We start from the raw sequence: 348,598 nt of genomic DNA on the forward strand, positions 1-348,598 counted from the left end.
GGAAATCGGCGGTGCGCACGGCGTGCTCGTCACGGCCGTGTCGCGCAGTGCGTTCGCGCAGGCGCTCGGGATGGTACGGCGCGGCGGTACGGTGGCACTCAACGGCTTGCCCCCGGGCGATTTCCCGCTGCCAATCTTCTCGACCGTGCTGAATGGCATCACGGTGCGCGGCTCGATCGTCGGCACGCGCCGGGATCTGCAGGAGTCGCTCGATTTCGCCGCGGACGGCCTGGTGCGCGCGCATATTCATCGCGACCGGCTCGCCAACATCAACGACATATTCGCGCGCCTGCGCGCAGGGCAGATCGACGGGCGCGTCGTGCTGACCGACATGCATTGACGCGCAAGCGGTCGCGCTGCCGCGACGCAATGCAGGTCGCGGCAGCGCATGCGTCATGCGCGCATCACGGCGCGAAGAACACGTCGGTGCGATTCGTCAGGTTGCCCGCGTTGGTCTGGACGAACAGCGGGTGGAACGACGACGACGGCAACACGTCGAGCCCCTGGTAATCGCCGATGAAGTATCCCTCTGCGTTCGGCGCGAGCTTCATGTCGAACGGGCCGCCGACGCGCCGTTCGTCGGCGAACGTGGCGCCGCCGTCGTGCGAGATCTTGCGCCAGAATCCGGTCGGCAGCGTCGTCGTATTGCCGGCCTGCAGGTCGCGGAAGTCGTAGTGCGTGACCATCACCGCGCCCGTATTGTCGACGCGCACCGACGGATTGAACGCCGGGCGCCCGGTCGGCGTGTTGATCTGCATCGGCGCGCTCCATGTTGCGCCGCCGTCCTTCGACGTCGACAACGCGATCTCGTCGTAGTGGCCGCCGTTGAAGCGGCTGTCTTGCCAGACGACGTAAAGTTGCCCCGACGCGGGATCGATCGCCGGCTCCGGAATGATGTCGCCGGTGCGGACCGGTTCGCCGGTGTTCGGGTCCGTCACGCCGACCGTCTGCAATCCGGCGATTACCTGCGGCTTCGTCCACGTCGCGCCGTCGTCGGTCGACTTGACGAACGCGACCTTGCCGGCCGCCTTGTTGAACGGCGGCTGGATCAGGTCGAAGAAGTTGTAGAGCGTGCCGGTTCTCGGATCGACGACGATCTGGTTGCCGATCGTCTGCTGCCGCGACGGCACGTTGACGATGATCTTCGCGGCACTCCACGTCTTGCCGCCGTCGACCGTTTTCGAGAAGAACGTCGGCCCGCGATAGGCCTGAGTATGCAGGTTCGCGTACGGGTTGCCGTTCGGCAGTTCGAGACGGTCCCACACCGCATACGCGGTGCCGGCTTTCACCGGGTTCGCCGTCACCGATTCCTTGTCGTTGAAGAACTGCGTCGTCGGCTCGTCGTTCGCGATCAGCACGGACGGGCTGCTCCACGTCTGTCCGCCGTCGGTCGACACCGACGCCGCGACCGCGTTGCCGTTGTTCGACTGGTTGAACGAGATCGATACCGAATAGGCGGTGCCGTCTGGCCCGAACGACACCCATGGATCGGATACGCGCTCGTACTTGAGTCCGCCCGGCGCGCATGCGCTGAACGGCTGCGGCGTGCGCGCCCAGGTCGCGCCGCCGTCGAACGTGTAGCCGGCGACGAGCCCGTGCGCGCCGCCGTTCGACCAGCGGTCCTGCTGCCACACGCCGATCATGTTGGTCGGGTTCGCTGGATTGACCGACAGCCACGGTTCGACCTCGGCATTCACGTAGTTCGTGCCCGGGCCGCCGATGGTGCACGCGGCGAACGGGCTTGGGCCGGATACGGCGACGGGATCGGCGTGCGCCGCGGCAGCGGCGATCATCGCCATTGCGGCGGACAGGCGGGTGACGCGGATGACAAGCGAAGGGGACACGATCGTGCGTCGCATGGACTGCTCCTCGGTGACGTGCGGTGACGATGGCGCGGCACGGCCGCGCAACGCGACCCCCCGCACGGCAACGGGTGCCGTGCGATGCGTCGGGTCGGGTTCGTTCAGGAGGCCGCTTGGGCCATCGCAATCCGCGTGCGCTGGATACCGCCAGCACTTCGGTCAAGACTCCTATTCGTTTTCACTGCTGGCCGGGCGAGCATCGCGCTGGAGACCCGACGGAAGACCTGTCCGTGCATACGACGAATGCGTCGAAGTGGATTGCAATGTAGGCGATCCGTCTGCGGCGCGGGAGGCACTTTTTTGTAACAGAGCGTAGCCGGAAAGCGTTGCCGAAACCGCGCGTCGGCAACGCGGGGCGACAACGCAAAATTTGCCGCGCATACGCGGCCGGAAACGAAGCGGAAACGCGAATCGGAATCGCTATCGCTCACATGCGATCGCGTGCGATGACGTGCGCGATCGCGCGTGGACGTGCGGAAGATGCAGTTCAGCGTTCGGCGGGAAACCGGTCCTGCAATGCGTGCAACCAGCGCGCGACGATGTCGAGTTCCGCGTCGGAAAAACCGTCGCACAGCTTGCCGTTCAGTTCGCGCAACACGACGCGCGCACGCTTGAGCGCCGCATGACCTTCGTCGGTCAGGAACAGGCGCGTCGCACGCCCGTCGTCGGAATCGGCGTGGCGCGCGAGCAGGCCCGCTTTCGCCATCCGGTCGGCGAGCCCCGTCATCGCGGACGGCGCCAGTTGCAGTGCCGCGCCGACCTCGCCGATCAGCGCGCCGTCCTGCTTCGCGAGGAAGAACAATGCGCCGGCCTGTGCTGCGCTTGCGCGCGCATCGGTCTCGGCCTTGCGGTCGACCCAGCGCTGCACGCGCCGCTGGCCGACGTTCAACAGGAAAAACAGTCGTCGGTCTTCGTTCAAGCTCGGTTCCCTGTTGCAATCGAAAATGACGGGCGGCCCGCTTCGCGCGGCGAGTCGAGCGCGCGAGCGAGCCAGTCGGCGACGCCGGGCCACAGCACGCCGCCGGGCCGGCTGCGGAAGAAGCCCATGTGCCCGATCGGCCCGCTGTCCGCCGCGTGCGGATCGATCTGGCGGCGTTCGACGGCCGCGCGCGTGAAGTAGCTTACCAGCAGGTCGATCGCTTGCGGGTTCGCCCACGGATCGTCGTCGAAGCCGATCGCGAGAATCGGCAACCGTTGTTTCCCGAAGCGTTCGGCCGCGCCGAGCGTCGGGTCGTCGAAGAAGTAGCGCGGCAGCGTCGTCCAGCGGCTCCATTCGCGAAACACGCCGGCTGGCAGATCCTCGCCGAGGCCGAGCCGCTTGCCGGGCACGTAGCCGAGCAGCGCTGCGGCGAGCGGGCCGATCACGCGCAGGATCAGCCGCACCTTCAGCCGCTCCGCGGCACGTGAAATCAGCCGCGTACTGCCCGCGTGTGCGGCGACCATCACGGCCGCACGCAGGTGCGCGGTGCCGGCCGACAGTCCGATCGCGTGGCCGCCGACGCTGTGGCCGACGGCCAGCAGCGGCAGCCCTTCATGAGCCTGCCGAGCCCATGCGGTCGCGGCGCCGACGTCGAGTTCGATCCAGTCGCGCATGCGCGCATGCAGTTCGTTCAGCCTTGGCGGCCGCGACGCGCCGATTCCGCGGTAGTTGTAGGTCAGTGCCGCGAAGCCGCGCCCGGTCAGAAACCGCGCAAAGCCTGCATACAGCCGCTCGGGCACCGCGGTGGCCGGATGGATCAGCACCAGCGCGCGCGGCGGCACGTCCGGCGACCACAGCGTGCCGCGCAGCATATAGCCGTCGGCGGCGGAAAACTCGATCGGTTCTGACGTCATGGCCGTCCTCGCTCCGAGTGGTTATTTCGTATGCGAAATATAGCCGCCGTTTTACTTCGCGTGCGAAATATCAATCGAGGAAATCTTCGAATGGCCATCCGCGACGGCGCGCGGGCGGAGTCCTCGCGGAGATATCCTTCCATAAAACATTTGCATCTTTGAATAGCAGAATAATGCGTTTGTCTCATGGTCAGGATGAACGTATCGTCACGGATTCCATCCTGTCCGCCGGCTGTCGCACCGCGCGGGCCGTCATTCAACTTCCGGGGAAATCATGTCGTTGAGTCGAATCGTCGCCGCGCTGCTGCTTGCGCTTGCCGCGCAGCCGGGCATCGCGAAAGACACCGTCACGCTGCGTGTCGGTGAACAGAACTACTTCAACATCCAGGCGTCGATGGAGGCGTCCGGCGTGTTGAAGGACCTGCCTTACACGATCGAGTGGAAGCACTTCCAGGCCGCCGCACCCGTTGCGGAGAGCCTGAACGGCAATGCGATCGACATCGGCTTTCTTGGCGATTCCGCGCTGCTCACGCTGGCCGCGCGCGGCGCGCCGGTGAAGGTCGTCGCGGTATCGCGCCAAAGCCTCGACGGCGTCGCGATTCTCGTGCCGAAGAACTCGCCGGTGCGCAGCGTCGCCGACCTGCAGGGCAAGACCATCGCGGTGTGGCGCGGCGCCTGGAGCCAGCAACTCGTGCTGCGCGCGCTCGAGCACGCGGGCCTGCGCGCGGATTCCGTCAAGTACGCATACCTGATGCCGATCGATGCGACGAACGCGCTTGCGAACGGCTCGGTCGACGCCGTGTCGTTGTGGGAACCGTTCGTCAGCACGCTTGCGCTGCGGCAGGGCGCGCGAGCGGTGACGACCGCGCAGGGGCTGATGCCCGCGTTGAGTTTCGTCGCCGCGAACGAGCAGGCAGCCACCGCCAGACGCGCGGAGATCGCCGACTTCCTGAAGCGCGTCGTGGCCGCACGCCAGTGGGTCGACGGCCATCCGCGCGAGTACGCGGACCTGTGGGCCAAACGCGCGAAGCTCGAGCCGGACGTCGCATACCGATGGCTGAACAACGCGCACCAGCGCGTCGGCCCGATCGACGACACCGCCGCGAAAGACGCGCAGAACACAGCCGATTTCCTGCACAAGGCCGGCGTGATCCCGGTTGCTTACGACACGGCGAAGCTGCTCGACCGCTCGTACGCGGGCGCGTTCGCGGCGCCCGCGCAGAAGACGGCCGCCGTGCAGTGATTGCGCGGCGCCGCCCACGCATTTCCATCGACAACGAGAAGGACATTCCGACATGCCTGTCGACATCATCGGCATGATCACCGCGACGCCCGGCGCGGAGGTCGACGTACCGGGCGGCGCGGCCGTCCAGCCCGACTACGTGCGGCGCTTCGCGCAAGCGCACGAAGCCGCCGGCTTCGACCAGATCCTGGTCGGCCATTTCAGCAACGCGGCGGATGGCTTCATCGTCGCGTCGTTCGCGGCCGCCGCGACCGAACGCGTCCGCATCCTGCTCGCGCACCGGCCCGGCGTGATCGTGCCGTCGGCCGCCGCGCGGCAGATTTCGACGCTCGACGTGTTCAGCGGCGGCCGGCTCGCACTGAATATCGTGTCCGGCGGCGACGACACCGACCTCCAGCGCGACGGCGACTTCGTGCCGCACGATGCACGCTATCGCCGCACCGGCGAATATCTCGACGTGCTGAAACGCATCTGGCGCGCCGACGCGCCGGTCGATCACGACGGCGAGTTCTACCGGCTGCGCGGTGCGTCGCCGGTCGTCAAAGGCGCGCAGCGCCCGCACGTGCCCATCTATTTCGGCGGTTCGTCACCGGCTGCGCTGGCCGTCGCAGGCGAGCATGCGGACGTCTACATGACGTGGGGCGAGCCGCTCGCGTCGGTGCGCGAGCAGATCGCGCGCGTGCGGGCGGCCGCGTTGCCGTTTGGACGCGCGCCGCGCATCAGCGTGTCGTTCCGGCCGATCGTCGCGCAGACCGAAGCCGCCGCGTGGGAGCAGGCCGACGCGATTCGCGAGCGCGTGCGCGCGGCGCGGCTCGCGAACGGCCAGCCGATCGACGGTCACGCCCCTCAGAACGCAGGCTCGCAGCGGCTGATGGCCGCGGCCGCGCAGGGCGACGTGCTCGACGAGCGGCTGTGGATGGGCGTCGCGAACCTGACGGGCGCGCGCTGGAATTCGACCGCGCTCGTCGGCACGCCCGAACAGGTCGCGAAGGCGCTCGGCGAGTACTACCGCCTCGGCGTGTCGACGTTCCTGATTCGCGGATTCGATCCGCTGCACGATGTGTCGGCGTATGGACGCGAGCTGATTCCGGCGATTCACGCGCATGTCGCGGAACTCGACCGGGAGCGTGCGGCTGTGAAGGCGTAGGCCACGATCGGCTTCCGATATGGGTCGTGCGCGATCCGTCGCATGTGTCGTGCTGCATCTTCTCCGTCGCAACGATAAACCTACGCACGTTACAATCCGCGATCGGTCATGGGCCATGACCGGCGAGTGCGATTGCGACGAGCCGCAGCGGATGTGCGTCGTTCGATCAGCATCAGAATCGACGATTGAAGCGACGAAATTCATGAGAAAGATTGCAGGGGCTTTACTGGTATGCGGGGTGCTGGCGGGCTGCGCCGGTAGCGGGGCAAAGCGCGGTGGCGTGTACGACCCTGCGACGCAAGCCCGGATCCGCGTATACCTGGGCGCCTATTCCCATTTCTACTTCAACACGACATGCGAGCCGGCCGACAACTGGTTCGCGAACGGGGCGCCCGGGATCGACGTCGCCGTGCCGGGGTTCACGCGTGCGTTTGCAGGTAACGAGACGATCGGCATGCCGGTGCCGGCCGACGCCTATAAATACTACGACGAGTACGTGATCAAGGCCGGCCAGCCGCTGACGATCACGTTTCGTGTCGGTGGCGATCGAGTCGTGGATCTCGGCATGGCGGGCAAGACCACGATCAGCCAGCGTGTCCAGCATATCGCGCGCTCGTTCGTCCCTCTGCCGGGCAACGATTACGAAGTGTTCCCGTACGATGCGGCATGGGGGCTCGAGGCGAAGCTGCGCCAATTGCATGTGGAAGGCAGTCGGGTATCGACGACCGACGTACGGCTCGCCGCGGCGCAACGTTGCCGGTGACACGTCCGGCGTCGCATGGCGTATCCGCCATGGCGCGCCACGCGATCAAAACGACGGCAACCCCGGCGGATTCGTCTCAGCCCGCGCGACCGCCTCGCTCTGCAATCCCCAGCGCGCGAGCGCCTGCCCGTAACGGCCGTTGCCGATCAGCGTATTGGTGGCGAGCGTCAGCGCCGGCGCAAGCCCGCTGCCGCGACGCGTCGCGATCGCGACATCGGCATTCGCCGGCCAGCCCGCATTCACGACACCGACCCGGCGGATCTTGCCGTCGCGCGCGGCCTCGTACGCAAGCGACGCGTTCGGATTGAGCTCCGCATCCGCACGGCCTGACAGCAGCGCGACGCGGGCGGCTGCATCGTCGTCGAAATACAGCAGCTCGGCGGCCTTCAGCCGCTGCGCGACATTGCGCCGGCTCCATTCGAGCAGGATGCGCTCCTGGCTCGTGCCGGCGCCGGTGATGATCCGCAGCCCTGCAATGTCCTTCGGTTCGGCGATCTTCGCGATCGGGCTCGCGGTGCGCACGTAGAAGCCGTGCAGCCCGAGCCGGTAGGTCGTGAAGTCGTATTTCTCCTTGCGCTTTTCGGTCACGCCGACGTTCGAGATCACCGCGTCGTACTTGCCGGACGTCAGCCCGAGCGGCCAGTCGGCCCATGCAACCGGCACCAGCACAAGCGTGCGGCCCAATGCATCGGCGACGAGCTGCGCATAGTCGGGATCGGCGCCGACCACGGTGCGCGCATCGGTGGCGTAGGTCGACACGGGCGGCGCGTGCGGTGAGATCGCGACCGTGAACGCGCCGTCGCGCACCCAGCGGTAGTTGCTTGCCGCGCGAATCGCGGCGTCGTCGCGCGCGGCGCGGATGCGGCCGGCCTGGCGCGGATCGAGATCCGCCGCCGCGAACGCGGCATCGGCTGCGTGCCATCGCATCGCGGCCGCTGCCGCCAGCGCGGCGGTCATGAACTGGCGTCGATCGATCGTCATCGGTTACCTCGCAGACACGAAGCGGCGTGCATCACAGCACCCGCGACAAGAACGCGCGCGTGCGCGGATGGGCCGGCGCGTCGAGCACGCGGGCAGGCGGCCCCGATTCGACGATGCGGCCGCGTTCCATGAACAGCACGTTGTCGGCGACCTCGCGCGCGAAGCCGATCTCGTGCGTGACGATCACGAGCGTGGTGCCCGAGCGTGCGAGCTCCTTGATCACGTCGAGCACTTCGTTCACCAGTTCGGGGTCGAGCGCGGACGTCGGCTCGTCGAACAGCAGAACCTTAGGGCGCAGCGCGAGTGCGCGCGCGATCGCGACGCGCTGCTGCTGTCCGCCGGACAACTGGCGCGGATATGCATCGGCCTTGTCGGCGAGGCCGACGCGTGCGAGCAGCGTACGGGCAGTGCGCTCGGCTGCGTCGCGCGTGACGCCCGCGACGGCAATCGGCGCTTCGATCAGGTTGTCGAGCACCGTCAGGTGCGGAAACAGGTTGAAGTTCTGGAACACCATGCCGACTGCGGTGCGCCGCTTCAGCACGTCGCGCTCCTTCAGCTCGTGCAGTACGTCGCCGTCACGCCGATAGCCGATCAGTTCGCCGTCGATGTCGATGAAGCCGTCGTCGACGCGCTCCAGGTGGTTGATCGTGCGCAGCAGCGTCGATTTGCCGGAGCCGGACGGCCCGACGATTACCGTCACGCTGCCGCGCGGCGCGACGAACGACACGTTGTCGAGCACGCGCTGCATGCCGAACTGCTTCGACACGTTGTGTACGGCGACTTCGCCGCCGGTGCGCGGCGCGTGGGCGGCCGCGGTTTCGTCCTGCGTCGTCGCGGCGGCCGTCGCTGCATTGCGAATCGATGCGCGCCGCCACAGCGCACTCGCGCGCGCCAGCACGAATGTCAGCGCCGACGGCGGCGGATTGCGCAGCGCGCCTCGCGCGTAGTGGCGCTCGACCTGCACCTGGATCGCGGACAACACGGTGAGGATGATCAGATACCACACGGTTGCGACCATCAGCAGCGGAATCACTTCGAGATTGCGCCGATAGATCACCTGCACCGTATAGAACAGCTCGGGCATCGCGAGCACGTACACCATCGACGTGCCTTTCGCGAGCGTGATCAGATCGTTGAACGCGGTCGGCAGGATCGAGCGCATCGCCTGCGGCAGCACGATCCGCGTCGTCTGACGGCCACGCGGCAGCCCGAGCGCGGCGGCGGCTTCGAGCTGCCCCTGGTCGACCGCGAGAATGCCGCCGCGAATCACTTCCGCGGAAAACGCCGCGTGGTTGAGCGTCAGGCCGAGCACGGCGGCGAGGAACGGGCTGATCAGGTCGGTGGTGGGCGTGTCGAACCATACGACGTCGGTAAACGGCACGCCGAGCCGAACGTGTTCGTACAGATAGCCGAGATTGTTGAGGATCAGCAGCAGCACGATCAGCGGAATCGAGCGGAACAGCCACACGAAGGCCCACGCACTTGCCGACAGCAGCCGCGAGCGCGACAGCCGGGCCAGCGCGACGAACGCGCCGAGCGCGAAGCCGAACACGGCGCCGAGCAGCGTCAGCAGCAGCGTGCGTGCGAGCCCGGACAACACCGGCGGCGACAGGAACCATTCGGCGAATACGGGCCAGCCCCATTGCGGGTTGCCGAGAATCGAGTGCAGCGCGAGCGCAATCAGCCCGAGCGCCAGCACCGTGCCGGCCGTGCGCGACCGATGGCGGGCCGGCACGATCCGCACGTGCGCGCCGGCGTCGCGGACGCCGGAGGAAGAGAGCGGCGGCAGTGCGCCGCCGAGATGGGTCGTGTCGCTCATGTCGGTGAAGTCCTCGGTCGGGGTCGGTCGGACGCGCCGCGCGGTGTAGCAACGCGGCGGGCGTCGGCGTCACGCGTGCGCTTCGGCGGCGTCGTCCTGTCGTTGTGACGTGTCCGGCGCCGCATAGCGGCTCGCCTTGCGCGGCAGGCCGAGGTGATCGCGCAGCGTGCTGCCCGGCAGCTCGCGGCTGTAACGGCTCCGCGCTTCGAGCGCCGGAATCACGAGTTCGATGAAGTCGTCCACGCCTTGCGCCTGGACCGGGAAGCCGAGGATGAAGCCATCGCCGGCGCCGGCGTCGTGCCAGCGCATCAACTCGTCGGCAACGTGTTCGGCCGTGCCGATGAAGTTCGGGCGCGGCGTCGCGACGGCCAGGGCCGTCTCGCGCAGTGTGAGGTTGTTGCGCTTTGCGTCGGCCTTGATCCGGTCGGTGGTCGAGCGGAAGCTGTTGCGGCCGATGTCGCCGAGTTCGGGAAACGGCGCATCGAGCGCGTACCGGGTGAAATCGTGGTGATCGAAATAGCGGCCGAGATAGGCGAGCGCTTCGTCGATCGTCAGCAGGTCGCGAATCGCCTGGTACTTGTCCTCCGCTTCGGCGGGCGTGCGGCCGACGATCGGCCCGATACCCGGAAAGATCTTCACGTCGCCGGGTTGCCGCCCGTGCTCGATAGCGCTTTGCTTCACGCGCCGCGTGAACGCGGCCGTTTCTTCGAGCGACGGCGAATGCGTGAAGACGGCGTCCGCATACTTGCCCGCGAGCCCGATGCCGGTGTCCGACGAACCGGCCTGGAAGATCACCGGCTGCCCCTGCGGCGAGCGCTGGATGTTCAGCGGACCGGCCACGTTGAAGAAGCGGCCGTGATGGTCGAGCGTGTGCAGCTTGTCGCGGTCGAAAAAGCGGCCGGTCGCGCGATCGCGCACGAATGCATCGTCGTCCCAGCTGTCCCACAGCCCCTGCACGACGGCGAGGTATTCGTCGGCGATCTCGTAGCGCAATTCGTGATCCGGATGCGTCTTGCCGAAGTTCTTCGCGGTTCCTTCGAGCGGCGTCGTCACGACGTTCCAGCCCGCGCGGCCGCCGCTGATCGTGTCGAGCGACGCGAGCTGCCGCGCGACCGTGAACGGCTCGCTGTACGACGTCGAGATCGTGCCCGCGAGGCCGATCTTCTTCGTCGCGACCGCGAGCGCCGACAGCACGGTCAGCGGCTCGAAGCGATTCAGGAAGTGCGGAATCGACTTCTCGTTGATGTAGAGGCCGTCCGCGACGAACGCGAACGCGATGCCGGCCGCTTCCGCCTTGCGCGCGATGCCGATCGCGAAGTCGAGGTTGATGCTCGCGTCCGGCGGGTTGCTCGGATGCCGCCATGCGTTCATGTGGCTGCCTGCGCCTTGCAGCATCAGGCCGAAGGGTATCGATCGTCGGGTCGTCATCGGCGCGTTACGTGTTTTGGTCGAAAGAAAGGGAGCGGCCCGCATGGCCGGCCGCGAGGGCTGCCTGCAGCGGCGTGATCGACTGCGCGCCGCCGAGCCATTCGGCCGATGCGAGCCGAGCCGTGTAATCGGTCACCGGCGAATCGATCACGAACGCATCGACGTCGAGCCGCCGGCTCAGTGCGTCGAGCGCGCTGTGAATCCGCTCGGGCGTATCCGCGAGCACGGCCGGGCGCAGCTCGTCGATCCGGTAGCCGGACGCGCCGCTTTGGCGCGCGAACTCGGCCGCGGCCTGCGCGCTTGCGAGGTTGAAGCTCGGGCCGCCGGCGAACTGCAGCTTGAAGATCTTCAGCGGGCCGCTCAGTTGCTCGGCGGCTTCGCGCGTCGGCGCGGCGATCGCATACAGCGCGACGAGCGGCCGTGTGCCGCCTGCGTCGCGGTAGGCGGACAGCGAGCGCTCGAGGTTCGCGTCGTCGCCGTTGAAGTGGCCGGCGTAGCAGAAGCGCCAGCCGTGGCGCGCGGCGAGCTCGCCGCTGCCTGGCGAGCCGCCGAGCAGGATGCGTTCGGGCGCATCCGGCGGCACCGGCATCGCGACCGCGCCGGCGAGCGGGTGATCTTCGGCGACACCCCAGCCGAGGAACGCATCGAGCTCCGCGAGCTGTCCGGCGAAATCCGGCTTCCTCGCGTTGTCGTGAAACCACTGCAGCGCGCGCGTGGTCAGAGGCAATCCGCCGGGCGCCTTGCCGATGCCGAGATCGACGCGACCCGGCGCGAGCGCGGCGAGCAGCTTGAACGTCTCGGCCACCTTGAACGGGCTGTAGTGCTGCAGCATCACGCCGCCCGAGCCGACGCGAATGCGCGACGTATGCGCGAGCAGATGCGCGACGACGATCTCCGGCGCGGAGCTTGCGAAGCCCGGCGCACCGTGATGCTCGGCGACCCAGAAGCGCTCGTAGCCGAGCTGTTCGGCACGCCGCGCGAGCGTCGTCGTGAAGCGCAGCGCGTCGGCGGCAGTCGCGCCGTCGGCGATCGGGCTCTTGTCCAGCAACGAAAGCGAATAAGACATCGTGTTCGGCGCTCCTCTGCGCAACGTGAACGGGCGGCGCTCAGATCTTCGGCAAGCCGGGCGGATTCGTGCGCGACTGATCGATCGCCTCGGACGCGAGATTCCAGCGATCGAGAATCTGCTGATAGCGGCCGCTCCTGATCAGCCCGTTCAGCGCGAGGGTCAGCGGATCGGCGAGCCCGCTGCCTCGGCGCGTCGCGATCGCGATGTCGGCCGTGCGCGGCCAGCCGCCGCTGATCGCGCCGACCAGCCGCGTCTTGCCTTGCTGCGCGCTTTGGTACGCGAGCACCGAGTTCACGCTGAACACCGCATCGGCTCGGCCGGACTGCACGGCGACGATCCGCATCGCCTGGTCGTCGTAGTACTGAACCTGCACGGGCTTGAGCCCGTGTGCGACGTTCTCGCGGTCCCACGCGAGCAGGATCTTTTCCTGGTTGGTGCCGGCGTCGGTCACGATGCGCAGGCCCGCGACGTCCTTCGGCTCGCGGATCGACTGGATCTTGCTGTCATTGCGCACGTAGAAGCCGACCTGGTCTTTGCGATACGTCGAGAAATCGAACTTCTGCTTGCGCTCCTCGGTGACGGTGACGTTCGAGATCACCGCGTCGACTTTTCCCGATTCGAGCGCTAGCGGCCAGTCGGCCCATGCGAGCGGCACGATCTTCAGCTTGCGGCCGAGGCTGTCGGACACGAGCTGGCCGACGTCCGCGTCGAAGCCGATCACCGTGCGCGCGTCGGTCGCATACGAGCTGATCGGCGGCAGGCTCGGCGCGACGCCGATCGTCAACGTGCCGGGTTCGGCGAACTTGAACGACGCGGGCACCGCGCGTTCGACGGCCGCATCGGCCGCGCCGCGCGGGCGGCCGCGCTGTTCGGGGCTCAGGTCGAAGGTCGCGGCGGCCGCGGCGAGCGCGGTGACGCCGATCACGGCGGCGGCCAGCGTGCGCAGCGCACGCGGCGTGAAGAGAACGGCTCGTTGCATGGTTGCGTCCTGTTGTCGTGGTGTTGTTGTGATGTTGTCGCGGTGTCGCCGGAAGCCGGGAAGCCGAACCGGATGGCGCCACGCGTTCAGCGCGGCAGCACCGCTTCGGGCAGCGGTGCCCATAGGTCGGCGAGCGTCGACGTGCGCGACGGATCGGCGAGATCCTTGCCGAAGCGCAGGTGGAAATACGCTTCGGGATCGATCGACGCATCGAACAGCCGCGTGTAACCGGTGCGGTCGTACAGCGCCCACGCTTCGGGCTGGCGAAAGCCGGTGGTCAGGTACACGCGCCGGTACCCCTGCTGCGCGGCGCGCAGTTCGAGTGCGTTGACGATCACGCGTGCGAGACCCTGGCGGCGCAGGTCCGCGCGGGTCCAGATGCGTTTGAGTTCGGCGGTCTGCGCGTCGTAGCGCTTGAACGCGCCACCGCCGATCGTTTCGCCGTCGCGCAGCAGCAGCACGAACGCGCCTTCGGGCGGCGCGAACAGTTCGGCCGGGTAGCGCGCGAGTTCGTCGCGCGCGGATGCGCGACTGTCGGGGCGATACGCGTCGTAACGCGTCGCGTATTCGTCGATCAGCGCGTCGATCAGCGGTTGCGCGCGGACGTCGAGCGGTGTCGTGTCGATGAGGCGGTCGTTCGTGGCCATGGGCATCGCGAGGGGCGGGCGATGCGGACACCTCCGGCGGGCTCGCGGCACACGGGCTGGCCGGTCTGTTCCGTTATCGCGACGCGGTTGTCGTGATGACGGCGTGCGCGATGCCTGCTGCGATGCACCCGGCGCGCCGCCGCCGTTTCGAACACGTTAGCGGCGCGGCGGGCAAAGACGAACGAAGCAATTTCGATAAGGATTTCGTGCGGGGTGTTGGAAGGCTTGCAGAAGCGGCGCGATGGACAACGCGGCCGGTTTGGCAGCACCGCACGCCGTGCCTCTGATGTGGGTGATGGCCGGACGACCCGACCGAACGCGTTACCCGATGACTCGCGGCGGCGTCGACGGCTCCGCCAGCTGGAACAAGCAATCACCGCGTCGCACCTGCGCGGGCACACGCTTGCACACGACCTCGCCGTCGCCGTTGAACCGGTGCAGCACCGGCTCGCGCAACGGCGTATCGGGAAAATGCACCCACGCGGCCGGTTGCCCGGCCTTCACCTGATCGCCGAGTTCGACGAGCGGTTCAAACAGCCCGCGTTCGTACGCGTAGACGAAGTGCCGATCGCCATCGACACGCAGAAAGCGCGTGACGGTCGGCGGTGCGTCGGGCACGAGCGGGCCGCGCAGCAGACCGATATAGCCGAGATAATGCAGCAACCCGTGACGGCCGAGCCGGATCAGCGACGGATCGGCCATCCCCGCACCGCCGAGTTCGGTCACGATCGAGATTGCGCGTTGCCGGCGCGCCGCCGACGCCGAATGCACGGGATTTGGCGCGTGCAGCAGCGCATTCGGCAGCCCGAACGCAACGAGGAGCCCGTTGAGTTTTGCCGCTTCGTCATCGTCGAGCGGATCGATCGCGAGCATGTTGCCGCCCTGGTACAGCAGCGAGCTGCCGCCCGAATGCAGGTCGACCAGATACTGCGCGCGCGACAGCAGCGCGTGCTCGATGTAATGCGCGATCATCTGCGTCGGCGTGCCGGCCGGGTCGCCGGGAAAGCTGCGGTTCAGGTTGCCTTCGTCGAGCGGCGACACGCGCAGGCCCGCGTCGGCCGCGGGGAAATTCGCCATCGGCAACAGGATCAGTTGGCCGCTGACCATCTCCGGATCGATCTCGCGCATCAGCTGCGACACGATGATCTGGCCTTCGTACTCGTCGCCGTGGTTGCCGGCCATCACGAGCGCGACCGGGCCGTCGCCGTTGCGGATCGACGCGATCGGGATCGGCAGCCAGCCGTACGCGGAGCGGTGCACGGAATGCGGCAGGCGCAGGTAGCCCGCATGCTTGCCTGGCGCGTCCAGATCGATTTCGCAGTGGATGGGATTTCGGTGTGCGGAAGAGGCGGTCATGGCAACGTCGTTCGATGAACGGAATCTGCCATCTTATCGGGAAACGGCCGCCGCGCGGCGCGCGCGGTGAAGGGTTGGCCGAAGGCCGCCGACGGGCCGGCACGCGAACGCGCGACACGTGCAATCACAGCCGCCGCGCGCGATGTTGCAGCGCTGAAACGCATGCCGGTGTGCGGGCCGGCTGCCCGCACCCGCCGGACGGCGCGTCAGCCCGTTGCCGCGGCAGCGGCGGCGCGCGCGAGCGTCAGCGGCCCGAAGTTTCAGCCTCGATACGGCCTTCCTCCCACAGAGCCCAGTACCGGCTGCCGGCGCGATACGGATTCGCGCGGCGCGCCGCGTAATCGGTCACGCCCTGGCGATACGCGCCGTACAGCGTGAGCGGCGGATTGTCGACGCACGCGGCTTCACGCGCGGCGGTCGTGCGGTGCTCGGAGACGAGCCGCCGGATCAGCGCGGCGCCGTCGATCACGTCGAGTCGATCGCTCGTTTCCGCGTGGCTGAGAACTTCGACGGTATTCATGTTGTGGCTCCCTGACGTGCTGTTTCATAGTCAAAGAGCAATAAGGGTGCCAGCCGTGAAATACCGCTCGCCGCGCCGATCGTGCCGGCTTCTGCGGCGAACGTGACGCGCGCGGCGGCCCGATGTTACGGAACACGTCACGTGACACGGGGGCGCGCGGCGAAACACGGGCCACGGATGCGCGCGTACGCACGCGCGCAGAATCGCGCAAAGCGTTGCGGGATCGAATCGCGGAAAGGGGGCGGCGGAATGCGTGCAACGCCGGGAGCCGGACCGACGTGCGACAGCCAACGGCGGACCATGCGCGCGCGTTGGCGCCGCTACGCGCCGCAGCGCGCTCAGCTTGCGGCCACGGGCGCGACGCGGCTGCTGCCCGCCGAGTAGAACCGATAGATTCCCTTGCCGGCCGACTTCGCGTCGTACAGCGCGCTGTCGGCTTGCCGGATCAGTTCGTCGGGCGATCCATGCCCGTCGTCGAGTGCGATCCCGATGCTGATTCCGAAAATGACGGTCTCGCCGATCGACAGCGTGTACGGCGCCGAAATCTGCTGGATGATCCGCTCGGCGACGAGCGAGCACGCATGCATCGTGGTCGCGTCGAGCGCGACGATGAACTCGTCGCCGCCAACCCGCGCCGCGAGTTCGCCGTCCGGCAGCGTCTTGCGCAGCCGCTGCGCGACCTGCATCAGCACTTCGTCGCCGGCCTGGTGGCCGAAGCGGTCGTTGATCGCCTTGAAGCCGTCGAGGTCGAGATACATGACGGCGAGCGACGGGTTCGGCATGCGCGGCCGATGCGCGAGCATCCGCTTCAGCTGCGCATGGAGTTCATGGCGGTTCGGCAATCCCGTCAGCGCATCGTGCCGAGCAAGATGGCGGATATGCTGTTCGGTGCGCCGGCGCGCGGTGACGTCCTCGACGATGATTACAGCGTTGCCGTCCGGCACGCGATGGCGCGTCAGTTCGAGCTGGCGACCGTCGGCGAGCACGATGTCGAAGGGCACGGGCTCGGCGCGCGTCAACCACACGGCGCACTGCGCGGCGAGCCCGCCATCACCGGGATCGGCCACCGTGCTCGCACCGAGCGTCGCAACGACGTCGGGCAGCGGCGTGTCGAGCATGATCTCGCGCGGCGAGCCGAACAGCTGTGCGGTGCGCCGGTTCGCGACGATCACGCGGCTTTCGCCGTCGATCATGCACAGCCCGTGCGGCATGTAAGTGAGCGCGGCGTCGAAGTGCGCGACGAGTTCGGCATTGCGCTGCCGCGCCGCGATCAGCGCGACCAGCACACGGTAATGACGCTGGACGACGGTGCGCATTGCGGCGAGATAGATCAGCAGCGGCGGCAGCAGCAGCCATGCGCCGGGCCGCTCGACCAGCAGCGCACCGATACCGATCGGCACGACGCCGAGTGTGACCTGCGTCATCGCGAGCCGCGGCAGCGCCGAATTGCGCGACGCGATTCCGCCGAACACGCCGCCTGCGACCATCACCGCCAGCGTGCCGACTTCGACGTCGGGCGCATCCACGCAGCCCATCACACCGACGCCGAGCACGAAGCACGCGGCGAGCGACACGGGCGCGTAGCGCCGCGCCCAGTATTCGGCGCGATCGTCCCCGGCGGCGCGGCGAATCGCATAGGTGCGAGCGATCGCGAGCCGCGCCGCGAGCAGGCCGACGTCGACGACGAGCCACGCGAAGCACCACAGTTGTTGTAGCCGGATCAGCGCGATCGTCGCGACGAATGCGCTGGCGAGACCGGACAGCGCCATCGGACGCACGTCCTCGAACAGCGTGACGAGCATCGACGGACGCAGTTCGGCCGTCACCTGGTGATTGCCGGAAGGAGGCGTGGCGAGAACGGCGTTCAGGAGGCGTGCCTTGACTGCCATGGCTATTTTGACCTCGACACGATGCGACTCGTCGCCGGCACCCCGCGCCGGCACACGGCGGGATGACGGGTGAGCCCGATGCGCACGACATTACCATGAAACGCCGGCTGCGCGGGCCGTCCGGGGACGTCGACGCGTACTGGTCAATCATGCATGATCGCGCGTGACGAATCCGTCGGCACGTGCGCCGGATCGTTGCTGACGGGACGATCCGGGGCAACCGCTTGCATGCGGCCTTGGCCGCGCGCCGTGCGCCGTTCGTCGCCGTGCGGACGATGGAAGCGGCCGCCGACCGAACGGCAGACGCGGCATCCCGCCCGCGCACGCGTGCGGCTCGCGATCCGCCTCCGCCACGGTATGAATCTCGTTATAAGAAATTCAATAAGTATTTCATGCGAGAAATACTATAGGCGATATATCGAAAATAATGCCAGAATGCGCGCCGCTCCGAACGCCGCGACACCCGATCGCCGTCCGAGCCGTATCAGGAGATTCCCCCAATGAAAAACCACGGCCTGTCACGGCGGGGTTTTCTGAAAGCCAGCATGCTGGCGGGCGTCGCGGTCTACGTCGCGCCCATCGGCAGCCGCGCGTTCGCGGCGCTCTTCGAAGAAAAGCTCCTCACCCCGGTCAAATGGGATAGCGTCACCGGCATCCCCAAATTCCGCATCGACGGCATCGCGAAGGTCACCGGCTCGAAAGTGTTCGCCCGCGACGTGCGTGCCGCCGACATGCCGCACTGGCCTCAGCAGCAGTCGCATGCGCTGATTCTGCGCGCCACGCAGGCCGACCGCATCTACGAAGGCTTCGACCTGTCGCTGCTCGGCGATGAACTGAAACCGGACCGCGTGGTCACGGCGGACGATCTCGCGCGCGACGGCGTCGCGTTTCCCGCGTTTTACGGCGACGACATGCTGTTGCCTGCCGGCAAGATGCCCGCGTATCTCGGCCATGCGGTCGCGATCCTCGTCTATCACGACTTCGCGCGCTTTCGCTTCGCGAAGAACGCGCTCAAGTTCCGCGACGACGTGATCCGCTACGGCGCGGTCACGGGCCCGCTCGAGCGCGATCCGTGGGGCACGTTTCGCTACGTGCGGGTGGGCGGCAAGACCGCGTATGACGACGACGTCTATTCGAGCCTGAAGGACGCGCCGATCTTCCCGAGCATGATGCGCAAGCACCTGCCGGTGTGGCCCGACGGCAAGGAGCACGGCAAGCTCGACGAGCAGGGCATGTTCCTCGCCGCGCAGATCGCCGGCGAACTCGATCATCCGCCGGCCGACTGGCTCGTGTTCGACCGCGAGTACAGCACGCAGTCGGTCGATACCGCTGCGCTGGAACCCGACAACGCGAACTGCTGGTACGACGCGGCGACGCAGTCGCTGCACCTCGTCGTCCCCACGCAGTCGCCGCTCGAAGTGGCAGAGAACGCGGCCGCGATGGTCGCGAAATGCCGCTTCCCGGTGAAGAAGCTGTTCGTGCATCCGTGCTACACGGTCGGCTACGGCTCGAAGGATCACTGCAACGTGCCGTTCTACGGGCTTGTGTGCGCGCTGTACGCGGACGGCCGGCCGGTGCGCTTCGCGAACGATCGCTACGAGCAGTTCCAGACGTCGCTGAAGCGCCACGCGTTCAACATGCGTTACCGGATCGCGGTCGATCGCAATACGGGTTTGCTGCAGTCGTTCAAGGGCGACTTCGAGGCGAATGGCGGCGGCCGCTCGAACTTCTCGCCGTCGGTCGCGATGGTCGGTGCAACCGCCGCGCAGTCGATCTATTACTTCCCGAAGAGCGATCTTGCGGCGGTCGCGATTGCCTCTCGCGCAATCGACGCCGGCTCGGCGCGCGGCTATGGCACGCTGCAAAGCATGGCCGCGACCGAGATGGCGATCGACGAAATCGCCGCGCAACTGCACATCGACCCGATCGAGTTTCGCCTGCGCAACGCGCTGCGTTCGGGGATGAAGAACACGCAGGGCGCGATTCCGGCCGGCGCGCTGCGCGTCGACGAAGTGCTCGAGCGCGCGAAGCAGCATCCGTTGTGGACGCGCCGTGCGGCGCGCAAGACCGAATTCGAGGCGGCAAACCCGGGCAAGCGCTACGGCGTCGGCTTCGCGTGCGTGCAGAAGGATTTCGGCACGGGCGCGGAGGCATCGTTCGCGAAGGTCGAGTTCGACGCGAACGGCAACGTGTCGCTGCATCACACGGCTGCCGAGATCGGCACCGGAATGTCGACGTCGCAGGCGGTCGCGGTCGTGAAGTGGCTGGGCCGCCCGGCGACCGACGTGCGCGTCGCGGTGACCGAATGGCCGGACCTGCCGATCGAGACGAGCGGCGACCCGTATCTGATGTCGCAGGCCGAACAGGACCGGCTGAGCGCGAATCCGCGCTGGTCGCCGGGCTATGCGTCGCCGTCGAGCGCGACGAATTCCGCGTATTACTTCACGCACAGCACGCGCGAAGCCGCGCGCGCGGTATTCCGCTATGGTCTGTGGCCGGCGGCGATGTCGATCTGGACGCGCGGCCTCGGCGGCGGCCAGGCAGCGCCGTACGCGATACGCATCGAGGATGCGCGCTGGGTCGACGGCAAGCTGACCGCCGACGGGCTCGAGCCGCTGACGTTCGAGCAGCTCGCGAAGCAGGCGCATGCGCTCGGCCTGCCGACCGGCGCCGTCGTGCACGTGTTCAATCGCTGGCAATGGACCGACGCGGAATTCGACGTCGGCGGCGCGATCGAGCGTCTGCCGATCGACGGGCTGTCGCTGCGCGTCGGCGCGCCGAAGACGGGCGACGACGGTCCGGTGCCGGGCACCGCCGCACCGGCCGGCGCGGCCGCGCTGCGCGGCACGCTGCCGCCGACCGCGAACGGTTATCGCGTGCTGGACCGCAAGCGCGTGTTCATCCCGCCGACGAGCCGCAATAACGCGGCGGTCACGTACTACACGGCGGTCGGCACGCTCGTCGAGCTCGCCGTGCATGAAGCGACCGGCAAGGTCGAACTGCTCGCGCATCACTCGATCATGGAGTGCGGCAACCAGATTTCGCCGCAGCTCGTGTCGGGCCAGTTGCAGGGTGGCCTTGCGATGGGTATCGGCCATGCGTTGCACGAGTATCTGCCGCTTTACGAAGACGGCCCCGGCAACGGCACGTGGAACTTCAACCGTTACCAGCTGCCGCGTGCGACCGACGTCGCCGTGTGGTCGCAGACGGGCGACATTCTGCCGCCGCTGTCCGAGACCGATCCGCCGAAGGGCGTTGCCGAAGTGGTGATGATCCCGGTCGTCGGCGCGATCGTGAACGGCATCGCGCACGCGATCGGCCATCGTTTCACCGATTTGCCGGTGACCCCGCAAAAGATTCAGGAGGTGCTCGCATGACGACTGCCCAAACCGCCGCGTCGGCCGCGAGCGCCAGTGCGGCCGCGACCGGCGCATCCGCGCCGAATGCGGCTTCGGCCGCACCCGGTGCATCCGCCGCGCCCGCTTCGTCCGCAGCCGCACCGGCGGCCGGCGAGCGTCCGCTCGTCCGGTTCCAGCAAAAGGCGCTGTCGGTCAGGATCAACGGCAAGACCGTGGGCCCGATGCCGGTGCCCGAAGGGCTGATGATGATCGAGTTCCTGCACGAGTATGCGGGCCTCACCGGCTCGCGGCTCGGCTGCGGGCAGGGCGTCTGTCACGCGTGCGTCGTGATCGTCGACAAGCCGGACGGCACCAGCGAGGAGATGCGCACCTGCATCACCGGTGCGCATTTCTTCCATGGCCGTTCGATTCGCACGATCGAAGGCCACGCGAAGCGCAACGAAGCGGGCGAGGTGGTCGAACTGTCGCCGGTCCAGCAGAAGTTCCTCGAGCACTTCAGCTTCCAGTGCGGCTACTGCACGCCGGGATTCGTGAACGCGGCGACGGTGCTGATCGAGCGCCTGCATCGCGAGCCGGTCGCGAAGGCCGACGTCGAACGCACGATCACCGACGCGCTGAACGCGCACCTGTGCCGTTGCACCGGTTACGTCCGCTACTACGAAGCCGTGAAGGACCTGATCTTGACGACGCCTGGACTGGTGAAGGACGCCGCATGACACGCACATTCGCCCATCGTGCCGCGCGGGCCGCGCGCGTGCCCGCGCTCGCGGCCGCGTGCGCGCTGCTGCTCGCCGCGTGCGGCGGCCATGACGCGCCGGTATCGAGCGCGGCATCCGGCGCACCCGGCGCCGACCGGGTCGCACGCGGCCGCTATCTCGTGAAGGCTGCCGACTGCGCGGCGTGCCATACCGCGAAGGACGGTGCGCCGTTCGCGGGCGGTGCGCCGCTCGAATCGCCGTTCGGCACGTTCTACGGCTCGAACATCACGCCGGACAAGGATCACGGGATCGGCAACTGGAGTGCGGACGATTTCTACGCGGCGCTGCACGACGGCCAGGCGCCGGGCAAGCGGCTGTATCCGTCGATGCCGTACACGTCGTACCGGCAGCTCACGCGTGCCGATGCGGACGCGATGTTCGCGTACCTGAAGACGGTGAAGCCGGTCGCGCAGGGCAACCGCGCGCATGAACTGAGGTTCCCGTACAACCTGCGCTTCGGCATGGTGTTCTGGGACATGGCGTTCCTCAAGGACACGCTGCCCGACGCATCGGGCGGCCAGTCGGCAGACTGGCAGCGCGGCCGCTATCTGGCAGGCGCGCTCGGCCACTGCGCGGAATGCCATACGCCGCGCGCGTTCACGGGCCAGCTCGACGGCGCGAAGCCGTTCGCGGGCGCCGCGCTCGGCCGCGTGGCCGCACCGGACATCACGCCGGCGGGGCTTGCCGCGCGCGGCTGGACGGGCACCGACCTGCAGACGTTCTTCCGCGTCGGCATCGCGCCGCAAGGCTCGGCGTTCGGCGAGATGTATCCGGTCGTGCACCTGAGCACGCAGCATCTGACGAACGACGACCTGCGCGCGCTGTCGGTGTACCTGCTCGGCGACACGCCGCCCGCGCCGCAGCCGGTGAAGCCGGTATCGGCCGACGCCGCGCAGCTGGCAGCCGGCCGCTCCGTGTATCTCGCGGTGTGTGCAGGCTGTCACGGCATGAACGGGGAGGGCAAGCCGCACGTGGCCGTGCCGATGAATGGCAATTCGACGCTGCGCCAGCGCGATCCGCGCAATCTGCTGGTCGCGATGCTCGACGGCATCGACGAACAAAAGTTCGCCGGTGTCGAAAACATGCAGGCGATGCCGGGCTTCGCGCGCACGCTGGGCGACGACGAACTTGCGCAACTGGCGAACTACCTGCGCGCGATCTGGGGTGGCCAGCCCGCGAGCGTGACGCCGGCCGACGTGAAGGCCATGCGTCGATAAGCGGGGCGGCGACGCACGGAGTCGCACGGAATCGCACGCGAGCGCGGCCGAGTTACGGCCCCGCTCGCGCGCGGCTATCCGTTCGCCCCGATCCGGCGGCGCGTCAGTAGCCGCCCCCGCCGCCTCCACTCCCGCTGCCGCCTGCGCCGCCGTAGCGGCTCATACCCGGTCCTTGCGATGCGCCGCCGCCCGACGACGTGCATCCGGCCGACAGCACGAGCATCACCGCCGCGACCAGCGCCGCAGCCCATCTTGCCGATCTCATTTCGCTCTCCTTTTGCCGCGATGGCCTTGCGGTGGCGCGATTCGCGCGAACCGCAGGCCGCGCGATGACGAAACGTCCGGGGCGGGCGGTTTATTCCATGCTGTTTGCGGGTCCGGATAGCGGCACGGCACGCGATACGGGTACGGACGATGCCGGGCCGCCATGCCGCCATCGCGGCGGCATGCGGCCCGCGATCAACGGTAGACGAGATCGGCGCGACGGTTCTGCGACCACGATTCCTCGTCGTGGCCCAGCGCGACCGGCTTTTCCTTGCCGAGGCTCACCGCCTCGAGTTGCGACGCCTGCACGCCGAGCGTTTCGAGCGCGCTCATCACGGCCTGCGACCGGCGCTGGCCCAGCGCAAGGTTGTATTCGGACGTGCCGCGTTCGTCGGTGTTGCCCTGGATCAGCACGTGGCGCGACGGGTGGCTGCGCAGATAGTCGGCGTGTGCCTGCAGCAGCGACTGGTATTCGGGCTTCACCGAGTACTGGTCGAAATCGAAATAGACGCTGCGCTTCGCGAGCGGGCTGTTCGGGTTGTTGAGATCGTCGGCCGCGACCGTGGCGACGGCTTCGCTCGACGGCTCCGGCGCCATGCCTGCATTTTCCGGGGTTTTCGCCGCGTGGTGGCAACCCGCCAGCAGCGCGAAAACTGCGAGGACCAGTCGGTTCGTTTTGCTCATCGTGCGTCTCCTGCGGTTGACTGCGTGGACATCATCGAAAGCGTGATGCGCGAGAACTGTCACGGCACGGGGCCGACGACGCGGCGCGAAGGCGCCGGCCCGCGTGCGAGATGCACTTTCGTAAGCCGGCGATATGCGAGACGAAAGATTGTGTCGGCCGGAGCGCCAAATCACGGCGCCGCTGCAAGTAGAGTAGGAAAAATGTCACAACGTGAACAGTTTCTCCGCCTTTTTGTGAAAAAAACCACGCAGCACGCGATCTCCGTTGCGCGAACGCCCGATCGTCAGAACTTGTGTCGCAAGCCCAGCGCGACGACGACCTGGTTGCCGTTCGCGGACGGCGTCATCGTCCACACGGTCGCGTTGAACGCCGGATTGCCGTTGCCGCCGCTCACGCTTTGATAGACGGCTTCGAGATACGCGTCCGTGCGCTTCGAGAACGCGTAGTCGGCCTGGGCGACGACGTGGTTCCATTTCGGGCGGGTCTGGCCGGTGCGCGCGTCGAAACGGCCCATCGTGTACGTGTAGGCGGCGGCGACGCTGAACGCCGGCGTGGCGAAGAAGCGGCCGTCGACCGTGAAGTTGTCGAACACCAGCGATTCGCCCTTCAGCGGCGTGATGCCGCTGCCCTGAAGCACGCCGCTCACGCCGTCGGTGGCCGAGTGCGACCACGCGGCGCCGACCGAGTGCGGGCCGAATGCGTAGCGCGCGGCCATCGCCCAGATCTGCTGGTTGCCGCCCGTGATCGTCGCCGAGCCGTCTACCGTGCTCAGCGCGCCGTCCGGATTCGGCGCATTACGGTCGCGGTTGATCTTCAGGTAGCCGGCGCCGAGCTTCAGCGGGCCGTTCGCATACGCGAGCCCCGCGCTCCACACGGCGTTGTTGGAAAACGCACCGGCCGTGTTCGAGAATCCGTAGAGCGCGCCGAACGTCAGCCCGCGATAGGCCGGACTCGTGTACTTCACCGCATGGTTGATGCGCAGATTGCGGTTCGAGTCGTCGTTGTCGTACGGGTGCACCGCGAGGTTGCCGCCCCAGCCGGGCCCCGATGCGCCGAGCGGCGTGACGAAGTCGAGAATCAGATCGTACTGCCGGCCGAACGTCAGCGTGCCGGCCGTGCGCGAACTGATGCCGATCCATGCCTGGCGGCCGAACATGTCGACGCCTTTCTGCGACAGCTTGCCGGTCGTGCCCGAGAAGCCGTTCTCGAGCGTGAAGACCGCGGCCATCCCGCCCCCAAGATCCTCGCGGCCGCGCAACCCCCAGCGCGACGCGTTCAATGCGCCGCTCGTGAGCGCGACGCTGCCGCTGCCGGGCGAACCGGCGCCTTGCGTGCGCTGATTGGTCGCGTAGGTAATCGATGTGTCGATCAGCCCGTACAGCGTCACGCTGCTTTGCGCGTGCGCGACGCCGGGCGCCACGCCGGCGACGCACGCTGCGATGAAAGTGCCCGCGGCCGCGCGCGTGCGGGCGCGCGCGGCGATCGGCGTCGCGCGTGGCGTCGCGGGGGCGTGTCGGTCTGTTTGGTAGGAATGCACAGGATTTTCTTGTCGTTGGTCTCCGGCCCGATTGCCGGTGGTCGCGTCGGCGCGCGGGGGCTCGACGCAGCGAGCGGCCATTATTGGAGATCGAGCGAAAGCCGATTAAGCCGCTGCACAGGAAAGGTCCTCTGCGAAATCGGGCGGAATCGCGGCAGCGCGCCGCACCCGGACGGCATTGGCAGCCGCCGGCATACGGACCGCAGCGCGCGCATCGGCCCAATCAGCAAATTTTGCCGATTGCGTTTGCAGGGCCGCTGGCGACGGCAGGTTCGTAGCATGCGTCTGCCCGCACCGCCGCCAGCCGCGTGCCGACTACGTAATACGCGCATTTCCTCCGCGATCCCGTTCGGCACAATGGATCATTGCGTGCGGCCCGCCTGCCGCCGTGCCGGCACGTCGCGCGAACCGCGGGAGAACGGACATGGTGTTGATGGCTGTGGGCGGAGGCGGGCCGGTCAGTGTGCCGCAGCCGCAGACTGACAACGATCCGGCGCCCGGCAACGGGGCCGGCAGCAATCCGCCGGCCCAGACGCCGGAGCAACAGGCGCTCGCGGCCGCGCAGGCCGAGACGCAGCGTCTGCTGCAAATTGCGCAGGCCGAAATGGCGACGCTCAAGCGTTTGCACGACCAGGGCGCGTCGCAGGCCGATCTCGACAATCAGGTAAAGAAGGCCGAATACGCGTGGGGCGCGGTGCAGGCGGCCGTCGAGAACCAGATGCGTTTCGCCGCCGACGGCGGCGGCGACGCGAACAAGGCGATCGCGGGCGTGGCGGCCGATCTGCGCAACGCATCGCCGAAGGATCCCGTGCTCGGCTCGGTCCTCGACGATGCGCAGAAGGCTGTGTCGGCCGAATCGGCGCCCGAGCGGGCAACCAACGAGAAGGCATTCGAATTCGCGCTGGCGATGCAGAAAGACCAGGGCGCGCATGCCGACGTGCAGAAGTACAACGCGTTGCCGGGCGGCGTCCGGCGCGCGGATCCCGACGCCGGCGCGCAAGTGCGCCAGGCGGCCGCCACGGCGGATACGAACGCGAACAACGCATACACCGCGCTAACCACCGCGTTGCGCCACGAATACGGCACGGCGGCCGCAACGCTGCGCCTGAAGGACGCAAAGGCCGACTACGCGGCATGGCAAAAGGAGCCCGGCGGTGCGCGCCGCGCCGACGAAGCCGACATCACACGCGAGCTGTCGCAGGCGCAAAGCCAGTACGACAAGGTCGTGACGGGCGGCGACGACACGGCGCTCACGTACGTCACGGCCGACGAGCAGAAGCAGGTCGTCGCGGCCGTGAAGCAGAATCACGACGGCATGTGGTACACCGGCCTCGTCGACGCGCTCGGCGAGGAAAGCCAGCTCAAGCGCACGATCGCGACGATCAACCCCGACGACCCGTCGCTGTCGCCGCAGATGAAGCAGCTCGCGAAGTCCGACCCCGTCACGTTCGCGCTGCTGCAGGATACGGGCGTGAGCGTCGATCCGAACGATCCGAAGCTGTCGCCGCAGGAGAGGGCGCTCGCGCAACAGAATCCGCTCGCAGAAGCGTTCGTGAAGATGACGGGCATCAAGGTCGACACGGCCGGCCTGAGCGATGCGGACGCGAAGGCGCTGAACGCGAAGATCGACCAGGCGGGCGGCGTGTTCGCGTATGCGATGGCCCAGGCCCAGGCGCAGACGCAGGCGGCGAAGGACCCGGCCGAGGCGCAGAAGATCAATCCCGGTTATCAGCAGATCCAGACGCTGCTCGCGGCGGCCCCCGACGTGCGCCTGCAATACACGAAGCAGCAGGTCGCGCAGTTGATGCAGGACCCCGGCAGCAATCCGGGCGCGGCGCTGCAGGTGCTGAAGACGAACATGGACGCGTCGTTCTCGCTGGACGAGCGTCAGGCGCTGTGGACGCAGGCGGGCCAGCCGCACTTCGACGCGAAGTTCATCCATTCGCAGATCGACCCGCTGATGCAGAAGCCCGATTCGCGCGCGACGGATCAGGCAAGCATGCAGGCGCGCGCCGACGGCCGGATGAATGCGGACAAGGTCGGCAAGTGGATGCAGGACATCCTCGCGAACGCGCCGCCCGAATTCGCGGGCGCCGTGCTCGACACCGTCGAGAAGGATTTCGGCAACAAGTGGACGCAGTCGAACACGGGCACGCCGCAGCCGTACGGCGACGGCATCGAGTTCTACAAGGGCCTCAGTACGGCGGTCGGGCTCGCCGACCAGCAACCGACCGCGAGCGGCGTGCCCGTGCAGCGCGAGGACGACGTCGCGAACTGGCTGCTCGACGCCAACGGCAATGCGAAGACGCTGATCTACACGCTGCGCGGCAGCGACGCCGGTTACGGGTTCGACAGCGTGCGCCAGGCGCTGTCGTCGGGTGTCGATCCGGCGTTGTCGAAGGCGTTGCTGTCGAAGATGCAGAACGACGACCGGTTCAGTTCGGGTTTCGCGAACGACTTCCAGCTGCGTTACGACCAGGGCGTGAAGAGCGCGCAGAACACGCAGCAAAAGGCCGCCGCGAGCGCGAGCTACAAGTTCTTCCAGACCGATCCGGACAAGCAGCTGAAGGCGTATTTCGACGACTTCCAGAAGAACCTCGGCGACAAGTCGTACACGTTCGCGACCGATTCCGATCAGCTCAAGAACTTCGTCGGCGCGGGGCTCGGCATTCAGCCCGACGATTCGGCTGCGGTGCCGACCGACCGGAACGACGTGCCGTCGATGGCGCTGCTCGAGCAGTTGATCGTGAGCAACGGGCAATTGCAGAACGGCACGGGCGTCAACAGCCACTCGCTGTACGCGCAGAATTCGGCCGCGACGCAGATGATCCAGGCCGTGGTCGATCAGATCCGCAAGGTCGGCGGCGATCATGCGGTGGTGTCGCTGGTGCCGATCTACTACGTGTCGAAGCAATCGGGCACCGCGCCGAGCGCGCTGTTCAAGGTGCAGGTCGACGGCCATCCGGGCCAGTACAAGCTGATCGACGATCGCGGCTGGCAGTACGACAGCGTCGACAACTACCAGCACAACAACGCGCTGTCCGACGACGGCAAGCTGTACGTGCCGAAGAGCCTGATGAACGACGCAGCGGCCGGCGACCTGTCGCAATACCAGTCGATCGACGCGCACAAGACGGAGTGGTACCAGCACCTCGAACACGCGCTCGAGATCGGCACCGGCATTCTCGCGGCGGCCGGCGGTGTCGTGCTGGTCGCGAGCGGCATCGGCGCGCCGGTGGGCGGCGCGCTGCTCGGCGCCGCATGGACGACGATCGGCGTGGGCATGGCGGTCGGCGCGACGGCCGCGGTGGGCGACCTGAAGAATCTGAGCGACCACGGGCAGTCGATCGGCTTCGGCAACGAACAGGCGCGCGGCGACTGGATCAGCCTGATCGGCAGCGGCGCCGGTTTCGCGGGCGGCGGGCTCGGCATGGCCGCGAAGTCGCTCGCGGAAGCGTCGTCGCTGCTGCGCACGACCGGACAGGTGTCGGACCTGCTCACGCTCGCGTCGCGCGGCGAGGGCGTGACGGCCGACGTAGCGGGGCTCGGCCGGTTCGCGCAGGAGGCCGACGCGTTCGAGTCGATGGCGCAGACGACGGGCCGCACGGCCGGCGTGTTCAACGTCACCGGCGGCGTGATCGGCGGCTACCAGATGGCCGACCAGGGCGTGTCGCTGGTGAAGAACTGGGACGCGATGTCCGACTCCGATCGCGCGCAGCAATTGCTGAACCTCGGGATCGGCGTCGCGCAAATGGGCCTCGGCTCCCACACGCTGATGGAGCGGCCGATCCGCGCGATCACGAAGACGCCCGCACCGTCCGCGATGCCGCGCCCGCTCGCGGTCAACGTCGTCGAGACGCTGTACGGCAACGGGCTCGCGAACCAGCGGCTCGCGGTGGGCGAGATCGGCAACCCGTGGCAGCACGCGGAGGAACAGGCGGCCAGCTTCGGCGAACCGGCCGACGAAGGCAGCGCGGTCGCCGCCGCCGACAAGGGGCTGCGGGCGCGCGTCGCCGCGTGGCTGCGGGCACGCCGCATGCAGGGCACGCCGGACGGCGATGCGCTCGCGCTGCGGCTCGCGCCCGATGGCGAACCGGTCGAAGGCGCCGCGACGCCGGCCGTCGCCGACGCGCTCGCAGCCGACGCAGCGTCGCCTGCCGAAGCCGGTGTGCCGGCCAGCGGCGCACGTCCCGCGTCGTGGGAGATCCCCGCGCGCATCGCGGCCGACCGGGCAATATTGAGCGACGTGGTCGCGCGGATCATCTCGAGCGGCAATCATCTCGAGGACGTCGAATACTACGTGTATGCGCTCGAGGACGCCGAAGGCAACGTGAGCAATCCGGAGGAAGACGGCCTGCCCGCGACCGACAAGGGCGATCTGCTCAAGGACATGAGCGCGGCGAAGGCCGACGAGCGACGCGCGAAAGCCGTCGACGATGAACAGGCACGCGCGGCCGTCGCGCCGGATGAGGACGGCACGATCGGCGTGACGCGCTACGCGACGTATCACGATGCGCTGATGGTCGGCGCCGATGGCGTCGCGGGCGGCCGCTACCGGATCGCACTGGTCGATCAGCGCGCGCTCGCCGCGGACGGCACGGTGCCGCCGGAAGCGGTCGTCGGTCATATCGGGCTGACCGACGCCGGCGGTGCGTTCGTGCTGTCGATGAACGATGCGTACGACCGCACGCTGCGCGTGGTGTACCCGCACGGCTTCGATCCGCAGAAGCCGCTGATCCGCAGCGAGGACGGCCGGCGCGTCGACGTGATCAACGCGTCGTTCGGCATGAGCGAAACGCAGTGGGCCGCGTATCCGCGCCGCGAGGCCGACCTCGCGATCTATGCGGACAATCCGATCCAGCCGGAGAACCGGCTGCCGCCGGGCGAGCGGCCGCTGTTGCCGGTGCCGCCCGGATACTTCGCGGTCTATGCGCACGCGTGGGCCGACGCGTTCGCGAGCGCGACCGGCAAGGCGATGACCGCCGACGACATGGCCGAGATGATTCGCCAGAGCGGCTGGGACGGCAAATCGCCGGTGATTCTGTATGCGTGCGGCGCCGGCACGCGCGTGAGCCCGCTCGCGCAGCTGCTCGCGAACGTGCTCGGCGTCGACGTGTATGGCGCAAGCGGGTTCGTCGCGTGGCGTTCGCCTCGCTATCGCGCCGACGGTTCTCCCGATTCCGGCTATACGAGCGGCATCCTGATCGAGCCAGGCGCGCCGGACCAGGCCGGTGTGCCGGACCATTCGGTCACCAGCGGCCCGCGCACTTACCGGTTCTCGCCGGCAGTGGCGGTGATCGATCAGGGCGCGCATCCGGTCGACTGGAGCAGCGTCGCGCCGCGTCCGGTGTCGAACCAGTGGGGCGGCCGCACGGCGACGGGCGATGCGCGCGTGCCGATCGGCGTGTACGTGTGGCGGATGCTGACGAGACGGGGATCGATCATCAATCCGCGCAGCAACCGTCCTGCCAGCGCGCTCGAGATGACGCATGCGCTGGAAGCGCTGGCATGGAAAGGCTATACGCCCGGTACGCCGATCGCGCTCGACGGGCCGCGCAGCGGCGCCGACCCCGCATTGCTGCAGGAATTCGCAGACTTGATCCAGGCGCCGGTGTTCGGCCGGCTCGGCGACGACGACGCAACCGGATGGCACCGCGCCGTGCCCAATCCGAACCGCCGGCTCGCGCGCTTCGAGATCGAGCCCGACGTGAACGGCAAGTTCTCGCCGGGCGGCGCGCAGCCGATCCGGATCAATCCGCTGGAACTGCGGCCGGTGCCGGGCACGAGCGTCGTGAACCTGCTCGGTCACGCGACTGCGCGCCAGTTCCTGAAGGTGTCGGGTTTCGATATCGCGGAATCGCACGGCACGCAGCCGCGCGACGTGAGCCTGGACAGCTCCGCTGCGATCACGCAGGGCGGCAAGACGATGTCGCCGCGGCAATTCGCGTGTGCGCTGCTCGACGATCCGGCTTATACGGAAGGCAACGGCGTGCTGCTGACGGGCTGCTATCTCGGTGCCGGCGGCTATTCGTTCGCGCAGGAACTCGCATACGAGCTGCAGGTGCCCGTGATCGCGTCGATCGCATCGAACTCGGTGCGCGGCACCGGCGCACTGGAGCTGTATCCGCTCGACGAGTCGATCAAGGTGCCGGCCAACGATCCCGATGTCGGAACGCGGCTCTATCTGCACGTACCCGAGGCGCCCGATGCGAGCGACCCGCCGATGGTGTTCGCGCAGCGCGGCGAGCCGACGACCCACGCGCCCGCCCATGGCGACGCACCGGTCGAGCCGGTGCAGCCGGTCGAAGCGGAGATCGATCCGCACGGAGACAGCGGCCGGCGCGGCGCGGACGGCACGCCGGGCGGTGTCCCGCGCAGCGCGCCGGGCAATGCCGGGCGGCCGGACACGGTGCCGGGAGGCTCCACGCATCCGCGGCTCGCGCCCGAGCCGGACGCGGGCGAACCGCCCGTCCACGAACCGATTCCGCTCGTCGAAGTCGCGCCGGACCGGATCTACACGGCGGACGAATGGGCCGCGCGCGTCGAGCAGGCCGCCGAAGCGGAGGCCGACGACGGCTTGTCGGGCAAGACGGAAAAGATCTATCCGAAGACGAGCCGTGTCTATACCGACCGCAAGGTCGCAGACGGTGGAATCGTCACGACGACGATTCACGGCCGGTCCGTGTTGCAGCCCGGGTTCGACGACGTGACCGGCATCGACGCGACCCAGCATCCCGAATTCCTGCGCCCGGCCGATACGCTGCTGATGCCGGCCGACGATCCGCTGCACGCGGTCGGCGCGCGCGGGCTGATGTCGCCGCCCGGACATCATGTGGTATTCGGTCACGGGATCTCGGCCGACGCGATGCTGGGCCCGGACGGACGGCCGCTGACGCCGGACGAGGTCGCCGAGCGCGTCGCGCCGCACCTCGAACCGGAGCAGGACGTCACGCTGTATTCGTGCTACGGCGGATCGAACAAGCACGATCCGTTGCGGATCGCGCCGGGCCAGGTGCGCGCGGCCAGCACCACCTTCGCCGCGGCGCTCGCGCAGCGGCTGTCCGAGCTGACCGGCCGGCCGACGTCGGTCTGGGCGCCGCCGGACATCCTGCTCGTCGAACGCGACGGTTCGGCGACCGTGCGCGGCACGCGACTGACGGGCCAGATCGACAAGGATCGCCTGCCGATGCAGCGCTTCCGCGGCGATCCGGCGCGCGCGGGCCGCGCGGCGTTCCCCGCCGGCGGCGACGCGCAAGCGGCGCCAACCACCGCCAGCACCGCCGGCACGCGTGGCGCCGGATCGCGCCCGAGCGGCGAGCGGCCGCCGCGGCCGACGGTGCCGCGCGTGGCCGATCCGACGTTCGCCGATCCCGACTACGACTTCACCGCGATTCCCGACGATACGTTCGAATCGGTCACGCTCGATCATCCGTTCCGTACCGCGCTTGCCGACCGGCCGGGCGTAATCGGTGACGCGGCGCGCGTGACGCAGCCCGGCGGCACGGTGAGCCAGCGGTGGCCGAGCGAGTTCCTGGACAAAGCCGAGCCGACCCGCGTCATCGACGACGTGATGCAGGCGTTCCACGAGGCCGGGCTGACGAACCTGCGCGTCGAATTCGTCACGCACGACGGCAGTGACGTGCTCGGCAGCGGCACCAATTTTGGCGCACTCGATCCGGAGGCGGGCTGGTTCCGGTTCAGCGGCACGGTCCCCGACGCACCGGCGGCCGTCACGCATGCACCGGGCCGCACGGCGGCCGATGCGCGGCTCGCGCTGCCGGAAGGCGCGCGCACGGTCGCGCCGGACGAACTCGGGCACGCGCTCGACAGCGCACACACCGGGCCGCGCAATCACGCGTACGTGCCGACCGACGCGTTGCCGGATGCCACGACGTTTGCACAACCCGATTTGACGCCGCAGGAGCGTGTCGCGGCGAGTGCGGCCGCGAATCTCGACGCCGTCGAAAGTGCCGCACCGACCGACGTCGCGCTGCTGTCGGCGCTCGGTCACGATCCGGCCCGCGCGCTGCGCATCGCGACGCCCGACGGCGGCGAGTTGTACAAGCCGGCCGGCGTCGACATGTATGTGGTGCGCACCCGCGACCCCGCGACAGGCGCCGTGTCGTACCGGCTTGCCGGCATCGACGGGTCGGGCTTGCCGGAAGGCTATACGGCGGTGCATGCCGGCGGCACGCGCGCGGTCGGCGCGAACGACGGCCGGCCGACGTGGCCGACGCTCGGGCCGGCGGGGCCGGCGGGCGGGCGCCTGGCCGGTACGGCCGGCGACCCGTCCGGCGCGGCGACACCCGCGACCGTCTCCGGACACGCGAATCCGCCTGCGCCGCCGCAACGCACGACGCCCGCCGAAGCGACCGATCCGCAGGCGGTTGCCGCGACGTGGCTCGACAGCCTCGGCCGGCGCACGCTCACGCGCGTCGACGGCCGGCATGCGCCGACGCTTGACGGACTGGGGCGCAAGCTCGGCACCAACGCGCACGTGCTGATCACCGCGCATGCCGATGCGCCGAAGACGGGCGCCGAACACGCGGCGCCGACGTTCGTCGCGGTACTCGAAACCGATCAGTATGGCGTGCCCGGCCCTGTGCGGATGCTGGACGGCTCGCGCGTGCCGAAGGATCTGAACAAGGCGCTCGTCAAGACCGGCGCCAGCGGCCGCAAGGCACGCCGGCAATTCGATTTCTACGTGTCGCCGGTTGCGCACGACGAGCTGATGCGGTTCGGCGGCGCGTCGAAGATCGAGACGAAGGACGGCACGTCGTCGTGGCCGGTGGCAGCATCCGGTCATCCGGTCGACAACGCGCTCGCCGCGGACGTCGTGAAACTGCACGATGCGCCGGGGTTCAAGCGGCCGCGTCAGGCCGTGCGCGCGGTCGAGGGCGATCGCCGCTGGATTCACGTGGTCGAGGAGGAAACGGGCAAGGTGCTCGGCTATGCGGAGCGCAACACGAACCACGAATGGAAGTATTACGAGAAGGCGTCGGTCGGCGACACGGAGATTCCCGAGCAGGATCTGCGCACGGTGTTCCGGCGGCGGCGGCGCGGCGGCATTCCGGTACTGCAGTCGCCGCGGCGCGGCATCCGCTTCGTCGTCAGCGACGTGAAGCCGGAGATCGTCGATCGCATCGGCGGCTTAAAGCCGACGAAAGACACCGCAGCAGCGGAGAAGCCGCCGCGCCGTACGCTCGGCGACGTGTTCCAGGCGAAGGTGCCGCTGCGCCAGCCGCTGACGCGCGCGGACCAGGGCCGAGCCAATGAGGCGGCGCCGCGCGTGCCGGTCGATCCGCACCTGCTGCCGTCGGAGAAGTCCGTGCTCAACGCGGTCGACTTCAGCGGCAACAGCGTGCCGCACTTGCTGACCGCGATCCGCAACGGCGCGGTCGACGGCAATCGCCACGTGATCTACGTGTTCAAGACGGACGGAGCGGTGGCCGAGTCGCTCGGCAATCCGCTCGGCGTGATCGCGGTGCGCAATGGCGAGATGCGCTGGTTCGACAACATCAGGCACGTGAACAATCTGGGTCGCCAGGGCGTGTCCCTCGATGAAATGCCGATCGGCAACGACCGCTTCGGCACGGACGTGCATTTCCTGCTCACCCAGTTGCGGCCGCGCGAGTTTCTGCGCAGCACGCGGCCGACCCGGATCGCGGCGCTGCAGGCGCGCGAAAAGGCGCTGCGCGAGCAACTGTCCGATGCGGAAGCGCGCGGCCAATCGTCGGCGCCGTTCCGCGCGCTCGCGGCGCGCACGCGCAGCCGTTACAACGAGGTGCTTGCCGACCTGCATCGTTTGCGGCACGCGAGCACCGCCGCGCCCGCGGCGCTGTCGATCGAGCCGTACCAGCCAGGGCTGTCGTCGTCGACTGTCGTCGCGTTCAACCTGCGCAACGGCGCGGCGAAGACCGAGCAGTATTTCCCGACGCACGATCAGATCGAGGCCTACAACAAGCAGGCGCAGCGCGCCGGGAAGGTCAAGCTCGTGCTGAAGGGCGAGCCGCAGGCCGTGATGATCGACCCGGGCATGTGGCGCACGCTGCTGAACAATCTGTATGTCGCGCGCGACGTGTCCACGTCGGCGTCGCGCTTCCTGCCGGTGCCCGGCAAGCTGCGCGCGCACACGCGCAAGTTTGGCGCGGCGACCGTCGCGGATCACCGGATCCAGCAGATCTTCACGCGCTCGGACCCGGCACTGCAGGACCGCATGGTGCCGATGGCGCGTTCGCTGTCGCTCAGCGACGATCCGGCGCTGATGCGCAAGATGGTCGAGCAATACGGCGGCGTGACGCCCGTCGTCACGCTCGTGGTCGATCCGAATCTGCTCGCGGCCGTGCTCGGCAAGGCGCACGATCCGGATTTCCTGCGTGCGGTGAAGGCGCTCGGCGACCAGAAGAACGCCGTGTTCGACGGCAAGAACGGCGTCATCCATCCGGCGCCCGGCACGGACGGGGAGGCGCTCGCGCTCGATCATCTCGCGCACCTGCATGCGTGGCTCGACGAAGCGGCGCGCACCGGCTTCGCGATCCGGCTCGAAACCGCACCGGCGCGCGCGCTCGTGTCCGGCACCGACTACCGGTACCAGTCGGGCACCAACCACGCGTACCACGATTACGTGAGGGTCATGACAGCGCTCGAGAAGTGGTCGAACGCGAACCCCGACAAGACCGCGCCGAACGTGATGATCACGTTCCACGGCTGGGATGCGGTGCCGGAGTCGGTGCCGGGCGCGGGGCACGAGAAGCTGCTGCGTGCGGTGCTCGAGCGCGAAGGGCTCGAATGGGTGCACGTCGGGCTGTCGTTCGGCACGCACGGCGCCGACTTCATCGGCAACCAGGACTTGACCGGCGCGCTCGCGAAATTGATCGTCGAGAATCGCAAGAATCCGTCGATCATCGATCGCCTGCACGGCGCCGACGCGCTCACGCGCGTGTTCGAGCGGGTCGACCGGCAGACGCTCGCGAATCAGCATCAACTGCTGTTCGCCGAAGTCGAGCGGATCGGCGCCGAGCGCGGGATGACGCCTGCCGAGATCGCCGAACTGCGCCACAAGCTGTACGAAGGCAACACGACCGTGTGGCTGAACCAGGCGCGCAAGGCGACCATCGAGCATGCGACGGAATACTGGAAGGGCGACGGTCGCAAACCGCGCGGCACCACGCAGAAGGGCGCGCGCTCGTTCGCCAGGCGCTGGCTCGACGCATATGGCGCCGGCATACCCGATCGCGTGACCACGCGCGCTCAGCCGTTGACCGCGAATCCGCTCGAGCACTGGAGTGCGGTCGTGCACGATCCCGCGCTGATCAACGACGGCACCAAGCCGATCGGCACGAGCCGCCGCGAGACCGCGCAGCTCGCCAACGTCGATATTCCCGATGCGAAGCGCGCGCAGGCCGAACTGCATGCGCTGCGCGTGCACGACGAGCCGATCGGCCCGCACCGGCCGCCGCCGTCGGGACGGCGGATTGCCGCCGACATGACCGGGGCCACGGCGGTTGGCGCGAGCGGCGCTGTCGTGCTCGAAGCGACGGGCAACGCGTTCGTCGGCCCGGCGACGAATTCGCTGTATGCCGGGCTGCGGGTCGGCCGCGTGTTCCAGGCGCTGCATCATGGCGCGGTCGCGAGCCTGAAGAACGCCGATCCGCGCGTGTTCGATCACGTCGTCGACCGGCTCGTGCGCGGGCTGCAGAAACAACTCAAGGCGAACGGGTTCGACGTCGACGCGCGCGGCACGCAGCTCGAGCAGATCGCCCATGAAGGCAAGGCCGCGGCCGCGCAACTGCGCGCGCTGAACAAGGATGGCGTGCTGACGTTCGACGAGACCGTCACGCACCTGAAGGCGATTGCGGACGACATGCTCGGGCAGATGCAGGGTGTGGTCGGCGGGACGTCGCTGAAACTGCTGCACCGGGGCAGCCCGCGGCACTCGGTCGGCCGCGTCGGGCGGTTGCTTGCGCTCGGCGGTTACGGCGGCACGATCACGATCAACGGCTTCAAGTTCCTGCAAGGCAACTGGCTGGCCGGCGGGCAGGCGTTGGGCGGGATCATCAGCGCCGCCTCCACGGGTATCGTCTACAAGGGCGGCGCGCGCGGCGTGAACGCGGAGAATCGCAGCCAGATCGCGCGGCTCGCGAGCGCGACCGGCGACTACGTGACCTCCGCGGTGGGCCTCGCGACCGGCATTCACGGCGCGATGGCCGCGCATACGTTCGGCGACGGGATGACGGGCGTGCTCGGTGCGATGTCCGGTGCGCTGCTGGGCGCCGGGCGGCTGCATTCGCAATTCCCGAATGCGACGCCGTGGATGGCGCGGCTGCCGACCGGAGTCGCGCTGTTGCCGGTCGGGATCTTTGCGATCACGCAGGCGTACGGTGTCATCAAGGCGCTCGACGGGTCGGACGACAAGAACAAGAAGCCCGGCCTTGGCCCGTCGCCATCACCATCGTCATCGCCATCGTCGACACCGACGCCGACGCTGACACCGTCGCCGTCGGGTTCCGCCGGCGCGACGCCGACAGCGGGTGCATCGGTCGCACCCGCCCCGACGGCGGCGACCCGGCAGCCGGGCGCGACTGCGTCGCCGACGGTTACTCCATCGCAACCGGCCCAGCCGTCGGCGGGTTCACGGAGCACGACGCCTACACCGACGCCGCTGACCGTCGACGTGGTGGCCGGCGATTCGCTGTGGACGATCGCCGAAAATCACGAGGGAACGCTGCTCGACGCGGCGCACGTGCCGGCGGACGAACGGCAGCGGATGTCGGACGGACAGCGGATCGACGCGGCGTTCAACGAGATCCTGCAGTTGAACCGGAATCTGGCGAGCCACCCCGGCGACATCAATCCGGGGCAGCAGGTAATCGTCGGTTGAAACGCGGCGTCCGGCGACGACGAATGGCCGCGCGGCCGGCCGCCGCCGCGCGTTCACATGCGCAGCGCGGCGAGCAATGGCGTCCAGAACGCGGCGCTTTCATACGCGGCGGGATCGCAATCGGTGTCGAACCGGATCGCGATCGCCGCTTCGGCTTCGGTCAGCGGGGCGGCATGCTCGAGCTGCCGCGCCAGCACGGCGGTGTCCGCATCGGACGCATCGCGTCCGTGTGCCGCGCGGGCGGCGACACGCGCGGCGAGCGTTGCGCGGCTCGCGGTAAAGTCGAGAATCGCGACCGGCACGCCGCGCCGCGCGGCGAGCGACATGAACGCAGCCCGATTGTGCTCGCTGAGGAACGTCGCATCGACGATCGCGGCGTAGCCGCAATCGAGGACTACGGCGGCGTCCGCCAGCAGTCGCGCGTAGATCGCGTCCATCGCCTGGTCCGAATAGGCGCGTTCGGGCAGACGGGTCGCATCCGCGGCGCCGGCCGCACGCTTGCGGGCGATGTCGCTGGATAACCGGATTGCGCCGAGCCGCGCGGCCAGCGCCCGGCTGGCCTGCGATTTGCCCGACCCGGACACCCCGTGACACAGCAGCAACACCGGCCGCGCATTGCGTCGCGTGTCGGCCATCGCCGACGCAGCGCGCAGATAGCGGTTGCGCGCGGCGTCGTCGCCGCGCAACCGCGCGACCAGCGCGCGCACCAGCGCACGGTAGACGAAGTAGCACGGCAGCACGCCCAGCGCCGCGTGGTCTCCGGTGCGGGCCAGCCAGCCGGAAAGGAGGCGCTGCGCGCAATCCACCCGGCCGCGCGCCGAAAAATCCATCATCGCGAACGCGAGATCGCTCGCGACATCGATCCAGCGCAGCGCATCGTCGAATTCGATGCAGTCGAACATCAGGATCCGGTTGCGCCACCGGACGATGTTGTCGAGATGCAGGTCGCCGTGACACGCGCGCACAAAGCCATGCGCGTGCCGTTCGGCGAGCAGCGGCGCGATCCGGGTCAATTCGGCTTCGTACCACGCCCGCAACGCGGCTTCGTCGGGCACCGCGACGTCGAGTGCGTCGCGCAACGGCAGGCATTGCGCAACGACGCGCGCGCAGCTGCCGTGACGAGCGCTCGGCGCCCGGCGCGATGCGTGCAGGTGATGGCGGGCCAGCGTGTCGGCGAGCGCGTCCGCATCCGCGAGGCCGTCGTCGCGCGACGCACTGCGCGCCGACAGCATCGCATGCGCATCGAACCGCCGCATGCGGACCACGTACTCGCCCGGCGCCGCGTGCCGCCGACGCTGCGCGTCGATGCGCAGCGGTGCGTCGAACCCGCACCGGCGCCCGCGTGCGACGAGCGGCCAGACGCCGAGGTACAGCGGGCCGGCGAACGGCCGGTTGAACGTGCACTCGGCGAGCGCGCACCGGCGCCGCTGCGCGGGCCGCACGAGATCGGCGAACGGGAAGCGCACGGGCTTGATGCGCTTGTACGCATAGCGGCCGGCCAGGTAAACGACGGAGAGATGGGTTTCGATCCGCCGGATGCGTCCGGCGGGATGACGGTAGGTCGCGGGCCGGCGCAACGCACGATCGAATTGAATGGCCTGTCGGCGTGCGTTGGCGCGGCCGAGCGCGAATGGCAGATGTCGGGCGGTTGGCATGCTGGTCGATGGATGCGCGCGGCGTCACGCGTCGATGCCGCGTGCCGGCGCTGCACGTGACGCAGCGGGCGCCGGGCGCGCGGCTAGCGCGGTAGTCGTTGTTCGATCTCGAGGCTATCGCATGCCGATGCATCGGCGTTGACGCCGGTCAACGACGACGCGTCGCCAGCACCGATGATGGAAGCATATTCGAACGCCGCCGGCGCGTCCGGTCATCGAGTGAGGTCGGTATGTACACGAACATCATGGTTGCAGTAGACGGCAGCCCTTCGTCGCTGAAGGCGCTCGACGAAGGGCTGAAAATGGCCCGAGCGTGTCGCGCGCGGCTATTCGCGGTGTTCGTCGTCGACAAATCCATCCTCTTTGCTTACGGCGGACGCATGGAGCCGGACGCGCTGCTCGAACAGATCCGGCACCACGGCAAGACGATCCTGCGCGGCGCTGACCGGGCGATCTCGCAAGCCGGCGTGAACGGCGAGACCGAGCTCGTCGAAACCCGGATCGGCGAGGACGTGGTGGAGCGGCTGCGGCGCTATGTCGACGATCGTTCGATCGATCTCGCCGTGACCGGTACACACGGCCGGCGCGGCGTTCGGCGCATGCTCCTCGGCAGCGTGGCCGAACGCTATTTGCGCGAATCCGCGTGCCCGGTACTGCTCGTGCGAGACGAAGGCTCCGCACCCGCGACCGTGGCGGCCTGATCGCGCCGTCCACGCGAGGATCGCGCGGGATACCGGGCAACACGCGCCGTGCGCCGAGCGGGTTGTCGCGCGCGGCCGATCGACTTCGAGTCCAGGTCACCATCATGCAAATATCGTTTCCGTTCGAGCCGCCCACCTATCGCGGCTTCGATCCCGCACTGAGTTTTCCGGCGCTCGTCGACGGGCGTCGCGTGCGATGCGCGATCACCGCCGAAGCGCTGGAAGATCACTTCCGCGCGATGTCGTCGCGCGAGCAGGATCTGGTCGATGCGTTTGCGCATCATCGTGCCGCCATCGAACAGGCCGCACGCTGCCTGCTCGAGAAAGTCGGCGGGCGGCCGATCGTGCTGCACAGCGGCTATTTCCGGTTCTGCGCGTGAGCGCCGTCGTCATTTGACACGCGTCAAGCAGGTGCAGGACCAGGCGCGTACGCTGATGCCTGAACGATCAATCGTCCGGCGCGCGGCCGGTCGTGCCGCGCGACGCGTTCTTCATCGCGGCGATGCTGCCGGGACGACGGTGCAGGCCGCACGTCAATTGTCGAAGGAGTGCGAACCATGAGCAACTTGTCGCGTTACGATCCGTTTTCGATCGAGCCCGTGTCTGACCTGTTTCAGGGGCTGTTCAGGCCGCTGCGCGGCATGACGCTCGCCGACGAGCCGGATCTTGCGTCGATGAAGATCGACGTCACCGAGAACGACAACGCGTATACGGTCAAAGCTGAACTGCCCGGCGTCGCGAAGGACGACATCGACGTACAGGTGGCCGGGAATACGGTTTCGATCAACGCGAAGGTCGAACGCAGCAACGAACGGAAGGACGGCGAGCGCGTGATCCGGCGCGAGCGCTACAGCGGCGCGATCAGCCGTTCGTTCTCGCTGTCCGGCGAAATCGACGATACGAATGCGACGGCCGCGTATGTGGACGGCGTGCTGTCGCTGACGTTGCCGAAGAAGGCGCCGGTCGGGCAGAAGAAGCTCCCGATCAGCTGACCGCACGGCGGGCATTGCGCGACGCGCGCACGCGTGCCCGTCGGCCGGATTCCGGCGCGCGGCACGATTCGCGCGCCGTTCCATTGATGGTGTCGCAGCGGTCGCGGCGCATCGTCAGGGCCGCCGTCAGGCAAGCGCTGCAGCGTCGTGCCGCACGGTGCGGTGCAATGGCATCCGTTGACCTGCGTCAGCGGTCGCGGGACGCGGCCGTGCAAAGCTGGCCGTATGCGGCGGACACGCGTACCGAGGCTCACAGGAGAGCAGACGATGAAAACCGACAAGCAGTTGAAGCAGGACGTCCAGGATGAACTCGAGTCCGACCCGGCGATCGATGCAACCCGCATCGGCGTCGAAGTCGCCGACCGGATCGTGACGCTCTCGGGGCACCCGCCGAGCTATGCGGAAAAGCTCGCGATCGAGCGCGCGGCGAACCGTGTCGGGGGCGTCAGGGCGGTCGTCGTCGACATGACCGTGCATCTGCCGGACGACGACGTCCGCACCGACGAGGACATCGCGACGGCGGTGCGTTCCGTGCTGCACTGGACGTCCGGCCTGGACGACGACGCGGTCAAGGTGCAGGTGGAGCGCGGCTGGATCACGTTGTCGGGCAAGGTCGACTGGGCATACCAGAGCCATCTCGCCGTGCGCGCGATCTCGCAGATGCGTAGCGTGACAGGCGTGACCGACCACATCGCGGTGCAGGGGACGCTCGGTTCCGACGACATCGGCGCCAGCATCAAGCGTGCGATCATGCGCCACGCGGAGCGCGAGGCCAGGCACATCGCGATCGACGTGCACGACGGCACCGTGCGGCTATCCGGCAAGGTCGGCTCGTTTTCCGAACGCAAGGCCGTGCGCGGCGCTGCGTGGTCGGCGCGCGGCGTGCGCGCCGTCGTCGACGATCTGGTGGTCGAGTAAGGCGGATGGATGGCGGATGTGCGGCCCGCCGCGATCCGGGAGGACAGTCGGATGACAGTGTCAGGAGAGCTTCACGATACGGACTGGTCGGTCGCGATCGAAACGGCCGCGGCCGAAACGGGCGGCTTCCGCAGCCGCATTCACGTCGTGCTTGAATCGCCGGGCGCCGTCTGCGATCGAACGTTCTGTCGAAGCACCGTGCATGCGACCGAGCGCGACGCCGCCCTCGACGCGCTCCGCATCGGGATGACGTGGGTCGAGATGAAGAAGTCGAACACGTTTACCGTGTGAATTGCGATCCGCAACGGCGGCGTGCGTCGCGCCCGCCTTACGATCTCGCCAGCGCCGTTGCGAGTTGCAGCGCCTGCGCGAAGCGTGCGAGCGTGGCGATCGATCCGGTCACGCTTTCGTACCGCTCGCGTCCGATCTGCGCGTCCAGCGTCACCAGCATGCCGGCATCCCGCGCGAGTGCGACGAGGGCCACGGTGTCGAGCAGGGTGGTGTCCGACGTGGCCGCAGGCATCCCCGGGTCGGAACGATAGTCGACGTATGACATGGCGTGTGTCCTCGTTGTATTGCGATCGGGGCCGGGCGGCCGGAATCCGTGATTTCAGTATCGTCGGCGCGGGCCGGCGTTTCAATCAGCCGGCCCCGAAGTCGAGGTAGGAATCGCGAGCGTGCCGTCGGCGGATTCCTACACCGTGCGCGGCTTTGCGGATGCACGGCAGCGCGCCGGCCCGCGTTCCCGGCGCCGCGCATACCAGCTTCCGATCGCTTGCCAGATTTGGACGGCGGATTCGCAATACGTGAACAGTTCCAGGTCGCGGCGATCGATCATTCCTTCGTCCGCGAGAAACGCGAGATCGAGCGCACGGCGCCAGTATGCCTCGCCGACGAGGATCACCGGCAGCGGCGCGATCTTTCGCGTCTGCAGCAGCGTCAGCACCTCGAACAGCTCGTCGCACGTGCCGTATCCGCCCGGAAAGAACACCGCCGCCTTCGCGCGCTCCAGCAAGTGCAGCTTGCGGATCGCGAAATAGTGGAACCGGAAGCACAGCGCCGGCGTGATGTACGGATTCGGCGCCTGCTCCCGCGGCAGTTCGATATTGAATCCGATGCTGGGTGCGCCGCGCTCGTACGCGCCGCGATTGGCCGCCTCCATGATGCCGGGGCCGCCGCCGGTCACGATCGCGAGCCGCGCGTTGCGCGTGCACCGGTCCGCATGCGCGACGATGCGTCCGAATTCGCGCGCTACCCGGTAGTACACGCTGTGCTCGACGAGCCGGCTGGCGATCGTGACGGCGCGACGCCGGCTCGCGTCGTGCGGGCGTTCGGCGAGCAGACGGTTCGCTTCATCCAGGCGCGCGTTCGCGACCGCGGGCGCAACGACGCGCGTGCTGCCGTAGATCACGACCGCATGGCCGATGCGTTCGGTCTGCAGCCGCTCCTCGGCTTTCCAGTAGTCAAGCTGCAGCCGGATGCCGCGCATGCTCGCGCGCTGCAGCGTCGCCGCGTCGTCGTCGACTGCGCGGCGATTCACACGCGTGGCGACGCGTCGCGTGCGCCTTCCGATGCGCCGGATGCCGCTCGTGCGCTTCGCGTTGCCGGCAGGCGCCGGTTTGATCGTGGTCGACATGTGCGGAAGCAACGCGTGCCGGTTACTGGCTCAACACCCACCGGACGAGCCGATGCGCTTCTTGCGCTGACAACGGGCCACCACGCTCGAGCGCGGGCGGCATCGGCGTGTCGCCCCAATGCGCGGGGCCGCCGATGCGCAGCTTGCGCTCCAGTGCCGCAGGCGCGTCCGGATCGCCGCGATAGCGCGCGGCGATGTCGTGGAACGACGGTCCGAGGAACGTCATGTCCTGGGTATGGCAGAACATGCAGTGCTGCGCGTCGACGAGTTCGGTCGGCTCGGGCGCGGGCGCCTGCGCGGCGGCGATGCGTGCTGTCGCGGCAATCGCGCAAAGGGCGGCGCGGCGCATGATTGTCATGGCGATATCCTCGTGCGGATCGGAATCAGGAGAAGGAGACCACTTCATCGAGCGGGCGCCGACGCGAATGCGGCGTATGCGGGCCGCGTCCGACGCGCAGCAGCAACTGCGGTTCGCCGCGCAGCCCGAGCATGTGGCACAGGTGCGCACGCAACCCGGCCGTCTCGATCGGCTGGTTCAGATACGACGCGGTATAGCCCGCGCGCGCGGCGACGAGCAGGATCCGCTCGAGCGCCTGGCCGGCGGCGAGCCATGCTTCGCGATCGTCGCGCACCGTCGCGATGCAAACGATCAACGGCGACGCGCCGACGAGCTGATGATGCAGCGCGGCCAGCCCGTTGCCGAGATCGAAGGTTCGCACCGCCGTCGTGACGATCGGCGCCGAGAAGTCCAGCAACGCGGGCACGCCGGCCGCAAATGCCGGCATGCCGTCGTCGCGCCGGCGCGGATCGATCCAGCTCGCGAGCTCGCGCCGGAAACGCGGATCCGCGAACTGCTGACGATCGGCCTGCGCGACCAGCTCGGCGACGCGCGCGCGGTGCGCGATCGAGTCGACACACCCGATGTCGGCGCCTTCCGCGACGCCGGCGGCAATCAGATCCCGCTGGACGTCGTCGGGTACGGCCGTCGCTTCGAATGGCGCGCGCGTCGTGACCCGTTCCGCGATCGCATCGAACAACGCGCCGAGGGCGGCATCGGAATAGCCGTCGTCGCAGACCCGGACCAGCGCAAGCAGGTCGGGGTCGACCTCCGAAGGAAACGTGCTGATCGTGTACGCGAGCCCGGCGTGATCGAGCGCCACGCGCAGATTGAGCAACGCCGCGCCGCAACTGATGATCAGCTCGCGGTCGTACGGGTCGACCACGGGCAACGCGCGAACGCGGTCGGCGAAGACCGAGATCGTGGCGCCGTCGACGACGAATCGCCACGGCTGCGAATTGTGGCTCGATGGAGCCAGCACCGCATAGCTCAGCAGCGACCTCAGGAGCCGGTCGCGATCGGCGCTGGCGGCAAGCGGGGGAACGGCTATCATTTGATCGTCTCCAGGGGCGCCGCACTGGCGGCATCAAGCCCCTTCATCGTGTCAGCAACCGTGCGGCGGCCGTTGACCCACATCAAGCGCCTGTTTGGCGGGCGGTGCACGCGCCGGCGTGCTGCGACTAACCTTGACGAAGCTTGCGAAGACGATCGCACGGGGAGGCAAGCATGCTTGCGATGATGTTCGACGGCACGACACCGACGTTGCGCGCAACGCAAGTGCCGGACCCGTCCCCTGCGGCGGGTCAGCTACTGATCGACGTGCATGCGTGCGGCGTATGCCGGACCGATCTCCACGTCGTCGACGGCGAACTCGCGCATCCGAAGCGGCCGCTGATTCCCGGGCACGAGATCGTCGGAACGGTGCGCCGGGTCGGTGAAGGCGTGACGGGCTTCGCGGCCGGCGATCGCGTGGGCGTTCCATGGCTTGGCTCGACGTGCGGACATTGCGCGTATTGCCGGTCCGGCCGCGAGAATCTGTGCGACAGCCCCGGCTTCACCGGCTACACGATCGACGGAGGCTATGCCGAGTGCACCGTCGCCGACCATCGGTATTGCGTGCACCTGCCGCAGCGCTATTCCGATCTGGAGGCCGCGCCGCTGCTGTGCGCCGGGCTGATCGGCTATCGAACCCTGCGCATGGCGGGCGATGCGCGCCGCATCGGCATCTACGGCTTCGGGGCGGCTGCGCATCTGGTCGCGCAGGTCGCGCATCGCGAAGGGCGCGACGTGTTTGCGCTGACGAAGCCCGGCGACGTCGCAGCGCAGCAACTCGCGCTGTCGCTGGGCGCGGCATGGGCGGGCGGCAGCGATGAAACGCCGCCGACGCCTGTCGATGCCGCGCTGATCTTCGCGCCGGCGGGTGCGCTGGTGCCGGCCGCGCTGCGCGCGCTGGACAAGGGCGGAATCGTCGTGTGCGGCGGGATTCACATGACCGACATCCCGGGGTTTCCGTACGCGTGGCTGTGGGGCGAACGCCGCATCGCGTCGGTCGCGAACCTGACGCGTGCGGATGCGGCCGAGTTCATGCGGATCGCCGCGGCGATGCCGCTGCGTGTCGAGGCTGTGCGCTATGCGCTGACCGATGCGAACCGGGCGCTCGACGACTTGCGCGGCGGGCGCGTGTCGGGCGCCGCCGTGCTGAGCATGCGCGGCTGACCCCCGCGGCGGCCGCGCGCCATCGTCAGATGCTGCGCAGGCCTGCCGAATCGACGATCCGGATCTGCTTGCCCTGCGCGGCGACGAGCCCCTTGTGCTGGAACTTCGACAGCATGCGGCTGACCGTTTCCAGCTTCATCCCGAGATATTCGCCGATCTCGTCGCGCGTCATCCGCAGCACGAACTCGGCGGCCGAGTAACCGCGCGCCTTGAAACGCGCCGACAGGTTCAACAGGAACGCGGCGACGCGCTGCTCGGCGGTCATCGTGCCCAGCAGCAGCATCTGCGACGATTCGCGGACGATCTCGGCGCCCATCATCTGATACACGTGATGCTGCATCGTTCGCACTTCGCGGCACAGCTGCTCGAGCTGGCCGAACGGGATGATGCAGACCGTGCTGTCCTCGAGCGCGATCGCGTCGCCATTGTGGTGGCCGGTATGCACGCCATCGAGGCCCAGCGATTCGCCGACGATCTGGAACCCCGTGATCTGCTCGTCGCCGTCGCGGTGCATCACGATGGTCTTGAACGATCCGGTCCTGACGGCGTAGATGCTGTTGAACGTATCGCCCGCGCGAAACAGCGTTTCGCCGCGCCGCACGTGACGCGTCGTGCAGATCATCGCATCGACGCGCGCGAAATCGTCGGCGGAAAGCTCGGTCGGCATGCAGACGGTACGCAACGCGCAGGTCGAACAGCGCGACGCGGCGCGCTTCGGCTGGTCCGTGGAGGCAACCGGATGCAGCGGGATGAACGGGCGTGACGGCATGGCCGTCGAGACATCGGCATTGCACTGCATGATCGGCTCCAGTGTTGCGGCAGCTGCGGTTCGCCGTCGGGCGGGGAGCGCGCTGACCGTTGTACCGGCGGCCTTGGTCTCTGCCGCCTTCGTGTAAGGGAACGCCCCGCCGGACGCGCCGGTAGACCGTTATGCCGGTCTCGACGAAGCCGTCGCCGTTGCGCCGGGAAGCATGCTGAATTGTTTTTCGTGATCTGCAGTATGGATGGCACGCAGCCTCGAGAAAATCAGCCGGAATTGAAGTTGCGGTAGGGAAGAGGGAAGTCTTGTAGGGCGATTCCTACAGAGGTGCGGCGACTTGTCGCGAGCGCCGGCACCGCCGCCGTCACAGCTCGTCCGGGTCGTCGAACAGCTTGTGACGCATTGCATAACGCACGAGCGCCGTGTCGTTCGGCATCTGCATCTTTTCGAGGATCCGTGTCTTGTACGTGCTGACGGTCTTGACGCTGACGCACAGCGCCTGCGCGATTTCGGAAATCGACTCGCCGCTGGTCACGCGCCGAAATACGTCGAACTCGCGGTCCGACAGCCGCTGGTGCGGCAGCAGATCGGTCGGTTCGTTCAGGCTCTGCGCGAACTGCTCGGCCATGGTCAGGCTCACGTAGACGCCGCCGCCCGCGATTTTCGTGAGGGCCGCAACCAGTTCCGCGCTCGCGCTTTCCTTGGTCATGTAGCCGGAGGCCCCGGCGCGGAACGCACGCACCGCATATTGCTGCTCGGCGTGCATCGTCAGCACGAGGATGTGCAATCCCGGTTTCTCGTCCTTGATCTGCTTGATCAGTTCGACGCCGTTGCGTCCGGGCATCGACAGGTCGAGCACGAGCACGTGAGCTTCGTTGGCGCGAACGAGCGCGATCGTCGACGCGCTGTCCTGCGCTTCTCCGACGACTTCGAAACCGCTCGCGTTTTGCAGGATGTGCCGCAGACCGTCCCTGACGAGTGCGTGGTCGTCGGCGATGAGTACCCTGATCATGACAGCGCGTCTCCTTGCTGGATGGCGTGCAGCGGCAGCACCACGGTGATCGTGAACCCCACGCCCGGGCGGTTGTCGATCGTCACCGTCCCGTCGAGCATGTGCGCGCGCTCGCGTATGCCGATCAGCCCGAACGATGGACGATCCTGTGCGTCGCGGGCCTGCGCGGGCGCGCCGTGACCGTTGTCCGCGATGCGCAGCATGCAATAACCGTCCGCCGCTTTCAAGGCCAGCGTCACGTTCGTCGCGTCCGAGTGGCGCGCGACGTTGGTCAGCGCCTCCTGCACGATGCGGAACAGCGCGGTTGCGCCCGCACTGGTCAACGCCGCATCCATGGGCCCGATGTCCCGGTCGACGGTGATCCTGTAGCGGCGCGTGAAATCGTTTGCAAGCCATTCGATCGCCGGCACGAGCCCGAGGTCGTCGAGCATCACCGGCCGCAGATCCGCGGCGATGCGCCTGACCGACGCAACCGTGGAATCGATCAGCCGGTGCATGCCGCGCAGCTGTTCGCGGATCTCGGTGCCCGGCGGCATGACGCCGGCGAGCCCCAGTTCGACGGCGGCCAGGTCCATCTTCAGCGCGGTGAGCTGCTGGCCGAGATCGTCGTGCAATTCACGCGCGATCCGCGTTTTCTCCTCCTCGCGCACGTTCTGAAGGTTGGCCGAGAGCTCGCGCAGTTCCTCGCGCGACTGCTTCAGCGCATTCTCCGCGCGCACCCGCTCGGTGACGTCGCGCAGCATCACCGTATACAGCTTGCCCGTGCCGTCGCGAATCTGCGAGATCGATGCCTCGATCGGAAACTCGGTGCCGTCGCCGCGCAGTCCGAACAGCACGCGTTGCCGCCCCATCTGGCGCTCCGATACGCCGGTGACGCCGAATTGCTCGACGTGGCGCGCATGTGCGGCACGGAAGCGCTCGGGGATGAAGCGGGACAGCGGCGCACCGACTGCGTCCATCGCGGATACGCCAAACACCTGTTCGGCCGCCGGATTAAAGATCACGATCGTCTGGTTTTCGTCGACGGTGATGATGGCCTCCATCGACGACCGGATGATGCCCATCATCCGGGCTTCGCCGGGTTGGGCGTCGCCGGCGGGTGTGGCGGGGCGCGGCCGGTTCGCGACGACCTGCCGCACGAGTGCGGCCAGCGCGAGCGACAGCACGGCGCCGCCCAGCAGGGCCGCCATCGCAACGCGCGACGTGTCGGCGCGCGGCGCGCTGTAGCGGAGCGAGAGCGCGGTGCCGCCGAACGTCAGTCCGTCGGTTCGTTCGAACGTGTCGCGCACGTCTGCGGTATCGTCGCCGCGCGGGCCGCCGGAATACACGGGCGCCGCCGGATTGCCGGCCGTGACGTCCATGTGCAGCCGTTCGAGCACCGACGGATCGACGAGTCGATCAGGAATCAGCGATGCATATACGTATCCGGTCGCCGTCGCGTGCGCCGGTTCGGACGACGTGCCTTCCGCGGCGTTCGCATAAACCGGCAAATACAGCGTCAGCTCGGTGCGGGCGAGCGTCGCACCGGTGCCGTCCTGGATCGCAGTCGCGGCAAGGGCAACCCTGCCGGTTTGCGCCGCCCGAGCGAGCGCCTGGCGCGTCGGCTGGTTGTCCTCTGCGGCGCTCGGCTCGATTCTCCCGACGCTGCGGACCGGTGACTGCAATCGGTCCAGATCGAGACTCGCGAGATAGCGGCGCCATCCGGTACCGGACGGTTGCGCCGATAGCGCCGACGCGAACCCGCGTGCACCGCCCACTAACGCCGCGGCGCCGAGAAGGCTGCGCCGCACGTCGGCGGTCGCGAGCGTCGCGGTTTGCTCGAACCTTGCGCGGGCCGCCCGTTGCATGTCGTTCTGCAGCGCCCGCGATGCAGCGAACGTCGCGGTCAGGCCGAGCGCGAGCGTGAGGAGCGCGGCCAGCGCGGCATATCGGGCAGGCAGCCTCCGGTGCGGCGTCGGTCCGGCCCTGGAAGGGGGCGCATTCACGGTCATTGCAGTTCATCCCGACGAATTTCGACGGCGAGGGCGCGGCCGGCACCACGCGGTACACGAAACGCGGGCCGGGCCGGCGCTGCGATAACGCGCTGATTGTGCGCGCTCTGCCGGCGTTCGCCAATCGGAACCGATACGTACGGAAAGCACCGCACGGGCTTGACGCGCGTCAACGGGAAGCTGCCTGCCGGGATCAGACTGGTTTCACGCATCGATCGAACCCGAACCACAGCAGGGAGGCGTCATGTACGAAAGGATCTTCGTGGCACTCGACGGCAGCCGCGGAGCGCGGCTCGCGCTCGACGAGGCGATTTCGCTCGCCTGCGGTTCGGGCGGTCTCGTCATCGCGTTGTGCGTCGTGTCGGACGCGCCCCGCCTGGCCGACTTCGACAGCGGCTATATCGACCAGCGCGACCGGTCCGGGTTGGACGCGGACAAGGCGGCGATTGCGGTTGGCGATGCCGAAACCGCGTTCCGGCTGTCGGGCGTGCGCGGCAGCGCGCAGACGATCGATGCGTGTGGGGAGGACATATCGGACGTGCTGGCGCGAGCGGCCGCCGAATGCGATGCGGATCTGATCGTGATGGGCACGCATGGCCGTCGAGGTGTGCGCCGTGCGCTGCTCGGCAGTGTCGCCGAGTCGCTGGTGCGTATCGCGGAGCGGCCGGTGCTGGTCGTGCGCGAGGGGCCGGGCGCCGGCATGCTGTGACCGTCGCGATGAGCGCGGGGCGGCCGCGGGCGGCGGCCCCCGTTCGCTCGCTCAGTGGGACAGCAGGACCGGCACCGTCATCGTTTCGAGGACGGTGCGCGTCGCGCCGCCCAGCACGCGTTCGTGCATGCGCGCATGACTGTACAGCCCCATCACGAGCAAATCCGCATGCAGGTCGGTCACGCGGTTCAGCAGCGTCGCGCCGACGCCGACCGAATGGTCGCGCGGCGTCGTCGAAAACGATGCGCGAACCCCGTGCCGTTCGAGATATGCGGCGACGTCGACGCCCGCCGGCGTCTTGTCCGGATCGGGTGGGCGGCGCGCGACCGTCTCGACGTTGACGAAGCGCGCGCGGGCAAGCAACGGCAGCGCGTCGGCCATCGCGCGGGCCGCCTCGCGTCCGCCGTCCCAGCCGATCAACACGTTCTCGCCAAGCGTGCGCACTTCGCCCGCATACGGCACGACGAGTGCCGGCCGGCCGCTGCCCATCACGACATCCTCGACGAAATGGCGGGCCACGTACGTCATGCGGTCGTCCGGGTCCTCCTGGCCAAGCACCAGCAGATCGGCATGGCGCGCGTGCACGACCGCGGCGTCGGTCGCGTTGCCTGCCGGCGCCTGCCACTCGACGCTGCGTCCGGCGCGTTCGGCTGCGGCCAGGAACCGCTGTTCCGCGTCCTTGCGCCGCTGCTCGGACAAGCGCTCGTAGACGGCCAGCTTCAGCGGTTCGTCCGGTCGCCGCAACGGCTCGAGCAGGTCCTGGCAGACGACATAGAGACCGATCAGGTGGGCGTTCCAGCGGGCCGCGAGTTCGAGCGCGAGGTTGACGCGCGTCGCGCAGCGCGCGCTGTCGTCGAGATGGACGAGCAGGGTCTTGTAGCTCATGACGGCTCCTTTTCGGTCGATGCGGCGGTGGTCGTAACGGGCGCGTTCGCGGCGCAGCTCGCCGGAATCATCAGGACCGGACGCGTCGCATGGCGCAGCACGCGCTCGGCCACGCTGCCCAGGAACAGGCGGCGAAAACCGCGCCGGCCGTGGGTGCCCATCACGATCAGGTCGGCGTCGAGCTCGCCGGCGAGCGCGACGATGCGCTGCGCGACGTCTTCGCCCACCGGCGCGACGTCGACGATCCGCGGCGTGCCGGCCACGTCGCGCGCTTTCAGGCGTCGTGCCGCATCCTCGGTGACGCGCAGTCCTTCTTCACGGAATGCATCGACCAGGATCGACGGGTCGTATGCAAAGGTGTCGTACGCCGGCACCATGAAGTCGACGACGTAGACCGGCGTCAGCCGCGCACCCGTCTGCGCCGCGAGATTCAGCGCGGCGTCGAGTGCGCGGGACGACGTCTCGCTGCCGTCGAGCGCGACCAGAATGTTCGAGTACATGGCATTTCCCTTCAACGGATGTCGATGGAATCATCATCGGCGCACGCACGGCGATCGCGCTGATCTGGATCAATCTGCGCCGTTGCCGCGCAGCACTCGCACCGCGGCGCGCGCCGCGATCCACGCTTCGTTGGTCGGCTCGACGACCACCGCGACCGCGCTCGACGCGGACGACACCACGTGTGCGTGCGCGGCATTCGCGCGCGCGTCGAGTTCGATGCCGAGCCAGCCGAGCGCCGCGCAGATCCGCTCGCGCAACGGCGCCGAGTGTTCGCCGATGCCGGCCGTGAAGACCAGCATGTCGAGACCGCCGAGCAGTGCGGTCAGCGCGCCGGTCTCGCGCACGACGCGATGAACGAACAGCGCCAGTGCGTCGCGGGCCGGCACGTCACCTGCCGCTTCGCGCGCAAGCAGCACGCGCGGATCGCCGGATGCTCCCGATACGCCCTTGAGCCCCGCCTCGTGATACAGCAGGTGGCCCAGCGCGGCGCTCGACAGTTTGCCCGTGTCGAGCAGGTGCAGGACGACGCCAGGATCGAGCGTTCCGCAGCGCGTGCTCATCATCAGTCCGTCGAGGGCCGAGAAGCCCATGGTCGTCGCGACGCTGCGGCAGTCGCGCATCGCGCACAGGCTCGCGCCGCTGCCGAGGTGAGCGGCGATCACGCGGCCGTGCGCACGCGCGCCGAACGATTCGTCGAGCGCGACGGCGAGGTATTCGTACGACAAGCCGTGGAAGCCATAGCGGCGCACGCCGTCGTCGAACCATGCACGCGGCAACGGCAGCAACTGCTCGACACGCGGCAGCGTGCGGTGAAACGCGGTGTCGAACACGGCGATTTGCGGGACGTCCGGGAATGCGTCGCGCAGCGTGTCGATCGCATCGAGGCTGTGCGGCTGATGCAGCGGCGCGAGCGGCGTCAGCGTGCGCAGCGCGTCCAGCACGTTGGCGTCGACGAGCACCGGGTCCTCGTACCGCGCGCCGCCGTGCACCACGCGATGCGCGATCGCGCCGAGCGTGAGATGCGGCAAGCGCACGCGTATCCACATCGCGACCTGCGTGAGCACGGCGTGGTAGGGATCGCCCGCCGTCAGCGGCAGCGCCGCGTCCGGCTCCGCATCGAAGCGGATCGACACGCCGTTGCCGACGGCGACCGCTTCGCCCTCGTGCAACGGCCGCCGCGCGGGGTCGCCGTGCGGCGGATACGCGAAGACGGCGAACTTCACGCTCGACGAACCGGCATTGACGACGAGCAGCGCGAGCGTACGCACGGGCCGGCTCAGTGCGACATCAGCACTGGCAGCGTCATCGACGCCAGCACCGTGCGGGTCGCGCCGCCCAGCATCAGTTCGCGCCAGCGCGGGTGACCGTAGGCGCCCATCACGAGCAGGTCGGAGCCCGTTTCATATGCGTGTGACAACAACGTGTCGCCGATCGCCGAGCCGTCGCCTGCATCGATGTCGAGCACGGTCACGTCGTGTGCATGACGGGCCAGCATCAACGCGGCGTCGGCGGCAGGAATACGCGTGGCCGCCGCTTCCGACCTGCCGTCGACGACGGCCGCAACCGTCGTGCGTTTCGCATGTTCGAGAAACGGAATCGCATCGTGCGCGGCGCGGGTCGCTTCGCGGCTTCCGTCCCACGCGACGAACACGCGCTCGCCGAGCGACGGGAATTCGCCGGCGTACGGCACGAACAGTACCGGGCGTCCGGCGGACAACGCCAGGTTCTCCGGAAACTGGTCGTCGATATAGGTCTCCGGATCGTTCGGATCGCTCTGGCCGGCGATCACGAGATCGGCAACGCGTGCAGCGCGCGGCACCGCGAGGTTCGCGCGCTCGTCGACCCGCACCCACGTTGCCGACACTTTCGCGCGCGCCGTCTCGGCGTGAAACAGCCGTTCCAGCGCGGCAAGCCGGTCGTCGCGCTGGTCGCGGCGCTCGCGAAAGTAGTCGGCGGATCCGGCCATCACGTAGAACGAATGCGGTTCCGGCGTGTAGATCGCGGCAACGCCTGTCAGGTGGGCGCCGAAGCGGCGCGCGACGCGCAACGCGAACTCGAGGCGAGAATGCGCACGCAGGCTCGTATCGAGGTGCACGACTATGCTCTTGTAGCTCATCGGAATCGCTCCATCGACGGGTGATCCGCCAGTGCAATCCAGTCTACGGAGCAGGGTTTCCTCGCACTTGACTCAGATCAACGGCAGCCGCGCGCGATACCCGCACAGTGAAGCGGCCGCGATGCCGAACCGGGGCGGACGGCACGACGCGTGACGCCAATCCATTGATCCGATCGAAGGGGGAAGCCGATGAGCACGTACGCTTTGACGACACCGAATGACGCCTGGCGCGCGGGCTGCGATCTCGCATTGCGCACGGCCGCGCTGAACCGCGACTGGCAGCACGAATGGCACGCAATCGCCGGGCGGCGCATCGAGCGCGACCGCGACGCGCTGCGCCGCCTGCGGCAGACGCTGGCCGAAACGCCCGAGTGGACCGCGTTCGGCGAGGCGGCCACGCAGGTGATGCGCGACTATGCGATCACGAGCGTCGGGATCTGGCAGGACGCCACCGAACTCTGCATGCGCGCGCAATTCGAGAGCGCCGGCGCGTGGCGCACGTGGCTGCGCGACTACGGCGCGGGTGCGCTGTCGCGTTATCAGACCGACTGGTTGCCCGACCTCGGCCGGCTCGCAGCGGTCAATGAAGCCAGCATGCCGTGGGCCGACTGGATGGCGGCGCTCGAGCGCGGGATCGAAGGCGCGGCCGGCCCGCGCAGCGAATCGGCGAGCTCGACGCGGCGGCTGAACGGCATCGTCGGCGCACGGGAGAGCGATCATGTGCGCTGAGCGTGTCGCGTTCGTCACGGGGGGCATGGGCGGCCTGGGCGCCGCGATCGCCCGGCGCCTGCATGAGGCCGGGATGACGGTGGCGGTGTCGTACACGGAACACAATGACCATGTCGCGACGTGGCTCGCGCGCGAACGCGACGCGGGCCGCACGTTCCATGCGTTCGAGGTCGACGTCGCCGACTACGATTCGTGCCAGCATTGCGCGGCACGCGTGCTCGCCGAGCTCGGGCGCGTCGATGTGCTCGTGAACAACGCTGGAGTGACGCACGACGCCACGTTCGTGAAGATGACCAAGAGCATGTGGGATGCAGTGTTGCGCACCAATCTCGACGGCATGTTCAACATGACGAAGCCGTTCGTGCCGGGAATGATCGAAGCCGGCTTCGGGCGGATCGTGAACATCGGCTCGGTGAACGGCTCGCGCGGCGCATACGGGCAGGCGAACTACGCGGCCGCGAAGGCGGGCATCCATGGTTTCACGAAGGCGCTGGCGCTCGAGCTCGCGCGCCACGGCGTGACGGTGAACACGGTGGCGCCTGGCTACCTCGCGACCGCGATGCTCGAGTCGGTGCCGAAGGAAGTGCTCGACACGAAGATCCTCCCGCAGATTCCGCTCGGCCGCCTCGGCGACCCCGATGAGATCGCCGCGCTTGTGGCGTTCCTGTGTTCCGACGCTGGCGCCTTCGCGACCGGAGCGGAGTTCGACGTGAACGGCGGGATGTACATGAGATGAACGCATCCGTCACGCACGCACCGTTCAGGCCGGAGCGGGCACAGCCGGCGGGCGCAAGCGAGCCCCCGTCGTGCGAGCCCGGATGCGCACCCGTCCCGACGACGCCCGCCGACCGGTGGAACCGCGCCGCGCATGCGAACGTCGCCGCGATGACCTTCGGTCTGTCGCCTGTGTCGCTCGCGCTCGCGATGCTCGACTGGAGCGCGCATCTGGCCGTCGCGCCGGGAAAATGCTTCGAACTCGCGGCGCAGGGGTGGCTTGCGGCCGTGGCGCCGACGGCGCCCCCGAACGAAGGCGGCGCCGACGATGCGGCCGCCGACGGTCTCGCCGTGCACGCCGGCCACGCCGATCCACGCTTCGCCGCGCGCGAATGGACGGCATGGCCGTTTAGCGCGTATCGCGACGGATTCCTGTCGATTCAGCGCTGGTGGCGCGACGCGACGCGCGGCGTGCCGGGCGTCGAACGGCATCATCAGGAACTGGTCGGCTTCGTCGCGCGACAGTGGCTCGACGCGTGCTCGCCGGGCAATTTCCTGGCGACCAATCCGGTCGTGCTCGACGCGACGATACGCAGCGGCGGCGCAAACCTCGCGGCAGGGTTCCGGCACTGGCTCGACGACGCGAGCGCATTGCTCGATCGCGCCGGCGGCACGCCGGCCCGCGACGCGCGCGACTACCTGCCGGGCCGCGACGTGGCGATCACGCCGGGCCGCGTCGTGTGGCGCAACGCGCTGTGCGAGCTGCTGCAATACGATCCGGCGACGGCCGACGTGGCGCGCGAGCCGATCCTGATCGTGCCGTCGTGGATCATGAAGTACTACATCCTCGACCTGCAGCCGCACGATTCGATGATCCGCTTCCTGGTCGACTCCGGCTTTACGGTGTTCGTCGTGTCGTGGCGCAATCCGGGCGCGGACGCGCGCGAGCTCGGGCTCGACGATTATCTGCGCGACGGCTGCATGGCTGCGCTCGACGCGGCCCGCTCGATCTGCGGCGAGGCAGTCCACGCGGTCGGCTATTGCCTCGGCGGCACGCTGCTCGCGATCGGCGCGGCGGCGCTCGCGCGCGACGGCCGGCAACACGGCGCATTGCGTTCGGTCACGTTGCTCGCGGCCCAGACCGATTTCAGCGAGCCCGGCGAACTGGGGCTCTTCATCGATGCGAGCGAATTGTCGGCGCTCGATGCGCTGATGTGGCGGCAGGGCTACCTCGACGGTGCGCAAATGTCCGCCGCGTTTCAGCTGTTGAACGCGCGCGACCTGATCTGGTCGCGGATGATGAGCGAATACCTGCTCGGCACGCGTACGAAACCGAACGACCTGATGTCGTGGAACGCGGACACCACGCGCATGCCGTACCGGATGCATACGGAATACCTGACGCGGCTCTTTCTCGACAACGATCTCGCGGCCGGGCGCTACTGCGTCGACGGTCGGCCGGTCGCGCTGTCCGACATCGACGTGCCGACGTTCGTGGTGGGAACCGAGCGCGATCACGTGTCGCCGTGGCGTTCCGTCTACACGTTCCACCTGCTCACGCACCACGCGCTGACGTTCGTGCTGACGTCGGGCGGCCACAATGCCGGCATCGTGTCCGAGCCGGGCCATCCCGGGCGCCACTATCGCTGCGCGACCCGCGAGCCCGGCGCGCCATACCGCAGCCGGCACGATTTCGTCAACGCAACGCCCGTCGTCGACGGCTCGTGGTGGACGTGCTGGCGCGACTGGCTGCACGCGCATTCGTCCGGCGACGTGCGGGCGCGCGTGCCGGCCGCCGGCTTCGGCGCGGCGCCCGGCACCTACGTACTGGAAACATGAACGATTCCCTGCATCCCGATGCGTCCGGCGGCGAGCGGCTGCCCGGCGTGCTGCCGCCGGCGGACGGCGCGCTGCCCGGACTGCTCGCGCGGGCGCGCCACGCGCCGCCGCTCACGGTGGCCGTCGTCCATCCGTGCGACACGGCGAGCGTCACCGCGCTTGCCGCGATCAACGCGTCGCCGATCGGCGCGTCGATCGAGCCGCTGATCGTCGCGCCGCGCGCAAAGGTGTTGCGCATCGCGGACGACGCGGGCATCGATCTGGCGGGCTGGACGATCGAGGACGTCCCGCACAGCCATGCGGCGGCGGCCCGCGCGGTCGAACTGGCGGCGAGCGGTCGCGCCGGTGCGCTGATGAAGGGCAGCCTGCATACGGACGAACTGATGGGCGCGGTCGTCGCCGTGGAATCCGGTGTACGCACCGACAAGCGGATGTCGCACTGTTTCCTGATCGAATCGCCGGCGTATCCGCGGCCGTTCATCCTGACCGATGCGGCCGTCAACATCGCACCGGACCTCGCGCAGAAGGCGGCCATCACGCAGAACGCCGTCGACGTCGCACATGCGCTCGGCGTCGCATGCCCGCGCGTGGCCGTGCTGTGCGCGGTCGAGACCGTCAATCCGGCGATGCGTTCGACGCTCGACGCCGCGGCGCTCGCGAAGATGGCCGAGCGCGGGCAAATCACCGGGGCGGTGGTCGACGGGCCGCTCGCGTTCGACAACGCGATCTCGCAGCAGGCGGCGCACGAGAAGGGGATCGACTCGCCGGTTGCCGGTCGCGCCGACATCCTCGTCGTGCCCGATATCGAAGCGGGCAACATGCTCGCGAAACAGCTCGAATACCTGGGCGGCGCCGCGAACGCAGGTGTCGTCGTGGGCGCGCGCGTGCCGATCGTGCTGACGAGTCGGGCCGACGGCGTCGCGGTGCGGGTCGCGTCCTGCGCGCTGGCACTGTGCGTCGCGTGGGCGCGGCAAGCCGGTGCGCCGACGAACGATGCCGCCACTCTTTCAATGGAGGAACACCGATGAAAGCACTCGTATACCGCGGGCCGGGGCGCAAGTCGCTCGAACAGCGGCCCGCACCGGCGCTGCAGTCGCCCACCGACGCGATCGTCCGCGTGACGCGCACGACGATCTGCGGCACCGATCTGCACATCCTCAAGGGCGACGTGCCGACGTGCGAGCCGGGGCGCATTCTCGGCCACGAAGGCGTGGGGATCGTCGAGCAGGCGGGCGCCGCGGTCGACTCGCTGAAGCCGGGCGATCGCGTGCTGATTTCATGTATCTCGTCGTGCGGGCGCTGCGAGTACTGCCGCCGCGGACTGTATTCGCATTGCACGACGGGCGGCTGGATTCTCGGCCACCGGATCGACGGCACGCAGGCCGAATACGTGCGGATTCCGCATGCGCAGACGAGCCTGTACCGGATTCCGGCCGGCGCGGACGAGGACGCGCTCGTGATGCTGTCCGACATTCTGCCGACCGGCTTCGAGTGCGGCGTCCTCAACGGCAAGGTGCAGCCTGGCTGCACGGTCGCGATCGTCGGCGCCGGGCCGATCGGGCTGGCCGCGCTGCTGACCGCGCAGTTCTACTCGCCGGCGCGAATCATCATGATCGATCCGGACAGCAACCGGCTCGACGTCGCGCGGCACTTCGGCGCGACTGACTGCCTCGACGGCCGGGCGGCCGACCCGCTCGCGGAAGTGATGAAGCTGACGGACGGCGTCGGCGTGGATTGCGCGATCGAAGCGGTCGGCATTCCGGCCACGTTCGAAATGTGCACGTCGCTCGTGGCGCCGGGCGGGGTCGTTGCAAACGTGGGCGTGCATGGCGTCAAGGCCGACCTGCACCTCGAGAAGCTGTGGGACCGCAACATCTCGATCACGACGCGGCTCGTCGACACGGTCAGCACGCCGATGCTGCTGAAGACCGTGCACGCCGGGCGTCTCGATCCGAAGCGTCTGGTCACGCACCGGTTCTCGCTCGACGAGGTGGAGCGCGCATACGACACGTTCGCGCGCGCGGCGGAAACGCACGCGTTGAAGGTGATCATCGAAGTCGATTGACGTCGGGGCCGGATGCGGGCGGCGCATGACGCGAACCGGTGGCGCGGCGATTCTCCGTCACGCCGCCGGTTTGCCGGCCGCGTGAGCGGGCAGGGTAGGGCGGCCGGGAAGACCGACCCGGTCACGAGGAAAGCGCAGCAGGCTCCTGCGCACCGGCGGCTTCGACCTCGTCCAGATCGACGCACTGACCGTAAGTCGGCACCTCGCACGGCCAATGCAGGCTCTCCGAAATGCGCCGGCGCAACGCATCGGCGGCAGCGGGTTCTCCATGGGTGACGAACGTCCGCACCGGCGCGCCCTGCATCGTGCCGAGCCATTTGAGAATCTCTTCGTAGTCGCCATGGGCGGACAGCGTCGCGATCGACTCGACCTGCGCGCGGACGCGGACGTATTCGCCGTGGATCTTCAGCGTCGGTTCGTGCGCGGCCAACGCCGCACCGCGCGTGCCGGCGGCCTGGTAGCCGACCAGCGCGATCGTGTTGCGCGGGTCCGGCGCATAGCGGCTCAGGTGATGCAGCACGCGTCCGCCCGTCGCCATGCCGCTGCCGGCGATGATGACCATCGGGCCATGGTGCTCGGCAATCGCCTTCGACTGCTCGACGGACCGGATCATCGTCGCCGCGTGGCCGAGCGCGTTCGCTTCGGACACGGTCAGCCGATGCTCGACGATATGGTGGCGGTAGATTTCGGTGACGTCCGTCGCCATCGGGCTGTCGAGGAAGACGGGCACGCGCGCCATGCGGCCCGATGCCTTCAGCCGTGCGATGTAATGCAGGATTTCCTGTGCGCGGCCGACGGTGAAGCACGGCATCACGACGACCCCGCCGCGTGCGAACGTACTGTCGAACATCGCGGCGAGCTCGTTTTCGGGATCGGACGCCGGATGCAGCCGGTCGCCGTACGTCGATTCGACCACCAGATAATCCGCATGCGCGGGCGGCCGAGGCGGTTGCATGATCGGATCGCGATAGCGGCCGAGGTCGCCGGAGAAAGCCAGCACCTTGTGATCCCAGTGCATCACGACGCTCGCCGCACCGAGGATGTGTCCCGCCGGCAGCAGGCGGAACGCGATGCCGCCGCCCAGCGCCGTGCATTCGTCGAACGCGACGGGCTTCAGCAGGCGCAGCGCACGCTGCGCGTCGTCCAGCGTGTAGAGCGGTTGGGCGGGGTGGTGCTTCGAATAGCCGTGCCGGTTCGCGAAGTCGGCTTCCTCTTCCTGCAGCCGCGCGCTGTCGCGCAGCATGATCTCGCTGAGTTCGGCCGTCGCGGCCGTGCAGTACACGGGCCCGCGGTACCCGTCGCGCACGAGCACCGGAAGATAGCCGGTGTGATCGATATGCGCGTGCGTGAGCACGACCGCATCCACCGTGTCGGGCGCGACGGGCAGCGGCTGCCAGTTGCGCAGCCGCAGGTTCTTCGTGCCCTGGAACAGGCCGCAATCGACGAGGATGCGGCTGCTGCCGTGCTCGACCAGATACTTCGAGCCGGTCACGGTTTCGGTCGCACCGAGAAAAGTCAGTTTCATGGATCGCCTCACCGGGGGCAATGGAGCAGTGAGTCGATTACACCCCGACCGGCACTGTCGCGCTTGACGGAAATCAGCAACCGCGGGATTCGCGTGCGGCTCGCCTGCACGCGCATCACGAACGCTCGACGTCGGCCGCATTCAGCTGCGCGACGAAGGCGGCGGATCCGGCAATCAGCGTCACGATTGCGTACGGCAGCACGCGCGCGCCGACCAGCATCGCATGCACGACGCCCAGTAGCGACGCGAGTGCGATGAACACGCCCAGCGTCGCAAGCGTGGTCCGGTACGAATGACGAATCATGACGTTCTCCCGTGGAGCGGCCGGTGTTCGTCCGCGTTGCCGCAACCGCGGAAGCTTGCGTTTTCGCAAGACATGGCGTGATGATCGCGCGCCGGCTGCCGGCGCGGTTGATCTGTATCAACAGACGGATTGCGGCTACGCGCGCAATTGGCCGCTCAGGCCATCTGGCCGATCGTCTTGCGGAATCGCATCAGCGACAACGCAAACAGCGCGCCGCCGATCGCGAACAGCGCCGCGAATTGCGGCCACACCGCATCGACGCCGGCCCCGCGATACAAAATGCGTTGCGCGAGCTCGACGAAATGCGTGGTCGGCGCGGCGAGCATGATGTCCTGCACGGCCAGCGGCATGCTCTCGCGCGGCGTGAGCCCGCCGGACAGCAGTTGCAGCGGCAGCAGCACGAGCACGAGCAACATCCCGAACTGCGGCATGCTGCGCACCAGCGTCGCGAGAAAGATGCCCATCGACGTCGTGGCGAACAGGTGCAGCGCCATTCCGGCCACGAACAGCGGGATGGAGCCGGGAATCGGCACGTGCAGCGCGCCGCCCACGACGCACGTCAGCGATGCGACGGCCGCCATCGTGACGACGAGCCCCATCGACCAGACCTTCGCGAGCATGATTTCGGCGGCGGTGACCGGCGTCACGAGCAGATGCTCGATCGTGCCGTGTTCGCGCTCGCGAATCAGTGCGGCGCCGGTGAGGATCATCGACAGCATCGTCACGTTGTTGATCAGCTCCATCAGCGCACCGAACCACACTTCGTCGAGATTCGGGTTGAAACGCATGCGCATCGCGAGATCGACCGGCGGCAACGGCGCGCCGCGGTAGCGCCGCGCGAATGCGTCGATCTCGCCCGCCGCGATCTGCTGCACATACGCGCTGCCCGTGAACGCCTGCGTCATGCGTGTCGCATCGACGTTGAGCTGGATCGTCGCATGGCGGCCCGCGAGCACGTCGCGCTGCAGGTCGGGCGGGATGTCGAGCGAGAACGTGTAATCGCCGTTGTCGAGACCGCGATCGGCTGCGCTTGCGTCGACGATCGGCGGCGGTGTGAATTGCGGCGGGAAGAAGGCCGCGGCGATGCGCGCCGACAGCGGCGACGCGTCTTCGTCGACGACGGCGATCGGCACCTTGTGCAGCGTTTCGGGGCGCGCTGTGGCGGCCACGTAGATCGACGCGCTGAACGTGTAGACGATCAGCGCGAGCAGGATCGGGTCGCGCGCGAGGCTCCAGAGTTCCTTGATGCCGAGCCGGTAAATGGCGAGCAGGCGCGACACGCTCATCGCTCCTGTTTGCGCAGCAGCAGGCCGGTCGCGACCATGATCACCGGCACGGCGGCGAGCAGCGGCCAGAACCGGGACGACAGATCGGCCAGACCGAGCGCCTTGTTGTAGACGCCGCGGCTGATCGCGAGCATGTAAGTTGCCGGATAGACCGTACCGATCCACTTGCCGCTGCCTTCGAGCGACGACAGCGGCGTGAGCAGGCCGGAGAACTGCACGACCGGAATCAGCGTGCCGACGATCGTCATGAAAATCGCTGCGATCTGGCTGCGCGTGAACGTCGACGCAAACAGCCCGATGCCGGTGGCGACGACGTTGAAGATCAGCACCGCGGCAGCCAGGGTCGCGAAGCTTCCCTTGATGCGCACGCCGAACACGACGTCGGCGAGCACGACCATCAGCAGAAAATTCAGCATGGCGAGCATCACGTACGGCGCCTGCTTGCCGAGCAGGAATTCCGCACGCGTGACGGGCGTCACGTACAGGTTCACGATCGATCCGAGCTCGCGTTCCCGCACGACGGCGAGCGCGGTCAGCATCGCGGGCAGCATCAGCAGCAGCATCGGCATGATCGCGGGGATCATCGCGGGCAGACTCTTGACGTCCGGGTTGTACCGATAGCGGATCGCGATATCGACGGCCGGTGCGAGCGACATGCCGAGGCGGCGCCGGGCCTGATCGCGCAGCCAGTTTTCGTGCATGCCGGCCACGTAGCCGCGGATCGTTTCCGCACGCATCGGCATCGCGCCGTCGACCCACGCGCCGATCTCCACGTGCCGGCCGCGCGCGACGTTGCGGGCGAAACCGGGCGGGATCTCGATCGCCAGCGACAGCTGGCCGTTGCGCATGCGGCGATCGACGTCGCGATCGTCGGCCAGCTGTGCGCGCGGCACGAAATAGCGGGAGCCCGCGAGATTCTGCGCGTAGTCCTGGCTGAGCATCGACTGATCCTGATCGAGCACGGCGAACGTCAAGTTGTCCACGTCGAGACTGATGCCGATGCTGATCACGCACATCAGCACGAGCGAGCCAAACAGCGCGAGCGTCGCGCGCAGCGGGTCGCGACGCAGTTCCAGCAGTTCGCGCCACAGGTAGCTGCCGGCGCGCGCGGGACTGAACCATACGGTGCCGCGAGCGGAACCGCGCGCATCCGGCGGCGCGAGCCAGTCCGTGCTCGACGACGCGTCCGCCGGAGCGCCATCCGCGCGCTGCGCGTCGGTCAGGTAGCCGATGAATGCGGCCTCGAGCGTGTCGGCGCCCCGCACGCGGACCAGCTCGTCGGGCGCCGCGCTCGCCAGCACGCGGCCCGCGTGCATCAGCGAGATCCGGTCGCAACGCGCGGCTTCGTTCATGAAGTGCGTCGAAATGAAAATCGTGACGCGATCGTTGCGCGCGAGTTCGATCATCAGCCGCCAGAAATCGTCGCGCGCGACGGGATCGACGCCCGAAGTCGGTTCGTCGAGGATCAGCAGGTCGGGCTTGTGAACCATTGCCACCGCAAGCGAAAGCCGCTGCCGCATGCCGAGCGGCAGGCGTTCCGGCAGTGCGTCCAGCACGCCGGCGAGCCCGAAGCGCCCGACCATTTCGTCGATGCGCGCGGGCAGGTCCCGTTCCGGCACGCCGAACAGGCGTGCATGCAGCACGAGGTTCTGCCTGACGGTCAGCTCGCCGTACAGCGAAAACCCCTGCGACATATAGCCGACCCGCCGGCGCGTGTCGATGTCGTTTGCGGCGATGGGGCGGCCGAATAGCGTCGCCGTGCCTTCCGATGCGGGCAGCAGGCCCGTGAGCATCTTCATGGTCGTCGACTTGCCGCAGCCGTTGGAGCCGAGAAACCCGAAGATTTCGCCGCGACGGATCTTCAGGCTCACATGGTCCACGGCGACGAAATCGCCGAAGCGCATCGTCAGCCCGTCGGCTTCGATCGCATAATCGTCGGCTGCGCCGGGCTCGAACGGCGTCAGCCCGATCGGCTGATGCCCGTGCCGTCGCGCGTCCGGCAGCAACGCGATGAACGCGGCTTCGAGCGTGTCGCAACCGGTGCGCGCGAGCAGTTCGCGGGGGCTGCCGGTCGCCAGCACGTGGCCGGCGTCCATCGCGATCAGCCGGTCGAAGCGCCGTGCCTCGTCCATGTAGGCGGTCGCCACCAGCACGCTCATCGCCGGACGTGCGGCGCGGATGCGTTCGATCAGATCCCAGAACTGCGCGCGCGATAGCGGATCCACACCGGTTGTCGGTTCGTCGAGGATCAGCAGGTCGGGATCGTGAATCAACGCGCAGCACAGGCCGAGTTTCTGCTTCATGCCGCCGGACAGTTTGCCGGCAGGGCGGTCGAGGAACGGATGAAGGCCGGTGCTGTGCGTGAGCGCGTCGATGCGGCGGCGTCGCTCGGCCGCATCATGGCCGAACAGTCTCGCGAAGAACTGCAGGTTTTCGTCGACCGACAGCGTCGCGTACAGGTTCCGGCCGAGCCCTTGCGGCATATACGCAATGCGCGTGCACACGCGTGCGCGATGGCGGCGCGATGACAGATCGCCGTCGAGCGTCCAGACGCGACCCTGCTGGATCGCACGCGCGCCCGACACGAGCGCGAGCAGGCTCGACTTGCCGACACCGTCCGGCCCGATCAGCCCGATCATGAGGCCGGCGGGGATATCGAGCGTTACGTCGTCGAGCGCGTACGTATCGCCGTAGCGCAACGATACGCGCGCCAGCCGCGCGACCAGGCCCGATTGCACGGATGCCGGCGGATCGTCGGCCGCGCCGGCATCCGTCTCGACGGGCGCCGTTGCCTTCATTGCGGCACCTTGATCGCGAGGCGAGCAGGCCATGCAGCGTGCGAATCGGTCTTCAGCCACGCGACACCCGGCAGGCCGGTCTTGACGAGCTTCAGGTGGCGCTGCAGCAGATCGCGGTCGATGCGCGCCTTGACCCGAAACATCAGCTTCTGCCGTTCGGTCGCCGTCTCGACCGTCTTCGGCGTGAATTGCGCGGTGCTCGACACATACGACACGCGGGCTGGGATCACGTATTCCGGCGCCGCGTCGAGCACGATGCGCACGTCGGCGCCGAGCGGAACTCTGCCGACGACCGTTTCCGGCAGGAAAAACGTCATGTAGACGTCGGACAGGTCGACGACATTGACCACCTTGCCGCCTGCCGGCAGGACTTCACCCGGTTCGGCAACGCGATACTGCACGCGCCCGTCGCGCGGCGACGTGAGCTCGCTGTCCGAGATATCGGCCTGCACGCGTGCAACCGTCGCCTGCGCGGCCGTTACTGCGGAGCGCGCTGCGACGAGCTGAGCCCGGGTTGCGTCGATCCCGGCCTGGGCGGCTTCCACCTGGGCGCGCGCCGCATTCACCGTCGCCCGCAGGCTGCCCGCGCGTGCCCGATCGTCGTCGAGTTCCTGCAGCGACGACGCGCCGTCCCGCGACAGCGTTTCGGAACGCGCAAGCCGTCGCATCGCGGCGTCCAGCTCGCTTTCCCGCTGCACGACGAGCGCGGCCGCCGCGGCCTTGTCGCTGCGGCGCTGGGCCACCTGCGCGTCGATGCTCGCGGCCGTGTTCACCGCCTGCTGTTCGCGTGCCTGCGCTTCGTCGAGCTGCGCGCGCAGCACGACGACGTCCATGCGTGCAAGCGGCTGACCGGCCGTCACGAAGTCTCCCTCGTCGACGAGCATCGCAGTGACCCGCCCCGGCAACTTGGTCGCGACATCGATCTCGGTCGCTTCGATGCGGCCGTTGCCGCTGACGAGCCCGGCATCCGCCCGTGCGTCCCGCCAGCGCGTCCAGCCGTACCAGGCGACGCCGAGCGCGAGCACGGCCACGCCGGTACCGATCAGAAGAGGGTGCTTGATGGTTTTCATTATCTGGAGCCCGAATCGCCGGGAGAGTGGCCGCGCTCGGCGCTGGCGCCGCCGGCGTCGGTCGTGCCGCCGCCGAGTGCGCCGTACAGCGCAACGCGGCTCGACAACAATGCGCGACGCGTCATCACCCACTGCTGCTGCGCGTTCATCAGGTCGCGTTGCGCATCGAGCACTTCGAGAAAGCGCGTTGCACCGCTGTCGTAGCGCAGCTGCGCGAGACGCGCCCGCTCGGCCTGGGACGCGAGCGTCGCGCGTTCGATGGCAACCTGGTCGGCGAGCCAATAGCGCGCGGCGAGCGCATCGGATACGTCGCGGAATGCGCGCTGCGCGGTCTTCTCGTAGTTGGCCAGGGCTTCGTCGCGCTGCGCGCGCGCGAGGGCGAGATTCGACCGGTTGCGGCCGCCGTCGACAAGCGGCAGCGTCAGGTTCGGAATCACCGACCACACGCCCGCGCCGGACGACAGCAGGTCGTGCAGTGCGCTGCTTCCCGAACCGATCGCGCTCGTCAACGCGATGCGCGGGAAGAACGCGGCGCGGGCCGCGCCAATATTCGCGCGCGTTGCCTGCAATTCGTGCTCCGCCGCGATCACGTCCGGACGCCGGAACAGCAGCGAAGCGGGCAGGCCGGGGGCGAGAGCCGGCAGCACGGCGCCATCGTCGAGCGCGAGCGGCGTGTCGGCCAGATCCGGCGTCGCGCCGACGAGCAATGCCAGAGCATCGGCGGCCGACGCACGCGCCTGCTGCAACTGCGTCCCAAGCGACTCCGCCTGCTGCAGCAGGATTTCCGACTGCGTGAGGTCCAGGCGCGAAATCGCACCGGCCGCGTGACGCAACCGGAAAATACGCAGCGATTCGCGCCGCGTATCGATCGTCGCCTGCGTCAGCGCGATCCGCTCGTCGATCTCGCACAGGGACAGATACGCGTTCGCGACCCCGGTGATCACGCTCAACGCCACCGCTTGCCGGGCCGCGTCGCTCGCGAGAAAGCGCTGTCGCGCGGCTTCCTTCATGTTGCGCACGCGGCCCCAGAAATCGATCTCCCATTGCGTCTCGGCGAGCTGAATCTCGTAGAGCTGGCCGATGGCGGGCGCAGGGGTCAGGAAGCCGCCCGGAGTTCGAAACCGCGCATAGGCCGCACCGGCGCCGATCATCGGCCACTGATCGGCAGCGCGGATGCCGTAGACGGCGCGCGCCTGTTCGACGCGCGCAACGGCGGCCTGCAGATCGCGGTTGTTCGCGAGCGCCTGGTCGATCAACGCGCGCAAACGCACGTCGACGAAGTAGTCTTGCCAGGCAGTCGGCGCGTTCGAAACGGGCGCTGCGTGCGCCGCGGGATCGGGAAACGCGGCGGGAATCGGCGCGGCGGGACGATCGTCGGAGGGCGCGAACGACAGGCATCCCGACAGCAGGCACGCGCTCGCCGCCAGCGCGACGAGACGGGAGCGCAGTGCAGACGCAGACGCAGGCTGACACAGCGGGGCAAGCGCGACAACGCGCATCGGATGCCTCATCGGATACGGGAATACGGGAAGGCGCTGCCGTCGTGGCGACGCCGCTCAGGGTTCACTTATATCCGACGATTGCCGCGCGCTCCCTTGATCTGGGTCACTGCGGCGGGAATGCGTTTCGAATGAACCCTCGCTTGACACGCGCGGCGCGGATTGCGCAGTCGATGTTTCGTCTACGGGCCCTCGCCCGGCGCGAGATTGAGCAGCACGACGAACGACACGATGCTCAGGATCAACGTGCCGATCGAATACCTGAACACCCGCTCGTCGAACAGCATGCCGTGCACGATGCCGGCGAGCGACGCCAGCGCAACGAACACGCTCAGCGTCGCCAATGCGTAACGAAACTGCTTTCGGTTCATGACGATCTCCCGGGAGGGCGCGCTGCCGGCTCGGTGCCCGATGTTTACGTTGCCACGGCATTCGCAGCGTCTGCCGTCATGATGGAGTCGCGCTGCGAAGCACCGTTGATCTGCATCAACAGACGAATTACGCATGTGCATGCCTGCGTGCAATTGGAGTAACGCAGCAGACGATTGATCCGCGTCAAGCCACCGCTGGCGCCATGCGCGATGCTCAATCCGGCACGGCGCGCCGGCGGTCGCATCCTTCGCGATCGGCGCGCGTAGCGACGGGAGACCGACATGAAGTCCGATGCAGCACTCAAGCAGGATGTCGAGCAGGCGTTGTTCTGGAATCCGGCGATCGACGCGCGCCGGATCGACGTCGAGGTCCACGACCGGATCGTGACGCTGCGCGGCACCGTCGACAGCTGGGCCCAAAAGCTCGAGGCGCAGAAAACGGCGCTGCACGTCGCCGACGCACGCGCGCTCGTGCTCGAAATGAACGTCGCACCACCCGAAAACGCGTGCGCGGACCAGGCGCTGGCGATCGCGATCACGTTCGCGCTCAACTGGCAGGACGCATTGCGCGGTCACAAGATCAGCGTCGAAGTCGATCACGGTTGTGTGACCCTCGACGGCGAAGTGGATCACGCGTTCCAGAGCCGCGCGGCGGAAAAGGTGGTCAGCCGGATGATCGGCGGCGTCGGCGTGGCGAACCGCATTCGCGTGCGTGCCGACCACACCGTGCCGGACGTCGGCACCCGGATCGCCGAAGCGCTTGCGCGGCGCGCGCAGCGCGAATCCGCCGGAATTTCGATCGAAGCGGCCGACGGCATCGTCACGTTGACCGGTACGGTCGCGTCGCTCGCCGAACGGCGCGCCGCGTGCGGTGCGGCGGGATCGGTGCGCGGCGTTCGGGAAGTCGTCGACCGGCTGACCGTCGCCTGACCGTTGCGACCGGCTTCTGGTCGAGCGCGCGTCGCGCACGCCGCGCGCTCGACCTGCACGCGCAGCTCGACCGGTTCGGCGAGCGACGGCGGGCGGGCGACGTAAGGGAATACGGCCGCGCATGATGTTTCGCGCGGCTGCGCATGGCGTTCGGCGAACACGGTCGTGCAGAGCGGCTGCCCGTCCATGGCGAGGCTCGGCGACGACGAATGCTTCATTGCATGAGTTTGGCCGGACGCGTCGGTGGTCGAGCGCCACGGCGCGCCTTCGCGGCCCGGCTTGACCGCGGTCAACGCGGCGGCCGGCATCGAATGTAACGTGGAACCACGTCCGGCATCCGTCGGCTGTCGGGATTCGCCGCGCCGCCGGGCGTCGCACGAGCCGGCAGGGCGCGCATGCCGTCGACCGCAAGCCATCCATCATGACCGACATCGTTACCGTCACCTTGAATCCGGCCGTCGATGTCGCGACGTCCGTCGAGCACATCGTCGACACGCACAAGCTGCGCTGCGCGCGGCCGCGGCGCGACCCGGGCGGCGGCGGGATCAACGTTGCCCGCACCATTTGCCGGCTCGGCGGAGACTGCGTCGCGCTGTACCTGGCCGGCGGGCCGACCGGCGACGTATTGGCCCGCCTGCTCGAAGCCGAGCGCCTGCCCGCGCTGCGTATCGGGATCGCCGGCGAGACCCGTGAAAACGTCTGCGTGACGGAAACCTCGACAGCGCGCGAATACCGCTTCCTGATGCCGGGGCCGCTCGTCACGCAGGCCGAGTGGCGCGACTGCGCGGCGCGCATCGACGCGTTGCAGCCGCCGCCGCGCTATCTGGTGTTGAGTGGCAGCCTGCCGCCCGGCGCGCCCGACGATCTCTACGCGACGCTCGCGCGGACGGCGAAGTCGCGCGGCAGCCGGGTGGTCGTCGATGCTGCGGGCCGGGCGCTGCACGCGGCGCTCGAAGCGGGGGTTTATCTCGTGAAGCCGAGTCTCGGCGAGCTGAGCGCGCTGGCCGGCGAACCGCTCGACGAGACGTCGGCATGCCGGAAGGCCGGCGAGCTCGTCGCGCGCGGCCAGGCCGACATCGTCGCGTTGACGCTCGGCGCGCGCGGCGCATGGGTCGTCACGCGCGATCGGGCGCTGCGCCTGCCCGGCAGGCCTGCAACGGTGTGCAGCACGGTCGGCGCCGGCGACAGTTTCGTCGGCGGCATGGTCTGGGCGCTCGCGCGCGGCGTGCCGTTCGACGATGCATGCCGCTATGCGCTGGCGGCGTCGGCGGCATCGGTCGAACGTCCCGGGACGGCGCTGTGCACGCGCGACGACGTCGAGCGAATTCACGCCGAACTGGTTGCGCAGGCAAACCCGCGGACAGCCTGAGCCGTGCGCGATCTCGCCCGCGTGCGAGCGATCGCTGATCTGGCTCGGCGGCATGCACGCCGCGATGGCAAAAATGCGGCAAACGTTCCACCAGGTTGCCATGGCCTTTGCGCGTGATCGCCCGCCTGCTTCTGCTGTCGTTGTCGTGCGCTTGGCCGGTCCGGCGGATTCGACATCCAGTCCCATACGCGTATCGATTCAAACGCCGGATGTCGAGGTCTTGACTTGCGTGAATGTGGAATGACCGGCTGGCGGAATGCTCGCAGCAACAGCGGTCGAACCCGGTGCAACTCCCGGACCGGCCGCCGGCATCGCACTCGCGATGCGGTCCGGCATCAGTGCGTTAAGAATCCGATAAGGAATTCGCACGAAGATGAACGCATCGCTCAGGAGAACCACGATGCGCATATCCGACCCGGTTCGCATGCTTTGCCGGGCCTGCCTGGGGGCCGCCGTGTGCGTTGCCGCCAGCACAGGCGCCGGAGCCGAAACGCCGGCGCAGTTGCTGGCCGGCTACACGGCACAGTCAGGCGTGGATGCCGTGCCGTCGCGCGGTCAGCAGTTCTTCACGTCCCGGCATGGGCGCGACTGGAGCTGTGCGACCTGCCATGGCGGCACGCCGACCGGCGCAGGCAGACATGTCGTTACCGGCAAGGGCATCGAGCCGCTCGCGCCCGGTTTCAACCCGGCCCGGTTCACGGACGGCGCCAAGACGGAAAAGTGGTTCCACAGGAACTGCAAGGACGTCGTCGGACGCGAATGCTCGGCGGCCGAGAAGGCCGACGTGCTGAGCTGGCTCATGAGTCTGAAACCCTGACGGCGAACGATCATGAACGACATCGAACCGGCAACATCTTCCCTCGGGCTCGCCGCGCGGCAGCATGTACGAGCAAGCATGCTCGCGATGCTGCTGATGTCGCTGGTGCCGTGCATGGCGCGGGCGGAAGACGAAATGCGCGGCGTCGCGACTCCGTTGCTGCCGAAGTACCGGCAGGAGTGCGCGACCTGCCATGTCGCCTATCCGCCCGGGGCGCTGCCGGCCGAGTCGTGGCGGCGCATCCTGAACGGTCTCGACCGTCATTTCGGCGCCGATGCGACGCTGGACTCGACGACGCTCGGGCAACTGGAAACGTGGCTGACGTCACACGCGGCGACGGGCGCCGCGGCGCGCCGGCCGCCGGAAGACAGGATCACGCGGTCGGCATGGTTCGTCGCCACGCATGACGAGGTTCCTGCGTCCGTGTGGCGCAGCCCCGCGGTGAAGCGGCCGTCGAATTGCGCCGCATGTCATGCGCAAGCCGACAAAGGAAATTTCGATGAACGATTCGTCCGCATCCCGAGCACACGGTGAACCGGCGCGCCCGCAGTCCGCGCGCATATTGGTCTGGGACGCGCCGGTGCGCGCATTCCACTGGCTGACCGCCATTGCGTTCGCCGGTGCGTGGCTGACCGCCGACAGCGAGCGATGGCGACTGATGCACGTCGCATTCGGCTACACGATGCTGGCGCTCGTCGCGTTTCGCCTCGTATGGGGCGTGGCCGGCACGCGTCATGCACGGTTCTCGTCGTTCGTGCGTTCGCCGGCTGCCGTGTTCCGCTACGTTCTGAGCGTGGCGAATGCCCGGCCCGAACGTCACGTCGGCCACAACCCGGCCGGCGCGGTGGCGATCGTCGCCATGCTGGCGATGACGGTCGTCACCGGAATGACCGGCTGGATGGCCTACACCGGAAACGGCGATTCCTTCGGCGATCTTCATGAGGGCGCGGCGAGCGCCATGCTCGCGCTCGTCGTCGTCCATGTCGCTGCCGTTGTCGTCAGCAGCTTCTTGCATCGCGAGAATCTGGCCGGCGCGATGGTGACCGGCTACAAGCGCGGTGCGCCGGTCGACGGCATCCGGCGAGCGTGGTGGGGGATCGCCATCGTGATGGCGGCAGCGGTGATCGGCTGGTGGTGGACGCAATGGCAGGCAGCACCGCAGCCTGCTCAACCGGACCCGGCTGTCGCGACGGACACGGGCCGTCGTGCCGCCGGCGTTGCCCCAGACGACGACTGACAGCCGCCGGCAGCGCGCTCGATCGTGCGCATCGTGCTCGTGGCACCGGCGACCCGATCCTCGTCGACGCGCATCTCGACATCGACGCCGATCCAACCGTCGCACAAGGGCACGATATCGCCGTCGATGCGCGCGCGCGTGTGATGCGGCATCGCCGCGTGCCGAACGTGACGACCCACGTCGATCTGCGCAGGCGGGAGCGCATCGCCGAAGTCACGCCCGGGATGCATGGCCGGCAGGCGCCGCGGCGCGCATGCGGGCGTCATTCGGCGCCGCGCGGAGGATGGCCGCGCCTGAACGTCAGCCGGCGCTCGTCGAGGAGCGCGCGCCAGTCGAGCTTCATCAACGCGAATACGACGCCGAGCAGCACCAGTTGCGTGACGATGAAGTATCCGCCGAGGTAGGAGCCTTCCAGCCCGGATTCCACGTCCAGCCGGGTCGACGCGAAGCGGCCGACATGTGCCCAAATCGCATAGGTCGTGACGCGACCGACGAAGAACGCCGCGGCGATGATCCTGAGCGGCAATCCGGACAATCCGTATGCGATGAACAGATAGTTCGACGGCAGCGGGCTCAACGCATAGAAGAAAAACGCGCCGGCGGTGAGCGTACGGTGCTTGCGCAGCCACCGCGTGGCGACGTCGATGTTCTCGCGGTCCGAGTCCCGTATCCAGCGGGAGCGCACGAGCGATCTCGCGAAGGTCGCCAGAATGACGCGGCCGGTCGTCGCCGCGCCGGCCGCCACGACGGCAAAGACCAGCGGATTGCCGTCGGGCAGGTTGAACCCGACCCACGACATCGCCATCCACGTGGGCGGCGCAAACGCCGGGATGAGATTCAGGAGGAGAATCAGCAAAAAGAGCAGGGCCAGCGTCAGCACGATATCGGCTCCACGTCATCGGGCGTCACGCTTCGATTGTGCTGACGAAAGGCGCCGGCCGCTTGATACACGTCAAGCAACGCGCCGTGCCGGTCGTTCGCGCGACGCGCTTCGCCGTGACGCAGGTCAAGGGCCGAACCGCGGCGTTTCCTAGACTGATGCCACACCGTCCCCAACCGGAACCGCACGCGGCGCCCGCCGTGCGCGGCGATCGGAACGATGATCATGTCCCGAATCCGCTGGTCGATCGATCTTGGGTTGCTGATCCTGGCTGCTTCCACGCTCGCTGCCGGGGGCATGTGCTTGGCGGTCGGCCGGCCTTCATTCGCGCGGCTCGCCTGGCTGCTGGGAACCGTGCCGGTCTTGCTGGCATTGACGTTGTCGCTTGCAAAGGCGGTGGCAAAACGGCAGGCCGGCATCGACGTGCTTGCATGGCTCGCGATCGGCCTGGCGATCGTGCTCGACGAAACGCTGACTGCTGCGGTCATCGCATTGATGCTTGCAAGCGGCCGGACCCTGGAGCGCTATGCACAAGACCGCGCGCAACGCGACATGACCGCGCTGCTCGCACGAGCCCCGCGGCAGGCCACCCTGTTCGAGAATGGCGAATGGCGAGCCGTCGCGCCGGAAGCCATCGTCCCGGGCGACCGGCTGCTCGTGCGCAGCGGCGAATGCGCGCCCGTGGACGGCACGTTGACCGGCGACGCGGAACTGGACGAATCCATGTTGACGGGCGAGTCGGCTACCCAGCGGCGGCGCGCCGGGGAAAACGCATGCAGCGGCGTGGTCAATGCCGGCGCGCCATTCGAAATGGTCGCCCGCACCACGGCAGGCGACAGCACGTTCGCGGGCATCGTCCGCATGGTCGAACGCGCACGACACGAGCGCGGTCCGTCCGCACGTCTCGCGGATCGCTATGCCGCCTTCTTCGTGCTCGCGTCGCTGCTCGTCGCCGGCGTCGCTTGGCTGCTGACCGGCGATGTCACGCGCGCGCTCGCCGTGCTCGTCGTCGCGACGCCTTGTCCGTTGATCCTCGCCGTGCCGGTCGCCATCGTGTCGGGCCTGTCGCGTTGTTCGAAGCGCGGGATCCTCGTCAAAGGCGGGGGCGCGCTCGAGCGGCTCGCACAAGCGACGATCCTGTTCTTCGACAAGACCGGGACGCTGACGGGCGGGCGCGCGCGCATCGTTGCGATCGAAGGCGGCGTGGGTGCCGGCACCGACGACGTGCTGCGCGTCGCGGCGTCGCTGGCCCAGGCGTCGGGCCATGTCATTTCGGATGCGCTGACGGTCGCGGCGCGAGAGCGCCGGATCGACTTGTCGCCGCCAACGGACGTCGTGGAGACGGCGGGCGAGGGCGTGACCGGCCGGGTCGGTAACCTGAGCGTCGCGATCGGGCAGTTCGAGTACGTCCGTGCGCGCTCGACGGTTGCCCCCTGGAGCGAAGCATTCCTGAAGCGGGTCGGCGGCGAGGGTGGCGCGGCCGTATTCGTCGGCGTCGACGGCGCCATGGTCGGTGCGATTCAACTGGCCGACCAGGTGCGGCTCGACACGCCGCGGGCGTTGCGGCTGCTCAAGCGCGAAGGCATCGAGCGCCTCGTCATGCTGACGGGCGACCGGCGCGACATTGCCCAGGCCGTCGGCGAACTGCTTGGTGTCACCGACGTGCGCGCCGAACAGGCGCCGGCGGACAAGCTTGTGGCGATCCAGGCGGCGCGCAAGGACGGCGTGACGATGATGGTCGGCGACGGCGTGAACGACGCACCGGCGCTGGCAGCGGCCGACGTGGGCATTGCGATGGGTGCGCGGGGCGCGGCCGCGTCATCCGAGGCAGCCGACGTCGTCTTGCTGGTGGATCGGCTGGATCGACTCGTGGATGCGATGCGCATCGCGCGTCGGTCGCGCCGGATCGCGCTCGAGAGCGTGCTGATCGGCATGTCGCTGTCGGTCGTCGCGATGGCGATCGCAGCGGCGGGATGGCTGCAGCCGATTGCCGGTGCGGTGATTCAGGAAGTCATCGACGTCGTCGTCATCGTCAACGCGTTACGCGTTCTGCTCGCGCGTTCGGGGCCGACGCAGGCACGGCTGACCGATGCCGACGTCGAGCAGCTCAAGCGCGAGCATTCGGCATTGTCGCCGTTGCTGGATCGAATCACGGACCTCGCGGATCGCCTGCCGCAACTATCGGCGGCCGTCATCGTCCGCGAGCTTGTCGACGTCGTCGACGCGCTGGACCACCGGTTGCTGCCGCACGAGCGCGCCGACGACCGCGACGTCTACGCGCGCCTTGCGCCGCTGCTCGGCGGCGAGGATCCGCTAGCGGCGATGAGCGGTGCGCACCGGGAGATCTTCAAGATGGTCCGATCGCTCAGGCAGATGGTCGCCGACCTGCCGCGCGACGGAACGAACGCCATGCAGGTGCAGGCGATACAACGCCTGCTGTACGGGCTGGAGGCGATCGTCCGCCTGCATTGCGCGCAGGAGGAGGAACTGTTTCACGCAGTCGGCGCGGATGCGTGACGAGACGACGCGTCACGCATGCGGCGGGTTCACGAGCAGGACCGGCGTCTTGGCGATGCGCGCGACGCGTCCGGCCACGCTGCCGACGAGCCACCCCGTGACGCCGCGGCGCCCGTGAGTGCCCATGACGATGATGTCGGCATTCCACTCGACGGCGTCGCGGACGATCAGGCCGGGAACGTCAGCGCCCGTCGGGTCCGTCTGAATCAGTTGCGATCCCGCGCGCCCGGCCCTGTCGCCGAGCAGAGCGGCGGCCTTTTGCAGCGCGCGATTGCCTTCGCCGATCAATGCGGTTTCCAGCGTCTCGACCGGGACGAAATCACCCAGCGATACGGGGCGCTCAAGCACGTGTATCGTCCGGAATTCGGTGTCCGGTCGCGCGAACTTCAACGCCGTTTGCAATGCGTTGAACGCGATCGGGCTTCCGTCGACGGCGAACAGCATGCGCCGCGGCAGCTGTTCGGCAACCGACGCGAAGCCGTCCGGAACGATGAGCAGCGGGCAACCGACGAGCTTGCCGAGCGGGCCGGATACCGTTCCTTCGACCCAGCCGGGCAGTCCGTGATGCTGGCGTGCGCCGACCATCACGAGATCGGCCTGCCAGACGCGCGCACAGTCGGCCAGCGCATGAACCACATCTCCGCCGCGAGTGGCCAGGTCGACGGTTTCCGTGTCGATGGCGAGGTCGTCTCGCGCGATGGCGGATTGCGCACGCACCAGCGCATCGGATGCGTCTCTGAGCAGCTCGTCACGCGCCGATTCGAGGAAGGCCAGCGCCTTCGAGCCGAGCGGGACGAGCGCTCTCGGGTTTTCCGCCACGCTGACGATGTGCACCGCGGCGTTCGCCGGGAGAAACGCTTTCGCGTACGCGAGTGCACATGCGGATGCAGTCGATCCGTCGACGGCGATCAGCACCCGCCACGGGCCGGGAATTGCCTCGACGGTCGAAGCGCTGGTATTCATGAATGTCTCCCGGTCGCCACCGATGTTCGTGTACACGGCAATTGTTCGCGCGGGCGGCTTCCGCGGGGTTGACTTCCGTCAAGCCCCTTCGTCGTGGCCGTGCCGGGCGACGCTGCATTGTCGAAGACTCGATGGTCGCGGACCCGGGCGTTATTCGTCAGACCTGACCGCATCAACCGGTAACGCGGTGCGTGGTCCCGTGGCCGCCCTCAATTCCGGTCGCCGGACGGCATCCTCGGCCGGGCGGCGCGCGCCGGCAGCGGCAGAATGCGCGGCAACACGTTCTCCGACTTGAGCAGCTTGTGCGCTAACGCGCCAAGCACGTGCAATCCCACCAGCGCGGCCAGTCCGTAAGCCGTCAGCGCGTGCAGTTCTCCGAGCCAGTGCGACAGCTCGCGGCTCCTGGGCACCAGCGTCGGCAGCGAGAAGAGCCCGAAGCAGCTGGCGGGGTGTCCGGCCGCGTTCGTCTTCATCCAGCCGAGCAGGGGAATGGCGAGCATCAGCACGTACAGCGCCCCGTGGACGCAGCGTTCCGCGAGCCGGTTCAGCGAGCCAGCCGGATTGACGGACGGCGGCAGCCGGCGCCGCATGCGCAGCCGATTCGCGATGCGAATGGCCACGAGCACGAGAACGGCGATGCCGATCGACTTGTGCAGGTCGACCAGCGTTTCGTTGTCGTCGAGCAGCAAGCCGACGGTCAGGTTGCCGATCAGGGCAATGGCCAGCAGCCAGTGCAGCAGGCTGATCGACAGAGGATAGCGGGTAACGGTTTTCATGACGGGGATGCCTGTTCAGTGTCGAATGCGTACGTGGCCGGGGTCAGCCGAGCAGGTCGTGATAGCGCTTTTTCGAATCGTCGATTCGCCGCAACGCCTGCTTCGCGGCCGACAGATCGTCGGCTTCGATCGCGCGATCGACGGCGACGAGTTCGTCGCGCAACGTGCGCATGCCTTCGTCGTAAGTGGGCTGATCGTCGCGATAGCGCTGACGGCTCGCGAGTTGTGCGTCGCTTTCGAGCCGCGTCACGTAGCCTTTCATTTCCGGAATCGTCCGGCTTTCCATCGCGCCGCGCATCGCGTGCTTCATGTCCGTCATCAGCGTTTTGATTTCGCCTGCGCACGCGGACGCCGCAGCCAGTGAAAGCAGCAGGCCCAGCGTTGTGCAAAAACGGAGTCGGAACGGTAGGGTGTGCATGGTCGTCGATCGGTTGCTGGTATCGGTGAGCGCGACCATAGGGCGCGCACGTTAACGGATTCTTAAGGGCCGGATTTTTCGATGCGCCGCTTGATGCGTTCCCGCACGTGCGGTTATCGTGCGCGCATGGACGCCATGTCCGGACGAACAGGAACGCGACACCATGCGGGTGTTACTCGTGGAAGACGACAAGCTGATCGGCAGCGGAGTGGAAGACGGTCTGATCGAAGCTGGCATGACGGTCGACTGGGCGCACGACGGCAGGCATGCGCAGCTCGCGCTCGAAACGACGCCGTATGACCTCGTCGTGCTCGATCTCGGCCTGCCGCGCATGTCGGGAACCGAGTTGCTCGACTGGATTCGCAAGCGGCGCGACCACACGCCGGTGCTGGTGATGACCGCCCGCGACACGGTCGCCGACCGCGTCAGCGGCTTGAGCGCGGGCGCCGACGACTACCTCGGCAAGCCGTTCGACCTGATCGAGCTGATTGCCCGCTGTCGTGCGCTCGTGCGACGCTCGCAGGGCCGCGGTACCGATACGATCGAATACGGCGACCTGATCGTCGATCCCGGATTGATGACGGTGACGCGCGGCACCGAACGGATCTCGCTGACGACGCGAGAATGCGCGTTGCTCGTCGAACTGCTGGCGAATCAGGGGCGTCCGCTGTCGCGCGCGCAGTTGCAGGACAGTCTCTATGGCTGGAACGAGGAGATCGAAAGCAATGCGATCGAAGTGCATGTGTCGAATCTGCGCAAGAAACTCGGCGCGGAATTGATCCGCACGATCCGCGGCGTCGGTTACGTCGTGGAGAAGGCGCCGTGACGGGCTCGATCCGGCAACGGCTGACCTTGCTGGTGCTCGCGGGTGTCGTCGCGATCTGGGCGTACTCGCTGGTGTCGAGCTATCGCCAGGCGGTTCACGAAGCAGAGGAGTGGGACGAGACGCGCATCGAGCAGATCGCAAGGGCGTTCGTCGTGCTCGACGCGGCCGATCTGTCAGGCTATGCGGATACCGTGCTCCGTTCGGCTCAGGACAACGACGGCGACAACGATGCATCGCCACGGATGCTCTATCAGGTCAGTGACGCAGGCGGGCGTATCCTGGCCGCGAGCCCGGGGCTGGCCGCCGAGCATCTCCCGGCGTTGCCGGTCGCGGCGTCGAGCCCGGTCCGGTTCGGCAATTCGAAGTGGCACGCGTACGTACTGACGGATCGCGTGCGCGGGCGTACCGTGCGCATCTTCGAGCAGCGCACGCACCGTTCCGATCTGTCTGCGGAGGTGGCGCGCCGCATCGCGCGACCCCTCGCATTCGCGCTGCCGGTGCTGGCCGCATTGATCTGGTTTGCGATCGGCCGCAGTCTTGCACCGCTGCGCGCGCTGTCCGAAGAGATCGATGCTCGTTCCCCCGGCAGCCTCGAAGCGATTGGCACGAAGGGAATTCCGGAAGAAGTGCGGCCGCTGGTTGCCGCCCTCAATACGTTACTGGGGCGCCTGCGCGGTGCGCTCGATCGCGAACGCGCGTTCACCAGCGACGCGGCACACGAGCTCAAGACCCCGCTTGCCGCGCTGAAGGTTCAGGCGCAGGTGGCGCTCACCGCACGCGATCCGGAGCGTCAGCGGCGCGCGATGCAGCGGGTCGTCGAAGGCGTCGACCGGAGCACGCATCTGGCCGATCAGTTGCTCGCGCTCACGCGACTCGACGAGGCGATGCCGGTGCCGGGCGAGGACGTCGATCTCGCGCGCGTCGTGCAAACGTGCCTGGACGACCATCAAACGCACGCGGACCGCAAGCAGATGTCGCTGGTGACGCGTGTCGACGGGCCGGTTGTCGCACATGTGCCGCCGGCGTGGGTGCGCGTGCTGCTCGACAACCTTGTCGATAACGCAATCAAGTACGGTCGCAGGCAGGGTCGCGTCGAAATCGCGGCGTGGCGAGATCGCGACACGATTTGCGTCGAGGTGCGCGACGACGGCCCCGGCGTCGCTAATGAGAACCTTCCGCGACTACAGGATCGATTCTTCCGCGGCTCGGATCATGACGAAAGCGGCAGCGGCCTCGGGCTGTCCATCGTCGCGCGTATCGTGGCAACGCTAGACGGTCGGTTGGCTTACATCGACGGGCTGGATGGAGCAGGCTTCGGCGTGCGCATCACGTTTCCTGTGGCGGCGCAACGTGTCGTGCAGGATGCCTGGCAGTCGCAAACACGACATCTGTAAATAGCCAGAACACGACATTACAGCTTTGCTCTTACATCGTGTGTCCCCGCTAAGTTCAATTGTCGTGTTTCCAGCTAAATTGAAATGTCGCGGTGTTTGGGCTTTTTCTTGTCCTTATTCAAGGTATTGGGGTGGGGCGGCGAAGCCGCCCCCCCGTTCCCTGATTCCTTCAACGCTGACTTCAAGAATGGCTTGATTCAGGTCGGCAAGCTCAATGGCACGCTGCTTCTTCAGCCCGATGAGCGCCTTCTTTGCCTGAACCTCGGCACCGCAGTGGGTGCGCGCCGGTGAGCCCGAAGCGCGACGATCGTCACGCATATCCTGAATGCGCCGCGCGACTTCCAGTGCGCTGGACAGCCGCTTGTTCTCTACCTCGGCGCCTTGATCGATGCGTGTGATGCGATCGTATTGCTGACATGACAGCACTGCGCCGTTGGCCTGTACTTCGATCATCCCGTCCGGATATTCGACGACCTCGACGTATTCATGCACGAGGCTCCGATTGGCCACCGAATCGGCCAGCAGATACATCACGCGGTCGTACTGCACTGTCAACGCGTTGGATACTTTGCGCGGCACGCGATACGACAGGATCTGTCTCAGATCCTCATCAGCACGCAGTGGTCGGTGTGCATCGTGATCGCTTTTCGGCGGTTTGCCGAAGCGACGATTGAAATCAGCGATGAAGGAGGGTGTGTACGCGTTGGCGGCCTCCCATGTGCTGATTCCGCGCAATCTAAGCTCTTTGACGAGCCGGTCCTGCAGTGTCAGGTTGGCCCGTTCCACACGCCCCTTGGCCTGGCTCGTGTTTGCACAGAACGCGTCGATATTGAGTTCGTACAGCGCTCGGCCAAACTGCGTGACGCCTTTGCCCGCGGTCTCCGAGCGCTTCTTCACGTAGAAAATGCTGGCCTTGTCGCTATAGAACGCCACCGGCTTGCCATGCGAATCCAGGTACTTCGACAGCGCCTCAAAATAGCTGAAGGTCGATTCGTTCGCCGTGAAGTGCAGCGCCATAAGCCGTCCGGTTGCATCATCGATGAATACCAGCAGCGTGCAGGCTGGCGCACGGTCCTCGAACCAACGGTGATCGCTGCCGTCGATCTGAATCAGTTCGCCGAAGCAAGCACGGCGGTTGCGCGGTTGGTAGACCTTCGGCGGGCGTTGCTTGCGTGGAATCCATAGGCCGGAAGCCCTCATCAGCGTACGAACCGTTTCGACAGCCAGGTCAATGCCATGACATTCGCGCAGTTTCTCGCAGGCCAGCGTCGGCCCGAAATCGGCGTAGCGCTCGCGGATCAATGCCAGCGCCCGCTGCGCCTTTCCAGCCGGCAACTGATGATTGCTCGGGCGCCCACGCTTGCCTGACACCAATCCGGCCACGCCGGCCGCGCGATAGCGCAATACCAGACGCTCAATCTGCCGCACGCTCAACTTCAGCCGTTCGGCCGCCTGCCCAGGCTTGAGCCGACACTCGGCTACAGCCTCGATGACCTTCAGCCGATCCACTTCACGCATCGTCATGGTGATCGTCCCAGTCGCGTTCATCGCCGGCGCTCCCAAGGGTGCAGGCGATCAACCTACAGGCCAAAACACGACATTTTTATTTAGCGGAAACGCGACATCTGAACTTGGGACCTACATCGTGACCGCCGATAATTCACGTTATGTCAAATAAATGGGAAGACCGAAAGCCCGGCGACCGGCGTTCTTGAGTTGGTCACGGCTTCATTCTCGTTTGCGGGTCTTCGGCGAGTTCATCGGGCGAAAAATGAGGCGGCGCGGCGAAGGAAGCGCGCGATGGACATCGTGCGACGCCTCCATTCGCCTTGCATCGCTCGCGAAGACGCGCCGCATCGCCGGACGCGCCCCCACTCACGCCGCGCCCGTCACACGGCCATCACCGTCACCGACTTCGTGACGAGATACGGCTCCAGTGCTTCCGGCCCGCCTTCCGAACCATAGCCGGAATCCTTCACGCCGCCGAACGGCATTTCCGGCCACGGTGTTGCCGGCTGGTTGATCCACAGCATCCCGACTTCGAGTCGCTGCGTCAGCAGGTGCACGTTCGCGAACGAGCGCGTGAACGCGTAGCCCGCCAGCCCGAACGGCAGACGGTTCGCTTCCGCGATCGCGTCCTCGAGCTTGTCGAATCCGCGGATCGCCGCGACCGGCCCGAACGGCTCGTTGTTGAACACATCCGCTTCCAGCGGCACGTTCGCGATTACGGTCGGCGCGAAGAAGTTGCCTTCCGAACCGATCCGTTCGCCGCCGGTCTCGATGCTTGCGCCGACCTTGCGCGCGTTGTCGACGACCGATGCCATCGCGGTCAACCGGCGCGGATTCGCGAGCGCGCCGAGCGTCGTGCCTTCCTCGAGCCCGTTGCCAACCTTCAGCCCCTGCGCGTGCAGGACCAGCGCGCGCGTGAACTCGTCGCGGATGCTGTTGTGCACGAGGAAACGCGTGGGCGAAATGCACACCTGGCCCGCGTTGCGAAACTTTGCGCCACCGGCGGCCTTCACGGCCAGCGCGACGTCCGCATCCTCCGCGACGATCACCGGCGCGTGGCCGCCGAGTTCCATTGTCGCGCGCTTCATGTGCTGGCCCGCGAGCGCGGCCAATTGCTTGCCGACCGGCGTCGAACCCGTGAACGTCACCTTGCGGATCACCGGATGCGGAATCAGGTACGACGAAATTTCAGCCGGATCGCCGTACACGAGGCCGATCACACCGGCCGGCACGCCCGCATCGACGAACGCGCGCAGCAGCGCGGCCGGTGACGCCGGCGTTTCCTCGGGCGCTTTCACGAGGAACGAGCAACCGGTCGCGAGCGCGGCGCTCAACTTGCGCACCACCTGGTTGACCGGAAAATTCCACGGCGTGAATGCCGCGACCGGGCCGACCGGCTCCTTTACGACCGTTTGCTGCGCGCCGAGATTGCGCGGCGGCACGATCCGGCCGTACACGCGACGGCCCTCGTCCGCGAACCATTCGATGATGTCGGCGGCCGACAGCACTTCGACACGCGCTTCCGTCAGCGGCTTGCCCTGCTCCTGCGTCATCAACTGCGCGATGGTGTCGGCGCGTTCGCGCACCAGCGCGGCGGCCTTGCGCATCGTCGCCGCGCGCTCGTGCGCCGGCACCTTGCGCCATGCTTCGAAACCGCGCTGCGCCGCGGCCAGCGCGCGATCGAGATCGGCGATACCCGCGTGGGCGACCTTGCCGATCACCTTGCCCGTTGCCGGATTCACGACGTCGATCGTCTTGCCGCTCGCGGCGTCGACCCACTCGCCGTCGATCAGCAATTGCGTATCCGTATAAGTCACGTTAGCCATCCAGACACCCCTACTTGCGTCGATAAAACGCGCGCGGCCACCAAGGCCGCACACAGGTTGACAGAAAAAGCTGCATTGTCGCGCGCGTTGCACCCGGCAGCGTGCGCGCACGGGCACGCACGCTGCGTGCCCGTCGTCAAGCGCAGCGGCGGGCCGCGCTCAACGCGCGGCTGCCGTCGCCTTGCGCAGTTTCGCGACGTCCGCCGCCTGCACGGCCGGCGCGCCGTTGTTCCAGCCGGCACGCATGAACGTCAGCACGTCGGCGATTTGCCGATTGTTCAGCTCGTTCGCGAACGCCGGCATCGGATATGCGGACGGCACGCCGCCGATCACGAGTGTGTCGCTGCCGTTCAGCGTCACGTTGATCAGCGACGACGCATCGGCCTCGAGCACGTTCGGATTGCCGGCGAGCGGCGCGAGCAGCGGCGCGTAGCCGCGCCCGTCGACGCCATGGCAATGCAGGCAGTAAGCGTTATACACCTTTGCGCCCGGATCGTTCGCCGGCCGGCCCAACGCCACCTGCGTCGCCTTCGGGTCGTAACGATACGGCGGCGCACCGGTGCCGCCCGCCGCCGGCAGCGATTTCAGGTAGCGCGAGATCGCCGCCAGATCGTCGTCGGTCAGCTCCTGCGTGCTGTGATTGATCACGCTCACCATCGAGCCGAACGCGGTCGCGTGCCGGTTCGCGCCGGTCTTCAGGAACTGCGCGACGTCGGCCTCGTTCCAGCGGCCGAGCCCGGTGTTGTGCTCGCCGGTCAGGTTCGACGCGAACCAGTTGTCGATCGCAGCCCCCGACAGGAACGCCGCACCGCCTTCATCCAGCGCCTTTTCCTGGAAGCCGACGCCACGCGGCGTATGGCACGACCCGCAATGCCCGAGCCCTTGCACGAGGTACGCGCCGCGGTTCCACGCCGCGTCCTTCCCCGGCTTGTCGGCATACGGCGTCGTGTCGAGGAACACCGCGTTCCACAGCGCCAGCGGCCAGCGCATGTTGAGCGGCCACGGGATGTCGGACGGACGGTTAGCCTGCTTCACCGGCTCGACGCCGTGCATGAAGTACGCATACAACGCCTTCACGTCGTCGTCCTTCAGCTTCGCGTACGACGGATACGGCATCGCCGGATAGAGGTTGTGCCCGTCCTTCGCGACGCCCTTGCGCAGCGCGCCGGCAAACTCCGCTTCGGTATAGCCGCCGATGCCCGTTTCGGGGTCGGGCGTGATGTTCGTCGTGTAGATCGCGCCCATAGGCGTGACCATCTTCAGGCCGCCGGCGAACGGCGTGCCGCGCGGCGCGGTGTGGCACGCGACGCAGTCGCCGGCCTTCGCGAGATACGCGCCGCGTGCAACCAGCGCGCTGTCGGGCGGCGCCGTTTGCGCGGCTTGGCTTCCCGTCGCGGTCATCAGTGCGAACAGCGCGAGCAGCGATCGGCCGAGCGTGCGAGCTGCGCGATTCACGCGGAGCGGACGATTCTGGGTGACGTTTCGCATGGTTCGTCCCTCCCCTCAAGCCGTCTTCAACTGGCTGCCGACCGGCAGCTTGCGCAGCCGCTTGCCGGTCGCCGCGAAGATCGCGTTCGACAATGCCGCGGCGGTCGCGGCGGTGCCCGGTTCGCCGATTCCGCCCGGCGCTTCGGCGCTTTTGACGAGATGAACCTCGATCGGCGGCGTCTCGTTGATGCGCATCACACGGTAATCCGTGAAGTTGCTCTGAACGACGCGGCCGTCCTCGATCGTGATCTCGCCGTACAACGCACCGGTAATCCCGAAGATGATGCCGCCCTGCACCTGCGCCTCGATCGTGCTCGGGTTCACGACCATCCCGCAGTCGACCGCGCACACGGCGCGCTTGACCTGCACTTCGCCGTCTTCCACGGCGACGTCGATGACGATCGAGAAAAAGCTGCCGAACGCGTGCATCACCGATACGCCGCGCCCTTGCCCCTTCGGCAACGCCGCGCCCCAGCCGGCCGCCCGGGTCGCGACGTCGAGCACATTGCGGGCGCGCGGCGTCTTGTCGAGCAGTGCTCGGCGATATTGCACCGGGTCGGTCTTGGCTTGCGCGGCAAGCTCGTCGATGAAGCTCTCGACGACGAACGTGCTGCGCGTCGGCCCGACGCCGCGCCAAAATGCGGTCGGCACGTGGCGCGGCTCCTGGCGCACGTAGTCGACGAGCTGGTTCGGCAGGTCGTACGGCAGTTCGGCCGCGACTTCCACCGCGTCGGGATCGACACCGTCCTTGACCGCGGGCGGCGCGAAGCGCGCGAGGATCGACGAGCCGACGATCCGGTGCTGCCACGCGATGGGCTTGCCGTTCGCGTCGAGACCGGCCGAGATCTTGTCGTAGTAGCACGGCCGGTACATGTCGTGCTGGACGTCTTCCTCGCGCGTCCAGATCACTTTCACCGGTGCGTTGACCTGTTTGGCGACCTTCACCGCCTGGCCGATCATGTCGGTTTCGAGCCGCCGGCCGAAGCCGCCGCCGAGCAGGTGATTGTGTATGACGATCTTGTCGGGCGACAGCCCGGTCAGCTGCTGTGCGGTGTCGCGTGCGCGCGTCGGCACCTGCGTGCCGACCCAGATCTCGCACGCGTCGCCGCGTACGTGTACCGTGCAGTTCACCGGCTCCATCGTCGCGTGCGCGAGCAACGGCTGTTCATAGACCGCGTCGACACGCGTCTTCGCTTTCGCGAACGCGTTGCCGACGTCGCCCTCCTTGCGGGCGACCGCACCGTTGCCGTTTGCCGCTGCATGGGCGAGATCCGCGAAAAGATCCTTCGTCGACACCTTCGCGCCCGCGCCTTCGTTCCACTTGACGACGAGCGCCGACGCGCCGCGCTTCGCGGCCCACGTGTGATCGCCGACCACCGCGACCGCGTTGTCGACGCGCACTACCTGGCGCACGCCCGGAATCTTCTTCGTGGCCGTGTCGTCGACGCTCGCGACCGTGCCGCCGAACACCGGGCTATTGACGATCACCGCATACACCATGCCGGGCACACGCACGTCGAGCCCGAACTGCGCGGTGCCGTCGACCTTCTCCGGCGAATCGAGCCGCTTCACCGGCTTGCCGATCAGCTTGAAATCTTCCGGTTTCTTCAACGCGACGTCCTTCGGCACCGGCAGTTTCGCCGCGGCGTCCGCGAGCTGCCCGTACGCTGCGCGCCGGCCGCTCGGCGGATGCTGCACTTCGCCGTTTTCGGCGCGGCACGTGGCCGGATCGACGTTCCATTGCTTCGCGGCGGCCGAAACGAGCAGCGTGCGTGCGGTGGCGCCCGCGCGGCGCAGCGGTTCCCATGCGTAGCGCACCGACGTCGAGCCGCCCGTAAGCTGGCCGCCGAGCAGCGGATCGAGGAACAGCTTCTCGTTCGGCGGCGCATGGTCGAGCGTCACGTTCGACAGCGGCACCTCGAGTTCCTCGGCGATCAGCATCGGCAGCGCGGTGTAGACGCCCTGCCCCATCTCGACCTTCGGCATCACCAGCGTGACCTTGCCGCTGCGGTCGATCTGCACGAACGCGTTCGGTGCGAAAACGCCCGGCGGTGCCGGTTCGGCTGCGTCGCCTCCAATCACCGAGCGCCGCGCATCGTCACCCGCGGCCGGCATGCTGAAACCGAGCAGCAGGCCGCCGCCGACGGCCGCGCCGAGCGACATGCCCAGCTTGATAAACGAACGGCGCGACACGCCCGCGCCGGCCCGACCGGCTTCGATCAGTCCTCGCGACATATCAGCTCCCCTTCGCGGCGTGCTTGATCGCCGCACGAATTCGGTTGTACGTCCCGCAACGGCAGATGTTGCCGGCCATTGCCGCGTCGATGTCGGCGTCGCTCGGGTTCGGGTTCGATGCGATCAGCGCGGTAGCCGCCATCACCTGGCCGGACTGGCAGTAACCGCACTGGACGACGTCGAGCTCGCGCCACGCGTCCTGGACTTTCTGCCCGGCCGGCGTCGCGCCGACGGCTTCGATCGTCGTGATCTTGCGGCCGGCGACCGCCGCGACCGGCAGCACGCACGAGCGCGCGGCAACGCCGTCGAGATGGACGGTGCACGCGCCGCATTGCGCGATACCGCAGCCGAATTTCGTGCCGGTCAGGCCGACGACGTCGCGCAGCGCCCACAACAGGGGCATGTCGTCGGGGGCGTCGACCGTGTGGTTCTCGCCGTTGATATTGAGGGTGACCATTCAGCCTCCGGGGGCCGGTGTATTGGGGAATCGGCGCGACCGGGGCGCCGGATCGTTCATCGCCGTTGCGCAACGCAGCGGCTGAAGCGCGGCCCGCGTGGACGCGGGCCGCGACGGGAATGCGTCACTGCGGCTTATTCGGCCGCATCGATGCCCGACAGCACCTTGATCACGGGCGGCGCCGAGAACCAGTCGGCCGACTTGCTGCGAAACGCGGTGAAGTGCGGGCTCGCGAGATGTGCGTCGAATGCGGCCTGGTCGTCGTATACCTCGAACAGGTGCAGCGCAGGCGAACCGTCCTGCTCGCGGAACAGGTCGTAGCGGCGGTTGCCGGGTTCTGCGCGGGTGGCCGCGACCATGCTGCGCAACTCAGCCTCGACGGCCTGCGCGTGTTCGGGCTTCGGGAACACCGAGGCCATTACGTAAAGCGCCATGTTTTCGCTCCTTGAGGAAACGGAACCGAGCATGCCACAAGCCGGCGTCGCGCGACGCCAACGTGCAAATGACCGGAAAACGAACGGAAAAGAATGGAATGGAACGGATCGCGTCAGGCCAGTTCATCCGGTCCGACACGCACGACGACCTTGCCGAAATTCCTGCCGGCGAGCAAGCCGATCAGCGCATTCGGCGCGTCGGCGAGATCGGGGATCACATCCTCGCGCGTCTTTACCTTCCCCTGCGCGACCCACTCGCTCATTTCCTTCAGGAACGACGCATAGTCCGTCGCATAGTGATCGAGGATGATGAAACCCTGCATCCGGATGCGTTTGCGCAAAATCGTGCCCATCAGCGCGGGCACGCGGTCGCGGCCGGTCGACACCGCTTTGTCGTCGTAAGCCGCGTCGTTGTAATGCGCGATGATTCCGCATACGGGCACGCGCGCATGGTCGTTGAGCAGCGGCCACACGGCATCGAACACGGCGCCGCCGACGTTCTCGAAATAGACGTCGATGCCGTTCGGACAGGCCTCCTTCAGCTTGGCCGCGAACTGCGGATCGCGGTGATCGATGCACGCGTCGAAGCCGAGCGTGTCCTTCACGTACGCGACCTTGTCGGCGCCGCCCGCGACGCCGACGACGCGGCAACCCTTCAGTTTCGCGATCTGCCCGACCACCGCGCCGACCGCCCCGCTCGCGGCGGCCACGACCACGGTTTCGCCCGGCTTCGGCTCGCCGATTTTCAACAGCCCGGTGTATGCGGTGAATCCGGGCATGCCCAGCACGCCGAGCGCATACGACGGATGCGCGAAGTCGCCGCCGAGCGGAATCAGATCGCTGCCGTCGGACAGCGAATAGTCCTGCCAGCCGCCGCCCGCGACGACCAGGTCGCCTTCGCGATACGCGGGCAGATTAGACGCGACGACGCGGCTGACGGTGCCGCCGACCATCACGTCGCCGAGTTCGACCGGCGGCGCATACGACGGCGCGTCGCTCATCCGGCCGCGCATGTACGGATCGAGCGACAGCCACACCGTGCGCAGCAGCACCTGGCCGGGGCCGGGCACCGGCACGTCGCCGGTCTCGGTGCGGAAATCGTTCGGGGTGGGCGCGCCTGCGGGGCGCGAATTCAGGACGATTCTGCGGTTTGTTGTCTTGCTTTGCGGCATGGGACCTCCGTCAACAGGAATGGACGTGCACCGGGCACGAACGGATCAACGTTGGACAATCGTGTGCGCATCGAGGCGGTTGTGCCGGCAGGCTATGCGGACAGCAGGTCAGCCGGTTGGATCGCGACGATACGGTCAGGCAATTTTGTTTTCCCGTAAGTAGACCAGTCGTCTAGTGTTCGCAGAAAAACAAGGCGCGCAAAGCGCGCCCGGATTACGCGTGCTCGCCGTCATCCGCGACGGGCGGCAGATTCAGCATCTGCCGCGTTTCGCGCATGGCCCGTTCGAGCGGTTTGCGGTTACGGTGAATCTTCTCCAGGAGCGTCGCACCGAGCCACAGCTCGTACAGGATCGCGGCCGTATGCGCTGGATCGTCGACGCCGCTCAGCGAACCGTCGGCCAGCCCGGCCTGGATGCCGTCCGCGAGCCGCTCGACGATCTGGCTGGTGCCGCGCCGCAAGACCGCACGCATCGCCTCGGACAGGTCGGACACTTCCGCGCCGAGCTTGACCACGAGACACTTGCCTTCGGGGTCGTCCGCGCATTGCGTGTACAGCCAGTTGCTCCAGTACGTCATCAGGCGCTGCGCGCCCGTGCCGGCGTGGTGCTTCAGCAGGTTGTCGAGATGCTCGAGATAGCCGTCGAAATACGATTGGAGCAGCGCCTCGCCGAACGCCTCTTTCGAGCCGAAGTAATGGTAGAACGAGCCCTTCGGGATGCCCGCCGCTGCGAGAATCTCGTTCAGCCCGACCGCCGAAAACCCCTTGTGGAGCATGATCGGCTTCGCGATATTCAGAATGTGCTGGCGGACTTCCGCGCCTGAAGATGCATTCATGATGGCGTATGTTAGCAACGATTAGACCGGTCGTCTAGCAAGGTCGAGCCGGGGAATTGAGCGGCACTTTACCCGAATCGCGGCGCGTCAAGACGGCGTTGTTGCGGTTCCGCGAAGCCCGCGTCATGCGAGTTTGGCGGCGCGTTTGCGTGCGGCCGGCTTCGGTGGGCGCGGAGCGCTGCCAACCGCGCGGCCCACGGTCCTGCGCACCTGCCCTCGCGTGGCTCGTTCGACCCGTTCGGCTCGCTCCGCACGCAATGCGCCGAGCTCGGCGACGTATGCGGCATTGGTCGCGCGGGCGCCGTCGAGTTGACCTTCGAGCATCCCGCATCGATGTTGCGTATCAACCAGTTGCGCCTGCAACGTCGCGAGATCCCTCCTGTGCTGGATGTCGCGCTGTTCGGCGCGCGCGGCGGCCGCGTCGAGCTCCTTTTGCAGCCGGGCGGCGGCGACCCGCTCGCGATCGATCTCCTGAAGTGCGCGTTTCTCCGACGCGCGCAGGCGGTCCTCGGCGCGGCTTGCGTCGCCGCGCAAGCGGTCGAGCTGCGACGTGAAATCGGCGCGCGCCTGCGCCAGTGCGCGATCGGCGGCGTCGTTGTCGGACTTCAGCCGGTCGATTTCGGCTTGCAGGGCGCGGCGCGAGGCTTCGTCGGCGGCCCTCGCCTGTTCGAGCTCATGGATGCGCACCTGCGCCGACAGCAATGCCGCCGTGCGTTGCTCCAGCGCGGTTTCGGTGCGGGACAGATCCTTTTGCACCGCGGCGACCTCGGCTTTCGCCGCCGCACGCTCGGCCTCCACTTCGGCGCGCAATGCATCGAGCGCGGCGGCCGCTTCCGCGCTCGAGCGATTCCACAACGCCGCGACCAGTTCGCCCGCCGTCGCCTGCAGATCTGCGGGCAAGTCCGGATGCTCGATGCGAACGCGGCTCTTTTCCCGCAATTCGGCCCAAAACTCGCCGAGCACTGCCGTCGGCGTGCTCATGCTGCCTTTGCGCACGAGTTGATAGAGGCGGTTCGCGGTCGGCGTGATGCCGAAACGGAAAAACATCAGTGCGCATACCTCGCGGTACAGCTCGCGCGTTTTCGGGAACTCGGCCTTCAGGCGTTCGATTTCGGCAGTCAGGCGGTGTTCGTCTGCGGACGTGTCGGGCATGGCGGATTGCAGGAGGAAAATTTCGTTAATAATATAACGTAAACCGTTAAGTTTCCAACTAATGCACCCGTATGTTTTGACATTATTCCTATAATGTCGAGTTTGAATTGGTGCGTGCAGTGTCAGGTGTCCTTGCGACTTAACCACCGGCGCTCATCGGCGTTCGCATTGCTTTCCGCGTCGAGGTGGTCGGCGCGGGCGAGTCGTTCGCCGCGGGTTGTGACGACCGATGAAGTGCGCAGAATCGATCCGCGTGCTCGTTGGAAACGGCCCGCTTCGTTCATCTGCTGCGCATCAGACGAGCGAGGCGCGCTGCTGCTTGCTGCTCCTTTTTGCTTCCGCAACAGATGCATGGTCGTGCTGCCGCACCGAGGTCCCGACGGACGGACCAGCAGGCTTTTGATCGATATCGCGTGATGCGACGCGTAGCCATCCATTGATCGCTCGCCCCGCCCTGACAGGCTCTTTTGTTTTTGTGCCGTACAGCCTTTGGTTTGTATTTTCACAATACATGCCATAGACTGTATTTTTAAAATACAAGCGATCGCCTGTCATCTCGCGGAGAGAGCCCATGGGATTCCCTGTCCAGACCTTGAGCCAGCTGCGTCCGATCCTCGTCGGCTTTCGGAAGTCGGCGGGACTTACGCAGGCGCAGCTCGCCGCCCGCCTCGGCGTGACGCAGCAGTCGTATGCGCAGCTCGAAGCGAATCCGTCCGCGGTCAGCATCGACCGGTTCTTCAGGGTGCTGAACGTACTCGGTGTTCGCCTGACACTCGAGCCCGGTACGCCGGACGTCGTGTTGCCGCCCGATCTGGCGCCCGCGCCCCCGCGCAAACGCGTTGCGGCCGCGCGCCGGCGTTCGTCCGATACGCCCGATACACCGGCTCGCGCGCCAGCCGCCGTGAACGGCCCATCCAGCGTAGCGCGCAAGCGCGCCGCCGCCGCGCCACGAAAGCATCGCGACATTAAGCGGGAGGACTGGTGACGATGGCCCGCCGCCCTCGTCACGACCGGCTCGACCTGTGGATGAACGGCATCGCGGTCGGTTATTGGGAAGTCCGGCGCGGCGTGGAGCGCCTCGTCTACCTGCCGGCTTGGGTCGACGATCCGCAGGGACGTCCGCTGTCGTTGTCGTTGCCGTTTACGCCCGGCAACCAGCCGCATCAAGGCGCGATCGTCGCCGACTATTTCGACAACCTGCTGCCGGATAGTCAGCCGATTCGTCGTCGGATCGCGCAGCGCTACCGGCTCGGGTCGATCGCACCGTTCGAGTTGCTCGCGTCGATCGGCCGCGATTGCGTCGGCGCGCTGCAACTGTTGCCGCCCGATGACGCACCGGTCGACCTGCAGTCGATCGACGGCACCGTGCTCGACGACGCAGCCGTCGCCGACGTGCTACGCCAAGCGACCGCCGCGCCGCTGCCCGGCCACCCGGAGCACGAAGGCGAGCTCCGCCTGTCGATCGCCGGCGCGCAGGAAAAGACCGCGCTGCTGCGTGACGGCAACCGCTGGCTGCTGCCGTCCGGCAGCACGCCGACCACGCATATCTTCAAGCTGCCGCTGGGACGCGTCGGTAACATGCAGGCGGACATGCGTACGTCGGTCGAGAACGAATGGCTGTGTTCGAAGATCGTCGCCGGCTATGGCCTGCCCGTCGCCGCTTGCGACATCGGCCGCTTCGACGACCAGAAGGCGCTGATCGTCGAGCGCTTCGATCGCCGGCCGTCGCGGGACGGCACGTGGATCCTCCGGCTTCCGCAGGAGGACATGTGCCAGGCGACCGGCACGCCGTCCGCCGCGAAATACGAATCCGACGGCGGCCCGGGCATCGCGGCGATCATGGGCATCCTCGCGAATTCCGCCGAGGCCGCGCAAGACCGCATGAACTTCTTCGTCACGCAGCTCGTGTTCTGGGTGCTCGCGGCAATCGACGGCCACGCGAAGAATTTCAGCATCGCGCATCTGCCGGGCAACACGTATCGCAGCACGCCGCTGTACGACGTGCTGTCCGCGCATCCGATCATCGGCACGCGGCGCAATCAGCTGTCGCCGCGGCGTGCGAGGCTCGCGATGGCCGTGTGCGGCAAGAATCGCCATTACGTGATCGCCGACATCCAGCCGCGCCACTGGATCGCGCAGGGCGCGCGTGTCGGCCTGACCGAGGATGACGTCCGCGCGGCGATGGCCGGCGTGGCAGCACGCACGGAACCGGTAATTCAGGATGTGGGGGCGCGCATTCCGCCGGACTTCCCGATGGACGTAGCCGATGCGATCTTCGACGGGATGCGCCGCCACGCGCGCAAGCTGGCAGCGGCCGATTAGGCGGCACCCTCGCGGCCGCGGCCCGGGCGGCACGTCCTCCATGCAGCGCAGACGCCGTGTCCGATTCCGCCGCTGCGGCACGGGGCGCGGACGCCGGCGCTGCCGTGGCCGTTGTACGTCAACCGGCGTCGCGCGCGCGAGCAAGCGCCGCGAGGTTGCCTTCCCCGAATCCGTGATGCCCCTGCCGCTGCACGATCTCGAAGAAAATTTCGCCGGGCCTCCGTTTGACGAACGTCTGGAAAAACAGCCGCGCCACGCCGTCGCTGCCCACCTCGCCGTCGACCAGCACCGCACGGCGGCGCAGCGCATCGAGATCGACGCCATGCCCCGGCAATCGCGCATCGACTTCGTCGTAATAGCGCGCCGGCGGCTCGATGAACTCGACGCCGTTCGCACGCAGCGCGTCGACGCTCGCAAGAATGTCGTCGGTCGCCAGCGCGACGTGCTGGACACCTTCGCCCGGATGGTCCGGCAAATACGCGTGCATCAGCTCGGTGCGGCGCGTACCCTCCTCATACACCGGGATCCGCACCGCGCCGCATGGCGACACCATCACGCGCGATTCTTCCGACACATGCCAGTGCGCGTCGATCTCATGGATTTCGCGGAAGTGCAACAGATCGTGGTAGAAGTCGAGCCACTCGCGCATGCGCCCCGCGCCGACCGTCTGCGTGAAGTGGTCGACCTGCTGCAGGCCCGTGCCCGCGCAGTGGAGATCGGCATGCGCGGTCGTGATGTCGATCGGCCGGAAATCGATGTCGAAAATCGAGATGTCACCGACACCGCCGCGCTGGCCGTCCCGCCCGCGCCAGCGGTCGACGAAATAGAGGTGCGAATCGCCGATTCCCTGAATCGCGGGGATCTTCAGCTCGCCGACCCCGATGCGCTCGCCCTCGAACGCCCATGCGCCGAGGTCGATCGCGCGCTCGAAAGCCCGCCGCGCGCTGGCCACCCGCAGCCCGATCGCGCAGACCCCCATTCCATACTCCTCCGCGTAGCGCGCAGCGAACGAATCGGGCTCGGCATTGATCAGGAACTGCATCTGCCCTTGCCGGTACAGCGTGACGTTCTTGCTGACGTGGCGCGCGACAGCCTTGAACCCGAGTTGCTCGAAGCGTTGCGCGAGCGCGTCCGGCACCGGTGCTGCGAATTCGACGAATTCGAGCCCCGCCATCCCGAGCGGATTGGCGGCCGGATCGGCAACGGGCGGCGTATCGCTGGACAAAAGGTGGGAAGTGCCGGGCATTCCAGTCTCCGGGGACATGCTGTCGGTGGGGATGACGCCCGGCGCGTGCGGCACGCCCGGCCGATGTGACGGCCGGACAACCACCCGATCCGGGCGAGGTTTCGATGGTCCAGATTTTAACCAGATCGTTCACGGCGGCACACCCTGGCCGAACGGGAGATGGGTGCCTGGCCTAGTGCAAACCCGGAAACCGTTCGATAATCGCACACAATCGAACGATAATCGCGCACTTTGGCGGATCGGCCAATTGCCGGGATGCAGCGCGCGCCCTATTCTCCGTTCACCCTTCGACTTCAATGCAGCATCGGACGCGGCGCCGCCGCGATTCCACGATGCGCGGTGCCAGGAGACGCCTTCATGACCCCCACTTTCGATACCCTTGATGCGGCCGCGAGTACCCGCGCGCGCAGCCAGGCCCGCAAGGCCGCAATCGGCAGTTTCGTCGGCGCAGTCGTCGACTGGTACGACTTCCTGTTGTACGGGATCGTCGCCGCGCTCGTGTTCAATTCCGAGTTTTTCCCGAAGGTCAGCCCGACGATGGGCACGCTCGCGGCGTTCGCGACCTTCGGCGTCGGATTCCTGTTCCGTCCGCTCGGCGGCATCGTGTTCGGCCATTACGGCGACCGGCTCGGCCGCAAGCGGATGCTCGTGTTGACGGTGATGCTGATGGGGCTGTCGACCGTCGCGATCGGCCTGTTGCCGAGCTTCGCGACGATCGGCTGGTGGGCGCCCGTGTTGCTGGTGCTGATGCGCGCGATCCAGGGCTTTGCGGTCGGCGGCGAATGGGGCGGCGCGGCGCTGATGGCCGTCGAGAGCGCCCCGAAGCAGAAGAAGGCGTTCTACAGCAGCGGCGTGCAGGTCGGTTACGGTGTCGGGCTCGTGCTGGCCACGGGGATCGTGTCGATCCTGAGCCATACGCTCGGCGACGCCGCGTTCAAGTCGTGGGGCTGGCGCCTGCCGTTCGTGTTCAGCATCGTGCTGGTGCTGATCGGGTTGTGGGTGCGCAACAGCATGGACGAATCGCAGGAGTTCGTCGAGAAGGTCGAGCACGGCAACCGCAAGCTGCGCCTGCCGGTGCTCGAGGCGTTGACGCGCCATCCGAAGGCGTTCCTGCTGATCGTCGCGCTGCGGCTTGCCGAGCTGTTCACGATGTATATCGTTACCGCGTTCGCGCTCAGCTATTCGACGTCGAACCTCGGCCTGTCGCGCGACCTGTTCCTGAACATCGGCCTGCTGGTCGGCGCGATCAGCTGCGTGACGATCCCGTGCTTTGCATGGCTCGCCGACCGTTTCGGTCTGCGCCGCATCTACCTGATCGGCGCGCTGATCGGTCTCGCTTCGGCGGTGCCGTTCTTCGTCGCGCTGGAGTCGCGCTCGATCGCGTGGATCGTGCTGTTCTCGATCCTGCTGGCCAATGCAGCACACGACATGGTCGTGAGCGTTCAGCAGCCGCTTTTCACCGAGCTGTTCGGAGCCGAATACCGCTACAGCGGTGCGGGCGTCGGCTATCAGTTCGCGAGCGTGGTCGGCGGCGGATTCACGCCGTTCATCGCAGTGGCGCTCGTCAGCGTGGGCGGCGGTTCATGGCACCTCGTCGCCGGTTATCTCGCGGTGGGCTGCCTGATCTCGCTGGTCGTTGCCGCGCGGATGCGCGCCGCGCGGTGATCGCGTGACTGCATGGCCGGCCCGATGCGCGGCCGGCCGTTTCGGCAACGGGCGGGGTCGCGGCGAGTCGCGTCGCCCAACGTCAAACACCGTCAATCGTGCGTGCAGAAGCCCTTTTTCCGTTCTGAACATTCCACGCCGCCCGCCGACCAATGGCATCATATGGGCCTACGTCAGTCACCGATACGCCCCCATATCATGTCGAATCTCATCGTCCACGGCGGCACCCCGCTGCGCGGGGACATCAAGCCGTCCGCGAACAAGAACGCCGTCCTGCCGATCCTCTGCGCGACCCTGTTGACCGATCAGCCGCTGCGCCTCGTCGGCGTGCCGGACATCACCGACGTGCGCAAGATCCTCGACATCTTCCGCACGCTCGGCAGCGACGTGTCGGTCGATTTCACGACCGGCATCCTCGATCTCCACCATCGCAACACGACGTTCGATCCGGCCGTTCATCGCCTGCCCGAAGCGATGCGCTCGTCGATCATGCTGATTCCGCCGCTGCTCGCGCGCTTCGGTGTCGCGCGCCTCGAGAACGACGTGAAAGGCTGCACGCTCGGCGTGCGCGAAATCGATCCGCACGTCGAGGTGTTCGAGCGCTTCGGCGCGCATATCCAGCGCACGCCCGATTCGCTGATCGTCCGCGCCGACGGCCCGTTGACGGCCAACGATCACTGGCTCGACTACGCGTCGGTCACGACCACCGAGAACTTCGCGTTGTGCGCGACCGCGGCGAGCGGTACGTCGACGTTGATGAATGCGGCGTCGGAGCCGCACGTGCAGGAGTTCTGCAAGTTCCTCGCGATGATCGGCGTCGCGATCGAAGGCATCGGCACGTCGCGCCTGTGCGTGACGGGCGGCGGCAAGCTCGGCGGCGGCGAATTCCGGTTCGCCGAGGATTTCCACGAGATCGCAACGTTCCTCGCGCTCGGCGCGATCACGGGCGGCGACATCACGGTTCGCAATTCGTCGCCGGAGCATTTCCCGCTGATCGACCGCACGTTCGCGAAGTTCGGCGTGAACGTCACGCATCGCGACGGCTGGTCCCGCGCGGAACGCGACGGCCCGCTGCGCGTGCGCCGGCCGTTCACGCAGAACATCCTGACCAAGGTCGAAGCCGCGCCGTGGCCGTACCTGCCGGTCGACCTGCTGCCGATCTTCATCGCGCTCGGCGTGCGCGCGGAAGGCAGCGCGATGTTCTGGAACAAGGTGTACGACGGCGCGCTCGGCTGGTCGGGCGAACTGTCGAAGTTCGGCGCGCACGTGCTGCTGTCCGATCCGCACCGGCTGATCACGTTCGGCGGGCTGCAACTGACGCCGGCGCGTGTCGAGAGCCCGTACATTATCCGCGTCGCGATCGCGCTGCTGATGGTGGCCGCGAGCATCGAGGGCCGCTCGGAAATCATGAATGCGCTGCCCATTCGACGCGCACACCCGCATTTCGTCGAAAACCTGCGTTCGGTCGGTGCGAACGTCGAGTGGACGAGCAGCGAGTAAGGCTCGCACGGGTGCGGCGCGCGTGACGGTCGCGCCGCATCCCGTTCCGGGGCTTTGCGTGCGGTGTCCGCGATGTCAATCAATCAGGAGGCGTTTACACCCTTCGGGCAAAGCAGTCGCCACAACGCATGCATCGTAGAAGGACAACCGATGCCGCCGTGCGCAGTCATGCTCATCGATGAGCGGCACGACATGGCACGAACTTCCGACCAGCCCCGGAAACTTCCCCGCCTCGCGCCAAGACATCTGCAGTTTGCGGTTGCAGACAATCGCCCATTCCCGCGCGAACACCGCGCATCCACCGCCCGCCCGCGATGACGAAAAAGCCCGACCTGGACCGACGCGACTGGATCGCCGGCCTCGAAAAAGGCCTGATGATCCTTGAAGCATTCGACAGCCAGCACGCGCGCATGACGCCCACCCAGGCCGCCGCCCGTACCGGTCTCACGCGCACGGCCGCGCGGCGCTACCTGCTGACGCTGGAATCGCTCGGCTACGTCCATTCCGACGGCAAACTGTACGGCCTCACGCCGCGCGTATTGCGGGTCGGCTGGTCGTATTTCGATTCGGCGCGCCTGCCGCGCACGGTCCAGCCGTATCTGCAGCAGCTGAGCGCATCGCTGAACGAATCGGCGTACGTGAGCGTGCTCGACGGCTGGGAACTCGTGTTCATTGCCCGCAACGGCGTGTCGCGCGTGATGACGACCGGCTTCGTGCTCGGCGCGCGCGTGCCGGCCCCGCTGACGTCGCCCGGCGTCGTGCTGCTCGCGCATCATCCGGATCGCGAGGCCGTGCGCGCGTGGCTCGACGAGGCCGAACTCGCGCCGTTCACGCCGCACACGATCACGAACAAGCCGCGCCTGCTCGAACAGGTGGACCGCGCGCGCGACGCCGGCTTCGCGGTGATCGAACAGCAATTGCAGGTCGGCGTGCGCGGAATCGCGGTACCGCTGAAGAATCGCCACGGCGAAGTCGTCGCCGCGCTGAGCACGAACATGCCCATCGGTGCGGAATCGACCGACGCGGCCGTGCGCCGCGTGCTGCCGCATCTGCAGGAAACCGCGCTGGCGATGCTCAACGTGCTGTAGCCACGCCCGCAACGTCCGGCCCGTGCGACGGCGTCACCCGATCCGCCACCATCGCGGCAACAGATCGCGCACCTCCCGTCGTCGATAGCGATCGTCGATCAGGTGCACGACGCCCTCGTCGTGTTCGGTGCGGATCACGCGTCCGGCCGCCTGCACGACCTTCTGCAGCCCCGGATAAAGGTACATGTAGTCGTACCCGTTGCCGAAACGCGCATCCATCGCGCGCCGCATCTGTTCGTTGACGTCGTTGACCTGCGGCAGCCCGAGCGTCGCGATGAATGCGCCGATCAGCCGCTCGCCGACGAGATCCACCCCTTCAGAAAACGCGCCGCCCAGCACCGCGAAGCCTACGCCGCGCCCGCGCGCGTCGAAACGCGCAAGAAACGCGTCGCGCTCGCTTTCGCCCATGCCAGGCGCCTGCGCCCATACCGGCACGTGAGGATGACGCACCTGCATCAGCGCGACGACACGCGCCAGATAGTCGAAGCTGCTGAGAAAACCGAGGTAGTTGCCGGGTCGCGTCGCATACTGCGCGGCGATCAGGTCCGCGATCGGTTCGAGCGAACGGTCGCGATCGCGCCAGCGGGTCGACACATGGCTCGCGACGCGCACGGTCAGCTGCTCCGCGCGGAACGGCCCGTCGACGTCGAGCCAGCCCGTATCGGCCGGCAGCCCGAGCGTGTCGCGATAGAAATGAAACGGGCTCAGCGTGCCGGAAAACAGCACCGTCGCGCGCGCTGCTTCGTAGCGCGGTGCAAGAAACCCGGCCGGGATCACGTTGCGCACGCACAGCGTCGACTGGATGCGTCGCCGGCGGCCGGCCGGCACGACGCCGTCGAGCGCCGGCTGGCGCGGCAGCGGTTCGCCGTGCAGCGTCGCGTCGAAGATGGACGCGCTGTCGAACGCGTCGGCAAGCATGCCGAACTGGATCGCATCGAAATGGAAGCGCAGCAGCGCATCGTCGTTCGCGCGCGGGGCGTCGGCGAGATGTTCGCCAATCGTCGCGACGAGGTGCTGAACCGCCGAGACGATCGGGCCGGGGATGTCAGGATACGCGGCGTAACGCTCGGCCTGCGCGCGATTGAGCGCCCCCCACGCCCGTGCGAGCCGGTCGAACGCCTTGCGCAGCGGCGCGGGCGCCGCGTCCCGCGCGGCCGCGAACGCGAACGGGTCGAGCGACGCGCTGTACATCTTGCGCGCGCGATCGAGCAGGTTGTGCGCTTCGTCGACGAGCACGCCGACGCGCCACTGGTTCTGCTGCGCGAGCGTGTGCAGCATCGCGCTGCCGTCGTAGTAATAGTTGTAGTCGCCGATCACCATGTCCGACCACCGGGCGAGTTCCTGCGCGAGGTAATACGGGCAGACGTCGTGCGCGAGCGCCGCCGCGCGCACGGTGCCGCGATCGAGCAGCTCTGCACCGATCGCCGCATCGCGCGCGGCCGGCAGCCGGTCGTAGAAGCCTTGCGCGAGCGGGCAAGACTCGCCGTGACACGCGCGGTCCGGATGCTCGCACGCCTTGTCGCGCGCGACGAGTTCGAGCACGCGCAGCGGCAGCGCCGGCGTGCCCGCGCCGAGCGTCGCCGCCGCGTCGAGTGCGAGCGCGCGGCCGGGCGTCTTCGCGGTCAAAAAGAACACGCGATCGAGCTCGCCCTCGCCGCACGCCTTCAGCAACGGGAACACCGTGCCGAGGGTCTTGCCGATGCCGGTCGGCGCCTGCGCCATCAGGCAGCGTTCGTCGCGCGCGGCCCGATAGACGGACACGGCCAGTTCGCGCTGCCCGCTGCGGAACTGTCCGTGCGGAAACGTCAGCGCACGCAGCGCCGCATCGCGCGCCGCTCGGTGCGCGGTCTCGCGCTCGGCCCAGCCGACGAAGCACGCGCACTGCTCGGCGAAAAACTCGGCAAGCGCGCTTGCGCTCAGCGTTTCCGTCAGCACGGTCTCGCGTTCGGACACGATGTCGAAATACACGAGCGCGACGTCGATTTCCGCGAGACCGCGGGCGGCGCACATCAGGTGCGCATAGACCTTCGCCTGCGCCCAGTGCAGCGCGCGATGGTTGGCCGGCATCGCATCGAGGCTGCCGCGGTAGGTCTTGATTTCCTCGACACGGTTCGCGACCGGGTCGTAGCCGTCCGCGCGCCCGCGCACCGTGAGCGTACCCCAGGTGCCGGTCAGCGCGATTTCGGTTTCGTAGCGCGCGCCGCGTTTCGACGTGACTGCGCCATGTCCGGCGATGCCTTCGAGCGCGGTCGGCGCGGGCGTGAAGCGCAGGTCGAGATCGCCGCGCCGCGCGGTGAACTCGCACATCGCCCGCACCGCGACGACATAGCTCATGCCGACAGCCCCGCCGCTTCGGCCGGCTCCACGCCGGCACCCGCCGCCCATTCGACATCGACGACACGCACAGGCATCCCGTGCGCGATGCAGTACGCGAGCCAGCGTGTCTGGTTGTCCTGCAGCCGGTCGCCGGGCCCTTTTACCTCGATCAGCTCGTAGCGCCGCTCGCCAGGCCAGAACCGGACCAGGTCGGGCAGCCCCGAACGGTTGCTGCGAATGTCCGCAAGCAGGCGCGTGAACCACAGCCGCAGATGCTCGGGCGGCAGGCACGCGAGCGCCTGGTCGAGCAACTCGTCAGTCAGCACGCCCCAGAATACGAACGGCGACTGCAGCCCCGCCTTCGTCGCGTAGTGGCGGCGGATCGTGTCGCGGTACGCGCCCGAATCGAGTTGCGCAAAGCATGCGGCAAACGCATCGCCGCGGCGCAGCGCGAAATCGGGTGCGTGCAGATCGGCCGGCCCGCGCTGGAACGGGTGGAAGAACGCACCGGGCACGGCCGCGAACACGGGCTCCCAGCACAGCAGTCCGAACAGCGAATTGATCAGCGTGTTCTCGACGTAATGCACCGGCGCATCGGGCAGCGCGAGATGGTCGCGCACCGCGAATTCGACGCTCACGAACGCTTCGGGGCGCGCCAGCACGAGCGTTTCGCGAGGCGCGCCCGGCACGGCGGCCGTCCGCTCGACCGGCTGCCCGACGCGGCGCTGCAGGCGCGGCAGCATCCGCTCGATGCGCTGGCGCTCTTCGTCGCTCTCGAACGCGCCGCGCGCGTCGAGCGCCAGCGCCAGCGCGTCGTCGTCGCGCCCGCAGCGCTCGAGCACGCGAATGCGCCGATGCCGGCTGCCCGGCCACGCGCTGCGCGCATAGGCGTCGAGCGCGGTGCTCCAGTCGGCGCGCCGTTCGCAGGCCTGCCCGAGCGTAAACAGCAGCTTCGCGCGGCGCGTCGCCAGCCACGGCTGCGCGCAGCCGACCGCGTCGATCGCGTGCAGCAGGCCGTCGAACGGCAGCTCGTCGGGCCACGCGTCGAGTGCTTCGCGGCACGCGTGCAGCGCGAGATACGCATCGACGTCGTCGCGATGCTGGAACGCGCGCGACGACGGCGCGATCGGCACGCTTTCATACTGGAACACGCCGAGATCGGCGAGCACGAACTCGCTCCAGTCCTGGTGCAGATTGCCGAAGAACATCAGCCGCAGGCGCTCGCACAGCGGGCCAACGGTCACGCGCAGCACGCGATCGCCCGCGTGCTCGCACCATGCGTCGAGCGGCTGCGCGTCGGTGTGCCCGGGCCGCAATCGCTCGAGCCAGTCGGGCTTGCGCTCGCCTGCATGCGCGGCGAGCGACGGGAACACCTTCAGCAGATCGGCCTTGGTCGACAGCGCAAACAGTTCGTCGAGCGTAAGCGCGGGCGCCGGATCGACCCAGCCCAGTGCGACGAGCGGCGCGGCCGCGTCGAGCGTGCAGCCGATTTCGTCGTACACGAGCTTGCTCGCGCGGAAGTCGGAGCCGGTGCGCATCAGCATCCGCACGAGCAGCGCGCGCGACGCTTTCGGCAACTGCGCGAACTGCGCGAGAAACGCGTGTTCGTGCGCGTCGAGCAGGTCGTCGTAGCGCTCGCCGAGCCAGGCCAGCGCGCGTTCGAAATTGGTCAGGTAGTAAAACGCCGGGGGCGTCGGCGATGCAGGCGTCACGGGAATCGATCACTGTACGTTTGTACAGGTTCGAATCATAGCAAATGTGAAGAACAACGCCGCACGCGCCAGCACCGCGGGCAAGCCCCCGGCTTCGTCCCGGGCAGGATCAGCCCGGCTCAGAGGCTCAGAACTGGTAATTGACCGACATGTCGAACACGCCGTTCGTCGACTGCTGCGTGATCGGGCTGCGCCGTGCACGGCCGACGAGTTGCTCCACAGCTCCGTCCACCGTCAGGAACCAGTGCTTGTTGACGAACCAGACCATCGTCACGCCCGCGCCAAACGACTTCATCCCCGCGCTCGCCGAATAGGCCGGCAGCCCGGAACGCGCGGACGCGCCCGGATTCACGCCGAACCAGCCGTTCATGTAGCGCGAGTCGGCGAACGACACCGTCGGCCCCGCAAACCAGAAGAAGTGCTCGTTGCTGCCCGGCATCGGCATGTATGCGGAAAAATCGCCGACCCAGCCGTTCGAGCCGCCGATGCTGCGCCGCACGTCCGCGCGCAGCACCAACGGGAAATCCTTCGAGATCACGTAATCGGCCGCAAGCTTCATCACCGGGGCCGCGTTGATGTTGTCGAGGCCGTTCAGGTGGTCGAGATCGTCGGCCGAGCGGCGTCCCAGGTCGTAGCCGACGGACAGGCTCACGCGCCAGTTCGGCCCGCGCAGCACGTTCGCGCCGAGTCCGTCGCCCGTCGACAGGAAGAACAGGTCGCGATAGCGGACGTCGAGGTTCGGGCCGCCCATCACGCGGTAGCGATCGGAACCCGCGTAACGCGGCTGCAGCGTCATCGCGGCGCCGACGCTGACCTGCCATGTCGGCACCGTCGGGTTGAACAGCTTCTGCAGCGGAACGCCCGCCGAATACTGCCATTCGCCGAGCGGCGAAGGCGTCTGGGCCGACGCATCGCGTGCGCCGGCAGCCGCGAGTGCGGCGAAGGCCGACAGGCCCGTAACGAAGCGGCGAGCACCGGCTGACAGCAACGGGCGAGCAACGGTCATCAAGATGGTCTCCGTCGGTTGCGCAAAGGCGCCTGAAGAAAAACGCGCCGCGTCTGTCCGGCTCCGCCGGCAGGCAGTCGACGGCGCGAACGTAGCGTACGCTGAATAAGTGAATATCCTACGCGACGCGCGTGAAGCCGCAAAGCGCCCGTCTGGAACGGGCACTTTGCCGGTGTCCGGCTGGCGCCGGGGGGAAGATTGGCGGATCAGAAACGCTCGACGTGATAGTCGCCGGCGAGCGCGGCGGGGCTGCGGCTCGCCATCATCCGCGAAAAGCCGTCGGCGAGCCGCCCGAGCGCGAGCTGCTTCTGGCTCGCGTCCCAGTGCGTGTAGGTGTCGTACGCGGAGTCGTCGAACGACACGGTGACCGCAACCGGCCGCCCGCTTGCGCGAAAGCCGATATGGAGCACCCCGCCGGGCAGTTCCTCGATGTGGTAGCGCAACGAGCGCGATTCGAAATAGCGGCCCAGCACCTGGGCGATCGCGCGCTTGTCCGGCGATTGCACGTGAATGTCCATGATGGTCCTCCTTTCAGTGATCGCGCGGCCGGCCGCGGTTCGCTGCGTCCTCCCGGCATCCGCATCGGTTGCGGCTGTGACGGCGGATCGCCGTACGGCGGACCCGATGGCACGGGCGGGTCGACCGGATCGTCGTGCTCGGGCAGCGCCGGGTCGGGATCGACGTCGGGTATCGGTTCGGGACGGTGCAGCATCGATTGGGTGTTCATGTCGCTCCTGCGCGGCGGCTCGCGCGTGTCGATTGGCGCGGCGACCGTACGCAATCGGCGTGCCCGCTCGCGCCGTTTGGCGGACCGTCGCGCCCGGCAGGCCGCCGTTGCGAGCGACATCGTCCGGCCTTCGGCGCTCGGCGGACAGCAAGCCCGAATGGGATCGGGCCGCACGCCGCTGCGCGGTCACCCGCGGGCCCGGTCTGCTCATGTGTCGATAAATGCCGGCTATCCTGGGGCGTCCGGCCGGTCGGACGCTATGCCCGTGATGCCGGCAGGATCATGGGTACGGGGCTTGCGCCCTCTCAACGTGTAAGGAGGTTCGATCATGACCGCTCACGCACCCGGCCGCCGCGATGCCGTGTTACCGGCCGCCGGACCCGGCCTCTTCGCCGCGTCGCACAAACCGTCCGACGACAAGACGGAAGAGCGCATCGACGAAGGGCTCGAGGAAACGTTCCCGGCCAGCGATCCGCCCGCCGTCGGCGGCGCGACGCGAATCGACCCCGCCAAGCCGTCCGGCGAACGCGCCCCGCGCAAGCCCGACGCCCCACCACCGCCCCGCGATCACGGCTGACGGCGGCACCCGGCTCTGCACGCGCGGCAGCGCCGCGCCGGGCCGGCACAACCGGAGTGAACTGATGAAACGCATGGAACGCGCGTGGCACGAAGTGAGTGGCGCCGCCGGCGTCGCGGCGCTTGCCGCGATCGAGAGCGCGCTGGTATTCGCGATCGTCGTGATGACGGGGGTCGGCCACTGACCGACGCGTGCGGCCCCGCCACGGCTGCCGCCGTGGAAGATGTACAACCCGGCTGGCAAATTTCTCCGTGGCGGCGCAGCGCACGCGCGACGCATGCCGATCGGGCGCGGCACGCGTCCTGCTACCGGATCGTCTCGCTCACGAAGGAGGCGTTCATGTATCGCGTCAACGAGATCATGTCGCGCGACGTGGTGTGCGTCGCGCCCACCGACACGATTCGCCATGCGGCCGCATTGATGCAGCGTTTCGACATCGGCGTGCTGCCGGTCTGCGACGGCAACGAACTCGTCGCGATCGTCACGGACCGCGACCTCGCGGTGCGCGCGCTGTCGCACGGGCACTCGCCCGACACGCCTGTGAAGGCCGTCGCGTCCGCCCCCGTCCAGTGGTGCGTCGAGGACGACGGCGTCGGCGACGTCCAGAAACGCATGGCCGAGGTGCAATTGCACCGGATGCCCGTACTCGATGCGCAGCACCGGATCGTCGGCATGCTGTCGCTCGGCGACATCGCAACCCGCGCGGGCGGCCCCGCCCGCGACGAGCTCGCGAACACGCTCGAAGACGTGTCGCTGCCGCGGCGCCGATGATCGCCCGTTCTCTCACCCGCGCCGTGCACGGCTCGTGCGCCGCGCCGCTTCGACCAGGAGGCAATCGATGACAACGGACACCCCGTCGCGCATCGTCGGCGACACCGGCCGCTCGTCCGGCGGCCCCGGCCCGGACGTGATGGCCGCCGGCACGCTCGAAGACGATCGCGTGCTGACGATCGACGGCGACGACATCGGCAAGGTCACGAACATCATGCTCGACGTGCGCGCCGGCCGGATCGCATACGCGGTCGTGTCGTCGGGCGGCTTTCTCGGGATCGGCGACAAGCTGCTCGCGGTGCCGTGGAGCCTGCTGACGCTCGACGTCGAGCGCCGCTGCTTCGTGCTGCCCGTGCCGACGGAGCGCGTGCGCGCGGCGCCGGGCTTCGACAAGGACCACTGGCCGGCAATGGCCGATCCGGGCTGGGCCGAAGCGGTGCACGCGTACTACGGCGCTTCGCGCTACTGGCTGATCGAGGAAGGCGAAACGGCGCTCGACGCGCCACCGCACGAGGCCTCGCCTGGCGGCCCCGAAAGCGACGCCCCGCGGCGCTGATACGCGCATTGTGCGCGGGGCGCTGATCAGTGCGCGGCGTCGACCGATTTCGCGAGCGCGCGCGCGGCGCTCAGGTGCGCGTTCAAGGTAGGCAGCGCGGCGGCCGCGAACGCGCGAAGTTGCGGGTCGCGGCCGTCGCGCGCTTCGGCTTCGTACAGCTTGATCGCCGCTTCGTGCGCTGCCGGCCCCGCGATCGCGACATATCCGATGTCGAATGCGTGCCCGGTTTTGGCGCGCAACGCCGTCACCGCCGGATCGACGAGCATCTTCGCCTGCACCGGCAAGCCCTTGCGCGCGCCGAGCTTGCGCAACTCCGCGGTCATGCGATCGTGATCGTCGAGCATCTTGCGCGCGAACGCTTTCACGTCCGGATTCGACGAGCGGTCGAGGGCCAGCTGGCTCGCCCGCAATTGCGTCTGGCCGACGATGCCGGCCTTGTCGACGAATTCCGCATCGATGCCGGTCGGCCGCCGCGCCATGTCCGCTTCGTCTGCCGTCTCGCCGGGACGAATCACGCCCGGTGCGACTTGCACCGACGATGCGAGCGGCGCCGGCGCATCGATCGCTGCGCCGAGCACTGGCGAGACCATGCGCGATACCAGCATGCATGCGGCGGCGGCGAGCACGACGGGACGGTACGCGTCCCAATCGCCCCGTGCCTTGCGCACGTCATCCGCTGCGCGCCGATTCGGTCCGGCTGCGCGCCCCATGAACATGCGTGTCATGCCGGACGATGCGCGGACGTGAAGAAATCCGTCCACGCGCCCTTGCTCCACGCGCCTTCGACGCGCTCGATCGATAATGCACCGGCCGCGAGCAGCGTGCGCTCCGCAAACGTCGCGGTGCGGCGCGTCACGTGCGCGGCGAGTACGACGCCGTTTTCGCACGCTTTCAGCGCACCATGCCCTTCCGGCGCGTCGCCGCGCATCTTGCCGAGCGCGCCGCACAACGCGCCGACGTAGCCGCCGACCAGCGGCACGCCGAACCATGCGAGCGGAGAATGGAGCCCGCCCAGATACAGCAGCGCGGCGCCGATCAGTCCGACGATCGCGCCGACGGCCACGCCTTCGAGCGCGCCAAGGCCGCCGGGACGCGCCGCGGAATCCGCATAAACGTCGCCGCCGAGCCAGAACAACGCATGCTGGCCGGGCGGGTTCAGAAAGAAGACTTTCACGTCGTCCCGATGAATGACGTGGCCGCGCAGCTGCGCCGCGCAACGCTCCGCCTGCTCGAGTGTCGAGAAGCGGCCCGCGATAATGGTGTCCATGTCGAACCCTCCTGCACGGTGCCGCGCAGGGCTGCAAGGCGCGCGACGCCCAACCGGCCCGACGCTTGCCCGCGCATCACGTTACTTCCGGCGGATCTGCAGCCTGTCGCGCACGCCGCTGACGCCGTCGACGTCGTGAACGACGCGCACCGCGGCCGCATGCTGCCGCTCGTCGGGCACGCTGCCCGTCAGCTCGGCCACGCGGCCGTGCACCTGCACGTCGATGTCGTCGGAGGCGAGCCCGCGCTCGGCGACGAGCGCCGCGCGGATACGGGACGCGAGGGTCGCATCGCGCAACTGGCCGCCCACGGCGGACGCCTGGCTCGCGAGCTTCGTGCGCACGCTTTCGTCAGCCGATGCGATGCGCGGCGTCGCAATCCACGCAAACGACAGCAACAGTATGCTCGCGATCGGCACGACCGGCCGCATGCGGATGATGCGCGCCGCACGTGCGCCGATGCCGCCGCACCGCGTATTGTCCGATCGTTTCATCGCGCCTCCCATGGTTGAACAGTTGCCGCCGTACGTCAGTGTCGGCGGTCGTCTCGCGGCGTGTCGACCGGCGATATGTCCGCGATCACGCTTGCGAGCGTCGGCACGTCCACCGGTTTGCACAGATACGCATCGAAGCCGGCGGCCATCACCCGGTTTCGGTCCGCCAAGCCCGCATGGGCAGTCACCGCGACGACGGGCACGCGCCCGCCGCTGTCCGGCAATTGGCGGATGTGGTCGAGCAGCCAGAAGCCGTCGCCGTCGGGCATCGCGAGATCGGACAACACGACGCTCGGATGCTGCCGCGCGATCGCGTCGAGCGCGTCGTGACCCGAGCGCGCGGTAGACACCCGCGCACCGAGCGTTTCAAGCGCGGCCGCGAGACTTGCGAGCGAAGTCGCGTCGTCGTCGACCACGAGCACGCGCTGCCCGTCGAGCGCGACCGCGGTCGATGCGCCGCCGGGCCGACGCGGCTGGACTGTCGGATCGTCCGTGCTCAACTCCGCCGGCAGCGTGACCGTCACGGTCGTGCCGCGTCCGGCGCCGTCGCTGGTCGCCGCGACCTCGCCGCCATGCAGCCGGGCGATGTTGCGCACGATCGACAGGCCGAGGCCGAGCCCGCGTTTCGGCGATGCGGACGCGCCTTCCGGCCGGTTGAACGTATCGAACAAATGCGGCAGGCGTTCCGGGGAAATGCCCTGCCCGGTATCGGCGACCGCCAGCCGCACGCGCGCACCGGCGCGGGTCAGCGACACCGTGATGCGACCGCCTGCCGGCGTAAACTTGATCGCGTTCGACAGCAGGTTCGACAGCACCTGGCGCATGCGCTCGCCGTCCGCCGAGATCACGCAAGTGGGCATTGCGCAGTCGGCCGACAACTCGAGGCCGTTCGCCTCGGCCGTGCCCGCGAGTTCGCGCACTGCGTCGAATACGATGCGCACCAGATCGACCGGCGCCCGTTCGAGCCGCATCCGGCCTGTCGCGAGCGACGACGCGTCGAGCAGATCGCCGACCATCCGCGACAGCGAGCGCGCGCTGCGGTCGATTGCGTCGATCGCCTGGTGCGCGAAACTCTGGCCCTCGACGCTGCGCAGCACTTCGACCCAGCCGTAGATCACGTTCAGCGGCGTGCGCAGTTCGTGCGACACGGTGGCCAGCAGCTCGTCCTTCATCCGGTTCGATTCGTCGGTCTGCACGCGCGCGTCGCGCGCGCCGTGCAACGAACGCAGGTCGCGCCGTTCGTCGCTGCGGCGTTCGTGCGCGTCGCGCAGCGTGATCGACATGCCGGTGCAGTTGCCTTGCGCATCGACGATCGGCGATGCCGCGAAGGTCGCGCGAAAGCATGTGCCGTCGTGACGCACGCACAGAATGTCGAGCGGGCCGGTCGTCGCCGGGGCGCGTGCGAACGAGGCCGGAACCGGATGCAGCCGCAGCCAGCGCGGTGCAATCAGCGTCGTGACGTCGCGTCCGGCCACCGACGCGGCGTCGATGCCGAAGATGCGCCGCGCGGCCGGATTCCAGCTGGTGATCCGTCGCGCCGCATCGACGCCGACGATCGCGTCCGGCGACGCGTCGACCACGCGCCGCAGCAGCACGTCGTCGAGCGAGCGCGCGGCGGGCGCCGGCTCGCGGCGCTCGGGAGCGGCGGCGCCCTGCTCGGCGTCGTCAGCCCCATGCAGCCGGTCGTTCGCGAGCAGCGGTTTGACGACCGTCACCAGCACGCACTCGATGAAACCGATCGCGACGAACGCGCCCGCCTGCGCGATCCAGCCCGGCAGCGGCGCGGCCCGCCACCACAACGCGGTGAGCACGGCGATGCTCGCGGCCGTCGCGGCCAGCCCGCCGACGAAAGACGTCAGCCAGGCCGCGGCCGCGACGGCGGCGTAGAGAGGCAGCGGCGCAAATGGCGCATGCACGCCGACCACGCGAATTGCCCACACCTGCAGCGCGGAGGCCACCGCGACGGCCAGCACGACCCATGCGCCCTGCCGATATAGCTCACGGGTAAAGGTCCTCATCGTTTTCCCTGCATCGCGCCGGCGGCCGTTGCTCGACGGCCTGCCGCCCCTGCGGTCGGCATACCGCGAAGCGTGCCGGGCGTGCGAGCGTGCGCGCGCAACGGGCGTGCCCGCAGCGGGTGTGCGCCGGACGGGCAGAAAATCGCGCCCGTCGGCCTGTTAACAGCGCGTGCCGCGCTTCACCGGGTAAATATTGCCGGCGTGTTTCGCGTTTTTATAGGATGAATGTAAAAAGGCAGCGGCACGGACGCGCGAATGCCGAAACGGCATGGCTGCGCGGTAATCGCGGTTTTCTAGGCGCTCCGCGGCCGGCATTGGAAATTTCTATATCGCGGCACCTTCCGCGGCGGTCCGCTGTCGATGATAAATATTGCAACGAAGGGAGTATGCGGTGCCGATTTTCAAAACCGGGCCGCCAACGCCTATGGGAGAAACCGCAAACCGTCCGAAGCAACGCGGCGACGTGCGCGCGCTGACCGGCCGCTCAGCGGCGATGCGCACGCTGCTCACCCGTATCGAGAAAATCGCGCCGACCCGCGCGAGCGTGATGATCGCCGGAGAAAGCGGCGTCGGCAAGGACATCGTCGCGCGCCGGCTGCACGATCTGAGCGCCCGCTGCAACGGTCCGTTCGTTCCCGTGAATTGCGGCGCGATCCCGGCAGACATTGCCGAAGCGCAGTTGTTCGGCCACGAAAAAGGCAGCTTCACCGGTGCGTTCGCGCAGCGCGAAGGCTTCTTCGAAGCCGCGTGCGGCGGCACGCTGCTGCTCGACGAAATCGCCGAAATGCCCGCGTCGCTGCAGGTGAAGCTGCTGCGCGCGCTCGAGTCGAACACGATCGTGCGGGTCGGGGGCACCGAGTCGATTCCGCTCGACGTGCGCATCCTGTCCGCGACCCGCCATAATCCGGCCGAGGCCGTCCGCGACGGACGCTTGCGCGAAGATCTGTTCTACCGGCTCGCCGCATTCGCGCTATACGTGCCGCCGCTGCGCGAGCGAAGCGGCGACGTCGAAGCGATCGCCCACGAGTTCGTCGACGCGCTCAATGCGCGGCATCGCTCGCACAAACGGCTGACCGACGCGGCGATTGCCGCGCTGCGCGCGTATTCGTGGCCCGGCAACGTGCGCGAGCTGCACAACACGATCGAGCGCGCCTACATCCTCGCGGACGACGGCATCGACGTCGTGCTGCCGACGCCGAGGATGCTGCCCGACCGCACGTCCGACGGTGCAATGGCGCTGCCGCTCGGCGCAACGCTGCACCACGTGCAGCAACGCTTCATTGCGGCAACGCTCGAGCACTTCGGCGGCAACAAGCCGCGAGCCGCCAAAGCGCTCGGCATCAGCCTGAAGACGCTGTACAACCGGCTCGCGCTAATGCGCGACAACGACGGTCACGGTTGAGCATCGCCGCACGCGCGGCGGTGCGGGTAGCGGTCGATCAGCCGATGGAAATCATGCGACCTTGAATTGCCCGACCGTCGTCGCGAGCGCGTTCGCCTGCGTCTGCAACGCGGAGGCCGCCGCGGTCGACTGTTCGACGAGCGCCGCGTTCTGCTGCACCATCTCGTCGAGCTGCGTGACCGCGCGGTTCACTTCCTGAATGCCGCGCGTTTGCTCGTTCGCTGCATGCGTGATCTCGGAGATGATCGTCGTCACGTTCGCGACGTTCGCGACGATCTCGCGCATCGTTTCGCCGGCCTGACGCACCTGCCCCGATCCGGCCGACACACTCGCGACCGTCGATTCGACCAGCACCTTCACTTCTCGCGCGGCCTGCGCGCTGCGCTGCGCGAGACTGCGCACTTCCTGCGCGACGACCGCGAAACCGCGGCCCTGCTCGCCCGCTCGCGCGGCTTCCACCGCAGCGTTCAACGCGAGGATGTTGGTCTGGAATGCAATCCCGTCGATCACGCCGATGATGTCGCCGATCCGGCCCGACGCTTCCTCGATCTTCTCCATCGTCGCTACCACGTCCGACACGACCACGCCGCCGTGCGACGCGATCCGCGACGCGGCGGCCGCGCGCTCGTCGGCCTGCCCCGCGGCGGCGGCCGACTGGCCGACCGTCGCGGTGATCTCTTCCATCGATGCGGCCGTTTCCTCCAGGCTCGCCGCGGCCGATTCGGTGCGCGACGACAGGTCCTGGTTGCCCGCGGCGATTTCGTTCGCGGCCGTGCGCACCGATTCGCTGGCGTCCCGGATCTGGCGCATCACGTCGTTCAGCTTGTCGACGAAGGTATTGAACGAACGCGCGATGTCGGCGACCTCGTCGCGGCCTTCGGCCGGCAGGCGTTGCGTCAGGTCGCCCGTGCCCGAGCCGATCGACGCCATCGCCTGGCGCACCTGCGACAGACGGCGGAAGGCGGTCGTGGTGATTGCGCCGACGATCAGCGACGCAACGCCGACGATCACCACCAGCGTGATCAGCGAAGCCGTCAGCAACGAGCGCATGCCGGCCGTCGCTTCGGATTTGTCGAGCAGCACCAGCGCATACCAGTCGGTGCCCGGCACGGCCTGCGCACGCACGAGCTTCGCGTCGCCGCCCACGTGCACTTCGACCGGCGCGGTGGCCGCGGCCAGCGACGCGACGCTCATCCCGCCGAGATCCGCCGACACGTCGGCGACCGGCTTCAGCGTGAGCTTCGCGTCGGGATGAGCGACGACGTGGCCATTGCTGTCGATCAACATCCCGAAGCTCGCGGGCGTCGGGTGGATCGACTTCACGTTTGCGATCACGCTGTCCATCGCGACGTCGGCGGCGACGACGCCTTTCAGCCCGCCGTCGCGCAAGATCGGCGCCGCGAACGTGACGACGAGGTTGCCGGTGCCCGCGTCGACGTAAGGCGGCGTGACGACCGGCTTGCCGGCCTGCGCGGCCTGCTTGTACCAGGGCCGGCCGGTCGGATCGTAATCGGGCGGGATCCCGGTCGGATCGGAGAAATGGAACGCCTTGTCCGCGTAGCCTGCGTACACGTTCGTGAAGCCGCCTGCTGCGGCCATCTGCTTGAACACCGGCAACGGATCGGGCGACAGCGCGGCATCCTGGAGCGAGGCGATCATCCGGCTTTTGGTCGCGACCCAGTCGCCGATGCCGACCACGTGACCGCTCGCGACCGACGTCAGGTTGCGGTCGATCGCGTCGTCGTTGTACGAGCGTGCGATGAAGTAATTGATCAGCGTGGTGGCGGCGAGCGCGAATACGACGATGGCGACGCACGCGGCAAGAATGCGGGTGCGGATGGACGAGAACATGGTGACGACTCGGTAAGGAAGCGCGAATGCGCGGTGGACGAATTCACCGGGTAAACGGCATTTGCGCGCCCGACTTGAGATCGTCGTGACGATTCGATGAAAAGTATGAGGAAACGCGGCCGTGGCCGTACACGTCCTGTCGGCACGCTTTCGCGCCTCGGCCGCGACTCCGGCGCATCATGGACGCGGGCGCGTGCCGGCATCCTGGGCGTCGTCGCGCTGCGTTCCGGGCGACGTGTCGCGCTCGATTTCGTCCTGCCTGCGCATCCGTTCGCGCAGGTGCCGGATCGCGAACACGTGGATGTAATCGTGCACGCGGGCATCGGACGACAGCGCGCGGACTTCGTCGTCGAGCATCGTACGCAACTGGTCGGCGCCGATCGCGCGCTGTTCGGCGACGGCCTTCAGCGATTCAAGCAGATTGTCCTGGGACATCAACGGGCTCCTGACGGTCGAGGAACGAAAGGAAACTGACGTTATGGAAGAGTATGGTATGGATCGCCGCCCGGCGTGCGATGCGCCGGCACGTGTTTGCGCACGGTCAACGGCACGTTGCGTGCCGCCGCGCCGATCCGTCGCCGGATCGGCACGCGCGCAGGATTCGCGGCGCACATGGCCGCGAACGACTGGAAGGATTTACCACGCCACCCCGAGGCGCGGCACCGCCGGTCGCGCTGATGATTCAACGTCGCGCGACGTCGATGCACGACGGAACTTAGACCGGCCGAAATCCCGCGTCAAGCGCCGTGCGCGGGCCGGCTTTCGTCAGTTCGAATGTGTCGGATCGCGATGCGCGGCATCGCGCGCCGGCGCTGCCGCGGATGCAGCGGCCGCGGATCCGCACTGCGGCGTGTCAGCCGATTCCGATAGCCGGCACGCAACGGCTGACAGCGGCTTCAGCGCACGCCGATTGGCAGCGCGATCTTCGCGGCGGATACTGGCGACATGAACGATGCGTTCATACCGGTCATCGCTCAGCCGGCCATCGAGCCGGCGCGCGGGGTCCGGCGCAGGAGACCAATCATGTCACATCGCTACTTCCCGGCCCCGGACGGACAGCGGCGCGCACGCGCGGCGTCCGCTTCCGCGACGCCTGCCGCTGTCCGCCCGCCAGCGGACCTCGACGCATTGCTCGCGCTCGCGTGCGAAGCCGGCTTGCTGGTCACGCTCGACGGACAGATCGGCAGCGAGAAATACCAGAGCGTCGCGGGGTCGGTATTCGCGCTGCAGCGGTTCGCCGCCGCACTCTGCGCGCGTGCCGGCGCGGACGCGTCCGCGTCCGTCAAGCCGACGCCGCGCCGCAAGACGCGCCCCGGCTGGCCGCGACTGCGCAATCGCACGCCGCTCGGCCGAGGACGCCTGCGCGGCGTAAGCCGGCACGCTCGCGCAACTCGCGGCGCCCACTGCCGACGCGAGCTTCGCGCGCTTCGCGCCGCGTAACGGCGTGACATCCGGCAGGCGCGGCACGGGCGGCATGCCGTGCCGTCCGGCCATTTCCGCGCCGCTGGACGCGCGCCGAATGCGACGGTATCGCCGAGTCGTCCATACCGGTTGACGATCGCGGCTCACGTGCCGCGACGCGCCGCTACACGCGACGACATCGCTACAAAAATATCCTGCGAGGAAAGTGGTTTGCACGGGGCCAGGAAAGCGGACGGGGTGCGATGCACCCCGTCCGTTGTCCAAGGCAGCCGCCGGCTGCCTACCCTCGTGCCAGAGAGTTCATTGACCGGCTCACGTACGGTGCGCGGCCCGGCGCCAGAAGACAACCGAATCGCCGCGGCACTGAATGATTGCGATGCGTTCCGATGCGAGCGGTGCTCCGCGCGCACCAGCGCGTTGTGCCACTGTGTCACGTGATGCGCGCAGCGTTTCTGATGCAGGTCAAGCAACGTTCGCTTTGCTTGATCCGCCGCAACACTTCAATCGGCGCCGCGCACGAGCAGCACCGGCACCTGAGCGAGATGCGCGAGCCGGCGCGCGACGCTGCCGATCAGCCAGGCTGCGATGCCGCGGCGGCCGTGCGTGCCGACCACCAGCAGTTCCGCGTGCCAGTGCACCGCTTCGCGCATCAGCGCATGAGCGACGTCGTCGCTGGTCGGACGGGTTTCGACGATTCCGCGCTTGGTGGGGTTCCCGGCCGCATGGAATAGCGGCGCCACTCGCGCGAGCGCATCCTCGCCCTCCGCGCGATACGCATCCTCGAGGGCGCGCACCGGCACGATATCCGTCAAGCGAACCGCACGATCGACGACGTAGGCTGCGTACAGCAGTGTCGTCGGCGCAGCGAAGCCGAGGCCGACGCGCACGGCGTGCAGCGATGGCTCGCTGCCGTCGACCGCGAACATCAGGCGTTGCAGCGGGCCCTCCGTCGGGCGCGCATAGCCGGCAGGCACGATCAGCAGCGCGCAGCGTGCGCGTGCGGCCAGCGTGTCCGACATCGCGCCTTCGACGAGCCGCAGCAGGCCATGGTGCGGATTGGCGCCGACCACCAGCACGTCGGCATGCCATTCCGACGTATCGTTCGCGAGTGCGTTGGCCACCGTACCGCCGGTGATCGACGTATCGATAACGACCTGCTCGATCTCCGCGCCGCTGTCGGCGAAGAACCCGGCGGCACGCGTGAGCGTCGCCTGCGCTTCGCGCGTCATGTCGTCCCGCGCTGCGCTCAGCAGCGCGTCGATGCGCGGAATGTCGGGCAACACGAGGCGCGGGTTGTCGATCGCGCAGACGATGCGTACGCGCATGCCGGGACGCAATAGCGTGCGCGTGTAGCGGATCGCGGACAGCGACTCCGGCGTCGGGTCGACGGCCAGCGCGATTCGTGCGAGCGCGGGAATGGTCGAAGTGGATTGCATGGCGAAGGCCTCGTTGTGGACGCGTCGTCGCGGAGACGACCGGAACTTCGCGAGGATGCGGCCGCGCCGGCCAGACAGCCGGCGCGGGCGCGCGAATCGGCGGATGACCGCGCGAAGCGCGGACCAGCGATTCAAACAGCATATGACGTCGGGCCAACACGTGCATGATCGGGATCAAACACCGGTAGGCCGCGCTGCAAGGCACGCGCATGTTCCATGCGTCCGGCGCAGCGCGGCGGGCGTCGACTCGATGGTTTATTACGGCCAGACCGGGCGAGGCGGTGCGCGCGACTACGAGCGACTACCACGCACACGACGCCGCGCTGCACGATTCACACCTGGCCGATCGCGAGCGCGACGCGCATGTCGAGCGAGACCGTACTACCACGGCAGTCAGCGCGAGAAAGCCGCGCCCGACGTCCGACGCTCGCGGCGACCGATTGATTGCGCCGCGAACGCGATCACGTGCACGAAAGCACCACGACGCCCCCAATGGTGTCACTGTTCGGCAGCGTGGCCGTGTAGCCGACTGCGATCAACGGCCGCGTTGCGTCGTGCCCGACCACTACCGACTGGAGCAGCAACTGCCCCGTAGTCGATGCCCCGTTCAACGGCGCCTGCGTGCTCGTCAACGTATATGGCCTGTCCATCAGGTTGATCGACAGGGTCAGGTTGTTGAGCGTGCGCGTCGCGAGATCGACCGTAGCGGAACTCGTTCCGAGCGTGCCTGCCGCGCCGCCGTCCGCGTTCGCGACCGTATCGGCGAGCAGTTGGGTGCATGCCAGCGTGCCGCTCGTCGCCTGCAACGACAACGGCGTGCCGACCGCGTAGTGGACGCCTTGCTGACTGGTATAGGTGTTGCCGTCCGTATCCATCGCCTGATTCCAGCGGCCGATCGCGACATCGGTCCCCACGCTTTCAATCTCCGTTACGGCGCCGTGGTCGAGCCCCAGGCAGTCGGTCTCCGCGGCCGACGACGCAAGCGTCGTAAATGCGCCCCCTGGCTGCTGAAGCTGACTGGACGCGGGCGCGTTCGGCGCGGTGAAGTTGCGGTTCTTCGCATAGGCGGCAGGCAGGCTGGGCACGACCACGATAGCCAGTTGGCCGTTGTTGGCGGCGATCTGGGATGCCGAGCCCGAATAGGTGAACTTCCCGCTCGGCCGACATGCCGTCTGAGTAGACGGTTGGGAAGGCTGCGGCGATGAAGGCGAACCGGTGCGCCGGCCTCCATTACGTGCCAACTTGAGACGCGATGCTCTTTGCCTATCCGCCAAGGTCGAATTGCGAGATATTAGGCCGACATCGCCGAGAAATCTGCGACACGTTACTTCACGGCAACATGTCGAAACGGCCCGCCGCCGCAGCCGCGCGACGGCTTGACGCCGCCGCGTATGCACGATAGCAACGTACGCGTGCCGATAATCGGCAACTACGCCGCGGCATCACTTCGACAACGTCGCCCTCACCGTATATTCGCCGCCGAGCGCCGCATGCTCGGGCCGTACGAAATACCGCGACGAATCCAGATCGGCCGGCAGGGGCTCGACCGGATAACCGTGTTTCTCCCACGCATCGAGCCCGCCTTTCAGCGCCTTGATGTTGTGAAGCATTTTCTTGCGCTGCATCTTCGCGATGAGCCGCTTCGCGGTAGCCTCGTTCGGGCACACGCAATACACGACGATCGGCCGCTTCAGCAGCTCGGGATCGAGCAGGTCCGGCGAATCGAGATCGACCGGCACCGCGCCGGCGATCCGGTACGGTTCGCGTTCGCGGATCGCACGCGGCCGCGCATCGAAGATCAGCGGCGGCTCGTTCGACGTCATCATTTCGACGAGCTGCGGCGGCGAAATGCGCACCTGCGCGAGGTAGCGGCGGAACTGCACGCGGCGCACCCAGCGGTACAGCAGGAACGTAATGAAGATCGCGAGGAATGCGTCGAGGATCGTGCCGCCGCTCGCGCGCACCCACAGCACGAACTGGACGATCTGGTCGTGCACGGCCGCGCCGCCGATGAGCCAGAACGCGGCCCACAACGAAGCCCCGGCCAGATCCCAGAACAGGAACACGCCGACGCCGATCGCGGTCGTGCCGAGCAACGGTGCCGACACCAGCCCGAGTCCCGGAAGGAACTTGGAGAGGACGAGCAGCGGCGCGCCGTATCTTTCGAAAACATTACGCGCGAAACGCAGCGTGGTGTCGAGCGACAACGAAAAACGTACGAGCCCGTTCAGTAGACGCCGGCCGCGGGTGCGGCCCATGAAGAACCACAGCGAATCGGCGAGCATCGTCGCGCCGATCGCCGCCGCAAACATGCTCGCCCAGGATGCCTGCCCCATCGCCGCCATCGTACCGCCGAGAATGAGCATCGGCACGGCCGGCACCGGCACGCCGAGCTGCGTGATCAGTACGCTCGCGAACACGGCCCACGGGCCGAGCGACGAGGGAATCGCGATGGGAAAGTGCCACACGGCGGCGCTCCTGGAAGACATGCGGACCGTGCGACGGGGGCGCCGCCGATACGGCTGGCAGCGATCGCCGCGGCACGTCCGCGCCGACCCTGCACCATCCCGCATTCTAAACGGGTTTGGCCGGGACCGCGCGGAACGGTCGGCTTGCTGCGCCTACGCGTCGCCGCGCTGCGCGAGGCCTGCGACGTATTCCGCGTACGCGGGGAAGGCGGCGGCCAGCGCCGTCGCGTCGGCCAGCTCGAATTCGGCAAACTCGAACCCCGGCGCGACGGTGCAACCGACGAGCGCGACGTGTTCCGGCGACGCGCATCGTGCGCCGAACCAGCGTCCGGCCGGCACGACCGCCTGGAACACAGTGCCGGGATGCGTGAGCGGGTTGCCGAGCCGGTGAATGGTCAGACCGTCGTGTTCGTCGAGCACCCACACCTCGAGCGGATCGCCCGCGTAGAAATGCCAGACTTCGTCGGAACGGATCCGGTGCCACGACGAATACGCGCCGTCGCACAACAGGTAGTAGATCGCGGTCGACGCCGCGCGCGGCGCACCGTCGGCAGGACGTACGACCGAATCGGTCGCGCGATAGGTTTCCCGGAAATAGCCGCCTTCGGGATGCGGCTGCAGGTCGAACTGGCGAATCAGGTCGGCGGCGGAAATCGGCATGGCGGATGATATCGGTAAAGGGAAAGCCCGGGCACGCGGCGGATAGCCAGGCCGATCGACAAAGCGATCGGCCGCCGTCGCTTGCCGCTGTATCGATCGCCGCGGCCATGCGCGCGGCGACGTGGATCGCACGCAACGCGGCGCGCGACGATGATGCGGATACCCGGCCGATGCTGCCAGAACTGTGGGCCGCGATGCAACCGCCGCGCCCGATCGTGCGTTGCGCATGCGCCGCATGTGCGGCGTGCATATCCTTTTCGCAGGCGCTGCGCGCCACCGCACGCGTCATCTGCGCGCAGCCGACGGGCCGCGCACCGCAAGCGCAGCCCGCGGCACCGACTACCGCGCGTCAGCGCGCCCGTGCCGCCGCAACCGGCTCATCGTGCCGCACCAGCAACACGGGCCGGTCGGCCGCGCGCAGCAGCGATTCCGCCACACTGCCGAGCAGCAACCGACGCAAGCCGTGCCGCCCGCTCGTCCCCATCACGATCAGGTCGGCGTCAGCCTCGGCCGCGGTGCGCATCAACACCGCCGCGACGTCCTCGCCATACGCGTCGAGCGCGCGCACGATGCCCGGCACGTGTTGCTGCGCGAGCACCGCTTTCGCGTCATCGAGCACGGGCGTCGCCGCGTCGACGGCCGACACGTCGCCGTCGTGTTCGGCCGCAAACCCCGCATCCACATCGACGAGTTGCGGCCTGCGTTCGACGACATACGCACACGTGACTTCGCCGCCGGACGCCACCGCGATCCGAATCGCCTCGTTCAGCGCGAGACGCGCACTCGGGCTGCCGTCCAGCCCGACGAAAATCCGCTTGTACATTGTTCGCCCTCCGACCGGTCACCGATCGCGCACCGGCGCGACGGTGAACCTCCACCGCGAGCCAACCCGATGCCGGCTCGCCTGCCGAACAGTCTGCCCCACGCCCCGGCGCGTGCGTTGACGCGCGTCAATCGCTGCCGGAACGCCCTCTGCTCCGCCCGGCAAGCGCATTTTTTGCTGACCCTATTACAAAAAACGTGTAAAGCGCGCACAATTTCGTCTTCAAAACAGACTTCGCATGCGGCCTGTGCGAGTTTTCCCGCTTTGCCGCGCTGCCCAGTGCCACGGGCGGTCCCGACATCAGAATGGCCATCGAATGAACGCTAGTGGAACCCCGTCGCGTGACGCCCGAGGGCCCACGCGCTTCCAGCCCATCTTACGCCAGCCGCTCGCGGCCGCTGTCGTCACGCTGTTCGCCGGCGCGGCGCTGTCGCTCTGCGTCGCGCTGCTCGTGCGCGAACAGTGGCAAGGCGCCGTCCATACGCGCTTCGAACGCCGCACGACTCACGTGACGGCGATGTTGCGCCACGAACTGCAGGCGGGCGTCGCTGTCCTCAAGGGCGCGCGCGCCACATTCGCGCTCGCGCCGCAGATGACGCCGGATCAATGGCGCCGCTACGCGGATACGCTCGATTTCGACAGCGGACGCTCGCCGGTCCGGCAAATCGGCTACGCGCCGTTGTCGCCGGCGGCCCGCGCCGCGCTCGGCGGCAATGGGCCGCTGCCAGCCGGCCCGCTCGCGGTCGCGGCGCTCGCCGCGCCCGCGGCCAACTCGCCCGGCGTGCGCTTCGGCGCGCAGGACCAGGCCGCGCTCGCGCAGGTGCTGCGGACCGGCGATGTGGCGCTCGGCATTCATTCGACGGACAACGACACGTCGCGCGACACGCGCACGCTCATGCTGTTCCTGCCGGCGGCCGCGGCCTCTCGCACCGCCGTCACGCCTGTCCGCGCCGCTGAATCCGCCGCCGACGGCGTGCTGTTCGCGGAAATCAGCCCGAGTCGCATCGTGGAGCGCGCACTCGATGCGGAACGCGGGCTCGACCTGCGGCTGAGCGCGGGCGACGATCCGCACCCGATCGCGAGCGCAGAGGCGACGACCGACGAGGCGTCCGCGTCGCCCGACCTGCTGCGGCGCACCGACCAGCTGAATTTCGGCGGCACGATACTGACGCTTGCCTATTCCGCGGACGGCCGGCCGAGCGCGACCGGCGCGCAGCGCGCGGCGGGCACGGTGCTCGCGGCGGGCCTGATCGCTTCGTTCGCGTTCGCGGCGCTCGTCCATGCGCTGCTGCGCGGGCGCGCGGGCGGCGCCGACACGGGCGCGAGCAGCCGCGGCATCCTCAACGAGGCGCGGATGATGGGCATCATCCGTTCGTCGATGGAAGCGATCATCACGATCGACGAGAAGCAGACGATCGTGATCTTCAATCCGATGGCCGAGCAGGTGTTCGGCGTGTCGGCGATGGAGGCGATCGGCGCGCCGCTGTCGCGCTTCATCCCCGAACGATTTCGCGCCGCGCATGCGAAGCACGTCGACCAGTTCGGCGTGACGGGCGTGTCCGAACGGCAGATGGGCCGCCAGCGTGTGCTGTTCGGCCTGCGCGGCAACGGCGAAGAATTCCCGATCGAGGCGTCGATCTCGCAGATCCGCGACGCATCCGGCAAGCTCTATACGGTGATGCTGCGCGACATCACCGAGCGGCAGCGCGCGGAAAATGCGCTGAAGCAGTCGCGCGAGGAACTGCGCGAGCTCTCGGCGAACCTGCAGAACGTGCGCGAGGAAGAAAAGACGCGCATCGCGCGCGAACTGCACGACGACCTCGGCCAGCAGCTCACCGCCCTGAAGATGGACCTGTCGGTCGTCGAGCAGCAACTGCGCGCGCCGGCCGACGCACGGCCGGGCGACGGCGTGCTGTCGCATCTGCAAGGCATGCGCCGGCTGATCGACGCGACGGTCGCGTCGGTGCGCCGGATCGCCGCCGATCTGCGGCCGGTGATGCTCGACGACCTCGGCCTCGTGCCCGCAATCGAGTGGCTCGCGAACGACTTCACGAACCGCTACGGCATCGACGTCGAGCGGCACATCGAAACAGGCGGCCTCACGTTCACCAGCGCGGGGGCGACCACGCTGTTCCGGATCGTCCAGGAGGCGCTGACGAACGTCGCACGCCACGCGGACGCCACGCGCGTTGCATTGCGGCTCGACATCGAAGACGGCGTCTGCGTGCTGCGCGTCGCGGACAACGGCCGCGGCGCGGCGCCGGGCGGCGCTGCGCACGAGGACAAATCGTTCGGCCTGATCGGCATTCGCGAACGCGCGCACATGCTGGGCGGCAGCGTGACGATCGACACGGCGCTCGCGCGCGGCTTCTCGATTACCGTCGCATTCCCGCTCGCCACCGTTCAACAGGAAACCACCCTCACATGATCAAGGTGCTTATCGCCGATGACCATACGCTCGTGCGTGACGGTCTGCGCCACATTCTCCAGAACGCCACCGGATTCGAGGTCGCCGGCGAAGCATGCGACGGCGCGTCGACGATCGCACTGGTTCGGTCGGTGCCCGCTCAGGTGCTGGTGCTCGACCTGTCGATGCCCGGCCGCAACGGCGTCGAACTGATCAAGCAGATCAAGGACGAGAAACCGGCATTGCGCGTGCTCGTGCTGACGATGCATGCGGAACAGCAGTACGCGGTGCGCGCGTTCCGCGCCGGTGCGTCGGGCTATCTGACGAAGGAAAGCGCGAGTGCCGAACTGGTCGGTGCGGTGACGAAGGTTGCGACGGGCGGCGTCTACGTCAGCCTTGCGATGGCCGAGCAGTTCGCGCAGAGCCTGAACGAGCCGGCGGAGACGCTGCCGCATCAGCGGCTGTCCGATCGCGAATTCGACGTGTTCCGCCGGATTGCCGCCGGACAAACGCTGACCGAGATCGCGCAGGCACTATGCGTGAGCGCGAAGACGGTCAGCACCTACAAGACCCGCATCCTGGAAAAGATGCAGATGCCGCACGAAGCGGCGCTGGTTCGCTATGCGATGCGGCACAAACTGCTCGACGAAACGGACGACGTATAAGCGGTCGGGCCGGCAAACCGTTTCGCTCGCGCCAGCCGCGCAACATGCGATCGGCCGGATTCGCTCCGGTCTTTACTTCGCCGGAACCGGGCACGCGAGATCGCCTTCCTCGCACGACAAATAACCCCTCAGCGTTTCGTTGCGCGTCTTCGTCAGATCGTCGAGGCAGGTCGACACGACCATCGGATACACGGTGCCGCCTTCGGCATTCGCGCTGGAGAAGTTGCATTCGGCATCGCGGTACGCGATCCATGCGCGCTGCGCATTCACGAGCTTGTCGGCGAGCGGCTGTGCGCCGCGCAGGCGCGCGATGACGGCCTCGTAGGTGCGGTTCAGTTCCGCGTCGGATTTCTTGTACGCACGATCGGCACACGCCGTCAGCGTCGTCTGGTCTGTCGCGTTCGCGCAATTCGCCTGCGCATGGGCAAGGTTGGCCGTCAGCGCGAACGCGCACAGCAGGCCGGTCGAGACACGCATGGATGCTCCTGTTTGTTTTCGTTGAAGTCGTGGAACGTGGTGCCGGGCTTGCGCCGCGCCTCGGCGCGCGGCGTTGCGAGCGTGCCGGCGCTATTCCAGCCGGCGCGGCCGCCGTCGCTCGGCGATGCCGACCGCGATGCTAGCGCACGCGCGGGCAATTGTCAGCCGGCGCGCCGCCGGCCGCAGATGCAAGAAAGCCCGCACTCGACACGCGACTGCGGGCTTTCCGGTTTGGCGTCACGGGCGGCCGTCGGGCCGCGCGGCAAACAGCTTGGCGGCCGACTTAATGGCCGAAGTAGACCGACGAGCGATCGGCGGCGGCGGGCACCGCTACACGCTGCCCCGACTGCGACGCCGCGACCGGGTTCGAGCCGTAGCCCGTTGCATCGGCTTGCGCGCCGGTGTTCTGTGCGGCGGCGATCTTCGCCTGGGCGGCCTGGATATTTTCCGGATAGTTGATCCAGTCGTTCGGGTTGTAGCCGGCCTTTTCGAGCTGGACCAGTTCGGCGCGCACTTGGGCGCGCGTGAGCGGCTGCTGGTTCGATTGGGCAAACGAAACGACCGGTGCGGCCGCCAGAGCGGCCAGTGCAACTGCCTTGATCAGCGATTTCATGATGCGTTACCTCCAGATTGTTTTGTCAGGCGCTTCCGACTCGGTCGTCGTTGCGCATGAGTAAAAGTCTAGGCGGCACCGCTATCAGGGTAAATACTTAAATCGCAAATTCACTGTTGACCGAATCCGTACAATTGCCGCGCATTCGGCTAAATCATCAGACGATTATCTCGGCATCCGCATCCAATAGGCGGCGGCGCGTCTGCGCGGGCCTGCCGGCGTCCGCAGAGCAAAAAATTGAGCCGCAAACCGTACCGCAGAAAGCCGGCGCGTGCCGCCGCTTCCGCGGTGTTTGAACGAGGCTTCAGCCGATCCGCTCGGTATCCGCCGCCCCGGTGGACAGGTCGAACAGCAAGGCCTTGAGGCGAGTCCGTTCGGCCGCAGCGGTGTCGCCGAAGGCCACGTGATGGAGGGTCCAGCCCGGTGCAGCCGGGTCGGCATGCGCCGCGCGGACCGTAGCGTCGAGCGTCAGCAACGCGACACGATCGCCGTCCGCATACGGCAGCTGTATGCTCAACGGCTCGCCGGCCGCCGCGAGCGGGCTATCGACCGCGACCGACAGACCGTTCAGGCTCAGGTCGCGCACGATTCCGATACCGTCGGCGGACGTTCGAGCGCCGCTGCACCAGGCAGCGATCCGGACCGGCACGCGCGGCTCGGCGCGCGTGCGCAACCGGTCGACAAAACCGGGCCGCGACAGCACCAGGAAAGGCGCCCCGCCGGCTGCGTGCACGGCTTCGACCGTCGCACCGAAGCGCGACACCGCCGAGCGGCCGATTGCGACCGCCTCGACGTCGTCGCCGCACGCAAATTCCAGCACCACCGCAGGCTGCGGCTCGACGAACAGGACGCCGGATGCGCCCACTCCGATCAACCGGCACCGTTGCAGCGCGCGCGTGGCGCCGACGCGCCGGCGGATCCCGATCGCCGCACCGGCCGACAGCCCCAGGTGTCGGGCCGCCGGCACCGGATCGTGCGCGGTTGGGCCGGGTTCGGCGTCGTCGCGTCTGCGAACGGGCCTGAAGTGGTCGAACAGGAGCGCATGCTGGGCCGGATCGCGCAGCACCGTGCCCGCAGGCAACAGCGCGGCGCCGCCCGCGTCGTAGAGATCGAAGCGGAGCGGGACGCCTGCACAGACGTCATCGCGCGCAAGCGCGACATGTTCGTGGATGAGCCGCATCGGAATGGCGCGGAGCGACCGCGCGGGCTGTCGTGACAACGGTATTACGGCAGCATCGCGCGAAAGCTGAACGGTTCGCTACCGCGAAGTGCCAGCGGCCTCCGGCGAAGCCGGTTCAGGTGCGGAGGAATCCGAAGGCGCCGGCACCGGCGAAGGCACGGCGGCCGGTGCGGAGACGACGCTACCGGCGCTCGCGCTGGACGGGCTTGTCGAGCCGCCGGTCGCCGCCGGCGGCTGAGCAGGCTGTGGCTGCGACGCGCCCGCCGACAACGCGGCCGCGGATGCCGCGACTTCCGACGCCGGCACCCATTCCTCGACGACGCCGCCGGACGCAGCTTCCGCCGCCGATGCAGCAGAAGCGGCCGACGCCGCACCTTCGTCCGCCTCCGGTTCCGGCTCGATCCGTTGGGTCCTGACGGGCGCCGACGCTTTCTTCGAGTCGGGTCCGAACCATCCGTCGAACAGGTCCGTCACGCGTTCGCGCACCGACGCGAACCAGCCGGGCGATGGTTCGGTATCGAATTTCAGCTTGGTGTCGACGATCCGGGCACGCTGCGCGCGCTGGAAGAAGTCGCCGACGATCGGCAGCGCGCTGTGCGCGCCCTGGCCCCAGTAGTCGCTACGCAGCGTCACGCGGCCGTCGTCGAAGCCGACCCACGCGCCGGCGACGAGCCCGGGCTGCATCAGGATGAACCAGCCGTCCGCGTTGTCCTGTGTGGTGCCGGTCTTGCCCGCCACGTCGCCGCGAACGCCGAAGCGCGTGCGGATACTGCCGCCGGTGCCGCGCGTCACGACGTCGCGCATCACGTCGAGCAGTGTCTTGTCGGTTTCGGCATCGAGCGCGCGCTCGGGCGGGGCCGGCGCGTATTCGGCGAGCACGTCGCCATGACGATTCTCGATCCGCGTCACCATTTGCGGCGCGATGTACAGCCCGCCGTTCGCGATCGTCGCATACGACGCGACCATTTCCTTCAGCGTGACGGGGCTCGTGCCGAGCGCGAGCGACGGCACGCGCTCGAGCGGGCTTTCGCGCACGCCCATGTCGCGGGCAAGCCGCGCGACGGCCGACGGACCGACCTTCTCCATCACCTGCGCGGTGATCCGGTTGCGCGACAGCGCGACCGCGTCGCGCAGCGTCATCGGCTTGCCGGTGGGCGGCACGTCGTCGTTCGGGCGCCAGATCTCGCCGCCCTTCAGCGGAATCTCGACCGCCTGGTCGATGAACGTGTCGTCGGGCTTCATCCCGCTCGCGAACGCGGCGCCGTAGACGAACGGCTTGAACGTCGAGCCCGGCTGGCGCCGCGCCTGCGCGACATGATCGAACGGCTCGGTCGTGAAGTCGCGGCTGCCGACCCACGCGCGGATCTGCCCGTCGCGCGGATCGATCGCGACGAAGCCGGCCTGCACGTCGGTCTTTGCCTTGCACAGTGCGCGCATGAAGCCGCGATCGGCGGCGAGCTGCTTCATCGCTGCAGCGTCGTCCTTGCCGACCTGCTGCGCGGCCTTGTACTCCGGCGACTCGCGCATGAACGTGCGGAACAGCTCGTTGTCGGTACCGCAGCCGTCGCGGCCGCTCCATGCGTTGTTCGCAATCCCCTGCAGCTGGTTCGCGTGCTGCGTCAGCGCCTGGGTCGCCATCTGCTGCAGCCGCGCGTCGATCGTGGTGCGCACGATCAGGCCGTCCGAATAGATGTTGTAGTCGTTGCGGTCGGCCCAGCCGATCAGCCATTTGCGCAGTTGCTGTGCGAAATGCGGGGCGGGCCCCGGCGGTTCTTTCTGGCGCTCGAAATCGATGCGCAGCGGCCGGCGCTGCAATTGCGCGAACTGTGCCGGCGACAGCTTGCCGTACTTCACCATCTGGCCGAGCACGGTGTTGCGCCGCTGCAGCGCGCGCTCGGGGTTCAGCACCGGGTTGTAGTAGCTGTTGCCCTTCAGCATCCCGACGAGCGTCGCACTGTCGAGCACGTCGAGCTCGTCGGCCGACTTGTCGAAATAGGTGCGCGCGGCCATCTCGACGCCGTATGCGTTGTACAGGAACGGCACCGTGTTCAGATAGGTCTCGAGAATCTGGTCCTTGCTGTACACGGCCTCGATCTTCAATGCGGTGATCGCTTCCTTCAGCTTGCGCGTGAGCGTGGGCGCGCGGCCGATCTCGTCCGGATACAGATTGCGCGCGAGCTGCTGCGTGATCGTCGAGCCGCCCTGGCGGTCGCCCGAGAACGTATGAAGCGCGGCCGACGCCGTGCGCTTCCAGTCAAGGCCGTGATGTTCGTAAAAACGATGGTCCTCGGTCGCGATCAGCGCGTCGACCATGTGCGGCGAGATGTGCGTGAGCGACACCCATTCGCGATTCGACGGCTTGAATTCCGCCAGCAGCTTGCCGTCGGCGGACAGCACCTGCGCAGGCTGGTCGACGCGCGCCTTGCGGATGTCGCCGATGCCCGGCGTAAACGGGATCAGCACGAGCACGTACAGAAGGAACAGCGCCGGCACCGCAGCGGCGGCAAGCAGCACGCCGCGGCGCGTCGGATGACGGACATGGTGCGAGGCAACGGCCAGCACACGCTTGATGGATACGGCGGCAGCGGCCGCGACCGGCTGGGCGCGCGCGACCCATTTGGTACAAAGGTCACGCACTGACGACACGTTTCGGCGATTCACGCGGGTGGGGGATCTGCTGGAAAGGCTGCATCGTACCAAAAGTCGCGCGGCCGACCGGCCGGCGGGCGTCCCCGCTCATACGAATCGCGTCGATCGCGCGCCGCACCAACGAAAAAAGGCGCGCGCCCCGCTACGGGACGACGCGCCAGGCCTGGTACGACCGCGTATCGTGCGCCAACGCTCAGCGCACGAGGAAACCGTAGGTCAGCGGATCGCGCTCGTCGACGATCCAGTTCGCGAACCCGCAGATGTGTGCGCTGCCCTCCACTTCCGGGATCACGGCCGGGATGTCGCCGACGGTCGTTTCGCGCAGCACGCGCGCGTTGAACACCGTACCGACGATCGACTCGTTGACGAGCGTCTCGCCGGCCGCGAGCAGGCCGCGCTGGTACAACTGCGCGACGCGCCCGCCGGTGCCGGACCCGGTCGGCGAGCGGTCGACCTCGCGATCCGCGAACACGCAGCAGTTCGCCTGCGTCGAGCCGGGATGGCGCGGCGCGTTCGCGATGATCGTGCCGTAGATATGGTTGATTTCCGGAATCTCCGGATGGACGACCGGGTACTTCGCGTTCGCCGCGGCCTTCACTTCCGCGCCGAAGCGGATCAGCCGCTCCACCGCTGCCTCGCGCACCGGCAGGTCGAACGGCGCGCCGTCGACGTAGAAATAGAACGCACCGCCATACGCGATGTCGCCGGTCACGCTGCCGAACGACGGCGTGTCGACCGACACGTCGCGCCGCCAGATGAACGACGGCACGTTCACGAAACGCACGGAGCCGGCGTGCTCGCCGTCCCATTTGACGAACGCCTCGATGAAGCCGCACGGCGCGTCGATGCCTACGCGCGTCTCCGGCGCCGTGCGCTGCACCCAGCCGAGCTCGACCGCGGCGGTCGACAGCGCGATCACGCCGTGCCCGCAATGGTCGCTGTAGCCTTCGTTGTGCACGAAGATCACGCCGAAATCCGCGTTCGGCGACACGGGCTCGGTCAGGTAGCCGCCATACATGTCGGCGTGGCCGCGCGGCTCGAACATCAGCGCGCGGCGGATCTCGTCGGCGTTCTCCTTGAGCCACGCGCGGCGCTGGACGATCGTGTCGCCCGGCAGGCGCGGCAGCCCGCTCGTGACGATGCGAAACGCTTCACCGCCGGTGTGGACTTCGACGGTGGAAAGGGATCGGGAAATTTTCATCGAGAATCGAAAGCGTGAAGACGAAGGACGGCGCGTTTGCGCCGTCCCGGTGACGATTACTTCGCGTACGGCACGGGCAAGCCGTTGCGGATCACGTAGACGGTGGTCGGCGCGCCCTTCAGGTCGCCGTGTTCGTCGAACGAATAGGTGCCCGCGACACCCGCATGGTTCGACTTCGCGAGCTGCGCGATCAGCTTCGCCTTGTCGGTAGTCGTGCCGGCCTTGACCATCGCATCGGCGATCAGCTTCATCCCGTCGTAGTAGTTGACGCCGTAGACCTGCGTATCGGTGTGATAGGTGTCGTGGTATTTCTTCAGGAACTCGCGGCCGGCCGGCGTCTTCTCGAGCGCGACGCCGCCCTGCGCGCAATAGACGATCGACGCTGCGTCGCCCGCGACCTTCCCCATGTCGGCCGAACAGATGCCGTCGCCGCCGAGCAGCTTCGCGCGCAAGCCTCGCTGCTTCATCTGCTTCGCCATCGGCGCGCCCTGCGCCGCATAACCGCCGAGGAAGATCACATCGGGGTTGCTGGCCTTGATCTTGGTGAGAATGCCGAGGAAGTCGGTGGCCGACGAGTTCGTGTATTCCTGGTCGACGATCCTGATCCCGTTCGCCTTCGCGACGTTCATGAACTGCTCGGCGACGCCCTGCCCGTATGCGGTGCGATCGTCGATCACGGCCGCGGTTTTCGCGTTCAGCGTCTTCGCGGCGAACGTTGCCATCGTGCCGCCGAGCTGTTCGTCGCTCGCCCCGATCCGGAAGATGTTCTTGAAGCCCTGCCGCGTGAGCGCCGGATTCGACGCGACCGGCAGCATCGGCACGCCGGCATTTGCGTACACGCGCGACGCGGGAATCGCGACGCCCGAGTTGTATGGGCCGAGCACCGCGACGACTCCCTTGTCCACCAGATTCTGCGCGACCTGTACACCCGCCTTCGGGTCGGCCTGATCGTCCTCGGAGACGAGCCTGAACGTGACCGTCTTGCCGGCCACCTTTACGCCCGCCTTGTTCAACTCGTCGACGGCGAGGCGCGCACCGTTTTCATTGTCCTTGCCGTTCGCGGCCTGCGGCCCCGTGAGCGGCGCCGAATGGCCGATCGTCACAACTTCCTGCGCTCGGGCGCACGTCAGCCCGCCGGCAGCGGCGGCCACCGAAAGCGCGATTACGAGGTGTCGCATGCTGTCTCCTGATTGGTTTTATGAAAAACCAATGTAGGACACAGGTGGTTTCGTTGCAAGCAATTTCAAAATGCGCGCCGCCTTTTTGGTCTTTTTAAAACCAGAAGAATGGCGCCAAGCCGGCGCAGCATCACTTCGGCGCGATATCGCGCCGCACGCGCCGAATGTGCTGCTCGACGTAGAACGCGGCCGCGTCTGCGTCGCCGGAAACGATCGCCTCGTAGATCAGCCTGTGTTCGGACACGTAAAGCCGGATCCGGCCCGCGTCATAGATACCGTCATCCTTCAGCCGCTTCCACAGCGGCTGATCCATCGTCTTCGCGACTTCGTCCGCGATCTTCACGATCAGCGCGTCGCCGGTCATCAGCGCGAGCTGCCGGTGGAACAGCCGGTCGCTTTCGTTCCACAGCGCGCGCTGCTGCGGATCGTCGATGTCGGTGATCGTCTCCATCTGCGCAAGGTAGCGCTCGGCGACGGGATCGGCGCAGCCGCGCGACGCGGCGAGCCGCGCGATTGCCGGCTCGAGGATCAGCCGAACGTCGAGCGTGGACGTCGGGCTGAAGTCGGCATCCGGCGCGCTGCGTGCGTCTCCGCGCTGCGCGAGCACGTCGAGCGGCGCCGCCACGACGTAGGTGCCCGAATTGCGCTTGGTGAACACGAGCCCTTCGTTCTGCAGCGCGCCGAGCGCCTCGCGCACGGCCGGGCGGCCGACCTGGAACAGCGCCGCGAGCTCGCGCTCCGACGGCAATCGCGAGTCGGCCGGATAGCGGCCCGCGCGGATCTCGTCGCGGATCTTCTCGGCGACCTGTTCGTAGATCTGCAGTGGCCGGAAACCGGCTTCGAGCGATTCGGGACGCGCGGACATCATCTGGAGCTCCTGCCCGGTCGGGACGGTAGATCGGGAATGGGTTCGCACTATACCGAAGCCACCGCCGCACCGGTATGTGCGCGCCCCATCTGGACGGATATTAGAACCAAAACCGGCGATCCACGTAAATTTCCGGATTGCCGTGCGTCCATAAACTGGTATAAATTCGATCCACAATGGCTGCCGCTGGACCGAGCGGCAGCTTTCCGTGGCGAGCGCGATGCGCCCGTCGCTCACGCTGACACGACACCACCGACCGAGACGATGACCGCCCCCTCCCGGATTCCCGCGTTCGACGCCGCCGAAACGGCCGCGCTGCTCGATTACCCGGCGCTGCTCGCCACGCTGACGCACACCGTCGCCGAATATGCGGCCGGCGAAATCGTCAGCCCCGAACGACTGGTCGTGCCGCTGCAGGCAGGCGGCGTGATGCTGTCGATGCCGTCGAGCGCGCGCGACCTTGCCAGCCACAAGCTCGTGAACGTATGCCCCGGCAACGGCGCACGCGGACTGCCGACGATACTGGGCCAGGTCACCGCCTACGACGCGACGACCGGCGAGCTGCGCTTCGTGCTCGATGGCCCGACGGTCACCGGACGCCGCACGGCAGCCGTCACCGCGCTCGGCATCCACGCGCTGCACGGCGCCGCCCCGCGCGACATCCTGCTGATCGGCACCGGCAAGCAGGCGGCCAATCACGCGGAAGCGCTCGCGGCGATCTTTCCTGACGCGCGTCTGCATGTTCGCGGCTCGCGCGCCGGCAATGCGGCGGCGTTCTGTGCCGCGCACCGCGCGATCGCGCCGCAGCTCGCACCGCTCGACGGCGACGCCATCCCCGATGCGATCGACGTCGTCGTCACGCTGACCACGAGCCGTACGCCCGTCTATCGCGAAGCGGCGCGCGACGGCCGGCTCGTCGTGGGCGTCGGCGCGTTCACCGCGGATGCCGCGGAGATCGACGCCGACACCGTACGCCACAGCCGGCTCGTCGTCGACGATCCGGCCGGCGCGCGCCACGAGGCCGGCGACCTGATCGTCGCGCAGGTCGACTGGCGGCAGGTCGCATCGCTGGCCGACGTGCTGGCCGGCCGGTTCGAGCGCCGCGGGCCGCTGCTGTTCAAGACCGTCGGCTGTGCCGCATGGGATCTCGCCGCGTGCCGCACGGCGCGCGATGCGCTGGCCGCGCGCCAGCGCGGCTGATTCACCGGCAACGGCAGCGAACACAACAACGACGCTGGCGGCCGGCCGGCGGCGCCGCGTGCGCACCTCCCCGTGCGCCGGTGCGGGATGCGCACGGCCCGCCGGTTTTCCGTACGCGTTGTAGGAAACGCCCTACAACGCGGCGAAGCGGCCTACACAAACTTCCAGTTCGGCCGATTTTATTTTTGGCGGCGCAACACGATACTGGCCGCATGAATGCCAGCCTGCCACCCGATGCCGCGCTGAGGGTGTTTCTCGTCGATCACGCTGTCGCCGTCCGTCAACGGATCGCGCTGCTCGTCGGCGCGATCCGCGGTGTCGTGATCGTCGGCGAAGCGGAAGACGGCGAGGACGCATGGACGCAAATCGTCAGCAGCCGCGCCGACGTAGTGATCGTCGATCTGCGGCTCGCGGACGGCAGCGGTTTCGACCTGATCGGGATGCTGTCGAAGGCTGCGCCGCCGGTCGTCACGATCGTGCTGACCAATCACTCGGCGCGGGCATTCAGAGAGGCATGTGCGGCAGCCGGCGCCGATCATTTCTTCGACAAAACCGCCGAATTCGACGCTGCATGCCGCGTCATCGAATCGCTGGTGCACGCTCGCGCGCACCATCCCTGACCGAGCCGGAGTGACTCATGTCTACAGCCACCGCCTGCGCCCCGTCCGTCGCGCGTCAGCCCGCGATGCCGCTTCATGCGGTTGCGCGCAGCGACGTCACCAAACATCCGGCTGCGCGGTGCTCGGTCTGCGCGATGCGCTCGATGTGCCTGCCGCCGGATCTCACCGCGGACGACTACGGCCGGCTCGACGCGATCATCTGCTCGACGCGGCACGTGCGCCAGGGCGACGCGCTGTTCCGCACCGACGATCCGTTCCACAGCATCTATGCGGTACGCGCGGGGTCGTTCAAGACGGTGATGATGCACCGGGACGGCCGCGAACACGTGACCGGTTTCCAGATTGCGGGTGAAACGCTCGGGATGGACGGGATTGGCGGCGGCCACCACTGCTGCGACGCGATCGCGCTCGAGGACAGCGTCGTGTGCATCATTCCGTTCGGCGCGCTCGAGGCCGCATGCCGCGAGATGAAGTCGATGCAGCACTTTCTTTATCAGATGCTGAGCAGCGAGATCGTCCGCGAGTCGAGCCACATGCTGCTGCTCGGCACGATGTCAGCCGAGCAGCGCGTCGCGCATTTCCTGCTGAACCTGTCGTCGCGCTTCGAGGCGCGCGGCTATTCGGCATCGGAATTCAATCTGAGGATGACGCGCGAGGAAATCGGCTGCTATCTCGGCATGAAGCTCGAGACGGTCAGCCGGATGTTCTCGCGTTTTCATCGGGATGCGCTCGTCGAAACACGCGGCAAGCGCGTGCGGATCATCGACGCGCACGCGCTCGCACAAGTCTGACGCTCGCTGCGGCGCGCGTCATCGCGCGAGCGTCTGCAGCCCGGCCGCGCCGGGCGCTCCCGCCTGCCATGCGGACAGCACCGCCTCGGCCTGCGCGAACGCGCGGCGCATCGTCTCGGCCACGTCGTCGCCGGTCGCGGCCAGCGGCAATGCCGGCGCACGATCTCTCATCAGCAACTCGAGCCGCACGTCGTACATCCGGCCGCCGTCGGCGGTCGGATGCGATTCGATCGCCAAACGGCAGTCGCCGAGCCGCGCGCGAAATCGTTCGAGCCGCACCAGTTGCACGCCCGCTTCCGCTTCGAGTGCGGCGGAACCCGCGAATCCGACGCAGACGATCTGCATGCCCACGCCCATGTCGTTCCTCCTGACGGGGCCGCACGCTCGTCGACCGCGTTACCTGTTCAAGTGTCCGTCCGTTCCGTGCGCAGCGGAACCGTGCCTCGCGCGTTTCGTGCAGTCCGGCGCCGCACGCGGCGGTCGCCGCGCGGGCATCCGCGCCGTCGCGCATTCGCCGACGTGAAGCCGTTCAGACGCTGAATGTCTGCGATGCCTTCATTTCGATCCACGTCATCCCGGCCCGGAGCCCTTCGATCGCCGCTTCGTGCTCGGTCGGGTACGCGTGACTGTGCTCGAACGTATGATGAAAGCGCCCGGGCCCCGAACCATGCTCGACCGACACCCGGCAGCGGAATTCGCCGGATTCGCACGGCCGCGTCTCGATTTCGACCGACCAGTCGCGTTCATGAAGCGTGCCTTGCAGTGTCATGCGCCCTCCTGCGGTGTCAGTCGCCGATCCGGAAGTGGCCGCTGTGCAGCAGCACCGGCCGGCCGCCGATTTCTTCGAGCATTCGTCGTGCCATCGCCTCGATCGCCGGCCGGTGCGCGCCGAACGCATCCAGCAGGTCGCGCTCGAGCAGCGACGGCGCACCGAAATGGTCTTCCAGCGCTTCGGCCGTGATCGCACACTGCACGCAGCGGCCGTCGACCAGCGCCGAAAATGCGACAACCAGATCGCGTGCGCAATATTCGGGCGGTTCCGGTGGAAAGGCAATCTGCATCTGTCCGCCTGTCATCGTCGGGAGATCCCGCGGCATCCATGTCATGAGCATAGCGGCCCGCGCCGCCTGGCGCTTGACTCACGTCAACCGGCTCGCTGCGGCGCGCAACACGGCGCTGCTTCGGGCGGGGCGACGGGCGTTCAGCCGGCGTCGGCGTCGAGCGTTGCGCCGCGCTCGGCCAGCAGTTCGCGCAGCACGCTGCGATGGCACCGGTGCTCGTCGTCGCAATAGCAGCCGATCGAGAACGCACTCGTCGCCGACAGCGCGGCGAGGAGGTCGAGCACCTTCGGTGCGTCGCCATGCGCCATCTCGGCGCGGAAACGGCGCGTGAACGCACGCCATTCGGCGTCGGTGTCGGCCGCCTGCGCCTGTGCGACGAGCTCGGCGCTCGGCGACAGCGTCGGCAACCATACATCGTAATAGTCGCGCGTCGCAAATTCCGACTTGGGTACGCCCCGCGGCGGCCGCCGCACCGTGCCGATCCTCACGCCCTCACCGGCCGCGCGCGGCGAGCCGAGCCGTACGATTCGAATTGCCATCCCGTTCCTTCATCGTTGCGCATGCGATGCGTTCGATCCGTCACATCGTAACGCCGCGCCGCAGACGCGCAACAAAAAAAACCGGCTGCCTCCGCGCGGGAAGCAGCCGGTTTCGGCGCTGTTGGGAGCACGCGCGAACGCGCGTGCTCAGACGCCGCTCTTCAGCACCTTGCCGATCGCATCCGCGACGATGCCGACGTTCGAATCGTTCAGGCCCGCGACACACATGCGGCCCGAACGCAGGATATACACGCCGTGCACGTCGCGCAGCGCGTCGACCTGCGACTCGGTCAGGCCCGTGTACGTGAACATCCCGCGCTGCTTCACGTAGCGCGTGAGCGCTTCGCCGCTGACGTGATCGCGCAGGCCGTCGTGGATCGACTGGCGCATGCGCGCGATGCGGCGGCACATCGCGGCGAGCTCTTCTTCCCACTGCTTGCGCAGCGCGGGCGTGTTGAGCACGGTCGCGACAACTTTTGCGCCGTAGGTTTGCGGGTTGCTGTAGTTCGAGCGCACCGCGCCGGCAAGCTGGCCCAGCACGCGTTCGGCAGCCGCCGCATCCTCGCAGACGACGCTCAGCCCGCCGACGCGCTCGCCGTACAGCGAGAAGTTCTTCGAGAACGAGTTCGCGACGAGCGTCGGCACGCCGCGGCGCGCCAGCTCGCGCACCGCAAACGCGTCCGCGTCGAGACCCGCACCGAAGCCCTGGTACGCCATGTCGACGAACGGCAGCAGCCCGCGCGCCTCGATCACGTCGATCAGCTTCTCCCACTGCCCTTCGTCGAGATCGACGCCGGTCGGGTTATGGCAGCACGCGTGCAGCAGCACGATGCTGCGCGCCGGCAGCGCGTCGATCGCGGCGAGCATCGCGTCGAACTTCAGGCCGCCCGTCGCTTCGTCGTAGTACGGGTACGTGTTCACCGTGAAGCCCGCGCGCTCGAAGATGAAGCGGTGGTTTTCCCAGCTCGGGTCGCTGAGCCATACCTGCGCGTCCGGGAAGTAGCGCTTCAGGAAATCCGCACCGACCTTCAGTGCGCCCGAGCCGCCCAGCGTCTGCACGGTCGCGATGCGGCCGGCCGCGCGCGCCGGATGATCGGCGCCGAACACGAGCGCCTGCACCGCGTCGCGATACGCGGCGAGGCCGACCATCGGCAGATACGGCTTCGGGCCGAGGTCGCGCTGCAGCGCCGTTTCGGCTTCGCGCACGGCATTCATCACCGGAATCCGGCCTTCGGCATCGAAATAGATGCCGATGCTCAGGTTCACCTTCTGATCTCGCGGATCTTTCTGGAAGTTCTCGTTGAGCGTCAGGATCGGATCGCCGGGGTACGCGTCGATGTGTTCGAACATGGCTATGTCGGTCTCGTTTGGAAGAATGGTCGTGGGGCCCGTGTCGGCGACGTCAGCGTGCGGACGCGCGGCCGCTTACCGCGTAGCCGGCATTCTTCTGACGGAAGCGATACCCGATCGCGAGCACCGCGAGCCATACGGGGATCAGATACACCGACAGGCGGAGGTCCGGCGTCAGGTACATCACGACGAGAATGCCGGCCATGAAGGCCAGGCACAGGTAATTCGTGAAAGGATAGCCCAGACTGCGGAAGGACGTCTGCTCCCCGGCGACGCGCTTGGCCTGGCGGAATTTCAGGTGGATCAGCGTGATCATCGCCCAGTTGATGATCAGCGCCGACACGACGAGGCCCATCAACACCTCGAACGCCTTGCCCGGCATGAAGTAATTCACGAGCACGCACACGCCGGTTGCGAGCGCGGACGCGCCGAGCGCGGCGAGCGGAATGCCGCGCTTGTTCACCGAGCACAGCACCTTCGGCGCGTTGCCCTGCTTCGCGAGGCCGAACAGCATCCGGCTGTTGCTGTACACGCCGCTGTTGTAGACCGACAGCGCGGCCGTCAGCACGACGACGTTCAGCACGTTCGCGACCAGGTTGCTGCTCAGCGCATGGAAAATCAGCACGAACGGGCTGCCGCCAGTGACGACCTTCTCCCACGGATACAGCGACAGCAGCACAGCCAGCGCACCGATGTAGAAAATCAGGATCCGGTAGATCACCTGGTTCGTCGCGCGCGGAATGCTGCGTTTCGGATCGTCGGCCTCGGCCGCGGTGATCCCGATCAGTTCGAGCCCGCCGAACGAGAACATGATCGCCGCCATCGACATCACGAGCCCCGACACGCCGTTCGGAAAGAAGCCGCCGTGCTGCCACAGGTTCGCGATGCTCGCCTCAGGCCCGGCATGGCCGCTCACGAGCAGCCAGCCGCCGAAGCCGATCATCCCGACGATCGCGGCGACCTTGATGATCGAGAACCAGAATTCCGTCTCGCCGTACGACTTCACGCTGGCCAGGTTCAGCAGGTTGATCGCAACGAAGAAGACGAGCGCCGACACCCAGGTCGGCACGCCGGGCCACCAGTACTGCACGTAGATCCCGACGGCCGACAGTTCGGCCATGCTGACGAGGATGTACAGCACCCAGTAGTTCCAGCCGGACAGGAAGCCGGTGAAGTGGCCGACGTACTTGTCGGCGAAGTAGCTGAACGAGCCGGCGACGGGCTCGTCGACGACCATCTCGCCGAGCTGCCGCATGATGAAGAACGCAACGATGCCGGCCACGGCGTAACCGAGCAGCACGGACGGGCCGGCCATCCTGATCGTCTGCGCGATGCCGAGGAAGAGCCCCGTGCCCAGCGCGCCCCCGAGCGCAATCAGCTGGATGTGCCGGTTCTTCAGCCCCCGCTTGAGGCCGTCCTTCTCGTTTCCAGAAACCATGTCTTCTCCACTCTGTCCGCCTCCGCCGGAAGCGGTGCGGCGCGCCTCGGTGTGCCGGGCGCTGTTTTACTGTGCCGGCCGCCGCTCGTGGAGCGGCCGGGTTGGGGACTGCAATTTTCGCGCGCCGACGCCCGATTCCTGTCCGCGGGCCTGCCGGACCGCCACCGACCGTCGCTTTCGCCCGCGTTGCTGCGGCCGCACACGAAAATCCGGCGTCAGTTTAGCGTCGCGACGGCGAAATCGGGTTGCGTAACCCGCTCATGCAAACCCTACATTATGAGATAAGATTGCATTCAGGAGACATCTGAGGAAACAAAAATGCCTGAACCGGTTCTCGATCGCATCGATCGTCACTTGCTGTCGGTGTTGCAGGAGAACGGCCGCGCGTCGAACCTCGACCTGGCGAAGGCCGTCGGCCTGTCTCCGGCCCAGACGTTGCGGCGCCATCGCCGGCTCGAGGAAATCGGTGCGATCCGCCGTTACGAAACGCGTCTGTGCCCGGAGACGCTCGGCTTCGGCGTCACGGCGTTCGTGCACGTGACGATGGAGCGCGGACATATCCGCGACCTGTCGAAGTTCCAGAAGCTCGTGTCGGATCTCGCGCAGATCCAGGAATGCTTCTCGGTCACGGGCGACATCGATTACGTGCTGAAGGTCGTCGCGCACGATCTCAAAGGGCTGTCCACGTTTCTGCTGGAGACGCTGATGCGCATTCCCGGCGTGAGCGGCGTGCATTCGAGCGTGTGTCTCGACGAGATCAAGTGCACGAGCGCGATGCCGGTGGAGGCGTAATACCCGCGCGGGGGGCGACGGGTTCGGCGGAAGGCCGCCGCGGCAAGCATCATCATGCGGCGCTTATCGGCGCGGGTCGTTGCGCAGGCGGGAATCGCGTTCCTTGCCGCTACGCCGTCAGGCGGTTTTTCCATCGTGCGCGCTACGCTGCACCCTCCGCGGGTGTTTTCGGCTGAGTCGCACCGACGAGGCGTCACACTGCCGACCCGCTTCTTTCACCATCCCGTCGGGTAACACGCCGTTTTTTGGCGGCACGCTGTAGCGAGTGCTCTGCGCGCGTTCAAATCGCCGCTTTTCGCAAGTTCTACCGCACCGCCTCGAGCGCGCCGATCAGCAACGCGCCGCAAGCAATCACGAGACACCCGCCCGCGCGGCGCGGCGTCAGCCGCTCGCCGAGATAGACGCGCGCGATAAGCGCCGCGAACACCACGCTCGTTTCGCGCAGTGCGGACACCGGCCCCATCGGTGCGCGGTCCATCGCCCAGATGACGATCCCGTACGCAAGCGCCGCGAATACGCCGCCGCATGCGGCCTTCGCCGTTTCGCCGGCATCCTGCGCAAGCCGTAACGGCCCGGCGCGCAGCCGGTAGTACACGGCCATCAGCAACCCGGTCAGCACGAACGTCCACGCCGTGTAACCGACCGTGTTGCCGCTTTCCCGCACGCCGATCCCGTCGACTACGCTGTACGCGGCGATCGATACGCCGGTCGCGAACGCGGTCGGCAGCACCTGCGTGATCCGGTGCTGCGTGTTGCGCCGACGCTCGAGCCCGATCGCCATGATCCCGGCGCAGATCAGCACGAGCCCGCATTGCGCGCCTGCGTTCAAATGCTCGCCTGCGAACGCCGCCGCGCCCAGCGTGACGAGCAGCGGCGCGGTGCCGCGCGCGACCGGATACGCGATGGTCAGGTCGCCGTGCTCGTACGCGCGCACCAGCAGCAACGTATAGACGACATGGATCACCGCCGACGCGACGACGCACGTCCAGCTCGCCGGCGCGATCGGCGCAGCCGCCGGCAGGAACAGCAGCGCGAACAGCCCGATCGCGATCTGCAGCACCGTCGCCGACCGCAGTCGGTCGCCGCTGCTGCGCACGAGCGCATTCCATGACGCATGCAGGAACGCAGCACACAGGACCGCGAAAAGGACGGGAATCGGCACGCCGGATACTCGCTGAGGGGCGGCAACGCGAAATCGTCGCCGCAGGTCGATCATCGTATGAATGCGCAACTGGATTGTCAAAACCGCGCCGACGGATCCGGCTGCAGAACCGGCGCCCCATGTCCGCGATGCCCGGCGCGCATGGTTGCGCAGTCCGCCGCCACGCGCGCCGCAGAACGTGTCGCCACGATCACTTCGACGCATCCCTTTCCGCTGTCTTTCGGCGCATTGCGGGCCGTAATGGAATCGATACCGCGGCGCAACCATCGCGAAACCGCTCCGCCCCCATATCTTCATACCGGACTGTTCCAATGCCGGTGCTCTTTCGCGATATCGCGTTCCGCACCGAACCGACACGGCGACGGGGCCGATCTCCACCATCGAACACCTACCTGGAGTTTCCCGATGTTCCGTCAAGCCTTGCTCGTCACTGCCTGCGCCGGCGCAGCGCTGGCGCTGTTCGCCTGCGGCGGCAGCGACGATCCCACGTCGACGCCTCCCGTGTCGTCGCAGGATGCGCTGCAGACTGCCACGCCGATCAAGCACGTCGTCGTCATCTACGGCGAAAATGTGTCGTTCGACCACTACTTCGGCACCTATCCGAACGCGTCGAATCCGGCCGGCGAACCGGCGTTCACTGCGAAGGCCGGCACGCCGACGGTCAACGGACTGACGGGCGCGCTGCTCACGGCGAACCCGAACTTCACGAACACGGCCAACGGCACCGATGCCGCGAACCCGTTCCGCCTCGATCGCACGCAGGCCGCGACCGCCGACCAGAACCACGCGTACACGGCCGAGCAGCAGGCCGAGGACAACGGCCTCGCCGACCTGTTCCCGAAATACACCGGCAAGGGCTCGTCCGGCGGCGCCGGCGCGTTCGGCACGAAGGGCCAGGTGATGGGCTACTTCGACGGCAACACCGTCACCGCGCTGTGGAACTACGCGCAGCGCTTCGCAATGAGCGACAACGCATACACGACGGTGTACGGCCCGTCGACGCCGGGCGCACTGAACGTCGTGTCGGGCCAGACCAACGGGATGCAGATCGTCAAGACGTCGAAGCAGCCGTCGACGCTCGCCGCCAGCTCGTACTACATCAACGACGGCCAGGGCGGCTTCACGATGATCAACGACGTCGATCCGGGCTACGACGTGTGCTCCAGCACGACCGACCAGGCGATGATGAGCGGCAAGAACATCGGCGACCTGCTGAATGCCGCGAAGATCACGTGGGGCGGCTTCATGGGCGGCTTCAACCTGTCGACGACCAACAGCAACGGCACGACCGGCTGCGCGCGCAGCACCGTCGCCACCGCCGTGAACGCCGCGACCGCCGACTACATTCCGCACCACAACTGGTTCCAGTACTACGCGTCGACCGCGAACCCGCAGCACACGCGCCCGAGCTCGGTCGCGGCGATCGGTTCGAGCGTCGAAACCGACGGCAAGACGCCCGAACCGGCGAACCACCAGTACGACAGCGACGACTTCTTCGCTGCCGTGAAGGCCGGCAACTTCCCGTCGGTCAGCTTCCTGAAGGCGCCGGCCGCGCAGGACGGGCACGCGGGCTACTCGGATCCGCTCGACGAGCAGGCGTTCGTCACGAAGGTCGTGAACTTCCTGCAGCAGCAGCCCGACTGGCAGAACACGGCCGTGATCGTCACGTATGACGACTCGGACGGCTGGTACGACCACGCGTACACGGCGCCGACCCATGCGTCGTCCGATGCCGTCGATCAGCTCAACGGCAACGGCGCGTGCGGCTCGGGCGGCACCACCGGCGTGAACGGCGGCACGGTGAACGGCCGCTGCGGCCCGGGTGTGCGCATTCCGCTCGTCGTGATCTCGCCGTACGCGAAGCAGAACTACGTCGACCATACGATGATCGACCAGGCGTCCGTCGTGCGCTTCATCGAGGACAACTGGCTCGGCGGCCAGCGCATCGGCGGCGGTTCGTTCGATGCGACCGCGGGCGACCTGCGCGGCCTGTTCGACTTCGCGTCGAAGCCGAACACGGCGCCGCTGTATCTCGATCCGACGCAGGGCACCGTGCTGAGCGCGGCACCGTCGATCTGACCGGCATCACGCAACCGGTAGCGGCAAGCAGCAGGCCGGCGCATCGCGCGCCGGCCGTTTCCGTTTAACGCGCCGCCGTTGGGCGGCACCGACTTTCGACCGACAGCATGACAGCTCGTCCCTTCCCGTCTCCCGATGCTACCCGCGCCGCCGCGCCGCGCGCGCGTGCCCGCTTGCTGCGCCGTGCGGCGTACGTACTCGGCGCCGCCGTGCTCGCGTATGGCGCATTCGCGATCGCGTTTCCGGCGCGCACGCCTGCGGCAATCGGCGACGTCGTCGCGGACTGGACGGGTGCGAACGCACATCCGGTCGTGTTGCAGCGCCCCGCCGCGCAGCCGTTGTCTGCGGTCGCGCAGCTGGGGCGCGCGCTGTTCGTCGATCCGTCGCTGTCGGCGTCGGGCAAGCAGTCGTGTGCGTCGTGCCACAGCCCCGACCATGCGTACGGGCCGCCGAACGCGCTGGACGTGCAGCCGGGCGGACTCGCGATGACGCAGCACGGCTATCGCCCGCCGCCGTCGCTGATGTACCTGTACCGGCAGCCGAACTTCAGCATCGGCCCGGATGCCGGCGAAAACGACGCGGCGCCGAGCGTCGCGCAGCAGGCTGCGTCGGCGGCAGGCGTGGTCAAGGCGCAGAAGGTGGCCGGCACGGCGGCCGCGCCGCAGCTCGTGCCGCAAGGCGGAATGTTCTGGGACGGCCGCGCCGATACGCTGCAGCAGCAGGCGTTCGGCCCGCTGCTGAATCCGGTCGAAATGGCAAACGCAAGCATCGACGATGTTGCGCGCAAGCTCGCGCAGTCGCCGCATCGCGCGCAGTTCGAGCAGCTGTTCGGGCCGCGCGTGTTCGCCACGCCGCAGCTCGCGGTGTCGGAGGCGATGTTCGCGATCGCGCGGTACCAGGTCGAGGATCCGTCGTTCCATCCATACAACAGCAAGTACGATCGCTGGCTCGAGGGCCGCGCACGCCTCACGCAGGCGGAGTTGCGCGGCCTGCGGCTGTTCAACGATCCGGACAAGGCGAATTGCGCCGGCTGCCACCTGTCGAAACCGGCCAAGGATGGCTTGCCGCCGATGTTTACCGACTACCAGTACGAGGCGCTCGGCGCGCCGCGCAACCGCGCGCTCGCGCAGAACCGCAATCCCGCGTTCTACGATCTCGGCGTGTGCGGGCCGTTCCGCGACGACCTGAAGGACCAGACGCAATATTGCGGGATGTTCCTCACGCCGACGCTGCGCAACGCGGCGACGCGCCACGTGTTCTTCCACAACGGCGTGTTCCATACGCTCGACCAGGTGATGGCGTTCTACAACGAACGCAGCATCTCGCCGCAGAAGTTCTATCCGCGTGGCGCGGACGGCAAGATCGACGTGTACGACGACATTCCGGCGAAGTACCGCGCGAACGTCGACGTGACGGATGCGCCGTTCGATCGCAAGCCCGGCGACAAGCCGGCGATGACCGAGCAGGACATCAAGGATATCGAAGCGTTTCTCGGCACGCTGACCGACGAGCCGGCGCGCTAACGGTTCGCGATCGGTTATCGGCCGCCGTTCGTGCTCGCGTTGCCGGTCAGCGTTGCGCGCGGATGCACAGGAACGCGGGCGCCAGCGACAGCTCCGCATGAAGCCGCTCCGACACGGCCTTCATCTGCGGCAGCGGCGTCGGTTCGACGAAGCGGTCGAGCCGCCAGCCGGCGTCGGCGAGCGCGTTCAGGATGTCGGCAAGCGGCCGCCGCCATGCTTCGACGTAGGGCTTCGGTTCACCGAAACCCGACCAGTGAAAGCCGAAGCGGCTTGTATCGAAGTACGTGCCGTCTCCACGCGTGCGCTCGTCCAGCCAGTCGCGCATCGGGTGCGCCATCGAAAATACGAGCGTGCCGCCCGGCCGGGCGACGCGCCTGAACTCGCGCAGCGTCGGCGCGAGATCGCGCACGTAGTCGAGCGCAAGCGAGCAGAGCACCTTGTCGAACGACGCGTCGGGCAACCATGCGAGCGGCGCCTCGAGGTCGCCTTCCACGACGTCGACCGCGAGCCCCGCGCAGCGCGTTCGCGCAAGCGCGACCATCTCCGGCGTCACGTCGAACGCATGCACGGTCGCGCCGCCGTGGGCGAGGTGCGCGCTGCAGATGCCGGGTCCGCAGCCGGCATCGAGCACGGTCACTCCGCCGACGTCGCCGAGCAGCGCCATCGTTGCGGGGCGCTCGTAGAGCGCGTTGTGCGCCTTCGTCGGCGCGATGTCCGCATAGCGTTGCGCGAAGCTCGCGTAAGCGCGGCGGCCGGGAGGTTCGGTCGGTTCGGTCATGCGACGTCCGTCGGTGGACAAGTGGACAGGCCGATTGTGCCCGATCGGACAATGGACGGCGACCTGCCGTCGCCCCGGCGTCAGGACAGGCCGGCGGGCGGACGATACCAAGCTCACCGGCCGCGATACCGAAGCGCTGCAGCCCGAGCGACGGAACCTGCCGGATCGACGTGTCCCTGAATGGCATCGGCAGTGGCGGTTCGTCATCGAACGCATTCCGGCCAGCCTGCTCGCGTTCGTCGCAAGGGCACGGTTGCCAAGCCGCCTGCGCGCCGCGCCGTGACGCGCACCCGAATCCGGCCGCGCGCCCGGACGCGAGCTGGCCGCCGAACGGGACGCAGGTGTCGGCGCGCACGGTGGCCACGCGTTCGGCGCGGCGCGAGCGATCCGCGAAGCCGGCTCGCACGCACGATCGAAGGCGAGCGGAATTCAGGTCGGCGAGAGACGCGCTGCGCTGCGCCCGCCGCTCGCGTCACTTGATCCGATCAGAACAGATACATCCCCGCGACGAACACCACGCCGGAGAACAGCAGCGTCGTTACGCAATAACCCATGATGTCGCGCACGCCGAGGCCCGCGATCGCAAGCGCGGGAAGCGCCCAGAACGGCTGCGCCATGTTGGTCCATGCCTCGCCGTACGCGATCGCCATCGCAGCCTTGCCGAGATCGGCGCCGAGCGCCTGCGCGGCCGGCATCACGAACGGTCCCTGCACGACCCAGTGGCCGCCGCCCGACGGCACCGCGAAATTGATCACTGCCGAGCTGAGGAAAGCGAGCAACGGGAACGTGTGCACGTTCGCGATATCGACGAACCATTTGGTGATTACGCCCGCGAGCCCCGAGTGATCCATCAGCGCCTGGATGCCCGCATAGAACGGAAACTGGATCATGATCCCCGACGCGCCGCGCGCCGCACCGGCCACCGCGCGTGCATAGGCCATCGGCGTGCGGTGCAGCAGGATGCCGGCTGCGAGGAACGCGAGGTTTACTGTATCGATGTCGAGCGCAAAGCCCTTCTGGATGAAACGCAGCACGAGGAACGCCGCGCACAGCGCCGCGACGAAGAGCGACAACGCACGGCTTTCTTCCAGCCGCTCCGCGAACGTCGCGTCGGGCCCGAGTTGGCGCTCGACGCTCGGCGGCTCGGCGAGCAACGCCGGATCGACGCTGACGACGTCCCCCGGCTTCGGCATCATCATCCGCGCGAGAAACGGCAGCATCACGATCAGCCCGATCGTGATGAACGCGTTGTAGCCGGTGAAGATCGTGTCCGACACGGGAATCAACCCGATCGTCTTCTCCATCGGATTGCCTTTCGTCGCGGCGACGAGCGGCACCGAGCCGGACAGCCCGCCGTGCCAGCTCAGAAAACCCATGTACGCGGACGCCACGAGCAGCCGGTAGTCGCTGCCGGCAACGCGGCGCGCAACCTCTCGCGCGAGCATCGCGCCGAGCACGAGGCCGAAGCCCCAGTTGATCGCGCATGCGAGCGCGCCGACGAACGCGACGAGCATCACGCCCTGGCCCGGCGTGCGCGCGGTGCTTGCGAGCGCAACCAGCAGCCGCCGCACCGGCGGCGAACTCGCCAACGCATGGCCGGTGACGAGAATCATCACCATCTGCATCGAGAACGCGAGCAGATTCCAGAAGCCGGAACCCCACATCGTCGTGAGCTGCACGGAGGTATTCGGCGTGAGGCCGAACGCGAGCGCGAAGGTGACGATCGTCAGCAGGATCGCGAAAATCAGCGGGTCGGGCAGGACGCGGTGGACGACCTGCGTGAAAAAGCGGGAAATGCGTTGAATCAAGTTGTGCTCCTCGGTTCCTGTTTCTGATCGGGATGTCCGCGCATGTGGTTGATTGTTCGGTGGCGCGGAATCGCGCGGATTCTTGCACAGAACAGCAACGTACGCTTCGGCGCGCGGCGGATCGCGATCGCCAGGCGATACATCTCGCAAAACCGGTCAAGTCGAGGAGCGGGAAAAAATAGCGTCGCGCGGCCCGGCCGAGCCGCACGCAACAGCCGAAGCGACGAAGCCGGCGCGGATCAGCGAGTTGCCGTCAGCGGCGTGGTTGCCAGCGCGCTCGCCTGCGCACGCCGCTCCGCTACTTGCTGCGCGAACCGGTACGCGACGAGCGAACCCGCCACGGCGAGCAGCATCGGCACGAGGCTGTCGTGATTCGCGCGCGTGAATTCGAGCAACAGCACGACGGCCGTGATCGGCATCTGCATCGACGCGGCGAGGAACGCGGCCGCACCGATCAACGCGCAGCCGCCGATCGACGCGCCCGGCCATACGACGCTCCACAGCCCGCCGAGCACGACGCCGAGCAGCGCGCCATTTGCGAGACCGGGCGTCAGCAGTCCGCCCTCGGCGCCGGCGCGCAGGCTGCCCGCCTCGATCGCGACCTTCAGCACGAGCAGCGTCGCCGCAAGCCCGATCGTCAGCGAGCCGTCGAATCCCAGTGAAGCCGGCCCCTTGCCGTTGCCGAGCAGTTGCGGAAAGCGCATCGCCAGCAAGCCGATCACCGCAAAGTTGATCAGCGCAAGCAGCGGCAGCTGCCGGCCCTTCGGCGCATCCGCGCGTGCGCGACTCGTGAGCCGCACGAAGCCGTATGCGGCGAATCCGAACAGCGGGCCGCAAACGATGGACCACGCGACGAGCGGCGTGCTGAGCACGAACGCGGGCACCGTGTACTGATGTTCGTTGCCGAGGCCGATCCATGCGACCGCCGCCGCGAGCGCCGACGTGACGACGGCCACCACCAGCGCGCGCAGTTCGAACGTGCCGAGCAGCACTTCGAGCACGAACACCGCGCCGCCGAGCGGCACGTTGTAGACGGCTGCGAGCCCGGCACCGGCGCCGCATGCGACCATCAGCCGGCAGTCGGACGGCGTCAACCCCGCGCGGTGCGCGAGTCGCCCGGCCAGCAGCGAGCCGATCTCGCGCGGCGCGACTTCGCGGCCGAGCGGCGAACCGAGCGCGACGGTCACGATCTGCAGCAAAGCGTGAACCGTCGTGCTGACGAAAGGCATCCGCGGATCCGCGGCGCGCACCGCGCGGCGGATGCTCACGAGCGGCCGTCCGTACCGGTACAGCGCCCACCAGCCGCCGCCCGCGACGAGCCCGCACACGATGAGCACCGCAACGCGCCGCAGCGGATCGGCCCGGCTCACGCCGGTCAGGAAGCTCTCGGTGCCGACCACGTGCGCGAGGCTGTAGCCGTACGCCAGATGCTGGATCGCGTGCAGCAGCAGCGCGAGCAGCATCCCGCCGAATCCGGCGCCGACGCCGGTCAGGATCGTGACGGCAGCGATCCGCGCAAACGGACTGGCGGACGGCGAAACAGACGCGGGAGCGGACGGGAGATCGAAGCGCATGGTATCGGCGAAACGGTAGGCCAAGGGACGGCGTGCCCGTGCACGCCGCTGTCAGCACCGAATCGTAGGCCTCGCCATCTCATGAAACAAACGTATTTTTCTGATCGACTCATGAGTTTCGTGCATTCGACAAGCCACGCGACGCGTGGCGCCGCCACCGCACCCGCGTCATGCCGGGTACGTCACACGCTCGGGGTCCCGCCGCATGATCACCTTCCCGCCGCGGATCGACAGCGCCGCTTTCGCCTGTCGGCGCACCGCTTCGTAGTCGCTGTCGGCGTCGAGCACGACCAGGTTCGCCGGCCGGCCGAGCGCGATTCCGTAGCCGTCGCCGAGGTGCATCGCCGTCGCGCCGTGATCGGTGACGAAATCGAGGCAACGCTGCAGATCCTGATAGCCCATCATGTGGCAGATGTGCAGGCCGGCATCGAGCACGCGCAGGATATTGCCGTTGCCGAGCGGATACCACGGATCCTTGATCGAATCCTGCCCGAAGCACACGTTCAGGCCCGCGCGGTCGAGTTCCGCGACGCGCGTGACGCCGCGGCGCTTCGGAAACGTGTCGAAACGCCCCTGCAGATGGATGCTCTCGGTCGGGCACGACACGAAGTTCAGCGCGGCGCGCTTCAACAGCCGGAACAGCTTCGAGCAATACGCGTTGTCGTACGAGCCCATCGCGGTCGTGTGGCTGGCCGTCACCCGCGCGCCCATGCCGCGCACCCGCGCTTCCTCCGCGAGCACTTCCAGAAAGCGCGAATGCGGATCGTCGGTCTCGTCGCAGTGCACGTCGACGAGGCAGCCAGTGCGCTCGGCCAGGTCCATCAGGAAGCGGATCGAGCTGACGCCCTGCTCGCGCGTGTTCTCGAAATGCGGAATGCCGCCGACGACGTCGGCGCCGAGCTCGATCGCCTGCTCCATCAGCGCGCGGCCGCCGTCGAACGACTCGATGCCCTCCTGCGGAAACGCGACGATCTGCAGATCGATCAGTCCGCGCGCCTCGTCCTTCACTTCGAGCATCGCCTTCAGCGCGGCAAGCGTCGGATCGGTGACGTCGACATGCGTGCGCACGTGCTGGATCCCGTGATCGCGCAGCATGCCGATCGCCGCATGCGCGCGCGCCTTCGTGTCTTCGTGCGTGATCGTCGCCTTGCGCTCGGACCAGCGTTCGATCCCTTCGAACAGCGTGCCGCTCATGTTCCATGCCGGCTCGCCGGCCGTCAGCACGGCGTCGAGATGGATATGCGGCTCGACGAGCGGCGGGATCGCGAGGCGGCCCTGTGCATCGATATCGTCTGCACCGGGCGGGCTGGCCGGTGTGATGAGCGCGGGCTGCACGTCGATCCGCGCGATCTTGCCGTCGTGGATGCCGATCGTAAACAGCCCGTCGCGACCGCGCAGGCGTGCATTGAAGAGATTCATGTGGGTCTCGGCGTCAGGCGGCGCCAGCGCGCCGCGTAGTGGGGAAAACCGGCGTCGGCAAGGCGCGCCGCACTCAGTCGAAGGATTCGATCGTCAGCCCGGTCGCCGCGCTCATCTCGTCGTTCGTCACGTCGCGCACGTGCTTGCCGAACGTCCAGACGTGCCGGCCGGGATCGCGCGCGCGATACATCCGATCGCCGTAGAACGCGTCGGCCGGCGCCTGCAGGATCTCCGCGCCCGCCGCGCGCGCGTGTTCGCAATGCGCGTCGATATCCGCGTCGTCGGGCAGATGCACGTGCACGTGCTGGGTATTGCGGCCGTCGGTGTCTTCCGGCGACGCGATGAAGTCGGCCCACGTGCCGCCGATCATCACGAGACTGTCGCCGAATTTCATTTCCGCATGCGCGATGTCGCCTTCCGGCGTCGTGACGACGAGCGAGCGCGCGAAACCGAATGCACGTTCGAGCCACGCAAGCGCGGCTTTCGGATCGCGGTAGCACAACGCGGCACTGAAGGAAGGACGGTGATGCGTGGTCATCGAAGTCTCCTTGGCTCGGCAGGGGTCCGCCCATTCTCCACGCGCACGGCACACCGATCAACTCCCGTGGCCGCCGGCGCGCATGTTGTCCATGCGCGACACGGCCCGCGCGGCGGCGGCCCGGCAAGGCTCGCGCGATTCGCTCGAACGCCCGCCATTCGGCTGCCGCGGCGGATTGTGAACGCCGTATGACGCACTGTTGCGCACATCGCAATGGAGCGCTCGCGGGCCGGCGCGCGGAATCGGGCGCACGCGCCCCTACACTTGCGCCGAACTTTGATTACCCCGTTCCACACGCAGGAGTCCCCGCATGAATAAAACCCTGATTGCCGGCGCATGTGCCGCCGTGCTGTTCGCCCCGCTCGCGCACGCGCAAAGCGCGGTCACGCTGTATGGCCTGATCGACGCCGGCATCGCCTATACCAACAACGTGAACGGCGCCGCGCAGTGGCGCATGGCGTCCGGCACGATCAACGGCAGCCGTTTCGGCCTGCGCGGCAGCGAAGATCTCGGCGGCGGCCTGAAGGCGCTGTTCGTGCTCGAGAACGGCTTCAACGTGAACAACGGTTCGCTCGGGCAGGACGGCAAGCTGTTCGGACGGCATGCTTACGTCGGCCTCAGCCAGGCCGGCTACGGCACGCTGACGCTCGGACGCCAGTACGACACGATGGTCGACTTCGTCGCGCCGCTGTCCGCAACGGCCGGCGACTTCGGCGATGCGGGCTTCGCGCACCCGTTCGACAACGACAACCTGAACCACTCGGTGCGCATCAACAACGCGGTCAAGTACACGAGCGACACGATCGCCGGCTTCAAGGTCGGTGCGCTGTACGGCTTCTCGAACTCGGCGAACTTCGCGGGCAACCGCGCGTACAGCGTCGCCGCGAGCTACACGAACGGCCCGCTGAAACTGGCCGGCGCATACCTGCAGATGAACGGCACGAAGGGTTCGACGAGCGCGAGCCCGGGCGCGACCGACGTGGCCGAAGCGAAGAGCGTGAGCCAGGGCGGCTGGTCGGTGGGCGCGGACCGCATGCGCACGTATGGCGGCGGCATCAGCTACGTGTTCGGGCCGGCGACGGTCGGTTTCGTCTATACGCGCTCGCAGTACGACAACACGGGCTCGTTCGGCTCGACCGGTCAGGTCGCATTCAACAACTACGACGTCAACGTGCGCTACGCGGTGACGCCGGCCGTCAGCCTGGGCGCTGCGTACGTGTATACGGATGGCAGCGTGTCGAACCCGGACAGCAAGCACGGCACCGATCCGAAGTGGCACCAGGTCGACCTGCAGGCCGTCTACAAGCTGTCGCGCCGCACCGACCTGTACGCGGAAGCGATGTATCAGCACGCGTCCGGACGCGGCTACCAGGCGTTCATCAACACGTCGGGCGGCGCATCGAGCACCGCGAATCAGATCGTCGGCACGATCGGGATGCGCACGCGGTTCTGATCGCGACGGCGCAGCCTCTGACCGCGCGCCGGCCGCCTGCCCTGCCCGTGTCGCATGAAACGGGTTCGATCGATGCGGACGGCGCGCCAATGTTGTGTCATCTGGAAAGCTGCGTGCCTGGAATCGGGGTTTTTGCGGCCGCACGTGCTGCATAGACTGGCTTCGACGGTTCGGATCGGTCGTCGATCGGCGAACCGGCCTCACACCCGCTTACAGGAGAACATCGTGAAATCGCTCGCCGTCACCGCTGCTGCTGCCGTCCTGCTTGCCGCACCGGCCCTGTCGTTCGCGCAGTCCGCCCAGTCGCCCGTCACGCGCGCGCAAGTGCTGCAGGAGCTGTACGACCTCGAGTCGGTCGGCTACAACCCGTCGCTCGGCGACGCGGGCAACTATCCCGACGACCTCATGGCCGCGCAGGAGCGCCTCGCGGCAAAGCGGCTCGCCGAGCGCAAGGCCGCGCAAGCCGCATATGGCCCGGCCAATGGCGGCGCGACCGAGTCGGGCGTCGCCGTGAAGCCCGCGCTGTAAACGCATCGCGCCCGCATGACGTCGGTCGTGCGGGCGCGGTTTGCGTCGCCGAGGGCGACCGGTGTGTGCATGCGCCGCCGCATGCGACACGCGCGTGAACTTCGCTCAGGCGGCCTGCGGTTCGCGGCCGATCGCGTTCAGCGTCTCGACGTCGCGCGCGATCATCCCCGGCACCTGTGCACGCAGCATCTCGACCCACGTGCGCACCTTCGCATCGATGAAGCGGCGCGACGGGTACAGTGCATACACGTTCATCTTCTGCAGGATGTGGCTCGGCAGCACGCGCACGAGCGTGCCGTCCTGCAGCGCATCGATCGCCGAATACAGCGGCAGCATGCCGATCCCGATACCGTCGCGAATCGCGAGCGCCAGGGACTCTGCGGTGTTGGTCTGAACCGGCCCGGCAACATGGATCTGCTCGACGCCGTCCGCGCCTTCCAGCACCCATTCGTGGGTCGGGAATGCGGGGGTGCAGAGCGTCAGGCAAGCATGTGCGCCGAGCTCCTGCGGGCGCGCCGGCGCGCCGTGGCGCTTCACGTACTCGGGCGACGCGCACAGAATGCTGAACGTCGAGCCGAGCAGGTGCGACACGAGTTCGGAATCGGGCAGCGACGATGCGGTCACGACGGCCATGTCGCTCGTGCCGTCGAACAGGTCGGGCATGCGCTGCGACAGCGACAATTCGATCGACACGTCCGGGTATTGCGCGTGATAGCGCGTCAGTGCGGGCATCACGTAGTGGTGGCCGACGCTCGCGAAGCTGTGCATGCGCAGCACGCCGGCCGGCCGCTCGTGCGCGCAGCTCGCTTCTTCCTCGGCGCGATCGACGTCGGCAAGGATCTGGCGGCAGCGCCGCAGATAGTTTTCGCCGGCCGACGTCAGCGCGAGACGGCGCGTCGAGCGATTCATCAGACGGGTGCGCAAACGCGCCTCGAGCTCCGACACCGCGCGCGACATCGCGCCCGTCGTGGAATTCAGCGATTGCGCGGCCGCGGTGAAACTGCCCGTCTCGACGACGCGCGTAAACACCCGCATGTTTTGTAGCGTATCCATTCCTGTGAACCACCTGTAGCGGAGCCGCTATTTTCCTCCAGCAGGTGCGACAGATTGTTACGCGGCATGCAACTATCGTTTCCCCGCAGCTGCGTTAATGCGCACGCGCCGCCCTCCTACAATCGGCGCCTCATCAGTCGAACGGACCCGTCCGGACGCGCCGCGACACCGCACGCGCCCCTTCTTTTCATGAAGCCACAACCTGCGATCGAGCAACCGTCCATCGAACCGTCACGATGGAGAACCTGGCTCGATCCGCTGGGCGGCGCCGCGCGCGACTGGGCCGCGAGCGACGGACTGATCTGGCTGCACCTCGCGAAGACCGTGCTGGCTGCACTGCTCGCGATGGGCATCGCGATGCGGCTCGAGATGTCGCAGCCGCGCACGGCAATGACGACCGTGTTCGTGCTGATGCAGCCGCTGTCGGGAATGGTATTCGCGAAGAGCTTCTACCGCGTGCTCGGCACGGCGGCGGGCCTCGTCGCCGCACTCGCGCTCGGCGGACTGTTCGCGCAACAGCCGGAGCTGTACATGACCGGCATCACGCTGTGGATCGGCGCATGCATCGCGCTCGCGGTACGCAATCGCCACTTCCGCTGGTACGGGTTCGTGCTCGCCGGCTATACCGCTGCGCTGATCGGCCTGCCGGCGGTGATGACGCCGCAGACGCTGTTCCAGTCCGCGCTCACGCGCGCCGCGGAAGTCGCACTGGGTATCGCGTGCTCCGGCGCGGTCAGCGCGCTGATCCTGCCGCTCAGCTCCGCGAAGGCACTGATGCGGTCATTGAGCACCCGCCATGTGACGTTCGCGGCATTCGCGGCCGGCGCGCTGTCGGGCGAGCTCGCGCGCGGCGATTTCGAACGGCGCTTCGCCGATTTCGTCGACGAGATCGTCGGCTTCGAAGCCAATCGCGCATTCGCGTCGTTCGAGGATCCGCACATTCGCGCACGCAGCCGCCGGCTCGCGCGGCTGAACAGCGAGTTCATGAACGCGTGCACGCGGTTGCACGCGTTGCACCAGCTCGTGAAGCGCCTTCGCGCGAACCGGTCGGACGCCGTGCTCGAAGCGCTCGCGCCGCACGTCGACGGGCTCGCGCAGCGAGTCACCGCGTTGCGCGACGAACGGCAGCGCGGGATCGCGTCGACGACGGGCGCGCTGCTCGAACTGCGCCGCTTTCATCGTGCGTTGCCGAAGGCTGCCCGCGCGTCGCGTCGTGCGATCGAAGAGCATGCTGCCGGTGGCGTGCTCGATTTCGATACGGCGATCGAGCTGATGTATCGCTTCATCGGCGAGTACGTCGGTTATGCGGATACCTATGCATCGCTCGACCGCGACGATCGCGCGCTCGAACGCTCGGTCACGCGCTACGCGGTGAAGACCAATTCATTCTTTGTCGGCTTCGCGTTCCTGCGCACGCTGGTCGCCGTCGGTGCGATGAGCGCGTTCTGGATCGCGTCCGAATGGCCGAGCGGCTCGCTCGCCGTGATCGCCACCGCCATCGCGTGCGCGCTGAGCTCGACGTCCCCGCGTGCGCCGAAGTTCGTCGCGCAAATGGCGGTCGGCGCGGCGTTCGCGACGGCCGCCGGCTACGTGTACCTGTGCCACGTGTATCCGAACATCGACGGCTTTCCGCTGCTGTGCGCGGCACTCGCGCCGGTGCTGGGCCTCGGTGCGTTTCTCGCGATGCGGCCGGGCCTGTCCGGCTACGGGATCGGCTTCGCGGTGTTCTTCTGCCTGCTGGCCGGCCCCGACAACACGATCGCGTATACGCCCGAACTACTGGTCAACAACGGCTTTGCCATCGTCGTCGCGATGCTCGCGTGCTCGCTCGTGTTCGCTGTCGTGTTTCCGACCCACATGCCATGGCTCACCGCGCGCATCGCACACGATCTGCGCCGCCAGGTGACGCTCGCGTGCGAAGGCCCGCGAGACGGCCTCGCCGCGCGCTTCCAGTCGAGCACGCATGACCTGATGGCGCAACTGCGCACGCTGCTCGTCAGACGTACGCGTCAGCATCGCGATGCGCTGCGCTGGATGCTGTCGACGCTCGAAGTCGGCCATGCGGTGATCGACCTGCGCGACGAACTGCATGGTTTCTGCGCATCGAAGCCGCCGCAGGCGCTGCGCTGGACCACGGCCGTCGATCCGGTGCTGCGCGAGCTGCCGCGCTTCTTCGACGATCCGACGCCCGTGCATCACGCGCGGACGCTGAAGTCGGTGAACCTGGCGATCCGCGCCGCGCAGCACGCGCTGCACGCGTGGTACGCAGTGCCCGATGCGCGCCACCAGATGCAGCGCATCGTCGGCTGTCTGCACTTCATCCGCAGTGCGCTGCTGGACAAGGACGCACCGTTCAACCGCCATCGTCATTGACGACCGTCTCCTGCCGACCGTGAGCAACCGGGAAGACCCGGAATCGATGCGCACGCAACATGATCCTTGTTCCGATTGGAAATAAGCTCTCCACCCGCGGTGCTTAATCCTTAAGCAGTGCGAGCCTATAGTTGCGTCACTGCCAGCGAGACTGGCACCGACCCTGGAGAAACCAAAATGAAGCCGCTGCACCTCGCCCTCGTTGCCCTGTCGCTCACCGCCGCCGTCGCGCATGCCCAGCCTGCGCCGGCCGATGTCGCGCAGCAGCCGGCGAACCGAGCCGAAGCGACGCAGGCCGCCGGTCGCGTCGATCGCAATCGGCCGACGCAGGAAGACCCGAACGCATGCGTCGGCCCGGTCAGCTTCTGCAACGTCTACTTCGGCAGCTGAGCATGACGCCGCGTCGTCACGGCCCGGCCCGCCGCGCGCGCGTTGCACGCATCGCCAGTGCACGCGCAAGACGGGCCGGCCGGTCGCCGCACCGTCACTGCGCGCCTCGCCGCTTCGACTGAGGCGGCGCATGCCGTTTCACGCACCGCGCGCCGGCCGCCAACCGACTTCGCGCAACGCATCGAGCAAGCGCGCCGGCCCAAGGCCTTCGACGCGCGCGCCGCGCGATTCGACGTCGGTTCCGGCCACCAGCGCATTCACGATCGCTTCCTCCACCGCGTCGGCCGCCGCGACGAACAGCGCGGAGATATGGTCGTTGTTCACCATTTTCACGGCCGTCGCCGGCGCACCCTTGCTGCCGTAGTTCGCGGCCGGCAGCCCATCGTTGCCGGTGGCGAACGCAAGGAAAATGTCGCCGCTCGAATCCTCGGTGCCGCCGCCCGCGCGGGCGAGCCCGACGCTCGCACGTTGCGCGAGCCGCGTGCATTGATGCGGCAGCAGCGGCGCGTCGGTCGCAAGCGTCACGACGATCGAGCCCATCCCTGCTTCGCCGTGCGCGTGCGCGGCGCGGAACGGCGAATGCACGTGCCGCAGCACTTCGCCGACCGGATAGCCGGCCACGCGCAGCATCTCGCGCACACCGTGGTTCGCCTGCACGAGCGCACCGACTGTCCAGCCGCCCGCGACCACGCGCGATGCGGTGCCGATCCCGCCCTTGAACTCATGGCAAATCATCCCCGTGCCGCCGCCGACGCAGCCTTCGGCAACGGGCCCCGACTGCGCGGCGGCCAGAGCGCGCTCCACGTGTGCGGCGCTCACGTGCTGTCCCCAGATGTCGTTGAGCACACCGTCGTAAGTTTCCATTACGACAGGCATGCACCAGTAAACGCGGCCGGCCGCCGCTTCGCGTTCGTTGGCGACCAGCGCGTCGCGCACCGCGCCGATGCTGTGCGTGTTCGTATAGGCGATCGGCGTCGTCAGCAGGCCCGCTTCGCGGATCCATTCGAGCCCGGTCGCGTCGCCGTTGCCGTTCAGCACGTGAACGCCCGCGAAACACGGTGAATCGTGCGCGGCGCCCGCGCGCGGCTCGATGATCGTGACGCCGGTGCGGATCGATGCGTCGCCGTTCTCGACGTTCAGCGTGCAATGCCCGACCCGCACGCCCGGGACGTCCGTGATCGCGTTGAAGCGGCCCGGCGTACCGAGTCCGATGCGGATGCCGAGATCCCTCGTGCGCATGATGCAATTCCTCCAGTGTTTTTGCGGTGTTTTGGCGGTTCGGTGTGCCGGTACGGTCACAGCGAACGGAACGTCTCGCTGTGACGCGCCCACACCGCATACATCGCAAGCGCAGCCGCCAGCAGCCCGCCGATGATGATCAGGTCGGTCGGCTTCGTCGCGGTCGCGAGCGTCGTGTAGAGCGTGTACGCTGCCCCGGCGACCGCGACGAGCGGCGTCACGGGCCACAGCGGCATCCGGTAGTGATGTTCGACGTCGCGGCGCACGAAGCGGCTTGCGAGCGCGGCCAGCCCGACGACGAGGTAGATCAGCAGCAACAGGTCGACCGTGAACGCGGTCAGCTCGTCGAGGCTTGACACGAACACGAGCCCCGACGACGGCGCCGCCAGCGCGAGCGTCGCGAGCCAAGGGGATTCGAAGCGCGGATGGATGGTCGAAAATGCGCGATTGCAGCCGCGCGACCAGAGCGCATGGCGGCCGCTGCTGTACAGCAGGCGCCCCATCGTGATTACGATCGCGATGATCGCGTTGAACACCGACAGGAAGATCCCGCCGCTGACCACGCGCGACACCGCCGGATTGCTCAGCGAGCGCACGACGTACCCGATCGGATCCGCGCTCTTCGTCAGCTCGGTCAGCGACGGCGCACCGAGCACGATCGCGGTGAGCGGCACCAGCTCGACGACGAGAATCACCAGCAGCGAATAGATCACGGCTTTCGCGACGTTGCGGTTGCCGCCGCGCAAGTCCTCGGCGAGATACGCGGCGGAGCCGAAGCCGTTGTAGCAGAAGATCGCCGTGCCGATCGCGGGCACGATCGCCGCGAGCGTCGCTGGCACCAGCGCGGTGCCGCTCGCGACGACCGGCGCGACGAGCACGTCCGCGCCGCGATGCGGCGAGCCGAAGCCGAGCGCCGCGATCAGCATCAGCACGCCGATTTCGACGACGAGAAACGCGCCGGTGATCCACGCGTTCGTCTTGATGTTCAGCATCCCGAGCACGTAGCTGAGCAGCACGATCGTCAACGCGACCGACTGATTGCTGAAGTGCGTGCCGAGCGCGTTGTTCAGGTATGGCGCGGCGCCGCTCGCGAGCACGGCCGGAATGAACACGCTGACGGACAGCACCGTGATGAAGGTCAGGTAGCCGGGCAGCGTGCCGAACACGCGCTTGGCCATCACGTATTCGCCGCCCGCGCTGCGGTGTGCGGCGCTGAGCTCCGCGTAGCAGAGCGCGAACGCGAGCGCGAGCACGCCGCCGAGCACGAACGACAGCACCGCGCCGCTCCCGGCCTGCTGGATCGCGAACGGCGCGATCACGAAGATCGAGCTCGCGGGCGTCACGCCCGACACGGTGATCATCACCGCATCGCGCACGCTGAGCGTCTGTGACAACGCGCGCGGCCCGTCTTGCGTGGCAGGCGCCGCTTGCAGCGTGCCCGTCGATTCCGACATCATCGCCATTTCGTTCTCCTGTTGCTTTGCTGCCGTTTTTTGAACGCCCATACTCGGGCCCGAATCATTGCGTGGCAGTCTAGGAAGCCAAATTCAGGACCGCTATTCCCCGTTCGTGTTACGCCCTCCGGTGGTGGTATGGATCGACTCTTCTCCGAAATCGCGATGCATCAGGCGCTCGGCCGCGCGATCGATCATCTCGGCCAGCCGCGCTTTTGGCGCTTCCTGGTGCTGCTGCTCAACGAGATGGTGCCGTTCGACAACGCGCTCGCAACCGCGATCGGCCGCGACGGCGTGCCGCTCGTGCTCGACGAATACGACACGGGCGGCGCCGACTGCGCGTCGCCGGTACCGCTTTACCTCAATGGGTTATATCTGCTCGATCCGTTCCTGCAGGCCGCGCACGACGGGCTCGCCGACGGCTGCTACCGGCTCGAGGAAGTCGCGCCGGACCTGTTCCGGCAGAGCGAGTATTTCCTGAGCTATTTCCGCGATGCGGTCGGCGACGACGAAATCCAGATCCTGCTGCGCCCGACTCCGGACCTGCTGCTGTCGCTATCGCTCGGCGCAGCCACGCGCTTCGACGTCGAGCCGCTCGGCAAGCTCACGGCGGCGATGCCGTGGGTGCTCGCCGCGATGCGCCAGCACTGGCGGCTGATCGGCGACGCCGCGCGCGCGACGCCCGACGACGATCTCGGTGTGCGCGTCGAGCAGGCGCTCGCGCGCTTCGGCGCGGGTGTGCTGACCGATCGCGAAATGGCGATCGCGAGAATGGTGCTGCGCGGCAATTCGTCGAAAGCGATCGCCGAGCGGCTCGCGATTTCACCGGAAACGGTGAAGGTGCACCGGCGGCATCTTTACGCGAAGCTCGGGATCTCGTCGCAGCCGGAGCTATTCTCGCGATTCATTCGGGCACTCGGCGACGATGCTGCCGGATAGGCGCTGCAATGCCGGCGCGCGTCGTCAGCGCGCCGGTTCGATGAAGCCGCCATCGGGCGCCTGGTGCGGCACGTACCAGCCGAAATACACTTCGGCCTCGACGATCCGCCCGTCGCACACGCGCAGGCGTTCGGCGTTTCGGAAACGCCGGCCGGCGGTCGTCGCGGCTTCGTAGACGACGAACACGTATTCGCCCTGCACCGCGACGTCGACGAATTCGAAGCCGGCGAGCATCGTGCTGTTCGGCCAGCAGCGCGCCAGATACGCATCGCGGTCGAGCCGGTTGTCGAGCGGGCTCGTGAAATGAAAGTCCGGCGCGATCAGCGCTTCGATCGCGTCGCGGTCCTTGTCGACGTACGCACGATAGCTCGCACGCGCGACGTCCCCGGGATCGTCTGGCATCGTCGTTACCTCCGCGAAGTAGCGGCGCGTACGACCCGCCGCTCGCCACATCGCAAGCAATCCACGTGCCGCGCCGCCGGCACGTCATTGCACGTGCACGTATCGTGCCGGCATGCCGGCCGACGCGTCGCGCAGCCATTCGAGTTCGTTGCCCTTCGTGTCGCTCGCCGGGCGTTGGCGACACCGACGCCGCGCGGCACGCATGTGGCGGTTCGTGCAAGTCGGGGCCGGATCTCGCACGCGGCTTCGCAGAGACGCACGCCTGCGTTGCATCGGACATACGGATCGGGCGATACGCCCCCGGTTCGGCTCGCGGCGCTGCCAAAAACCGCCTATGGTGAAAGAAGCGGGGCCGTTGCGCCGCCACCCGACTTCACGTCGCTCGCACCGGCGGCCACGGCGCCGCGCTCCGGCACCATTCCACGCGATCGCGCACGCCCGGCCGTGCATGCAATCGCGCCGCCAACCGGACTATCAGGAGGTCCCATGAAAGCCGCGCTGCTCGTCAGTTCCGCCGTGCTCGCCATGGCGTCGGTTTCGGCCTCGGCTCAAGGCTCGATCACGAAAGCCGAAAACGGCCTGCTCGTCGCCGCGAACGGGATGACCGTCTATTCGTTCGACAAGGACAAGCCCAACGCCGGCACCAGCGCATGCACGGGCCAATGCGAAACCCTGTGGCCGCCGTACAAGGCCAGCGCGACGGACGTTCCGGCCGGCCCTTACACGATCGTCAAGCGCGACGACGGCAGCCCGCAATGGGCATACAAGGGCAAGCCGCTGTATTTCTTCTCGAAGGACATGAAACAGGGCGACCGCAACGGCGACAACTTCAACAACGTGTGGCACGTGGTCACGCCATAGACGTTCGTTCTGCGCGTTCCGCGCGGGCGCCGCCGCAGCCGCCGCGCGCGTAAAAAAGCCCGCTCCGGCCGGAGCGGGCCTGCGGGCGTTCGTGCAGGCTGGCGCGCGTCGCGCCGCAACCTGCCAGCCGCGCATCAACGGTTCGACGGGAAGCTGAACACCGCGCCTTCGCGCACGCCGGCCGACGGCCAGCGTTGCGTGATCGTCTTTCGCTTCGTGTAGAAGCGCACCGCATCCGGGCCGTACGCGTGCAGGTCGCCGAACAGCGAGCGCTTCCAGCCGCCGAACGAGTGATACGCGACCGGCACCGGCAACGGCACGTTGATGCCGACCATGCCGATCTGGATGTTGTCGCTGAAGTAGCGCGCCGCTTCGCCGTCGCGCGTGAACAGGCACGTGCCGTTCCCGTATTCGTGCGCGTCGATCAGCGCCATTGCGTCGTCGAGCGACTTCAGGCGGATCACGCCGAGCACCGGCCCGAAAATCTCGTGCTGATAGATCGGCATGCCCGGCTTCACGTTGTCGAACAGGCACGGGCCGAGGTAATAGCCGCCGTCGTGGCCGTCGACCTTCACGCCGCGGCCGTCGACCACGAGCGTCGCGCCCGCCGCCACGCCCGCGTCGACGAACCCCGTCACCTTGTCGAAATGCTGCTTCGTGACGAGCGGCCCCATGTCGACGCCCGCACCGTTGCCCGGCCCGACCTTCATCTTCTCGATCTCGGCCTTCAGCCCGGCGACGACCTGGTCGCCCGTTTCGTCGCCGATCGCGACGACCAATGGGATCGCCATGCAGCGCTCGCCGCAAGAGCCGTACGCGGCGCCCATCAACGCGTTCACCGCGTTGCCGATGTCGGCGTCGGGCATCACGACCGCGAAGTTCTTCGCGCCGCCGAGCGCCTGCACGCGCTTGCCGTGCGCGCAGCCCGTCGCGTAGATATATTCGGCGATCGGCGTCGAGCCGACGAAGCTCACGGCCTTCACGCGCGGGTCGGCGAGGATCGTGTCGACCGCTTCCTTGTCGCCGTTCACGACGTTCAGCACGCCTGGCGGCAAGCCGGCCTCGAGCGCGAGTTCGGCCATGCGCAGCGTCGACGACGGCGTGCGCTCGGACGGCTTCAGCACGAACGTGTTGCCGCAGGCGACGGCCATCGGCCACATCCACAGCGGCACCATCACCGGGAAGTTGAACGGCGTGATGCCGGCTGCGACGCCGAGCGCCTGGAATTCGCTCCACGAATCGATCGCGGGGCCGACGTTCTTGCTGTGCTCGCCCTTCAGCAGCTCCGGCACGTACGTCGCGTATTCGACGTTCTCGATCCCGCGCTGCAGCTCGCCCATCGCATCGGCCAGCACCTTGCCGTGCTCGGCGGTGATCAGCGCGCACAGCTCGTCCGCGTGCTCTTCGAGCAGCGTCTTGAAGCGGCTCATCACGCGTGCACGCTTCAGCGGCGGTGTATTGCGCCATGCAGGAAATGCGGCCTGCGCCGACGCGATCGCGGCCTCGACGGTCAGCTTGTCGGCGAGCGCGACGCTCTTGCCCGATTCGCCCGTCGCCGGATCGAACACCGGCTGGACGCGACTGCCGCCGTCGACGCGCTTGCCGTCGATCAGGTGGCCGATGGTGGAAGTAACGTTGCTGTCGTGTTTCATGTATCTGGCTCAGTCGTGAATTCGGTTGTCGCTGGAAACGGGGCGCGGCTCAGTCCACTTCATTCAGCGCATCGGACAGCGCATTCACGAGATTGTCGATCTCGCGCTTCTCGGCGATGAACGGCGGCGCGAGCTGGATCGTGTCGCCGCCGTAGCGCACGTAGAAGCCCTTCGCCCAGCAGCGCATCGCGATCTCGTACGGGCGCCGTGCCGGCTCGCCCGGCAACGCGGCGATCGTCAGGCCGGCCGCCAGCCCGTAGTTGCGGATGTCCGCGATGTGGCGCTGGCCCTTCAGCCCGTGCACCGCTGCCTCGAAATGCGGCGCGAGATCGCGCACGCGGGCCACCGCGTCTTCCTTCACGAGCAGGTCGAGCGCCGCGATGCCCGCCGCGCAGGCGACCGGATGCGCCGAGTACGTGTAGCCGTGCGGAAACTCGAGCATGTATTCGGGCCCGCCCGCGGCCATGAACGTGTCGTAGATTTCCTTCGTCGCGACCACGCCGCCGAGCGGCTGCGCGCCGTTCGTGACCTGTTTCGCGAAGTTCATGATGTCCGGCGTCACGCCGAATGCGGCGGCGCCCGTCATTGCGCCGGCTCGGCCGAAGCCCGTGATGACTTCGTCGAAGATCAGCAGGATGTCGTGCGCGGTACAGATGTCGCGCAGGCGCTTCAGATAGCCCTTCGGCGGGATGACCACGCCTGCCGAGCCGGAGAACGGCTCGACGATCACAGCCGCGATGTTCGATGCGTCGTGCAGCGTGATCAGGTCGAGCAGGCGGTCGGCCAGCTCGGCGCCGTTGTCCGGCATCCCGCGCGAGAACCGGTTTTCGGCAAGCTGCGTATGCGGCAGGAAATCGGCTTCCACGCCCTGACCGAACAGCTTGCGGTTCGCGCCGATGCCGCCGACCGAGATGCCGCCGAAGTTCACGCCGTGATAGCCCTTCTCGCGGCCGATCAGGCGCGTCTTCGTGCCCTTGCCCTTCGCCCGCCAGTAAGCGCGGGCCATCTTCAGCGACGTGTCGGCCGCTTCCGAGCCCGAGCCGGTGAAGAACACGTAGTCGAGGCCGGCGGGCGTCAGTTCCTTGATCTTGTTCGCGAGCTCGAACGACTTCGGATGGCCGAACTGGAACGCCGGCGCGTAATCGAGTTGCGCGATCTGGCGGCTCACGGCTTCCGTGATTTCCGCGCGGCCGTGGCCGAGGCCCGTGCACCACAGGCCCGACAGTCCGTCGAAGATCTTGCGGCCTTCGGCGTCCGTGTAATACGCGTCCTTGGCCGACACGATCATGCGCGGGTCGGACTTGAACTGGCGGTTTGCGGTGAACGGCATCCAGTGGGCGTCCAGCCACGCGGCGTCGGTGCGGAGGTTTGTCTCTTCCTGTTGCTTGGCGATAGTCGTATCGGTCATGTCGGTCGGCGCCGCGCGCCCCTCCTTCCTGTATTGATCTTGCGCATTGTCGGTACGCCAATTAGTCTTTTGAATATCGCAATATCAATGTTTACTTGCGCAACTATGCAAGCAAAGAAACCGAAGAGCCGCGCGCTGCTGGGGCAGCTCAGCGACATGGATCTGCGGCTGCTGCGCGTCTTCAAGGGCGTCGTTCAATGCGGCGGGATGGCGGCGGCCGAGCTCGAGCTGAATATCGGGATCTCGACGATCAGCCGGCACGTGAAGGATCTGGAAACGCGTCTGGGCCTGGTGCTGTGCCGCCGCGGCCGCGCGGGCTTCACGCTGACCGCCGAGGGACAGACCGTCTACGAGGAAACCCTGCGGCTGCTGGCCTCGATGGAGGCATTTCGCAGCAGGATCGACGGCATTCACGACAAGATGGGCGGAGAACTGCACGTCGCGGTGTTCGACAAGACGGCCACCAACCCGAACGCGCGGCTTGGCGACGCGATCCGCCAGTTCGCGGACGAGGCGCCCGACGTCGCGCTGAACCTGCACGTCGCGTCGATCAACGAAGTCGAGCGCGGGATCATCGACGGCAGCTATCAGGTCGGAATCATTCCCGCGCACCGCAACTCGGGCAGCCTCGTATATTCGGAACTGTTCGACGAGCGGATGCTGCTGTACTGCGGCCGCCAGCATCCGCTGTTCGACGCGCCGCACGGAAAGCTCACGTGGACGACGATCCGCAACCACGCATTCGCCGGCCTCGGCTTCCACTCGCCGAACATGGAGCTCAGCCATCGTGCGAAGCTCACGCGCAGCGCGACGGCGTCCGACCAGGAATCGATCGCGACGCTGATTCTCTCGGGCCGCTATCTCGGCTTCCTGCCCGACCATTACGCGGAAAGTTTCGAAAACAAGGGGTTGATGCAGCCGATCGCGCCGCACCGGTTCAATTACCGGTGCCGGTTCGTGAGCCTGCTGCGGCGCTCGCCGCGACCGTCGCGCGCGGCGCTGCTGTTCCAGTCGTGCCTGGAGGCCGCGCATGCGGCGGTGCGGCCGGGCGGCAATGGCGGCGACGCCTAGAGCGGGCCGGCTCGGGCTGCGCGGCCGCCGTCTGCGGGTTGCGGCTGGGGCGGCATCCGCGTTGCATCACGAAACAGACGGCGGCCGATGCGGCCGCGAACCCCGGCGCCGCGCCGCTCCCCGCCGGCCGATTTCCGTCTGCGATAATGCGCACTTCCCGTTTTCCGCTTCGCCTTTCGCCATGACGCAGCCGTCCGCCCCGCTACCCACCGACCTGCCGCCGATCTCTTGCCTGCCCGGCGACGCGCTGCCGTGGCTGCCGATGAGCGCTGACTTGCCGGGGCTCGCGATCAAGTATCTGCATATCAATGCGGCGGAAGACACGTTGACCGCGCTGCTCAAGATGCCGGCCGGCGGCACGCTGCCGCGCCACCGTCACGACGGCGAGGTGTTCGTTCATACGCTGCAGGGCGCATGGCGTTACCGCGAGTACGAGTGGATCGCGCAGGCCGGCTCGACGGTGCTTGAGCCGGCAGGCTCCGTGCATACGCCGGAGACGCTCGGTGCGCCGGGGGAAGACGTGATCACGCTGAACGTGATGCGCGGCGACCTGGTGCTGCTCGACGACGACGGCCGCGAAACCGCGCGCGAGAATTGCCGCGTCGCGCTGCTGCGCCAGCGCAAGCACGCACGCGCGGCGCCGCACGACGCGACGGCGTTCGTCACGCGGCAAGACAAGCAACGGGACATGCGATAAGCCATGCATCCTCGCCGGCTCACCGCGCGCCGTGGCGGCGCTTCTCGCTGGCGTGCGGATGACCGCAATGCAGTACAGTGCGGGCAGGTCGCGCACTTGCGCCGCCATCCCGTTCGCTAGCGAAAACGCCGGAAAAATCGCCGAATGTCGTCGGCGAGCAGCGCCGGCTCTTCCATCGCCGCAAAATGACCGCCGCGCGGCATGTCGGTCCACTGCACGACATCGAACACGCGCTCGAGCCAGGTGCGCGGCGGCCGGCTGATTTCCTTCGGGAAGCGCGCGAATGCGACGGGCACCGGCACGCGTTGCCCGGCCTCGAAGCGCATCGGCTGCAGACGGTTTTCCCAATACATCTGCATCGACGAGCCGATGCAGCCGGTGAACCAGTAGAGCGAGATTCCGGTCAGCAGCGTGTCGTGTGAAAAGCGCCGCGCGACGTCGCCGTCGCAGTCGCTCCATGAGCGGAATTTCTCCGCGATCCATGCGGCCAGCCCGGCCGGCGAATCGTTGAGCGCAACGGCCAGCGTCTGCGGCTTCGTCATGTGCACGTGCGCATAGCCGCCTTCGAGCGCCGCCCATTCGCCGCGCTGCGCGACGAACGCCCGCTCATCGTCGGTCAGCGGCGAAGTCGCGTCCGTCGGCGGCTCGTAGCTGCCGGGCAGATAGTTCAGGTGGACGCCATCCACCACGTCCGCATGTCGTGCGCCGAGTGCGATCGACACGGCCGCGCCCAGATCCCCGCCTTGCGCGCCGAAGCGCCGATATCCGAGGCCGGACATCAACGCGGCCCAGCAGTCGGCAACCTGAAACGCCGACATGCCCGACGCCGCTGGAGAGGGCGAAAACAGGAAGCCGGGCAATGACGGCACGACGACGTCGAATGCGTCTTCCGGATCGCCGCCAAACGCCGCCGGGTCGCACAGGCGGTCGAGCAGCGCATCGAATTCGAACACGGACCCCGGCCAGCCATGCGTAATCACGAGCGGATAAGGCGCTCGCCCGGTACCGCGCCGATGGATGAAATGCACGCGCTGGCCGCCTGTGTCCGCGACGAATTGCGGGAGCCGGTTCAATGCGCGCTCGGCCGCGCGCCAGTCGAAGCGCTCTGCCCAATATGCGGTCAGCTCGCGCAGCCACGCGCCGTCGATGCCCTGTTGCCACGGCTCGGCGGGTGTCAGGCGCGGCGAGCGCACGTCGCGCAGGCGACGCCGCAGGTCGTCCAGCGCGTGATCGGATATCGCAATGTCGAACGGCTCGGGCTGCATCGTCGCTCCTGGTCAGGCATGTCGACGCATTCTGCGCGATTTTCGCGGCGCGCGCCGGCGCGCTTCGCGCCGCCCGTATCAGCCCGTTTCCCGTTCATCCGCACGCGCTTCGCGCCGCACCGCCTGCGGCGGCACGCCGAAACCGCGCACGAACGCGTCGCGCAGGTGGCGCCGGTCGCGAAAGCCGTTTTCCTTCGCGATCACGTCGAGCGGATGCCGGCTCTGCTCGATCATCAGCCGCGCGGCTTCGAGCCGCAGCCGCTCGATCGCCTTCGCCGGCGACTGTCCCGTCTCGAGCGTGAACACGCGGCTGAACTGGCGCGGGCTCAGGTGGACCGCGCCAGCCAGCTCGTCGACGGTCAGCGCACGGCTCAGGTTTCGCCGCGCATAGTTCAGCGCGTCCTGGATCCGGTCCGATTTCGGCGCAAGATCCAGCATCTCCGAATGCTGCGACTGCCCGCCCGCACGGCGCTGGTGCATCACCAGCTTGCGTGCGACCGCGCGCGCGACGTCCGCGCCGAGATCCTTTTCCACCATCGCGAGCGCGAGGTCGAGGCCGGCCGTCATCCCGGCCGAGGTCCAGACCGGACCGTCGACGATGTAGATCCGGTCCTCCTCCACGCGAATGTCCGGAAATTGCTTTTGCAGGTCGCGGCCGTACGCCCAGTGCGTGGTCGCGCGCCGCTGCGCGAGCAGCCCCGCCTGCGCAAGCACGAACGCGCCCGTGCAGATGCCGGCGATGCGCCGCGCACGCGCGTTCGTGCGGCGCAGGAACGCGACGACGTCGGCCGGCGCCGGCGATGCGAGCGGATCGTTGACGCCCGCGACGATCCAGGTATCGACGTCGATGCGCCGACCGCGCAGCGCACGCGTGGCGACCGGCAAGCCGAGAGACGACCGTACGTCGCCGCCGTCGACGGAATAGTTGCTCATCGCGTAAAACGGTTCGCCCGCAGTCAGGTTCGCGTACTCGAACACGGATTGCGCGGCGAGCGCCATGATCTGGAACCCGTCGCTGATCAGAAAGCCGATTCGGTGCATGGATATCTCCGGTGCCGGGCACGCCGGTCGTCGCCGTCGGCCCGATGTCCGAAATCATACCTATCTACGTCATTTGTGTCGCCGCGATTCGAAGCCAGAATGCACTCACGCACTCACCCTTTCCCCGACATGGAGCGACATCATGACTGAAGCACATCGCGGTACCGCCGTCATTACCGGCGCATCGTCCGGCATCGGCGCGATCTACGCCGACCGGCTCGCGCGCCGCGGCTACGACCTGATCCTGGTCGCGCGCAATCGCGACCGGCTCGCCACCCTCGCCGAGCGCATCACGAACGACACGCAGCGCAGCGTCGAGATCGTCGGCGCGGACCTCAACGACCGTGCGGCGCTCGGCGCCGTCGAAGCGAAGCTGAAGGAGGACGCGAGCATCACCCTGCTCGTGAACAACGCGGGCGTCGGCACGCATGCGCCGCTGCTCGACAGCGACGTCGACGCGATGACGCGCATGATCGACCTGAACGTGACCGCGCTCACGCGCCTGACGTATGCGGCCGTTCCCGGCTTCGTCGCGCGCGGCCGCGGTGCGGTGATCAACATCTCGTCGATCGTCGCGATTTCGCCGGAAACGCTCAATGGCGTGTACGGCGGCAGCAAGGCGTTCGTGCTTGCATTCAGCCAGTCGCTGCATCACGAGCTCGCCGACAAGGGCGTGCAGGTGCAGGCCGTGCTGCCCGGTGCGACCGCGACGGAATTCTGGCAGACCGGCGGCCTGCCGATCGAGCACCTGCCGAAGGAGATCGTGATGTCGGCATCGGAACTCGTCGACGCGGCGCTGGTCGGCTTCGAGCGCGGCGAACTCGTGACGATTCCGTCGCTGCACGCGGTTGCCGAGTGGGATGCGTACGAGGCCGCGCGGCGCACGATGGCGCCGCATTTGTCGACGAATACGCCGGCGCCGCGGTACGCGGCCGTGCGCTAGTCGGCAGTATTGGCGGCGCGCCCGGCCCGCGAGTATTTCACCTGACGGAACCCCGGCACTCGGGCCGGACGGCATCGTCCGGCCTGACACGTCGACGCCTCCACGCGAAGGCCGATCAACGCCGCGCGTGCGCCGTCTCGCGCGAAGTCGCGCGCACTCCCATCAGCATCGCGACCGCACACGCGGCCAGCAATCCGGCGATCATCAGCATCGCGGAATCCATGTTGCCGGTGCGCGTGCGGATCACGCCGACGATCCACGGCGTGATCATTCCGCTCGACACGCCGATGCTGCTGATCAGCGCGATCCCGCCCGCCGCGCCGGCTCCCGAGAAATACGCGGACGGCACGGCCCAGAACACCGGATGCGCGGCAAAGATCAGCATTGCCGCGATCGACAGCAGCGCCATCATCGCGACGATGCTCGGCAAGTGCAGCGTCAGCAGCGCGAGCGCCGCCGCGCCACCGAATGCGCACGCGGCGAAATGCCAGCGACGTTCGCGCTTGCGGTCCGAGCGCCGCGCGATCGCGATCAGGCCGGCTGCGCCGATCGCGTTCGGTACGATCGACAGCAGGCTGATGTGGACCACATCGTGAATGCCGAACTCGCGAATCATCAGCGGCATCCAGAACAGCAGCATCAGCAGCGCGGTCGTCAGCGAGAAATAAATGAACGCGAACAAATACGTGCGAGGCTCGGCCATCACCTGCCGCAGCGAAGACGCCGGGTGCGCCCGTGCATCCGCGCGATCGGCGGCCAGGTCGGCCGCAAGCCGCTGCCGGTCGTCGTCGGACAGCCAGCGTGCATGTTCGGGGCGGTCGCACAGCCAGAACCACGCGATCACGCCGAGCAGGATCGCGGGCGCGCCCTCGATCGCGAACATCCATTGCCAGCCGTGCAGCCCGAGCACGCCGGCCATCCCGCGCATCAGCCATCCGGACAGCAGCCCGCCGACCATTCCCGCCACTGCGACGCCCGCATAGAAGATCGACAGCACCGATGCGCGCCGACGCGCCGGATACCAGTACGTCAAATAGAACACCACACCGGGGAAAAAGCCGGCTTCGAACAGCCCGAGCAGGAAGCGCAGCACGTAGAAGTGCGTCGCGCTGTCGACGGTGATCATCGCGACCGACACCGCTCCCCACAGAACCATGATCCGCGCGAACGTGCGGCGCGCGCCGAAGCGGCGCAGCAACGCGTTGCTCGGCACCTCGAACAGCACGTAGCCGACGAAAAACAGCACCGCGCCGAGGCTGTACATCGCGTCGGTCAGCCCGAGGTCCTGACGCATCTGCAACTGTGCGAAGCCGATATTGCTGCGGTCGAGAATCGACACGATGTAGCAGATGAACAGGAACGGCACGATGCGCATGCCGATGCGGCGATACAGCGCGTCGTCGCCGGACGCACGGGAACCGGACGCTTCCGCTTGAACGGCGTCCGCTTGCACAGGGATCGACATCGATCGTCTCCTCGATGGAATGCGAATATGACGGGCGCGCGGGAAACCCGACGCCGGCCGCCGCCGCCCGCTCGCGGAGGCCGGCCATGTTCACGCGCGTCGCGCGGCTTCGCCCTTCACGCCGAGCATCAACGCGGCGCCGCTCAGCGCGAGCAGCGCGGCCAGCAGGTACACGGCGAGATCCATGCTGCCGGTGCGTGTGCGGATCAACCCGATCGCCCAGGGGCTGACGATCCCGCTCGTGATCCCGATGCTGCTGATCAGCGCGATCCCGGCCGCGGCCGCGTTGCCCGACAGATAACGGGTCGGCACGGCCCAGAAGATCGGCAGCGCCGCGAAGATCAGCGTCGCGGCAACCGACAGGCACGCGAGCATCGCGGCGAAGCTGTGCAGGTGCAGCGTCAGCGCCGCGAGCGCGAGCCCGCCGCCGATCGTGCAGCACGCGAAGTGCTTGCGACGCTCGCCGGTGCGATCGGAGCGGCGCGCGATCAGGATCAGCCCGATCGCGCCGACCGCGTTCGGCACGACCGTGTAAAGGCTCACGGCCAGGACGTCGGTCACGCCGAAGTCGCGGATCATCAGCGGCATCCAGAAGTTGAGCGTCAGCGACGCGCAGGTCAGCGAGAAGTAGATGAACGCGAACAGATAGACGCGCGGGTTCGCGAGCGCGGCCGCCACGCTGCGCTTGTCATGCGCGCCATGCGCGCGGCCATCGGCGCACAGTGCGGCCACGCGCGCTTTTTCGTCGGATGTGAGCCACGCGGCATCCTGCGGCCGGTCGACCAGATACGTGAACGCGAAAAACGCGAGCACGATCGCGGGCGCGCCTTCGATCGCGAACATCCACTGCCAGCCGTGCAGCCCGAGCACGCCGCTCATGTCGCGCATGATCCAGCCCGAAATCAGGCCGCCGAGCACGCCCGCAACCGCGACGCCCGCGAAGAACACCGAGATCGCTGCCGCACGGCGGTTCGCCGGAAACCAGTAGGTCAGGTACAGCACGATGCCGGGGAAAAAGCCGGCCTCGAACACGCCGAGCAGGAAGCGCAGCACATAGAAATGCGACGGCTGCGACACGAACATCATCCCGGTCGACGCGACGCCCCACAGCAGCATGATCCGCGTGAACGTGCGGCGTGCGCCGAAGCGCGCAAGCAACAGGTTGCTCGGCACCTCGCAGAACACGTAGCCGACGTAGAACACCGCGGCACCGAGGCCGTACATCGCATCGCTGAAGCCGAGGTCGTGCTTCATCTGCAGCTGTGCGAAGCCGATGTTGATGCGGTCGAGGAACGACACCACGTAGCAGAGGAACAGGAACGGCACGATGCGCCACGCGATCTTGCGGAACAGCAGCGCGTCGCCGGCATCATCGGCGGATGCGGATGCGGATGCGGAAGCCGGCGCCGCGACGCTCGCGTGCGCGACCGCTGCTTCGGCGGGAAGCGATTGGGGCATGTCTGTCTCCAAACGGGCCGCGCGATGCGAGCGCGCAGCAGTCTCCGAGGGCGTGCGTGCGCCCTGCTTTCTTGTGAGATCGGAATTCGGCTCCCCGGACGGCTGCGCAATACCGTCAGCGCCCGGAGAGCCTTCAGGAAAACGGCGGGACGTGCGCCCGCCGCAACCCGGTCAGTCCTGCAGCGCGTCCCACATTTCCTTGTCGCGCTGTGCGGTCCAGATGCGCGGATGCGTGATCCCGCTCGCCTCGTCGAACGCGCGCGACACGTCGAACGGCAGACAGTGCTCGTAGATGAACACGTGGCCGAACTTCGGATCCATCGCTTCGCGCGTGAGCGCCATCGACGCCTTCAGGTCGAGCTTGCGCTCGACGGCCTTGCGGCCCTGCTCGAGCAGCGTCGTCACGAAATCCTTCGTGTAGTCGAGGCCCTTGTTCACGTCGGCCGGATTCAGCAACGCGGGGCCGCGGCCGGGCACGAGCTTTTCGGCGCCGAGCGCGCGCAGCGCTTCGAGCGTGGCCGGCCACTGCTCGAGCTGTGCGTCGCCGCAATAGCAGGCCGCGTCGTATTCGACGAGGTCGCCCGAGAACAGCACCTTTTGCGACGGCAACCACACGATCGTGTCGCCCTTCGTGTGACCGGAGCCGACGTGCATGATCTTCACTTCGAGCTTGCCGAGGAACAGCGTGATCTCGCGCTCGAACACGAGCGTCGGCCAGGTCAGTCCCGGTACCGTCTCGACGCCCGCGAACAGTCGCGGGAAGCGCTCGATCTCCGACTTCATGTCGGCCTCGCCGCGCTCGACGATCATCTCGTAGGTGCCGCGGCTCGCGATCACGTGCTGCGCGCCTTCGGCGAAATACGCGGACGCGCCGAGCACGCGCACCGCGTGGTAATGCGACAGCACGACGTGCTTGATCGGCTTGTCGGTCACGCTGCGGATCTTCGCGATCAGGTCCTGCGCCATCGCCGGCGTCGCCGTCGTATCGACGATCAGCACGCTGTCGTCGCCGACGATCACGCCCGAGTTCGGGTCGCCTTCGGCGGTGTATGCGTACGCATTCTCGGACAGCTGCGTCCAGGTGATTTTCTTCTCTTCCAGATCGGCTTGGGAGGCGAATGCTTTGGCCATTGTGCGTTCCGTGGCTGCGAGCCATGTGTTGAGGGGAATGCGCCGATCATCGGCTCGCATCGATAATTTGTCAATGACAAAGTCACTTGCTATTTTCTAATACGGGTAAACCTCCGGGCTGGCGCGTGAAATGGCGTCGGATACCATGCGGGGTTTCGTCAACGGAACACTCATCGCGTGCAGAACCACGAAGTCAGCGCAGACGACGCGCCAGCCAAAGCGCAGCGCGGGATCCAGAGCGTCGAGGTCGGCGGCCGGCTGCTGGAGGCGCTCGCGCGCCGGCGCAAGCCGCTCGGGCTGTCGGAGCTGGCGGCCGCGGCCGACCTGTCGACCGCGCAGGCACACACTTATCTCGTCAGCCTCACGCGGCTCGCGCTCGTGAAGCGCGACGCGCTCACCGGCAACTACGAACCGGGGCCGCTGGCGTTGCGGCTCGGGCTGATGTCGATCGAACGGCAGCCCGCGTATCGCGCCGCGCTGCCGCACGCGGCGCGGCTCGCGGAAACGGTCGGGCTCAGCGTCGCGCTGTCGGTGCCCGGCGTGCTCGGGCCGACGATCGTGCGGATCGAGCACGGCGGCTATCCGCTGCACGTGAACCTGCACGTCGGCTCGGTGATGTCGCTCGACACGACGGCCACCGGCCGCGTGTTCCGCGCGTTCGGCGAGCCCGCGCAGATCGACGCGATGGCGGCGAGCCAGGCCGGCGCCGGCGGTACGCTCGCGGGCGCCGACAGCGATCGGCCGGCATCCGATGCCGATGCGTGGCGGGCCGAACTCGACGCGATCCGTGCACGCGGGATAGAGCGCGGCGTCGATCGGCCAAGCCCGGGCGTGAGCGCGATGAGCGTGCCGGTGCTGGATGCGCACGGACGGCTGCAGCTCGCGCTGACGGTCATTGGTTCGACCGGCTCGATCGACGTCGGCTGGGACGGCCCGATCGCGACGGCGTTGCGCGATGCGGCGCGGCAGGCGACCGCGTCCCTCTATGCCGAACGTGACGCCTCGACGCTTGTGCCGGCGCCGGCGTCGCCGTCGGCTGGCCAGCGCATGCCGCCCGCGCTCGCCGACGACACGAAGACGCAACGCGGCATCAACGCGCTCGACAGCACGGGCGAACTGCTGCTCGCGCTCGTATCGACGGGCCGTGCGCTGCCGCTGCGCGACCTCGCGGCGGCGGCCGGCATGCCGGCCGCGAAGGCGTTTCCGCATCTGGTGAGCCTGCAGAAGATCGGCTTGCTGAGCCGCGATGACGCCGGCTGCTTCGGCGGCGGCCCGCTCGGCCAGGCACTCGGGCTGATCGCGATGCAGCGCGTATCGCCGACGCGCGACGCGGAGGCGGAAATCGTCGCGCTGGCCGCAGCGACCGACATGAGCGTGGCCGCCGCGACGCTCGGGCCGCTCGGCCCGACCGTGATCCGGCTCGAGGAATCTTCGCGGCCGCAGCACGTGAGCCTGCAGGTCGGCACGGTGATGTCGCTCGTGAATACGGCGATCGGGCGAATCTTCGCGTCCGGCATGTCCGACGACGTGCTCGCCGGCCTGCTCGCGGACGAACCGGTGCGCCTCGCGGGCGTCGCGACGCAGATCGACGACGCGTTCCGCGCCCGGCTCGCGGCGATTCGCGCGGATGAACTCGATTTCGCGTTCGATGCCCCGGTGCCCGGCATCGGCACGATCGCTGCGCCCGTGTTCGACCACACCGGCAGCATCCGGCTCGTGATCGCGATCATCGGCTCGTCGCGCGGCTTTCCGCGCGGGCCGGACAGCCCGCTCGCGCACACGCTGCGCGCCGCCGCGCGCCGCCTGTCATGGCGGTTCGGGTGGATCGGCGGGTAATCGCCGTCCCCCGCCGCCGCGCACATTCGACGGCTTCATTCCGGTTTTCCAGCCCTGTTGCTCGTCAATGCGCGGCCCGTGCACACCCGCACGGGCCTCGCCACGCCTGGCGCGTCCTGCGGACGGCCGTCCTCACGGCCGTTGCGCGCCAGCAACATCAATCGTCAGAAATTCTCATATAACGAAATCGCATTTCACAAAGCGGTGACGTTCCTCTATGATTAGGGTTATCCCTAACTCACCACCTACATGGGGCTTCGTCATGCAAACGTCTAATGTCTCCGATCGTTCCACCCAATCCGCTGGCTGGCTCGCACGCATTGGCGAGCTGCTCGCAGAAGCATGGGCGCTGCACCTCGAGAACTGCGAAGTCATCGCTGAAGCGCACGCACGCCTGCCGCGCTAAGCGCACCGACTGGCCGCCGCCGGCGGCACGATATCCGGCTCACCCGCCGCCGGGACGCGCGCCGAAAGGCCGCCGCGTCCGGCATCGGCGCATCTGACGGCTGCAAGCAAGAAGGCTGAATGGCGCTGACCTGAAGCGCTCGCGCGACGTGAGCGCTGAGCGGCAATTGCGGGGGCTGCCCAGCGTATGTCGGCACGATGCAAGCCGCCGGTTGCCGGATTGTCCAGCTTCGCGCGTGAGCAGCGCGCCAGCGCCGCGTCGCGCCGTGTCCTCGTCGTGACGGAAGAATCATCCGTCTTTCTGCGCCCGCTGACGCGTTCATCGCGTGTCGTGCGCCAGGGTTGGCCCACCGGTCGCTACAGCCCGATTACGCACACTTCCGCCCCTCGCCGCGAACCGGTACTCCACGACGCTGCGCCGCTTTCCACCGCCGACGTCAAACCTGAATCGACGGCACGTCCTTCATGCAGCGCAGCGCGAACATCGACCGGCTGTGACGAATGCTCGAAATCTTGTACAGCTTCTCGCGCAGAAAGCGCTCATAGCCCGCCGTCCCGTCCACCGCGACCTTGATCCAGTAGTCGTACTCTCCCGACACCAGATACGCCTCCAGCACCTCGGGCAGCGCCGCGAGCTCCGCGCCGAAACGCGCAAGCGCGTCGTCTTCGTGGCGATCCAGCGTGACCTCGAGGATCACGATGTCCGCATAGCCGAGCATGCGCTGGTTGACGAGCGCGACGTAGCCGTCGATGTAGCCGTCAAGCTCGAGCTGCCGCGTGCGGTTCCAGCATGCGGTGGTCGACATGCCGATCTGCTCGGCGAGTTCGGCGTTCGACAGGCGCGCGTTTTTTTGCAGCGCAGCGAGGATCTTGCGGTCCTGGTTGTCGAGGGTTTTCGGCGCGCGTTCGCGGGTTGCCATGATAGAAAGAATCTTCTACTGAAAATCGGCATTCTATCTGAACGGCATTCCGGTTTCGGCGCAGTTTTGCTGGAAAACAGGAAGCCTTTTAACCGGGCCGCTTGATACATTTTCTCCATGCCTGTCGTCCGGCACGCTCCCCGCGACAACCCCTTCGCCCGGGACGTCCGGCCGCAATCACGAGTTGCGGCGCCGGACACGCAGGCATGCATTGTCCCGCCATCCGCGCGCCTATCCGGTTGCACGGACCGGCGCCTGATACTCCGTTTTTCGCACCTCCGTCATGTCGTTCAGGCTTTATCTGTCGTTCCTCGCCGCATCCGCCGTCCTTATCTACGCCCCCGGCCCCGTCAACCTCCTCACGATGAACCATGCGTTGCGCGCCGGCTGGCGTCGCGCGCTGCCGTGCGTGTGGGGCGGCACACTCGCCGTGCTGCTGCAGCTCGCGCTGACCGCGCTGTGCCTGAATTCGCTGGTCCACCTCGACGAACACGCGCTCACCGTGCTGCGCTGGACCGGCGCCGCTTATCTCGTCTGGCTGGGCTGCAAGCAATGGCTCAGCCGCGCGCCGGCCGCTGCCGCCAACGCACCGGCGGAAACCGGCGCTACGGCCGCCGGCGACACCGACACGGGGCGCGCATTGTTCTGGCGCGGCGTCGCGACGTCCGGCCTGAACCCGAAGACGCTGCTGTTCTTCCCGTCGTTCTTCCCGCAGTTCATCGTTGCCGACGCCGACTGGAGCCTGAACGCGCAATTCCTGCTGCTCGCGGCGACGTTCGCGGTGCTGTTTGCCGGCGGCGTCGCATCGATGGCGCTGTTCTCGCACCGGCTGAGCCGCGCATTGCAGCGTCCGGCGCGGATGCGCGCGATGAATCGCGTGACGGGCGGGCTGCTGGTCGGGATGGGCGCGATCATGGCCGGCTGGAACTGAACGGTCGCGCGCGGCCGCAGCCGGACGATGTCGTCGGGCGCCGCCACCGTGCGTCGCGCCATCCGGGGCGGCACGCGCCGGTACAATCGCGCGATGTCCGAATTGCTCACCTACGGCGGCCTGTTCGCCGTGTCGATGGTCGCCGCGACCTTGTTCCCGCTCCAGTCCGAAGCCGTGCTCGCCGGCCTGCTGCTTGCCGGCCGCGAGCCCGTATGGGCGCTGGTGCTCGTCGCGAGCGTCGGCAACGTCGCGGGCTCGGCAATCAATTGGGGGCTCGGCCGCGGCATCGAGCGCTTTCGCGACCGTCGCTGGTTTCCGGTGAAGCCTGCCGCGCTCGCACGTGCCGAAGGCTGGTACAGGCGCTACGGCCGCTGGTCGCTGCTGCTCAGCTGGGCGCCGGTGATCGGCGATCCGCTGACGGTGATCGCCGGCGTGCTGCGCGAACCGCTGCCGACCTTCATCGCGATCGTCACGCTCGCGAAGGTCGGGCGGTATCTCGCCGTCGCGTGGCTCGTCACGTCCTGACGCTGCCTGCGCCGACACTGCTTCCTTCATCGCTGGCTCACGTCGGCACTTCGGATCGCGCCTTCGTCTCGCCCCTTCGCCTCACCACTTCGCCTCGCCCCATCGTCGCGCCCCACATCGTCTCGCCCATCGTCTTGCCCTTCGTCTTGCCCTTCGTCTTGCCCTTCGTCTTGCCCTTCGTCTTGCCCTTCGTCTCGCCCTTCGTCTCGCCCTTCGCCTCGCCCTTCGCCTCGCCCTTCGTCTCGCCCCTTCGCCTCGCCGCGGTCGCCTCGCCGGCCGCATCGCACCGCTAAAGATTTCGCCGAAGCTGCCGTATTCCTTACAGTAGTGCGGTGACGCGTGCGTTCCGCCTCTCTCCCTCCCCACTCAGGATGCCGCATGAGATTGAAACAATTGGGCCGGGCGAGCGTCGGCGCGCGCCTGGCGGCACTCGCGTGTGTGCTCGTCGCGCTGCTGTTCACCGTCTTCTCATGGGCGCTCGCCCATTTCGCCGGTCAGCAACTCGCCGATGAGGCCCACGCCCGCATCGCCGACAAGGAGCAGTCGATCCGCGCAATGGTCGAGGTGTTCGACAAGGCGCTGTCCGCCGAAGCCAGCCGCGCGATGTCGCTGTTCGCGAGCTTCCTGCCGGCCGATTTCGCACTCGATGCGACGCGCACCGTCGACATCGGCGGCGTTGCCGCGCCCGTGCTGTCCGCGGGCGGCCAGCCGCTGAACCTCGATTACGCGATTCCCGACCAGTTCCTGAAGAAGAGCGGCGCGATCGCGACGATCTTCGCGCGCGACGGCGACGATTTCTTGCGCGTCACGACGTCGCTGAAGAAACAGGACGGCACGCGCGCGGTGGGCACGCGCCTCGACCGCGCCGGGCCCGCGTACGCGCCGCTCATGGCCGGACGCAGCTACACGGGGCTTGCGAAACTGTTCGGCCGGCCGTACATCACGCAGTACAAGCCCGTCACCGACGCGACGGGGCGCGTGATCGGCGCGCTGTTCGTCGGCCTCGACGTCGGCGCCGAGCTGCAGGCCGTCCAGGACGGCATCCGCGCGCTGAAGATCGGCGACAACGGCTACTACTTCGTGCTCGATGCGTCGCAGGGCGCGGCGCGCGGCACGTTCGTCGTGCATCCGGACGCGGCCGGCCAGCGCGCCGACGACACCCGTGCGCCCTACGCGCAGATGCTCGCGGCCGGCGAAGGCCGGCTCGCGTACACGTCGGCCGATCCGGCCGCTCACGACACGCGGCCCACCGCGAAATTCGTATCGTTCACGACGATTCCGCAATGGCAGTGGCTCGTCGGCGGCATTGCGCTCGACGACGAACTGCTGGCCGGCATGCGCACCACCCGCAACCGTTTTCTGCTGATCGCGGCCGTGCTCGTCGCCGCGTTCGCTGCGCTGTTCGTCATCGTCGTGCGACGCGTCGTGAGCCAGCCGCTCGACGCAGCCGCCCGCGCATCGGAACGTTATGCCGCGGGCGACCTCAGCATCCGGATCCGCGACGGTTCACGCGTTCGCGGCACCGCGGGCAACGACGAAATCGGGCGGCTCGTGCAAGCGGTCGACGGCATCGGCGACGGCCTCGCGCGGATCGTCGCGCAGGTGCGCAGCGGCGCGTCGGACATCGCGCGCGGCACCGTCGGCATCGCGGCGGGCAGCGGCGACATCGCCGCGCGGATCGCGACGCAGGCGAGCAGCGTCGAACAGACGGCCGCGAGCATGGAGCAGATCACGGCCGCCGTGCAGCAGAATGCCGAGCACGCGGCGCAGGCGAACGCGCTGGTCGCGGACGCATCGGCCGCCGCGACCGACGGCGACACGGCGGTGCAACGCGTGGTCGCGACGATGGACGACATCGGCCGTGCGACGCGCCGGATCGCCGAAATCACGAGCACGATCGAAGGCATCGCGTTCCAGACCAACATTCTCGCGCTGAATGCGGCCGTCGAAGCCGCACGCGCGGGCGAGCATGGCCGGGGCTTCGCGGTGGTCGCGGCCGAGGTGCGCGCGCTCGCTCAACGCAGCGCGGCCGCGGTCAAGGAAATCGACGCGCTGAGCGCCGAATCGTCGACGACCGTCGAACAGGGTTACCAGATCGCGGACGCCGCGCGCGGCACGATGCGCGACATCGTCCAGCGCGTCGAGCAAGTCAGCACGCTGATCGGCGAGATCAGCGCCGCGTCGCGCGAGCAGTCGACCGGCATCGAGCAGGTGAACCACGCGATCACGCAGATCGGCGAGGCGACGCAGCAGAACGCGACGTTGATAACCGACGCGGAGCGCGCGGCCGTCGCGTTACGCGACCAGGCCGCACAACTGGCGGAAGCCGTCAGCGTGTTCAGGCTCGAGCGCGCCGCTTGACAGGCGGCGAACGGCCGGGCCGCCGCCCGGCCCGCGCGTCACTGTCACTTCTTGTCGCCGGCGAGGTCGATCGCCTTGTCCGAACCGACCGCGTTGCGCAACTGGAATTTCTGGATCTTGCCGGTCGACGTCTTCGGCAGTTCGCCGAAACGCACGACCTTAGGCACCTTGAACCCCGCGAGCAACTGCCTGCAGTGCGCGACGATCTCCTCCTCGGTCGCACTCGCGCCATCGCGCAGCTCGACGAACGCGCACGGCACCTCGCCCCACTTCGGGTCCGGCATCGCGACGACCGCCGCGACAGCGACGGCCGGATGCCGGTACAGCGCGTCCTCGACCTCGATGCTCGAGATGTTCTCGCCGCCGGAAATGATGATGTCCTTGCGGCGATCCTTGATTCGGATATAGCCGTCCGGCGTCAGCACGCCGAGATCGCCCGTATGGAACCAGCCGCCATGGAACGCTTCGTCGGTCGCCTTCGGATTCTTCAGATACCCCTTCATGCAGATGTTGCCGCGGAACATGATCTCGCCGAGCGTCTCGCCGTCGGCCGGCACCGGCGCCATCGTGTCCGGGTCGAGCACCGTCGCCCCCGCTTCCAGGTGATAGCGCACGCCCTGACGCGCATTGAGCCGCGCGCGTTCGTCGTCCGGCAAGTCGTCCCAGTGCGCCTGCTTCGCGCAGACGGTGGCCGGCCCGTAGACCTCGGTCAGCCCGTACACGTGCAGCAGGTCGAAGCCGATCTCTTTCATCTTCGCGATCACGGCCGGCGCCGGCGCGGCCCCGGCGACCATCGCGTGCACCGTGTGATCGATCCCTTCACGCAGCTCGGCCGGCGCGTTCGCAATCGCGCTCTGCACGATCGGCGCGCCGCAGTAGTGCGTGACGCGTTCGCGGCGAATCAGGTCGAACACGGTTTTCGCGTCGAACTTGCGCAGGCATACGTTCACGCCCGCGCGCGCCGCGACCGCCCACGGGAAGCACCAGCCGTTGCAGTGGAACATCGGCAGCGTCCACAGATACACCGCGTGCTTCGGCATGTCCCATTCGAGGATGTTGCTGATCGCCGCGAGATACGCGCCACGGTGGTGATAGACGACGCCCTTCGGGTCGCCCGTCGTGCCGGACGTGTAGTTCAGCGCGATCGCGTCCCACTCGTCGGCGGGCAGCGTCCATGCGTGGTCGGGATCGCCGCCGGCAACGAACGCTTCGTAATCGGTCGCACCGGCAAAGCGGGCGGGGTCGGCCGGCATCGCGTCGGCGACGCTGACGATCTTGAGCCCCGGCACTTCGAGCGCCGCGCGCTGCGCGAGATCCGCGTATTCGGTATCGACGATCAGCACTTTCGCCTCGCCGTGACGCAGCATGAACAGCACCGACGCAATGTCGAGCCGCGTATTGATCGTATTGAGCACCGCGCCGGCCATCGGCACGCCGAAGTGCGCCTCGACCATCGCCGGAATGTTCGGCAGCAGCGCCGCGACCGTGTCGCCGCGCGCGACGCCGGCCTGCGCGAGCGCGCTCGCGAGTTGTCGGGCACGCGTGTACGTTTCGGCCCACGTGCGGCGTACGTCGCCGTGCACGATCGCGAGGCGCTCGCCGTAGACTTCGGCCGCGCGGACCAGAAAATCGATCGGCGTGACCGGCACGTAGTTGGCATCGCGGCGGCCGAGTCCGGCCTCGAACATCTGCGTCATGATCCTGTCTCCCGGTTTCTGTCGACCGGCGTGCACGCACCCCGGATCGTTTTGATGTGGTTCAATTGGCGACAGCCTAACGGGCGCTATTGTGAGCCGTCTGTCATCGAAACGACAGAGTGCGCGCCAAGCGCTGCGCGTTATCCCTATCCTCGCAAACCCGCATCCATGCACGACCGCTCCGTTGCGCCGCCCGACGCGGCCGCCCTCGCTTCCAGCCCGGCCGACATACCGCCCGAAGCGGGGCCGCTGCCACCGCTGTCCGCGCTGTTCGGCCAATGCGCGTGGTTCCGCGCGCTCGCGCCGGAACACCAGGCGCTCGTGCTCGCGCAGTCGCGCGCCGAGCAGCGCGAGGCCGGCGACGTGATCGCGCAGCGGCTCGCGCCGTCCGAATACTGGATCGGCGTGCATCGCGGGCTGTTGAAGCTCGCGATCTTCAATGCATCGGGCCGCGGCTGCACGTTTTCCGGCGTGCCGTCGGGCGGCTGGTTCGGCGAAGGCAGCGTGATCAAGCGCGAGCTGCGCAAATACGAAGTGGTCGCGGTCCAGCGCTCGACCGTGCTGTTCGTGCCGGTCGACACGTTCCACGCGCTGCTCGACACGAGCCTGCCGTTCACGCGCTTCGTGATCCACCAGCTGAACAACCGGATGGGCGAATTCATCGCGTCGATCCAGAACAGCCGGCTGCTCGACGTCGACGCGCGTGTCGCGCAGGCGCTCGCACAGCTGTTCAACCCCGCGCTGTACCCGGACACCGGCCCGTCGCTCGCGATCTCGCAAGAGGAACTGGGGATGCTCGTCGGCGTGTCGCGGCAGCGGATCAACCAGGCGCTGCAGCAGCTCGAGAAACTCGGCGTGCTGCGGCTCGCGTACAACCAGATCGACGTGGTCGACCTCGCCGCGCTCGCGCGGGTCGGGATGGAGCAGATCTGAGCGGCGCGCGGTGAACCGAATCGTCTATGCGGGGGATTGGCCGGCCGGTGCGACAGCGACGCGCCGGAGGGTGCATACGCGCGCATTTGATCCGATGAATCGGCCGGCCGTCGACGCATCCCAATCTGACAATCCCGCCAGTTTCGCGCCAGTAACCCGATCCGCCCCGACGCCTATCATTCGGGTTCCCTTCACCGCCGCCTGAACACCGCCTGTCCCGCCGCCTCCATGTGGATCGTCAATCTCGCGCTCAGGCGCCCCTACACGTTCATCGTGATGGCCATCATGATCGTGCTGGCCACGCCGCTCGCGCTGATGCGCACGCCCGTCGACGTGCTGCCCGCGGTCAATATCCCCGTCATCAGCGTGATCTGGAATTACAACGGCTTCTCCGCATCGGAGATGACCAACCGGATCACGGCCGTCCATGAGCGCGTGCTGACGACCACCGTCAGCAACATCCAGCACATCGAGTCGACGTCGCTGCCGGGCATCGCGGTCGTGAAGGTGTTCCTGCAGCCAGGCGCGAACGTGCAGACCGCGATCGCGCAGACGGTGTCGTCCGCGCAGGCGATCGTGCGGCAGATGCCGCAGGGCGCGACGCCGCCGCTCGTCATCACGTACTCGGCGTCGAGCATCCCGGTGATCCAGCTCGGGCTGTCGAGCAAGACGCTCAGCGAACAGTCGCTCGCCGACATCGCGCTCAACTTCCTGCGCCCGCAGCTGATCACGATTCCCGGCGCGCAGATCCCGTTCCCGTACGGCGGCCGCACGCGGGTCGTCGCGATCGATCTCGATCCGCAGGCGCTGCTCGCGAAAGGCTTGACGCCCGCCGACATCGTCAACGCGGTCAACGCGCAGAACCTCGTGCTGCCGACCGGCACCGCGAAGATGGGCCGGACCGAATACCGGATCGACACGAACGCGTCGGCCGACACGATCGCCGACATCGGCAACCTGCCGGTGCTGACCGTCGGCGGCGCGACGACCTATCTGCGCGAAATTGCGTCGGTGCGCGACGGCTTCGCGCCGCAGACGAACGTGGTGCGTCAGAACGGCCAGCGCGGCGTGCTGATGTCGATCCTGAAGACCGGCGACGCATCGACGCTGAAGGTCGTGTCGGACCTGAAGGCGCTGCTTCCGAAGGTGATCCCGACGCTGCCCGAAGGGCTCACGATCACGCCGCTGTTCGACCAGTCGGTGTTCGTCAACGCCGCCGTGCAGGGCGTGATCCACGAGGCGCTGATCGCCGCCGTGCTGACGGCGATGATGATCCTGCTGTTCCTCGGCAACTGGCGCAGTACGCTGATCATCGCGATCTCGATTCCGCTGTCGATCTTCACGTCGCTGATCGCGCTGTCCGCACTCGGCGAGACCATCAATATCATGACGCTCGGCGGGCTCGCGCTGGCGGTCGGGATTCTCGTCGACGATGCGACGGTCACGATCGAAAACATCGAGCGGCACCTGCATCTCGGCACGAGCCTGCACGATGCGATTCTCGAAGGCGCGGGAGAAATCGCGGTGCCGGCATTCGTGTCGACGCTGTGCATCTGCATCGTCTTCGTACCGATGTTCTTCCTGACGGGCGTCGCGCGCTACCTGTTCGTGCCGCTCGCCGAAGCCGTGGTGTTCGCGATGCTCGCGTCGTATGTGCTGTCGCGCACGCTCGTGCCGACGCTTGCGATGCTGCTGTTCCGCCCGCAGCAGGCGAGCGCCGGCCCGCACCATTCGACGTCGCGTTTCGCGCGCGTCCATCACGCGTTCAACGACGCGTTCGAGCGGCTGCGCGCGTGGTATATCGTGCTGCTCAGCATGCTGCTGGTGCGGCGCCGCTTTTACGCGACATGCTTCCTCGGCTTCTGCGTGCTGTCGACCGGGCTCGTGTTCGTGCTCGGCCGCGACTTCTTCCCGAACGCCGATTCCGGCAACATCCGGCTGCACATGCGCGCACCGACCGGCTACCGGATCGAGGAAACCGCGCGCCTCGCCGACCAGGTCGAACGCACGATCCGCGAAGCGGTGCCGCCCGACGAGCTCGGCGCGATCGTCGACAACCTCGGGCTGCCGGTGAGCGGGATCAACCTGTCGTACAGCAACAGCGGCACGATCGGCACGCTCGACGGCGAACTCATGATCGCGCTGAAGCCGGGCCACCGATCGACGCAGCACTACGTGCAGACACTGCGCACGCTGCTGCCGCAGCGCTTCCCGGGCGTCGAGTTCTTCTTCCAGCCGTCGGACATCATCACGCAGATCCTCAACTTCGGTCAGCCGGCCGCGATCGACCTGCAAGTGCTCGGCAACGATCTCGCGAGTAACATGGCTATCGCGGGCAGCCTGATGAAAAAGATCAGGCAAATCCCCGGCGCCGTCGACGTGCACGTACTGCAGCGCAACGACGAACCGACACTGGTGGCCGACATGGACCGTACGCGCATGCAGCAGCTCAGCCTGTCCGCGCAGAACGTCGCGCAGAACATGCTGATCTCGCTGTCCGGCAGTTCCCAGACGACGCCGTCGTTCTGGATCAATCCGCGCACCGGCGTCCAGTACCCGCTGCAGATCCAGACCCCGCAATACGACATCGCGTCGATCGACGACCTGCTCGGCACGCCGGTGTCCGCGGCTGGCCGCACGGGCACGCCGCTGCAACTGCTCGGCAACCTCGTGCAGATCCATCCGGTTGCGAATCCGGCCGTGATCACGCACTACAACATCCGCCCGGCGATCGACCTGTACGTCAGCGTTGAGGGCCGCGATCTCGGCTCGGTCGCGGGCGAGATCGACCGGATCGTGTCCGATGCGCGCGCGAAGCTGCCGCGCGGCACCGATCTGTCGGTGCGCGGGCAGGTCGAGACGATGCGCACGTCGTACGTCGGTCTCGGCGCCGGCGTCGCGATGGCGATCGTGCTCGTCTACCTGCTGATCGTCGTGAATTTTCAGTCGTGGCTCGATCCGCTGATCATCATCAGCGCGATGCCGGCCGCGCTCGCCGGCATCGCATGGATGCTGTTCGTCACCGGCACGCACCTGAGCGTGCCGGCGCTGACCGGCGCGATCATGACGGTCGGCGTCGCGACCGCGAACAGCATTCTCGTCGTATCGTTCGCGCGCCAGCGCATCGCCGCCGGCGCGCCGCCGCTCACGGCCGCGCTCGAGGCCGGCGCGACGCGAATCCGCCCGGTGCTGATGACGGCGCTGGCGATGATCATCGGGATGGTGCCGATGGCGCTCGGTCTCGGCGAAGGTGCGGAGCAGAACGCGCCGCTCGGCCGCGCGGTGATCGGCGGGCTCCTGTTCGCCACCGTTTCGACGCTGCTGTTCGTGCCGCTCGTGTTCGGCGGCGTGCATGCGCGGCTGGCCCGCCGGCGCGCGCGCCAGGCCGGACGCTGATTTTCGCCCTACTACCCGGTTGAATTGGTTGAATTCATGGAAGAGAAACATCACAGCTCCGTCGGCATCCAGGTGAACGAACACGGCATGCACCTGCCGACGCGCACGTCGGTGTCGCGGCGCGGGCGGCTCGTCCTGATCGTGATCGGCGTGCTGCTGGCCGCCGGCGCGGCGCGCACGATCGTCGTCAACGTGCTCAACCGCCATCACCTCGACGCGGTCGCCGAGCAGAACACGCGCCAGTACGTGAGCGTCGCGCATCCGGTCGATGCGGCAACCGGCGGCAAGCTGACGCTGCCCGGCACGCTGCGCGGCTTCGTCGAGGCGCCGATTTATGCGCGTGCCAGCGGCTACGTACTGCGCTGGCAGGCCGACATCGGCGCGCACGTGAAACAGGGGCAGGTGCTCGCCGAGCTCGATACGCCCGAGCTGAACCAGGAACTCGCGCAGGCCACCGCGCAGCGCCAGCAGGCGCAGGCCGCGCTCGCGCTCGCGAAGACGTCGTTCGAGCGAGCGCAGCAGTTGCGCCAGCGCGATGCGGTGTCGCAGCAGGAGTTCGACGACCGGCAAGGCGCGTTCAACCAGGGCACGGCGACGCTCGCGGCGGCCGACGCGAACATGCGCCGGCTCACCGAGCTGAAGGGCTTCCAGCGCATCGTCGCGCCGATCGACGGGATCGTCACGCAGCGCAACGTCGACGTCGGCGATCTCGTCAGTTCCGGCAACGCGGGCCGCTCGCTGTTCACGGTCGTGCAGGCCGACCGGCTGCGCCTTTACGTGCAGGTGCCGCAGGCCTATGCGCAGCAGATCAAGGTCGGCCAGCACGTGAGCGTCGCGCAGGCCGAGCTGCCCGGTCAGACCTTCGACGGCACGATTACCCGCACGTCGCAGGCGATCGACGTCGCGACCCGTTCGCTGCAGATCGAGATCACGCTGCCGAACCCGGACGGACGGCTGCTGCCCGGCGCGTACGTGCAGGCGACGCTGCCGATGACGCCGGTCGGCCGCCTGCAGATTCCGGCCAATACGTTGCTGTTCCGCGGCGAAGGGCCGACGGTCGCGACCGTCGACGCGAACGGCCGCGTGCATCTGAAAGCCGTGACCGTCGTGCGAACGATCGGGCAGACGCTCGAAGTCGACGGCCCGCTGACGCCGAACGACCGCCTCGTCGAAAACCCGGGCGACGCGCTTGCGAACGGCGACACGGTCGTCGTGCAGGCCGCGCCGCCGGCAAAACCGGCGTCCGCGGTTGCCGGAGCGAAGTCGTGAGCGCGATGCGCGCCCGCCTGCGCTCCGCCGCGATCGGCGCCGTCGCGCTCGGCGCGGCCGCGGCGCTGGCCGGCTGCATGGTCGGCCCCGACTACCGGCGCCCCGCCGTCGACACGCCGGCCACGTGGCGGCTCGATCCGGCCGACGCGTACTGGCACCCGGCCGCGCCGGCCCGCGCGCCGCTCGACCCGGCCTGGTGGACCGCATTCGGCGACGCACAGCTCGATGCGCTCGAAGCCGACGCGCTGCGCAACAACCAGAACCTGAGGGCCGTCGCCGCGCGCTACGACCAGGCAAAGGCGACACTCGCGTCGGTTGCGTCCGCGCAATATCCGGCCGTCGGGCTGAACGCGAGCGGCCAGCGCTTCAAGATCTCCGGCGACCGGCCGCAAACCAACTACGCGACGAAGAGCATGTCGACCGTGCAGAACGAGATCCAGGTCGGCGCGAGCGTCAGCTACGAGCTCGACCTGTTCGGCCGCGTGCGGCGCAACCTCGAAGCCGCGCAGGCCAGCTCCGAGCAGGCGCGCGACGATTTTGCGAACGCACGCCTGGTGCTGACGGCCGACCTCGCATCGAGCTATTTCGCGTTGCGCGAGCTCGACGCCGAGATCGACGTCGTCAGGCGTTCGATCGACCTGCAGCAGAAGGCGCTCGACTACGTGAGCGCGCGCCACGATCTCGGCGCCGTGTCCGGCCTCGACCTGCTACAGCAACGCGCACAGCTCGATGCGACGCGCACGCAGGCGCAGTTGCTGATTCAGCAGCGCGCACAGGTCGAAACGGCGATCGCGACGCTGGTCGGCACGCCGGCCCCCGCATTCTCGCTGCCGCCGCGCGTCGTGCCGATCAACGCGCCGGCGCTGCCGACCGGCATGCCGAGCGACCTGCTGCAGCGGCGGCCCGATGTCGCGTCGGCCGAGCGCGCGATGGCCGCTGCGAATGCGCAGATCGGCGTCGCGCGCGCCGCGTATTTCCCGCGCATCGCACTGTCGCCGGACATCGGCTGGGATGCGACGCGCTTCTCCGCGCTGTTCACCGTGCCGGCGCTGCTGTGGTCGGTCGGCGCGTCGGTAAGCCAGCCGCTGTTTCAGGGCGGCAAGCTGAAGGCCGGCGTCGACTTCGCGCAGGCCGGCTACGTGGCCGCGCAGGCCGGTTACCGGCAGACGGTGCTCACCGCGTTCCAGGAGGTGCAGAATGCGGTGACGGGGCTGTCGGTGCTCGCGCAGGCGGCGCAACAGGCATCGGCGGCCGTCGACGACGCGCGCAAGCTGGTCTCGCTCGCGCAGGACCGCTACGCCGGCGGCCTGACGCCGTTCATCGACGTGCTGACGGCCCAGCAGCAGTTGCTGACGAGCGAACGCCAGGCCGTGCAGATCCAGGGCCAGCGCGCGGCGCTCGTCGTGTTTCTCGCGAAGGCGCTCGGCGGCGGCTGGGACGGCGCCGCCGCATCGACCGACGTCGCGGCGGCCGGCCCGCAGCCCGCCGCGAGCGTCGGCCCCTAACCCGGTTACGCAAATACGCCCATGAAAGTCCTGATCGTCGAAGACGAACCGAAAGTCGTCGAATACCTGAAGAGCGGCCTGACCGAGGAAGGCTGGGTCGTCGATACCGCGCTCGACGGCGAGGACGGCGCATGGAAGGCCGTCGAATTCGATTACGACGTCGTCGTGCTCGACGTGATGCTGCCGAAGCTCGACGGCTTCGGCGTGCTGCGCGCGTTGCGCGCACAGAAGCAGACGCCGGTGATCATGCTGACCGCGCGCGACCGCGTCGACGATCGCGTGCGCGGGTTGCGCGGCGGCGCCGACGATTATCTGACCAAGCCGTTCTCGTTTCTCGAACTGATCGAGCGGCTGCGCGCGCTGACCCGCCGTGCACGCGTGCAGGAATCGACGCTGATCTCGATCGGCGACCTGCGCGTCGACCTGATCGGCCGCCGCGCGACCCGCGACGGCACGCGCCTCGATCTGACCGCACAGGAATTCCAGCTGCTCGGCGTGCTCGCGCGGCGCAGCGGCGAAGTGCTGTCGAAGACGACGATCGCCGAACTCGTGTGGGACGTGAACTTCGACAGCAACGCGAACGTCGTCGAAACCGCGATCAAGCGCCTGCGCGCGAAGCTCGACGGCCCGTTCGCGGAGAAGCTGCTGCACACGATCCGCGGGATGGGCTACGTGCTGGAGGCGCGCGACGAAGGCGACGCGGAGCGGCACGCATGAAACGCTCGATCACCCTGCGCCTGTCGGCGATGTTCGGCATCGTGTCGCTGCTCGTGTTCACGCTGGTCGGCTGCGGGCTGTTCGTGATGATGGAGCGCCAGTTGCTCGCCGAGCTGCGCGCAACGATCGACACGCGTGCGAAGGTCGCGCAGATGATCGTGTCGCACGCGACGACGGCCGTGCGCGGCCGGCTGATGCAGGAAAAGCTTGCCGACCTCGAACCGCCCGACGGGTCGACGCGCTACCACGTCGACAGCCCCGACGCCGATTTCCGCTACGGTCATCCGGTCGACGGCGTGCCCGTCGGCCGACCTTTCGGTGCGTTCCAGCAGTACGCGCTCAACAACAGCAGCTACGACGTGATGACGAAGACCGTCGCGATCGCAGGCAGCGGCGAGCGTCCGGACGTGAAGCTGATCGTTGCGTCGTCGTGCGAGCGCACGCAGCGGATGCTGCGCCGTTTCGCGTGGACGCTCGCGGCGCTGATTGCGACGGCGACCGTGCTCACGCTGCTGCTGAGCCGCGCGGTTGCCCGCTTCGGGCTCGCGCCGCTCGAGCGGCTGTCGCAGGATGCCGCGGCGATCAGCGCGACCAATCGCCGCCAGCGGCTGCACACCGACGCGCTGCCGACCGAGCTGCGCGATCTCGCGGCGTCGTTCAACGGTGCGCTCGAGCGCATCCAGCAGACCTATGCGCGGCTCGAGGCGTTCAATGCCGACGTCGCGCACGAGTTGCGCACGCCGATCAGCATCCTGATCGGCCAGACCCAGGTCGCGCTGACGAGCCGCGACCGCTCGGTCGACCGGATGCGCCAGACGCTGCAGTCGAACCTCGAGGAATTCGAACGGCTGCGCGTGATCATCAATGACATGCTGTTTCTGTCGCGCAGCGATCGCGGCGAACGCGCGACCGATCTGAAGCAAGTGTCGCTCGCCGACGAAGTGCGGCGCATGCTCGATTTCCTCGAGATCCCGCTCGACGAGGCGCAACTGCGTGCCGAACTGCATGGCGACGCTCGTGCGGCCGTCGATCCTTCGCTGTTCCGCCGCGCGATGACGAACCTGCTGATCAACGCGATCCAGCATTCGGCGCCCGGCTCGACGCTGACCGTGACGATCACGCGGCACGACTCGCTCGTCGACGTGTCGGTCGCGAATCCGGGCGAGCCGATCGACCCCGTGCAACGCTCGCACGTGTTCGAGCGCTTCTACCGCCTCGAAGAGGCGCGCGCGAACAGCAAGGAGAATCACGGGCTCGGGCTGTCGATCGTCAAGGCCGTCGCGGAAATGCATGGCGGCAGCGTGTTCGTCGCATGCTCGGGCGGGATCAATACGTTTGGTTTCTCGGTGTCGACACAACCGGGCGGCGGCGGCCCGCTGCGCACGAACGACGCCGACGATCCGCAACCGCTGCGCCCGGCGCCCGCGCCGCGCGCATTGCATTGACGGCGGCGGCGCGCCGAGGGCAGTTTTCTTCAATACCGGCGCGCTCGGCTTCTTTAGTCTCGATGCGACTTTGACTATCGCATGGAGGCATTTGATGAGCATGCTGGTTTCGATGGCCGCGTTCGCGCTGGCGTCGTCGATCACGCCCGGTCCCGTCAACATCGTCGCGCTCAGCGCGGGCGCGCGGCACGGTCTGGGCACGAGCCTGCGGTATGCGGCCGGCGCGACGCTCGGCTTCGTCGCGCTGTTTCTGCTGATCGGCCTCGGGCTGCACGCGGTGCTCGCGCGCTGGCCGATGCTAACCACCGCGATCCAGTGGTCCGGGATCGCGTTCCTGCTGTACCTTGCGCTGCGGCTCGCGCTCGATGACGGCCGGTTGCCCACCGATGACGACGCGCGGAATACGGCCGGCCCGTCAGCGGCGGCCGGCGCGGCGATGCAATGGCTGAATCCGAAAGCGTGGCTCGCGTGCGTGGCCGCGATGGGCGCGTATGCGGCCGACGGCGATCGCGCGCAGGTGTGGCAGTTCGCGGCGCTGTACCTGGTGATCTGTTTCGCGTCGATCGCGTGCTGGGCGTATGCGGGAGCGTCGCTGCGGCATCGGCTCGCCAATGCGCGGCGCATGCGCTTGTTCAACCGCGCGATGGCGTTGCTGCTGGCAGGCAGCGCACTTTATCTGCTCGACGTTTAGGATCGTCGCGGCGGATGTCGTTGTCGCAGGTTGCACAGTTGCGCAGGTGCCGCCGGCGAATGACGATGTAACGCGTCGCCCGACGTGGCGCATGCGGTCTGCGGTGTGCGATCTGCATGCCGCATCGGCCCGCCGTTTCCGCCGCTCAGTTTGCCGCGCTTCGATACTGCCCCGGCGTCGCGGCCGCGATGCGCCGGAACGCGCGCTGGAAGTGCGCCTGGTCCGCGAAGCCCGCATCGAGCGCGACGTCGGCGATCGGCCGGCCGCGGCGCAATTCGGCGCGGCCGTATTGCACGCGCCGATCGATCAGGAAAGCATGCGGCGTCATCCCGTAACGTGCGTTGAACGCCCGGATCAGGTACGACGGCGACAGGTCGGCCGCCGCGCAGATCGCATCCAGCGTGACGGCGTCGCGGCAATGCGACGCAATGTAGTCGGCCGCGCGCGCGAGCTTCGCGTTGTCGGTTCCGCGGCGCGCGTCGTTCGGCAACGTGCGGTCGAGCGCGCCGTGCAGCTGCGTGAAGAATTCAACGGCCGCGCTTTCCTTGCCGAGCGGATCGATGCCCGGCGCGACGAGCGTACGGTAAAAACGGCCGAACTGCGCGAACAGATCGCGGCGCTCCGTCAACTTCGGCGAAAACCCGTGAAAATCGCGATTCGGGTCGTGTCCCAGCGAATGCTGAAGCCGTGCGAGCCACGGCACGTCCACGTAGACCATTCGGTACGCCCACGCGTCCGGGCCATACGGATTGCACGCATGCACCTGCTCCGGATCGATGATCACGAGCACGCCGCGCCCGACGTGTTCCTTCGTCGCGCCGTTCAGATAGGTGCTCGTGCCGCCGACGATCGCGCCGACCGAAAACGTGTCGTGCGTGTGCTTCGCGTAGCAGATCGCGCGCCCGTCGTCGACGGTGCGCGCCTCGATGAACGGCAACGCGGCGTCCCGCCAGAACGGCGACGGCACGGTAACGGTATGGGCGGAACGGCTCACGCGACGGACTCCCGGATCGGACGGCGAACGCACACCGTACAAGAGCGCGCGGCGCGATGCAACCGCGAGCCGACAATTCGCCGCCGAATCGCCTAAGCTTCGAATTCCGGCCCCGCGGCACGCGCGGCGGGTTTCGTTCCCTCTTCAACCGGTACGCTCATGCACATCGATCTGAAAGGCAAGACCGCGGTCGTCACCGCTTCCACCGCCGGCATCGGGCTGGCAATCGCAGAAGGGCTCGCGCGCGCGGGCGCACGCGTCGTCGTGAACGGACGCAGCGACAAATCGGTCGAGTCCGCACGCGCACAGCTGCGCGCCGCGGTGCCCGACGCGGACGTCGACGGCGTCGCCGCCGACCTGTCCGATGCCGCCGGCGCCGCACGCATCGCGCAGCACACGCCGGACGCGGACATCCTCGTCAACAATGCGGGCATCTACGGGCTGAAGGCGTTCTTCGACATCGACGACGCCGAGTGGGAGCATTACTTCCAGATGAACGTGATGTCCGGCGTGCGGCTCGCGCGGCATTACCTGAAGGGCATGCTCGCGCGCAATACGGGGCGCATCGTGTTCATTTCATCCGAATCGGGCCTGAACATCCCGGTCGACATGATTCACTATGGCTTCACGAAAACCGCGCAGCTGTCGATCGCGCGCGGCCTCGCAAAGCTCGCGGCCGGCACGAACGTGACGGTCAATTCGGTGTTGCCGGGGCCGACGATGTCGGAAGGCGTGCGCGAGATGCTGAAGGCGCAGGCCGACGAAACGGGCCGTAGCATCGACGACATCGCGGTGGAGTTCGTGCGCAGCGAGCGTTCGAGCTCGATCATCCGGCGGCCGGCGACGACGGAGGAAGTTGCGAACCTGGTCGTGTACGTATGCTCGCCGCAGGCATCCGCAACGACGGGCGCGGCGTTGCGGGTGGACGGCGGCGTGGTCGACACGATCGCGTGACGGCAACATGACACGCTAGCGCAGCGCGTTGCCGCCGTGCTATCGCGACGCGCTCTTGCGCGACTGAAGCGCGCCCTTGCGGTCTGCGTCCATGCACGTATCGAAGCCGTGTTGCGTGACGGCGCCGGCGTTGTCGAATACGACGAAGAAAGCACGGTGATCGTTGCCGTGCTCGATAAAGTAGTTGTAGCAGACGCCGCTGCCGTTGCGCACCATCCAGACGCTGCGCGGGTTGCCCCCCGCACGGACGACGTCGGCGCGCGTCGCGCCGTGCCTCGACGCGGCCCTCGCCAGCGGCGTGCGCGAATACGAGAACGGCAGCCACGAGTCGAACCATGCGCAGCCATGCAGCATCAGGCAACTGGCGGCCACGGACAGCGCGGCTGCGGGACGGGACATCGGAATCAATCGCATGCTTGGGGAAATCTGCTGCGCCACGGCGTGATCGAAAGCCCCATGCTACTAGACCTTTGGGTCCGGATCGAAAAGAAATGTAGAGACTTGTGTCCGATGTGCCGCAGTCCGCGGGCCGGTGCGTGCGCAATCGTCACGAACCGTTGCGGTGCCGCGGCGATCCGCGCACGCGATCGCACCGCCCAGCCGATGCGGAGAATCGGCGCGACCGGGCGCATCGTCATGCGACCCATTCGGCCCACAGCATCGTCAACACGGTCATCAGCGCGGGACCCACGAACAGGCCGATCAGCCCGAACGTTTCGGCGCCGCCGAGGATGCCGAACAGCACGAGCAGAAACGGCAAGCGGGTCGAACTGCCGATCAGCACCGGCCGCACGAAATGCTCGGCAACGAACACGACCACGACGCCAACCGTCAGCACCACCACGGCCCACATCGTCGCGCCTTGCACGAACAGCCAGAGTGCCGCGCCGCAAAACACGATCGGCGCGCAGAACGGCAGCATCGCCGCGACGGCGGTGACGAGGCCGAGCAGCGCCGCATGCGGCACGCCGGCCAGCGCATACGCGACGCCGAGAATCGCGCCTTCGCCGATCCCGACGACGACGAGCCCCGTTACAGTGCCGTACACGGCTGCAACCATTCGCTCGATCAGTTCGCCGCCGCCGGCGCCGAACGCGCGCCGCACACCGTGCTGCAATGCGCCGGACAACTTGTGGCCGGCCCGCATGATCACGAACAGCGTGACCAGCATGAAGCCGAATTCGAACAGCGCATGCGCGAGCTTCGATCCGAACTGCCGACCGAACGCAATGACCTTCTCGCCGCTCGCGCCATGCATCGCCGCGCCGGCGTGCAGCGGATGACCGAGATTGGCCTGCCACCATTCGGTGATCTGCGCGGCGCCGTATGGCAGGCGGCTGATCACGTCGGGCAGCGCGATCCCGTTGTCCTGGATCGACTGCAGCCAGATGCGCAGGTCGTGCGCCTGCGCGATCGCCTGCCCGAGCGCGATCGCGACCGGCAGCACGATGAGGAGCGAAACGCCGGCGGTGATCACGGTCGCGATCAGGGTCGGCCGGTTGCGGAACCAGCGATCCGATTCGAAGCGTTTCAGCAGCGGCCACAGCGCGATCGCGATCACGCAGGCCCATGCGATTGCCGGAAGAAAATCGCGGATCACCCACAGCGCGAGCACCAGCAGCGCCGCGTACAGCACGGCGCGGGCGACCTGCTGAACGCGCGGCCGTGCGGCGGAATCGGAAGACGGCGGGACGTGTGCGCCCATGGCACCTCTGTCGAATTGAAAAATGACGGTTCGCGCAGGCTGTAAGCCTGATCGAACCGCCATTCTATCCATCGATCCCGCAATCGCATGCGCGCGGCATGCCAAGCATTGTCAAATGCGCGCCGCCGACGCGGCGGCGTCGCGCGGCGCGAGCGGCGCTCAGGCCGCCTTGTCGGCGACGCGGTAGCGCTCGAGCCAGTGCGCGTACGGCGCAGGCAACGTCCACGACGGACGTTCGACGCCGAGCTGCTTGGCCGCGTAGTACGGCCAGTGCGGGTCGGCCAGATGCGCGCGGCCGACCATCACCAGGTCGAGCTGCTGTTCGGCCACGACGCGATTGGCGAGTTGCGGCGTGTCGATTCCCCATGCGGACGACACCGGCAGGCCGGCCTCGCGCCGCACGCGCTCGGCGATCGGCGCGAGGAACGCCGGTCCCCACGGAATCTGCGCATCGGGCGTCGAGAAGCCGACCGACACGCTGAGCATGTCGAGCCCCTCCTCCTTCATCCGTCGCGTGAGCGCGATCGATTCGGCGAGCGTCTCTTCATCGCGGCCGTCGTATTCGATCACACCGAGACGCGCAGTCAGCGGCAGGTGCTCCGGCCACACCTGACGAACGGCCTTCAGCGTGTCCACGAGGAAACGGCCGCGGTTCTCGGCCGAACCGCCGTACTCGTCGTCGCGCCGGTTCGAGTGCACCGAGAAGAAGCTCTGGCCGAGATAGCCGTGCGCGAAGTGCAGCTCGAGCCATTCGAAACCGAGGTCGCGGGCGCGCTTCGCCGACGCGACGAAGTCGGCCTGAACACGGGCGATGTCGTCGTGCGTCATCGCGCGCGGCGTCTTCGGCAGGTGCGCGCCGAACGGGATCGCCGACGGGGCGATGGTCTGCCAGCCGCGCGGATCCCCTTCAGGAATATGATCGTCGCCTTCCCACGGACGGTTCGCGCTCGCCTTGCGGCCCGCATGCGCGATCTGGATGCCGGGCACCGCGCCGGCCGCCTTGATCGCCGCGACGGACGGCGCGAATGCGTCGGCCTGCGCATCGGTCCACAGACCGGCGCAGCCCGGCGTGATGCGGCCTTCCGGCGACACGGCCGTCGCCTCGGCGATCACGAGGCCCGCACCGCCGCGCGCGATGCCGGCCAGATGCACGTGATGCCAGTCGTTGACGACGCCGTCTTCGGCGACGTACTGGCACATCGGCGGCACCGCGATGCGGTTGCGCAGCGTAACGTCCTTGAGTTTGAACGGTTCGAACAGGGCAGACATCCACCACTCCTTTGATTGGTTCTGCGAAACGACTGGATGATCCGCCGCGCAGTACGCACGACGGAACGATTCGGGCCGCCGCGGGGTGAATCGAGCCCGGCGGCGGAAACGGCCTGACGCCGGCGGCGCCGGCGCCGCGGCCGGCTTACGGGCGGCCGAGCTTCGCGAGCAGCGCCTCGGCCGCTGGCGCCGACGATGCGGGGTTCTGCCCCGTGATCAGCAGCCCGTCGGTGACGACATGCGGCGCCCAGTCGGCGCTGCGCTCGAACTGCGCGCCGTTGGTCTTCAGCATGTCCTCGACGAGAAACGGTACGACTTCCGTCAGCTCGACGGCCGCTTCCTCGCTGTTGGTGAAGCCGGTCACGCGCTTGCCGCGCACGACCGACTCGCCGGTTTTCGGGTCTTTCACGTGGCGCAGCACGCCGGGCGCATGACACACGGTCGCGACCGGCTTGCCGGCCGTCAACGCACGCTCGATCAGGCCGATCGAGTGCAGATCTTCGGCGAGATCCCACAATGGGCCGTGCCCGCCCGGGTAGAACACCGCGTCGTAATCGTCAATCGACACGTCGGCCAGCTTGCGCGTCGCGGCGAGCTCGGCCTTGGCAGCCGCATCCGCGTCGAAGCGGCGCGTCGCGTCGGTTTGCGCGGCCGGATCGCTGCTTTTCGGGTCGAGCGGCGGCTGGCCGCCCTTCGGCGACGCCAGCGTGAGTTCGACTCCGGCATCCTTGAACGCGTAGTACGGCGCGGCCAGTTCCTCGAGCCAGAAGCCGGTTTTCTTGCCGGTATCGCCGAGCGTGTCATGCGATGTCAGAACAACCAGAATCTTCATGATCGGACACTCCTTCGAAATGGGAGAACGGGGCCGCGTCGCTGCGGCAGCGCAGCGCATCCGGCGTGCCCGCCGCGACGGCGGCCTCGCCTGCCGGTTAGGCTGCGCGCATGCGACAACGTGCGACGCGTCTGCCGAAAAATTTGAACCGCCTATTAGACCAGTCGTCTAGAAACGGACCAGAAAAAACGAGGGCGGGATGCGATCGGCGGCGGCAATGCACTGCATTGTCGCGCCACAACTGCATGCTGCAGGAACAGCCTCGCGTCACGAGAACGGATGATAGCCTCGGATTAGACCGGTCGTCTAGAAACATCCCTGCGGCCAATATGGCTTTGGCAGGCGGCTGACTCGTAAGCAGCGGCTCGCGGGCGCGCGCCTCGCCCCGCCGCCGCCCCGGTCAGCCGTGCGGCGGCCCGTCCGTATCGCCCGCCTCGATTACCGGCGTCTCCAACCGCTCGCCATGAACGCCCTGCGTGAGCAGCCCGAGCATCAGTTCAGCCAACGCACGCCCCGTCGCGTGGCCGGTTGGCTGCATGACCGCCGTTACGCGATGCGGATGCGCGACGTCCGCCGGCACGCCGTCATAGACGATCAGCGACATGTCCGTTCCCGGCCGCACGCCGCTGTCGAGCAGCGCCCGAAACGCGCCGCCGCCCGCGATGTTGTTGTCGACGAGCAGCGCGGTCGGGCGTTCCGCCAATGCGAGCAGCGCGTGCGCGCCCTGCTGCCCGCCGTCCCGCGTGAACGCGCATTCGACGAGGAGCGCCGGATCGGGCGCGATGCCGGCTTCGCGCAGCGCCGCGAGATAGCCCGCGCGACGCTGCATCGCGAAGTTCAGCGACAGCGGCGCACTGATCATCGCGATCCGTCGATGACCGAACCCGATCAGCCGCCGCACCGCATCGCGCGCGCCCGCCTCGTTGTCGAAGTCGAACCACGCATACGGCTCGGCGGTCTGCGTGCGGCCATACGCGACGTACGGAAACGCGTTCGCCCGCAGGTACGCGAGCCGCGGATCGTCGACAAGCGTGCGCGCAACGATCAGCCCGTCGACCAGCTTGCCGTCGACGAGCCGCCGATACGTATCCAGTTCGGCGTTCGGCCGCGCCGCTGCGATGATGAAGTCGAGATTGCGTTCGGCGAGCCGCTCGGTAATGCCCGCGACGACTTCGCCAAAGCGCGGATCGCCGAGATCGCCTGCGCCGAACGGATAAATGATGCCGATCGTATCGGCACGCCCCGTTGCGAGCCGGCGCGCGGTCGGATCGGCGACATAGCCGAGCTCGCGCGCCACCTTCATCACGCGCGCGCGCGTCACCTCGCTCACGTCGTCATAGCCGTTCAGCGCGCGGCTGACTGTCGTGCGGGACAGGCCGAGCGCGTCCGACAGCGCCTTCAGATTCACCTTCACGTCGCTCCTCGCGTTGTGCATCCCATCCGGCCGAATACCGTCGAATCGGCAATTATTTCCTGGATGGCAGTTATTACCGTCAAATATTTATCTTTTGACGTCCAAACCGGTTTGAAATAGCATCCAAACCGGTTTGGGCATCAATGCCGCCGCAGCCATTCCCATTCACCGTCAACGTAAGACAACGCCGACATGACTTACTTCCCCTTTTGCCGCGCGACTGCGGCCAAACGTTTGCTGTTCGCCGGCACCGCAATGGTCGCCTTCGCGTCGGTCGCGCACGCGCAGACCGCCGGCGCTCCCGCGCCGACGCCGCATACGCAGCAGGCCTACGATCCCGAAAGCAACTTCACGATGCGCTGGACCCGCGCCGACATTCGCCAGATCGTCGCGCAGTCGCACACCGCCGGCGCGGACCGCAACTCGCTGCCGCAAGCGCTGACGATGCCGGACATCCCGCAGGATTTCCCGCTGATCAACCCGAACGTCTGGGTGTGGGATACGTGGCCGCTGGCCGACCTCCGCGCGAACCAGCTCAGCTACAAAGGCTGGGAAGTGATCTTCTCGCTGACCGCCGACCCGCACGCGGGCTACACGTTCGACGATCGCCACGTTCATGCACGCATCGGCTTCTTCTATCGCCGTGCCGGCGTGCCCGCGTCGCAACGGCCCGCAAACGGCGGCTGGACCTGGGGCGGCCACCTGTTCCCGGACGGCGCGAGCGTGAAGGTGTTCGGCACGTCGCCGATGACCAACAACGCCGAATGGTCGGGTTCCGCGCGCCTCACGCACGGCGATAACGTGAGCCTCTACTACACCGCGACGTCGTTCAACCGCTCCGCGCCCGGCGGCGCCGACATCACCCCGCCGCAGGCGATCATCACGCGCGCCGACGGACACATCCACGCCGACGACAAGCACGTGTGGTTCACCGGCTTCGACGATCACAAGGCGCTGCTGCAGCCGGACGGCAATTACTACCAGACGGGTCAGCAGAACACCTACTTCTCGTTCCGCGATCCGTTCGTGTTCACCGATCCCGCACATCCGGGCAAGACCTACATGGTGTTCGAAGGCAATACCGGCGGCCAGCGCGGCGCGCGCACCTGCACCGAGGCCGACCTCGGCTATGCGCCGAACGATCCGTCCAGGGAGGACCTCAACGCGGTGATGAACTCGGGCGCAGTGTATCAAAAGGCCAATGTCGGCCTGGCCGTCGCGACCAACCCGCAACTGACCGAATGGAAGTTCCTGCCGCCGATCCTGTCGGCGAACTGCGTCGACGACCAGACCGAGCGGCCGCAGATCTATCTGAAGGACGGCAAGTACTACCTGTTCACGATCAGCCACCGCACGACGATGGCCGCGGGCGTCGACGGGCCGGACGGCGTCTACGGCTTCGTCGGCAACGGCATCCGCAGCGACTTCCAGCCGCTGAACGGCGGCAGCGGGCTCGTGCTCGGCAATCCGACCGACTTCTCCGCGCCGGCCGGCGCGCCGTATGCGCAGGATCCGAACCAGAACCCGCGCGAATTCCAGTCGTATTCGCACTACGTGATGCCGGGCGGGCTCGTCGAGTCGTTCATCGATGCGATCGGACCGCGCCGCGGCGGTACGCTCGCGCCGACGGTGAAGGTCAACATCAACGGCACGTCGACGGCGGTCGACCGCTTCTACGGCCGCGGCGGCCTCGGCGGCTACGGCGACATTCCGTCGAACCTGCCGGCAACCGGCGCCGGTCACAACGACGGCGGCCCTGGCACGCGGCCGTAACGATCGCGGCTGCATAGTCCAGCCCGTTGCGCAGGTGCGCATCGCGCGTGTCGCGTGTGCGCCTGCTTTTTTTCGATTCGCGAGCGCGGATGTCGCCGGTTCCGGCTGCATCCGCGCGTCGCTCCGTTCGCGCGAGGAGCTGCACGATTTGCGCACGACATCGACGTTTTTCCGCTTTTCATTCCGGCTCGCCAAACTGGCGCTGCTGTGTGCCGCCGGCATGCAGACTGCGCACGCGGCATGCGCGGCGCCGCCCGCGGCCGCCACGCCGCAATGGCGGCCCGCGCTGCACTACACGCCGCAACGCAACTGGATGAACGATCCGAACGGCCTCGTCTACGAACACGGCCGCTATCACCTGTTCTACCAGTACAACCCCTCCGGCCACGACTGGGGCAACATGTCGTGGGGTCACGCGACCAGCACCGATCTCGTCCATTGGCGCGAGCAGCCGGTCGCAATGCGCGCGAACGCGACGGAAGAAATTTTCTCCGGCTCGATCGTCGCCGATACGCGCAACACGTCCGGTCTCGGCGCGCCGGGCAGCACGCCGCTCGTCGCGCTTTACACGAGCGTCTACACGGCCGGTTCCGGCCACGCACCGGGCACGCAGGCGCAATCGCTCGCGTACAGTCTCGACCACGGCGCGACGTGGCAGCCGTATGCGCACAACCCCGTGCTCACGCTCGATCCCGAATCGAAGCAGTTCCGCGACCCGAAGGTGTCGTGGTACGCGCCCGGACGCTACTGGCTGATGACGACGGTCGTCGCCGACGCGCAGGTCGTGAAGCTCTACCGCTCCGACGATCTGATCCACTGGTCGTTCCTCAGCGACTTCACGCTGCCGGACGTGCCGCACGCCGGCGCGCTGTGGGAAATGCCCGACCTCGTGCCGCTGCCCGTCGACGACGATCCGCGGCGCATCAAATGGGTGATGATCGTGAACGTCAATCCATGGTCGATCGCGGGCGGGTCCGGCGCGATGTACTTCGTCGGGGACTTCGACGGCCGCACGTTCGTCCCGGACCGCGTCGCACCCGCCGGATCCGATCCCGCGCAGTTCCGCTGGGTCGATCATGGCGCCGACTTCTATGCGGCCGGCACGTTCTCCGGTGCACCGGGCGCGCGCCCGGTCGCGATCGCGTGGATGAGCAACTGGGATTACGCGGCGCACGTGCCGACCACGCCGTGGCGCGGCGCCGCGACGTTGCCGCGCGAACTCGCGCTGAAAACGATCGGCGGCGAACCGACGCTCGTCGTCACGCCCGCCGCCGCATTCGATGCGTGGGCCGACCGGCAGCCCGCCGTGCACGCAGGCGATCTGACCGTCGACTCGGCCACGCGCGTGTTGCCGGCCGCGACGCGCGGTATCGTGCAGCGCATCACGGTGACGCTCGAACCGCGGCGCGCGGCCCGTGCCGGATTGATCGTCCGCGGCTCGGCGGACGGCGCGATCGGCACGCGGATCGCATACGACACGGCGAAACGCACGCTGACGCTCGACCGCTCACGTTCGGGGGCCACGGATTTCAGCGGCCGGTTCAGCAGCGAGCACATCGTCGACCTGCCGCTCGACGATGGGCGGTTGCGGCTTGAAATCGTCGTCGATCGCGGTTCGGTCGAAGTGTTCGCGAACGGCGGCCGCACGGTGCTGACGGACCTCGTTTTTCCGCCACGCGACGCCGATCGCGTCGCCGTATTCGCGGAGCACGGCAGTGCAATGTTCTCGGGGCTGACGTTGACGCAACTCCACGGCGGCGATCGTGCCGACGACGCCCGCGATGCCTGTGCTTCGCGCTAGCGCGCAGCGGCCGCACGGCGACGCGGCACCGCCCGACATCGCGTCGGCCGATGCCGCGTCGCCGGATCCGCGCTTTCACGCTCAGAGCAAGCCCATCCCGCCCGACGCAATGATCTCCGCGCCGACGATGAACGCGGACTCCGGCGCGCTCAGGTGCAGCACCGTCGACGCGATTTCGTCCGGCGTGCCGAACCGGCCGATCGGCACGAGGCCCTTGATCTTGTCGGCGGTTGCGTCGAGCGTCGCCGCGTCGAACCCGAGCTTGCCGTACAGCGGCGTCTGCACCGGCCCGGGGCTCACCACGTTCACGCGCACGCCGTGCGGCAGCAGCTCGGCCGACAGCGTCTTCGCGAACGAATTGACGGCCGCCTTGCTTGCCGCGTAGACGGACGAGCCCGGCATCCCGATATGCGCGTTGATCGAGCCGTTGATCACGATCGACGCGCCGCGATTCAGCAGCGGCACCAGTGCCTGGATCTGGAAATACGCGCCTTTCACGTTGGTGTTGAACACGAGATCCCACAACGCCTCGTCGCTATCCTCGAACGGCGCGAGTTTCGCGACGCCTGCGTTGACGAACACGGCGTCGAGCCGCGCACCGGACGCCGCAATCGCATCCGCGAGCGCCCGCGCCGACGCGACGCTGCCGGCCTCGTTGCGAATCGCGAGCGCGCCGTCGCCCAGCGTGTCGCGCGCCGCGGCAAGCGTCTGCTCGTCGCGGCCGGTGATGATGACGCGCGCGCCCTCTGCCGCGAATGCCCGTGCGGCCGCCAGGCCGATGCCGCTGTTGCCGCCCGTGACCAGTACCGTCTTTCCTTCGAAGCGTTGCATGATGTTCTCCTTGAACCGGTGAGTTGACCGTGAACACAGGATGCGCGCCGCGTTTCGCCTTGCCGTACGACAGCGGTGACGGACACGTTCGAAATCTTCGAACGTGTTGACCGGAACCCGCCCGCCACTCGCGTGTGCTGCCGGATCAGACCGACACGTCGATCCCGTCGAGCAGCCGCTGCGCGAGCCGCGGTTCGCGCAGTTGCTCCAGCCACCATTGCAGCGCACGGCCCTCGCGCTCGCCGCGCCACGCGACGTACAGCACATTCGGCTCGCGCGGATCGGCCGTTTCCTTCTCGACCAGCTCGCCGCGCGTCAGCAGCGACGCCACGCGCCGGCGCGGCACCCAGCCGACGCCGAGCGCGTCGCGCTGCGCGAGGATCTTCGCGCGCATCGACGGCACCGCGAGCACCGGCTGGCCACCAAGCAGCCCGTATACGCGCCCGACAGCCAGCCGCGACGAATCGGCGACGACGATTGCGCGATGCGCGCCGATCGCGTCGCGGGTCAGCGGGCCGGCCGCCGACGCAAGCGGATGACGCGGAGAAACCGCGAACACCCAGTCCATCGCACCGAGTTCGAACCACTTGAAGCCCGGAATTGCCGGAGGCTCGTTGGTCGCGCCGACGACCAGATCGGCACGGCCGTCGCGCAACGCCTCCCACGTGCCGGCGAGCACCTCGTGCGTAAAGCGTAGCGACACGCCCGAATCGAGCGCGTCGAACGCGCGGATCACCGGCAGCAGCGTGTCGAACTCGAGCGCCTCGTCGCTGACGATCCACAGCCGGTCCTCCCAGCCGCTCGCAACCTGCCGCACGCGCTGCGCGAGCCGCGCGACGTCCAGCGCGACGCGCGACGCCTCGTCGGTCAGCAGCTGGCCCGCGGGCGTCAGTCGAAGCCGATAGCCGCGGCGGTCGAACAGCAGCGCATCGAAGCGCGCTTCGAGCTGCCGCGCCGCATGCGACACCGTCGACGGCGCCTTGCCGAGCCGCGCGGCGGCCCGCGACAGGCTGCCGGTGGCGCGGATCGCATCGAGCAGCGCGAGTTCGTCTTGGGACAACATCGGGGGCACTCCGGTCGGGCGGTTGGGTGGATCGTAAGGCAGCGGCGGGCGGCGGTCCAATCGAATGGCGCGGCCGTGCAGCGAGCGGCGCGACGCGCGAGCCGGCCGCATCCCGAACATGCGCCGTGTTGCGGAATCGATGCAGGGCGCCAACAGGCGTCCAACCGCGGCGCGGCGCGCGCCGCATTGGCTGGATGGACGCCACCGCGCGCGAGGTCCGTCGTTCGCGCCCCCGGTTCCGGTATGCTGATCGCCGTCAAATTCCGCATTCCGAGGTAACCACTGCGATGGACATCGCGATCCTAATCGAAGGCCGTCACGACCTGACCGGGCAGATCTTCCGGCAACTGCGCACGGCGATCGTCGACGGGCGGCTCGAAGGCGGCGCCCGGCTCCCGTCTACGCGCGATCTCGCGAAACAGCTCGGCGTGTCGCGCAAGACGACGCTCGACGCGTTCGAGCGCCTCGTCGCGGAAGGCTATCTGACGACGCGCGCGGGCGACGGCACGTTCGTCGCCGGCGGGCTTGCGCGCGTGCCGCATGCGGAGCGGGCGGCGCCTTCGCTCGTCGACGACACGCCGGCCGTCCACGCGGTCGACGCACGCGCGCTGTGGAACGAGCTGCCCGACGCGCTCGCGATGCCCGCGCCGCAGCACACGCCCGCGTTCGATTTCCGCGGCGGCGTGACCGACAAGGCACTGTTCCCGTTCGACGCATGGCGCCGCTGCCTGCATCACGCGTTGCGCCAACAGGCCCGCGGCCCCGGCCAGTACCACGACCCGGCCGGCGATCCGCAACTGCGCGGCGCGATCGCACGCTACGTCGCGTTCAGCCGCGCGGTCGCATGCGGCTGGGACGACGTGCTCGTTACGCAAGGCGCGCAACAGGCGCTCGACCTGATCGCTCGCGTGGTCGTGCGGCCGGGCGACGTCGTCGCGGTCGAAAATCCCGGCTACCCGCCGGCACGCGCGGCGTTCGCGTCGCTGGGCGCGACGGTGATCGGCGTGCCGGTGGATGCGCACGGCATCGTCACCGAACGGCTGCCCGACGAAGCGCGCCTCGTCTACGTGACGCCGTCTCATCAGTTCCCGCTCGGGATGCCGATGTCGCTGGACCGGCGCATCGCCCTGCTCGAATGGGCGCAGCGCCGCCGCGCGGTGATCATCGAAGACGACTACGACGGCGAATTCCGCTTCGAGGGCCGGCCGGTGGAATCGCTGAAGAGCCTCGACCGCACGGGCCTCGTCGCGTACGTCGGCACGTTCTCGAAGACGATCTTTCCGGAGCTGCGGATCGGCTACGCGATACCGCCGCGCGCGCTGCGCGGCGCGCTCGCGAAAGCGAAGCAGCTCGTCGACTGGCACACCTGCACGCTGACGCAGGCCGCGCTCGCGCGTTTCATGCTCGAAGGCGATTTCGCACGCCACCTGCGGCGCGTGCAGAAGCACTACGACGCGCGCCGCAAGATGCTGCTCGCGCATTTGCGCGGCGGCCTCGCGCCGTGGTTCGACACGATCGCGCCGACGGCCGGCATCCATCTCGCCGCGCACCTGAAACCGGGGCTCGACGAAGCCGCGTTGATCCGCACGGCCCGCACGCACGACATCGGGCTGTACGGGATCTCGGCGTTTCACGTCGGCTCGACAGCGCGTGCGGGGCTGCTGTTCGGCTATGGCGGGATCGACACGGTGCGCATCGACACCGCGCTTGCGAAACTGGCCGCGCTGCTCGATGCAGCGCATCCGACCGGCTCGTCACTGGTTACCTGATTTTTCTTGAAATTGGCCATTCAGGCAGTCCAGTCGAATGCTTAAAGTGGGTTCTGTCGCGCCACCGTGCGCACCAACCGAAAGAGGACCTGCCATGCAACCGCGCCTGAACTTCTATGCCGCCAGCCCGAACGCGATCAAGGTGATGCGCAACGCCGAGGAATTCCTCGCGAAGAGTTCGATCGAAAAGCCGCTCGCCGAACTCGTACGGCTGCGCGCGTCGCAGATCAACGGCTGCGCGTTCTGCGTCGACATGCATACCGCCGATGCGCGCAAGGGCGGCGAAACGGACCGCCGTCTCGCGACCGTGGTCACGTGGCGCGAAACGCCGTTCTTCACCGAGCGCGAACGCGCGGCGCTCGAATGGACGGAAGCGCTGACGCTTATCGCCGACAACCACGTGCCGGATGCCGTGTGGGAAGCCGTGAAACCGCATTTCAGCGACGAAGAGCTGTTCGACCTGTCGATGCTGATCGCGACGATCAACTCGTGGAACCGCCTGGCGGTCGCGTTCCGCAAGATGCCCGAGTAAGGGGGCGACGATGATGCGCTCCCGACCCACGCTCGGCCGCGCGCTGGTGTGTGCGGCGCTCGCGCTCGGCACTGCGCTGCCGGCCGCCGCCGATGCGCACGACGACGGCGGTAACGTTCACGCGATCATGCGGCGGCCCGTGCCCGACGCGCCCGGCAAGCTCGCCGTCGTCGCGACCGTCGACTACGCGCCCGGTCAGGCGTCCGAGCCGCACCGGCATCTCGGCTCGGTGTTTGCGGTCGTGTCGAAGGGTGAAGTGCTGTCGCAGGTGAACGACGGCCCCGTGCAGCGCTATCGTGCCGGCGAAGGCTGGTACGAACCGCCCGGCTCGCGCCATCAGGTGTCGCGCAACGCCAGTGCGACCGAGCCCGCGCAGCTCGTCGTGTTCGGGCTCACCGGCGAACACGATCCGCTGAAATCGCCGCTCGATCGGTAAGGCCGCTGCAGGGGCGCGTGCCGCATCGGAGACGCAAAGCACGCGCCAATGAAAAAACCGGCCCGAAGGCCGGTTCGCGGATACCGCATGCCATGAGCGGCGCTTGCGCGCCGCGCGACATCAGAAGCGGTGGATCAGGCCGACGCCGGCCGCGATCTGGTTCTGCTTCGAACCTGCGCCGACGCCGTCGCCGATCGACGTCGTTGCCGCCTGGATGCCGCCGGCCTTGTTCAGCGTGTTGCCGCTAGCGTGCTGGTAAGCCTCAACCGCGTACAAGCCCGTGCGCTTCGACAGGCTGTAGTACTGCGACAGCGTGACCTGGTGGTACTTGGCCGCGCTCGAGATGCCGTTCGACTGCGTCGCTGCCGTGTACGAGTAGCCTGCCGCGAAGTCCCACTGCGGGGCTGCCTTCCAGTGCAGCACGGCGCCTGCCGTGTTGAAGATCGCCGTGTTGTGGAAGCCCGAACCGATGCCCGGCACGTACTGGACGTTCGTGTACGACACGGACACGTCCCACGCCGGCGTGAACTGGTAGCCGGCCGTCACACCCAGGCGCTGCTGCGTTTGCGCCGTTTGGTAGCCGCTGTTGATCGACGTCACCGCCGGCTGGCCGCCGCTCGTGACCGTCGAGTTGTCGCCCCACGCGCCGCCGCCGAGCGTCGAGTTGTTGACCTTCTGGAAGCCGACCGCGATGCCTGCCGGGCCGTTCAGGTACTGGATCGCCGCGCTCCAGGTCGAGCCGCGGTTGAAGCTGCCCGGAACGCCGCCGAGCGAGTACGAGCCGCCGACCGTGAAGCCGTAGAACTTCGGCGACATGTAGACGAGCGAGTTGTTCGCACGGTAGGTGGTGTCCAGCGAGTCGATATCGCCCGGGTGCGCGCCGTAGTAACCGGTCAGCCACGTCGTCGGGCTGTACGGCGACAGCAGCGTGTAGTACGCGGTGTACTGGCGGCCTGCCGTCAGCGTACCGTACGTCTGGTTGGTCAGGCCGACCCACGCCTGACGCGTGAAGATGCCGTTCGCCCATTGCGACGAACCGTTGTTCGCGTTGAAGCCGGCTTCCAGCTGGAAGATCGCCTTCGTGCCGCCGCCGAGGTCTTCGCTGCCCTTCAGGCCGAAGCGGCTGCCTGCCCAGATGCCGGTGGCCATCTGCACCTTCGAGTGACCGCCCGTGGTCGCGCCGACTGCCGACGAGTTGTTCTGCCACGCGATGGCGTTATCGACGATGCCGTACAGCGTCACGCTGCTCTGGGCGTGGGCGGCGGTAGCGGCTGCGAGACCCGCTGCCGTCATGGCGAAAGCGACGCGCTTTTTCATTGATTCTCCGTCCTCAAAGAATGATTTCTTTTCTGGTGTGGTTTTATGACTGACACATGTGCGAGTACATGCCGGAGCGATTCTGACGGATTACCAACCGTTTCCCAATACGCGCAGTCGGTCATCGTATGATCGACGCAACGCGAGGGTTCACCAAACGGTTACATGACACCTGAAAACGCTTACGCGACGGGCGTCTCCGGCATTTCCCGGTGAAAACCCTAGCTTTACATTTTTACGGGTGCGGCACGACCGTCCGATGTTGTCAGACGCCTCCGGCGGGGACTTCTTGCAAATGCGCGACCGCGACCGGTGTCGCGGATCACGCCGCCGCGCAGGATCGCCGACATTCATGACACCCACGTTTCCGGAAACGAAATCGTGAAAACGTTTCAGCGCCTGTGGCGGGAATCGGACGGGAACGGGCCCGCGAGCGCGAGCCGGAGGAGAACGGGCGAAACCGGCGCCGGGTCGCGCGCCGGATTCGCCACCGCGCTTCAGTGCGCTGCCGGTTGCGCGATCCGCGCATTCACCGCGCCGATCAGCGCGTCCATCCGCGCGCGGATCGCCACGTTCGAGCCGACGAGCGCGAGCGACGACGCCATGATTCGATAGATCCGCTTGCGCGGCACCTTTGCCGGCCGCGCGGGGTCGAGCCATGCGTCGTGGCCGGCCAGCAGTTCGAGCGTTTCCAGTCCGATCATGATCGGCCACAGGCACGCGAGCCGCAGCCGGACGAAGCGGCGCGGAATCGCGAGCGTGTAACGGCACGCGTCGCGATACTGGTCGAGCGCCATGCGCAGGAGATCGACCAGCACGCCGCGTGCGCGCGCCGACGCGTCCGGCGACATCAGCTCGGCGACGCCGACCCGGTGTGCGGCCAGCACGTCGTCAGGCAGATAGCAGCGGCCGATCCGGAGATCCTTCGCGCAATCGCGCAGGATGTTGGTCATCTGCAGCGCCTTGCCGAAGCGGATGCCCTTGTCGCGCATGCCGGCGAGATCCCAGCCGCGCGCGGCCCGCGTGTGCGCCGCGGTCATGTCGGTCCAGAATTCGCCGACGCAACCGGCAACCAGATACGTGTAGCGATCGAGCATGTCGCGGTTCGGCAGCGACGCGACCAGCCCCGATTGTTCGTCGGGGAATGTGCGCAGGTCGAATTCCATTCCCGACGTGAGCGTCGCGACGACTTTGCGGATCGATGCGCGATCCGCTTCCGGCTGCGCGTGCAACAGCGCGAGCATCGGCTCCATCGACCCGAGCAGCACGTGCTCGTGCGAGTCCGTCTGCATCCGCGTGACGTCCTCGAGCGCGCGCGCCAGCGCCGCGCCGTCGCCGAGCCGCTCGACGTCGTCGCGCAGCGCGGTCAGCAACGCCGCGCGGCGATCGGGCGCGACGAGTGCCGTGTCCGCGATCGTGTCGGCCGCGCGCGCAAGCAGGTAGGCGAGCCCGACCGGATCGCGCATGCCGTCGGGCAGCACGCGCAGCGTCAGGTAAAAGGAGCGGGAAACGTTCTTCAGCAGGTCGCCGAGCAGGTACGCGGAATCGGTATGAGTCGTCATGGGTCGGTAAAAATCGGCCGGCGCGAGGCCCGGACGCGCGCGCGCGCCGGGCGCCCGCGCCGGCCCGCGAGTCGCCGCATCGCCGTGCGCAGGCCGAGTGTCGGCCGGTGCGGCGACGCAAAAGTCCCGCAAGTTTAGTGCATCCGCTGCGCCGGCTCCCCAGCGACGGGCCGAAGCGTGCTCGCGCACCGCCGCGCTCGCCGCTCGCCCAACCCGCCGCAGCCCGAACGAAACGGAAAGGCGCGAGTAATACATATGTAATTATCGAATGCGACGATCGCGTCCCGTTCGACTCCGCGCGGCTCGCCCGCCCTTTCCCCCACTCCCCGTTCGAAGGTTCATCGACATGTTCTTCTCGCGTCCGAGCGCGCTGCGCTGCATTCCGTTCGCCTGTGCCGCCGCCGTTCTGCTTGCCGCCTGCGGCGGCGACGACATCGCGGCCGCCGATCTCGCCCAGCCGATCGCCGCGAAGGTCCAGGTCGTCGGCCATCGCGGCGCCAGCGCGCTGCGCCCCGAGCACACGCTCGCGTCGTACCGCAAGGCGATCGAGGACGGCGCCGACGTGATCGAGCCCGACCTCGTCGCGACCCGCGACGGCGTGCTCGTCGCGCGGCACGAGAACGAGATTTCGGGCACGACCGACGTCGCAACGCTGCCGCAGTTCGCGAGCCGCAAGGCGACGAAAACGATCGACGGCACGCAGCTGACCGGCTGGTTCACCGAAGATTTCACGCTGGCCGAGCTCAAGACGCTGCGCGCACGCGAGCGCATCCCGCAGATCCGCGCGGCGAACACCGCGTACAACGATCGGTTCGAGATCCCGACTTTCGACGAGATCGTCGCGCTCGCGAAACAGTTGTCCGAACAAACGGGCCGCACGATCCATCTGTATCCGGAAACCAAGCACCCGACGTATTTCCAGTCGATCGGCCTGCCGCTCGAGGACCGTCTCGTCGACGCGTTGCTGAAGGATCCATACACCGCGCGCACGGCGACGGTCTACATCCAGTCGTTCGAGGTCGCGAACCTGAAGACGATTCGCAACCGGATCCGGTCGAGCCAGCCGAACTGGAAGCTCGTGCAGTTGATGGACGAAGCCGGCCAGCGGCCGTACGACTTCGTGAAGGCGAACGACAAGCGCACCTATGGCGACCTGTCGACGCGTGACGGAATGCGCGAGATTGCGTCCTATGCAAACGGCGTCGGCCCGTACAAGACGTCAATCATCGCGGTGTCCGCGGACGGCACGCTGCAGCAGCCGACGCCGTACGTGCGCTACGCGCACGAAGCCGGACTCCTCGTGCATCCGTATACGTTCCGGCCGGAGAACAACTTCCTGCCCGCATCGCTGAAGGACGGCGGCACGCCGGCCGCCCGCAATACCGCCGGCTCGGTGCGCGAGATCCAGGCTTACCTGCGCGCGGGCATCGACGGCTTCTTCACCGACGATCCGGCCGTGGGCCGCACGGCCGTCGATACGTTCAAGCGCTAGCGCCCCGAACGCGCGGCAGCCGGCGCGCCGCGCATGTCGCGGCGCGCCGGGCCCGTCAGATCACGCGGAAGTGGTGCGTGCCGTCGCGCTTGAGCTGGTCCACCAGCCCGTATTCCCAGTCGAGATACGCCTGCATCGCGGCGGCGGCATTGTCGGTGCCTTCGTACGGCCGGCGGTAGCGGTCGATACGCGGTGACGCCAGATGCGTGTCGCCCTGCTCCAGCGGCAACCCGGCATCGATCCACGCGGCCGTGCCGCCCGTCAGCACCGAGATCGACGCTGACGCCGGCAGCAACGCACGGGCGTCCGCGGCGGCGAAGCGCGCGAGCAGACTCGAGCCGCACGTGAATACGTAGCGCTTCGCCGGCGGGATCGCCGCGAGCGCGTCGCGCAACTGCGCGCGCACGGCGAACCACGCGCCCGGAATATGACGCTTCACGTAGTTCGCGCTGGCCGTCACGTCGACGATCGCGATCTCGTCCGCCGCAGCTTCCTTCAACCAGCCCGCGAGCGTCGCCGGCGATACCTCTGTCACCGGCGGCGGCGCCGGCACGTCGCGCGGCGGCTGGCCGCGCTCGGTGAACGCGGCGGTGCCGGCCGGCTCGACCACGCGCACGTCCCAGCCCATCTGCGCGAGCCACGACGCGGTCATGTCCGCGCGCACGCCGTCGTCGTCGGCCAGCACGATTCGCGCGCCGCGCACGGCCGCGTGATGGTCGGTCTCCTGCACGAGCTGACCGCCCGGCGTGCTCAGGAAGCCCGGCAGATGGCCGGCCTCGTATTCCTCCGGCGTGCGCACGTCGAAGCGGTACAGCGTGCGGCCCGGCTCGTCGAGCGTGGCGAGGTCGTCGAGCGCGATGCGCGGTACGCCCGCGCGCTCGGCCACTGCGCGCGCCGCACGGCGGGCGTCGTCGCGTTGCGCGGGGTCGATGTCGACCGGAAAACGCCGTGCGGCACCGCGCTCGAGCGTCTGCCCGGCGAGCGTCCAGCCGATCGTGCCGTTGCGCAGCGCGGCGACCGGATTCGGCACCCCCGCGTTGATCAGCGATTGCGTGCCGATGATGCTGCGCGTGCGGCCCGCGCAATTCACGACGATCTGCGTGGCCGGATTCGGCGCGAGCGCGCGCGCGCGCAGCACAAGCTCCGCGCCCGGCACGCTCGTCGACGTGGGAATGTTCATCGTCTGATATTCGTCGAACCGGCGCGCGTCGACGATCACCACGTCGGCCTTCGCGTCGATCAGCGCCTGCACTTCCTGCGCGGACAGCGAAGGCGTATGGCGCTCGGCCTCCACCCATTCGCCAAACGACTTGCTCGGCACGTTCACGTCGATGAACAGCTCTCCGCCCGCGGCGCGCCAGCCCGCGAGGCCGCCGTCGAGCAGCCGCACGTCGCTATAGCCGAGCCGCGCGAGCGTGTCGGCCGCGCGCGGCGCGAGATCCTCGCCGCCGGCTTCGCCGAACACGACGATCGGCGTGTCGCGGCGCGGAATGCGCGTCCACGCGTCAAGCTCGAGCTTCGACAGCGGGAAGTTGGCGGCCCACAGCGGATGGCCTTGCGCATAGGGATCCTCCTCGCGCACGTCGATCAGCGCGATTTCGTCGCGAGCCAGCAGACGCGCGCGTACGTCGTGGTACGACGCGACGGGGAAACGGGAAGTGGAATCGGCGAATTGCGTCACGATGTCTTTGTCGGATTCGGTGGAAAGTCGGTGAAGAAAACAAACGGGGCGGTCGTGCGTGCTGCGGGCCGGCACCGGCTGCGGCGCCGTCAACGGCGCGCGGCGCCGAATGCCGGGCGCCGAGTACGGCAGGCGCTGGCACGGCCGGTCATGCGTTCGAATAGCCGGAAACGAACGGCTTCACGGTGCCGTCGTCGAGAAATACCGCGCGCTCGACCTTGCCGATGTTCGCGCCGTACACGTGAATGCTGATCGATACCTGATCGGCGAACGCATTGGTCACGCGGTGGATGTCGCCGATACGCGGCGACACCGCGTCGACGTCGCCCGGACGCAGCCGCACCGCGTCGCCGGCCGGCACCGGTATGCCGGCCGCATCGAGCCGGTACGGCTGCGAAAACTCGCCGCCGCGCAACATCCCGATCAGCCCCCACACCGTGTGGTTATGAACCGGCGTCGTCTGGCCCGGCCCCCACACGAAGCTGACGACGGAAAACCGCTCGGCGGGGTCGAGATGCAGCAGGTACTGGCGGTAGCGCGCCGGATCGGGCTGCGCGAACGCGTCGGGCAGCCAGTCGTCGCGCGCGACGAGCGCCGCGAGCAGCGCACCGCCGTCGTCGAGGATGCGCGCCTCGTTCGCGCCGGACGCGAGCAGCGCGCCGAAGCGATCGACGAACGGGCGCAGCGGCGTCTGCTGCAACGAAAGCGTACTCATCGGCTGTCTCCTCGAATATGATGCCGAATATGATGGATAGTCATGATGCACCCGAAATACCATGCAGAACAAACATGAAAATTAGCGATATCGACGCTTTTGCAGCGGTCGTCCGCTGTCAGAGCCTGAGCCAGGCCGCGGCGGAGCTCGGCATGACGCAGCCCGCGATCACGCGGCGCGTGCAGAATCTCGAGGAAGCGCTCGGCGTGACGCTGCTCGACCGCAACACGAAGCCGCCGCGTCCGACCGACATCGGCCGTCGGGTGTTCGAGCAATGCCGCTCGATCCTTCGCGAGGTCGATGCGCTGCGCGAGCTGACGGCGGGCCAGCGGCCGCCCGAAGGCGAATTCCGCGTCGGGCTCACGCAAGGGCTCGGCGAGCCGATGCTGCCCGGCCTGATCGCGCAGCTCGCCGCGCAATGGCCGGCGCTTGCGACGCAGGTCACGACCGCATGGGGCGGCGTGCTCGTCGACCGCATCGCGCACCGTGAACTCGACGCGGCACTCGTGTTTCTCGCCCGCGAGATGGTGCTGCCGCCGCAGGTCGATGGCATGCGGTTGCTCGCGACGCGGCTCGTCGCGGTCGGCCGCAAGGGCGACTGGCCGCGCCGCAGCTACCGGCTCGCCGACTGCCACGCGCGCGGCTGGGTGCTCAATCCGGACGGCTGCGGCTTTCGTGCCGGCCTGCGCCGCGCACTCGACGCGCAGGGGTTGCCGATGCCCGTCACGCTCGATGCCCACGGCCGCGACCTGCAATTGCAGAGCGTCGCAAACGGGCTCGGCGTCGGGCTGATGCCGCTGCCGCTGCTCGAAGGCAGCCCGCTGCGCGACGCGCTCGACATCGTGCCGCTCGCCGATTTCAAACCGCAGATCGATCTGTGGCTGCTGCACCGCCCCGATGCCGCGCGGTTCGCCGCGCCGCTCGCGGCCGTCGCCGCGCATGCGCGCAACGTGTTCGCGCTGCCGCCGGATGCCGGCCGGCACGACCGGGCTGCTTGATCCGCGCGCGCGCTGCGCGGAAGGCGTCGCCGCGCCGGCATTCACACTCACGCAGCCGAGCTCACGCATCGTTTCGACCGGAGCCACGCGCGTGGTAAGACGTGCGGCCCGTATCCGTATCGTCCCCGCTCGGGGTTGCGGTTTGCGCCGGCGCGGGGCGTGACGTCGCATCCGCGTGCCCGGCGGCGTTCGCGGTGCTGCTGCTTGCCGCAGCTGCCGCGTCGAGTGCCGCACGCCCGGCGGCAACCGCGATCGCGTCGTCCTGCGGCGTATGCACGCGGCTGCACAGCACGTCGCGGTAGTGACGTTCCAGCGGATTGTGGCGGCTCAGCCCGTGATTGCCGGACAGCTTCAATGCATGCTCGACCGCACGGATCGCGTGCTCCGTCACGGTTCGCTTGACGAGGCCGCTCGTTGTCACGGCCGGCGCGTCGCCCGCATCGGTGCGCGCGATGTGGTCGTCGAGCAGCACGCGGTTCGCATGCAGCCACCCTTCGATGTCGCCGACGGCCTCCTGCACGCGAGGCAGCGTCGCGAGCGGCGCGCCGAGGCCGCTCGGCGTGCGCGTCGTCGCGAAATCGAGCAGCCAGTCGCGCGACGCACGCGCCACCGCATCGTAAAGACTGCCGAGCAGCGCGACCATCCACGCGTGCTGATCGGCCTGCGCATCGGCGTCCGGATGGCTCCCGGCCGACACCCCCCACGCGTCCGGCGTGCGCACGTCCACCGCGTGGTCGGCGGGCAGCCACACGTCGTCGAACACGACCTCGTGGCTGCCCGACGCGCGCAGGCCAAGATGATTCCAGCTTTCGATCACGCGGATGTGCGCGCCATCGGCCGCATCGCGCTCGCGCCGCACGACGAACACGCCGACGCGCGGCTCGCGCTCGTCGGTGCGCGCCCATACGGCCAGCCAGCGCAGCGCCGGAATGCCGGTGCTGTACAGCTTGTGGCCGGACAGCCGCCAGCCGGCGCCGTCGCGGCGCGCGATCGTGTCCGGCAGCCCGCCGCGCGACGGCGAGCCAAGCGCCGGCTCGACGCGCAGCGCATTGATCAGCGCGCCCTCTTCGGCCGCGCTGCGGAACACCGCACGCCGCACCGGCTCCGGCCAGCGGTTGTCCGCGCGGCCGAGCGCGCGATGCTGCAGATACGTCATCGTCAGCACGAGCGCGGTCGCGGGATCGGCACGCGCGACCGCGGCCACGATCCGGCTCGCCTGGGCGAGCGTCGCACCCGCGCCGCCGTACTCGCGCGGCACGACCTGCGCGATCAGCCCCGCGCGGTGCAGCCGCGCGAAGTTCTCGTGCGGAAAGCGGCCGTCCACGTCGTTACGGGCCGCGTCTGCCGCGAGCTCGGGCGCGAGACGCTCGAGCAGCGCGGCAACGCGTGCGTCGTCGGCAGGCAGGCGGCGCAGCAACGACTGTGGCGGATGTGGCGGGTGTAGCGGCTGCGGCGAAGAAGCAGCAAGGCTGGCGGACATCGGTGCGGGTTCCCTCGGTCACTGGGTGGCTCGGTGAAGATTCTTGCGGTCGCGAGACCACAGCGTATGCGCACCGCCGGCCCGCCCAAACCATGCAAATCTGATATTCAAATCCGGATTGATTATTTCCGTTTCGCATGATCTCGGCGGTAATCTGCGCTGCATCCCCGCCCCGGCCGGCCGTCGCTGGCCGTGCCGGGCCGTCCTCGCATCGGAGACCCAGATGAGCGTCGAATTCATCGGCATGATCCAGAGCCAGAAGCAGTCGGAAATCCATCCGCCCGCCGGCCCCGTCGTCGACCCCGACTATGTGCGCGACTTCGCCCGCGCCCACGAAACGGCCGGCTTCGACCGGATCCTCGTCCCGCATCACTCGACGGGCCCGTCCGCGACGCTGACGATCGCGTTCGCGGCCGCCGCGACCGAGCGCATTCACTTCATGCTCGCGCATCGCCCCGGTTTCACTGCGCCGACGCTCGCCGCGCGGCAGATCGCGACGCTCGACCAGTTCAGCCGCGGCCGGCTGGCCGTGCATTTCATTTCCGGCGGCTCGGACAGCGAACAGCAGCGCGATGGCGACTTCCTCGATCACGACGCGCGCTACGCACGCACCGACGAATACCTCGGCATCCTGCGGCGCATCTGGACCGAAGCGCAGCCGTTCGATCACGACGGCACGCACTACCGCTTCAAGCAGGGGTTCTCGGAAGTGAAGCCGCTGCAGCAGCCGCATGTGCCGATCTACTTCGGCGGTGCATCGGAAGCCGCGCTTCAGGTGGCCGGCAAGCACGCGGACGTCTACGCGCTGTGGGGCGAATCGCTCGACCAGGTGCGCGACCTGACGGCGCGCGTACGCGCCGAAGCCGCGAAGCACGGCCGGCAGGTGCGCTTCTCCGTGTCGTTCCGGCCGATCCTCGCGGCGACCGAAGACGAAGCGTGGGCACGCGCGCACCGGATCCTCGACGAAACGCGGCGGCTGCGCGAGGCGGCCGGGCTCGGCGCCGGCGGCCCGCAGCAGAGCGAAGGCGCGCGGCGCCTGCTCGCCGCCGCGGACCGCGGCTCGCGCGTCGACAAGCGGCTGTGGACCGAGATCGCGAAGCTCACCGGCGCGCGTTCGAATTCGACCGCGCTGGTCGGCACGCCCGAGCAGGTCGCCGATGCGCTGCTCGACTATTACGACCTCGGCGTGACGACGTTCCTGATACGCGGCTTCGATCCGCTCGAAGACGCGATCGACTACGGCCGCGAACTGATCCCGCGCGTGCGCAGCGCCGTCGCGGCACGCGACGCGGCGCGCCGCGCCGCCTGACGCAAACGGAGCCGCACCCCATGTCCGCCGTCCCGTCCTCTTCATCGCCGGTACGCACTGCGTCTGGTCTCGTGCTCGCCGACACGCCGCGCCAGCACTTCTGGTTCGACCCGCCCGCACCGCGCATCGATGTCGCCGCCGAACGCCGCCACCGGCAGGAGCGGCTCGCGGCCGCGTTCCGGCTGTTCGCGCGCTACGGCTTCGCGTCGGGCCTCGCCGGCCACATCACCGCGCGCGATCCCGAGCTGCCGGATCACTTCTGGGTGAATCCGCTCGGCGTGCATTTCTCGCAGATCAAGGTGTCCGACCTGTTGCTCGTCAACGCGCGCGGCGAGACCGCGATCGGCAACCGCCCGCTGAACAAGGCCGCGTTCGCGATCCACGCGGCGATTCACGATGCGCATCCGCATATCGTCGCGGCCGCGCATACGCATTCGACCTACGGCAAGGCGTGGTCGACGCTCGGCCGCCCGCTCGATCCGCTGACGCAGGACGCATGCGTGTTCTACGAGGACCACGCGCTGTTCGACGACTTCACGGGAATGGTCGTCGACACGAGCGAAGGCGCGCGGATCGCGGATGCGCTCGTGAAGGCCGACGGCAGCACGCACAAGGGCGTGATCCTGAAGAACCACGGGATCCTGACAGCCGGCCCGACCGTCGAGGCAGCCGCGTGGTGGTACATCGCGCTCGACAACGCCGCGCACACGCAACTGCTGGCCGAAGCGGCCGGCACGCCGCAACCGATCGACCACGCGACCGCACGACACACGCACGGGCAGATCGGCGGCCCGGAAGGCGCGCTGCATGCGTTCGACAGCCTGTTCGCGCGTGTCGTCGCCGACGAACCCGACCTGCTCGACTGAGCTCCCGCCGCACGACCGGAACCGGAGACCCCACGATGACCGAATCCACCGCACTCGCGCCGACCGGCGCGCATGACGACACACGCCGCCGGCTGCTGCGCGCGGCCGGCGCGGCCGCGCTCGCCGTGCCGGCGATCACGCTCGGCCGCAACGCATGGTCCGCCCCGCCGCTGAAGAAGCTCACGTTCGCGTGGAACCAGAACGCGTTCTGCCTGACGCCGATCGTCGTCGCGCAGGAGAACGGCTTCTTCGAAAAGAACGGGTTGAAGGTCGAGTTGATCAACTACAGCGGGTCGACCGATCAGCTGCTCGAATCGATCGCGACCGGCAAGGCCGATGCGGCGGTCGGGATGATCCACCGCTGGCTGAAGCCGCTCGAAGCCGGCTTCGACGTGAAGATCATCGGCAGCTCGCACGGCGGCTGCGTGCGGCTGCTCGGCTCGAAAACGGCCGGCGTCACGACGCTGCAGGCGCTGAAGGGCAAAACCGTCGGCGTCAGCGACCTCGCCGCGCCGGGCAAGCACTTCTTCTCGATCCTGCTCGCAAAGAACGGCATCGATCCCGAGCGCGACATCACGTGGCGGCAATATCCGGCCGACCTGCTCGGCGTCGCGGTCGACAAGGGCGAAATCCAGGCGATCGCCGACGGCGACCCGAATCTGTACCTGCTCGAAAAGCGCAGCAACGGCGCGTACACCGAACTCGCGACAAACCTGTCCGGCGAATACGCGCGCAAGGTGTGCTGCGTGATCGGCGCGCGTGGCGACCTGGTGCGCAACGACCGGCCGGCCGCCGCCGCGCTCGCGCGTTCGATCGTGCAGGCCACCGAATACACGCACGACAATCCGAACGAGGCCGCGAAGGCGTTCGCGAAGTATTCGCCGAAAATCAATCCGGACGATCTGCGCAAGCTGTACGCGACGCTGACCTACACGCATCACCCGACGAACGTCGACCTGCAGCAGGAAATCGCGTTTTATGCGGACGATTTCCGCCGGATCAGCGTGCTGAAGAAGAGCACCGACCCGCAGCGCTTCGCGCAGCAGGTCTATGCGAACGTGCTGGGGTAACGCGATGTCGACGATCGAACACGCCTCCCCCGCCCGCGGCGCCTCGGCGGCGGCCGGCGCCGCCTCCGCAACTGCCGCCGCGGCCGCTGCGCCGCGTGCAGCGTGCAGCGCCTGCGACGCGACACTTGCGGCCGATGCGCGCCGTGCGCGCACCTGGCCGACCGGGATCGGCGCGGCGCTCGCGTGGGCGGCGCTCGGCGCGACCACGCATCTGTGGCCGAACCGCATCGTCGGCTTCACCGACTGGGCGTACACCGACACGTTCGGCACCGCCGCCTGGGTCGCCGCCGCGCTGCTGCTGATCGCCGCGACCGTCGGCCATCGCGTGCCGGCCACGCGCGCCCGGCTTGCGCGCGTGCGCGCGGCCGGCCCGTGGCTCGTCGCGCTTCCGCTCGTGCTGGCCGCGTGGGAAATCGTCACCGCGAAGACAGGCTGGCTGCCGACGCCGTTCTTCGCGCCGCCGCAAGCGCTGATCGAAGTCTATGTCGACGACTGGCCGCGCCTCGCGGGCAGCGCCGCCAATACGCTGAAGCTGCTCGCGCTCGGATTTGCATACGGCGTCGCGGTCGGGTTCGCGGTCGGCGTGTCGATCGGCTGGTCGCGCCGCATCGGCTACTGGGTGCATCCGGTGCTGCGCGTGCTCGGCCCCGTGCCGGCCACCGCGCTGCTGCCGCTCACGTTCTACTTCTTTCCGACGAGCTACTCGGCCGCCGCGTTCCTGATCGCGCTGTCCACCGGCTTCCCGGTCGCGGTGCTGACGTGGTCGGGCGTCGCGAGCGTGAACCGGCAGTACTACGACGTCGCCCGCACGCTCGGCGCGAACGCGCGCTTCCTCGTGCTGCGCGTCGCGATTCCGGCCGCGCTGCCGCATGTGTTCGTCGGCATCTTCATGGGGTTGAGCGCGTCGTTTACCGTGCTCGTCGTTGCCGAGATGATGGGCGTCAAGTCGGGGCTCGGCTGGTACCTGAGCTGGGCGCAGGGCTGGGCATCGTACGTGAACATGTATGCAGCGCTGCTCGTGATGGCGCTGCTGTTTTCCGGGCTGATCGCGTTGCTGTTCGCGGTGCGCGACCGTGTGCTCGCATGGCAGAAAGGAACCGTCAAATGGTAAGCGCCGCCGTTCTGGAACCGTCCGTTTCGGCACCGCCGGTCGCGCGCGGCGCGCGCATCGACATCCGCCGCGTGAGCCACGCGTTCGACGGCCCCGCCGGCCCGCTGCCGGTGCTCGACGACGTGACGCTGTCGGTCGCGGCCGGCGAATTCGTCGCGCTGCTCGGCCCGAGCGGTTGCGGGAAATCGACGCTGCTGCGGCTCGTCGCCGGCCTCGACGCCGCGCGGCAAGGCACGATCGCGCAAGACGGCGCGCCGATCGAGCGGCCCGATCCGTCGAGGATCGTCGTGTTCCAGGATCCGACGCTCTATCCGTGGCGCCGCGTGCGCGCGAACGTCGCGCTCGGCCTCGAGGCGCGCGGTGTCGCGCGTACCGAACGGCATCGCGTCGACGACGCGCTCGCGCGTGTCGGACTGCAGGAATTCTCGAACGTGTTTCCGCATCAGCTGTCGGGCGGGATGGCGCAGCGCGTCGCGCTCGCCCGCGCGCTCGTGAACGATCCGCGCCTGCTGATCCTCGACGAGCCGCTCGGCAAGCTCGATTCGCTGACGCGAATGACCATGCAGGCCGAACTGACCGCGCTGTGGCAACGCGACGGGTTTTCCGCGCTGCTCGTCACGCACGACGTCGAGGAAGCGCTGTATCTCGCGCAGCGCGTGATCGTGTTCGGGCCGCGTCCCGCGCAGATCGTTGCCGAGCTGCGTGTCGGCCTGCCCTACCCGCGCCATCGCGGCGATCCGCGTCTCGCCGAGCTGCGCCACGAAGCACTGCGGCATCTCGGACTCGATGCGAGCTGGTAGATGCGCGGTGTCGTTCGCAGGCTCGCCAGTGCGCGGCAAAGGCCGCGCCGATGAATGCGCCGCCGTTCGCCGATTGGGCGCTGCTGTTCCTGCAACTGCTGTATCGCGCGCAGAGCGCGTTCGCGCGGGCACTGCATGCGGCCGGCTTGACCGGCGACGCCGACGGGCAAGCCGCATGGCCGTGGGCGCACCGGATCGCGCTCGAAACGCTGCGCATCGACGCCGGTCTCACGCGGCAGCTCGCGTTCGCGATCGCGGTGACCGCGCTCGCCGTGGCGCTCGGTTGCGTCGCACTCGTGTCGCGCAAGTGGCGCGTAGCATCGGCAATCGCCGCGCTGGCCGCTGCATGGTTCGCGCCGTGGCCGCCGGCGTCGCTGTGGCTCGCACCGGCCGTTCCCACCAGCTTTCAGCGCAATCCCGAGCCGTTTTCCGTCGCGAACCTGATGCGCGGCGCGCACCTGTATGCGCAGCATTGCGCGGCCTGCCACGGCGCGGACGGCCGCGGCGAAGGACCGCTCGCGGCCACGCTCGCGCATTGGCCGCCGACCTTCGCCGGCACGCTGCTCGCGCGCCGGCTCGACGGCGAACTGTACTGGCGCGTACAGCACGGCACGCGCGACGTACGCGGCGCGTCGACGATGCCCGGCTTTGCCGCGACGCTCGGGCCGGCCGACACGTGGGCCGTGCTCGATTACCTGAAAGCGCTGTCCGCCGGCAGCGGCGCGCGCTCGGAAGGCGCGTGGCCCGTGCCCGTGCCGCTGCCGGCGCTCGACGTGCGCTGCGGCAACGCCGCGCCGCAACCGCTCGGGCACTGGCGCGAAGGCCAGCGCGTGCGCATCGTCGCGCTCGCACCGGGCGGCACGCCGCCGCGGGAGGACCCGCGCTGGCAGACGCTGCTCGTCGCCGCCGACGATGCGGCCGCGCCGCTGCTGACGGGCGGCACACGCGCGGACTGCTTCTCGGCGACGCCCGGCGCATGGCAAGCATTCGCGACGATCGCGGGCGTGCAACCCGAAGCGTTCGGCGGCACGCAATTGCTCGCCGACCGGCGCGGCTGGTTGCGAGCGCGCGCACTGCCGGGCAGCGCGGGCTGGTCGGCCGACGACCTGCTGTGCCGCGCCGATGCCACCGGGCGACCCTCGGCTGCCGCCGCGAACGCCGATCCGCTGACCACGCTGCTGCTGCGCGTGGAGGCCGAACCCGTGCGCGACGTGCAGGCCGGACTGCCGCATTGAATCCTTGAACCGTATCCCCGACCGATCGAACGACACGATGAATCCGACCCGACGCCACTTCCTCGCACAAGCCAGCGCCCTCGCCGCCGTCGCCACCGTCGGCGCCGCGCCGGCCGCGGTGCACGCGCAATCCGGCCCGCGCCCGCTGCTGCGGGCCGGCGACCAGAAAGGCGGGCTGCGCGCGCTGCTCGAAGCCGCCGGCGAGCTGAACGGCCTCGCCTACGACATCGCGTGGACCGAGTTCCCGGCCGCGGCGCCGCTCGCCGAAGCGCTGAATGCGGCGGCCGTCGACTGCGGGCCGATCGGCGATGCGCCGGTGATCTTCGCGCTCGCATCGGGCGCGCGCATCAAGGTGATCGGCGCGAACCGTTCCGACCCGTACGGCACCGCACTGCTCGTGCGGCCCGATGCGACGCTGAAGGATGCCGCCGACCTGAAAGGCAAGCGCATCGGCACCACGCGCGGCTCGATCGGCCATTTCGTCACGCTTAAGGCGCTCGACGCGGCCGGCCTGCCGCCGGACGCCGTGTCGTTCCGGTTCCTGCCGCCAGCCGACACGATGCTTGCGCTTGCAACCGGTTCGATCGACGCATGGGCGACGTGGGAACCCTATACCGCGCTCGCCGAAACGAGCGGCCGCGCGCGCGTGCTCGTCAACGGACGCGGGCTGTGGTCGGGCCTCAGCTACGTGGCGGCGACCGACGCGGCGATTGCGTCGAAGCGCGACGTGCTGCGCGACTTCGTGCAGCGCGTCGTGCGCGCGCAAACGTGGTCGTACCGGCACGTCGATGCGTATTCCGCGGCGCTCGCGCGCATCATCGGCATTCCGCCGGCCGCCGCGAAGCTGCAGTTCGAGCGCCGGCGCACGCGCTGGCAACCGATCGATGCAACCGTGATCGCGGAGCAGCAGCGCACCGCCGATTTCTATCTGAAGGCGGGACTGTTGCGCCAGCCGCTCGACGTGCGCACGACATTCGACCTCGGCTTTCCGCTGGCGTGATGCGCCGGCGCCCCCGCAGCCGCCGCGCGCGATCCCGCACCGGCCGCGCACAACCGCCCAAACGGCTTTCGCACGATCTGGCACAATCGCGATTCGATCATCCCGTCCGTGTCAGCCAGCGTCATGCCAGCCATCTCCGAACTCTTCGTCTACCCGATCAAATCCTGCGCGGGCATCGCACTGCCGCGCGCGCAACTGCTCGAAACGGGCCTCGCATACGACCGCCACTGGCTGATCACGACCCCGGACGGGATGATGATCACGCAGCGCACGCACCCGCGGCTCGCGCTGATCCGCACCGCGCTCGACAGCGACGCATTGGTATTGAACGCGCCGGGCATGCCGGAGATCCGCACGCCGCTCGACGGTGACGCGACGCCCGCCACGCCGAAGATGGCCGCGACCGTGTGGCGCGACACCGTCGACGCGATCGACACGGGCGCCGAGACCGCCGCGTGGCTCACCGAATTCCTCGGCACGCCATTGAAGCTCGCGCGCTTCAGTGCCGACGCGCGCCGCGGCTGCAACCGCAAGTGGACCGGCGACGTCGATACGCACACGCAGTTCGCGGATGGGTATCCGCTGCTCGTGATCGGCCAGGCATCGCTCGACGACCTGAATGCGAGGCTCGTCGCGAAAGGCGCGCCGGCGATTCCGATGAACCGCTTCCGTCCGAACATCGTCGTGTCCGACCTGGACGCGTATGAAGAGGATTTCGTCGAACATCTCGACGCCGAAGGCACGACACGCGTGCGGCTGCGTCTCGTGAAGCTGTGCACGCGCTGCCCGATGCCGACGATCGATCAGGTGACCGGCGCACCGAATCCGGCATGGCCGCACGAGCCGACCGACACGATGCAGACGTATCGCGCGAATCCGAACTATGACAATGCGCTGACGTTCGGCATCAATGCAATCGTCGTCGAAGGTGCGGGCGCGTGGCTCGAAGTCGGACAATCCGTCGAAGCGGAAATCGGCTTCGGCGACTGAGCATGGCGGCGGACGGCGCATCGTTCGCGCCGCCGCTACCGCAACCGTTCAGCGCGGTTTGCGCGCCCGACCGAAGCGGCCGCGCTACTGCACAGCCGCCGGCGCGATCGGCAGCACGACCGTCACGATCAACCCGCCACCGGCCGCATCGGCGAGCGTCACGCTGCCCTGATGCACCCGCGCGATCTCCCGCACGATCGACAGCCCGAGCCCGGTGCCTTCGACCGTCTGCGTCTTGCTGCCGCGATGGAAGCGCTCGAACACCGCATCGCGCTCGCCGGCCGGGACGCCGGGCCCGTTGTCGATCACGTCGAGCCGCGCATGCTCGCCGTCGCGCGACACGCGCACCGTGATCACCGCGCGATCGCCCGAGTAACGAATCGCGTTGTCGATGAGGTTGCCGATCATTTCGCCGAGCAGGTCCGGCTGCCCGAGCACGGTGACGTCGGCCTCGTGCTCGAATCCGAGGTCGATGTCGCGCGCGCGCGCAACCGGCGACCAGTCGAGCGTCACGCTGCGCGCGAGCCGGTGCAGCGCGACCGGTTGATGCGCGACCGCGTGGCCGCTGTCCGAATCGAGCCGCGACAGCGACAGCAGTTGCTGGACGATCTTCGCGGCCTGCCGCACCGCGCCGTTCACGCGCCGCAGATGCACGTTCACGCGCGGCTGCTCGTCGGGCCGCAAAGCCAATTCGACGCCGGCCTGCACGGCCGCGAGCGGCGTCTTCAGTTGATGGGCGGCGTCCGCGAAGAAGCGCCGCCGCGCGACCTGCATACGCTGCGTGCGGCCGATGTACTGGTTGATCGAATCGACGAGCGGCGCGAGTTCGCTCGGCATGCCGCCGGTGTCGAGCGGCGTCGGATCGCCGTCGCTGCGCGCGGCCACCGTGGCGGATAGCCGGTTCAGCGGACGCAGCCCGCGCCCGACGCCGAGCCACACGATGCCGAGCGCGAGCACGACGAGCAGCCCTTCCTGCAGCAGCGAGCCCATCAGGATCTCGCGCGCGAGCGCCTGGCGCGCCTCGATCGTCTCGCCGACCATCACCCACACGATGCGCGTCTGCGCGGTCGGCACGTCGTGCACCGGCACGCGCAGCGCGCCCATGCGCAACCGCTCGCCGCGATAGACGACGTCGTAGTAGCGCGTCGCGAACAGCGCGGCGTCGCCCTCCGGCAGCGGCAGGTCCGGATAGCCGGTGATCGTGCGGCCGTTGTCCTCGCGAATCAGGTAGTAGATCTTGCCGCCGTCGCCCGACTCGAACATTTCGAGCGCGAGATACGGCAGGTCGACTTCGATCTCGCCCTCGTTGAGCCGCACGCCTTCGCGGATCGACTTCAGCGACGACGACAGCGTGCGGTCGAACGCGACATGCGCGGCGCTCATCGCACGCTGGTACGTGAGCCACGAGTCGAGCGCGAGCAGCCCGAGCAACGGCAGCAGCAGCCACAGCGCGACTTGCGTGCGCAGGTTCGGGCGCACGGTCATTCGACCGCCTTCGCTTCGAGCAGATACCCGAGCCCGCGCAGCGTGACGATCGCGACGCCGGTGTTCTCCAGCTTCTTGCGCAATCGGTACACGTAAATCTCGATCGCGTCCGCGTTGACCGACTCATCGAGCCCGAAGATTTTCTCCGACAGCGTTTCCTTGTTGATCGCGCGGCCGTTGCGCAGAATCAGCACCTCGAGCACCGAACGCTCGCGCGGCGTGAGCGGCAGCGGTTCGCCGGCGAGGTGGAAGCTGCGGTCGATACTGTCATACGAAAGCGGCCCGCACTCGACGCGCGTATGTTCGTGGCCGAGGCTGCGCCGGATCAGCGCGCGAGCGCGCGCCTCCAGCTCGGTCAGCTCGAACGGCTTCGCAAGATAATCGTCGGCGCCGAGATCGAGGCCTTTCACGCGATCTTCGACCGAGCCGTGCGCGGTGAGGATCAGCACCGGCACCGGATTGCGGCGCGCACGCAGCCGCCGCAGCACCTCGAGCCCGTCGAGCTTCGGCAGCCCGAGATCGAGAATCACCAGCGCGTAGTCCTGCGTGCGCAGCACGTGATCCGCCGCCTCCCCGTCCGCCATGTGATCGACCGCGAAACGCGCGGCACTCAGCGCGTCGTTCAACGACTGCGCCAGGTTCGGGTTGTCTTCGACGAGCAGCACACGCATGGGGACCTCGGGAAATCCATGACACAAAGGCTGCTATTGTGAACCGAAATGAAAGCAGGCTGAAAGTGCGCCGCAATTACCATCCGCGTCATTCGAACAACACACACGCGTAACTGGAGGAAGACATGCCGTTTTTTGCACCGAAGCAGCTCGCCGTCGCGCTGACGATCGTCCTGGGCACCGCAGCCGGCGGCGCCGCCGCACAGGTTCCGGCCGGATATCCGGGTAACTACCAGGGCGTCGTCGACGCCGCGAAGAAGGAAGGCAAGCTGATCGTCTACTCGACGACCGACACGGGCCTCGTGCGCCCGCTGATCAAGGACTTCGAAAGCCTGTACGGGGTGAAGGTCGAGTACAACGACATGAACAGCACCGAGCTGTACAACCGCTACATCAGCGAAAACGCGGCGAGCAGCACCAGCGCCGACGTGCTGTGGAGCTCGGCGATGGATCTGCAGGTCAAGCTCGTCAACGACGGCCTGATGGCGTCGTACGATTCGCCGGAAAGCGCGAACGTGCCGCAATGGGCGCAATACCAGAAGCAGGCGTACGGCACGACGTTCGAGCCGCTCGCGATCGTCTACAACAAACGCCTGATTCCTGAGAACGAGGTGCCGAAGACGCGCACCGACCTGATCAAGCTGCTCACGTCGCAACCCGACAAGTTCAAGGGCAAGCTGACGACATACGACGTCGAGAAATCCGGCGTCGGCTTCAACGCGCTGACGCAGGACGCGCACCTGAACGAGAAGGTTACGTGGGAACTCGTGAAGGCGATCGGCGCAACCGGTCCGAAGCTGCAGTCGAGCACCGGCGCGATGATGGAGCGCATCTCGTCGGGCGAGAACCTGATCGGCTACAACATCATCGGCTCGTATGCGTACGCGAAGGCGAAGAAGGACAAGTCGATCGGCTATGTCTTCCCGAAGGACTACACGCAGGTCGTGAGCCGCCTGGCCACGATTTCGAAGAAGGCGAAGAACCCGAACGCAGCGAAGCTGTGGGTCGACTACCTGCTGTCCAAACGCGGGCAGACGCTGATCGCAAACCAGGCGAACCTGTACGCGATCCGCACGGACGTGGCCGGCGAAACGTCGGCCGCGAGCCTCACGAAGGAGCTCGGCGATTCGCTGAAGCCGATCCCGATCGGCACCGGCCTGCTCGTCTATCTCGATCAGTCGAAGCGACTCGCGTTTTTGAAGCAATGGCAGCAGGCGATCAAGAGCTGATCCGCTGACCGGCTTCGGCCCGTCCACAGCCAACGGCCGCCCGCTGCACGCCGCACGCCGCGCGGGCGGCCCCCCTTCCCCTTACCGACTTCCTTGAGGCGGCCATCCGGATGGCCGCAGGGGCGAACTCATGCTTTCAACCAGCACACGCGGAGCGGCGCCGGCCGTTCCGCCCACCACCGGCCAACGCGGCGCGATTCCCGCGCTGCCGGTCAGCAACCTGCAGCCGCTTGCCGGCATGCTGCGCTGGATCGTCGTCGCGGTGCTCACCGTCGCGGTCGCGCTGCCGCTCGGTTTCATCCTGTTCCAGAGCCTGCTGTCCGCGCCGTTCTTCGACGCGAACAAGACGCTCGGCATCGAAGGCTTCCGCTTCATCTTCGCCGATCCGGACTTCTGGTCCGCCGTGAAGAACTCGTTCATCATCGCCGGCGGGATGCTGTTCATCTCGATTCCGCTCGGCGGCGTCCTCGCGTTCCTGATGGTGCGCACCGACCTGCCCGGCCGCCGCTGGCTCGAGCCGCTGCTGCTCACGCCCGTGTTCGTGTCGCCGATGGTGCTCGCGTTCGGCTACGTGGTCGCGGCCGGACCGGTCGGCTTCTACTCCGTATGGTTCAAGGAACTGTTCGGGGTGCAGAACGTGCCGTGGAACGTCTACTCGATCTTCGCGATCACGCTGATCGTCGGCCTCACGCACGTGCCGCACGTGTATCTGTATTCGTCGGCCGCGCTTCGCAACCTCGGCTCGGACGTCGAGGAAGCCGCTCGCGTGACGGGCGCCCGCCCGTTCCGCGTCGCGCTCGACGTGAGCCTGCCGATGACGATGCCCGCACTGCTGTTCGCCGGCGTGCTCGTGTTCTTCCTCGGCTTCGAGGTGTTCGGGCTGCCGCTCGTGCTCGGCGATCCGGAAGGCCATCTCGTGCTCGCGACGTACCTGTACAAGCTGACCAACAAGCTCGGCGTGCCGTCGTACCACCTGATGGCCGCGGTCGCCGTGTGCATCGTCGCGATCACGTTCCCGCTCGTGCTGCTGCAACGCCGGTTGCTGAAAACCGCGAACCGCTTCGTCACCGTGAAGGGCAAGGCCGGCCGCGCGACGGTGCTGCCGCTCGGCGTGTGGCGCTGGGTCGCGCTCGCGATCGTCTCGCTGTGGCTGGTGCTGACCGTGATCGTGCCGATCTCCGGCATCGTGCTGCGCGCGTTCGTGACGAACTGGGGCGAAGGCGTGCCGCTCGCCGAAGTGCTCACGCTCGCGAACTTCGTCGAGCTGTTCGAACAGGACAACCTCGTGCGGGCGATCGTGAACACGCTCGGAATCGGCGTAATCGGCGGCGCGGTCGCGATCGGCTTCTACTCGCTCGTCGCATTCGCCGGCCACCGCCGCCACGACTGGGCGACGAAACTGCTCGACTACCTCGTGCTGCTGCCGCGCGCGGTGCCGGGCCTGCTCGCCGGTCTCGCGTTCCTGTGGATCTTCCTGTTCGTGCCGGGCCTGCGCGAGCTGAAGAACTCGATGTGGAGCATCTGGATCGCGTACACGGTCGTGTGGCTCGCGTACGGGATGCGGCTCATCCAGAGCGCGCTGCTGCAGGTCGGCCCCGAACTGGAGGAAGCCGGCCGCAGCGTCGGCGCCACGCGCAGCCGCGTGTCGCTCGACGTGACGCTGCCGCTCGTGCGCTTCGGCCTGCTCGCCGCTTGGCTCCTGATCTTCATGATCTTCGAGCGCGAATACTCGACCGCCGTCTACCTGCTGTCGCCCGGCACCGAAGTGATCGGCGCGCTGCTCGTGTCGCTGTGGGCGACCGGTGCCGTCGACCAGGTCGCCGCGCTCTCTGTCATCAACATCGCGATGGTCGGCGCCGGTCTCGGCGTGGCCCTGCGCTTCGGAGTGAAACTTCATGGATAAGCTCATCGTCGACGATCTGCACCTCAGCTATGGCGCAAACCCGATCCTCAAGGGCGTGTCGTTCGAACTGAAGGCTGGCGAAGTCGTGTGCCTGCTCGGTGCGTCCGGCAGCGGCAAGACCACGCTGCTGCGCGCGGTAGCCGGCCTCGAACAGCCGTCCGACGGACGCATCCAGCTCGACGACCGCGTGTTCTTCGACGGCGCGCAACGCATCGACCTGCCCGTCGAACAGCGCTCGCTCGGCCTCGTGTTCCAGTCGTACGCGCTGTGGCCGCACCGCACCGTCGCCGACAACGTCGGCTACGGCCTCAAGCTGCGCCGCGTCGCGCCTGCCGAGCAAAAGCGCCGCGTGCAGACCGCGCTCGACCAGCTCGGCCTCGGCCATCTTGCCGAACGCTTTCCGCACCAGCTGTCCGGCGGTCAGCAGCAGCGCGTCGCAATCGCGCGTGCGCTCGTCTACAACCCGCCGGTGATCCTGCTCGACGAGCCGCTGTCGAACCTCGATGCGAAACTGCGCGAGGAAGCGCGCGCATGGCTGCGCGAGCTGATCGTGTCGCTCGGGCTGTCCGCGCTGTGCGTCACGCACGATCAGACCGAAGCGATGGCGATGTCCGACCGCATCCTGCTGCTGCGCAACGGCCGCATCGAGCAGGAAGGCACGCCGGCCGAGCTTTACGGCGCACCGCGCTCGCTGTATACGGCCGAGTTCATGGGCAGCAACAACCGCATCGACGCGCGCGTGGCCGCAGTCGACGGCGAACGCGTGACGCTCGCCGGCGACGGCTGGGAATTGCAGGCGCTCGCGCGCGACGCGTTCGCGCCCGGCCAGGACGCGCAGGCAGTGATCCGTCTCGAGCGCGTGCAGGTGGCCGACGGCCCGGGCGCGAACCGTCTGCAGGCCGACCTCGTCACGTCGATGTATCTCGGCGACCGCTGGGAATACCTGTTTCATTGCGGCGAGATGCGTCTGCGCGCGTTCGGCCATGTGCCGCGCGCCGCCGGCAAGCACTGGATCGAATTCCCCGCCAACGACTGCTGGGCGTTCGCGAAAGCGGGCTGACCCGGGCGCGGCGGCTTGCGGGCCGCCGCGCATGCATTCACGCGCGCACCCCGTTTCCACCGGAATCCGGCGGACGCTGACCGGCGTCCGCCGCGGGCTGCTGCGCGCCGCGTATCCGCTTCACCAACCCACAACAACCCAGGAGACACCGTCAATGAAATCACGCGCAGAACGTTCCCGTCGTACTGCCGTCCTGACCGGATCGGCCGTCGCCGTCGGCCTCGCGGCCGGCGCCGCGCACGCGCAGTCGTCGGTCACGATGTACGGGATCATGGATGCCGGTATCGAGTACACGAATCATGCTGCGCCCGAGGGCGGCAGTTCCGTCAAGCTGAAGTCCGGCAACAAGAATACGTCGCGCTGGGGCCTGCGCGGCGTCGAGGACCTCGGTGGCGGACTGAAGGCCGTGTTCCGCCTCGAAAGCGGGATCGATCTCGCGAACGGCGCGTTCGACGACGGCCCCGACTCGATCTTTGCGCGGCGCGCGACGGTCGGACTGAAAGGCAAATGGGGCGAGCTGACGCTCGGCCGCAACTACACCGTCACGTACGACTACATGCTGCCGTTCGACCCGATGGGCTACGCGCAGAACTACTCGTGGGCGACGTCGTCGATGGCGACGGGCGGCCGCAAGGACGGCCTCTTTACACGTTCGTCGAACGCGGTGCGCTACGACGGCGAATTCAGCGGCGTGAAGTTCGGCGCGCTTTACGGCTTCGGCAACGTGCCGGGCAGCGTCAAGACCAGCTCGAAGTACGACTTCGCGCTTGGTTACGAGACCGGCCCGTTCGCCGCCGTCGTCACGTTCGACCGGCAGAACGGCGCGGCCGACAGCGTGACGCCGGCCGATACCGTGAACTACATCCAGGGCATTCACGCGGGCCTGAGCTACGACTTCGGCAAGCTGAAGGCGATGGCGGGCTATCGGAACTATCGGCGCACGTATCACACGAGCGCGTCGAACCAGTTGAGCGACATGTACTGGCTCGGCGGGTCGTACCAGTTCACGCCGGCGTTCTCGCTGATCGCGGCCGTCTATCACCAGAACATCAAGGGCGGCAGCGATGCCGATCCGACACTGGTGTCGATGCGCGCGAATTACGCGCTGTCGAAGCGCACGGTGCTGTATGCGGCCGGCGCGTTCGCGATCGCGAAACACGACCAGAAGGTGGGCGTGTCGCGCGATTTCGCGGGGTACGGCACGACGCAGGTCGGCGTGACGGCAGGGATTCAGCAGCGGTTCTGAGTTCTGTCTTGACGGTGCAGGCGGCGGCACGCGGCGCTGCCCGCCCCGCCTCCGTGCGATAAGGGCACGGGCCGCGTTTTCCCCGGTAGCGCATCACATCGGGAACTCCCACCGGCCGATGATTGCCGGTCTTGGGATGCGGCAGGCCGCGCATGCAAGTCGCGCAACTTGATCGGCTGTGGACGGGACACATTGAGCCGGTCCGCTGCTTCCTGCGCGGTCAGTTACGCATGAATGGACGCCGCCTTGATCGCGTTGCATTCGGCGCCCTGTGCGAGGATGTCGACCAGCAGCCGCAGCGCAGAATTCGGAAGCTCGACGTGATGCTCGCGATTGTCGTCGTCGCGATCCGGATTGCGGGGCCGCCCGCTGCGCGAACACGTGAAACGCACGATCGCGACACGTCCCGACACCCGTCTGGCCGGTGCCGGTGTTGCACACCAGCCGCGGTTCACCCGGTCTGCATCACGAACACCGTTCGCACCCGGCTATCGGCATCGCCCCAATATTCCCCGACCGCCGACAGCGGCACGGCACGCGTGTCCACCGAGAGGCCCGCAGGCGCGGCGGCGTCGAACACGCCGCGCATCGCCGCCAGCAAGCGCGGCAGCGGCACGCTGCCGAGGCCGCTACCCATCAATTCGATCGCCGTCGCGCGCAGCACGGCCCCCGGCAGCAGCACCTCCGCGCCGCCGATCGACCCGATCTGCACGAAGCGCAGCCGCCGCCCTTCGGGGGTAGCCTTTGCCGCCGCGACAAGCAATGCCCGTGCGCTGTCGCCCCAAAGGTAGTCGAGCACGACGTCCACGCCAGCCCGGAAATGCGGATCCAGCGCGCGGGCAAGCTGCGCATCGTCCTGCTGCAGCGGCACGACCGCGTCGGCGCCGGCGCTCAGCAACGCATCCAGCGCAGCCGTATTGCGGCCCGTCGCGATCACTTTCGCGGCCCCGAGATGCTTCGCGATTCGCACGGCCAGCCGGCCGGACGTACCCGTCGCGCCGTTGACCAGCACCGTTTCTCCCGGCGCAAAGCCCGCGCGTTCAACCAATGCCGCCCAAGACGACATTCCCGGAATCGCGATCGCCGCCGCGAGCACGTCGTCGAGGTCATCGGGCAACGGCACGCATTGCGTATCGGGCACGATCGTGCGTTCCGCCATCGCGCCGAACGGTGCGGAGGCGCCGAAGAAGTACACGCGCTTGCCATCGTCGCCGCGCCCCACGCCATCGACGCCGACGACGAACGGATAGCTGCCGACGGACGAATAATGCGTGCCGGCCGCGCGCCCCTGCGCGAGCCGGCTCAGCGCGGATGCCGTCACGTCGATCAGACGATGGCCCGGCAACGCACACGGCGCATCGAAGTCCGTATGAACCGGACGCTGTCCGGCACGCTCCACGACTGCTGCTTGCATGTCGATTCCTTGCAGTTTGAAGTCTGGTTTCGCAACGTACCCGGCGAGCGCGCTCAATGCGCGTCGAGCCATGCACGCAGCGCCGCGTCGCGCACTTCGAGCACGTCGAACAATCCGAGCGCCCGCAGCGCCGGCAACGCGTCGATCAGGTCGGCTTCGGCCGTCGCGCGCTCGGCCGCCGACGCGCCGGGATCGGCGAGCACACGTGCGTTGGCGATGAACGCGCCCACCGTGCCCTTGCGGATCGTCGTTCCGCCGATATCGACTCGGTCGGCATTGTCGGGAAGCATCTGATCGGCTCGCATTGCATCGCACTCCGGTTGTCATCGACCGACGCAGTGTACGCGTGCAATGTCGGCCTATCTCCGGTATAACAGCCATTCAATACTGCAATCCGGCCATGTCCGATCCACTCCTGCCCATCCGATTCGTGACATCCGACGACGGCCCGTGCGTTGTCGCCGCCGTCCTGTCGCAACGCGATCCGCGCGTGACGCCACCGCACGCGCATGCGCGCGGTCAACTCATCGGTGCGTCGAGCGGATTGCTGACGATCGGCCTCGACGATCAGGACTGGGTTGTGCCAGCGACTGATGCGATCTGGATTCCGCCGCATTGCCGGCATTCGCTGCGCTCGTTCGGGCCGATTTCCGGATGGTCGGCGTTCGTCGCCGAAGCGCGCTGTGCGACGTTGCCCGACACGCCGCGCGCGATCCGCGCGTCGCCGTTGCTGCGCGAAGCCGTGCTGCGCGCGGCAAGCTGGGACGCCTCGGCGCTCGACGCGGCGCAGACCAGAATCGCCGACGTGATTCTCGACGAGATCGCGTCGTCCGAAGTGCGATCGCTGACGCTTGCGCGGCCGCGCGACGCGCGGCTCGTGCGCATTACCGATGCGCTCGCAACGAACCTCGCCGACAATCGGCGGCTGGAGGAATGGGCCGAATGGGCCGGCATCAGCGCGCGCACGCTGAGCCGCCGCTTCGTCGCCGAAACCGGGTTGACGTTCGCGCAGTGGCGTCAGCAGGCGCGGCTGATGCGCGCGCTCGAAAAAATCGCCGATGGCGTGCCGGTAACGGCGATCGCGCTCGACCTTGGCTACGACAACGTCAGCGCGTTCATCGACATGTTCCGGCGCGCGCTCGGCACGACGCCGGGGCGGTATCGCGATGCGGCGCCGTCCGCCGACGCGTAGTGCGGCGCAGGCAACGCCGGTCGCAAGACGGCACGCGCAATAAGCGTCGTTGCGCTGGTTCGTGCGATCGCGGCCACCGTCCTTGGAACCGCCCGCTTAGCTGCCGTGAAACAACGACGCGACGAGCTCAATAACGCTGCTTAGGTAGCTCCAACGTGTTCAGATGGCCGGCATCCAGCGCTTGTCGGCACGTAATCGAGACGCCATTCGCGACAACTCGATTATCTGAATTGCGAAACCCGACATAAACCGGGATGGTGTTCCCGTTGGACAGACGCCGCTTGTAGTCGAAGCAGACACCGCGGCCGTTCATGGTGTCGATCGTATCGATCGGCTCGCCCCATTCGGCAATAACCTGCTGCTTGGTCATTCCCACACTCATCAGGTCAGCGATTTTTTGATCTCGCAACACGCTCAGGGAATCAAAACCGCAACCGGTCAATACAGCACCGACCACAACAACCGATACGATGAACCTCGCCATATACGCCACCCAAAAATTAAACCAGCCAATAAAAAACGAGTTCGACGGACATCCTGATGCGACCTTGAGTTAATAGATTAATCGACAGCATGAAGCCGCAAAATCCACCAAATTTATACCGACAAGCGCATGCACGCCTACATCAGGATGAAATTGATAATCACATACAATTTCAGCCGATGCAACACGAAAGCGCATAACCCGTAATTAATTATAAAATCTAGTTTTTATCTATAGGACGAGATCGAATTTAAATATCAAAAACGCATACTTCGTCCGAAATTAGCGGGTATTTTTAATACGGCGACTTAACGCAATATGAATATTTTTATTGAGACTGGTTGCGGCGCAAGTGTCGCCATAGCATTGGCACTCGTCCGATCGCGCTGTGGCTCGTAATACGTCGGGGCCGAACACGCATGCAGCGATGCCGGCTTGTCCGGCAGGACGAAACCCATTCGGGCGACGCGGCGCGATCGGGTGCGTGCGGAAAACGTCAGTCCATCCGTCGCTGGCCACCGCACGCTCGCTTCGTTCAATACGCGCCGTCGCCCTTCCTCGCCGCGCCTGCGGCCCGGCCTTTGAACTGTGCGGCTAACCGCTCGGCGCTCCTCGCCAGCAACGTCGTATCGACGCCAACCGCGACGAATACCGCACCCGCGTCCAGATAACGCCGCGCGGCCGCCTCGTCCGCGCTGAGGATGCCGGGCGCCTTACCGGCCGCGTCGATCGCGCGGATCGCACTGTCGATCGCGTGCTGCACGTCCGGATGCGCGGGGTTGCCGAGATGTCCGAGATCGGCGGCCAGATCGGCCGGCCCGATGAACACGCCGTCGACGCCTTCCACGTCGGCAATCGCGTCGATCGCGTCGAGGCCCGCGCGCGTCTCGACCTGCACGAGCACGGCCATTTCGTCGTTCGCGCGATGCAGGTAATCGTCGACCCGATTCCATCGCGACGCACGCGCGAGCGCGCTGCCGACGCCGCGAATCCCGTGCGGCGGATAACGGGTCGCGGCCACCGCCGCGCGCGCTTCGTCGGCGCTTTGCACCATCGGCACGAGCAGCGTCTGCGCGCCGAGATCGAGCACCTGCTTGACGATCACCGGATCGTTCCAGGGCACGCGCACGACCGGATGCGACGGATACGGCGCGATCGCCTGCAACTGCGCGAGAATCGTCGGCACCGTGTTCGGCGCATGTTCGCCGTCGATCAGCAGCCAGTCGAAGCCGGCGCCGGCGACGACTTCGGCACTGTACGGATTCGCCAGCCCCAGCCACAGCCCGACCTGCACATCGCCGCGCGCGAGCGCAGCCTTGAAGCCATTCGACGGAATCTGCATCGTCCGCTTGCCTCACTCGAAATAACACTGAATCGTGCCGAGCGGGCCGTAGTCGACACTGAACGTGTCGCCCGGCCGCGCCGCGCACGGCCGCGTAAACGACCCGCCGAGCACGATCTGCCCCGGCTCCAGTGCGACGTCGAAGCGCGACAGCCGGTTGGCGAGCCACGCGACCCCGTTGGCCGGATGATTGAGCACGCCCGCAGCGACGCCCGTCTCCTCGACCACGCCGTTGCGCGACATGATCGCCGCGACCCAGCGCAAGTCGACGTCCTGCGGCCGCACCGGGCGCCCGCCGATCACGACGCCCGCGTTCGCTGCATTGTCGGCGATCGTGTCGAACACCTTGCGCGGCCGGTTCGTGTCCGGGTCGATCGACTGGCTGCGCGCATCGATGATCTCGAGCGCCGGCACCACGTAGTCGACCGCGTCGTACACGTCGAAGATCGTGCAGTTCGGGCCGCTGAGCCGCCTGCCGAGCACGAACGCGAGTTCGACCTCGACGCGCGGCACGATGAAGCGTGCGGTGGGTATCGTGCCGCCATCGTCGAAGAACATGTCGTCGAGCAGCGCGCCGAAATCGGGCTCGTCGATCTGCGACGTATTCTGCATCGCCTTCGACGTGAGGCCGATCTTGTGCCCCTTCAGCGTGCGGCCTTCGGCGAGCTTCAGCGCGACCCACGCGCGCTGGATCGCATAGGCGTCGTCGATCGTGATGTCGGGATGGTCGAGCGAGATCTGGCGGATCTGCTTGCGTGCACGCTCGGCGTCGTGCAGGCGTCGTGCGAGCTGGTCGATGAGGGCGGATTCGAGCATGATCGGGTCGGGGACGGGTTCAGCCGGCACGCTTGTAACGGGCGTGAATGTTGTTGCGCTTGTAAGAGCCGCTTTCGCTGAACTCGGTCAGCTCCATCGACAGCGCGAGATAGCGCCTCGCATACAACGCCGAGAAATGCGCAGTGATCGCATCGAACAGCGCGTCGCACGCGGCTTTCTTCGTTTCGTCGCTGCGGCCCGCGCCGATTTTCAGCGTCACGTGGACGAATGCGTCGTCCTCCGAGCCGTCGGCGACGCAGTAATCCTGCAGCTCGATCGCGCGCGAACGGATGCCGCCCGTCGGAAACACGCCGCCCTGCGCGATCAGCGTTGCGTTGATCGTGCGCAGCAGCACGGGAATGCGCGCGTCGTCGCGGATGTTCGCGGTGTATTCGACGACGATGTGTGGCATGACAATGCTCCGGATAGGTGATGCGACGCTCACGCGAGCGGGAAGATCGCGTTGATCTGCCCGGTGCCCGAGCTCGCGAAATAATCGGTGACGATCTCGACCGGCTTGTCGTAGCGATCCCAGCCCAGCAGGCCCAGCAGCATCGCGGTGTCGTGCATGCCGCCTTCGCCATGACAATGCGTGTTGTACTCGGGCAGCATCGCGCAAAACGTCTTGAAATCGCCCTGCTTCCACAGCTCCACCACGCGCAGATCGACCTGCCGGTAGAATTCGCGGCTGATCGCGTGGATCGATTCTTCGGGGCTGCCGTTGTCGTTGAAGCGGTGCGACAGCGAACCGCTCGCGAGGAACGCGACGTTCGACTCGCTCTTTTCGATCGCGTCGAGCAACGCCTCGCCGAAGCGTCGGCTCTCGTCGAGCTGATGCCACATGCACCAGCCGGCAATCGACACGACCTTGAAGTGCTGATCGGCGTTCATGTAACGCATCGGCACGAGCGTGCCGTATTCGAGTTCGAGGCTGTCGATCTCGTGCGCGCGCGTCGCGATGCCGCGCTCGGTCGCCGTCTCGGCGATCAGGCGGCCGAGTGCCGGATTGCCCGGATACGCGTACTCCATGTCGCGGATGAAATGCGGCAGCTCGTTGCTCGTGTACTTGCCCGAAAACCGCGCGTTGCAGTTCACGTGATAGCCGGCGTTGACCAGCCAGTGCACGTCCGACACGACGATCGTGTCGACGCCGAGCGCGCGGCAGCGCTCGCCGATCAGCCGGTGGCCGCGGATCGCCGCTTCGCGGCAACCGTGATGCCTGCCGGGCAGCTCCGACAGGTACATCGACGGCACGTGCGTGATCTTCGCGGCGAGGGACAGTTTGCCCATCGTGTGTCTCCGTATCGTTGTGGCGGCGTCGTTGCGGCGTCGTTGCCGTGCGCGTGCAGCGCAACGGCCCGCGCCCGTTAAACGCCCCAGCGCGGAATGTGATGCGAGCCCATCGAAATGCACACGTTCTTGATTTCCGCGAACACCTCGAAGCTGTATTCGCCGCCCTCGCGCCCGGTGCCCGACTCCTTCACTCCGCCGAACGGCTGGCGCAGATCGCGCACGTTTTGACTGTTCACGAACACCATCCCCGCCTCGATGCCGCGCGCAAGACGATGCACCTTGCCGACGTCCTGCGTCCAGAGGTACGACGCGAGCCCGTACGACGTGTCGTTCGCGAGCCGCAGCCCTTCTTCCTCGTTGTCGAACGGAATCAGACACGCGACCGGGCCGAAAATCTCTTCCTGCGCGATGCGCATCCGGTTGTCGACGTCGGCGAACACGGTCGGCCGCACGAAGTTGCCGTCGCGCAGATGATCGGCGAGCCCCGCCGGCTTGTCCGCGCCGCCCGCGACCACGCGCGCGCCTTCGTGCTCGCCGATCCGGATGTAGCCCGTCACCTTTTCCCAGTGCTGCCGCGTGATCATCGCGCCGAGCTGCGTCGCCGGATCGGACGGATCGCCGACCACCAGGTTGTTCGCGCGGCGCGCGAATTCCTGCACGAAACGATCGTAGATCGTGCGCTGCACGAAGATCCGCGAGCCCGCGGTACACCGCTCGCCGTTGATCGAAAAGATCGTGAACAGCGACGCATCGAGCGCGCGGTCGAAATCGGCGTCGTCGAAGATCAATACCGGCGACTTGCCGCCGAGCTCCATCGAGTATTTCTTCAGGCCCGCGCGTTCCATGATCCGCTTGCCGGTGACCGTGCCGCCCGTAAACGACACCGCACGCACGTCGGGATGGCGCACGAGTGCGTCGCCGGCCGTCGCGCCATACCCGTGCACGACGTTCAGCACGCCCGGCGGAATACCGGCTTCGAGCGCGAGCCGGCCAAGCTGGTCGGCCGTCAGCGGCGACAGCTCCGACATCTTCAGCACGGCCGTATTGCCGAGCGCGAGACACGGCGCCGTCTTCCACGTCGCCGTCATGAACGGCACGTTCCACGGCGACACCAGCGCGCATACGCCGACCGGCTGGTACAACGTGTAGTTGAGCATCTGGTCGTCGACCGGGTACGTGCGGCCGTTCATCTGCACGCACACCTCCGCGAAGAAGTTGAAGTTCTCGGATGCGCGCGGAATCAGCTGCTTGCTCGTCTGCGCGATCGGCAGGCCGGTGTCTTGCGTTTCGAGCGCCGCGAGCATCGGCACGTTCTTCTCGATGAGCTCGCCGAGCTTGCGCATCAGCTTCGCGCGCTCCTTCGCCGGCGTGCTCGCCCACTTCGGAAACGCTTCCCTGGCCGCACGCACGGCCGCGTCGACTTCGGCCTCGCCACCCGACGCGACGTCGGTAATCACGTCGCCCGTCGCCGGATTCAGCGTCGTGAAAGTCTCGCGGCTCCCGACTTCGCGGCCGTCGATCCAGTGCTTGATGGTCATGTGCTCTCCTTGGGCGGCCGGTTCAGCCGGCGCGATAGTAGTCTGCTTCGCCGACGATCGTGTTCACGAGCCGGCCGATTCCTTCGATTTCGGTCACGACCTCGTCGCCCGGCTTCGTGTCGGCCAGCCCTTCGGGCGTGCCAGTCAGGATCACGTCGCCCGGCGAGAGCGTCATGAAACTGCTGATGTGCTCGATCAGCGCGGGGACGTCGAAGATCATGTCGCGCGTGCTGCCGCGCTGCGTCTGCGTGCCGTTCACCGTCGTGCGCAGCATCAGGTCGCCCGCATCGCCAATCTCGTCGCGGCTGACGAACCACGGCCCGAGCGGCGTGCAGGTATCGCGGTTCTTCACGCGCAGGTTCGGGCGGTAGTAGTTTTCAAGGTAGTCGCGAATCGCGTAGTCGTTCGCAACCGTGTAGCCGCCCACGTAGTCGATCGCCCGAGCACGGCTCACGTTGCGCGCCGGGCGGCCGATCACCACCGCGAGTTCGCATTCGTAGTGCATGTGCGTCGCGTCCGCCGGCCGCACCGTGTGCGACCGGTGGCCGATGAACGTGTTGGGTCCCTTCAGAAAGATCAGCGGTTCGCTCGGCGCGTTGAACGCGAGTTCCTTCGCGTGGTCCGCGTAGTTGAGGCCGAGCGCGAACGTCGTGCGCGGCGCGACGGGCGGCAGCCACGTCACGGCGCCCTCCGCCATTACGCGCCCCGTGTCGAGCCGGATCGCACCGTCGCCGGCCGGTTCGGCCGCATGCAGTGCGCCGTTGTAGATCACGCGCGCCGTCTTCATCGTGCTTCCTCCGCAATCAGCGTGTGCCGCAACGTGCCGATGCCGGGCGCGGCGATCTCGATCGTGCTGCCCGCGCGCGCAAGCGGCGCGCCGCCCGCGACGCCGAGCAGCAGCACGTCGCCGGCGTCGAACGACATGAAGGCCGTCACGTCGGCGATCAGCTCGCGCACCGGGCGGATCAGCGTGGCCGTCGATGCGGACGCGACAGGCTCGCCGTCGACGCTCACGGTCAGCGTGAGCGCGTCGACATCGGCGAGCGCGGTGGCCGGCACAATGACGGGGCCCAGCGGGCAGAAGCCGTCGCGGCACTTGAAGCGCACGGCCGGACGGTAGTAATCGGGATGCGGGACCGACACATCGCTCGCAAGCGTGAAGCCATGCAAATAGTCGAGCGCGCGCGCGGCCGGCACGCGCGTCGCCCGCCGCGCGAACACCACCGCCACCGACGCGCCGATCTCCAGCGCATCGACACCCGCCGGCACGACGACAGCCGCACCGTCGGCCGCATGCGTGTTGGCCGGCTTGATGTAGAGCACCGGCGCCTGCGGCGCACGCCCATATGGCGGCGCATGCACCGCATCGCCGAGCGCGTCGAGCGCGGCGCGCTCGTTGAGCAGCGCACCGTAGACGGTACTGATGGCGACCGGCAGCGGCGGCGCCGCGGCGGTCGTGCAAGACAGCTCCATGCGTCATTCCCCTGCCGCGCACCGCGGCACATCGTCAATATTTAATATCTTAAGTAAACAATCGATCGGCGGCAACCTCGATTACCCTGACATGCGAATTTCGTTACCGCCGGCTGTTAAGATTGATGCGTCCCCGTCCATTCCCCACCCCGATGAACCGTACGCTCGACCATCGCAATCTGGCCATGCTGCTGCTCGAGGCCCGCGAGACGCTGATGGGCCTGTTCCGCCCCATTCTCAAGGAATTCGCACTGACCGAACAGCAATGGCGGATCATCCGCGTGCTGGACGGCGAGCCGACGCACGCGCTCGAAGCCGGACAGATCGCGCGCCGCTGCTGCATTCTGAGCCCGAGCCTCACGGGCGTGCTGGAACGGATGGAACGCGACGGGCTGATTACGCGCACGCGCGCGCAGGAGGACCAGCGCCGGCTGCTGGTGAGCCTGACGCCACAAAGCAGGAAGCTGGTGACCGAAATCGGTCCGCGCATCGACGAGCAGTATCGCCAGCTCGAAGCACGTTTCGGCGAGGACGGTCTGGACGAGATTTACCGTGCGCTCGACCGGCTGATCGAGCTCGGCAGCACGTCGTAGAGGCTGCGGCCGGCGGACCGCCGCGAACGCTCGCGCGACAGCGAATCGCGGCGGGTCGGACCCGGCATCAGCGCGGATGGCGTACCCGTCAGTGCACCGCGCCCCGCATCAGCTCGGTGACCGCAACGCCGCGCGACGTGCGCATGCACTCCTCGACGTAGTCAAGGAACGGCAGCGGCTCGAAATCGATCTCGTCGCGCACGCGGCGGTTGTCGAACACGCGATCGACCGTCGCGAATTCAGCGCAGCGCCGCAGCGCCCGGCCGATCACGCGCTCGAGCGCCGGATCGGTCCGCCCGAGCACGTCGCGCACCACGAGCGGCAGCTCGGCCGGCGCGCACGCGGCGTAGCGCGGCGCGCCCGTCATCCCCGCCGCCTCGTCCATCGCCCGAACGATCTGCGCGACCTGCGGCGCCTCGTCGCCGGCCGACACGTGGTACACGTCGTGCATCAACGTCGGCTTCACCGCGAGCAGCATTGTCGCGCGTGCGACGTCGTCGACCGACACGATGTCGATGCGCGTCATCGGCCGCGCGGTGAAACGTCGTGCCGCATGCGCGACGCGGAACATCCAGAACGAATTCGGCGCCGGGCGCGTACCGAGCACCGTGTGCCCGACCACGTGCGACGGTCGCACGACGACCAGCGGCAACCCGAGCGCCCGCAGGCGCTGCTCCGTTTCCGCCTTCGCATGCAGGTAGTCCGCCGCGAGTACTGCGCCGGGCAGGCAGTCATCGCGCGCCGTCGCATCGTCCTGTGCGTCCTCGCGCACGATTCCGCCGCGCCCCGCATGCGCATACGCGGTGCCGACGTAGACGAAACGCTGCAGCCGCGGCGCGGGCGCGAAACGCGCGGCGAAGCTCACCGAATCGGCGAGGTCCGCGCGCAGATGCGCGCCGTCGGCGGGTGACGCATGGCCCGCGCAGTGAATCACGTGCGTCGCGCCGGCCAGGCGCGTCGCGTCGGCGCTCTCCCATACGTCGCCGAGCGAGCCGACGATCACGTTCGCATCACTCAGACGCGCCGCCCAGTACGGCGCAAGGCCTGCGCGCAACGCCGCTTCGCGCACTCGCGCAACCGCGTGGCCGCGATTCTCGGCACGCACGACGCACACGATCCGCTCGAGCAGCCCCGCGTTCACGAGCGCCGTAAGTACGGTGCTGCCGATGAAGCCGGTCGCGCCGGTGAGCACCAGCCGGCCGACGTTGGCCGCCGCGACCGGCGCGCTGGCCGGCGATACGAGGCTCGTGCGCCAGTTCAGCGACAACGCGGTTTTCCAGATCAGCACGATAGTCTCCTTCGAAGAATCGGCCGCACGGCGCGACCGCCCCGGATCGCGGAGCAGCGTGCTGCCGTCGGCGTGGGCCGAGGCGTACGTTCACCCCGGCGGATTCCCGAGCGCGGCGGCCCACGATCGCGTCGATCGCGTCTCCGGCACGAGGCGGCGGCCCGCCCCGAACGGGCGTCCGGGGCACAGGATCGGGAAACTCGCAGTGTGGGGCCTGATCGCCCGCAAGTCTGTCCCGAAAGTTTCGTGAAAGTGTGTGGATTTGTATGCGGAATGTCGGAGTGTGTCGCCCGCCGCACCGGTGGAGGCGCGCCCCTTCTTGCAGCAGCACCGCGAACGCATTGGGCCCGCGCCGCGCGTTGCGCCGACGGCAGCGCCGATGCCGATGCCGACGCTCCGCCGACGCGCGACACTTCGACGCGGCCGGCGCAAGTCATCGCATCACCGTGGGCGCTGTAGGCGGGTTCCGGTGCGCGAATCGCAGCGCGGCCTGCGTTGGCGCGTGACGCGGAAATCGCGGCGGATCGTCAGACATCCTTTCACCAGAAATTCAAATAGGCGGGATGCACGTTTATTGCGGATTATCACTTGCGTTTCACTGCAGTCTATCTAGACTGTTCAAACTTAAACGGTCGATGTGTGATTTCCCATTTTCAGGAGACGATCCAATGCGCCTCACCATTCGGATTAATGGCAGCGAATCGGCAACCCGGCATTCGTTCGCGGTGCTATGGGTCGATACCGACGAGGGGCTGTGGTCGCGCGAGGCCCATCAGGGTATCGATCTTCCCGCCTGGGGCAAGGTCCGCGACGTCGAAGGCGCGATGGCGCTGTGCGCGGCCGACGGCGGCAACGCGCTGTGCCAGCTGAAGGGGCTGTCGTTCAGCGCGACGCAGCGCGAACAGGGTCCGGCGGTGCTGACCGGCGAGCATCCCGACGGCGCGTGGCGACTTCAGGCGGTAGATCGTTCCACCGCGCAGCCCGAATACCAGGAATTTATTTCCGTCGCCCGATAGGTATTTTTGACGATATTCGTCAGCGGTTTCCGGGTTTATCCCGTTTCTACGCAATTCATTTCGATATTCAGCAATAACGGCGCCTCTCGTGAGGCGCTTTTTATTTTCCGAGGCCGGTATTAATCGGGGCCGGGTTCGCCGGACTGCGGAAAACGATTACACCCGAAAACGATTACGACGCCGCCGTCAGTGCGTGATGCCCGGCTGCCCCGGTGATACCCGCTCCCCCGTTTCCCGCTCGCTGCCATCGTGCCCGGGCGTGCCGAACAAAAACACACCGGCTTCACGCACGACCGACTACAGTTTCCCCACACGACGTTTACTCATTTATTACAATCCCATTATTCCGACTGACCTGCCGCCGTCCGGCGGCCCCACCCGGCCCTTGCATGAGCGCGAAAAAGAAGACCCACCCCGCCGATCCCTACGCCGCAGCGACCAAGCATCCAATGCTCGCGTCGCGCCTGCCGATGTGGCGCTCGAAACTGGTCGTGATCATGGTGTCCGTCGGTTTCGCCGCGCTGATCGGCCGCGCGTTCTGGGTGCAGGTCGCGAACCAGGATTTCTACGTCGGGCAAGGCCAGAAGCGCTATCAGCGCACGATCGAGCTGGATGCGATGCGCGGGCGCATCGTCGACCGCAACGGCGCGATGCTCGCCGTCAGCCTGTCGACCTACGAGATCTGGGCGAACCCGAAACAGGTTGCCGAAGTCGACTATCCGCAAATCGCGAAGCTGCTCGACATGCCGCTCGCGGAAGTGAAGCGCCGGCTGCGCAACGATCGGACGTTCGTGCTGCTCAAGCGGCAGATCGACGCGGACACCGCGAGCCGGCTCGACAAGCTCGGAATCGACGGCATCACGCAGATCGCCGATTCGAAGCGCTTCTATCCGGAAGGTGAATCGGCCGCGCACGTGGTCGGTTTCACGAACGTCGAGGACAAGGGCCAGGAGGGTGTCGAGCTCGCGGCCAACGCGCGGCTGTCCGGCACGTCCGGACAGCGCGAGGTGATCCGCGACCGGCTCGGGCGCATCGTGTCGGACACGCGGCCGCTCGTCCCCGCGCAGCACGGCGCGACGATCGAGCTGACGATCGACCGGCGCATCCAGCAGCTCGCGTTCAGTCAGCTGAAGGCCGCAGTGCTCGAGAACAACGCCGTGGCCGGCAGCGTCGTCGTGCTCGACGCGCAGAACGGCGAGATCCTCGCGCTCGCGAACTATCCGACCTTCGATCCGAACGACCGCGCACGCCTTACGGGCCAGCAACTGCGCAATCGCGCGGTAATCGATACGTTCGAGCCGGGCTCGACGATCAAGCCGCTCGTCGTCGCGCTGTCGATCGACGAGCGCAAGGTCACGCCGAACACGATCATCAATACGTCGCCGGGCACGTACAAGATCGGCCCGGCCGTGATCCACGATACGTCGAATCACGGCTCGCTGACGGTGTCGCAGGCGCTGCAGAAGTCGAGCAACGTCGCGCTCGCCAAGCTCGCGCTGAATCTGCCCGCCGAAACGATCTGGAACAAGTATCAGGAATACGGGATCGGTCGCGCGCCGGAGCTGACGTTCCCGGGCGTCGCCTCGGGCCGCTTGCGCGGCTACAAGCGCTGGCGGCCGATCGAGCAGGCGACGATGGCGTATGGCTATGGGCTGTCGATGTCGCTGCTGCAGATCGCGCAGACCTACACCGCGTATGCGGGAGACGGCACGCTGCATCCGGTGTCGCTGCTGAAGAACGGCACCGATCCGCAGACCACCGATGCGCATCGCGGCCACCGCGTGACGTCGCCGCAGACGGCCGCCGCAATCCGCGCGATGCTCGAGGCGGCGGTTGGCGAAGGCGGCACGGGGCGCCGTGCGCGCGTGGACGGCTACCGGATCGGCGGCAAGACCGGCACCGCGCGCAAGCAGGTCGGCGCGAGCTATGCGAAGGGGAAGTACCGCGCGCTGTTTGCCGGAATGGCGCCGATGAGCAACCCGCGCCTGATCGTCGCGGTCATGATCGACGAGCCGCGCGGCAAGGGCTACTACGGTGGTACGGTGGCCGGCCCGGTGTTCTCGTCGATTACGAGCGGCTCGCTGCAACTGCTCGGCGTGCCGCCCGATGCACCGGTCGAGCCGACGCCGAATGTGCCGGGCAAGGCGGCGCCGCAGAAGACGGTCGCAACGCCGAAGGCCGCGACACCGGCGAACACGGCGCGCGCTCAGAACACAGCGAGCGCAGCGGCGACCGTGAAGACGGCCGCGCAACCCGGCGCGACCATGCAGACGAAAGCGGAGGCAGGCTGACGCGTGACGCCGGGCGCCGCCGCCAGCGAACACGGCCGCCCGCCGCTCGCGTCGAACGGCACTCGGCCTTGCGCCGGGCCGCGCAATCCTGCCATCGGCTCGACGGCGGCCGCGCCGCTCAATGCGCAGCCGCCACCGGCTTCGCCATCCTGCCGAGTACGTGCTCGGTCATCCCGCGCGCGAGTTCGCTTTCGCCCATGAATACGGTGCCCACGCCTTCGCTCGCCAGCAAATCGGCCTCGTCGCTGCTGTTCGTGCACAGCACGACCTCCAGCGCCGGGTTCAGCGTGCGCGAGATCTCGACGATCTGCCGCACGTCGAACACATCCGGCAGCGTGACGACCAGCATCCCGGCGCGCGCGATATGTGCCTGCACGAGCACGATCGGCTCGATCGCGTCGCCCGACACGGCCGCGACGCCGTCCGCGCGCAGCTTCTCGACGAGCTCGCGGTTCTGCTCGACGACGACATAGGCGATCCCGCGTTCGTCCAGCGCATGCGCGATCCGCGTGCCGACCTTGCCGTAGCCGACGATCACGACTTGCCCGGTCAAGTGCGTCTGCGGCGTCGACATCGGCAGCGCGGCGAGCGGATCGTCGCGCGCCTCGAGCTTGCGCGCGAATGCAGAATGCTTGCGGATCCACGCGAGCGCCGGATCGATCATCGCGAACAGTAACGTGTTCATCGCGATCGAGATCAGCGCCACCGCGAGAATCAGGCTCTGTCCTTCGGCCGACAGCAGCCCGAGCGCGCGGCCGAGCCCCGCGAGGATGAACGAAAATTCGCCGATCTGCGCGAGGCCCGCGCCGACCGTCAGCGCGGTGTTCAGCGGATAGCGGAACGCGATCACGAGCGCGACCGCGGCGAGTGTCTTGCCGATCAGAACGATCGCCGCGACCTCGATTACGTGCAGCGGCTCCGCGAGCAGCACCTTCGGATCGAACAGCATCCCGACCGAAATGAAGAACAGCACCGAGAACGCGTCGCGCAGCGGCAGCGTCTCGTCGGCCGCGCGCCGGCTGAACTCCGATTCGCGCATCATCATCCCGGCGAAGAACGCGCCGAGCGCGAACGACACGTCGAACAGCTTCGCAGCGCCGAACGCGATGCCGACCGCCGCCGCGATCATGCAAAGCGTGAAAAGCTCGCGCGAACCGGTGCGTGCGACGAGCCACAGAACGCGCGGGAACACGCGCTTGCCGACCACGAGCATCAGCGCGATGAATGCGGCAACCTTGAGCATCGTGACGCCGAGCGTGCTCCATACGCCGCCGCCGGGTGCATGAGAATCGCCGGGCGGCGTGCCGCCGAGCAGCCCCGCGACGGGCGGCAGCAGCACCAGCACGAGCACCATCACGAGATCCTCGACGACGAGCCAGCCGACCGCGATGCGTCCGTTCACCGTCTCGACCAGCCCGCGCCCTTCGAGCGCGCGCAACAGCACGACGGTGCTCGCGACCGACAGCGCGAGCCCAAAGACCAGCGCAGCACCCGGGCTCCAGCCCCACGCGAGCGCCAGGCCGCCGCCGAGCAGCGTCGCGACGGTGATCTGCACGATGGCCCCCGGCAGCGCGATCTTGCGCACCGCGAGGAGATCGCCGAGCGAGAAATGCAGGCCGACGCCGAACATCAACAGCATCACGCCGACTTCTGCGAGCTGCTGCGCAAGCGACAGGTCGCCGACGAAACCGGGCGTGCCGGGACCGATCACGATCCCGGCGAGCAAATAGCCGACGAGCGGCGGCATTTTCAGCAGCGAAGCGAGGTAACCGAAGATCATCGCGAGTCCGAAGCCGGCCGCGAGCAATGCAATCAGGCTGACGTCATGAGGCATCCCCCCTCCCAAGGTCTTGTAACTATTTAGTAAGGTTCGAGATTCAAAGGATAAGGGATGAGACGAAAAAATGGCGCGCCGCCGCGAAAAATTCACGGCGTAGCGCGCCATCCCGGGGGCAACCCCTGTGTACGGCAAAGCCGCATGCCGACGCGGCCCATCTGGCGGGGCCTGCGCCGCCACGCGGATCGAATGGCGGGAGTCGTGCCCCGCACCGTGCGTCAGCGCGACGCCTGCGGGAACCGCGCGCCGGGCGGCGGCTCGGGCCGCGTCGACGGCACGCTCTTGCGCACCTTCGCGACTTGCGCGGCCGTGATCGGCGCGCCGGTGTTACCCCAGCTGGTGCGTACGAAGTTCGACACGTCCGCGACTTCCTGGTCGGACAAACGCCATCCGAACGGCGGCATCGTGAAGGTCGACGGTGCGGTGCGCGTACCGACCAGCGCGCTGCCTTCGAGCACGACATGGATCAGCGACGTCGGATCGTCGCCCTGCACGACCGGGTTGCCGGCGAGCGCCGGAAACACGCGCGTGTAGCCGTGGCCGTCGCTGCGGTGGCACGCCATGCAGTTGTCGCGATAGACGGCCGCCCCGGGCTTGCTCGCATCGCCCGTCTGCAGCGCCTTCGCGGCAGCCGCGTCGTACACGTGCGGCTGCTCGCCCTGCACGCGCGGCGGCAGCGTCTTCAGATAGCGCGCGATCGCGGTCAGGTCGCCGTCGGTCATGTGCTGCATGCTGTGGCCGACCACGTCGGTCATCCCGCCGAACGCGGCCGTGCGCAGCGTGCGGCCCGTCTTCAGGAACTGCACGATCTCGGCTTCGTTCCACGCGCCGAGCCCGGTGCGCGGCTCGCCGCGCAGGCTCGTCGGCACCCACCCGTCGATCGCAGCGCCGCCGGCCAGGAAATCGAGGCCGCCCGAGTCGGTCAGCGCGCGCTCCTGCATCGTCGCCGCACGCGGCGTATGGCACGCGCCGCAATGGCCGAGCCCCTGCACCAGATAAGCGCCCCGCGCGACTACCGGATCGGTGTACGGCGCCGCGTCGAACGGCTTCGGCGCCGGCGCGAACATCTTGCGCCAGAACGTCAGCGGCCAGCGCATCGACAGCGGCCACACGATATCCACGTTGCGGTTCTCGCGCTCGACCGGCGCGACGCCGTGCATGAAGTATGCATACAGCGCCTTCACGTCGTCGTCGGTGAGACGTGCGTACGACGGGTACGGCATCGCCGGATACATCGTGTCGCCGTTCTTGCGCACGCCCTCGCGCACCGCGCGGCTGAAATCGTCGAGCGTCCAGCCGCCGAGGCCCGTCTTCGGATCCGGCGTGATGTTCGTCGAATAGATCGCGCCGATCGGCGTGTCGAACTTCAGACCGCCCGCGAACGGCTTGCCGCCGATCGCGGTGTGACAGGCGACGCAGTCGCCGGCGCGTGCGAGATATTCGCCTCGCTTGATCAGGCTCGCGTCGGCTGTCGGGGTCGACTGGGCCGCCGGGCCGGAAACCGCCGCCGATGCCAACGGTTGCGCGCAAGCGTGGCCGCCGGCGAGACCGACCGCCGCCCATGCCGTGGCGATCGCCAGTGCGCGCCGCAGCGTAGCCGCGTAACGCGCGGCATTGTGGTGGTTCATCGTCCTTGTCATGCGGTCACCAGCGGGGCGGGATTTTTCAGGTATTGCTCGCGAATCGCGCGTGCCGACCAATAAGCCAGCGCCGCGACGATCCCGGTCGGGTTGTAGCCGATGCCCTGCGGCAGCGCCGATGCGCCCATCACGAACACGTTGTGCACGTCCCAGCACTGCAGGTACCGGTTCAGCACGCTCGTTTTCGGATCGGTGCCCATGATCGCGCCGCCGACCAGGTGCGTCGTCTGGTACGCACGCGTATCGAAGTGCTGGCCGAACTCGCGCGTCGACACGCCGATCGCCTTCGGCCCCATCGCCTGCGCGATCTTCTTCATCTGGCCGGTCACGTACTGCGCCATCTTGATGTCGTTGTCCTTCCAGTCGAAGGTCATCCGCAACAGCGGCTGGCCGTACGAATCGCGATAGGTCGGATCGAGGTCGAGATACACGTCGCGGTACGACATGTTCGTGCCATGCGCGTCCATCGAGATCGTATGCGCGTAGTTGTCCTTCACGGCCTTCTTCCATGCGGAGCCCCACTGCGGCGTGCCCGGCGGCGTCGCGATGCCGCTGATCGGCTTCACGCCGGCCTGGTTCACCCAGAGCGGCGAGCCGCCGACGAAGCCGAGCGGGCCGTGGTCGAAGTTGTCCGCGTTGAAGTCGTCTACCGCGACACCGTTGCCGCCCGCGCCGATGAACGGGTTCGTGTAGGTGTCCTTGTCGAAGAACGCCTTGATCGTCGACAGGTTCTGGTACGCGAAATTGCGGCCCACGACGCCTTCGCCCGAGATCGGGTCGTACGGCTTGCCGATTCCCGACAGCAGCAGCAGGTGCACGTTGTGATACTGGAACGCGGCGACGATCACGAGATCGGCGGGCTGATGCACCTCGCGGCCGGCCGGATCGACGTACGTGACGCCCGTCGCGCGTTTTTTCGTGTCGTCGAGATCCACGCGCAGCACATGGCACTTCGAGCGCAGCTCGAAGTTCGGCGCCTGCTTCAGCGCGGGCAGGATGTTCAGGTTCGGCGACGCCTTCGAATACATGTAGCACGCATAGCCGCTGCAGTAGCCGCAGAAATTGCACGGCCCCATCTGCACGCCGTACGGGTTCGTGTACGGCCCGGACGTGTTCGCCGACGGCAGCCGGTAAGGGTGCAGCCCGAGCGACTTCGCGGCATCGAAGAAGCGTTGCGCGGAGTACGTGTTGAGCTGCGCGGGCAGCGGAAAATTGTCGCTGCGGTTCGCCTCGAACACGTTGCCGTCGCCGACCACCTTGCCGCCGACCCTGTACGCCTGCCCCGACGTGCCGAACACCTTCTCGGCGAAGTCGAAATGCGGCTCCAGCTCGTCGTAGCTGACGCCCGTGTCCTGGATCGTCATCCCTTCGGGGATGAACTTCTTGCCGTAGCGTTCTTCGTAGTGGCTGCGCAGGCGCAGCTCTTCCGGCGTGATCCGGAAATGCACGCCCGACCAGTGCAGCCCCGCGCCGCCGACGCCTTCGCCCGGCAGGAACGCGGCAAGCTGCCGGTACGGCAGCGCGGTGTCCTGAACGCCGTGGCGGATCGACACGGTCGTCTTCGACAGGTCGAGGAACAGCTTCTTGCGAACGTTGTAGGTCAGCTCGTCGATCGTGTTCGGATACGCGCCGTCCGGATAGGTGTCGCGATACTCGCCACGCTCGAGCGCGACGACGTTCAGGCCCGCTTCGGTCAGTTCCTTCGCGAGAATCGCGCCGGTCCATCCAAAGCCGACGATCACCGCATCGACATGCGGCTTCTTTTCTGCTGCCATCAGCTGCGCTCCCCGTTGATCGAAACCGGGCCGTACGGATACGGCTTGCCGTTCTGGTTGACGAAGTCCATGAAGTCGGCGCGCGCTCCCGGAAAACCGATCATCTTCCACGCGGCCATGTCGCGGTTGCCGCCGTGCACCGGGTCGCAGAAGTAGCCTTCGCGCGTGTTCTGCAGCAACTGGCCGAAGAACACGGCGGACGGCACGTCGTCGATCTGCGCGTCGCCTTTTTCCAGCGCGCCGAGCACGGTGTCGCGGGTCGGCGCGTCGAGATCGGCGAATGCGTTGCCATGGGTCTTTTCGCAATAGCGGTTGACCGCCGCGATGCCGAGCCGGTAGATGTCGCGCGGCACGAGCTTCAGCTGGTAGCCGAGCTCGGGCACACCCTGCTGGAACGGCCCCTGCATGTACCACGTGGCGCCATGCGCATACGGCGTTTCCAGCTGGCGGTCGATGAATTCCGGTACGCCGGATTCGAGTGCGCCGGGGCCTTCGGCGTCGGCCGGAATCAGCCGGTCGACGGCGGCTTGCACGAACGCCCACTCCTTCGCATCGAAGAATGTCGGCTTGTACGGCGCGCGCTCGGCGCCGGCCGATGCCGCCGAGGCATTGGCGGCCGTGCCGGCAGTCGATGACGACGAGCGCAGGTCGCAACCGGCGACCGATGCGATCGGCACGAGCGCGAACGACGTGCGCAGAAAGCGTCGACGCGAATTGGGTTTGTCGGGTGGCGTGGACATGGTCGGATGTTGATCGTTGGGGAGCGTGGCCCGGGCACGCGCATTCGCATGCGGCATGCCCGACACGGCAGCCATGCCGCGCGCGGCCGGCCGTCCTGTTCTTGCGGTGTTGCGCACAACGTCGATACGGGCGCCGGCCGCCCGTTACGCGGCGGCGCCGTCATGCAGCTGCGCGCGTCGTACCGGCGACTGTGCAGCCTCGACCTCTTCGCGGGTCTGATCGTCTGACAAATACACGGCTACGGCCGCTATCTGTCCGTCATCGCCGTGGCCCTGGTTCAACTTAGGCGCCGCGCCGGCCCACGGCAAGCGCAACGTGCACGACCGTAATGTCGGGCCCGGTTACGAGTGCGGCGAATTATAAATGGAACCGGTTCCAGTGCCAAAGGTATAAATGCAATTCATTGCATCCAAAACCGCAATAATTGAAAAATCCGGAAGTCGAAGCGCGTGAGGATGGCGCGCGCCGCACGCGGGGCGACGTCGCGCGGCGCGGCACCGCGTGCTGCGCTGCAGTGCGCGGTCCCGGGAGCGGCTGGTTGCTTGACTTCCCCTCGGCCACCGCTACCCTTTTTTTTATTCCGATACGGCGATCGAACGATGCATGCGCAACGGCTCCGTCCGTGCGGTTCGCCGATACGCGCACGCATGACGACAACGACGCATACCCATGGAGGCGACTCATGCTGATCGGCGTGCCGAAAGAGATCAAGAACCATGAATATCGCGTCGGCCTTACCCCGGCCGGCGCACGCGAGCTCACGCGGCATGGGCATCGCGTGCTCGTGCAGCGTGGTGCGGGCACGGCAATCGGCCTGCTCGACGACGACTACACGGCCGCGGGCGCCATGCTGGCCGACGACGCCGGCGACGTCTTCGCGCGCGCCGACATGATCATCAAGGTCAAGGAGCCGCAGCCGGCCGAATGCGCGATGCTGCGGCGCGGGCAAATTCTTTACACCTACCTGCACCTCGCGCCCGATCCCGAGCAGGCGGCCGCGCTGGTGAAATCCGGCGCGGTCTGCATCGGATACGAGACCGTGACGGGGCCCGGCGGCGGCCTGCCGTTGCTCGCGCCGATGAGCGAAGTCGCGGGTCGTATGTCGATCCAGGTCGCCGCGACCCACCTCGAGAGCCCGCGCGGCGGCCGCGGCGTGCTGATGGCCGGCGTACCCGGCGTGCCGGCCGCGCACGTGGTGATCCTCGGCGCCGGCGTCGTGGGCACCGGCGCACTCCAGATGGCGGTCGGCCTCGGCGCACGCGTCACCGTGCTCGACACGAACGTGAGCCGGCTGCGCCAGCTAGACCTGATCTTCGCGAACCGGATCGCGACGGTCTGCTCGAACGCGCACACGATCGAAGAAGCCGTGCGCGACGCGGACGTCGTGATTGGCGCGGTGCTCGTGCCGGGTGCGTCCGCACCGCGGCTCGTCACGCGCGACATGATCGCGACGATGCGCACGGGCGCCGTCGTCGTCGACGTCGCGATCGATCAGGGCGGCTGTTTCGAGACGTCGCATGCGACGACGCATGCCGATCCGACGTTCGTCGTCGACGGCGTCGTCCACTACTGTGTCGCGAACATGCCGGGCGCGGTCGCACGGACGTCGACGTTCGCATTGAACAACGCGACGCTCGGCCATGCGCTCGCACTCGCCGACAAAGGCTGGAAGCGGGCGATGGCCGACGATCCGCATCTGCGCGCCGGCCTGAACGTCTGCGACGGGCACATCACGTACGAGGCCGTCGCGCTGGCGCTCGGGCTGCCCTACGTGCCGGCGGAAGACGTGCTGAACTGACGGGCACGCGATGCATGACGGCGTGCGCGCGCCGTCAGGCGGCGCTCGGGCAGATGCGCCGGGCCGTGGTGCTCGTGCCGCTTGCGCCCATCGTCCTCGCCGGCAGCGGTTGCGGTTGCGGTTCCGCGAGCGTGCACAGCTTCGCCGCGAAGTCGGCACCGATCGACGGGATTGGCGCGAGATCGCCCGCGTTCGCGATCATCGCGGGAATGTCGCGCCCGTAGTCGTCAATCGTGCCGGACGCGTCGCGATTCGCGCGCACCCCTGAACGGATGCGCATCCTGGATTTCGCGCATGTCGGAAACTTCAGCGAATACGGCCGCGCACTCGTCATTGCGGATCGGCATGATCGGCGTGGCTCGCGTTCCACGTAGATGGCGTCGTGCAATGGCGCGACGGCGTCGATCCGGCCGTCGCCGCATGTCGACGGCGGCGCTCGCCCGGTGGTCATCCTGCGCCGGCTGCCGGTAGCGTGCGGCGCGGGGCGCGCGATCCGCACGGCCCCGGCGCCGACATCAGAGCGATGCGCGCGGTGTCGTCGCGTAGCGGCGCTCGTACACCGACTGGCAATGCGTGCAACGTTCGGCGGACGGCAGCGCGAGCAGCCGCTCGTAGCCGACCGGCGCATCGCAATCGATGCATTCTCCGTAGCTGCCGTCGCGCATGCGCTGCTGCGCACGCGCGATCGCGCGTAGCTCGGCCAGCTTCATCCCGATCAATGCGTGGTCGGTGTCGACGAACAGATCGGCGTTTGCTTCGTCGCCCTCGTCCGGCGCCGCGCCGGCGAGTTCGGCATAGGACTCGAGCGAGCGCTGATCCTCGCTCGTGCGAATGTCCGCCCGCAACGCCTGCTCGCTGTCGGCCAGCAGCCTTTGCAACGTCTGCCGTTGTTGCTGATCGAGCGCCATCGCCGTCTCTCCTTTTCCGGTTCCGCGCAATCAGACATGCGGCGCGCGGTTTTCGCGGCGGTGCGCGGCGGCCATGCATACTCGCTTGCCGCGCCCGGATGCACGTGCGCCCGCACGAAACGGCGCACGCATTCGACGCAGCATAAACCCAATGAACCCGCATGTGTTGACCGGCATCGGCAGCCGCGAGCGAGCGGACGCGGCGCGTGCCGCGCGCGAAAGCGGGGACGGACGCGAATACGGAGCGCCGCTCATTCGTCTGACGCAGCCGCCGTTGAGGTCGATCAATCCCCTGTACAAAGTTGCGTCATAGATTGAGCGCATGCGCGGCGGATTCGCCCGCTTTGTTCTTTTCGAGGAGAGAGCGATGTTGTTCGGCGTCGTCATCTGGGTAGCCCTGGCGGCCCTGTTCCCGACGATGGTCGTGCCGACGATCCAGCACGCCATCCAGCCATCGAGCGCGCAGGCCGCACCCGACGAGCGCCCGGCCGCGTCGCCCGCCGCGTTGCCGGCGGCCGGGCAGCCGCCGGCGGACGGCTGAAGCGCGGCCGGGACTGTGCGATCGCAGCGGGCGTAGATCACGCATCGCACATCCGCGACGATTGGCAATCCTCTACATCAAAATGCGTTGCGCCCGATGAAGCCGCGCACGATCGTCAGCAGGATGATCTTCATGTCGAACCAGAAGCTCCAGTTCTGCATGTAGAACAGATCGAACTTCACGCGCGCGGCCATCGCCTCGACCTTGCGCGTCTCGCCGCGATAGCCGTTCACCTGCGCCCATCCCGTGATCCCCGGCCGCACGCGATAGCGGTACATGTAGCAATCGACCAGTTGCCGGTAGAAATCGTCGTGTTCGATCGCGTGCGGACGCGGGCCGACCACCGACATCTGGCCGAACAGCACGTTGAAGAACTGCGGGAGTTCGTCGAGCGACGTACGCCGCAGGAACGCGCCGACGCGCGTGATGCGCGCATCGTTGCGCGACGCCTGGCGCACGACACCGGGCGGTGAACGATGCGCGCGCATCGTCCTGAACTTGAGGATGTGGAACTCGCGGCCGTCGGCGCCCTTGCGGCGCTGCCTGAACAGTACCGGCCCCGGCGACGACAGCTTCACCGCGACCGCCAGCACCGCGAGCAACGGCAGCAGCGGGATCAGCACGGCGACCGCGAACAGCCGGTCGAACGCGAATTTCGCCCACAACTCCGGCGCCGAGCGCGGCGTGGTCGCAAGGTTGATCGCGGGCATGCCGAGCACGTCGGTCGCGGAGCGTTCGACGACCGCCATTTGCCGCACGTCGGGCAACAGCCGCAACTCCACGAACTCGTCGCGCAGTTCGCGCACGATGCGCCCGATGCGCGACTCGTGCGACATCGGCAGCGTAAGCCACGCTTCGTCTATCTCGCCGCTGCGAATCATGCGCTTCAGCGCGGCCCAGTCACCGATCACCGGCACGCCGCCGATTCCGTCCGCCGCCACGGCCGAACCATCGTCGTCGAACACGCACGCGGCTGCGAACGGCCCGTCGGGCTCCAGCTGCATCCGCTCGATCGCGACGCGTCCATATGCGGTTGCGCCGACAATCGCGACCCGTCGCTGGCGCGCGCGCGGATGGCCGCGCTGCAACACGAGCGTGCACATCGCGAGCCTGCCGACCAGCAGCGCCGCGTCGCCGGACAGTATCGTGCGCGCGATCCAGCGGGTCGTGACCGTGCCGCTGCGATTGAGGATCCAGCTTGCGCCCGCCATCGTCAGCGCGCTCGCGCACAACACGGCCACCACCGTGCGCGTGAGCATCGAACTGCCGCGGGGCATCGACGCCCCAACGTGCGGCGCACGCGCGGCGTCCGGCAGCAGCGCGACGGTCAGCACGCACAACAATGCAATCGCGCCGCGCTGCGCGTCCGACAGGTCGTGCCACGCAATGCGCATCGCGGCCTGCGCCGCAAGCACGCCCGCCAGCATGAGCGCGACGTCCGCCGCGGCGATCGCTGCGTGCCGCGTCGCAATCGTTCCACCCGACATCGAATGCATCGTCACGCACCGTGTGCCGGGAAACCGCCATGCATCTCCGGCAGCCGTGCCCGCACCGGCATCGACCTCGCGCCGGCTCGCGCACCCAGCAGCCGCCGATAGTCTGCGCGGATCAGCTCGTAACATTCGCATGCCTGACGCTCGAGACCATCGCGATCGATCACGGTGATGCGCCCGCGCCGCTGACGGATCAGCCCGGCTTCCTGCAGGTTGCCGGCCGCTTCCGTCACGCCTTCGCGACGCACGCCGAGCATGTTCGCGATCGTCTGTTGCGTGACCGCCAGTTCGTCGCCGTCGATCCGGTCATGCGCGAGCAGCAGCCAGCGGCTCAACTGTTCGCTGACCGAATGATGCCGGTTGCACAGCGCGCTGCGCGAAATCTGCGCCATCGTCGCCTGGCAGTAGTTCAGCAGCAGCCGGTAGGTCGCCGGCGAACGCTCGAATTCAGAGCGCATCACGCAGGTCGGCACACGATAAGCCATCCCGCCGATGCGCACTTCGACGCGGCTCGACACGGCGATGCCGCCGACGAGCGTTGCCAGCCCCACGACTCCCTCGCGGCCGACGACCGCAACCTCCACCATCGCGCCGTCCTCCATCAGGTGCTGCACCGACATCATCGCAGTCGTCGGGAAATGCAGGTGGCGCATCGGTTCGCCGACCCGGTCGAGCATGCCGGCCTTGATCCTGACCAGCTCGAGGTGCGGTGCGATGGCCCGGATGCTGTCCTCCGGGAGGGCATTGAGAATGGCGTTCGCCGAGAAGCTCGAGTGAAGATGAAGCATGGCTGTTTCCCTTTTTTGTTCCGCGCCGCATGCAGCCGCGTCGACGGAATTCGTTATCGCAATGCGCGTACGTACTGCGGCCCGGGTTGCGGCCCACAACCCCGGATCGAACCGGCCGCCGGCTTCTCCCCGACGGATCGATTCGACAGTCCCGCTTCGACACGCCCGCCCGAATAAGCGATTTACGTGCCAATACCGGCTCGTCCTTAATATATGAATGACAGTCGTTTTAGAACGGCCGAATAACCGTCTCGGAACCACAAAAAATGTCTCATTTCCGGACACCCGGCGCCGCAGCGGACACGTCGCGCGATTCGACTGATCAATGGCGACGCGGCGCGCAGCGGCGCCAGCAGCGCGGCACGGCGCTGTTCGTTCAAATACTTACGCGACCTTTTCAATCGTTTCCGTGATGTCTCACCGCGTCTGCCGCTGCCGCCAGCGCGTCAAATGCTCGTTTGAAACTGTCTCAAATTTGAATCGCCCCACTCATTATCGAATTTGTGGCCAAACGCACACATGACATACAAGAGCATGATTTTATTAAGGAAATAAGAGCCACCCTCACGATTGTCAAACACTGTTCAATGCCATCTATATTTTTTTCTTGTAGGATTCATCGCGCCGCCCGATTCATTCCAGAACGGCGCCGAATTCTCCGCTTATCTGCCAATCCATTTCAGGTCGATTAATACATGGAAACGAAAACTTCAAATTCACATGACATTCTTCATTTACCCGAGATCGTCAAACTTTGTGAAGTGACAAAGTACCGGGCTTATTGAATTAAATTGCGTGCTAGCCTTTTCGCGCGGTCGGCATTCCAATTCCGACCAATCCAAAATCCGCACGTGCGTGCTAAATGCCGCCAGGATGCCGCGCATGCCGTGCGATCGCCCTCTGCGAGGATGTGCCGTGACCTACCAGGCCAATGACGCTGCCGCCCACACTGGCGGCATGATCGATCTTTCCCCGAGCTTCGACGCCAACCGGTTTCTCGCTGCCCTCGATCGCGACGAGCGCGCGACGCTGATTGCCAACCTGCAACTGGTTCACCTGAAGTCGGGGCAAGTGCTGTGCGAACCCGGCGAAATGCTCGCCGCGGTGTACCTTCCCGTAACGACCGCGATTTCGCTGCAGTACGTGTCGTCGGGCGGCATGACGCTCGAAGTGGCCGAGATCGGCAGCGAAAGCATCGTGTGCGACGACGTGATCGGCGGCAGCGGCCGGATGCCGTGCCGCGCCGTCGCGTGCCGCGACGGCTTCGTCTATCGGCTCGACCGGCGCGTGTTCGCCGCCGCGTTCGACGCGTCGCCGGTGATTCGGCATCTCGTGTTCGTCTGTGTGCGGCTGCTGATGGCGCAGGTTTCGCAGATCACGTTCTGCAGCCGTCATCACGTGCTCAAACATCAGTTATGCAGATGGTTCCTGCTCGCGTACGACCGCTCGCGCAGCATCGAGATCCAGGTCACGCACAGCATGCTCGCGCAGATGCTCGGCGTGCGCCGCGAAACGGTCACCGACGCCGCCGGCGAAATCCAGAAGCTCGGACTGATCCGCCAGTACCGCAGCTCGATCGTGCTTGCCGATCTCGGCGGCCTCGAGAAGCTGTCGTGCGGCTGCCGTGCGATCGTGCGCGACGAGATGAAGCGCATCCTGTCGGCCGATTCGGGCGTGGCGGCCGCCGCACGCGCGTGAGCCCTGCGGCTTTTCGGCGCGCGCGGGCGCGCCGAGTCAGCGGATTGTAGGGTGGCGAACAGATCGCCGTGCGCGCGAATGGTCTACTGATGCCGGACTGCCGGGGGGAATGTCAGCGCGATGCGCGCGTCCGCCCGCGCGGACGACACCATGCACGCCGGAGCCGCACGTGAAAAACGACATCAGAACCATCCTCAAGCACGTCGCCCACCTCGAAGCCGCGATCGATTCGATCGGTGACGGGGACGACCTTTACGAAGCGGGCCTCTCCTCGCTCGATACGATCCAGTTGATGCTCGCGATCGAGAAGCAGTTCAACATCGAGATTCCCGACGAGATGCTGAACCGCAATCTGTTCCGCAGCATCGATGCGCTCGCGGACACGATCGCCACCCTGCAACGCGCCGAGCATTCCGCATGAGCGCGCTACTTCCGGAATTCGCCGCCGGCGGCGAAACGCACCGCCTCGACGACGCCGCGCGCGCGGTCGCGCAGATCGCGGCCCAGCACGCGGATGCGGTCGATCGCGACGCGCGCTGCCCCGTCGAGGCGATCGAGGCGATGCGCGCGCGCCGCCTGCTGAGCGCGATGGTGCCGACGCATCTCGGCGGCGCCGGCGCATCGCTCGCCGACATCGCGTCGGCATGCTCGATTCTCGGCCAGGCCTGTGCGTCGTCGGCAATGGTGTTCGCGATGCACCAGATCCAGGTCGCCTGCATCGTCGATCACGCCGTCGACCAGGGCTGGCACAAGCTGTTCCTGCAGCAGCTCGTGCGCCATCAGTGGCTGCTCGCGTCGGCGACGTCAGAGGACGGCGTCGGCGGCAACCTGCGCGCGAGCCAATGCGCGCTCGACACCAACGGCGGCGAGTTCCGGCTGCACAAATCCGCGCCGACGATCTCGTACGGCGATTATGCGGACGGCATCCTCGCGACCGCGCGACGCGACGCCGACGCGCCGCCGTCCGAACAGGTGCTCGTCACGCTGCTGCGCGACGGCTATACGCTCACGCGGCGCGGCGAATGGGACACGCTCGGCATGCGCGGCACGTGCAGCAACGGCTTCGTGCTCGACGCGCAGGGTGCGACCGTGCAATGCCTGCCGGTGCCGTTCGCGCAGATTGCCGAACAGACGATGGTGCCCGTATCGCACATTCTGTGGGCCGCGGTATGGATCGGCGTGGCCGGCGACGCGTTCCATCGCGCGCACCAGTTCTTCCGTGCGCAGGCGCGCCAGACCGACGGCGCGCCGTCGCCCGCATCGCGACGCATCGCCGAATCGCTCGCGCTGATGCAGGCGATGCAGTCCCGTGTCGACAACGTGCTGCGCCTGCAGGCCAGCCCGACGACGCGTTCGTGGTCGGCCGGCATGGCCTGGGCCGCCGAGATCAACACGTTGAAGACGTATGTGTCTTCGACTGCGCTCGAGGTCGTCCAGCAGGCGATGATGATCTGCGGGATGGCGGGCTACAAGCACGGCACGCCATACAGCATCGGTCGCCACCTGCGCGACCTGCACGCGGCGCCGCTGATGATCAGCAACGACCGCATCGCCGCCAACACCTCCAACCTGCTGCTCGCACTGCGTCCCGCGACGCTGGAGAAACACTCGTGAACGATCGCCTTTCCGTGCCTTCCCCCGCTCCCGCCGCTGCGCCGCCGGACGCACCGCTCGACCGTGCGGGCGTCAACCCGCTGCGCGACGAACTCATCGACGCGGGCCTGCTGGTATCGACCGGCATCCAGGGCCTGTTCGGCCGCAGCCAGCGGTTCGAGCGCGTCGTCGAAGCGCTCGACGCATTCGTCACGCGCATCGGCGCCGACCAGCAAGCCGAAGTGCTGCGCTTCCCGCCGGCGATGAGCCGCATGGAATTCGAGCGCAGCGAATACATGAAGAGCTTTCCGCAGCTTGCGGGCAGCGTGCATGCATTCTGCGGCGACGAACAGCGGCACCAGCGCGTGCTGCAATGCCTCGACCGCGGCGAGGACTGGACAGAAAGCCAGAAGCCGACTTACGTCGTGATGACGCCCGCCGCGTGCTACCCCGTCTATCCGGTCGTCGCGAACGCGGGTGCGCTGCCTGACGACGGCCGCATCGTCGACGTGTTCTCGTACTGCTTTCGCCACGAGCCCTCGCTCGACCCGACGCGCATGCAGCTGTTCCGGATGCGCGAATACGTGCGTATCGGCACGCCCGAGCAGATCGTCGAATTCCGCCAGACGTGGATCGAGCGCGGCACGCGGATGATCGACGCGCTGCGCCTGCCCAATGCGATCGATCTGGCGAACGATCCGTTCTTCGGACGCGGCGGCAAGATCGTCGCGAACAGCCAGCGGGAACAGAACCTCAAGTTCGAGCTGCTGATCCCGATCGAGCACGACGGCCGGCAGACGGCATGCCTCAGCTTCAACTACCACATGGATCACTTCGGGCTGCTGTGGGACATCCGCACCGCGACGGGCGACGTCGCGCACACCGGCTGCGTCGGCTTCGGCCTCGAGCGGCTGACGCTCGCGCTGTTCCGTCATCACGGTTTCGATATCGACGCGTGGCCCGCGGACGTGCGCGACGTGCTGTGGGGCACGCGATGAAATTCGTATCCCGCGGCGGCGAAGATACGTCGTTCGAGGACGTGCGCCATCGCGCACGCCACTATCGTCCACACCCGCTGCACAGTCAGGAGATGGTCTGGAAACAGACCAACTGCTACGTCGACATGTGGCTCGAGGTGCTTCGCTGGTGGGGTCTCAATCCGTACGCGGCGCTGCCGTTTACGATCGCGCTCGATTTCGAAGGCGACCAGTTCACGTTCTTCAAGTTTCCGCACGACGAACTGGAGCGGCTCTACGGGATCGTCGTGCAGGAGCATTCGATCTACGAGCCGCTTGACCAGCACATCGAGACGCAGGTTGCACGCGGTCACCTGGTGATCGTCGAGGTCGACGCGTGGTTCCTGCCCGACACGCGCGGCAGCAGCTACCGCACGCAGCATACGAAGACCACGATCGGCATCGATTCGATCGACCGCGCGAACCGCCAGATCGGCTATTTCCACAACAGCGGCTATTACGTTGCCGACGATTTCGACTACAACGGGCTCGTCGGCAACAGTTCGCCGATGCCGCTGCCGCCCTACGTCGAATGCGCGAAGCGGCGATTCCCGCCGCTCGACGAGCGCGCGCTGTGCGAAGTGTCGCTCGCATCGCTGCAGCGGCATTTGCGCCGTGTGCCGATCGTCAACCCGGTCGCAGCATTCCGGCGCCAGTTGCAGATCGATGCGCAAGCGCTCGCCGATTCCCCGCTCGAGCGCTTTCATGCGTACTCGTTCAATTCGGTGCGGCAGCTCGGCGCGAACTTCGAGCTGTTCGGCCACTACGCGCGTTGGCTGCAGGCGAGCGGTTGCGTCGGGCCGTTCGCCGAGATCCGCGCGGCGTGCGATCGGATCGCGGCCGAAGCGATGGTGCTCGAATTCCGGCTCGCACGTGCGTGCGCGCGCGGCAAGGAAGAGCGCGGCGACGGGACGCTCGATGCGATCGAGACCGCATACGGCGACCTGATCGACTGCGCGCGGCAGATCGCTCCGCCGCTGCGAGTTGCGGCACCCGTTCGTGTCGACGCGGCCCCCGTGCCGCTGGCGCGGTGACGCGCACGCGCGCCGCACGCACGTGGTCGATGCTGGCGACGGCGGCGGGCGCCGTGCGTGAACCGCGCGCGCTTCCCGCCGGCGCCGGCTGGATCGCAGCTCCGGTGCCCGGCACGGTCGCGCAGGCGCTTGCGCTGGCCGGCCGCAGCGACGACGCGGCGTCGCTCGCCGAGCGCGACCACTGGTATCGCGTCGACCTGCGCGGACACGGGCCGCGCGTGCTGCGTTTTCACGGTCTCGCGACGCTGGCCGAAGCGTGGCTCGACGACACGCCGATCTTGCGCTCGGACAGCATGTTCGTCGCGCACGACGTCCCCGTAACGCTCGACGGCGTGCATCGGCTGTACATCTGTTTCCGCGCGCTCGCGCCGCACCTGCGCGATGCGCGCGCGCCTCGCCGTGCACGCTGGCGCACGCGTCTGGCCGAACCGGCGACGCTGCGCGCCGTGCGCACGTCGCTGCTCGGGCACATGCCGGGCTGGTTTCCCCGTTGCGTGCCGACCGGTCCGTGGCGGCCCGTCGACGTTCTCGACCCGGCCGACGGCCCCGTGCTGATTCATTGCGATCTGCACGCGCGCGTCGACGGCGACACCGGCTGGCTCGATGCGGAACTCGCCTTCGCGGCGCCGCTGCCGGACGCGTTTACGGCCCGGCTGTCGTGCGGCGAACACCAAGCGACGCTCGAGCGCACCGGCGCCGACCGGCTGCATGCGTCCGTCGCGGTGCCGAACGTGCGCCGCTGGTGGCCGCATACGCACGGCGAACCGGTGCTCTACGACATCGCGCTGCACATCGGGGCGGAGCGCCGACCGCTCGGCGCAACCGGCTTTCGCACGATCGAACCGCATGCGGGCGACGACGGCAAGGGCTTCGGGTTGCGCGTAAACGGCGTGCCGGTGTTCGCGCGCGGCGCGTGCTGGAGCAGCGCCGCACCGCTCACGCTGCACGCAGACGACGCAACCTATGGCCGCCTGCTCGGGTACGCGCGCGACGCCGGCTTCAACATGATCCGCGTCGGCGGCACGATGACTTACGAGGCCGATGCATTCCACGCGTGGTGCGACCGGCTCGGGCTGATGGTCTGGCAAGACTTCATGTTCGCGAACTTCGACTACGGGCTCGACGATCGTGCACTGGCGGACGCCGTCGATCGCGAAGCCTCCCAGTTCCTCACGCGCCACCGTGCGTCGCCGTCGCTTGCGGTATTGTGCGGCGGCAGCGAGATCGCGCAGCAGGCCGCGATGTCGGGGCTCGGACCGAGGCAGCGCTTTCTCGAGTTGACCGCCGAACGCCTCGCGAGCCATGCGGCAGCGCGACGGCCCGATACGGTCTACGTTCCCGATTCGCCCGACGGCGGCGTGCTGCCGTTCGTGCCGCGCGAGCGGGTGTCGCACTACTACGGTGTCGGCGCGTACTTGCGCCCGCTCGACGACGCGCGTCGCGCCGACGTGCGCTTCGCGAGCGAATGCCTCGCGTTCTCGAACGTGCCATGCGATGCGATGCTCGCCAGCCTCGGCTGGCCGGGCGTTCACGAGCCGCGCTGGAAAGCGGCCGTGCCGCGCGACCCTGGTACTTCGTGGGATTTCGACGATGTTCGCGACCACTATCTGCACACGCTGTACGACGTGGCACCGGACCGGCTGCGGCGCGAGGATGCGTCGCGCTACTTCGAGCTGTCGCGCGCGGTGATCGCCGACCTGATGCGCGACACGTTCTCCGAATGGCGTCGCACGGGTTCGCGCTGCGCAGGCGCGCTCGTCTGGCAGTTCCAGGACGTGATGCCGGGCGCCGGATGGGGGGTGATCGATGCGGCGCATCGCCCGAAGTCCGCGTGGTATGCACTGCGCCAGGTGCTTCAGCCGGTGCAGGTGCTGCTCGTCGACGAAGGGCTGAACGGGGTCGACGTGCACGTGATCAACGAACGCGCGGCGCCGCTGGCGGCCGCCGTCGAGCTCGTCGCGCTGCGCGACGGCCGCACGCCGGTTGCACGGGCCGCCGGGCCGGTCCGGATCGCCGCGCACGATACGATTCGGCTCGGCTCGGCCGAATTGCTCGGCCGCTTCTTCGACTGGACCTATGCGTATCGCTTCGGACCTTGCGAGCACGATACCGTCGTCGCGACGCTGCGCGGCGACGACGGCACGCTGCTGTCGCAGGCGTTCTACTTTCCGTCCCGCACGCATCCGGCCGTGTTCGCGCGCCGTGAACCCGGCATCGAAGCATGCGTGTCGCGCAGCGGCGGTACGTGGCACGTCGACATCGACACGCGCCACGTCGCGCGCCACGTGCAGATCGATGCTCCGGGTTACGTGCCGCGCGACGAGTGGTTCGATCTCGCGCCCGGCACGCCGGCGCGGGTCGCGCTGATACCGCTCGCCGCCCCCGGTGAAGCGCGGGCCGACGATGTGCCGCCGAGCGTCGAGATCCGTGCGGTCAACGCTGCACGTAGCGTGCGCGCGACGCCGGCCGGCTGACGCTGCCGGCGCGATTCGGAACGACGCGCAGCCGCGCGCGGTTGCGAGTTAAGAGGTTACGCGCTTGCGTCGCCGCACTGCGCGCGTCAGTCCGACGAGCCCGTGCCGCGCGGCCGCTCGATGCCATACGCCTCCATCCACCGATAAAGCGTCGCACGCGACACGCCAAGCTCGCGCGCGGAAGCGGCGACGCGCCCGCGCGTGCGCAGCAACGCCGTTTCGATCGCTTCGCGCTCGATCGACTTGCGGATGTCCGCGACGGACGGCGACGCCGCATCGAGACAGTATTCGAGCTCGAGGTCCTGAGCGGTGATCAGCCTTCCTTCCGTCATCACGACGGCGCGGCGCACGCGGTTGATCAGTTCGCGAACGTTGCCGGGCCAGTCGTGCTTGTAGAGCGCCGTGATCGCATCGGTCGAGAAGCCGCGCACGCGATGGCGCGCGTCACCACGAAAACGCTCGAGCATGTGGTGCGCAAGCAGCTCGATGTCCTTGCCGCGCGCGCGCAGCGGCGGCTGATCGATGCGCATCACGCAAAGGCGATGGAACAGGTCCGCACGAAACCGCCCTTCTTCCATTGCTTCGCGCAGATCGACGTGCGTCGCCGACACGATCCGCACGTCGACCGGCACAGGGTCGCTGCCGCCGAGGCGATGAATCGCGCGTTCCTGCAGGAAGCGCAGCAGGCTCGCCTGGCTCTCGTGCGGCAGATCGCCGATTTCATCGAGCAGCAGCGTCCCGCCGTTCGCGGCCTCGACGTAGCCGATCTTGCGCGCGTTCGCGCCGGTGAACGCACCGCGCTCGTAGCCGAACAGTTCGGATTGCAGCAGGTGCGGCGGAATCGCGCCGCAGTTGACCGCGACGAACGGGCCGTTGCGCCGCTCGGAGTGACGGTGAATTGCGACGGCCGTGAGCTCCTTGCCGGTTCCCGTCTCGCCGAACACGAACACCGGGGCGTCGGTGCGCGCAAAGCGCCGCACCGTATCGAACAGGCGCAGCATCGCGCTGCAGGTGCCGACGATGCCGTTCTCCTGCGATTCGAGCCGCTCGCGATCGCGCGCGAACAGGCATTCCATCCCGTACGCATGGCCGACCGTATCGGCGATCCTTTGATGCGACGCTGGCAACGTGATGTAGTCGAAGCAATAATCGCGCAACAACGCGCGCACGTTCGGCGACGCGGTCTGGCCGGCTTCGACGAGCGCGACCCACACGACGTCGCGCATCGATGCGCACGTCGATGCGATGCTGCCGATCGCGTCGGCATGGCCGCCGCTCAGGTCGAGGATGCCGCAGGTGATTTCGCCGGACGTGTCGCGCAGTTCGCTCGCGTGCGCGACGGTCGTCACTTTCCAGTCGCGCCGCGCGAGTTCCTTGCGGAGCATGACGGACGGCGACTGCGTCCAGTAAATCAGCGGACGCTGCCCGTTCGCCTTCCCCCCGTCGGCGCTCTTATCGCGCGTTATTGGCATATTCATAACGAACCATCACTTTTTGCACTCCGCGGACCGTTCGCGCGCACGCGGATGGCGGCTCGTGGCCGCCGGTCAGCGCTGCGTTTCCACAGCTTTGGCCAAGATCGAAAATACACACGGCGAGTGCCCCCGGAGATCGAGCCGGATGTCATCCGGCCTCGTTGTCATCGAACTCGAAGGGAATGCGCGGCCCCGGGCCACGGCATTCCGGCTTTGATGCGACGCGCCGTCGGACGGGGCACGTCGGCAAACGGAAACTCCGTCCGCATTTGCGTCGCGTCGTACACGACAGTCGCGCTCGATGCTGAACCGGATGGCCGCCAGCCCGTCTCCGAAATGGCGCCCTCGTTTGATCCACTCCTGAATCTACACCGTGGTTGGAATGCCGTTGTTACCAAAAGAAAACATCTATTCAGCCCGTTACGCGAAAGTAACCCGACGCGTCGCATGTTTGACGACTCAGATTTGATTATCCACGACCATTCCCGTCAATCAGTGGCAAATACTACTTTTCTGCAACATTCGGGCACGCATTGCCCGCGATTCTCGCCGAAATCGCGGAAAAAATCCGGACAGGCTGTTTCGACGGTCGGTAATCGCATGTCCGACACGACGCCAGCATGACACGTCGGGCGCGCGCGGCGCGATTGTATTCGTTACAACGCCGTAACGACGCTGACGGACGCGCCGCCGCCGCCCCGGGAGCATGGCGGCGCGCCGGGCGGCCGGTCAACCGCCGGGAATCGGCAGCGGTCGGCAGGGGCCGCCGCACATGCTGCGGCAACGCAGCACGGCCGACGTGCACGACGCGCGCCCAGTTCGGCGGCCCGCCATCCCGACGCTTGACGCGCGGTTTTCCGGCAAGACCGCAGGCTTGCTGAAAGGATCCGGCAACGCCGTCGCTCAATTATCGACAAGCCGCTGCGCGGCCACTGTGTGCTGCCGCACATTGCGTGGCCCGCGGCATTGGCCGGCGCAGTGCGCAGGGGAACCCGCCGCGCAAAACCGGATCGTGAGTACGCTTTCGAACAGACCGGCCGGCGCGGCATCCGCATGATGGGCGTTGCCGCATCGCGCGCCACGCATGCGTTCGTGCGACGCGGCGAGCTGAAGGCTTCACACGAGGACCGCATCATGGAATGGCATTGTTGTGAATTCGATCATCTGAGCGCCGTCGATCTGTATGCAATCCTGCGCGCGCGCAATGCGGTGCTTGTGGTCGAGGACGCGCACACGCATCTGGACATCGACGGCAAGGACGCGCACGCGTTGCACGTGTACGCGCGTATGCATCGCGGCGATACCGCGGAAGTCGTCGCGTATGCGCGCGTGCTGCCCGGCGACGACGTCGATCCGGACGTCGTCATCGACAAGGTGCTGACGAGCGAGGCGTGCCGCGACGACGCGACGCTAGAGCAACTGATCCAGCGCGCACTCACGGCCGCTCGCGCCGCGTGGCCCGACGTTGCGGTGCGCACGCACGTTCCCGCGCAGCGCCAGGCGTTCTACAAACGCTTCGGGTTTCGCAAGGCCTACGGTCCGTTTCTCGAACAGGGTTCGCCGTTCGTCGGCCTCGTGCGGCCGGCGGAGCGCGCGGCCGGTGCACTGCGTCAGCTGCTGTCGCGAGCCGTCTCGACATCGCAGTCGGCCAGCGAGGATCCGCGCGTCGACGGCCGTGCACACAACCGGCTGTCCGCCGATACCGGAGCCAATCGATGAACACCATTCTTCGTCCGGTGCCCGAACCCGACCTTCCCTGCATCCTGCCCGTCATTCTCGCCGGCGGGTCCGGCACGCGGCTGTGGCCGCTGTCGCGCGAGCAGTATCCGAAGCAGTTGATCGAGCTGACCTCGAACGAGTCGCCGCTGTCGGCGACCGCACGGCGCCTGAACGGCATCGCGAACGCGTCGCTCGGCGACACGCTGCTGCTCGTATGCGGCGAACAGCATCGGATCATGAGCGCAGCGCAGGTGCTCGGACGCGGGGCGCCGGCCCGCATCCTGCTCGAGCCCGCCGCGCGCAATACGGCGCCTGCGCTGACGCTCGCGGCGCTCGACGCCAGCGCGCTCGCGAACGATCCCGTGCTCGCCGTGATGCCGGCCGATCACGTGATCGGCGACGTGGCGGCATTCCAGGACGCGGTGGGGCGCGCGGCGCGCTATGCGCAGGAAGGCGCGATCGTCACGCTCGGCGTGCTGCCGCGCCGGGCGGAAACCGGCTACGGCTACATCCAGGTCGGCGAACCGCGCACCGGCCGCCTCGGCGGACAAGGCGGCTACTCGATCGGCCGCTTCGTCGAGAAGCCGACCGCCGCCCTCGCCGACCGCTACCTGCAATCGGGCGATTACTGGTGGAACAGCGGCATTTTCGTGACGCGCGCGTCGATCTGGCTGAAAGCGATTCGTGCACTCGCGCCGGACATCCATGCGGCCTGCGAAGCGGCGTGGCGCGCAGGCATTGCCGAGGATCCGTTTTTCCGGATCGATGCGGCGGCGTTCGACGCATGCCCGTCCGACTCGATCGACTACGCGGTGATGGAGCGGCTGTCGGAGAGTCCCGAACTCGGCATAGAAGGAATCGTCGTGCCGCTTTCGGCCGGCTGGTCGGATGTCGGCACCTGGGATGCGATCTGGGAAATCATGCCGAAGGACGACCGGGGCAACGTCGCGCGCGGCCCCGTCGTGTTCGACGAAACGCAGGACAGTCTCGTGCGTTCCGAAGGCCGGCTGATCGCGTGCGTCGGGATGAAGGACGTCGTCGTGATCGAGACGCCCGATGCAGTGCTCGTCGCGAACAAGCACGACGTGCAGCGCGTGAAGGACATCGTCGCGCGCCTGAAGACCGAGCGGCGGCCGCAGGCGAGCGAACACCGCAAGGTTCGGCGGCCTTGGGGGCACTACGATTCGATCGATCTGGGCGAACGGTTCCAGGTGAAGCGGATCGTCGTCGAACCGGGCAAACAACTGTCGTTGCAGATGCATTACCACCGCGCCGAGCACTGGATCGTCGTGCGCGGCACCGCGAAAGTCACGCGCGGTGACGAGAGCTTTTTGCTCAGTGAAAACGAATCGACGTACATTGCAGTCGGCGAAGTGCATCGTCTCGAGAATCCCGGGCGGATTCCGCTCGAAATCATCGAGGTGCAGTCGGGCGATTATCTCGGCGAGGACGACATCGTGCGGTTCGACGATCAGTACGGGCGCACGACGATGAGCGCGCCGCGAACGCCGGCGGCCGAGCCGGCCCCTGCGCCGCTCGCGCACTCGACGGCAGACGACGTGCAGTAAGCTGCCGGCAGCGCGCGCGTGAGCCGGCAACGGCATGCGCTCGCGCACGGCGCGCCGCCGCTTCGCATCGCCGCCGGCTACCGGACCACGATCGCAGGCGACACGACGTTCTGGATAAACGGCTTGCCGACTGCCTCGATGAAATAGACGGCGGCTTCGGCATCAGGCAGCGGCATGCTCGTCGTGTCCGCCGGATAGCGTCCGACCCGCCTGAACGACGACGCGCCGAGTTGCCGGTAGAGCTCGAGGTGGTCGACCGTTTCCGGATGCGTGAGCCGTACGCTCAGCGTGCGCCCCGTTTGCGCCGCGCTTACCGCCGCGCAGCTCGCGATGCCGGGCTCGAGCGCGGTTCCCTCCTCGTAGTCGTTCCACGTGATCAATTGCACGAACGGAAGCTGATGCCGCGCATCGTAGCGGTCGTTGATGCTCCTGAACGTGTCGAGCCAGGTCTGGCCGCACGCTTGCTCGAGGTAGCTCGGCTCGGCGGCGGCCCATGGCGCGCGCGAATCGTCGAAACCGCTCCATGCCCCGCCGACCGTGATCGGCCCCGATCCCTTTTTCATTGCGAATTCGTAGAAGCGCGCCCGATGCGCGCGGTCGCGCAAGCTGCCCACGTGCGCGAGCATTCTCGACGACGGTTGCACCCAGACGAATCCGCCATTGCTGTACGGAACGTCGAATCCCGACGCGTGCGTATGGATCCAGTAGATCTCCGGGTGGGCGGCACGGATTCTCGCCCAGTCCGCCTTTCCAGCCGCTTCGATCGCGAACTCGAACACGACGGGATGACCGTCGTAGCGCAAGTATTGCTTCGACGTGAAATATTCGCGCGCTGCGTAATCGAGGTGGTAGAGGATGGTATCGGTCAGATCGCAGCCGCGACATGCGTTGAACTTGAATGTGCCGCTGTCGATCATGATCGAAAACGTCATCCGCGGAAACCTTGCCAGTGCCGGCATAGACGCTTTCCACGCCGTATCGACGAAATGTCCCTTTCCATACCAGTCGACGACTACACCATCGACACCGCGCGAATGCATGTCCTCGAAGGTCCGCAGCGCCTGGCTCGGATCGTCGGATCGATAGCCGACGGCGACCCCGCGAGGATCTGGCCCCCACCAAGGCAGATAGTGGGCCAATACACGGGTCGTGCTGCCGGGATACAGCAGCGTATGTACGTCGACTTTCGAAACGGACGTCATGCCGCCGGGGATGCCATTGGGCGATCCGGCGAAAGCGCGGCTGGCCGACGTGTTTGCCGGCGCCAATTCCGGCACGTGCTCTTCGCCATGGCCGCTGCCGGCCGACAAGGCGAGCGCGCCGAATGCCGTCAACAGGATGCGCTTAAATATCTGCATGGGTTTCCCGATCGTGAAGGTCCAGGTGGCCTGCCAGCAGCAGTGCCGTCAGGTCGGCACCTGCGGCCGGCGGTAGCGGCCGCGCAGTTCGCGGCCGGCCGGTTTGCCGACCGGCGCATGCGCGGCGCCGAGTTGCTGTGTGAACTCCACGCACAGCTCGACGACCTTGTCGACCGCCTGCCCGCCAAACACGCTGTGATCGACTTCGTCGAGCACCGCCGCTCGGGCAGACCGGAATCGCTCCAGTCGCTTGCCGCGTCGACCGAAATGCATCGTCATCAAGTCGAGGCTGCTGTCGTACGCGCCGCATACGAACAACGTGCTCACACCATTTCGCTGCAGCGCACGCATCACCTCGTGCGGATCGGTCGGGACCGCATCGGCGGCCGGCGGGCGAGCGCCCCGGCGCCGCGCAGCCGCGACGCGGTTCGACAGCAGCGTCCACGTCCGCCTCAGCATCAGGCGAACGAACGGCCATATTCTCCGTTCGCCGCGCAGCACCTGCACCCATTTCGACAGATCGAAAAACGACGAGCGATATCCGGCGAGCGAATTGGATTGATATTGGTGCAGCGATTCCACCGACACGCCTTCCGGAATGTAAAAACTCTGCAGGTTGACCGACACGACGCCCGACAGCGAGCGTCCCAGCAGCCCGGCTCGCAACGCACTGTACGCCCCCGAACAGATCCCGAACGACACCACGTTCCGGTATCCGCATGCCTTCAGCCAGTCTGCGGCGGCCGCAGCGTCCTCCACGGTCGTCTTCGAATAGACCGGTTGCAGTGCCATCCGCGCCGCCATCGCGCGCGACACCGCGCCGTCGCCGATGCCGCGCGCGTCAAAGCGCAGCGATGCGATGCCTCGACGGGCGATCTCGCGGGCGATGCGCACCGACAGCCGGCTGTCGCCGACATGCGGGCTGGCGGACGTGTTCGTGATCAGCACCGCCGAGTCCGGATCGGGCGAACTCGCCGGCACGCAGAGGATACCGAACAAACCGTCGGCGCCGAATCGCACCGGCCGCTCATGAACGTCCGCCATGCGCAGCACCCCGCCGGGGCCGAGGTCGGGCCAATCGGCCGCGGTGTGCGCCGCGACGCCGGCCGCCGGCTGCGCGCCAATCGGAGCCGAGATCCAGTCCACCACCGCGGCGAACACGCGTTCGGGAAGCTTCGAGAACACCGACTCCTGCATGAAGGCCCCATAGCCGTCGAAGGTCCGCGATTCGGCCCGTCCCCCCAACGCACGGATGCATGCGCACATCGGCTCGCTGTCGCCCGGATGCACGTCGAACACCAGCGTGCGCGCGGCCGGCGCACGCGTGCTCGCCTTCAGCACCGCAGCCGCGTCGAAACGCTTCAGCCGATCGCGGAACGTCGCGCTATAAACCTGCCCGAGTACGTTGAGCAACGCGTCGCGCTGCTGCACCGCCCGCAACGGCGCCGGCAATTGCTCGAGCCAGATAGTGCGAACGATCGACAACTCTCGCAAATAGCTGCGACCGTTCACCACCGGCGCGAGCATCACGAGTTCGTCGACATCGACCTGCCCGGCCGCAATCAGCATGAACGCCGCGCCAAGCCGCAAGCCGCACAATGTGACATGGGTCACACCCGTTTCTTCCCTGAGCCGCCCGATTGCCGCAACGACGTCGACGACAGCCGTGTCGAACTGGTCGCTTGCACCGTCGCCGCCCGCGGAATCCCCGGTGCCGCGATAGTCGAAACGCAACACCGGGATGCCGCGGGCCGACAATCGGTCTGCCAGTTCACGCATGCCGCCGTGGCTCCACACCGCTTCGTGGCCGTACGCGCTGCACAGAACGACGCCTCGCGTTCCACTCCCCGGATGCAGCCATCCAAAACACTCACCAAACAGGATTGGTCTCATTCTTGTATTTGATATCCGTATCGAATTGGAGATTGCACGCGTTCGTCTCGCGGCGAAGTCCCGCTGACGGTCGAGCGCAAATCGCTTTGTGGACAAAGGCGGGCTCCTTTTACCGCCGTCACGTCCCGCTGACTTCGACGACGTCCGCAACCTCGGCGCCCTCGCGCCGCCGGTCCGGACCTTGCAGTGCTACTACCGCACGATATGCGTTACCGCGAACCGTCCGGCATCGGTGCGATCACTTCGCGCCACCGCTGTCCGAATCGCGACATACTGAAGTGCTGGTCGCAGTACTCCGCGAAGCGCGTTGCCGCTGCGACCACGTTGGGCAGATCCTCGTCGGGCGCGGTAACGAACCGCTCCAGCCGCGGCTCCGTCATCGCGAGCGCGTCGTCGTGGAATCCGAGCCCCTCGTACGCCGCGTCGTTGCCCACCGGGACGCAGCCGTACGAAATCGCCTCCAGCACTTTCGATTTGATGCCGCCACGAAGAAATGCCGGACACAGTGCGATCGAGCATCCGGTATAGACGTCCGCCTGGCTTTGCGCGAATCCCGCGAACACGACGTTCGGCACCGGATCGTAGCGACCGACCATGCGACCGAAAATCACCAGCGGACTCGCCGGCGCGACACGGGCCCAGAGCCGGACCAGGTATTCGATGGCGAGGCGGTTCTGCAACTGCGCGTCCGAGCCGATAAAGACGAAGCGCAGCGGCGTCGCGGGAAAACGCACCGGTGTGCGCGAGCTCAGCGGCGGCGCGATCACGTGCGCCTTCGCAGCCTCGTCGTCGGTCAGCCGCGCGCGCAGTGCGCCTGCGTCTTCCGTCGACACGAGCGTGACCGCATTCGACGCGCGGATCGCGGCCCGTTCCTGCCGCCTCAGCGCGAACTCCTCGTAGCGAAGAAAGGCTTTTCGAACGATGGATGCGTTCGCCAGCCTGACGAACGGGCGCGGGATCGACCTGGCGAGGTAGCCGGCCGACAACGGGAAATCGTGCGCGCGCAGAATGCCTGCCCGGCGCGACATCAGATCGTCGAAGTCGACGACGATCCGGCAGTGCGGAAAACGACGTCCGACCAGCGTCGCGTAGTCGACCATGCGAATGCCGTCGAAGTAGATCACGTCCGGCGCCGACGCCTCGACGACGCGGAGCAGCTCCGCGCGCTTGCGCGCGCGCCAGAACATCGCGACCTGCAATGCGCACGGTTCGGCGCGCAGCACACCGATCGCGACGCGCGCGGCCGCGCCGAGCTTTCCGGACCATCCACCATCCTCGAAAACGGAGCGGATCTTGAACTCTGCGACTTCCATCTCGTCGCCGATCGCATTCCGGATGAAGCGCAGCGTCCGCTCGCGCCCGTTCGATACGTGCTGCGGGATGTCCCGCGTCATGACCATCAATACTCTGTTCTTCACGATACCTCCCGCTTCGGCGGGGATTGCCGATGTACCGCCTTCGGCTCGCGTGCACACCCGCGCGTTTTCGCTTTCGTCCGCCCACTGCGTCCGTCGACTCGCGAATTCATGCATCGCGTTGCGCCTCCCGCTTGCGCGTCACGCGACCGTTCTCGTTGCGTCCGGCAATCGCCGCTTGCAGAACCTGCTCGAATTGACCGACCTGTCGCGCCTGCCCGAACGCCTCGCGCTGGGCGTGGCAGCGGCGCGCAACCTGCAGATACCACGCTTCATCCGTCGCGAGCCGTCCGATCAACGCACCGAGCGCGTCGCAATCGCCGCGCGCGACGAGCAACTCGGGCAGTTCTGCGAATACTTCGGTCAGACCGCCCGACGCGAAGGCGACGGTCGGCTTGAAGAATGCCCACGGCTCGATGGCCACCACACCGAACGGCTCGTCCCACATCGATGTCACCGCGACGAGATCGACGCTCCTGTAGAAATCCGGCGCGCTCACGAAGCCATGCGCGACGACGCTCAGGCCCGGGTACTCGCGCATCAGGGCCGGCAGCATGCCGTCGGGGTCGCGGCCGGCAACATGCACTTCAATTGCCGGCGCGATCCTGGACGCGTACGCCACGCTCGCGAAAAACTCGCGGATGCCCTTGGTCGCGTCGATTCGCCCGATGAACCCGACGCGAAACGGCGTGCGCGGGCGCGCAGGTTCGGTCGCGTGTCCCGCGCCAATCGGTGCGACGGGGTTGCGAATCACCGTCTGCATCGCACCGGGAAAGAAACGCTGCTCGCGGTGACGCGCCATCACGAAGTCGCTCACCGCGACCGCGTGGCCGACCATGCGTGACAGCCGCGCCTTCGGAGCGGAAAGCCTCCGGCACGCGCCGCACGCGCCGTCGCACGCGCGGCCGTTCGCGAACCGCGTCGACGCCGGACAGATCAGCCAGTAATCGTGCATCACATGCACCACCGGAATGCGCAGCACGCGGGCCGCGAGCCATATCGCGGGCCCGATGCCCTTGATGTTGTTGGTGCACAGGACTTCGGCGCCCAGCGACTTCAGTTCCCGCCACGCGCAAAGAAACACGAGCGGATTGAAGATATCGACCGCGGCAAAGAGCGCCTTCCCGAGCCAGTGCCGCGGCCCGGGCGCAAACTGGTTGTAGACGTTCAGGTTCGGCATCGCGTTGACCGGCAGTCCGTCGAACACGCGCCGCTTCGACGTCCGTACATCCGACAGCGTCAGGATCGACACGTCGTGACCGCGATCGCGCAGTGCAACGGCGAGATCGCGAACGACGATTTCGGCGCCGCCGACCACGTTCGGCGGAAAGCGATTGGCGCAGAGGCAGATCTTCACGACGCGTCCCTGGTGTAGAGCCGGTGAGCGAACAAACCGCCCCAGAACACGACGAGCGACACGGCGATGCCGGTGGACGGCGCGTATGCGACGAATGCGCGGGGCGCAACGAACGGTGCCGCAGCGAGGCTCGCGACGATCAGCACCTGCTTGAGCATGATCAGCCGGTAGCGGCGCACTGCAAGCAACCAGGTGCTCAGGCCGGCGTCCATGAACGTCGCGATCGAGCATCCGCTCGCGTAGATCATGATCGATACACCTTTTACGAACGCGGGACCGTAGATCATCAGGAATACCTGCCTGCCGATGAAGAAGCTGCCGATCCAGGCCACGCAGCCGACGAGCGCGAGATACACACCGAGCTTCACCGCCTTCTCGCGCATCTGCGATTCCGTGCGTGCGGCGAAGACCATGCTCGGCGCCAGCGCCAGCGCGAGGGTCGTTCCAACCGAATTCCACTGTTCCACCAGCGAGGCGGCCGCTGCATAGATGCCGAGATCGGCTTTGGATACCAGCATGCCGAGCAACAGGCGGTCCATTCTCAGCACCAGAACCCCCGCCACGATGGCGGGCCAGACCTTTAGCCCGCGAACGACGAGCGTGCGCGTCACGACGGCGTCGCCGTGAAAGGACTTCGGCGATTGCAATGCGAGCGAGCGATAGCGGCTGAACGGCGCGGCCGCCGCGACACAGGCCTCCAGCGGCCACGCGAATGCAGCGACCATCGCCCCCATCGACGCGTGCGCGGCAACATACAGCCACAGCACGCGGGCGCAGCTGGCATAGGCGCGCGCGCGCGTGATGACCCACGGCCTCGCTTCCGCGTAGGCCATCAGCGAACCCAGCGCTATCGGCTCGACGATCAGCGCGAATGCGGCGATCAGCGTCAGCTCGGACACGCTCGACGGATGCATGACGACCATCACGATGACCATGAAAGCCAGCATCACCGCAAGCGTCAGCGCGAGCCGCAGGCGAAACGCCCGGTAGACGACGATGTGGCGCAAGCGCGGATGTTTGCCGAGGATCGGCTGGATGACCTGCGCGCCGAAGATCAGTGCGATACTGCCGATCACGTACGCGAGCGACAGCGAGAACTGCAATTCGCCGAACAGCCGCGCGCCGTAGATATTTGCGAACAGGTGGTTGCTCGCGACGGCGGCAAGCGCGCCGATGAGCTTCTCGCAGACCACGCCGGTAAACGACGAAAACAGAAGTGTGACGAATGCGTTCACGACGATCCTGCCAGTGCCGGTTCCGCACGCGCCGCCTGCTTCGCGTCCACGCAGAGCCACCAGAGCGCCATGATCGCGAGGTACACGATCGTGCGCGCCCCGAACATCGTCCAGTAGTCGCCCTGCTGCGCGGCGAATGTCGCGTATGCAAACACCTTCGACGCCAGCCACAGCGTGACCACGCCGCCGCGCATCGCGATACGGATCATCATCGCGCTCAGCGCGCCGTAGACCACGCCGGTGATCGACACGAACAGCGCGCCGCCCGCATAGCCGAACCAGTAAACCGGCACCGCCATGTTTCCCATCGTGAATGTGACGTCGTCGAACACATACGCGCGCAGGATGTCCGGCGTTCCGTACGACAGCATCAGATCGCGCAATCCGCTGACCGGCGCGTCGCCGAAGAAAGTCGGCTCCGTCAGCGATCCGAGCGACGCGATGAAACGTTCGAAAGCCGGCAATCCCCCGAGCGCAGGGGCCGAGAACGTCCGGGCGTCGCCATCCACGACGTACCACGCCTGCCCCTGCTCGAGGAAGCGGGAAACGATCGTTTCGGACGCGTCGAGCCCCTGCCCCTTGTATGCGTAAAACACGGAAATACTGCCGATCAGCAGCGCAATCGCCGCACCGACGCCCAGATATCGCAGCACCGGCCGGCCGTTCATCGCATGAATCGCGATGAACGGAACCAGCATCGTCAGGCAGATGTGCAGGACCGACATGAACTGCTCGCCGTGCAATGCCGCGAGCAGCAGATCCGCCACGATCATCGCGGCCGAGAGCCACCGGACCGGCCGGATCGAACTCGTGCAGAACGTGCCAAGCAGCATCGCGACGAACGTCTGGTTGTTCAGGAACAGGTTGAACAGCATCCCGTTCGATGCATCGTTTCGCAGCGCATAGCGGTTGACGCCGCTCAACATCGCGAAACCGCCGCTCAGACCGGCGACCACGCCCGTGCCCAGAATCACGGCCGCCAGCCCGAGCCCGAGTACGACACCGGACGCGTGCCGGGTCATGCGCACGTCGATCGGCGCATGCGCGGCGCGTTCGTCGAAGATGCGTCGAAACGCCAATAGCGCGCAGACGACGAACACCAGATACAGCAAAAGCAAGCGGCTGAATGCACCGTTTGCGATACCGAAGATTTCCGTTTCACGCAGGAACCCGCCCGATTCGATCCCGACGCCGGCGACGAACGCCGTCAACCCAATCACCAGCAGGTAGAGCATCGACACGGCGAACACCGGACTGAACCGGATCAGCGCGATCACCGCCGCCACGGCGACCAGCAGCGTGCAGAGCGCGCTCGGCTGAACGATGCCGAGCATCGGCAGCATCGTGTTGATTGCGAGCGCGAGCGCGAACAGCGTCCATGCGGCGACACCGATCGTGGCGCGCATGCCGGTTGCGGCGTCGGCTTGCATCGCGGCGGCCTTCATGCGTCGGCCCTGGTCGCGCGGGGGACGTCGCGCACCGCGCGCTGCAGCGTCCGCTGCAGCAGCGCGCCGACGGCCGCGGACGAAAAGCGCCGGGCGTTCTCGCGACCGCTGCGCACGAGCTCGGCCTGCAGCGACGGATCGCCGGCCACCCGCTCGATCTGCCGCGCCCATTCGCCAGCATCCGTCGCATCGGTCACCGGCACGAACGAATCGCCCATCGTGTAGCGATAAACCGGAAGATCGGAGGCGATCACCGGCACGCCGACGGTCTGAGCCTCGATCACCGTGCGGCCGAAACCCTCATGCAGCGTCGGCGACACGTAGAGGTCCGCGGCCTGATAGAAGTACCCGAGCGTTTCATCGTCGACATGCTCGATGAAGTGGGCATCCAGCCCTGCCTGTTCGGCAATGGCCACGCACTCGCGGCGATTGTTCTGATGCAGCGGCTGGCCCACGCGCAGCACCACCGTCTTGCTGCGCTCGAGCAATGCGAGCGCGCGAAACAGCGTTGCGTTGTTCTTGCGGGTTTCGTCGGAGCCGACGTTCAGCACGACCAGCGCGTCGCCGGTATCGATGCCGAAGCGCGTCGCCAGCACCGATCTCGCACGCGCGCGAACCTGTGTATCGACCGGTGCATGGCGATCGTCGAACGCATTGGGCACCACCTGAATCCTGTCCGCGCTCACGCCCATCTCGGCGACGGCTTCCTGCGCGGTCACGTCCGACGGCGTAATCACCATGTCCGCGCGAGCGATCAGCGACTGCGTCACGCGAACATACGCGGCCTTCAGTTGCTCGACGAAACCGCATGCCTGTGCCGGACGTTGAACGTGGTGCAGCACGATCCCGACGCGTCCGCCCGCGAACCGGACCAGCGGAATCAGAAACGCCAGATCCTCCTGGTAGAGCACGACGAAGGCGCCCGCGCGTGCGGCCGCGACCGCGCGCAGCGGATAGACGACGAACTGCGTCCAGTAGCGCCGGAGCGAACGCGGCGGCGCCGGAATATCGATCGCGTCGACACGCCAGCCGTCGCCGCCGGGTATCAGGTCTATGCACATCAGGCTGTACCGCATCACGCCATTCCAGCTCGCCGGCCGCGGCCCGAGAAACCACACGATCCGCGTCGCGCACGCGTCGGCACGCGGATCGTCCATCCTTGCCATCGAATCGCTCATCGTTGCATCGCTCCGGCCGCCGTCACGCATGACGCTCGCGCAATTGCACACCGGCGCGGCGAATCCGACGCAGCGGCGACGGCGAGAAGCCGTTCAACACGAGGCCGTCGACGCGCGCACCGACCAGCCGCAAGCCATCGAGCGCATCCATCAATTCGGCGGAGCCGACCTCACCTTGCCGCGCCACCAGCAACGTCAGGTCGGAAAATTTCGATAGCGCGGCGACGTCCGCCACCGGCAGCGCCGACGGCGCGTCCACGACGATCATGTCGTACCGGTCCCGCAACGACGCGACGAGCCGATCGACGTCCGACGCATCGAGCCGCTTGCGCGCTGCCGCACCGACGTTGCCGGCCGGCAGCAGGTGGAAATTGTCTGCCACGCGAACCATCGCGCTCTCGGGCGGAAGCGTGCCCGCGAGCACGTCGTACAGCCCGTTCGTGGCGTTCACCGGCACGTAGCGGTGCAGTGCCGGCGCCGACACGTTGGCATCCACGATCGCCGTCCGGATTCCCTTCTGCGAAAACAGCCACGCGAGATTTGCGACGATCATCGACTTGCCCTGACCGGGCGCCGCGGACGTCATCACGATGATCTTCGACGCGCGCCGATCCGCGCGCAGCCGATACTGCAGCGCCAATGCGAGCCCGTCCAACGCATCGGCGAGCGGCGCGTCCGCCCGCCGAGCCGCGTTCGCGGTCGTAGCCGCCGGATCGGTATCGACCAAGCCGACCTGCGACGCCGCCGGCAGCACGCCAAGCACCGGAATGCCGGTCGCCTCCGCGACACGATCCAGATCGCGGATGCGTCCGGACAGCAGCGCGACGCCCTGGACGATCGCGAAAGCCAGCAACGCGCCGATCACGCCGCCCGCCAGCACGACGAGCATCCGTTTCGGCCTGACCGGCTTGTCGATGACGGCCGCCTTGTCGACGATCGATGCGTTGCCGACCGTGCCCGCCTCCGCGATCTGCAGTTGCTGCGTATTGTTCAGAAGCCCGACGTACAGCTGATTGTTCACCTCGACGTCGCGCGCGAGCCTCAGGTATGTCTGCTGCTGGGACGGCAGACGCGCCGCCTTTTCCTTCAGCATTGCCGCCTGCTGGTCCAGTTCCTTGAGCTTGTTCGCCGCCGCGACGACCTGCGGCTGTCCGGGCACATACTTCGACAGCAGATCCTGATATTCGAGCTTGGCCTCGAGGCGCGACTTGTCGACGAACGCAAGTTGATCCACGAGCAGGTTGATGTCCCCCTGCGCGTCGATCGAGCCCTGCTGGTTCCGGAATGCGTTCAATGCCTGCTCGGCCTGCTGAAGCCGCGCCTTGACGGCAGGCAATTGAGTGTTAAGAAACGCGAGACTGCGCTCGGCATCCTCGGCGCGGCGTTTCGCGTTGAAGTTCAGATAGCTGACGGCGATCGCATTGAGCATCCGTGCGGCAAACACGGGATCCGGATCCTCGAAGTTCAGCTGCATGATGCCCGATTGGCGCTTCGTCTCGGTCACGCTGAGCTTCTTCAGAATGGCCTCGATGCGCGACTCCAATCCGATGTACCGTACGCGGAATTCCATGCCCGGGCGCGCGACGATACGCGATACGTCGACCCGGTAGCCGTTCGCGCTGCTCGGCACGCCGACCACGCCGCTCAGCACCTCGTCGCCGTTGCCGTCCTTGAGCCGGAAGCGGTTGTCGCCGAGATAGTCGAGTTCCAGCGACTTGCCGACCTGCGCCGGTGGCGCGTCGAATGCGCCGAATTCGACGCGCTCGCCGCCCCATGCCCATGACGACAAGCCGAACGGTGCGGCCGCGAGGCCGTTCGCGTCCTTCGGCATCAGCGAGCCGATCAGGCTGCCAATGACGGGAAGGTGATTCCGCACGGATACGTCGGCGCGCGCGCCGGTCGCGTCGATGGCCTCGGTGAGCACCGACCGCGATCGAACGACGTCGATTTCGCCGATCACTGCGGAGTTCTGGATGTCGAGCGCCTTGGAAATCGCCGAGAGCGAACCCAGCGCGCTCGGCTTGTTTTCCTCGATCCGGATCAACGCGTCGGCTGCGTAAATCGGCGTTGCCGCGATCGCGTACGTGAGCGCTGCCAGCACGCATGCGCAGAACACGATCAGGAACAGCCGCCCGTGCTCGAGCGCGTTCTCCAGCATGTCGAGCGGCGACACGCCGATCGCCCCAGGCGACGCGTACTTCGGTCCGTCGCGATGTACGCCCGATAACGGTCTTTCCATCTTCATGCCAAACTCCAGAATCGCCGATTCGGCAGACGTTGCCCCTCGACGCACGTGATTGTTCACAGTCATTTCATTGACGACTCGGCCGAATACCGGCCAACGCCGCCTGCTCTTCCACTTCGCGCCATCTCGTCCTTCCTGACGCGTGCGTATCGCTCGCTACGCAGGTTCGGCACGCGGCACATGCCCGTGCAACAGCGGGCTGACGTCCGACAGACGGGAAATCGTCGTGACACCCGGCTCGTGCGGCGCACGATCGCCGCCATCGGCGACGAACAGGAAACGATGCCCGACACCCGCGCGCGCCGCGGCATCGAGATCCGACGGCTTGTCACCGATCATGATCGACGCCGACATATCGAGCCCGAGATCGCGCCGCGCCGCCTCGAACATCCCGGGCTGCGGTTTTCTGCATGTACACGCCTGCTTGTACGCGCCCATGCCGGCGTCCGGATGATGCGGACAGAAATAGACGCGATCGATGCGCGCGCCTAGCGCGCCGAATGCATCGCGCATCCAGGTCATGAACGCATCGAACTGCGTTTCGGAAAAATAGCCGCGCGCGATACCGGCCTGGTTCGTCACGATCACCACCTGATATCCGGCCGCGTTCGCCCGTCTGACCAGGTCGAAGATTCCGTCGACGAACACGCAGTCCTGTCGACGATGCACGTATCCGTGGTCGACGTTGATCACGCCGTCGCGATCGAGAAACAGCGCCTTACGTTTCATCGATGCCAGCCTCCACCAGCCGCGGAACCACGGTTTGCGCGCGCGCATAGTCCGCCGGCACGCCGATATCGATGAACTCCGTGACGGCGGGGAAGACGCGGATATCGAGCTCGGCCACGCGTTCGCCGAGAAAGTCCTGCTCGAACGAAAACGTCCGGGGCAAATCGAAACCGAGGAGCCGGCGCACGTTGACCACATACGCGCCTGCATTGATGTAGCCGTATCCCGGGCGCTTCTCGCGGAATCCCGACAGCCTGCGCGACACCGGATCGAAGTCCAGCGTGCCGTAGCGCGACGCGTCGCTCATGTGCGTGGCGGCCAGTACGAGATCCGCGCGCGTGTCGCGATAAAACGCGCACATCCGCTGCAGATCGAGATTCGACAACGTATCGCCGTTCATCACGATCATTTCCGTCGCGCCGTGCGCGCGCGCCGCGTTGACGATGCCGCCGCCGGTGCCGAGCGGCACATCTTCGTCGACGATCGAAATCGTCATGCCGAAGCTCCTCGTGCGCAGCACTTCGCGAATCCTGTCGCTGCCGAAACCCAGCGACAGCACTACGTCGGTCACGCGTTGCTCCTGCAATCCCTTCAGCATCCAGCAGAGAAACGGCTCGCCGTCGATCGGCGCGAGCGCCTTGGGCACTTCGTCACCGAGTACCGGACGCAGGCGCGTGCCGAGGCCGCCCGCGAGGATCAGGCACGGCAAGACCCCGCTCATGCGAATATCTGCTCTTCGACGATGCCGCAAACGACGTGGCCGCACACCAGATGCCCTTCCTGAATCTTCGGCGTCGACGCGGAAGGAATCTCGATGCAGATGTCGGCGCGCTCGCGCATCTGCGCCGCGCCGGGCCCGTTGCCGGTAAACCCGACCGTGAACATGCCGACGGCCCTGGCGGCTTCCAGCGCGCGCAGAATGTTCGGCGAGCGCCCGGAAGTCGAATACGCCCAGAACACATCACCGGGACGACCGCTCGCCTGAACCTGGCGTTCGAACAGTTTCTCGTATCCGTAGTCGTTGCCGATGGCCGTCATCACCGAACTGTCCACCGTCAGCGCAAACGCGGCGAGACCGGGCCGGTCGAAGTTGAACCGGCTCACGAATTCTCCGGCGATATGCTGCGCATCCGCCGCGCTGCCGCCGTTGCCGGCCAGCAGGATCTTGTTGCCCGCACGAAGCGCGGCCGTCACGTGGGCAGCCACGCGCTCGATCCGTGCGACCTGTTCCGGGTCCGCCGCCAGCGCGCTCAGCACGTCGAGCGTCTGCTGAATTTCGTTCTTGAACGTGATCGTCATGCGCTCTTTCTCCACGATTGAGCGCCGACATCGGTGAACGTGCAATTGAGAACCTGCCCGTTGACGCCCTTGTATGCAGACAACGCGCGCATCACGTTCGAGCGCTCGACCGGATCGACGAAGAACATCATGAAGCCGCCGCCGCCTGCTCCCGATACCTTGCCGGCCTTGGCCCCCGCGCGCACCGCGACCCGGTACAACTCGTCGATCATCGAGTTCGAGATGTTCTTCGCCATGCGCTTCTTCGACTCCCACGCATCGCGCATCGATGCGGCGAACACGTCGAAGTCGGCCCGCAACACGGCCTCCTTCATCCGGACCGCTTCGTCCTTCACTTCGTGCAGCGCGGCAACGGAGTCGACCACGCCCTCCACGACGTTGCTGCTCTGTTCCTTGATGATGTTCGCCGACTCGCGGGACACGCCGGTGTAGTACAGCACCAGCGACGCCTCCATTTCCGCCTTGATTTCCTGCTTGATCCGCAGCGGATTCACGATCACGCGATCGCCATAGAACTCCATGAAGTTCAATCCGCCGAACGTCGCCGCGTACTGGTCCTGCTTGCCGCCGGCCAGCCCGAGATCGGTGCGTTCGATGTCGTGCGCCAGATGCGCGATGTCGTACTCGCCAAGCGGCAGCGACAGCATTTCGCAGAATGCCCTTACCAGCGCGACCACGATCGTCGAAGACGAGCCGAGCCCGGACCCCGGCGGCGCTTCCGAGCACGTCGTGATCGTGACGGACAATGGATGCCCGCCATTGAAGTCCCGCACGATCCGGTTGTAGACGCCGACATGCAATCCGAGGCCCGGCTGAACCTCAAGCAACGGCGATACCGGTCCGATCCAGCGCGTGTCCGTATCGGCAGCCACCAGTTCGATTTTCGCGTCCTCGCGCGGCGCAATCGACGCATACGCGAATTTCTCGATCGTCACATTGAGCGCCAGCCCGCCGAACCGGTCCGAATATGGCGGCACGTCCGTGCCGCCACCACCCAAACCCAGTCTCAACGGGGCTCTCGATCTGGCAATGAAGCGTGTCATGGAATCTCTCGGTGAGAAATGAATCGTGCACGACGCGATGCAGTAGCAAGCGTCACATGCAATGCGTGCGAGCCGATCGATCCGCCTTCGGATGCGTCATGTGCCCGCGCCGAAGCGCAAGTGCACGGACGATGCGACGGCGATCCCGTCGGCCGAAATACACGGCCATGTTTCGATGGGAGCACTATGCGACAGACCCGCAACACGCTGCGTGCGATGGCTTACATTTAGCCGCTGCCGCGAACTTGAAGTGCTCCGCGTGCGTTACGCTCCATTCGCGTGACGATTGACGCGATGGCGGGAAATTGGACACTGCACGGCGCGCTCCGCGGCCTGCGTCACGCAAGCCGAACGGTACGCGGCCCCGATGGAATCCCGCGATTGCGCGGCCTCGCGCCGGCAGCCGGCGCCGTGAACCGCTGCGTCGCCAACCGTTTCGACGACTAACCATTTTTGACAATGGTCATGTGATCACGTGACGAACTCACCGATGCACGGTCCGCGCCGGTGACGATCCGTCTGGAAGATGGACCACGCGTAGCGCGTCGTACGATGCGCCGGGCATCGAAGTACGTCCGACCGCTCGCGATTCAACGATGCTGGGTAACGATATGAAAAACGATTGCCGCTTCGGCCCGACGATGCCGAACACGAACCGCCCTGCGGGGCCTGCCGGACATTGCATGCGCGCGCTGCTCGCCGTGTGCGTCGCCGCGACGCTGTCCGCTTGCATGACCGTGCCGGGCCAGCACATGAACTCGACCGCACTGCCGGTCACGACGTCCGCCGACGGCACGGTGACCAGCGACATGGACGTTCCGGTCAAACAAATCGATCTGACACAGATCGAGCAGATCCGCGCGGAGCAAAAGGCCATGCATGCGCCGCCGCTGCCGCCGGGTCTGTTCGCAAAACCGGACGTGTACAGGCTCGGTCCCGGTGACGTGCTGCAAATCACGGTGTGGGATCATCCGGATTTCGCCGCGGCAGCCGGCCAGCCCGTGCAGAACCCGAAGGCTGCGGATGCCGCGCCCGGTTTCGTCGTCGATAGCAACGGCAACGTCCAGTTTCCGTACGTGCCGCGCGCCATCCATGCAGCCGGGAAAACCGTCGCGCAAATCCAGCAGGAGATCCGGAGCGAACTCGCCAAGGTATTCGTGAAACCGCAGGTTACGGTGCGTGTGGCGTCGTTCCGCGCGACACAGGTTTATATCGACGGCGAAGTCCGCAATCCGGGCGCACAAGCCATCAACGACATTCCGATGACGCTGATCGAGGCCGTGAACCGCGCCGGCGGATTCGCGCCGACCGCGGATCAGAGCCGCGTCACCATTACGCGCAACGGCGTGATCTATCCGGTGAACGTCGCTCGCATGATGAAGTCCGGCAAGAACCCGGCAGACATCATGCTGAAGCCCGGCGACATGCTGCATGTCGGCGCGCGCGACGACAACCCCGTCTACGTGATGGGCGAAGTCACGCGTCCGCAAGCAGTGGCGCCGCTGCGCGACGGTTCGCTCACGCTCAGCGAAGCGCTCTCGCAGGCGGGTCAGCTGAATCAGCAAACGTCGAATGCCAAACAGGTGTTCGTGCTGCGCAAGGCGGACGACAGTGCGCCCGTGATCTATCACCTGGACATGCAGTCGCCGGTGTCGATGCTGCTCGCGAATCAGTTTCCGCTCGCATCGAAGGATATCGTCTATGTCGACAATACCGGGCTCGTCCGCGCGAGCCGTGTGCTGAACCTGTTGCTGCCGGCGATCAGCGCAGGCTTGACCGGCGCACTCATCACGAAATGATCGTGCCGTGCGCCGATGCGGGGCGGCGCCCTTCGCCGGCCCGCGTCATGCGCACGTGCGGCTGCAATCGGACACCCCGACACCGAAGCGGACGCAAACCGATCGAGCGGCCGGCCGGTCGATGCGCACACAACCAATTTTCTTCGACCTGCCGCGCATGCGCCACATCCGCGTCGCCCGTCGCGAACGCGCTCGCATCCACGTACTTATTACTCTGCTGCACACGCACAATCGGGAACGATGACCGTTCGCGATGGACGCGTCCTCCTTCATTCGCAGAAAGATCGTACGTATCGGTAGAAACACCGATGCTGTAGTCAAACTACATTCGTACGATTAGTCGCTGCAGAGAATCGCTACATCCGATTCGCCAGTGTCGGGCGGTCCGCGTCGCCGCCCGCATGATGCGCTCGGGGCCCAACCGGCCGTAACGATTCCCCGCCCGGCCTGGCATGCCGACGCGCAACCACCCTGCATCGCCAGCCGAATGCGCCCGGTGCGAATCCACCGGACGAACGCAGCTCCAGACATCATCCGAACAACCGGCAATACGATCATGGAGAGCAACATGCGGGACAAACTCTGGCCGGCCGCCGTGCTGGCAGCGGCCCTCTGCACCGGCGTTCATGCAGCCAACGCCGATTTCGATTCACGCGCGGACGCCACCGATGCATTCGCGTCGTCGGCCGCACAGCGGCGCGCGGACTTGCTCGTGCGCAAGATGACGCTCGACGAGAAACTTCAGTTCATCCATTCGCAATACGAAATGTCGAAGGTGCCGGGCGGCGGCGCCGGCTACATCCAGGGTGTGCCGCGCCTTGGCATTCCCGACTTGAACATGGTCGACTCGGCGACCGGCTCCGGCAGCACGTCGCAGCCCAGCACGACCTTCCCCGCGACGATCGCGGTGGCCGCCAGCTGGGACCGCCGCCTGTCGTATGACTTCGGCAAGCAGGTCGCGATACAGTTGCGCGCGCAAGGATTCGGCATGGGGCTCGGCGGCGGCACGAACCTCGCGCGCGAGCCGCGCGGCGGACGGCTATTCGAGTATCTCGGCGAGGATCCCCTGCTCGCCGGCGACCTGCTCGCCGAGCGTACGCTCGCCACGCAGCGGCAAAAGGTCATCGCGACCATCAAGCACTATGCCGGCAACGAGCAAGAGCACGGCCGGATGGGGGGCAATACGCAGATCGACGAGCGCACGCTGCGCGAGTTGTACCTGCTGCCGTTCGAGATTGCCGCGAAACGCGGACAGCCCGGTAGCGTGATGTGCAGCTACAACCGCCTGAACGGCACGTACGCATGCGAGAACACGCACCTGCTGAACGACGTGCTGAAGAACGAATGGGGCTTCCAGGGCCAGGTGCAGTCGGACTGGGGCGCGACCCACAGCACCGCCGCCGCGATCAACGCAGGGCTCGACGAGGAAGAGGACGTCGGACCGAGCGTCTACCTGACGCCGGCCGCGGTCAAGCAGGCGATCGCGAACGGCTCTGTATCGACCGCGCGCATCGACGACATGGTGCGCCGCAAGCTCGCGGTGATGATCCGGGTCGGCGTGCTCGACGATCCGGCCAAGGGTGGCGGCACGATCGATTTCGCGGCTGGCAACCGGTTCGCGCAAAGCGTGGCCGAGCAGTCGATCGTGCTGCTGAAGAACGACGGAAACCAGTTGCCGCTGGCGGCCTCCGCGCTGTCGCGCATCGCCGTGATCGGTGGCCATGCGGACGCGGCCGTGATGTCCGGCGGCGGCTCGGGCAACACGCGCGATCCGGTCAGCGGCTCATTCGCTGGCTGCGGCGGCCTGACGTTCGGCTCGTCGACGGGCTGCAGCTGGTGGCGCAATCCGTGGCTCAAGGTCGACGTGCCGATCGTCGCGGCGATCCGTGCGCTCGCGCCGGCCGCGCAGGTGACGTTCGCAGGCAACAGCGACCAGCAATCGCCATTCCGCGCATACACGCAGCAGGAGATCGACCAGGCCGCGGCGCTCGCGGGCCGCTCGGACGTCGCGATCGTCGTGGTCGCGCAACCGGCGGGCGAAGATTTCGGCGATCTGCAAAGCCTGAGCCTCGCGAATCCGTCGAACCAGGATGCGCTCGTCGACGCGGTCGCACGGGCGAACCCGCACACGATCGTCGTCGTCCAGAGCGGCAATCCGGTGCTGATGCCGTGGAAGGACCGCGTGTCGGCGATCGTCGAAGCGTGGTATCCGGGCGAAGGCGGCGGCAAGGCGATCGCGAACGTGCTGTTCGGTGCGGTCAATCCTTCCGGCAAGCTGCCCGTCACGTTCCCTGCGCGCGATCAGGACACGCCGACGTGGGGGCAAAGCGGCGCGTTCGACAACGATCCGGTCTACGCGGAGAAACTGAACATGGGCTACCGCTGGTACGACGCGCGCAACATCAAGCCGATGTTCGAATTCGGCTACGGGCTGTCGTACACGCACTTCGCGTATTCGGGACTGTCGGTGTCGCGGCAGCGGGACGGCTCGCTGAGCGTCGCGTTCACCGTGCGCAACGACGGCCGCGTCGCCGGCGCGGAAACGCCGCAAGTCTATCTCGGCGTGCCGTACAAGGACGAACCGCCGAAGCGGCTGGTCGGCTGGGAAAAGATCCGGCTGAATCCGGGCGAAGCCCGGCATGTGCGCGTGACGGTGTCGCCGCGGATGCAAAGCGTGTGGGACACGTCGCGCAACGGCTGGCGGTTCGTGCCGGGCGGGACGGTGTACGTGGGCGCGTCGTCGCGCGATATCCGGTTGCAGGGTAGCTGAGCGGCCGGGCGACGTGGCTGGAAGCGCCGCGCGCATCGCGAGCGGCGCTTCCGCGTTTCGTGCACCGGGCAGGCGCATCAGCCCACGCGGGCTACCGGAGCAACGGCAACGGCAGCGCCGCGACCCCGGCGATTGCCGCCGCAATGCCCGCTCGCGGTATCCTTCGTCACGAGCTGCCGCGGCGCCGTCCCGTTCATCGGTCGGACGTACACGTATACGCGGGCGCGCGACCGCGCGACGCAAACAGTGGAATTTGCGGCGGCCATCGACCACGCCCGCCCCGCGGGCAAGCCCCTGCACGCACCGTGTGCGCCGACAACGATCAACGTGACTTACACCCTATCCGCTCCCCGCACGACCGAACTCGAGATCCGCAAAAGCCGCTTCATCGCGTTCGCCATCCCCGTCGAAGACCGCGATGCCGCGATGCACGCGCTGCAGCGCCTGCGCGACGAGCATCCGGCCGCCACGCACGTCTGCTGGGCGCTGCTCGCCGGCGGCCAGTCCGGAATGTCGGACGATGGCGAGCCGTCGGGCACGGCCGGGCGGCCGATCCTCGAAGTGCTGCGCCATCATGACCTCGACGGCGTGCTCGGCGCGGTCGTCCGCTACTACGGCGGCGTGAAACTCGGCGCGGGCGGCCTGGTGCGCGCGTACACGGACGCAATCGCATCCGCGCTGCTCGATGCCGAGCGCGTCGAGCGCATCCGCCACACGCGGTTCGCGATCGAAATCGGCTATCCGGACGAAGCGCGCGTGCGTCGCTGGATCGAACAGTCGGGTTACGAGCTGACGGACAGTTCGTACGGGATGACGGTGAAGCTCGTCGTGAAGCTTCCCGAAGCCGTCGAAGCGGCGGCGAAAACCGAACTGTTCGACCTGACGCAGGGCCGCGCCGGCTTCCCCGATCTGTGATCCGCAGGCGGCGCCCCGGTATCGCCGACACGGTTTCATGCCAATTGCGGCGAAAATTCAGATGCGTCCGATAGAAAAAGCGCGCGCTGAAATTTAATCTCAGTGCGCTGCCGCGCGTTATTTCGCACCTGCGTGCCGGGAACCGACACCGCCGGGATTTAACGGCCTCGCATGCAGGCGCGCATTCCGTCGCGCGTCGCCAACAATCAGAAATCAGAATTCAGCTACGGGGATATCGGACGCATGCAACTGCAGAAACTGCAAGCCCAGCTCGCGGAACTCGATCAACGCATCCGCGCGGCGCGCCGCCGCGAACGTAACGCGACACTGGCACAAGTCCGCCAGATCGTCACGAACTACGCACTCACTGCCCGCGAAATCTTCGGCCAGGGTTACAGCGATCGCGCGAAACTGTTCACGGCCGGCGCGAAGTACCGCGATCCGGCCACGGGCGCTACGTGGAGCGGGCGCGGCCGCGCCCCTGCATGGATCGCCGGGCGCGATCGCACCGCCTTCCTGATCCGGGATTGACACGCGCCGCGTTGCACGGCGCCCACGCCGGACCGGGCGCCGGGCCCGGCTCCGAACCGGAACGCTGACGGATCAGTAGACTTCCGGGACGATCATGTCGTCCGGCACCGGCCGCCTGATGTAATCCTCGTGGTGCTCGCGCTGCGGCAGGTCGATCGTCGGGCGCGGCACCTCGTGATACGGCACCTGCGTCAACAGATGATGGATGCAGTTCAGGCGCGCGCGCTTCTTGTCGACCGCCTGCACGACCCACCACGGCGCCTCGGGAATATGCGTGCGCTGCAGCATCTCTTCCTTCGCGGCCGTATAGGCTTCCCAGCGGCGGCGGCTTTCGAGGTCCATCGGGCTCAGCTTCCACTGCTTCAGCGGATCCTCGATCCGGCTCTGGAAGCGCCGTTCCTGCTCATGATCGGTGATCGAGAACCAGTACTTGACGATCTGGATCCCGCTGCGCGCGAGCATCTTTTCGAACTCGGGCACCGAACGGAAAAACTCCTCGTATTCGTCGTCGGTGCAAAAATTCATCACGCGCTCGACACCCGCGCGGTTGTACCAGCTGCGGTCGAACAGCACGATCTCGCCGCCGGCCGGCAAATGCGCGACGTAGCGCTGGAAATACCATTGCGTGCGCTCCCGGTTGTTCGGCGCCGGCAGCGCCGCCACGCGGCACACGCGCGGATTGAGCCGCTGCGTGATGCGCTTGATCGCGCCGCCCTTGCCCGCCGCGTCGCGCCCCTCGAAAATGACGACCAGCCGGTGCCCCGTGCTCACGACCCAATCCTGCAGCTTCACGAGCTCGCCCTGCAGCCGGAACAGCTCGCGAAAGTACTGCTTGCGCGCTTCGCGGCGCTCCTGGGAGAACAGCAGATCGTCGCCGTCGTCGAAGCGACGGTCGTCGAGTTCCATTTCGAGCTCTTCGTCGTACGCGTCGACGAGGTCCTCCTCGAAGCGGCGCTGGCGCGCCTCACGCGATGCCGTATCGTTCAGGTGGTCGGTCTCGGTGCGGGTATCGTTGTCGCCCATGGGGCCTCCTTCCTTCGATTGACGCAGCAAACGCCGACATTATCCCAGCGTCGCGCGTCAAATTCATGAAAAGGGGCTGACCGGCTCGTCCGAAGCGGGGCTTGGGCGGCACGCCCGCCGGCACCGCAGTCGCGAAAGGGTCGCACGCGGCGAATGCCCGCGGGCGGGTCGGCTGGCCGGGCATACGCGCGCGCGCCGCTCAAGCGGCGACGCAACGGCACGACGCCGCGCCAGCACGAAAAATGCCGGGCGCGCGCCCGGCATCGATCGCCGTTTGCGCGGCCGCCGCGGCAGCCGCGCATCGGGCCTGCCGCATCACCGGATGATCCGCGTCACCCCGCGCCCGCGCGGATCGGCCATCGCCTCCGGCGTCCTGCCGTCGATCTTGATCACCTGGATGTCGCCGCTGAAGTCCTGCCCCTTCAGCGTATAGCCGCGCGCCTCGATCTGCTTCGCGAGCTCGCCTTCGATCGGGTGGTACGGCTCCCAGAAGATCGTGTTGGGCGGCAGCAGCTGGTGGTGGAACCGCATCGCGCCGACGGCGTCCTTCAGCGGCATCTTGAAGTCGTACACGTTGTTGATCACCTGGAAGATCGACGTGAAAATCCGCGAACCGCCCGGCGTGCCGATCACGAGCGACACCTTGCCGTCCTTCGTCAGGATCGTCGGCGACATCGACGACAGCGGGCGCTTCTTCGGCTCGATCGCGTTCGCGTCGCTGCCGACCACGCCGAACATGTTCGCGACGCCGGGCTTCGCGGAAAAGTCGTCCATCTCGTCGTTGAGCACGATCCCGGTGCCGTCGGCGATCACGCCCGAGCCGAAATAGCCGTTGATCGTGTACGTGTTCGACACCGCGTTGCCCCACTTGTCGACGACCGAGAAGTGCGTCGTCTCCGCTTTCTCCGGCATCGACGTACCGAGCCCGGGCTGTACGCTCTTCGTGTCCGACGGCTCCTTCGGATTGACCTCGGCCGCGCGCCTGGCGATATACGAGTCGTCGATCAGTTGCGCGACCGGCACCTTGTAGAAGTCCGGGTCGCCGAGGTATTGCGCACGATCCGCAAACACGCGCTTCTCGATCTCCGCGATCAGATGGACATATTGCGGCGAATTGAGCGGCACGCCGTCGAAGTCCTTCTTCAGGTTGGCCTTCATCTTCAGCAACTGCACGAGGCCAATGCCGCCCGAGCTCGGCGGCGGCGCGGTGATCACGTCGTAGCCGTTCCACTTCGCGTGCACGGGCTGGCGCCACACCGCCCGATACTGCGCGAGATCCTCCGTCGTGATCAGCCCGTTGCCGTCGCCCGTCTTCATCGACGCGGCGATCAGCTCGGCCGTCTTGCCCTTGTAGAACCCTTCCGCGCCGTTATTCGCGATGCGCGTCAGCACGTCGGCCAGATCCGGCTGCTTGAAATTCGTGCCGGCCTTCAGCCCGGAGAAGTACTTGTCGAAGTTGGTCTTGCCGCCGAACTCCTTCGATGCGTCGACACCGCGCTGCGCCAGTTGCTCGTCGACGATGAAGCCGTCGCGCGCATAGTGGATCGCCGGCGCGAGCACCTGCTTCCACTTGAGTCTGCCGAAGCGTTTCTGCGCTTCCCACATGCCCGCGACCGTGCCCGGCACACCGGCGGCGCGCGGCCCGTACAGGCTCATGCCCTCGACGACGTTGCCGTCCTTGTCGAGGTACATGTCCTTCGTCGCGGCAAGCGGCGTGCGCTCGCGATAGTCGATGAAGTAAGGCTTGCCGTCCTTGTAGATCGTCATGAAGCCGCCGCCGCCGATGTTGCCGGCCTCCGGATACGTGACGGCGAGCGTGAACGCAATCGCGACGGCCGCGTCGATCGCATTGCCGCCTTCCTTGAAGATTCGCTCCGCGGCGTCCGCGCTGTATTTGTCGGCCACCGCGACGGCGGAACTCGTCAGGACGGCCGGTTGCGGTCCCTTTGCGTATGCCGGTGCGGTCGGCACAAAACCCAGGGCGGTCGCCGCGGCAACTACCGCAGCAGATGTCTTCAAGCGATTCAGCGTAGTCATTGAATGTCCCCCATGTGAAGCTCCGACGGGCTGGAAAAAGTCCCAGATCCGCTTATAGCCGGTGCGCGGTCGTCGCCCGTACGCAGATTTCGTAGTCGAACCACGAGATAAACGCGCAACCGCGCGGGCTTCTACGAATTTCGTTGAACGTCCGCGGTTGATCGCCCGGCAACGCGGCGAAGATCGGCGAATCGGTCGAATTTGCGCGACGGCGACGCGACGCACGACAATCAGGCGGACAATCCCGCTTCCGGCGGCTCGCACGGCCGCCGAGCACGAAAAAATCTGCGATCGAATCGCCCGCTGAGCGGCCCGATCTGCGAAGATAGCGCCCCGCTTTCGTACCCGATTCACCGGCGCGCGCTCGGCGCCGCATCACGCTCTTTCGTCTGGTTTTTCATGGCATCACACAATGCGCATCACGCGTCCGGCTTCGCGGCCGGCGTCGCCGCCGCCGTCCTCGTCGCGCAAACGGGCGCGACCGGCCCGTGGCATGCGGGCCTGCTCGCCGCGTTCGCAGCCGGCGTCGCGGGCGGCACCGCGCCCGACTGGCTCGAAGTCGCGTGGTGGACCCGCAAGCGCCGGCTGTGGATCACGCACCGCACGATCACGCACTGGGGCATCGGCTGGATCGCGCTGCTCGCGCTCGGATGGCACGGGCTCACGCATCATCCGCATCCGCTATGGGCCGCGCCGCTGTTCGGCTTCGCGTGCGGCGGCGTGATGCATCTCCTCGCCGACTGGCCCAATCCGCTCGGCGTACCGTGGATCTGGCGGCGCCACTCGTTGAACCTGTGGAACAGCGGACATTGCGACCTGATCATCGTGGCCGCCGCATGGGGCGGCACGCTATGGCTCGCGCAATCGCTGTGGACGCGCGCGCCGTTCGTCGAACACTGGCTCGGCTGGCTGCATCGCGTGTAGTCGCGCATCGCGCGGGCCGCGCTCCGGTCGGACGCGCATGCGCGTCGCCGCCGATTGCGCGCATCGAGCCCGCGGCGACCTTCCGCGCATGCCTATTGAAACGGCGGCGCCACGCCTCATCTGATCCCCGAACGGGTGCCCGCGCGCGGCGCCCGGCACGCACCCGCGACGTCTGGCACACTGACGATTCGCGCGATCGCGCGCACGCTCGCACCCCATTTCAACGCTCCGATGGACGTCACCGCCACCCGCCCCGCTCACGCGCTCGACGTGTTCCACCCGGCCGTCGCCGCGTGGTTCCGCAGTGCGTTCGCCGCGCCGACCGGTGCGCAGGCGCTCGCGTGGCCGCACATCAAGGCCGGCCGCTCGACGCTCGTCGCCGCGCCGACCGGCTCGGGCAAGACGCTCACCGCGTTCCTCTGCGCACTCGACGATCTCGTGCGCGATGCGCTCGCGCACGACGGCGCGCTGCCCGACGAGACGCTCGTCGTCTACGTGTCGCCGCTGAAGGCGTTGTCGAACGACATCCACGTGAACCTCGATGCGCCGCTCGCCGGCATCGCCGCGTCGCTCGCGCAGCTCGGGCTGCCCGTGCCCGCGATCCGCACCGCCGTGCGCACCGGCGACACCACGCAGGCGGAACGCGCGGCGCTGCGCAAGCGTGCACCGCACATCCTCGTGACGACGCCCGAGTCGCTGTACGTGCTGCTGTCGTCGACATCCGGACGGCAAATGCTGTCGAGCGTGCGGTCGGTGATCGTCGACGAAATCCATGCGCTCGCATCGTCCAAGCGCGGCAGCCATCTCGCGCTGTCGCTCGAACGCCTGGACGCGCTGGTGGGCCGCGCGCTGCCGCGCATCGGGTTGTCGGCCACGCAGAAGCCGATCGACGCGGTCGCGCGCTTTCTGGTCGGCGGCCCGGCCGATGCGCCGCGCGACTGCACGATCGTCGATACGGGCCACACGCGCGAACGCGATCTCGCGCTCGAGCTGCCGGACGTGCCGCTCGAGCCGGTGATGGCGACCGACGTGTGGGAACAGGTGTACGACCGCATTGCCGCGCTCGCCGCCGCGCATCGCACGACGCTCGTGTTCGTGAACACGCGGCGCACCGCGGAGCGGATGGCGCGCCATCTCGCCGACCGACTCGGCAAGGACGCGATCGCCGCGCACCACGGCAGCCTCGCGAAGGAGCATCGCTTCGAAGCGGAACAGCGACTCAAGCGCGGCGAGCTGAAGCTGCTCGTCGCGACCGCGTCGCTCGAACTCGGCATCGACATCGGCGACGTCGATCTCGTGTGCCAGGTCGGCTCGCCGCGCGGAATCGCGCCGTTCCTTCAGCGCGTCGGCCGCTCGGGACACCACGTCGGCGGTGTGCCGAAAGGCCGCCTGTTCCCGCTGTCGCGCGACGAGCTCGTCGAATGCGCGGCGCTGCTCGACTGCGTGCAGCGCGGCGAGCTCGACGCGTTGCGGATTCCCGAAGCGCCGCTCGACGTGCTCGCGCAGCAGATCGTCGCGGAAGTGGCGTGCGCGCAATGGCACGAGGATGCGTTGTACGCGAGCTTCACGCGCGCGGCGCCGTACGCGCGCCTGCCGCGCGAACGCTTCGACGACGTGATGAAGATGCTCGCCGAAGGCTTCACGAGCCGTCGCGGCGTGCGTGGCGCGTACCTGCATCGCGACGTGGTCGGCGGCACCGTGCGCGGGCGCCGGAACGCGATGATGACGGCGACGACGTCGGGCGGCACGATCCCCGACATGGCCGACTACGCAGTGCTGCTGGAACCGCAGGGGATCCAGGTCGGCACCGTCAACGAGGATTTCGCGGTCGAGAGCCTGGCCGGCGACGTGTTCCAGCTCGGCAACCAGTCTTACCGGATCATTCGCGTTGAAACGGGCCGCGTGCGCGTCGAGGATGCGCAGGGCCAGTCGCCGGGCATTCCGTTCTGGCTCGGCGAGGGACTCGGGCGCAGCGACGAACTGTCGGCGGCGGTCGGGCGGCTGCGCGCGCGGCTCGATGCACTGTTCGCCGAAGGCGACCGGCAAACCGGCGCCGGCGGCACCACGCGCGCGAGCGGCGACACTGCCGCGAACACGGCGACGCGCCGCAAACGCCAAAAGGCGTCGACCGAAGCGAGCGCGTCGGCCGGCTCCCGCAACGATACCGCCGACACCGCGCCCGCCTCTACCGAAAGCCGGCTCGCGCCGGCGCTGCGCTGGCTCGTCGACGACCTGCGCCTGGCGCCCGACGCGGCGCGTCAGATCGCCGACTATCTGGCGCGCACGCGTGCCGCGCTCGGCGCATTGCCGACGCAGGACACGCTCGTGATGGAGCGATTCTTCGACGAATCGGGCGGCACGCAGCTCGTGATCCATTCGCCGTTCGGCAGCCGCATCAATCGCGCGTGGGGGCTTGCGCTGCGCAAGCGCTTCTGCCGCACCTTCAACTTCGAGCTGCAGGCCGCCGCGACGGACGACGCGATCATTTTGTCGCTGTCTCTCGCACACAGCTTCGCGCTCGACGAAGTGTGGCGCTACCTGCGCTCCGCGACCGCCGAGCATGTGCTCGTTCAGGCGCTGCTCGACGCACCGATGTTCGGCGTGCGCTGGCGCTGGAACGCGACGACCGCGCTCGCGCTCCCGCGCTTCACCGGCGGCCGGCGCACCCCACCGCAACTGCAGCGGATGAAGAGCGACGACCTGCTCGCGAGCGTGTTTCCGGATCAGGTCGCGTGCCTGGAAAACATCGTCGGCGAACGCGAGATCCCGCACCACCCGCTCGTCGAGCAGACGCTCGACGATTGCCTGCACGACGCGATGGATACCGACGGTTGGCTCGCGCTGCTGCGCCGGATCGAAAGCGGCGCGATCGAACTGATTGCGCGCGACCTGCCCGCGCCGTCGCCGCTCGCGGCCGAGATCCTGAACGCGAAACCGTATGCGTTTCTCGACGATGCGCCCCTCGAGGAGCGCCGCACGCAGGCCGTGCAGTCGCGCCGCTGGAGCGATCCCGAATCGGCCGACGACCTCGGCGCGCTCGATGCCGACGCGATCGACGCCGTGCGCGACGAAGCGTGGCCGCTCGTGCGCGACGCCGACGAAATGCACGATGCGCTGCTGACGCTCGCGTGTGTCGCCGACAACGAAGCGCATGCGCACGACGGCTGGCTCGCGTGGCTCGCGCAACTGGCGGAACGCCGCCGTGCGACGCAGCTCGTCACGACCGACGGCGCCGCACTGTGGGTGCCGGTGGAACGGCTGCTCTGCGTGCAAGCACTGCATCCCGATGCACGGCTCGCACCCGCGCTGAAGGTGCCGCCCGCGTGCGCGCAACCGTGGGAACCGGACGCCGCGCTCGTCGACGTGATTCGCGCACGTCTCACCGGTTTCGGGCCGCTCACGGTCGACGCCATCGCCGAGCCGCTCGGCATCGCGCCCGCGGCGATCGCGACGGCGCTCGCGGCGCTGGAGCGCGAAGGCTACGTGATGCGCGGCCGCTTCACGCCGGGCGCGACGACCGACGAATGGTGCGAACGCCATCTGCTCGCGCGCATTCATCGCTATACGGTCAAGCGGCTGCGGCGCGAGATCGAACCGGTGGAACGCGCCGATTTCATGCGCTTCCTGTTCCATTGGCAGCATCTGACACCCGACACGCGCGGCACAGGCCGCGATGCGCTCGCGGCGGTGGTCGAACAACTCGAGGGCTTCGAAGCCGCGGCCAGCGCATGGGAGGACGCGCTGCTGCCCGCGCGGCTGACCGATTACACGGCCGGCGGCCTCGACGACCTGTGCCGCTCGGGCAAGCTCGTATGGACCCGCCTCGGCGCGCCCGCGCGCGCGGCCGGCACGCCGGTGAAGACGACGCCGATCGTGCTGTTGCCGCGCCGCCATCTTTCCGCGTGGCACGCGCTGCGCGACCCCGATGCACAGCCGGCGCTGTCGGCGCGCGCCGCGCAAGTGCGCGACGCGCTCGCCGCTCACGGCGCGATGTTCTTCGATGCGCTGCTCGATGACCTGCACATGCTGCCCGTCGAACTCGAACAGGCGCTTGGCGAACTCGTATCGGCCGGCCTCGTCAATGCGGACAGCTTCGCCGGCCTGCGCGCGCTGCTGAAGCCGGCGGTCAAGCGCAGCGCGACGTACGCGCCGCGCACACGCCGCGGCGGTGCACTGATCGGCGGGATGGACGACGCGGGCCGCTGGGCGCTCGTGCAACGCATGCCGGCACCGGCCGACGCGGCGGCGCAGAGCCAGATGCCGACGCCGGTGCCGAAGCGCGGCGCGCCCGCAACCGATCCGGACGCGCTCGAACACGTCGTCTGGACATTGCTGCGCCGCTATGGCGTCGTGTTCTGGCGGTTGCTCGAACGCGAAGCCGACTGGCTGCCGAGCTGGCGCGAACTCGTGCGCGTGCTTCAGCGCCTCGAGGCCCGCGGCGAGATTCGCGGCGGGCGCTTCGTCGCGGGGCTCGCGGGCGAGCAGTTCGCGCTGCCGGAGGCAATCCCGATTCTGCGCGAGCTGCGCCGCCAACCGGGCGACGGCCAATACGTATGCGTGACGGGCGCCGATCCGCTGAACCTCGCCGGCACGCTGCTGCCGGGCGACAAGGTGCCGGCGCTGGCCGGCAATCGCGTGTTGTTCCGCGACGGCGTGCCGGTCGCGTCGCTCGTGTCGGGCACGTTCCACTACACACCCGACCTGTCGCCCGCGGCCCGCGAGGAAGCGCGTCTCAGGCTCGCGCGCCGTCACTGAAACTATCGGGCTTGCTGACACAGGCTGACATGCGGCGCATCACGGACTACTGAACGCCGCGCGGCATCGCCGCGTGCGTTCGGGTAGCATCGAACGACTCATCGCGCACGACCGCGCGCAAAACAAGCCCCCTCCGGAGACTGTCCTTCATGCCCTCGCATGCCGATTCGCCCGTCGTTCATCACGCGGGTTCGCTGACGATTTTCCAGGGCGCCGCGCTATATATCGGTGCGGTGCTAGGCACCGGCGTCATTGCATTGCCCGCACTCGCGGCCGACGTCGCCGGCCCCGCGTCGCTGCTCGCATGGGCGGCGCTCGTGGTGCTGTCGGGGCCGCTTGCGGCGACCTTCGCCGCACTCGGCGCGCGTTATCCCGACGCAGGCGGCGTATCGACCTACGCGCGACGCGCCTTTGGACCGAAGGCCGCCGCCATCGTCGGCTGGTGTTTCTATTTCGCGGTGCCGGCCGGCGCACCGGCGGCCGCGATGTTCGGCGGCGCGTACGTGGCGGCCGTCACCGGCGGCGGCCATATCACGGTGATCGTCACCGCTGCCGCGCTGATTGCCGCGGTGTCTGCCGCAAACGCGTTCGGCGTCACGGTATCGGGCCGCATGCAGCTCGTGTTGTCGGCGCTGCTCGTCACGCTGCTGCTCGCGGCCGTGTTCGCGTCCGCACCGCACGCGCGCACCGCGAACCTGCATCCGTTCGCGCCGCACGGCTGGCTTGCGATCGGCCAAGCCGCCGCGCTGCTCGTGTGGAGCTTCGCCGGCTGGGAAGCGATCACGCATCTTGCGGCCGAATTCCGCCGGCCCGCGCACGACATGCCGCGCTCCGCCGGCATCGCTGTGGTGGTCGTCGGGTTTCTGTATCTGTCGGTGGCAGCCGCGAGCGTGATGGTGCTCGGGCCGTCGGCCGGCGCGTCGGGTGCGCCGCTCGCGGAACTGATCGCCGGTGGCATCGGCGGCAACGCGCAGGTGCTGGCGGCCGCGGCCGCGCTGCTGCTCACGCTCGGTACGATGAACGCGTATTTTGCGGGGGCGGCGAAGCTCGGCGCGGCGCTCGGTCGCGACGGCGCACTGCCCGGCTGGCTTGCACAGGGCAGCCAGGCCGGCGGCGTGCCGCGTCGCAGCCTCGCCGTGATCGCGGCGCTCGCGGCCGTCGCGCTCGCCGCGACGACGCTGTCGGACGTCGGGCCGAAACCGCTTGTGCTCGTGACGTCCGGATGCTTCGTGATGGTGTACGGGCTCGGCGCGGCCGCCGCGCTGAAACTGCTGCCCCGCGGCAGCATCGCGTATCGGTGCGCGTGGATTTCGCTGGTCGCCGTCGCCGGGCTGTTCCTGACGACGGGCTGGTACATCTTGTGCCCGCTGCTGCTCGCGGGCGGTGCGCTGGTTTATCTGCGGCTGGCCGGCGCGCGCACGTGATCGCGCGCCCGCGCCCGCGCGCGCCCGGCCCCGTTCACCGCACCACGCCGGCTCGTCGACAATCGGCCATGCGCGGTTTTGCCGCGCGCGTCAGGCCGGCACCAGCTCGAAACTGAGCCGCTTGCCGAGCGCAGTGGCCGCGCTCGCGAGCGTCGCGAGCGTGAGGCTCGTGTCGGTTTCGTCGAGCAGCCGGTTCAGCGCGGCGCGGCTGGTCTTCATCCGTGCAGCCATCGCGGTTTTGGTGATGTGCTGCGCCTTCATTTCCTGACCGATCTGCCACGCGATCACGCGCTTGATCGCGGTGGCGGTGGCCGCCTCGAGGTGGCCGTCGTCATCGAGGAAGGTGTCGAAGTCGCTGCCGATACGCGGGTTGTTCGTGGTCGTCATGGGTGCTCCGATGCAGGGTCCGCCCGGCGGGCCATCGACGATGGCCGGTGCCGGCGCAAACCGGGAAATTCAGATGGCGCGCGCGAGCGTTTTCAGCCGGGCGACGCTGACGTCGAGAGCGTCGGACGGCGTCGCCGGCGACTGCTTGAAAAACGCATGCAGCAACACCATCGTGTTGCCGACCACGGTGAACAGCACGCGCGCATTGCGCGTCGGCAACGTCACGCGGATCTCCCACAGATCCTTCGACATCTTCCGGACCAGCGGCATGCCGAGCGGCCAGCCCAGTTGAACGGTCTTGATCTCTTCGCCGATCGTCCTGCGCTCGACCTGCCCGAGCGCATTGAGCCATTCGCGCACCGGCTCGCTGCCGCTCGCCTGCGGAAGAACCGCACGGCGAGCGTGATCTGAATCTGCTGTCTCACCATCGTCGTGTCATGCAGCGCATCAAAAACGATACGTTATGCCAAGCGCAACGAGGCTCGCTACTGACCGGACGGCCAACTCGACGCACCGGCCGGATAGCTGCCGGACGCCGCCCGACGTGGTGTAGTGACGCGTCTCAACCGCCGCGGCGAGCAGGCTTGCGCGTGCCGCGCGGCGGCCGCGTCGAGCGCACGTCGCCAAATCGCGCGTGCGCGATCTCGCGTACGGCGTCGATCAGCGTCCGCGCGACGGGCGAAGGCTGCGCATCGGTGCGCAATACGAGCCCGACCGGCTCGTCGGTGCCCGCCGACGGCAGCGGCAGGCGCGCGAGCGCGCCGGCCGACAAATCGTATTCGGCCGCATAGAGCGGCACGAACCACACCGCGTCGTTCTCGAGCGCGAGCGCGCGCGCGACCGACACCGACAGCACCTCGATGAACGAGTCCAGGGGCGGCGCCCCGCACGCGCCGAGCAGTTGCTCGGCGGACTGCCGGATCAGCGTGCCGAACGGCGGCAGCACGACCGGATAGCGCGCGAGTTCGGCGGCCGGCGCAACACTCTCCAGCAGCGGATGCCCGGCGCGCACGACCGCAACGAGCGGCTCGTTGTACAACTGCTCGAACGCGAGCCCGATCATTCGCTCCGGTTCCGACAGACGCCCGATCGCGCATTCGATTGCTCCCGCCTTCAGGCGCTCCATCAGCTCGGTGTTCGCCGCCGTCGCGATCCGCACGACGACGCGCGGCCAGCGTGCGGTCAACGCCTTCATCAGCGCGGGCGCGAGCGACGCCGCCACAGTCGGCAGCATGCCGATTTCGAGCGTCGCGGCGGCCGCGCCGCCTTCGCGCGCGAGCAGCCCGACGCCCTGCCGCAGCGCCAGCACGCATGCGTTCGCGTGCGGGATGAACAGCTGCGCTTCGCGGGTCGGCTGCGCGCCGTGCCGCCCGCGCTCGAACAATTTCACGCCGAGGATCGACTCGAGCTCGGCGATCGTCTTCGACACCGCCGGCTGCGTGATCGACAGGCTTTCGGCCGCCTTCTGCACGCCGCCGAGTTGAGCGACGGCGAGAAAACACTGCAGATGGCGGAATTTGACGCGGCCGTCCGCGATACGGTTGTTCATAACAGGCGGTTATAGAAGAGGTGAGATCGCGCCATTTTGCATAACTTCCCGGAAAGGCCAAAGCGGTGGCTGCCGCGTCGCTCACGGCGTCGCAGGGGTGGGGAATCCGCACCGTCCGCGGATCGGTCTCGGGAGCGGCCCGCTGGAACAGTATGGCCGGCATGCAGGCCCACGCGTGACGCCAAAGTACGCGAAAGCGGCGGGCGGCTCGCGCATCGTGCGCGGAGCGATCGCCGAAGACCCGCGATCCGATGGCTTGTGCCGGGCCCAACCGACCAGGCTCGGGCGTAGCCGCGCTGGCCCGGACGGGCATAACTGAAGGTTATGCGATCCGCGAAAAAAGGTCATTTTGCATAACTTTCCGGAAAGGCTAAAGTCCTGCCATCCACTTAGCGAAACACCTATCAGGAGACGCCCGATGGATTCCCCAACGATCCTCACGCCGCGCGACTGGCCGTCGCATCCGGCTTATGTTCATCCCGAATACCGTTCGTCCGTGAAACGCGGCCCGACCCGTCCGCTGATTCCGCTGAAGGAAAAGCTGCGTGACCAGTACGCGCCCGTCTACGGCGCCGAAGATCTCGGCGCGCTCGATCACGACCTGACCAAAAACGCGGTGAAGAACGGCGAGCCGCTCGGCGAGCGCATCGTCGTCACCGGCCGCGTGCTCGACGAAGGCGGCAAGCCCGTGCGCAACACGCTCGTCGAGGTGTGGCAGGCCAACGCGGCCGGCCGCTACGTGCACAAGGTCGACCAGCATGACGCCCCGCTCGATCCGAACTTCCTCGGCGCGGGCCGCTGCCTGACCGACGACGAAGGCCGCTACCGCTTCCTGACGATCAAGCCCGGCGCGTATCCGTGGGGCAATCATCCGAACGCGTGGCGCCCGAATCACATCCATTTCTCGCTGTTCGGCGACTACTTCGGCTCGCGCCTCGTCACGCAGATGTATTTCCCCGGCGATCCGCTGCTCGCGTACGACCCGATCTTCCAGGGCACGCCTGAACAAGCGCGCGACCGGCTGATTTCGCGCTTCTCGATGGACATCACCGAAGAAGGCTATGCGCTCGGCTACGAATTCGACATCGTGCTGCGCGGCCGCGACGCTACCCCGATGGAGCGCTGAACCATGACGACGCTGAAGCAAACCCCTTCGCAGACGGTCGGCCCGTACTTCGCATACGGCCTCTGCCCGCAGCAATACGGCTACGACCTGAAGAGCCTGTTCACGCCGGCGATCGCGACGCCGGATGCCGAAGGCGAGCACGTGCTGCTGGTCGGGCAAGTGTTCGACGGCGACGGCAACGTCGTCAGCGACGCGGTGCTCGAATTTACGCAGGCAGACAGCGCGGGCCGCTATCCGGCGTCGCGTGACGACATCGCGCAGGCCGGCTTCACGGGCTTCGCCCGCGTCGGCACCGGCACGGACGCGCAGCACCGGTTCGTGGTCGAGACGGTGAAGCCGGGCCCCATCGCCGCCGGCGAAGCGCCGCACGTCAACGTGACCGTGATGATGCGCGGGATCCTTTCCCACGCGTTCACGCGCGTGTATTTCGACGACGAAGCCGACGCGAACGCGGCCGATCCGGTGCTGAACCTGGTGCCGGCCGAACGCCGCGCGACGCTCGTCGCGAAGCGCGACGCGCAGCCGGGACGGCCCGTCGTGTACCGCTTCGACATCCGCATGCAGGGGCCGGAAGAAACCGTGTTCTTCGACGTGTGATGTGATGCGCAAGCCGGCGCAGGCCGGCTGCGCGCTCCGAGCCGCCGCGCGGCGCGATACCAACCGGCATCGCATCGCGCGGCGGTTTTCGTTTTTGGACGCCGGCGTTCGATGCCGTGCCGCAGCACGCCCGCGCACGATGGTCAACACCGACGGTTCAACCCTTCCGGCCCCGCAATCGAACACGCGATTCAAACGCATGCTGCAAACGCACATCGATCGTGCGGCGAGCCCGATATTGTTTCGGCGTTACACGGCGTATGCTTCGTTATCTTCGGCGCGTCAACGGTATTGCATCAACGGAAGAAGCAATTTCACGACTTGACGAGCGCGGGCCGCGTAGCCGGCTGACCGCGCATCGCCCTGACCGAGTGCCTTTAAGCGCGTCTGACCGGAACCGGGCAGACGCGTTTTTTTCGTACGCCAGCGGGCGCACCGTGTAAGGCGCCCGCGTTGCGCCTCCGCCGTCCCGCGCCGACTAGCGGCGAACCTCGAGATACCGGCTCGGCGTATCGCCGAGGATGCGGCGGAACGCGGATGTGAAGGCGCTCGCGCTCGCGTATCCGAGCTCGAGCGCAACCCGCGTAACGGGCTGCCCGTCGCTCAGCCGCGTAATCGCCGCCAGCATGCACACCTGCTGGCGCCATGCGGCAAAGCTCACGCCCGTCTGCGCGCGGAACAGCCGCGTGAACGTGCGCCGGCTCACACCCGCATCGGTCGCCACCTGGTCGAGATCGGCCGCGATCGACGGCGACGCGAACAGATGCCGGCAGATCTTCGCGAGCCGCGCGTCGGTCGGCAGCGGCGCGTGCAGCGACAGACGCGGCATCGTCGCGATTTCCGCGACCAGCAGCGCCATCAGCTTGCCCGCGCGACCGTCGACGTCGTACATCGCGGGCACGTCGATCGCATCGTCGATCAGTTGCCGCAACAGCGGCGACACGCCGTACACGCCGCACTGGTCCGGCAGCCCGGCCGCGCGGGCCGCGTCGTCTGCCACGAACGTGTTGAACAGCGTAACCGGGCCGGTCATCGTCATGTCGTGCCGCACACCGGCCGGCACCCAGCATGCGCGCTGCGGCGGCACCAGCCAGCGGCCGTGCGGCGTCGACACGCTGAGCGTGCCGCGCGACGCAAAGGCGAACTGCCCGCGCCGATGCGCGTGCTCCGGAAACGTCGTACCGGCCGCGTAGTCGTTGGCGGTCACGACCACGCTACGCGGAATGTGTTCGTACGGATCTAGCAGCGTATTTCTCAAGGCCCGGGTTCCATCATCAATTCCCGGCATCGAAGGCGGGTCACCTTCGACCGGTCTACGATCCGCTCCGCGCTTGCGCGACCGGACGGCCGCACGACCCGACGGCCGAATCGGCCGGATAGCGACTTCAGCGGAGCGAACACACGCATTACCGCAACATGAACGACATCGCCGACAGGCTGTTCAGCGTGCGCACGACGTGCTCGACCGACGGCCCGTCGAAGCGCAGCGTCACCGCATCGACGCGCTCGAGCGACGGCAGCACGCAGAACAGATCGGCGAGCGCGGCCGTCTGCACGCGCAGCGTGCACGACGCCGGCGCGGGCCGATGCGCGGTCGCGCGCCAGCCGGCCGACAACGCATGCTCGACCGTTTCGCGCGCGGCGACGGCGATGCGCGCGCAGGACGCGGCCGGCGTCAGCGTGTCGCCGCTCGATGCACCGCGGGCCGTTTTCACCGTTTCGAAACGCGCGTCCGGGAACAGCGGCCGCGTTTCGTCGGCGAACACGTCGTCGCCCGACGCCAGCGCGACGTGCGCGCCGTATTCGCGCGCCAGCGCACCGTACAGCCCCGCTTCGCCGAGTTCGACGCCGTTCAGCCACACCTGCGTGAACGCGAAGTTGTTGATGGTGTGCGCGAGCACGCCGCGTGTCTGCGATTTCGCGTGGAAGCCGATCATGAACACCAGATCCGGCTGCTGTTCGAGCCCGGCCATCATCCCGAGCGTGCGCGGCTTGCCGAGCACGACGCGCGCACGTGCATCGAGCCCGTCGGGCAGCAGGTTGCGAAATCCGCCGTGGGAATCGTTGACCCAGACGGCCTGCGCACCGCCCGCGAACGCGCCTTCGATCGCCGCATTCGCCTCGGCCGTCATCCAGCGGCGCGCACGCTCGTATTCCGGATTGCCGGCACGCGTCTGCTCGACGGCGAACACGCCGGCGACGCCTTCGATATCGGTCGAGATCAGAATCTTCATGACGGGTTGAGACGTCCTTCGTGGTCCTTGTTGAACAGATGTGCGAGATCGGGCGCCGCATCGCGCAGCGATTGCCGCACGTGGCCGTCGCGCCCGGCCACGGTCACGGCATGCAGCAGCGCGTCGGCAATCGCGTGCTCGACGCTTTCGGCCGCGGCCATGAACAGCGGATCGAGTGCCGCGTCGGCCACGAGCGCCGGCAACGCGACGGTCGACGCGTCGTGCGCGATCGTGTATGCGGTGGAAAACGCGAGCGCGATGTCGCCGCTGCCGTGCCCGTAGACCGAACCGGTACGGGCAAGCCCCGCACCCGCGCGGCGGGCGAGCCGCGACAGCTGCCGCGCATCGAGCGGCGCATCGGTCGCGAGCAGCAGGATGATCGAGCCGTGTTCGGGCGGTGCCTCGTACGCCGCGCGTACCGCTTCCGTTTGCTGCGCGGGCGGGGTCGCCCGCCGCTGCGCGACGATGCGCCCAACCGGCACGCCGGCGAGCGTCAGCATCGGCAGCCGGCCGAAATTCGCGAGCACGAGCGCGCCGATCGTGTACGGCCGGCCGGCCGCGACGGCCACGCGCGACGCGGAGCCGATCCCGCCCTTCAGGTCGAAGCACGACATCCCGCGCCCGGCGCCGACCGCCCCGCGAGCGAAATCGCGCGACGCGGTGCGGCAAGCTTCGTCGTAATGCGCGGCCGTCACCGCGAACGCCTGGATGTCGTTCAGATAGCCGTCGTTGCACTCGAACACGAGCGGATTGACGGTCGGCCAGTCGCGGCCGATCTGCGGATTCGCGGCGGCCGCCGCGCGGATCTGCGCTTCAGCGACCGCGCCGACGCCGAACGTGTTCGTCAGCGCGATCGGCGTGTCGAGCGTGCCGAGTTCGTCGACTTGCACGAGCCCGGTGCTCTTGCCGAAGCCGTTGATCACTGCCGCACCGGCCGGCACCTTGCTGCGGTACAGGTCGCCCGCGTGCGGCTTCACGACGGTCACGCCCGTCTGCACGTCGCCGGCATCGAGCGTCGTGTGGCCGACCGTGACGCCCGGCACGTCGGCAATCGTGCCGCGCGGCCCGCACGGCAGCGTCTCGCTCCACATCGTGGCTGCGCGCATCAGCGGCGCTCCAGCTTCGGGTCGAGCGCGTCGCGCAGCCCGTCGCCGAGCAGGTTGAACGCGAGCACGGTCAGGAAGATCGCGAGGCTCGGAAAGATCGCGACGTGCGGCGCGGTCACCATGTCTGCGCGTGCCTCGTTGAGCATCGCGCCCCACTCCGGCGTTGGCGGCTGCGCGCCGAGCCCGAGGAACGACAGGCTCGCGGCGGTGATGATCGACGTGCCGATCCGCATCGTGAAGTAGACGACGACCGACGACACGGTGCCCGGCAGAATGTGCCGCATGATGATCGTCCGGTCCGACGCGCCGATGCTGCGCGCGGCTTCCACGTAGGTCATGTGCTTGAGCATCAGCGTGTTGCCGCGTACGAGCCGCGCGAATGCCGGGATGCTGAAGATCGCGACCGCGCAGATCACGTTCACCATCCCGTTGCCGAGGATCGCAACCACGCCGATCGCGAGCAGGATCCCCGGGAACGCGAACAGCACGTCGGCGACGCGCATCGTGATGCGGTCCCACCAGCCTTCGTAGTAGCCGGCAAGCAGCCCGAAGAACGTGCCGACGAGCGCGCCGAGCGCGACCGAGAAGAAGCCCGCGGCGAGCGAGATGCGCGTACCGGCGACGATCCGGCTGAAGATGTCGCGACCGAGCGCGTCGACGCCGAACCAGTGCACGGCCGACGGCCCCGCGTTCAGCGCGTCGTAATCGAAATAGTTTTCCGGATCGAACGGCACGATGTGCGGGCCGACAAACGCAAGCACGACGAGCGCGAGCACGAAAGCACCGGCAACCAGCGCGACGGTCTGCTTGCGAAACTTGCGCCAGAATTCGCGCCACGGCGTGCGGATCGCGCTCGATGCGGCCGGCGCCGCGGGCTGGACAGTCGCGTTCATGCGCGCCTCACTTGAACCGGATGGTCGGGTTGATGACCGCGTACAGCACGTCCACGGTCAGGTTGATCAGGATGAATTCGAGCGAGAACAACAGCACGATCGCCTGGATCACCGGGTAGTCGCGCATCGTCACCGCGTCGACCAGCAGGCGTCCGAGGCCCGGCCAGTTGAACACGGCCTCGACGACGATCGAACCGCCGAGCAGGAAGCCGAACTGCAGCCCCATCATCGTGACGACCGGAATCATCGCGTTGCGCAGGCAATGCTTGAGCACGACCATCGGCTCGTGCACGCCCTTCGCGCGCGCGGTGCGCACGAAATCCTCGTTCAGCACCTCGACGAACGACGCGCGCGTGAACCGCGCCATCACGGCCGCAACCGCCGCGCCGAGCGTCAGCGACGGCAGCACGTAGCTCTTCCACGTGCCGTCCGGCACGACCGGCAGCCAGCCGAGCTTCACCGAGAAGATTTCCATCAGCAGCATGCCGAGCGCGAACGCCGGAAACGAGATGCCCGACACCGCGATCGTCATCCCGACGCGGTCGGGCCAGCGATTGCGCCACACCGCCGACGCGATCCCGATCGCCATCCCGAACGCCGTCGCCCACACCATGCTGACAAGCGTGAGCAGCAGCGTCGGCATGAACCGCTCGCCGATCTCGGTCGACACCGGCCGCTTGCTGCGCGTCGACGTGCCGAAATCGCCGTGCGCGATCTTCACGAAGAAGTTCGCGAACTGCGCGGGCAGCGGGCGGTCGAGGCCGAGATCGGCACGCACGAGCGCAACCGTCGCGTCGTCGGCCTCCGGGCCGGCCGCGAGCCGCGCCGGGTCGCCCGGCAGCAGGTGCACGAACAGGAACACCAGCACCGCGACGATCGCGAGCGTGGGCAGCAGGCCGAACAGGCGTTTGACGAGAAAATTCAGCATGGGGCACCGATCGAATCAGCGCACCGGCAGCTTGTGCCGCCGGCGCCGCACAGCGGGGCTGACCGCCGTCATTTCACCGAGATTTCGTCGAAGTTGAACGAACCGTCCGGCATCACGTACATCCCGTGCAGGCGCTTGCTGCGCGCATACACGATCTTCTCCTGCACGAGGAAGATCCACGGCGCGTCCGTCCACACCTGCTTTTGCGCGTCCGCGTACAGCGACGCCTTCTTCGCGCGGTCGGTGGTTTCGAGCGCCTTCGCGAGATCGTCGTCGACGGCGGCGTTCTTGTAGTACGCGGTGTTGTAGAGCTTCGGCGGCGCCGACGTGGACGCGAGCAGCGGCGACAGCGCCCAGTTCGCCTCGCCCGTCGACGCCGACCAGCCGCTGTAGTACATCCGCACCGGCGCAGTCTCCGGATCCTGCGCGCTCTCGACCTTCGCGACCCGCTCGCCGGCCTCCAGCGCCTGCACCTGCACCTTCACGCCGACTTGCGCGAGCTGCTGCTGCACGAACTGGATCAGCTTCTGTGCCGTCGAATGGTTGTACGCGGACCACAGCGTCGATTCGAAGCCGTTCGGATAGCCGGCCTCCTTCAGCAGCGCACGCGCCTTCGCCGGATCGTACGGCCACGGCCCGAGCTTCGTCGCGTATTCGACGCCAACCGGCGCGACGCCCGTTTGCGGCGTCGCATAGCCGGCGAACACGACCTTCGCGAGCGCTTCCTTGTTGACCGCGTAGTTCAGCGCTTCGCGCACCTTCGGATTGTCGAACGGCTTCTTCTGCGTGTTCAGCGAAATGTAGCGCTGGATGATCGACGGCCGCTCGATCAGCTCGACCTTCGGATTGCTCTTCAGGTCGGCCGCCTGCTCGAACGGAATCGTGAACGCGAAGTCGGCCTCGCCGGTCTTCAGCAACGCCGCGCGCGTGTTGTTGTCCACCACCGGCTTCCAGTCGATCGAATCGACCTTCGGGTAGCCCTTCTTCCAGTAGCCGGCAAACTTCTTCACCTTCATGTCGTCGGTCTGCTTCCATTCGACGAACTCGAACGGCCCGGTGCCGACCGGATGCAGCGACACGTCGCGCCCCCACTTCTTCAGCGCGGCCGGCGAGATCATCACCGCCGACGGATGCGCGAGCGTGTTGATGAACGCGGAGAACGGCTCGCGGAGCGTGAAGCGCACCGTCATCGGATCGACCACTTCCGTCTTCTCGATCACGCGAAACAGCCCGTAGCGCTTCAGCTTGTTCGCCGGATCGGTCACACGGTCGAAGTTCGCCTTTACCGCGGCAGCGTTGAAGTCGGTCCCATCGTGGAACTTCACGCCCGGGCGCAGCTTGACCGTGTACGTCTTCGCGTCGGGGCTCGCTTCGTAGCTCGTCGCGAGCACGTTCACGAGCTTCATGTCCTTGTCGAAACCGAACAACCCTTCGTAGAACGACTTGACGACGGCCTGCGACACGGTGTCGTTCGCGTCGTACGGGTCCATCGTCGTGAACGTCGAGTACACCGCGACCACCACGTTCTGCTGCGCGAACGCAGGCAGCGCGGCCGTCAGCGCGAACGCACCGGCAAGCGCGACGAGGGATGCACGCGGACGAAACATCGGGAACGAATGCGGCTTGTTCATGTTGCTGGGCTCCTGTAGGTGAATCGGTGACGCCTCTCGGGCGTTTCGGTTTCGACTTCCTGCTGCGTTGCGCGCATCGCGCGCTTGCGGGACTGTCACGACGCGACCGGCCCGCGGGCACTCAATTCAACACACCTCGATTCCACTCACGTCAATACGCGCCGCCGACGCGATGCGTCGCGACGTAATGATCGGGACCGACCGCGACGAGCGGCGCAACCGCCGGCTCGTCGCCGGCCGCGCGGATCGGGCTCGGAATCTCGTCGGCCGCGAGCTGGCGCGGCGCGTGCCGGCGCGCCGGGTCGGCCACCGGCACCGCGCTCATCAGCTTCTTCGTATACGGATGCTGCGGCGCCTCGAACACCGCGCGGCGCGGGCCGATCTCGACGATCTGGCCGAGATACATGACCGCGACGCGATGGCTGATGCGCTCGACCACGGCCATGTCGTGCGAGATGAACAGATACGCGACACCGAGTTCGCGTTGCAGGTCGAGCATCAGGTTGACGATCTGCGCCTGCACCGACACATCGAGCGCCGACACCGATTCGTCGGCGATCACGACCTTCGGGTTCAGCGCGAGCGCGCGTGCGATCGCGATCCGCTGACGCTGGCCGCCCGAGAACTCGTGCGGATAGCGGCGCGCGGCCTCCGGCGGCAGCCCGACCTTGTCGAGCAGCCAGTCGACGCGCGCCTGCGCGTCGCGACCGCTCGCGACGCCGTGCACCAGCAGCGGCTCCATGATCGAGAAACCGACGGTCAGCCGCGGGTTCAGCGACGCGAACGGATCCTGGAAGATGAACTGGATGTTCCGGCGCAGCGCCTGCAGGTCAGCCCCCTTCAGCGCGCCGATGTCGCGGCCGTCGAACTCGATCGCGCCGCTCTGCGATTCGACGAGACGCAGCAGCGAGCGGCCGGTCGTCGACTTGCCGCAGCCCGACTCGCCGACGAGCGCGAGCGTCTCGCCCGCGCGCAGCTCGAAGCTCACCCGCTCGACCGCATGCACGTACTGCGACACGCGCCCGAACACGCCGCTCTTCACCGGAAAGCGCGTGACGAGGTCGCGCACGCGCAGGATCGGCGGCGCCTCGGGATCGACGTGCGGCTGCCTGTCGGCTGGTGCGCCGCCTGCTTCGCGTGCATCGTCCGGCGCAGGCGCAGACGCGGCCACGCTCGTGCCGTCCACCTTCAGCAGCGGAAATTTCTCGGGGACATCGGTGCCGTGCATCGAACCGAGCCGCGGCACCGCCGCGAGCAGCGCGCGCGTGTAGCGATGCGCGGGCGTCGTGAAGATCCGCTCGGACTCACCCTCCTCGACCTTCTCGCCGCGATACATCACGAGCACGCGATCGGCCACCTCGGCGACCACGCCCATGTCGTGCGTGATGAAAATCACGCCCATGTTCATTTCGTCCTGCAGGCCGCGGATCAGTTGGAGGATCTGCGCCTGGATCGTCACGTCGAGCGCGGTCGTCGGTTCGTCGGCGATCAGCAGCGCAGGCCGGCATGACAGCGCCATCGCGATCATCACGCGCTGTCGCATCCCGCCTGACAGCTGATGCGGATAGCGCACGAACACGCGGCGCGCCTCCGGAATGCGCACGAGATCGAGCAGCCGCAGCGCTTCCGCGCGCGCTTCGGTCGCGCTCTTCGACTGGTGCAGCGCGATCGCCTCGCTGATCTGGTCGCCAACCGTAAACACCGGATTCAGCGACGTCATCGGTTCCTGGAAGATCATCGCGATGTCCGCGCCGCGGATGCCGCGCATCGTCGCCGCGCTCGCCTGTGCGAGATCGACGATCGTGCCGCCGCGCCGCCGCAGCGCGATCCGGCCGCTGGTAATCTCGCCGCCGCCATGCTCGACGAGCCGCATCAGCGCGAGCGACGTCACCGACTTGCCGGAGCCCGATTCGCCGACGATCGCGAGCGTCTCGCCGCGATCGACGTGAAACGACACGTTGCGCACCGCGTCGAACGTCGCGTTTTCGCGGCGGAACATCACCGACAGGTCGTCGACGGCGACGACGCGCTGTTCCGGCAACGTCAGCGCGGCAGTGTTTCGGCTCGAAGTCATGCGAAGCTCTCCTCGTGCGATCCGCAATCAGGCTGCATCGTCGCGATAGATGCCTACCACCGGCGTCTCGCCGACGCGCGCGTAGCCGCGATACATCCCTTCCGTATTGAACGGCATCGCGACGTTGCCGTGCGCGTCGACTGCCACGATCCCGCCGCGGCCGGCGAGGCGCGGCAGCTTGTTCATCACGACGTCGTGCGCGGCGTCGGCGAGCGATGCGCCGCGATACGCGATCTGCGCGGCGATGTCGTGCGCGGTTGCGAGCCGGATGAACATCTCGCCGGTGCCGGTCGCCGATACCGCGCAGGTTGCGTCGTCCGCGTAGCAGCCGGCACCGATGATCGGCGAATCGCCGACGCGCCCCGGCTGCTTGTTCGTGATGCCGCCGGTCGACGTCGCCGCGGCGACATGACCATTGACGTCGCATGCGACAGCACCGACCGTGCCGTGCTTGCGGTCCGGATCGAGCGGTTCCGGCGCACGCGCGGCGCCAAACGCGAACGTTGCCGCGTCGTGGTCGAGCATCGCACCGGCCGACGCACGCGCCTTTAACCATTGCGCATGGCGCGCTTCGGTGTCGAAGTACCCGGGTTCGACGAGTTCGAGCCCCTGCGCGGCCGCGAACGCGTCGGCGCCTGCGCCCGCGAACAGCACGTGCTCGCTCGCCTCCATCACGCGTCGCGCGGCAAGGACCGGATTGCGTACGCGAGTCGCGCAGCAGATCGCGCCGGCCGCGAGCGTCGCGCCGTCCATCACCGCCGCGTCGAGTTCATGCTTGCCTTCGGCCGTATAGACGGCGCCCCGCCCGGCATTGAACAGCGGACAGTCCTCGAGCATCCGCACCGCGACGGTCACGGCATCGAGCGCGCTGCCGCCGTCGGCGAGCACCTGCTGAGCGGCGTGCAGGATCGCGGTCAGCTCCGCGCGGTACTGGCGTTCGGTGTCGGAATCCATCGCGTCACGCAGGATCGTGCCTGCGCCGCCATGAATCGCGACGATCGCGGATGAAGTCATGATTTTTTCGGCCCGGTGGAAGAAGGTTTGGCAGCCGGCAGCGCCGCTTGCGGCTGGACCAGCCACGGCAGCAGGAATTCGGTCATTTCGGCGGCCGACTTCGCGGACCGGTGCGTCCGCAGCGCAACCGCATCGATCAGCGCCTCGATCATCGTCAGCACCGCCGCTTCCGACGTGGCTGCAAATCGTCGCTCGGCCTTCACGTACAGGTTCAGCGAAGCGATCGGCGCGAGCGGCGAGCCGGGACCGTCGGAAATGCCGAGCACACGCGCACCGCGCGCCGCCGCCCGGCGCGCAAGTTCGATCGTGTCCTTCACGTAGCGCGGAAACGCGAGGGCGATCACGAGATCGCGCGCGTCGGCCGTATATAGCCGCCGCGCCGCATGCGACGGGCCGCCGAGCAATGCCAGCGACTGCACGTTGTCGTGACATACCGACAGGCCGTGCTCCATGAGCCCGGTCAGGAACGCACTCGAGCCGGCGCCGAGAATCAGCACGCGCCGCGCGCCGACGATCGCCTCGACGGCGGCTTCGACGTCGGCCGCATCCAGCTGCGCGCGCGTGTTCTCGATGTTCGCGACGGCCTGGTCGAACACCGCGTCGATCCACGCAGCGCCGCGCACGCCGTTCTCCTGTTCCTGCTCCTGCGCGGAACGCAGCCGCTCGACCGGCCCAAGCGTCGCCTCGAAGCCGCGCACCAGCGCCGCGCGCATCGCCGGGTAGCCGTCGAAGCCGAGCGCCTTCGCGAAGCGATTCGCGGTCGCGATCGATGCGTTGACCGCCTGTGCGAGCTCGTCGATCCGCATCGTCGCGGCGCGAAACGGATTCGCGAGCACGAACTCGCCCATCCGGCGGTGGATCGGCGTCATCCGCGGCATGGCCGACGCGATGCGCTCCGCGATCGCGGATTCATCGTGACCGGCATCGTGCGAAACGAGAGGCGTCATGCGAATCGATTTGCAAGGTAGATGAAAATCAATTTACACGCTCCGTCACGCGGAAAAAAATAAATTTTCATCAGGGTTGTCACGCCCCCGCCCTATTTGCGCGGACTGCCGCGGTTGCGCCGCAGCCCACGTCGATACGCGTTTCAGTCGCTCGGCATGACATCGGCAGCCGATCTGGGTGCGCTCATCGGGAAAACCCGGATCACGTTCGTTCGAATGCAGATTCGCGTTGACCGGATTCGAATTCGAACATACGATGTTCGAAAATGGTCAGTCATCAGATAACATCGGCTTTCGATTGGTGCGAAATGTTCGATTGAACACCGATATTCTGCTGAAATTCCGACGGACCGACGACCCTCAACATCGGACATCGTACAAACAAGACCGCTCACACCGCCGTTGCGCGGCGGCTCGAACGGATCAGGAGACGGCAGTGAAGACAGTCAAGGCGTTGCGCTGGTGGATCATCGTGCTGGTATGTCTCGGCACGATCCTGAACTACCTCGCACGAAATTCCCTCGCGGTGCTCGCACCGGAACTGAAGCAGGTATTCGCGATTTCGACGCAGCAGTACTCGTACATCGTCGGCGCGTTCCAGATCGGCTACACGATCATGCAACCGGTGTGCGGATTCGTCGTCGACCTGATCGGGCTGCGGCTCGGGTTCGCGCTGTTCGCGATGCTGTGGTCGGTGGTCGGCGTCGCGCACGGCTTCGCGTCGGGCTGGTTGTCGCTGGGCATCGTGCGCGGCTTGCTCGGGCTGTTCGAGGCCGCCGCGATTCCGTCGGGGATGAAAGCGGTCGCCGAATGGTTTCCGGATCGCGAGAAATCGGTTGCCGTCGGCTATTTCAATGCGGGCACGTCGCTGGGCGCCGCGATCGCGCCGCCGCTCGTCGTGTTCATCTCGATGCGGTTCGGCTGGCAATCCGCGTTCATGGTCACCGGTGCGCTCGGCTTCGTGTGGGCTGCGCTGTGGTACACGCAGTACCGGTCGCCGGCCGTTCACCCGCGCATCACGGCGCAGGAGCGCACGCTGATCCGCGACGGCCAGGCCACGATGCCGGCCGTGTCGAAGCGACGGATTCGCGACGTCGTCACCGCTCGCCGCTTCTGGGCGATCGCGCTGCCGCGCTTCTTCGCGGAACCCGCATGGCAGACCTTCAGCTTCTGGATCCCGCTGTATCTGGCGACCGAGCGGCACATGGCGCTCACGCAGATCGCCGTCTTCGCGTGGATGCCGTTCCTCGCGGCCGACCTCGGCGGCATCGCCGGCGGCTACCTGTCGCCCTACCTCGCGAATCGCTTCAAGCTGCCGCTCGTGTGGTCGCGCGTCGCCGGCGTCGCGCTCGGCGCGGTGCTGATGCTCGGACCGGCGATGATCGGGCTCGTGTCGTCGCCGTACACGGCCATCGCGCTGTTCTGCGTCGGCGGCTTCGCCCACCAGATGATCTCCGCGCTCGTCAATACGCTGTCCGCCGACGTGTTCGATCCCGAGGAAGTCGGCACCGCCAGCGGCTTCGCGGGCATGGCCGCGTGGATCGGCGGGCTCGGCTTCTCGCTGCTGGTCGGCGCGCTCGCCGACAAGATCGGCTACGCGCCGCTGTTCGCGTGCCTCGGCCTGTTCGACATCATCGGCGTCACGCTGCTCGCGGTGCTGATTCGCGGCCAGTCGAAGCAGGAACGGCTGCTTGCGCAGCACGCCTGACATCCGTTTTCACCAGGAATCGCTTTCATGACTTCGCTTCTTCATCCGCCCGTGTTCCGCGTCGCGTCGCGGCACGCGAATCGCATCCTGCTCGCGTCCGACGCGGGCGCCACCGTCGAGCTCTTCGTGCTCGAGGACGACATCGTGCGCGTGCGCGTGCTGCCCGACGCGACGCCGCGCAACCCGCGCACGTGGACGATCGCGCCCGGCCTCGACGACGTTCCGCTCGACGGACGCGACCGTCTCGATCTGAGCGGCTTCGCGCTGCCGCACTATGACTTCGTCGAAGACGACGACGCCGTGCGCATCGAAACCGCGCAGATTCGTGTCGTGGTGAACCGGCAAGGCGGTCGCTGCACGTGGTCGATGCGCGGTGCCGACGGCGCGTGGCGCGTCGTGCTCGCCGACCGTGCAACTCAGGCGTACAACTTCGGCTGGTGGGACGAGCGCGCATATCACTACGTCGCGCGCGAGCGCAGCGACAAGGTGTTCGGTCTCGGCGAACGCGCGGGCGAGCTCGACCGCACCGGCGCGCGCTTCGAGATGCGCAACATCGACGCGATGGGCTACAGCGCGAAGCACACCGACCCGCTCTACAAGCACATTCCGTTCTACATCACCTGGTCGCCCGACGCGCGCGGGGGCTTCGGGCTGTTCTACGACACGCTGTCGGACTGCACGTTCGACATGGGCCGCGAACTCGACAACTACCATGGGCTCTATCGCTATTTCGTCGCGGAGCACGGCGATCTGGACTACTACTTCATCGCATCGCCCGATACACCGCTCGCGGCCGCCCGCCGCTTCACGTGGCTCACCGGGCGCCCCGCGCGCACGCCGAAATGGGGGCTCGGCTATTCGGGCTCCACGATGAGCTACACCGATGCGCCCGACGCGCAGCAGCAGATGAACCAGTTCGTCGAACAGTGCGACGCGCACGACATCCTGTGCGATTCGTTTCACCTGTCGTCCGGCTACACGTCGATCGGCGCGAAGCGCTACGTGTTCAACTGGAACCGCGAAAAGTTTCCCGATCCGAAGGGTTTCGTGCAGCACTACCGGGACCACGGCATCCGCCTGTGCGCGAACATCAAGCCGTGCCTGCTGCGCGATCATCCGGCGTTCGACGAAGCCGCGCAACGCGGGCTGCTGATCCGTTCCGCGTCGGGCGAGCCCGCATGGGTGCAGTTCTGGGACGAGGTCGGCGCGTACATCGACTTCACGCAACCGCAAGCGTATCGCTGGTGGCAGGAGCAAGTCACGTCGGCGCTCCTCGAATACGGGATCGCGTCGACTTGGAACGACAACAACGAATACGAGATCTGGTCGCCCGACGCGATCGCGCATGGCTTCGGCGCACCGTTTCCGGCGCGCGAAGCAAAGGTGCTGCAGACGATGCTGATGATGCGCGCGTCGCGCGACGCGCAGCGTGCGCACGCTCCTGCGCAGCGGCCGTTCCTCGTGTCGCGTTCGGGCGGCGCCGGCATGCAGCGTTACGTGCAGACGTGGTCCGGCGACAACTACACGTCGTGGGAGACGCTGCGCTACAACCTGAAGATGGGACTCGGGCTTTCGCTGTCGGGCGTATCGAACATCGGCCACGACATCGGCGGCTTCTCCGGCCCCGCGCCGTCCCCCGAGCTGCTGCTGCGCTGGGTGCAGTTCGGCATCTTCATGCCGCGCTTCAGCATCCATTCGTGGAATGACGACGGCACCGTCAACGAACCGTGGATGTATCCGGAGATCGCCGCGCAGATCGCATCGCTGATCAAACAGCGCTATCGGCTGCTGCCTTACCTGTATCACCTGCTGTGGCTGTCGACCACGCGCTACGAGCCCGTACTGCGGCCAACCCTCGCCGACTTCCCCGGCGATGCGCGCTGCTACGACCCATGTGACGACATGATGCTCGGCGACGCGCTGCTCGTCGCGCCGGTCGTCGAGCCGGGCCGCACTGAGCGTGCGGTTTACCTGCCGTCCGGCGCCCGCTGGATTTGCTGCACGGGCGCGCAATCGTTCGAAGGCGGCGCGGACGTGACGCTGCCCGCGCCGCTCGACACGCCGGTGATGCTGTTGCGCGAAGGCCGCGTGCTGCCGCTGAACGTTGCCGAGCAAAGGTTCGGCGCGCGCGCGGACACACGCGGCTTCCTCGTTGCGCCGCGCACCGAGGACGGCGTGGCGCACGGCGAGTGTGTGGAGGACGACGGCGAAACCGAAGCCTGGCGCGACGGTGAATACGGGCTGTGGCGCATTGAGACCGGGCGCGCGGCATCGGGCGAACTCGACGTGTCCGTCCGCTGGGACGGCCGCATGAACCGCCCCGCCGAGCGCGTCGAAATCCTTTTGCCGGCGTCGCTGCAGGGCGCGCTTGCCGTGCGCGGCGCCCGCATCGAACACGATGTGCGGGACGGCGCCTGGCGTCGCATCGTCGTGGCCCTCGGCGGCTGACCGCGCGAGCGCGGATCAACGCCTGACCCTTCGATCGGGCGGGCCGTACACGCGGCCCGCCATCCACCGAAGAGGAGGCCGATCAGCCTCCCCGTAGAAGAGACTTGGAGATCGTCAATGAAAGCATCGCCCCACTACTCTGCAATCCTGATTTTATGCACAGCGTCGCTCGGCGCTTCCGCCGCTCATGCACAGAGCAGCGTGACGCTGTACGGCGTGGTAGACGATTCGATTGCGTACGTGAACAATCAGCAAGGCCACTCGAACATCTACATGCGCGACGGCAACCTGTATGCGTCGAAGTTCGGGCTGCGCGGCGACGAGGATCTCGGCGGCGGCACCCACGCAATCTTCGACCTGCAATCCGGCTTCAACCTGAATACCGGCGCGCAAGCCGCCGCCGGCACGATCTTCAACCGCCAGGCGTTCGTCGGGCTGCGCAACGATCATTACGGCACGGTGACGGCCGGCCGCCAGTACACGCCATACTTCCTGCTGGTCGGCCCGTACGCGTCGAGCAGCTGGCTGACCGGCGCGACAGGCGCGCATCCGGGCGACATCGACGGCCTCGACACGACGATTCGCGTCAATAATTCGGTTACCTACACGTCGCCGGTATTCTCGGGGCTGACCGCGAGCGCGATGTACGCGTTCGGCGGCATCGCCGGCGCGACCGGCAAGGGCAACACGTTCAGCGCCGCGCTGCGCTATGCGAACGGGCCGGTCGGCATCGCGGCCGGCTATCTGCGCATCAACAGTTCGGGTTCTTCAGCGGGCTTTTTGAATCCGGCGACCGCGGCATCGGGCAGCTTCGCGGTGTCCGTGCTGAACCAGGGTTATCTGACCGCGAAGGCCGTCGAGCAGGTCGCGGCTGCCGGCAATTACACGCTCGGCAACCTGACGATGGGCGTCAACTACTCGAACGTGAAGTACTTGCCGGGCAACGGCTCCACGTTCACGGACACGGCCGTGTTCAACACATACGGCGTACTCGCTGCGTACCGCTGCACGCCGACCTTCTCGGTGGCCGGCGCGTTCGCGTACACGCTCGCGTCGAAGGCGAACGGCGTGTCCGACGCGGCCCGTTACCAGCAGTATTCGCTGAAGGAGTCGTACAGCCTGTCGAAACGCACGACACTCTATGCGCTGCAGGCGTACACGCATTCGAGCGGACAGACGCTCGGCGCGCTGGGCGCAGGCCATATCGTCGACGCGGCGCCGATCGTCGGCGATTCGCAACAGCTTACGCCGTCGACGACGCACGGGCAGTTCGTCGGCATGGCCGGGATCGCCGTGACGTTCTGAAGCCGAACTGCGGTACCTCGCACGCTGCCCCCCGGACGACCTGCATCGCCAGGGGGCCGGCGCCCTTCTCCGGCCCATCGCCCCTCCTTCCGCGCGCCGAGACATACGCGGGTGTTCGCGATCGCCCGGATACCTTACAATTCGTCAGGTTCATCCCTTCTGCATGTCCCTTCTTGCAGTCCTGACACCGCGGTACACTCGACGCACGCCGTATCAGGGTCCGACGCGCGACGTGCGCGCCGGGCGGCGTTGCGCGTCGTTGCGCCCACAACTGGATGCCAGCCATGCCAGATTCCCGTCCCTCGTCCCGCACGACATTCAAGCCGCAGGTCGTGCTGCCCGCGCTCGCGGTCATCGGCGCGCTGCTCGTCGTATGCGCGCTGCGCCCGGCCGAAGCCGGCGCGCTGTTCTCGGCCGGCCAACAATGGGTCATAGCTCGCTTCGACTGGTTCTACGTGCTCGCCGTCACCACGTTTCTCGTGTTTCTCGTGCTGATCGCCGCTAGCGACTTCGGCAACATCCGGCTCGGCCCCGACGACGCGGAGCCCGAGTTCAGCTTCGTATCGTGGACGGCCATGCTGTTCGCGGCCGGCATGGGAATCGGCCTCATGTACTTCGGCGTCGGCGAGCCGATGCAGCACTTCCTGAAGCCGCCGACCGTCGACCCCGGCACGGCCGCCGCCGCGCGCGAGGCGATGCTGATGACCTTCTTCCACTGGGGCTTCCACGCGTGGGCGATCTACGGGCTGATGGGCCTCGTGCTCGCGTACTTCGGTTTCCGCTACAACCTGCCATTGACGCTGCGCTCCGGGCTGTATCCGGTGCTGCGCGAGCGCGTGAACGGCTGGATCGGCCACGCGGTCGACGCGTTCGCGCTGGTCGGCACGGTCGCGGGCATCGCGACGACGCTCGGCTACGGCGTGATGCAATTGAGCGCGGGCCTGCATACGGTCGCCGGCTGGGATACGAGCGGCAACGCGTTCCGCATCGGGCTCGTCGTGATCGTCGTGACCCTGGCCGGCGCATCGGCCGCGAGCGGTCTCGACAAGGGTGTGCGGCGGCTGTCGGAACTGAACCTGCTGCTCGCGTTCCTGCTGCTTGCGTTCGTGGCCGTCGCGGGTCCGACCGCGTTCCTGCTGCGCGCGCTCGGCGACAACATCGGGCAGTACCTGTCGAGCCTCGTCGACCTGTCGTTTCGCACCTACGCATATGCGCCGCCGCGCGAGGAAGGCTGGTTCGGCGGCTGGACGATCCTCTACTGGGCATGGTGGGTATCGTGGTCGCCCTTCGTCGGGATGTTCATCGCGCGCATTTCGCGCGGCCGCACGATCCGCCAGTTCGTGATCGGCGTGCTGCTCGTGCCGACCGCATTCAACCTGGTATGGATGACCGTATTCGGCAACAGCGCGATCTGGCTCGATACGCACGCTGCGGCCGGCGCACTCGCGCAGACGGCCGGCAGCGTCGATGCGCTGCTGTTCCGCTTCTTCGATTTCCTGCCGCTGCCGCAATTGCTGTCGATCGTCGCGATCGTGCTGATCGCGGTGTTCTTCGTCACGTCGGCCGATTCGGGCGCGTTCGTGATCGACCAGATCGCGACGCGCGGCGCCGCGCATTCGCCGGTGTGGCAGCGGCTGTTCTGGGCTGCGCTGCTCGGCGTGACGGCAGGAGTGCTGCTGGTCGCGGGCGGCCTCGGCGCGCTGCAGGCGATGACGCTGATCGCCGCGTTGCCGGTCGCGCTGATCATGCTCGCACTGTGCTACGGGCTGTGGCGCGGGCTCGCGGCCGATCGCGCGCACTATTCACAGGACGTCGCGCCTGCGACGAGCTTCTGGACCGGCCAGCACTGGCGCCATCGCCTGACGCACATCCTGCGGCAGACGACCGAGGCGGACGCCCGCCAGTTCGTCGCGGGAACCGTCGAGCCCGCGCTGCGCAAGGTCGCGGACGAACTGCGCGCGGGCGGCGTCGACGCGCTCGTGCAGCGCGACAGCGACGATGCGGTCCGGCTGACGGTTCCGACTGCGGAACATCGCGATTTCGTCTATGGCGTGCGCGTGACGGCGAAATCCGCGGCCGCCTTCCTCGTACGCGAAGCGGCCGAGCCGGAACCGGAGCGTCCGCACGTGTACGGCATCGTCACGTTCTTCGAGGACGGCCGGCTCGGTTACAACGTCGAATACCTGCGCGGCGACGAACTGATCGCCGACGTGCTGCGCCAATACGAGCGCTACGTGTCGCTCGCAGCCGATCACCGTACGCATCTGCTGAGCCGTGCGCCGGGGCATGCAACGGAGGCCGAATGAACGGGACGATCGTGTCCGTCTCCTCGCGCCGGTGCGCGGCGCGTGCCGGAGCCGCGCGATGATCGGCCTGCTGCACGATCGCACCGGCGACGTCGTCGCGCTCGCGACACTCGCGGTGCTTTACCTCGGCGGCGTCGGCCTCGCGCTGTGGCGCATGCGCACCGCCGCTCCGCGCGGCAGGGTCTACTGGATCGTCTGCATCGCGCTGCTGGGCGGCGGTGCGATCGCGATCGCGGGCAACCTGTCGCCGGTGCCGAACAGCGGCCAGATGGCGCCCGGTTTCGCGCTCGGCGCCGAGGCGGTGCTGCTCGGCCTCGCGCTCGTGGCGGCCGGCTGCGCGTGGCTGATGCTGCATGCGAGGCGGGGCTGAACCTGTCGGCGGCGCCGGCACTCGCCTGTTGCACGAAGCGCCGGCATCGTCGCGCGCGAACGGCAACGCACGTGCCGATCATCGGGCTGCCGCACTTTCCGCGATGCATCATGCGGACGGCGCCCGCGCCGTGACGAGCCAGCACGCGGCATCGAAGCGCGCGTCGGCGCGCTGCACGTAGCGCTCGAACGCAGCGCGAACCGTAGCGAGCACGCGCCGGTGCGTCGCGTCGTCCAACTGACAAAGCGCGAGCCCGACCGGCCCCAGCCGCGCGATGTAGTCGTCCAACGCGGACGCCGGCAACGCGCACGCGATATCGATCGGCTCGATCGCGATATCGGCCCAGCCGCTGTCCGACAATATCGACGCGATCCGTTGCCGGTCGCCGAACGCGAATTGCCCCGGCGCCCCCGGCCGCCGCGGCGGCAAGTGCGGCAGCAACGGCGCCGCGACCCGCTCGGCCGTCGTCATGAACGGATTGTCGGTGGCGCCCCGCCATGCGACGAATCGCAACTGCCCATTCGCGCGCGCCGCGTGCCGCAGGTTCGCGAAGGCACGCACCGGATCGTCGAAGAACATCACGCCGAACCGCGACACGATCAGGTCGAACCGACCCGGTGCGAATACATGCGTCTGTGCATCGGCATGCATGAAGCCGGCGTCGACACCCTCGCGTTCGGCGCGCGCCCGTGCAGCGACGATCATCCGCGTAGAAATATCGACTCCCGTACAGCGCGCTCGCGCGCCGAGCCGCCGCGCGAGCGCAAGCGTTACGGCGCCGGTGCCGCAGCCGACGTCGAGCACGCTGCTCGCGGACGCCGCCATCGCCGCATCCGCGAGCAGCGCCTCGAACGGCTCGAACATCCGGTCGAGCGAGCGCTGCGCATCGACCCATGCCGAGCCCGACGGGCCGTTCCACAGCGCAGACTGCGCTTCGTTTGCCATGCTCGCCTTCATCGCCGATTCTCCGTTTTCCGCGTTGATCGTAATCGGGACTATGCTGCTTCAAGCCGGCTTGAGGTCAAGGCCGCGACCGGACGCGGCGCAACGCTCGCGCCGCGCCAGCGCCACGTCCCATCGTTCATATTTCTTACATTTGCGTTCCGTATCGTTGACGGCTTTCCTACGGTGCCACCCATGCGACGACTCCTCTCTCGCGCGCTGCTCGTGCGCTGCGCTCCGCTTGCCGTCCTCGCGGCGCTGTCCGCGTGTTCGAATCACATCGATACGCCCGCCGATCCGGCCAGTGCCGCGATCAACGTCCAGGCCGCGTGGGTCGAGATCGGCGATGCGAACCAGGCGATTGCGCGCGTGGTCACGAACTACAGTCCCGTGTCCGCGAGCGATCCGCTGTGTCCGCAACTGTCCGTCGACGGCAAGCTGTCGCGCATGACGCTGCGCGCTGGCGCCGCGACGATTGCCCAGCGTCCGACCGCGAGCGCCCCGGCCGACTCGAAACCGTCGAGCTTCCCGGTGTCGGTCTGCGAAGCGGCGCTGCCGGCCGACGCGCAGTCGGCCAGCGTCGCGGGCCGCGCGCTGCCGCTGCCGAAAGCGCAGCCGCAGCGCATCGCGATCATCGCGGACACCGGCTGCCGGATGAAGAAGGCCGACAACGCATGGCAGGCATGCAACGACGCGACCGTCTGGCCGTTCGACACAATCGCGGCGAGCGTCGCGAAGCTGTCGCCGGATCTCGTGCTGCACGTCGGCGACTATCACTATCGCGAGAACGCGTGTCCGCCGGACATCGCCGGCTGCAAGGACAGCCCGTGGGGCTATGGCTGGGATACGTGGCAGGCCGACCTGTTCCGCCCGGCCGCGCCATTGTTCGCGAAGGCGCCCTGGGTCGTCGTGCGCGGCAACCACGAGGAATGCGCGCGGGCCGGCCAGGGCTGGTTCCGCTTCCTCGATCCGCGCCCGTATTCGGCGGCCCGTTCGTGCGACGATCCCGCCAACGACGACGACGCAAACTATTCGGATCCCTATGCGGTGTCGCTCGGCGGCGGTACGCAGGTGATCGTGTTCGACACCGCGAAGGTCGGCCGCAATCCGCTGAAGGCGACCGACGCGCAATTCCGCATCTACCAGAAGCAGTTCCAAACGGTCGCGTTGCTTGCATCGAAGGCCGGCATGTCGACGACGATCTTCACGAATCACCATCCGATCCTCGCGTTCGCGCCGATTGCCGGCAGCACGCCCGCACCGGGCAACCTCGCACTGCAATCGGTGATGTCGAGCCTGAACGCGCAGGCGTACTACCCGCCCGGCATCCACGTCGCGCTGCACGGGCACGTGCACGACTTCCAGGCGATCAACTTCTCGTCGGGGCATCCGGCGACGATCGTGTCAGGCAACGGCGGCGACAACCTCGACGTCGCGCTGCCCGATCCGTTCCCGGCCGGCCTGACGCCCGCGCCGGGCGCCGTGATCGAGCGGATGTCGCACAACAACAGCTTCGGCTTCCTGATCATGGAGCGACGCACCGCGCCGGCGACGGGCTGGGTATTCCATGCTTATTCGGCGGCGGGCAAGCTGCTCGCGTCGTGCGATCAGTCGGGCAACACGCTCGCCTGCGGCAAGACGGGGTTCATCGCGCCGTGAATGACGATGTGCAATTGCGTGAGGGTTTGACGGAGAAGGCCGGTTCGGCTGAACCGGTCACTCGCCGGCGACGGATAGCCGGATGGCTGAAGGCGGTGAGTTCATCAAGCGTATTGGCCGGGCGTTGGACTTCGGGCCCGGTCTTGGTTTTGGCTTCGGTTTTGGCACCGGTCGCAGGTTCGGGTTCGGCCTCGCGTTCGGCCGCGGGTTCGGGTTCGGGTTCGGCTCCGGCCCTGGCTTCGGCCGCGGGTTCGGGTTCGACTGCCACTTCGCTTTCGGCCCTCGTCGCCGGCCGCGGCAGAACCATGCGCGCCCTCGCCACGGCAACGCTCACCGGCGCGGCGCTCGCGGCCCATGCAGCCCCGTCCGAGACGACGCTCCTCGCCGGCGCGCCGCCGTCTCGCATCGTCGACACGATCGGGAACGGGACGCCTCAGGTAAGCGCCAAGGTCGATGCGGCAACTGCCCGCTTCGCGCCGGACCCGACGCTCGTCGCGCTCGGGCGGCGGATCTTTTTCGATCCGCGGCTGTCCGAGCCGCGCGGGATGTCGTGTGCTGGCTGCCACGATCCTGCGCGCGCGTTCGCGCCGACGCTATCGGCGGCATCGCTCGCCGGCCCCGGCGTGCCGGAAGGCAGCCGCCGCGGTCGCTTCAGCCAGCGCAACGCGCCGTCGCTGCTCTATGTTCGCTACGTGCCGCGCCGCCACTTCTACCAGGATGACGACGCGCCCGCGCCATCGCCGTTCGGCGGCCTGTTCAGCGACGGGCGCGCGGAAACGATCGCCGAACAGATCCGGGGGCCGCTGTTCGATCCGAACGAGATGAACAACCGGTCGCCGGCCGCACTGCTGCGCAAGGTCGACGGCATCGAGCTGGCGAACGATCTCGCCGCGCGCTTCGGCGCATCGGTGCGGCGCGATCCGGAGCAGTTGGTACGCGCGCTGGGCGCGGCGGTCGAGGCTTACCTTCAGAGCGACGAGATGGCGCCGTTCACGTCGCGCTTCGACACCTACCTGCGCACGCGCCGGCCGCTTGCGCCTGCCGAGATGCGGGGGCTCGCGCTGTTTCGCAATCCTGACAAGGGCAACTGCATGAGCTGCCATACGCTGTCCGAGACGTCGAACCGGCCGGAGCGCTCGCTGTTCACCGATTTCGGCTACGACGCGATCGCAGTGCCGCGCAATCGCGCGCTGCCCGCGAACCGCGATCCCCGCCATTTCGACACCGGCCTGTGCGACACGGCCGTGCGGCTACGCTGGCCGGAGCCGACGCAGTGGTGCGGCTACCTGCGCACGCCGGGGCTGCGCAACGTCGCGGTCAAGCAGACGTTCATGCACAACGGCGTGTTCACGACGCTGCACGACGCGGTCGCGTTCTACAACACGCGCTCGACCGACCCTGGCCGCTGGTATCACGGCACGAAGACGTTCGACGACGTGCCGGCCGCCTATCGCGGCAATATCAACGTCAACTCGACACCGATGAACCGCCGGCCAGGTACGCCGCCCGCGCTGACCGACGCCGAAATCGACGATATCGTCGCGTTCCTCGGCACGCTGACCGACGCGGGCTACGCGAATCTCGTCCCGCCGGCCGCATCCGCCACGCCCGCCGGCACCGCACCCAGCCGGACCGGCGGATCGCCGCCCGCCCATATCGCCTCGCCGACGCGCTGAACCCTGGCCGAACGGCCAAGCGCCCTGTGCGGCCGCTTGCGGTCGCCTCATATACTGGTTATATTTACAGTACTGTATTTATGAACAGTGAGGTGCGCGATGGAACATCTGGTCCGTATCGTCAACGACACCGATCGCCAAGTGCTGGCATGGTTGCGTGCGCAGGTCGGCGACGCCCGCGTGGAACGCGCGGCGCGCCAGCTCGGGCATACGCGTAAACCGTTTCCGTCCGCGGTGTGCCGATACCTGGGCATGAGCGTGCCGGCCACGCTGCGCGCCGCGCACCGCCCGCGCGTCGCGCGCGACTTCTCGGTCGGGGATCGCTACCTGTCACTCATCCGCCAGCACCTGGCCGCTCAGGCGATCAGCCGATGACATCGTCGAAGTCGTACCGCTGGCGCGCTGTCGCGCGGCGGCCTGCCGGCGGAAGCGCGACGAACCGAATCGGGCGGCCCGTACGTTCGGCTCGAACACCCCGCGCCGATGCCGACGCGGCGGGCGGCGCGCCTGCTGCACGGTCTACGCGGCGGCCGCGGCCAGCCGTATCAACTCGCCGAGCGTTTCGATGGCCGCTTCATGACGCGTGTCGAACACGCGCGTGCATGCAAGCCGGATATACGCGTCAAAGCGGTCGGAATTCGAAAAGATCGAGCCTGGCGCGATCCTCACCCCGCGTGCCAGCGCGGCATCGAACAATGCTTCGGAATGCACGCCGTCCGGCAACGCGATCCACAGCAGCATGCCGCCCGGCGGCCGATTCATCCGCGTGCCGGCCGGAAAGTGGCGCGCGATCGCATCGATCGTCACATCCCGTTGCACGCGAAGCTGTTCGCGAAACCGGTGCAGGTGGCGATCGAACGCACCGGAGCCGACGAATTCGGCCGCGACGGCCTGCAGCAACGCGGCGTTGTGCCGGCTGTGCGCGAACTTGAGCATCTTCACGCGCGCGTGCCAGCGGCCCGCGCTCATCCAGCCGAGCCGCATCCCGGGCGCCAGCACCTTGTTGAACGACGGGCAGTAGATCACCGTGCCGTCGCGGTCCCATGCCTTCACCGGCTTCACCGCGTGCGGCGCCTCGACGAGCTCGCGATACGGCTCGTCCTCGATCACCGCTACGCCATGGCGCGAGCACAGTGCAACCAGCGCGGCCTTCCGTTCGTCGGGCATAACACTGCCGAGCGGGTTCTGCAGGTTGGGCACGACGACCACGGCCCGAATGTCGGGGTACGCGGTCAGCGCCACATCGAGCGCTTCGATCGACAGCCCGGTCGTCGGGCTGGCCGGAATTTCGAGCGCGCGCAGGCCGAGGCTTTCAAGCAGCTGGATCAAGCCGAAAAAGGCCGGCGATTCGATCGCGATCGTGTCGCCCGGGCGCGCGACCGCCCGCAGCGCAAGGTTTACCGCATCGACGCCGCCGCTCGTCGACATCACGTCGTCCGGCGACACGGTCACGCCATACGATAGCGCACGCTTGGCCATCGTTTGCCGGAATTCGGGCGAGCCGCCGACCGGCCCCGCATCCGTGAGCAGCGTCGGCTTGCGGCGCAGCAGCCGGATCGCCAGCGCCTGCAAACGCTCTGCCGGATACAGCGTCGCCTGCGCGGACGCGCCGCCGAGATTCAGCGCATCGGGTTTCGCGTTCGCGCGATCGATCACGCGCGATACACGTTCGTGCAGTCCGGCGAACGGCGGTTCGATAGTCAACGACGGCCCGCTGCTTTCGGGCAGCGCCTGAAGCGCTGCCGCCGCGCGCCGCCGCACGAAGTATCCCGAACGCGGCCTGGCTTCGCACCAGCCCGTATCCTCGAGCCGCCGGAACGCCTGGATCGCGGTCGACAGGCTTACCCCATGCTGCGCCATGAAGGCGCGCACCGATGGCATCCGGTCGCCGGGCGACAGCGTACCGGCCGCGATGATGCGGCGGTAATGCTCGGCGAGTCGCTCGTAAAGCGGCTCGCCGGTTGTCGGCAAAGGCGTGCGGGAGGAGTCGGTGGAGGGCGTCATGCGGTGGATCGTGCGCTCGGGAGAGCACGCACGCCAGATACAGATGCGGGGAAAACCCACCGATACAGAGGCTTGAAACTGCGCCTGCACCGTAACAGATTTCCGTCCCCTGAATCTGTCCTGCCCGTGTGCGTTTCCTTAATCTGATTAGACGCTATCGCCTCGCCGTCGCGAGGCCGCGCAACCGGGCAAACCGGCAAGGGACTCGCCATGCGAACGCAAGACATCCGGCTGGACGCCGGCCAAAGCCACTTTGCGTGGTTCGACAAGGGAAGCCAGGTGATTGTGCTCGACGGCACGCTGTCGATCACGTTGCGCAACGGCCAGCTCGACTGGCTGCCTGATGCACCGCATTACGTTCGCCGCGTGCTCGACGAAGGCGATTGCCTGACGCTCGACGCGGCCGGCCATGTCGAGCTGACCGCCGGCGGTAACGGGCCTGCCGGCGCGCTCGTCGCGCAACCGACGGCACGGGCCGGCGTGCTCGCCGCGCCGCGCGCGTGGCTGCATCGCATGGCCGCGCAACTGTTGGGCGGCCGGCATGTGGACGACGGAGCATGACGCGGCGGCTCGCGCAGTAGCCGCACGCCGTGATCCGCAGCGGTTGCGGCATACCGGTCGAAATCGGGCGGGGCCTTCTTCGGTGCTTGCCACGGCGGATCGCACCGCTACGACCGGGCGATTACCCGCCGGCTGCTCCCTGCCGGCCCGTCAGCGCCCGGGCCGGGCCGCGCCTAGCGGGCGCGCTGCCGCCGTTCGATCCATTCGAACAACGCCATCCCGACCAGCATCGCCATGACGAACGCGATGCCCTTGACCGATCCGAGTCCGATCGACACGATCGCCGGCCCCGGGCAGAAGCCGGCAAGGCCCCAGCCGATCCCGAACACGGCGCTCCCGGCAACGAGCCGCACCGTGATCGTACGCGCGGCGGGCCACTGGATCGGCAGGCCGAGCAATGAGCGCGGCCGGCGCCTCGCCCATGCGAACGCGAACACGGCGACGCCAATCGCACCGGCCATCACGAACGCAAGCGACGGATCCCAGCGGCCGGCCACGTCGAGAAAACCCAGCACCTTCCGCGGGTTGGCCATCCCCGACACGATGAGGCCGACACCGAACAGCAACCCCGCAAGAAACGCGAATCCAGTCTGCATGTCAGCCTCCGAGCACGTGCCGCCGCACGAATACGGTCGCGAAGCCGGCCGTCATGAACACGGCCGTCGCGACGAGCGAGCGCGCCGCTCCACGCGACAATCCGCACACGCCGTGACCGCTCGTGCATCCGCCCGCATAGCGCGTGCCGATCCCGACCAGCAGCCCGGCCGTCAATAACTCACCCCAGCCGGCATCGACTTGCGGGGCCGCGCCGGCACCGGCGACACGCACGATCAGCGGCGCAGCGATCAGCCCGGCCACGAAGGCCACGCGCCAGCCGCGCTCCGCGGCAGCCGCCGTAAGCAGTCCGCCGACGATACCGCTGATTCCGGCGATCCGCCCGTTGAACGCGACGAGCCATCCGGCCGCGAGCCCGATCAGCACGCCGCCGGCCAGCGACAGCCAAGGCGTGAAATGCAGTGCGTCAATCTGCATGGCCCCCTCCCTTTACGGCCGGGCCGCAAAATTGTTCGTACAGCACACTCATCACAGCGATGGCGGCCGGACTGTCGAGCGAATAGTGAATGTTTTTGCCCTCGCGGCGCGTGCGGACAAGCGCGTTATCTCTCAGCACGCCGAGCTGCTGCGACAGCGTCGGCTGCCGGATATCGAGCCGCGCTTCGAGATCGCTCACGCAGCGTTCGCCCTGCGACAGCTCGCATAACAGCAGCAGCCGGTCGGGATTGGACAACACCTTGAGTAGTGCGCACGCGGATTCGGCAGCCGCACGCATCTGGTCGGACTCCGGCAGCCCAGCGGAAGAGTCGGCGTTCACGGGGACGGTGAATACGATTAACGATTCAATATTATATCATTTTGTATATCGTTGATTCGCGCGAACGCGTCCGTTGAAGCGCAACGCCGCGCACGGATCTCTGCCTACCGGGGCGATGCCGCAGATGGCCGGATCGAAGAAAGTGACGGTTGAACGACCGGCGAAGCGGCGAGTGCCGCCTCGCCGTCGCACATCAAACGCGGTCGCCACACGCGGTACCGTCCAGCATCATCGTGCCCACTCGTGCCGGCACGAGCGGCGTGCGTGGCGCCGGCAGCGTCCAGCCAAACAGCACCTGCGCGGCCGCGCCGCACACGCGGCCTTGGCATGCACCCATCCCGCACCGCGTCTGCAGTTTCGCGGCCGTCCAATCGGGCGCGGGCATGGGCGCGTCTGTGACCGCCTCTGTGACCGCCTCTGTGACCGCCTCTGCGACCGCGTCTGCGACCGCGTCTGCGACCGCGTCGAAACGCACATCCTCGCACCGGCACAGCAGCGTATCCGGTCGCGCAAGCCGGCGGATCGGCTCGCGAATCGCGAAGCGCTCGCGCACCGCATCCGCGAACGCGTGCCAGTGCGCGCGCCGCGCAATCAGCGCAGCGAGGGATTGCGTCTGCCCCGTTGCCGCGCAGCCGGCGATCTCGCCTTCGACCATCGCGAGTTCGCTGCCGCCGACACCCGTGCACTCGCCCGCCGCGAAACAGCCGTCGCGGCTCGTACGCTGGTGCGCATCGACCACGACCGCACCGTTCTCGATCCGGCAGCCGAGATGGCTAGGCAGTATGGTGTTCGGCACGAGGCCGAAGCCGCACGCAAGCCGGTCGCAGTCGACATCGAACTCGCGCTCGCCCTGCCGGATCCGCACGTGTTCGAGCCGTTTGTCGCCGAACGCTTCGACGACGTATGCGTTCGGCCGGTACGCGGCCGTGACGAGCTTCGCGGCCTGCGTCAGCTTCGACGGCCAGCGCCACAGCGCCGCGCCGAAAGCGGCGACATCGCCGTACGTTGCCTGTTCGAGCACGTGCGACACCTGCGCACCGGCCTGTCTGGCCGTCGCCGCGCTCGCGAGCAGCAACGGCCCGCTCCCCGCGATCACCGTGCGCTGCCCGCGTACGTCGAGGCCATACTTGATCAGCGCCTGAAGGCCGCCCGCGCCCGTCACGCCAGGAAGCGTCCAGCCCGGGAATGGCAGCAGCAGCTCGCGCGCGCCGCAGCAGACGATCAGCGTGCGGAATTCGAGCAAAAATCCGCGTTCGTCGTCCTCGAGCAGCAGCGTGCCCGGCTGCGTTTCCGCGACGATTCGCGTGCCCGCGAGATGCGTGACGTTCGGCTGCCGCAGCACCGCAACGCGTTCCGCCGCGGCGGGCGCCGGCGTCGCGTTGGCCGCCTGGCGCCAGATCTGGCCGCCCGCGCGCGGATTGTCGTCGACGATCGCGATCGTGGCGCCGCTTCGCGCGGCTGCCCGCGCGGCCGACAGCCCGGCCGGACCCGCGCCGACGATCGCGACGTCGACGCTCAGTCGTTCCTGTTTCGCCGTGCTCATCGCGTCCGCTCCACCTGCATCCCGTCGCGGCACAGCGTCTGGCAAGCCAAACGGCGGCGGCCATCTATCGTCATCCTGCATTCCTGGCAAACGCCCATACCGCAAAACGGCGCGCGCGCCGCTCCGGTACATGACACACGCGTCGTGTCGTCGCCGCTGGCGGCGATGGCCGCCGCGACGGTCGCCCCATCGGCCACCGTCAGCGCACGACCGTCCAGATGAATGATCATGTCATCCTCCGCGTGGCCGCACCCGCGGAGGGCAGCGAACGGAGTGAGCGTAGGGGTTGTTTCATGTCAGCGCTCCGGCTACGGTGGACGTCGCCAGGAAACGTCCCGGCAAATACGGTTCGATGTCGATGGGCGGCCGCTCGCCCGTCATCAGCGCGGCAACGAGCCGCGCACTGCCCGGCGCGGTCGTCACGCCGAGCCCTTCATGCCCGACCGCGAGCCACACGCCCGGCCGGGCCGGATGTTCGCCGAGCAGCGGCAAGCCGTCGGGGCTCGCGGAACGAAATCCCGTCCACGAGCGGATTGCGTTCAGGTCGGCCAGATCAGGGAGATAGCCGGCCGCGCGGCGCAGCATGCGTGCGAGCACCGGCGGCTCGACGCGTGCGTCCTCGGTGTCGAACTGGCGCGACGAGCCGATCAGCAGCTGGCCCGTCGGCCGCGGTTGCACGTTGAACGCGACCGACGTGCCGTCGCTCGCATGCGCGCTCGCCGCATAGCCGAGCTCGACGAGCTGGTGCGATACCTGTCCTGGATAGCGGTCGGTAATCAGCAGATGCCCCTTCTTCGGGCGCAGCGGCAATTCGGGCAACAACGCGCGTGCGGCAACGCCGTTCGCGACGACGACGCGCTCCGCGCGCAGCGTGTCGCCGCGCGCAAGCGTCACGTTGGGGCCGTCGATCGCCACCGCGCGCTCGCGGCGCAACGTGATGCCCGGCGCACGCTGCAGCAGCCAGCTCGCGGCGACGGGCGCATAAAGAATTGCGTCGCCGGGAATCCTCAGCGCGCCGCCGAGGCCGGCACGCAGCATCGGCTCGAGCTGCGCAAGCGTCGCCGCATCGATCAGCTCGCCCGCGACGCCGTGGGCGGCGAGCGTCGCCTGCTTCGCACGCGCGAGGTCCATCTCGTGGGAATCGGCCGCGAGCCACAGCGTGCCGCAGTTGCGGTATGCGCAGCCTTCGGGCATCTCGCCGGCGAGCGCGCGCCACAGTCCGATCGAGTAATGACTCAGCGCGAGCTCGGCCGCGTTGTCGTCCATCGCGACGAGATGCCCCATGCCGGCGCCGGTCGCGCCGCCGCTCGCGTCGTCGACGACGAGCACGCGCAGCCCGCGTTGCGCGAGTTCATGCGCACACGCGGCGCCCACGATGCCGGCGCCGATCACGACGACGTCGGTGCAGGTTTCGCTCACGACACGATGCCCCAGCCGAACGGGTCGTCTTCCTCGATCAGCAGCGTCGCTTCCGCGCTCAAGTGCGCGCTGCCGCGGATCGTCGGCACGATGCCGCCGTCGGCATGAACGTAGCTTGCGTGGAACACGCTGCCGATCACGCTCGCCTGACGCCATACGACGCCCGGCTCGAGCTTGCCGTCGGCCGCGAGGCACGCGAGCTTTGCACTCGTGCCCGTGCCGCACGGCGAGCGGTCGTACGCGTGGCCGGGACACAGCACGAAGCTGCGGCTGTCGCACTCGGGATCGTCCGCAAACAGTTCGATATGGTCGATTTCGCCGCCGTTCGCGCCGGTGATCCCCGCGCGTTCGAGGCCGGCGCGCACCGCGGACGAATAGGCGGTCAGCGCGGCGACGTTGTCGCCCGCCACGCGCTGGCCGTGATCGCTGATCAGGAAGAACCAGTTGCCGCCCCACGCGATGTCGCCTGTCACGCGGCCATAACCCGGCACGTCGATTTCGACATCCTTCGCATGGCGATACGCGAGCACGTTGCGCACGCTCACCGACAGGTCGTCGTGCAGCGTCGCCTCGACGGTGCCGACCGGGGTTTCGATCCGGTGCACGCCCGGCGCGATGCGGCCCATGTGATGCAGCGTGCGCACGACGCCGATCGTACCGTGCCCGCACATCCCGAGATAGCCGCTGTTGTTGAAGAAAATCACGCCGGCCGCCGCTTCCGGCGATACGGGTTCGCACAGCAGCGCGCCGACCAGCACATCGCTGCCGCGCGGCTCGAGGATGCACGCGGTGCGATAGCGATCGTGCTCGCGCGCGAGCACGTCGCGACGCTCGGCCATCGTGCCGTTGCCGAGCGACGGGAAACCGGACACGACGAGCCGCGTGGGTTCGCCGCCGGTGTGCGAATCGATGATCTGAATGCGCTTCATCATGAGCCGTCCGAAGTGGGGAAAGGAGCATAGCTTCCTCCGTCGCGCATCGGTCCGCTTGTGGCTTTTCGATGAAGGCGGCGACGAAATCGGCATAGTGCGGAGCGCCTTTCGGAACCCTTCCGGCGACTATGCCGATTTCGTCATTTTGCTCTGCGATACGGCTCAAGCGTGATACGTGTTTGCACGGCGATACTGGTTGCACGTCGACGCGCATGTCGTCGGCCGACACGTAGCAGGAGATTGCAGTGAACCGAAACGCATCCCGCGAAGCGGAGCTCTCCGCGCCGCCAGCAACCGGTTCGTACCGGGCGCTTCCGGCGTTTTCAACGTCGCGCACCACGCAGAATCGAAGCCGGTGAACCGCTGACCGATTTCCCCTCGGCGGTGCGGCGGCTTCCCCCCGTTGCATCGTCACTTCCGGTCGGCTTGGCCCGCACGGCCCCTTCGACGCGGCGCCAGATACGCCGTGCTTGAACGGGCTCCGGGCCGCCCGGTCGCCCGAACCGGCCGCACGCCGGCCGGCAGGTGTTGCGCCGCTGCTCCGTCGGAGCGCGGCGCATACCGCCTGCCCGATATTTCCCAGGAGACAAGCCCATGCCAGGTCAAGGCAACACCCACCCGTCCGTCCCGCTTTCCCGTTCCGTGTCCGCCGACGGCGGGCACGGCACATTCAAGAAACAACTGTCGCTGACCGATCTCACGTTCATCGGCCTCGGTGCGATCTTCGGTTCGGGCTGGCTGTTCGCCGCGAGTCACGTATCGACGATCGCCGGCCCTGCCGGCATCTTCTCGTGGCTGCTCGGCGGCTTCGCGGTGCTGCTGCTCGGCATCGTCTACTGCGAACTCGGCGCCGCGCTGCCGCGCGCGGGCGGCGTGGTGCGCTACCCGGTGTTCTCGCACGGCCCGCTGCTCGGCTACCTGATGGGCTTTATCACGCTGATCGCGTTTTCGAGCCTGATCGCGATCGAAGTGGTGGCTGCGCGGCAATACGCGGCCGCATGGTTTCCGGGGCTGACCAAAACCGGATCGAGCGACCCGACGGCGATCGGCTGGCTCGTGCAGGCCGCGCTGCTGTGCTTCTTCTTTTACCTGAACTATTCGAGCGTGAAGACGTTCGCGAAGGCGAACAACATCATCAGCATCTTCAAGTTCATCGTGCCGCTGGCCGTGATCGCGGTGCTGTTCACGTTCTTCAAGCCGGCGAACCTGACCGTGCACGGCTTCGCGCCATTCGGCATGCCGGGCATCGAGATGGCCGTATCGGCCGGGGGCATCATCTTCGCGTATCTCGGCCTCACACCGATCGTGTCGGTCGCGAGCGAAGTGCGCAATCCGCAGCGCACCATCCCGATCGCGCTGATCCTGTCGATCCTGCTGTCCACGCTGATCTACGTGCTGCTGCAGCTCGCGTTCCTCGGCAGCATTCCAACCGACATGCTGGCCGCCGGCTGGCACGACGTCAGCAAGGCGTTCTCGCTCCCGTACCGCGACATCGCGCTCGCGCTCGGTGTCGGCTGGCTCGCTGTGATGGTCGTGGCCGACGCGATGATCTCGCCGAGCGGCTGCGGCAACATCTACATGAACGCGACGCCGCGCGTCGTCTACGGCTGGGCGAAAACGGGCACGTTCTTCAAGGTGTTCACGCGCGTCGACGAAGCGTCGGGCATCCCGCGCGCGGGCCTGTGGCTCACGTTCGGCCTCGCGATCTTCTGGACGATGCCGTTCCCGTCGTGGGAAGCGCTGATCAACATCGTGTCGGCGGCGCTCGTGTTGAGCTATGCGGTCGCGCCCGTGTCGGTCGCCGCGCTGCGCCGCACCGCGCCCGACCTGCCGCGGCCGTTCCGCGCGGTCGCGTTCGGCATCACCGGCCCCGCGTCGTTCGTGATCGCCGCGCTGATCGTCTACTGGTCGGGCTGGAGCACGGTGTCTTGGCTCCTCGGCTTGCAGATCGCGATGTTCGTGATCTATCTCGCATGCCGCCGCTGGGTGCCGACCGCGCATCTGAGCCTCGCCGAACAAGTGCGTTCGTCCGCGTGGCTGATCGCGTTCTACGCGGCGATGATCGTGCTGTCCTACTTCGGCGGCTTCGGCGGGACCGGCCAGCTCGCGCATCCGTACGACACGGTCGTCGTCGCGGCCGTCGCGCTCGCGATCTACTACTGGGGCGCCAACACCGGCATCCGTTCGGACAAGCTGCAGCTCGAAGACGACGAAGGCTGACGCCCCCGCTTTCCCCATTTCACCCCGGCCGGGCGTACGACGCCCGGCCCCGCATTTTTCGAGGAAAACCATGCAACTCACAGGTCAGCTCCTGATCGGCCAGTCGGCCATTACCGGCCAGAACGGCACCCTGCACGCGATCGCCGCCGCGACCGGCGAGCCGCTTGAGCCCGCGTTCGGCGGCGCGAGCATGCACGACCTGGAGACAGCCTGCGCGCTCGCCGACGAAGCCTTCGACACGTATCGCGAGACGAGCCCCGAGCAACGCGCGGCGTTTCTCGACGCGATCGGCCGCAACATCCTGGCGCTCGGCGACGACCTGATCGAGCGCTGCGTGACCGAAACGGGCCTGCCGCGCGCGCGCATCGAAGGCGAACGCGGCCGCACGGTCGGCCAGCTCGCGCTGTTCGCGTCGCTCGTGCGCGACGGCGGCTACGTCGACGCACGCATCGATCCGGCCCGCCCGGACCGCAAGCCGCTGCCGCGCGTCGACCTGCGCTTGCGCAACGTCGCGATCGGTCCGGTCGCCGTGTTCGGCGCGTCGAACTTCCCGCTCGCGTTCTCGGTTGCCGGCGGCGACACCGCGTCGGCACTCGCGGCCGGCTGCCCGGTGATCGTCAAGGCGCATTCCGCGCATCCCGGCACTTCCGAGCTCGTCGGCCGCGCGATCCAGCAGGCCGTGCGCGAATGCGGGCTGCCGGCCGGCGTGTTCTCGCTGCTGTTCGACACGTCGCGCGACATCGGCCAGGCGCTCGTCGCGGATCCGCGCATCAAGGCGGTCGGCTTCACCGGCTCGCGCCGTGGCGGCGTCGCGCTGATGAACATCGCGGCCGCGCGCCACGAGCCGATTCCCGTCTATGCCGAAATGAGCTCGATCAACCCTGTGCTGCTGTTCCCGGCCGCGCTCGACGCGCGCCACGACACGATCGCGCCGCAGTTCGTCGCGTCGCTGTCGCTCGGCGCCGGCCAGTTCTGCACGAACCCTGGCCTCGTACTGGCCGTCGACGGCCCCGCGCTGCGCGCGTTCGAAACCGCGGCGGCCGCCGCCGTGCGAGCAACCGCCGCGCAAACGATGCTCACGCCGCACATTCATGCGAGTTATGCGCAAGGCGTGGCAACGCTGCGCGCACACGACGCGGTCGAACTGCTCGCCGAAGGCGTCGAAGGCGGCCGCTATCAGGCGCGCGCGGCCCTGTTCGCGACGTCGGCCGATGCGTTCGTCGCGCACCCCGAACTGCGCGACGAAGTGTTCGGCCCGGCGTCGCTGATCGTGCGCTGCCCGGATGCCGACACGCTGCATCGCGTGCTGAAATCGCTCGAAGGCCAGTTGACGATCGCCGCGCATCTCGCCGATGGCGACGCGGCGCTGTTCGCCGCGCTGCGCCCGACGCTCGAGCGCAAGGCCGGCCGGATTCTCGTCAACGGCTTCGGCACCGGTGTCGAGGTCGGTCACGCGATGGTGCACGGTGGCCCGTTCCCGGCCACGTCGGACACGCGCACGACGTCGGTCGGTGCGCGGGCGATCGAGCGTTTCCTGCGCCCGGTGTCGTACCAGGACGTGCCCGATGCGCTGCTGCCGGAAGCGATCCGCAACGGCAACCCGCTGAACGTGCCGCAACGCATCGACGGCGTGCCGGCGCCGCGGGAAACGCGCGATGTCTGAGCCGCTCGCCGAAGTCGCGCTGTCGCTCGATGAGGTCGATGCACTCGCGCTGCGGGTGCTGACCCACCACGGGATGTCGGATGCGCACGCGCGGGCGATCGCGCGCGTGATCACGCAGGGTCAGCGCGACGAATGTCATTCGCACGGGGTTTACCGGCTGCTCGTGTGCGTTCGTTCGCTGAAGAAGGGCAAGGTCGACCCGCAGGCCGTGCCGACGCTGCGCAGGCTGTCGTCGTCGATCGTCGCGGTCGACGCGCATCGCGGCTTCTCGCTGCTGAGCTTCGAAACCGGCCTGCCGGTGCTCGTCGAGATGGCGAAGCAGCACGGCATCGCCGCGATGACGATCAACCATTGCTATCACTTCTCGGCGCTGTGGCCGGAAGTCGAAGCGATCGCTGCCGAGGGGCTCGCCGGTATCGCGATGAACCCGAGCCACAGCTGGGTCGCGCCGGAAGGCGGGCGCGAACCGGTGTTCGGCACCAACCCGATCGCGTTCGCGTGGCCACGCCCGGGCGACGTGCCGTTCGTGTTCGACTTCGCGACGAGCGCGATCGCGCGCGGCGACATCGAACTGCACGCGAAACTGGGCAAACCGATCCCGCCGCACTGGGCGATCGACGCAGACGGCCACCCGACCACCGATCCGAAAGCGGCATTGCAGGGCGCGATGCGCACCTTTGGCGGACACAAGGGATCGGCGCTCGCGGCGATGGTCGAGCTCCTGGGCGGCGCGCTGATCGGCGACATGACGAGCCAGGAGTCGATGGACTTCGACGAAGGCGTCGGCGCGACGCCGTGCCACGGCGAACTCGTGATCGCGTTCGACCCGAAGGTGTTCCTCGGCGACGAACTCGACGCCGGCCTCGCGCGCGGCGAGCGGATGTTCGCGTCGATCACCGGGCAAGGGGCACGGCTGCCGTCGCAGCGACGCTTCGATGCGCGCGCGCGCAGCATCGCGAACGGCGTGCGCATTCCGAAGCCGTTGTACGACGAAATCCTGGCGCTGCTCGACTGACGCGCGAACGAGCGGCGCGGTTTGGCCTCGGGTTTGGCCTCGGGCTCGGGCTCGGGCTTGGCCTCGGGCTCAGCGTCGGCCCAGGCTTCGGCATTTGAGCGCTTCGCCGGCGCGCGACCGGCGGCGCTCGCCCCCGCCGCGCCCGCCGCCCGCCCGGCGGCTGTGGGATAATCGACGGGTTTGCCCAGGGCGCAGCTCAAGAGGTTGTTCGCACGGGCGCGCGAGAGGCCTTTATTCCCGTGCCTCCACCCTTTTCCGCGATATTTCTTCAGCTATCACAATGCCCACATACCGTTCCAAAACCTCCACCGCCGGCCGCAACATGGCAGGTGCGCGCTCGCTGTGGCGCGCCACCGGCATGAAAGACGACGATTTTTCGAAGCCGATCATCGCGGTCGTCAACTCGTTCACGCAGTTCGTGCCCGGGCACGTGCACCTGAAGGATCTCGGCCAGCTCGTCGCGCGCGAGATCGAAGCCGCGGGCGGCGTCGCGAAGGAATTCAATACGATCGCCGTCGACGACGGCATCGCGATGGGTCACGACGGCATGCTGTATTCGCTGCCGAGCCGCGACATCATCGCCGACTCGGTCGAGTACATGGTGAACGCGCACTGCGCGGATGCGATGGTGTGCATCTCGAACTGCGACAAGATCACGCCGGGGATGCTGATGGCCGCGATGCGCCTGAACATTCCGGTGATCTTCGTATCGGGCGGCCCGATGGAAGCCGGCAAGACGCGCCTCGCAAACCCGGTCACCAAGGCCATCGAACTGAAGAAGCTCGATCTCGTCGACGCGATGGTAATCGCAGCCGACCAGTCGTATTCGGATGCGGACGTCGCCGAAGTCGAACGCTCCGCATGCCCGACCTGCGGTTCGTGCTCGGGCATGTTCACCGCGAACTCGATGAACTGCCTGACCGAAGCGCTCGGCCTGTCGCTGCCCGGTAACGGCACGGTCGTCGCGACGCATGCCGATCGCGAGCAACTGTTCAAGCGCGCCGGCCGCCGCATCGTCGAACTCACGCGCCAGTACTACGAGCAGGACGACATGCGCGTGCTGCCGCGCTCGGTCGGTTTCAAGGCGTTCGAGAACGCGATGACGCTCGACATCGCGATGGGCGGTTCGACCAACACGATCCTGCACCTGCTCGCGATCGCTCAGGAAGCCGGCATCGACTTCACGATGAAGGACATCGATCGCCTGTCGCGCAGCGTGCCGCAGCTGTGCAAGGTCGCGCCGAACACGAACAAGTACCACATCGAGGACGTGCACCGCGCAGGCGGCATCATGGCGATCCTCGGCGAGCTCGACCGCGCCGGCAAGCTGCACACCGACGTGCCGACCGTGCACGCGCCGACGCTGAAGGATGCGCTCGACCAGTGGGACATCGTGCGCACTGAAGACGAAGCGGTCCGCACGTTCTATCTGGCCGGCCCGGCCGGAATCCCGACGCAGGTCGCGTTCAGCCAGAATACGCGCTGGCCGAGCCTCGATCTCGATCGCGCCGAAGGCTGCATCCGCTCGTACGAGCACGCATTCTCGAAGGAAGGCGGCCTCGCGGTGCTGACGGGCAACATCGCGCTGGACGGCTGCGTCGTGAAGACGGCCGGCGTCGATGAAAGCATCCTCGTGTTCGAAGGCTCCGCGCACGTGACCGAGTCGCAGGACGAAGCGGTCGAAAACATCCTGAACGACAAGGTCAAGGCCGGCGACGTGGTGATCGTGCGCTACGAAGGCCCGAAGGGTGGCCCCGGCATGCAGGAAATGCTGTATCCGACGAGCTACATCAAGTCGAAGGGCCTCGGCAAGGCATGCGCGCTGCTGACGGACGGCCGCTTCTCGGGCGGCACGTCGGGGCTGTCGATCGGCCACTGCTCGCCGGAAGCGGCGGCGGGCGGCGCGATCGGCCTCGTGCGTGACGGCGACAAGATCCGCATCGACATCCCGAACCGCACGATCAACGTGCTGGTGTCGGACGAGGAACTCGCGCGCCGCCGCGAAGAGCAGAACGCGAAGGGCTGGAAGCCGGCGCAACCGCGTCCGCGCAAGGTGTCAGCCGCGCTGAAGGCATATGCGAAGCTGGTGATGTCGGCCGACAAGGGCGCCGTGCGCGACCTGTCGCTGCTCGACGACTGACGCCGGGCGGCGGGCCGCACGAACGGCCCGCGCCCACTCCAGAAGCCGCTCTCCGGAGCGGTTTTTTTTCGTCCGGCACCGGCGCCGTCAGTCAACGGCGGTAGTCGTCGCTGCGGACGCCGCCACGGCCGCCATCGTTGTTGCCGCCCCCTTGCGACCTGCCACCGTAACCGCCGCCAGGATTGCCCTGCGGCGGCGCCATCCGCGGCGCGGCGCCCTGTGGGGGCGCGGGATGCGCGACCGCCGCCGGCGCCCGTACATTGCCGCCCGCTCCGGGCGTCGGCGCGGGAGCCGGCGCGGCAGGTGCGGCTTGCGGGGCCGGCATGCGGTTCGGGCCGTTCCATCCGCCGCGCGTGGCCGACGGCCGCGCGTCATGCTGCGCAGGCGGCGCCCCGCCCGGCGTGCGCGGTACCTGGCCGCCAGGTTGCGGATGTCCGTATGCGGGCGGCATGCCGCCCGGGCCGATGCGCGGCTCCGCGCGCCGCTCCCAGCGGTCGCGATCGTGGAACCACGGCCGGTTGCGGTAGTAGCGGTCCCAGTACGCGCCGATCGCGAACCCGGTCACCGGCACGCCGACGATCGCGCCGTATTCGAGCAGCGGCACGTAGCTGCCCTGGTACGGATAGTCGAGTTGCTCCGCGTCGATCCAGCCGCGCACACCCGGCAGCGCAACGTCGCACCACGAGTAGTCGCTCAGGCAGCCGAACACGTCGAGCGCGGTGCCCGGTGGAATTTCCGCAACGACCGGATAGTCGGGCGCGGGCCCCGCATACAGGTCGGCCGCCGAGTTCGTATAAGCGCTGCGCTGCGCGTCGGCGACGCCAGGCAACGCGGCCATGCCGAACAGCACGACGCACAGACTTCGGATGATGGTATTGCTCATGGTGCTCTCCCGCGCGGCGCGGCCGCGCGCCGGTCAATGTCGGTGGCCGCCGCCCGCGTGGCCGCCACCCCAGTGGCCGCCACCCCACGGACGGTGCCAGTACCCGCCACGATACCCGCCGCCCCAATGCCCCCAGAAGCCGAGCCCGATCGTGACGGGCGGCCCGTACCATCCGGGGTAGTATGCCGGGTAGTAGGCCGGGTAAGGCACGTAAACCGGCGCGGCATAAACGGGCGCGGGCGCGTACGCATAATCGTCGGCCGAAGGCGGCGCGGCGGGCGCGGCAGCCGGCGACGACGCGGCCGCAGCCGGGCCGGCCGGCGCCGCCGGCATCTCGCGCTGCGAGACCGTGGCAGGCACGGGTGCGTAATACGGTGCATAGCCGTAGGGGCTCGTGTAATAGCAGCCGCTCAGCGCAAGCGTCGCCAGCACCATCATGGGGGCTCGCGTGCCGGAAATCGCGTTCATTTCGTGCTCCGCAGGAACATGGGGCGGCGCTGCATCGCGCGCCGCTGACTCTAGCTTACGTCCGCTGCATATTTCCGCGGATTTGATCGGTTACTTTTTGTTTCCGCGTTGACATGAAGCTGGCAGGCCGTGCAGGCATGTCGCGTGCTTCGGCGTCTGCCGCGCCGACATTGAAGTTGGCGCAACTGCCCTCACGTTGAATATCGAGTCAGACTGACCGGCGCGGACGGGTGTTCGCGGCCCCCGGCGGCCTGAAACCTGCGGGCTTCGGCCCGCCCAGACAGGAATGCGGCTCACGCCGCCATCGACATGACTACGCCACGCCCCACGCTTCGGGCGGACACGCCCCTCGATCCGATCATCCAGTTGCTGGCGCTCGCCGGCGAACAGGGCTATCTGACGCACGCCGACCTCGTCGACGCGCTGCCGCCGGAAAGCGACAGCCCCGACGCGCTGGAGGTCGTGCGCGCCGCGCTCGCGGACATCGGCATCGCGGTGCTCGACGAACCGGCCGCGCCGGCGCCGTTCGCGGGCGCGGCGCCCGTCGACGTCGATCGCGACACGCTCGACGAAGGCCGTGCGCTGCTCGGCGATCTCACGCGCGGCGCGAGCGCATCGACCGATCCGCTCGCGCTGTACATGCGGCGCATCCACGCGGTGCCGCTGCTCAAGCGCGAGGACGAAATCGTGCTCGCGCGCGAAATCGAAACGGGCCGTCATCAGATCCTGCATGCGCTCGCCGGATATCCGGCCGCGGCCGAGACGCTGCTCGCACGCCGCGGCGCCACGGGCGCAACCGGCGCGGCTGGAGATGAACGCGACGCATTCGACGACGAGGAAAACGACACGCTGCCGGCCCCCGCGCGCGACGATGCGCTCCAGGCCGCGGTCGCAGCCGTACGCCGCGCATTGCACGCGCACGGCTGCCGCACCGACGAATACCGCGACGCGCGCAACCGGCTCGCCGCGCTGCTGGGATCGCTCCCCTGGGTTGCATCGGCCGCCGACGACGCGAGCCGCGTCGTGCGCACGCTCGCGTCTGCGTCCATGGACGCCGCCATCGATCCCGACGCCGCGTGCTTCGACGCGGTCGCGCGCCGCGCGCTGGGCGCCGCGCTCAGCGACGGTCAGCAAAAGGTGCGCGACGGCACGCGCGCGATGCTGGAAGCGAACCTGCGGCTCGTGCTGTCGATCGCGCGCAAGTATCTGAACCGCGGCGTCGACCTGCCCGACCTCGTGCAGGACGGCTGTCTCGGACTGATGCGCGCGATCGAGAAGTTCGAATACCGGCGCGGCTTCAAGTTCTCCACCTACGCGACGTGGTGGATTCGGCAGTCGGTCGCGCGCGCGGTCGCAGACCGTTCGCGCACGATTCGCGTGCCGGTGCATGTCGGCGACCAGTATCAGCGCGTGCAGCGGCATGCGCTGCGCTTCCGGCAACGCACCGGCCGGCGCGCGACGCCAGCCGAGCTTGCGGCCGAAACGGGCCTCGCCGAAGACAAGCTGCGTGCAGTGCTCGCGCTGCCGGCCGAACCGCTGTCGCTCGACACGCCGCTGCCCGACGCGGACACCGGCCTCGTCGACCTGATCGAGGACGACGCGTCGGCCAGCCCGTTCGACCGCCTCGCGGATACGCGCATGCGCGAGTGCGTGACGTCGCTGCTGCGCACGGTCACGCCGGCCGAGGCCGACGTGTTGCGCCGGCGCTTCGGCCTCGGCGGCGCGGAGCCCGACACCTACGACGCGATCGCGCAGGATGCCGGAATGTCGCGCGAGCGCGTGCGGCAGATCGAGAAGCGCGCGCTGGCGACGCTGCGCACGGTCGCCGAAGCCGAGGGCGCGCAGTCGTTCCTCGACGCGTGAGCTGCTGTCTCTTATACAC

The 348,598-nt window shown here is 67.7% G+C and carries 296 protein-coding genes and 4 pseudogenes (1 of these 300 running past the window's edge); 128 read left to right on the plus strand and 172 right to left on the minus strand.

The features are described from left to right. A protein-coding gene (gene adhP, locus KDW55_RS04730; RefSeq protein ID WP_069243009.1) for an alcohol dehydrogenase AdhP crosses the window boundary here: on the plus strand, positions 1-340 show its 3' end. 689 nt of this gene lie to the left of the window's left edge; only the last 340 of its 1,029 coding nucleotides appear in the window; the start codon falls outside the window, past its left edge; its stop codon occupies positions 338-340. A 64-nt stretch (positions 341-404) separates the two neighbouring features. Here the strand turns inward: adhP and KDW55_RS04735 are convergent, their stop codons facing one another. From KDW55_RS04735 to KDW55_RS04745, 3 genes are all read right to left on the minus strand, one after another. Further along, positions 405-1,859, minus strand: coding sequence for a sialidase family protein (locus tag KDW55_RS04735; protein ID WP_212160084.1), 1,455 nt, complete (start codon positions 1,857-1,859; stop codon positions 405-407). 490 nt (positions 1,860-2,349) lie between these two features. Beyond that, positions 2,350-2,781, minus strand: a complete 432-nt coding sequence (locus KDW55_RS04740) for a MarR family transcriptional regulator (protein ID WP_069243007.1) — start codon at positions 2,779-2,781, stop codon at positions 2,350-2,352. Further along, the gene (locus KDW55_RS04745) at positions 2,778-3,695 is read right to left on the minus strand and encodes an alpha/beta hydrolase (protein WP_212160083.1); all 918 of its coding nucleotides are present in this window, start codon (positions 3,693-3,695) and stop codon (positions 2,778-2,780) included. Before KDW55_RS04745 ends, KDW55_RS04740 begins: the two co-directional genes overlap by 4 nt. Before the next feature lie 274 nt (positions 3,696-3,969). On the opposite strand from KDW55_RS04745, the gene KDW55_RS04750 reads away from it, so the two are divergent. The 3 genes from KDW55_RS04750 to KDW55_RS04760 all read left to right on the plus strand — a co-directional run bounded on the left by KDW55_RS04750 (position 3,970) and on the right by KDW55_RS04760 (position 6,848). Beyond that, positions 3,970-4,938, plus strand: coding sequence for an ABC transporter substrate-binding protein (locus tag KDW55_RS04750; RefSeq protein ID WP_212160082.1), 969 nt, complete (start codon positions 3,970-3,972; stop codon positions 4,936-4,938). Between the two features lie 52 nt (positions 4,939-4,990). Beyond that, positions 4,991-6,085: an LLM class flavin-dependent oxidoreductase gene (locus KDW55_RS04755; protein WP_212160081.1), complete on the plus strand. Its 1,095-nt coding sequence runs from the start codon at positions 4,991-4,993 to the stop codon at positions 6,083-6,085. Positions 6,086-6,200: 115 nt separating this feature from the next. Beyond that, entirely contained in the window at positions 6,201-6,848 is a 648-nt protein-coding gene (locus KDW55_RS04760; RefSeq protein WP_212160080.1) for a hypothetical protein, read from the plus strand. Between the two features lie 45 nt (positions 6,849-6,893). Here the strand turns inward: KDW55_RS04760 and KDW55_RS04765 are convergent, their stop codons facing one another. The 9 genes from KDW55_RS04765 to KDW55_RS04805 all read right to left on the minus strand — a co-directional run bounded on the left by KDW55_RS04765 (position 6,894) and on the right by KDW55_RS04805 (position 17,536). Further along, positions 6,894-7,829 carry an ABC transporter substrate-binding protein gene (locus tag KDW55_RS04765; RefSeq protein ID WP_040139861.1) on the minus strand — a complete coding sequence of 312 codons (936 nt, stop codon included), beginning with the start codon at positions 7,827-7,829 and terminating at the stop codon, positions 6,894-6,896. A gap of 31 nt (positions 7,830-7,860) precedes the next feature. Then, a complete protein-coding gene (locus KDW55_RS29585) occupies positions 7,861-9,648 on the minus strand; it encodes an amino acid ABC transporter permease/ATP-binding protein (RefSeq protein WP_209822631.1) in 1,788 nt (595 codons plus the stop codon). A 69-nt stretch (positions 9,649-9,717) separates the two neighbouring features. Beyond that, positions 9,718-11,076, minus strand: coding sequence for an LLM class flavin-dependent oxidoreductase (locus tag KDW55_RS04775; protein ID WP_212160079.1), 1,359 nt, complete (start codon positions 11,074-11,076; stop codon positions 9,718-9,720). Positions 11,077-11,083: 7 nt separating this feature from the next. Next, positions 11,084-12,142, minus strand: a complete 1,059-nt coding sequence (locus KDW55_RS04780; RefSeq protein WP_069243001.1) for an LLM class flavin-dependent oxidoreductase — start codon at positions 12,140-12,142, stop codon at positions 11,084-11,086. Positions 12,143-12,182: 40 nt separating this feature from the next. Then, the gene (locus KDW55_RS04785) at positions 12,183-13,124 is read right to left on the minus strand and encodes an ABC transporter substrate-binding protein (RefSeq protein ID WP_212160078.1); all 942 of its coding nucleotides are present in this window, start codon (positions 13,122-13,124) and stop codon (positions 12,183-12,185) included. A gap of 86 nt (positions 13,125-13,210) precedes the next feature. Beyond that, a complete protein-coding gene (locus KDW55_RS04790) occupies positions 13,211-13,771 on the minus strand; it encodes a GNAT family N-acetyltransferase (protein WP_040139857.1) in 561 nt (186 codons plus the stop codon). Between the two features lie 321 nt (positions 13,772-14,092). Next, positions 14,093-15,127 carry a succinylglutamate desuccinylase/aspartoacylase family protein gene (locus KDW55_RS04795; RefSeq protein WP_059546967.1) on the minus strand — a complete coding sequence of 345 codons (1,035 nt, stop codon included), beginning with the start codon at positions 15,125-15,127 and terminating at the stop codon, positions 14,093-14,095. A 244-nt stretch (positions 15,128-15,371) separates the two neighbouring features. Beyond that, positions 15,372-15,647: a hypothetical protein gene (locus KDW55_RS04800; protein WP_040139855.1), complete on the minus strand. Its 276-nt coding sequence runs from the start codon at positions 15,645-15,647 to the stop codon at positions 15,372-15,374. Positions 15,648-15,985: 338 nt separating this feature from the next. Next, on the minus strand, positions 15,986-17,536 hold the full coding sequence (locus KDW55_RS04805) for a sensor domain-containing diguanylate cyclase (protein ID WP_059546965.1): 1,551 nt from the start codon (positions 17,534-17,536) through the stop codon (positions 15,986-15,988). A 500-nt stretch (positions 17,537-18,036) separates the two neighbouring features. Here KDW55_RS04805 and KDW55_RS04810 point away from each other — a divergent pair, with 500 nt between their 5' ends. The 3 genes from KDW55_RS04810 to KDW55_RS04820 are packed head-to-tail and all read left to right on the plus strand — an operon-like array spanning position 18,037 to position 22,870. Next, positions 18,037-20,913, plus strand: coding sequence for a molybdopterin cofactor-binding domain-containing protein (locus KDW55_RS04810; protein WP_212160077.1), 2,877 nt, complete (start codon positions 18,037-18,039; stop codon positions 20,911-20,913). Continuing rightward, complete coding sequence (locus KDW55_RS04815; protein WP_209822627.1) at positions 20,910-21,611, plus strand: (2Fe-2S)-binding protein; 702 nt, start codon at positions 20,910-20,912, stop codon at positions 21,609-21,611. Before KDW55_RS04810 ends, KDW55_RS04815 begins: the two co-directional genes overlap by 4 nt. Continuing rightward, positions 21,608-22,870: a cytochrome c gene (locus KDW55_RS04820; protein WP_212160074.1), complete on the plus strand. Its 1,263-nt coding sequence runs from the start codon at positions 21,608-21,610 to the stop codon at positions 22,868-22,870. Before KDW55_RS04815 ends, KDW55_RS04820 begins: the two co-directional genes overlap by 4 nt. A gap of 103 nt (positions 22,871-22,973) precedes the next feature. Here KDW55_RS04820 and KDW55_RS04825 read toward each other — a convergent pair whose 3' ends face one another. The 3 genes from KDW55_RS04825 to KDW55_RS04835 form a co-directional block, all read right to left on the minus strand. After that, on the minus strand, positions 22,974-23,135 hold the full coding sequence (locus tag KDW55_RS04825) for a hypothetical protein (protein WP_040139849.1): 162 nt from the start codon (positions 23,133-23,135) through the stop codon (positions 22,974-22,976). 194 nt (positions 23,136-23,329) lie between these two features. Beyond that, a complete protein-coding gene (pal, locus tag KDW55_RS04830; RefSeq protein ID WP_069242996.1) occupies positions 23,330-23,818 on the minus strand; it encodes a peptidoglycan-associated lipoprotein Pal in 489 nt (162 codons plus the stop codon). 284 nt (positions 23,819-24,102) lie between these two features. Then, positions 24,103-25,260 (minus strand): porin, encoded by a 1,158-nt coding sequence (locus KDW55_RS04835; RefSeq protein WP_245163620.1) that lies wholly within the window; start codon positions 25,258-25,260, stop codon positions 24,103-24,105. 520 nt (positions 25,261-25,780) lie between these two features. Between KDW55_RS04835 and KDW55_RS04840 the strand changes: the two genes are divergently transcribed. Next, on the plus strand, positions 25,781-38,236 hold the full coding sequence (locus KDW55_RS04840) for an LWXIA domain-containing protein (protein WP_212197884.1): 12,456 nt from the start codon (positions 25,781-25,783) through the stop codon (positions 38,234-38,236). A gap of 53 nt (positions 38,237-38,289) precedes the next feature. Here the strand turns inward: KDW55_RS04840 and KDW55_RS04845 are convergent, their stop codons facing one another. Then, complete coding sequence (locus KDW55_RS04845) at positions 38,290-39,891, minus strand: bifunctional aminoglycoside phosphotransferase/ATP-binding protein (RefSeq protein WP_209822624.1); 1,602 nt, start codon at positions 39,889-39,891, stop codon at positions 38,290-38,292. Between the two features lie 230 nt (positions 39,892-40,121). On the opposite strand from KDW55_RS04845, the gene KDW55_RS04850 reads away from it, so the two are divergent. From KDW55_RS04850 to KDW55_RS04870, 5 genes are all read left to right on the plus strand, one after another. Further along, positions 40,122-40,592 carry a universal stress protein gene (locus KDW55_RS04850; RefSeq protein ID WP_209822785.1) on the plus strand — a complete coding sequence of 157 codons (471 nt, stop codon included), beginning with the start codon at positions 40,122-40,124 and terminating at the stop codon, positions 40,590-40,592. Positions 40,593-40,696: 104 nt separating this feature from the next. Continuing rightward, on the plus strand, positions 40,697-40,972 hold the full coding sequence (locus KDW55_RS04855) for a DUF1488 domain-containing protein (RefSeq protein ID WP_209822623.1): 276 nt from the start codon (positions 40,697-40,699) through the stop codon (positions 40,970-40,972). Between the two features lie 177 nt (positions 40,973-41,149). Further along, on the plus strand, positions 41,150-41,584 hold the full coding sequence (locus KDW55_RS04860) for an Hsp20/alpha crystallin family protein (RefSeq protein WP_040139842.1): 435 nt from the start codon (positions 41,150-41,152) through the stop codon (positions 41,582-41,584). A 267-nt stretch (positions 41,585-41,851) separates the two neighbouring features. Beyond that, positions 41,852-42,502 carry a BON domain-containing protein gene (locus KDW55_RS04865; protein ID WP_209822622.1) on the plus strand — a complete coding sequence of 217 codons (651 nt, stop codon included), beginning with the start codon at positions 41,852-41,854 and terminating at the stop codon, positions 42,500-42,502. 51 nt (positions 42,503-42,553) lie between these two features. Continuing rightward, positions 42,554-42,793: a hypothetical protein gene (locus KDW55_RS04870; protein WP_040139840.1), complete on the plus strand. Its 240-nt coding sequence runs from the start codon at positions 42,554-42,556 to the stop codon at positions 42,791-42,793. Positions 42,794-42,830: 37 nt separating this feature from the next. Here KDW55_RS04870 and KDW55_RS04875 read toward each other — a convergent pair whose 3' ends face one another. From KDW55_RS04875 to KDW55_RS04890, 4 genes are all read right to left on the minus strand, one after another. After that, a complete protein-coding gene (locus tag KDW55_RS04875) occupies positions 42,831-43,025 on the minus strand; it encodes a hypothetical protein (protein WP_226208967.1) in 195 nt (64 codons plus the stop codon). A gap of 171 nt (positions 43,026-43,196) precedes the next feature. Further along, the gene (locus KDW55_RS04880; RefSeq protein ID WP_209822621.1) at positions 43,197-44,138 is read right to left on the minus strand and encodes an LOG family protein; all 942 of its coding nucleotides are present in this window, start codon (positions 44,136-44,138) and stop codon (positions 43,197-43,199) included. A 22-nt stretch (positions 44,139-44,160) separates the two neighbouring features. Continuing rightward, positions 44,161-44,496 carry a c-type cytochrome gene (locus KDW55_RS04885; RefSeq protein ID WP_069242991.1) on the minus strand — a complete coding sequence of 112 codons (336 nt, stop codon included), beginning with the start codon at positions 44,494-44,496 and terminating at the stop codon, positions 44,161-44,163. Positions 44,497-44,521: 25 nt separating this feature from the next. Further along, positions 44,522-45,529 (minus strand): nitroreductase family protein, encoded by a 1,008-nt coding sequence (locus tag KDW55_RS04890; RefSeq protein ID WP_059546937.1) that lies wholly within the window; start codon positions 45,527-45,529, stop codon positions 44,522-44,524. A gap of 173 nt (positions 45,530-45,702) precedes the next feature. Between KDW55_RS04890 and KDW55_RS04895 the strand changes: the two genes are divergently transcribed. Next, positions 45,703-46,692 carry a zinc-dependent alcohol dehydrogenase family protein gene (locus KDW55_RS04895; protein WP_209825529.1) on the plus strand — a complete coding sequence of 330 codons (990 nt, stop codon included), beginning with the start codon at positions 45,703-45,705 and terminating at the stop codon, positions 46,690-46,692. A gap of 25 nt (positions 46,693-46,717) precedes the next feature. On the opposite strand, the gene fnr is transcribed toward KDW55_RS04895, so the two are convergent. The 3 genes from fnr to KDW55_RS04910 form a co-directional block, all read right to left on the minus strand. Further along, positions 46,718-47,491 (minus strand): fumarate/nitrate reduction transcriptional regulator Fnr, encoded by a 774-nt coding sequence (gene fnr, locus KDW55_RS04900; protein WP_212160071.1) that lies wholly within the window; start codon positions 47,489-47,491, stop codon positions 46,718-46,720. A 325-nt stretch (positions 47,492-47,816) separates the two neighbouring features. Then, the gene (locus KDW55_RS04905) at positions 47,817-48,464 is read right to left on the minus strand and encodes a response regulator transcription factor (RefSeq protein WP_040139834.1); all 648 of its coding nucleotides are present in this window, start codon (positions 48,462-48,464) and stop codon (positions 47,817-47,819) included. After that, positions 48,461-50,455 carry a PAS domain S-box protein gene (locus KDW55_RS04910; protein WP_212160069.1) on the minus strand — a complete coding sequence of 665 codons (1,995 nt, stop codon included), beginning with the start codon at positions 50,453-50,455 and terminating at the stop codon, positions 48,461-48,463. Before KDW55_RS04910 ends, KDW55_RS04905 begins: the two co-directional genes overlap by 4 nt. A 244-nt stretch (positions 50,456-50,699) precedes the next feature. On the opposite strand from KDW55_RS04910, the gene KDW55_RS04915 reads away from it, so the two are divergent. Next, a complete protein-coding gene (locus KDW55_RS04915) occupies positions 50,700-51,164 on the plus strand; it encodes a universal stress protein (RefSeq protein WP_212160068.1) in 465 nt (154 codons plus the stop codon). 51 nt (positions 51,165-51,215) lie between these two features. On the opposite strand, the gene KDW55_RS04920 is transcribed toward KDW55_RS04915, so the two are convergent. The 4 genes from KDW55_RS04920 to KDW55_RS04935 all read right to left on the minus strand — a co-directional run bounded on the left by KDW55_RS04920 (position 51,216) and on the right by KDW55_RS04935 (position 54,666). Beyond that, positions 51,216-52,049 carry a universal stress protein gene (locus KDW55_RS04920; protein ID WP_209825531.1) on the minus strand — a complete coding sequence of 278 codons (834 nt, stop codon included), beginning with the start codon at positions 52,047-52,049 and terminating at the stop codon, positions 51,216-51,218. Further along, on the minus strand, positions 52,046-52,549 hold the full coding sequence (locus tag KDW55_RS04925; protein ID WP_040139830.1) for a universal stress protein: 504 nt from the start codon (positions 52,547-52,549) through the stop codon (positions 52,046-52,048). Before KDW55_RS04925 ends, KDW55_RS04920 begins: the two co-directional genes overlap by 4 nt. A 69-nt stretch (positions 52,550-52,618) precedes the next feature. Then, positions 52,619-53,818, minus strand: a complete 1,200-nt coding sequence (locus KDW55_RS04930) for an acetate/propionate family kinase (protein WP_209822616.1) — start codon at positions 53,816-53,818, stop codon at positions 52,619-52,621. 8 nt (positions 53,819-53,826) lie between these two features. Further along, positions 53,827-54,666, minus strand: a complete 840-nt coding sequence (locus KDW55_RS04935; protein WP_059546928.1) for a universal stress protein — start codon at positions 54,664-54,666, stop codon at positions 53,827-53,829. 189 nt (positions 54,667-54,855) lie between these two features. On the opposite strand from KDW55_RS04935, the gene KDW55_RS04940 reads away from it, so the two are divergent. Genes KDW55_RS04940 through KDW55_RS04960 form a run of 5 tightly spaced genes read left to right on the plus strand, consistent with a single transcriptional unit; the run spans position 54,856 to position 60,013 of the window. Continuing rightward, positions 54,856-55,395, plus strand: a complete 540-nt coding sequence (locus KDW55_RS04940) for a hypothetical protein (protein WP_209822615.1) — start codon at positions 54,856-54,858, stop codon at positions 55,393-55,395. Then, positions 55,385-56,131, plus strand: coding sequence for a beta-ketoacyl-ACP reductase (locus tag KDW55_RS04945; protein WP_040139826.1), 747 nt, complete (start codon positions 55,385-55,387; stop codon positions 56,129-56,131). The genes KDW55_RS04940 and KDW55_RS04945 overlap by 11 nt, the downstream gene beginning before the upstream one ends. Next, complete coding sequence (locus KDW55_RS04950) at positions 56,128-57,948, plus strand: alpha/beta fold hydrolase (protein WP_212160066.1); 1,821 nt, start codon at positions 56,128-56,130, stop codon at positions 57,946-57,948. The genes KDW55_RS04945 and KDW55_RS04950 overlap by 4 nt, the downstream gene beginning before the upstream one ends. Further along, positions 57,945-58,976 carry a bifunctional enoyl-CoA hydratase/phosphate acetyltransferase gene (locus KDW55_RS04955; RefSeq protein ID WP_212160065.1) on the plus strand — a complete coding sequence of 344 codons (1,032 nt, stop codon included), beginning with the start codon at positions 57,945-57,947 and terminating at the stop codon, positions 58,974-58,976. The genes KDW55_RS04950 and KDW55_RS04955 overlap by 4 nt, the downstream gene beginning before the upstream one ends. Beyond that, on the plus strand, positions 58,973-60,013 hold the full coding sequence (locus KDW55_RS04960) for a zinc-dependent alcohol dehydrogenase family protein (protein WP_040139823.1): 1,041 nt from the start codon (positions 58,973-58,975) through the stop codon (positions 60,011-60,013). The genes KDW55_RS04955 and KDW55_RS04960 overlap by 4 nt, the downstream gene beginning before the upstream one ends. Positions 60,014-60,134: 121 nt before the next feature. Here KDW55_RS04960 and KDW55_RS04965 read toward each other — a convergent pair whose 3' ends face one another. From KDW55_RS04965 to KDW55_RS04995, 7 genes are all read right to left on the minus strand, one after another. Beyond that, positions 60,135-61,538, minus strand: coding sequence for an MBL fold metallo-hydrolase (locus KDW55_RS04965; protein ID WP_069242982.1), 1,404 nt, complete (start codon positions 61,536-61,538; stop codon positions 60,135-60,137). Between the two features lie 115 nt (positions 61,539-61,653). Then, positions 61,654-61,842 carry a DUF2964 family protein gene (locus KDW55_RS04970; RefSeq protein ID WP_040139821.1) on the minus strand — a complete coding sequence of 63 codons (189 nt, stop codon included), beginning with the start codon at positions 61,840-61,842 and terminating at the stop codon, positions 61,654-61,656. Positions 61,843-61,997: 155 nt separating this feature from the next. Further along, positions 61,998-63,122, minus strand: coding sequence for an ABC transporter permease (locus KDW55_RS04975; protein WP_212160126.1), 1,125 nt, complete (start codon positions 63,120-63,122; stop codon positions 61,998-62,000). 2 nt (positions 63,123-63,124) lie between these two features. Beyond that, a complete protein-coding gene (gene rbbA / locus KDW55_RS04980) occupies positions 63,125-65,926 on the minus strand; it encodes a ribosome-associated ATPase/putative transporter RbbA (RefSeq protein WP_249173833.1) in 2,802 nt (933 codons plus the stop codon). Further along, positions 65,923-66,996: an HlyD family efflux transporter periplasmic adaptor subunit gene (locus tag KDW55_RS04985; protein WP_212160064.1), complete on the minus strand. Its 1,074-nt coding sequence runs from the start codon at positions 66,994-66,996 to the stop codon at positions 65,923-65,925. Before KDW55_RS04985 ends, rbbA begins: the two co-directional genes overlap by 4 nt. Next, a complete protein-coding gene (locus KDW55_RS04990) occupies positions 66,996-68,495 on the minus strand; it encodes an efflux transporter outer membrane subunit (protein ID WP_212160063.1) in 1,500 nt (499 codons plus the stop codon). The genes KDW55_RS04985 and KDW55_RS04990 overlap by 1 nt, the downstream gene beginning before the upstream one ends. Positions 68,496-68,677: 182 nt before the next feature. Continuing rightward, positions 68,678-68,866 (minus strand): DUF2964 family protein, encoded by a 189-nt coding sequence (locus KDW55_RS04995; protein WP_040139817.1) that lies wholly within the window; start codon positions 68,864-68,866, stop codon positions 68,678-68,680. A gap of 282 nt (positions 68,867-69,148) precedes the next feature. On the opposite strand from KDW55_RS04995, the gene KDW55_RS05000 reads away from it, so the two are divergent. Next, positions 69,149-69,796, plus strand: a complete 648-nt coding sequence (locus KDW55_RS05000; RefSeq protein ID WP_212160062.1) for a BON domain-containing protein — start codon at positions 69,149-69,151, stop codon at positions 69,794-69,796. A gap of 421 nt (positions 69,797-70,217) precedes the next feature. Further along, positions 70,218-71,165 carry a 1-phosphofructokinase family hexose kinase gene (locus tag KDW55_RS05005; RefSeq protein WP_040141134.1) on the plus strand — a complete coding sequence of 316 codons (948 nt, stop codon included), beginning with the start codon at positions 70,218-70,220 and terminating at the stop codon, positions 71,163-71,165. A gap of 198 nt (positions 71,166-71,363) precedes the next feature. Here the strand turns inward: KDW55_RS05005 and KDW55_RS05010 are convergent, their stop codons facing one another. After that, the gene (locus KDW55_RS05010; protein ID WP_167432672.1) at positions 71,364-71,564 is read right to left on the minus strand and encodes a hypothetical protein; all 201 of its coding nucleotides are present in this window, start codon (positions 71,562-71,564) and stop codon (positions 71,364-71,366) included. A 25-nt stretch (positions 71,565-71,589) separates the two neighbouring features. On the opposite strand from KDW55_RS05010, the gene KDW55_RS05015 reads away from it, so the two are divergent. The 4 genes and pseudogenes from KDW55_RS05015 to KDW55_RS05030 form a co-directional block, all read left to right on the plus strand. Next, complete coding sequence (locus KDW55_RS05015; RefSeq protein WP_226208969.1) at positions 71,590-71,982, plus strand: DUF1924 domain-containing protein; 393 nt, start codon at positions 71,590-71,592, stop codon at positions 71,980-71,982. Between the two features lie 12 nt (positions 71,983-71,994). Beyond that, the gene (locus tag KDW55_RS05020; RefSeq protein WP_212160061.1) at positions 71,995-72,516 is read left to right on the plus strand and encodes a diheme cytochrome c; all 522 of its coding nucleotides are present in this window, start codon (positions 71,995-71,997) and stop codon (positions 72,514-72,516) included. Beyond that, positions 72,482-73,219, plus strand: a complete 738-nt coding sequence (locus KDW55_RS05025; protein WP_212160060.1) for a cytochrome b/b6 domain-containing protein — start codon at positions 72,482-72,484, stop codon at positions 73,217-73,219. The genes KDW55_RS05020 and KDW55_RS05025 overlap by 35 nt, the downstream gene beginning before the upstream one ends. Positions 73,220-73,251: 32 nt before the next feature. Then, positions 73,252-73,419: pseudogene (locus KDW55_RS05030) on the plus strand (cation transporter dimerization domain-containing protein); the annotation flags it as partial. A 62-nt stretch (positions 73,420-73,481) separates the two neighbouring features. On the opposite strand, the gene KDW55_RS05035 reads toward KDW55_RS05030, so the two are convergent. Both KDW55_RS05035 and KDW55_RS05040 read right to left on the minus strand, forming a co-directional pair. Next, positions 73,482-74,099 (minus strand): membrane protein, encoded by a 618-nt coding sequence (locus KDW55_RS05035; RefSeq protein ID WP_040139811.1) that lies wholly within the window; start codon positions 74,097-74,099, stop codon positions 73,482-73,484. Beyond that, positions 74,093-74,326 carry a hypothetical protein gene (locus tag KDW55_RS05040; protein ID WP_059546900.1) on the minus strand — a complete coding sequence of 78 codons (234 nt, stop codon included), beginning with the start codon at positions 74,324-74,326 and terminating at the stop codon, positions 74,093-74,095. Before KDW55_RS05040 ends, KDW55_RS05035 begins: the two co-directional genes overlap by 7 nt. Here KDW55_RS05040 and KDW55_RS05045 point away from each other — a divergent pair. Further along, on the plus strand, positions 74,325-76,616 hold the full coding sequence (locus KDW55_RS05045) for a heavy metal translocating P-type ATPase (RefSeq protein ID WP_212160059.1): 2,292 nt from the start codon (positions 74,325-74,327) through the stop codon (positions 76,614-76,616). The two genes, KDW55_RS05040 and KDW55_RS05045, sit on opposite strands and share 2 nt — an antisense overlap. Positions 76,617-76,628: 12 nt before the next feature. Here the strand turns inward: KDW55_RS05045 and KDW55_RS05050 are convergent, their stop codons facing one another. The 3 genes from KDW55_RS05050 to KDW55_RS05060 all read right to left on the minus strand — a co-directional run bounded on the left by KDW55_RS05050 (position 76,629) and on the right by KDW55_RS05060 (position 78,674). Then, entirely contained in the window at positions 76,629-77,579 is a 951-nt protein-coding gene (locus KDW55_RS05050; protein WP_212160058.1) for a universal stress protein, read from the minus strand. A 209-nt stretch (positions 77,580-77,788) separates the two neighbouring features. Continuing rightward, complete coding sequence (locus KDW55_RS05055; protein ID WP_209822608.1) at positions 77,789-78,355, minus strand: cytochrome b/b6 domain-containing protein; 567 nt, start codon at positions 78,353-78,355, stop codon at positions 77,789-77,791. A 43-nt stretch (positions 78,356-78,398) separates the two neighbouring features. Then, the gene (locus KDW55_RS05060; protein ID WP_231748546.1) at positions 78,399-78,674 is read right to left on the minus strand and encodes a cytochrome b562; all 276 of its coding nucleotides are present in this window, start codon (positions 78,672-78,674) and stop codon (positions 78,399-78,401) included. Between the two features lie 262 nt (positions 78,675-78,936). Between KDW55_RS05060 and KDW55_RS05065 the strand changes: the two genes are divergently transcribed. Together KDW55_RS05065 and KDW55_RS05070 are read left to right on the plus strand one after the other, a co-directional pair. Then, positions 78,937-79,599: a response regulator transcription factor gene (locus KDW55_RS05065; RefSeq protein ID WP_040141126.1), complete on the plus strand. Its 663-nt coding sequence runs from the start codon at positions 78,937-78,939 to the stop codon at positions 79,597-79,599. Further along, complete coding sequence (locus tag KDW55_RS05070) at positions 79,596-80,993, plus strand: ATP-binding protein (protein ID WP_212160057.1); 1,398 nt, start codon at positions 79,596-79,598, stop codon at positions 80,991-80,993. The genes KDW55_RS05065 and KDW55_RS05070 overlap by 4 nt, the downstream gene beginning before the upstream one ends. Before the next feature lie 114 nt (positions 80,994-81,107). Here the strand turns inward: KDW55_RS05070 and KDW55_RS05075 are convergent, their stop codons facing one another. From KDW55_RS05075 to KDW55_RS05120, 10 genes are all read right to left on the minus strand, one after another. Further along, positions 81,108-82,541, minus strand: coding sequence for an ISNCY family transposase (locus KDW55_RS05075; protein ID WP_212160056.1), 1,434 nt, complete (start codon positions 82,539-82,541; stop codon positions 81,108-81,110). Between the two features lie 341 nt (positions 82,542-82,882). Continuing rightward, positions 82,883-84,328, minus strand: coding sequence for an NAD-dependent succinate-semialdehyde dehydrogenase (locus tag KDW55_RS05080; protein WP_040139809.1), 1,446 nt, complete (start codon positions 84,326-84,328; stop codon positions 82,883-82,885). 159 nt (positions 84,329-84,487) lie between these two features. After that, entirely contained in the window at positions 84,488-85,816 is a 1,329-nt protein-coding gene (locus KDW55_RS05085) for a cytochrome c (RefSeq protein WP_212160036.1), read from the minus strand. 15 nt (positions 85,817-85,831) lie between these two features. Continuing rightward, positions 85,832-88,051: a xanthine dehydrogenase family protein molybdopterin-binding subunit gene (locus KDW55_RS05090; RefSeq protein ID WP_059546890.1), complete on the minus strand. Its 2,220-nt coding sequence runs from the start codon at positions 88,049-88,051 to the stop codon at positions 85,832-85,834. Position 88,052: 1 nt separating this feature from the next. Continuing rightward, positions 88,053-88,508, minus strand: a complete 456-nt coding sequence (locus tag KDW55_RS05095; RefSeq protein ID WP_040139806.1) for a (2Fe-2S)-binding protein — start codon at positions 88,506-88,508, stop codon at positions 88,053-88,055. Positions 88,509-88,642: 134 nt separating this feature from the next. Then, complete coding sequence (locus KDW55_RS05100) at positions 88,643-88,942, minus strand: putative quinol monooxygenase (protein WP_040139805.1); 300 nt, start codon at positions 88,940-88,942, stop codon at positions 88,643-88,645. 113 nt (positions 88,943-89,055) lie between these two features. Beyond that, positions 89,056-90,114: an NADP-dependent oxidoreductase gene (locus KDW55_RS05105; RefSeq protein ID WP_212160034.1), complete on the minus strand. Its 1,059-nt coding sequence runs from the start codon at positions 90,112-90,114 to the stop codon at positions 89,056-89,058. Between the two features lie 214 nt (positions 90,115-90,328). Beyond that, positions 90,329-90,949, minus strand: a complete 621-nt coding sequence (locus KDW55_RS05110; protein ID WP_212197885.1) for a TetR/AcrR family transcriptional regulator — start codon at positions 90,947-90,949, stop codon at positions 90,329-90,331. Between the two features lie 123 nt (positions 90,950-91,072). Continuing rightward, positions 91,073-92,101 carry a DNA-binding protein gene (locus tag KDW55_RS05115; protein ID WP_069242961.1) on the minus strand — a complete coding sequence of 343 codons (1,029 nt, stop codon included), beginning with the start codon at positions 92,099-92,101 and terminating at the stop codon, positions 91,073-91,075. A gap of 122 nt (positions 92,102-92,223) precedes the next feature. Beyond that, on the minus strand, positions 92,224-92,538 hold the full coding sequence (locus KDW55_RS05120) for a hypothetical protein (RefSeq protein ID WP_212197886.1): 315 nt from the start codon (positions 92,536-92,538) through the stop codon (positions 92,224-92,226). 134 nt (positions 92,539-92,672) lie between these two features. Here KDW55_RS05120 and KDW55_RS05125 point away from each other — a divergent pair, with 134 nt between their 5' ends. Beyond that, on the plus strand, positions 92,673-93,086 hold the full coding sequence (locus tag KDW55_RS05125; RefSeq protein WP_059546882.1) for a helix-turn-helix transcriptional regulator: 414 nt from the start codon (positions 92,673-92,675) through the stop codon (positions 93,084-93,086). Between the two features lie 2 nt (positions 93,087-93,088). After that, positions 93,089-94,423 carry a type II toxin-antitoxin system HipA family toxin gene (locus KDW55_RS05130; protein WP_069242960.1) on the plus strand — a complete coding sequence of 445 codons (1,335 nt, stop codon included), beginning with the start codon at positions 93,089-93,091 and terminating at the stop codon, positions 94,421-94,423. A 118-nt stretch (positions 94,424-94,541) separates the two neighbouring features. Here the strand turns inward: KDW55_RS05130 and KDW55_RS05135 are convergent, their stop codons facing one another. Then, positions 94,542-95,669: a VOC family protein gene (locus tag KDW55_RS05135; RefSeq protein WP_212197887.1), complete on the minus strand. Its 1,128-nt coding sequence runs from the start codon at positions 95,667-95,669 to the stop codon at positions 94,542-94,544. 357 nt (positions 95,670-96,026) lie between these two features. On the opposite strand from KDW55_RS05135, the gene shiA reads away from it, so the two are divergent. From shiA to KDW55_RS05150, 3 genes are all read left to right on the plus strand, one after another. Then, positions 96,027-97,334 (plus strand): shikimate transporter, encoded by a 1,308-nt coding sequence (gene shiA, locus KDW55_RS05140; RefSeq protein WP_040139798.1) that lies wholly within the window; start codon positions 96,027-96,029, stop codon positions 97,332-97,334. A gap of 198 nt (positions 97,335-97,532) precedes the next feature. After that, positions 97,533-98,834, plus strand: coding sequence for a UDP-N-acetylglucosamine 1-carboxyvinyltransferase (locus tag KDW55_RS05145; protein ID WP_040139797.1), 1,302 nt, complete (start codon positions 97,533-97,535; stop codon positions 98,832-98,834). Positions 98,835-99,148: 314 nt separating this feature from the next. After that, on the plus strand, positions 99,149-99,922 hold the full coding sequence (locus tag KDW55_RS05150) for an IclR family transcriptional regulator C-terminal domain-containing protein (protein ID WP_040139796.1): 774 nt from the start codon (positions 99,149-99,151) through the stop codon (positions 99,920-99,922). Positions 99,923-99,955: 33 nt separating this feature from the next. On the opposite strand, the gene KDW55_RS05155 is transcribed toward KDW55_RS05150, so the two are convergent. The 4 genes from KDW55_RS05155 to KDW55_RS05170 form a co-directional block, all read right to left on the minus strand. Continuing rightward, positions 99,956-102,256 (minus strand): ATP-dependent DNA helicase, encoded by a 2,301-nt coding sequence (locus KDW55_RS05155; RefSeq protein ID WP_212160031.1) that lies wholly within the window; start codon positions 102,254-102,256, stop codon positions 99,956-99,958. After that, positions 102,253-103,950 carry a VRR-NUC domain-containing protein gene (locus tag KDW55_RS05160; protein WP_212148205.1) on the minus strand — a complete coding sequence of 566 codons (1,698 nt, stop codon included), beginning with the start codon at positions 103,948-103,950 and terminating at the stop codon, positions 102,253-102,255. Before KDW55_RS05160 ends, KDW55_RS05155 begins: the two co-directional genes overlap by 4 nt. 127 nt (positions 103,951-104,077) lie before the next feature. Then, a complete protein-coding gene (locus tag KDW55_RS05165) occupies positions 104,078-104,956 on the minus strand; it encodes a MipA/OmpV family protein (RefSeq protein ID WP_040139794.1) in 879 nt (292 codons plus the stop codon). A 206-nt stretch (positions 104,957-105,162) separates the two neighbouring features. Continuing rightward, the gene (locus tag KDW55_RS05170) at positions 105,163-105,474 is read right to left on the minus strand and encodes a hypothetical protein (protein ID WP_040139793.1); all 312 of its coding nucleotides are present in this window, start codon (positions 105,472-105,474) and stop codon (positions 105,163-105,165) included. A gap of 537 nt (positions 105,475-106,011) precedes the next feature. On the opposite strand from KDW55_RS05170, the gene KDW55_RS05175 reads away from it, so the two are divergent. The 3 genes from KDW55_RS05175 (at position 106,012) to KDW55_RS05185 (ending at position 107,587) form a co-directional block, all read left to right on the plus strand. Next, complete coding sequence (locus KDW55_RS05175; RefSeq protein WP_040139792.1) at positions 106,012-106,260, plus strand: hypothetical protein; 249 nt, start codon at positions 106,012-106,014, stop codon at positions 106,258-106,260. A gap of 339 nt (positions 106,261-106,599) precedes the next feature. After that, entirely contained in the window at positions 106,600-107,031 is a 432-nt protein-coding gene (locus KDW55_RS05180; protein WP_212160030.1) for a CBS domain-containing protein, read from the plus strand. 67 nt (positions 107,032-107,098) lie between these two features. Continuing rightward, positions 107,099-107,587, plus strand: coding sequence for a PRC-barrel domain-containing protein (locus tag KDW55_RS05185; protein WP_040139790.1), 489 nt, complete (start codon positions 107,099-107,101; stop codon positions 107,585-107,587). Positions 107,588-107,613: 26 nt separating this feature from the next. Here the strand turns inward: KDW55_RS05185 and KDW55_RS05190 are convergent, their stop codons facing one another. The 4 genes from KDW55_RS05190 to KDW55_RS05205 all read right to left on the minus strand — a co-directional run bounded on the left by KDW55_RS05190 (position 107,614) and on the right by KDW55_RS05205 (position 111,364). Continuing rightward, positions 107,614-108,177, minus strand: a complete 564-nt coding sequence (locus tag KDW55_RS05190; protein ID WP_249173853.1) for a DUF4142 domain-containing protein — start codon at positions 108,175-108,177, stop codon at positions 107,614-107,616. A 131-nt stretch (positions 108,178-108,308) separates the two neighbouring features. Continuing rightward, positions 108,309-108,854: a hypothetical protein gene (locus KDW55_RS05195; protein WP_059546874.1), complete on the minus strand. Its 546-nt coding sequence runs from the start codon at positions 108,852-108,854 to the stop codon at positions 108,309-108,311. 81 nt (positions 108,855-108,935) lie between these two features. Continuing rightward, complete coding sequence (locus KDW55_RS05200) at positions 108,936-109,346, minus strand: BON domain-containing protein (RefSeq protein WP_209822591.1); 411 nt, start codon at positions 109,344-109,346, stop codon at positions 108,936-108,938. Positions 109,347-109,381: 35 nt separating this feature from the next. Continuing rightward, positions 109,382-111,364, minus strand: a complete 1,983-nt coding sequence (locus KDW55_RS05205) for an ATP-binding protein (RefSeq protein ID WP_212160029.1) — start codon at positions 111,362-111,364, stop codon at positions 109,382-109,384. A gap of 424 nt (positions 111,365-111,788) precedes the next feature. Here KDW55_RS05205 and KDW55_RS05210 point away from each other — a divergent pair, with 424 nt between their 5' ends. Next, positions 111,789-112,766 carry a sigma-54 dependent transcriptional regulator gene (locus tag KDW55_RS05210; protein WP_249173831.1) on the plus strand — a complete coding sequence of 326 codons (978 nt, stop codon included), beginning with the start codon at positions 111,789-111,791 and terminating at the stop codon, positions 112,764-112,766. 51 nt (positions 112,767-112,817) lie between these two features. Here KDW55_RS05210 and KDW55_RS05215 read toward each other — a convergent pair whose 3' ends face one another. After that, positions 112,818-114,617, minus strand: a complete 1,800-nt coding sequence (locus KDW55_RS05215; RefSeq protein ID WP_069242953.1) for a methyl-accepting chemotaxis protein — start codon at positions 114,615-114,617, stop codon at positions 112,818-112,820. A gap of 177 nt (positions 114,618-114,794) precedes the next feature. Continuing rightward, positions 114,795-115,052: a DUF3562 domain-containing protein gene (locus KDW55_RS05220; RefSeq protein ID WP_040139784.1), complete on the minus strand. Its 258-nt coding sequence runs from the start codon at positions 115,050-115,052 to the stop codon at positions 114,795-114,797. A gap of 588 nt (positions 115,053-115,640) precedes the next feature. Here KDW55_RS05220 and KDW55_RS05225 point away from each other — a divergent pair. Next, entirely contained in the window at positions 115,641-116,057 is a 417-nt protein-coding gene (locus KDW55_RS05225; protein ID WP_069242951.1) for a hypothetical protein, read from the plus strand. A gap of 482 nt (positions 116,058-116,539) precedes the next feature. Here the strand turns inward: KDW55_RS05225 and KDW55_RS05230 are convergent, their stop codons facing one another. The 5 genes from KDW55_RS05230 to KDW55_RS05250 all read right to left on the minus strand — a co-directional run bounded on the left by KDW55_RS05230 (position 116,540) and on the right by KDW55_RS05250 (position 121,426). Next, on the minus strand, positions 116,540-117,475 hold the full coding sequence (locus tag KDW55_RS05230; RefSeq protein WP_212160028.1) for a universal stress protein: 936 nt from the start codon (positions 117,473-117,475) through the stop codon (positions 116,540-116,542). A 461-nt stretch (positions 117,476-117,936) separates the two neighbouring features. Further along, a complete protein-coding gene (locus KDW55_RS05235; protein ID WP_315854873.1) occupies positions 117,937-118,560 on the minus strand; it encodes a hypothetical protein in 624 nt (207 codons plus the stop codon). Between the two features lie 357 nt (positions 118,561-118,917). Further along, positions 118,918-119,943, minus strand: a complete 1,026-nt coding sequence (locus KDW55_RS05240) for a DedA family protein/thiosulfate sulfurtransferase GlpE (RefSeq protein ID WP_040139780.1) — start codon at positions 119,941-119,943, stop codon at positions 118,918-118,920. A 153-nt stretch (positions 119,944-120,096) separates the two neighbouring features. Then, positions 120,097-120,603 carry a cupin domain-containing protein gene (locus tag KDW55_RS05245; RefSeq protein ID WP_040139779.1) on the minus strand — a complete coding sequence of 169 codons (507 nt, stop codon included), beginning with the start codon at positions 120,601-120,603 and terminating at the stop codon, positions 120,097-120,099. 349 nt (positions 120,604-120,952) lie between these two features. Further along, positions 120,953-121,426, minus strand: coding sequence for a universal stress protein (locus tag KDW55_RS05250; RefSeq protein ID WP_059546856.1), 474 nt, complete (start codon positions 121,424-121,426; stop codon positions 120,953-120,955). Between the two features lie 316 nt (positions 121,427-121,742). Between KDW55_RS05250 and KDW55_RS05255 the strand changes: the two genes are divergently transcribed. Continuing rightward, positions 121,743-123,854 (plus strand): PAS domain S-box protein, encoded by a 2,112-nt coding sequence (locus KDW55_RS05255; protein WP_040139777.1) that lies wholly within the window; start codon positions 121,743-121,745, stop codon positions 123,852-123,854. Next, complete coding sequence (locus KDW55_RS05260) at positions 123,851-124,498, plus strand: response regulator transcription factor (RefSeq protein WP_040139776.1); 648 nt, start codon at positions 123,851-123,853, stop codon at positions 124,496-124,498. The genes KDW55_RS05255 and KDW55_RS05260 overlap by 4 nt, the downstream gene beginning before the upstream one ends. A 72-nt stretch (positions 124,499-124,570) precedes the next feature. On the opposite strand, the gene KDW55_RS05265 is transcribed toward KDW55_RS05260, so the two are convergent. From KDW55_RS05265 to KDW55_RS05275, 3 genes are all read right to left on the minus strand, one after another. Continuing rightward, the gene (locus KDW55_RS05265; protein WP_209822586.1) at positions 124,571-124,975 is read right to left on the minus strand and encodes a lysozyme inhibitor LprI family protein; all 405 of its coding nucleotides are present in this window, start codon (positions 124,973-124,975) and stop codon (positions 124,571-124,573) included. Positions 124,976-125,258: 283 nt separating this feature from the next. Beyond that, positions 125,259-125,588, minus strand: a complete 330-nt coding sequence (locus tag KDW55_RS05270; protein ID WP_212160027.1) for a DUF4148 domain-containing protein — start codon at positions 125,586-125,588, stop codon at positions 125,259-125,261. Positions 125,589-125,892: 304 nt separating this feature from the next. Further along, a complete protein-coding gene (locus tag KDW55_RS05275) occupies positions 125,893-126,654 on the minus strand; it encodes a PilZ domain-containing protein (RefSeq protein ID WP_349252590.1) in 762 nt (253 codons plus the stop codon). Between KDW55_RS05275 and KDW55_RS29335 the strand changes: the two genes are divergently transcribed. Then, complete coding sequence (locus KDW55_RS29335; RefSeq protein WP_249173829.1) at positions 126,631-126,804, plus strand: hypothetical protein; 174 nt, start codon at positions 126,631-126,633, stop codon at positions 126,802-126,804. The genes KDW55_RS05275 and KDW55_RS29335 overlap by 24 nt on opposite strands. A 42-nt stretch (positions 126,805-126,846) precedes the next feature. Here KDW55_RS29335 and KDW55_RS05280 read toward each other — a convergent pair whose 3' ends face one another. The 4 genes from KDW55_RS05280 to KDW55_RS05295 form a co-directional block, all read right to left on the minus strand. Further along, positions 126,847-129,414 (minus strand): transglycosylase domain-containing protein, encoded by a 2,568-nt coding sequence (locus KDW55_RS05280; protein ID WP_349252591.1) that lies wholly within the window; start codon positions 129,412-129,414, stop codon positions 126,847-126,849. Between the two features lie 196 nt (positions 129,415-129,610). Next, positions 129,611-130,618 (minus strand): trans-3-hydroxy-L-proline dehydratase, encoded by a 1,008-nt coding sequence (gene lhpH / locus KDW55_RS05285; protein WP_040139772.1) that lies wholly within the window; start codon positions 130,616-130,618, stop codon positions 129,611-129,613. 56 nt (positions 130,619-130,674) lie between these two features. Beyond that, a complete protein-coding gene (locus tag KDW55_RS05290) occupies positions 130,675-131,796 on the minus strand; it encodes a branched-chain amino acid ABC transporter substrate-binding protein (RefSeq protein ID WP_212160026.1) in 1,122 nt (373 codons plus the stop codon). A 130-nt stretch (positions 131,797-131,926) separates the two neighbouring features. Beyond that, the gene (locus KDW55_RS05295; RefSeq protein ID WP_040139770.1) at positions 131,927-132,664 is read right to left on the minus strand and encodes a GntR family transcriptional regulator; all 738 of its coding nucleotides are present in this window, start codon (positions 132,662-132,664) and stop codon (positions 131,927-131,929) included. A gap of 264 nt (positions 132,665-132,928) precedes the next feature. On the opposite strand from KDW55_RS05295, the gene lhpI reads away from it, so the two are divergent. The 3 genes from lhpI to KDW55_RS05310 all read left to right on the plus strand — a co-directional run bounded on the left by lhpI (position 132,929) and on the right by KDW55_RS05310 (position 135,275). Then, positions 132,929-133,864, plus strand: a complete 936-nt coding sequence (lhpI, locus tag KDW55_RS05300) for a bifunctional Delta(1)-pyrroline-2-carboxylate/Delta(1)-piperideine-2-carboxylate reductase (RefSeq protein ID WP_212148213.1) — start codon at positions 132,929-132,931, stop codon at positions 133,862-133,864. A 212-nt stretch (positions 133,865-134,076) separates the two neighbouring features. Then, entirely contained in the window at positions 134,077-134,484 is a 408-nt protein-coding gene (locus KDW55_RS05305; protein WP_040139768.1) for a response regulator transcription factor, read from the plus strand. A 17-nt stretch (positions 134,485-134,501) separates the two neighbouring features. Next, positions 134,502-135,275, plus strand: coding sequence for a helix-turn-helix domain-containing protein (locus tag KDW55_RS05310; protein ID WP_040139767.1), 774 nt, complete (start codon positions 134,502-134,504; stop codon positions 135,273-135,275). An 18-nt stretch (positions 135,276-135,293) separates the two neighbouring features. Here KDW55_RS05310 and KDW55_RS05315 read toward each other — a convergent pair whose 3' ends face one another. The 6 genes from KDW55_RS05315 to KDW55_RS05340 all read right to left on the minus strand — a co-directional run bounded on the left by KDW55_RS05315 (position 135,294) and on the right by KDW55_RS05340 (position 139,663). After that, positions 135,294-135,632, minus strand: coding sequence for a hypothetical protein (locus KDW55_RS05315; protein WP_040139766.1), 339 nt, complete (start codon positions 135,630-135,632; stop codon positions 135,294-135,296). Between the two features lie 172 nt (positions 135,633-135,804). After that, positions 135,805-136,044, minus strand: coding sequence for a hypothetical protein (locus KDW55_RS05320; RefSeq protein ID WP_040139765.1), 240 nt, complete (start codon positions 136,042-136,044; stop codon positions 135,805-135,807). A 16-nt stretch (positions 136,045-136,060) separates the two neighbouring features. Next, positions 136,061-136,351, minus strand: coding sequence for a DUF1488 domain-containing protein (locus tag KDW55_RS05325; protein WP_040141116.1), 291 nt, complete (start codon positions 136,349-136,351; stop codon positions 136,061-136,063). A 125-nt stretch (positions 136,352-136,476) separates the two neighbouring features. Next, positions 136,477-136,875, minus strand: a complete 399-nt coding sequence (locus KDW55_RS05330; RefSeq protein WP_069242941.1) for a DUF488 family protein — start codon at positions 136,873-136,875, stop codon at positions 136,477-136,479. Positions 136,876-137,022: 147 nt separating this feature from the next. Next, on the minus strand, positions 137,023-138,225 hold the full coding sequence (locus KDW55_RS05335) for an amino acid aminotransferase (RefSeq protein ID WP_069242940.1): 1,203 nt from the start codon (positions 138,223-138,225) through the stop codon (positions 137,023-137,025). A gap of 52 nt (positions 138,226-138,277) precedes the next feature. Further along, positions 138,278-139,663: an amino acid permease gene (locus KDW55_RS05340; RefSeq protein WP_040139762.1), complete on the minus strand. Its 1,386-nt coding sequence runs from the start codon at positions 139,661-139,663 to the stop codon at positions 138,278-138,280. Positions 139,664-139,981: 318 nt separating this feature from the next. Here KDW55_RS05340 and KDW55_RS05345 point away from each other — a divergent pair, with 318 nt between their 5' ends. Continuing rightward, complete coding sequence (locus tag KDW55_RS05345) at positions 139,982-140,455, plus strand: Lrp/AsnC family transcriptional regulator (RefSeq protein ID WP_040139761.1); 474 nt, start codon at positions 139,982-139,984, stop codon at positions 140,453-140,455. Positions 140,456-140,759: 304 nt separating this feature from the next. Here the strand turns inward: KDW55_RS05345 and KDW55_RS05350 are convergent, their stop codons facing one another. Next, a complete protein-coding gene (locus KDW55_RS05350; RefSeq protein ID WP_052110998.1) occupies positions 140,760-141,671 on the minus strand; it encodes an EamA family transporter in 912 nt (303 codons plus the stop codon). Between the two features lie 351 nt (positions 141,672-142,022). Between KDW55_RS05350 and KDW55_RS05355 the strand changes: the two genes are divergently transcribed. Both KDW55_RS05355 and KDW55_RS05360 read left to right on the plus strand, forming a co-directional pair. Further along, positions 142,023-143,696 carry an alkaline phosphatase family protein gene (locus tag KDW55_RS05355; protein WP_212160025.1) on the plus strand — a complete coding sequence of 558 codons (1,674 nt, stop codon included), beginning with the start codon at positions 142,023-142,025 and terminating at the stop codon, positions 143,694-143,696. A gap of 107 nt (positions 143,697-143,803) precedes the next feature. Continuing rightward, a complete protein-coding gene (locus KDW55_RS05360) occupies positions 143,804-145,219 on the plus strand; it encodes a cytochrome c peroxidase (RefSeq protein WP_040139758.1) in 1,416 nt (471 codons plus the stop codon). A 46-nt stretch (positions 145,220-145,265) separates the two neighbouring features. On the opposite strand, the gene KDW55_RS05365 is transcribed toward KDW55_RS05360, so the two are convergent. Further along, positions 145,266-145,997 (minus strand): class I SAM-dependent methyltransferase, encoded by a 732-nt coding sequence (locus KDW55_RS05365; RefSeq protein ID WP_040139757.1) that lies wholly within the window; start codon positions 145,995-145,997, stop codon positions 145,266-145,268. 190 nt (positions 145,998-146,187) lie between these two features. Between KDW55_RS05365 and KDW55_RS29720 the strand changes: the two are divergent. Continuing rightward, positions 146,188-146,370 (plus strand): annotated as a pseudogene (locus KDW55_RS29720) (MFS transporter); the annotation flags it as partial. Between the two features lie 112 nt (positions 146,371-146,482). On the opposite strand, the gene KDW55_RS05375 reads toward KDW55_RS29720, so the two are convergent. From KDW55_RS05375 to KDW55_RS05390, 4 genes are all read right to left on the minus strand, one after another. Next, complete coding sequence (locus KDW55_RS05375; RefSeq protein ID WP_212160024.1) at positions 146,483-147,805, minus strand: TIGR00366 family protein; 1,323 nt, start codon at positions 147,803-147,805, stop codon at positions 146,483-146,485. Between the two features lie 239 nt (positions 147,806-148,044). Then, a complete protein-coding gene (locus KDW55_RS05380; protein WP_212160023.1) occupies positions 148,045-149,379 on the minus strand; it encodes a chloride channel protein in 1,335 nt (444 codons plus the stop codon). Between the two features lie 168 nt (positions 149,380-149,547). Beyond that, positions 149,548-150,798 (minus strand): cytosine deaminase, encoded by a 1,251-nt coding sequence (codA, locus tag KDW55_RS05385; protein WP_209825548.1) that lies wholly within the window; start codon positions 150,796-150,798, stop codon positions 149,548-149,550. Between the two features lie 73 nt (positions 150,799-150,871). Next, positions 150,872-151,336, minus strand: a complete 465-nt coding sequence (locus KDW55_RS05390; RefSeq protein WP_069242935.1) for a VOC family protein — start codon at positions 151,334-151,336, stop codon at positions 150,872-150,874. A gap of 310 nt (positions 151,337-151,646) precedes the next feature. Between KDW55_RS05390 and KDW55_RS05395 the strand changes: the two genes are divergently transcribed. Then, positions 151,647-152,789, plus strand: a complete 1,143-nt coding sequence (locus KDW55_RS05395) for a porin (RefSeq protein ID WP_040139753.1) — start codon at positions 151,647-151,649, stop codon at positions 152,787-152,789. Positions 152,790-153,014: 225 nt separating this feature from the next. Beyond that, positions 153,015-153,317, plus strand: a complete 303-nt coding sequence (locus KDW55_RS05400; RefSeq protein WP_040139752.1) for a DUF4148 domain-containing protein — start codon at positions 153,015-153,017, stop codon at positions 153,315-153,317. Positions 153,318-153,422: 105 nt separating this feature from the next. On the opposite strand, the gene KDW55_RS05405 is transcribed toward KDW55_RS05400, so the two are convergent. Beyond that, positions 153,423-154,370, minus strand: coding sequence for a LysR family transcriptional regulator (locus tag KDW55_RS05405; RefSeq protein WP_040139751.1), 948 nt, complete (start codon positions 154,368-154,370; stop codon positions 153,423-153,425). 189 nt (positions 154,371-154,559) lie between these two features. On the opposite strand from KDW55_RS05405, the gene KDW55_RS05410 reads away from it, so the two are divergent. After that, positions 154,560-156,743, plus strand: coding sequence for an FUSC family protein (locus tag KDW55_RS05410; RefSeq protein ID WP_209822573.1), 2,184 nt, complete (start codon positions 154,560-154,562; stop codon positions 156,741-156,743). Between the two features lie 177 nt (positions 156,744-156,920). Next, positions 156,921-157,133, plus strand: a complete 213-nt coding sequence (locus KDW55_RS05415) for a hypothetical protein (RefSeq protein ID WP_059546830.1) — start codon at positions 156,921-156,923, stop codon at positions 157,131-157,133. A gap of 138 nt (positions 157,134-157,271) precedes the next feature. Here the strand turns inward: KDW55_RS05415 and KDW55_RS05420 are convergent, their stop codons facing one another. Together KDW55_RS05420 and KDW55_RS05425 are read right to left on the minus strand one after the other, a co-directional pair. After that, positions 157,272-158,372, minus strand: a complete 1,101-nt coding sequence (locus KDW55_RS05420) for a P1 family peptidase (RefSeq protein WP_212160021.1) — start codon at positions 158,370-158,372, stop codon at positions 157,272-157,274. 56 nt (positions 158,373-158,428) lie between these two features. Further along, positions 158,429-159,835 carry an APC family permease gene (locus KDW55_RS05425; protein WP_212160020.1) on the minus strand — a complete coding sequence of 469 codons (1,407 nt, stop codon included), beginning with the start codon at positions 159,833-159,835 and terminating at the stop codon, positions 158,429-158,431. Between the two features lie 129 nt (positions 159,836-159,964). Here KDW55_RS05425 and KDW55_RS05430 point away from each other — a divergent pair, with 129 nt between their 5' ends. Beyond that, entirely contained in the window at positions 159,965-160,765 is an 801-nt protein-coding gene (locus KDW55_RS05430; protein ID WP_040139746.1) for a helix-turn-helix transcriptional regulator, read from the plus strand. A gap of 24 nt (positions 160,766-160,789) precedes the next feature. Here the strand turns inward: KDW55_RS05430 and KDW55_RS05435 are convergent, their stop codons facing one another. After that, the gene (locus KDW55_RS05435) at positions 160,790-161,167 is read right to left on the minus strand and encodes a nuclear transport factor 2 family protein (protein ID WP_040141113.1); all 378 of its coding nucleotides are present in this window, start codon (positions 161,165-161,167) and stop codon (positions 160,790-160,792) included. A 486-nt stretch (positions 161,168-161,653) separates the two neighbouring features. Between KDW55_RS05435 and KDW55_RS05440 the strand changes: the two genes are divergently transcribed. Then, positions 161,654-162,028, plus strand: a complete 375-nt coding sequence (locus KDW55_RS05440; protein ID WP_069242931.1) for a hypothetical protein — start codon at positions 161,654-161,656, stop codon at positions 162,026-162,028. Between the two features lie 134 nt (positions 162,029-162,162). On the opposite strand, the gene KDW55_RS05445 is transcribed toward KDW55_RS05440, so the two are convergent. Both KDW55_RS05445 and KDW55_RS05450 read right to left on the minus strand, forming a co-directional pair. Beyond that, positions 162,163-163,680, minus strand: a complete 1,518-nt coding sequence (locus KDW55_RS05445) for a CoA-acylating methylmalonate-semialdehyde dehydrogenase (protein ID WP_040139744.1) — start codon at positions 163,678-163,680, stop codon at positions 162,163-162,165. A gap of 49 nt (positions 163,681-163,729) precedes the next feature. Then, complete coding sequence (locus tag KDW55_RS05450) at positions 163,730-165,088, minus strand: aspartate aminotransferase family protein (RefSeq protein ID WP_040139743.1); 1,359 nt, start codon at positions 165,086-165,088, stop codon at positions 163,730-163,732. 105 nt (positions 165,089-165,193) lie between these two features. Between KDW55_RS05450 and KDW55_RS05455 the strand changes: the two genes are divergently transcribed. Beyond that, positions 165,194-166,159: a LysR family transcriptional regulator gene (locus KDW55_RS05455; protein WP_040139742.1), complete on the plus strand. Its 966-nt coding sequence runs from the start codon at positions 165,194-165,196 to the stop codon at positions 166,157-166,159. A 181-nt stretch (positions 166,160-166,340) separates the two neighbouring features. Beyond that, on the plus strand, positions 166,341-166,856 hold the full coding sequence (locus KDW55_RS05460) for a 2,4'-dihydroxyacetophenone dioxygenase family protein (protein WP_040139741.1): 516 nt from the start codon (positions 166,341-166,343) through the stop codon (positions 166,854-166,856). A gap of 116 nt (positions 166,857-166,972) precedes the next feature. Here KDW55_RS05460 and KDW55_RS05465 read toward each other — a convergent pair whose 3' ends face one another. Further along, entirely contained in the window at positions 166,973-168,121 is a 1,149-nt protein-coding gene (locus KDW55_RS05465) for an epoxide hydrolase family protein (protein WP_212160019.1), read from the minus strand. A gap of 78 nt (positions 168,122-168,199) precedes the next feature. Continuing rightward, entirely contained in the window at positions 168,200-169,162 is a 963-nt protein-coding gene (locus KDW55_RS05470; RefSeq protein ID WP_212160018.1) for a GlxA family transcriptional regulator, read from the minus strand. Positions 169,163-169,304: 142 nt separating this feature from the next. Here KDW55_RS05470 and KDW55_RS05475 point away from each other — a divergent pair, with 142 nt between their 5' ends. After that, positions 169,305-170,105 carry an SDR family oxidoreductase gene (locus KDW55_RS05475; protein ID WP_040139738.1) on the plus strand — a complete coding sequence of 267 codons (801 nt, stop codon included), beginning with the start codon at positions 169,305-169,307 and terminating at the stop codon, positions 170,103-170,105. A gap of 115 nt (positions 170,106-170,220) precedes the next feature. Here KDW55_RS05475 and KDW55_RS05480 read toward each other — a convergent pair whose 3' ends face one another. The 3 genes from KDW55_RS05480 to KDW55_RS05490 all read right to left on the minus strand — a co-directional run bounded on the left by KDW55_RS05480 (position 170,221) and on the right by KDW55_RS05490 (position 174,159). After that, complete coding sequence (locus KDW55_RS05480) at positions 170,221-171,570, minus strand: MFS transporter (protein ID WP_209822566.1); 1,350 nt, start codon at positions 171,568-171,570, stop codon at positions 170,221-170,223. A 90-nt stretch (positions 171,571-171,660) separates the two neighbouring features. Beyond that, positions 171,661-173,028 carry an MFS transporter gene (locus KDW55_RS05485; RefSeq protein ID WP_209825551.1) on the minus strand — a complete coding sequence of 456 codons (1,368 nt, stop codon included), beginning with the start codon at positions 173,026-173,028 and terminating at the stop codon, positions 171,661-171,663. Between the two features lie 171 nt (positions 173,029-173,199). Next, positions 173,200-174,159 (minus strand): MBL fold metallo-hydrolase, encoded by a 960-nt coding sequence (locus KDW55_RS05490; protein WP_069242924.1) that lies wholly within the window; start codon positions 174,157-174,159, stop codon positions 173,200-173,202. Between the two features lie 177 nt (positions 174,160-174,336). Here KDW55_RS05490 and KDW55_RS05495 point away from each other — a divergent pair, with 177 nt between their 5' ends. Next, complete coding sequence (locus KDW55_RS05495; protein ID WP_069242923.1) at positions 174,337-175,995, plus strand: IclR family transcriptional regulator C-terminal domain-containing protein; 1,659 nt, start codon at positions 174,337-174,339, stop codon at positions 175,993-175,995. Positions 175,996-176,257: 262 nt separating this feature from the next. Continuing rightward, positions 176,258-176,401, plus strand: coding sequence for a hypothetical protein (locus tag KDW55_RS05500; protein WP_226209086.1), 144 nt, complete (start codon positions 176,258-176,260; stop codon positions 176,399-176,401). A gap of 436 nt (positions 176,402-176,837) precedes the next feature. Here the strand turns inward: KDW55_RS05500 and KDW55_RS05505 are convergent, their stop codons facing one another. Then, positions 176,838-177,320, minus strand: a complete 483-nt coding sequence (locus tag KDW55_RS05505) for an Lrp/AsnC family transcriptional regulator (protein WP_069242922.1) — start codon at positions 177,318-177,320, stop codon at positions 176,838-176,840. A gap of 283 nt (positions 177,321-177,603) precedes the next feature. Between KDW55_RS05505 and KDW55_RS05510 the strand changes: the two genes are divergently transcribed. The 3 genes from KDW55_RS05510 to KDW55_RS05520 all read left to right on the plus strand — a co-directional run bounded on the left by KDW55_RS05510 (position 177,604) and on the right by KDW55_RS05520 (position 181,137). Next, positions 177,604-178,251 (plus strand): LysE family translocator, encoded by a 648-nt coding sequence (locus tag KDW55_RS05510; RefSeq protein ID WP_040139732.1) that lies wholly within the window; start codon positions 177,604-177,606, stop codon positions 178,249-178,251. A 93-nt stretch (positions 178,252-178,344) separates the two neighbouring features. After that, on the plus strand, positions 178,345-178,776 hold the full coding sequence (locus KDW55_RS05515) for a YqaA family protein (protein ID WP_040141111.1): 432 nt from the start codon (positions 178,345-178,347) through the stop codon (positions 178,774-178,776). 378 nt (positions 178,777-179,154) lie between these two features. Continuing rightward, positions 179,155-181,137 carry a methyl-accepting chemotaxis protein gene (locus KDW55_RS05520; protein WP_040139731.1) on the plus strand — a complete coding sequence of 661 codons (1,983 nt, stop codon included), beginning with the start codon at positions 179,155-179,157 and terminating at the stop codon, positions 181,135-181,137. A gap of 44 nt (positions 181,138-181,181) precedes the next feature. On the opposite strand, the gene KDW55_RS05525 is transcribed toward KDW55_RS05520, so the two are convergent. Continuing rightward, positions 181,182-182,834 (minus strand): acyl-CoA synthetase, encoded by a 1,653-nt coding sequence (locus KDW55_RS05525; protein WP_212160017.1) that lies wholly within the window; start codon positions 182,832-182,834, stop codon positions 181,182-181,184. 168 nt (positions 182,835-183,002) lie between these two features. Between KDW55_RS05525 and KDW55_RS05530 the strand changes: the two genes are divergently transcribed. The 7 genes from KDW55_RS05530 (at position 183,003) to KDW55_RS05560 (ending at position 192,790) form a co-directional block, all read left to right on the plus strand. Continuing rightward, positions 183,003-183,767, plus strand: a complete 765-nt coding sequence (locus KDW55_RS05530; protein ID WP_069242919.1) for a Crp/Fnr family transcriptional regulator — start codon at positions 183,003-183,005, stop codon at positions 183,765-183,767. A gap of 228 nt (positions 183,768-183,995) precedes the next feature. Further along, positions 183,996-187,163, plus strand: coding sequence for an efflux RND transporter permease subunit (locus KDW55_RS05535; RefSeq protein WP_212160016.1), 3,168 nt, complete (start codon positions 183,996-183,998; stop codon positions 187,161-187,163). 36 nt (positions 187,164-187,199) lie between these two features. After that, on the plus strand, positions 187,200-188,432 hold the full coding sequence (locus KDW55_RS05540; protein WP_069242917.1) for an efflux RND transporter periplasmic adaptor subunit: 1,233 nt from the start codon (positions 187,200-187,202) through the stop codon (positions 188,430-188,432). 5 nt (positions 188,433-188,437) lie between these two features. Next, positions 188,438-189,937: an efflux transporter outer membrane subunit gene (locus KDW55_RS05545; RefSeq protein WP_212160119.1), complete on the plus strand. Its 1,500-nt coding sequence runs from the start codon at positions 188,438-188,440 to the stop codon at positions 189,935-189,937. 21 nt (positions 189,938-189,958) lie between these two features. Then, entirely contained in the window at positions 189,959-190,654 is a 696-nt protein-coding gene (locus KDW55_RS05550) for a heavy metal response regulator transcription factor (protein WP_040139725.1), read from the plus strand. Then, entirely contained in the window at positions 190,651-192,099 is a 1,449-nt protein-coding gene (locus KDW55_RS05555) for a heavy metal sensor histidine kinase (RefSeq protein WP_059546797.1), read from the plus strand. The genes KDW55_RS05550 and KDW55_RS05555 overlap by 4 nt, the downstream gene beginning before the upstream one ends. Positions 192,100-192,193: 94 nt before the next feature. Then, entirely contained in the window at positions 192,194-192,790 is a 597-nt protein-coding gene (locus KDW55_RS05560; RefSeq protein WP_212160015.1) for a LysE family translocator, read from the plus strand. Positions 192,791-192,935: 145 nt separating this feature from the next. Here the strand turns inward: KDW55_RS05560 and KDW55_RS05565 are convergent, their stop codons facing one another. Continuing rightward, a complete protein-coding gene (locus KDW55_RS05565; protein WP_040141109.1) occupies positions 192,936-193,784 on the minus strand; it encodes an AraC family transcriptional regulator in 849 nt (282 codons plus the stop codon). Positions 193,785-193,943: 159 nt separating this feature from the next. On the opposite strand from KDW55_RS05565, the gene KDW55_RS05570 reads away from it, so the two are divergent. Then, positions 193,944-194,738, plus strand: a complete 795-nt coding sequence (locus tag KDW55_RS05570; protein ID WP_040139722.1) for an SDR family NAD(P)-dependent oxidoreductase — start codon at positions 193,944-193,946, stop codon at positions 194,736-194,738. A 39-nt stretch (positions 194,739-194,777) separates the two neighbouring features. On the opposite strand, the gene KDW55_RS05575 is transcribed toward KDW55_RS05570, so the two are convergent. The 5 genes from KDW55_RS05575 to KDW55_RS05595 all read right to left on the minus strand — a co-directional run bounded on the left by KDW55_RS05575 (position 194,778) and on the right by KDW55_RS05595 (position 199,979). Beyond that, complete coding sequence (locus tag KDW55_RS05575) at positions 194,778-195,152, minus strand: hypothetical protein (protein ID WP_040139721.1); 375 nt, start codon at positions 195,150-195,152, stop codon at positions 194,778-194,780. Between the two features lie 220 nt (positions 195,153-195,372). Further along, the gene (locus KDW55_RS05580; protein WP_040139720.1) at positions 195,373-196,443 is read right to left on the minus strand and encodes an AI-2E family transporter; all 1,071 of its coding nucleotides are present in this window, start codon (positions 196,441-196,443) and stop codon (positions 195,373-195,375) included. Positions 196,444-196,602: 159 nt separating this feature from the next. Continuing rightward, positions 196,603-197,712, minus strand: a complete 1,110-nt coding sequence (locus tag KDW55_RS05585; RefSeq protein WP_069242913.1) for an NADH:flavin oxidoreductase/NADH oxidase — start codon at positions 197,710-197,712, stop codon at positions 196,603-196,605. A 145-nt stretch (positions 197,713-197,857) separates the two neighbouring features. After that, positions 197,858-198,544: a type 1 glutamine amidotransferase domain-containing protein gene (locus tag KDW55_RS05590; protein WP_040139718.1), complete on the minus strand. Its 687-nt coding sequence runs from the start codon at positions 198,542-198,544 to the stop codon at positions 197,858-197,860. 400 nt (positions 198,545-198,944) lie between these two features. Beyond that, the gene (locus KDW55_RS05595) at positions 198,945-199,979 is read right to left on the minus strand and encodes a substrate-binding domain-containing protein (RefSeq protein WP_040139717.1); all 1,035 of its coding nucleotides are present in this window, start codon (positions 199,977-199,979) and stop codon (positions 198,945-198,947) included. 171 nt (positions 199,980-200,150) lie between these two features. Here KDW55_RS05595 and KDW55_RS05600 point away from each other — a divergent pair, with 171 nt between their 5' ends. Beyond that, entirely contained in the window at positions 200,151-201,731 is a 1,581-nt protein-coding gene (locus KDW55_RS05600; protein WP_040139716.1) for a glycoside hydrolase family 68 protein, read from the plus strand. Positions 201,732-201,951: 220 nt separating this feature from the next. Next, on the plus strand, positions 201,952-203,532 hold the full coding sequence (locus KDW55_RS05605; RefSeq protein ID WP_249181312.1) for a glycoside hydrolase family 32 protein: 1,581 nt from the start codon (positions 201,952-201,954) through the stop codon (positions 203,530-203,532). Between the two features lie 81 nt (positions 203,533-203,613). Here the strand turns inward: KDW55_RS05605 and KDW55_RS05610 are convergent, their stop codons facing one another. After that, the gene (locus tag KDW55_RS05610) at positions 203,614-204,363 is read right to left on the minus strand and encodes an SDR family oxidoreductase (protein WP_040139715.1); all 750 of its coding nucleotides are present in this window, start codon (positions 204,361-204,363) and stop codon (positions 203,614-203,616) included. Positions 204,364-204,508: 145 nt separating this feature from the next. Next, on the minus strand, positions 204,509-205,426 hold the full coding sequence (locus KDW55_RS05615; RefSeq protein WP_212148239.1) for a LysR family transcriptional regulator: 918 nt from the start codon (positions 205,424-205,426) through the stop codon (positions 204,509-204,511). A gap of 287 nt (positions 205,427-205,713) precedes the next feature. Here KDW55_RS05615 and KDW55_RS05620 point away from each other — a divergent pair, with 287 nt between their 5' ends. The 3 genes from KDW55_RS05620 to KDW55_RS05630 all read left to right on the plus strand — a co-directional run bounded on the left by KDW55_RS05620 (position 205,714) and on the right by KDW55_RS05630 (position 208,163). Next, positions 205,714-207,195, plus strand: coding sequence for a PLP-dependent aminotransferase family protein (locus KDW55_RS05620; RefSeq protein WP_069242911.1), 1,482 nt, complete (start codon positions 205,714-205,716; stop codon positions 207,193-207,195). Between the two features lie 94 nt (positions 207,196-207,289). Continuing rightward, entirely contained in the window at positions 207,290-207,727 is a 438-nt protein-coding gene (locus KDW55_RS05625) for a carboxymuconolactone decarboxylase family protein (protein ID WP_040139711.1), read from the plus strand. Between the two features lie 10 nt (positions 207,728-207,737). Next, the gene (locus tag KDW55_RS05630; protein ID WP_040139710.1) at positions 207,738-208,163 is read left to right on the plus strand and encodes a cupin domain-containing protein; all 426 of its coding nucleotides are present in this window, start codon (positions 207,738-207,740) and stop codon (positions 208,161-208,163) included. A 120-nt stretch (positions 208,164-208,283) separates the two neighbouring features. On the opposite strand, the gene KDW55_RS05635 is transcribed toward KDW55_RS05630, so the two are convergent. Both KDW55_RS05635 and KDW55_RS05640 read right to left on the minus strand, forming a co-directional pair. Continuing rightward, complete coding sequence (locus KDW55_RS05635; RefSeq protein ID WP_059546788.1) at positions 208,284-209,480, minus strand: porin; 1,197 nt, start codon at positions 209,478-209,480, stop codon at positions 208,284-208,286. A gap of 497 nt (positions 209,481-209,977) precedes the next feature. After that, positions 209,978-211,042 carry a phytoene/squalene synthase family protein gene (locus KDW55_RS05640; RefSeq protein ID WP_212160014.1) on the minus strand — a complete coding sequence of 355 codons (1,065 nt, stop codon included), beginning with the start codon at positions 211,040-211,042 and terminating at the stop codon, positions 209,978-209,980. Positions 211,043-211,388: 346 nt separating this feature from the next. On the opposite strand from KDW55_RS05640, the gene KDW55_RS05645 reads away from it, so the two are divergent. Beyond that, complete coding sequence (locus tag KDW55_RS05645; protein ID WP_212160013.1) at positions 211,389-212,534, plus strand: glycerophosphodiester phosphodiesterase; 1,146 nt, start codon at positions 211,389-211,391, stop codon at positions 212,532-212,534. A gap of 55 nt (positions 212,535-212,589) precedes the next feature. On the opposite strand, the gene KDW55_RS05650 is transcribed toward KDW55_RS05645, so the two are convergent. After that, positions 212,590-214,215 carry a rhodanese-related sulfurtransferase gene (locus KDW55_RS05650; RefSeq protein ID WP_069243522.1) on the minus strand — a complete coding sequence of 542 codons (1,626 nt, stop codon included), beginning with the start codon at positions 214,213-214,215 and terminating at the stop codon, positions 212,590-212,592. A gap of 148 nt (positions 214,216-214,363) precedes the next feature. Further along, complete coding sequence (locus KDW55_RS05655) at positions 214,364-214,930, minus strand: cysteine dioxygenase (RefSeq protein ID WP_212160012.1); 567 nt, start codon at positions 214,928-214,930, stop codon at positions 214,364-214,366. 74 nt (positions 214,931-215,004) lie between these two features. Here KDW55_RS05655 and KDW55_RS05660 point away from each other — a divergent pair, with 74 nt between their 5' ends. Further along, positions 215,005-215,928, plus strand: a complete 924-nt coding sequence (locus KDW55_RS05660; protein WP_209825558.1) for a LysR family transcriptional regulator — start codon at positions 215,005-215,007, stop codon at positions 215,926-215,928. 61 nt (positions 215,929-215,989) lie between these two features. Here KDW55_RS05660 and KDW55_RS05665 read toward each other — a convergent pair whose 3' ends face one another. Next, positions 215,990-217,408 carry an acyl-CoA dehydrogenase family protein gene (locus KDW55_RS05665; RefSeq protein WP_212160011.1) on the minus strand — a complete coding sequence of 473 codons (1,419 nt, stop codon included), beginning with the start codon at positions 217,406-217,408 and terminating at the stop codon, positions 215,990-215,992. A gap of 223 nt (positions 217,409-217,631) precedes the next feature. On the opposite strand from KDW55_RS05665, the gene KDW55_RS05670 reads away from it, so the two are divergent. From KDW55_RS05670 to KDW55_RS05705, 8 genes are all read left to right on the plus strand, one after another. Further along, positions 217,632-218,717 (plus strand): LLM class flavin-dependent oxidoreductase, encoded by a 1,086-nt coding sequence (locus KDW55_RS05670; protein WP_040139702.1) that lies wholly within the window; start codon positions 217,632-217,634, stop codon positions 218,715-218,717. 20 nt (positions 218,718-218,737) lie between these two features. Next, positions 218,738-219,583: a class II aldolase/adducin family protein gene (locus tag KDW55_RS05675; RefSeq protein ID WP_209825560.1), complete on the plus strand. Its 846-nt coding sequence runs from the start codon at positions 218,738-218,740 to the stop codon at positions 219,581-219,583. Between the two features lie 35 nt (positions 219,584-219,618). Continuing rightward, positions 219,619-220,653 carry an ABC transporter substrate-binding protein gene (locus KDW55_RS05680; RefSeq protein WP_069242907.1) on the plus strand — a complete coding sequence of 345 codons (1,035 nt, stop codon included), beginning with the start codon at positions 219,619-219,621 and terminating at the stop codon, positions 220,651-220,653. 4 nt (positions 220,654-220,657) lie between these two features. Next, positions 220,658-221,764 (plus strand): ABC transporter permease subunit, encoded by a 1,107-nt coding sequence (locus KDW55_RS05685; protein WP_209825561.1) that lies wholly within the window; start codon positions 220,658-220,660, stop codon positions 221,762-221,764. Beyond that, positions 221,758-222,564 (plus strand): ABC transporter ATP-binding protein, encoded by an 807-nt coding sequence (locus tag KDW55_RS05690; RefSeq protein ID WP_040139698.1) that lies wholly within the window; start codon positions 221,758-221,760, stop codon positions 222,562-222,564. The genes KDW55_RS05685 and KDW55_RS05690 overlap by 7 nt, the downstream gene beginning before the upstream one ends. A gap of 50 nt (positions 222,565-222,614) precedes the next feature. Next, positions 222,615-223,799, plus strand: coding sequence for a cytochrome c (locus tag KDW55_RS05695; protein WP_212160010.1), 1,185 nt, complete (start codon positions 222,615-222,617; stop codon positions 223,797-223,799). 37 nt (positions 223,800-223,836) lie between these two features. Further along, positions 223,837-224,799: an ABC transporter substrate-binding protein gene (locus KDW55_RS05700; protein WP_059546775.1), complete on the plus strand. Its 963-nt coding sequence runs from the start codon at positions 223,837-223,839 to the stop codon at positions 224,797-224,799. Between the two features lie 123 nt (positions 224,800-224,922). Further along, complete coding sequence (locus KDW55_RS05705; RefSeq protein WP_040139695.1) at positions 224,923-225,789, plus strand: MOSC N-terminal beta barrel domain-containing protein; 867 nt, start codon at positions 224,923-224,925, stop codon at positions 225,787-225,789. An 84-nt stretch (positions 225,790-225,873) separates the two neighbouring features. Here the strand turns inward: KDW55_RS05705 and KDW55_RS05710 are convergent, their stop codons facing one another. Next, on the minus strand, positions 225,874-227,274 hold the full coding sequence (locus KDW55_RS05710) for a sensor histidine kinase (protein ID WP_059546773.1): 1,401 nt from the start codon (positions 227,272-227,274) through the stop codon (positions 225,874-225,876). After that, positions 227,271-227,945 (minus strand): response regulator, encoded by a 675-nt coding sequence (locus KDW55_RS05715; protein WP_040139693.1) that lies wholly within the window; start codon positions 227,943-227,945, stop codon positions 227,271-227,273. The genes KDW55_RS05710 and KDW55_RS05715 overlap by 4 nt, the downstream gene beginning before the upstream one ends. 125 nt (positions 227,946-228,070) lie before the next feature. On the opposite strand from KDW55_RS05715, the gene KDW55_RS05720 reads away from it, so the two are divergent. The 4 genes from KDW55_RS05720 (at position 228,071) to KDW55_RS05735 (ending at position 233,383) form a co-directional block, all read left to right on the plus strand. Next, positions 228,071-229,174: an ABC transporter substrate-binding protein gene (locus KDW55_RS05720; protein ID WP_059546772.1), complete on the plus strand. Its 1,104-nt coding sequence runs from the start codon at positions 228,071-228,073 to the stop codon at positions 229,172-229,174. A gap of 130 nt (positions 229,175-229,304) precedes the next feature. After that, complete coding sequence (locus KDW55_RS05725; RefSeq protein ID WP_059546770.1) at positions 229,305-231,077, plus strand: iron ABC transporter permease; 1,773 nt, start codon at positions 229,305-229,307, stop codon at positions 231,075-231,077. After that, positions 231,070-232,137 (plus strand): ABC transporter ATP-binding protein, encoded by a 1,068-nt coding sequence (locus KDW55_RS05730; protein ID WP_040139690.1) that lies wholly within the window; start codon positions 231,070-231,072, stop codon positions 232,135-232,137. Before KDW55_RS05725 ends, KDW55_RS05730 begins: the two co-directional genes overlap by 8 nt. A 154-nt stretch (positions 232,138-232,291) precedes the next feature. Further along, the gene (locus tag KDW55_RS05735) at positions 232,292-233,383 is read left to right on the plus strand and encodes a porin (protein WP_059546767.1); all 1,092 of its coding nucleotides are present in this window, start codon (positions 232,292-232,294) and stop codon (positions 233,381-233,383) included. A 224-nt stretch (positions 233,384-233,607) separates the two neighbouring features. On the opposite strand, the gene KDW55_RS05740 is transcribed toward KDW55_RS05735, so the two are convergent. From KDW55_RS05740 to KDW55_RS05750, 3 genes are read right to left on the minus strand one after another with little or no spacing between them, the layout of a single operon-like run. Next, complete coding sequence (locus KDW55_RS05740; protein WP_212197889.1) at positions 233,608-233,775, minus strand: hypothetical protein; 168 nt, start codon at positions 233,773-233,775, stop codon at positions 233,608-233,610. A 59-nt stretch (positions 233,776-233,834) separates the two neighbouring features. Next, complete coding sequence (locus KDW55_RS05745; RefSeq protein ID WP_212160009.1) at positions 233,835-234,797, minus strand: zinc-binding alcohol dehydrogenase family protein; 963 nt, start codon at positions 234,795-234,797, stop codon at positions 233,835-233,837. A 53-nt stretch (positions 234,798-234,850) separates the two neighbouring features. After that, positions 234,851-235,102: a hypothetical protein gene (locus KDW55_RS05750; RefSeq protein ID WP_040139687.1), complete on the minus strand. Its 252-nt coding sequence runs from the start codon at positions 235,100-235,102 to the stop codon at positions 234,851-234,853. 95 nt (positions 235,103-235,197) lie between these two features. On the opposite strand from KDW55_RS05750, the gene KDW55_RS05755 reads away from it, so the two are divergent. Continuing rightward, a complete protein-coding gene (locus KDW55_RS05755; protein WP_069242900.1) occupies positions 235,198-235,989 on the plus strand; it encodes a helix-turn-helix transcriptional regulator in 792 nt (263 codons plus the stop codon). Between the two features lie 127 nt (positions 235,990-236,116). Here KDW55_RS05755 and KDW55_RS05760 read toward each other — a convergent pair whose 3' ends face one another. From KDW55_RS05760 to KDW55_RS05795, 8 genes are all read right to left on the minus strand, one after another. After that, the gene (locus KDW55_RS05760) at positions 236,117-236,473 is read right to left on the minus strand and encodes a hypothetical protein (RefSeq protein WP_059546761.1); all 357 of its coding nucleotides are present in this window, start codon (positions 236,471-236,473) and stop codon (positions 236,117-236,119) included. 535 nt (positions 236,474-237,008) lie between these two features. Continuing rightward, positions 237,009-237,815 carry a 4-hydroxy-2-oxoheptanedioate aldolase gene (gene hpaI, locus KDW55_RS05765; protein ID WP_212160008.1) on the minus strand — a complete coding sequence of 269 codons (807 nt, stop codon included), beginning with the start codon at positions 237,813-237,815 and terminating at the stop codon, positions 237,009-237,011. A 12-nt stretch (positions 237,816-237,827) separates the two neighbouring features. After that, positions 237,828-238,631: a 2-oxo-hept-4-ene-1,7-dioate hydratase gene (hpaH, locus tag KDW55_RS05770; protein ID WP_212148252.1), complete on the minus strand. Its 804-nt coding sequence runs from the start codon at positions 238,629-238,631 to the stop codon at positions 237,828-237,830. A gap of 19 nt (positions 238,632-238,650) precedes the next feature. Next, positions 238,651-239,043 (minus strand): 5-carboxymethyl-2-hydroxymuconate Delta-isomerase, encoded by a 393-nt coding sequence (locus KDW55_RS05775; RefSeq protein ID WP_040139682.1) that lies wholly within the window; start codon positions 239,041-239,043, stop codon positions 238,651-238,653. Positions 239,044-239,072: 29 nt separating this feature from the next. Beyond that, positions 239,073-239,921, minus strand: a complete 849-nt coding sequence (gene hpaD / locus KDW55_RS05780; RefSeq protein WP_059546758.1) for a 3,4-dihydroxyphenylacetate 2,3-dioxygenase — start codon at positions 239,919-239,921, stop codon at positions 239,073-239,075. A 77-nt stretch (positions 239,922-239,998) separates the two neighbouring features. After that, on the minus strand, positions 239,999-241,462 hold the full coding sequence (gene hpaE / locus KDW55_RS05785) for a 5-carboxymethyl-2-hydroxymuconate semialdehyde dehydrogenase (RefSeq protein WP_040139680.1): 1,464 nt from the start codon (positions 241,460-241,462) through the stop codon (positions 239,999-240,001). 22 nt (positions 241,463-241,484) lie between these two features. Beyond that, the gene (locus KDW55_RS05790) at positions 241,485-242,249 is read right to left on the minus strand and encodes a fumarylacetoacetate hydrolase family protein (protein WP_069242897.1); all 765 of its coding nucleotides are present in this window, start codon (positions 242,247-242,249) and stop codon (positions 241,485-241,487) included. Next, positions 242,246-242,935, minus strand: coding sequence for a fumarylacetoacetate hydrolase family protein (locus KDW55_RS05795; RefSeq protein ID WP_212160007.1), 690 nt, complete (start codon positions 242,933-242,935; stop codon positions 242,246-242,248). The genes KDW55_RS05790 and KDW55_RS05795 overlap by 4 nt, the downstream gene beginning before the upstream one ends. 152 nt (positions 242,936-243,087) lie before the next feature. On the opposite strand from KDW55_RS05795, the gene hpaR reads away from it, so the two are divergent. Next, complete coding sequence (gene hpaR / locus KDW55_RS05800; RefSeq protein ID WP_040139677.1) at positions 243,088-243,528, plus strand: homoprotocatechuate degradation operon regulator HpaR; 441 nt, start codon at positions 243,088-243,090, stop codon at positions 243,526-243,528. 88 nt (positions 243,529-243,616) lie between these two features. Here the strand turns inward: hpaR and KDW55_RS05805 are convergent, their stop codons facing one another. Continuing rightward, on the minus strand, positions 243,617-244,816 hold the full coding sequence (locus tag KDW55_RS05805) for an SDR family oxidoreductase (protein ID WP_040139676.1): 1,200 nt from the start codon (positions 244,814-244,816) through the stop codon (positions 243,617-243,619). Between the two features lie 668 nt (positions 244,817-245,484). Between KDW55_RS05805 and KDW55_RS05810 the strand changes: the two genes are divergently transcribed. Both KDW55_RS05810 and KDW55_RS05815 read left to right on the plus strand, forming a co-directional pair. Continuing rightward, entirely contained in the window at positions 245,485-245,832 is a 348-nt protein-coding gene (locus KDW55_RS05810; RefSeq protein WP_040139674.1) for a DUF3564 family protein, read from the plus strand. A 389-nt stretch (positions 245,833-246,221) separates the two neighbouring features. Further along, a complete protein-coding gene (locus KDW55_RS05815; RefSeq protein ID WP_209825564.1) occupies positions 246,222-248,123 on the plus strand; it encodes a penicillin-binding protein 2 in 1,902 nt (633 codons plus the stop codon). A gap of 118 nt (positions 248,124-248,241) precedes the next feature. On the opposite strand, the gene KDW55_RS05820 is transcribed toward KDW55_RS05815, so the two are convergent. The 4 genes from KDW55_RS05820 to KDW55_RS05835 all read right to left on the minus strand — a co-directional run bounded on the left by KDW55_RS05820 (position 248,242) and on the right by KDW55_RS05835 (position 254,115). Then, the gene (locus KDW55_RS05820) at positions 248,242-249,957 is read right to left on the minus strand and encodes a cation:proton antiporter (RefSeq protein WP_059546747.1); all 1,716 of its coding nucleotides are present in this window, start codon (positions 249,955-249,957) and stop codon (positions 248,242-248,244) included. 221 nt (positions 249,958-250,178) lie between these two features. Next, the gene (locus tag KDW55_RS05825) at positions 250,179-251,600 is read right to left on the minus strand and encodes a cytochrome c (RefSeq protein ID WP_212160006.1); all 1,422 of its coding nucleotides are present in this window, start codon (positions 251,598-251,600) and stop codon (positions 250,179-250,181) included. Further along, a complete protein-coding gene (locus tag KDW55_RS05830; RefSeq protein WP_209822463.1) occupies positions 251,597-253,375 on the minus strand; it encodes a GMC family oxidoreductase in 1,779 nt (592 codons plus the stop codon). The genes KDW55_RS05825 and KDW55_RS05830 overlap by 4 nt, the downstream gene beginning before the upstream one ends. After that, entirely contained in the window at positions 253,375-254,115 is a 741-nt protein-coding gene (locus tag KDW55_RS05835) for a gluconate 2-dehydrogenase subunit 3 family protein (protein ID WP_069242892.1), read from the minus strand. The genes KDW55_RS05830 and KDW55_RS05835 overlap by 1 nt, the downstream gene beginning before the upstream one ends. A 683-nt stretch (positions 254,116-254,798) precedes the next feature. Here KDW55_RS05835 and ald point away from each other — a divergent pair. Continuing rightward, positions 254,799-255,914: an alanine dehydrogenase gene (gene ald, locus KDW55_RS05840; protein WP_212160005.1), complete on the plus strand. Its 1,116-nt coding sequence runs from the start codon at positions 254,799-254,801 to the stop codon at positions 255,912-255,914. 136 nt (positions 255,915-256,050) lie between these two features. Here the strand turns inward: ald and KDW55_RS05845 are convergent. Continuing rightward, a pseudogene (locus tag KDW55_RS05845) lies at positions 256,051-256,261 on the minus strand (helix-hairpin-helix domain-containing protein); the annotation flags it as partial. Positions 256,262-256,429: 168 nt separating this feature from the next. Further along, positions 256,430-256,822, minus strand: coding sequence for a TraR/DksA C4-type zinc finger protein (locus KDW55_RS05850; RefSeq protein ID WP_040139666.1), 393 nt, complete (start codon positions 256,820-256,822; stop codon positions 256,430-256,432). 367 nt (positions 256,823-257,189) lie between these two features. On the opposite strand from KDW55_RS05850, the gene KDW55_RS05855 reads away from it, so the two are divergent. After that, on the plus strand, positions 257,190-257,363 hold the full coding sequence (locus KDW55_RS05855; protein WP_167432669.1) for a hypothetical protein: 174 nt from the start codon (positions 257,190-257,192) through the stop codon (positions 257,361-257,363). A gap of 77 nt (positions 257,364-257,440) precedes the next feature. On the opposite strand, the gene KDW55_RS05860 is transcribed toward KDW55_RS05855, so the two are convergent. Both KDW55_RS05860 and KDW55_RS05865 read right to left on the minus strand, forming a co-directional pair. Then, positions 257,441-258,850, minus strand: a complete 1,410-nt coding sequence (locus KDW55_RS05860) for an undecaprenyl-phosphate glucose phosphotransferase (RefSeq protein WP_212160004.1) — start codon at positions 258,848-258,850, stop codon at positions 257,441-257,443. A gap of 11 nt (positions 258,851-258,861) precedes the next feature. Further along, a complete protein-coding gene (locus KDW55_RS05865) occupies positions 258,862-259,644 on the minus strand; it encodes a Crp/Fnr family transcriptional regulator (RefSeq protein ID WP_212160003.1) in 783 nt (260 codons plus the stop codon). Positions 259,645-260,559: 915 nt separating this feature from the next. Here KDW55_RS05865 and KDW55_RS05870 point away from each other — a divergent pair. From KDW55_RS05870 to KDW55_RS05895, 6 genes are all read left to right on the plus strand, one after another. Next, positions 260,560-261,342, plus strand: coding sequence for a Crp/Fnr family transcriptional regulator (locus tag KDW55_RS05870; protein ID WP_212160002.1), 783 nt, complete (start codon positions 260,560-260,562; stop codon positions 261,340-261,342). 169 nt (positions 261,343-261,511) lie between these two features. Continuing rightward, positions 261,512-261,763, plus strand: coding sequence for an acyl carrier protein (locus tag KDW55_RS05875; RefSeq protein WP_040139663.1), 252 nt, complete (start codon positions 261,512-261,514; stop codon positions 261,761-261,763). Next, positions 261,760-262,956, plus strand: a complete 1,197-nt coding sequence (locus KDW55_RS05880; RefSeq protein WP_069242889.1) for an acyl-CoA dehydrogenase family protein — start codon at positions 261,760-261,762, stop codon at positions 262,954-262,956. The genes KDW55_RS05875 and KDW55_RS05880 overlap by 4 nt, the downstream gene beginning before the upstream one ends. Beyond that, a complete protein-coding gene (locus KDW55_RS05885) occupies positions 262,953-263,933 on the plus strand; it encodes an amino acid--[acyl-carrier-protein] ligase (RefSeq protein ID WP_209825569.1) in 981 nt (326 codons plus the stop codon). The genes KDW55_RS05880 and KDW55_RS05885 overlap by 4 nt, the downstream gene beginning before the upstream one ends. Beyond that, entirely contained in the window at positions 263,930-264,985 is a 1,056-nt protein-coding gene (locus KDW55_RS05890) for a DUF1839 family protein (protein WP_209825570.1), read from the plus strand. The genes KDW55_RS05885 and KDW55_RS05890 overlap by 4 nt, the downstream gene beginning before the upstream one ends. Next, entirely contained in the window at positions 264,982-267,459 is a 2,478-nt protein-coding gene (locus KDW55_RS05895) for a beta-mannosidase (RefSeq protein ID WP_069242888.1), read from the plus strand. Before KDW55_RS05890 ends, KDW55_RS05895 begins: the two co-directional genes overlap by 4 nt. A gap of 86 nt (positions 267,460-267,545) precedes the next feature. Here KDW55_RS05895 and KDW55_RS05900 read toward each other — a convergent pair whose 3' ends face one another. Further along, a complete protein-coding gene (locus KDW55_RS05900; protein ID WP_040139659.1) occupies positions 267,546-268,937 on the minus strand; it encodes a sigma-54 dependent transcriptional regulator in 1,392 nt (463 codons plus the stop codon). A 1,131-nt stretch (positions 268,938-270,068) separates the two neighbouring features. Here KDW55_RS05900 and KDW55_RS05905 point away from each other — a divergent pair. Together KDW55_RS05905 and KDW55_RS05910 are read left to right on the plus strand one after the other, a co-directional pair. Next, positions 270,069-270,653, plus strand: coding sequence for a drug:proton antiporter (locus tag KDW55_RS05905; protein WP_209822774.1), 585 nt, complete (start codon positions 270,069-270,071; stop codon positions 270,651-270,653). Continuing rightward, positions 270,650-272,221, plus strand: a complete 1,572-nt coding sequence (locus tag KDW55_RS05910; protein WP_059546739.1) for a mannose-1-phosphate guanylyltransferase/mannose-6-phosphate isomerase — start codon at positions 270,650-270,652, stop codon at positions 272,219-272,221. Before KDW55_RS05905 ends, KDW55_RS05910 begins: the two co-directional genes overlap by 4 nt. A 77-nt stretch (positions 272,222-272,298) precedes the next feature. Here the strand turns inward: KDW55_RS05910 and KDW55_RS05915 are convergent, their stop codons facing one another. Then, entirely contained in the window at positions 272,299-273,423 is a 1,125-nt protein-coding gene (locus tag KDW55_RS05915) for a hypothetical protein (protein WP_235355465.1), read from the minus strand. On the opposite strand from KDW55_RS05915, the gene KDW55_RS29345 reads away from it, so the two are divergent. Beyond that, entirely contained in the window at positions 273,422-273,655 is a 234-nt protein-coding gene (locus KDW55_RS29345; RefSeq protein ID WP_249173826.1) for a hypothetical protein, read from the plus strand. The genes KDW55_RS05915 and KDW55_RS29345 overlap by 2 nt on opposite strands. On the opposite strand, the gene KDW55_RS05920 is transcribed toward KDW55_RS29345, so the two are convergent. The 11 genes from KDW55_RS05920 to KDW55_RS05970 form a co-directional block, all read right to left on the minus strand. Next, positions 273,628-275,358, minus strand: a complete 1,731-nt coding sequence (locus KDW55_RS05920; protein WP_212160001.1) for an alpha/beta fold hydrolase — start codon at positions 275,356-275,358, stop codon at positions 273,628-273,630. The two genes, KDW55_RS29345 and KDW55_RS05920, sit on opposite strands and share 28 nt — an antisense overlap. Before the next feature lie 323 nt (positions 275,359-275,681). Next, positions 275,682-276,890, minus strand: a complete 1,209-nt coding sequence (locus KDW55_RS05925; RefSeq protein WP_212160000.1) for a glycosyltransferase — start codon at positions 276,888-276,890, stop codon at positions 275,682-275,684. Between the two features lie 106 nt (positions 276,891-276,996). Then, positions 276,997-278,244 carry a glycosyltransferase gene (locus KDW55_RS05930; RefSeq protein WP_212159999.1) on the minus strand — a complete coding sequence of 416 codons (1,248 nt, stop codon included), beginning with the start codon at positions 278,242-278,244 and terminating at the stop codon, positions 276,997-276,999. Continuing rightward, positions 278,241-279,479, minus strand: a complete 1,239-nt coding sequence (locus KDW55_RS29725; protein WP_069242885.1) for a hypothetical protein — start codon at positions 279,477-279,479, stop codon at positions 278,241-278,243. The genes KDW55_RS05930 and KDW55_RS29725 overlap by 4 nt, the downstream gene beginning before the upstream one ends. Further along, entirely contained in the window at positions 279,476-280,909 is a 1,434-nt protein-coding gene (locus KDW55_RS05940; protein WP_212159998.1) for a DUF6418 domain-containing protein, read from the minus strand. The genes KDW55_RS29725 and KDW55_RS05940 overlap by 4 nt, the downstream gene beginning before the upstream one ends. 11 nt (positions 280,910-280,920) lie before the next feature. Continuing rightward, positions 280,921-282,102, minus strand: a complete 1,182-nt coding sequence (locus tag KDW55_RS05945) for a glycosyltransferase (RefSeq protein ID WP_167432668.1) — start codon at positions 282,100-282,102, stop codon at positions 280,921-280,923. Between the two features lie 22 nt (positions 282,103-282,124). Continuing rightward, entirely contained in the window at positions 282,125-284,347 is a 2,223-nt protein-coding gene (locus tag KDW55_RS05950) for a GNVR domain-containing protein (protein ID WP_249173825.1), read from the minus strand. 156 nt (positions 284,348-284,503) lie between these two features. After that, positions 284,504-285,076: a D-glycero-beta-D-manno-heptose 1,7-bisphosphate 7-phosphatase gene (gmhB, locus tag KDW55_RS05955; protein WP_040139652.1), complete on the minus strand. Its 573-nt coding sequence runs from the start codon at positions 285,074-285,076 to the stop codon at positions 284,504-284,506. Continuing rightward, on the minus strand, positions 285,066-285,797 hold the full coding sequence (locus KDW55_RS05960) for a sugar phosphate nucleotidyltransferase (RefSeq protein WP_249173824.1): 732 nt from the start codon (positions 285,795-285,797) through the stop codon (positions 285,066-285,068). The genes gmhB and KDW55_RS05960 overlap by 11 nt, the downstream gene beginning before the upstream one ends. Continuing rightward, the gene (locus tag KDW55_RS05965) at positions 285,794-286,375 is read right to left on the minus strand and encodes a D-sedoheptulose 7-phosphate isomerase (RefSeq protein WP_059546715.1); all 582 of its coding nucleotides are present in this window, start codon (positions 286,373-286,375) and stop codon (positions 285,794-285,796) included. The genes KDW55_RS05960 and KDW55_RS05965 overlap by 4 nt, the downstream gene beginning before the upstream one ends. Beyond that, a complete protein-coding gene (locus tag KDW55_RS05970) occupies positions 286,372-287,418 on the minus strand; it encodes a dehydrogenase (RefSeq protein WP_040139650.1) in 1,047 nt (348 codons plus the stop codon). Before KDW55_RS05970 ends, KDW55_RS05965 begins: the two co-directional genes overlap by 4 nt. Positions 287,419-288,059: 641 nt before the next feature. Here KDW55_RS05970 and KDW55_RS05975 point away from each other — a divergent pair. From KDW55_RS05975 to KDW55_RS05990, 4 genes are all read left to right on the plus strand, one after another. Then, entirely contained in the window at positions 288,060-289,217 is a 1,158-nt protein-coding gene (locus KDW55_RS05975; RefSeq protein ID WP_249173841.1) for a polysaccharide biosynthesis/export family protein, read from the plus strand. 568 nt (positions 289,218-289,785) lie between these two features. Beyond that, positions 289,786-291,987 carry a glycoside hydrolase family 3 C-terminal domain-containing protein gene (locus KDW55_RS05980; RefSeq protein ID WP_212159994.1) on the plus strand — a complete coding sequence of 734 codons (2,202 nt, stop codon included), beginning with the start codon at positions 289,786-289,788 and terminating at the stop codon, positions 291,985-291,987. A 327-nt stretch (positions 291,988-292,314) separates the two neighbouring features. Next, on the plus strand, positions 292,315-292,902 hold the full coding sequence (locus tag KDW55_RS05985; RefSeq protein WP_212159993.1) for a YigZ family protein: 588 nt from the start codon (positions 292,315-292,317) through the stop codon (positions 292,900-292,902). A gap of 243 nt (positions 292,903-293,145) precedes the next feature. Continuing rightward, complete coding sequence (locus KDW55_RS05990) at positions 293,146-293,433, plus strand: H-NS histone family protein (protein ID WP_212160118.1); 288 nt, start codon at positions 293,146-293,148, stop codon at positions 293,431-293,433. Between the two features lie 72 nt (positions 293,434-293,505). Here KDW55_RS05990 and ppk2 read toward each other — a convergent pair whose 3' ends face one another. Next, on the minus strand, positions 293,506-294,456 hold the full coding sequence (gene ppk2, locus KDW55_RS05995) for a polyphosphate kinase 2 (RefSeq protein ID WP_040139648.1): 951 nt from the start codon (positions 294,454-294,456) through the stop codon (positions 293,506-293,508). A gap of 315 nt (positions 294,457-294,771) precedes the next feature. Beyond that, complete coding sequence (ggt, locus tag KDW55_RS06000) at positions 294,772-296,493, minus strand: gamma-glutamyltransferase (RefSeq protein WP_212197890.1); 1,722 nt, start codon at positions 296,491-296,493, stop codon at positions 294,772-294,774. A 399-nt stretch (positions 296,494-296,892) separates the two neighbouring features. On the opposite strand from ggt, the gene KDW55_RS06005 reads away from it, so the two are divergent. The 3 genes from KDW55_RS06005 (at position 296,893) to KDW55_RS06015 (ending at position 303,596) form a co-directional block, all read left to right on the plus strand. Beyond that, positions 296,893-297,417: a metal-dependent hydrolase gene (locus KDW55_RS06005; RefSeq protein WP_040141083.1), complete on the plus strand. Its 525-nt coding sequence runs from the start codon at positions 296,893-296,895 to the stop codon at positions 297,415-297,417. A 231-nt stretch (positions 297,418-297,648) separates the two neighbouring features. After that, positions 297,649-302,172, plus strand: a complete 4,524-nt coding sequence (locus KDW55_RS06010) for a DEAD/DEAH box helicase (RefSeq protein WP_212159991.1) — start codon at positions 297,649-297,651, stop codon at positions 302,170-302,172. A gap of 149 nt (positions 302,173-302,321) precedes the next feature. Then, a complete protein-coding gene (locus KDW55_RS06015; RefSeq protein WP_040141079.1) occupies positions 302,322-303,596 on the plus strand; it encodes an amino acid permease in 1,275 nt (424 codons plus the stop codon). A gap of 90 nt (positions 303,597-303,686) precedes the next feature. Here KDW55_RS06015 and KDW55_RS06020 read toward each other — a convergent pair whose 3' ends face one another. The 3 genes and pseudogenes from KDW55_RS06020 to pcaQ form a co-directional block, all read right to left on the minus strand. Continuing rightward, positions 303,687-303,983: an XRE family transcriptional regulator gene (locus KDW55_RS06020; RefSeq protein ID WP_212159990.1), complete on the minus strand. Its 297-nt coding sequence runs from the start codon at positions 303,981-303,983 to the stop codon at positions 303,687-303,689. Positions 303,984-304,052: 69 nt separating this feature from the next. Then, a pseudogene (locus tag KDW55_RS06025) lies at positions 304,053-304,411 on the minus strand (type II toxin-antitoxin system RelE/ParE family toxin). 134 nt (positions 304,412-304,545) lie between these two features. Next, positions 304,546-305,532 carry a pca operon transcription factor PcaQ gene (gene pcaQ / locus KDW55_RS06030; RefSeq protein ID WP_040139644.1) on the minus strand — a complete coding sequence of 329 codons (987 nt, stop codon included), beginning with the start codon at positions 305,530-305,532 and terminating at the stop codon, positions 304,546-304,548. Between the two features lie 418 nt (positions 305,533-305,950). Here pcaQ and pcaH point away from each other — a divergent pair, with 418 nt between their 5' ends. Both pcaH and pcaG read left to right on the plus strand, forming a co-directional pair. Further along, positions 305,951-306,658: a protocatechuate 3,4-dioxygenase subunit beta gene (gene pcaH / locus KDW55_RS06035; RefSeq protein WP_040139643.1), complete on the plus strand. Its 708-nt coding sequence runs from the start codon at positions 305,951-305,953 to the stop codon at positions 306,656-306,658. A gap of 3 nt (positions 306,659-306,661) precedes the next feature. After that, entirely contained in the window at positions 306,662-307,255 is a 594-nt protein-coding gene (pcaG, locus tag KDW55_RS06040) for a protocatechuate 3,4-dioxygenase subunit alpha (RefSeq protein ID WP_040139642.1), read from the plus strand. Between the two features lie 478 nt (positions 307,256-307,733). Here pcaG and KDW55_RS06045 read toward each other — a convergent pair whose 3' ends face one another. The 9 genes from KDW55_RS06045 to KDW55_RS06085 form a co-directional block, all read right to left on the minus strand. Beyond that, positions 307,734-308,513 (minus strand): helix-turn-helix transcriptional regulator, encoded by a 780-nt coding sequence (locus tag KDW55_RS06045; RefSeq protein WP_040139641.1) that lies wholly within the window; start codon positions 308,511-308,513, stop codon positions 307,734-307,736. A gap of 148 nt (positions 308,514-308,661) precedes the next feature. Continuing rightward, the gene (locus KDW55_RS06050; protein WP_212159989.1) at positions 308,662-309,489 is read right to left on the minus strand and encodes a M55 family metallopeptidase; all 828 of its coding nucleotides are present in this window, start codon (positions 309,487-309,489) and stop codon (positions 308,662-308,664) included. Next, entirely contained in the window at positions 309,486-310,595 is a 1,110-nt protein-coding gene (locus KDW55_RS06055) for a P1 family peptidase (protein WP_212159988.1), read from the minus strand. The genes KDW55_RS06050 and KDW55_RS06055 overlap by 4 nt, the downstream gene beginning before the upstream one ends. Further along, on the minus strand, positions 310,595-311,488 hold the full coding sequence (gene gsiD, locus KDW55_RS06060) for a glutathione ABC transporter permease GsiD (RefSeq protein WP_040139638.1): 894 nt from the start codon (positions 311,486-311,488) through the stop codon (positions 310,595-310,597). The genes KDW55_RS06055 and gsiD overlap by 1 nt, the downstream gene beginning before the upstream one ends. A 7-nt stretch (positions 311,489-311,495) precedes the next feature. Further along, entirely contained in the window at positions 311,496-312,416 is a 921-nt protein-coding gene (gsiC, locus tag KDW55_RS06065; protein WP_040139637.1) for a glutathione ABC transporter permease GsiC, read from the minus strand. Positions 312,417-312,484: 68 nt separating this feature from the next. Next, the gene (gsiB, locus tag KDW55_RS06070) at positions 312,485-314,047 is read right to left on the minus strand and encodes a glutathione ABC transporter substrate-binding protein GsiB (protein ID WP_040139636.1); all 1,563 of its coding nucleotides are present in this window, start codon (positions 314,045-314,047) and stop codon (positions 312,485-312,487) included. A gap of 151 nt (positions 314,048-314,198) precedes the next feature. Further along, entirely contained in the window at positions 314,199-316,121 is a 1,923-nt protein-coding gene (locus KDW55_RS06075) for a dipeptide ABC transporter ATP-binding protein (RefSeq protein ID WP_212159987.1), read from the minus strand. Between the two features lie 27 nt (positions 316,122-316,148). Beyond that, positions 316,149-317,135, minus strand: a complete 987-nt coding sequence (locus KDW55_RS06080; RefSeq protein WP_040139634.1) for an isoaspartyl peptidase/L-asparaginase — start codon at positions 317,133-317,135, stop codon at positions 316,149-316,151. Continuing rightward, positions 317,132-318,082 (minus strand): MurR/RpiR family transcriptional regulator, encoded by a 951-nt coding sequence (locus tag KDW55_RS06085; protein WP_040139633.1) that lies wholly within the window; start codon positions 318,080-318,082, stop codon positions 317,132-317,134. The genes KDW55_RS06080 and KDW55_RS06085 overlap by 4 nt, the downstream gene beginning before the upstream one ends. 436 nt (positions 318,083-318,518) lie before the next feature. Between KDW55_RS06085 and KDW55_RS06090 the strand changes: the two genes are divergently transcribed. The 5 genes from KDW55_RS06090 to KDW55_RS06110 all read left to right on the plus strand — a co-directional run bounded on the left by KDW55_RS06090 (position 318,519) and on the right by KDW55_RS06110 (position 326,219). Next, positions 318,519-319,790 (plus strand): MFS transporter, encoded by a 1,272-nt coding sequence (locus KDW55_RS06090; RefSeq protein ID WP_212159986.1) that lies wholly within the window; start codon positions 318,519-318,521, stop codon positions 319,788-319,790. A gap of 27 nt (positions 319,791-319,817) precedes the next feature. Then, positions 319,818-322,238 (plus strand): glycoside hydrolase family 31 protein, encoded by a 2,421-nt coding sequence (locus tag KDW55_RS06095; protein ID WP_212159985.1) that lies wholly within the window; start codon positions 319,818-319,820, stop codon positions 322,236-322,238. A gap of 117 nt (positions 322,239-322,355) precedes the next feature. Continuing rightward, on the plus strand, positions 322,356-323,543 hold the full coding sequence (locus tag KDW55_RS06100; protein WP_069242871.1) for a porin: 1,188 nt from the start codon (positions 322,356-322,358) through the stop codon (positions 323,541-323,543). 284 nt (positions 323,544-323,827) lie between these two features. Next, positions 323,828-325,849, plus strand: coding sequence for a BCCT family transporter (locus KDW55_RS06105; protein ID WP_069242870.1), 2,022 nt, complete (start codon positions 323,828-323,830; stop codon positions 325,847-325,849). 58 nt (positions 325,850-325,907) lie between these two features. Beyond that, positions 325,908-326,219 carry a hypothetical protein gene (locus KDW55_RS06110; RefSeq protein ID WP_069243510.1) on the plus strand — a complete coding sequence of 104 codons (312 nt, stop codon included), beginning with the start codon at positions 325,908-325,910 and terminating at the stop codon, positions 326,217-326,219. Positions 326,220-326,327: 108 nt separating this feature from the next. Here the strand turns inward: KDW55_RS06110 and KDW55_RS06115 are convergent, their stop codons facing one another. Beyond that, positions 326,328-327,176 (minus strand): class I SAM-dependent methyltransferase, encoded by an 849-nt coding sequence (locus tag KDW55_RS06115; RefSeq protein WP_212159984.1) that lies wholly within the window; start codon positions 327,174-327,176, stop codon positions 326,328-326,330. Positions 327,177-327,356: 180 nt separating this feature from the next. Here KDW55_RS06115 and KDW55_RS06120 point away from each other — a divergent pair, with 180 nt between their 5' ends. After that, entirely contained in the window at positions 327,357-328,820 is a 1,464-nt protein-coding gene (locus KDW55_RS06120) for a metallophosphoesterase (protein WP_212159983.1), read from the plus strand. On the opposite strand, the gene KDW55_RS06125 is transcribed toward KDW55_RS06120, so the two are convergent. Further along, positions 328,807-329,088, minus strand: a complete 282-nt coding sequence (locus KDW55_RS06125; protein WP_167432667.1) for a hypothetical protein — start codon at positions 329,086-329,088, stop codon at positions 328,807-328,809. The two genes, KDW55_RS06120 and KDW55_RS06125, sit on opposite strands and share 14 nt — an antisense overlap. 37 nt (positions 329,089-329,125) lie before the next feature. Here KDW55_RS06125 and KDW55_RS06130 point away from each other — a divergent pair, with 37 nt between their 5' ends. Then, positions 329,126-330,496 carry a cytochrome c peroxidase gene (locus KDW55_RS06130; RefSeq protein WP_212159982.1) on the plus strand — a complete coding sequence of 457 codons (1,371 nt, stop codon included), beginning with the start codon at positions 329,126-329,128 and terminating at the stop codon, positions 330,494-330,496. Between the two features lie 99 nt (positions 330,497-330,595). Further along, a complete protein-coding gene (locus KDW55_RS06135; protein ID WP_040139625.1) occupies positions 330,596-330,871 on the plus strand; it encodes a hypothetical protein in 276 nt (91 codons plus the stop codon). 144 nt (positions 330,872-331,015) lie between these two features. On the opposite strand, the gene KDW55_RS06140 is transcribed toward KDW55_RS06135, so the two are convergent. Further along, positions 331,016-332,500, minus strand: a complete 1,485-nt coding sequence (locus KDW55_RS06140; RefSeq protein ID WP_174554697.1) for a PLP-dependent aminotransferase family protein — start codon at positions 332,498-332,500, stop codon at positions 331,016-331,018. 210 nt (positions 332,501-332,710) lie between these two features. Here KDW55_RS06140 and KDW55_RS06145 point away from each other — a divergent pair, with 210 nt between their 5' ends. Then, positions 332,711-333,061, plus strand: a complete 351-nt coding sequence (locus KDW55_RS06145; protein ID WP_069242866.1) for a hypothetical protein — start codon at positions 332,711-332,713, stop codon at positions 333,059-333,061. 173 nt (positions 333,062-333,234) lie between these two features. Here KDW55_RS06145 and KDW55_RS06150 read toward each other — a convergent pair whose 3' ends face one another. From KDW55_RS06150 to KDW55_RS06180, 7 genes are all read right to left on the minus strand, one after another. Further along, positions 333,235-333,657 carry a DUF6691 family protein gene (locus tag KDW55_RS06150; protein ID WP_212159981.1) on the minus strand — a complete coding sequence of 141 codons (423 nt, stop codon included), beginning with the start codon at positions 333,655-333,657 and terminating at the stop codon, positions 333,235-333,237. A 1-nt stretch (position 333,658) separates the two neighbouring features. Beyond that, positions 333,659-334,093 (minus strand): YeeE/YedE family protein, encoded by a 435-nt coding sequence (locus tag KDW55_RS06155; protein WP_069242864.1) that lies wholly within the window; start codon positions 334,091-334,093, stop codon positions 333,659-333,661. Continuing rightward, positions 334,083-334,391 (minus strand): metalloregulator ArsR/SmtB family transcription factor, encoded by a 309-nt coding sequence (locus tag KDW55_RS06160; RefSeq protein ID WP_212197891.1) that lies wholly within the window; start codon positions 334,389-334,391, stop codon positions 334,083-334,085. Before KDW55_RS06160 ends, KDW55_RS06155 begins: the two co-directional genes overlap by 11 nt. Positions 334,392-334,626: 235 nt before the next feature. Continuing rightward, positions 334,627-335,976 carry an FAD/NAD(P)-binding oxidoreductase gene (locus KDW55_RS06165; protein WP_212159979.1) on the minus strand — a complete coding sequence of 450 codons (1,350 nt, stop codon included), beginning with the start codon at positions 335,974-335,976 and terminating at the stop codon, positions 334,627-334,629. Beyond that, positions 335,973-336,206, minus strand: coding sequence for a 2Fe-2S iron-sulfur cluster-binding protein (locus KDW55_RS06170; RefSeq protein WP_040139619.1), 234 nt, complete (start codon positions 336,204-336,206; stop codon positions 335,973-335,975). Before KDW55_RS06170 ends, KDW55_RS06165 begins: the two co-directional genes overlap by 4 nt. Positions 336,207-336,267: 61 nt before the next feature. Continuing rightward, on the minus strand, positions 336,268-337,395 hold the full coding sequence (locus KDW55_RS06175) for an FAD-dependent oxidoreductase (RefSeq protein ID WP_209822428.1): 1,128 nt from the start codon (positions 337,393-337,395) through the stop codon (positions 336,268-336,270). Next, positions 337,392-338,324: a 4-hydroxyproline epimerase gene (locus KDW55_RS06180; protein WP_059547400.1), complete on the minus strand. Its 933-nt coding sequence runs from the start codon at positions 338,322-338,324 to the stop codon at positions 337,392-337,394. The genes KDW55_RS06175 and KDW55_RS06180 overlap by 4 nt, the downstream gene beginning before the upstream one ends. 597 nt (positions 338,325-338,921) lie before the next feature. Between KDW55_RS06180 and KDW55_RS06185 the strand changes: the two genes are divergently transcribed. From KDW55_RS06185 to ilvD, 4 genes are all read left to right on the plus strand, one after another. Then, positions 338,922-340,547, plus strand: a complete 1,626-nt coding sequence (locus KDW55_RS06185) for an APC family permease (protein ID WP_040139616.1) — start codon at positions 338,922-338,924, stop codon at positions 340,545-340,547. Positions 340,548-340,617: 70 nt separating this feature from the next. Beyond that, the gene (locus KDW55_RS06190) at positions 340,618-342,210 is read left to right on the plus strand and encodes an aldehyde dehydrogenase (NADP(+)) (protein WP_040139615.1); all 1,593 of its coding nucleotides are present in this window, start codon (positions 340,618-340,620) and stop codon (positions 342,208-342,210) included. Beyond that, positions 342,203-343,225, plus strand: a complete 1,023-nt coding sequence (locus KDW55_RS06195) for an Ldh family oxidoreductase (RefSeq protein WP_040139614.1) — start codon at positions 342,203-342,205, stop codon at positions 343,223-343,225. The genes KDW55_RS06190 and KDW55_RS06195 overlap by 8 nt, the downstream gene beginning before the upstream one ends. Positions 343,226-343,505: 280 nt before the next feature. After that, the gene (gene ilvD / locus KDW55_RS06200) at positions 343,506-345,365 is read left to right on the plus strand and encodes a dihydroxy-acid dehydratase (RefSeq protein ID WP_040139613.1); all 1,860 of its coding nucleotides are present in this window, start codon (positions 343,506-343,508) and stop codon (positions 345,363-345,365) included. Between the two features lie 91 nt (positions 345,366-345,456). On the opposite strand, the gene KDW55_RS06205 is transcribed toward ilvD, so the two are convergent. Both KDW55_RS06205 and KDW55_RS06210 read right to left on the minus strand, forming a co-directional pair. Continuing rightward, positions 345,457-346,248, minus strand: a complete 792-nt coding sequence (locus tag KDW55_RS06205; RefSeq protein WP_059546676.1) for an SH3 domain-containing protein — start codon at positions 346,246-346,248, stop codon at positions 345,457-345,459. Positions 346,249-346,281: 33 nt separating this feature from the next. Next, entirely contained in the window at positions 346,282-346,716 is a 435-nt protein-coding gene (locus KDW55_RS06210; protein WP_040139611.1) for a hypothetical protein, read from the minus strand. Positions 346,717-347,025: 309 nt separating this feature from the next. Here KDW55_RS06210 and KDW55_RS06215 point away from each other — a divergent pair, with 309 nt between their 5' ends. Further along, on the plus strand, positions 347,026-348,579 hold the full coding sequence (locus KDW55_RS06215; protein ID WP_209822423.1) for a sigma-70 family RNA polymerase sigma factor: 1,554 nt from the start codon (positions 347,026-347,028) through the stop codon (positions 348,577-348,579). The last annotated feature ends 19 nt before the right edge of the window (positions 348,580-348,598 follow it).

The sequence above is a fragment of the Burkholderia sp. AU19243 genome (assembly GCF_018148075.1).
GTDB lineage: Bacteria > Pseudomonadota > Gammaproteobacteria > Burkholderiales > Burkholderiaceae > Burkholderia > Burkholderia latens_A.

Bases quoted from the DNA above. Each gene is read 5' to 3' on its own strand.
- KDW55_RS04735 (WP_212160084.1), bottom strand. From the start codon at position 1,859: ATGCGACGCACGATCGTGTCCCCTTCGCTTGTCATCCGCGTCACCCGC.
- KDW55_RS04745 (WP_212160083.1), bottom strand. From the start codon at position 3,695: ATGACGTCAGAACCGATCGAGTTTTCCGCCGCCGACGGCTATATGCTG.
- KDW55_RS04750 (WP_212160082.1), top strand. From the start codon at position 3,970: ATGTCGTTGAGTCGAATCGTCGCCGCGCTGCTGCTTGCGCTTGCCGCG.
- KDW55_RS04755 (WP_212160081.1), top strand. From the start codon at position 4,991: ATGCCTGTCGACATCATCGGCATGATCACCGCGACGCCCGGCGCGGAG.
- KDW55_RS04760 (WP_212160080.1), top strand. From the start codon at position 6,201: ATGACCGGCGAGTGCGATTGCGACGAGCCGCAGCGGATGTGCGTCGTT.
- KDW55_RS04765 (WP_040139861.1), bottom strand. From the start codon at position 7,829: ATGACGATCGATCGACGCCAGTTCATGACCGCCGCGCTGGCGGCAGCG.
- KDW55_RS29585 (WP_209822631.1), bottom strand. From the start codon at position 9,648: ATGAGCGACACGACCCATCTCGGCGGCGCACTGCCGCCGCTCTCTTCC.
- KDW55_RS04775 (WP_212160079.1), bottom strand. From the start codon at position 11,076: ATGACGACCCGACGATCGATACCCTTCGGCCTGATGCTGCAAGGCGCA.
- KDW55_RS04780 (WP_069243001.1), bottom strand. From the start codon at position 12,142: ATGTCTTATTCGCTTTCGTTGCTGGACAAGAGCCCGATCGCCGACGGC.
- KDW55_RS04785 (WP_212160078.1), bottom strand. From the start codon at position 13,124: ATGCAACGAGCCGTTCTCTTCACGCCGCGTGCGCTGCGCACGCTGGCC.
- KDW55_RS04790 (WP_040139857.1), bottom strand. From the start codon at position 13,771: ATGGCCACGAACGACCGCCTCATCGACACGACACCGCTCGACGTCCGC.
- KDW55_RS04795 (WP_059546967.1), bottom strand. From the start codon at position 15,127: ATGACCGCCTCTTCCGCACACCGAAATCCCATCCACTGCGAAATCGAT.
- KDW55_RS04800 (WP_040139855.1), bottom strand. From the start codon at position 15,647: ATGAATACCGTCGAAGTTCTCAGCCACGCGGAAACGAGCGATCGACTC.
- KDW55_RS04805 (WP_059546965.1), bottom strand. From the start codon at position 17,536: ATGGCAGTCAAGGCACGCCTCCTGAACGCCGTTCTCGCCACGCCTCCT.
- KDW55_RS04810 (WP_212160077.1), top strand. From the start codon at position 18,037: ATGAAAAACCACGGCCTGTCACGGCGGGGTTTTCTGAAAGCCAGCATG.
- KDW55_RS04815 (WP_209822627.1), top strand. From the start codon at position 20,910: ATGACGACTGCCCAAACCGCCGCGTCGGCCGCGAGCGCCAGTGCGGCC.
- KDW55_RS04820 (WP_212160074.1), top strand. From the start codon at position 21,608: ATGACACGCACATTCGCCCATCGTGCCGCGCGGGCCGCGCGCGTGCCC.
- KDW55_RS04825 (WP_040139849.1), bottom strand. From the start codon at position 23,135: ATGAGATCGGCAAGATGGGCTGCGGCGCTGGTCGCGGCGGTGATGCTC.
- pal (WP_069242996.1), bottom strand. From the start codon at position 23,818: ATGAGCAAAACGAACCGACTGGTCCTCGCAGTTTTCGCGCTGCTGGCG.
- KDW55_RS04840 (WP_212197884.1), top strand. From the start codon at position 25,781: ATGGTGTTGATGGCTGTGGGCGGAGGCGGGCCGGTCAGTGTGCCGCAG.
- KDW55_RS04845 (WP_209822624.1), bottom strand. From the start codon at position 39,891: ATGCCAACCGCCCGACATCTGCCATTCGCGCTCGGCCGCGCCAACGCA.
- KDW55_RS04850 (WP_209822785.1), top strand. From the start codon at position 40,122: ATGTACACGAACATCATGGTTGCAGTAGACGGCAGCCCTTCGTCGCTG.
- KDW55_RS04855 (WP_209822623.1), top strand. From the start codon at position 40,697: ATGCAAATATCGTTTCCGTTCGAGCCGCCCACCTATCGCGGCTTCGAT.
- KDW55_RS04860 (WP_040139842.1), top strand. From the start codon at position 41,150: ATGAGCAACTTGTCGCGTTACGATCCGTTTTCGATCGAGCCCGTGTCT.
- KDW55_RS04865 (WP_209822622.1), top strand. From the start codon at position 41,852: ATGAAAACCGACAAGCAGTTGAAGCAGGACGTCCAGGATGAACTCGAG.
- KDW55_RS04870 (WP_040139840.1), top strand. From the start codon at position 42,554: ATGACAGTGTCAGGAGAGCTTCACGATACGGACTGGTCGGTCGCGATC.
- KDW55_RS04875 (WP_226208967.1), bottom strand. From the start codon at position 43,025: ATGCCTGCGGCCACGTCGGACACCACCCTGCTCGACACCGTGGCCCTC.
- KDW55_RS04880 (WP_209822621.1), bottom strand. From the start codon at position 44,138: ATGTCGACCACGATCAAACCGGCGCCTGCCGGCAACGCGAAGCGCACG.
- KDW55_RS04885 (WP_069242991.1), bottom strand. From the start codon at position 44,496: ATGACAATCATGCGCCGCGCCGCCCTTTGCGCGATTGCCGCGACAGCA.
- KDW55_RS04890 (WP_059546937.1), bottom strand. From the start codon at position 45,529: ATGATAGCCGTTCCCCCGCTTGCCGCCAGCGCCGATCGCGACCGGCTC.
- KDW55_RS04895 (WP_209825529.1), top strand. From the start codon at position 45,703: ATGCTTGCGATGATGTTCGACGGCACGACACCGACGTTGCGCGCAACG.
- fnr (WP_212160071.1), bottom strand. From the start codon at position 47,491: ATGCAGTGCAATGCCGATGTCTCGACGGCCATGCCGTCACGCCCGTTC.
- KDW55_RS04905 (WP_040139834.1), bottom strand. From the start codon at position 48,464: ATGATCAGGGTACTCATCGCCGACGACCACGCACTCGTCAGGGACGGT.
- KDW55_RS04910 (WP_212160069.1), bottom strand. From the start codon at position 50,455: ATGACCGTGAATGCGCCCCCTTCCAGGGCCGGACCGACGCCGCACCGG.
- KDW55_RS04915 (WP_212160068.1), top strand. From the start codon at position 50,700: ATGTACGAAAGGATCTTCGTGGCACTCGACGGCAGCCGCGGAGCGCGG.
- KDW55_RS04920 (WP_209825531.1), bottom strand. From the start codon at position 52,049: ATGAGCTACAAGACCCTGCTCGTCCATCTCGACGACAGCGCGCGCTGC.
- KDW55_RS04925 (WP_040139830.1), bottom strand. From the start codon at position 52,549: ATGTACTCGAACATTCTGGTCGCGCTCGACGGCAGCGAGACGTCGTCC.
- KDW55_RS04935 (WP_059546928.1), bottom strand. From the start codon at position 54,666: ATGAGCTACAAGAGCATAGTCGTGCACCTCGATACGAGCCTGCGTGCG.
- KDW55_RS04940 (WP_209822615.1), top strand. From the start codon at position 54,856: ATGAGCACGTACGCTTTGACGACACCGAATGACGCCTGGCGCGCGGGC.
- KDW55_RS04945 (WP_040139826.1), top strand. From the start codon at position 55,385: ATGTGCGCTGAGCGTGTCGCGTTCGTCACGGGGGGCATGGGCGGCCTG.
- KDW55_RS04950 (WP_212160066.1), top strand. From the start codon at position 56,128: ATGAACGCATCCGTCACGCACGCACCGTTCAGGCCGGAGCGGGCACAG.
- KDW55_RS04955 (WP_212160065.1), top strand. From the start codon at position 57,945: ATGAACGATTCCCTGCATCCCGATGCGTCCGGCGGCGAGCGGCTGCCC.
- KDW55_RS04960 (WP_040139823.1), top strand. From the start codon at position 58,973: ATGAAAGCACTCGTATACCGCGGGCCGGGGCGCAAGTCGCTCGAACAG.
- KDW55_RS04965 (WP_069242982.1), bottom strand. From the start codon at position 61,538: ATGAAACTGACTTTTCTCGGTGCGACCGAAACCGTGACCGGCTCGAAG.
- KDW55_RS04970 (WP_040139821.1), bottom strand. From the start codon at position 61,842: ATGATTCGTCATTCGTACCGGACCACGCTTGCGACGCTGGGCGTGTTC.
- rbbA (WP_249173833.1), bottom strand. From the start codon at position 65,926: ATGAAGGCAACGGCGCCCGTCGAGACGGATGCCGGCGCGGCCGACGAT.
- KDW55_RS04985 (WP_212160064.1), bottom strand. From the start codon at position 66,996: ATGAAAACCATCAAGCACCCTCTTCTGATCGGTACCGGCGTGGCCGTG.
- KDW55_RS04990 (WP_212160063.1), bottom strand. From the start codon at position 68,495: ATGCGCGTTGTCGCGCTTGCCCCGCTGTGTCAGCCTGCGTCTGCGTCT.
- KDW55_RS04995 (WP_040139817.1), bottom strand. From the start codon at position 68,866: ATGAACCGAAAGCAGTTTCGTTACGCATTGGCGACGCTGAGCGTGTTC.
- KDW55_RS05000 (WP_212160062.1), top strand. From the start codon at position 69,149: ATGAAGTCCGATGCAGCACTCAAGCAGGATGTCGAGCAGGCGTTGTTC.
- KDW55_RS05005 (WP_040141134.1), top strand. From the start codon at position 70,218: ATGACCGACATCGTTACCGTCACCTTGAATCCGGCCGTCGATGTCGCG.
- KDW55_RS05015 (WP_226208969.1), top strand. From the start codon at position 71,590: ATGCTTTGCCGGGCCTGCCTGGGGGCCGCCGTGTGCGTTGCCGCCAGC.
- KDW55_RS05020 (WP_212160061.1), top strand. From the start codon at position 71,995: ATGAACGACATCGAACCGGCAACATCTTCCCTCGGGCTCGCCGCGCGG.
- KDW55_RS05025 (WP_212160060.1), top strand. From the start codon at position 72,482: ATGAACGATTCGTCCGCATCCCGAGCACACGGTGAACCGGCGCGCCCG.
- KDW55_RS05045 (WP_212160059.1), top strand. From the start codon at position 74,325: ATGTCCCGAATCCGCTGGTCGATCGATCTTGGGTTGCTGATCCTGGCT.
- KDW55_RS05040 (WP_059546900.1), bottom strand. From the start codon at position 74,326: ATGATCATCGTTCCGATCGCCGCGCACGGCGGGCGCCGCGTGCGGTTC.
- KDW55_RS05050 (WP_212160058.1), bottom strand. From the start codon at position 77,579: ATGAATACCAGCGCTTCGACCGTCGAGGCAATTCCCGGCCCGTGGCGG.
- KDW55_RS05055 (WP_209822608.1), bottom strand. From the start codon at position 78,355: ATGAAAACCGTTACCCGCTATCCTCTGTCGATCAGCCTGCTGCACTGG.
- KDW55_RS05060 (WP_231748546.1), bottom strand. From the start codon at position 78,674: ATGACGGACATGAAGCACGCGATGCGCGGCGCGATGGAAAGCCGGACG.
- KDW55_RS05065 (WP_040141126.1), top strand. From the start codon at position 78,937: ATGCGGGTGTTACTCGTGGAAGACGACAAGCTGATCGGCAGCGGAGTG.
- KDW55_RS05075 (WP_212160056.1), bottom strand. From the start codon at position 82,541: ATGAACGCGACTGGGACGATCACCATGACGATGCGTGAAGTGGATCGG.
- KDW55_RS05080 (WP_040139809.1), bottom strand. From the start codon at position 84,328: ATGGCTAACGTGACTTATACGGATACGCAATTGCTGATCGACGGCGAG.
- KDW55_RS05085 (WP_212160036.1), bottom strand. From the start codon at position 85,816: ATGCGAAACGTCACCCAGAATCGTCCGCTCCGCGTGAATCGCGCAGCT.
- KDW55_RS05090 (WP_059546890.1), bottom strand. From the start codon at position 88,051: ATGTCGCGAGGACTGATCGAAGCCGGTCGGGCCGGCGCGGGCGTGTCG.
- KDW55_RS05095 (WP_040139806.1), bottom strand. From the start codon at position 88,508: ATGGTCACCCTCAATATCAACGGCGAGAACCACACGGTCGACGCCCCC.
- KDW55_RS05100 (WP_040139805.1), bottom strand. From the start codon at position 88,942: ATGGCGCTTTACGTAATGGCCTCGGTGTTCCCGAAGCCCGAACACGCG.
- KDW55_RS05105 (WP_212160034.1), bottom strand. From the start codon at position 90,114: ATGCCGCAAAGCAAGACAACAAACCGCAGAATCGTCCTGAATTCGCGC.
- KDW55_RS05110 (WP_212197885.1), bottom strand. From the start codon at position 90,949: ATGAATGCATCTTCAGGCGCGGAAGTCCGCCAGCACATTCTGAATATC.
- KDW55_RS05115 (WP_069242961.1), bottom strand. From the start codon at position 92,101: ATGCCCGACACGTCCGCAGACGAACACCGCCTGACTGCCGAAATCGAA.
- KDW55_RS05120 (WP_212197886.1), bottom strand. From the start codon at position 92,538: ATGGATGGCTACGCGTCGCATCACGCGATATCGATCAAAAGCCTGCTG.
- KDW55_RS05125 (WP_059546882.1), top strand. From the start codon at position 92,673: ATGGGATTCCCTGTCCAGACCTTGAGCCAGCTGCGTCCGATCCTCGTC.
- KDW55_RS05130 (WP_069242960.1), top strand. From the start codon at position 93,089: ATGGCCCGCCGCCCTCGTCACGACCGGCTCGACCTGTGGATGAACGGC.
- KDW55_RS05135 (WP_212197887.1), bottom strand. From the start codon at position 95,669: ATGCCCGGCACTTCCCACCTTTTGTCCAGCGATACGCCGCCCGTTGCC.
- shiA (WP_040139798.1), top strand. From the start codon at position 96,027: ATGACCCCCACTTTCGATACCCTTGATGCGGCCGCGAGTACCCGCGCG.
- KDW55_RS05145 (WP_040139797.1), top strand. From the start codon at position 97,533: ATGTCGAATCTCATCGTCCACGGCGGCACCCCGCTGCGCGGGGACATC.
- KDW55_RS05150 (WP_040139796.1), top strand. From the start codon at position 99,149: ATGACGAAAAAGCCCGACCTGGACCGACGCGACTGGATCGCCGGCCTC.
- KDW55_RS05155 (WP_212160031.1), bottom strand. From the start codon at position 102,256: ATGAGCTATGTCGTCGCGGTGCGGGCGATGTGCGAGTTCACCGCGCGG.
- KDW55_RS05165 (WP_040139794.1), bottom strand. From the start codon at position 104,956: ATGACCGTTGCTCGCCCGTTGCTGTCAGCCGGTGCTCGCCGCTTCGTT.
- KDW55_RS05170 (WP_040139793.1), bottom strand. From the start codon at position 105,474: ATGGACATTCACGTGCAATCGCCGGACAAGCGCGCGATCGCCCAGGTG.
- KDW55_RS05175 (WP_040139792.1), top strand. From the start codon at position 106,012: ATGACCGCTCACGCACCCGGCCGCCGCGATGCCGTGTTACCGGCCGCC.
- KDW55_RS05180 (WP_212160030.1), top strand. From the start codon at position 106,600: ATGTATCGCGTCAACGAGATCATGTCGCGCGACGTGGTGTGCGTCGCG.
- KDW55_RS05185 (WP_040139790.1), top strand. From the start codon at position 107,099: ATGACAACGGACACCCCGTCGCGCATCGTCGGCGACACCGGCCGCTCG.
- KDW55_RS05190 (WP_249173853.1), bottom strand. From the start codon at position 108,177: ATGGTCTCGCCAGTGCTCGGCGCAGCGATCGATGCGCCGGCGCCGCTC.
- KDW55_RS05195 (WP_059546874.1), bottom strand. From the start codon at position 108,854: ATGGACACCATTATCGCGGGCCGCTTCTCGACACTCGAGCAGGCGGAG.
- KDW55_RS05200 (WP_209822591.1), bottom strand. From the start codon at position 109,346: ATGAAACGATCGGACAATACGCGGTGCGGCGGCATCGGCGCACGTGCG.
- KDW55_RS05205 (WP_212160029.1), bottom strand. From the start codon at position 111,364: ATGAGGACCTTTACCCGTGAGCTATATCGGCAGGGCGCATGGGTCGTG.
- KDW55_RS05210 (WP_249173831.1), top strand. From the start codon at position 111,789: ATGGGAGAAACCGCAAACCGTCCGAAGCAACGCGGCGACGTGCGCGCG.
- KDW55_RS05215 (WP_069242953.1), bottom strand. From the start codon at position 114,617: ATGTTCTCGTCCATCCGCACCCGCATTCTTGCCGCGTGCGTCGCCATC.
- KDW55_RS05220 (WP_040139784.1), bottom strand. From the start codon at position 115,052: ATGTCCCAGGACAATCTGCTTGAATCGCTGAAGGCCGTCGCCGAACAG.
- KDW55_RS05225 (WP_069242951.1), top strand. From the start codon at position 115,641: ATGTCACATCGCTACTTCCCGGCCCCGGACGGACAGCGGCGCGCACGC.
- KDW55_RS05230 (WP_212160028.1), bottom strand. From the start codon at position 117,475: ATGCAATCCACTTCGACCATTCCCGCGCTCGCACGAATCGCGCTGGCC.
- KDW55_RS05245 (WP_040139779.1), bottom strand. From the start codon at position 120,603: ATGCCGATTTCCGCCGCCGACCTGATTCGCCAGTTCGACCTGCAGCCG.
- KDW55_RS05250 (WP_059546856.1), bottom strand. From the start codon at position 121,426: ATGTACAAGCGGATTTTCGTCGGGCTGGACGGCAGCCCGAGTGCGCGT.
- KDW55_RS05255 (WP_040139777.1), top strand. From the start codon at position 121,743: ATGAACGCTAGTGGAACCCCGTCGCGTGACGCCCGAGGGCCCACGCGC.
- KDW55_RS05260 (WP_040139776.1), top strand. From the start codon at position 123,851: ATGATCAAGGTGCTTATCGCCGATGACCATACGCTCGTGCGTGACGGT.
- KDW55_RS05265 (WP_209822586.1), bottom strand. From the start codon at position 124,975: ATGCGTGTCTCGACCGGCCTGCTGTGCGCGTTCGCGCTGACGGCCAAC.
- KDW55_RS05270 (WP_212160027.1), bottom strand. From the start codon at position 125,588: ATGAAATCGCTGATCAAGGCAGTTGCACTGGCCGCTCTGGCGGCCGCA.
- KDW55_RS29335 (WP_249173829.1), top strand. From the start codon at position 126,631: ATGCTGGGCCGGATCGCGCAGCACCGTGCCCGCAGGCAACAGCGCGGC.
- lhpH (WP_040139772.1), bottom strand. From the start codon at position 130,618: ATGAAAATTTCCCGATCCCTTTCCACCGTCGAAGTCCACACCGGCGGT.
- KDW55_RS05290 (WP_212160026.1), bottom strand. From the start codon at position 131,796: ATGCGACACCTCGTAATCGCGCTTTCGGTGGCCGCCGCTGCCGGCGGG.
- KDW55_RS05295 (WP_040139770.1), bottom strand. From the start codon at position 132,664: ATGATGTCCGCGCGTCCCGAATCGCTCGAAGCCGGTTTCCGGCCACTG.
- lhpI (WP_212148213.1), top strand. From the start codon at position 132,929: ATGACCGCCCCCTCCCGGATTCCCGCGTTCGACGCCGCCGAAACGGCC.
- KDW55_RS05305 (WP_040139768.1), top strand. From the start codon at position 134,077: ATGAATGCCAGCCTGCCACCCGATGCCGCGCTGAGGGTGTTTCTCGTC.
- KDW55_RS05310 (WP_040139767.1), top strand. From the start codon at position 134,502: ATGTCTACAGCCACCGCCTGCGCCCCGTCCGTCGCGCGTCAGCCCGCG.
- KDW55_RS05315 (WP_040139766.1), bottom strand. From the start codon at position 135,632: ATGGGCGTGGGCATGCAGATCGTCTGCGTCGGATTCGCGGGTTCCGCC.
- KDW55_RS05320 (WP_040139765.1), bottom strand. From the start codon at position 136,044: ATGACACTGCAAGGCACGCTTCATGAACGCGACTGGTCGGTCGAAATC.
- KDW55_RS05325 (WP_040141116.1), bottom strand. From the start codon at position 136,351: ATGACAGGCGGACAGATGCAGATTGCCTTTCCACCGGAACCGCCCGAA.
- KDW55_RS05330 (WP_069242941.1), bottom strand. From the start codon at position 136,875: ATGGCAATTCGAATCGTACGGCTCGGCTCGCCGCGCGCGGCCGGTGAG.
- KDW55_RS05335 (WP_069242940.1), bottom strand. From the start codon at position 138,225: ATGTTCGAACACATCGACGCGTACCCCGGCGATCCGATCCTGACGCTC.
- KDW55_RS05340 (WP_040139762.1), bottom strand. From the start codon at position 139,663: ATGGTTTCTGGAAACGAGAAGGACGGCCTCAAGCGGGGGCTGAAGAAC.
- KDW55_RS05345 (WP_040139761.1), top strand. From the start codon at position 139,982: ATGCCTGAACCGGTTCTCGATCGCATCGATCGTCACTTGCTGTCGGTG.
- KDW55_RS05350 (WP_052110998.1), bottom strand. From the start codon at position 141,671: ATGATCGACCTGCGGCGACGATTTCGCGTTGCCGCCCCTCAGCGAGTA.
- KDW55_RS05355 (WP_212160025.1), top strand. From the start codon at position 142,023: ATGTTCCGTCAAGCCTTGCTCGTCACTGCCTGCGCCGGCGCAGCGCTG.
- KDW55_RS05360 (WP_040139758.1), top strand. From the start codon at position 143,804: ATGACAGCTCGTCCCTTCCCGTCTCCCGATGCTACCCGCGCCGCCGCG.
- KDW55_RS05365 (WP_040139757.1), bottom strand. From the start codon at position 145,997: ATGACCGAACCGACCGAACCTCCCGGCCGCCGCGCTTACGCGAGCTTC.
- KDW55_RS05380 (WP_212160023.1), bottom strand. From the start codon at position 149,379: ATGCGCTTCGATCTCCCGTCCGCTCCCGCGTCTGTTTCGCCGTCCGCC.
- codA (WP_209825548.1), bottom strand. From the start codon at position 150,798: ATGAATCTCTTCAATGCACGCCTGCGCGGTCGCGACGGGCTGTTTACG.
- KDW55_RS05390 (WP_069242935.1), bottom strand. From the start codon at position 151,336: ATGACCACGCATCACCGTCCTTCCTTCAGTGCCGCGTTGTGCTACCGC.
- KDW55_RS05395 (WP_040139753.1), top strand. From the start codon at position 151,647: ATGAATAAAACCCTGATTGCCGGCGCATGTGCCGCCGTGCTGTTCGCC.
- KDW55_RS05405 (WP_040139751.1), bottom strand. From the start codon at position 154,370: ATGGATACGCTACAAAACATGCGGGTGTTTACGCGCGTCGTCGAGACG.
- KDW55_RS05410 (WP_209822573.1), top strand. From the start codon at position 154,560: ATGAAGCCACAACCTGCGATCGAGCAACCGTCCATCGAACCGTCACGA.
- KDW55_RS05415 (WP_059546830.1), top strand. From the start codon at position 156,921: ATGAAGCCGCTGCACCTCGCCCTCGTTGCCCTGTCGCTCACCGCCGCC.
- KDW55_RS05420 (WP_212160021.1), bottom strand. From the start codon at position 158,372: ATGCGCACGAGGGATCTCGGCATCCGCATCGGACTCGGTACGCCGGGC.
- KDW55_RS05425 (WP_212160020.1), bottom strand. From the start codon at position 159,835: ATGGCGATGATGTCGGAATCGACGGGCACGCTGCAAGCGGCGCCTGCC.
- KDW55_RS05430 (WP_040139746.1), top strand. From the start codon at position 159,965: ATGGATCGACTCTTCTCCGAAATCGCGATGCATCAGGCGCTCGGCCGC.
- KDW55_RS05435 (WP_040141113.1), bottom strand. From the start codon at position 161,167: ATGCCAGACGATCCCGGGGACGTCGCGCGTGCGAGCTATCGTGCGTAC.
- KDW55_RS05440 (WP_069242931.1), top strand. From the start codon at position 161,654: ATGAAAGCCGCGCTGCTCGTCAGTTCCGCCGTGCTCGCCATGGCGTCG.
- KDW55_RS05445 (WP_040139744.1), bottom strand. From the start codon at position 163,680: ATGAAACACGACAGCAACGTTACTTCCACCATCGGCCACCTGATCGAC.
- KDW55_RS05450 (WP_040139743.1), bottom strand. From the start codon at position 165,088: ATGACCGATACGACTATCGCCAAGCAACAGGAAGAGACAAACCTCCGC.
- KDW55_RS05455 (WP_040139742.1), top strand. From the start codon at position 165,194: ATGCAAGCAAAGAAACCGAAGAGCCGCGCGCTGCTGGGGCAGCTCAGC.
- KDW55_RS05460 (WP_040139741.1), top strand. From the start codon at position 166,341: ATGACGCAGCCGTCCGCCCCGCTACCCACCGACCTGCCGCCGATCTCT.
- KDW55_RS05465 (WP_212160019.1), bottom strand. From the start codon at position 168,121: ATGCAGCCCGAGCCGTTCGACATTGCGATATCCGATCACGCGCTGGAC.
- KDW55_RS05470 (WP_212160018.1), bottom strand. From the start codon at position 169,162: ATGCACCGAATCGGCTTTCTGATCAGCGACGGGTTCCAGATCATGGCG.
- KDW55_RS05475 (WP_040139738.1), top strand. From the start codon at position 169,305: ATGACTGAAGCACATCGCGGTACCGCCGTCATTACCGGCGCATCGTCC.
- KDW55_RS05480 (WP_209822566.1), bottom strand. From the start codon at position 171,570: ATGTCGATCCCTGTGCAAGCGGACGCCGTTCAAGCGGAAGCGTCCGGT.
- KDW55_RS05485 (WP_209825551.1), bottom strand. From the start codon at position 173,028: ATGCCCCAATCGCTTCCCGCCGAAGCAGCGGTCGCGCACGCGAGCGTC.
- KDW55_RS05490 (WP_069242924.1), bottom strand. From the start codon at position 174,159: ATGGCCAAAGCATTCGCCTCCCAAGCCGATCTGGAAGAGAAGAAAATC.
- KDW55_RS05500 (WP_226209086.1), top strand. From the start codon at position 176,258: ATGCAAACGTCTAATGTCTCCGATCGTTCCACCCAATCCGCTGGCTGG.
- KDW55_RS05505 (WP_069242922.1), bottom strand. From the start codon at position 177,320: ATGGCAACCCGCGAACGCGCGCCGAAAACCCTCGACAACCAGGACCGC.
- KDW55_RS05510 (WP_040139732.1), top strand. From the start codon at position 177,604: ATGTCGTTCAGGCTTTATCTGTCGTTCCTCGCCGCATCCGCCGTCCTT.
- KDW55_RS05515 (WP_040141111.1), top strand. From the start codon at position 178,345: ATGTCCGAATTGCTCACCTACGGCGGCCTGTTCGCCGTGTCGATGGTC.
- KDW55_RS05520 (WP_040139731.1), top strand. From the start codon at position 179,155: ATGAGATTGAAACAATTGGGCCGGGCGAGCGTCGGCGCGCGCCTGGCG.
- KDW55_RS05525 (WP_212160017.1), bottom strand. From the start codon at position 182,834: ATGACGCAGATGTTCGAGGCCGGACTCGGCCGCCGCGATGCCAACTAC.
- KDW55_RS05530 (WP_069242919.1), top strand. From the start codon at position 183,003: ATGCACGACCGCTCCGTTGCGCCGCCCGACGCGGCCGCCCTCGCTTCC.
- KDW55_RS05535 (WP_212160016.1), top strand. From the start codon at position 183,996: ATGTGGATCGTCAATCTCGCGCTCAGGCGCCCCTACACGTTCATCGTG.
- KDW55_RS05540 (WP_069242917.1), top strand. From the start codon at position 187,200: ATGGAAGAGAAACATCACAGCTCCGTCGGCATCCAGGTGAACGAACAC.
- KDW55_RS05545 (WP_212160119.1), top strand. From the start codon at position 188,438: ATGCGCGCCCGCCTGCGCTCCGCCGCGATCGGCGCCGTCGCGCTCGGC.
- KDW55_RS05550 (WP_040139725.1), top strand. From the start codon at position 189,959: ATGAAAGTCCTGATCGTCGAAGACGAACCGAAAGTCGTCGAATACCTG.
- KDW55_RS05555 (WP_059546797.1), top strand. From the start codon at position 190,651: ATGAAACGCTCGATCACCCTGCGCCTGTCGGCGATGTTCGGCATCGTG.
- KDW55_RS05560 (WP_212160015.1), top strand. From the start codon at position 192,194: ATGAGCATGCTGGTTTCGATGGCCGCGTTCGCGCTGGCGTCGTCGATC.
- KDW55_RS05570 (WP_040139722.1), top strand. From the start codon at position 193,944: ATGCACATCGATCTGAAAGGCAAGACCGCGGTCGTCACCGCTTCCACC.
- KDW55_RS05575 (WP_040139721.1), bottom strand. From the start codon at position 195,152: ATGCGATTGATTCCGATGTCCCGTCCCGCAGCCGCGCTGTCCGTGGCC.
- KDW55_RS05580 (WP_040139720.1), bottom strand. From the start codon at position 196,443: ATGGGCGCACACGTCCCGCCGTCTTCCGATTCCGCCGCACGGCCGCGC.
- KDW55_RS05585 (WP_069242913.1), bottom strand. From the start codon at position 197,712: ATGTCTGCCCTGTTCGAACCGTTCAAACTCAAGGACGTTACGCTGCGC.
- KDW55_RS05590 (WP_040139718.1), bottom strand. From the start codon at position 198,544: ATGAAGATTCTGGTTGTTCTGACATCGCATGACACGCTCGGCGATACC.
- KDW55_RS05595 (WP_040139717.1), bottom strand. From the start codon at position 199,979: ATGCACAACGCGAGGAGCGACGTGAAGGTGAATCTGAAGGCGCTGTCG.
- KDW55_RS05600 (WP_040139716.1), top strand. From the start codon at position 200,151: ATGACTTACTTCCCCTTTTGCCGCGCGACTGCGGCCAAACGTTTGCTG.
- KDW55_RS05605 (WP_249181312.1), top strand. From the start codon at position 201,952: ATGCAGACTGCGCACGCGGCATGCGCGGCGCCGCCCGCGGCCGCCACG.
- KDW55_RS05610 (WP_040139715.1), bottom strand. From the start codon at position 204,363: ATGCAACGCTTCGAAGGAAAGACGGTACTGGTCACGGGCGGCAACAGC.
- KDW55_RS05615 (WP_212148239.1), bottom strand. From the start codon at position 205,426: ATGTTGTCCCAAGACGAACTCGCGCTGCTCGATGCGATCCGCGCCACC.
- KDW55_RS05620 (WP_069242911.1), top strand. From the start codon at position 205,714: ATGGACATCGCGATCCTAATCGAAGGCCGTCACGACCTGACCGGGCAG.
- KDW55_RS05625 (WP_040139711.1), top strand. From the start codon at position 207,290: ATGCAACCGCGCCTGAACTTCTATGCCGCCAGCCCGAACGCGATCAAG.
- KDW55_RS05630 (WP_040139710.1), top strand. From the start codon at position 207,738: ATGATGCGCTCCCGACCCACGCTCGGCCGCGCGCTGGTGTGTGCGGCG.
- KDW55_RS05635 (WP_059546788.1), bottom strand. From the start codon at position 209,480: ATGAAAAAGCGCGTCGCTTTCGCCATGACGGCAGCGGGTCTCGCAGCC.
- KDW55_RS05640 (WP_212160014.1), bottom strand. From the start codon at position 211,042: ATGACGACTCATACCGATTCCGCGTACCTGCTCGGCGACCTGCTGAAG.
- KDW55_RS05645 (WP_212160013.1), top strand. From the start codon at position 211,389: ATGTTCTTCTCGCGTCCGAGCGCGCTGCGCTGCATTCCGTTCGCCTGT.
- KDW55_RS05655 (WP_212160012.1), bottom strand. From the start codon at position 214,930: ATGAGTACGCTTTCGTTGCAGCAGACGCCGCTGCGCCCGTTCGTCGAT.
- KDW55_RS05660 (WP_209825558.1), top strand. From the start codon at position 215,005: ATGAAAATTAGCGATATCGACGCTTTTGCAGCGGTCGTCCGCTGTCAG.
- KDW55_RS05665 (WP_212160011.1), bottom strand. From the start codon at position 217,408: ATGTCCGCCAGCCTTGCTGCTTCTTCGCCGCAGCCGCTACACCCGCCA.
- KDW55_RS05670 (WP_040139702.1), top strand. From the start codon at position 217,632: ATGAGCGTCGAATTCATCGGCATGATCCAGAGCCAGAAGCAGTCGGAA.
- KDW55_RS05675 (WP_209825560.1), top strand. From the start codon at position 218,738: ATGTCCGCCGTCCCGTCCTCTTCATCGCCGGTACGCACTGCGTCTGGT.
- KDW55_RS05680 (WP_069242907.1), top strand. From the start codon at position 219,619: ATGACCGAATCCACCGCACTCGCGCCGACCGGCGCGCATGACGACACA.
- KDW55_RS05685 (WP_209825561.1), top strand. From the start codon at position 220,658: ATGTCGACGATCGAACACGCCTCCCCCGCCCGCGGCGCCTCGGCGGCG.
- KDW55_RS05690 (WP_040139698.1), top strand. From the start codon at position 221,758: ATGGTAAGCGCCGCCGTTCTGGAACCGTCCGTTTCGGCACCGCCGGTC.
- KDW55_RS05695 (WP_212160010.1), top strand. From the start codon at position 222,615: ATGAATGCGCCGCCGTTCGCCGATTGGGCGCTGCTGTTCCTGCAACTG.
- KDW55_RS05700 (WP_059546775.1), top strand. From the start codon at position 223,837: ATGAATCCGACCCGACGCCACTTCCTCGCACAAGCCAGCGCCCTCGCC.
- KDW55_RS05705 (WP_040139695.1), top strand. From the start codon at position 224,923: ATGCCAGCCATCTCCGAACTCTTCGTCTACCCGATCAAATCCTGCGCG.
- KDW55_RS05710 (WP_059546773.1), bottom strand. From the start codon at position 227,274: ATGACCGTGCGCCCGAACCTGCGCACGCAAGTCGCGCTGTGGCTGCTG.
- KDW55_RS05715 (WP_040139693.1), bottom strand. From the start codon at position 227,945: ATGCGTGTGCTGCTCGTCGAAGACAACCCGAACCTGGCGCAGTCGTTG.
- KDW55_RS05720 (WP_059546772.1), top strand. From the start codon at position 228,071: ATGCCGTTTTTTGCACCGAAGCAGCTCGCCGTCGCGCTGACGATCGTC.
- KDW55_RS05725 (WP_059546770.1), top strand. From the start codon at position 229,305: ATGCTTTCAACCAGCACACGCGGAGCGGCGCCGGCCGTTCCGCCCACC.
- KDW55_RS05730 (WP_040139690.1), top strand. From the start codon at position 231,070: ATGGATAAGCTCATCGTCGACGATCTGCACCTCAGCTATGGCGCAAAC.
- KDW55_RS05735 (WP_059546767.1), top strand. From the start codon at position 232,292: ATGAAATCACGCGCAGAACGTTCCCGTCGTACTGCCGTCCTGACCGGA.
- KDW55_RS05745 (WP_212160009.1), bottom strand. From the start codon at position 234,797: ATGCAAGCAGCAGTCGTGGAGCGTGCCGGACAGCGTCCGGTTCATACG.
- KDW55_RS05750 (WP_040139687.1), bottom strand. From the start codon at position 235,102: ATGCGAGCCGATCAGATGCTTCCCGACAATGCCGACCGAGTCGATATC.
- KDW55_RS05755 (WP_069242900.1), top strand. From the start codon at position 235,198: ATGTCCGATCCACTCCTGCCCATCCGATTCGTGACATCCGACGACGGC.
- KDW55_RS05760 (WP_059546761.1), bottom strand. From the start codon at position 236,473: ATGGCGAGGTTCATCGTATCGGTTGTTGTGGTCGGTGCTGTATTGACC.
- hpaI (WP_212160008.1), bottom strand. From the start codon at position 237,815: ATGCAGATTCCGTCGAATGGCTTCAAGGCTGCGCTCGCGCGCGGCGAT.
- hpaH (WP_212148252.1), bottom strand. From the start codon at position 238,631: ATGCTCGAATCCGCCCTCATCGACCAGCTCGCACGACGCCTGCACGAC.
- KDW55_RS05775 (WP_040139682.1), bottom strand. From the start codon at position 239,043: ATGCCACACATCGTCGTCGAATACACCGCGAACATCCGCGACGACGCG.
- hpaD (WP_059546758.1), bottom strand. From the start codon at position 239,921: ATGGGCAAACTGTCCCTCGCCGCGAAGATCACGCACGTGCCGTCGATG.
- hpaE (WP_040139680.1), bottom strand. From the start codon at position 241,462: ATGACCATCAAGCACTGGATCGACGGCCGCGAAGTCGGGAGCCGCGAG.
- KDW55_RS05790 (WP_069242897.1), bottom strand. From the start codon at position 242,249: ATGAAGACGGCGCGCGTGATCTACAACGGCGCACTGCATGCGGCCGAA.
- KDW55_RS05795 (WP_212160007.1), bottom strand. From the start codon at position 242,935: ATGGAGCTGTCTTGCACGACCGCCGCGGCGCCGCCGCTGCCGGTCGCC.
- hpaR (WP_040139677.1), top strand. From the start codon at position 243,088: ATGAACCGTACGCTCGACCATCGCAATCTGGCCATGCTGCTGCTCGAG.
- KDW55_RS05810 (WP_040139674.1), top strand. From the start codon at position 245,485: ATGCGCCTCACCATTCGGATTAATGGCAGCGAATCGGCAACCCGGCAT.
- KDW55_RS05815 (WP_209825564.1), top strand. From the start codon at position 246,222: ATGAGCGCGAAAAAGAAGACCCACCCCGCCGATCCCTACGCCGCAGCG.
- KDW55_RS05820 (WP_059546747.1), bottom strand. From the start codon at position 249,957: ATGCCTCATGACGTCAGCCTGATTGCATTGCTCGCGGCCGGCTTCGGA.
- KDW55_RS05825 (WP_212160006.1), bottom strand. From the start codon at position 251,600: ATGACAAGGACGATGAACCACCACAATGCCGCGCGTTACGCGGCTACG.
- KDW55_RS05830 (WP_209822463.1), bottom strand. From the start codon at position 253,375: ATGGCAGCAGAAAAGAAGCCGCATGTCGATGCGGTGATCGTCGGCTTT.
- KDW55_RS05835 (WP_069242892.1), bottom strand. From the start codon at position 254,115: ATGTCCACGCCACCCGACAAACCCAATTCGCGTCGACGCTTTCTGCGC.
- ald (WP_212160005.1), top strand. From the start codon at position 254,799: ATGCTGATCGGCGTGCCGAAAGAGATCAAGAACCATGAATATCGCGTC.
- KDW55_RS05850 (WP_040139666.1), bottom strand. From the start codon at position 256,822: ATGGCGCTCGATCAGCAACAACGGCAGACGTTGCAAAGGCTGCTGGCC.
- KDW55_RS05855 (WP_167432669.1), top strand. From the start codon at position 257,190: ATGTTGTTCGGCGTCGTCATCTGGGTAGCCCTGGCGGCCCTGTTCCCG.
- KDW55_RS05860 (WP_212160004.1), bottom strand. From the start codon at position 258,850: ATGTCGGGTGGAACGATTGCGACGCGGCACGCAGCGATCGCCGCGGCG.
- KDW55_RS05865 (WP_212160003.1), bottom strand. From the start codon at position 259,644: ATGCTTCATCTTCACTCGAGCTTCTCGGCGAACGCCATTCTCAATGCC.
- KDW55_RS05880 (WP_069242889.1), top strand. From the start codon at position 261,760: ATGAGCGCGCTACTTCCGGAATTCGCCGCCGGCGGCGAAACGCACCGC.
- KDW55_RS05890 (WP_209825570.1), top strand. From the start codon at position 263,930: ATGAAATTCGTATCCCGCGGCGGCGAAGATACGTCGTTCGAGGACGTG.
- KDW55_RS05900 (WP_040139659.1), bottom strand. From the start codon at position 268,937: ATGAATATGCCAATAACGCGCGATAAGAGCGCCGACGGGGGGAAGGCG.
- KDW55_RS05905 (WP_209822774.1), top strand. From the start codon at position 270,069: ATGGAATGGCATTGTTGTGAATTCGATCATCTGAGCGCCGTCGATCTG.
- KDW55_RS05910 (WP_059546739.1), top strand. From the start codon at position 270,650: ATGAACACCATTCTTCGTCCGGTGCCCGAACCCGACCTTCCCTGCATC.
- KDW55_RS29345 (WP_249173826.1), top strand. From the start codon at position 273,422: ATGCCGCCGGGGATGCCATTGGGCGATCCGGCGAAAGCGCGGCTGGCC.
- KDW55_RS05915 (WP_235355465.1), bottom strand. From the start codon at position 273,423: ATGACGTCCGTTTCGAAAGTCGACGTACATACGCTGCTGTATCCCGGC.
- KDW55_RS05920 (WP_212160001.1), bottom strand. From the start codon at position 275,358: ATGCGTGAACTGGCAGACCGATTGTCGGCCCGCGGCATCCCGGTGTTG.
- KDW55_RS05940 (WP_212159998.1), bottom strand. From the start codon at position 280,909: ATGCAAGCCGACGCCGCAACCGGCATGCGCGCCACGATCGGTGTCGCC.
- KDW55_RS05945 (WP_167432668.1), bottom strand. From the start codon at position 282,102: ATGAGCGATTCGATGGCAAGGATGGACGATCCGCGTGCCGACGCGTGC.
- KDW55_RS05950 (WP_249173825.1), bottom strand. From the start codon at position 284,347: ATGAAGATGGAAAGACCGTTATCGGGCGTACATCGCGACGGACCGAAG.
- gmhB (WP_040139652.1), bottom strand. From the start codon at position 285,076: ATGAAACGTAAGGCGCTGTTTCTCGATCGCGACGGCGTGATCAACGTC.
- KDW55_RS05960 (WP_249173824.1), bottom strand. From the start codon at position 285,797: ATGAGCGGGGTCTTGCCGTGCCTGATCCTCGCGGGCGGCCTCGGCACG.
- KDW55_RS05965 (WP_059546715.1), bottom strand. From the start codon at position 286,375: ATGACGATCACGTTCAAGAACGAAATTCAGCAGACGCTCGACGTGCTG.
- KDW55_RS05970 (WP_040139650.1), bottom strand. From the start codon at position 287,418: ATGACACGCTTCATTGCCAGATCGAGAGCCCCGTTGAGACTGGGTTTG.
- KDW55_RS05975 (WP_249173841.1), top strand. From the start codon at position 288,060: ATGCCGAACACGAACCGCCCTGCGGGGCCTGCCGGACATTGCATGCGC.
- KDW55_RS05980 (WP_212159994.1), top strand. From the start codon at position 289,786: ATGCGGGACAAACTCTGGCCGGCCGCCGTGCTGGCAGCGGCCCTCTGC.
- KDW55_RS05990 (WP_212160118.1), top strand. From the start codon at position 293,146: ATGCAACTGCAGAAACTGCAAGCCCAGCTCGCGGAACTCGATCAACGC.
- ppk2 (WP_040139648.1), bottom strand. From the start codon at position 294,456: ATGGGCGACAACGATACCCGCACCGAGACCGACCACCTGAACGATACG.
- ggt (WP_212197890.1), bottom strand. From the start codon at position 296,493: ATGACTACGCTGAATCGCTTGAAGACATCTGCTGCGGTAGTTGCCGCG.
- KDW55_RS06005 (WP_040141083.1), top strand. From the start codon at position 296,893: ATGGCATCACACAATGCGCATCACGCGTCCGGCTTCGCGGCCGGCGTC.
- KDW55_RS06010 (WP_212159991.1), top strand. From the start codon at position 297,649: ATGGACGTCACCGCCACCCGCCCCGCTCACGCGCTCGACGTGTTCCAC.
- KDW55_RS06015 (WP_040141079.1), top strand. From the start codon at position 302,322: ATGCCCTCGCATGCCGATTCGCCCGTCGTTCATCACGCGGGTTCGCTG.
- KDW55_RS06020 (WP_212159990.1), bottom strand. From the start codon at position 303,983: ATGACGACCACGAACAACCCGCGTATCGGCAGCGACTTCGACACCTTC.
- pcaQ (WP_040139644.1), bottom strand. From the start codon at position 305,532: ATGAACAACCGTATCGCGGACGGCCGCGTCAAATTCCGCCATCTGCAG.
- pcaH (WP_040139643.1), top strand. From the start codon at position 305,951: ATGGATTCCCCAACGATCCTCACGCCGCGCGACTGGCCGTCGCATCCG.
- pcaG (WP_040139642.1), top strand. From the start codon at position 306,662: ATGACGACGCTGAAGCAAACCCCTTCGCAGACGGTCGGCCCGTACTTC.
- KDW55_RS06050 (WP_212159989.1), bottom strand. From the start codon at position 309,489: ATGAAGATTCTGATCTCGACCGATATCGAAGGCGTCGCCGGCGTGTTC.
- KDW55_RS06055 (WP_212159988.1), bottom strand. From the start codon at position 310,595: ATGCGCGCAGCCACGATGTGGAGCGAGACGCTGCCGTGCGGGCCGCGC.
- gsiD (WP_040139638.1), bottom strand. From the start codon at position 311,488: ATGAACGCGACTGTCCAGCCCGCGGCGCCGGCCGCATCGAGCGCGATC.
- gsiC (WP_040139637.1), bottom strand. From the start codon at position 312,416: ATGCTGAATTTTCTCGTCAAACGCCTGTTCGGCCTGCTGCCCACGCTC.
- gsiB (WP_040139636.1), bottom strand. From the start codon at position 314,047: ATGAACAAGCCGCATTCGTTCCCGATGTTTCGTCCGCGTGCATCCCTC.
- KDW55_RS06075 (WP_212159987.1), bottom strand. From the start codon at position 316,121: ATGACTTCGAGCCGAAACACTGCCGCGCTGACGTTGCCGGAACAGCGC.
- KDW55_RS06080 (WP_040139634.1), bottom strand. From the start codon at position 317,135: ATGACTTCATCCGCGATCGTCGCGATTCATGGCGGCGCAGGCACGATC.
- KDW55_RS06085 (WP_040139633.1), bottom strand. From the start codon at position 318,082: ATGACGCCTCTCGTTTCGCACGATGCCGGTCACGATGAATCCGCGATC.
- KDW55_RS06095 (WP_212159985.1), top strand. From the start codon at position 319,818: ATGACTTCGCTTCTTCATCCGCCCGTGTTCCGCGTCGCGTCGCGGCAC.
- KDW55_RS06100 (WP_069242871.1), top strand. From the start codon at position 322,356: ATGAAAGCATCGCCCCACTACTCTGCAATCCTGATTTTATGCACAGCG.
- KDW55_RS06105 (WP_069242870.1), top strand. From the start codon at position 323,828: ATGCCAGATTCCCGTCCCTCGTCCCGCACGACATTCAAGCCGCAGGTC.
- KDW55_RS06110 (WP_069243510.1), top strand. From the start codon at position 325,908: ATGATCGGCCTGCTGCACGATCGCACCGGCGACGTCGTCGCGCTCGCG.
- KDW55_RS06115 (WP_212159984.1), bottom strand. From the start codon at position 327,176: ATGAAGGCGAGCATGGCAAACGAAGCGCAGTCTGCGCTGTGGAACGGC.
- KDW55_RS06120 (WP_212159983.1), top strand. From the start codon at position 327,357: ATGCGACGACTCCTCTCTCGCGCGCTGCTCGTGCGCTGCGCTCCGCTT.
- KDW55_RS06130 (WP_212159982.1), top strand. From the start codon at position 329,126: ATGCGCGCCCTCGCCACGGCAACGCTCACCGGCGCGGCGCTCGCGGCC.
- KDW55_RS06135 (WP_040139625.1), top strand. From the start codon at position 330,596: ATGGAACATCTGGTCCGTATCGTCAACGACACCGATCGCCAAGTGCTG.
- KDW55_RS06140 (WP_174554697.1), bottom strand. From the start codon at position 332,500: ATGACGCCCTCCACCGACTCCTCCCGCACGCCTTTGCCGACAACCGGC.
- KDW55_RS06145 (WP_069242866.1), top strand. From the start codon at position 332,711: ATGCGAACGCAAGACATCCGGCTGGACGCCGGCCAAAGCCACTTTGCG.
- KDW55_RS06150 (WP_212159981.1), bottom strand. From the start codon at position 333,657: ATGCAGACTGGATTCGCGTTTCTTGCGGGGTTGCTGTTCGGTGTCGGC.
- KDW55_RS06155 (WP_069242864.1), bottom strand. From the start codon at position 334,093: ATGCAGATTGACGCACTGCATTTCACGCCTTGGCTGTCGCTGGCCGGC.
- KDW55_RS06160 (WP_212197891.1), bottom strand. From the start codon at position 334,391: ATGCGTGCGGCTGCCGAATCCGCGTGCGCACTACTCAAGGTGTTGTCC.
- KDW55_RS06165 (WP_212159979.1), bottom strand. From the start codon at position 335,976: ATGAGCACGGCGAAACAGGAACGACTGAGCGTCGACGTCGCGATCGTC.
- KDW55_RS06170 (WP_040139619.1), bottom strand. From the start codon at position 336,206: ATGATCATTCATCTGGACGGTCGTGCGCTGACGGTGGCCGATGGGGCG.
- KDW55_RS06180 (WP_059547400.1), bottom strand. From the start codon at position 338,324: ATGAAGCGCATTCAGATCATCGATTCGCACACCGGCGGCGAACCCACG.
- KDW55_RS06185 (WP_040139616.1), top strand. From the start codon at position 338,922: ATGCCAGGTCAAGGCAACACCCACCCGTCCGTCCCGCTTTCCCGTTCC.
- KDW55_RS06190 (WP_040139615.1), top strand. From the start codon at position 340,618: ATGCAACTCACAGGTCAGCTCCTGATCGGCCAGTCGGCCATTACCGGC.
- KDW55_RS06195 (WP_040139614.1), top strand. From the start codon at position 342,203: ATGTCTGAGCCGCTCGCCGAAGTCGCGCTGTCGCTCGATGAGGTCGAT.
- ilvD (WP_040139613.1), top strand. From the start codon at position 343,506: ATGCCCACATACCGTTCCAAAACCTCCACCGCCGGCCGCAACATGGCA.
- KDW55_RS06205 (WP_059546676.1), bottom strand. From the start codon at position 346,248: ATGAGCAATACCATCATCCGAAGTCTGTGCGTCGTGCTGTTCGGCATG.
- KDW55_RS06210 (WP_040139611.1), bottom strand. From the start codon at position 346,716: ATGAACGCGATTTCCGGCACGCGAGCCCCCATGATGGTGCTGGCGACG.
- KDW55_RS06215 (WP_209822423.1), top strand. From the start codon at position 347,026: ATGACTACGCCACGCCCCACGCTTCGGGCGGACACGCCCCTCGATCCG.